This window comes from Mitsuaria sp. PDC51 (assembly GCF_900113225.1).
Lineage (GTDB): Bacteria > Pseudomonadota > Gammaproteobacteria > Burkholderiales > Burkholderiaceae_C > Roseateles.
The window spans coordinates 1,931,762-2,393,134 of sequence record NZ_FOZE01000001.1 but is presented as its reverse complement, the minus strand read 5'-3'; the positions used below and the strand labels follow the sequence as shown (position 1 = coordinate 2,393,134).

Here is a 461,373-nt window from a genome sequence, read left to right as displayed (position 1 = left end):
CCTGGAGCAATGAATGGTCCGAAGGTTTCCGCCGCGGGGCCATCGCGACGCAGATGATGGGCTGCTGGCTGGGCGGCCACCTGAAGCGGTGGATCGCGCCGGAGACGGCCGGGCTCTGGCGGTCCGCGCCCTTGCCCGAGGGCGCGGCCGCGGCCTGGGGCGGCTCCTTCTACGCGATCCCGGTGCACTCGCAGCAGAAGGCGCTGGCCTGGGACCTGCTACAGCTGCTGGCCCTGGATCGGGACCAGCAGGTGGCCGCCTTCCGCTCGCTCGACGCCTTCCCGGTGCTGCTGTCCGCGCAGGACGACGGCTTCCTGTCCGAGCCCATCGACTTCCTGGGCGGGGAGGCAGCGCGCCTGCAGTGGCGGGACATGGCGCGCCGGATTCCGGCGATCACGATCGACCGCCATGACGCCGTGGCCGACGAGGTCGTGCGCAACGAACTCGACCAGGTGCTGCTGCATCGCAAGGGCATCGACCAGGCGCTGGCTGACGCGCGCGCCACCGTCGAGCGCCGCGTGCGCCGACGCGCCTGATCCGCCGCGCTTTCCCTGGAACCTCGCCCACGAGCCCTTGCATGAGTCCCCGCATGAGCCTTCGCCTCACCTGGCCGCACCGGCTGCGCATTCCGCGCCGCTGGATGCCTTACCTCTTCATCAGCCCGTTCTTCGTGCTCTTCGCGGCCTTCGGCCTGTTCCCGCTGCTGTTCTCCATCGTGCTGTCGCTGAACAGCTGGGACGCCGCCGCCGGGCTGGGCGCGATGCAGTGGGTCGGCCTGGACAACTACCTGTACGCGCTCACCCGTGACGACGGCCTGCGCGCCTCGCTCTTCAACACGCTGTGGCTGGCCGTGGTGGGCTGCGTGCCGCAGCACTTGGTCGCGCTGCCGCTGGCCTACTACCTGCACACCGCCTTCCGGCGCTGGCGCAACGGCGTGGTGGGGCTCTATTTCCTGCCCTTCATCACCTCGACCGTCGCGGTGTCGCTGGTCTTCTCGGCGCTGTTCTCCAAGGACTTCGGCGCGATCAACGCGGCGCTGCTGGGCCTGCATGAGCTGCCGCTGCTCGGCGCCTTGTTCCCGTCCACGCCGATCGACTGGGACCAGGCCGAGAACACGCGCTGGATGGTCGCGATCGTGGTGTTCTGGCGCTACGTCGGCTGGAACACGGTGCTCTACCTCTCCGCCATCCAGACGCTGCCGCGCGACCTCTTCGAGGCGGCGCGCGTGGATGGCGTCAGCGAGCGCCAGACCTTCCTGCACCTCGTGCTGCCGCAGCTGCGGCCGATGATCTTCTTCGCGGTGACGCTGGCCATCATCGGCAGCCTGCAGCTGTTCGAGGAGCCCTTCATCCTGACCAGCGGCACCGGCGGCTCGGGCCAGGCCGGCAAGACCGTGGCCATGCACCTGTACTCGGTCGCCTTCACCGATGGCGACTTCGGCACCGCCTCCGCGATCGCGTGGCTGCTCTTCCTGCTGATCGCCGCCGCCACCTGGCTCAACAACCGGCTGCTCGGCCGCCAGCGCTGACGCGGCAAGGACACCTCCCCATGTCGACCCTGCTTCCCCTCCACGCCGATCCGGACCGGCCCGCCCGCCTCGGCGCCCGCTGGCGGCCAGTGCCCTCGGCACGCGTGATCGGCCACGCCATCGTGCTTGCCGGCGCGCTGCTGATGTTCGCGCCCTTCTACCTGATGATGGTCTTCGCGACCCACACCAACGCGGAGATCCTCTCGGTGCCGCCGCCGCTGTGGTTCGGCGACGCCCTGGGCGACAACCTGGCGCTGCTGCTGGACCGGCTGCCCTTCTTCTGGCGCAACCTGGGCTGGAGCTTTTACGTGGCCGGGGCCGTCACGGTGCTGAACCTGCTGCTGTGCTCGCTGGCGGGCCATGCCTTCGCGCTGCTGGACTTCCCGGGACGGGACCGGCTCTTCGGCCTGGTGCTGGCCACCATGCTGCTGCCCGGTTTCCTCGGCATGGTGCCGACCGTGCTGACCATGGCCTGGCTGGGCTGGCTGAACGAGCACAAGGCCCTGATCGTGCCGGGCGCCTGCGGCGCGCTGGGCATCTTCATGATGCGCCAGTACATCGGCAGCACGGTGCCGCGCGAGCTCGTCGACGCCGCGCGGCTGGACGGCTGCGGCGAGTTCGGCATCTTCTGGCGCATCGTGCTGCCGCTGACGCTGCCGGCGCTGGGCACGCTCGGGCTGATCACCTTCATCGGCTCGTGGAACAACTTCATGGGGCCGCTCGTGGTGATCCGCGACATGGACCTCTACACCGTGCCGCTGGCGTTGCGCGCCCTGCAGGGCAGCGGACAGACGCCCTGGGGCGCGCTGTGCGCCGGCGCCGCGGTCGCGGTGCTGCCGCTGCTGCTGCTGTTCGTCGTCGCCTCGCGGCGCCTGATCGACGGCCTCACCGCCGGCGCGGTCAAGTAGCCACGACGCGCTCCGTCTCCTCACCGAATCAACGCCTCCTCCCGTTCCTCCCGTTTTCAAGCCCTCCGCCTTTCCAGCCCTCATGAGCTCGACCCTTTCCATGACCGACCGCTTCACCGCTTCCGACCGTCTCTCCGCTGCCGCGCTGCGTCAGCTGGGCGACGCCTTCACCTGGGGCGTCGCGACCAGCGCCTACCAGATCGAGGGCGCCGTCGACGTCGACGGCCGCGGCCCGTCGATCTGGGACACCTTCGCGAGCCAGCCCGGCCGCACCGTCAATGGCGAAAGCGGCGCCGTCGCCTGCGACCACTACCGCCGCTGGAAGGACGACGTCGCGATGATCGCGGGCCTGGGCGTCGATGCCTACCGCTTCTCCATCGCCTGGCCGCGCGTGCAGCCGCTGGGGCAGGGGCTCTTCAACGAGCGCGGCCTGGACTTCTACGACCGCCTCGTCGATGGGCTGCTCGAGCGCGGCATCGCGCCGCACGCGACGCTGTATCACTGGGACCTGCCGCAGGCTTTGCAGGATCGCGGCGGCTGGGGCAATCGCGACACCGCTTTCCACTTCGCTGTTTATGCCGACGCGATCGCGCGGCGGCTGGGCGACCGGCTGGCCTCGCTGGCGACCCACAACGAGCCCTGGTGCACCGCGGTGCTGGGCCACGAGATCGGCAAGTTCGCGCCGGGCGAGCGCGATCCGCAATTGGCCGCGCAGGTCTCGCACCACCTGCTGCTGTCGCACGGCCTGGCAATGAGCGCGATGCGGGCCAGCGGCACCGCCTGCCCGCTGGGCATCGTGCTGAACCAGTCCAGCGTGACCGCGGCGACCGCGAGCGCCGCCGACCAGGCTGCGGCCGCCACCGAGTACGCGCGCTTCGTGCGCTGGTACATGGATCCGCTGTTCCAGGGGCGCTATCCGCAGGATGCCGGCATCGCCCACTACCCGCAGGTCCAGGACGGCGACATGGCGCTGATCCAGGCGCCGCTGGACTTCCTGGGCATCAACTACTACGCCCGCATCTGGGCCAGCCGCGACGAGCCGCCGGTGCCGCCGCCGATGGCGCTGGGCGCGACCGACATGGGTTGGGAGATCTACCCCGACGGCTTGCGCGAGCTGCTCGTCGGCCTGAAGGCGCAGTACCCGGACCTGCCGCCCATCTTCATCACCGAGAACGGCATGGCCAACGCCGACACGCTGGACCACGGCCGCGTGCCCGACCACGCGCGCATCGACTACGTGCGCCGCCACCTCGAGGCGCTGGCGCAGGCCAAGGCCGCCGGCGTCGACATCCGCGGCTACTTCTACTGGAGCTTGATGGACAACTACGAGTGGGACTCGGGCTATGCCAAGCGCTTCGGCCTGGTCCATGTCGACTACGCGACCCAGCAGCGCACGCTGAAGGACAGCGCCCACTGGTACAGCGCCACGATCGCCCAGGCGCGCCGCCACGTGGACGCCCCGGCGCAGGAGCCCGTCCATGGCTGACGTGCAGTTGCGCGACCTGCGCAAGCGCTACAGCGGCGGTGTCGAGGTGCTCAAGGGCATCGACCTGGACATCGCCGATGGCGAGTTCACCGTGTTCGTCGGCCCGTCCGGCTGCGGCAAGTCGACGCTGCTGCGCATGATCGCGGGGCTCGAGGACATCGACGACGGCGATGTCCGCATCGGCGGACGCAGCGTGGCCGCGCTCGATGCGTCGCAGCGCGGCGTGGCGATGGTGTTCCAGAGCTATGCGCTGTACCCGCACATGACCGTCGAGCAGAACATGGGCTTCGCGCTGAAGATGTCCGGGCTGCCCCGCGCCGAGGTGCGCGAGCGCGTCGGCCAGGTCGCGGAGATCCTGCAGATCGGGCCGCTGCTGCAGCGCCGGCCGCGCGAGCTCTCCGGCGGCCAGCGCCAGCGCGTGGCCATCGGCCGCGCGATCGTGCGCCGGCCCTCGGTCTTCCTGTTCGACGAGCCGCTGTCCAACCTCGATGCCGCCTTGCGCGTGCAGATGCGCCTGGAGCTGGCGCGCCTGCATCGCGAGCTGGGCACGACCATGATCTACGTGACCCATGACCAGGTCGAGGCCATGACGCTGGGCGACCGCATCGCGCTCTTCAACGCGGGCCGCGTCGAGCAGGTCGGCACGCCGCTGTCGCTGTTCGAGCAGCCGGCGAGCCGCTTCGTGGCCGGCTTCCTCGGCACCCCCACGATGAATTTCCTGACCGTGCCCGCCATGTCGGCCGGCCCGGACGAGGGCCTGTCGCGGGCCGGCGTGCGCGTGCCGCAGACCGGTGCGTCGGCTCGTCGCCCGATGACGCTGGGCGTGCGCGCCAACGACATCGCGCTGAGCGCGCCGGAGCAGGGCCTGCCCGCCTCGATCGAGGTGATCGAGCACCTGGGCGACACCGTGATCGCGCATGCCCGCTGGGCGCCGGACCAGCCGCTGATCGCGGTGCGCCTGGCCCCCGATTCACCGCCGCCGCGCGCCGGCGATGCCGTCGGCCTGCGCATCCGGACCGAGCGCGCGCATTTCTTCGATGCCGAGGGCCACGCGATCGCCGCCTGATCGGCGACCCGGCCCATTTCCCCTCTCACGTTTTTCCCGCCAACGCAGTTCCACCCGCGCCCTGGGCCCGAGGCCCGCGCCACCCGCAACCCTGACTCCCGCCAGAGGACAACAATGACAAAGAGACAAGCCCCCCAACAGCCCGCGTCGCCGACCCATCCCTTCGCCATCCCGCTCGTGATGGCGGCCGTGCTCGCTGTGTGCCACGGCCATGCGATGGCGCAGGCGACCCCTGACGCCCCGCGCGCCGACGAAAAGCCCGCCGCGAAGGAGCCGCAGCCCGCCGCCGATTCCAGCCGCCTCGAGACGGTCACCGTCACCTCCAACCGGCGGCTGGAGACGGCGCAGAAGGTTTCCGGCGTGGTGCAGTCCGTCAGCGGCGACCAGCTGCGCAAGGACGGCATCACCGAGGTGCGCCAGCTCCAGGCCGCGGTGCCGGGCCTGAGCATCGCCAACCAGGAAGGCAACGTCGAGATCTTCATCCGCGGCGTCGGCTCGGCCAACAACACCGAGCTCGGCGATCCGGGCGCGGCGCCGCACCTGAACGGCGTCTACATCCCGCGTCCGCGCGGCCTGGGGCTGATGTTCTACGACCTGGAGCGGGTCGAGGTGAACAAGGGCCCGCAAGGCACGCTGTACGGCCGCAACGCGCTGGCCGGCACGCTGAACATCATCACCGCGCAGCCGCGCCTGAACCAGTTCTCCGGCTACGCGCAGGGCGAGGTCTCCAACCGCAGCGGCCATGGCGCCGAGGCAGCGGTCAACGTGCCCATCGGCTCCGACGCCGCGATCCGCATCGCCGGCTACCAGAGCACCAAGGACTACGGCTTCACCAACGTGTCGACCGACCCGGCGGCCAGCCAGCTCAAGCCGGCCGGCCAGGAGAACAACCGCGCGCTGCGCCTGTCCGCGCGCTGGGAGCCGACCGAGGCGCTGCGCTTCAGCGTCGTGGCCGACACGGGCCGCGAGCGCGGCACCGGTTATCCCGGCGCCAACATCTTCAGCGCGGTGACCGCCAGCGGTCTGCGCGCGGAAGACCTGGACCTGCGCCACGTCGTGTACCGCGGCGCGCAGGGCGACATGCGCAACGACCTGTGGGGCCTGCTGGGCAAGGTCGAGGCCGACCTCGGCCCGGTCAGCGCCGAGTTCAACGCCAGCCGGCGCTCGGTGGACTTCTGGCAGCGCAACGGCCAGTCCGACGGCATCGACTGGCCGGGCCGCGACCTGTCGGCGGTCAACTACGACAACTACTCGACGCAGTACTGGCAGACGCTGTCCAAGAGCAATGTCTACGAGCTGGTGCTGCGCTCCAACGACAGCCAGTCGCCGCTGCAATGGACCACCGGGCTCTTCCACTTCAAGGAGAAGCAGGGCGTGGGCTACCTGTCGCTGGCCGACGGCGGCTGCTGCTACTGGGGCAGCGAGTTCACCATGCCCGACGTGCGCGGCAAGTCCACCGCGGCCTACCTCGACGCGACCTACAAGGTGGCGCCGGACTGGCGCGCGATCGCCGGCTTCCGCCGGACCAAGGAGAGCAAGTCGCGCTACGGCGTCGGCGGCAACCTGGGCGTGGTGCTGGGCGGCGAGAACTACGACTGCTGCTACGCCACGCGCTGGGGCACGGAGGGCTTCCAGCCCGCGTTGCTGTCGCGCCCCAACTTCGACATGAGCAAGGTCACGACCGATGCGCAGCGGGCCCAGTTCATCCTCCAGACCTTCCTGACGGCGGGTCGCCGCGACCTGGTGGGCCAGCAGCTGGGACCGGTGGCCGACGGCTCCAATCCGAATGGCGCCTGCATCGACCGGCCCGACGTCAACGGCAATGGCCGGCTCTCCTGCCCGCGCACCAACCCCGCCACCACCAATGGCGGCTTCTCCTACCTGAGCGCCTGGGACCTGCCGACGCAGCAGTACGGCACCAGCAGCGCCCAGTACAACGACTTCCGCGTCGGCGTCGAGCACGACCTGGGCCGCGATGCGATGGTCTACGCGAAGTTCTCGACCGGCCACAAGGCCGGCGGATTCAACGACACCTTCGCCACCTCGCCGATCCCCGAGGTCTACGGCCCGGAGAAGCTCAGTGTGCTCGAGGTCGGCTCGCGCAACGTGATCGAGCTGATGGGGCGCCGCTCGGTGGTCAATCTCTCGGGCTTCTACTACGACTACAAGAACCAGGTCTTCCAGGACCTGAGCTGCATCAAGGTCAACACCGAGGTCACGCCCAACACCTGCAACGGCTACTCGCTGGTGAACCGCAACATCGGTGCGTCGCGGCTGTACGGGCTGGAAGGCGAGCTGCGCATGCCGCTGCCGGCCGGCTTCTCGCTGGACCTGAACGCGGTGCTGCTGCAGACGAAGATCCGCAATGCGGTGGTGGCCGACGCGCGCGCCATCGACTACGGCCAGGGCGGCAAGGCGCCGCAGATCAGCCTGGCCGGCAACCAGTTGCCGCTGGCCTCCAAGGTCAGCGTGTCGGCGCGGCTGCAGCAGGCCTTCGCGCTGGGCTCGGGCCGCTTCGACTGGCAGGCGCTGCTGAGCTACCGCTCGTCCTACTACCTGACCCAGTACAACGAGCTGGACGTGGTGACCCTGGCGGGCGCCCGCACCAGCGCGCTGGCGGCCGGTTTCCCGGACCGCCAGAAGGGCTTCGCGACGCTGAACCTGGGCGTGGGCTACACGCTGAACCGCTATCGCATCGAGGCCTTCGCGGCCAACGTGACGAACGAGCAGGCCTCGACCAAGGCACTGGTGGGCTCCAGCCTCAATGTGCGCTTCCTCAACGACGCGCGCAGCTACGGCCTGCGGGTGCGCGCGGACTTCTGAGAACCCAAAAACCAAGGAGACAAGCATGACATTCCGATTCAAGCGCGCGCTGCGCGCGGCCCGGCTCATCGGCGCCATGGGCGCGATTGGCGCTGCGACCGTCGGTGCCGCCGGCACCGCGCACGCGGCCAGCTTCTTCGACGGCTTCGATGGCACCGGCGGCGCCGGGCCGGCGTGGGAGACGGCCACCTGGCACAACGGCACGCCCTTCGGCTGCGGCTTCGCCTACAGCGAGGTGTGGAAGGACGCCGGCAACATGGTGCTGAACGTCAATGCCGGCACCGGCCGCTGCGGCGAGATCCGGACCCAGCAGAGCTTCACCTACGGCAAGTTCACGACACGCCTGAAGGCCAGCACCTTCGCCGGCGGCAACACCTCGTTCTTCCTCTACACCGGCACGGCGGGCACGGCCAGCCACTTCGAGATCGACATCGAGCTGATCAAGGGCGGCACGGTGCTGCACACCAACGTCTGGAAGGGCGGGGTGCAGAACTACAAGCAGTTCCCGATCGCGACCGGCTGGCAGACGCTGGGCTTCGAATGGCGCGAGAACTTCGTGCGCTGGTTCACCGTCAACGCGCAGGGCGGCGAGACCACGATCCGTCATCAGATCGTGTCGGTCTCCACGCCGATGCGGTTGATGCTGAACCACTGGCGCGGCGACAACAGCCCAGATGCGATCGGCTTCCTGGGCCAGTGGAACGGCGGCGGCGGCCAGGCCCAGTACGACTGGGTCAAGGTCGAGTGAGGGCAGGGGGGCGGTGGAGCGGGGCGGTGAATTCGACCACCGTTCCGCCGCCCTCGGGGCAGCGCACCGAGAGCTGACCGCCGACGACCTCGGCGCGCTCGCGCATGCCGCTCAAGCCGAAGTGGCCCTCGCGCTCGCCCCGTCGCAGCACCTCGGGATCGATCCCCTGGCCATCGTCGCTGATCCGCAGGCACAGTTGCCGCGCGTCGTAGCGCAGCTCGACATCGATCCGCGTCGCCTGCGCATGGCGGAAGGCGTTGCGCAGCGCCTCGCCGGCGATGCGCACCGTTTCGTCGCGCAGCAGCGGATGCAGCTCCTGCGGCTTGCCTTGCACCTGGACATTCACCGGCAGCGCGCGGCCGCTTTCGCTGGAGAGCTCGCGCGCGAGCGTCCGCACGGCTTCCGCCAGGCTGTTCGTCTCCAGCGTCGACGCGCGCAATCCCTGCACGGTGTCGCGGCCCTCGGTGATCGCGCCGGCCACCTGGTCGATGGCGGTGTCCAGCACCCGCTTGGATTCCCGCGGACGGTCGGGCAGCAGGTTGGACGCGGCCTGGAACTGCAGCAGCAGCCCATTGAAGCGCTGCAGCAGCGTGTCATGCAGATCGCGCGCGATGCGCGTGCGTTCCGCGACGCGGCCCTCCAGCGTCGCCTCGAACTGCCGATGCAGCCGCCGCACGCGCAGCCGCAGCGCGAGCTGGAAGCCGGCCCAGATCAAGCCTGCGAGCACCACGAGGCTGCCCACGCGGAACCAGGTCGTCTGGTGGAAGGCGGGCAGGATCGTGAACTCGAGCTGCGCGCCGTCCTCGTTCCAGACGCCGCTGTTGTTGGCCGCCTTCACCTGGAATCGATACTGACCCGGCGGCAGGTTGGTGTAGCTGGCCTGGCGGCGGTCGACGGCCTCTCGCCAGTCGCTGTCGTGGCCTTCGAGCCGGTAGCGGAAGCGCGTGCGCAGCGGATCCGCCAGGCTCAGCGCGACGAATTCGATCGTCATGTCGCGGATCCGCGGCGGCAGCCGAAGGCCCTGCTCGATCGGGTAGCTCTGGTGATCAGCGGTCAGGCGCTCGATGTGCACGGGCGGCGGCACCGTGTTGGAGGGCATGTTCGCCGGATCCGCCCACAGCAGCTCGGCGCCGGCGATGAACCAGAGCTTGCCGTCGGGCTGCCGGGCCACCGGCGGATTGAAATAGGCCTGCGGGGTGACCATGAGCGGCACGCCATCCGTCACGCCCCAGGACACCGGCGAGACGCGGTGGGCCGGGTCGGCGATCCAGGACGCGAGATCGCCTCGGTCCACCCGCACCAGCCCGCAGGACGTGTACATCCACAGGGCGCCGCCCTGGTCCAGCGTCGACCAGTGGATCGTCTCGCAGGGCAGGCCGTTGGCTGGCGTCAGCGCCGTGACGCGACCGTCCTTGATGCGCTTGAGGCCCGTGGACCCGGTGGCCACCCACAGCGCGCCCTCGTCATCCACGCGCAGGCCGGTGACCTGGCCACGGCCCGGCACATGCGCGAAGCTGTAGTTCGCTTCGACCTTGCCATTCCTGACGTACGACACGCCGCTGCCATCCCAGAAGGACAGCCAGAGCCCGCCGCGATCGGCCACGACAAGCTGCGCCTGCTGCGAGTGCCCCAGCGCGGCCCACGGAATGTTCTCGGCGAAGCGGCCTTGATGCAGCCGCGCAAGCCCCTTGTTGCCGGACAGCCAGAGGTTGCCCGCGGCGTCCCCGGCCATCGCGTAGATCTCGCTGCTGGGCCCGCCGTCGACGGCGACGAAGCGCTCGTTCGCGAAATAGGCCAGCCCCGTGGCCGTGCTCACCCACAGGCGCCCCTGCGCGTCCTGGTACTGGGCCTGCACCTGCGCGGAGGGCAAGCCCTCCTGCTCCTTGAAGATGGACAGGCGACCGTCCTTCCACCGCGCCAGACCGCCGTTCGTGGCCACCCACAGGGCGCCGTCGGCGGCGGCCAGCACGGACCTGGTGACGTCGTCGGGCAGGCCCTGGCGTGTCGACAACGTGGTGACCGGCAACTTGCGGAAACGGTCCACGCCCCGTTCGCTGCCGTACCAGACGTTGCCCTCGCGATCCTCGAAGAGGCTGCATGCGATGTTTCCGGAAAGTCCCTCCATGCGCGTGAAGCTGTCGGCCTGACCGTCCTTCACATGCAGCAGGCCCAGGCCCTCGGTGCCGATCCACAGTCCGCCATCGCGGTCGCGCAGCAGCTTGTTGGCCTTGACCTCCATGTCGGCCATCCATTCATCGGGCTTGGAAACCTTGCGGAATCGATAGGGCACCCACTGGTCGCCGGCCCGTTCCCAGAGCCCCTTGGACGCGATGCCGGCCAGGACCTGGCCGTCGGCGGTCGTGGTGAGGTCGCCCACGCGCGCGCCCGGCACGGGATAGCGCCGCGGCGTTTCGGGGCCCCACCGCCAGATGCCGGCCTCCGCTCCCACCCAGAGCTGGCCGGCGCGGTCCTCCGCCAGACTCCAGACAAAGTTGCCGAAGCCCCCCTCGGGCGCGGCGCACTGGATGCTCTTCCCGCGGATGGCGCACAGGCGCCCGGCCTGGCCCAGCAGGCCGGCCCAGACGGTGCCTTCGCGGTCCTCGATCAGCGAGGTCACGAAGGTCTGGCCGATCTCCGGATGCCGCGCGACGAACTTGCGTCCGTCCCAGCTCGAGAGTCCATGGAAGGTGCCGATCCACAGCGTGCCGTCCCGCGAGGCCAGCAGGCTGTAGGGGCCGCTGGGCAGCACCTGGCCGTCGGGTGGTTGCCACTCGGTGAATCGATGTCCGTCGAAACGGAACAGGCCCAGCGATCCGGCGATCCAGAGGTAGCCATCGGGGGTCTGCGCCATCGCGAAGACCAGTCCCAGCGAGGCGCCGTCGCGCGCGGTCCACGAGGTATGCGCGTACTGGGCGACCTGTCGCGGCGGATCAGCCGCCAGCGCCGGGGGCAGCGCGGTGCACAGCGCCGATGCCAGGAGCAGCCTCGTCACGAGGCGGCTTCGACCTTGGCCTTTCGGTGGGCTCACGGGCACTCCTTCGCGGCGGGCGACGCGTCGGCAGCGTATCGCGAATGCCGGCGGGCCGCATCCCGGGAGTGGTGGGGCGAGCGCGCCTTCGCGCCTATTTGCGCTTGTTGTAGACGTCGACGAACACGGCGGCCAGCAGCACCAGGCCCTTGATGACCTGCTGGTAGTCGATGCCGACGCCCAGGATGGACATGCCGTTGTTCATCACGCCCATCACGAAGGCGCCGATCACCGCGCCCATGATCTTGCCCACGCCGCCCGAGGCCGAAGCCCCGCCGACGAAGCAGGCGGCGATCACGTCGAGCTCGAAGCCCAGGCCCGCCTTGGGCGTGGCGGTATTGAGCCGCGCGGCGAAGACCAGTCCCGCCAGCGCCGCCAGCGCGCCCATGTTCACGAAGGTCAGGAAGGCGATGCGCTGGGTGCGCACGCCCGACAGCCGGGCCGCCTTCTCGTTGCCACCGACCGCGTAGACGCGACGGCCCAGCGTGGTGCGGCCGGCGATGAAGTCGTAGAGCAGCGTCAGCGCCACCATCACGACCATCACCGTGGGCAGGCCCTTGTAGGACGCCATCAGCCAGCTCATCGCGAGCACCGCGCCGGCCAGCAAGGCCTGCCGCAGCCAGAAGACCGGCCCGGGTTCGGTGTCCATGCCGTGCCGCAGCGCCGCGCTGCGGTGGCGCCAGGCCACGACCACCGCCACGGCGGTCAGCAGCAGGCCCAGGCCCAGCGTCGTCGGACGCGGGTCCTCCTGGCCGAAGAGCTCGGGCAGGAAACCGGCGCTCAGTGCCTGGAAGCTGTCGGGGAAGGGGCCGAGCGACTGGCCCTGCAGCAGCGCCAGCGCGAGGCCCTTGAACACCAGCATGCCGGCCAGCGTCACGATGAAGGACGGAATGCCCAGGTAGGCGACAAACCAGCCCTGCGCGCCCCCGATCACCGCGCCCGCGAGCAGGCAGACCAGGCCGGCGGGCAGCGCGGCCCATTCGTACTGCACCATCAGCACCGCCGCGAGCGCGCCGATGAAGCCGCACACCGAGCCCACCGAGAGGTCGATGTGGCCGGCGACGATCACCAGCAACATGCCCAGCGCCATGATGACGATGTAGCTGTTCTGCAGGACCAGGTTGGTGAGGTTGAGCGGCTCCAGCAGCGTGCCGTCGGTCAGGAACTCGAAGAGCGCCATGATCGCCACCAGCGACAGCAACATGCCGTAGTCGCGCAGGTGGCGCTTGAGGAAATGGCCGATGCCGGCGGCCCCGGCGGCCGGGGAGGAGGGGCGGGCGGTTGGCGTGACGCTCGCCGCGATCGGTTCAGACATACGCGGTCTCTCCGGCGCCGACGATGGCGCCCATGATCATTTCCTGGGTCGTGCCGGCGGCCGGGAACTCCGCCACCAGACGCCCCTCGTTCATCACGTACAGCCGGTCGGACAGGCCCAGCAGCTCGGGCATCTCGGACGAGATCACCAGGATGCCGCAGCCCTGTTCGGCCAGGCCGGCGATCAGGCTGTAGATCTCGAACTTGGCGCCGACGTCGATGCCGCGCGTGGGCTCGTCCAGGATCAGCAGGCGCGGTTGCGAGAACAGCCACTTGGCCAGCACCACCTTCTGCTGGTTGCCGCCGGACAGGTGCACGACGCTCTGGTCGACGCTCGCGCAGCGCGTGGCCAGGCGTCGACGGTAGTCCTGCGCCACCTGGTGCTCACGCGCGTTGTCCAGCACGCCGGCGCGCGAGACTTCCCGCAGGTTGGCCAGCGTCGTGTTGACGGCGATCGATTCGTCCAGCAGCAGCCCCAGCGACTTGCGGTCCTCGGTCACGTAGGCCAGGCCGGCGGCGATCGCCTTGGGCACTGTGGACACGTCGACCTCGCGGCCGTCCATCCAGGCGCTGCCGCTGATGCGCCGTCCGTAGCTGCGGCCGAAGACGCTCATCGCCAGCTCGGTCCGGCCTGCGCCCATGAGGCCGGCGATGCCGACGATCTCGCCGCGGCGCACCTTCAGGTTCACGCCTTTGACGACCTCCCGGCCCGCCTGCACCGGGTGCTGGGCGCGCCAGTCGCGGAGCTCGAACAGCAGGTCACCGATCTTGGGCGTGCGCCGCGGATAACGATCCGCCAGGTCGCGGCCGACCATGGCCTGGATGATGCGCGCCTCGCTGAGCGGCTCGCCCCGGCAATCGACGCTGAGGATGGAGCGCCCGTCGCGCAGCACGGTCAGGCCGTCGGCGACGCGGGTGACTTCCTTGAGCTTGTGCGAGATCAGGATGCAGGCGATGCCCTGCGCCCGCAGTTCCATCAGCAGCGCGAGCAGCGCGTCGCTGTCGGCCTCGTTGAGGCTGGAGGTGGGCTCGTCCAGGATCAGCAGCCGCACTTCCTTGGCCAGCGCCTTGGCGATCTCCACCAGTTGCTGCTGGCCGACGCCGAGTTCGCCGACCAGCGTGTCCGGCGATGCGCGCAGGCCGACGCGCGCCAGCAGCTCGACCGCGCGCCGGTGCATCGCCACGCGGTCGATGACGCCCCAGCGCGCCGGCTCGTGGCAGAGGAACAGGTTCTCCGCGATCGAGAGCTGCGGCACCAGCGCCAGCTCCTGGTGAATGATGATGATGCCCAGCTGCTCGCTGTCGGTGATGCCGGCGAAGCGGCGCACCTCGCCGTCGAAGCGGAGTTCGCCGCCGTAGTCGCCGCCGTGGTCGGGATGGGGGTAAACGCCCGACACCACCTTCATCAGCGTCGACTTGCCGGCACCGTTCTCGCCGCAGAGCGCATGGATTTCACCGGCGCGCACCGACAGCCGCACCTCCTCCAGCGCCGCGACGCCATGGAAGCGCTTGGTGATGCCGCGCAGCTCCAGCAGCGGACCGGAGCCCGCGCCGTTCCCAGGAATCGGGTTCATGACTGCAAGTCCCGCGGATCAACGCAGCTGCGTGTCCTTGTAGTAGCCGCTGCCCACGAGCACGGCCTTCGCGTTGCTCGCGTCCACCGAGACCGGCTTGAGCAGCACGCTGGGCACGACCTTCACGCCGTTGTTGTAGGTCTTGGTGTCGTTGATCTGGGAGGGCGTCTTGCCGGCCAGCATCTCGTCGCTGACGGTCGCCGCCGCCTGCGCGAGCTGGCGCGTGTCCTTGAACACGGTGCTGGCCTGCTCATGCTTGAGGATGGACTTGATCGACGGCAGTTCCGCATCCTGGCCCGAGACGATGGGGCAGGGCTGCTTCGCGGTGCAGTAGCCGGCGCCCTTGAGCGAGGACAGGATGCCCAGGCTGATGCCGTCATACGGCGACAGCACGGCATGCAGCTTGTCCTTGCCGTAGAACGCCGAGAGCAGGTTGTCCATGCGGGCCTGCGCGGTGGCCGCGTCCCAGCGCAGCGTGCCGACCTTGCCGATGCCGAACTGCTTGCTGCGCACGACCAGCTTGCCGCTGTCGAGGTAGGGCTTGAGCACCGACATCGCGCCGTCGTAGAAGAAGGCGGCGTTGTTGTCGTCCGGCGAGCCGCCGAAGAGCTCGATGTTGAACGGTCCCTTGCCCTGCGCCAGGCCGAGCTTGTCGACCAGGCTCTGGCCCTGCATCACGCCGACCTGGAAGTTGTCGAAGGTGACGTAGTAGTCGACGTTCTTCGTGCCCTTGATGAGCCGGTCGTAGGCGACGATCTTGATGCCGCGGTCGGCCGCCTTCTGCAGCACCGGCGACAGCGCCGAGCCATCGATGGACGCGATCACCAGCACCTTCACCTTGCGGGTGATCAGGTTCTCGATCTGCGCGAGCTGGTTGGGGATGTCGTCCTCGGCGTACTGCAGGTCGACCTTGTAGCCCTTGGCCTGGAAGGCCTTGACCATGTTGTCGCCGTCGGCGATCCAGCGGGCCGAGCTCTTGGTCGGCATTGCGATGCCGACCAGGCCCTTGTCCTCGGCGCGAGCGCCGCCGGCCAGCAGGCCCAGCGTCGCGCCGCCGGCGATCGCCAGCGTCCGGATGACCGCGACGCGGCGTTTCACATTCGTTCCAAGCTTCGACATTGCCTTGTCTCCTGGCCGGTCGTCGTCTTGAACAGACGATCTGTGCGTGAACCGGCCTATTAGAGGATGTTAGTTCGCGCGCTGCACTAATTAATCAGAACTAACCCTGTGATGCTCAACGCACGGACGTCGGTAGCGCGCCGGCGAAGAAGCGCTACCGGCCCGCGTTGCAGCGGCCCAGCGTCCATGCATACTCGACATCAATTGAACCGAGCATTGCGTCGCATGAAATTCGACCTCCACGACCTCATCGCCTTTCGGGCCGCCGCGGAGCTGTCGAATTTCCGCAAGGCCGCCGAGGCGGTGCACATCTCCCAGCCCGCGTTCAGCCGACGCATCGACAAGCTGGAGCAGGCGCTGGGCGTGAAGCTGTTCGAGCGCACGACCCGGCGTGTCACGCTCACCGCGGTGGGGCGCGAGTTCGCGCGCAAGATCGGCCTGCTGCTGGACGAGCTGGACGAGACGCTGCTGACGGTGCGCGGGGTGGGCACCGGCCGGATGGGCGAGGTGACGGTGTCCAGCGTGCCGTCGACGGTCTACTACTTCCTTTCCCAGGTGATCCACCGCTACCGCGAGCGCTATCCCAAGCTGCGGGTGAAGATCCTGGACGCCAGCGCGAACGAGGTCCTGGCGGCGGTGTCGCGCGGGGAGTCCGACTTCGGGCTCAACTTCATCGGCAGTTCGGAGCCGGGCATCGAGTTCCGGCCGCTGCTCGAGGAGCGTTTCGTCGCGGCCTGCCGACGCGACCACCCGCTGGCGCGACGCCGCGAGGTCAGTTGGAGCCAGCTCGCCGCGCATGACTTCATCGCGGTGGCGAAGTCCTCCGGCAACCGGCTGCTGCTCGACCAGGCCCTGGCGCGCGTGAAGGACCGCCCCCAGCCGGTGTACGAGGCCCAGCACGTGACGACCTTGCTGGGGCTGGTGGAGGCGGGGCTGGGCGTGGCGGCGGTGCCGTCGATCGCGATGCCGGGGCCGGACCATCCGCTGCTGGTCAGCGTGCCGCTGGTCGACCCGGTCGTCACGCGGCGCATCGGACTGATCACGCGCCAGGGCCGTCGGCTGTCGCCTGAGGCGCAGCAGCTGTACGACTTCCTGGCGGAGATGAAGCTGACGCCGCGTGCGGTGCGGCGGCGCTCACGATGATCGGCAGGGTCGATCCGGCGCCCGAGCTCCAGCGCGCTGGTCGCGCCGCCTGCGATGCAGCCGGAGCCGCGCGTCAGAAGTTGTGGCGGATGCCGAGCTCCGTGCCGGTGGAGGACCGGCCCGCGACGAGCCCCGCCGGGCCGCCGGGCACGGCATAGGCCGCCACGCCGTCGTTGTCGACACGCGCCACCTGGGCATAGACCGCCACCTGCTTGGAGAGCGCGTGGACATAACCGACGCCGAACTGGCGGGCATCGTTGGCCCCGACATCGACGGCACCGACTCGCCCGGCCATGTTGCTCGCCAGCCATTGGAACTTCAGCTCACCGCGCCCCAGCGGCACCCAGGCGCCGAGCATGCGCAGCGTCTGCGCGGCGTTGGCCTGCTGGAAGCGGCGCTGCGTCACGGCCACGCGCACCACGCCGAAGTCGTAGCCGCCGCCGAACAGCGTGTCCGTGAAATCGCCGCTGGCCGCGGTGACGTTGTTCTCGCTCCTCACATGCGCCGCGTACAGGGACGCCGCGCCCTTCACGTAACCCAGCCGGGCCCCGATCAGCTTGTTGGCCCCCTGGGCTTGCGTGCCGCCTTCCGCCGCGGCCACCATCACGCCGCCCTCCAGGCCGCCGAAGCGGTCGGGCAACAGCCACTGCACCGAGTTGCTGCTGCGCACCAGCGTGTTGGGACTGCTGCCGAAGGCCGAGCGGATCGGACCAGCGGGCGCGGCGGTGTAGAGGTTGGTCGAGCCGGCCACGCCGACGTGGCTGAAGGGGTCCTGCTTGACCCACACGGTGTAGGTCGGCACGTAATCGCGGCCGGCGCGCAGCTCGCCGAGCTCGCGGCTGGCCAGGCTGAGCGTGGCGCGGCGATCCCAGAACTGGCTCGCGCTGGTCGCGGCGCCGGTGTCGAGCGCGATGCCGTGTTCCAGATGGAAGCCGGCGGACCAGCCGGCGCCGAGGTCCTCGGACCCGCGCAGGACGAGCCGACTGGTCGCGTTGCCGCCGCTGATCAGGGACTGGAGACGGCCGACACCGTCGTTGCGCACGCTGCGCACCGCGGCATCGACGACGCCGGACAGCGTCACGCTGCCCTGGGCGGCGGCCGCGGCGGCGCAGGTGCCCAGCGCGGTGGCCGCGGCGATCCGCAGCAGGGGGGAGGGGAGTGTCATGCGGAGGGCTCCTCGAGGCGTTCTGCTGCTCATTCGGCGGTCAACCTGGCCTTCTGAACGACGGCCTTCCATTTCGTCAGCTCGCTCTTGACGAGCGTGCCGAGCTGCTCCGGCGTGCTGGCCTCGACGTCGGCACCGTGGTCCTCGATGCGCTTGATGACCTCCTTGTCGGCCAGCACCTGGTTGAGGGCCTTGTTCAGCTTGTCGACGATGGGACGGGGTGTTCGCGCCGGCGCGAAGACGCCGTACCACTGCTGCACCTCGACGCCGTCGACGCCCGCTTCCTTGAGCGTCGGCACATCGGGCAGCAGGTGGCTGCGCCGCGGGCCGGCGACGGCCAGCGGCTTGAGCTTGCCGGCCTTCACATAGGGGATCGCGGTGAAGAGGCTGGGGAACATGAACTGCGTCTGGCCGCCCAGCGTGTCGGTGATGGCGGGCGCCGAGCCCTTGTAGGGCACGCCGAGCATGTCGACACCGGCATTGAGCTTGAAGAGCTCGGCGGCGAAGTGAGGCGCCGTGCCGTTGCCGGCGGAGGCGTAGCTGTAGCGGTCGGGTTTGGCCTTGAGCTGGGACGCGAGGTCCCGGACGTCCTTCACCGGCGCCAGGGCATTGGCGACCATCAGCGTCGGCGAATATCCCACCAGGCCGACCGGCTCGAAGTCGGTCACCGGGTCGTAGCGGAGTTTCTGCAGTGCCGGGTTCATCGCATGCGTGCCGACGTAGCCCAGCATCAGCGTGTGGCCGTCCGGCGCCGCGCGGGCGACGAACTCGCTGGCGATCGCGCCGTTGGCGCCGGCGCGGTTGTCGATGATGACCGTCTGGCCCAGCAGCGGTCCGAGCTTCTGCGCGATGGTGCGCGCCATCGCATCGTTGCCGCCGCCCGCCGCCGTCGGCACGACGATGGTGATCGTCCGCGTGGGATAGGCGATGGGGGCGACGGTTGGCGCGGCGGCGGGCGCCGCGATGGGGACGGCGAGGGCGCTGATGGCCGTGAGCGCGGTGAGAGCGGCGGTGGCCACCAGCGCCACGGGCGCGAGCAGAGTCTTCATCGGTTTGTCTCCTTCGTTGATGTCGAGAACACGTCCTCGGGCAGATGCAACTCGCCCTGCAGGATCTTTCTGGCAGTGCGCACGAGCGCGGCGCGCTGGATCGAGGCCGCCTCGCCCTGGCCGGCGATCAGGACCTCGATGGCGATGCGTCCCTGCGGATGCAGCACGGACACGGTGCGCGTCCCGTCGCGCCCGGGCGCGCCACTGGCAACGGTGCCGGGCAAGGCGAAGGCGGTGGCGACGCCGATCGCACCCGTCACCGCATGGGCGGCGTGGCAGCGGCGCGGCGTGAAGTAGCGGGAGGTGATGCTGTCCGGGTCGTCGCCGGCGCTCACGATCACCGGCTTGGGCACGACGCTCGCCGACACGTCGCCCAGGCCCATGGCCAGCCCGGCGGCACGACGGACCGCTTCGATGCGAGCCAGCAAGGCGGCATCCGCATCGAGTTGGGCCGGGGTTTCGCGACCGTGCAGGCCGAGGTCCGCGGCGCGCAGCAGGACGAGCGGCATGGCGGCATCGATGCAGGTCACCGGCAGGCCGTCGATGGCGTCGATGCGGCGGCCGGTCGGGAACAGCGATCCGGTGACCGAGCCCCAGGCATCGAGGAAGTTCAGGCGGATGGGCGCCGCGGCGCCGGCGACGCCGTCGATGCTGGTGTCGCCGGCGTAGACCACGCGCCGGCCGGGGGTCAGCACGGTCACGTCGATGCGCGAGCGGGTGTTGACGTTGAACACGCGGACCGTCGTCTCGCCGTCCTGGGCGTCGATCAGGCCTTGTTCGATCGCGAACGGCGCGACGCCCGAGAGCATGTTTCCGCAGTTCGGCCGCGTGTCCACCGAGCGCTGGCCGACGCCGACCTGGGCGAACAGGTAGTCGACGTCGCAGCCCGGTTCCTTGGACCGGGACACGATGGCCACCTTGGAGGTCAGCGAGTTGCCGCCACCGACGCCGTCGAGCTGCAGCAGGTCGCTGGCGCCGATGGCGCCGATCAGCGCCTCGTCACGCTGGCGTTCGTCGGCGGGCAGCCAGTCGCGCAGGAAGAACGGGCCTCGGGAGGTGCCCGCACGCATCAGGACGCAAGGGATGGTTCGTGTCATGGAGCGGCATGCTCGGCCATGCCGTTGATGACGTGAAGTGCATCGTTTGGATCAATAAATGCGTGGGACGCAAGGATGTGCCGGCGGTTGCGAGGTGGGAGCCATTAGGCGGGAACGCGCGGTGGTGGATCACGGAACGCGAACGGAGCCAGTGAGCTCGATAACGAATGGGTCAAGGACAGCGCATGAATGCAGGTTTGAGTGATTGACAATGTGCATTATGTGATGTCACGGGGAGATCGATTTCTCGCTGGGGCTATGCACGGCAATTGGCGGAGCAACGTGATCTATGTGCCGATGCATTCGGCGCAGCAAGTCAAACCCTCGACCTAGGCACTCATGGCGATGGCGCACAACGATGAAGTGAGGCCTGTCATGGCGCACAACGTTAAGGTCCGACTGGCGAATCCCGAACGTGATCTCCGTGCGCAGTCATGCCGCTACGACTGCAACGGTGCTCCACCGCCCCTGAACGGCAGCCAGTGGCTCGCGGTGAAGCAACAGGCCTTCCGCGTGGCTCGACCAGACGAAAGACCAAGGCGTCGCGCATGCGGAGCACCGCGTTACCCACCGACGGCCGGTTCCCGGTTCGTCGCAAGCGCCCGAACCAGCCGTCCGTGGATAACGCTCGTCGCGCCTCGTGGCGTCCACCGAACGGGGGCTGGTCCAATGTGCCAAGCGCCCTGCCCCCGCTCACCTCTGGACAGGTTCAGCGCGTGGTGCTCAACGCCCAGATGTCTGGCGACAGTCCGCGCTTGGCTCCGCTGCCGCCTCGGTGTCGAGCCTTGCGGGCTTGCACGTGTTGGCTTTTGCTGGAGCGCAGGAAGTAGGTCTCGTCGGCCTCATCTGCCGCAGCAAAACGTGTATGACCCAATCTCATCTGCTGAGGAGATTGAGGGCACTCGGAAGCGGTGTGCCTTGATCGTCCTCCGGGATCTGGGACGCCAAGAAGTCGATGAAGGTACGAACCTTGGCAGAGAGATACTTGCGGCTTGGATAGACGGCATGCAGCGTGTTGCCGAACCGTAGGATATCGGGCAAAACCAGTTCCAGACGCCTCGCCGCGAGATCCGCCTCAACCATCCACAGCGGCAAGAAGGCAAGGCCCATGCCCTGAAGCGCCGCCAAGTGCAGGACTGTTTCGTTTTCGCTCAGCATCACCGTACGCAACGAGATTTTCTGTTGACCATTCGGGCCATCCAGCCCCAAGTTCTCGCCGATGCTGACCCCGCTGTAGCGAAGCAGCGCATGACCGTTGAGTTCAGTGAAGTCTTTGGGACGCCCCATCCGCTTGAGGTAGTGGGGCGATCCGACCAGACGGAACTCCACTTGCATCAACGGACGCGCGACGAGGCCTGAATCGAGGCGATCGCGCGTCATGGCGCGCAAGGCCAGGTCAAAGCCTTCGTCCACCAAGTTCACGATGCGACCACTAAGGTCCATGTCGAGGGATACATCGGGATGACGCCGGTTGTACTCCGCCAGCATGCTCACGAAGCAAGTGTTCGCCGTCCAAACCGGCGCACTTAGCCTGAGCGTCCCTCGCGGTGATACCGCGACATTGCTGATGGCCGCCTCCACCTCGTCCAGACCGTCGAGCGTCGACTTGGCTTGAGCGAAGTAGAGCGCGCCCGGCTCGGTCAGGCTGACATGCCGACTGGTCCGGTTGAGCAATCGGATCCCAATGCGGTTCTCCAGATGGATCACGTGCTTGCTCACCATTGCCGGCGAGAGGTTTAGGCGCTTTCCGGCGGCGGCAAAGCTCTTCAGCTCCGCCACGAGGCAGAACACCCGCAGGCTGATCATCGTGTCCATCTTCATCAATGTATCGGAAATGATCCATCAACATAACGGGTGTTGATCCACCTACAGGAAACCACGACAGTGTCGTCACCAACGAACGCAGTCTGACCGCAAGGCTCCGGGTTGCACCAAAAAGGGAATGTGAAAGTGACTGGCCCCAGGCTTCCAACCTATTTCATCAGCCATGGCGGTGGTCCATGGCCCTACATGACCGGGGAATTCCGCGCCAACATGGCCCAGCTCGAACAGTCGCTGCTCGACATGCGCATGGAGCTCAGCGACGCACCCAAGGCCGTGCTCGTGGTCTCCGGTCATTGGGAAGAGCGCGGCTTCGCCGTTTCCTCGGCTGAGAAGCCCGGGATGGTCTATGACTACCACGGCTTCCCCGACTATCTCTATCACATCCATTACGGCGCACCTGGGTCGCCGGAATTGGCGCGACGGGTGCAGGAGTTGCTGCACGCGGACGGCATCGATGCACGGTCCGACCGTACTCGCGGCTTCGATCACGGCACCTTCAGCCTCATGAAGCCGCTCTACCCCGAGGAAGACATGCCGCTCGCCCAGCTCTCGCTCGACGCCGGCCTCGATCCGGCGCTACATCTCGCGGTCGGCCGGGCGCTCGCGCCACTACGCGACGAGGGCGTGCTGATTATCGGAAGCGGCCTCAGCTTCCACAACTTGCAGGCAATGCGCGGCACCAGCGGCTACGAGCCTGCGCGGCAGTTCGATGCATGGTTGCAGCAGACGCTGGTTCACACCTCTTCCGACGAGCGCGCCCGCCGGCTAATCGACTGGGAAGAGGCGCCCGCTGCGCGCATCGCGCACCCGCGCGAGGATCATCTTCTTCCTTTGATGGCCGCGGTAGGTGCCGCCTGGGATGAGCCGGGCACCGCCACCTATCACCAGACCGACTTCTTCGGCGGCTTCACAGCCTCGAGCTTTCGCTTCGGCGCCCCACCCGTTTCCAATCCTGCGAGGACCATCCCGCAATGAATACCACCATCTGGGCTCCGCGTGCTCTAACCGCCCTGCGCATCGTCGCGGCTCTGCTCTTCATCGAGCATGCGGCGATGAAGTTCCTGCAGTTCCCTGCACCAGTTCCAGGCATGACCTACCCGCTGCCGACGATCCTGATCGTCGCCGGAGCGATCGAGGTCATCACCTCCGTGTTGATGATCATCGGCTTCCAGACCCGAATCGCTGCATTTGTCGCTTCTGGCGAGATGGCCGCTGCCTACTTCATGGCCCATGCCCCACAAACCTTCTGGCCCGTGCTGAACATGGGCGAACCGGCGATCCTGTTCTGTTTCATCTTCCTCTACGTCGCCGCTGCCGGCGGTGGTGCCCTGACGCTCGACAACGCCCGGCGCGTCGCTGCGCAGTAGACAGCAGCCACAGGTATCCCATCCATTCCGTTGCCGCCGGAAGCCCGAGGCTTCCACCTGGCAACGCACTACTCCGGAGAACGCAATGAAAGCAGCACTTCTCAAGGCCTATGGTGGCGTCGATCAGTTCGAGATCGGTGACCTACCGATTCCCCAACCCGCTGCAGGCGAAGTCCTGATCAAGATCGCGGCCTCCGCGGTGAATCCCTTCGATCTCATCCTGCGGCAAGGCTTCATGGCTCAGTACATTCCGCTCCCGCTGCCAGCGGTACTTGGCGGAGATGCCGCCGGCACCGTGGTCGAACTGGGCCAGGGCGTCACGGGACTGGCCGTAGGCGATCGGGTCGTCGCCGACTTCGCTGCGAACGGTAAGGGAGCCCACGCCGAGTATGGTGTGGTCCCAGCCACGTCCATCGCCAAGCTTCCCGCTGAACTGAGCTTCGAAGAGGGCGCATCCCTGGTCAAGGCTGGCCTCACCGGTCGGCAGACGGTTGAAGCGCTAGGAGTCAAGCCCGGCGATCGGGTGCTGGTCTCTGGAGGCCTCGGGGCGGTCGGGCGCGCAGCGCTGCAGTATCTGAAGCAGATTGGCGCAACGCCGGTTGCCGGGGTTCGCCCGGAGCGTCTGGGCGAGGCTCGCGAACTCGCGGACGAAGCGTTGGACATCACGGTGCCGCCGACCAGTGCGACGTTCGACCGCGCCATCAGTGCGGCGGGCCCGGTGGCAGGAAATCTCATCCGCCATGTGCGCGACGGCGGCAAGGTGGTGAGCATCGTTCCCGTGCCCAAGGACGTCAATCCAGGCAACCGCGTGTCCATTCACGAGCTCTATCACCGTACGGATGCCGCGATGCTGGGCGATGTGTTGGACGCGGGTGCCCGGGGAGTACTAGTCGTGCCGATCGCCCAGACCCTGCCGTTGAATCAGCTCGGCGCGGCCCACGAGGCTGTCGCCTCAGGGGCCCAGGGCAAGGTCGTCCTGAGGCACTGAACGACCGAGACGAGAGGGCGGATGCACGCAGTGCGATCTGGACGCGGTCGAAGTGCGAATGCGGCGTGTACCTCCCTTCACCGTGATCGAAGGCGGCATCCTGCACGGCGTGCTCGCGATAGAGTCCTCCGCCGTCGGGTGTACATCAACAGGCACCTAGACACATCATGTCCGACGCATCCCTGGTGGTCCAACGACCCACTACCCAAGCCTCGCAGCTCGTGCTGCTGTTTCACGGGTTTGGCTCGACGCCATCCAACATGGCGGGCGTCGGCCGGCAGATCGCCGCGATTGACGCGAAGGCGTTCGTGGTATCCGTCGCAGCGCCGTATCGCTCAGACTTGGGCCAGGGGCTGCAATGGATCTCGGTCACGGGCCTCACGGAAGGCAATCGTCCCGAACGCGTCGCCGCCGCATTGCCACTGTTCGTCGAGACGATCCGCCGATGGCAATCCGACGCAAACGTTCCGCCGGAAGCCACAACGCTGATCGGCTTCTCGCAAGGCGCCATCATGGCCCTGGAGTCAGCCGCAGGTGGTGGTAGTGCGATCGCTGCGCGCGTAATCGCAGTGTCCGGTCGGTTCGCCCGACTGCCCGAATTGATGGCCTCGGGTGTCACTGTCCACCTCGTGCATGGCGATGAAGATACCGTCATGGTGCCAGCCCACAGCATCGAAGCTTTGGCCCATCTTGCAAAGGCCGGTGTGCCGACATCGATTGACGTGGTTCCCGGCCTGGGCCACGGCATCGACGGACGGGTCCTGGGCCACATCCTGAATCGCGTGCCCGCCCCGGCGCGCCTGCCTTGACCAACCTTCTGAGCAACCCAACCCTGCGCGCGGGGTTGCGCGACCGCCCGTCGCGCCTTCACTTCCCAGATGAGTCCCAACGTTGGGCAAGCCCCTGGCGGCGCGGTCAGCGCCGGGGAATTCATGTCCATTCCAATCTGACCCGCTGGAGCTCACCCCCATGAAGAAGCTTTCTGTGATCGTTCTCGCCGCCCTCGGCCTTGCCGGCATCGCACATGCTGAGACCGTGACCTACAACTTCGACCCAACGCACACCTTCGCGACGTTCGAGATTGGCCACTTCGGTACCTCGACCAACCGCGGTCGCTTCAACAAGACCGAAGGCTCCGTCGAACTCGACAAGGCCGCCAAGACCGGCAAGCTGTCCGTGACCGTCCACGCCGACTCGCTGGACACCGGCTTCGCGCAGTTCACCAAGCACATTTCGAGCAATGAGATGCTGGACGTCGCAACCTACCCCACCGCGACCTTCGCGGGCGACAAATTCACCTTCAACGGCGACAAGGTGACCGACATCTCGGGCGCGCTGACGCTGCACGGCAAGACCAACCCGGTCACGCTGCATGCAGTCAACTTCAACTGCTACCAGAACCCGATGCTCAAGCACGAGGTCTGCGGCGGCGACTTCGAGGCCACGATCGTGCGCAGCCAGTACGGCGTGAACTACGGCCTGAACTACGGATTCCCCGACAACGTGCACCTGGTCATCCAAGTCGAGGCTGTCAAGCAGTAGGCGAAACCATCCTGGCTACGGCGCACGTACTTGTCGTCTAAAAGGGCATGGCTCACAAACCACTTAGATGCTTCCGCGCGGAACGCACATTACGTGGCCCCTCCAACAAGTTCGTCGTCCGAGTCCCCGATGCGAGCGCGAAGCCGGGCCGGCCCGGCCTGCTCAGGTGCCGGCCGCCCGTTCTGCGGCCGCCAGCCGCTTGGCCTTGAATAGGTCGCGCAGCACCCGGCTGTGGGCATTGGCCGCGCCGTCGCCGGTGGTCTCGATGCTGCAGAAGATCGCCTGCGGGTACTTCTCGGTCACCAGCGCCTGCACGCCGTCGGACACGCCGGACGACGGCATGCAGCCGAAGGGCTTGACGCTCACCACCATGTGGGCCTTGCGCGCGGTGACGCTCTGGATCAGCTTGCCGACCTCCATGTGCCCCTCGCCGCCGCGCAGGTGGTTGTCGTAGAACGGGTGTGACAGCGTCGCGATCTCGTCGAGGTTGCACAGCCGGCGCGCCGGCAAGCCGAGTACCGCCGCATACAGCGCATAGCAGCCGCGCAGGCCGGCCTCGGCGGCGCGCGCCGCCGCCAGCCGCCGCCAGGGCGACCTGCCGGCCAGGCCGTGGCGACCGCCGTCGTGCCGCGGGAGCGCCATCCGCCGCCGCGTGTCCCAGCGCATCTGCCAGAGGTTGTAGAGCAGCCAGGCGGTGACCGGCTGCACCAGTACCTCGGCGCCCTCGGACTCGAGGAAGGCCTGCAACCGGTAGTTGCCGTCGCCTTCGGTGGTCATCGCCCAGAACTCGCCGATCACCGACACCTTGGGCTTAACCCGCGCGCGGTCCAGCTCGACCGCGCCCAGCAGCCGCCGGCATCGCCACAGCGCCGCCAGGACGCTGCCGCGCACCGCCAGCGCGTTGTGCAGCACCGCCTTGCAGCGGGCCAGCGCCGCCTGCGTCGCGCCCGGATCGCGTTCATACGGCCGCAGCCGGTAGCCCATCGCGTTGAGCACGTCGCCGGCCACCACCGCCCGCAGCAGCGCGAAGAAGAAGCGTCGATCCAGCACCAGCCCGTCGCCATCGCCGCAGGCCTGTCGCAGACCGCCCTGCTGCTGGAACAGCAGCACGCGGAAGCCCTCGAAGCCGGCATCGCGCAGCGCCTTGCGGTACTCGGTCGCGTAGGTCCCGAAGCGGCACGGCCCGCAGGCCCCGGCGGTGACGAAGACATGCCGCGCGATGATCTCGCGCGGGCTCAGGTCTTGCTCGTCGCGCAGCCGCTGCAGGTGATGGACGAGATTGCCGACGGTGAAGTAGGTGGGATTGCACTGGCCACGGTTGCCGAACTCGCGCCCGACGCGCAAGGCCTCGTCGTCCGGCGTGCCCAGCACCTCCACCCGGTAGCCGATGCCCTGCAGCGCGCCCTGGATCAGCAGGTCCTGCGCCTGCGTCAGTCCGCCGCACAGCAGCGTCGTGCCGGCGCGCTCGTCGCGCGTGAAGGGCCGCGGCGCCGGATCGCGCCACTGCGCCACCGGCACCTCCGTCAGCCCCAGCCGCGCCCGTTCCTCGCGCTCGAAGGCCTCGAGCTCGCGTTCGATCTCGGCGGCCCGCGCCAGCTCGTCGCGCAGCCAGATCACCGGGCGGTCGCCCTCGTCCGTCAATCTCATGAGGTCCTCCGGTGGATGGTGATCGGATGCGCCTTCGCGGCGGTGTCGCAGGCCCGCCCGGTGGTCGGCTCCAGCGGCGCGAATCGCGGCACCGTCTCCTCGCCCAGCCAGGCCGCGTAGTCGCGCTCCGAGGCCGGATCGTGCGTCGCGAGACCATCGAGGCCGCCCTTCTCCTCATGGTCGACCTCGCCGTCACGTGCCCTCGCCCGCGCTCGCAGCTCGCGCCGCTTCGCCTCGATGCGCCGCGCCAGCTCGTCCTTCGCGGCATGCAGGTCCTGCAAGCGCTCGGCGTGGCGCTGCAGCGTATGCCCATAGGTGCGCACCCGGATCTTCAGCGAGCCCGACGGCTTGTTGGCGTCCAGGTCGTGCAGCGCCGAATACGGCGTCGCGCTCGCCGCGACGATGTTGTCGATCATTCCGTAGGTGGGCGCGTCGTGGCCGCATTTGAAGCTCGACAGGTCCAGCACCACCAGGTTGGGATGCCGGGCGGCGAACTTGGCGGCCCAGACCTTCTCGGCGCTGTTGGTCGAATAGGCCTCGGGCCAGACATCGGCCACGCCCAGCGGGTCGCCGCCCTCCCCGGCGAAGAAACGCGCCAGCCACTGCGGATCCTTCGGGATCGAGCGGATCGACAGTACCGGATAACCCAGCGCCTGGAACTCGTCGAGCACGCCATGGTGCAGTCCCGGATCCGCGTGATACGGCCGCGCCAGCAACAGGATGCCGACCCGTCCTTCGTCCTCGAGCTGCGCCAGCAGCTGCATGCCGCGGCGCTGCATCTCGCTGTCGAAGGCGCGCAGCGCCGCCCAGCCCTGGTCGACGGCGAAGTCGCTCTCGTCCCGCGTCACGCCCAGGCGCTCGCCCCAGGCCTCGAACATCTGCTGCTTCATGAAGTGGGGCTCGCACAGCGAGATCGCCGGGTCGACATAGACCACGCCCTCGCGCGCGAAATGGTCGACCTCCTGCGTGAAGGCCGCGCGCATCACCTTGGGCACGCCGGCCACGATCGGGCAGGCCGTCGTGTCGGGCAGACCGCGCACGAAGCTCGGTACATGCGTCAGACAGGGGAAGAACAGGAAGTCCAGCGGCCGCTCCCGGTGCTTCACCTTCAGCAGGTCGTGGATGTGCGCCTGCACCACCTTCGACGGGAAGCACGGATCGATCGACCCGTAGCGGCTGCCGGCCTCCCACAGTTCCTCGCTGGTGACGTCGGAGAACACGATCTGGCGCGGGGGCACGCCCAGCGTCTCGAAGTAGGCGCGCCACAGCGGCGCGGTCGAGTACATGTTCAGCACCCGCGGCATGCCGATGCGCAAGCCGGCCCGCCGCGACGCGCCGTCCGAGCGCTCGAAGCTGCGCGCCGCGCGGGCGCGCCAGGGCAGCAGCGCCGCCGTTGCCCAGCCGCGCGAGCGCCGCCCCGGATCGACGGGCGAGCCCGCCTCAGGCAGCGGCCGCGGCGCGGCCCCCGCCTTGAAGGCCAGGCCAGCCTCGTAGTCGACCAGGTTGGGGAACTGCGCCTTCAGCGACTTGCGGTGCGACACCAGCGCCTTGAGCGCGTCCTTGGACTCGACGGTCCCGTGCTCGCAGGAGAAACCGGCGATGTAGCGGCTGTTGAGGCCCTGCGGGGTCGCCGCGTCGATGAAGGTGCGACGGCAGGCGTTGGCGCAAAAGTGGCAGACGGTGCCCTCGTCGTTGCGGGACGTCCAGGCCAGGCCGATCGCCGCGTCCACGCCGACGAAGCGGCTGTGGCCGCGCCGCGCGACGATGCGTCGCGCCTCGAGCGCCGCGCCGATGGCGCCGGCCTCGCCGCAGTGCGGATGCACGCGCACGATCGCGCCGGGCACGCGCTCGACGAGGTAGTCGTGCTGCGCCTTCACCGCGGCCAGGTTGTGCTGTGTCCCGCCCTGCAGCACGAAGACGCGGCCAAGCTCCGCCAGTCGCGGCAGCTGCACGACGTACTGCCAGATGTTCTTCGGCAGCACCAGCGCGAGGCCGGCCATCAGTTCCTCCTTGCCGTAGCCCTCCTTCTGGAAGGTGACGCGGTCGGTGTCGAGGAACACGGCACAGCCGTAGTTGAAGCGCGGGCTCATCCGCGCGCGGAAGGCCAGCGCCGCGTAGTCGGAGAGCGCGACGCCGAACTGGCTCGCCATCGCCTGCAGCAGCATGCCGTTGCCGGCCGAGCACTGGTTGGACAGGCGGAAGTTGCGGATCTCGCCGCCGGCCATGAACAGCACCTTGATGTCCTGGCCGCCGACGTCGCAGACCACGTCGACATCGTCGAAGGCCTGCCGCGCCGACATCATGTGCGCCACCGTCTCGACGATGTTGGCGTCGACCTCGAGCGTCTCCTCCAGCAGGTCCGCCGCGTATCCGGTCGCGCCGGCGCCCAGCACCTCCAGCGCCGCGCCCTGCCCGGCCACGAAGCCGCGCACGCGGCGCAGGATCTCCTGCACGTCGGCGAGCGGATTACCGCGCGAGAGCTGGTAGTCCTTGAACAGGACCTCGCCGCCCTCGTCGACCAGCACCGCCTTGGACGAGGTCGACCCGCCGTCGATGCCGAGGAACGCGCGCACCCGCTGGCCCGGCGAGAAGACCGCCGGCACGAACGGCGCCTGGCGGAAGCGCTTGATGAAGGCGTCGCGCTCTTCGTCGCTGGCCACCAGCCCGGGTCCTTGCGCCGGCAGCACGCGCGCGCCGCGGCCACGCGCGATCGAGGCGCGCAGCGCCCCTGCGCCGGCGTAGCGGCCGATGTCCGGCGCCTCCTGCATCCCGTACACCGCGGCGCCGTAGGCCGCGTACAGCGCGGCGTTCCCGGGCACGACGACGAGGTCCTCGATCGGGGCGCCCGCCGGCAACGCGGTCCCGCGCGAGGCCCACAGCTCGGCGATGCGCTGGCGCCAGCAGGCCTGCAGGAACGGCAGGTAGGTGTTGGGACCGCCCAGCAGCAGCACGCGCGGCTGCAGCGTGTGGCCGCGGGTCAGCACCGTGAGGTTCTGCGCCACGATCGCGTCGGCCAGCGAGCACATGACCTCGGCCGACGGGATGCCGGCCTTGAGCAGGCCGACGATGTCGGTCTCGGCGAAGACGCCGCACTTGGCCGCGACCGGGTGCAGCCTGGCCGGTTCCCAGGCGAGCGCGCCCAGCGCCTCGGGCGCGAGCGCGGCCTTGAGCACGCACTTGTCGATCGTCGCGCCGGTGCCGGAGGCGCACTTGTCGTTCATCGACGCGATCACGCGCCGGTCCGCGTTCGAGGCGCCCGGCGGCGCCGGCTTGTAGATGATGATCTTGGCGTCCTGGCCGCCGAGCTCGATCACGCTGCCGACGTCCGGATGCAGCGCCTCGACGGCGAGCGTGACCGCGTTGACCTCCTGCACGAACTTCGCGCCGAGCAGCGTCGCCAGCGGCGGCCCGCCGGAGCCGGTGACGAAGGCGCGCGTCGTGTCGGCGTCCAGCTCGCCGAAGCGGGCCTCGATCGCGGCCAGCTGCGCGTCCAGCGCGTCGGCCTGCCGCGTCTCGTGGCGGCGGTAGTCGGACCAGAGGATCCCGCCGCTGGCCGCGTCGACGACCACGGTCTTGACGGTGGTGGAACCGATGTCGATGCCCAGGATCCGCGCGCCGGGCCGCATGGCGGAACGGGCCTCGGGCCGTGTCATCGACGCCCCTCGATCAGGACGACGGTCTCGTCCGGCGGCGGCAGGCCGCGCAGCCGTCGCCACGCGAGCTGCAGGCAACGCCGCCAGGGCGCGGCCGCCGGCGCCGGCACCAAGGCCAACGGTGCTTCCTGCGCCGGCGCATCGGGCGCGGGCGCCACCGGCAGGGCCGGCGACAGCCCCAGCATCCTCACCACCTCGCGGTTGCCCACGCTGCGCTGCAGTCGCAGCACCGACCGGGCCCAGACGGCCTGGCCGCCGCGCGACGACACGGGCGGTGCCGCGAGGCGGAGCGGTTCGGGATTGAGGTCCGGCATGGTGTCTCCTCGAAAGCCACGGAGGGGATCAGCGCGGGGCGTCCCGCACGATCAGGTGGTAGATGCCGCGTGCGCCGCGCAGCAGGGCCCGCGCGCCGCGCGCGCCGACCAGGTTCGCGATCAATCCGGACAGGACGCGGGCCTCCCGCTCGTCCAGGGCCCGTCCCGCGTGCGAGAGCGCGTACAGCGTCGACGGGCGGCCGTCCACCGACCCCAGCGCCTGACACGAGACGCCGAAGGCCTGCGAGGTGCGCCGCACCGCGATCGGTCCATGCGGCGCCTGTGGCAGCGACCGCAGCGACCGCAGCGACCGCAGCAGCCGCGCGACCTCGTCCGCGTGGCGCGGCGCCAGGATGCGATGCCGCGCGCGGCCGGTCAGCGCCAGCACCGCCAGCCCCAGCGCCGTCGCCAGTCCCACGCCGAAGTGCCAGTCGGCGCGCGGCAGCCGGCCCTGCCATTCGCTGGCGAGCACCGCCGCCATCAACACGGTCGAGGTCCACTGCGCCTCCGAGAAGCGCCCCCAGTACGGCCGGGCCGCGTCGCCGCGCAGTTCCTCGAGCCAGATCCGCACCGCGCAATAGCAGACGACGTGCAGGGCGAGCACGCTGCCCGCCGGGGCGCCGCGCCAGGCCAACGCGCTGCCCGCCACGACGATGGCGGCGACGAGCAGGGACTCCAGCACCTGGACCGGGAACAGCCGCACGCCGACGTAGCAGGCGGGGAATCCCTCGTTGGCATGCGACTCGCTGTAGCGCACGCCCCAGTGGTGCGGCCGGCCGTGGCAGCAGCCGACCATCAGGCAGCCCTGCCGCCCGAAGACCAGGAAGGCGCCGAGCCACAGCGCGTTGAGGTCCAGCACGCGCAGCACCGGCGCGCCCAGCGCCTGCAGCTGCAGCGCGCTCGTGGCCAGAATCGCGATCTCGTGGTGATAGAAGACCAGCGTCTCCTGGCCGGTGAGGACCTTGGTCGCCATCGCCAGCACGAAGGCGGTGGCCAGGCCGCTGGTCAGCAGGCACGGGACGATCCAGGGCGGCAGCCGCAGATGCCAGGTCAGCACCGACACCAGCGTCGTGGCCACCACGAGACCGACGGCGCCGCAGACCTGGAAACTCGACACGCGGCGGCCGAGGAGGGTCATCCGCGGCGGCGGGCTGGCGAAGTGACGCGGGACGAGCATGGACGAGCCCTTTCAGCGCACTGGCCGGCGCTCGACCTGCAGTCGCCCCCAGGGCAGCTCGTTGAACTGCGCCAGCGTGCAGGACGGGAAGCCGTACGCGCGCACGATCGCGCCGGTGATGTTCTGGACATGCAACACCAGCCCCCGCGACGCATGGATGCGTTGGCTGTGGACGCTCCCCAGCCCCGAGCGCTCGATGGCTTCCGCAGGCCCCAGCAACTCATCCAGCGGCCCGGCGGGCACGAGACCGGCCACCTCGATCGCCAGGATCGCCTCGTCGCGCAACCAGACCTGCACGGCATGCGGCACGCGCGGCGAGGGTCCATAGCGCCGGAAGGCGGTCGCCGTGCCCTCGAGCGGAGCGACGCCGTCCGGACCGCCCTCCCCGGGCCCGAAAGCCGCCTCCGCCGCCTGGCGTCCGCACCCCCTGGGCAAGCCCGGCCAGGCATCGAGACGACCCTCGACCAGCGCCCGCATCGCGTCGACGCAGACGGACGGCATGGGTGCATTCATCGGTTCAGCCTCCAGGTTCGATGAGAGGAGCAGCAAGACCACCAGCGCGGCGCCGGCGACGGGACGGGCGTTCATCGCTTCGGAATCAGCAGGCGGGTGCCGGCGGCCAGCGATCCCCACGACGCCGCCGGGTTGGCGTCGGTGAGCGCCGCCACGGTGATGCCGTTCTGCCGGGCGATCTGCACTTGCGTTTCCGATCCACCGGCGCCCGCCTCCACGACGACATGTTCGCGCGCGCCCGGGACATGCAAGGTGCCGGCAACCGGCGAACCGGCGCTCAGGCCCGGATTGGCGGCCACGATGTCGGCCTCCGCCACGTGGGCCGCCCTGGCCAGCTCGCTCACCGTCGCGATGCCCGCCGGCACCGTGACCAGGTCGCGGTCCGCGGCGACCACCGGCGACGCGGTGGCGCCGCCCGGCGTCAGCCCGAGGAACTCCACATGCCCCTGGAAGAAGGCCGCCTTCACGGCGCTGTCTCCCACGGCGGTACGGATGGCCGTCGCATGCTTCAGGTACTCCGCGTAGCTGCCGGCCTCGAACGGCGGCACGGTGCCGGCCGGCGGCTCGGGGAAGTGGCCGCCCTCGATGTCCGCCCGCAGCGCCGCGTTCTTCGGTGCCTTGGGAATCTGGTCGAGCAGCACTTCCTCGCTGAACATCGTGCAGAAGCCCTCCGACATGATGCGGTTGCTGGCGCCGCCGGCGGTGTGAAACACCGGATGCTCCAGCGTGTGGATGTACTCGTGGACCAGGGTCTCCCAGGCGGACCAGCGCAGCGACCGCTGCGCCTCGGAGGGCGCGCCCCCCGAACCCGGCGCGGTCCCCAGGCCGGGGCTCGTGGCCGTGCCGATGACGATCTTGCCGGTGCTCGGATCGGTCAGGGCGAAACCGAACAGGTCGAACAGCTCCAGGTCCGGTTTGTGCGCGTTGACGAAGGGCGTCACGATCTCGGTCTCGAGGAAGGCCTGTTCCTCGCCGCCACGCGTGGGGCTGAAGTTGTGCGGCTTCATCGCGTCGGCGCCGAAGGTCTCGGCCATCCAGCCCGCGAGATCATGCGCGTCGATCGGCAGATTGGCCAGCGCGCGCTGCGCGCGATCGTTCGCGTCGAACAGGTTCTTGCCGGCGCCCGAGGCCCGGAACGCGAAGCCATGCCGCACGCTGGACTGCGAAGGCGTCAGCGCCGCCACCGAGATCCAGTCGCCGAAGTGCCTGTCCACCACCTTCTTGGCGGCGTTGCCGGGCCCCTCCAGGTCGGCGATCGGCACCCGTGCGGTGCCCGAGACGGCATGGATGCCGGGCATCGTCGCGGTGAGCTCCGCCAGCATGGCTTGCGTCACCTTGGTCTTCAGGTCCGCCTTCAACGCGTTCTTCTGGGCCACCGTTCCCGGCGCGGCGGCGCCGGCGTCCCAGGCGGCGAGCGCCGCGCCCACGGCGGCGGCGGCGGGATGCAGTTCGCGTTGCACCTGCTGCAGCTTGGCCGCGTCCGGTGCGACGGCGCCTGCGTGAAGGTCCCTGCCCTGGGCCACGGCCGGTGCCGCGGTCTTGTCCTTGGAGCAGCGCGACAAGCTCAGACCGCTGCGCAGACGCGGCGCCACCTCGCGCGCCGGGGCCTGCCCGCCCAGCCAGTCCTTCCGCACGAAGGCCTCGGCGCTGCGATCCGCGTCGGCCTCCAGCGAGCCCGCGCGCGCCGCCGAGCCCGGACCGGGCTCGCGGGCATGGCCTTGCTGGACGACATGCGCCAGTTCATGCGCGATCAGCGCATCGCCGGCGGGCGTCCCCGGGTGGAACTCGCCGGCGCCGAAGGCCACGTGATGTCCCACGGTGAACGCACGGGCGTTGAACTCATCGGAGAGGCGGCGGCCGGGGCCGTCGTCGTGCAGCCGGACGCCCGCGAAGCTGGTGCCGAACGCGGGCTCCATGCGCTCGCGCACCGACGTCGGCAGGGGCTGGCCCGGCCCCAGTTCCCGCTGGACCGAGGCGGGCGGTCGCGTGGATTGCGCACCGCCCGGGCGCCCCTTGAAGAACATGCCGCCGAAGGCGTCGAGCAGCCCGCCACCGGCCATCGGCGAGGCGGGCATGTCCTGCGGCAGTCCGGTGAGCTCGCCGGTCGTGGCCCAGGTGCGTGCGCTGCGGCCCACCCGGGCCGACACGGCGCCGATGTAGTCGGCCGCGCGCGAGGCGCCGCGCGACTCCGGGGCGTATCGCCTCAGCGCCTGTTCAACCTGGCTGGCGCCGCGTTCCGCGTAGTACCCGAGCCAGTGATCGATCCAGGGACAGCCTTGCGAGTCCCTCCCCGTGCCGGCCAATCCGGCGTCGACCGCCTCGCACAAGGCCACGCGCAATGCGTCGAGGAACTCGCCCTTGCGCATCTGCCCGGGCTGGAGGGGACCCTCGTCATCCGCCAGCAAGGCGCCCCGCCCCTCGGCCGCCGACGGTCCGGACGCCGCCCCCTCAGGCGGGGCTTCGGCGGGTGCCGGCATCGCGGTCGCCTCGAACGAGGCGTCGGACCCCGCCCTCGGTGCCAGCCGGATCGTGGGACTCTCCCGCGGCGCCGCGCCGCCGGCCAGGGACCAGGCCGCCCCGCCGCCCGGTCCCTTCGCCACCGCGCGCGCGACGCGGTCCGCCTCGGCCTCGAACGCGTCGTCGCGCGGGCCCATGGGCTCGGTGAACCGGCCGCGCCCACCCGCGCCGAGCGACGCCCGGCCGACGCTCGGCGAGGTCCTGGAAGCGGTCGGTGCCCGTTTCATGCTGCCGCCTATCTGCGCCGCCCGCCGCTGCCGCGGTTGCGAATCGCGTCGCCGCGCTCGCCCAGCGCCTTCTCCAGGTTGGCGTTGGCGCCCGGCACCGTCGATCCCGTCGCCTCGCGCAGCGTCTTGTCCTTCGGATCCCAGCCGACGGTGCGCTCGGCATCGGCCTTGGACGCCTCGACGGTGGCGTTGGTGACCCACAGGTCCTGGCCCTTGCGCGTCAGGTGAGCCAGCGCATGGCCGGCGTCGATCCGGTTCTCGACGATCGCCTCGTCGCTGGCGCGCACCGCCACGTGGAAGGCCTTCAGCGACGCGCCGGCCTGCTGCAGCAGGTGCGCGCCCAGCATCGCGAAACCGGTGCAGACCAGCGGCCGCAGGCCGAAGATCGACAGCGGCCGCGTGTACAACTCGGCCACGCCGCTGACCTTCATGTCGTCGAACTTGTCGATGACGCGGTGATAGAAGTAGGCCCCGGCGTAGCTGTCGTAGGCGTCGATGACCTCGGCGTTGCCCTTGGTCTTGAGCGCCTTGAAGAAGTCCTCGGCATTGCCCAGCGTCGGCACCGGCGAGGCCGGCTTGACCTGCGCCGCCGCCATCTTGGCCCGCACCGCGAGCTGCTGCTCCAGCACCGACGCGTAGATGACGAAGATGTCGAAACCCATCGTCTCGCGGCCGTCGCCGAAGACCAGGTTGAAGTCCTGGCCCAGGTTGCCCTGCGTGCCGGCCAGGTAGGCCTTGATCTCGTCGTCGGTCGGCGCGACGGCGCGGCCCGGCGCGTTCAGCGCCAGGAAGCTGCGCAGCACGAAGAGGATGCGGCCCACCGCCGCCGGCAGTTGAGACGACCGGGTCTTCAGGTCGCGGACCAGCTCCTTGACCGCCCGCACGTGCTTGCGGATCGCGTCGTAGGCGTCGTCGATGGCGCTCGCGTCGTTCTGCAGCCCGTCGAGCGCCGCGGCGATGGCATCGGTGTGTTCCTTGATCGCGGCGACGTCCAGCGTCTGGCTCAAGGCCGTCACCCGCGTGTTGACCTCGTTGGACGCGTCGATCGCGCGGTTCAGCGACAGCCGCGTCTGGTTGGCGGCCAGGCGCTGGTCCTGGCTGTCGCCGCCGGTGGCGCCGCTGGTCGAGCGCGCCGCCTTGGTCTTGGCGACGACCTCGTCGAGCTGCGGCCCGATCTCGTCCAGCGCCTGGATGCCGAAGGTCGCGTTCGCCTTGGTCAGCAGGTCGATCGCCTCGGCCACCTTGGCGGCCTCGGCCGGCGCCAGGTCCTTCACGCCCTTGATGTCGGGCACGCCCTGCTGCTTCTGCTGCCCCGTGGCCCAGGCGCTGACGTCGCGCAGGCGCTCGCCGGCGCCGGACAGCGATTGCTGGCGCTCCTGCAGCGGGGTGAGCTTGACCTTGGCCGGGGCGCCCTGCGCGCCGGGCACCGCCGTCTTGGGCTTGCTCGCGCAGCGCTGCAGGCTCAGACCCGAGCGCAGGCGCGGCCGGGCCTCGCGATGCAGGCCGGACACCGAGCCGGCGTCCCACAGCGTCGCCGCCACGCCGGCGGCGGCGGAGTCCGCGTCATGCTCGAGCGCCGTCGATGTGGCGCCGGAGGCCACGGGCTCGCGAGCGCCGCTGGGGGCGCCACCTGGGGCGCCTTCGCCGCCCTGTCCTTGCTGCACCACGTGCGCGAGCTCGTGCGCGATCAGCGCGTCGCCCGCCGGCGTGCCGGGCTGGAACTCGCCACCGCCGAAGGCGATGTGCGGGCCGATCGCGAAGGCACGCGCGTTGAGCTGGTTGGACAAGCGCGCCGCCGTGCCGTCGGTGTGCAGTCGCACGGCGGAGAAGCTGGTGCCGAAGGCGCCTTCCATCCGCGCGCGCAGGCCGCCGCCGAGCGATTCGCCACGGCCCAGCTGCTCGCGCACCGAGACCGGGTCGGCCGCGTGCGCGCCGCCGGAGCGCGGCTTGAAGAACATCGCGCCGAGGCCGGCGAGCAACCCGCCGCCGCCCGCGGCGCCTGGCATCTCGTCGGGCAGGCCGGTGACCTCGCCGGTGCGGGCCCAGCGCTGCGCGCTCTGGCTGACGCGCGCGGTGACCACGCGGATGTACTGCGCGGCAGTCGGGACGCCGGCGGCCTCAGGGGCGTAGCGCAAGAGCGCGCGTTCGATGTCGACGGCGCTGCGGGTCTCGTAGTAGCCGAGCCAGTGCTCGATCCACGGGCAGCCTTCGGAGTCGCGCCCGGTTCCCGCCAGCGCCGCGTCGACCGCGGCGCAGATGCCGGCGCGCAGGGCGGCCATGAACTCGCCCTTGCGCATCTGTCCGGGGGACGCGTTGACGTCGTCGGGCACCAGCAGCGGCGAGGCGCTCGTCGGGGCGGTGACTGCCGCGGGCTCGCCATCGCCGGGCTTGGCGGAGCGCTGGATGAGGCTCACCCCTGCCCTCTCCCGTCCCGCGGGAGAGGGAGCAAGAGAGGCAGGATCGGTGGCGGCGGACCAGCCGGACTGGCCGGGGAGCGGCCATCGCCGGCCTTGCAGCACCGCGTCGGCGATGCGGTCGGCCTCGTGCTCGGCGGGGTCGTTGGCCGGCGCGACCGTCTCCTTGAGGGACGGCACGCGCGCGGTGGCCGACGCCGGTTGTGCGGCTGCCCGGGTCGCGTCCATGTCAGGGCGGGCCGAACACGGCCTTGACCTGTTCCGCGAAGAACTTCTTGTCGCGTTCCAGGAGCGAGGGCGACGCGTCGACGCGTGCCTTCAGGTGCGCCACCACGGCCTTGGCGACCTCCGGATGCAGCGCCTTCTTCAGCACGTTGAGCTGGCGCGGCACGTCCACGTCCGGATCGTCGGTGGGATTGGGCGGCGCGGTGCCGGTCTCGGGATGCGCATAACGACGCTCGCGCAGCTCCGCGAAGATCTCGGTCTCCGCGTACTCGTAGGTGTCGAAGAACTTCTGCCGCAGCACCGGATCGGTCTTCCACTTCTTGCGCTCGGCCTCGGGCATGCGCTCCAGCGCCGCGCTCATGATCTCGGTCGCGTAGGCCTTGCCGTACTCGAAGTGCCCGCCGAGCTCGTGCGCCACGTTGGGCCACACGTTCTTCGCGTCCTTCTCGGCCAGCTCCACCCATTGCATGCCGACCTCGAGCTCGTCGCCGAGCTGCGCGCCGAAGTAGCCCTGCTCCAGCGCGTCCTTGGGGTCGAACTTCAGGCGCTTGCCCTTCATCACCGTCTCCAGCTCGGTGCCGGCGACGCTGGCCACGACCTTCTTCCAGGCGGCATCGGCGCGCTTCTTCCAGTCGTCCTGCACCTTGGGGTCCAGCTTGGTCCAGGCATCGGCCGGCTTGGGCGGATCGGCGGCCTTGGTTTCGCTCTTGATGATGTCGTCGACGGTCACCGTCGGCGGCGTGACCGGCGGCGGCAGGCCCGACTTCTTCGCCGCCTCCTCGGCCTCCTTGCGCTTGCGGTCCTCGGTTTCCTTGCGCTGCTTCTCGAGGAAGTCGTACTGCAGGCCGCCGAGCCGGTTGATCTCCGCCTCGCGCGCCTTCTCGGACTCGGACTTGCAGCGCTGCAGCCGCAGCCCGCCGCGCGTGGGCGGGCCGCCATGGCGCACCGGCGGGCCGGCGCTGCCCTTGCCGTAGAGCGTCGACAGCGCGCCCAACGCCGAGCGGTCGGCCTCTTCCTCCAGGCCGGGCGTTTCCCCCATGTCGCGGCCCGCGTCCGGCGCCCGCGCGCCGTCCTGCTGCGCCACGTGGGCCAGTTCATGGGCGATCAGCGCGTCGCCGCGCGGCGTGCCCGGCTGGAACTCGCCCGAGCCGAAGGCGACATCGCGGCCGATGGTGAAGGCCTTCGCGTTGAGGCGGTCCGCCGCCTGCGCGGCCGTCGCGTCCGTGTGCAGGCGCACATGGCCCAGGCCCATGCCGAGCGCGGATTCCATCCGTCCCCGCACCGGGCCCGGCATCGGCTCGCCGCTGCCCAGCCCCGCACGGACCGACGCCGGATCCGCCCATCGCGCGCCGCCGGGGCGCGCCTTGAAGAACATGCCGCCGAAGACCGCCAGCGCGCCGCCGCCGGCCATCGCGGGCAGGCCCGGCAGGTCCGGGGGCGCATCGATCTCGCCGGTCCTGGCCCAGACCTGCGCGCTGCGCCGCACGCGCGCCGTGACCAGGCGGATGCCGTCCTGCGCGTCGCGCGCGCCGCGGGTCTCGGGCGCGTATCGCTGCAGCGCGCGCTCGACGTCGCCGCTGCCACGCTCGGCGTAGTAGCCGAACCAGTGGTCGATCCACGGGCAGCCCTGGCTGTCGCGTCCCGTTCCGCTCAACGCCGCGTCCACCGCCACGCAGACATCCCCGCGAAGCGCGGCGAGGAACTCGCTCTTGCGCATCTGCCCGCCCGCCGGCTCGGCATCGTCCGCCACTAGCAGCGATGTCGGCCGGGCCTGCGCTGCGCTCGCCGCGGACCATCCGGCCTGCTCCGGCCGATGCCAGTCCCCGCCTTGCATCACCGAGTCGGCGATGCGGTCGGACTCGCGCTCGGCGCCCTCATGAAGGGGCTGCGCGGGCGCCGCACCGGTGGACGCGCGCGCGAGCGACGACGAGTCAGCAGCGCTGCGCGTGGCTGCGGCTACGGACTGAGGCGAGGATCTTGCTTGGCTCATGACGTCACGCGGGGCCCGACGCAGAGGCGCGGGTCACAGAATCTGAATCAACTTGGTCTTCGTCCCGGTGCTCCAATGCCGCTCCTGGGCAAAGACCTTGTACCCAAGGTCGCGCGGCAATTGGCGTCTCAACTGCTTCGCGTACTCGATCGTCTTTTCCAGATGCAGCCCTTCCTCCTGACCGATCGCGCCGGGGATCTTTGCCAGGGTGCCTGGCCTGGCGGTGATATCGCCCACGATGATGGTCTTGTCCGCATGGTTGATCCCGATGAGATCCGGACGAGCCCGCTGATCGGTGAACATCGAACTCAGTCTTCGGCCACCGACCCTGGCGTCGCCAAAGCGATTCCTCGGGAAAGTCTCATAGCCTTTGCCCGCGAGCTCGGCGGCCCAGTCCTCGACCTCCATCGACTCGATGCCTGTCCCGATGCTCGCGGCGTCCTTGCCATGCCCCGCGTCCCTCGTCGCCTGAAGTTCCTCAAGCGCTTCACCGGTGTCTTGGGGCCCCTGCACACTGGAGCTCCGGACTGAACCGGACGTCCCTGTCGACGTGTTGGACGGATGCACCTTCGGCGTCCTGAGGTCGGCGACGGTCGTCGGCGTGGTGCGGGCGCCGCTGACCATGCGCGATTCCATGTTGGTCGACACCGTGCCGCCGACGCCCTTGCCCACGCCGGCCGCGGCCTGCTCGCCGGCCGCCGCCTCGCTGAAGACCGCCACCAGCGCGTCGAAGGCCTCGACCGCCTTGTCGACCACGCCCTTGAAGAACTTGAGCGCCCCATTGACCGCCTTGCGCAGCAGCGCGCCGGCCTCCAAGAACACGCCCTTGATCCATCCGAACGCCTGCACCGCCTTGCCCGCCACGAACTCCGCGGCCTTGCCCACCAGGCTGGCGCCCTTGGCGATCAGGTTGCCGATCGCCTCGCTGAACACCAGCATCAGCACCTGCGCGACCAGCGTGCCGACCACCTCCCCGATGCCCTTGCCCATCTCGTAGAAGTCCTTGCCCAGCAGGTCGAAGATCGCATGCGCCCCGCTCGCGCCCATGTCCCGCGCCTTGGACTGGGCCATCTGCATCAGGTTGTCGAGCAGCCCCGAGAACTTCTGCACCGTGCCCTTGGGATCCGTCACGAAGCTCGCCAGCGCACCGCCCAGTTCCCCCATCAACGCGTTGAGCCGGACGTTGAGCTCCGCGATCTTGCGTTGCCGTTCCGGACTCACCGCGATTCCCAGCGGCGACCACTTCGCCAGCCACTCCAGCCCGGACAGGCCGAGCTTGACCAGTCCGACCACGCCCTTGACCAAATCGGTGATCGGGCTGACCAGGCCGATGACCAGCCCGACGAGGTAGCCGCCGTAGAACCTGGCGGCGTTCCACGGCACCATCAATTCGGACAGATGCGCCTTGGCGGCGTCGGCGCGGCCCGCGCGGACATCGGCCTTCAACCCGCCCACGAATCCCTCGAGCACCGCCTTGATGAACGGCCAGGACGCGTCGCTGGTGGCCTTGCGTCCCACCGTGTCGATCAGCCCGGTTCCCAGCGAATACGGCGCCTCTTCCTCCGGTGCGCACTGGATGCGTTGCACGGGCAAGGTCGGCACGTCGGACGCCAGCAGCGTGCGGGCATCCTGCTCGTGCGGGGAATCGGGCGCATCGACCACCGGTTCCCGCGCCGCCACCGCCCAATGCTGCTGCGCGACGTGGCGCAGTTCGTGCCGCAGCAAGGCCCGCCCTTGCGGCGACTCCGGCGCATACCGTCCCGCGCCGAAGGCAATGTCGCTGCCGACCGTGTAGGCCGACGCATGCAAGGCGCCGGCGGCGGCATGCGCCCCCGGTCCGTCATGCACGCGAACGTGGCCGAAACCGAAGCCATAACGCTGCGCGGCCTCCTGCTGCACCTGGGGCGGCAGGGGCCGCCCTCCCGCGCCACGCAGCGCGTCGACCGCGCGCTCGGAGGGGGCCTTTCGCGTGGGCGTTCGCACGGTCGTCCTGCCGTCAAGTGGGTCGGGCCGGATCCGCCTTTGTCTTCGTCTCCGCTTTCGTCCCCGCCTCCGTCGCCGACCCGGGCTGGGTCTCCGACCGCGTGCCCTCATTGCAGTTCCACCAATACGGCCCCGTCGTTCGCAGCTGCCGCCGGCAGGCGCAGTTGTCCGGCGCGCTCACCTTGCCTTGCTCGTCCACGGTGACCTTGGCCAGCACCACCCACGGATCGGTCGGGCATGGCGGGCAATCCGGGATGGCGCCCGGTTCCGTGAACTGCGCCATCGACGGCGGCGACGCGTGCGACTCCGGGCAGGCATCGAGCACGCACAGCTCATAGCCGTCCTGCCAGCGCGAGAACTCGCAACCGGTGTCGTCGCAGCCGCAGCCCACCGGCTGCACCCGCACCGGCCGCGCGGCCACCTGCCGGTAGCGCACCGCGACGAACAGCGGCGCGCCGGGATCGCGCGTGGACACGGTGCGGTCCGGGCACAGCGGGTCGATCGCGATGTCGTCGCAGGCATCGCCGCTGACCGCCGACACGCAACGGGTGCGGAGGTCGAAGCACACGTCGCGCTCGATCATGATCTCGTCGCCCTGCGGCCCGAGCAGGTAGCCCGGCTGCACCACCACGCGCCAGGCCTGCGTGCTGGCCTCGACCCGGGCGCCGCACACCACGCCCCAGCCGTGCAGGTAGCGGTTCATGCGGCGCAGCCGGTCGCGGAAGTAGTCCTGCCCCAGCGTGAGGTCGTCGGGCGTGATGAGCTGCCGGGGGAAGAAACGCGGCCGCTCGATCCCGCCGCGCGCGCCGGTGCCCGATCCGCTCGTCGCGGTGCCTCCGCAACCCCCGCCGCAACCGCAGTCGCCCGAGCCTGTCGTCATTGAAGCCATGGTCGTTCCTTTCAGTACTTGCCGCCGCGCCGGGCCTGCGACTCATGGCTGAGCGCCAGCACCAGTTCCCACAGCACGTCGGCGCCGTAGACGATCGGCCGGACCGCGATGTCGATGTCCGACAGCTCCAGCGTCTGCCCCGCCGCGGGCAGATGCAGGTTGGCCAGCGTGATGCAGCCCGCGCCGGTGTCGCAGTCGCAGGGTCGGCTGACCCATTCCGCCAGCGCCTGGTAGTTCACGCTGTTGCCCTTGATCAGGCCCGGGATGTCGGCGTCCACCGGGATGTGCGGCGCCTTGCCGGGTCGCAGCACCAGCGAGTAGCCCTCCCGGATCGCCCCCGGCGCGCAGCGCGTGGCGGTGTCGCAGCCGCCGGCCATCACCGGCTCCGGATCGGTCCGGCACTCCTCGTAGCAGACCACCAGGTGCATCCAGTCGTCGTCGCAGTGGCCCTCGCCATCACGGCCGCCGTTACGGCCACCGTTGCGCTGTCCCCGCGCGGCCGCGGCGGCGTTGGCCGCGGCGCCGGTCGGCACGGGGTCCGACTCGGACTCGGCCGGCGGCGCCGCGCGCGACGGCACCGCCAGCGGCCTGGACCGCGACGGCACGACGATCTCGCGCCCCTGCTTGTCCAGCGCCAGCCCGGCCATCACGACCACGCTGTGGTCGTCCTCGCCCAGTTGCACGTCCAGCCCGCACACCACGCCGAAGCCGGCGACCAGGCGGTTGAGCATCCACTGCTTGCGCTTGAAATAGGCCTGCTCGGATTCGAAATGACGAACGTCGAGCAATTGACCGTGGAAGTAGCGCGGACGCGAAAAGCTTCGCAGCGCCTCGCATTCGACCGATTCGTCTCGCATGTGCCTTCTCCTGATGGCCATCAAAGTTGCGCCCGCGCACCCACGCGGCTGTCCACGCCCAGGCGCGCGCGCGGCTCCCCGCCCAGCACCAGCGCGCCCTCGCCCAGCGGGCCCGGCTCGGGCGGACCACCCCCCAGCAGCGTGTCCACGCCCAGGCTCGCCTGGTATCCCACCCGCAGCCCCGGCGCGATCGCGCACAGCTGCCACAGGGTGTGCGCCGGCTTCTCGCGCTCGACGATCTCCCGCACCCGCGCCAGCGTGTCGGCGCAGTGCAAGTCGCGCGGATAGAGCCGCACCAGGAAGCGGTAGGCCGCCTCCTCGAACAGCGGCGTGCCGAAGGCGTCGGACGCGATCAGCCGCGACCGGTCCAGCGTCGCGGTGCTGCCCAGCACCGCGCCCGGCGGCTCCGACGCCGGCAGCACCGTGTTGAACCCGAGCACCGAATCCCCGCCGTCGGCCCAGGTCCCGGCCTGTCCCGGCTTGCAGGAGCTCGACGGCGCCGGCAGCGCCCACCAGCCCAGCGCCTGCAGCGGTTCCTCGATCACCGCCCGCACGCCGGCCTCGTCGCGCAGCGCCTCGCCCAGCCCGGCCGCGGTGCCGCGCCGCGCATGGCGCGCCCAGGCGCCGGCGATCGACGCGCGCCGCGTGGCCTCGTCCTGGGTCTGCGACAGCGGCACGGCCAGGAACCCGGCCAGCCAGTCCAGCGCCTCGTCCGGCGCACCCGCCGGATCCAGCAGCGCCGGCAACTCGCCGGTCGTCGCCTCGATCTCGCGGAAGAAGCTCTCGAACAGGCTGAGGTAACGCAGCAGGAAGTTGTCCCGCGGCCGGTCCGGGTACAGCGACGGCGGACGCTCGCGGTAGATCCCCGGCAGGTCCGGCAGGTAGCTGGCCTGGTCGAAGTCCACGCGCGCCTGGCGCAGCACCGGCGTGCCGTGCAGGTCGTTGGCGAAGCGCGCGCCGATCCACAGCGCCCGCTGCGGCCCGGTGTCGTCCAGGTCGATGAAGAAATCGGTCACGTCGGCGCCGACCGCGCGCCACGGCGCGGCGAAGAGCCCGTCCGCCGTCGGCGGCGGCACGGGCGCGGCCAGCGCTCCCGTCGCGATGTGGAAGGTCACATGGCTGCCCGCGGGCAGGGCGATGCTGGCGTGCAGCCGGTTCCAGACGTGATCGAGCGTGTCGACGGTGATCGCGTCGCTCCACAACCAGCCTTCGGCCGCATGGCTGCCTTGCAGCGCCAGCCGCAGCGGCGCGAGGCCACCGCCAGGCGAGACCCACAACGCGCCGTCGCCATCGCTGCCACTGCCGCCGCTTGCGCTTGCGCGACCGTTGATCGCGAGCGCGGCGACCGGCCCTTCATAGCCCGCGGCATCGCCGGCGTGGAAGAAGGACCCGTCCTGACCGCGCGACCAGACCGCGATCCGCCGCCGCCCCGGATCGCCGATGAACAGCGAATCGCCGGACACCGCCAGCGCGATGGCGCCTTCGATGCCGGTGGGAATGCTCTCCATCGGCGCGCCCTGCGGCGTGAACGCGGTGACCTGATGCGTCTGGGCGTCCAGCACCCACAGCCGTCCGTCCGACCACGCGATCGCGCACGGATGATCCGCCTGCCCGCTGGCCCGCACCGCGTCGCCGAAGGCAGGTGCCCGGTCGCCCCACGTCGTGATGCACTCGACCCGACCGTCGCCCAGGTCGGCGACGTAGAGCTGCCCCGCCTCGTCCAGCGCCAGCGACACCGGCAGCTGGAACCCCTCCAGCACCTCCACCAGCGCCAGGCTGCCGAGGTCGAAGACCTCCACCCGGTGGTTGCCGGCGTCGGCGACATACAGCGCGCCGCGCGCCGGCGCGATCGCCAGCCCCGCGGGCGCATCGAAGCGCGTCGCATCGCTGCCCGGTCCACCCAGGCACGGCACCGGGCCGATGGCGCCGAAGCAGCCCTCGATCCACGACACCACGCCCCCCGCGGGATCGGTGAAGAACACGGTGCCGCCGGCATCGACGGCCACGCCGCCCTGCGGTTGCGCGTCGGCGAGCGTCCCCAGCGCCGCGGGCAACTCGCCCTCGAACGCCGGCAGCGCCGCCAGCCGCAGCGCGCCATCGTCGCCCCGCGCGAGGCCGTGCCAATGGAAACGCGGCCACAGGCCGTCCTCGTTGAGATGACGGAAGGGTCGGAGGTCCGGTGCGCCCATGGCTTCAGCCCTCCACCCCGATCCACTCGATGCGCCACTCGTCGCGCACCTGCTTGAGCAGCTGCTTGCGGAAGTCCTCGCTCTGCGGATCGGGATCGTCCGCGCCGGGCGGCAGGCTGGCCAGCAGCGAGTCCGGCACCAGCATCGAGAACTTGAACCCGGCCTTGTCCGCCGCCAGCAACATCACGAAACCGTCGACCAGGCGCACCACGTCGCGATCGCCGACGTCGAAACTGAAATCGCGCCGGCCCAGCACCTGCGCCGAGTAGCAGGGCATGGTCCGGAAACCGGCCGAGGTGGTGTCAACCACCGCCTCCAGCTGCAGCCCGAAGCCCGAGGCGCCCGCGCCGGCCGCCGGCATCGTCCAGGCCGGCTTGGCGACCAAGCCGCTGGCCACGTAGGGCTGCGCGGCCGGCCGCGCGTTGCGCCGCTGCGCCAGCGACAGCGGCTGCTCCAGCCGGCAGTTGAGCACCTGCGCCCGCGCCAGGCGCAGCTGGGTGCCGTTGACGACCGCGTCGCGCAGCTTCGCATCGGTGGGCAGGTAGTCCGGCGCCGGGCCGAGCCGCACCCAGCAGAACACCGGCGTCTCGCGCAGCCGGATGGCGCCGCCGGTGGCGCCGCACGCGCCCTCGCGCGTCTCGGCCACCTCCAGCGCCTCGGTGGGATAGGACACCGTCAGGTCGAAGAACACCGGCGCGCCGAAGTCGTCGCCGGCCACCGGCGGCACCGGCTGCACCACCGCGTCGGCCAGCACGATCTCGCGGCCGCGGGCGTCGATCGCGTAGCCGGGCTGGATCGAGACCTCGCGCGCACCCTTGGTGCCGGTGGTGGCGAACCCGGCGCCGATGCCGGGCTGGTGCAGGCTCTGGTTGTGCAGCCAGCGCATCTGGCGGTTGAAGTCGTCCAGCTCCTGCAGGTCCGATGCGAACAGGCGCTGGCCGTTGAAGAAGCTGCTGCGCTCCGCGAAACGGGTGTCACCGATGAGGGCCATGATGTCCGGTTCCTTCCTCAGGGGTCAGGCGCAGGGATCGCCGGGTGTCTGCCCGGGGCAGTCGGTCACGGGCCGGAACTCCTGCTGGCAGCCGAACCAGCGCACCACCAGCCGTTTCTTCTGCGCGAAAGTCACGAAGGCGGCCGGGAAGTCGCTGTTGAAGCTGGTGATCAGCGACAGCGTCTCCGGCCGGAAGCGGTAGGCCGGCGTGGTCGCCGGCGTGACCGCGTACAGGTGCAGCTCGGCGTCGATCGGATACGGCCAGGCCGCGCGCGACTGGTAGACGCCGGTGTTCAGGTCCAGTCCGTACAAGGTCGCGATCGCGCGGCCGTCCAGTCCGCCGGCCGAGTCCATCCGCACCAGCGGTTGCCAGGTGGCCGGGAAGTCCATGGGCCGTGCCGGGTCCCAGGTCAGCGCCGCCGGCCCGACCAGCCCGCCGTCGATCCAGCCCTGGTCCACGATGCCGTCGCCCTGCGCCAGCGTGGGCCGCACCGTGACGGTGTTGCCCACGATCTGCTGCACGTAGGCGCCGTTGGAGACATCGGCGTGATGGACCAGCAGCCCCGCGACGTCGTTCGGGCCGAAGACGAGGTCGTCGGCGACATCGAGCTCCCGGGGATCGGCATCGACGCGGGTGATCCGCGCGCTGTCGCGCCAGTGCACCGTCGCGAGCCGGTCCCCGGTGGCCAACGCCCCCGGCGACCCGGACAGCACCAGGTCGACCCCGACGATCGCCACCACTTGCGCCACCGCGCTCTCCAGCGTCACGCTGCCAATGAGCGGCCAGGCCATCACGCAGTCGCCGACGGCGAAGGCGGCGGACTCGGCCAGCGTGATCCGTGTCTCGTCGGTCTGTTGCGCCACCACCGTCGCGACGCGGCCGAAGCGGCCGACGGCCAGCAGGTCCAGCCGGCGAGCCGTTTCCACCAGCGGCGACCCCAGGCCCAGCAGCGTGCCCGTCACCGCGGCCACCGATGCCGGCGGCGGCGACTCGGCGCCGTCGGCCACGCGCAGCCGCAGCACGTCCTTCACCCGCGCGGCGCTCGCGCGTCCGACGCGCACTTCGTTCGGCCGCTTGGGCTCGAAGGCGTCGATCGTCGTGGCGCAGCACCAGTCCGCCGCCACCAGCCGATCGCCCACCGCCAGTCCCAGCCCGGCGCTGAGCACCAGCGCCTTGCGCTTCTTCACGATCTTGTCCACGACGGCGACCAGGGACAGGTCCCGCATCGGCGCCACGACGTCGCCCACGGCGAACGGCGCGACGTCGCTGACGCCCACCTCGCTGCTGGCCTTCGGGACCAGGCGCTGGATCGTCAGGCCGCCCGACAGCGGCACGGCGCGCGTCAGCGTGGCCACCTCGGCCGCCGTCGGCGGCGGCTGCAGCTCGAGCTTCACGCCGTCGCTCACCGTCACTTCGGGCGCCGTCGCCAGCGGCTGCCGGTCCGCGTCGAGCAGCACCGCCCGCGCGCCCTTGCCCAATCCCTGCGGCGCCGACTTCAGCTCCAGCTGCAGCGACTTGCCGTCGGCCGACAGCGTCGCGCGCTTGATGTCGATGGCGTCGGTCATCCGCGCCACGTGCAGCCCGTCGCTTTCCTTCCAGGCCGGCGGCGGCTGCTCCACGGTCATCCGGCCGGCGCTCACGCCGTCGATCAGCGCGACGGCGCCGTCCGAGTCACGGTGCAGCACGTCGCCCTTCTTGATCGCCGGCGCGGCGGTGTAGTCGGCCAGCATCGCCGCGCTGTCGTCGGGCACCGTCACCACCTCGGCCAGGCGCGGCAGGTTGCCCAGCGCCAGCACGCTGTCGTTGACGCGCACGCCGTCCAGCGGCGCGGCGAGCGTCACCGTCGATCCCTCGGCCGCGGTCAGCGACACCGCTGTGCGGGCCCGCGGCCGCAGCAGCGCGATGACGTCGTTCGGCTTGAAGACGGCGGCGTCGTCGAGGTCGATCGAGAGCTGGTCGCCGGCGCCTCGCCGGATCGCCGACACCCGCGTCTGGCCGTACCAGGCGGCGACGCGGCGGCGCCCGATCTCGGCCATCAGCAGCCGGAAGGTGAAGCCGTCGACGGCCGGATCGGCCACCTCGGGGAAGAAGGCCGGCGCGAACTCGGCCTTGGCCAGGTTCCAGCTGCGCGCCTGCACGTTGGCCACATAGCGCGGCACCTCGGTGAAGCCGCTGGCGGAGGTGTCGACCCGCGTCTGCACGCCAACCACCTTGCTGACGATGCCGCCGTGGCCGTCGGGGGACTCGACGATCCACGGTTCCCAGGGCGTGCCGCCCTCGACCGTCTCGCCGCGCGCCAGCCGCGGCCGGGCCAGCGGCCGGACCCGGGGCGGGCGGAAGTCGGTCTTCAAGCCGCCGTCGTAGCGGGCCAGCACCGCGCCGTCCGGCGCCTCGTTCGCGGCGATCGGCACCCAGGCCAGTTCCACGTCGCTCTCGAGCAGGCGCGCGTCGTCCAGGACGCAGCCGGGCTCGTCGGGCACGCAGCACGTCCCGCTTCCGTTCCCGCCGCCGCGGCGCGTGGCGCGCAGGCGCAGCACCAGCCAGGCGGCCTCGGTGGGCAGCGGCACGCGGCGCGCGCGCTGCAGGATCAGCTCGCGGCCGCGGCGGTCGTAGGCCAGCCCGCAGGCGACCTCGATGCCGGTCACCTGGCCGGTCCCGTCTTCAGTCACTTCAGCGCTCACCAGGCCGAAGGCGATCCCGCCCGTCTCATGCAGCGCGCGGTTGTGCAGCTGGCGGCGCAGCGCCTCGAAGCGCTGCTGGTCGCGCGCGTCGCGGCTGCGCAGCGTCTGGCCCTGCCAGTACTGCAGCCGTTCGAGATCCCGGCGGTACGGCGTCGACATGTCAGGCCACCTCGATGTTGTGGCGGCCGGCGGCGACCAGCCAGTCCGGACGCAGGCAGACATTGCCGCAGCTCGGCGCGCAGCCCTCGGCGATGAGCTCGAGCGCGATCACGTGGTCCACGCCCGGCGTCTGGTCGATCACCTGCATCACCTCGGCGCGGTAGACGTCACGGCCCAGCGGCCAGCCGGCGGCGTCGGGGCCGCCGCTCACCGGGTCGAAGAATCCGTCCAGCGCCGCCGACACCTCGGTGGCCAGTCGCTGGCGGTCGATGCCGTCCAGCGCCTGGACGCGGGCGCGGACCGCCACCTCCAGGTAGCCCGGTCCGGCCACGACCACGCGCGTGCCGAGGACCCGGCGCCTCTCCAGCCGCGCGGCGACCCGGTCGAGGACGCCGCGGCTCGGGAACGGCCGGCCGAGCGGCAGGAATGGCAGCACGATCACGGTGACCATGCCAGGGGCGTTCACGCAGGCCAGGCCGGGACAGAAGTTGGGCAGCGCGATGGCGCGGGCCACGCGCAGGCCGGGCGTGGCGAGCGCGAGCGCCTCGAAGTCCTCGCGGGTCACCGCGCGCAGGCGGGCCTCTCGCTGCTCGATCGCGCGACCCAACGCATGCGCCAGCGTCTCGGCCGGCGCGGCGTCCTCCAGCACGATCGGCACCCCAGCGGCGATCCGCCCGATCGCGCCGGCGTCCGGCAGGAACACGCGGTTGCGCGGGCTGTCGGACAGCCCGTCGATGCGCGCGACCGCCGGCGCCGGCCGCGTCCACGCGTGGAACGCGACCATCTGGCAGCCGCGCGGCAGGACGCGACCCCGCTCGCCATCGCCACCGACGACCTCGCCGCTGGTCGGATCGAGCGTGAAGTGGGCGTCCGAGCGCGACGAGGCGCTGAAGTCGTCCACCCGGGTCCAGGCGCGCGGATGGCCGTCCTCGACGGTGAAGAGCCGCAGCGACGCCTTGACCACCGGCCGCTGCGCGAGCGTCAGGCGTTGGGACGGCTCGCCGCTGCCCGTGCCGGCGAGCGTGCCGTCGACGGCCAGCAGGCCCGGGTCGGTCGCGCTTGCCGCGGTGTAGGCGAGCACGGTGAAGACCGGCGCCTCGCCCGAGGCGTCCACCGACAGCGCGACGACCCGCCCCTGCTGCAGCGTCAGGCGCAGCGCGGCGCCCTGCCCGGGCGTGATCGGACCGCCGGTCACGACGGTGCCGGGCGCGATCGGCCAGGAGGTCCAGACCGGCGTCGATTGCTCCAGCTGGACGCCATTGAGCAGCAGCCGCCGCAGGCGCGGCGCGGCATCGAAGGCGCCGTCGACCAGCCGGGCCCGCACCCAGCACTGCGGCTGCGCGACGCGGCCCAGCACGGACGCCTTCATCGCCGCGCCCGGCCGCAGCCGCAGCGCGCCGTTGAGGCTGAACGAGCGGGTGCCGTCGTCGACCTCCAGCGGCAGCCAGCGGCCGGCGGCGCCGTCGTCGGCGAAGTACTCCCAGACCAGGCGCGCGCCGTGATGGACGAGCGGCGCGTCGATCGGCGCCTCCTCGGCCAACCGGGCCCGCTCACTCAACCGCGCCTGATCGCCCTCGATGCAGACGAACACCTGGGACCACCGCCCCGCCGGCAACGCGCGGTCGAAGCCGATCTGGCATTCCGCGCCGACCGCCGGGTCGTCGCCGAAGGCGGCGAACGGCTCTTGCCGCGACCAGGCCGCCGTCAGGTTCTGGAACCCGGCCGCGTCCTTGCGCTGCACGGCGCGCAGCGCCGCGTCGACGACCTCGACCGGCGCGGTCGTGCGCAGCGGCGCCGCGGTGGCGTCCAGCCGCATGCCGTCGAACTCGGTGCCGGCCGGCAGCACGACCGGCGACGGCCCCGCCGCGATGCGCAGCTCGCTCACCAGCGTCGCGGGCCGCGGCGGCGCGCACCGGATGTCCATCAGCGCCAGCAGGCGCCGCTTCTGCGCGTCGGTGAAGCGGTTGAGGCGGTAGAGGTCCGTCTCGGCCACCGACGCCAGCAGCTCCATCAGCGTGATGCCGGGGTCCGATGCGTTGTGGTCGGTCCACGCCGGCGCGACCAGCGGGATCAGCGCCCGGCCCTGTTCGACCAGGTCCGACCAGCGACGATCGTCGAGTTGAGGCAGGGGGATGCTCATGGCGTCACGCTTCCGATTCGTCCAGGCGCAGGACCAGGGTCCCGGCCGCCACCACCGCGTCGTCGGGCACGCGTACCGACTCGCCCTGCGGCACGCCGTCCAGGACGAGGTCGAGCGCCTCGATGTGGTCGACGCCCGGCGTGCGTTCGAGCTCCGCCGCGACGTCCGACACGTACACGTCGCGCCCCAGCGCCCAGCCGGTGCCCCCCGGGCCGCCGACCACCGGATGCAGGAAGCGCTCGAGCGTCTCGCGCACCGCGCGCTCGACCACGCCGGCCTGGCTCGGATCGAGCGGCACGATGCGGGCCGACACGCCGACCGGCAGGTAGGTCGGGCCGGTCACATGGATGCGGTGCAGCGCGGCAAGATCGGCGGGCGCGCGCGCCTCGATGTGGCGGCGCACCTGTTCGCGCAGGCCGAACGACGGCTGCGGCCGCGCGTCCAGGCTGCCCGGCACGATCAGCACCGTCACCCAGCCCGGCAGCGTCCGTCCGCCGGGGCTGCGGCCGGCGATGGCGCGCACCATCTTCACCGCCGGCGAGGCCTCGACCGCCAGCGTCTCGTAGTCCGAAGGCGTCAGCGCACGGCCGCGGTGGCGCACCGTGCGCGGTCCGCGGTCCAGCACCGCCGACGGCGCTTCGCCGTCCGCGCCGCCCTCGGCCGCGCGCGGGTTGAAGACCGCCTCGATGCCGGGCACGACGCCCAGCAACTGCGCGATCGCGCGGGCCGGCACGTTGCCGCGGGAGCCACCGCCGACGCTCATCCGGCGCACCAGGATCGCCGCCCCGGCCGGCGGCACGCGGCCCGACACGCCGTCGCCGAAACGCACTCGCCCGCTGGCGCCGTCCAGCGCGTAATGGCGGTCCGTCGGCGACGAGAAGAACAGCTGCTCGCGCCGCTCCCACAGCACCCAGGCCTCGGTGACCTGCTTGTGCCGGTTGCGGGTCAGCCGCAGCGGGCCGAGCGACACGCTGGGCTCGGTCGACTCGACCGCCAGCAGCCGCTCCAGCCGGCCCAGCACGGCGCTGTCGCCCTGCCACAGTTCCATCGCCAGGATCCGCCACTCGACATTGGCGCGCGCGCCGCCGAGCTCGCGCACCTCGAGGCGCTCGCCGGCCAGCACCGGCGTCTGCGTCAGCAGGAACACCTGGTCCGGCGTGCCGTTGCTGGTGCCCAGGGGCAGGTCGTGAAGCGTGTGGCGCTCGCTCGCCCACACCGCGTTGACATGCAGGCCGGCGAAGACGGGCTCGCCCGGCGGGCCGTCCTCCTTCAGCCGGGCGCGCAGCCAGTGGCGCGGCGTGCCGAAGCGCGCCAGCTCGGCGTCGTCCGCCTGTGCCAGCACGTTGACGATGCCCGGTCGGCGCAGCGCGCCGGTCTCGTCGTCGGCCGGCGTGCGCGTCCAGGCGTCGCCGTTCCAGTACTCCCAGACCAGCGCCGGACCGGCCGGCGTGTCCGGCGCCTCGACGACGTCGACGAACAGGCCGAGCTGGTCGACCGGCGGCGCCTTGTCGAAGCCCAGGTAGAGCGCCGGGGTCAGGTCGCCGACCCGCTCGAACGGCGCGAAGGTCGTGCCGGGCCACATCGCCTCGGCGGTGCGGTCGACAAAGCGGAAATCGTTGCGGGCCAGCACGCGTTCCGCGTGGAAGGGCCCGTACTGCCAGGTGTAGCCGATCGAGAACGCGCCCAGCACCGGCGGCTGCGCGACGACGTAGGTGAAGGTGTTGACCGCGCCGCCCGCGGCGTCGGCGTTGAAGCCGACGGTGCGGCTGAAGCCGTAGGAGCCGCTCTGCAGGCGCACGCGCACCCAGCGCGCCTCCTGCTGATTGACGCTGACCGGCGCCATGTCGATCGGCACGGTGAAGTCGATGACCTCGGTGCGGTCGAGGTCGCGCTGCGAGCCGGCCAGGCTCGAGCTCACCGGCAGCGGCGCCCACAGCCGGCCGTTCCAGTACTCCCAGTCGAGCTGGTGCGCCAGCGCGGCGGAACCCGCGATGGCGCCCTGGTCCTGCGGCGACAGGCTGCGGCCGACGAACAGCCGCACCTTCGCCAGCGGCTTGCCGAAGGCCTCCTCGCTGGTGAAGTAGAAGGCCGAGCCCGGCTGCGGCTGCTGGCCCAGCGGATAGAAGGGCTTGCTGACGTCGAGCGCGGCGCCGTCGGCGAAGGCCTTGTCCGGCGCCAGGCCGGTGACCGACAGCGTCAGGTCCACGACGCTCCGAGTGGCCGACGGCGCGGGATGCGCGTGCCGCGAGGCCTGCGGCGCGGTGAAGACGATGCCGGCGAAGGCGACGCTGAACAGGTAGTCGCGCGTGAAGTTGACGTTGGCGATCAGGTAGGCGCCGGTCTTGCCGGTCGGCTGCGAGGTGTAGGCCGCGCGCGTCGGGTCCGCCGGGTCGGTCAGCCGCACCACCGCGCCCTCGACCGGCTGGCCCGCGTCATTGCGGACGATGCCGCCGAGGCTGTTGGGCGCGGACGGTACCGGTGACTCCGCCGCGATCGCGAGGATGCCCGGCGTGCCCTGCCCCGTCTGGGTCTGTGGCGCCACCGGCTGGCCGACCGCGATGCGCCCGCGCAGCGCGCCGTTGACGGTGCTGGACAGGCGGATCGTGTCGACCTCGGGCAGCGACTGGCCCGGATCGGGCGGCAGCGACTCGTCGAGCCGCGCGCGCAGCCAGTAGCCCTCGATGCCGTTCACCGTCGTCTTGCCGGCGGAAGCGCAGTCGGTCACCAGTTGGAAACTGCCGCTCTGCGTCAGACCGTTGGTGCTGTCCACATCGGTGACGACGGTGTCGACGCCCTGGTCGTCGAGGTCCTCGTCGTCCTCCCCGTCCTCCTCGTCACCGGCGACGTCGCTCGTCGCCGAGCCGCGGCATTCGGTGCTGGTGTCGATGAACCCGCGCCAGGTCGCGCCGTCCCAGTACTCCCAGACGATGTCCAGCGGCGTGGTCGCGTCGTGCTGCAGCTCGAACTCGACCGACAGCTTGACCCGGCCCGACAGCGCCAGCAGCACCGGATGGGACAGGTAGAGCTCATGCGGCGTCGGCCGCAGCAGCCGCGCGGCGAAGGGCTCGACCGGCTGGCCGGCGAGGTAGGCCGCGCCGTGGTCGACGTACTGGTCGCGGCCGGGCCACAGGCTCACCAGCTCCACCAGGCGACCGGCGGTGACGCCGACGGCGCGTTCGGTCTCGAACAGCACCTGCTCGCTGCTGCCGGCCGGCGGCGGCGCCCCGACCGGCGTGCGGGCCGGCGCCGAGCCGCCCGTCGCCTGGTCGGAGAGCCGGAACACGACCGGCGCGCGCGCCTCCTGCGCGGGCACCAGACTGAGCCCGGCGACGTCCAGGAAACCCAGCTTGAGCTTGTCCGGCACCTGGCCGAGGCGTTGCGTCAGCGCCTCCAGGTAGCGGGCCGCGATCGCGGCCAGGCCGGTGCCGGCGCCACGGTCCGCCGCCAGCCATTCCGGCGTGTAGCCGGCGCGGCGCGCGAGCAGCTGCGCCAGCAGCGCCGGCGCATCGCGGCCGTCGAGTTCGACGCGGGGCGGGGTGTTCACTGCGCCGATCCTTCCTCGAGGTAGAACGGGTAGACGAGGTTCGCATGCGAGTTGGTCGCCCGCACGCGGTAGCTCATCTCGATGCGCACCTTGCCGGTGTCGGCGACATCGGCGACGGCGGTCACCGCCGTCACGTCGATGCGCGGCTCCCAGTCGACCAGCGCCTCCATCACGCGCTGGCGGATCGCCTCCAGCGTGGCGGGGTTCAGCGGCTCGAAGACGAACGCGTTCAGGCCGGCGCCGAAGTCGGGCCGCATCACGCGCTCGCCGGGGTTGGTGCCGACGATGATCAGGATGGCCTGGCGCACGTCCTCGTCATAGGCGGCGGTGGCGGTCTGGCCGGCTTCGATGCCGACCGGGAACGCCCAGCCCTGGCCGAGGAAGGTGGACGGCGTCTGCGCGGCGGCCATGGCCTCAGCCCCCGATCTCGACCAGCGGGCAGCCCATCACGATGGGCGCGCCGCAGCCGCTCATGTCCCCGACGCGCGCGGCCGGCCGGCCTGCGATCAGCACCGTGGCGCTGCCCTTGGCGATCGGCGTGGGCGGATGCGGGCCGGCGGTCGGCGGCATCGAGCAGGCGTGCAGGTCGCCGACGACCGCGGCGGGCATGCCGCCGATGAGCACCATCGCCACGCCGGGGCCGGTGATGACGCCAGGATGACCGGTGGGGTCGCCCACGCGGGCTGCGGGAGGCATGGTGTCGTCCCTCCGTCAGTTGAGCTTGATCGGCAGGCCCTGCACGCTGCAGGGACCGGCGGACTGGATGTTGACGACGCTGCCCTTGATGTCGACCTGCGTGCCCTCGAGCGCGATCTGCAGCGCCTTGAGCTCGATCTTCAGCGCCGACTGCACGGTGATCGTCTGCGTCTTGTTGTCCATCGCGATCGACAGCGTGCCGGCGGTGTTCTCCAGCTTGATCTGCAGCGGATCGATCGTGACCTTCTGGCGGGTGCTCGTGGTGATGGTGATGGACTGCAACGCGTCGTCGAACTCCACCTCGTGGCCGACGCCGCCGGCCAGGCCGGTCTTGATCAGGCGCTTGACCAGGAAGTCGCTCTGCAGCGTCAGCGGCGGGCGGTCCCGGGTGCTCCACAGCCCGCCCAGCACGTAGGCGGCCGCCGCGTCGTTCTGCGCGAAGGCCACCAGCACCTCGTCGTCCACCTGCGGCACCCAGATGAAGCCGCGGCCCGAGCCGCCGCCCATCGACGGCAGCCGGCACCAGGGCTCCATGCCGGGGATCGACGGGATGCGCACCTGCACCCGCCCTTCCGACATCGCGTCGAAGTTGCTGGTCACGACGCCGGGTGAGATCGCGAAGCCCTCCTTCAGCGATTCGACGCCGAGGTGGTCCAGTCGCTCGAAGAGTTGTTCATCCATGGTGGGTGTTCCTGCTCCTGTCGCCGCTCACACGGTGAACTGCCCTTGCAGCCGCACCAGCCCGCCGCGCCCCTTGGGCAGCGGCACCGCGCCGAACCACACTTCCTTGCGCGCCTGGAAACTGGTGCGATAGCCGCTGCCGTCCAGCGTGTGCGTGGCCGAGGTGATGCGGTACAGGCCGCCGAACTGGTCGCCCAGCCCCTCGAGGTTGACGACGCGGCTGGCCTTGATGCGGGGGTCGCCGACGGTGCTGCCGGAACCGGTCAGCCGGTTGTTGAGCTTGGGCAGCAGCTCGGTGAGGATCTTGGACGGGGCGGTGGCGTAGCTGGTGGGCTTGATCGTGGTGACCTTGCCCGGCGCGAGCAGCTCGCCGAGCTGGCCGCCCGGCGTGATCGAGAGCTTGAACATCGCGCGGTCGTAGTCCCAGTTCAGCGCGATGGTGAAGTCCATCTTGATGCTGTCGACCCAGACCTTGGCGGCCACGCCCTCGATCTCGCCCACGGTGGTGATGCGCGGCGTGAAGTCGGTCAGCGAGGCGCCCCACTTCAGCGTCAGGCTGGGCGCGTAGTCCTGGATCAGGAACTGGAACTTGAGCACCCGGCCATGCGGCTCGGCCGTGTGGTCGATGTACATCTGCCAGCCGTTCTCCTTGGCCACCTCGCTCAGGAACTGGAAGTCGTTGACGCCGCTCTGGCGCCGCACGCCCATCTGCGCGAACTGCGGGAAGCTCAGGTAGGTGGCCAGGCCCACCAGCGTCGACAGCGTGCCGCCGACCGGGTCCAGCGCCGGGATCAGCGCGTTGGTGCCGGCCACCAGCGCCGCCACCGCCGAGTCCGGCAGCGGGAAGTTGCCCACCGTGGGGATCTTGATCGCGAAGGCGCGGTCCTTGGTGCCGACGGTGAGCCGCTGCAGGTAGTCCTGCGCGGTGAGCCGGATCATCGGGATGCCGCTGGACGGGAACGAGGGCTCCACGCCGGTGATCTCGCCGACGAAGACTTCCTCCAGCGGCCCCGGCGCATACCCGAGCGACAGCCGGAACTCGTTGTTGACCTGCAGCAGCGGATGGTCCAGCCACTGCAGCGAGGTGTTGGCGATGCTCAGCTCGACGCGGTCCGCGCCCTCCATGCCGTCGGTGTGGCTCAGGCTGACGATCGAGGCGCGCAGCGCCGCGGGGATCGTGTCGCCGTTGATGCGGATCGTGCATTCCGGGGCGAGGCGGCTCATGAGCTCACCTCCCCGGTGGCCGGATCGGTGAAGGGCAGCGCCGGCACGCGCAGCGCCTGCCCGGGCACGAGGCTGCGCGGATCGTCGATGCCGTTGACGATCGCGATCGGACGCCACAGCGCCGGGTCCTCGTAGAAGCGCCACGCGATCGACTGGAGCGTGTCGCCGCGCTGCACCGTCCAGCCCTTGCTGAAGTCGGCCGTCTGGCGGTTGACCTCCTTGGCCTCCCGCTCCGGATCGATGAACTCGCTGAAACTGACGGTGATGCGGGCCCGCGTCGGCCGGCCGTCCTCGAGGAACTTGATGAACTTCTGGTTCGCCCGCGTCAGCACGCAGCGCAGCTGCAGCGAGCCCCAGGCCACGCGCAGCACCGGCGGCGCATGCAGCTCGGAATCGATCTTGAGCAGGTCCACCACCTTCTGCGTCTGGCCGCGCACGTCGGCGCGGGTGTCGGTGGTGTCGAAGAACAGCTCCATCTCCAGCGTGCGCAGGTTGCCGTGCACGAACTGCAGGATCGGCGAGCCCAGCCCCGGGATCGCCTGCGAGGCGAAGTTGTTGTCCTTGTTGAGGCTGTACTCCTCGGGGTTGAACATGACGTCGAACTGCGCCCCGGTGTGCTCGACGGTGATGCGGGCCTTGGCCAGTGCCATCGCTCAGACCCTCCCCATCCGTTCGCGCCAGGCGACCAGGCGGCGGTCGATCTGCTGGATCACCAGGCCGGTCAGCGCGTCGACGTCCACCGCGGGCGCGGCGGGTGCCTGAGGCGGCGCGCTCGGCTGCTGGCGGGCGGCGGCCTGCACGGCGGCCTTCGCCTCGGCCTCGGCGGCGCGCGCCGCCGCGCGTCCCGGCGCGGTCAGCACCGCCGCGGACGGGGCCGGCGGCAGTTCCTCGCGCGTGGCGCCGCGGCGCAGGCGCGTCGCGATCTGCGCCGCATGCGCGGCCGCGACCGGCGCGATCGGCTGGACCCCGGCACGCAGCACCGGCGCGGACGGCGACGCCGCCAGCATCGGCCGCGCGGTCGCCTCCCTGGCCGGCACGAAGAGCGGCGCGGCCATGCGGTGCGTCATCGGCACGCTCGCCATCTCGCCCGGATGTCCGGGCGCGCCGTCCGGTCCCGCGGGTCCGGGCCGCCCCGGGCGGCCATCGGGTCCGGCGCTCGCGATGGTCATGCGAGGGGTCTCGGCGGGCGCCTGCAGGGCACCCACGGGCATCGGCTGGCGCAGCACCATCGGCGCCGCCGGCCGGGCGCGCAGGCTCAGCGGGAAACGCGCCGTGACCGCCAGCCGCAGGTGCTGGTGGATGACCGGTCCCGCGTGCGCTTGCACGACGGTGCCGGCCGCGCCGGCGCCGCGTCGCAGCGCCATCTCGCCGGCCGCGCGCCACGCGTCGACGCGGCCATGCCGCGCGCGCAGACGCCCTGCCCATGCTTGCCATTGGTTCACGTCGACTCCTGTGGTGTCACTGAACGGCTTCGCTGTTGGCTCTGTCGTTGATCGCGGAGATCTCCTCCACCCAGCGCTGGCGCTCCTTGTGCTCGAGCAGGAGCACGTCCTCGTGCGACCAGTGGAAGTGGTAGGCGACGAAGGCTACCTCCCTGTACAGCGCGGACAGGGGGTAGCCTACGATCCCCCCGGGCTGTTCATCTCCATCGCGAACTCGTGCGCGCACTTCGGGCAGGCGGCCTCGATCGTGGCGCGGCCGCTGCGGTTGATGCGGTTGTAGAACTCCTGCAGGTAGGCCAGGTCGGCCGCGTAGAGGCCCTCGACCACCTTGGGCGTGACCTGCCCCACCGAGCCGAGCCGCGACAGCACGCGCGACAGCAGGATGATGGTCAGGTAGGCCTCGTTGCCCTGCACCCGCGGGTCGCGCAGCGGCAGGATCTCGTCAGCCGCGGTGGCCAGGCGCATCACGCCCTCGCGATGCAGGTCGCCGTCGGCGTCGACATACCCCAGCGGCAGCGTGAACTCGAACTCGGTCTGGAACATGGTGCACCCCGGTTCAGGCGCGCTCGACGCGTTCGCAGCTCACCGTCAGCGCGTCCAGCGACACGTCGTTGCCCTTGGCGTTGAAGTCCGGCCCGTCGTACTTGCTGGGCCAGGCGCTGAAGAAGTTCCAGCGCACCTTCTCCTGCCCCGCGTCGTCCTGCAGGATGATCGAGCCGTTGCGCCGGTCGATGGTCCCGTTGACCGCGGCCAGGTGCCAGTCGTAGAGCTCGCGCGAGTCGGTCACGCCCCACTTGAGCGTGATGTCGGGATAGGACACCTTGCCGGGCAGCTTGCGCACGGTGGCGACCTCGCCGCCCTCGCGGTACTCGACCACCTCGATGTTGGAGCCGAAGCCGCTGCACTCCGCGAAGCCGGCCTGCACGATGCCGTCGATCTCCACCAGGAAGCGGAAGTTGCGATAGGGATCTTTTCTGGCCATGTCTGCTCTCCTCAGGCGCCGGTGTTCTGCTGGATGCGGAAGATGACGAACTCCGCGGGCTTGACGACCGCCACGCCGATCTCGGTGATGACGCGCCCGGCCTCGCGCTCGCTGGCCGGATTGGTCTCGAGGTCGCACTTGACGAAGAAGGCTTCCTTCGCTGTCGCGCCGAACAGCGCGCCGTCGCGCCACTGGTTGTAGAGGAAGTCGCTGACCGAGCGGATGATCCGCTGCCACAGCGCCGGCGAGTTGGGCTCGAAGACGACGAACTGCGTGCCCTCGTCGATCGATTCCTTCAGGAAGTTCATGAAGCGCCGCACGTTGAGGTAGCGGTATTCCCCGTTGCGGTCGCCGCCGAGCGTGCGCGCGCCGTAGACCATCGGCGAGCCGCCGAAGGGCCGGATCACGTTGATGCCGGGGGGGTTCAGGCTGACCTGCTTGTCCTTGCCCATCGGCCGCTCCAGGTCGACGATGCCGATCACGCCCTCGTTGGCCGGTGCCTTGTGCACGCCGCGCGTGGCGTCCACGCGGGCCCAGATGCCGGCCACGTGGCCGCTGGGCGGCTGGTCGATCAGCTCGGTCTCCGGCCCGGTGCCGGTGAACAGCGGATTGAAGACCTTGACCCACGGGAAGTAGATCGCGCCGTAGCTGAACTTGTCCGGCGTGGACGGGCCGCCGCCGGGCATGGGGCCGCCGTAGATGTCGGCGGGCGTGCTGTCGGAGGCGGGCGCGTGCTCGCCGTCGAGCACGGCCACCCGGTCCTGCATCTCGAAGCAGTGGTCCATCAGCTGGACCTTGGCGGCGGTGCCCTGCGCGCCGGGCGCGGCGACGATGGCGATGTCGTCGAAGGCCTTGAGCGTCTCCAGCGGCGCCTGCAGGTTGGCCAGCCCGCCGGCCGCGACCGGCACCACGTAGCAGGTGGTGCCGCCGTTGGCGAAGAAGCCGAACACCGCCAGCGCCAGCATGCGGTTGGCGGTGGTGTGGATGGGCGTCGTCGGCGTGGCGCCGGCGCCGACGATGAAGGTGGCGAACTCGCCCCAGTTGGTGAACTTCCTCGGTTTGCCGACATCGGCCGGATCGAGCCGGTCGGCCACGCCGATGAAGGCGGCCGTGCTGGTGCCCACGCCGGCGATCGGCCGGGCGACGGGCGGGACTTCTTCGACGTAGACGCCGGGTGCGAAATAGTTAGCCATCGATGCCCTCTCTCGGTCAGATCAACTGCACGTCGTAGCCCGCGACCGCGGGGGCCGGGACGACGATGGCACGGTCCCGCGTGACGGCGCCCGCCGTCACGCGCAGGGTGTAGCTGCCCGCCGCGACGGCCGACAGCGAGAACTTGCCTTCGGCGTCGGTCAGCGTGCTGCGGCCGCGCCCCAGCAGCTGGACGCCGGCATTGGCCACCGGCACCGACGCGTTGTCGCGCACCACGCCGCCGATGCGGAAGAACGGCGCTTCCAGCGCCGCGCCGTCGGGCAGCGATTCCAGGCGGATCTCGCTGGTGATGACGCTGGGATAGGTCTCGGTCTCGAAGACCTCCAGCGACACCGTCACCGACAGCAGCAGCGAGGCCTTGATCCGGTTGCCGATCGCGGCCCAGAACTCCGCCGGGTTGCGCACGCCGTCGGGCTGCACCATCAGCATCGGCAGCGGCGGCTCCTGCGCCTGCAGCGCCGGCGTCAGGAAGGCCGGCGGGATCACCGGCGAACCGGCGATCAGCTGCAGCACCTGGCCCAGCAGCTGGTGCTCCTGCTTGGGCAGGTCGGTGCCGCCGACCGGCCAGGCGGTGACCAGGTAGAGGCAGTTGGCGCGCCACGCTGGCGGCACCACGAGCGACTGGCCGCCGACTCGGCGCGTCACCGGCTCGTTGCTGCGCAGCTCCAGGTGCTCGCGCACCTCGAACAGGAACAGGTTGACCGTGGTCTGGTCGAGCGCGTACGGATCGGTCGGCCGGTCGAAGCGGATCGCCGCGTCGCGCAGCGGCGGCGCCAGCCCCGGCTGCTTGAAGAAGGCCTCCAGGCTGTCGGTGACCTCATGCAGCATGACGATCTCCCGGCCGGGCCAACGCCTCCACGCGCGCCGCGTAGGGGCCGAACTCGCTGCCGGCGACGCGCCGGCCGGACTTCTCGATCTCGCGCCGCGCGGCCCACAGCAGGTGCTCGGTCTTGAGCTCGCCGCCCTGCTCCGCCGCCAGGAAGGCCGCGGCCACCGCGATGTTCTTCACCGCGCCGCCGGGCACCTTGAAGTTGGCGGCCAGGAAACCCAGGTCCAGGTCCTGGCTGCGCGGCACCTTGGGCGGCCAGATCGATTCCCACAGCCGGCGCCGGCTGTCCTCGTCGGGGAACGGGAAGTCGACGATGAAGCCGAGCCGGCGGGTGAAGGCCACGTCCAGGTTCTGCCGCAGGTTGGTCGCCAGGATGCTCAGGCCCTCGTGTTCATCGAGCTTCTGCAGCAGGTAGGCGACTTCGATGTTGGCGTAGCGGTCGTGCGCGTCCTGCACCGTGGTGCGCTTGCCGAAGAGCGCGTCGCACTCGTCGAAGAACAGGATCGCGTTGCCCGCGCGCGCCTCGAGGAACAGGCGGTCGATGCTCTTCTCGGTTTCGCCGATGTACTTGCTGACGACCTGCGACAGGTCGATCTTGAACAGGTCCAGTCCGAGGTCGTTGGCGATGACCTCCACCGCCATCGTCTTGCCGGTGCCGGGCGGGCCGCTGAACAGCGCGCTCAGGCCCTTGCCGACGGAGAGCTTGCGATCGAAGCCCCAGTCGCCGAACACGACATGGCGAAAGCGCGCCTGGCGGCAGATCTCCTTCAGCTGGGCGATCGCGTCCGGCGGCAACACGAGGTCGTTCCAGACATGCAGCGGGGCGAGCTTGCGCGCCAGCGTGCCGGGGTCGCGCGAGAGCTGCTGGCGCGCGGCCCGGGCCAGCGCGGCCGGGTCGGGCGTGGTCTGCTCCAAGGCGGACTGGCGCGCCGCATGCGCCGTGGCGGCGGCGATCTGCGCCTCGTCGAGGGGATACCGCGCGGCGAGGTCATCGAGGGCGCGGGGATCGAGCTCGATGCGCTGGCCGCGCAGGCCGGCGGTCCAGGCGGCACGGCGGTCGCGGAAGCCGGCCGCGGCCACCGGCACCGACGCCATGCCGCGAAAGCGCGGATCGCAGGGCCGGGCGCCCGACATCACGATCACGAGCCCCGTCGCCGGCGTCCGCGCCGCGAGGGCCTGGGCCAGCGTGCCGCGCTCCGCGTTCGTCAGCGCGTCATGCCCCTGCAGGTGGACGACCGCCGACAGCAGGTGCGCCTCGCGCAGCAGCAGTTCGAGCGTGGTCGCGAACTGGTCGGCCGGATCGGCGGCGCGCACGAGGTCGACGACGATCAGCGACTGCCCCAGCCGCGCCGCGAGCTTCGCCGCCGCGGCCTCCTGGCCGGCACTGGATTCGCCCTCCAGGTAGAACTGCGGGCCGCTGCCGTCGGCCAGCGCCTTGGACAGGCTCAGCGCCAGCGTGTCGGCCGCTCCGCCCTCGCCGGCCTCGGGCGCCGCGGTGAACCGCGCCACGCCGCGCAACCGCGCGTCCAGCCAGGGCTGGCCCAGCAGCAGCCGCACCACCGGCTCCTCGAGCTTGATCGCCTGCGACAGCAGCGGCGTGCCGATCGCGCCGGCATCGCCGGCCAGTTGCACCAGCCGGTGCCGCACCAGCGGCGCCTCGGGACCGAAGCGGGCGCGCGCGAGGATCTTGGCGTCGCGCGACGCGCACAGCAGGTTGAGCACGAGGTCGACGGTGGGCCTGCGCCGCGTCACGTCGTCCTGCAGGTAGGCATAGAGCCGCTCGTAGCGCAGGTCGACCTCGGGCGCGAGCGCGACCAGCACGATGTCCAGGTCGATGGTGTCGAGCCCGAAGGCCTGCTGCAGCCATGGGAAACGCGAGCTCTCGGGCATCGGCGGCGGCGCGGCGGGCTCCACGGCGCCGGCACCCGGGCCGTGGCCGGCCAGCCACGGTTCGCCGGGCCCCTGGCGGACGAGCCGCTGCACGTCCTGCGTCGTGACGTAGAGGCCGCGATACGGCTCGGGCTGCGCGCCCGCGGCCGCCGGGACCGCCGCGGCATCGGCGGCGTTGGCGGCGCGCTCGAGCATGCGGTCCAGCCGGCCGAGCGCGGCCCACAGGCCTTCCATCTGGAAGTCCGGCGGGCGGTTCGAGGCGATGGCGGGCATGGCGGTGCGCATCCGTCAATGCCGCGCGGGCGGCAAGGCGCGATAGACGGTGCTGCCGTCGACCTGGGTGATGACCTCGATGCGGCCATCGGCCACCAGCAGCACCAGCGCCGCCTCGGCGGCGCTGCGCAGGTCGTCGCGCTGCTGCCGCACCAGCCACCAATCGCAGATGCCATCGATGGAATCGCAGGCGCCGGGATGCGCGATGACGTAGCGCAGGATCATCGCGGCCACGTCGGCGCTGGACGGAGGGGTGGTCATGCCGGCTGACCATGCGTAAACCGTGCCAGGTGGCCGGCCCGCCTCAAGTCCTTGATTTGATTGAGGCAATCGTGATCTGCGTCACATCGTCCGAGTCACCGCCGACACGGACCCGCGCGACCGCGGGCAAGGCCGCGATGCCGTCGTGGCGGGCCTCGCGAGGCCCTGTGTCGATCGCGACACGGCCGTGTCGCGATGGCACGGATGGCCCGATCGCGCCCGGGTTGTAACGGTCGTCAACATTAGGGAGGTGCTCGGCAAACGGCCTTCCGTACACTGCCTGCCGACCGATGTCAGGCCAGGGAGGCGACACGATGAGCACCCCAACCAAGGCTCACCCGGGGACGCTGGACGCGATGCTCGTGGGCACGTCCGCGGGCTTGCGCAAGGCGCTGGACCTGGTGGCACGCTATGCCGATTGCGCGGCGCCGGTGCTGGTGGTCGGCGAGACCGGCACCGGCAAGGACCTGGTGGCGCGCGCCATCCACTACCTGGGGCCGCGGCGCGATGGCGCCTTCATTCCCGTCAACTGCGGCGCGCTGCCGGACACGCTGATCGAGAGCGAGCTGTTCGGCCACGCGCGCGGCGCCTTCACCGACGCGGCGCGCACGCGCCGGGGCCTGGTGCGCGAGGCCGAAGGCGGCACGCTGTTCCTCGACGAGATCGAGGCGCTGTCGCCGCGCGGCCAGGTGGTGCTGCTGCGCTTCCTGCAGGACGCGTCGTTCCGCGCGGTCGGCGACGACCAGACGCACAAGGCCGACGTGCGCATCGTCGCGGCCTGCAACGTCGACCTGTTCTCACTGTCGCAGCAAGGCGGCTTCCGCTCGGACCTGTTCTTCCGGCTGGACGTGCTGCGGGTGGACCTGCCGCCGCTGCGCGAGCGGCCGGAGGACCTCGACCTGCTGGTGCCGCACCTGCTGCGCGGCGTGGCGCAGACCACCACCGGGCCGCCCAAGGCGATCAGCGACGAGGCGCTGGCGCTGCTGCGATCGCTGAGCTGGCCGGGCAATGTGCGCGAGCTCGAGCACACGCTGGTGCGAGCCTGCCTGAGCACGACGGCGGGCTGCATCGACGTCGACACGCTGCTCACCAGCTCACCGGGGCTGCGGGAAGCGGCGGCGCAGCGCAGTGGCGAACGCGGCTGCGCCTCCTTGCGCGAAGCCAAGCGCGCGGCGGTGGTCAACGTCGAGCGTCAGTTCGTGATGGAGGCGATGGCCGTCGGAAACGGCAACATCAGCGAGGCCGCGCGCATCTGCAACATGCAGCGGGCCACGCTGAGCAAGCTGGTGAAGAAACACGGCGACGCGCTGGCCTGCCGGGACCGCGGCGCGGCCAAGCCGGCGGATACCGGCCGGTCGCTGTACCTGACGACCACTTCGCCGACCATCCGGACCTCGAAGTGACCGGGCTGCTGGCCCTCGATAACCCGACGCAGGGCCGAGCGTGTTGGCGCGCAAAGGAAGGCCTCGGCTGCTACCGGCATGCAGCTTCCCCGATCGCCGATTCACCGCTCAGCCTCCTCCAGGTCATTCCCCGCCCCGACCAACCTCCCCCGGATCACCGCATTCACCTCAGCCCCATAGATCAGCGTCGCCGCGCTGAGGTAGAGGAACACCAGCGTGGCCACCACGCCGGCGAAGCTGCCGTACAGCAGCGCCAGCTTGCCGGCGCTGCGCAGCGAGTACGACAGCACCGCCACCAGCGCCACCCACAGCGCCGCGCCGACGACGGCGCCGGGCAGCACGGTGCGCAGGCGCTGGCGGATGTCGGGCAGCCAGCCATACAGCAGCGCGTACAGCACGGTGAGCATCGGGAATGCCAGGCCGTAGCGCACGCTGTTGCGCAGCCAGAGCGTCTCCTTGCCCACGCCGGTGCTGCGCTCCAGCGCCTCCCACACGTAGGGCATGACGATGATGGAACTGAAGGTGAGGAGGATGCCGCCACCGACGACCACGGTGAACACCGTCACCTTCAGGCGCGCCCGCCAGAACGACAGCCCGCGCTCGATGCCGTAGGACCGGTTGAGCGCGGTGCGGACTGCCTGCATGCCGGAGGACGCGGTCCACAGCGTGACGAACAGGCCGATGGTCACCAGCGTCTGGCTGCGCTGCGCCAGCACCTGGTCGACGACCGGCTGCAAGGCGCCGCGCACCAGCGGCGGCGCGTACTCGGCCACACGCCGCGCCAGCGCCGCGGCATCGCCGGGAGCGCCGATGTACGCCGCGCCCGCGGACAGCAGCACCAGCAGCGGAAACATCGACAGCACCATCGAGAACGCCATGCTGCCCGCCTGGTTGGCGCTCTGGTGGAGCACGTAGTTGCGCACGGCCAGCAGCAGCACGCCCAGGCCAGGCGCATGAACAGCCGCATGTCGAAGTCGATGCCAGAGCGTCGGGCGTGTCACGAAGGGCTCAGTTGAAGGTCTCCGACAGGCTCACGCGCTGCCGCCAGGCGTGGTCGACGCGGCCGTCGAGCGAGCCGTCGTGCTGGGCGAAGTAGCGCGACGGGCAGTCACCGTAACAGCGCATCCACACCTTGGCCAGGTGGGCGGAATCGGTGAACCCGGACGCCTGCGCGATGCTGGTCAGCGCGCGGCCGCTGCCGAAGAACATCGCCGCGCGCTGGATCTTGGCGGCCAGCGCGTACTGCCGCGCCGTGATGCCGAGCGAGCGCACGAAGCCGCGCGAGGCCTGCGCCGCGGACAGGCCCACCGCCGCGCCCAGCGCCGTCAGGTCCAGGGACGGGTCCAGGCGCAATGCGGCCATCATCTGCCGCACGCGGACCTCCAGCGGTCGGTGCGGTGCCACGCTGTCGGCGACGCTGCCGACCAGCAACTGCACCGACGCCTGCAGGCGCCGGCCGCTCAAGGTCCGATGCGCGAAGGCCCGCGCGCAATCGCGCAGGCCGGCAAAGCCGTGGGCGTCGAGCACGCGCACCGGCGCGCGGTCGGGCCAGTGGCTGAAGGTGTTGTAGCGCGGATGGGTGGGCTCCAGGTCGATCAGCACGACGGGTTGCCCGCCCGAGTCGATGGCGCGCCAGGAAAACGGGCGGATCGCCATCAGGTGACCTCGCCACTGCTGGCCGTCGGCGCTGATGCTCAGCGGCTGCGGCGTCAGCGCGCAGGCCAGCGTCGCGGAGTGCCGGCAGACGCGCGACCGCAAGGCCGCGCTGGCGTAGATGAAGCTGTCACCCAGCAGGCCGAGGCGAGGCTCGACGGTGTCGCCAGAGGTCATGGCGGCATGCTCCCGGGCGCGCGTCGCGGCGTCAAGGCGGAACCGCACCGCGCTCCTGGTCATAGCGCACCTGGGCCCGCATCGCCTTCTCCTCCATGCTGCGCGCGGTGGAGGTGTCCTCCCGCATCAGCTCGAGGATCCGGCGCGCGACGGCATCGTCCTGCGCGAACATCTGCCGCGCCGCGTCGGCGCCGAAGTGGCTGGCCCGCAGCGCCTGCATCGCCTGCAGTTGCGCGAGCCCCTCCTCGGGCACCAAGGGCGCCCTGCCCGGCGGGAACGCGGCGGCCTGCGCGTCCTGGTAGGCCTCGAACTGCGCGACCAGCTCGCGCGCCCGCGCGGCGGCGGTCGGCGTCAGCCCCGCCAGTTCCGCGTCCAGGCGCGCAGCCAGCGCGTCGCCTTCATGGAGCGCGAGAAGCGCCTCGACCCGCAGGCGCATCGCCTGGTCGACGACCAGCCGGCCCTGCGCATCGACCCGGAACACGCTGGAGGACGTGCTGGCAAGGTCTGACCCCGCCGACGCCTGCGAGGATGCCGGCGACGCCGATGTCCCCTGCCCCGCGACGACGGGCGTCGTGCCGGGCGGTGTCCCCGATTCGGACGACGACGCCGCGACCGGGGTGCGCGTCCAGGGGAACACCGCGGCGGGTTCCTCCGCGGCCGCCGGGGCGAGCGCCGCGGCGGCCAGCCAGACCAGGAGGATCGCCGAGCCGAGGCCGGCGGCAAGGGCCCAGGCGATGCGCCGGCCCCGAGGTCGATCGGACGGGTGCGACATGGTGTCCTCCTGCGGCTGCGGGCTCAGTACGGGCAGTTCTGGCTGTAGCGGTCGAACACCAGCGCCGTGGCGTAGGCCTCGTGCGGCGCGCCGCAGAGGAAGGGCGAGTAGCGGCTGTCCGCGTCGACGAAGCGCTTCATCCACGCGGTGCCGTAGCGGCCGATCGGCGTGTTGGTGCTGTTGGGCGTGAAGTGGCTCGCGCCGTTGAGCTCGGCATAGGCCTTGAAGGTCGTGGCGGGCAGGCTCGCGTAGAACGGCCGCGCATGCACGGCCACCGAGGCCACCGCGTCGCCATCCGCGCCGACGATCAGCGTCGGCACCCGCACCTGCGTGAAGCTGCTGCTCAGGTTCCACGGCGTCAGCGGCAGCGCGGCCTTGAGCGTCGGGTTGTTCTGCGCGGCGATCAGCGCGCCGCCGCCGCCCATCGAATGTCCCGCCACCGCCAGCCGGGTGCTGTCCACGCGGCTGCGCACCGTGCTGCTCGCGCTGTTGACGACGTGGTTGAGCGCCGCCATCAGCTGCGTGGCGCGGCTGGCGGGCTGGTCGAGCGTGGTGTTGGTGTTGATGGTGATGACCACCAGCCCGTGCGTGGCCAGGCGGCGGCCGAGCCAGGCGACGCTGGACTCCGTGGCGGTGAAGCCCGGGCTGATGGCCACGACGCCGTAGCGCCCGGTCGCGGTGGGGTAGTAGATCGTGCCGCCGCCGAAACCGCGCGCGAGCACCACGTTGCTGGTCGAGACCGCGAACGGTCCGGCGGTGGCATTGAGGCTGGCGGACGTGGGGTCCGGACCGACCTGGGCCGAGGCGCCGGCGGCCGCGAAGGTGCCGCACAGGACCAGGGCGCGCAAGGCGCGTCGCAACGAAGCTGACTGGGTCATGGTGTCTCCCTGAGTGGATGCGCCCGCGATGCAACATGCATCGGGCGAGGCGCAGTCTAGGAAGCACGGCGGCGATGCGCCTTGTATGCAGCGGCGAGGCGCCCCCCTAGGATCATTGAGGGAAAACCCGGGGTCCCGTCGCCCCGCCCGGGTGCCCTGCCCTCGCGCCTCCGGCTCCGCCATCGCTCGGCAAGGACCGCGGCGCCTGGGCCGGTCGCGCCAGCGCTACTCGAGGTCGCCTTCGATGAACGGGTTGTCGGCCTCGTACTCCGCGCGGGTCTTGCGGCGATGGTCGCCCGCGAGGGGCACGGCGGCCATCGCCCGGTCGACGTAGATCTCGGACCGCAGCGGCCAGGCTCGAGCCGCATCGAACAGTCCCGGCATGAGTTCGTAGCCCTTGGGCTGGCCGGCGTCGTCGACGTCGTTGAACCAGAGGTGCGAGCCGCAGCGCGGGCAGAAGGCGCGCTCGGCGAAGGAGGACGAGCGGTAGCGCGTGACCTCGCCCTTGACCGTCACGGCGGAGACGTCGGCGGTGAAGCACAGGAACAGGCCGCCGGTCCATCGCTGGCACATCCGGCAATGGCAGGCGCCGACGCGTGGGTCGTGGTGGCCCGCGACGGTGATCGTGACCGCGCCGCAGAGGCAATGGCCGGTGAGCGTCGAAGCGCTGGCGCTCACGGCGGAGGACGGGTCGGACTCGGCGGTCGTTGGCTGCATGTCGGTGGCTCCGGAAGGTGGCGGCGGGAAGGGGCAACCGGCGCGCCGGGGCCAAGGCCGACGGGCAGCCGGCGGCGTCTGCGCCCTACCGCCTTCCCGCGCCGCCCGCGGCGTTGCCTGGGGGCGGCCCACTGTCGCTCTGCTGCTGCCGATCCTTGATGAAGGCGTCCGCGGCCTCCAGACCCGCGCTGAGTTCGACCTTCTGCAACACGCGCCGCTTGTTGAGGGTCCATTCCTTGACCGGCGCGTCCGGCACGTCGGTCCGGCGCAACTCGGCGAGGAGTTCGCCGCGCGTCACGCCGGTCTCGAGTCGCCCCTGCCACTCGCGCGCCCATTGCGCCATGGCGGCCGGGCCTTGCCCGTTCTGCGCGAGCGTGCCCAGGGCCTGGTACGCCTCGTCCGCCTTGCCGGTCAGCGCATAGGCCAGCGCCGCGAAGCGGGTGAGCGCGTCCACGTCTCGCGCGGCCTGCCAGACGGCAATGACGCCTTGAAACGCGGCGTCATCCGGCGGGTCCGCCGCGGCGACCTCCGCCTTGAACCCTGCGAGCGCGACTTCGGGTGATCGCGGGTTCAACGCCAGCGCGCGTTGCAAGTGCTGCCGCGCCGCCTGGAGATGAGCCGCCCGGGACACGCCTTCGCTGCGCCCCGCAAGACTGAGATGCGCCCTGCCCGCCAGGTAAGGAGCCTCGAAGCCTGTGTCGTCGTCCCGCAGGTCGGCCTCCAGCCGGGAGAGCGCCGCCTGCGGATCACCCCAGTCGATCTGCGCCCGGCTCCAGGTGAGTCGCCCTGGCCGATCCTCCGGGAACCTGGCCGCCAGCTCGGAGGCTTCCTTCAGCAGGGACTCGCCGGCCTGCCGGCCCGGGCAGGACCGCAGGGCTGCGTCCACCAGCACGAACTCGCCCGCTCCCCGCGTGAGCGTCCGGAAGCGGACCGGCGTCGGGGGGAGCGACTGGGGCGCGCCTCGCAGCACTTCCATGCCGCGCTGGCCGTAGCGCCACATCGCCGGGCCGAGCCCCGCGCTTGTCAGGCCAAAGGCCCGTTCGAACGCCGCGGTCGGCGACGCGCCGTCACCGACGAGCCGGAGATAGCGGCTGAGGCGCTTGCGGTTGTCGTCCGAGGACAGTGCGTAGTGCGTCAGCAGCCAGGACTTCGCCTGGAACTCGAGACGCGCGCCGGCTTCGCCGCCATGGCCGTGCGCGTCAGCCAGCCGATGCGCCAGCACATCCTCCCATTCGAGGTGGTACTTGCGCCCCGCCCCCAGGAACCTCAGGTAGCCGGCGACGTCCCTGGGCGCCCGCCCGACGACCGTCTGCTGCGCCGAGAACCGCACGCTGGAGAAGTACTGGGCGAAGCCATCGATGAACCACGCGGGGCTGCGGATGTCGGTATGGCGATAGAGGAAGTGCCGCGCATAGGCCTCGAAGACATGCGTCAGCGAGTCGTTCAGCGGCGCCTTCTCGAGTTGCTCGTCGTCCAGCGCGGCCATGCGTTCCAGGTGAACGCCGAAGCCCTGCACCCCCTCGGCGCAGCGGGTGTACAGGCCGACGGCATCGACCGGCACGCTGCCCGGGACCGCCCGCAGGCCCGACAGGCTGGCGTGGTAGTACAGCGTCAGTTTCGATGCCGGCGGCTCGGCCTGCGACTCGGCGGGGCCGGCCGGCAGGAGGTAGGCCCGCAGCAGCCGGTCCAGCTTCTCCAGGTTGTCCAGCAGGGGCGCGACGTCCTCCTCGCGGGTGTCCGAGTACACGACGAAATGCGGGCTCTCGGCGCGGAACCACGGCGAGACCTCCGTCTTCCTGCCGGCCACTTCGACGCGGTCCAGGTTGGCCGTGCCGGCTTGCTGGGCGCAGGCCGTGCCGGCCGAGAGCAGGACGAGGGTCGCGGCGAGCGCGACCCGGAGCGACATGGGCATGACTGCGAATTGTTGGGGTCGGGGCTTGCGCCCCGACCTCGCCTCAGAGCTCGTACCGCCCCGTCAGGTAGTAGCTGCGTCCCGGGAAGTTCCAGCTCGCGCCCATGGCACCCGGCGTCTGCTGGAAGGTGCGACGAACCGTCACGTTGTTCAGGTTGGTCACGCTGAGCGACAGCCCGAACTTCTCCGTGAAGTTGTACGACACGCCGCCATCCCACTGCCCGAAGGCCTCCTGGTACTGCGGCAGGCCCCACCAGGTGTCCTGCGCGCCAGCGCGCGCCGGATCCGCGCTCGTGCCGTTCTGGCCATTGAAGTCGACGCCGACGTTCCTCAGCACGCGGCTGGTCCAGTTGTAGGCCAGGCGGGCCGAGAAGCCGTAGCGGTCATAACGCAGCGCGAAGTTGGCGGCGTTCTTCACCAGGCCGGGCACCGGCAGCGCGCCGAAGGGCCTGCCGTTGGTGTCGCAGCCGTACACCTTGAGCGCGTCGCTCGTGATCGTGCCGCTGGGCGGGCAGAACTGCACTTGGGCATCGCGGTAGAAGCGCTGGCTGCTGCCGAGGTAGGTGTAGTCCGCCGACACGCCAAAGCCCTTGGCCCAGTCGGGCAGCCGGTCCTTCAGGAAGTCGAAATGGTCCAGATAGGTCTCGGCCTTGAGCTCGATGCCATGCACCCAGGCGCGGGCGGCATTGCGCGGCCCCTTGATCAGGAAGGTCTGCGGGTTGCCGGCCAGGCTGTTGTAGTCGCGCGTGTAGGTCGAGTCGTAGATCACGTCCTTCACGTCCTTGTAGAAGGCCGTGACCGACACCATCTGGCCGCTGCGCGGGTACCACTCCAGCCCCAGGTCGAAGTTGTCGGACGTCAACGGCTTGAGCTTGGCGTTGCCGGTGTTCTCGCCCGTGTAGGTGATGCGGTTGTTGGCCGTGTCGATGTTCTGCTTGAGCGACACCGATTCCTGCAGCTGGTTGAAACCCGGCCGGTACACGCTGCGGGCCGCCGCGATGCGCCCCAGCAGCTTGTTGTCGCCCGTCAGGTTGAACTTCAGGTTCAGCGAGGGCAGCACGTCGACATGATTGGCGTCGACATTCAGGTTCTCGTTGATCGGACCGAAGCGCGGCACGTCGGGCGGCGTGCGGTCGTCGTAGGTCGCGTCGAAGGTCGTGTGCCCGTGCGACGAACGTCCGGTGTAGACCACGCGCAGGCCCAGGTTGCCGTCCACCGGGATCTTCCAGTCATCGAAGCCGAAGCGCAGGCTGCCGTAGACGGCATGGGTGCGCTCGGAGACGTTGCTGGTCATGTTCGGGTTCAGCCCGTAGTACAGCGTCGTGTCGTACTGGTAGTCGCTGGCGTTGCAGGTCGGGACGTTGATCTGGTTCTGCGGGTTCTTCGCGTTCTGCCCCTTCGCCCACGCCTGCGAGTCCAGGCACTGGTTGTATCGGACGTCACCGATCAGCTTGCTGTAGGTGTTGTAGTCCTTGAGGGCGCCATAGGTCGGGAACACCACGCTGGGCGGGCGGTTGCCGCCGAAGGCGGCGTAGTTGAACAGCTCCACCGGCGCGGCCGCCGCGTAGCGCGGATCGCTCAGGTAGGCGAAGTTGCCGCGCGACTTCCAGCTCTGGTCATCGTTGGGGCCGGGCAACTGGCCCGGCGTGCTGGTCTGACGCACCACCCAGGGTTCGGCGATCGACTTCCAGCCGACGCTGGTGGGGTCACCGGCATAGACCGCCACTTCGCGCTTGGAGGTGCGGTAGGTGGTGCGGAAGCCGACTCTCAGGTCGCGCAGGATCGAATCGTCGAACACGTACTTGCCGTCGACCTTCCAGGCATACAGGTCGGCGTCCCCCTTGTAGCGGCCGGGCATGACCGACAGCCAGAAGTAGTTGCCCGGATCGGCGAGGAAATTGCGCGACCGCTCGTCGAAGCCGATCTGCACCGGCTTGCTGCCGGAGGTGGTGATGTCCATGCTCGGCACGAAGGTGGCCGTCTGCACTTCCTCGCCGCGGGTGCGGAAGGTGGACTTGACCCACTGCAGGTCGTTCTGCAAGGCGAAGCGGTCGTTGACGGCCCACTGGAAATTCCAGGCCAGTTCGGCGGTGTTGGTGTGGTGCTGGGTGAACGCCCGGCTGGTGCCCATCATGATGCCGCCGTCGGCGAACTGGTTCGCGCCCTTGCCGCCACGGTTGAAGTCCGTGACGTTGCCGTTGGCATCGCGCGGCAGTTGCAACGGATAGCTGTAGTGGCCCGACACCACCACGCCCCGATCGTCGACCACCGGGTTGTCGACCCGCACGTTGTACGGCGACATGTTGAAGTTGCCATCGGCGAAGCTCGGGTAGATGTTCGAGCCGGTGTTCTCCTCCCGCGACTTCGACACGAAGGCCGTCAGCGACGACTGCATGTTGTTCTTCTTCCACTGCAGCGCGCCGTAGAAGCCCTTGCGGTCGCTTTCACCGAGGTTCTGCCCCCAGTCCGCCGCGCCGGGCACCCACACCGTCCGGCCGGGCACGACGTCGCTGCGCGGGTAGTAGGGCTGGACCTCGAGCTTCTGCTGCTCATAGGTCGAGTGGTTCATCGCCAGGTCGACCAGCGCACCCCAGCGGCCCGACTCGGCCTCCCACCTCGTCGAATAGAGCCCCGAGAGCGTCGGCGAGGCCTTCTTCGTCCGCTGCTCGTAGTTGCTGCCGAAGGAGACGACGCGCTTGGTGCCCTCGTAGTCGAACGGCAGCGCCGTGCGCAGGTCCACCTGGCCGCTGACGCCGCCTTCGATCTTTTCCGCCGAGGGGTTCTTGTAGACGTCCACGCCGGCCATCAGCTCAGAGGGCACGGCGCTCCAGCTCAGGTCGCGCCCCGGCCAGCCGGCCGAGAACACCTCACGGCCGTTGAGCGTGGACGAGCCCCACGAGAGCCCGCGCACGTTGATGCGGTCGTCGCTCCCTTCGGAGAAGTGCTTGGGGTCGTTGTTGGTCGAGCGCAGACGCTCGACGGTCACGCCGACGATGCGCTGCAGCACCTCGGTGATGGACTTGTCAGGCAGCTTGCCCGCCTCCTCCGCCACGACGGAGTCGACGATCTCCTCGGAGTTCTGCTTGATCTTCTGCGCCGACTGCAAGGCGGCGCGCTGGCCCTTGACGACCACGGTGCCGAGCGCGGCCGGCGCCTCGGGCTCCTTGGGGGGCGGCGTGGTCTGGGCAAATGCGGTGCTGCCAGCGGTCAGCAACAGCATCTGGACCATGCCGCGATGGACGGCGGTGGTGCGGAACTGTCTCATCGTTTTTCTTTCTGATTCGGTTGTGCGGCGCCTGGCGATCACTGGAAGGTGATCGGGCCGAAGACGGTGACGTCGGTGCTGAGCGTGTAGCCCGGGTCGGTTGGCGCGGGCAGCGTGCCGTCCGCGTTCGGCGTCGGTCGGCTCAGGTTGATGCTCGGACCGAACTGCAGGGCGCGCACGCCGAAGCTGCGGATCTGCGCCAGCCCGGCTTCCGCCGTCTGCGCGATGTCGGTGCCGCAGGTTTCCGTCACGGAGAAGTTCTTCAGCGGGAGGAAGTAGGCGGTGGGCGCGGCGGACGTCGGCTGCACGTTGACCGAGGCGGTGATGTAGCACTCGTCGCCGTTGGCCTTCTTCTGCAGGTTGTTCGTCTGGATGCGGACCGCCACGGCGCCGCCGCCATCGAACAGCGTCTGGTTCAGGCCGAGCGTCACGAACAGCGACTCCTCGGTCTTGAGGTCGAAGGGCAGGCGATCGCCGCTCGAGGTCTTGGGCGCGCCGATCTCGTAGTTGTAGTAGGCCCACCATCCGGCGGTGGAGCCGTCCCAGCCGCTGCCCGCCTTCTGCTTGATGTCGAACCCGAAGGTCGACGAGAAGGAAGTCACCGTCAGGTTGCAGAAGGACGGGTCCGCGCCGCCGCACCAACCGGAGATGGGTACGCCGGCGCCGGTGTTGATGTCGCCGAACTCCAGCGTGCGATTGGTCGTCGGGTTGAATCCGCTCGCGAAGAAGTGCGGATCGACGACCACGCCGAGGTTCTCCGTGGCGCCGCTGGTGCTGGACAGGGTCAGCGTGCAGGTGCCCTTGGCCAGGATCTGCAGGTCGCTGCCGGCCACCGCGCAGACGGCGGGCGCGGTGCTCGCATAGCTCAAGGCGCTGCCGTCCGCGTCGGTGGTGGCCAGCGCGACGATCTGCGTCTTGCCCTGGCTCTGCACGACGGCCGGCGGCAGCGGCGACACGGCGATCACCGTCGTGCCGGTCAGGGCCTCGTGGGTGGCGTCGGCGGGTGCGGTCACCGTCAACTGGCACAGCCCGTCGCCGAGTGCCGTCAAGCTCGTGCCGCTGACGGTGCAGATCGAGGGCGTGGTGCTCTGGTAGGTCGCCGCCAGCCCCGCGTCCGTCTTGCCCGACAAGGTCACCGTCGCCGTCGTGGCGCGCCGCATCACCGCGACCGGCACGACCGGCGTCTGCGCGCGTCCCAGCACCTTGAACAGCTGCCCGACCTCGTCCGCCGCGGCCCATTGCTTGCCGTTGGCGCCGGCGCCGCCGGCCTGGCTGGCGATGACGCTGCATTCGCCCTTGGCCACCAGCGTGAGCTGGTCGCCGGAGACGGTGCAGATATCGGGCGTGCCCGACCTGAAGGCCACGGGGAGGCCTGAATCGGCGGTGGCCTTCAGCGTCACCGGCCCGGCAAGCAGCGTCGCGCCGCCGGGGTAATTGAAGCTGATGGCCTGGAACGCGCCGGAGTTGCCTCCGCCCTCGCCGCCCCCGCCGCCGCAGGCCACCACCAGGGCGCTCGCCGCGAGCACGGACAGCTTGGCCCGATGTCTCAACACCTTCTTCGTCACGTTGTGTCTCCTTTTTTTGTAGGTGGCCGGAGCGCTGCCCAAGCCTCATCAACGGCTGCTCTTCTGGTTAGACCAGAATTGCTGGATTGACCGCTAAATCATATGTTTGGCCTGACCAAATTAAGCTAGGGCAAACGCCCGGTCTGACCAACTTCCAGCAGCGACCCTGGGTTCTTTTGATGCGAAGCCGCCCCGACCGGATCGCCATGGTCGGCGGTGGTCGCGCCAGACGCTTCACGACCTCGTCACATCGTCATCACGACGGCGCCACTGGCGCTCAGGCGCTGTGGGCGCGTCCAGACGATGGCGAGCTCCCCATTGGGGTATGCACTGGTAAGACCAAATTCCGGTTCTGGCAAAGTGGATATACCAATTGAGCAAGACCCCGGGATGCCCCGTGGGACAGCCCCACGCATGCCCCTCCTCCGAACCATGACCTCCTGGCGCTCGCTGTTCGCCACCGCCCTAGCGATGCTGGCCTTGAGCGGCCAGGCCGAGTCCTACCGCTGGGACAGCCTGGCCATCGGGGGCGGTGGCTACGTCGCCGCCCTCGTGACGAGCAAGACCGAGCGTGGCCTGATCTACGCCCGCACCGACGTGGGCGGCGCCTACCGCTGGGAGGCCGCCAAGCGTCGCTGGGTGTCGCTGATGGATGGGGTGTCCGAGGCCGACGTCGGCTGGTTGAGCGTGGACGCGCTCGCGCTCGATCCCCAGCACGGCGATGTCCTGTACCTGCTGGCCGGCGTGCCGTATTTCAGCGAGGGCAGAACCGTCGTGATGCGCTCCACCGACCGCGGCGCCACCTTCAGCCGCATCACCGACGTGAGCCACCTGCTGCGCGCCAACGGCAACGGCATGGGCCGGGGCAATGGCGAGCGACTGCAGGTGGACCCGGGCGACAGCAAGGTGCTGTACCTCGGCTCGCGCGCCAACGGCCTGTTCAAGAGCACCGACGCCGGCGTCAGCTTCTCACGCGTCGAGGCGCTCCCCGTCACCACGACACCCAACGAGACCGGTCTCAGCTTCGTGCTGATCGACCCCACCAGCGTGGCCCGGGGCGTGGCGCAGCGCCTGTTCGTCGGCGTCTCGCGCTTCGGCTCGGTGGGCCCCAACCTCTATCGCAGCGACGACGCCGGCGCCACCTTCCAGCCGGTGCCCGGCGCCCCGTCCGGCCACATGCCGCAGCGGGCGGCGCTCGCGGCCGACGGGCAGCTCTACATCACCTTTGGCAACGGCGCCGGCCCGCATGGCGACTGGAAGCAACTGACGCCGCCCGAGCCCCAGACCAGCGGCCAGGTGTGGAAGTACGACGTCGCCAGCGGCCGCTGGACCAACGTCACGCCGGGGGGCTTGGACAAGCCCTTCTCCGGCGTGTCGGTGGATCCCGGCAATCCGAAGCGGGTGGTCGTCTCCACCATCAACACCTGGATGCCGCAGGGCGGCAGGAACGGCGGCGACCGGTTCTTCCTCACCACCGACGGGGGCGGCCACTGGACCGACGTGGTGGCGCGCGGCTTCGCCATGGACACCCGCGGCGTCAGCTGGGTCGCCGGTTATGCCATCCACTGGGCCGGCGCCATCGAGTTCGACACGGCCGATCCGCGCGCCGTGTGGGTGACCTCGGGCAACGGCGTCTTCCGCACCGACGACATCGACGCCACGCCGGCCACATGGCGCTTCATGGTCGACGGTCTCGAGGAAACGGTGCCCAACGTGGCCATCAGCGTTCCGGGCGGCCCGCTGCTGTCGGCGATCGCCGATTTCGACGGCTTCCGCCATCAGCGGCTCGATGCCTACGCGCCCATCCACGAGCCGCGCATCGGCTCCACCTCGGGCCTGGCCGTGGCGGGCAGCCGCACGGCGGTCGTCGTGCGGGTGGGCGAAAAGAAGATGTACCGCTCCACCGACACCGGCCGCACCTGGGTCGAGGTGGCCGGCATGCAGGGCAGTTCCGGGACGGTGGCGCTGTCCGCGGATGGCGCCAGCCTGCTGCACAGCTTCCGCGCCGGCGATGGCCGCCCCACCACCGTGCGTTCCGCCGATTTCAGCCAGGCCCAGCCGACCTGGGTGCCGGTGCGTGGCCTCGAGGGCGCTTCGGTGCGGCCGGTGGGCGACCCGGTGAACCCCGCCAGGTTCTATGCCTATGACGCTGGCACGGTGCGGGTCAGCACCGACGGCGGGGCCAGCTTCGTGACCACCGCCCGGCTGCCGGCCGGCGGCTCGCCGCTGGTGCGCGTGGCGCCGGGACGCGAGGGCGACGTGTGGGTACCGCTGAAGGACGGCGGCCTGGCGCGCTCCACCGATGCCGGCCGCAGCTTCAAGACGCTCGCCGCCATCGACCGCTGCGGCGCCGTGGGCTTCGGGAAGGCCATGGCGGGTGCGTCCTATCCCACCGTCTTCATCTGGGGCGCCCCCAAGGGCGAGCCGCTGGGCGTCTATCGCTCCACCGATGCCGGCGCCACCTGGCTGCGCATCAACGACGACGCCCACCAGTTCGGTGGCCCCGGCAACGGCCAGTTCGTGACGGGCGACATGAACGTCGAAGGCGTGGTCTACATGAGCACGGTCGGCCGGGGCATCGTCTATGGCGTGCCCGCCGACGGCCGCGACGCCCGCTCCCCGCCCTGACCGACCGACGCCGATCCTCACCGCTCGTCGAGCCCCGCCAGCGCTGTGTTCCAGCGTTGCCCGTCATCTCTCACCTTCACCACGCCCCGATGCAAGCACCCAAGAAGACCCTTGGCGCGGACTGGACACGCCGCTCGTTCCTCCAGGCCTCGGCCGCCGCCGGTGCGCTGGCGGCACCGCATGTCCATGCCGCCCCGGCCGCTCCTGCCGCGCCTGCGGCGTTCGCGCCGACCTGGGACTCGCTGGTCGGCGGCTACCGCGCGCCGGACTGGTTCCGCGACGCCAAGTTCGGCATCTGGGCCCACTGGAGCGCGCAGTGCGTGCCCGAGGTGGGCGACTGGTACGCGCGCAGCATGTACCTGCAGGGCCATGGCCACTACGACCATCACGTGAAGACCTATGGCCATCCGTCCAAGGTCGGCTTCATGGAGATCCAGAACCGCTGGAAGGCCGAGCACTGGCAGCCGGAGGAGCTGATGGACCTGTACGTGAAGGCGGGCGCGAAGTACTTCGTGGCGCTCGCCAACCACCACGACAACTTCGATGCCTACGACTCGAAGTACCACGGCTGGAACAGCGTGCGCGTCGGCCCCCGGCGCGACATCGTCGGCATCTGGGCCAAGGCGGCCCGCCGGCGGGGCCTGCGCTTCGGCGTCAGCAACCATTCGGCGCACGCCTGGCACTGGCTGCAGCCGGCCTACGGCTATGACGCCGAAGGCCCGCTGGCCGGCCAGCGCTACGACGCCTTCCGCCTCAGGAAGGCCGACGGCAAGGGCCAGTGGTGGGAAGGCCTGGACCCGCAGGAGCTGTACACCGGCCCCAACATGGTGATTCCCGACGGCATCACCAGCATCAAGGCGGCCCAGGACTGGCACGAGGCCAACGACCGCATCTGGAACGAGGATCCGCCCGCCGGGAACCCCGCATTCACCCGCCAGTGGTTCCTGCGCTGCCGCGACCTGGTCGACAGCTACCGCCCCGACCTGCTGTACTTCGACAACTACGGCCTGCCGCTGGGGCAGGCCGGGCTGGACATCACGGCCCACTTCTACAACGCCAGCATGGCCTGGCACGGCGGCAGGCTCGAGGCCGTGGTCAACGCCAAGTTCCTGCCGCCCGAGCGCCGTGCCGGTCTGGTGGAGGACACCGAACGCGGGTTCCGGGAGGGCATCGAGCCCCTGCCGTGGCAGACCGACACCTGCATCGGCGAATGGCACTACAACCGCTGGATCTACGAGGGCCACCAGTACAAGCCGGCCGCCGCGGTCATCCACCGGCTGTGCGACATCGTCGCCAAGAACGGCAACCTGCTGCTGTCGGTGCCGCTGCGCGGCGACGGCACGCTCGATGCCGACGAGCGCAAGATCCTGGCCGACCTCGCCGAATGGATGGGGCGCAACGCCGAGGCCATCCACGGCACGCGCCCGTGGCGCCGCTACGGCGAAGGCCCCACCCGCGTCCGCGCCGATGCCGAGGAAGGCCAGCCCATGGCCTTCGGCGCGCAGGACATCCGCTACACGACCAAGGACGGCGCGCTGTACGCCATCGCCCTGGGCTGGCCGGAGAGCGGCGTGCTGCGCCTCACGGCCCTGGCCCAGGATTCGGCGCTGGCGCCCGGGGCGATCGAGCGCGTCGAGGCGCTGGGCGCCGCGCAGCCGCTGAGCTTCTCGCGCACGGCCAAGGCGCTGGAGGTGCGCGTGCCGGAGGGCCTGGCCGGCTCGGCAGCCATCGCGCTGAAGATCCAGGGCCAGGGGCTGGTTTGATCACGCTTGGAGTCCTCACATGCACGCAGGCAAGACCGGCGCCGCGTTGACGCGCCGATCCCTTCTCCAGGCCACGGCCGCGGCCGGCGCGCTGGCGTCGGCGCGGGTCCATGCCGCTGCGCCTGCCTTCACGCCGGACTGGGAGTCGCTCATCGGCGGCTACCGCGCGCCGGACTGGTTCCGCGATGCCAAGTTCGGCATCTGGGCCCACTGGACCGCGCAGTGCGTGCCCGAGGCGGGCGACTGGTACGCCCGCAACATGTACCTCCAGGGCCATGCCCAGTACGCGCATCACCTGAAGACCTATGGTCATCCGACCCAGGTCGGCTTCATGGAGATGAACCATCGCTGGCGGGCCGAGAACTGGGATCCCGGCGCCCTGCTGGACCTGTACGTCCGGGCCGGCGCGAAGTACTTCGTGGCCCTGGCCAACCACCACGACAACTTCGACAACTACGAGTCGAAATACCACGGCTGGAACAGCACGCGCATCGGCCCCAGACGGGACCTGGTCGGCCTGTGGGCCGAGGCGGCCCGCCGGCGCGGCCTGCGCTTCGGCGTCAGCAACCACTCGGGCAACGCCTGGCACTGGTTCCAGACCGCCTACGGCTATGACGCGCAAGGACCGCTGGCCGGCCAGCGCTACGACGCCTTCCGCCTCACCGTGGCCGACGGCAAGGGCACGTGGTGGGAGGGACTGGATCCGCAGGACCTGTACACCGGCCGCAACATGGTCATCCCCGATGGGTTCACCGACGCCAAGGCGGCGGCCGAGTGGCATGCCGCCAACGACGGCGTGTGGCACGTGCCGCCACCGGCGCACAACCCGGCCTTCACGCGGCGCTGGTTCCTGCGCTGCCGCGACCTCATCGACCGCTACCGGCCGGACCTGCTGTACTTCGACAACGACGGCCTTCCGCTGGGCCAGGCGGGGATGGACATCGCCGCCCACTTCTACAACGCCAGCCGGGCCTGGCATGGCGGCCGGCTGGAAGCGGTGCTGAACACCAAGGGCCTGCAGGGAGATCGCCGCCTCGCCGTGGTGGAGGACGTCGAACGCGGCTCGCGCGACGACATCCAGCCCCACCCCTGGCAGACCGACACCTGCATCGGCGACTGGCACTACAGCCGCAGCGTCTTCGAGAACCACCAGTACAAGTCGGCCGCCACGGTGCTGCACATCCTGTGCGACGTCGTGTCCAAGAACGGCAATCTGCTGCTGTCGGTGCCGCTCAAGGCGGACGGCACGATCGACTCGGACGAGCGCCAGACGCTGGAGGGCCTTGCCGCCTGGATGGCGCGCCACGGCGAGGCCATCCACGGCACGCGGCCCTGGCGACGCTTCGGCGAGGGCCCGACGGTCGTGAAGGGCGGCGCGATGAGCGAGCAGCCGGCGACGCCTTTCACCGCGCAGGACATCCGCTTCACCACCCGGGGCGACGCGCTCCATGCCATCGGGCTGGGCTGGCCGCAGGACGGCGTGATGCGCGTCCAATCGCTGGCCCAGGACTCGGCCTTCGCGCCCGGCAGCATCGACCGCGTCGAGGTGGTAGGCGCCGCGGGCAGCCTGCCCTTCAAGCGCACCCGCCAGGGGCTGGAGGTGCGTGTGCCGGAGGGATTGGCCGGCTCGCCGGCCATTGCGCTGAAGGTGTTCGGTCGCGGTCTGGCCTGAGTTCCGCCGCGACATCCAACCAGCCACAGGGGCTCTCGCCGAGCCGCTCACCATGCAAGCTCTCAAGAAGACCCTCATTGCCTGCGCGCTGTCGCTGGCGTCCCTGACCTCCGCGTGCGCCCAGAGCGCCGAGGGCCATCCCGACTGGCCAGGCCCCGGCCAGCTCTTCGCCGGCGTGAACTACCAGCCGGTGGACCGCACGCTCGAGCAAGTCAGGCGCGATGTCGCGCTGATGAAGCAGTCCGGCTTCAAGGTCGTCCGCATGGGCGACCTGTCCTGGGACTATTTCGAGCCCACCGATGGCAAGTTCGACTTCAGGCATTTCGATGCCGTCATGGACATCGTGAATGCCGCCGGCATCAAGGTCATCCTCGACATTCCCGGCCTGCCGGCGCCGATGTGGCTGCATCACAAATATCCCGGCGTGGACATCACCAACCAGGCCGGCACCCGCCTCGCCCCCGCCGAGCGCTACATGGACAACATCGGCGACCCGGACTACCGGCGCCTGGCCATCCGCATGGCCGACACGCTGACCAAGCGCTACGCCAGGCACCCGGCCCTGCTCGCGGTGGGTTACGACAACGAGATCGGCAACGGCTTCATGTCGTATTCCGAAGCCGACCGCCAGCGCTTTGTCGCATGGCTCAAGCAGCGCTACGGCAGCCTCGAGGCGCTGAACAAGGCCTGGGCCACGCAGCGCTGGTCGCGCCGCATCGGCCAGTGGGACGAGGTGCGCCTGCCCTATGCCGACGGCCCCGGTCCGGCCGAGCGCTACCTGGACCTGCGGCGCTTCTGGTCCGACCTGACCCTCGCGACGCTCGACGACCTCGAGGCAGTACGCCGGAAAAACCTGCCCGACAAGCCGGTGCTGTCCAACTATTGGGACTGGTCGGGCCGCAAGGGATTCGATTTCCTGGGCAGCTACCGCCGGCACACCACCTATGGCGCGATGGGCTTCTATGCCGGCGACGCGATCAATGGCGGTTGGGAGGCCACGATGATCAAGGGCGGCATGAGCACGCCGACCTGGTTCAACGAGTTCGCCGCCGGCGGCGGCGGCTCCTACGGCAGCAAGGGCTGGTCGCGCATGTGGGCCCACTTCGTGCTGCTGATGGGCGGCCAGGCCGCGCTGGCCTGGACCTTCAACAGCCACCTCGGCGGCGAGGAGCAGGCGCTGATGGGCCTGATCGACCATGACGACCGGCCCTCCTGGAAGCTCGCCGAATGGGCGGCCATCGCCGCGGACTACGCCAAGCTGGAGAAGCTCGGCTTCCCGCGCCGCGTCGAGCCGCAGGTGGCCATCGCCTACTCGTTCGAGAACGTCCACGCCACCAGCCCGAACGGCCCGTCCAACACGGTGCGCCAGTACATCAAGACGCCCTACCTGAAGCAGGCGCAGGGCGCCTTCGAGCCGCTGCTCAAGGACAACGTCGACGTCGCCATCATCAAGCTGTCCTACGAGGACCTGAGCCGCTACCGCCTGATCATCCTGCCCGGCATGTACCTGCTGGACCAGGCCTCGACCGAGGCGGTGCGCCAGTTCGTGGCCGGTGGCGGCACGGTGGTGATGACGGCCCAGTCCGCCAAGGTCGGCGACAACAACCAGTGGCACAGCACGCCGCTGCCGGGCCAGCTGACCGATGTCTTCGGCCTGCGCACCAACGAGTTCTACGACGCGGCCGGCACCCTGACGCTCGGCGGCGAGGAGATCAAGGGCACGGTCGAGCATTACGAGGTGCTGGAGCCCTCCAGCGCGCAGGTGCTGGCGCGCTTCACCAACCTGGAAGGCACGCCGCCCGCCATCACCGTCAACCGCTTCGGCAAGGGCAGTGCGTACTACGTCGCCACGCCGGCGCAGCCGCAGATCATGCGGCCGCTGCTGCGGCAGCTCCGGGCCGAGCTCGGCATCGCGGCCGGCCCCAAGACGCCGGACGGCGTCTTCGCCCGTGCGGTCGACGGCCGCGTGCTCTACGTCAACACCAACAACGCGCCGGTCGACGTGGCCATCGACGGCGCGATGCACGGCGTGCTCAGCGGCAAGCGCTTCGACGGCACGCTGCGGCTGGAGGCGCGCGGCGCGGACCTGCTGGAGCGGTGAGCGCGGGACGGAACGGCCGGACGGGAACCCGGCTTGTTTACTAAACGTCGCGAAATTGGGGGCGATTCCCTCCGGCGAGATTGACCGTGGCGAGGCGCGCCCCCTATAACGGCGCGCAAACCCTCCGGGGCGTCGGCGTTGCGCCGGCGATCCCCACGGACCTTTCCTCACCATGCCCAACGCCCGCGACCTTCCCGCCCTCCCCGACTTCAGGTCTCCGACCGTGCTGCTCGCGCATGCCCGCCGCACCATGGACTTCTATCACCCGCGCTGCATCGACCCCAGCGGCGGGATGTACCACTTCTTCAAGGACGACGGCACCGTCTACGACGCGCATCAGCGCCATCTGGTCAGCAGCACCCGCTTCGTCTTCACCTACGCGATGGCCTACCGCCACTTCGGCGATCCGGCTCATCTGGAAGGCCTGCGCCATGCGCTGCGTTTCCTGCGCGAGGCGCACCGGGACACGGCGCAGGAGGGCTACCACTGGCTGCTGGACTGCCGCGCCGACCGGCGCGAGGTGCTCGACGGCACGCGCCACGCCTACGGGCATGCGTTCGTGCTGCTGGCCTACGCCCATGCCGTGATGGCCGGCCTGGACGAAGCCCGCCCCTGGCTGGCGGAGACCTTCGAGCTGATGGAGCGCCGCTTCTGGGACGCGGCCGCCGGCCTGTATGCGGACGAGGCCAGCGCGGACTGGTCGGCGCTGTCGCCGTACCGCGGCCAGAACGCCAACATGCATGCCTGCGAGGCCCTGCTGGCCGCCTTCGACGCGACCGGCGAGCGCCGCTACCTCGAGCGCGCCCACCAGCTGGCCTACAACATCACCCAGCGCCAGGCCCAGCGCTGCGGCGGCCTGATCTGGGAGCACTACGACACGCAGTGGCAACCGGACTGGCAATACAACATCGACAACCCGGCTCATCTGTTTCGCCCCTGGGGCTACCAGCCCGGCCACCTCACCGAGTGGGCCAAGCTGCTGCTGCAGCTGCAAGCGCGCGGTGACGCGCTGGAGGCGGACCTGAGCTGGGCGCTGCCCACCGCCGAACGCCTGTTCAAGGTCGCGATGGACAAGGGCTGGGACCGCGCGCAGGGCGGCCTGCATTACTCGCTGGCGCCCGACCTGAGCGTCTGCGACGCGGACAAGTATTTCTGGGTGCAGGCCGAGAGCGCCGCCGCCGCGGCGCTGCTGGCGGTCCGCACCGAGGGCGACGCGACCTTCTACTGGGACTGGTACCAGCGGCTCTGGGCCTACAGCTGGACCCATTTCGTCGACCACGCGCACGGCGCCTGGTACCGCATCCTGGACCGCGAGAACCGCAAGCTCAGCGATGAGAAGAGCCCCGCGGGCAAGGTCGACTACCACACGATGGGCGCCTGCTACGACATCGTCCGGGCCATGGGAGCAGCCGCTCATGCATGACGCGCCGTCGATGCTCTGCGCCGGCGAGGCGCTGACCGACCTGCTGCACCAGGGCGAGGACCGCTGGGTCAGCCGCGTCGGAGGCTCGGTGTGGAACGTGGCGCGCGCGCTGGCGGCGCTGGGCGAGCCCACCGCCTTTGCCGGCGCCGTCAGCCGCGACCACTTCGGCGACGCGCTGTGGCGGGCCAGCGAAGCCGCCGGCCTGGACCTGCGCCTGATGCAGCGTGTCGATCGCGCGCCCTTGCTCGCGGTCGTCGAGCGGGGCGAGCCGCCGTCCTACTTCTTCATCGGCAACGACAGCGCCGACCTGCACTTCGACGAGCAGGCGCTGCCCGCCGGCTGGTCGCAGGGGCTGCGTTGGGCGCATTTCGGCGGCATCAGCCTGGCGCGCCAGCCGCTGGCCGAGCGGTTGGTGGCGCTGGCCGAGCGCCTGAAGCGCCAGGGCGTGGCGATCAGCTACGACCCCAACTACCGCACGCTGATGGACGCCTCCTACGCACCGACGCTGCGGCGCATGGCCGCGCTGGCCGATCTGGTGAAGGTGTCCGACGAGGACCTGCTGGGGCTGTTCCCCGGCGTGGCGCCGGACGAATCCCTGCGTCAGCTGCGCGCGATGAACCCGTCGGCGCTGTGCCTGTTCACCCGGGGCGGCGCCGGCGCGAGCCTGCTGCGTGGTGAACAGCGCTGCGACGCGCAGGCGCCCCGGGTCGACGTGGTCGACACCGTCGGCGCCGGCGATGCGAGCGTGGCCGGGCTGCTGCACAGCCTCGCCAGCCATCCCGACCGGGCCTTGCCGGATCACCTGCACGCGGCCCTGGCGGCCGGCTCGGCCGCCTGCCAGCACGCCGGCGCCACGCCGCCCAGTCGGGAGGCCGTCGATCGTCTGTACGAGCAGCTGCGCGCCGGGGCGGCGCTCGCGTGACGCGGCGCCCGCCATCGCGCCATGAACCGCCATGAACCCAGGGGCCGCGGCAAGGCTGCAGTTATGCTGCGCGCCCATGAGCTCGACGCGCGACAAATCCGCTCCCCTCGACCAGTCCCGCCTCGCCCACACGCTGGGCTACGCCATCGCGCGCGCGGCGGTCACCACCAACCAGCTGTTCGCTCAGGGTGTTGGTGATCCGCTGGGACTCAGGCCGGTGGAGTTCACGCTGCTGCAGCTGATCTTCTCCAATCCCGCCACCACGCAGAAGCGGCTGTGCGACCTGCTGCGCGTGCCGGCGCCGCAGATGACGCTGATCCTGGACCGGTTGCAGGAACGCGGCTGGCTCGTGCGCGAGCGCGATGCCAACGACCGCCGCGCGCTGCACCTGCGGCTCACGCCCGCGGGCACCCGGCTGGCCGAGAAGAGCCTCGCGGCGCTGCAGGACTCCGAGCAGGCGCTCGAGCAGGTGCTGACCAGCGGCGAGCGCCTGCTGCTGCAGGAACTGCTCGCCAAGGTCGCCCGCTGAGGCGGCCGAGGCAGCCGAGACGGCAGCTCGGGCGCGCTCGGGCGCCCTCGCCTTCGCCGCGCTTTCGTGCTCGCCTGTGCTCGCCTGCGAGGGCCTTCGCTCGTCGCCCGCTGGCGCGCTCAGGCCAGCGCCTGTTTCAAGGCCTGCGCCATCTGCGCGAGCGCCAGGCGCGCGGCCGGCACGGCGCCGGCCATGCTGATGACACCATGCGCCAGGCCGTGGTACTCGACGACGGTGACGGCATTGCCGGCCGCGCTGAGCGCCTCGCCGTAGGCCATGGCCTCGTCGCGCAGCGCGTCATGGGCCGCGAGCACCAGCAGCGTGGGCGGCAGGCCGGCCAGGCTGGGCGCCAGCAGCGGCGCGCCGCGCCAGTCGGGCGCCTTCGCCGTGGGGCCGAAGTAATGACGGCTGAAGTAGTCCATCGTCCGGCGCGTCAACGTCGGCCCCGCGGCATGCCGCTCGCGGGACGGATAGGCGCCGTCGTGGCCGCCGGCGGCCGGCGGATAGACCAGCAGCTGGAACGCGATCGCCGGTCCGCCCGCATCGCGCGCCATCAGCGCCGTGGTCGCCGCCAGCGCGGCACCGGCGCTGTCGCCGGCCACCGCCAGCCGGGCCGGGTCGCCGCCGAAACCGCGAATCGCCTCGGCGACCCAGCCGAGCGCGGCGAAGCAGTCCTCGACGGCCGCGGGATACGGATGCTCCGGCGCGAGGCGATAGGCGGCGGAGACGACCATGACGCCGCTGTCCGCGCAGAGCTGGCGGCACACCGCGTCATAGGCGTCGAGGTCGCCCAGCACGAAACCACCGCCGTGGAAGTACAGCGTCACCGGCAAGGCACCGGCAGCGCCGCGCGGCTGGTAGACGCGGACCCGCAGGGCCTGGCCGCCGAAGCGGGCCTCGTGCGGCGTCACCTCCACGTCGGCGGGCGGCACGGTGGCGGCCGTGCAGATCTGCCGGTACAGGCTGCGGCAGGCGTCGGGCGGCAGGTCGCAGAGATCGGGCGCACCGGCCGCCTGGGCGAGCACGTGTTTCAGATGCAGGTCGAGCATGGGGTCTCCTTCAAGACGATCGAGGTGAGGTGAGGCGTCGTGTCAGGCGGGCCCGGCCGTGCTGGCCGCGCCGCTGGTGGTGGCCGCGCCGCTGGTGGTGGGCGTGTTGCCGTTCGCCTTGGCGGCGTGGGTGGCCGTGCCGGTCGGCTTGAGCAGCCAGTGGGCCAGCGCCGGCAGCAGCACCAGCGCGCCGACCATGTTCCAGACAAACATGAAGGCCAGCAGGAGGCCCATGTCGGCCTGGAACTTGATGGGGGACAGCGCCCAGGTGCCCACCGCGAGCGCGAGGGTCACGCCGGTGAGCATCACCACCCGCCCGGTGAACTGCAGCGCGTGCAGGTAGGCCGCCGAGAGGCTCTCGCCGGCGCGCAGCCGGGCCAGCATGACGCTGAGCACGTAGAGCGCGTAGTCCACGCCGATGCCCACGCCCAGCGCGATCACCGGCAGCGTGGCGACCTTGACCCCCATGCCCAGGCCCACCATCAGCGCCTCGCACAGGATGGAGGTCAGCACCAGCGGCAGCACCGCCACCACCACCGCCCGCCAGGAGCGGAAGGTCACCCAGCACAGCACGACGACGGCGCCGTAGACCCACCACAGCATCTCCCGCATCGCCTGCTGGACGACGATGTTGGTGGCCGCGGCGATGCCGGCCGAGCCGGCGGCCAGCATGAAGCGCTCGGAGGGCGCAGCCGCTGTCCCGGACGGCCCGGCGCCACCACTCGGTGCCGTTGCGTTGGTGGAGTTGGCGGCGATGAAGGCCTCGACCGTGTCGACGACGCTGGTCAGCGTCTCGGCCTTGTGGTCCTTCAGGTAGACGTACAGCGAGAGGAAGGAGCAGCCCTGGTTGAACAGCTCGCGCGGCGCGCGGGTCTGCACGCCGCCGAGCGCGCTGTCATTGGGGATGAGTTCGTACCACTTCAGCTGGCCCTCGTTGTAGCCCACCATCGCGAGCTTGGAGAGCGCCGCCATGGAGTTGGTGGACTCCACGCCGGGCAGCTGCTCCAGCCGCCAGGCGAGCTGGTCGACCTTGGCCAGCGTGCCGTAGCGCGTGCACTGGTCCTCGGGCGTGGCGACCATCACCACCAGGATGTCGCTGGAGGCGGCGTAGTGCCGGGTGACGTAGTCGTTGTCGCGGTTGTAGCGCGAGTCCGCGCGCAGCTCGGGCGCGCCGGGGTCGAGGTCACCGACATGCAGCCGCGTGCTGACCGCATAACCCGCCACGGCCAGCACCGCCGAAACACCAAGCGCCATCAGCGCCGGGCCGCGTTGCGTGAAGCGGTCGAGCAGGCGCCACAGGCCCGAATTGCCCGCGGCGGGATTGAACGCGGGGTCGTCGCGCAGGCTGCGCCGGGCGGCCGCCGGGCTCACGCCGACGTAGGACAGCAGGATGGGCAGCAGCACGAGGTTGGTGAAGATCAGCACCGCCACGCCGATGCTGGCCACCAGCGCCAGGTCCTGGATGGCCTGGATCTTGATCAGCGCCAGCACGGCGAAGCCGACCGCATCGCACAGCAGCGCGGTCAGGCCCGCGACGAAGAGGCGGCGGAAGGTGTAGCGCGCGGCGACCACGCGGTGCGTGCCGCGGCCCACGTCCTGCATGATCCCGTTCATCTTCTGCGCCCCATGGCTCATGCCGATGGCGAAGACCAGGAAGGGCACCAGCACCGAGTACGGATCCAGCGCGTAGCCCAGCAGCGCCAGCAGCCCGAACTGCCACACCACGGCGATGAGCGAGCAGGCCACGACCAGCACGGTGCTGCGCACGCAGCGGGTGTAGGCCCACAGCACGCCGGCGCAGATCACCAGCGCCACGCCGAAGAACACCAGCACCTGGCGCAGCCCCTCGATGAGATCGCCCATGACCTTGGCGAAGCCGGTCACGTGCAGCGTGACGACGTCGCCGTCGTACTTCGCGCGCAGCGCCTCGATCTGCCGGCCCAGCGCGCCGTAGTCCAGCGCCTGGCCGGTCTTGGGATTCACGTCCAGCAGCGGCGCGAAGACGATGCTGGAGCGCGCGTCGCCGGCGACGATCTGGCCGATCTCGCCCGAGCGCTCGACATTGGCGCGGACCTCGGCCAGCGCTTCGGGCGAGCCGTCATAGCTGTCGCCCATGACGGTGTTGCCGTCCAGCCCCTCCTCCGTCACCGCGACCCAGCGCGTGTTGGCCGTCCACAGCGACTTCATGAAGGGCCGGTCCACGCCCGGCATCAGGTAGACCTCGTCGCTGATCTTCTGCAGCGTGTCGAGGTAGCGCTTGTCGTAGATCGTCCCCTGGCGGGCCTCGACGACGATGCGCAGCGCATTGCCCTGGCCGCCGAGGTCGCCCTTGTGCGTCAGGTAGTTGACGATGTAGGGGTGCTGGGTCGGGATGGTCTTCTCGAAGCTGGCGTTGAGCGTCAGCCGCAAGGCCTGCTGGCCCAGCCACAGCGTGGCCAGCAGGCACAGCAGCATGACCCAGGGCCGGTGGTTGAAGAGCAGCCGCTCGGCCCAGGAGCCGGAGCGGGTGTCGAAGTCGTCGAGCCGGGTCACCACGGGTGGGGTGCCGGCTGGGTCGGTGGCGGCGTGCATCGTTGGTGTCAGGGAGTGGATCAGGGTGCGGGTGAGGCGCGGCGGGTACCGCGCAGGCTGGCGATGACCCAGGCGCCGTCGGGGGCGGCGGCGAGGCCAGCGGCAGGCAGCGGCCCGGCGGGCGGGGGACGGCGCGTGAAGCGGTGGCCGTCGTCGGTGCTGACGAAGAGCTCGCCGTTCTGGGCCAGCAGCGTGAGCTCGCCGCGGTCGGCGCGCTCGAGGCCGGCCTGCAGGCTGACCGGCGTGCCGAACTCGACCTTGTCCCAGCTCGTCCCGGCATCGCCCGAGCGGTAGACGCTGCCGCGCAGGCCGTAGGCCAGCAGCGCGCCGCTGCGCGTGGACAGCAGGCCGAAGAAGCTGCCCTTGTAGGGCGAGGCCAGCGCGGTGAAGGAGACGCCATCGTCGCTGGAGCGCAGCAGCAGGCCCTGCTCGCCGGCGATGACCCACGCGCCGCCAGGCCCGCCGACGGCGCGCACGCCGTACAGGTGCAGGCCGCGCGGGTTGACCGCGCGCAGCGGCAGCGGCTCCCACGTCCGGCCGCCGTCGCGCGTGGCCATGGCCAGGCCGTAGGCGCCGACGGCGATGGCCCGCTGCGCGTCGATTGCCTCCAGATCGAACCAGGGTTTGTCGGCGCCCTCCTCCACCAGGCGCTGCGCGGCGCGGCGGCTGGCGTCATCGGTCGCGGCGGCCAGCAGGGCCCGGGCCGCCCGCAGTCCGTCCAGTTGCAGCGCCCACGTCTTGCCGCCGTCCTCCGTCTTCAGGATGACGCCGAGGTGGCCGACGGCCCACCCGATGCGGGCATCGACGAAGCGCAGCGCCGTCAGGCCCGCGCGCACCGGCACCCGGGCCTGCTGCCAGGTCTTGCCGCCGTCGTCGGACCACAGCACCGTGCCGCGCTCGCCGGCCGCCACCAGGCGATCGCCGGCGCGTGCCACGGCCAGCGTGGACGCGCCCAGCGCCTTGGGGCTGATCAGGGCCGGCTCGGTCAGCGCAGCCGGCACGGCGGGCACGGCCGGCGCGGCAGGAGCACCCGCCGCGGACGGACTGGCCATTGCCGGAGACCCAGCCACTGCGGGAGACACGGTGGCCGCGGGCGGTGCGCCCGGCTCGGGCGCCGTCGCGGCCGCCGTCGCCGCGACGGCGCAGGCCAGCATCAGGACTGCCGGCCCCCGCATCACCGCGCTCCTTCGTTGGCCAGCTCCTCGGGGCTGAAGAAGCTGCGCGGCAGCGGCGCGACGACCTTGTACTGGCTGGGCAGCTCGTTGCTGGCCATGTTCAGGTAGTAGGCGCCGGTCTGCAGGTCGTAGCCGCCCCAGTACATGTTGCCGACCAGGGCCGGGATGTCCGGCGCCAGAAGCGTCAGCGTGTAGTTGGTGCGCCAGAGGTCGCCCTTGGCGTCCCAGCCGTCGAACAGGATGATCTGCCAGCTGTCCTCGTCGATGTAGTACTTGCGCTTGGGCACCACGTGGCGCTTGCCCTCGGCGAGCGTCGCCTCGACCTCCCAGACGCGGTGCAGCTCCCAGCGCACCAGGCTCGGATTGAGCGTGCCCGGTGTCACCAGGTCGGCCACCTTGGCCGAGGCCGCGCGGTTGTTGTTGTAGGGGATGTAGAGCTCGCGCTTGCCCACCAGCTTGAGCGTGTGCTTGTCGATCGGGCCGAAGAGGTTGAAGGCTTCATCGAACAAGCCGATGCCCGAGGTCACCGAGTCCGGCGTGTCATAGGCCACCGACGGCGCCTTGCGCACGCGGCGCTGCCCCACCAGGTACTGCCACAGGCCGCGCGGGTTGCTCGCGTTCAGGTTGTCGTGCGCGAGGATGGCCTCGCCGGTCTTGGAGCCCGGCTCGCTGACCGCGAACTTGCCGAGCTGGTAGTAGCCGTCGAATTTCTCGAGGCTGCCTTCGGGGTCGTAGAACTGCTTGCGGAAGCTCTGCGTGCCGCCGGAGGCCATCGCGCGCTTGCCGTCCGCTGTCACGACCCACACGCGCACCGGCGCCTGGATGTAGGTGCCGGTCCACGCCAGGCGATGGTTCTGGAACACCTCGTAGCCATCCTTGGGAATGGGGAACGGCGTACCGCCATAGGCGCCCTCGGTGCCGTGACCGTTATCGACCAGCTTGGCCCGCGTCGCGTTCTTGAAGGTGTTGTCGTAGACCCATTGCGGCGCGGCGGCGGTGCGGTGGGTCGGGTAGACCTCGATGCGGAAGTCGGGGTACTTCTTCATCAGCGCCTTCACGCCGTCGCTGAGTTTGGCCTCGTACTGGGCCATGTTCTTCGCGCTGATCGCATAAAGCGGCTTCTCGCCCGGGAAGGGATCGGGCCGGGCGTCGCCGGCCTTGAAGCCCGCGGGCGCCTTGGTCATGCCGCCGTCCCAGGCAGGGATGCTGCCGTCCTTGTTGGCGCCGCGCTCGGCGCCCAGCGGGGTCAGCGTGGTCTTGAGCCGGGCGGCCTCCTCGGCCGTGACGGCGGCGAGCGCGGGAGCGGACAACAGCATGGCGACCGCGGCAGCGGAAGCAGCGGTGGCGGCGAAGACGCGCGCCGGGAGAGGGATGCGATTCATGGGAGGTCTTTCGTGTGGCGTCAGAAGGTGCGCGAGACGGCAAGGCTGACGTAGGCGCGGTCGCGCAGCGTCTGGCCGAAGGTGAGCTGGCGCGGCGAGCCGCTGCCGGCGACGAGGGTCTCGGTGAAGGTCCTGGCGGTGCCGAAGAAATCGCTGTAGGTCAGCGCGACGTTCCAGGCGTTCTGGTACTTGCCCTTGAGCCCGATGCTGTAGTCACCGGCCTTGGACGCGCCGCCGGCGAAGTTGGCGATGGCCGAGGACCGGCCGCCGAAGTTCCAGCCCAGGCCGAGGGGCACCGAAAGGTCCAGCCCCGGCAGCACCTGGAAGTACTGCGGCTCGAAGAGCACGCGCAAGGCGAAGGCGCCCTTGGTGGTGTTCGGGTCCAGCCCGCCGATGCCCTGGCTCGCGCCGTTGCTGGCGGCGAAGATGTCCTTGGTCACGCTGAGCCGGCGGTTGTAGGCCAGCTCGGCCAGCAGCGCCCCGCCCTGCCACAGCGCGCCCGGCTGCAGCACGTAGATGCCCGAGGCCTGCAGATGGGCGGTGCGGCCCACCGCGAAGCACGGCGCGTCGCTGCCACCGCAGCTCAGCACCGGGCCCAGGCCGAGCACGGCGGGATCGCTGTTCAGCGGCGCATTCCAGCGCAGCGAGCCCTCGACGGCCCAGTTCAACTGGCCGATCGACGAGGTGACGCTCGCGCCGAGGGTGCGGATGTCGTCGCCATAGGCCAGATGCACATTGCCGTTGACGAAGTCGAACACCGGCACGGCGGGCGTCTTGTCGTGGTACTGCGCGGCGTAGAGGCCGAACTCGTAGTCGCTGCCGGTCGGGCTGATGCGCAGCTGCACGCCGCCCTGCCCCGAGTCGCGCGGCCGCAGGTCGCGGCTCCTGTCGTAGGTCAGCAGGATGGGACTGCCGTCGGGCGCCTGGCCGAAGTTGACGGTACCGGTGCCGACGTAGTCCTGGTTGGAGAAGTAGCTGCCGACGCCGGGGATCTTGCTCGGCCGCCACTTGAGCTGGTAGTAGGCGCCCAGCGAGAGGCCCTCGGCGATCTGCAGCGAGCCCGACACCTGCTCCACCGGCAGCAGCACTTCCTTGAACTGCCAGCCGGGCACCGACATGATCTTGGCCACGTCAACCGGCCCTTGCGCGTTGGCGATGCCGTTCTGGCCGAAGAACAGGCTCTCGCCCCATTGCAGCGTGTGGCGTCCGACGCGCACGGTGCCCTTCATGCCGGCGATCTCGCCCTTGAAGTAGACGAAGGCATCGAGGAACTCGCCGCTGCGACCGTGCTGGCGGCGCGTGTCGGGGAGGAACTCGTTGGCGGCCTGGCCCGGGAAGCCGTTGGACGTCGGGACGGCGGTGCCCAGGTCGTTGCCGCCGGCGTAGAGCTCGGTGCCGGCGTAGCGGTTCTTGCGCAGGTAGACCGCGTCACGCCACGCGTTGCCGCTGAGCCGCGCGCCGAAGTTCTGGCTGGTGAGGTCGAGCTCGGCCAGCAGGTCGAAGCGGTTGGAGATCTGTCCGCGCTTGAAGTTGTGGTCGCCGTCGTCCTCGTTGACGGTGCCGGGATCGACCGCCACGTCCAGGCGCGTCAGCGCGGCGGACGGATTCTTGAGCCGCACGGCGGTGCTGTACTTGGGCGTCAGGTCCAGGCGCACCTTGTAGTCGCTGCTGGGCAGGTCGATGTCGAAGGCGTGGGCGGCCGGCAGGGCAAAAGCTGCCGCCACCGCCAGCGCGAGGCGGGTGGGTCGGGTCATGGTGTCTCCTCGAGGGTGGTGCGGGCTCGGCGGCCCGCTTGAATGAATCAGAGGTAGGTCGAGGCCAGCCCGCCGTCGACCGGCAGGTTGACGCCGCTGATCCAGCGCGACTCGTCGGCGCACAGGAAGGCGATCACGGGCGCGACCTCGTCCGCCAGCGCCGGGCGCTTGATGCGGTGGGCGTCCTTCTGCACGCGCTCCTCGCCGAGCATCTGCACGAAGTCGCCCAGGATGGGCGTCATCACCGGACCGGGCGCGACGCAATTCATGCGCACGCCATGCGCGAGGAACCACTTCTGCGACTGCGTGACGGTCCAGACGATCAGCGCTTCCTTGAAGTACTGGTAGCAGGTCTCCTGCGCCACCGGCTTCTTCGCGAGGAAGGCCAGGCCGGCCTCGAAGCTGGGCGTCTCGGCCAGGGCCTTGTGGAGGTCCAGCCGCGCGGGCCATTCGGCGCCGAGGATGGAGGCGATGTTGACGATGGCGCCGCCGTGATTCCCATGGGGAAGGCGCTCGATGGCGCGCGTGCACAGGTGGCGCAGCCCGAGGTAGTTGACCCGCGCCACCAGGTCCACCGGCGCGGTGCCGGGCACGCCGGCGATGTTGCACAGCGCGTCGAAACGCTCGGGCAGCTGCTTGAAGGCGGCGTCGATGGCGGCCTGCTCCGACAGGTCGGCCTTGATGAAGCCGTCCAGCGTCAGCGCGGGCTCGTTGCGATCCACGCCGATGACGCGCGCGCCCTTCAGGCGCAGGAAGCGCGCGGTCTCGGCGCCGATGCCGGAGCTCGCGCCGGTGATGACGATGGTCTTGCCATGGAAGTTCATGCTTGTCTCCTTGTGTTGTCGTCTGTCTGCTGCCGCGGGCCCGAGCCGTCTCGCGCGGCGCGCGTCAGAACGGGAACTGCGGCGGCGCGTCCTTGACGGTCAGCCACTGCCAGGTGCTGAACTGCTCCCAGTCGCCGGGGCCGCCGTGCGAGTTGCCGTTGCCCGCGATGCCGGGGCCGCCGAAGGGATTGACCGCGTCATCGTTGACCGTCTGGTCGTTGATGTGGACCATGCCGGCGCGCAGTTGCCGCCCCAGCGCCAGTGCGCGACCGACCGAGCGCGAGATCACGCCGGCCGCCAGCCCGCCCTGGCTGTCGTTGGCCAGCGCCACGGCCTCCTCGTCCGTCTTGAAGGTCACCAGGTTGACGACGGGGCCGAAGGTCTCGTGGTCGTAGGTCGGCATGCCGGGCAGCACGCCGGCCAGCACGGTGGGTTTGTAGAAGAGGCGATCGAACGTGCCGCCAGCCAGCAGCTGGGCGCCAGCCCGCACGCTGGCCTGCACCGCGGCGTGCACGCGGTCGCGCTGGCGCTCATCGATCAGCGGCCCCAGCGCGACCTGGCCGGTGGCACCGTCGCCCACCGGCAGCTGCCGGGCCTTGGCCACCAGGCGCTCGGTGATGGCGGGGGCGATGGCCTCGTGCACCAGCACGCGGTTGCTGGCCATGCAGATCTGGCCCTGATGCAGCCAGGCGCCCCAGGCGATGTTGCTCGCGGCCAGGTCGAGGTCGGCGTCGTCGAGCACGACCAGCGCATTGCTCCCGCCCAGCTCCAGCGAGACCTTCTTCAGATGGCGGCCCGCCAGCTCGCCGATGCGGCGCCCCACGCCGACCGAGCCGGTGAAGGAGATCATCGCGATGGCCGGATCCTCGACCAGCGCCTCGCCCACGGCCGCGCCGCCCGGCAGCACGTGCAACAGGCCGGCGGGCAGGCCGGCGGCCTCGAAGACGCGGGCGATCAGGAAGCCGCCGCTGACCGGCGTGCGCGGGTCGGGCTTGATGACGACGGCGTTGCCCGCGGCCAGTGCCGGCGCCACCACGCGCAGCGTCAGCACCAGCGGGAAGTTGAAGGGCGAGATCACCCCCACCACGCCGAGCGGCACGCGCCGCGCGACCGACAGCCGCCCCGGCGTGCTGGGCAGCACCTGCCCCTGCGCCTGCAGCGGCATGGAGGCTGCGATCTGGCAGAACGCGATGGCCTCGCGCAGCTCGTGCTGGCCCTTGGGCAGGATGGCGCCGCTCTCGCGGGTGACGAAGAGCGCCAGCTCGTCGAAGTGATCCTGGAACAGCTGCGCCGCGCGCAGGAACACGGCGGCGCGCTCGCGCGGCGGTGTGGCCGCCCAGCCCGCCTGCGCCTGCGCGGCGATGCGCGCGGCCGGCGCCACGTCGGCCGCCACGGCAACGCCGGTGCGCGTCAGCACCGCGCCGGTGGCGGGCTCGATCAGGTCGGCGGACTCGGCGGCGGCGCGCCAGCCACCGCTGTACACGTGCTCCTGCCACAGGGCGGGGTCGAGGAAGGGTCGAGAGGTCATGTCAGGCCACGCTGAAGAGGTTGAAAGGCACGAACCCGGTGTTCGCTCGCCCTCTTCCAGTGCAACGCCCGTGCCGCGCCATGCCAGGGCGGCGCGCCGCCGCGGTGCATCGATGCGCCGTCCTGGATCGTTTTCAGAGTGAAACCATCGCCCGCCCTGGGACTTTCCCTGCCCTCAATGTGAATGCCACTGTCACGGGTTATCCCGGGTCATCGATATTTATGAAATGAAAACAATTTGAGGACCCGACCCGCGGTCGACCTGCTCAATTGATCAAGCCATGACCAAGCCGCCTCGCATCTCCCTGGCCGAAGTGGCCCGCCAGACCGGCGCGATGCTGCGCCGCGGCGACAGCCGGCACTTCGTCGAGGCACAGCAGCCGACGATGGACGACCTGACCGAGTCGCTGTTCTTCTCGCCCGGCGACGGCCGCATCTGGCTCAACGACCAGCGCATGCTGCTGCTGCACAGCTCCGCCGTCGGGCACCTGCGGCGCGAGCTGATCGACACGCTGGGCCTGGAGCGCGCGCGCGGCCTGCTCACGCGGGCCGGCTACGTGTCCGGCGCGCGCGACGCGCAGTTGGTGCGCGAGCGCTGGCCGCAGGCCGACGCAGCCAACGTCTTCATGGCCGGCACGCGGCTGCATGCGCTCGAGGGCGTGGTGAAGGTGACGCCGCTGGCCTTCGACTTCGACATCGATCGCGGCACCTACGAGGGCGAGTTCCTCTGGGAGCACTCCAGCGAGGACGACGAGCACATCAGCGCCTACGGCATCGGCACCGAGGCGGCCTGCTGGTCGCAGGTGGGCTACGCCACCGGCTACGTGACCAGCCTGTTCGGGCAGCTCGTGATCTTCCGCGAGGTGGAGTGCCGCGCCATGGGCGCGAGCGTCTGCCGCGTGATCGGCCGCCATGCCGCGGCCTGGGGCGACATCAGCGAGGACCTGCGCTACCTGGAGGCCAAGGACTTCCGCCGCATCAACGCCGCCGCGGAACCCGCCCCGTCGTCGCCGGCCGCGCCGACCGACGCCCGTGGCGAGCGGCCCGCCGAGCGTGATGGAGCCCCCGCGGAACGCCACGCGGAAGGCCGCGCAGACCGCCAGGCCGAACGCCATGACATCGTCGGCGCCTCCTCCGCCTTCAACTCCGCCTGCCACCAGCTGGCGCGCGTGGCCGCGACGCGCGCCACCGTGCTCTTCACCGGCGAGTCGGGCGTGGGCAAGGAGGCCTTCGCGCGCCGGCTGCATCGCATCAGTCCGCGCGCGGCCGAGCCCTTCATGGCGGTGAACTGCGCCGCCATTCCGGAGACGCTGATCGAGAGCGAGCTCTTCGGCGTCGAGCGCGGCGCGTTCACCGGCGCCAGCCAGTCGCGCCCCGGTCGCTTCGAACGCGCGCACGGCGGCACGCTGTTCCTGGACGAGATCGGCACGCTGAGCCTGGTCAGCCAGGGCAAGCTGCTGCGCGCGCTGCAGGAGGGCGAGATCGAGCGCGTGGGCGGCACGCGGGTGATGGAGGTCGATGTCCGCGTGGTCGCCGCGACCAACGTGGACCTGCAGGCCGAGGTGCATGCCGGGCGCTTCCGCGAAGACCTCTACTACCGCCTCAACGTCTACCCCATCCACCTGCCGCCGCTGCGCGAGCGGCGCGACGACATCCCGCTGCTGATGGCGCATTTCCTGCGGCGCGAGGCCCAGCGGCACGGCCGCCATCCGACCGGCTTCACGCCCCGCGCCGTGCGGGCGATGCTGCACTACGCCTTCCCCGGCAACATCCGCGAGCTGCAGAACCTGGTCGAGCGCGGCGTCATCTCGGCCGAGGACGGCCAGGCCATCGACGTGGCCCACATGTTCCGGCGCGAGCAGCTCAGCGACGAGGCGCTGCTGGCCATCGGCGCGCACGGCACGCTGCGCAAGGGCGCCGCGCCCGCGCCGCGCCTGCTGGACCTGCTCGGTGAGGCGCTGCATCCCGGCAGCGCCGGCCACGTGGCGCTGGACGCCATCGAGCGCCAACTGCTGCGCGAGGCCACCGAGGCCGAGCACGGCAACCTGGCCGCCGCTGCCCGCCGCCTGGGCCTCACGCGCGCGCAGCTGGCCTACCGGCTGCAGCGCGCGGCGCAGCCGCCGGCGCCTGCCGGCTGAGCCGCGGCATCTGGTCGGGGCAATCAATTCATTTAAGTAATCAATCCATCGCTTGACGGCCGGCGGCGGCATCGCCTCGGCCGCGCAAGCCTGCGCCACACCGTCGATCAGGTGCCGTTGAAGCCGCTGATTGCGGTTCCGATGTCCGTGCAAACCCTGAATGTCTTGCTCCGCTTTTAGTTAATACTGTTAATCATCAGCAGCCAAGCAGCTGGCATCGCCAGACGCCCCCATGCCCGACTTCTCCGCCCGATTCGACGATCACTGGCTCCTCGACGGCGCGCGCACGCCGCTGGTGGACTACTGCGGCGCGCTGGCCGATGTCTCCCCCATCGACCTGGGCATCAAGGCGGCCCGCGCCGCGCTGACGCGCGCCCAGGTGCCCGGCGCCGCCATCGACTCGGTCGTCACCGCCTCGATGGCGCAGGCCTCCTTCGACGCCTACATGCTGCCGCGCCACATCGGCCTGTACGCCGGCGTGCCCATCGAGGTCCCGGCCATCCTGGTGCAGCGCATCTGCGGCAGCGGCTTCGAGATCATTCGCCAGGCCGCCGACCAGATCACGCTGGGCTACGCCAGCCTGGCGCTGGTGGTGGGCGCGGAGTCGATGTCGCGCAATCCGATCTGCGCCTACACGCACCGCGGCGGCTTCCGGCTCGGCGCGCCGGTCGAGTTCAAGGACTTCCTGTGGGAAGCGCTCGACGACCCGGCCGCCAAGGTCTCGATGATCCAGACGGCCGAGAACCTCGCGCGGAAATACAGCATCACGCGCGCCGAGGTCGACGCCTATGCCGCGTCCTCGTTCGAGCGCGCGCTGCGGGCGCAGGCCGAGGGCTTCCATGCCGGCGAGATCGTCCCGGTGACGAGCGAGCGCTTCGAGCTCGACGGCTATGAGCCGCGCGGCATCAAGCTGCCGCGCAAGGTCGCCGTCGCCGATCGCGACACCCATCCGCGCCCGTCCCCGCTCGAGGCGCTCGCCGCGCTGCGGCCGGTGTACGAAGGCGGCGTGCAGACGGCCGGCAACTCCTCGGCGCTGGTCGACGGCGCGGCGGCGGTGGTCGTCGCCTCCGGCGCCCAGGTGCGCGATCGCGGCTTGCGACCACTGGCGCGCCTGCGCGGCGCGGCGGCGGCCGGCGTGCCGCCCGAGATCATGGGCATCGGTCCCGCGCCAGCCATCCGCGCGCTGCTGTCGCGCTGCGGGCTGACGCTGGCCGACATCGACCTCATCGAGATCAACGAGGCCCAGGGTGCCCAGACCCTGGCCTGCGCGAAGGAGCTCGGCCTGGACCTGGACCGGCTCAACGTCAACGGCGGCGCCATCGCGCTGGGCCACCCGCTGGCCGCCACCGGCGTGCGCCTGACCCTCACCGCCGCGCGCGAACTGCAGCTTCGCGGTGGCCGCTACGCCATCGTCTCCGCCTGCGTCGGCGGCGGCCAGGGCATGGCCCTGCTGATCGAAAACCCCGCTGCCTGAGGCCCCCATGAAGATCATCACCGCCGACCAGGTCGGCCCCCTCGTCAAGGATGGCGCCACCCTCTTCCTCGGCGGCCTGGCCATGATGGGCCTGGCCGAGGAAGTGCTGCAGGGACTGGAGCGCCACTTCCTCGCCACCGGCCATCCCAACCAGCTCACCACCTGGGCCTGCGGCGCGATCGGCAACGCCGGCAGCGGCGGCATGGCCCACCTGGCCCATCCGGGCATGGTCAAGCGCGTCGTCGCCGGCCATTTCGGGCAGACCGGCAAGGCCATGATGGCCAGGGTCCATGCCGGCGAGGTCGAGGCCTACAACTTCCCGCAGGGCTCGCTGTCCAGCCTCACGCGGCACATCGCCAGCCGCTCGCCGGGCCTGCTGACCAAGGTCGGCCTGGGCACCTTCGTGGACCCGCGGCAGGAAGGCGGCCGGCTCAACGCCGCCTCGCGCGAGGACCTGGTGCGCCTGGTCGAGTTTGAAGGCGAGGAGTGGCTCTTCCATCCCGCGCCGCGCATCGACGTCGCCTTCATCCGCGCCACCTATGCCGATGAACGGGGCAACCTCAGCATGGACAAGGAAGGCGTGCTGCTGGAGCAGCTCGCCATCGCGCAGGCCGCGCGCGCCTGCGGCGGCATCGTGGTCGCGCAGGTCGAGGCGGTGGTGGCCGCCGGCAGCCTGCATCCCAAGAGCGTCAAGGTGCCGGGGCTGGTGGTGGACTACGTCGTCGTCGCCCAGCCGGAGAACCACCTGCAGACCATCACCACCGCCTTCAATCCCGCCTTCAGCGGCGACGTGCGCGTGCCGCTGGACCGCGTGCCGGCGCTGCCGCTGGACGAGCGCAAGGTCATCGCCCGCCGCGCCGCGATGGAGCTGCGGCCCGGCGCGGTCACCAACCTGGGCATCGGCATCCCGGCCGGCGTGCCGTCGGTGGCGGCCGAGGAAGGCGTGGCGGGCCTGCTCACGCTGAGCGTCGAATGCGGCGTGAACGGCGGCGTGCCCGCGCAGGGCGGCGACTTCGGCCTGGCCTACAACCCCGAGTCCATCATCGAGCAGTCCTCGCAGTTCGACTTCTACGACGGCGGCGGCCTGGACTGCAGCTTCCTGGGCCTGGCCCAGACCGACCGCCACGGTAACGTCAACGTCAGCAAGTTCAACGGCCGCCCGGTGGGCTGTGGCGGCTTCATCAACATCACGGCCTCGACGCCGCGCCTCGTGTTCTGCGGCAGTTTCACCGCCGGGGGCGTCGAGCTCACCGTTGCCGATGGCGAGCTGCGCATCCACCAGGAAGGCCGCGCGCGCAAGTTCGTCGAGCAGGTCGAGCAGATCACTTTCAACGGCCGCGATGCCGCGCGCCGCGGCCAGGAGGTGCTCTTCGTCACCGAGCGCGCCGTCTTCGCGCTGCGCGAGGACGGCCTGGAGCTGACCGAGGTCGCGCCGGGCATCGACCTCGAGCGCGACGTGCTGGCCCACATGGAATTCCGCCCGCTGATGCGCGACGTGAAGACCATGGACGCCGGACTTTTCCGCGACCATTGGGGCGGCCTGGCCGCCGCCCTCACCTCCGCGAGCCCCGCATGAACGCCGCCACCGACTTCCTCCCCGCCAGCGGCCTGCTGGCCCAACTCGACCTGCTGCTCATCGAGCATGCCGGCGCCGTCACGCACCTGCGCCTGAACCGCCCCGCCAAGCGCAACGCCATCAACGAGGCGTTGATGCGGCAGCTGCACACCGCCCTGCTCAACCTGCCGCCGTCGACGCGGGCGCTGGTCGTCAGCGGCGAAGGCGCGCACTTCTGCGCCGGCCTGGACCTGTCCGACCTCAGCGAGCGCAGCGTGGCCGAAGGCGTGCTGCACTCGCGCAGCTGGCATGTGGTCATGGACGCGCTGCAGTTCTGCAGCGTGCCGGTCGTGGCGGCGCTGCACGGCGCGGTCGTGGGCGGCGGGCTGGAACTGGCGGCGGCCGTCCACATCCGCGTGGCCGACGAGACCGCCTACTTCGGCCTGCCCGAGGGCCAGCGCGGCATCTTCGTCGGTGGCGGCGGCTCGGCCCGCATCCCGCGCCTGGCCGGCACGGCCTGCATGACCGACATGATGCTCACCGGCCGCGTACTGGATGCCCACGAGGGCGAGCGGCGCGGCCTGGCGCAGTACGTGGTGCCGCCCGGCGAGGCCGTCGCCAAGGCCATCGAGCTGGCCGGCCGCATCGCGCAGAATGCGCCGCTGTCCAACTTCGCCGTGACCCAGGCGCTGCCGCGCATCGCCGACCTGCCGCAGGCCGACGGCCTGTTCATGGAATCGCTGATGGCCGCCATCGCCCAGGGCGACGAAGTGGCCAAGCAACGGCTGCAGGACTTCCTGCAGAAACGCAGCCCCAAGATCGTCAAGTCATGAAGCCGCGCTACCGCCCCGTCGCCATCGGCGGCTGCCTGGACCACACCCTCGTCGAGCCGCGCGACGACGGCGGCTTCGTGCTGCGCTCGACCGAGGCGCTGGCGGCCTATCCCCGGCACATGGGCGAGCGCCTCCAGCACTGGGCGCGGACCGCGCCGGACCGGCTCTTCGCCGCGAAGCGCGATCCGGACGGCGCCTGGCGCGCCCTCAGCTACGCCGACATGCTGGCGCGGGCGCGCTCGCTGGGCCAGGCGCTGCTGGACCGGGGCCTGGACGTGGAGCGACCGCTGGTCCTCCTGTCCGACAACGACCTCCCGCACCTGAGCCTGATGCTGGGCGCGATGTGGGCCGGCATCCCGAGCGTCAGCATCTCGCCGGCCTACTCGCTGGTGTCGACCGACTTCGGCCGCCTGCGCCACATCGTCGGCAAGGCCACGCCGGGTGCCGTCTACGCGGCGGATCCAGGCTACGCCGCGGCCATCGAGGCGGTGGTCGAGGCCGGGACCTGCGTGGTCCTCGGCGAAGGCCGGCTCGCCGGCCGGGCCACGGATCGCTTCGACGAGCTGCTGGACACCGCACCGGGGCCCGAACTGGACGCCGCCCACGCGCGGATCGATCCCGACACCATCGTCAAACTGATGTTCACCTCGGGCTCGACCAAGGCGCCCAAGGGCGTGATCGTGACGCAGCGCATGTGGTGCGCCAACCAGCAGATGACGCTGCAGACGCTGCCCTTCCTGGCGGAGGAGCCGCCGGTGGTGCTGGACTGGCTGCCGTGGAATCACACCTTCGGCGGCAACCACAACCTGGGCATCGTGCTCTACAACGGCGGCAGCCTCTACATCGACGAGGGCAAGCCGGTGCCGGGCCGCTTCGAGGACACGCTGCGCAACCTGCGCGAGATCGCGCCGACCATCTTCTTCAACGTGCCCAAGGGGTATGACGAGCTGGTCTCGGCGCTGCGGGCCGACACCGCGCTGCGCGACCACTTCTTCAGCCGGCTGCGCCTGGTGGAATGCGGCGGCGCGGGGCTCTCGGCCAAGACGCTGGACGCCTTCAACCAGCTGGCCGAGGCGGCCATTGGCGAACGCATCCGCCTGGCCGCGGGCCTGGGCATGACCGAGACCGCCCCGACCTGCACCTTCGCCATCCCCGAGGACAGCCGGCCCGGCTTCATCGGCTGCCCGGTGCCCGGTGTGGAGGTCAAGCTGGTGCCGGCCGGCGACAAGCACGAGGTGCGCTTCCGCGGCCCCAACGTGATGCCCGGCTACTGGCGCGAGCCCGAGCTGACGCGCGAGGCCTTCGACGACGAGGGCTACTACCGCACCGGCGACGCCGCGCGGCCCGCCGATCCCGCCGACCCGGCCCAGGGCCTGATGTTTGACGGCCGCATCGCCGAGGACTTCAAGCTGTCCACCGGCACCTTCGTCAGCGTCGGACCGCTGCGCGCCCGCGTGGTCGCGCTGGGTTTCCCCTGCGTGCACGACGCGGTCGTCACCGGCCTGGGGCGCGACGAGATCGGCCTGCTGATCGTGCCGCGCCTGGGCGAGGTCCGCCGGCTGGCGGAGCTGCCCGACAGCCTGCCCGCCGCCCAGGTGCTGGCCCATTCGATCGTGCGCGGCTTCTTCCAGGACCTGGCCGACCAGCTCTGGGCCCAGGGCACCGGCAGCGCCAACCGCCCGGCGCGACTGCTGCTGCTGGCCGAGCCGCCGTCCATCGACGGCGGCGAGATCACCGACAAGGGCTCGATCAACCAGCGCGCGGTGCTGAGCCGCCGCGCGGCGCTGGTCGAGCTGCTGCACGAGGCCGCCGACGGCCATCCCGACGTCATCACCCCCCACCGCTGACCACCATGAACCTCACTGGACAAGCCGCCCTCGTCACCGGCGCCGGCTCCGGCCTCGGCGAAGCCGTCGCCCGCACCCTCGCCGCCCAAGGCGTTCGCGTCGCGCTGCTCGACATCAACGAGGCCGGCGCGCGCCGCGTGGCCGATGAGCTCGGCGCCGACCGCGCGCTGGCACTGCGCTGCGACATCACCGACGCCGCCTCCGTCACCGCCGCGCTGGACGCCGCCACGGCCGCCCACGGCCCGGCCCGCATCCTCATGAACGTCGCCGGCATCGGCACCGCCAAGCGCATCGTGCAGCGCGACGGCTCGCCCGCGCCGCTGGAGGACTTCGAGCGCGTCGTGCGCATCAACCTGATCGGCACCTACAACATGACGCGCCTGGCGGTGAGCCGCATCGCGGCGCTGGCGCCGCTGGCCGACGGCGAACGCGGTGTCGTCGTCAACACCGCCTCGGTCGCCGCCTTCGATGGCCAGGTCGGCCAGGAGGCCTACTCGGCCTCCAAGGGCGGCATCGTCGGCATGACGCTGCCGCTGGCGCGCGACCTCGCCCAGTTCGGCGTGCGCGTCTGCACCATCGCGCCCGGCCTGTTCGCCACCCCGCTGATGAAGGAATTGCCCGAGGAGGTGCAGCAGAACCTGGCCGCGTCCATCCCCTTCCCCAAGCGCCTGGGCCTGCCCGAGGAATTCGCCGCGCTGGCCGCGCACATCGTCGCCAACGGCCACCTCAACGGCGAGGTCATCCGCCTCGACGGCGCGCTGCGCATGGCGCCGCGCTGAGCGCGCCGGTCCCGCCCCAGGTCCGTTCCCGAGGAGTTCCCATGTTCATCACCAACACCTGGTACGTCGCCGCCCGCAGCGAGGAGGTCGGCACCGACAAGCCGCTGGGCCGCAAGGTCTGCAACCACGCGATGGCCTTCTTCCGCGACAGCGCCGGCGCCGTCCGCGCGGTGGAGGACTTCTGCCCGCACCGCGGCGCGCCGCTGTCGCTGGGCCGCGTGAACGGCGACACGCTGGTCTGCGGCTACCACGGCCTGGCCATGGGCGGCGACGGCAGGACCGTGTCCATGCCCTGCCAGCGCGTGCGTGGCTTTCCGGCCATCCGCAGCTTCCCGGTCCATGAGGCGCACGGCTTCATCTGGGTCTGGCCGGGCGACGCCGCGCAGGCGGACCTGGCCGCGCTGCCGGCCTTCGAGTGGCTGGGCAACCCGGCCTTCGGTTATGGCGGCGGCCTGTACCACATCGCCTGCGACTACCGGCTGATGATCGACAACCTGATGGACCTCACCCACGAGACCTACGTGCATGCCGGCAGCATCGGCCAGAAGGAGATCGACGAGATCCCCTGCACCACGCGCGTGGACGGCGACCACGTCATCACCGAGCGCCACATGCAGGGCATCGAGGCGCCGCCGTTCTGGCGGATGGCGCTGCGCATGAACGGCCTGCCCGAGGACCAGCCGGTGGACCGCTGGCAGATCTGCCACTTCACGCCGCCCAGCCACATCATGATCGAGGTCGGCGTGGCGCTGGCCGGCCACGGGGGCTACGAGGCGCCCGACGAGGTCAAGGCGGCGAGCTGGGTGGTGGACTTCATCACCCCGGAGACCGACACCTCCATCCACTACTTCTGGGGCATGGCGCGCAAGTTCAAACCCCAGGACCCGGCGCTCACCGAGCAGATCCGCGAAGGCCAGGGCCGGATCTTCGCCGAGGACCAGGAGATGCTGGAGCGCCAGCAGCAGAACCTGCTGGCCTGGCCGCAACGCCAGCTGCTGATGCTCAACATCGACGGCGGCGGCGTGCAGTCGCGCAAAGTCATCGATCGGCTGATGGCGGCGCGGGCATGAGCGCGCCGATCCTCGCGCCCATCACGGCGCTGATCCCCGTCCGCGTCCAGGCCAAGGCCGCCGCCGCGCGGGACGTCTGCGCCGTCACCCTCGTGGCCGCCGATGGCGGCGCCCTGCCCGCGTTCACCGCCGGCGCGCATGTGGACGTCCATCTGCCGGGCGGCCTGGTGCGGCAGTACTCCCTCAGCAACGATCCCGCCGAGACCCATCGCTACGTGCTGGGCGTGCTGAGGGAAGCGGCCTCGCGCGGCGGATCGCGCGCGGTGCATGAGCAGTTGATGCCGGGCCAGACGCTGCAGATCGGCGCGCCGCGCAATCATTTCCCGCTGGTGCCGTCGGCCCGTCGCAGCCTGCTGATCGCCGGCGGCATCGGCATCACGCCGCTGCTCGCGATGGCGCGCCAGCTCGCCGGCGCGGGCGCGGACTTCGCGCTGCATTACGCGGCCCGCGACCTCCAGCGCATGGCCTTCCGCGCGGAGATCGAGGCCAGCGCCTGGGCCGGCGCGGCCCATTTCCATGTCGGCCCCGACCGGATGGACGTGCCTGGGCTGCTGGCGGCGCAGGCCGCCGACACGCATGTCTACGTCTGCGGCCCCAAGCGCCTGATCGACGCCGTGACCGAGGCCGCCCGGGCGCTGGGCTGGGCGGGAGACCGGGTGCATCACGAGTTCTTCGCCGGCGCGGAGGCACCGCCCCCGGGCCAGGACCGTCCGTTCGAGCTCGAGCTGCGCTCCGGCCGCGTCATTCCCGTGGCGGTCGGCCAGAGCGCCGCGCAGGCGCTGATCGCGGCGGGCATCCCGCTGCTGACGTCCTGCGAGCAAGGCGTCTGCGGCACCTGCCTGACCGGCGTGCTGGCCGGCGAGCCCGAGCACCGCGACCTGTACCTCACGCCGGAGGAACAGGCGGCCAACGATCAGTTCACGCCCTGCTGCTCGCGCGCACGGAGCGACCGGCTGGTGCTTGATCTCGGTTGAGCGGCGGGCGGGCGGAGGATGCGCCGGTCACTCCTGGACGTATCGAGCCCCATGGCATGAGCCGTCGCCCCGCACTCTGCGCCGCGGCGACCTGAAAGTCCTGAGCCCCGGATGAATTGCGGCTGAATCGTCCGGAAAGTCGCAACGCGGCCGGTTTCAGGATTCTTCAGGGGGGCTCCCGCTCCGCTATCCTGCGCGCACGTCCGCGCCCGTGCGCGCCCCAGTCGCCGGCCCCCGGGCCTGCCCGCCGTCCCCGCCCCGTCCCGTCCCCTTCATGCGCGCCGCCAGCCTCAGATTCGCCGACCGCTTCGAATTGCAACCGCTGGAGCGACGCCTGCTGGTCGACGGCCAGCCCGCGACGCTCGGTTCCCGGGCGCTGGACGTGCTGATCGCGCTGATCCAGCGCGCTGGCGAACTGGTCGGGAAAAGCGAGCTGATCGACCTGGCCTGGCCCGGCGTCGTCGTCGAGGAGAACAACCTGCAGGTGCAGGTCAGCGCGCTGCGCAAGGTGCTGGGCGGCGATGTCATCACGACGATTCCCGGCCGCGGCTACCGCTTCACGGCGCGCGTCGAGGACGCAACGCACGCCGCGTCGCCGCGCACCTCGCTTCCCTCCTCGCCCCTCTCCTCGCCCCGTTCCCCGCCGCCGCCCGCGACCCTCGCCTTGCGGACCAACCTGCCGGCCGGTCTGCCGCGGCTGCTGGGCCGCGACGAGGACCTGGCCGCCCTGCTCAGCCTGATCGAGCACCACCGCCTCGTGACCCTCGTCGGCGCCGGCGGCATGGGCAAGACGCGGCTCGCGCAGGCGCTGCTGCACTCCCGCACCGAGGCCTATCCGCATGGCGTGTGCTGGGTCGAACTGGCCCCGGTCACGGACGCCGCGGCACTGCCGGGCGCGATCGCCGCGGCCCTGGGCATCCGGCTGGGCGCCGGCGAGGAGCCGCTGGACGGCCTGGCCGCCGCCCTCGCGTCCCTGACCCTGCTGCTCGCGCTCGACAACGCCGAGCACCTGCTCGATGCCACCGCGCGGATCGCGGGCGTGCTGCACGCCGCGGCGCCGGGCCTGCGCATCGTCGTGACCAGCCAGGCCCCGCTGAAGCTGCCGCCGGAACGCGTCTACCGACTGGAAGCGCTGTCCACGCCCCAGGGGGCGGTGTCCGCGGCGCAGGCGCTGAACTTCGGCGCGGTCGCGCTGTTCGTCGAACGCGCCCAGGCCGCGGACGCGCGCTTCGCGCTGACCGACGCCAATGCGCCGGCAGTGATCGAACTGTGCCGCGCGCTCGACGGCCTGGCGCTCGCGATCGAGCTCGCCGCGGCCCGGGCGCCCATGCTCGGCGTGCAGCGGCTCGCCGCCTCGCTGGACGAGCGGCTGCGCCTGCTGACCAGCAGCCGCAACCGCGACGCGCCGGCCCGCCAGCAGACGCTGCGTGCGGCCCTGGAGTGGAGCCACGGCTTCCTCGACGAGCGCGAGCGCATCGTGTTCCGGCGCCTGGCCGTCATCGCGGGCAGCGCCTCGCTCGAGCTGATCCAGCAGGTGGCCGGCGACGCGCCGGGCGGCCGTCCGGTTCAGGGGCCGCTCGATGCCCAGGACCCCGTCGAGCTTGACGAGTGGGCCGTGCTCGACGCGGTGACGGTGCTGGTCGAGCGTTCGCTGCTCGTGTGCGTCGTCGGCGACGACGCGGAGTCGCCGCCGCGCTACCGGCTGCTCGACAGCCCGAGGGCCTTCGCGCGCGAACTGCTGGCGCGGTCGGACGAGGACGATCTGGTCCGCGACCGGCACGCGCGCGCCGTGGCGACGCTGTGCGAAGCCTTGCACCACGCGCGCCTGAGCGGCGAGATCGGCGTCGATGCCTGGGGAGAACGCGCCCGCGCCGACCTCGACAACGCGCGCGAGGCGCTGCTGCGCGCACAGGCGCTGGGCGACACCGACGCGGCGCTCGCGATCATCGCGATGCTGCTCTTCGCGCTGCCGCGCACGCTGCACGCCGAACGCAACGCGCTGTGCGACCGTTTCGACGCACTGGCCGGCGGCGCCCAGGGCCCGATGTGGCTGCAGGCCAGCCTCGGCGTGGCGATGCAATACCTGAACAGCGTCCACAACCCGCGCGCCCAGGCGCACATGCGGCGGATGGTTGAGGTCGCCCGCGCGCGGATCGACGCGCCCGACGGCCGCTTCCACCTGTACCGCGCGCTCGCCATGTCCCTGGCCATGCCGCCGGCCGGCCGCGAGGACGAGGACGCCGAACTGTGCGCGCTCGAGGATCCGGACTGGCCGCCGCAGCGCCTGCACTACGGCCTCATCGGCCTGATGCTCAACCGGTCCGATCCGCGGGAGCAGTTGCGCCTGGGCCACCGGATCGTGGCCAACTGCCGCGCCGGCGGCGACGCCAACCCGATCTACCTCGCCAACCTGGCCGACGCCCAGCTGCTGGCGGGCGATCCCGAAGGCGCGATCCGCACCGGCATCGCGCTGCTGGCGCAGTTGCAACCGGGCCGCGACGAGTACGGGCTCGCCTATGCCCGCCTCAACACCGCGGCCGCGTATCTCGCGCTCGGCGACACCCGCTCATTCCGCCCGCTGGCGGAGCAAGGCTGGCCGCTGGCGGCCCAGGCCGACCTGCAGCGCTACTGGTGCCAGTACCTGTCGCTGCTGGCCGCGCTCGAGGGCCGGCCGCGCGCCGCGGCCCGGCTCGCGGGCCATGTGGAGTCCGGCACCGCGGGCCTCCTGCGCTTCGGCGAGAACGAGGCCCTGGCAGGCGCCCGCGCCCAGCGGCTGGCGCGGGAAGCGCTGGGCGCGGCCGAATTCGAGCGCCTGAAGCAGGACGGCATGCTGCTGCGCAACGCCGACATCGGCGCGCTGGCGTTCGCGCTGACCGACGTCGACTGACGGGGCCCCGTCCCTCGGCGCCGGCGCGCGCGCAAGCCCGGCAGAAAGCAGGAGGGCGCGCCACTGAAGCGCGCCGCTGAAAAATCCTGAAACGCCACCTTGCTGAATCGTTTCGGAACGATTCAGACCGGCTTCAGGACTTTGCCGCGCCTGGCGTCGACAGTGGCGGCATGCTCTCTCCCCGTCGATTCCCGTCCCCCGCGTTGAGCGGCGCGATCCTGGCGCTGGCCGCCGGCGGTGCGTTCGCCCAGCAGGCCCCGCAAGCGCCCCAGGTCACGCCGCGCGACCTGCGTCCGCCCGAGCCCGCCGCCTCCGCCGCGCCGCTGCCCACGCCCGCGCCCAACGCCGTCCCGGCGCAGGCCCGTGCGCTGCGCGTGTCGCCCGCGGGGATCCGCGTCGAGGACGGTTTCCCCGAACTCGCCAGCGCCACCGAGGCCCTCACCGCGCCGCTGCGCGGCCAGCGCCTGCCGGTGTCGGCGTTCTACGAGCTGGCCGACGCGATCGAGGCGGCCTATCGCGAGGCCGGTTATCCGCTGGTGCGCGTAGTCGTTCCGCCGCAGTCGGTGAAGGATGGCGGCGTCTTCGCGCTGCGCGTGGTCGACGGCCACATCGAGCGCATCGACACCGCTGCCGTGCCGGAGCGCGCGCGCCATGCGGTCGAGCGCTCGCTCGCCCCGCTGCTGGGCCGCCGCCGGCTGCGCGGCGAGGAGCTCGAACGCGCGCTGACGATCGCCGGCCGCGGTCCCGGCCTGCAGCTGCGCAGCGCGCTGGGCGCCGGCCGCGAGCTCGGCGGCACGGTGCTGGTGCTCGAAGGCGAGCACCAGGCGACGGCGCTCACCGTCTCGGCCGACCGCCGCCTGGGCGAATCGCTGGGCCCGTGGCAGACGACGATCCAGCTGCGCCTCAATCAGCCGCTGCGGCGCGGCGAGCAGTTCTACAGCTACGTCTCCGGCGGCAAGGACTGGGGCACCGCCTGGCGCGACGACGCGCCGCGGCGCGTGCTGGGCGGCGGCGCGATCGTGCCGCTGAGCGCCGACGGCCTGAGCCTCAACCCCGAGTTCACCGTCTCCGACACGCAGCCGCGCGTGCCCGCCGGCAGCCTGCGTTCGCGCAGCCAGCTGGAGCGCTACAGCCTGCGCCTGATCTATCCGCTGCAGCTGACACGCGCCCAGGAGATCAACCTGACCGCCACGCTCGACGCCAGCCGGCAGGTCGACTCGCTGCCCGATTTCGACTTCACGATGAGCGAGGACAAGCTGCGCGTCGGCCGGCTCACCGTCGACTGGAACCGCAACGGCGACGCGGCCCGGCTGCGCGCCGGCGTGACGCTGTCGCGCGGCCTGCCGGGACTGGGGGCGCGGACCGCCGCCGACCTCGCGGCGACCGGCATCCCGGTCTCGCGGCCCGGCGCGAAACCGTACTTCACCAAGCTCGAGGCCAACGCGAGCGTCGAGTTGCCGCTGCCCTGGGGCTTGAACGCGCGCACCTCGGCGCGCCTGCAGGACTCGTTCGGCGGCGTGCTGCCGAGCGCGGAGCTCTTCAGTCTCGACGGCGAGGACGCGCTGTCGACCTTCCGCTCGGGCGCGATCTCCGACGACGGCGGCTGGACGCTGCGCCAGGAGCTCTCGCGCGCCTGGTCGCCGACGCAGGGCGGCGCCAGCCTGTTCCTGCAGCCCTACCTGTTCGCGGCGCTGGGCCGGCCGATGTCCGAGCTGCCCGCGGCGGGCCATCGCCTGGCCGCGTCCGGCGGCGCGGGCCTGCGCACCCAATGGCGCGGCGCCGAGCTCTCGGTCGAGGCCGGCCGCCGCCGCTACCGCCCCTTCGGCATGGACGAGTTCCAGGCCTTCGTGAAAGCGCAAGTCCAGTTCTGACGACCATGACCCGCCTCCTGCCCACCCCCTCCTCCATCCCCGCCCGCCCCGCTGGCTCGCGCCGAGCTCCGGTCCGGCGCCCGCGCCTCACGGCGCTGACCGCCGCGATGCTCGCCGGCCTGCTGCCGCTGACCGGTGGCGCCCAGACGGCGGCGTCGCCGACGCTGCCCGGGAACGGCAGCGTCAGCGCCGGCCAGGCCGTCATCGGCGCGCCCGCCGGCAATCGGCTCGACATCCGGCAGCAGTCGCAGCGCGCGGTGCTGCGCTGGGACAGCTTCTCGGTCGGCGCCGGCAGCGCCGTCGAGTTCAAGCTGCCGAACGCCCAGGCCGCGACGCTCAACGTCGTCACCGGCCCGCTGGGCAGCGAGATCGCCGGCTCGCTGAAGTCCAACGGCAGCCTGTTCCTGGTCAACCCGCAAGGCATCGCGATCACGCCGAGCGGCGTCGTCGACACGCGCTCCGGTTTCATCGCGTCGACGCTGGGCCTGTCCGACGAGGACTTCATGGCCGGCCGGCTGCGCTTCAACGGGCGCGGCGGCACCGTGCTCAACCAGGGTCTGATCACGGCCGGCGGCGGCGGTCAGGTCGCGCTGCTGGGCAGCCATGTCCAGAACGACGGCGTCATCCTGGCCCCGCTGGGCAAGGTCGCGCTGGGTAGCGCCTCGGTCGCGACGCTGGATTTCTCCGGCGATGGATTCCTGCAGGTGATCCTGCCGGCCGACGCGGTCGACGGCGACAGCCGCCCGCTCGTGGAGAGCAACGGCCGCATCGCGGCTGGCCTGGTCGCGCTGCGCGCCGCCACGGTCCGCGAGGCGCTGCGCGAGGCCATCCACCTGCCCGGCGAGATCCGCGCGACGACGCTGTCCGGCAGCGATGGCGCGATCGTGCTGGACGGCGGCGCCGGCGGCACGGTGCGCGTCAGCGGCCGCGTGGACGCCTCGTCGGCCGATGCCGCGGGCGGGCGCATCGACATCACCGGCCAGCGTGTCGAGTTGGCCGGCGCGGCGCTCGATGCCAGCGGCGCGACCCGCGGCGGTCTGGTCCGCGTCGGCGGCGCCTTCCAGGGGGGCAAGGCCAGCGGCGCCCAGGCCGAGGGACATGAACGCTTCCTCGACCGCTTCGGTGCGCTGCCCGCGCTGGCCTCGGCCGATCAGGTGTCGGTCGACGCCGGCAGCCGGATCGACGTCTCCGCGCGCGGCCCGCAAGGCCTGGGCGGCACCGCCGTACTGTGGAGCGAGCGCGCCACGCGCATGCTCGGCCGTCTCGACGCGAGCGGCGCGGCATCGGGCGGCGCGGTGGAGATCTCGTCCGCCTCGACGGTGCAATCGGTCGCGCTGAACCGCCTGACCCTTGGCGCGGGCGCGCGCCTGCTGCTCGATCCGCAGGACATCGTCATCGGCGACGGCGCTTCGGCCACGCCGTCCGGCGACATCGGCTACGGCGACGCGCCCGGCACGGCGACGACGCTGAACTCGGCCGACCTGGCCGCGCTGCTGGGCAGCGGCGTCAGCGTCCGCCTGCAGGCCAGCCAGGACATCAGCTGGTCGACCTTCTTCACCGGCATCACGCGCGGCGCGGCACCGGTGGGCGACCTGACGTTGGCGGCCGGCCGCTCCATCACGCTCGCGGGCGTCTTCAGCAACGGCGGCGGCCACTGGATGCTGACCGCCAACGACACCGCCGCGCATGGCGTCGTCGATGCGGAGCGCGGCGGCGGCCCGGCCTCGCTGGACCTGTCGGGCGCGCGCTTCATCAACGACAACGGTCCGTTGACGCTGCTGCTGGCCGACGGCGCCGGCAACACCGAGCGCACCGCGGGCGCGCTGCGCATCGGCGCCTTCGCCGGCCAGTCGCTGACGGCGACGGTGATGCCGACGGCCACGACCGGCGGCGGCTCGCCCGCCGAGTTGATCCTGCAGGGCGACGTGTCGGTGGCGGGCGCGGCCACGCTGAGCGGCCCGATCCGCGTCAGCGGCGCCAGCGAAGTCGCGGGCGGCTCCGTCACCTGGACCACGGAAGGCAGCGACACGATCGTCGGCGAAGGCGGGTTCCGGTTCGTCGAGAGCGGCGTCGTGACCCGGCTCGCGCGGCTGGGCGGCGTCGACGCGACGCGCGTCGCGCTCGGCAACGACACCGGCACGGCGGTCACCCGCGCCTATGGCGACGCGGAGCCGGATGCCGATCACCTCGGCCGCGCGCCGGTCCATGTGGTGCGCGGGACGCCGGCCTCGGTGGACGGGCTGTTCGCCGCCGGCTCGCTGAGCGTGACCGGCCCCGGCGTCACCGCGCCCGCGGGCAGCGGCACGCTGACGCTGTCGGCCACCGGATCTGCAGCGATCGACTCGGCGGCCGTCGGCAACTTCTTCATCGACCTGAGCGCGGCGACGCTGCCGCTCACGATCACGCGCCGCGCGCTGACACCGACTGTCTCGAACGGCAGCCATGTCTATGGCTTGCCGGGCGCGGTCGTGAGCCTGGCCGGCGTCGTGAACGGCGACAACGTCGCGCCGATCGCGACGCTCGGCGCGCAAGGCGGCGTCGCCATGAGCGCGAACGGCGCCGGCTACGGCTTCGCCGACCGGGTCGGCGCGGGCAGCTGGAACTTCACGCTGACCGGCCTCGGCGGCAGCGCGGCCTCCAACTACACGCTGGACCTGTCGGGCACGGTGAGCGCCCAGCTGTCGATCGCGAAGAAGCCGCTGGACTACGTCGTCGGCAACGGCTCGCAGACCTATGGCTCGACACACACGATGCCCACGGCCTTCATCGGCGGCGTGCTGGCTGGCGACGACGTGACGCCGGTGGTCGGACTCTCGTCCGGCGGCACGCCTGTCGCGGTGAACGACCGCCTGGCCGCGCGCAGCTACGTCGCCTCGGTCACTTCGCTGGGCGGCGCCTCCGCGTCCAACTACACCGTGGGCACGGTCAACAACCACGACGGCGTCTATCGCGTCGACCCGAAGCTGCTGACCTGGTCGGTCGGCGCGGGCGGCGGCGTCTACGGGACGCTGGGCACGCTCGGCGGCGCGGCGCTCAGCGGCGTGCTGGCCGGCGACGTCGTGAACGGCACCGTCTCGCCCAGCGCCGACGGCGGCTCGACCGTGTTCGCGCCGGCCGCGACGACCCGCGCCGGCACCTACACCGCGATCGTGTCCGCGCTGACCGGCCCGCAGGCCGGCAACTACGCGCTCGCCGCCAGCGGCAACACGCCCGGGCAGTTCGTCGTCGCCCCGAAGCCGGTCACCTACACCGGCACCACGGTCGACCAGGTCTACGGCCTCGCGCTGCCCTCGCCGGTGCTCAACGGCGTGCTGGCGGGAGACGTCGTCGCCGGCTTCCAGAAGGTCGACGCGCTGCGCGTGGACGCTGGCAGCGGTCATTCGCAGGCGTGGCCGGTGGGCCAGTACGCCACGACGCTGCTCTGGCTGACCGGCGCGGACGCCGGCAACTACGTGATCGCGGGCAGCGGCAACACCGCGACGACCGTCAACGTGCTGCCCAAGGCGCTGACCTATGTCGCGGCCACCGGCAGCAACGTCTATGGCACGCCGCAGAGCGGCGCGATGCCGGCGCTCTCCGGCGTGGTCGCGGGCGATCAGATCACAGCCGCCCCGGCGATCGAATCGGGCGGCAATCTCTGGCTGCTGGACGCGGGCTCCCGCGCGGGGACCTACACCTCGACGGTGCTCGCCGGCTCCCTGTCGGGCGCGGGCGCCGGCAACTACACGATCGCCGCCGCGGGCAACACGAACGGCACGTGGACCGTCACGCCCAAGCCGATCACCTGGAGCGTCGCGGCGGGTTCGGCGATCTACGGCAATGCGCCGACCGCGTCGACCAACGTCACGGTCCTCGACGGACTGCTGCCCGGCGCATCGGTGAGCCCGGCGCTGACCGCGCTGGACGGCAGCGGCGCGCCGGTCGCCCGGCCGACGGTTGGCGGCAGCTGGTGGGCGGGCGTCGCCGGCCTGAGCGGCCCCGACGCGGCCAACTACCTGCTCGCCGGCAGCGGCAATACGGCGGGCGCGCTCACCGTGACGCCGCGTCCGGTCACCTTCTCGGTGGCCAGTGCGAGCTCGGTCTACGGCAACCTCGCCACGACTGGCGCGGTGACGTTGAACAACGTGCTCGCCGGCGACTCGGTCGGCTACACGGCCGCGGTCCTCGCGGGCTCGACGCCGGTCACGCTGAGCGCGCGCACCGGCGCCGGCGCCTACACCGAGACGGTCACCGCGCTCACCGGCAATCCGAACTACCTGCTGGCCAGCGCGGGCAACGCGCCCGGCACGCTGACCGTGCAGCCGCGGCCGATCAGCTACATCGCGCAGGATGCCTCGTCGACCTATGGCACCGCGGCGACGCCGGGTGCGGTGACCGTTCAGGGCGTGCTGGCCGGCGACAGCGTCGGCGCCGGTCCGGCCGTCCTGCTCGCCAGCGGCCTCGCGCCCGCCGAGCGCACCGCGGCGGGCACCTGGACGCTGGGCCTGCGCAGCCTCACCGGCGCCGATGCGGCCAACTACGTCCCCACCGAGACAGGCTCGACGACGGGCACGCTCACCGTCGCGCCCAAGCCAGTCACGGTCACAGTGCAGGGCTACTTCACGATGTTCGGCGGCTTCCACGACAGCTTCATGGACCGGGCGCTCACCTACGGGACGGGCGACACGCCGCGGGCCAGCGGCAGCATCAACGGCCTGCTGGCCGGCGACCAGGTCGCGGTGACGACCGCCACCACGCCGCTCACGCGGTCCCGCACGGGGCGGCTCAACGTCGGCACCTACACCTTCAGCGCCACCGGTCTGGAGGGCGCGGACGCCGGCAACTACGTGATGGCCGCGGACGGCAACCGCTTCGCGACGCTGAGGATCACGCCTGCCGTGGTGGCGAATGCGGCCTGGGTGCAAGGGACGGATCACACCGACGTGTCGCCCACCTACGGGTCCGCGGCCAGCTACACCATCAGGACCGAGCTCCTCAACGCCTTCGCCGGCGACGACGTCGCGCTCGGCGCCTGGGCCGATCTCCCCGGCGGCCGCTCGACCACGCTGCCCGCGCGCCTGACCCCTGGCACGTACGTCGTCGACAGCGAGCTGCTGGGCGCGGACAAGGGCAACTACGTGATGCTCCGCGCGTCCACCAGCACCTTCCGCGTCGTACCCAAGCTGCTCACGGCCGTGATCGACAACACCGCCAGCACCTATGGCGACGCGCTGCCGGCGACGGGGGGCAACCTGTACGGTGTGCTGGCGGGCGACACGGTCTCGGTGACAACGGCGATCGCTGGCGTGCCCGCCAGCAACGGGCGGATGCCGGCGGGCCAGTACGGCATCCACGCCACCGGGCTGGCGGGCGCGGAAGCGGGGAACTACGCCCTGAGCCCGGAGAACTTCGGCGCGCCCGGCCTGCCGCTGTCGCGCAGCGGCCAGCTCACGGTGCTGCCGCGCAGCCTCCAGCGCGCGATGGATCCCGGCAGCCTGAGCGTGACCTACGGCGACACGCTGCCGCAGTTGCGCCTGACCGGCGGCGTGCTGCCGGGCGACGAGGTCTTCATGACCAATGTCGTCGTGCCGACCCAGGTCCAGGGCCTGCCGGTCCTCGACGGCCGGGACACGGCGCTGTCCACCTCGCTGGCGGTCGGCACGTATCGCTACGTGCCGCGGCTGAGCGGACGCGACGCGGCGAACTACGTCAGCGGCGGGGATGCCGGCACCGTCACGATCGCGCCCAAGCCGGTCACCGTCACCATCGACCCGATCAGCACCGTCTACGGCAGCTACGTGGCACCGTCCGTGTCGGTCTGGGGGCTGGTCAATGGCGAGCAGAACTGGGTCAAGCCCAACTTCGACGTTGTGGGCGCCAGCGGCTTCCTGACCTACAACGACCGCAGCAACGCGGGCAGCTACACCCAGCAGGTCACCGGCCTGCATCTGGAGAATGGCTTCAGCGGCATGCCCGACTACACGAAGAACTACGTCTTCGTGTCGACCCCGGGCGCGTCGGCACCGCTGACGATCGCGCGCAAGCCGCTCACCTTCACGCCGGCCGCGAGCACCACCGCGGTCTACGGCGATGCGCTCACGCTGGGCGCGCTGTCGGGCGTGCTGCCCGGCGACGACGTCGGCGTGCGCCTCGAGGCCGGCGACGGGTTCCAGTCGCAGCAGCTCCTCAGCGGCAACGGCACGCTGAACTACGCCACGCGCGTGGATGCCGGCGACCACCTCTGGAGCGCGTCGCTGACCGGCAGCCGGCGGGGCAACTACGTCGTCGATCCGATCGGCGGCCGGGTCTCGATCGCGCGACGCGACGTGATCTACGGCATCAAGGACGCCGAAGGCGTCTACGGCAACTACACCCGCGCCTGCACGCCGTCCGGCTGCACGCCGTTGCCTTACCTGCCGGGCGCGACGACATTCCAGGGCGTGCTGTCCGGCGACACGCTCGGCGGCAACGTCGCCTTCACCGACCTCACCGGCCAGCTCATCACGATCGACGGCAGCACCCATGTCGGCACCTATTTCGAGGTCCTCACCGGCCTGACCGGCGACTCGGCGAAGAACTACCGGATCGCCGACAGCGGCAGCCGGCCCGGCCTCTACAAGATTCTGCCAATGCCGCTGAGCTACACGGTCAGCAGCGGCGTGTTCCTGGGCCAGCTGTACGGCACGCCCGGCGAGGCGACGTTGTCCGACCTGCAGGGCCCGATCACCGGCCGCCTGGACATCGCGCCGATCGTCACTGCCTACGATCCCCAGGGCCGGCCGGTTTCCGACCTGAGGCAGCTGACGGTCGGCCGCTACACCTTCCGGGTCACCGGCCTGACGGGGGCCGATACGCATGACTACCGCGTCGGCGACGGCCCGGCGGGGACGCTGGACGTCTTCGCGTCGAGCTCGCTGGGGCTGGGGCTGGTCGAGCCGCTGCCGACGCCGCCGGTCATCCCGACCGTCGCGCCGGTCGCCTCGCCGGCCCTGCCGGTGGCGCCGCCGCTGAACGGCCAGTTCCGCAGCAGCGGCAGCGGGCAGGAGGAGGACTTCGGACGCAACATCGACGCCACCGGCATCGTCGGCGGCGTGGCGCTCGGTCCGACCGGCGGAGGCGTCTCCGGCCGCGCCAGCGGCGTGGTGGAAGGGAGCGTCGATCTGGGCGGAGCCGACTTGTCGGCCCAGGCCAGCGGCGAGATCGCCGGCCTGGCCAAGTTCGGCATCACCGGCGTCCGGCTCGAAGCCAGCGCCGATGCGCATGTGGACGTGACCATCACCACCGGTCCCGGCTACGTGATGTTCGGCGCGCAGGGCGACGCCTACGCGATCGGCTCGCTGGGACGCAACGGGCTGCGGATCGGCGCCGAGGCGCGCGCCGGCGTGTCGGCGCAGGCCGGCGCCAGCGGCCACGTGGACGGCCTGGGTGACGCGCATGCGGACACGACGGTCAGCACCTTCGTCTACGCGCGCGCCGACGAGCAGTACACGCTGCGCGACGGGCAGGTCGTGCAGCGCTTCGACAACGCGGTGGGCGTGGGCTCGTCGGCGGGCGTCTCGGCCGGTGTGTCGGGCAGCACCGGCTCGGTCGGCGGCGGCGCGACGGTCTACACGCCGGGCTCCATCGGCGGCACCTTCAACTACTCGGTCGGCCTGTCGGACGGCGCGATCAGCGTCTCGCTGGACCTCGGCGCGCAACTGGGCTTCGGCGGGCTGGGCCTGTCGCTGAACTTCTCCATCGACCCGATGGGACTGGCGGGCGCGATCGCCAACTCGCCGGTCGGCGATTTCGTCATCAACGCCTTCGGCATGAATCACCGGGAGCCCGACAACCATTACTCGGAGGCCGACTCGCGCCATGCGGCCTCGATCAGCGATCCGGTCGAGCGCTACAACTACCTGGCCGGCAACACCCGGTGGCGCGACCGGCCGTGGAACTACGACAGCAACCCCGACGCCCGGACCGACTGGGACGCCATGCAGAACTTCTTCAACACCTACAACCAGCTGCTGAGTCGCACGCAGACCCTGATCAAGAAGGAGCAGACCGACCAGGCCCGCTTCCTGGACCTGCTGAAGACCGACCCGAAAGCGGCGATCGAGATGTCGCACAGCGGCAACTTCGTCCAGGCCAACCGCGACGAGGAAAGCGCGCTTCAGGGGCTGTCCCGGCAGCTCGGCGTGCAACTGGCCGTCGTGGACGGCCAGGTCACCTACGTCGCCGGGGGCGGTCGATGAGGAGGATGTCCATGATCACCCGTGCGGCCTGGCGGCAAGGCCTGTCCCGTGCCGTACGGTCCCCGGTCGCCGCGCTGCTGGCCCTGCTCGCCGCGACGACCTGCGCGGCGCAGGTCGCGCCGGAGGGACCATTCGAGGTGTCGCTGACCGGCCAGCCGACCCGCTACCTCGTCGAGGGCGCGCCCTACCGCATCACCGGCCACGGCGGTGCCCGCTTCGGCATGAGCGTCGCCGAGCTGCGCGCGGTGATAGGCCGGGAACATCCCAAGGCCCTCGCGTCGCTGCGCGAGGACGCCGATCCGGAAACGGGCGGCGTCGCCTGGACGATCCAGGTGCCGTCGCTCGCGCCGGCGGCGCTGCCGGGCAGCTTGCGCTACCACTTCGGCGCACATGGCGGCACAGATGGCGGCACGCCCGGCGGCCGGCTGGTGGCCATCGATGCCGAATGGCGGACCGACGGCCCCGCCACCGCGGCGCAGCGCACGGCGCTGGTCGAGGCCGCGAAGGCGGTCGGCGCGACGATGGCCGGCTGGCGCTGGCCGCCGCTGGCGACGGCGCGCGGCCGCCTGCTGCCCGACGGCACGCTGATCGTGTTCGCCGGCCGCGATGCCGAGGGCGCGGGCGCCGAGATCCGGCTGACCGGCGTCGATGTGGACGTCGAACCGCGGGCTCGCACGGCCGCCTCGCCGGCACGCGCGCGCGAACACCGCGTCGCGCCGCCGGGGCCGTCGATGCTGCGGCTGCGGCTGGCGGCGGCACCGAACCCGGCCTCCGCGCCGGCGACGGCGTCCGCCGCGTCCGCCTCCGAGCCGGTGCAGCCCGTCGCGCCGCACCGCGTGACCGGTTTCCGCTCCGCGCGCTTCGGGATGGACGAGGACGAGCTGCGCGCCGCGATCGCGCGGGACTTCGGGGCCGCGGCCGACGCGCTGCAGGTGACCGGGCACCCGACCGAGGGCACCCGCGCGCTGGTGCTGCGGCTGGCCGCGCTCGAGCCCGGTCCGGGCGCCGCGACGATCAGCTACCTCCTGGGCGCGACCTCGCACCGGCTGATCCACGTCAACGTCGTCTGGTCCACCGGCAACGCCCCCGACGAGGCCCAGCGCCAGCGCATGGTCGAGGCTGGCGGACAACTGGCCCGCTACTTCCAGCAGCTCGGCTGGCGACCGGGCGCCACCACCTCGCGCCTGGCGCCGGACGGAAGCCACGCGGTGCTGTTCGCGGGCGTCGACCCGCGGGACGCGGCGCTGGAGCTGCGCATCTCCGGCGTGCAGGTCCAGCGCCTCGGGCAGCCGGCCATCGCGCCAAGGGGGCCCGCGGTGCTGCGCGTGGCCTACTTCGCGACGAGCGCCGGCGGCGACATCGAGGCGTCGCCGCCCGGCGCGCCCTGACAGTTCTTACAGATGTCCGAAGCGGGCCGCCCTCCTCACAATGGCCCGATCCTCAGGAGGGCGTCAGCCACAGCCGCTGACCGCCCTCGGACACGTCGGCCCTGACGGCCGTCACCCGGGCTCCAGCCACGCACGCCTCCCTCCGCGAGGTCCCGTGAAGGTCATGGAACGTCCAAGCCCTCGAGCGCGCGGGTCCTGCCGACCCTCCCGTCCAGGCGCGCACGCGCCTGCCGCTCTCCCTCATTCATTCTTCAAAGGACAGTTCCATGACTTCATCGATTCGATGGACCTCCCGGCGCGCGTGGCTCCGGATCCTGTCGGGCCTGGCCCTGCTCGCGGGAGCCGCGCTGGCTCACGCGGCACCGGCGGCGCGCTCGGTGCCCAGCTGCACGAAGGTCTCGGTGAACGCCACCATCGACGTGCCCGCGGGCACCACCTGGGACGGCGTGGCGAAGTACGGCAAGTGGGTCTGCCTCGTGGGAAGCACGTCCAACATGAAGGGCACCCAGAGCGAGAGCCAGATCCCCATGTTCAAGCTGAACAATGGGGCGACGCTGAAGAACGTCGTGATCGGCGACGGCGCGCTGGGCTCCGGCACCAACCTCGCGGCCGGCGGGGCGGACGGGGTCCACTGCCATGGCGTGTGCAACATCACCAACGTGTACTGGGCCGATGTGGGCGAGGACGCGGCGACGCTGCTCAAGCTCAGCGGTGTCACCAGCAAGCTGACCATCTCCGGCGGTGCCGCCTTCAAGGCCGCCGACAAGGTCTTCCAGCACAACGGCGACGGCACGCTGGTCATCTCCGACTTCTATGCCGACAACGTGGGCAAGCTCTACCGCTCCTGCGGCAACTGCTCGACCCAGTACGCGCGCAAGGCGACCGTCTCCGGCGTCCGGCTGGGCACCTTGAACGTGGCCGCGGTGGGCGTGAACAGCAGCTACGACAGCAAGTCCGGCATCTCCGGGCAGTACGACGTGGCCACGATCGTCGACCTGGTCTACGCCGGCTCCAAGACCCGGTGCGACACCTACGTGGGCACGGGCAAGGGCAGCGACCCTCCCAGGGACACCAACGCCAGCCACATCGCGCGCAGCTGCGTCTTCAAGTGATGCGTGGGCGCCTGGCCTTCGCGCGCTGGGCGACCTGGTCGGCGCCGGGGCCCTTGGGCGCCCTGGTCCTGCTGGCCGGCGTCGCGGGCGGCGCGGCCCTGGTCGCGTCCACCGGTGGCGATCCGGCGCTCCCGTCTTCCGGGAGGGCTCCGGTGGCCGCCCTGGTCGACGCCGCCTCCGGCCCGTCGGCCAGTTCCGGTGTCGTGCCATCGACGCTGGCGCAGTCCGTCGACGAGGCCGGACTGGAGGCCCTGGTCACCTCGCTGGCGCGGCGCTGGCAGCGCGAACCGCTGCCGCGACAGGGCCGGGCCGCCGACCCGGCCCTGTTGTCCGACAGCCTGTCCCGCCTGAGGCCCTGGCTGCTGCGTCGACCGCAGGCGGTGTGGTCACGCCTGCCCGACCTCGGCCCCAGCGCCCTGCCCCTGTGGACGGCGCTGCTGCTGTCCGAGCTGAACCTGGATGCGTCCCTGGCATGGCGCCACGCCCTCCAGTTGAGTCAGCGGCATGCCGCCTGGACCGGGGACATCGTGGCGCCCTTGCTGGCGCCGATGTGGCAGCGCCGCGAGTTCGAACTGCTGTTGCGCGAGCTCGATGGCCTGCCCCTGGACGCGGACCTGCGGGAGCGATGGCGGACCGACACCGCGATGCGCTGGGCCGAAGCCGCCCCGGCCCAGGCCGCGGCCTGGGCCGCGCGCGGCGGCTCGGGCACGGCGGATCTGCTCGCGCAGATCCAGGACCGCTGGATCAACCAGGACGCCCGATCGGCGACCGTCTTCGCGAGCATGCTGCCTCGCGGGACCGGGCAGGCGCTGCTCGAGGAGTCCTTGTCGCGCTGGCTGGCGCTGGATGGCGTCGGCGCCCGGGACTGGATCCTGTCGCAGGGCAGCCAGGAAGGATTGGACCGGGTCATCGCCGCGCATGCGACCCAGGACGAGCTGGCTCGACACCAGCCGCTGGAGGCCATCGCGCTGGTGCGGCGCATCAGCGATCCGGACCGCCGCGACGAGGCTCAATGGGCGCTGGCCCGCACGCTTGGCGAGATCGACGCCACCCGCACCGACCTGATCGATCAGGCCCTGTGGGGCGCCCGGCCGCCGCACTGAAAACGGCTTCCCCACCTCGCTGAAGTCCTTCAGCCCAAGCTCAGCGAAGTCTCCTCGCCCGTGGTCCCCGAGAAGCGCAAGCCGTGCCGCGCCGGATCCTTGAAGTCGATCCACAACTCGGCCTGGTGCTCGCCGTGGGTCCAGGCGAGTCGAAGCTCCTCATCGCTCCCGCCGCGCATCTCGAACTGGCCGTTGAAGGCGGGGTGCGCGTTGCGCAGCTCGATCAGCCGCAACAGCTGCTGGACCACGTCCGCGCGCAGGCCTTCGTCGATCTCCGCGCGGGTGTAGTGATGACGGTTGATGTCGCGCCCGACGCCGGTGCGCTGCAGCAGCGCCAGGTCGTTGCGCCCGGCCAGCAAGCCGACGTAGTACACCTGCGGAATGCCGGGCAGGAAGAACTGGATCGCGCGCGCCAGCAGGTAGTCGCGCTCGTTGCCGCCCAGCGCGTCGAAGAAGGTGCAGTTGACCTGGTACAGGTCGAGGTTGGAGGCCGCCGCGCCGGTGGCCAGGCGGCTCTCGCCGCGGCTGTTGCGGTGGATCCATTCGACCAGCGCATCCAGCTCCTCGGGCGGCACCAGTCCCGGCGATCCCGCGCGGTCTGCCGCATCCGCGCCGATGTCGATGATGCCGATGCCGTCATGCGTGTCGAGCACCGTCAGCGCATTGCGCGGCCGCATGGCCGCCCACTGCTTCAAGGGCCCGGCGGTGCCGAAGGCGAAGGCATGCAGCACCAGCGGCGGCAGCGCGAAGTCGTACACCCAGTCGACCTGGCGCGCGATCTCGATCTGGCGGCGGTAGTAGCTGTGCACCTCGACCAGCACCTCGATGCCCAGCGCCCGGGCCTTGGCGCTGAAGGCGGCGATGAAGTCGAAGGTCTCCGGCATCATGAAACACGAGCGCCCCGCGCGCTTGATCGCATACCCCGCCGCATCCAGCCGGATGCTGCGGATGCCCACCGAGGCGAAGCGGCGCAGGATCGCGTCCAGGTAGGCCTCGCCGCTGGGATGCTCGACGTCGATGTCGATCTGCTGCGGCGTGAAGGTGGTCCAGAAGAGGCGCCGCGCATCGCCCGCCGGCAGCATCGTCAGCGGCAGGCCGGGACGCGGCCGGTAGACGGCGGTCAGCAGCGCCTCGTTCGCGCCGTCGGGGAACACGGCGTCCAGCGTCAGGAACAGGCCGGCATGCTCGGACGCCTCGCCGCGCGCCTGGTAGTCGAGGAACTGCGGCGACTGCGAGGACATGTGGTTCACGATCACGTCGGCCATCACGTCCAGCCCGCTCTCCGGCGCCGCGAGCGCCGCCAGGTCGGACCAGTCGCCCAGGCGCGGGTCCACCCGCGTGTGGTCGATCGGATCGAAGCCCGCGTCGGCGCCGTCGATCGGATGGAAGAACGGGAGCAGGTGCACGCCGCCGAAGCGGCCGCGCAGCGGATTGCCCTCGCCTTGCGTCAGCAGCGCCTGCAGCGCGCGCAGGTCCCCGCCGCCCAGGCGGTCGACATAGGTGATGAGTTGGACTTGGTTCTTCATGGACGGTCGAGGGTGACGGGGGGCGGGAGCGACGGCGCGCGCGCGGGCGCCTTCACCCGCAGCGTCGCCAGCGCGGCCAGCAGCATCAGCGTGCCGGCCAGGCGCAGCACGTTGGCGGGATCACCGTGCAGCACCGTGTCGTAGAGCAAGGGCAGCGTGAGCATCTGCAGCAGCATCGGGATCACGATGAACATGTTGAAGATGCCCATGTAGACGCCGGCCCGCTCCGGCGGAATGCAGCCGGCCAGCATCACGTAGGGATTGCCCATCATGCTGGCCCAGGCCACGCCGATGCCCAGCATCGGCACGAACAGCCAGGCGCGCTCGCGCACCAGCGGCAGGCTCCACATCGCGATGCCGGCGGCCACCAGGCAGGCCGCATGCACCCGTCGCGCGCCCAGGCGGCGCGTCAGCGGCAGCATGGCCAGGGCGGCGAGGAAGGCGACGAAGTTGTAGAAACCGCCGATCTGCCCGTTGAGCAGGCCCGCCTCGCGGAAACCGGCCGAGGACGCGTCGCTGGTGCCGAACAGCGAGCGCGCCAGGCTCGGCACGATGTAGATCCAGTAGCACATCATGGCGTACCACTGGCACAGCTTCATCCACCACAGCCGGCGCATCGTCTCGGGCATCTCGCGCAGCGCCGAGACGATCTCGCCGACGATCGCGCCCGGCGTGCGCGGCTGGGCGCGCAGCGCGTCGAGCGCGCGCGGCGTCATCGGCAGCTCCGGCACGCGGCGCACCGACCACCACACCGTCGTGAACGACAGCAGCGCGCCCAGCCCGAAGGCCACCGTCGTCGTCTGCGGGATGTGGTTGCCGCCGACCGCATCGCGGCTCATGCCCATGGCCACCAGCAGCGACGGCGTCAGGTAGGCCAGCGTCTGCGCCAGGCCGGTGAAGGCGCTCTGGATCATGAAGCCGGGCACGTGCTGCGACTCGTCGAGCCGGTCGCTGACATAGGCGCGGTAAGGCTCCATCGTCATGTTGTTGGCCGCGTCGAGGATCCACAGCAGCCCCGCGGCGAACCACAGCGCCGGGCTCATCGGCATCAGCAGCAGCCCCAGGCTGCACAGCAGCGCGCCGAACAGGAAGTACGGCGTGCGCCGGCCCCAGCGCGTGACCGTGCGGTCGCTGACCGCGCCGACCAGCGGCTGCACCAGCAGCCCCGTCACCGGGCCGGCCAGCCACAGCAGCGGCAGCGTGGCCTCGTCGGCGCCGAGGTACTTGTAGATCGGGCTCATGTTGCTCTGCTGCAGACCGAAGCTGAACTGGATGCCGAGGAAGCCGACATTCATGTTGACGATCTGCGCCAGGCTCAGGCGCGGCTTGATGCCGTTCATGGCTGCTCCGGTGCGGCCAGCGCGGCCCGCCAAGGGGTCGGATCGTGCATGCGCGGACCTCAGAAGTCGATCTTCAGCGTGGCGCGCAGCGTGCGGCCGTTGAGCGCCCGGGCGGCATGGCCGTCGCCCTCGATCTCGGTGTAGGCCAGCTTGTCGAACAGGTTGTTGGCCGACAGGCCCAGCATGATCTTCTCCGTCAGCGCGTAGTTCGCGAAGGCATTGACCACCGCATAAGCCTTCATCGTGATGGTGTTGGCATCGTCACCGTAGGACTTGCCGGAGCCCACCACCGCCGCGCCCAGTTCGAGGTCGCCGATGGTGTACGACGGCGCCAGCTGCCACACCAGCGCGGCCTGCCGTCGCGGCTTGTTGCCCACCAGCGCCGGGTCGTTGGCGCTGCGGATGCGGGCATGGGTCCAGGTCGCGCCGGCGGTCAGCCGCCACGGGCCGCTCGCGTACGCGCCTTCCAGCTCCAGGCCGCGGGCGCGGTAGCGGTTGGCGGTGAAGGTCCGCGTCGTGACCTCGTAGTTGCTCTCGTTGGTGCGGGCATCGAAGGCGGTGACGAACAGGCTCAGGCCGGACTTGTCGCGCCACTTCAGGCCAAGTTCGGTCTGGTCGATCTCGTTGATCGCCACCGGCACGGAGCCGTCCAGCGGATTGCCGTAGAGCAGGCGATCGGCGGAGAAGGCCACGCCGTTGCTGACGCGCCCGAACACCGCCAGGTCGCTGCTGAGCGCGTAGTTCACGCCGCCCGAATAGGAGGTGTGGGAGACCTTGTAGTCCACCTCCTGGCGCGAGGCCGGATCCCAGTTGCGCGTCTGGGCATTGCCGGCCAGCGTGTAGCCGCTGGCCCGCTGGCCGTCGCGGCGCACGCTCAGGTCGACGTTGACCGGGCCGCCCTCCCAGGCCAGCGCCAGGTAGGGGGAGGTCTGCGTGTACTGCACGTCGAAGGTGCGCGCGCAGCAGCCGCCCCAGGTGTCCCAGCCGCTGCTCACCGGCAGCGTCGAGGGCTGTCCGGCGGCATCGACGACACGCGCGCCGTTGTTGCTGAAGCTCAGGTTGTACTGGTTCCAGAACCAGGTCTGCGCCACCTGCTGCACGCCGTTGAACAGGCCGCCGAGCACCGTCGCCGACCCGCCGGCCAGCGCGAACTTGCGGCTCAGCTTCAGGTCGTTGAAGGTGTTGCCCAGGTCGTCCAGCGAGGTGTTGAACAGCGTGCCGGTGAAGAAGGCATTGCTGCCGTTGTTGCCGTTGTCCGCGGGGAACAGCGCCATGAAGCGGCCCGAGTTGCTGGTGCGGCGGAAGCGGTCCTCCAGCGTCCAGCCCTGGCCCAGGTCCAGGCTGGTCTCCAGCCCGATGGCGAAGCTCTTGACCCGCAGCCCGTCGCGCGTGCTCGTGGTGACGGGATTGCCGTTCCTGTCGACGGTGGTGTCGGCGGGCAGGCCCGAGGTCAGGAAGAAGGCCTGGCGCGGATCGATGCCGGCGACGGTCCGGATCTGGCCGTCGACGACCTGCACCGGCACCGGCATCAACGAGGGCGTGCGATCGTCCAGCGCCTTGAGGTTGAGCCGCAGGTAACCCGCGTCGAAGGTCTGGGTCAGGTTGGCCTTGATCTGCCCGCCCTGCTCCAGCGTGCGGCCGGTGGGACGGCCGCCCTCGCCCTGGCGCTGGAAGCCGCCGATGTGGAAGCTGGTGCCGCGCCCCAGCGAGCCGCCGTAGTCGGCCTCCACGCGCCACAGGCGGTGATCGAGGCCGCCGGTCAGCGCCATCGATCCGCCCTGCTCGCCCTTGCCGGTCTTGCTGATGAAGTTGATCAGGCCGCCCGGCGAGTTGCTGGCCAGCGTCGAGGCCGAACCGCCGCGCACCACCTCCAGCCGGTCGATGTTGACGTCGGCGCGCAGGAACTGGTCGGCGGTGCCGAAGGCGATGTCGCCGAACAGCAGCACCGGCAGCCCGTCCTCCTGGATCTGCACGTAGCGCGAGCCGCCCGCCGACAGCGGCACGCCGCGCACGGTGATGTTGGCGTTGCCCTCGCCGCCGGAGGACTCGGAGCGCAGACCCGGCACCGCGCGCAGCAGTTCCGCCGCGCTGGTCGCGCCGGTCTTGGCGATCTGCTCGCTGCCCATCGAGCTGATGGACAGGCTCTGCTTCATCTTGCTGGTCCTGGTCGAGGTCCCGGTCACGACGACCTGGTTCAGCGACAGCGCGTCGGTCGACGCCTCCTGGGGCGCCGCAGCGGCGGCTGGCTCGCTGGCGCGCTCGTTGGCCGAAGCGGGCGCGGCGGCTAGCGGCGCGGCCTCGGGCGTGGCGGTCTGGCTCCAGGCAGCGGGGAAAGCCAGCGAGAGGGCGATCGCCAGCGGCAGCCGGCGCAAGGGCGAGGAAGGACGCATGTCGGGTGTCTCCGGTCGTTGTGCCGCACCGACCTCGACGTGGGTCGGCGTGGATCGCCGCACTGGTGGCGGCCTGCATGCATTGTGGTCGACCCGGCCGTTCATTGCAATCGATTGCAAAACAGCGAAAACCCTAAGTCATCGCTCAGGCAGACATTAGTTTGACGGCATGAAAAAGCATCAAACAGCGTATTGAGCGAACTTCACTCTACGGTATCGGGTGCAATCCGGCGCAATCCAATGCAATCGGTTGCATTCGATTTTGCAGAGTGCCGTGGCGCGCACGTCCGCACCCGGGCCTTAGCCCTTTGCGCGCAGCGAACTGTCGCGGACGACGAGGTGGACCGGCAGCGTCAGCGGCGCGACGCGCTCGCCGGCGAGCATCTGCATCAGCGCATCGACCAGCGCCTCGGCCGCCTCGGCCACCGGCTGGTGGACGGTGGTCAGCGCGGGCGTGCCGTAGGCGGCAAGCGCCATGTCGTCGTAGCCGGTGACGGACACGTCCCCCGGCACCGAGCGCCCCGCCGCGCGCAGCGCGCGCACCGCCTCCAGGGCCAGCAGGTCGGAACAGGCCATCACCCCGTCGACCTCCCGGTGCGCGGCGAAGAAGGCCTCGATCGGCGCCCGCGCGGCGGCCGGCGCGAAGGAGACCGGCAGCTCCAGCGCCGGGTCGGGCGCGAGGCCGGCATCGCGCAGCGCCTGCCAGTGGCCCTGCCGGCGATGCAGCACCTCGGGCAGCTGGGCATCGCCGAGGAAGGCGATGCGGCGGCGGCCGGCCTCGATCAGGTGCCGCGTGGCGATCAGCCCGCCCGCATGGTTGTCGCCGCCGACGGTGCAGTAGAGCTGCTGCGGCAGCTCCGCGCCCCAGACCACCACCGGCATGTGGCGCGCGGCCAGCTCGTTGAGCTGGTCGTGATGGCGCCACTGGCCGATCAGCAGCAGGCCGCAGGCCTTGCCCATCTCGACGCCGCGCACGGCCTGGTCGAGATGGTCCGCGTCGACGCGCGACAGCAGCATGTCGAAGCCGCGCGCGGTCAGCACGTCGGCGATCGCGCCGACGATGGTGAGGAAGAAGGGATCGGAGATGTGCTGGCGGGAGTCGCGGTCGTAAGGCACGACCACCGCGACGGTGCGGTTCTCCTGCAGCCGGAAGCTCTTGGCGCCGAGGTTGATGGTGTAGTTCAGCGACTTGGCCAATTCCTCGACCCGCCGGCGCGTCTCCGCGTTGACCAGCGGGCTGCCGTTGAGGCAGCGGGACACCGTCGAGACGGACACGCCGGCCATCCGCGCGATGTCCGCCATCTGCAAGCGCCGCCGGTCGGCGGCCTCCCTCTCATCCGATTTCATGAACACGACCTTCTCGAGCGAATCGGGACGAGTTTCGCAGAAGGTCCGCGCCGCTCGCAGGGTCGCCCACGACGCCGCTGAGCCGCCGCAGTACCAGCGCAGTACCGCCGCGGCGAGGCACCGCCCCACCGCGGCGGCGCCGCTTCACTTCACGGTGACGGAGAAGTTCTTCGCACCGAAGTTCATGCCGCCGGCCGAGGAGGTGATCTCGAAGCCGTACTGCACGTCGCCGACGACCAGGTCGCCCATCCAGCCCAGGTTCTTCAGGTAGTTGAGGATGGCGCGCACGTCCACGGTCGTGTTGTTGGTCTTCGTGGTGCGCAGGAAGGAATACACCATGTTGTTGCCGTTGTTGCCGCGGTAGACATTCCAGGTCGAGCCGCCCACCGAGACGTTGGTGTAGACGGGGATCGCGCAGCCCGCGGCGGTCCAGTTGTAGGAGATCGGCTTGACGTTGCCGCAGCCGCCGGCGGTGCCGGTGTAGTTCAGCCACAGCATGATCTCGTGGGCGTTGTTGCCGACCCAGATGTCGTAGGTCGACTCCCAGGCGCCGCCCGATGGCGTGGTCGCGCTGATGGTGGACGTCAGCGTGGACAGCGAGCTGATCGTGCGGTTCACCGCGTAGCCGATGTGCGGGTAGGACTTGATCCCGCCGGTGTTGGGCTGGTCGGACCAGACGCCCCAGTCGGCGTTCGAATTGGCCCAGATGGTCTGGGCACCGGCGGCCAGGTTGCTGCAGGGCGACCAGACGTCGTTGTTGAAGCCGTAGCTGCCGTAGGTCCAGGTGGCGAAGAGATTGGGCGCCGAGCAGGAGGACGTCGCCGGCGAGGAGGCGGCCCAAGTGGCGGCCTGCGCGCCCGGTGCGGCCGCGGCCAGCGTGGTGACGAGGGCGGCTGCGAGCAGCGTGCGATGGGTGAGGTTCATAGGTCTCCGTGTGTTGTTGATGTGAGGATGCCGTGAAGACCGCGCGCGATGTCAGCGTTGTCAGCCGGCCAATTAATTCAGCCCCCAAACAATTAGTTCAACCATCGGGGTAACCCGGCGTCGGCCCCCTCCCGGACCACTCCCGCCGCCTTGCCCATTCATCCCCGCGCAAGCAGGAATGGGCAAGACGAAAGCAGTTTCGTGCCTTGTCGGCTCCTGGGCGCCGGCGGAACAATCCGCCCCATCGAGTCGATCCTTCGATCACCGCCACGGAGCCGCAAGCCATGAACAACTTCATCCTCAACACCCCCACCAAGATCCTTTTCGGCCAGGGCCAGATCGCCCAGCTCGGCCAGGAGATTCCCGCCGACGCGCGCATCCTGATCACCTACGGCGGCGGCAGCATCAAGAAGAACGGCGTGCTCGACCAGGTCCGCGCGGCGCTGGCCGGCCGCACGGTGCTCGAGTTCTCCGGCATCGAGCCCAATCCCACCTTCGAGACGCTGATGAAGGCCGTCGAGGTGGTCAAGGCTGAGCGCATCGACTTCCTGCTGGCCGTGGGCGGCGGCTCGGTCGCGGACGGGACCAAGTTCATCGCCGCGGCCGCGCGCTACGAGGCCTCGCCGGATACCTGGGAGATCCTGCTGACCCGCGGCGCCAAGGTCGCCGACGCGGTGAAGATGGGCGTCGTGCTGACGCTGCCGGCCACCGGCTCCGAGTCCAACAACGGCGCCGTCATCAGCCGCCGGGAGACCGGCGACAAGCTGCCCTTCTTCTCGCCCTTCACCTATCCGGTGTTCGCGGTGCTCGACCCGGCGACCACCTACTCGCTGCCGGCGCGCCAGGTCGCCAACGGCGTCGTCGACGCCTTCGTCCACACCGTCGAGCAGTACCTGACCCATCCCGCCGAAGGCCGCATCCAGGACCGCTTCGCCGAGGGCATCCTGCAGACGCTGATCGAGGAAGGCCCGCGCGCGCTGACCGAGCCCGAGAACTACGACGTCCGCGCCAACGTGATGTGGAGCGCGACGCAGGCGCTCAACGGCCTGATCGGCGCCGGCGTGCCGCAGGACTGGGCGACGCACATGATCGGCCACGAGCTGACCGCGATGCATGGGCTCGATCACGCGCAGACGCTGGCGATCGTGCTGCCGTCGGTGCTGGCCTACAAGAAGGAGCAGAAGCGCGCCAAGCTGCTGCAGTACGCGGACCGCGTCTGGGGCCTGCGCGAGGGCACCGAAGCGCAGCGCATCGACGGCGCGATCGCGGCCACGCGCGCGTTCTTCGAGCAACTGGGCGTGGGCACGCGCCTGTCCGCCTACGGCCTGGACGGCAGCACCATCCCGGCGATGATCGCCAAGCTCCAGGAACACGGCGGCACGGCGCTGGGCGAGCACCAGGACATCCGCCTCGAGGACAGCCAGCGCATCCTCGAAGCGGCCCGCTGAGCCGACGGCCTTCCCCTCGCGCGGCGCGGACGGACCCTGGTCCGCCCGCGCCCGATGTCCTTCCAGATCCCATGGCGACCACCCTCAACGACAGCATCCGCCGGCGCATCGTCGACGCCGCGACTCGCTTCTCGACCGGGTCCTTCGCGACGCCCTCCCCGGTGGCCGGCGTGCGCGTGCTCTACACCGAGACGCCGCATCCCCGCACGCCGGTGCTCTACGAACCGTCGATCGTCATCGTGGCGCAGGGCGCGAAGGTGGGGCACGTGGGCGACCGGACCTTCCGCTACGACGCGGACAACTATCTGCTGCTGACGGTGCCCCTGCCCTTCGAGTGCCAGACGATCGCGAGCCGCAAGGAGCCCTTCGTCGGCGTGTCGATCGACATCGACACCGCGATGCTGCAGGAGCTGCTGATCGACCTGGAGGACGAGGACTTCGACCGTCCCGCCAGCCTCGAATGCCCCGGCGTCAACAGCGCGCCCTTCACCGAGGAGGTGCTGTGCGCGCTCGAGCGGCTGGTCGACGCGATGGACCATCCGCGCGACGCCAAGGTGCTGGGCCGGCTGATCGTCAAGGAGATCGTCTACCACGTGCTGTGCGGCGACAGCGGCGCGGCGCTGCAGGCGCTGGCCCACCGGCACACGCACTTCGCGCAGGTGACCAAGGCGCTGCAGCACATCGAGTCGAACTACGCCAAGCCCTTGAACGTCGAGCAGCTGGCCAAACTCGTGAACATGAGCGTGTCCGCCTTCCATCACAACTTCAAGGCGGTCACCAACACCTCGCCGCTGCAGTACGTGAAGAGCTACAAGCTGCACAAGGCGCGGCTGATCATGCTGAACGAAGGTGTGAAGGCCGGCGTCGCCGCCACGCGCGTGGGTTATGAGAGCCCGTCGCAGTTCAGCCGCGAGTTCAAGCGCTACTTCGGCGCCACGCCGCTGGATGAAGTGGCGCGGCTGAGGGCGCCGCGGTAAGCCGCGCGCCCTCGCCGCCTGGGGCTCACTGCCCGCCGGTCTTGCCGGCCTTGGCCTCGGCCGAGGTGCTCGCGCTGCCCTGCCCGCTCACCCGACCGCCGTCCCGGCTGGCCTGCGCGGAGCCCGAGGCCTTCGCGCTGCCACTGGCCTGCGCGCCGTGGGCGCGCTCGGGCGAGGCCGGCGAGGAAGGTGACGTCGGCGAGGAAGGCGAGGAAATCGTGGAAGGGGTCGAGGTCGAGCCGGTACCGCTCGTTGCCGCGGCAGTTCCTTCCGCGCTGACCTGATGGGCCTGGCCCGCCGTGTGATCCAGCTGGCCGCCAGCTGCGCTGGCCGCACCCGCCGCGCGGGTGACGCCTTGTTCGGCGCGTTCGTTCAACGAGGTCGTCGCGTCGGCGGCCTTGTCCTGCGCCCGTGTCGCGAGATCCTGCGCGCGGCCGACGCCGTCCTGCGCGCGCTCCGTGGCCTTGCCGCGCGCGGCCTCGACGCCATCACCCACCCGGCCCGTCGCCTGCTGCGCGCGGTCGCTCACCTTGCCGGCCGCCTGGTCCGCGCGGTCCCGCGTGTTCTGCAGCGCATCGCGGCCGCGACTCAGGTCCGGTCGCTGGCCCAGGCCGCCCATCCCACCCAGGCTGCCGCCGATCTGCCCGCTGGCGCCGCCGGAGAGGCCGCCACCGCCGCCGAGCAAGCCCGCATGCGCCGGCTGTGCCAAGGCGCCGAGGACCGCCACCAGGGTGCCTGCCACCACGGGCCAAAGACCTTGGGTCTGCTTCGAAATTGCGTTCATGTCGATCTCCTGGTTCGAGAGCCGCGGAACCGTTCCGCGGCTTGCACTGGGAGAACGACGCGGCCGGATCGCTTCTTCCCGGCCAGTTGCAACCAATGGTTTTCAGCGCAGGTCGCCAGCGTTCACGCGCAGCGAGGCGCCAACGAGCCCGACGCCATACACATCGTCACGCCCCGGGGCGCCCAGGTCGATCGCCTCGCGCGCGAGCGCATTGAAGGCTGACGAGGACGCTGCGCGATCGGACGACGGCAGGCGCGCCGCGAGCAGCCCCGCCACCAGCGGCGCGGCGAACGAGGTGCCGCGCACGGCCGCGTAGCCACGCCCGCCGGCCTCGGCGGCGACCATGTCGGCCCCCGGCGCGGCGAAGGCGACATGCGGCCCGCGCCCGGCCTCGACGAGCACGCGCCGGCGCGCGTCGACGCCCGTGACCGCGATCACGCCGGGCCATGCGGCCGGATAGAGCGGCGGCGCCGACGGCCCGTCGTTGCCGACCGGCGCGACGATCAGGAGCCCCTTGTCCTGCGCCGCCTCGACCACGCGTCGCAGCAGCGCGTTGGGCGGGCCGACCAGGCTGATGTTGACCACGCCCACCCGCATCCGTGCCAGCCAGGCAAAGCCTTCGGCGATCGCCTGCACGCCGCCGCCGGCCTGGGACCCGCCCTCGCAATACACGTCCATCGCGAAGAGGCGCCCGCGCGGCAGCGCGCCGCGGAAGCCGATCTCGGAATCGCCCACCAGCAGCGACGCCACGGCCGTGCCATGCGCCGCGGGCCGGGCCTGGCCCTCGCAACCCTGTCGAGTCAGCGCCACATGCCGCAGCGAGGGATGGGCGGCATCGACGCCGCTGTCGATCATGCCGACGCGACGCTCGCCGGTGACGGCCCCTTCGGTCTCGATGGAGCCGGTCGCGTTTCCGCCGGTGCTGGTGCTCGAGGCGGCGGGCTGGGTCGCGGTCGCGCTTGCGCTTGCGCTTGCGCTTGCGCTTGCGAGCGTGGTCACCGTAGCGCCCCGACTCGACGGCGGCGCGCCTTCCGTCGACGTTGCCGTGCCCGCGTCGACGTAGACATGGTGATAGTCGTAGCTGCCCTCCGGGTCCTCGGCGCGCAGCTGCGCGATCCGCGCGGCCAGCGCTGAAGGCGAGGTCCCTGCGGACGCCCGCAGCCGCAACCAGGCGAGGTCCAACCCATCCAGCCGCGTCTCCTCCACCCGATCCCACCCGTCCATCGACAGCACGCGCTGCCGCGCCTGCGCCGACGACGGCAACGCGAGCACCTCGCCGATGAACACCAGTTCGTCCGCCGCGTTGCGCTGAAGCTGGTCGGGATGGCGCCGAAGCAGCTGATCGGCGAGCCGCTCGCGCCAGCGCAGCGGATCGACCGGCGCGAGCAGTTGGCTGGTCGAGGTCAACAGCGGCTCGGTACGGCGCAGCAGCTCGCCGCCGGGCAGGCGCCCACCGCCGGGCAGATTGGGCAGACGGACCTGCGCCGACGCGGGCAGCGCCGTGATCAAGGCCGCGGCCAGGCCGAGGATCGGAAGGAATTTCAAGCTCATCGACGGATAACGTCCGGCACACGGAAGAAAATCCGCGCCGCCGTCGTTCTATTCATCAGGCATCCCATCGCATGAGCATATTGGAGTTGCAATCCGCCCTGGCCGCGCTGCTGCCCCGGCTGCGGCGCTTCGCCCGCAGCCTGACGCATCACCGCGAGGATGCGGACGACCTCGTGCAGGTGGCCGTGGAGCGGGCGCTGCGGGCCTTGGACCAGTACGAGCCCGGCACGCGCCTGGACAGCTGGATGTTCAGGATCATGAAGAACGCCTGGATCGACGAGCAGCGCGCCCGCGGCCGGCGCGCCGAGGTGCTGGCTCCCGAGGAGGCGGGTGAGCACGTCGGCGTGTCCGAGACGGGTCGGCACATCGCGCGCTTGTCGGTGCAGGCGGCGATGGCGCGGCTCCCCGAGGAGCAGCGCCTGGTGGTGAGCCTGGTGCTGGTCGAGGGCCTGCCCTACAAGGAGGCCGCGGCGGTGCTGGAGGTTCCGATCGGCACCGTCACCAGCCGGCTGGCACGGGCGAAGGACACGCTGCAGCAACTGCTGGGCGACGGCGACATCGACGCATGAGCGGCACATGAGCGGCGAAGGACAGGACATGAACGGCGCAATGGATTCCGGCCGCGAGCGCGGCCAAGACAGCGGCGATGGCGGCGATGAGGTCGGCGGCGCAGGCCCGGGTCGGGAGCGCGGCGAGCACCGCGAGGATGAGCTCGATGCCACGCGGACGATGGACGATGCGACGCGCGTCGCCGCCTATGTCGACGACGAGATGGACGCGGCGGAGCGCGCGCGCTTCGAAGCGAGGCTGGCGGAGGATGCGACGCTCGGCGCCGCGGTGGCGAGGGAACGACGCCTGCGCGCGCGGCTGGCGCAAGCCTTCGATCCCGTGCTTGCGGAGCCCGTGCCGGAGCGGCTGAGCGCGCTCTTCGCGAATCGCGAGGCCGTCACCGAGGCCGCCGCCGAGCCCGCGCCCGCCGCGGTGCCCGGTCCGTCCGCCAAGCCAGGCACCAGGCCAGACACCAAGCCCATCGACCTCGACGAGGAACGTCGGCGTCGCCGCGGAGGTTGGCTGACCTGGGGCGGCATGGCGGCCAGCCTGGCGCTGGGCGTGTTGATCGGCACGACCTGGCTGGCGCCGCGCGGAGCGCTCGAGGTGGCGGCAGACGGCGGCTGGCTCGCCGAAGGTGCCCTCGCCCAGGCCCTGGACGCGCAGCTGTCCGGCGCGGCGGCGCCCGGTTCCTCCACCCGCGTGGGCCTGAGCTTCGTGTCGCGGGACGGTCGATACTGCCGCGCCTTCACGGTGGGCGGGGCGGATGCCGGCGGTGCCACGGCGGGCCTGGCCTGCCGCGGCGACGACGCATGGCGCGTGCGGCAACTCGCGACGATCACGGCGGGGTCCGCTTCAGCGTCCCCGACCGCATCGACATCCGCAGCGTCGGAGGCCTTCCGGATGGCGGCCTCTCCCTGGCCGCAAGCGCTGCTCGACGACATGGATCGCCTGCGCGAGGGCGATCCCTTGTCGAGCGCGGACGAGCGGGACGCCATGCGTCGCGACTGGCGGCGCTGAGCGCCTCAGCGGCGCTCGGCATCCACCGTCGCGTGCAGCCCACGCGCGGCGCGGCGTGCCTGCCAGCCGGTCACGCGACGTCCCAGCCGGGACGCCGCGATGGCGGTCGACTCAAGGGAACGAGACGTTGGTGGTCGTCGTCGCGCCGGCGGTCAGCGTCAGCGGTCCGGCCGTCTTCGTCGCCAGGCCGGAACTGGCCTCCAGCCCGTACTTCGCCGCGGCGCTCGCATCCGCGCCGAAGTTCAACGCACCCAGCGGCGCGACATACGCCGCCACCATCGGCGCGCCGGTCGGCAGCGTCATGCTGTAGGCGCCGGTGGTCGCGTCGACGCCGCGTGTCGCGACCTCGATCTTTTCGCCGCCGAGCAGCGTCTGGGTCGCGCGCACGCTCGCGTCGATCGGCGTGAGGCTGGTGGTGACGGTCCCGGCCGCGGTGCCGCTCATCGAGACGCCCAAACTCAGCGGCGAGGTGGCGCCGTTGAGCAAGGTGACGGTGGAGGCGGCCACGGTCAAACCGGTGACGACGTCGGTCGTGCGTCCTGGCGCGGTGATGACCAGCGTGTAGCTGCCCGGCGCGACCGGCTGCAGCAGGAACTTGCCGGTTGAATCCGGCGCCGTCGCCTTGATGACCACCCCGCCTTGCTGGACGGACACCCTCGTCGCGCCGTTGGCCGCCGCGCTGTCGACGTAGCCGCTGACACCCGAGACGAAGTTGGGCGTGACGGCGACGACCGGCTTGAGCAGGTACTTGCCGGAGTTGCCGGCGGTGACGACGGACTTGCAGGCGTCGAAGTCCAGCACGAAGTCGGCGAGCTGGTTGGCGGCGATGGTGATGTCGACGTTGAGCTTCACACCGCTCTGGATGGCGCTGGGCGTGTCGAGCGCAACTTCGGTGCCGCCGGTCGGCACGATGGAGTTCAGCAAGGGATCGCTGCCGCCGTTGGCGGCGAGCACGAGGCGCATCTGCGTGTAATGGCCGGTCTGCAGGGGGATCTGCCCGAGGGACGCGAGCACGCCGTTGGTCAGCGTGAGCAGGTCCACGCGCTTGGGGGTGCTGAAGTTCAGTTCCGCCCAGCCGGCGTCGGTGTCGGCGGCGGTCGCGCTCTGGTGGACGCGGATCTTCTGGATCGCGACGTTGACGTGGTCGAAGCCGCAAGTGGGGGCGTCGGTCAAGGAGAGGCCGAGGGTGCCCATGGCTGCGGCAGGAGGGTCATCGCCGCCGGAGCCGCCGCCGCAGGCGGCAAGCAAGGTGAGACAGGCGGCGGTCAGGCCGGCGGTGAGAAAGCGGGGGAACTTCATGGCGGCTCCTTGCCTTTCGGCCACCGCCTGGACGCGGGTCACAGCCGATGGGTACGGGGAGCGTACGCCTTGCGCCTCGTCAAGGGTGATGCGAGGTGGTGGGAAGTATCACCAGATGCAACGGGGCTTGTTTAAAGGCTGCGCTCACGTCTTAACTGCGCCACATCGAGGCCCGCCCCGCGCCAGCACCCCGGAATGTTGCTTACGCCAGTGAGTTTCCTAGCGAGCGCTGCGCTGTCGCCAGCGCAGCGGATTTAAATCTCGCCTTAAGCCAGACAGTCGAGCCGCCATCTCAAAAACCTGGAGGCCATTCCGAGTATTCGGGAGTAGCCCAGAGATCAGGGGAATCGGGGAACCGTTCAAAACCCTTATCAACTCGAAGCCTGTATTGTTCAAGCGGCAAAGAACGATACAGCTCTCCAAACAAGCGCTCCCAAACCCGCTTCTGAAATATTTGAAGGCTTCTTGCGTGCTCTTTCACGTCGCCGGTGGCCTGCCACCGATCGTCTATCCCCGGCAGCCAAAAGCTGCTAAACGGAATACCTTGAGAGATGCAGACCCTCGAAGCTTCCCGCCTCAGTTCTCTTCCCCGCGCACTCCAATTCACCGTTTGCGGCATCAGCCACTTTTCAATAGCTGCATCTGCATGAATTGCGTCCGCAAGATCCATCGAAAACAGTTGCGCGTCATAACCATAATGCTCAGCCTCATCCTCAGAGAAGGGAAGCATTATTAATTCAGCATGACGAAAGGAAACATCTTTCACGGCCTGACTCCCCCTCCGCTGACGCGCCTCCGATCTGGCATCTTCACGCTTGCATTTTTCAGAAAATGATATACACCCATCTTCCCCTAATTCTTGTTGTCCATCTTTCCAAGAAGATCAAGGAGCCGCTTACGCTTCTTACTTAACCGTCCTTTAGAAGGCACGACGCCCGGTACGTCTTCTTCATCGCCAATTCCATTCCAGGGCGGAGCCCAATTTCCGTCCTCCACGATGGGGAACCACCCCGGAGACATTCTTTTAAAGAACGCCAAATCATGGATCAAGTACTCATCCACTTCCACGCGGAGCAGAGTAACCAATGCAAACGAATAATGCAAATACTCTCCACCAGCCCCCACCGGCACACGACCATTAATGTCATTTAAATTAAAATCAACGACCTCTCCCGTTGCCTCAAAAAGGGGCTCCAGGAATTCAATTAGGAATTTTCCTTGGCCAATTTTGCAAATACAAGGAATTTTTGGCAAAGACAATATTTCAGCCAAAAATCGGTCTTCCGGAAACTGAGCCTTCAGAATCAAAGAACTTTTGCTCATTTAACCCCCTTGGGCACAGCTACCTCGCCGGTGAATGCCCTTTTAAATGATTCGACTGGACTAAAATATTGTACACCGTGTGGATCGCGGATTGCGACGACAGGGACGCCACCTTTGTTTGTTACACCGTCCACTACGACAAAATGTGAGAATGACCCGGATTCATTCTTAATTCGAACGATAACCGGGACGCCGTCGCTCGTAAATCGTTCAAGATCTTGAACAGTTTTTCCATAGTACGCATTGGCGGGGATGTCAGCAAATTTGAGAGCCCCAGCGACATCGGCGAGGTAGACGCCGTTTCCAGTCGGAGGGAATGTCTTCACAAGCGAGAACAGGTCCACCGAAGTTCCGAGAGTGTCACCCGCCATCACGCAAGAATTATGACCGCACGTAGGCGTATCTCCTTGATTCACCACCAACCGATCGCCTTTGCGGGTTATCGCGTCCCCCAGCAAGGGGTTCTCCGGATGGATCGCGGCGGCCCTGTCAATAGCAACTTTTTCGCCGGAAGCAACTGCTCCGCCAGCTACCTCAGAGACGTTTGTTGCGCTTTTTACAGCAACATAGGCATCCGCCTCGGCACGTGAAATAACATTCGACGCGACTAGATCATCGAGAGTTTGGCCCGTCTTCTGAATTGCTGCGCCGATCACCTTTGCGGTAACAACACCTCCGGCGCCCAACGCACCACCGATAACGGCTTCGCGCGCGACGACCTCGCCGTCGATTTTCCCTTTATCGATATATTGATCGCTGGTGCTCGACGCGCCGCCTATCACTGCCCCGCCAACTACAGCCCCAGGCAAAGTTACCGGCGCCGTGACTCCGACCGCCACAACAATCCCCCCCTTCACCGCATCTTTCGTCAGCGACTTCTTGACTGCAGCGTCGTATGCGTCGAGTTGAGCCTTGTCCTCTGCGCTCAGCCCGAACCTGGCGATGTTGTCCGTGTTTTGGCAACTCACTGCCGGGCAGTCCGCGATTGCCAAGCGGAACGACTGCCCGTTTGCGCTGACCGTTTGATATTGCAATCCCGTAGCCTTGCCGCTTTGAGCCAATTCGGGATAGGTAATCTTCTTTGGCGCCAGGTCGTAGTAAGGAGAGTTTTCCCCGCCCGTGTTGGCTCGAACGAAGGCTGCAAGATCCGGATCGATATTGGATGAGTTCAGTGCGGTATTGTCGCGATTGATCTGAACGAAGCTCTTCCCGTTATCGCCCGTCGTGAACGGTGCACCCTTGTCATAGAACGCATTGGGATCCTTTGGATCACGAATGACCATGCCGGCGGTGACATCTTCCTTGTAATAGCTATTTCCGCTATTACGCATCGCGTCCTCGATCTGCTCCTGGGTGTATTTACCCTTACTCCTCTTCGCCAGTTCAGCAGCCTTATCGCGCTCCTTGGGGTGCAACTGCCGATTGTTGTAGTCCTGATTCAAGCCAGCTGCTGCGCCGTCAAAACCGCCACCAGCGATCGCGCCGATTCCGGTAGCGAGCGCCCCGCTCGCCAGCTTTGACAGTGCCGTCGCCCAATCGTTCTTTTGACCCTCTCCCCCAAGACCCGCCTTATCAAGCCGGTCCCTGAGCGTCTCTTGAAGTGAGTTCAGTTGATCGGCCACCTTCGCGCTCGCAGCAGCGCCCAATGCTCCGCTGAGATCGCCGGTCATCGCGCCGATCACCGCATGCGCCGCCACTCGGTACTCACCGCCCTCCTCGTACTTCTTGGCTTCCTGCTCTTTGCCTTCAGCCCGCAGCTTGTCCGCCTGCTTCTTGAACTGTTCGGCCACCTCCTTCGACGCCTGCGCCCCAAACTCCGCCACGATTTGCGCATTCACCTTCACCTGCTGCGCGAGCTTCTGCCCATCCCAGCCCTGCGACAGCTTGCCCGCCGTCGCATCGTTCGTCGCGCCGCGGTCCAGCTTCTCCAGCTTCTCCAGCGTCGCCTGACTCGCCGCATCGCCGCTAGTGATCGTCGTGCTGCCCGCGCTGATCGTGCTGCGCGTCGTGCTGCGCTCGTCGCCGCTGTCCTTGAACGCACCGGCCATGCCACCGCTCGTGCCCGCGCTCACCGTCACGGCGCTGGCGCTGAACTGGCTGCGGTTATCGATGTCGCTGCTGGTCAGCGTGCCGGTGCTGAAGCTGTTCTTGCCCGCGTCGATCGCCGCCTGGCTGCTCGTGATCGCACCGCCCTTGAGGTCGGTGTTGCCCTTCACGCTCACCTGGAAGCCGCCGTCGCCGGCGCGGATGCCGGCCTGCTCGCCCACCGCCGCATAGTCCGCATTGACCTTGGACTGGCTGAAGTTGGCGCTGCCGCCCGCCCCGTACCCGACGGTCACGCTGCCGCCCATGCTCTGGCTCTTGGAGTCGAACTTGGCCGTGTCCTGCAGGCTCTCGATCTTGAGGTTGCCGCCGATGTCGGCCACCACCTTCGGCGCCGTCACCACCGCGCCGCCCAGCGTCGTGTCCCCACCGGACTGCAGCGTCACCGAGCTGCCGCCCGTGACCTGCGTGGCCGAGTAGTTCGTGTCCTTGCCGTCCGCGTTGCCCTTGGACACGCTGGCGCTGGCGGTGAAGCCCAGCCGGTTCTCCTTGCCCAGCGAGATGCCGATGCCGATGGACGCGCTGCTGCTCGAGTCCTTGCTGTGCTGCTCGCTGGTGTTCTGCGCGGCCAGCAAGTCGATCTTGTTGTCCGCCTTGATGAACACGTCCTGACCCGCGAGCGTGCTGCCTCGCACCGTGACGTTGGAGTCCTGCCCGCCGCCGGTGGCGATCAGGCTCAGCTTGCCGTCCGCGAGCACCGAGCTCCCCGCAGCCTGGTTCGCCTCGTTGTGCTGCGAGCTCTTGCTCTGCTGGCTGCCCACCGACAGGCTGATGCGGATGCTCTGCTCCTGCTGCGCCTTGGCCAGGTCGTTGAACTTCTGGATCTCCTCGACCGCCTGCTTGGCCTTGGAGATCGCCGTGGCCGCCGCCAGTGCCTTCATCCGGTCGTCCTGCGTCTGCGTGACGTGCTCCCCGGCCTTGATGGCGCCCATCGCCGCATCCACGCCCGGTGCGCTCAAGGACAGCGACAGCCCGCTCTGCCTGAACTTGGTCTCCGTGTCCTGCGCCGACTGGTTGCGCGCCTCCACGATGTCGATGGACTTGCCCTTGATCGTCACGTCGCCCTGCGGCGCCTGCACCTCCGAGCCCACCTGCCGGTACTTGCCGCCGGCGTAGATGTCCACGTCCCCGGCGACGCTGGCCACCACCGAGCCCTGGTGCGTCTCCTGGCTCGTCTTCGTCGCCTGCGACAGCTCCTGCTTGCCGATCGTCACCCCGATCCCGCCGCCGCTGAACAGCCCCGACTTCACCGTCTTCTTGAACTGCTCGGTATCCACCGAGTTGGTGACCCCGTCGATGGTGATGTCGCGGTCGGCGATGAGCTTGGTGCCGTTGTCCGACACCGCCTGCGCCGCGGCCAGCGTGATGTCGCGCCCGGCCACGATGTTGACCGTGTCGCCCGACAGCGTCGTGCCGATCGCGGTCGTCGTGTCCGTCTTGTTGTAGGTCGTGACCGTCTTCTTCTTGAACAGACTCTTCTTGGTCTTCTGCGTCATCTCCTCGACGACCTTGTTGGCCTCGCCGGCCAGCAGCTCGACGTCGCGTCCCGCGCTCAGCGTCACCGCGCCTTGCGCGCTGGCGATCTGCGCGGCCGTGGCGCTCAGGTCCTGGCCGGCCTTGAGCAGCACCGCGCCCTCGGCCTTGATCTCCGTACCCACGTCCTGGCGCTGGCTTTCCTTCTTGAAGTTGGTCGCGTTCCAGACCTGGTCGCGCGAGCTCGAGGTCTGCACCGTGCCCAGCGTCAGGTCGCGCCCGGCGGCCACCATCACGCCGCCTTCGGCGCCTGCGCCCTCCGCGCCGCCCTGCGTGATCTGCACCGCCTGCAGCTGCGCGTCGCGCCCGGCCTGCACCACCATCACGCCGCCCGCGGTGAGCGAGGCCACCTGGTCCAGCACCGTCGCCTTGGTCGTGACGTTGCCCTTCACCGTGCCGCCGCTGGCCGTGGTGCTCTGCATGACGACGTCACGCCCCGCCACCAGGCTCATGTCGCCCGTGGCCGCGAGCTGCCCGCCGATGTTGCGCAGATCCTCGCGCGCCGTCAGCGCCAGCGTCGTGGCGCGCATGTCGCCGGTGTTGGCGATGTTCTGCGCCTGGATGGCCACCGCCCCGCCGCGCACGCTGCCGCCGTTGTTGAAGTCGCCCGTCAGCGCCATCTCCACCCGGCCGCCGGCGATCAGCGAGCCGCTGGGCAGCAGGTCGCCCTCGCGCGGCACCAGGTACACCTGCGGCACCAGCACGCGCTGCGTCGTGCCGTCCGCCAGCGTCACCGTCTGCTCCACCAGCCACACCAGGTCGCTGGTGAGCTGCGTCATTTGCTCGGCGCTCAGCGCCACGCCCGGCACCAGCTGGTGCTCCTTGGCGAAGGTCGCGCCGTTGGTCAGCAGCGCGCGGTACATCGACTCGTCGTCCGCATAGCCCGACAGGTAGCCCGTGCCGGTGAGCTGGCCGATCTGCTCGCGCACCAGCCGCTGCTCGTAGAAGCCGTCGCCCAGGCGCTTCTGCGTCACGGTGGGGTCCAGCGCCATCTGCTGCAGCAGGAAGTCGCTGGAGAGCCACTCGCGGTAGTTGGCGAAGCGCGGGTCCGTCTCGACCAGGTACTTGCTGCCGGGCTCGCTGTGCGTCTTGAACAGGCTGTTGGAGGGCAGCGTGAGGTTGGGCATCACGCCCACCACGCGGCCGCCGACGCTCAGGCCCGAGACCCTCAGCGCCGCGTTCTGCGCTGAGCCGGGGCGGCTGGTCGAGCCGGTCTGCGTCGTCACCTTGCCGATCTGCGTCGTGGCCTTCTGGTCGGTCTGCGCGGACGCGTCGACCTGCGCGGCCGATGCGGCACGGGCCCGCTGAAGCAGGCCGGCGAGACCGGTCCGCGCCGTGCCCTGCACCTGTTGCGTCGTGCTGTTGCCTTGCGCGGCGTCGATCGCCTGCCCATCGCGGAACTGCGTGGTCACGCGCGCGCCTTGCAGATCCTGCGCCGAGCCCGTCTGCACCGCGTCGCCATCGCGCTCGTGACGGAGCGTCGCCTCCACCTGCGCGCCCGCGTCGCCGGACTGCGCGGCGGCGATGGCGCGCTCGGTCGCGGTCGCGCCACTGCGCTGGATCGCCTGGACCACGCCGGCGCCCGCGGCGCCGTTGCCCGTCGCCACTGCGTTCGACGTGATCGCACTGCCCGCCCGCACCTGCGCATTGCCTTGCGCGTTGGCCTGCGCCGCAGCGCCCTGCTGCACCTGGCGGATCAAGCGGGTGAGGAAGCCGCCAGTACCGGCGCCACCGCTCGCGTTGGCGGAAGCACTGCCTTGCGCCTGTTGCGCCGAGGCACCGCCCCCCGTGCTCACCGCGCCAGCGCCCTGGCGCCCGCCGGGCGCTTGCGACACCTGCCCCACCACCGGCGCACCGCCTGCCAGCGAGAGATTCACCGTATGCGCCACGCCCTGCGTGTCGACGGCCGTCACCGTGTGCGGCACGTTCGTGACCTGCCCGCCGGTGATCGCCACGCCGGTCATGCCGATCACCTGGCTCATGTCGTTGTTGATCGTGCCGGCACCGATGCTCAAGGTGCCGCCCACGATGATCTTGGCCGCGAGCGACTGCGTCAGCGGCGCGCCCGCGTCATTGCCGCCGAATGCCTCCCACGAAACGATCCGGTGGGTGCGATGCGTCCGCGCGTAGTCGCTCAGCACCTCCTGCGCCGTGCGCCCGTTCATTGGAACGGCAAGGTCTTCGATCGGCCCGTTGTTGATCGAGTAGACGATGCTGACAAATCCTTCCGAGCCCGGCGTGTAGTTGCCCCACATCAGGTACGGATTGACGTTGTCGATGCGGTTGGCCGTCAGCGTCAGGTTGCTGCGCGCCTCGATCGTGGCGCCGCTGTTGAGCAGCGTGTCGCCGGAGATCGTCATGTCCCCGCCGGCGCGGATGAAGGCCGCCGAGGCCAGCGTTCCCTGCCCGGTTCCCTGCCCCGTGCCCACGCCCTGCAGCACCGTCCGGTTCACGATCCCACCCGTCATCTGCAGCGCCAGCGCACGGCTGGCCTCGATGGTCGAGTTCTCGTTGAGCAGGCTCGCGCCCGCGAGCCGCAGGTCGCCGTCCGCGAAGATCAGCGCCCCATCCGTGTTGGAGATCTCGCGCGTGAGCTGCGCATCGATCGAGCGCCGCCCAGCGATCACCGCCGCCACGCCGCCCTCCGCGCCGTTGACCAGCGCACCACCGTCGATGACCACGTCCCCGCCGTAGATCCGCCCGGTGCCCAGGTTGACCAACCGGTCCGAGGTCAGCAGCACGCCGTCCCCGTCGATCAGGCCGCGGTTGGTGATCTGCCCCGCCGCGGTGAGCAGCGTGTTCACGCCGCTGAGCTCGCCGCTGGCCGCGTTGTCGATGTTCTGCGCCGAGATCGACAGCGTCCCGCCGCTGCGCAGCGTGCCCTGGTTGGCGAAGTTGCCCGAGACGTCGAGCACCATGTCGCCCGCCGACTGGAACTGGCTGCTGGCGCCGTAGACGAAATCGCCCACGAGCTTGACGCTCATGCCCGCGCCGCTGCTGATCTGCCCGCCGACACCGCCGGCGAGCTCGCGCAGGTTCAGCCCCATCGCGCTGCCGGACCAGATGCGCCCGCCCGCATTGTTCAGCGACAGCGCCGACACCGACGCCCCATCCCCGATCGTCTGCGTGCCCGACGCGCCCAGTGCCCCGCCCGCGTTGTTGAGCGACTGCGCGATCGTCAGCCCCAGGCTCCCACTGGCCAGCACCTGACCGCCGATGTTGTCCAGCTGCTGCGCGCGCACGTTGACGGCGCCGCCCTGGATACCCTGCCCGGCGCCGCCGGTGTTCGTGTTGTCGATGCGGCCCGCGGCCGTGAGGTTCAGCGCGTTGCCGCCGTAGATCAGCCCGCCCTGGTTGAGCACCTGCTGCGCCGACGCGTCCAGCGTCTGCGCGCCGATCAGCCGTCCACCCTGGTTGTCGAGCGTGCCGCCCACCGACACCGTCAGCGCCGAGGCCGACAGCTCCGCGCGGTTGACCAGCTGGCTCAGGTTCACCTGCGCCGACGTGCCGGCGCTGATGCCCTGCTCGTTGGTCAGCGTGCCGGCGTTCAGCGTCATCGCGCCCTGCGCGCGGATGCCCGTGGGCGTCGTCACCGAGCCGTCGCGCGTGTTGTTCAGCGCCGCGCCATGCGTCTGCACCGACAGGCCGCCGCCCGATTGCAGCAGCCCACCGCGGTTCTCCAGCGTGCCGCTGTCCACCGTCAGCGACTGCGTCGCAAGCAGCCGGCCGCCGCTGTTGTCCAGCGTCTGTCCGCGCGCATCGATCACGACCGCTGCGCCCGAGACCTCGCCCCGCGCGTTGATCAGCGAGGCCGAGCCCAGATCCGCCGTCTGCCCGGCCTGAATGGCGCCGGCCGTGTTGTCGATCGCGCCCTGCGCGCGCAGCGTCACGCCGCCTTGCAGGCTCGAGATCCGGCCCTGCTGGTTGCCCAGCGTCGCCGCGCTCAGCGACACGCCCTGCTGCGCGAGCAGCGTGCCGCCCGCGTTCTGCAGCGCGCCGCCCGTGGTGACGCTCAGCACGCCGTCGCTGCCAGCCCAGCCGCCGCGGTTGTCGACATTGCCCGCGTTCAGCGTCATCGCCGCGCCGCTGCGCAGGCGACCGCCCTGGTTGTCGAGCGTGCCGCCGATCGTGGCCTGCAGCGTCGAGTCGCTCTGCATCAGGCCGTTGCCGCCGTTGAGCAGGCTCGCGCCGCGCACATCGAGCGCGCCCGCACTGGCCACCGTGCCGCCCCGGTTGTCGATGCCGCCCGTGAGGTTGAGCAGCGCCCCGCCATTGCTGACGAGGTTGCCGCCGCGGTGGTCCAGGCTGCTGCCCGACACCGTCACGCCGGTGCCCTGCGTCTGCGCACTGGCCAGCGTCACCGCGCCGGTCGCGGCGATCGTCACCGCGCCGCTCGCGAGGATCTGGCCCGAGCTGCCATCCAGCGAGCCCGTCGTGACCGTCAGCGGACCGCTGCCCGCCGCCATCAGCGTGCCGCGCACGTTGTCCACCGACTGCCCCTGCAGACGCAGGCCCGTGCCAGCCGCCTGGATGCGGCCATCGGTGTTGAGCAGCTGGTTGCCGATCGTCGCGGTCAGCGCGCCGGCCGCGCCGGTCTGCGTCAGCGAGCCGCCGATATTGCGCCAGTCCGTCGCCGTGATGCCGACGTTGGCGCCGCTCAGCGTCGCCGCGTCCGTCGACAGCAGACCCGCGCTCGCGAGCATCAAGTCACCCGCGACCGCGACGATGGCGCGGTCCAGGCGCAGCGCGCCCAGGCCCGAGGCGCCCGTTGAGCTCATCGACACCGACGTCGCCTGCAGACGGCTGTCCTGCAGTTGCAGATCGCCGCCGCGCAGCGTCATCGCGCCCGCGGCCAGCATCGATCCGGCCGATTGCAGCGTGCCCGTCGTGCGGACCGTCAGGTCGCCTTGAGCGCCCAGCGAGTTGTCCGGACGCAGACCCGCGGCCAGCGTGCCGGCGCCCGCCAGCGCGAGTGCGTCCACGGTCAGCGCGCCCTGCGCGCCGATCAGGCCATTGTTGGTGAGCGTCTGGCCCGCGTTCACCGTGGCGTTGCCTTGCGCGTAGATGTTGCCGCTGTTGCTCAGCGCACCGGTCGTCGTCAACCGCGTGTCCGCGCCCGATTGCAGCGAGCCCGCGTTCGTCACCTGACTCGCGCCGATGGTCAGCGCGGTCTGCGCGTTGATCAGGCCTTGCGCGCCGTTGGTCAGCGTGCCGAGCGTCAGGTCGACAGCACGAGCGCCGAGTTGGCCGCCGGTGTTGTCCAGCGACGCCGCCTGCGCGCGCAGATCGCCGCCCGCGCCCATCGCGCCGCCGGTGTTGTCGATCGCGCCGGCGACGCGCAGCTGCGCATCGCCGCCGCTCAGCAACTGGCCGCCTTGATGACGCAGGCTGTCCGCCTGCAGCGTCACCGTGCCGCCCTGCGTCTTCGCCTGACTCAGGTCGACCGCGCCCGTCGCCGTCAGCGTCACCACGTGCGCGCCGAGGATCTCGCCGTTCGCGCCGCTCAGCGTGCCGGTCGTGAGGCTCAGCCCCTCAGCGCCCGCATGCACCAGGCGGCCGCGCGTGTTGTCGATCGAGCCCGCATTCACCGTCAGCGTGCGGCCCGCCGCGGCGATCTCGCCGCGCGTGTTGTCCAGCGCGCCCTGCAGCGCCGCGCTCAGCGCGCCGGCCTGGCCGGTCTGCGTGACCACCCCATCGACGTTGGACCAGCGCTGCGCCGTCACCGACAGCGTGTCGCCCGAGATCGACGCCGCGCCCGTGTCCATCGCGCCCGCCGCCGACATCGTCAGCGCCCCCGACGATGCCAGCGTCGCGCGGTTCAGACGCAGGTCGCCGGTGCTGGCCGTCAGGTCCGCGCGCTGCGCCTGCAGCTTCGCGTCCTGCAGCTGCAGCGTGCTGCCCGACAGCGTCATCGCGCCCGCGGCCACGGTCTGGCCGCTCTGCTGCAATGCGCCGCTCGTGCGCAGCGTCAGGTCGCCCTGCGTGCCGAGCGTGTTGTCCGGCTTCAAGCCCGCGACGAAGCCGCCGCTGCTCGCGATGCTCGCCGCCTGCACCGACAGCGCGCCCTGCGCCGCCAGCATGCCGCTGCTCGTCAACGCGCCGTCGGCGGTGATCGTCAGCGGGCCGCGCGCGTACGCGCTGCCGGTGTTGCCGAAGGCGCCATGCACCGTCAGGTCCATCGCCGCCTGCGACTGCAAGCTGCCGGCGTTGTCGAGCTGGCCGGCTTCGATCGTCAGCGCCTGCGCCGAAGCGATCAGACCCTGACCACCGTTGAGCAGCCGGCCCGCCGTGCTCAGGCTGACCGCGCGACCGCCCAGCTGGCCATCCGTGTTGTCCAGCGAAGCCGCGACGATGCGCAGGTCCTCACTCGCCTGGATCAGGCCGCGCGTGTTGTCCATCGCGCCACCGACGGTGAAGGCCGCGCCGGTCTGGCTCAGCAGCTTGGCGTCGCGATGGCTGAGGCTGCCCGCGTTCACCGTGATGTCGCGCGCCTGCGTCAGCGCGCCATCCAGCGTCAGCGCGCCCGGCGTCTGGATCGCCAGCGCACCCTTGCCCAGGATCTCGCCGCCGGTGCCGTCGAGCTGCTGCGCGCTCAGCGTCAGCGTGCCGGTGCCGGCATGCAGCAGCGTGCCTTGGCGGTTGTCGATGCGCACCGCGGCGAGCGTCACGTCCGCCGCGTTGGCCGCGATCGAGCCGCCCTGGTTGATCAGCGACTGCGCCACCGAGACGCGCAGCTCGCCATCCGCCGCGCTCTGCGCGAGATCGCCGCCGGCGTTGCGCCAGTCGGTCGCCGTGATCGACACCGAGCCCGCGCCCAGCGTCGCGCCGGACGTATCCAGCGCATTCGCCGCGGACAAGGTCAGGCGCTCGCCGCCAGCCACGGTCGCGCGGTCCAGGCGCGCGTCGCCGGCCAGCGCCGTCATCGTCACGCGCTGTGCCTGCACGCGGCTGTCCTGCAGCGCGAGCCCGGCGCCACTCATCGTCAGCCCGCCGCCCGCGAGCGCGGTGCCGCTCTGCTGCAGCTGACCGCTCGCGGTCAGCGTCAGGTCGCCGCGCGTGGCAAGCGTGTTGTCGGCATTCAGGCCAGCGGCGAAGGCGCCGCTGCTGGCGATGTCGCGCGCTTGCGCGATGAGCGCGCCCTGCGCCGTCACCGTGCCGGTGTTGACCAGCGTGTCGGCGTTCAGCGTGCCATCGCCCTGAGCGCGGACGGTGCCGCTGTTGCGCAATGCACCGCTCGCGCGCAGGTCGAGATCGCCGCCCGCCTGCATCGAGCCCGCGTTGCTCAGGCTCGCCACGTCCGCCGAAAGCTTCCCGCGCGCCACGATCAGCCCAAGGCCCGCGTTGTCGATCGTGCCGCCCTTGAGCGTCACGTCCACCGCGCCGAGCTGGCCATCGCGGTTCGTCAGCGTGCTGGCATCGATCGTCAGGCTGCTCGCGCCATGCACCAGGCCGCCGGTGTTGTCGAGCTCACCGCCAACGGTCAGCGCCGTCGAGCTCTGCGCGAGCAGCTCACCGCCGCGCAGCTTCAGAGTGGCCGCGTGGACCGTCACGCGGTCGCCTTGCGCCGTCGCGCCGCTCAAGTCGGCATCACCCGCGAGGTTCAGCGCCAACGCGCCGTTGCCGGCGATCGTGCTGTTGACGCCATTCAGCGTCGTCGCATCCAGACGCAGCGTGCCGCCCGTCGTGCCCGCATGAATGATCTGACCCGAGCCGTTCTCGATGCGGTCCGCCGACAGCGTCAGCGCCGTGCCATTGCCCGCGATGCGCCCGCCCTGGTTGTCCAGAACCCCGCTCAGCGTGGCCGTGAACTGGCCCGCAGCATCCGTCTGACCGATCTGGCCGCCGGCATTGCGCCAATCGGCGGCGGTGATGGCGACGCTGGCGCCGCTCATGCGCGCGCCCTCGGTGTTCAGCGTGCCGCTGCTGCGCAGCTCGAGCAGATCACGCACCGACAGCAGCGCGCGGTCCAGGCGCAGCGCGCCGCCACGCGCGTTCAGCGCGATCGACGCGGCCGTGGTCTGGCTGTCCTGCAGCAGCAGCGACGCGCCCTCGAGCGTCGCGCGGCCCACCGCCTGCGCCGTGCCCGAGTGCTGCAGCGCCTGCGCCGCGGACAGCGTCAGCTCGCCCTGCGCCGCCGGCGTGGTGTCCGGCTTCATGCCGGCGGCGAAGGCGCCGCTGCTGGCGATGCTGTCCGCTCGCACCGTGAGGTCGCCCTGCGCCGCGATCAGGCCGGTGTGCGTGAGCGCGCCGCCCGCCGTCACCGTCATCGCGCCCTGCGCGTAGAAGCTGCCGGAGTTGTCGAGCGCGCCGCTCACGCGCACCGCGGCATCGCCCTGGCTGAGCAGCTGGCCCTCGCGATGGCTGAGGCTGCCCGCGTCGAGCGTGATCGTCCGCCCTTGCGTCTGCGCGCCATCCAGCGTCGCCGCGCCGCTCACGGTCAGCGCGAGGTCGCCGCTGCTGGCGATGCGGCCATCCGCGCCCGACAGCGAGGCCGCCGAGATCGCCAGCGCGCCCGCGCCGGCATGCGTGATCGCGCCGCCCCGGTTGTCGAGCTGGCCCGCGTTCAGCGTGGCCGATTGAGCGTTCGCGCCGATGCGGCCGCCCTGGTTGTCGAGCAGGCCGGCCACATCGACGCGCATCGCGCCCGCTGCGCCGGTCTGCGCGAGCGTGCCGCCCGCGTTGTGCCAATCGGCGGCCGCGATCGAGACGGAGTCGCCGCTCAGCGTCGAACCCGCCGCGTCCAGCGCGCCCGAAGCCGACAGCGTCAGCTGCCGCGTCGCCGCGACCGTCGCCTGATCGAGCGCGAGGCTGCCCGCCAGCGCCTGCAGCGACACCGAGCCCGCCTGCGTCTTGCTGCCTTGGAGCGCGAGGCCGTCGGCGCTGAACGTCAGCGCGCCACCCGCCACGGAGGTGCCGCTCTGACGCAGTTGCTGTGCGGTGATCGTCAGATCACCACGATCGCCGACGGTGTTGTCGGCCTGGAGACCCGCCGCGAAGCTGCCGCTGCTGGTCAAGGTGCCCGCCGTGATGCGGGTGTTGCCGCTCGCGGCCACGGTGCCGGTGTGATCGAAGGCGCCCGCATTCACGCGGACATCGCCCTTCGCGGTGATCAGGCCGGCATTCGTCAGCGCGGCGCGAGCCGTCACGTCGACATCGCCCGCGGCTTGCAGCTGGCCCGCGTTGTCGAGGCGATCGGCGTTCACCGTCAGGCTCGATCCCGAGGTCACCAGGCCCTGACCCGCGTTGTCGATCGCGCCAGCGCGCAGCGTGACTGCCGCGCCGCCGATCTGGCCGTCGCGGTTGGTCAGCGTCGCCGCCTGCAGCGTCACCGGGCCGCCGCCCTGCACCAGGCCGCTCGTGTTGTCGAGCGCCTGCCCAGCCGTGAGATCGACCGCGCCCTTGGCCACCAGTTGCGCGTTCTGCAGCGACAGGCTGGCGGCGTTGACTGTGATGCGGTCGGCTTGCGTCTGCGCCTGGCTCAGGTCGGCGGCACCGCTCGTGGTCAGCGTCAGCCCGCCGTTGCCGAGGATCTCGCCCCGCGCGCCGGCCAGCGTGCCGGCATCGATGCGCAGTTCACCCGCGGCTGTGCCCGCATGGACGATGTGCCCCCCCGTGTTGTCGAGCTGCTGCGCCGACAGCGTCAGCGCCGTGCCGTTGACGGTGATGCGGCCGCCGCGGTTGTCGAGCGCGCCCGTCACCGTCGCCGCGAGGCGACCCGTGGCGTCCGTCTGCGAGAGCTCGCCGCCGGCGTTGCGCCAGTCAGCCGCCGTCAAGCTCACCGAGCCGCCGCTGAGTTGGGCGCTCTCGGACACGATGGCGCCAGTCGCGCCCAGGTCGAGCGCGCCGGCCGAAGCCATCGCCCCGCGATCGAGGCGCAGATCACCCGCCTTCGCCTGCGCGGTGACGCTCGCGGCCTGCGTGCGGCTGCCTTGCAGCTGCAGCTCGGCGCCTTCGAGGCGCGCGGCGCCGCCGGCCAGCGTCACGCCGCTGTGCTTCAGCGCGCCCTCGGCCTTCAGCGACAGGTCGCCCGTGGTGCCGACGGTGTTGTCCGCCCTCAGACCCGCGGCGAAGGCGCCGCTGCTGTCGATGGCGCCGGCGTGCACGTCCAGCGTACCGCCCGCGGCGATGGTGCCGCTGTGCGTCAGCGTCCCCGCGTCGATCGAGGCCGCGCCCGCCGCGCGGATCACGCCGGCGTTGGTCATCGCGTCGGCACGGACGCTCAAGTCGCGCGAGGCCACGATCAGGCCGCTGCCGGTGTTGTCGACCTGCTGTCCGCGCACGTCCACGCCGCGGCCGCTCAACTCGCCATCGCGGTTGTCGAGCTGGCGCGCATCAACGCGCAGATCGCCGCTGGTCGACAGCACGCCCCCCTGGTTCGCGAGCGACTGCACGGTCATCGTCAGCGCGTCGCCGGACGTCGAGAGGCGGCCGCCGGTGTTGTCGACGCCCTGCGCCGTCAGCGTGAGGCTGCGCGCGTTCGTCTGGATCTTGCCCTGGCGGTTGTCGAGCTGGCCCGTCAGCTCGACGTTCCAGTCGCCGGTGCCGCTCATCGCGAGCTGGCCGCCGGCATGGCGCCAGTTCTGCGCCTGCAGCGTCAGCGACGAGGCGCTCATCCGCGCGCCTTCCGTGACCAGGTCGCTGGCCGTGCTGATGCGCAGCGCATTGGAGGCCTGCAACTGCGCGCCGGCTAGGTCGATGCCGGCGGCGTCGAAGGCGGCGTCGGCGGCCAGCAGTTGACCGCGCAGCAAGAGCTCGGAACCCGCCGACATCGACAGCGCGCCCTGCGTACCCACGCGTCCGTCGCTGCCCAGGCCGGCCGCGACGGTCGCGGCGTTGCCCGTCTGCAAGCGCCGGGCGGCGCTCGCGTTCAGGTCGCGTTGAGCGGCGAGCAGGCCGCTCACGCTGAGGTCGCCGCCGGACGTGACGTTCACGTTGCCGCCGTAGATCGAGCCCCCGAGCACGGCGCCGTCACGCGCGGTGAGGGCGAGCGCGCCACCTGCGCGCACCTGCGCGTCGGAGGCGATGGAGGCGGCGTCGACGGACAGGCCGTTGCCGGCGGCCAGCCGCGCGCTCGCGTCCTGACGCAGCGCGCCTTGCAGCTTCAACGCGACGTCCTGGCCGTCGATCGACCCGCCCTGCTCCTGCACGAGCGAGCGCGCTTCCACGGAGATGCCGTCGCGCGCCGCGATCGCGCCAGCGGTGTTGACCACATCGGCCTGGCCCTGGATCAGGATGCCGCCCGCGGCGGCGTTCAGTTCGCCGCGATCGTTGCGCAGCTCGGTGCCGGCCTGCAGCGTCACGCCGCCATCGGCGGCGACGCGCGCGTCGCGGTTGTCAATGCGGTCCGCGCTCAGCGTCGCGGCACCGGCCGAGCGCAGCCACGCGCGTTGCTGGCTCAGCGTGCCGTCGGCCTTCAGCGAGATCGACAGCGCCTGGACATCGGCGCCATCGAGCATCAGCTGCGCCGAGCGCGCCGACAGCGCGCCGTTGGACCAGAGCGTCGCGCCGGTCAGCGTGAGCGCACGGGCGTCCAGGGTGAGCCCACCGGTACCGTACTGCTCGATGCTGGCGCCTTGGGCGCTGAAGGCATCGGCGGTGATCGTCAGCGCGGCGCCGTTGCTCGCGAGGCGCGCGCCATCGGCGGTGATGGTCGGTGCCTGCAGGGCCAAGCCGTCGCCCGCGAGCAGTTGGCCCAGTTGCGTCGCCGACTGGGAGGCGGTCAGCGACAGGCTGCCGGCTCCAGCGACGATCGTGCCATCCGAAGTCATGCCGGCGACGGTCGCGCTGCCGGCTTCGCCGCTCAGCTGCGGCGCCTTGAGGTCCACGCTCCCACGCGAAGCGAGCCATCCCGCGTTGCGCACGCCGGTGTTGGACTGCACCGTCAACGACGGCGTGCCGTTGGCATCGGCCTCCTGCGCGTAGATGGTGCCCGTGTTGTCCAGCCAGCCATCGGCGCGCAGCGTCAGCTGCCCACCGACGATCTGCCCGGCCTGGCGCACACCCAGGCCCGCTTCGGTGCCGACGAGCGTGATGCGTTGGGCGTAAATGCCGCCCAGGGCCGTGCTGTCGAGCGCATAGCGCGGACGTTCGCCGCTCGGCGCCAGCGCTTCGCCCGCGCCATTGCCGGCGGCCGCGCCTTCGACCGTCATCACCTGCGTGCCGGTCTGGATGCGCGCGTCCTTGGCCCACAAGCCCGCGTTGAGCTCGACCGCTCGCGCCAGCAGCGCGGTGTAGTCCGTCTGCGAACCATCCAGCCCCTGCCCATCGATGCGGATCAGCCCGCCCTGCACGCCGTAGCCGGCGATGCTGCCGTCAGCGTTGAAGCGCGGCGTGCCCGTCGTCAGCACCGCGGCGCTGGCGTTGATGAAGCCGCCGCCGTCCACCTGGATGCCGGCCGGGTTGGCGATGATCACCTCGGCCCGCTGCCCCGCCACTTCCACGTAGCCCTTGAGCTGGCTGGGCGCGCTGCTGTTGACCTCGTTGAGGATCACCCGCGCGCTGCCCTTGGCCAGCCAGGGGTTGCCCTGCACGAAACCGCCCAGCTGCGTGCTGGCATCGGTGCGCGAGTTGTTCAGGATCACGCCCTGCCTGTCGACGTCGAACTGGCTGTAGGTGTTGCGCGAGACGCCGGCCGCGCTGGGTGTCTGGATGTTCACCTGCACCGTGCCGTTGGCGCTGTTGACCACCGTCGGCTGCTGCTGCTTCGGCGCATTCGGATCGGCCTTGACCTGGGCCAGCGCCTCCGGTGCCAGCGTGATCACCGCCCCCATCGCGAAGGCCGCGGCCAGCGCGAGCAGCGCCGGCGGGCCGCGCGAGATCGCCGGCACCACCTCCGTGGCGGCCAGCGCGCGACGCGCCGGTGCCGCACTCTCCCCGCTGCCGCCCTTGGTCTGGCTGACGGCGGTCTCGGCCACGGCCATCAGTTGGCCACGTTGCTTGTTGAAGACGATTCGGTACTGGAGACGGTTCATCGTGAGCTCAACGGAGAAATTGGGGAGCGAGGGATCCGGGTCAGCGCAAGGGCATCAACGGAAAGGCATCAACGGGAATAGGTCAGGCTGAAGCCCGCGACGACGCGGGCCGCCGGGAAGCGCGCGGGCTGCCACAGCGGCGCGCCGGCGAAGACATCGAGCGAGAAGCCCTGCGTGCGCAGGCGCGAGCCGATGACGGCGCCGGTCAGGTGGCGTCCGGCCAGGCGTTCCGCGCCGTTGCCGCCGACCAGGCCGGCGTCCAGCCCCAGGTACATCGACACCGCCGGCGAGCCCTGCGGCGCGCTCAGCGGCAGCTCGGCCTCGTTGCGCCAGAGCAGGCCGTCATCGGCGGACAGCGAGGCATCGCTGCCGAAGCCGCGCACCGTGTAGCGGCCGCCGATGGAGAAGCGGTCCTGCGGCGTCAGGCGGTTCAGCGCGAGCTGGCCGCGCAGCGAGCTGCTCAGCTGCAGCTGACGGGCGCCCAGCGGCAGCGCGCCGTTGACACTCACGCTGCCCTGCAGCAGCTTCACGCGCGAGTCGGCCTCGCCGAAGGCCTCCTCGGGCGCCTCCAGCGCGTGGAAGGCACCGGTGCCGCGCTTGAGGCTGAACTCGGCCTCGCTGCCGACGCCGCCAGCCTGGCGCTTGAGGTTGAGGCCGGCTTCCCAGCCGCCGGTGCGCCGGCGCTGCACCTCGACCTCGGTGTCGTCGATGTAGTTGCGCGAGCCGCGGCCGAACAGTTTCACGAAACCGCTGAACTTGTACTGGCCATCGCGCCAGAGCATGCGGGTCAGCTTGAGTTCGCCGTTGCTGCTGGCGCCGCGGTAGACATAGGTCTGGTTCGCACCGATGACGACCTGGCGGTAGCCGCTGCGGCTGAAGGTCACGCTCAGCAGCGCGTGGCCCCAGGGCAGCGAGTAGTGCAGCACGTGGCCGCCAGTGCCCTTGTGCGGACCGTCGCGCTCGTCGACGCGGCGCGCGAGCCAGTCGGCGTCGCGGTTCAGCGTCACATAGAAGAGGTCGTTGAGCGTCAGCGCATGGTCCAGCGAGGCGGTCAGCGCCAGCGGATAACGACCGGTGGCCTCACTGCCGCTGTCGTCCAGCGACACCTGCCAGCGCCATTGGCGCCCGCCCTGGTAGCTGACGGCGAGGTCGCTGTAGCCGGGCTCGACCGTGTCGCGGGCGGGTTCGACCTGGATGTCGGCCTGCGCGCCGGGCACGCGCTGCAGGTTCTCCAGCGCCTGCTCCATGTCGCGCAGGTTGAGCACATCGCCGGGCTTGACCGGCAGCGCGTTGGCCAGCCGCACCTGCGGGGAACTGCCCTCGCGCACGCGGATCGCGTGGACGCGTCCCGGCACCACGGTCAGGCGCAGCACGCCGGTGGACAGGTCCTGGGGCGCGGCCAGCACGCGCGTGGTGATGAAACCTTCCTCGATCAGCGCGTCCTGCAGCCGCGTGACCAGCGTGGCCACGCCGGTGGCGCCCAGGCAGCGGCCGATCGGGGCGTCGTCGCCCTGCGGGCCGTCCAGCGCGCGGATCTGGCGGGCCATGCGGGGCTGGTCCTCGACGCCGTCCAGCTCGATCCGGGTGATGAGGAAACAGGGGGACTCGTCGTCGCGCAGGCGTTGACGCGCCGGGGGCGGGCTGGCGCGCAGGCGCACGTCGGGTTCGCGCTCCAGCGACTGGCGCTGCTGCGCCTCGCGCTGTTGCTGGAGCTGGCGTTGCGCGTCGGGGTCGACCGTGCCCGGCGGCAAGGCCTGGCCCCAGGCGGTTTCCACGCCGGCGGCGAGCGCCGCGGCCAGCGCCACCATCGCCACTGCCGGCACGCCGGCGGCCGGGCGCGCGTGCGCCCGCTTGTTCTTGTCCTGCTGCATCCCTTGCCTGCCTGTTGGGCGTTGTTTTTCTGAACCCAAGGCAGCCGGGAAGACGGCAATGCATCACGGACTGGCGCGGACCCGTCCGGCAACCCCGCTATCTCGCGCCACGGCATCGGAGGGATGCCGGCGGGAGACCGGAAGCTTTGCGTCGCCGGCTCGCGCCGGTTTTGCCCTAGGCAGTCCGCGCCCTGTGAGATTGCTCACGAAGTGCTCGCTCGGCGGCGGACTCGAGTGAAGCACTGTATCGGAGTGCAACACGATCGACACATCGCACTTCAGGGAGGATTGACGAAGCGGCCGCGAGCCGCTAGCGCGGCTTTCGAGGCAGAAAGTCTCACGCCCGGCCCTCGCGATCAGCGCCCGGTGCGACACGGTGCGATGAGCGCCCGCCTGCCCGCTATCCTCCGGAGCTGAACGTGCGTCGCGAACCGCTGCGGCGCCTTGGCTGATCGCCGGTCCTCGCGCCCACCGATGCCCTCTTCCGCCACGCTCGCCCCACTCGCCTCGCCCGCTCCGCGCCGCTCCGCGCCGATCCGGTTCGCCCGCTGGATCCTCGCGGGCCTGCTGGCGGGTGCACTGGTCGCCACGGCCCCGGCGCAAGACCTGGCGCTGACCACGCACACGCAGTCGGACGGACTCTCCAATCTCTCCGTCACCGCCATGGTCCAGCTGCCCGACGGCCGCCTGGTCATCGGCACCGAGAACGGCCTCTATCGCCACGACGGCGCCCGCATCACCCGCATCGACGCGCCCGACCTGTCGCTCGTCAACCGCCACGTCAGCTCGCTGGCGCCGGACGGTCGCGGCGGCGTGTGGGTCGGGATGATCAGCGGTGTCGCCCGCCTGGGGCCCCAGGGGCTGGAGGTGATCGACGCCGGCGGCCCCGCGCTCTCCGTGCGCCAGGGTCATCGGACCATCGCCGCCACGGCCGACGGCGGCGCGCTGGTGGCGGCAATGGACGGGCTGTACGCGCTGCGCCGGGACGGCAGCGGCTGGCGCGCCGCGCCGGCCTTCGCGCAGGCGCTGCGGGACCGGGAGCCGTCGCTGGCCGACATCCACGCGGTGCTGGTGGAGCCGGATGGCAGCTGGTGGCTGGGCTGTGGCCGGGCGCTGTGCCGCTGGCGGGACGGCGCGCTGACCCGGTTCGGCGAGCGCGAAGGCTTGAAGCCGGCGCGCTGGGGCGACCTGCTGCGCACGCGCGACGGCGCCCTGTGGGCACGCGGCCAGACGCAGGTCGCGCGCCAGGCGCCGACCACGGATCGCTTCGAGGACCTCACGCCGTCGCGCCTGGGCGACAGCACCGTGCGGCTGCACCTGCCGCTGGCGGAGGACGCACAGGGCCGCGTCCTCACCTCGAGCGACGACGGCGTGCTGCGCTGGCAGACGGGCCGCTGGACGCGCTTCGGCGCCGAGCACGGCCTGGACGTCGGCAGCGGCGTGCACGCGATCCTGCAGGACCGCGACCACGACCTGTGGCTGGGCACGGCCGGTCACGGGCTCGTGCACTGGCGCGGCTACGAGCACTGGCGCCAGTGGACCCGGCGCCAGGGCGTGCCGAGCGACGACCTCTGGACCTTCCTGGAGGAGGCGCCCGGACGGATGTGGCTGGGCACCGGCAACGGCGCGGCCCTGCTGGATCCGGACAGCGGAAGGGTGGACGTCCGGACGCCCGGCGGGACGAGCGATCAGGTCGGGGGCCTGGCGCGGGACGAGGCGGGCCAGCTGTGGATGGCGACCTACTCCGGCGAGCTGTTCCGGCGACGGGCCGGCGAAGCGTGGCAGCGCGTGGCCAAGGGGCTGCCGCTGGTGTTCGTGCTGCAGCCGGCGCTGGGCGGCGGGCTGTGGGTGGGCGCCGACAAGGGCCTGTTCTTCGTGCCGCCCGCCGGTAGGGCCGCCAGGGGGGCCACCGGGACGCCGCCCCGGGTGGTGCCGGCGCCGGGCATGGCGGCCGACCGCGCGAAGTCCCTGACCGTCTTCGCGGCGTGCACCTCGCCCCAGCGGCGCACCTGGTTCGCCACATCGGCCGGGCTGATCGCGCATGACGAGGCCCACGGCGTGACGACGCCGGCCATCGCCGGGCTGCCGGACGGCCTGTCGATCGAGAAGGTCGCCTGCGGCCGGGACGGCGCGCTGTGGGTCGCCTCGCGGGACCACCGGCTCTGGCGGGTGGCGAGCGACAGCGACAGCGACGGCAACAGCAGCGGCGGCAGCGACGGCGCTGGCGCGTGGCGCGCCGCCGCGCTGCAGCCGGGCGAGGTCCTCGGCCGCCGCACGGTGATGGCGCTGCTGTCCGACCGTCGCGGCTGGCTGTGGGTGACGACGGACGACGGCGTGCTGGTCTGGAACGGCGGTCCCTGGCGCCGTTTCGACGACAGCAACGGCCTGGGCTGGAACGACTGCAACCAGAACGCGCTGGTCGAGGACGCCGCCGGCGACATCTGGATCGGCACGAGCCGCGGCGCGACGCAGGTGATCGCGCCCGAACGGCTGCTCGACCCGGCGCGCGTTGCCCTGCACCTCACCCGCGTGACACGCGACCAGGTGCCGATGCCGCTGGATCGCGCCTGGACGGCGGACTGGTCCGCCGGCGCGCTGGAGATCGCCTGGGCCGCGCCGGTATTCCGGAACCGCGCCACGCAGCAGGTGCGCTACCGCCTGCGCGGCCTGGACGAGCAATGGCGCACCACGGCGCACGAGGACGTCGTCTTCCCCGCGCTGCCCGGCGGTCGCTACGTCTTCGAGGCGCGGGTGGAGAACATCGACCTCGGCCTGGTGTCCGAGCTCGCCGCGCTGCCCTTCGAGATCCGGCCGCCCTGGTGGCGCAGCGCCTGGGCGCTGGCGGCGGCCGGCGCGCTGGCGGTGGCGCTGATCGCGCTGGCGCATCGCTGGCGGGTGCGCGCCTGGGTGCGGCGCCAGCGCGAGCTGGAAGGCCTCGTCGGGCGGCGCACGGCCGAGCTCAAGGCGTCCTACGAGCAGATGCGCACCCTCGCGCTGACCGACGGCCTGACCGGCGCGATGAACCGGCGCGCCATCACCGACCTGGCCGCCCGGGAGATCGCGCGGGCCCGTCGCGGCGACGCGGCGGTGACGCTGATGCTGATCGACATCGACCACTTCAAGCGCATCAACGACACCCATGGCCATCCCGCCGGCGACGCGGTGCTGACGCAACTGGTACTGCGGCTCAAGGCCACGATGCGCGACTACGACGCGATCGGTCGCTGGGGCGGCGAGGAATTCCTGCTGGTGCTGCCCGGCCTGTCGATGGCGCAGGAGCAAGGCCGGCGCCGCGCGCAGGCCCTGCAGCGCTGCATCGGCGACCAGCCCTTCGACATCGGCACCGGCACGCCGCTGGCCGCGACCTGCAGCGCCGGCGTGGTGGGCGTGCCGCCGGCCTGCGACGAGTCGCTGGAGGCGCTGGTCGCGCGCGCCGATGCGGCGCTCTACGACGCCAAGCACGGCGGACGCGACCGGGCAGTGATCATTTCGTGATGACTCGGTGAGCTCTCCGGTCCGCACCGCCGCGGCCCGGGGGCCGGGTGTTGTGCGACGCCGACGGGCAGCGGTCACAGAGTGCAACGGTTGCGGCGATGACAACGGTGTCCGGCCAAGATGCGCCACGCGCTCGCGAGCGCCGCATGCCGCCATCCCTTCCTCTTCCGACGCAGGCCCCACCGTGATGAATTTCGACTTTGGCGCGTGGCTCGCGTCGACCAGCACCCGCCGCCAATGGATGCGCCGGGCCCTCGTGACCGGCGGCTCGGCGCTGGGCCTGTCGGCCTGCGGCTCGGGCGGCGGCGGTGCCAACGAGGCCGTTTCGGCCGAGAGCACCGGCGGCGCGTCGACGCCGACCGGTGGCACCACCAGCGGCAGCACCGGTGGCACGACCACCGGCGGCACCGCGACCGCGCGCGTCTTCACCCACCCCGGCCTGCTGCACACCGAGGCCGACTTCACCCGCATGCGCACGCAGCTCGCGGCCGGTCGCGAGCCCTGGGTGAGCGGCCTTCGCGCGCTGACCTCGAGTAGCCGCGCGCAGCTGGGACGCGATCCGCAACCGGTCGTCACCGCGATCCGCGGCGGCGACGGCGAAAACTTCCGCGCGATGGTCGAGGACGTGCAGCGCGCCTACCAGCTGGCGCTGCGCTGGAAGGTCACCAACGACCCCGCCTATGCTGACCAGGCCGTGCGTTACGTCAACGCGTGGGTGAGCACGATGACCACGCTCACCGGCAACGGCGACCGTTTCCTCGCCGCCGGCATCTACGGCTACCAGTGGGCCAACGCGGCCGAGATCCTGCGCACCTACAGCGGCTGGAGCGCGACCGACCGGGCCGCCTGCCAGCAATGGCTGCTGACGCATTTCTATCCGCTGCAGAGCAGCTTCCTGAAGGACCACAACGGCACCAACATCACCAACCAATGGGCCAACTGGGACCTGGTGTGCCTGGTGGGCATGCTGGCCGTCGGCGTCTTCGCCGACCGGGCCGACGTCTACCAGGAGGCGCTGGACTACTTCCACCGCGGACGCGGCAACGGCGCCTCGCGCCACATGGTCTACGCGCGCCATCCCGGCCACATGGGCCAGTGGCAGGAAAGCGGCCGCGACCAGGGCCACGCGACGCTCAGCCTGGGCATGGCCGGCTACCTGTGCGAGATGGCCTGGAACCAGGGCGACGACCTCTACGGCGAGGACGACAACCGGCTGCTGGCCGGCGCGGAGTACGTCGCCAAGTCCAACCTGAAGGACGCCGCCGGCGCCTTCTACACGCTGCCCTTCTACCTCTACATCAACCGCCAGGGCACCTTCACCGCGGTGTCCGACGGCGGCCGGCCGAACGGCCGCCCATGCTGGGAGCCGATCTACAACCATTACGTCAAGCGCAAGGGCCTGGCCGCGCCGTGGGTCAGCGCGCTGGCCGCGCAGCTGCGGCCCGAGGGCAACACCTGGCTCGGCGACGACCTGAGCTTCGGCACGCTGACCTTCTCGCGCGACGCGGACGTGACGCGCGTCCCGCCCGCCGGGCTGCAGGCGATCGTGCGCGGCGGCGCGGTCCAGCTGTCGTGGTGGGGCAGCGCGGATGCGGCGGCCCATGCGGTGATGCGCGCGCCGGCCGGCTCCTCCACCTACACCGAACTCACCCGCGTGAACGCCGGCGGCCTGCCCACCTGGACGGACAACGCGGTGTCGCAAGGCCGGTGGCAGTACCAGGTCCGCGCGCTGGACGGCGCCGGCACGGTGCTGTCGACCTCGGCCACCTCGACCGTGGACCTGGGCGCCCCGCTGCTGCTGAGCCTGCCGCTGGACGACGGCCAGGGCATGACGGCGCGCGATGTCGGCGGGCGCCAGCGCAACGGCACGCTGGTCGGCGGCGCCTCCTGGGGCGACGGCCGCAAGGCCGGCACGAAGGCGCTGGCGCTGGACGGCGCCTCGGGCCACCTGGCGCTGCCCACCGGCGTGCTGGCCGGCGTCGGCGACGTCACCATCGCCGGCTGGGTCTGGTGGAACGGCGTGAACAAGGGCAATGCCCGCGTCTTCGACTTCGGCTCGACCGACATCACCTATCTCACGCTGCTGGTGAGCAACGACACGATGCGGGTCAGCGTGACCAACACCAGCTACTTCGGCGAGCAGACGGTCTCGACCGGTCCGCTGGCCAAGGGCCGCTGGGTGCATCTGGCGATGACGCTCAAGGACCGCACCTGCACCCTGCACGTCGACGGCACGGTGGCCGCGTCGATCACGACGATGGACCTGGCGCCCTACCAGCTCGGCGACACGACGCAGAACTGGCTCGGCCGCGCGCAGTACGGGCAGGACCCCTACTTCAACGGCCGGCTGCAGGACTTCCGGATCTACGGCGGCGCGCTGAGCACCGCGCAGGTCCAGGCGCTGGCGCAGGGCTGAAGTTCAGGCCGAGGCTCAGGCCGGGGGTTAGGCCGCCGCGGCCGCGCGTTCCGGCCGGGACGCGGGCGCCGCGCCCTCGACGATGCGGCCGTGGGCCATGCGGATCACGCGATCGGCCAGGTGGAAGTAGCGGTCGTCGTGCGAGACCACGATCAGCAGGTGGCCCTTGTCGCGCAGCTCCGGCAGCAGCTCCGTGTAGAAGAGGTGGCGGAAGGTCGGATCCTGGTCGGCCGCCCACTCGTCGAAGACCAGCACCGGGCGGCCCTCCAGGTAGGCATGCACCAGCGCCAGGCGCTTGCGCTGGCCGGTCGACAGGTCCACCGTGCTGAACGCGCCGTTCTTGACCGACACCTTGTGCGCGATCTCCAGCCGCTGCAGGTAGGGCAGCGCGCGCTGCGGCAGGCTGCCGCCCTGCCCGGCCTCGGCGGCCAGGTCCTCGAACAGGTAGAAGTCCGAGAACACCGTCGTGTAGAGCTGGCGGTAGTGGTCGCGGGTCTGGTCGGTCACCGGCCGGCCGTCCGCCAGCACCTGGCCCTGCTGCGGCGCGTACAGTCCCAGCAGCAGCTTGACCAGCGTGGTCTTGCCCGAGCCGTTGTCGCCGACGACGAACACCATCTCCCCGCGCCGCAGCGTCAGGTCCACCGGCCCGAGCACGAAGGCCTCGCCGCCGTCGGGTGCCGGGAAGCCGTAGCGCACGCCGCGCAGCTCGATCGACTCGGCCAGCGCGGCCGGCTCGCCGGGCTGGTCCAGGTCCAGGAAGGGCTCGGGCGTCGCGAAGCGCGCCGACATGTCCGCGATGCGCTGGAAGGCCACCCGCGCCCGGCCGATGCCCGGCACCGCCGCCGCGATCTGGTCCAGCGGGCCCTTCAGGAACAGCAGCACCAGCACGAAGCCGCTGAGCACCGGCGGCGGCATCGTGCTGAGCGCCGCCCAGCCCAGGATCAGCGCGATCAGCAGGAAGAACAGCGCCGAGCCGAAGGCCGTCGCCAGCACGTAGGTGTTGATCGCGCGCCAGTTGATCTCGCGGATGCGGTCGACCGTGCCCTCGATCTGCCCGCCGTACATGCCGGCGCGGCGCGCGCGGTGCATGCGCAGCTCCTTGGCACCGTCGCTGATGGCGCGGTAGGCCTTGTGCAGCTGCTCCTCGGCGTCGCGGGCCTTGTGGAAGCCCTTGATGCCGCGCGCCTGGGCCCAGGTCTGCACGCCCACGCCCACGACCAGGGCCACCAGCAGCAGCCCGAACAGCGCCGGTGACAGCCAGGCCAGGTAGCCCAGGCAGCCCAGCGTGATCGCCAGCGCGATCAGCGCCGAGGACAGCACGAAGGCGGCGTCGCTGATCATGTCCACGTCGCCGGTCAGCACCGGCATCAGGCGGTGGGTGCGGTAGCGCTCCAGGGCATCGATCGGCGCGGCCAGGATCTTGCGCGCCAGGCTCTTGCGCACCTGCGCCACCAGCCGCTGGCCGACCAGGTTGGTGCTCATGCTGGACGCCGCGCGCCCCATCAGCGCGATCGCGCACAGCGCCACGAAGGTCAGCAGCAGCCCGCCGGCCATGCCGCCGGGCCGGTTCAGCACCGCGTTGATCGTGCCCAGCAGCGCCACCGTCGCCGCGCCGGCGGCCACACCGGTCACCGCGGAGAAGGCCAGCCAGGGCAGGAAGGGCTTCAGGAGCCCGGAGACTTCGCCGGCCTTGCCGGGAGCGGGGCCCGGCGGATCGCCAGCCGGGGTGCCAGGAGCAGTGTTCATCAGCGCGGTCTTTCAGCCGCCGAGCCAGCGGCGCGGCGGACGGGTGAGGTCCTACCGGGTAGACGATCCGGCGGCGGGTTTGTTCATGGCTCGCGCCGCGAAAAGGTGGCGCCGACGACGACCGCCCATGAACAAGCGCGCGGGACGGACGTCTTACCTGCAGGCGCGTGATGGCGCCCTTCCCGCAACGAATCCGCCCCGCGCCGGCGCCCCTCCCATGCCCCTGCATCCCGATCTGGAAGCCTTCCTCGACCTGGTCAACGCCGCGAACGCCGACGGCCCGGCGCTGCACGAGTTGACCGCCGAGCAGGCCCGCGCCGCCTACGACCGCTCGACGCGGGCGCTGGACCTGCCGGGCCCCGACCTGCCCTGCGAGGCGCTGACGCTGCCCGCCCGCGACGGCCACCCCCTGCCCGCCCGGCTCTACCGCGGCGACACGGCGCCTCGCGCGCCGGCCCTGTTGTTCTTCCACGGCGGGGGTTACGTGCTGGGCGGGCTGGACTCGCACGACTCGCTGTGCCGGGACCTGGCGCGGCGGGCGGCCTGCGCGGTCCTCGCCGTCGATTACCGGCGCGCCCCCGAGCACCGCTTCCCCACCGCCTTCCACGATGCCGAGGACGCCGCGGCCTGGCTGCGCGCCCATGCCGTGGCGCTGGGGCTGGACCCGGCCCGCATCGCCGTCGGCGGGGACAGCGTCGGCGGCACGCTCGCGACCGCGCTGACCCTGGCCGCGCGCGACGCCGGCCTGGCGCAACCGGTGCTGCAGCTGCTGCTCTATCCCTGCACCAGCGCCCACCAGGACACGCCGTCCCATCGCCGGCTGGCCACCGGCCATCTGCTGGAACAGCGCAACCTGCAATGGATGTTCGGCCAGTACCTGCGCGACGACGCCGACCGCCTGGACTGGCGCTTCGCGCCGTCGCAAGCCGCCAGCCTGCAGGGCCTGGCCCCCGCGCACCTGGCGCTGGCCGAGTTCGACCCGCTGCTGGACGAGGGCCTGGCCTACGCGCGGGCGCTGGAGGCCGCCGGCGTGCGCACCAGCGTCCAGGTTTACGCCGGCATGGTGCATGACTTCGCCCGGCTCGGAAACGTGGTCGAGGACGCCGCCACGCTGCGCGCCGACGCCGCTGCCGCGCTGGCCCACGCCTTCTGCTGAGCCGGGCGCGCCGCGCCCCCGGGCACCGCCCGCATGAACAAATCAGCGCGGCCAACGTCATTACCGGAAGACGGCGGCGCGCCGAGCGCCGCGACCACTTCCGAGGCAGTCCCATGTCCATCGCTGCGCCGGCCCTGTCCGCCGGCTCCGATCCTTCCCTCGCCAGCGTCGGCTCCCGCGCCGCCGGCCGCATCCTGAGCCGCGTCGCGGGCCAGGAGCTCGAGACCGTCATGAACGGCCCCCACCTGAGCGTGCTGCCGCGGGGCGGCGGGCCGGTCAGCGCCTGGATGCTGGAGCCCGCCGCGCCGCTGCCGCTGCTGCAGCCCCGCGACGGCCTGGACCGGACGCCGCCGGCGCTGCTGGACCTCCACCTGCCCGCGGCGCTGGAGGCGGTCTTCGCGCTGCGCCCGGACCTCCCGGCCGTGTCGCTCGGCGGCGCGTTGCCGGCCGGCTCGGCGCTCCTCGCGGGCGGCATCGCGCTGCAGCCCGCTGGCCAGCCGACCACCGTGTCGCGGGAGCTGTTCTGGCAATGGGACCGCCTCTGGCTGACCGACCGGCGCGATCCGCCGCCCAGCCAGCACGTCTTCAGCAAGGACGGCCGCCGCCATCCGCGCCGGCCGCCCAAGCCGACCGGCACCGTCTACCGCCGCCACATCCCCTGGCTGGACCAGGCCTTCAGCCTGCGCGCGATGGACGTCGAGCGCGACCTGGCCACCGTGAACCGCTGGATGAACGAGCCGGCCGTCGCGCACTTCTGGCAGGAGACCGGCGACCTGGAGCACCACCGCCGCTACCTCGCCGGCGTCGCCGCCGACCCGCACACCGTCGGGCTGATCGGCTGCCTGGACGAGCGGCCGTTCTGCTACGTCGAGGCCTACTGGGCCAAGGAAGACCGCATCGCGCCCTTCTACGACGCCGCCGACCACGACCGCGGCTGGCACGTGCTGGTGGGCGAGCCGGCGCTGCGCGGCCGGCCCTTCCTGACCGCCTGGATGCCGGGCGTCTCCCATTACCTCTTCCTCGACGACTGCCGCACCCAGCGCCTGGTGATCGAGCCCCGCATCGACAACCGCCGGATGATCCGCAGCCTCCACCGCTGCGGTTACGCCTCGCTCAAGGAGATCCAGTTCCCGCACAAGCGCGCGGTGCTGGGCCTGCTGATGCGCGAGCGCTTCTTCGATGACGCGCTCTGGATCCCGCGTCCCGACGACGACGTCGACGCGCATGCGCCCGCGTCCTCCGGCCATTCCCTCGCAGTTCCCCAATCCTGAGGCACCCATGCACATCCATGACCTGATCGGCATCGGCTTCGGCCCGTCCAACATCGCCCTGGCCATCGCGCTGGAGGAAGGTCGCGACGCGCGCCCGCAGCACCGGCCGCTGGACGCGCTGTTCGTGGAACGCCAGCCTGGTTTCGTCTGGCACAGGAACATGCTGCTGGACCAGGCGCACATGCAGATCTCCTTCCTGAAGGACCTGGCGACGCTGCGCAACCCGTCCAGCCGCTTCACCTTCCTGAACTACCTGCATGAGAAGGACCGGCTGCAGGACTTCATCAACCTGAAGACCTTCTTCCCCAGCCGCCACGAGTTCAACGACTACCTGGCCTGGGCCGCGGCGCAGTTCGAGGACCGCTGCGCCTATGGCGAGGACGTGGTCGAGGTGCTGCCCGAGCCGCGCGCCGGCGAGGTGAAGCTGCTGCGGGTGCGCTCGCGCGACGCCGCGGGCACGGTGCGCGAGCGCCTGACGCGGCACCTGGTGGTGGGCGTCGGTGGCGCACCGCGCATCCCGGCCGAGTTCAAGGCCTTCAAGGACGATCCGCGCGTCTTCCACTCCAGCCACTACCTGGAGGCCATCGCCGGCCACGGCCAGGCGCGGCGCATCGCCGTCGTCGGCGCGGGCCAGAGCGCGGCGGAGATCTTCATGGACCTGCACGGCCGGCCGCAGCGGCCGCAGGTGGACCTGGTGATGCGGGCGCGCTCGATCAAGCCCTCGGACGACAGCCCCTTCGTCAACGAGATCTTCAACGCCGACTTCACCGACTTCGTCTTCAGCCGCTCCGGCAGCGAGCGCGAGGAGCTGCTCAACGAGTACTGGCACACCAACTACGCGGCGCCGGACCTGGCGCTGATCCAGCAGATCTTCGAGGTCTTCTACCGCCAGCGCGTCAGCGGCGAGCCGCGCCACCGCTTCCTGCGCCGCCACGAGGTGGCCGGGGTGCAGGCCGGCGAGCACGGCCTGCGCCTGACGCTGCGCGACCTGAACCACGCGCGCACGACCACGCAGGACTACGACGCGATCGTGCTGGCCACCGGCTACGAGCGCGACCGCCACCGCAGCCTGCTGGCGCCGCTGGCGCCCTACCTCGGCGACTGGGAGGTGGACCGCCACTACCGGCTGCGCGCGCAGCCCGGTTTTCATCCCAGCGTCTTCCTGCAAGGCGCCTGCGAGCTGACCCACGGGCTGAGCGACACGCTGCTGTCGGTGACCGCGATCCGCTCGGGCGAGATCCGCGGCGCGCTGCACGGCGCGACCGGCCTGGACCACGCGACCGGGCGGCAGGACAGCGCCCGGCAGGCCGCATGAGCGGCTGTTCCCGGTCGCCGCGGGCCGGCCTCTGCCGGCCGCCGCCGGGTCCTTGAACGGAGGACCCGACCACGCCGACCAGCCCCTTCTCCGCGACGCGCGCCGCCACACGGGATCCGTGGCGGCGCGCTTTTTCACGTTCCGGGCGCCTCGTTGCCCACCCTCGTTCCCGTTCGCCACAACCATGAATCCTCAGAAGGATCGCGCCATGTCCCCGTTCCCGTCGCTCGCCCTGTTCCGTCCTCACCGGCTGTCGTTGGCCCTGGCCACCGCCTTCGGCACCCTCGCGCTCGCCGGCGCCGCGCCCGCGCGGGCGCAGACCGTCGCCGCCGAGGCGCCCACCGACAGCGCGCCTGCTACTGCCGCATCGGCCGCCGCATCGGGCACCGCCTCCGGCGCCGCGCTGCCGACCGTGTCGGTGAGCGGCCGGTCCGCCACCAGCGAGGGCACCGGCTCCTACACGGTGCGCAGCACCGGCGCCGGCACCCGCATGCCGCTGTCGCCGCGGGAGACGCCGCAGTCGCTGACGGTCGTCGGCCGCCAGCAGATGGACGAGCAGAACCTGGACACGCTCAACGAGGTGATGCGCCAGACGCCCGGCATCGTCGTCAACCGGCGCGACGAGCGCGTGGACTTCACGTCGCGCGGCTTCTCGCTGAGCCAGATGGTCGACGGCATCCCGACGCTGGCCTACAACAATGTCTCGGCCGAGGCCAGCATGACCAGCATGGCGATGTATGACCGCGTCGAGGTCATCCGCGGACCGGCCGGCCTGCTCAACGGCGTGGGCCAGCCCGGCGGCTCGGTCAACCTGGTGCGCAAGCGCCCGACGCAGCAGTTCGAAGGCAGCGTGACCGTCGGCGTCGGCAACTGGAACCGCTACTTGGCGCAGGCCGACATCGGCGGCAGCCTCACCGCCAGCGGCGGCGTGCGCGGCCGCATCGTCGCCTCGCACTCGGGCGGCGACACCTTCATCGACAACAAGCGCCGCAAGGACAGCCTGCTCTACGGCATCGTCGAGACCGACCTCGGCGCCCGCACCGTGCTGGCCGCCGGCTTCGAGTACCAGAAGAACGACATCGACGGCGCCAACTTCGGCAACATCCCGCCCTACTACGGCAACGGCGCGCGGCTGGTGGTGCCGCGTTCCTACTCCTTCAGCACGCCCTGGAGCACCTGGAACATGGAGACCCGGCGGGTCTTCGTCAACCTGCAGCACGCCTTCGACAACGGCTGGCAGGTCAAGGCCGAGGTGGCGCAGGTCAAGAACCAGCGCGAGCGCTACAGCGGCGACCTGCAGAGCACGCTGCCCACCTTCCCGATCAACGCGGCGACCAACATCGGCGTCGTCTCGCTGAGCGACAACCCGGCGGACGGCACCAACAAGTCGCTGGACGTCTACGCCTCCGGCCCCTACCAGCTGTTCGGCCGCACGCACCAGGCGGTGATCGGCTTCAACGTGAACAAGCTGGAGACCGAGATCGCCAACAACAGCGCGCTCAACACCGGCACGCGGCTGGATCGCCGCCCGGGTGGCGTCTTCGACCTCGGCGCGATCGCCAAGCCCGACTTCCAGTACCCGCGCCTGCGCCAGAACGCCGAGACCGAGGAACGCGCGGCCTATGCGTCCACGCGCCTGCAGGCGACCGATGCGCTGTCGCTGCTGGTGGGCGCGCGGGTGACCTCCTACGAGAACCGGTCCTACCAGCGTTCCTGGGCCGGCACGGCCAACGGCGCGCGGGTGGACGGCGTGCCGATCAAGGAGACCTCGGTCGTCACGCCCTACGCCGGCGTGGTCTACGACCTGACCGGCGAGTTTTCGGTCTACGGCAGCTTCACGCAGATCTTCCAGCCCAACACGTCCAAGGACGAAAGCGGCAACGTGATCGATCCGCAGCGCGGCAGCAACGTCGAGCTAGGCGTGAAGGGCGAGCACTTCGGCGGCCGCCTGAACACCGCGGTCGCGGTCTTCCGCACCAAGCAGGACCACGTGCCGGTGGCCACCGGCACGCTGCAACCGGATGGCTCGCCGGCCTTCCGCGGCGAGCGCGGCACGGTGACCGAGGGCTTCGAGCTGAGCGTCTCCGGCGAGGTGCTGACCGGCTGGCAGCTGATGGCCGGTTATGCCTACGGCACGCCGCGCAAGGCCGATGGCACGCCGCTTTCGCCGCACCTGGCCACGCGCACCGTCAACCTGGCGACCAGCTACCGCCTGCCCGGCGCGCTGAGCCGGCTGACCATCGGCGGCAACCTCAGCTACCAGAACGCCACCTCGATGGACATCGTCTCCAAGACGCCGCTGACGCAGGGCGGCTACACGCTGATCGGCCTGCTGGCGCGCTACGAGCTCACGCCGCGCATGACCGTGTCGCTCAACGTCGAGAACGTGACCGACAAGACCTACATCTGGATGAGCGGCCAGTCCGGCTACATGTTCGGAACGCCGCGCAGCACCTGGCTGCGCGGCAGCTACCGCTTCTGAGGCCACTTCTAAGGCCGCTGGCGACGCCGGTGTCGGCGTCGCCACGGGCGGGATCCGGTGCCGGGAGGCACCGGATCTCCGCGTTCACGCCGTCCCCGCGCGGCCCGCCACTTCCACGCAGTGGTCGATCAACGCGACCAACTGCGCCCGGAAGCCTGCGGCCAGCGCCTCCATCGTCGCCGGCTTGAACATGCGGTCGCTGTAGGACCAGTTCATCGTCAACACGCCGTCCATCACCTGGCCGATCACCTCGATCCAGCAGGGCAGCGGTCCGCGCTCGTCGCGGGCCATGCCGCCGGAGTCGCGCGCGCGGCTGAAGCCCGCGCCGTCCCTCAGCGTCTGGTCCAGCTGGCCGAGGTAGTTGAACGCGATTCCCGGCTGGACCGCCGCCAGCGACGCACGCACCGCCTCGTCGGCATGCAGGTGGCGCAGCACGCCGAAGCCGACACCGCGGTTCGGCACCGCGCGCAGGTGGCCGGACACCGCCGGGATCGCCGCCGCCCACGGCTGGTCGTGGCCGGACAGGCGGACCGGATAGGCACTCGTGAACCAGCCCACGGTGCGGCTGAGGTCGATGTCGGCCGCATCGCCTTCGCGGCCGTGGCCCTCGAGCAGCACCAGCGCCTCGGGATGGCCGCTCCAGGCGGACAGCGTCCGCCCGAGCGCGGTCAGCAGCAGCGCATCGATGCCGCCGCCGTAGGCCGCGGGCGCGACGCGCAGCAGCTGCCGCGTGAGCGCCGCGTCCAGCGACATCGCCGCGGTGCGGCGGTCCTGGATCCAGGCGGGGGCCTGCGGATCGTCCCGCGGCAGGTCGGGGATCGCGGCCAGCTCGCGCCGCCAGTGCGGCAGCTCGGCGGCCAGCGCCTCCGAGCCCGCCCAGCGCGCCAGATGCTCCGCCCAGGCCTTGAACGGCGCGCTACGCGCGGGCAGCACCGGCTCGGTACCGGCGACCAGCGCCAGGTAGGCGGCCTGCAGGTCCTCCAGCAGCACGCGCCAAGACACGCCGTCGATCGTCAGGTGATGCACGGCGATCAGCAGCCGCGCGCTGCCGTCGACATGCCGCAGGTGCAGCACCCGCCACAGCGGGCCCCGCGCGAGGTCGAGGCTTCGCTGGGCCCGGTCGGCCTCGCGCCGGATGTCCTCCGGGCTGGCGACCTCGTGACTCCACAGCACGTCGGAGCGCGGATCAGGAGCTGTCGCCGTCGCCACGGTCGACGCGTCCTCGTAGCGCTGTGTCCATCGGCCATCGGCGTCCTGGTTGAAGCGCAGGCGCAGGCCCTCGTGGTGCTGGGTGAGCAGCGCGATCACGCGTCGCAGTCGGTCCTCGTCGAGCCAGGTCGGCGCCCTCAACATCACCGACTGGTTGTAGTGATGACGCGCCGGGATGGGCTGCTCGAAGAACCAGCGTTGGATCGGCGTGAGCGGCACTTCACCTTCCGCGGCGTGAGGCGTCGACACGCTCCCGGTCAAGCCCGTCGCCGCGCTCACCGAGCCGCCAGCCGACATCACCATCGACGCATCCGTCGCGTCCGTCGCGTCCGTCGCGTCCGTCGCGTTCGACGCGGCCGCAGCGCCCGCCGTGGCCGAGCCGGCAGCAGCGAAGGCGGCCGTCAGGCCCTCGATCGTCTGATGGCGGATCAGGTCGCGCAGCCGCAGTTCGAAGCCCAGCCCGGCGTTGCGCACCCGCGAGATCACCTGCAGGCTGAGGATGGAATCGCCGCCCAGCTCGAAGAAGTTGTCGCCGATGCCGACCTGCTCGATCCCCAGCACCTCCTGCCAGATCGTCGCCAGCCGCTGCTCGACCTCGGTGCGCGGCGCGCGGTAGTCGCCATCGTGCGAGCTCGCCGGATCGGGCAGCGCCGCGCGGTCCAGCTTGCCGCTGATCAGGCGCGGCAGTCGCGACAGCAGGACCAGATGAGCCGGCGCCATGTGCTCCGGCAACTGCTCGGCGATGCGCTGGCGCAGTCGGGGCAGCAGCGTCGCCTCGCTCACATCCGGCAGCGCGACGACGTAGGCCACGAGCTGCTTGCCGGACGGACTCTCGCGCGCCACGACCGCCGCCTCCAGCACGCCGGGCACCTCGCACAGGCAGGTCTCGATCTCGCCCAGCTCGATGCGGAAACCGCGGATCTTGACTTGGTGGTCGGCGCGCCCGATGTATTCGATGTTGCCGTCCTCCATCCAGCGGACCAGGTCGCCGGTGCGGTACAGGCGGCCACCGGCGGCGTCGAAGGGGTCGGCCACGAAGCGCTGCGCGGTCAGGCCGGCCCGTCCCAGGTAGCCGCGCGCGAGGCCGAATCCGCCGATGTAGAGCTCGCCGACGACGCCCGCCGGCACCGGCTGCAGGTCGGTGTCGAGCACATGGATCGCGCGGTCCCCGACCGGCTTGCCGATCGGCGCATAGGCGCAATCGAAGCCCTCGCTCGCGGCCGACTTCCAGATCAGCGGCGTGATGACGCACTCGGTCGGGCCGTAGCCGTTGATCAGCGTGCGCGGCCGCAGGTGGCGGCAGACCTTGTCGTAGGCGGCCTTGGGCATGGCCTCGCCGCCGAAGACGTACAGCTCCACCGGCGGCGCGTCGCCGCGCAGGCCGGCCCAATCGGCGATCTGGCCGAGGTAGGCCGGCGGGAAGGCGGCGTTGGTGACCTCGTAGCGATGCAGGGCCTCGCAGGTCTGCTCGGCGGTCCACAGCTCGTTGTCGCGCAGGGCCAGGCCCGCGCCCACGCACAGCGGCGTCAGCCAGCGCTCATGCGCCCCGTCGAAGGAGAAGGACATGAAGTGCAGCTCGCAGGAAGCGGCGCTCATGCCGTAGATCTCCGCCGTGGCCAGGCAATGCATGGCCAGCGGTCCGTGCGTCACCGCCACGCCCTTGGGCAAGCCGGTCGAGCCGGAGGTGTAGATCACATAGGCGAGGTGGTCGGGATGGTCCGCGAGCGCGAGATTGGCGGCATCGTCCGCCGCTGTCGCCGCAGTCGCCTCGCGGACCTCCTCCATCGTCACGACCTCGAGGCCCGGCACCGCCGGCAGTCGTGCGCGCAGGCCGCGCTGCGTCAGCAGCAGCGCGGCGCCGCTGTCCTGCAGCATGAAGGCGAGCCGGTCCGGCGGATAGGCCGGGTCCAGCGGCACGTAGGCCGCGCCGGCCTTCAGCACGGCCAGCAGGCCGACGATGCTGTCGAGCGAGCGCTCCAGCGCCACGCCGACGCGGGCGTCGCGCGGCAGGCCGCGGCGGACCAGGTGGTGGGCCAGCCGGTTGGCCCGCGCGTTCAGCTCGGCGTAGCTCAGTTCCTCGTCGCCCAGCAGCAGCGCGATGGCCTCGCCGCGGGTGGCGGCCTGGCGCTCGATCAGGCGATGCACCGGCGCCGGCCGCGGCTCGACCAGGCCACCACCGCCCTGCCCGAGCGCGCGCAGCGCCCGTGCCGCCGGCGCGTCCAGCCAGCGCAGCTCGCCCAGCGGCGCCGACGGGTCGGCGGCCATGCCGTCCAGCAGCGTCTCCATCTGGGTGCGCAGCCCCTCGACGAAGGCGTCGTCGAGATCGCGGCGGCTGTAGCAGTACTCGATCACCAGCCGGTCGCCGGCGACGACCTGCAGGTCCATCGCATAGCCGGTCAAGCCTTCCCCACCGATCTCGTCGAACTCGAGGCCGTACTGGCCGAGCTGCCGCAGCGCGCGGTCGATCGGTGCGTTCTCGAAGACGATGATGCTGTCGAACAGCGGCCGGCCGGAGGAGCCGGCCCAGCGCTGCACGTCGGCCAGCGCGGCGTGCTCGTGGTCGCGCAGGCGCAGGTTGGTGTCCTGCACGGCGCGCAGGTAGTCGCCGACCCGCTGGCTGGCGTCCCAGGTCACCGGCACCGGCACGGTGTTGATGAACAGGCCCAGCATCTCCTCCGCGCCCGGCAGCGTGGCGGGACGGCCCGCGACGGTGGCGCCGAAGACCACGCGGTCGCGGCCGGTGTGCCGGTGCAGCAGCACGGCCCAGGCGGCCTGCACCAGGGTGTTCACCGTCACGCGCTCGCGCTGGGCGAAGGCCGTCAGCGCCGCGGACCGCGCGGCGTCGAAACGCGAGTAGCGCTTCTCGAAGCCCGAGCGGCCGGGCGCGGCGCGGGTGGACTCGGCCAGCAGCGTCGGGCCATCGAGGGCCGCAAGCGCCTCGGTCCAGAAGGCCTGCGGCGCGCCGGCATCCTGCCGCTGCAGCCAGCGCACGAAGTCGCCATAGCGCGGCGGCGCCGACGGCAGCGCCTCGCCGGCGTAGCAGCGCAGCCATTCCGCCATCAGGCGGGCGTCGCTCCAGCCGTCGGAGAGCAGGTGGTGGCGGGTCCACACGAGCTGGTGGCGATCCTCGTCCAGCTGGATCACGGCGACCCGCGAGAGCGGCGGGCGGAGCCAGTCGATCGGGCGCGTGAGCTCGGCGCGGGCGAAGTCGGCGATGCGACGCGCGGTGTCCGCCTCGCCGCACCAGTCCAGTCGCGTCATGGCGCTGGGCGCCTCGCGCAGCACCAGTTGCAGCGGTCGCGTCATGCCGGGTTGCCACAACACGGCGGTGCGCAGCATCGCGTGCCGCGCGACCATCACGCGCCACGCCGCCTCCAGGCGATCGGGATCGAGGTGGCGGACCTCGACGTTCAGCTGGTTCACGTAGAGGCCGGAGTCCGGCGCCTCGACCGAGTGCAGCAGCATGCCTTCCTGCGTCGGCACCAGCGGGTAGACGTCCTCGATCGAGGCGGGGTCGATCGGCAGCGCGGCGATGGCGGCGGCATCGAGGAAGTCGTCGAGACGACCGAGCGGTGATGCCGCATCGGGCGCTGCCGGCGCGCCGTCGTCGATCCGCTGCGCCGCAACGCCGAGACGGGCGATCGTCTGCAACTCGAAGATCTGCCGCGGCGTCAGATGCCATCCGGTGCGACGCAGGCGGGCAATGATCTGCAGGCTGAGGATGGAATCTCCGCCGACTTCGAAGAAGTTGTCGTGGCGGCCCACTCGGCTGATGTCCACGTCGAGCACGTCGGCCCAGACCGCGGCGATGGCGGTCTCGACCTCACCCTGTGGTGCCTCGTAGGCGGCTGCCGATGCGGTATGGAGATCGGGGGCCGGCAACGCCTTGCGATCGACCTTGCCGCTGGGATTCAGCGGCAGCGTGTCGAGCACGACGATGGCGCTGGGGACCATGTACTCGGGCAAGCTGCGGCTGAGCGCCTCGCGCAGGATTTCGGTGTCGATTGCACCGTCACGCTGCACCGTCGCTCCGGGCTGCGCCAGCGCCGTCGCGTGCGCAGAGACGTATGCCACCAACCTCGCGCCGGTGGGCGTCTGCATCGCCACGACCACGGCCTCGCGCACGCCGGGCTGGGCTAGCAACTGCGCTTCGATCTCGCCCAGCTCGATCCGGAAGCCGCGGATCTTGACCTGGTGGTCGATACGGCCGAGGTAGTCGAGTTGACCCTCGGTATTCCATCGCACCAAGTCGCCGGTGCGATAGAGCCGGCTGCCGTCGACGGCCATCGGATTGGCGATGAAGCGCTCGGACGTGAGCCCGGCGCGGTCGTGATAACCGCGCGCAAGGCCAATGCCTCCCAGGTACAGCTCGCCCGGCACGCCGGGAGGCACCGCGTTGAGGTCGCCATCGAGCACCCAAGTCGAGATGCCGGTGATCGGGGCGCCGATCGGCACTTGGCTGCGGCCGTCGTCGCGGCAGGTCCAGTGCGTGACGTCGATGGCCGCTTCGGTGGGGCCGTAGAGGTTGTAGAGGCCCGCCTTAGGAAGCCGGCGGAACACGGCGGCTTGCGCCTCGGCTGGCAGCGCTTCGCCGCTGCACACGATGCGCCGTAGCGAGGTGCAGGCCTCGACGCCGTCATGGGCCAGGAAGGCCTGCAGCATCGAGGGCACGAAGTGGATCGTGGTGACCTGGTGCTCGTTGATGAGCTCGACCAGCCGCTGCGGATCGCGGTGATCGCCGGGCGCCGCGATGGCCAAGCGAGCGCCTTCGGCCAGCGCCCAGAACAACTCCCACACCGAGACGTCGAAGCTCAGCGGCGTCTTCTGCAGCACTGTGTCGGCCGCGCTTAGCGCGTAGGCTCGCTGCATCCAGGCCAATCGGTTGTGCAACGCGACGTGGCGGTTGGCCGCGCCCTTTGGCCGCCCCGTCGAGCCGGAGGTGTAGATCACGTAGGCGAGGTTCTCGCCGTGGATCTCGACGTTGGGATTCGCCAGCGATGCATCGCTCTCACCATCGCTGACCGCCTCATCGGCGGCTTCGGCCGCACGGTCGGTGCGACCGCGCGTGTCCTGCGAGGCCTGAGCGGCGACGGTCGCGTCGATATCGACCAGCTCGACGCCCTGCCCGACCGGCAGCTTCGCGTGCAGAGGCGACTGCGTCAGAACCAACGACACGCCGCTGTCTTCGAGCATGTAGGCGAGCCGATCGGCGGGAAGCTCCGGGTCGAGCGGCACGTAGGCGCCGCCGGCCTTGAGGATGGCCAGCACGCCGACCATCATCTCCATCGATCGATCGACGGCCAGTCCCACGCGCGAGTCCGGGCGCACCCCCAGCGCGATGAGGCGATGCGCGATTCGGTTCGCGCGCGCATTGAGTTGACCGCGTGTCAGCGTGCTCTGCCCAAAGACCAGCGCCGGTGCATCCGGATCGATCGCCGCCTTGCGTTCGATCAGCCGATGCATCGGCACGGCCTCGTCAGCAGACGGCGGCACCTCGCTCCAACGCGTCAGGGTCGCAGCCTCCTCCGGCCCGATCACGCTCAGCGCATGCAAGGCCTGCCCGCCGCCCGCAGTCAGCGCGTCGACGATGCCGCGCACGGCCGCTTCCAGATAAACCTGCATCCGCGCCACACGCACCGAGCGCTCGACCTGCAACACCAGCTCGAAGACCTCCCCGCGGTCATTGACCGAGAGCGTGAACGGATAGTTGGTCCGCTCCTTCGCGCCGACCAGCGTCATGCCATCCCAGACCGCGTCCGCACCATCCTCGCCGCGGCGCGGACCGCTATGGCGATAGTTCAGCAGGCTGGAGAACAGCGGCGTGCCGCCCGGCAACCCGCTGCAGCGCTGGGCCAGCGACAGCGGCGCGTGCTCGTGGTGCAACAAGCCGGTGAGGCGATCATGCGTCTCCCGCAAGCCCTGCGCGACGCTGCGCCCGCGCAGCTCGACCCGCAAGGGCAGCGTGTTGATGAACATGCCCATCGCACGATGCGCCTCGTCCCCGCCCTGCATGCGGCCGAACAACACCGTGCCGAAAACCACGTCGTCGCGCCCCGCCGTGCGCGCCAGCACCAGCGCCCAGGCGAGGTGGAACAAGGTCGCCGCGCTCACGCCCTGGCGACGCGCCTGCTCGCGCAACTCGATCGAGAGCGCCGCCGGCAAGGTCAGGCGCGACTCCTCGTTCGCGCTTCCATCGAGTCGCGCGTCGGCGAGGCCGAAAGGCGCGGTCACTTCGTCCACGCCGCCCAGCATCTTCCGGAAGAAGGCCTCGTGCTGGTCCCCGCTCATGCCCGCGCGCGCCTGCGCCACGTAGCGGCGGTACGGCACCGGCCTGGGCAACTCGGCATGACGCTGCTGCAGGATCAGCGCGATCTCCTCGATCATCAGCTTCTCGGCCGTGTGGTCGAGCGCAAGGTGATGGCTGGGCAGCTGCAGCAGCCACTGGCCGCTGGGCGCATCGTGGACCGCGATGGCCCGCACCATCGGCGCGCGGCGCACGTCGATGCGGAAGGCGCGGCGATCCACGTAAGCCGCCAGCCGCTCCGCGGCACGGCCCGCGGCGCGGTCGGCCTCATCGATCGGCAGCCATTCGAGGGTGAGCGGCGCCGCGCGGCAGACGACCTGCACCGGCTCGCGCAGTCCCTCCCACACGACGGCGGTGCGCAGGATGTCGTGACGCGCGATGACCTGATTCAGCGCGTCGATGAAACGCGTCAACCGTGCCTCGCCGTCGAAGCGCAGCAGCAGCGAGATCACATAGGCGTCGCCCTGCTCCTGCATCAGATGATGGAAGAGCATGCCCTCCTGCAGCGGCGCGAGGGGGTAGATGTCCTGGATGTTGGCCGCGCCACCGGGGATCGCGGCCTCGATGCGCCGCAGCTCGGCCGTGTCGAGCTCAACCAGCGGCAGCATGCCCGGCTCGAGTGCGGTGCAGCCGGCCGGGATGGTCGCCGCATTGGCGTCGGGGTCTGCGATGGGGACGGCCACGCCCGCCGACTGGGCCACGGCTGACGCGAAATCGGCGAGTCGCGGATGAAGGAACAAGGCCCGCATCTCCGATGGCCAACCGCACTGGCGCAGTCTCGCCTGCAGCTGGATCGCGAGCAGCGAGTGCCCGCCCAGTTCGAAGAAGCTGTCCCACCGGCCGACGCGCTCCACGCCGAGCAGGTCACGCCAGATCGACGCGATGGTCGCTTCGGCCTCGCCCTGCGGGGCCTCGTAGGCCGCTGCTGACTTGGCATGGAGGTGCGGCGCCGGCAGGGCCTTGCGATCGACCTTGCCACTGGGGTTCAGCGGCAGCGTGTCGAGCACGACGATGGCGCTGGGGACCATGTACTCGGGCAAGCTGCGGCCGAGTGCCTCGCGTAGCTGGTCGGTGTCCAACGCGCCCCCTGACTGCGTCGACACTCCCATCGGCACGGAGGTTCCGGGCTGCACTGACGTTGCTGGCTGCACCGGGGCGACCGCCTGAGCCGAGATGTAGGCGACCAGCCGCGCGCCGGTTGGCGTTTGCACCGCCACGACCACGGCCTCGCGCACGCCTGGTTGCGCCAGCAACTGCGCTTCGATCTCGCCCAGCTCGATCCGGAAGCCGCGGATCTTGACTTGGTGATCGATGCGGCCGAGGTAGTCGAGCTGCCCTTCGGCGTTCCATCGCACGAGGTCGCCGGTGCGATAGAGCCGGCTGCCGTCGGTGGCCATCGAATTGGCGACGAAGCGCTCGGAGGTCAGGCCGGCGCGGTCGTGATATCCGCGCGCCAAGCCGATTCCTCCCAGGTACAGCTCGCCCGGCACGCCGGGAGGCACCGCGTTGAGGTCGCCATCGAGCACCCACGTCGAGATGCCGGTGATCGGCGCGCCGATCGGCACTTGGCTGCGGCCGTCGTCGCGGCAGGTCCAGTGCGTGACGTCGATGGCCGCTTCGGTGGGGCCGTACAGGTTGTAGAGGCCCGCCTTAGGAAGCCGGCGGAACACGGCGGCTTGCGCCTCGGCCGGCAACGCTTCGCCGCTGCAAACGATGCGTCGTAGAGAGGTACAAGCCTCCACGCCGTCATGGGCCAGGAAGGCCTGCAGCATCGACGGCACGAAGTGGATCGTGGTGACCTGGTGCTCGTTGATGAGCGCGACCAACCGCTGCGGATCGCGATGATCGCCCGGAGCCGCGATGGCCAAGCAAGCGCCTTCGGCCAGCGCCCAGAACAGTTCCCACACCGAGACGTCGAAGCTCAGCGGCGTCTTCTGTAGGACCGTGTCGACCGCGCTCAGCGCGTAGGCTCGCTGCATCCAGGCCAAGCGGTTGTGCAACGCGACGTGGCGGTTGGCCGCGCCCTTCGGCCGCCCCGTCGAGCCGGAGGTGTAAATCACGTAGGCGAGGTTCTCGCCGTGGACCTCGACGTCGGGATTCGCTGGCGATGCGCTCAGACGTTCATCGGCGCTCTCCGCGGGGTCGATGTCGACCAACTCGACGCGCTCGCCGACCGGCAGCTTCGCGTGCAGATGCGGCTGCGTCAGCACCAGCGCCACGCCGCTGTCTTCGAGCATGTATGCCAATCGATCGGCGGGCAGCTCGGGGTCCAGCGGCACGTAGGCGCCGCCGGCCTTCAGGATGGCCAGCACGCCGATCATCATCTCCAACGAGCGCTCGACGGCCAGTCCCACGCGCGAGTCCGGGCGCACGCCCAGCGCGATGAGCCGATGCGCCAGGCGGTTCGCACGCGCATTGAGCTGACCGCGAGTCAGCGCGCTCTGCCCAAAAACCAGCGCCGGTGCATGCGGATCGATCGCCGCTTGGCGCTCGATGAGACGGTGCATCGGCACGGCCTCCGCCACCTCATCGCCATTGACGCTCAGGCGCTCCAGCCGCTTGAGCTCCTCCGGCGACATCAGCGCCACGTCCCCGACGGCTCGCTCCGGCGTCGCGCTGATCGCCTCCAGCATGGCCACGAAATGCCCCGCCATCCGCTCGATCGCCGCCGGCTCGAACAGCTCGGCCGCGTAGCTGAAGCTCGCGCGCACCGTGCCCTCCGCGGTCTCAGTCGTCGTCAGCATCAACTCGAACTGGGCCGCCTGCTCCCCCAGCGCGTACGGCGTCAATCGCAATCCGGGCAGCGCCATGGGCCCCTGCGCGCCCGCGCTGCCATGGTTGAACATCACCTGGAACAGCGGATGCACGCCCAGCGTGCGCTCAGGCTGCAGCGCATCCACCAGTTGCTCGAACGGCAGATCCTGATGCGCCTGCGCGCCGAGGGCCGACTCCCGCGCCTGATCGAGTACCTCGCCCAGCGACCGGCGTCCGTCCACGCGGTTGCGCAGCACCTGCGTGTTGACGAAGAAGCCGACCACGCCTTCGGTTTCGACCCGCTGCCGGTTGGCGACCGGCACGCCGACGCGCACCTCCGCCAGCCCCGCATGGCGGCCGAGCACCGCCTGATAAGCAGCCAGTAGCGCCATGAACAGCGTCGCCCCCTGCGCCTGCGCGCGCGCCCGCAGGCCCCGTACCAGCGCCGCCGGCAGCTCCACGCCATGCTGCGCCGCCCGATAACGCCCATCGGCCCGCCGCGGGCGATCCGTCGGCAGCTGCAGCACCGACTGCTCGCCGCCGAGCTGCGCCACCCAGTACGCCAGCTGCCGCTCCCGCTCACCGGCCTCCAGCCAGTGCCGCTGCCACGCGGCGTAGTCGGCGTACTGGATGGGCAGCGCGGTCATCGACGGCGTCTCGGCGCGGACCCGGGCGCCGTACTGCGCGATGAACTCGTCGACGATGACCTTCATCGACCAGGCGTCCGACACGATGTGATGCATCACGACGACGAGCACCTGCCGCCGCGCGCCCTGGCGCAGCAAGGCCACCCGCAGCAGCGGGCCCCGCTCGAGGTCGAACGGCGTGTCGACCAGTCGGCGGACCTGCGCGCGGGTGCGGGCCTCGATCGCATCACCGCCGTCACCGCCCTCGCCGTCTTGCAGGTCGATCATCTCCAACCCGAAACCGATGTCGCCAGCGGCGTGGACCCGCTGGACGACCTGCCCCTGCGCATCCGCATGGAAGCTCGTCCGCAGCGATTCATGGCGCTCCACCAGCGCCGCGAAGCTGTCGCGCAGCGCGACGACATCCACCTCGCCCTCGAGCGTCAGCGCGCCGGACAAGTGATACGCGGTGCTCGTCCGATCCAGCGTCCACAGGAACCACTGCCGCAGTTGCGCGAACGACAGCGGGCGCGTCTCGAGCGGCGCCGGCACGATGGGCAGCATCGCGAAGTCGATCCCCTGCGCCTTGAGCGCCTGCAGGAAGCCCCGCTGCTTCTCCGCCGGCAGGCGCGCGAAGCGCTCGGCCAGCGCGCGCCGGGGATCGCCGGGCGGTGCGGTCGGAGCCTGGGCCGGGGCCGCGTGGGTCGTCGTGACCGTGTCGTTCTTGTCGAGGGTGCTCATTCAGTTCTCCCAGGTATCCAGCAGCGCGGCCATGCGATCGAGGTCCGCGCCCTGCGCGGCGGCCAGCGCCTCGCTCTCGCGCTGCACGCGCGCGGCGGCATCGGCGAGCGTCGGGCTCTCGAAGTACGCGCGCAACGGCAGTTGCACGCCAAAGCGCCGCTGCACCTTCATCTGCAGCTTCATCAAGGCCAGCGAGTGGCCACCCAATTCGAAGAAGTTGTCGTCGCGCCCGACGCGCTCCACGGCCAGCGTCTCGGCCCACAGCGCGGCGAGCGCCGTCTCCGTTTCGCCGCGCGGCGGCTCATGCGGGCGTCCGGCATCGGCCTGCGGCGCGGGCAGCGCCTTGCGGTCGACCTTGCCGTTGGGATTCAGCGGCAGCGCGTCCAGCACGATGAAGAGCCCCGGCACCATGTGGTCCGGCAGCACCCGGGCCAGACCTTCCCGCAGCGCGCGCGGATCCAGCGCCTGGCCGGGGAGCGGGGAGACATAGGCCACCAGCCGCGCGCCCCCCGCCCCTTCGGCCGCGACGGCGACGGCCTCGCGCACGCCCGCCTGCAGCCGCAGCTGCGACTCCACCTCGCCCAGTTCGATGCGGAAGCCGCGCACCTTCACCTGGTGGTCGATGCGACCGAGGTATTCGAGCTGCCCTTCTTCGTTCCAGCGGACGAGGTCGCCCGTGCGGTACATCCGACCGCCGGTGCCGTTGAACGGATCGGCGACGAAGCGTTCGGCGCTGGCGCCGGGCCGGCCGAGGTAACCCCGCGCGAGACCGCCGCTCAGGTAGAGCTCGCCCGGCACGCCAGGCGGGCAGAGATTGAGATCGGCGTCGAGCACCCGCGCCTGCCGGTCCCCGACCGGCTTGCCGATCGGCATGTAAGGCGCGGCGAATCGCTCGCCCGCCAGCGCGACTCCGACGGTCGGGGTGATGACGGTCTCGGTCGGGCCGTAGCCGTTGATGATGCGCGGTGGCTTCAGCACCGATTGCACGAGGTCGAGGTTGGCGCGCGACATCGCCTCGCCGCCGACCGTGTAGGACCGGATCGGCAGCTGGCTGCCGCCCTCGCCGAGCAGCTCGGCCATCTGCGTCAGGTAGCCCGGCGTGAAGCAGGCGATGGTGATGCCGTGACGCTCGATCTCGGCGGCGGTGCGCTCTACCGGCCACAGCTCCTGGTCACGCGGCATCAGCGCAGCGCCGAAGGCCAGCGGCACCCAGGTGCGCTCGTGCGCGCCGTCGAAGGCGATGGACGCGAACTGCAGTTCACGGTCGGCCGGCGTCATGCCGTAGACCTCGCCGATCGATTGCACGTGCATCGCCAGCGGGCCGTGCGTGACCGCCACGCCCTTGGGCCGTCCGGTCGAACCGGAGGTGTAGATGACGTAGGCCAGGTGCTCCGGGTGGATGTCGACGGCCGGATCGGACTCGGCGCCGGTGAAGGCGTCCTCGCCGTCCAGCGCCAGCACCGCGAGGCCGTCGGTCGACGGCAGCCGCGCCGCGAGCGCCTGCTGCGTCAGCAGCAGCCGGATGCCGCTGTCCTCGACCATGTAGGCCAGCCGCTCGGCCGGATAGGACGGGTCCAGCGGCACGTAGGCCGCGCCGGCCTTGAGGATGGCGAGCAGCGCAACCACCATGTCCATCGACCGCTGCACGGCCAGGCCGACGCGGTCCTCGGGGCGGATGCCGAGCGCGATCAGGCGATGCGCCAGGCGGTTGGCGCGGGTGTTGAACTGCGCATAGCTGAGCTGCTCGTCGCCGAAGAGGAGCGCCACCGCGTCAGGGCGCTCGACAGCCTGACGCTCGACAAGGCGGGGCACCGGCGGCGTGCCGTCGAAGCGCGGCGTCGGGATGCCCCAGCGGGACAGGCGCGCGCGCGAGGCGTCGTCCAGCACGTCCAGCGCGCACAAGGCCTGCCCGGGCCGATGCGCCAAGGCATCGACCAAGCAAGTCACAGCCGCCTGCATCAGCGCGCAGACCTGGCCGGGATCCAGCGATTCATGCACCTGCGCGACGAGGCCGAAGCCTTCACCGTCGTCGTCCACCGACAGGCCGAAGGGATAGTTCGATCGTTCCTGGGCGGCATCGATCTCCATGCCGTCCCAGGCGGCGGAGGACGCGTCGCGGCGTCGGTGGGCGTGCCGGTAGTTCAGCAGCGCCGAGAACAGCGGCGTGCCGCCCACCAGTCCGCTGCAGCGCTGCGCCAGCGACAGGCTGGCGTGCTCATGACGCAGCAGCGCGGACAGCGCCGCGTGGGCGTCGCGCAGCCCCTCGGCGACGGACTGTTCGCCGACCCGCAGGCGCAGCGGCAGCGTGTTGATGGACAGGCCCAGCGCGCGCGCCGCGCCGTCGTCGACCTGCAGGCGGCCAAGCAGCACGGTGCCGAAGACCACGTCGGTCCGGCCGCTCGCGCGGCCCAGCACCAGGGCCCAGGCGAGATGGAACAGCGCCGCGACACCCACGCCCTGTTGACGCGCCATGCGCCGCGTCTGACTGGCCAGCGCGGCAGGCAGTGCCAGTCGCGACTGTCGCAGCCGCGACCCGTCGCCTCGCACATCGGCCACGCCGAAGGGCACGGTGGGCTCGGTCACGTCGCGCAGCATCGCGCCGAAGAAGGCCTCGTGCTCGGCGCGGCTGACGCTGAGGCGGGCGTGCGCGACGAAGCGCCGGAACGGCACCGGTGCAGGCAGCTCGGCCTCGCGATCCTGCTGGATCAGCGCAATCTCCTCGACGACGCCGGCCAGCGTGCTGTGGTCCGTCACCAGGTGGTGACTGGACAGTTGCAGCAGCCAGCGACCGCTGCCGGCGTCGAAGCCGGCCACGGCGCGCAGCAGCGGCGCACGTCGCACGTCGATGCGGCCGGAGCCGGGTCGGCCCAGCGCCTCGAGGCGCTCGGCCACCGGGCCGTCCGTCGGCGAGAGCCAGACGATGTCCAGGCGGGCCTCGCGGCACACGACCTGCAGCGGTTCGTCCAACCCCTCCCACAGGATCGCGGTGCGCAGGATGTCGTGGCGCGCGATGACGCGATCGAAGCTGTCGATGAACCGGCGCAGCCGCGCTTCGCTGTCGAAGCGCATCAGGTGCGCGGTCACGTAGGCGTCGGTGTCGCGCTGCAGCAGGTGGTGGAAGAGGATGCCTTCCTGCAGCGGCGCCAGCGGGTAGATGTCCTGGATGTTGGCCGCGCCGCCGGGGATCGCCGCTTCGATGCGGCGGATCGCGGCCGCGTCGAGGTCGACCAGGGTAAGCATCTCCGGCTGGATCTCGGTGCAGTCGTCGGGGATGCAGTTGGGAGGCACGACGATGTCGAGCGGCGCCGCGTCGGCTGAGCGGGCCGCTTCGGCGGCGATGGCCGAATCCGAGGCCCTGCCCGCCTGTGGGTCGATCGACTGCGCAAAAGCCGCCAGCTCCGGATGGAGGAACAACTGCCGCACCTGAGCGCGGAGGCCGCGGCCGCGCAGTTGATCGAGCACCTTCAGCGCCAGCAGCGAGTGGCCGCCCAGCGAGAAGAAGTTGTCGCGGCGGCCGACCTGGTCGGTCGGCAAGCCCAGCACGTCGGCCCAGACCGCGGCGATGGCGGTCTCGACCTCGCCCTGCGGTGCCTCGTAGGCGGCTGTCGATGCGGTGTGGAGATCCGGCGCCGGCAGCGCCTTGCGATCGACCTTGCCGCTGGGGTTCAGGGGCAGCGTGTCGAGCACCACGATAGCGCTGGGAACCATGTACTCGGGCAAGGTCCGGCCGAGCGCTTCGCGCAGGCCCTCGGTGTCGAGTGCGCCGTCGGGCGGCGCCGTCGCTTCGGCCTGCGCGGACGCCGTCGCGTGCGCAGAGACGTATGCCACCAACCTCGCGCCGGTGGGCGCCTGCAGCGCCACGACCACGGCCTCGCGCACGCCGGGCTGCGCGAGCAGCTGCGCTTCGATCTCGCCCAGCTCGATCCGGAAGCCGCGGATCTTGACTTGGTGATCGATGCGGCCGAGGTAGTCGAGCTGCCCTTCGGCGTTCCATCGCACGAGGTCTCCGGTGCGATAGAGCCGGCTGCCGTCGACAGCCATCGGATTGGCGATGAAGCGCTCGGACGTGAGCCCGGCGCGGTCGTGATAACCGCGCGCAAGGCCAATGCCTCCCAGGTACAGCTCGCCCGGCACGCCGGGAGGCACCGCGTTGAGGTCGCCATCGAGCACCCAAGTCGAGATGCCAGTGATCGGCGCGCCGATCGGCACTTGGCTGCGACCGTCGTCCCGGCAGGTCCAGTGCGTGACGTCGATGGCCGCTTCGGTCGGACCGTACAGGTTGTAGAGCTCCGCCTTCGGAAGGCGTCGGAACACGGCGGCTTGTGCCTCGGCCGGCAACGCCTCGCCGCTGCACACGACGCGGCGCAGCGAAGTGCAGGCCTCCACGCCGTCGTGCGCCAAGAAGGCCTGCAGCATCGAGGGCACGAAGTGGATCGTGGTGACTTGGTGCTCGTTGATGAGCTCGACCAGCCGCTGCGGATCGCGGTGATCGCCGGGCGCCGCGATGGCCAAGCGAGCGCCTTCGGCCAGCGCCCAGAACAGTTCCCACACCGAGACGTCGAAGCTCAGCGGCGTCTTCTGCAACACCGTGTCGGCCGCGCTCAGCGCGTAGGCGCGCTGCATCCAGGCCAGCCGGTTGTGCAGCGCGACGTGGCGGTTGGCCGCGCCTTTGGGCCGGCCCGTCGAGCCGGAGGTGTAGATCACGTAGGCGAGGTTCTCGCCGTGGACCTCGACTTCGGGATTCGCGAGCGATGCGCCCAAGCGTTCATCGGCACTCTCCGCGGCGTCTATGTCGACCAAATCGACACCCTCCCCGACGGGCAGCTTCGCGCGCAGGTGCGGCTGCGTCAGCACCAACGACACGCCGCTGTCCTCGAGCATGTAGGCCAGCCGATCGGCGGGAAGCTCCGGGTCGAGCGGCACGTAGGCGCCGCCGGCCTTGAGGATGGCCAGCACGCCGACCATCATCTCCAGCGAGCGCTCGACGGCCAGCCCTACGCGCGAGTCCGGTCGCACGCCCAGCGCGATGAGGCGATGCGCGAGTCGGTTCGAGCGCTCATTGAGCTGACCGCGAGTCAGCGTGCTCTGCCCAAAGACCAGCGCCGGTACGTGCGGATCGATCGCTGCTTGGCGCTCGATCAGCCGATGCATCGGCACGGCGTCCGCCACCTCATCGCCCTTGACACTCAGCCGCTCCAGCCGCTCGAACTCCTCCGACGACATCAGCGTCACATCCCCGACGGCTCGCTCCGGCGTCGCGCTGATCGCTTCCAGCATCGCCACGAGATGCCCCGCCATGCGCTCGATCGTGTCGACCTCGAACAGCTCAGCGGCGTAGCTGAAGCTCGCCTCGATGCCGTCGGTCCGCAGCTCGGTCGTGTGCAGCGTCAGCTCGAACTGCGCTTCGCGCCCGGCCAGGGCGACCGGCTCGATCTCGAGCCCCGGAAGCCGGCGCGCCGTGAGGTCCTCCCCGCGCAGGTGGTTGAACATCACCTGGAACAGCGGATGCACGCCCAGCGTGCGCTCCGGCTGGAGCGCCTCGACCAGTTGCTCGAACGGCAGGTCCGGATGGGCTTGCGCGCCGATCGCGGCCTCGCGGGCCTGCGCCAGCACCCGCGCCAGCGGCATCCGCGCGCCGATGCGGTTGTCCAGCACCTGCGTGTTGACGAAGAAGCCGACCACCGGCGCGATCTCCGGCCGGTCGCGGTTGGCAATGGGCACGCCGACGCGGATCTCGGTCTGCGCGGTCCAGCGGCTCAGCACCGCCTGGAAGCCGGCCAGCAGCACCATGAACAGGGTCGCGCCCTCGTCGCGGGCGCGTTGGCGCAGGTGCGCCGACAGTGCCGGCGGCAGCGTCCAGGCGTGACGCGCGGCCCGGTAGCGGCCATCGGGCCGACGCGGATGATCGGCCGGCAGCTGCAGCACCGGCTGCTCCGCGCCGAGCCGCTCACGCCAGTAATCCAGCTGGCGCTGCCACTCGGCCCCTGCGCGCCACTGGCGCTGCCACACCGCGAAGTCCGCGTACTGGATGGGCCAGGGCGCCAGCGTCGTTGCCTCGCCCCGCACGGCGGCGGCGTAGTCCGCGAAGACCTCGTCCACGACGACGCGCATCGACCAGCCGTCGGACACGATGTGATGCATCACGACGACCAGTTGGTGCCGATCGATGCCCTGCCGCAGCAGGCCGACACGGATCAGCGGACCGGTGGTCAGGTCGAACGGCGTCTGGACGAGCCGTCGCGCCTGCGCTTCGTCGGCGAGCAGGGTGAATGCCACTCCGGCCGTGCCGGGCGCTTGCACTCGCTGCTCCACCACGCCCCCCTCGCCCAGCCGGAAGACGGTGCGCAGCGATTCGTGCCGCCGCACCAGCGAATCGAAGCTGGTGCGCAGCGCGTCGACATCCAGCGTGCCGTGCAGGTTCAGCGCGCCAGCGATGTGATACGCGGTGCTGGCCGGATCCAGCTGCCACAGGAACCATTGACGCTGCTGCGCGAACGACAGCAGCAGGCCGGCCGCACGGGCCTCGTCGCCCAGCGGCACGACGGCGGACCGCACGCTCGAGGTGATGGCCGGCGCGACGGACGGCGCGATCGCAGCCCCCGCTGTGTCCGCGTGGATCTCCGCTACCACGCGCGCGAGCGCCGCCACCGTCGGATGCTCGAAGACATGCCGCGGCAGGAGGCGCCAGCCCCGCTGATGCCCCAACGCGACGACCTTGAGACTCAGGATCGAATCGCCGCCTGCGGCGAAGAAGTTGTCGCCGCGGCCGATCCGCGCCAAGCCCAGCACCTCGGCGAACAGAGTCGCCACGGCCGCTTCAATCTCTCCGCGAGGGGCCTCGAACACGTCGGCGACCTGCGGCTCCGGCGAAGGCAACGCGCGCCGATCGACCTTGCCGTTCGGGTTGAGCGGCAGGGCCTCCAGCACGACGACCGCGGCCGGCACCATGTGGTCGGGCAGCGTCCGCGCGACCTCAGCGATCACCGCAGCCGGGTCGGCCACACGGCCCTCTTTCGCGACGACATAGGCCACGAGCCGCGTGCCGCTCGCGCCCGGTGCGGCGACGACCACAGCGTCGCGCAGTTCCGGCAGGACCTTGAGCGAGGCCTCGACCTCGCCCAGCTCGATGCGGAACCCGCGCACCTTGACCTGATGGTCGATGCGACCGAGGTACTCCAGCTCGCCGTCGGCGCTCCAGCGCACCAGGTCGCCGGTGCGATACAGCCGCGAGCCCGGCGCGCCGAACGGATCGGCGACGAAGCGCTCGGCCGTCAGGCCGGCGCGGTCGAGGTAGCCGCGCGCCAGGCCGGTCCCGCCCAGATAGAGCTCGCCCGGCACGCCGGCGGGGCATGGCGACAGATGGCGGTCGAGCACGCGGGCGGTCCGGTCGCCGACGGGGCGGCCGATCGGCACGGTCGTCCGGTCGCCGAGGCGATCGATCTCCTCGGCCGGAACGTCCCAGGCGCATGGCGTGATCACCGCCTCGGTCGGGCCATAGGAATTCACCAGGCGCCGCGGCAGGAAGGCGTCGCGCGCCGCGTGGAAGTCGGCGGCGGACCAGGCCTCGCCGCCGGCGATGCACAGCCGCACCGGCAGTCCCCCGCCCGCATGCTCAGCCGCGAGCTGCCGCAGATAGGCCGGCGGCAAGTGCAGCGCCGTCACGCCCTCGCGACGGACGGTGCGGGCGACCTCCTCGGTCGACCAACCGTCCCGCGGCAGCAGCACGACGGCCGCGCCGTGGATCAGCGGTGCCATCCACTGCGAACCGCCCGCGTCGAAGCTGATCGACGCGAACTGCAGCAGGCGATCCCCGGGAGTGAGCTCGAGCCGCTTGCCGATCGCCTGCAGGTGCATGGCCAGCGGGCCGTGCGCGACGGCCACGCCTTTGGGCCGGCCGGTCGATCCGGAGGTGTAGATGACGTAGGCGAGCTGGTCAGCCGCGAGCGCCGGAAGCGGCAACTCGTCGCACGCCGAGGCGTCGGGGTCGTCCGGTTGATCGATACACAGCGTCGGCACGCCCTCGGACATCGGCATGCGATCGAGGACGTCGGCCTGCGTGAGCAGCAGCGCGATGCGGCTGTCCTCGATCATGTGGCGCAAGCGCGCCGACGGATACGAGGGGTCCAGCGGCACGTAGGCGCCGCCGGCCTTCAGGATGGCCAGCAGGCCGACGATCATGTCGAGCGAACGCGGCAGCGCGAGTCCGACGCGTGACTCCGACGTCACGCCCCGCGCGATCAGCCGGCGCGCCAAGCGGTTCGCGCGCGCCTCCAGTTCCGCGCGAGTGAGCCGGCCGTCGTTGGCGATCACCGCGATCGCATCCGGCCGCGCGTGGGCCTGCCGCTCGATGAGGTCAGGGACAGTCGCAGAGATCGACGCAGAGATCGACGCAGGGACTGATGCCGATGCCGTTGCCGTTGCCGTTGCCGATGCCGATGCCGAGGTCGGAGTCGGCGCCCGCAATGACGTCGCAGTCGCTGCGGCGACGGCCGCCTGAATCGCATCGCCGCCGCTCCATGCGTGCCACTGCGACAGCGCCGCCTGATCCAGACCGCCGAGCTCGCACAAGGGCTGATCGGGCTTTTCGGCCAGCGCGCGCGTGACCGCCTCGACCGCGGCCAGCACCTGCGCGCCGATGGCCTCGGCATCGAGCGTCCGATCGACCTGCGCCACCAGCCCGAAGCCATCGCCGAAATCGTCCACCGACAGCGCGAAGGGATAGTTGGTGCGCTCCTCGCCGTCGAGCAAGCGCACGCCGTCCCCATCGAGCACAGCGCTCACCGGCTGGCGGCGGCTGTGGCGGTAGTTCAGCAGCGCGGAGAACAGCGGCGTGCCGCCCGGCAACCCGCTGCAGCGCTGCGCCAGCGACAGCGGCGCGTGCTCGTGCCGCATCAGATCGGCCAGTCCGGCCTGCGCCAAGCGCAGGCTCGCCGCGACGCCCAGCGGCCCGACCCGTAGGCGCAGCGGCAGCGTGTTGATGAACAGGCCCAGCGCGCGCCCGGCGTCGCGCCCCGCCTGCATGCGGCCGAGCAGCACCGTGCCGAAGACCACGTCATCGCGCCCGGTCGCGCGCGCCAGCACCAGCGACCAGGCCAGGTGGAACACCGCCGATGCGCCCACGCCATGCCGTCGCGCCTCCTGGCGGATCCGGTCCGCCAGCGCGGTGTCGAGCGTCCGCCGCGCCTCGTGCACGCTGGTGCCATCGCCGCGCACGTCGATCAGCCCATAAGGCGTTGTCGGCTCCTCCACGTCGCGCAGCAGCGCGGTGAAGAAGGCCTCGTGAGCCTCGCGCCCCATCCCCAGGCGCGCGCGGGCGACCTGCTCGCGGAACGGCACCGGCGTCGGCAGCTCAGCGGCCGCGCCGCGTTGCATCAGACCGATCTCCTCGACGATGCGCTCCAACGTGGTGTGGTCGGACACCAGGTGATGGCGCGACAGCTGCAGCAGCCAGCGGCCAGGCGCGCCGGTCCGAGCCGATGCGCTGGCCCTGCCCTGCGCCGCGCCCGCGGCCGTCGCGCCATCGGTCTCTCCCACCGCCGAATCCCTCGGCGCCTCCGCGGCCACCTCCACCTCCGCGGCCACCTCCACGGCCGTCGCGCGGATCATCGGCGCCTCGCGGACGTCGATGCGCAGCCGGCTCCGGTGAACATGCGCCTTCAGCCGGTGTTCGGCGTCGGCAGTGGCGACGGCGCCCTCCCCGTCCAGCCACTGCAGCCGCAGCGGCGCCGAGCGATGCACCACCTGCACCGGCTCCCGCAGGCCCTCCCACACGACCGAGGTCCGCAGGATGTCGTGCCGCGCGATCACCGCGTCGAGGTGGGCGACGAAGCGCTCCAGCCGCTCGCGGCTGTCGAAGGCCAGGCCGCGCGAGGTGACGTAGGCATCGCCGTCGGCCTGCATCAGGTGGTGGAACAGGATGCCTTCCTGCAGCGGCGCCAGCGGGTAGACGTCCTGGATGTTGGCGGCGCCGCCGGGCACCGCCGCCTCGACGCGGCGGATCTCGTCCGGCGTCAGCGACACCAGCGGCAGCATCTCCGGCGCGAGGGCCTCGCAACCGGCGGGAATGCGGTTGGGCGGAACGAACAACTCCGACTCGACCGGCTCGATCGCGAGGGCCCGCGCGAAGTCCTGCAGCCGCGGATGGGCGAAGAGCTGGCGCACCTGCGCGCGGTGGCCGTCGCGACGCAGCCGCTCGACCAGGCGCAGCGCCAGCAGCGAATGCCCGCCCAGTTCGAAGAAGTGATCGCCGCGGCCCACGCGCGGCACCTCCAGCACCTCGGCCCAGGCCGCGGCGATCGAGGTCTCGACCGGACCTTGCGGCGGCTCGTGCGCCTCGGACGAGGTCCGGTCCGGCGCCGGCAGCGCGCGGCGGTCGATCTTGCCGTTGGGGGTCAGCGGCAGCGCGTCCATCACGACGAAGGCGGACGGCAGCATCGCATCGGTGAGCCCACGCGACAGGCGCTCGCGCAGCGCCGCCAGGTCCGGCGGGATCCCGTCGCGGCCGGTGACGTAGGCCACCAGCCGCAGGCCGCCGATCCCGTCCTGGGCGTCGACGACGGCCTCGGCGATCGCTTCGTCGGCGCGCAGCTGCGCCTCGACCTCGCCGAGCTCCACGCGGAAACCGCGCACCTTGACCTGATGGTCGACCCGGCCGAGGTACTCCAGCTGGCCATCGGCGGTCCAGCGCACCAGGTCGCCGGTGCGGTACAGACGACCGCCCCGTTCGTCGAACGGATCGGCGACGAAGCGCTCGGCCGTCTGTCCGGGCCGGGACTGGTAGCCGCGCGCCAGACCCAGGCCGGCGACATACAACTCGCCAGGCAGCCCCGGCGGCACCGGCAGCAGGTCGGCATCGAGCACGCGCATCGCCGTGCCGGGCAGCGGCCGGCCGACCGGCAGCGTCGCCGCCGATCGGTCGGCGGTCACCGCGTCCTGCGTGAGCGTGCCGACGGTGGTCTCGGTCGGGCCGTAATGGTTGAAGACGCGCAGCGTCGGCCGCAGCGCCTGGATGCGCGACAGCAGCGCCCAGGTCGTGGCCTCGCCACCCAGGACCAGCCGGTGACGCGGCAAGGCGTCCGCCGCCTCGCGGGCGCCGAGCAAGGCCTGCAGATGACTGGGCGTGATCTTGAGCACGTCGATCGATTCCCGCCGCATCACCTCGGCGAAGGCATCCGGGTCGAACGCCCGCGCGGCGGAGATCAGGTGCAGCGTCAGCCCCGCGCGCAGGGCGCCGAACAGCACCGTGTGGCCGAGATCGGCGGCCACCGTCGAGACCATGGCCATGCTTGAGAGGCGGTCGTCGATGTGCAGCCGATGCAGCACGCCGTCGAGGTAGTTGCCCAAGGCGCCATGGCTGACGACGACGCCCTTCGGGCGGCCGGTCGATCCTGAGGTGTAGATCAAGTAGGCCGCCTGGTCCGGATGGACGGCCGCGGCTGTAGCCGTGGCCGTCGCTCCGCTCGATGAGCGGGCCAGGGCGGCGTCGTTGTCGTCGTCGGTCGGAAGCCGCATCGTCGGCACGCCGAGGGCCCAGACCGGATCGCCGTCGCCGATCACCAGCGCCGCGCCGCTGTCCCGCAGTTGGAAATCCAGGCGCTCCGCCGGCAGCGCGGGATCCAGCGGCACGAACGCCGCGCCGGCGCGCAGCACGCCAAGCATCGCGACGACCATCGGGATCGAGCGGTCGAAGGCCAGGCCCACGCGCGCGTCGGCGCCGATGCTCCGATCACGCAGCCTTCGCGCCAGCGCGTCGACACGACGATCCAGCGCTGACCAGGTCAGCGCGTCGTCCTCCTGGACGAGCGCCGTGGCCTGCGGATGGCGTCGCGCGTGCAGGGCAACATGCTCATGCACTGGCACGAAAGACGAGCCGGTCAGCGCCGTTGCGCCCACGGGGACTGGCGCAGGCTTACCGAGGCCCCAAGCCGCGAGGCGCCGCAGATCGTCCTCATCCGCCAGGCCGACGGCCCCGACGATCTGGTCAGGCGCGCGCACGATGGTCTCCAGCATCGCCACGCAGCCGCGGACCAGCCGCCGTGCCGTCGCGGCCTCGAACAGGTCAGTGTTGTAGGCGAGCCGGCCGCCAACGCGCGCCGAGCCCACCTGGAAATTCATCGACAGGTCGAACTTCGCATTGACGTCCCCTTGCTCGACGAACTCGACCGTGACCTCGTCGAAGGCCAGCGCCGGCAGGTCCCCCATCTGCACGCCGAAGAGCACCTGGAACAGCGGCGAGCGCGTCGGATCCCGGCGCTCGTTGCGCTGGGCCAGCAGCAGGTCCAGCGGCAGGTCGGGATGCGACATCGCGCCCAGCGCGTCGCTCCGGATCTGGCGGCACAGCGCCCGCAAGGTCTGCTCGGGCTTGAGCCTGGCGCGATAGACATGGGTGTTGACGAAGAAGCCGATCAGGCCGAAGACCTCCTCGTCCTGGCGGCCCGCATGCGGCACGCCGACGGCGAATTCCGACTGCCGCGCGAAACGCGCCAGCAGCAGCTGCCAGGCGGCGAACAGCACGACGAAGGGCGTGCAGCGCTCGGCGCGGCAGAACTGGCGCAGCGCGGCCTCCAGTGCGGGCTCGAGCGCGAAGTCGATCGACGTGCCGCGGAACGACGGCATCGCGGGACGCGGCGCATCGGTCGGCAAGGCCAGCACCGGGACCTCGGGGCCGAGCTGCGCGTTCCAGTGGGCGAGCGCGCGATCGAACCCGCCGCGCGCCAGCGTCTCGCGCTGGCGGACCGCGTGGTCCGCGTACTGCAGGCGCAGCGGTGGCAGCTGGACCGGGCCGGCCTGCCGCAGCGCCAGGCCGTAGGCCGTCGACAGGTCGGCGGCGAAGACCGGGTTGGACCACGCATCCGACACGATGTGATGCAGGCACAGCACCAGGACGTGGTCGTCCTCGCCCCGCTTCAGCAGCCGCGCCACCATCGCCGGCGCGACCGCCAGGTCGAAGACGTGGTGGAGCGTGGCCTGCACCTCGCGCGCGATCGCCTCCTCGCGCGCCTGCGGCGCGAGCGCCGAGACATCCGTCTGCCCGAGCGTGAACGCGACCTGCGGCTCGGCCACGGCCATCGGCAGGCCGTCGCGTTCGAGGAAGCGGGTGCGCAGGATGGCGTGGCGCGCGATCACCGCCTCGAAGGCGCGCTGCAGGGCCTCGGCCCGCAGCGGGCCGCGCAGGCGCATGACGCGTGGCAGGTTGTAGGCGGTCATGCGCTCGCCCAGGCGCTGCAGCACCCACAGCGGCTCCTGCGTGAACGACAGACGGACCGCCTCGCCGTCGGCGACGCGGGCGGTGGGTGGCGTCGCGGCGACGCCCAGGTCGTCAGCGGCGGGCACGGGCGGGAGGGTCATGTCGTTCATGGGTGCAACAGAGGGATCAGGGGGACGGCGTCGCGGTCTCGGAGGCCGTGGTCTCGGATGTCGCTGTCTTGGATGTCGCTGTCTGGGGCCCTGCGGTCTCGGACGTCTGCCAGTCGGTGGCGGCCAGGCGCTCGAAGCCCGAGGTGTCCCAGGGGCCGGCGCGCAGCGCGGCGGCCAGCTCGGCCACGGTCGGGTGGTCGAAGACCAGGCCGGGCTCGATCTCAATGCCCAGCAGCTTGCGCAGGCGCGCGACCAGGCGGATCACCAGCAGCGAATGACCGCCGAGCTCGAAGAAGTCCTCGTCGATGCCGATCGGGCCGCGGCCCAGCAGCAGGCCCATGCCTTGCGACAGGACGGTCTCGAGCGCGTCGCGCGGCGCGCCGGCGGATGCGGCCTGGACAGAGGCCGTCGGGCCGCTCGTCCCGCTGAGCCCGTCGAGCGCGCCGAGCGCGGCAGGCACGACGACGGATGGCGTCGATGTCGCGGTGGTGGTCGAGGACGAAGTCAGGGCGGACGCCATCAGCGTCGCGATGGCCGCGCGATCGAGCTTGCCGTTGGGCAGGCGCGGGAGGTCGTCGACGCGCATCACCCGTGCAGGGACCATGTGCGAGGGCAGTAGCGACTTCAGCGCCTCGCGCAGGCCGCCGAGGCCGACGTCGGCGCCAGCACCGTCCTCAGCCATGGCGACGCAGGCGGTCAACTCGATGCCGCCGACGCCGGGCATCCCGAGCACGACGGCCTGGCGCACGCCGGACAGCGTCAGCAGCGCACCCTCAACCTCCGCCGGGTCCACGCGGAAGCCTCGCAGCTTCAGCTGGTGATCCGCGCGTCCGATCAGGCGCAGGCCGCCCTCGGCCAGCACCTGCGCGACATCGCCGGTGCGGTAGAGGCGCTCGCCGGGCCGGAACGGGTCGTCGACGAAGACGCCCGGCACCTCGCGACCCAGGTAGCCGCGGCACAGCTGCGGACCGCCCACATGGACCTGCCCCTGGGCACCGGCCGGCACCAGCCGCATCGCCTCGTCGAGCACATGGACCCGGGTGTTGGGCAGCACCTGCGTCAGCGGCAGCGCGTCGGCGCCTTGCGCATCGGACGGGCGCACGCGGTGGACCAGCACGCCCACCGTGGTCTCGGTCGGGCCGTAGTGGTTGTGGATCACGGTGCCCGGCGCCAGGCGCCAGATGCGCTCGATCAGCGCGCGAGGCGCGGCTTCTCCGCCGAGCACCACGGTGCGCGGCAACCGCGGCGACCGGGCGTCCAGCAGCGCCTCCAGGTGGGACGGCACGATCTTGATGGCGTCGATGCCGCGCCCGTCGACGAAGCGGGCGAAGGCGTCCGCGTCCCGCGTGTCGGCGTCCTCGGCGATGACCAGGCAGGCACCGTTGAACAGCGCGCCGAACAGCGCCGTGTTGCCCAGGTCGGCCACCACCGAGCTCGTCAGCGCCCAGCGGCGGCTGGCCGCCAGGTCCATCGCGGCCGAGCTGCCGACGACGTAATGGAGCAGCTGGCCATGCTCGATGGCGACGCCCTTGGGCTGGCCGGTCGAGCCCGAGGTGTAGAGCACATAGGCCAGATCGCCCAGTCCCGCGACGCTTGGCGGCATGTCGGCGTCGAGGGTGCACAAGTCGAGCGCCGGCTCATCTGCGGGGCTCAGGCCTTCGCCGGCGAGGACCGCCGCGCGGCAATGGAGCGCCACGTCGACCGCATTCGTGCCGCCGAGCGATGCGGCGTGCAGCACCAGCGCGGGCCGCGCGTCGGCGAGGAGCGCCTTCCGACGGACTTCCGGCCAATGGGGTTCCAGCGGCAGATACGCCGCGCCGGCGCGCCACGTCGCCAGGATCGCGACGATCAGGTCGGCGCTGCGAGGCAGGTTCAGCGCCACGAGCGCGCCCGGCGTCACGCCCAGCGAGCTCATCGCGCGGGCGAGCCGGTTGGCCCGCTGGTTGAGCGACCGGTAGTCGAGCGTCTCACCCTGCGCCTCCACGGCGGGCGCCTGTGGCGACAGCGCGGCCCACTCGGCGACATGCTGCGAGATCGTGAGCGTGCCCACGTCGCGTCGCTCGCCGCGCCAGGCCAGCAGCGCCGTCCGCTCCGCCTCGCCGACGGGATCCAGCATGTGCATTGCCGCGTGGGGGTGGTCGAGCGCCGCGCGGAGCAGCGTGGTGAACTGGCACAGCAGCCGCTCGAGGGCCGCGCGTGAATGGCGCGTCCCGTCGGCGCTCAGCACCAGTTCCGGGCGCGGACCCCAATGCACATCGAGCGAGAGCGCGACATCGCGCTCCGGCAACTCGACCTCCGGAGCGGACCAGCCGGCCGCGGGCGGCACGGCCTCGCGCCAGCCGAAGACGGCCTCCCGATGCGCCGTGGTCGGTGGGGCATCGACCGGCCAGTACTCCTGGGCGTCCACGTGATTCGTCGCGATCGCCGCGCAATGCGCGAGCCAGTCGGAGAAGCGGGCCTCCGGGCGCGGCGTCATCGCCATCGGCAGGATCTTCTCGAAGAGGCCCATGCCGCCGCGCATCAGGTCGTAGTCGGCGCGGCAGTCGTGCCGCCAACCAGCGACGAATGGCTCGAAGCCGTTCAGACGCGCGAGGAGCAGCAGCCACACCGCGTGCAGCAGCCGTTCGGGTCCGGCCGCGCTGGCGTCGCCGTCGCCGTCGCCGTTGGCATTGGCATCGGTGAGACGGCGAACCAGGTCAGCCGGCAACGCCGCGCGAGCCTGGACACGCCCCGCTCGTGGTGCGAGCGGCTTGGCGAGCCGAGGTGCCTGCCAGTCGGCGACGTTCAGCGCTCTCACGACGCCCACGGCGCCCGTGGTGTTCGCGGCGACCGCGTCAACCGCGGCGCCCGCGAAGTGACGCTGCCAATAGGCGTTGCCCGCCTGCGCCCCGTCGTCGCTCGCGAGCTCCGCACGCCAGTCGACGTACTGCGCGTATTGGAAGTGCTCGGTGTCGGTCGCATCCGCGGTCGCGATCCCGGCCACCCGCGCGAGCAGCGCGATCAAGCTGCCGGCGTCGACCACCAAGGCACTTGCGTGGACCGCCAGCACATGGCGCGCTTCACCGAGTCGCGCCAGCCCCGCGCGGACTACGCGCCCCTCATCGATCGCCAGCGGCGTCGCGAGTGCGCCCAGCCACGCGTGTAGCGCGCTGACGCCCTCTCCGCGTCCATGCAGCCCGCCCTCGCGTTCGTCCGCTCCGTCGGCCGTCGAGTTGGCCGTGGAGTCGGCCATGTCCGCGTCGCGCAGATCAGCGCCCTGCCAATCCAGCACCGGTGTCGCGGGCAGCGACCATTGCCGCAGGCCGCGATAGCCGTCCACGGCGCCGAAGGCCGTGCGCAGCAGGTCGTGCTCGGCCACCGCCTGCTCGACCGCCCGCCTCAGCGCGACGACGTCCAGCGGGCCGTCGATGCGGACCCACGCCGTCAGCGCCGCCGACGGATCCGCCAAGGCAACCGCCCGCTGCTCGGGGCTCAATCCGCTCGACGCCAGCGCGGCGGCGGCGATCTCGGGGGTGTGGACCGCGTTCATCGGATCACACCTCCCCGCCCAGCGCCGCGCGATCGAACATCGCGCCCATCGCCACGACGATCTTGCGCGGTCCCTCGTAGGGATCGCGCGCATGTGCCGCCAGCATGTTGTCCAGCATGATGACGTCGCCCTGACGCCACTCCAGCCGCACCGCGCAGGCCTCGTAAGTCGCGCCGACGACGGCCATCGTCGCGTCGGGGATCAGCGAGCCGTCGCCGAACATCACGTGTCGCGGCATCCGCTCCGGCCCCACCAGCCCGAGCAGGTCCTCGCGCACCTGCGCCTCCAGGCAGCTGACGTGATGCAGCTGCACCTGGTTGAAGAACACCCGTTCCCCGGTCAATGGATGCTTGACCACCGCCGGGCAGCGGGTGCGCGTCTGCAGCGTGTCGGCATCGAGCCAGCGGAAGCCGGTGCCGGCCAGCGTCAACCGCGCCTCGACCTCGGCACGGTCCGTGGTCTTGAAGAAGTCATGCCACGACACGTCCAGCCGCGGCGTGAAGGTGCGGACGTACAGCAGCCCTTTGCGCTCGAATTCGTCGACCAGGTCGGTGGGCAGGCGCCGCAGCATCTCACGGCAGTCGACGATGGGCGTCGCGCCGCCGACCGGCGACGGCAACTCGCAGAAGAACCACTGCTTGCGCGGCCAGCGCTCCAGGTGCGCGCTCTCGTTGTGGAACAGGATCATCTGCCGCTCGGGGTACGGCGTCGACCGGTAGGTGTTGCGACCGCCCTCCTTCTTCGGCAGGTCGCCATAGCCGCCGAACAGCTCGGGCTCGATGGTTTCGGCGAAGGCCTCGAACTCCTGCGGCGTCCGCAGCCCGAAGCCCCGCATCAGCAGGCCGCCATGCGACAACAGCAGCGACTCGATGGTGTCGCGATGCCGGCGCGCCCAGGCGACGGCATCGATGTCCGGACTGGTGGCCTCGACGATCAGCGGGAAGCGGCGATCCTCGGCCAGCGTGGACAGACGCACTGCGGGCAGCGGGGGCACACCCGGCAGCGCGGCGACGCCCGGTAGCGCGGCCTCGGCGGGCGCGCCCGTGCTGATCGCCGTCGCCGCGCCCTTGCCGAGCTTGGACAGCTTGTCGAGTTTGCTCAGCTTGTCGAGCTTGCCGGGCTTGTCGACGGCGGACATGGGGAGGGAAGTCATGGTCGGCTCCTTGAAAGGCGGAGGAGAAGCAGGCGACAGGCCGCCCGGCACGGCGTCGAGCAGCGCGTCGAGCGCCGCATCGGGCGCGGCCGCGGCGGCGCGCAGCAGCGCGCGCCAGCCTTGCGCGAAGGCCTCGACGCTGGCCCGCTCGTACAGCGCCGCGGCGAAGACCCACTCGGCGCGCAGGCCGTCCGGCGTGTCGGTCACGAAGACGGCCAGATCGAACTTCGAGGTGGCCGGCGGGCGCGACTCGAGTCGCAGGCTCAGCCCCGGCAGGTCCGTGCGCCCGGCCGGCGTGTTCTGGACGACGAACAGGGTCTGCACCAGCGGTCCATGTCGCCGCGTGCGCGGCACGCCGGCCGCGTCGACGATCTGGTCGAAGGGCATCGCGGCATGCTCGAAGGCGCTCAGGCTCAGGTCCCGCACCCGCGCCAGCCATTGGGCGAACGTGCCGCCGCCCTCGCGTCGTGAGCGCAGCGGCACGACATTGACGAAGAAGCCGATCAGGTCCTCGATCTCGGGCCGGTCGCGCCCCGCGACATCGGTGCCGATGACCAGGTCGTCGCTGGCGGCGCGGCGGTGCAGTGCCGCGAGGAAGGCCGCCAGCATCACCGCGAACGGCGTGCTGCCTTGCGCGCGGGCCAGTTGCCCGATGGCGTCGGCTTCCTCGCGCGGCAGCATCAGCTCGATCGCCTCCCCGGCCATCGATGCCACGGCCGGTCGCTCGCGGTCGGGTGGCAGCGTCGACAGCACCGGCGCGCCGCGCAGCGTCTCGCGCCAGTGCGCAGCGAGCGGGGGAAGCGCCGCAGCGAGCTGGCGCGTCTGCCAGTCGGCGTAGTCGGCGTACTGGACCGGCAGCGGCGACCAGGCCGGTGGCCGGCCCGCTTGGCGCGCGGCATAGGCGGTGGCCAGGTCGCGGACAAAGACGGCCACCGACCAGCCGTCGAAGACGATGTGATGAACGCCCAGTAGCAGTGCGTGGCGCTCGGGTGCCAGCCGCAGCAGCGTCGCGCGCAGCAGGGGGCCGTCGGCGAGCTCGAAGGCAACGCCCGCCATCGCGGCGAAGGCCTCGTCCAGCATCGCGGACTGGCGAGCCTCGGGCAGCGCCGACACGTCCGTCAGCGGGAGTTCGAGCGCGAACGGCGGCCGCGACACGGCCAGCGGCTCACCGTCGTCGTTCTCGGGATAAACGGTGCGGAGCACCTCGTGGCGCTCGACGAGGTCGGTCATCGCCGCTCGCAGCGCTGGCAGGTCCAGCGGGCCCGACAGATGCAGCGCGGCCGTCATGTTGTAGGCGGGATGGGCCTGGCGATCGGCGCGCGGCGTGAGGCGCTCGACCAGCCACAGCCGGCGCTGCGCCGGCGACAGCGGCATCGTGGCGCCCCGCGCGATGGGGACCAGCGGTGCCGATGTCGGCATCGCCTCGCCCCCCTGCCGCATCGCCTCGGCCTCCTGCCGCAGCGCCTCGACCCGCGCGGCCAGTGCGACGAGCGTCGGCCCCTTGAACAGGTCGCGCAGGGCCAGGCTCACGCCGAACCGCGCCGTCACGCGCGACGCGAGCCGCGCGGCGGTCAACGAGTTGCCGCCGACGGCAAAGAAGTGACTCTGCGGAGTCAGGCGAAGCGCGCCGGTGTCTTCTAGCACCTCGTGCCAGATCGCGGCGAGCGCCCGTTCGGTGTCGGTCAGCGCCGCATCGCCCCCTGCATGGGGTCCCGCGTGAGGTCCCGTATCGCGCTTTGCATCGCTTCCCGCGTCCAGCATTGCGTCGGACGCTGCATAAGCCGCTGCGTCGGATGCGGCATCGAGCCTCCGAGGATCGGCGGCCTCCGCATCGACCACGAAGCGCCCGTTCGCATGCACCGCGTAGGCATCGAGACTGCCGTCCTGCCAGCCGCGACGCGCCGCGCTGCGCTGGATCTTGCCGCTCGAGGTCTTGGGCAGTCCGCCGGGGTTCAGCAGGACGGTCACCCTCGGCGCCTCGCCGCAGACCTCGCCGACCACCGCCGCGATCGCGTCGACCAGCGCCTGCGGCGTCACCGCCTTGCGCGTGGCGCGGGACACCTCGGCCGCGACACCGATCGCGTCGCCCGTCGGGCCGGGCACCGCGAACGCCGCGATGCGGCCCTTGCGCACGAGCTCCAGCCGGGTCTCGAGCGCGGCCTCGATGTCCTGCGGATAGAGGTTGTGGCCCCGGACGATGATCAGGTCCTTGATGCGGCCGGTCACGTAGAGCTCGCCGTCCAGCACGAAGCCCAGGTCACCGGTGCGCAGCCAGCGATCCGGCCCCTCCTCCACGAAGGTCTCCGCGCTGGCCTCCGGCCTGCCCCAGTAGCCGAGCGCGACGCTGGGACCCTTCACCTGGATCTCGCCGATCTCGCCCGCGCCACGCACCGCGGCGCTGGACGGATCGACGATCCGCAAGGCGTGATCGGGCGCGACGGCCCCGCAGCCGACCAGGCGCTGGGCGCCGACGTCACAGGCAACCGCCCCGCTCTCTCTCGTCGCGTCGCTTGACGCGATCACTCCTCTCGCCTGCGTCGCCGCGGCCGGCGCCGTCGCCGCCCCATCCTCCGGCAGCGGCTCGGCGATCCCGCGCTTCAAGGCCTCGCTCGAGAAAAGCCGCGACACCGCGCCGTGCATGCGCTGGCTGCCGGTCACCAGCAGCGTCGCCTCGGCCAGGCCGTAGCTTGGCGTGACGGCACGCGCCGCGAAGCCGCACGGCGCGAAGGCGGCCTGGAAGGCCGCGACCGTGTCGGCGCGAACCGGCTCGGCGCCCGACAGCGCGATGCGCCAGGCGCTGAGGTCCCAGGCCGGCGGCGCGTTCCGGTCGGCGCGCGCGACACGATCGGCGCACAGGCGATAGGCGAAGTCGGGACCGGCGGCCACCGTGCCGCGATAGCGGTGCATCGCGTCCAGCCAGCGCGTGGGTCGCGCGAGAAAGGCCGCTGTGGTCATCAGCACCAGCATCCCGCCGGCGTGCAGCGGCTGTAGCAGGCCGCCGATCAGGCCCATGTCGTGGAACGGCGGCAACCAGCTGACGTAGACGTCCCGCGCGGTGGTGCCCAGCGTCGCCTGGATCGCGATCTCGTTGCCCATCAGGTTGCCGTGGCTGACCATCACGCCCTTGGGCGTGGACGTCGATCCGGACGTGTATTGCAGGAAGGCGATGTCGGCGGGTCGCGGACGGTGCGGACGCCACGCATCGGCGCGTTCGGCGGGGATGTCGTCGACGGCCAGCAGCCGCGCGGCGCCGGGCGCCGCGACGCCCTCGGCGCCCGCGATGCCCTCGATGCCCGCGAAGACGCCGCCGTCGATGTCCGCTCGCGCGGCGAGGACCGCCGCCGCGCCCGCGTCGCGCGCGATGGCACCGAAGCGCTCGAGGTGCTGTGGCCGGGCGGGCTCGGGCGGGAACACCGGCACCGCGATGAGGCCGGCGTACAGGCAGCCGAGGAAAGCGACGAGGTAGTCGTCCGTGCCCTCCAGCGCCAGCAGCACCCGCGCGCGCAGCGGCAGGCCGGCGTCCTGCAGCGCGGCAGCGACCGCCCGCGCGCGGCGCGCCAGCTCGGCGTAGCGCACGGGACGGTCCCGGCCGTCGATGCCGCCGTCGTCGAGCATCACGAGCGCGATGTCGTCCGGCCGCGTGCGCGCGAGCTCGTCGACACGGTCGACGAGCGTCGCGGATGGCATCCCGGACGCCGTCGAGGCAGGCGCGGACAAGGCTCGCGGCGCGGCCATCGCGGCGTTGTCCGTCGCGGTGGCGTCCGTCACGGTGGCCGGAGAAATCGGAGGAACCGGAGAAAGGGACGAAAGGCTCTGCATCGCGGCAGTCATGTCGCGCTTCTTTCTGTGAGGAGGTCGGAGCGGCGGCGTCCGGTTCGCCCGGACGGCCGCGCGCTCACGCGAAGGCGTCGGTCGCGCGGACGGCGCGCGCGCCGGCGGCGCTCAGGTGGCGGGCCAGCGCGGCCAGCACCGCGCCCTCCTGCTGCCGCACGAAGAAATGGCCGCCATCGAACCAGTCCAGGGTCATCGGCAGCGTGGACTCGGCCGACCAGGCGGCCAGCCGGTCCGGCGCGATCTCGTCCTGGCGACCGGCCAGCACGTGCAGCGGCACCGGCAAGGGCGCGCGCGCCTCGTGCCGGTAGCTCGCGCACACGCGGTAATCGGCGCGCAGCACATCCAGGGTCAGCCGCAGCAGTTCCGCGTTCGCGAAGACCTCTTCCGGCGTGCCGCCCTGGCGGCGCAGGTCGGCCACCAGCGCGGCCTCATCGCCGATCACGCGCTCCAGACGCGCCGTATCGCGCCGCGACGGCGCCGCGCTGCCGGAAGCGATCAGCGCCAGCGGCAGGCGCACGCCGCGCTCGCGCAGGCGCTGCGCCAGGCCATGCGCGAGCAGCGCGCCCATGCTGTGGCCGAAGAGCGCGAACGGCGTGGCCGGCGCCAAGCGCGGCGCCAGCTCCTCGCACAGCTGGTCGGCCAGCGCGTCGAAGTCCTCGACGAAGCGCTCGCCCAACCGGCCGCCCCGGCCCGGCAACTCCACCGGCGTGATCGCGATCCATCGCGGCAGCAGGCGCCGCCAGCGCAGGTACATCGTGGCGCTGGCGCCCGCGCAGGGCAGGCACAGCAGTTGGACGGCCGTCTCGGACATCGATCACTCCGCCGCGGCGGCGCTGCCCGACTCCTGGCGCGCCATCCACTCGCGCAGCGACTTCGGACGCATGTCGGTCCAGGTGCGATCCACGAAGGCCAGCACCGTCTTCTTGTCGCCGCGCACGTCCGGCACCACGGACCAGCCGCCGGGGACCGCCTTCCAATGCGGCCAGATGGAGTACTGGTCTTCGTGGTTGACGAGAACGATGAAGGTGTCGTCTTCGCGATCGAAGCAGCTGGTGGACATGGAAACGCCTCTTGCAGGATGGGTGATGCCGACGCCCTCCGGTCGATCCGGAGATGGCGGCTTGTCCTGTGAAGACGTTTCAGCGCGGGAGATGTTCATGGAGGCCGCGCCGACCCTCCCGGGTCAGTCGCAGGGCTCGGGCGGTGCGGTCGTGGCGGTGCCGTCGCCGCGCGAGGCGCGCGCGGGCACCTGCCCCGCGAGGTCCCAGAGCCGCGCCGCCTGCCGATGGGCGCGGCGATGCGCGGGATCCTCGGCCAGCCAGCGTTCGAGTTCGAGCCGGGCGGCGGCGTCGAAGCGCGCGCGGTCGAACTCGCGTTGCACCCACGTCCAGGCGGCTTGCCAGACGGGATCGTCCTGCTCTTGTGTCATGGTGGGTTGGCGGCGGCGTGACCCGGAGTGAAAGACCCGGGGCCGGTCGGCCCCAGGCGCGGGAGCTTACTCCAGGGAGGCGTCGCGGCGCGCGCCGGGCGCGCTTGCGGCGAGCGACGGGCGCGCGACGCGCGTCAGTCGTCGGCCAGCAGGTGCCGGCAGCCCGCGATCGCGCGCGCGGCGTCGGCGATCCAGGCGTTCACCAGGCCCAGCGCGCAGCCCATGCGCTTGGCGATCTCGCGCTGCGTCAGGCCCTCGAGGCGGTAGAGCTCGAAGGCCTGCCGCGTCTGCGCCGGCACGCCGGCCAGCGCCCGGTCGATCGAGCAGATCACCTGCTTGTCGCGCATCTGTTGCTCGGGTGACGCGGTGTCGGGGATGTCCAACTCATCGGCCTCCACGTCGAAGCAGCGGTAGTTCGCCTCGACGCTGTGCTTGCGGCAGTAGTCCAGGGCCAGGTTGCGCACCACCCGGCTGCAGTAGCACAGCGGCCGGTCGGCCTGCCGCGGCGACTCGCCGTGGATCAGCTTCAGGTAGGCGTCCTGCAGCACGTCGTCCGCCTGCTCGGGCGTGCGGACGATGCCCTGGGCGATGCGCCGCAGGCGCGGCCGGTTCTCGATGAAGACGTGAGCCAGCGTAGGCTCCACGCACGGGGTGGTCATGACAGGACGGCTCCCTGTGACTTCGAGGTCACCTAGATGATAATAATTCTCAACAAGTCCGGACTCTACCGTCATCCGAGCCGATCTTTCCTTTTCCCGCCGACAAAAGAGGGACATGACACAAGCGCTTCATCCGGCAACAGATCGCGTCGAGCCGTTTCCGTCGCCGCCATCCTCGTGCTGGGAGCGGCTCGCGCGCCTGGCGCCGCAACGCCTGGCGGCCATCGAGGCCTGCCTGACGCCCGCCCCCCATGCGCTGCCCGCCGGCGTCGTCGGGCGGGGGATGGATCTCGAGCGGCTGCGGGCGCTCGCGCAAGACCTGGTACCGGCGCTGGTGCCGCCCGCGTTGCAGCGGGCGAGCGCCTCACGGCAGCTCGGGCACCTCGGCGGCCGGCTGTGCGCGGAGGCGGCCATGGCCGCCGCGAGCGGGCGTCGCATCGCCATCGGCATCGGCGAGTCCGGTGCGCCACTCTGGCCGGCCGATCTGGTGGGGTCGATCTCCCACACGCGCGGCGGCGCGTGGGCCTGCGTCGGGCTGCGCCCGGCATGGTCGATGGTCGGCATCGACAGCGAATTGCTCGCCGATGCCGACGCCGTGCGCAGCATCGTCGAGCTGTGCTGTACCGCCGGGGAACGCCGGCGCTGGTTCCCGCGGGCGCCGGACCCGCTGCTGGCCACCCTGCTCTTCTCCGCGAAGGAGAGCGTCTACAAGGCCATCCACCCGGTGGTGCGGCGCTTCGTCGAGTTCGACGAGGTCGAGCTGGTGGCGCTCGACGCCGGCCGCAGCGCGTTGCGGCTGCGGCCGGTCCCTGGCGGGCCGCTGGCGGCGCGCTTCGACGGCTTCGAACTCACCGCCGTGATCGCCGGCGACCAGGTCCACACCGCACTGGTCACCGGCGCCTGACGCCGGCCTCGATGCGCCGATCGAAGCCCGCGCCGCGCTCGCGGCAGGCACCGATCACTGCTCCGGTCACGGCACCGATCACTGCGCCGATTACTGCGTCTTCGCCGCCGCCACCAGCCGGTCCATCGCCTGGGCCGGCGTGATCGCGTCGCTGTTCCAGAACTGGCTGACCACGTCCTTGAGCGCGCCCTCGGCGGCGGCGCGGACCGCCATGCCATGCGCGATCGACGGCAGCAGCGTGCCGGCCTTGCCCGCCTCCGCGAAGTCGGCGGCCGAGGCCTTGGCGCAGTCGTCGTAGCGCGCCAGGCTCACGCCCTGGCGCACCGGGATCGAGCCCTTCTCCAGGTTGAAGGACTCCTGCACCGCCGGCGACAGGATGGCCGAGGCCATGTCGCGCTGCGCCTGCTGGTTGGCCTCGCCCTTGACCTTGAACATCGCGAAGGAGTCGACGTTGAAGGTGTAGGACTTCGCGGTGCCCGGCGCGGGCACGCACAGGAAGTCCTTGCCCGCGGTCTTGCCGGCGGCCAGGAACTCGCCCTTGGCCCAGTCGCCCATGATCTGCATCGCGGCCTCGCCCTTCATGACCATGGCCGTGGCCAGGTTCCAGTCGCGGCCCGGCGCATTGCGGTCGGTGTAGGCCTTCAGGCGGCGGAAGGTCGCGAGCGACTTCTCCATCGTCGGGCTCTTCAGGCTGGCCGGGTCGAGCTGGATCAGCGCCTTGCGATAGAAGGCCGGGCCGCCGGTGCCCAGCACCACCGTCTCGAAGGTGGTGAAGTCCTGCCAGGACTGCCCGCCGTGGGCCAGCGGGATCACGCCGGCCTTCTTCAGCGCGTCGGCCGCGGTGAAGAACTCGTCCCAGGTGGTCGGCGGCTTGACGCCGGCCTTCTTCATCACCTCGGGATTGATCCAGAGCCAGTTGACGCGGTGCACGTTGACCGGCACGGCGATGTAGTGGCCCTTGTACTTCACGATGTCGCTGATGACGGGCAGCAGCAGCTCGTCCCAGCGCTCGGCCTTGGCGACGGTGTCGATGTTGGCCAGCATGCCTTCGGCGGCCCAGTCCTGCAGCAGCGGGCCCTTGATCTGCGCGGCGGTCGGCGCGTTGCCGGAAATGGCGCGCGACTTCAGCACCGTCATCGCCGCATCGCCGGCGCCGCCGGCCACGGCGAAGTCCTTCCAGTGGTGGCCCTTGGCCTGCAGCGAGTCCTTCAGGCCGGAGATGGCCTTGGCCTCGCCGCCGCTGGTCCACCAGTGCAGCACTTCCAGGTCCCCGGCGCGCGCCGGGCCGGCCAGCGCGCCCAGGGTCGCGATCGCCGCGGTGGCGAGCACGGCGCGTCGGGTCAGGTGAATGGTCTTCATCGTTTGTCTCCTTTTGTGGTCTGGGGGTGGATCGGAAGGATGAGCAGGCGCCGTCAGTCGATGCAGCTGGTGCTGTCGCGCACCACCAGCTCGACCGGCAGGGTCACGGTCAGCGCCTCCGGCGTCGGCAGCTCCAGCAGCAGCTCGACGCCCTTGACGCCCAGCGCCGTCTTGTCGACGCGGACAGTGCTCAGCGGCGGGTGGCTGACGGCGGCGCCGCCGATGTCGTCGAAGCCGATGACGGCGATGTCCTCGGGGATGCGCAGGCCGGCGTTCAGGCACTGCCGCAGGGCCACCAGGGCGGCGCTGTCGTTGAAGCAGACCACCGCGTCGGGCCGGCGGCGGCGGTCGAGCAGGCTGCGCATGGCCGCGGTGATGCCAGCCTCCCCGTCGCCCAGCTGCGGCGCGATGATCTCCAGGTCCGGGTCGGCCTGGACCTTGGCCTCGAACAGCGCCCGCCGGTAGCCGCGGGCGCGCTGCTCCAGGCTGTAATGCGCCGGCGAGCCCGAGATCAGCGCGATCGTCCGCCGCCCACTGCGCAGCAGGTGGCTGGTGGCCAGGAAGCTGCCGTGCTGATGGTCCGGGTTGACCGAGGTCATGCCGCGGCGATGCATGTCCACCAGCACCATCGGCTTGCCGCTGCGCTTGAGCGCGTCCAGCACCTCGGGCTCGAAGTAGCCGACGCACAGGTAGGCGTCGAGCGGGTGGACGCGCACCTGGTCGATCACCGGCTGCTCCGGCCCGGCCACGAGGAAGGAGAGCGACAGGCCTTCTCTCTTGCAGGCCTGCTCGGCGCCGTGGAGCACCGCCGAGAAGAAGGGGCTGGACGCCAGCGTGTTGTGCTGGCTGTGCAGCAGGAAGCCGATCCGGCGGATCTTCTTCTTGCGCAGGTGGTTGACGTCGTAGCCGAGACGCATGGCGGTCTCGCGCACGATCTGGCGGGTCTGCTCCGACAGGCCGGACTGGTTGCGCAGGCCGCGCGAGACGGTGCCGATGGACAGGCCGGCGGCCTTGGCGATATCGCGGATGGTGATGCTGCTCATGGGTTGGGGGCGATTCTTGGAAAGCCCGTTTCAAGGGTCAACGAAGTCGCACGAGTTTCCCAACTGTTTAGGACGGTTCGCTAAACACCCCAATCCTGACGACGATCGCTTCAGTTATTGACGCGATCGTGCTTCCGGCAGGACGCGGTCGTTCTCGCTCAATCCGCCGCCCAGCGCCTTGTAGAGCGCGATGGCATTGCCGATCTCCTCCCCGCGCAGGTCCAGCGCCGCCTGCCGGGCGGCGTACAGCTGCCGCTGGGCGTCCAGCACCTCCAGGCGGCTGTCGACACCGGCCCGGTAGCGCAGCTCCGCGAGCGCCGCCCGGCGGTCAGCCGCCTGCACGACACGCTGCTGCGCCTCGGCCTGGCGCGCGTAGCGCTCCCGGCCGGACAGGCCGTCGGCCACCTCGCGGAAGGCCGCCTCGATGGCGCGTTCGTACTCCAGCACCGCGGCGGACTTGCGCAGCTCGGCCAGCCGCAGCTCCGTCCGCAGCTGGCCGGCATTGAACAGCGGCTGCGTGATCTGCGGCGCGAAGGACCAGACGCCGGAGCCGCCCCTGAACAGGTCCTTCAGCCCCGGACTCGCCGATCCCACCGACGCCGTGAGCGAGATCCGCGGGAACAGCGCCGCGCGCGCCACGCCGATCTCGGCGTTTGCCGCCACCAGGGCGAGCTCCGCCTGGCGCAGGTCCGGGCGCCGTGCCAGCAGCTGCGACGGCAGGCCCGCCGGCAACTGCGTGATCACGGCCGCCTCCATCAGCGACACGCCCTCGGGCAGGTCCGCCGGCAGCGGCTGGCCGACCAGCTGCGCGAGCGCATGGCCACGACGCTCGGCCTCGCGCTGGCGCGCCTCGCGGTCGGCCTCCGAGGCGGCCACCTGCGCCTCGGCCTGGGCGAGCTCGAGCGCGCCCGTCTGGTTCGCGGCCCGGAGCTGGCGGACCAGCGCGAGCGAGCCGCGCCAGTCCTCGACGGTGCGCGTGGCCAGCGCCAGTTGCGCCTGCGCGAGCCGCTCGGCGAAGTAGGCCTGGGCCACCGCGCCGACCAGCGCGATGCGCGCCGAGTCGCGTCCCTGCGCCGAGGCCAGGTAGCGCGCCAGCGCCGCGTCCGAAGATGCGCGGACCCGGCCGAACAGGTCCAGCTCGAACGCGGTGATGCCGACGCTCGCGCCCGCCTGGGTCTGCGTCGCGCGCTGGCCGCCGGCGTTGACGCGTTCGCGCGTCATCGAGACGCCGGCATCCAGGTGCGGCAGCTCGGCCGCCTTCTGGACGTCGTACTGCGCGCGCACCATCTCGACGTTGAGCGCGGCCAGGCGCAGGTCGCGGTTGTGGGTCAGCGCGAGCTCGATCAGCCGCTGCAGCGCCGGGTCGTTGAACAGGGTCCGCCAGCCGAGGTCGGCGGCGGTCCGGTCGCTCACCGGATCGTCCCGCAGCGGATAGGCGGCGGGCACCGGGCTGGCGGGGCGCTCCAGCGGCGGCGTCAGCGCGCAGCCGGTCAGCATCGCGGCCGCCGCGAGGGCGATGAACATCATCTTCATGCGGGCTCCCGGGAGGAATGGCGGTTGTTGTTGTCGTCGTCGTTGCCACTTCCGGCGCGCGGGCCGACCGGCGTCGACGCGGACCGCCCGCGCCACGCGGCGAGGCGCTCCTGCACGCCCATCACGAAGACGAAGAAGACCGGCACGAACACCACCGCCAGGACCGTGGCGCTGACCATGCCGCCGAAGACGCCGGTGCCGATGGCGCGCTGGGTCTCGGCGCTCGCGCCGGAGGCCAGCATCAGCGGCACCACGCCCAGCACGAAGGCCAGCGAGGTCATCAGGATCGGCCGCAGGCGCATCCGCGCGGCGGTCACCACGGCGTCGACCAGGCCATGGCCCTCCTCCCGCAGCTGCTTGGCGAATTCGACGATCAGGATCGCGTTCTTCGCCGACAGCCCGATCACCGTGATCATCCCGACCTTGAAGAAGACGTCGTTGGGCAGGCCGCGCAGCAGCACCGCCGCGACCGCGCCGATCAGGCCCAGCGGGACGACCAGCATCACCGACAGCGGGATGGACCAGCTCTCGTAGAGCGCCGCCAGCACCAGGAAGACGACCAGCATCGACAGCGCCAGCAGCATCGGCGCCTGCGCCGCGGACTCGCGCTCCTGCAGCGACTGGCCGGTCCATGCGACGGTGAAGCCCGGCGGCAGCTGCGCCGCCAGCCGTTCCATCTCGGCCATCGCCTCGCCGCTGGAGGTCGGGTAGTTGGCGCTGCCCGAGAGGCGCGCGGCCAGGTAGCCCTGGTACCGCGCCAGCTGCAGCGGCGTCTCGCTCCAGATCGGCCGGACCAGCTCCGACAGCTGCACCAGGCCGCCGGCGCCATTGCGCACGGTGAGCTTGAGCACGTCGTCCAGCTGCATGCGGGCCGGCGCGTCGGCCTGCACGATCACCGGCTGCATCCGGCCCCGGTTCGGGAAGTCGTTGACGTAGAGCGAGCCCATCGCCGTGGACACGGTGTCGCTGATGTCGTTGAACTCGACGCCCAGCGCCTGCGCCTTCTGGCGGTCGATCTCCAGCCGCACGCCGGTGCCCGGCGGCAGACCTTCCGGATACACGCCGGTCACCGCGCTGCTCTGCGCCGCCAGCTCCAGCAGCCTGGCCTGCGCCGCCTGCAGCGCCGCGGCGCCCTGGTGGCCCTGGTCGACCAGCCGCATCGTGAAGCCGTAGGAATTCCCCAGCTCCTCGATGCCCGGCGGCATCAGGCTCATCACCATGCCCTCGGTGCCGGTCAGCGCCTCCTGGGCGCGCCGGGCCTCGTCGGCCGTGGTGGCGCCGTCGCGGCGGTCCCAGGGCTTCATGTTGGTGAAGGCCATTGCCGCGTTCGGGCCGGAGCCCGAGAAGCCGAAGCCCAGCACCGCCATGTTGCTGTCGACGCCGGGGCGCGTGGCCAGGTGGCGCTCGTAGGCGCGGATCGAGTCCATCGTGCGCTCGGTCGTCGCGTCCGAGGGCAGCTGGAACATCGTCATGAAGTAGCCCTGGTCCTCCTCCGGCAGGAACGAGGACGGCAGCATGCGCAGCGCCGCGACCAGCGCGCCCGACAGCGCCAGGAAGACCAGCATCATCCGCCCGCTGCGCGCGACCAGCCGCAGCACGCCGGACTCGTAGCGGCGCGTGAGCCGGTCGAAGCGCCGGTTGAACCAGCCGAAGAAGCCGCGCTTCTCATGGTGGCCGGCCGGGACGGGCTTGAGCAGCGTGGCGCACAGCGCGGGCGTCAGGCTCAGCGCGAGGAAGGCCGAGAACAGGATGGACACCGCCATCGACAGCGCGAACTGCTGGTAGATCACGCCGACCGACCCGCTGGAGAAGGCCATCGGCAGAAACACCGCGGTCAGCACCAGCGTGATGCCGACGACCGCGCCGGTGATCTCCTTCATCGCCTTGACCGTCGCCTCGCGCGGTCCCAGGCCCTCCTCCGCCATCAGGCGCTCGACGTTCTCGACGACCACGATCGCGTCGTCCACGATGATGCCGATCGCCAGCACCATGCCGAACATGGTCAGCACGTTGACCGAGAAGCCGGCCACCAGCATCACCGCCAGCGTGCCCAGCAGCGCCATCGGCGCGACGATCGCCGGGATCAGCGTGTAGCGCAGGTTCTGCAGGAACAGGTACATCACGAGGAAGACCAGCACCATCGCCTCGAGCAGCGTGTGCACGACCTGCTCGATCGAGAGCTTCACGAAAGGCGCCGTCTCGAACGGCACCGAGTAGCTCAGCCCCTTGGGCAGCGCCGGCTTGAGCTGCTCGATCCGGTCCAGCACCGCCTGCGCGGTCTTGACCGCGTTGCCGCCCGGCGCCAGCTGCACCGCGAGCGCGGATGCCGCCTTGCCGTTCTCGCTGATGACGAAGCCGTAGGACTGCGCGCCCAGCTCGACCCGGGCGACGTCGCGCAGCAGCAGCCGCGAGCCATCGGCATTGGCGCGCAGCACGATGGACGCGAACTCTTCGGGCGAGCCGAGCTGGCCTTCCACCGTCAGCGGCACCGTCACCCGCTGGCCCCCGGCGGCGGGCGAGTCACCCAGCCGCCCCGGCGAGATCTGCACGTTCTGGCGCGCGATGGCGCCACTGACGTCCGACATGCTCAGTCCGTAGCCGATCAGCTTGACCGGGTCGACCCAGACCCGCATCGCCTGCTCCGCGCCGAACAGCTGCACCCGGCCGACACCGTCGATGCGGCGTAGCTCCTCCACGGTGTTGCGCGCGAGGTAGTCGCTCAGCGCGGTCTCGTCGACGCCGCCGTCGTCGGCCCGCAGGCCGATGATCATCAGGAAGGAGGACGAGGCGGACTCGACGACCAGGCCGTTCTGGCGCACCGCCTGCGGCAGCCGGGCCTCCACGGCCTTGATGCGGTTCTGCACGTCGACCTGCGCCATCGCCGGATCGGTGCCCGGCTTGAAGGTCGCGGTGATGCTGGCCTGGCCGGAGGTGTCGGCGGTGGACTCGAAGTAGAGCAGCCCCTTCACGCCGGACAGCTCATGCTCGATGAGGCTCACGACGCCGTCGTTCAGCGACTGCGGCGTCGCACCGGGCGAGGTGGCGGAGATGGTCACCGACGGCGGCGCCACCGAGGGATAGCGGGCGATCGGCAGCTGCGGCAGCGCGATCAGCCCGAACAGCACGATGAACAGCGCGATGACCCAGGCGAAGACGGGCCGCTGGATGAAGAACTGAGGCATGGGTCGCTCCTCAGCGCACGGCCGCGGTGGAGGCGACGGCCAGCGGCGATGCGGCCTCGCTCGCGACCACCTGGGTCCTCACGCCTTCGACCAGCCGGTCCATGCCGGTGACCACGACGCGGTCGCCGGCGCGCAGGCCGGCGCTGACGCGGTAGTGGCGGTCGACCAGCTCGCCCAGCTGCACCGTGACGCGGCGGGCCTCGCCCGTGCCCGACAGCACCCAGACCTGCGTGCCCATGGCGCCGCGCTGCACCGCCTGCTGCGGCACGCGCAGCGCCTGCTCGTAGGCGATGCTCGAGAGGCGGGCTCGCACGAACATGCCGGGCAGCAGCTCGCGGCGGGGGTTGTCGACCAGCACGCGCATCAGCACGTCGCCCGTGCCCGCGTCCACGGACATGCCCGAGAACAGCACGCGCGCCTTCAGGTCGAGCGGCGCGCCGTCGGCGCCCAGGACGGTGACGGGCACGCCGGCACCCGCCCCTTCTTCGGCCCGGCCCTTGCCGGCGATCTCGAGCCGGCGCCGCAGCGGCGCCAGCGCGGCCGCGGGCTGGCGCACGTCGACATAGACCTGGTCGATCTGGACGATGCGCGCCAGCGGCGTGGCGTCGGTCGCGGCGACCAGCGCACCCTCGGTCTGCAGGGCCTGGTCGATGCGGCCGGCGATCGGCGCCTCGACGGTGGCGAACGCCAGGTCGAGCTGCCGGCGCCGATGCGTGGCGCGGGCTTGCGCCACGTCGGCGGCGGCGAGGTCGCGCTCGGTGGTGGCGTCGTCGAAGGCCTGGCGGCTGACGGCCTCGGCACGGGCCAGCGGCGCCAGCCGATCGTGCTGCTGCTGGGCCCGCGCGAGCGCGGCCTCGGCCCGCTGGAGCGCCGCGGCCGCGATGGCGGCCTCGGCCTGGAACGGCGCGGCATTGATCGCGAACAGCGGCTGCCCGGCGCGCACCTCGGCGCCCTCCTGGAACAGCCGGCGCTGCACGATGCCGCTGACCTGCGGCCGGATCTCGGCCACGCGCAGCGCGGCGACGCGGCCGGGGAAATCCTCCGAGACGGTCAGCGCCTCGGGCTTCAGCGTGGTCACCGTCACGGCGGGCGGCGGCGCCGGCGGCATCTCGCCGGCCTCCATCCCGCACGCGGCCAGCAGGCTCGCGGCCAGGGCACCCGCGCCGCGCCGGACCCAGGGCGTTCGATTCTTCATGTTCACGTCGCTTTCAGACTTCAGGGACAGCGGCGATCGCAGTCGCCAAGGGGCCGGAGTCTGGGCGGCGTCGATGGAGGCCGGGCTGAGGAACTGTGGAGATTCGATGGAGCGGCGATCGCCGGAGGAGAATCCGCGCCCATGACGGATGCCTTCACCAGTTCCCTCGTGCTCATCGTCGAGGACGAGCCCGAGATCGCCGACATCCTCCAGGCCTACCTGGAGCGCGAGGGCCTGCGCACCGCGCGCGCCACCGACGGCCGGCGCGCGCTGGAGCATCACCTCGCGCTCAAGCCCGACCTGGTGCTGCTGGACGTGCAGATGCCGCTGCTGGACGGCTGGCAGGTGCTGGCCGCGATCCGCCAGCGCGGCGACACGCCGGTGATCCTGCTGACCGCGCTGGACCAGGACGTCGACAAGCTGACCGGGCTGCGCATCGGCGCCGACGACTACGTCGTCAAGCCCTTCAACCCGGCCGAGGTGGTGGCGCGCGTGCAGGCGGTGCTGCGCCGCGCGGGCCGGCCCAGCCGCCCGCCCGCGCCGGTGCTGCGCGTGGCGCCGTTCGAGATCGACCTGGAGAACCATGTCGCGACCGCCGAGGTCGGCGGCCTGCCGCAGCGGCTGTCGCTGACGCTGACGGAGTTCCGGCTGCTGGCCGAGATGGCGCGCCATCCGCGGCGCGCCTACAGCCGCGCCGAGCTGCTCCAGGCCTGCCTGCCCGAGGGCGACGCGCTCGAGCGCACCGTGGACAGCCACGTCAGCAAGCTGCGCCGCAAGCTCGAGGACCTGGGCGTCGAGGGCGTGCCGGCCAGCGTGCGGGGCATCGGCTACCGCTTCCGGGAGGTCGAATGAATCCCGCGCCGGCGCGCCGGCGGGCGGAGCTCCCTGCCGGCGGGCTGAGCCGGCAGATCGTGCTGTCGATGACGATGGTCGCGTTCTGGCTGACGGTGCTGGTGATCAGCACCTCCTTCGCCTTCTATTACGTGCTGTCGCGGGTGCAGCCCGAGATCATGGAGACCGACTCCATGGCGTTGACGCCGCCCGAGATCGTCTGGATGGTGCTCACCACGATCGCGGCGATGGCGGGCGCGGCCTGGGTCGCCTCGCGGCTGGCGCGGCGCATCCTGGTGCCGCTGAACTCGGTGGCCGACTGCATCCAGCAGGTCGCCGCCGGCGACCTCAGCGCCCGTGCCGTCGGTGGTGACCTGTCGCTGGGCGAGGCCTCGCGGCTGGTCGAGGACTTCAACTCGATGGCCGACCAGCTCGAGCGCGTCACCCAGGAGAAGGCGCAGTGGAACGCCGCGATCGCGCATGAGCTGCGCACGCCGGTGACCATCCTGCGCGGCCGCCTGCAGGGGCTGGCGGACGGCGTCTTCGAGCCGTCCGAGGCGCAGTTCCGCAAGCTGCTGTCGCAGGTGGAGGGCCTGTCCCGGCTGATCGACGACCTGCGCACGCTGGGCCTGTCCGAGAGCGGCCACCTGCACCTGCAGATCGTCGAGACCGACCTCGCCGAGGAAGTGCGCAAGGTCGTCGACGTCTACGAGCACGCGATGGCGGCGGCGGGCCAGCGCGTCGTCCTCGACCTGCCGCCGGGCCGCGCCCACGTCGATCCGGTGCGCCTGCGCCAGGTGCTGCTGGCCCTGCTCGAGAACGCCCGCAAGTACGCGGTGCCGGGCGTGGTGCGCGTGCATGCGGGCGTGAGTCGCGGCGTCTGCGTGCTGCGCGTCGAGGACGAGGGACCGGGCGTGCCCGCGTCCGTCGCGCAGCGCGTCTTCGAGGCGTTCTGGCGCGCGGAAAGCTCGCGCTCGCGCGACAGCGGCGGCACCGGATTGGGATTGGCGGTGGTCGGCGCGATCGCGCGCGCGCATCGCGGCCACGCGGTGTGCGTGCCGTCGCCGCTGGGCGGGACGGCGATCGAGCTGACCTGGCCGGACACGCCGGCCGAGGGCTCAGGCGTAGGAGCCGCCGAGCGCTGACGTTGACGTTGGCATCGACGTCGGCATCAGCGAGCGATAGAAGGCCTCGATGCGGGCGACCGCCAGGTCCCGGTCATAGGGCGACAGGTCATAAGCGACGCGTGACCGCACCCGGCCATGCCCCGGCAGGCGCAGGCCGCGGATGCTCGCCTGCAAGGCCGTGCCCAGCGCGGTCACGTCCTCCACCGGCACGAGCGTCGCCGGCGCGTCCGACAACAGCTGCTGCAGCCCGTTCGTGCGCGTGGCCACGATGGGCAACCCGGCGCGCATCGCCTCCAGCACCGCCAGCGGCAGCGCCTCCTCGCGCGAGGGGGAGACGAACAGGTCCATGTCCTCCAGCACCGCGTCGACGTCGTCGCGGAAGCCGAGGAAGTGGATGCCGGGATGACCCGCGGCCAGCCGCTTCAGCGCCCTCGCCTCCCGACCCTCGCCGAGGATGGCCAGCACCGCGTGGCCCGGCGCATGCCGCGAGAACGCCCGGATCAACAGATCGACCCCCTTGCTGCGATGCAGCCGGGCGACGGTGCCGACGAGCACCTGGTCGTCGGCCAGCTTGAGCTGCTCGCGCAGGCCCGGCCGCGGCGGCGCTTCGCCCGGGGCCTTGGGCTGATCCGATCGCGGCGGCCAGTTGTAGATCACGCGCGCCGCGCCGAGGTAGTCGCCGAGCGAGTCCCACTGCGCCTGGTTGACGCAGATCAGGCCGTCGAGTCGCTCGTGGTGATGGGCCTTGTAGCCGACGTGCAGCGTGCCGAAGCGCAGCGCCGCCTTGCAGCGGGCGACGGTCTTGCAGGCGGGGCCGAGGTGGCCGTGGCAGAGGTCCGCGCCCAGCCGGCGCAGCAGCGCATCCAGGCGGGTGCCGCGCCACAGCGGCAGCGCCAGCACATGGTGGTCGACGCCCGCCGGCATGGCGCGGCACAGCGCCGTGCTGCCGCGGGTGACCACGTGGACGCGGTGGCCGGCCGCGGCCTGCGCGGCGGCGAGGTCGAGCGCATGCCGTTCCGCGCCGGCCAGGCGGGACGAGAAGACGACATGGACGATGGTCAGCGGAGGAAGTGAGGGGGAAGCCATGGCGCCCAGTCTGGGACGCCTGCATGGACCCTTCGTGGACGGATCGTGGAGAGATGATGGAGGGCTCGGCCCACCCCGGCGGCCCTCACTCGATCTGGACGTTCGCGTCCTTCACCAGCTTCGCGAACCTGCTGGTCTCGCTGCGGATCTGCGCGGCCAGTTGCTCGCTGCTGCCACCGGTCGGCTCGGCGCCGATCTCGTCCATGCGCTTGCGGAACTCCGGCGCCTGGATCACCTTCACCATCTCCGCGTTCAGGCGGGCGACGATGTCCCGGGGCGTCGCCGCCGGCGCCAGCACGCCGAACCAGGTGCCGATGTCGAAACCCTTGAGCCCCGCTTCCTCCAGCGTCGGCACGTCGGGCAGCGCGCTGGAGCGCCGGGCCGTCGTGACCGCCAGCGCGCGCAGCTTGCCGGCCTTGATGTGCGGCAGCACCGGCGTGATGGTGTCGAAGGACATCTGGATCTGCGCGCCGAGCAGGTCGGTGGCGAGTGGGCCGCTGCCCTTGTAGGGCACGTGCAGGAGCGTGGTGCCGGTGGCGTTCTGGAACTGGGTACCGATCAGGTGCTGCGCGGTGCCGTTGCCGTTGGAGCCGTAGCTCCATTGGCCTGGATGGGCCTTCAGCGCCGCGACCAGCTCGGCCACCGACTTCGCCGGCGTCGCGCCCGCATTGACGACCAGCACGTTGGGCACCAGCGCCAGGCCGGTGATCGGCACGAAGTCCTTCTGGAAGTCGTAAGGCAGTTTCTTGTAGACGCTGCTCGCGATCGTGTGGTGGACCGCGCCGATCAGCAACGTGTAGCCGTCCGGCTTGGCCTTGGCGACGTAGTCGGCTCCGAGCGTCGCGCCCGCGCCGGGGCGGCTCTCGACGATCACCGGCTGGCCCAGGCTCTGCTGGAGCTTCTCCGCCAGCGCGCGGGCCAGCACGTCGGTGGTGCCGCCGGCGGGGAAAGGCACGACCAGGGTGACCGGCTTGGTCGGCCAGGGCTGGGCGAAGGCCGCCGGTGCGAGCAGCGCGGGCGCGGCGACGGTCAGGCCGATCGCGGTGGCGAGCAGCGCGCGTCGGGCGCGGTGGAGGGTCGAAAGGCTCATGGGGTCTCCTGATCGATGGCTCTGGGGCCACTCGGGCGGGTGCGGCCCTCACCCCTGCCCTCTCCCGCAAGCGGGAGAGGGAGCAAGACAGGTGAGCGGCTGCGCGGTGCGACGTGGTGCTATGCGGCGTGGCGGAGCGCGGCGATCACTGCGGCGGTGACATCGGTGGTCTTCGCCTGGCCGCCGAGGTCGCCGGTGTGCAGCGCCGGATTGGCGGTCACCGATTCGATGGCGTGCATCAGGCGCCGGGCGGCGTCGTCCTCGCCCAGGTGTTCCAGCAGCATCACCGCGGACCAGAAGGTGCCGATCGGATTGGCCAGGCCGCGGCCCATGATGTCGAAGGCCGAGCCGTGGATCGGCTCGAACATCGAGGGATAGCGGCGTTCCGGGTCGATGTTGCCCGTCGGCGCGATGCCCAGGCTGCCGGCGAGCGCGGCCGCCAGGTCGCTGAGGATGTCGGCATGCAGGTTGGTCGCCACGATGGTGTCCAGCGTCGCCGGCTTGTTGACCATGCGCGCGGTCGCGGCGTCGACCAGCTCCTTGCCCCAGGTGACGTCGGGAAACTCCACGGCGACCTGCGCGGCGATCTCGTCCCACATGACCATCGCATGGCGTTGCGCGTTGCTCTTGGTGATCACCGTCAGCAGCTTGCGCGGCCGCGACTGCGCCAGCTTGAAGGCGAAGCGCATGATCCGCTCGACGCCGGCGCGCGTCATGACGGACACGTCCGTCGCGGCCTCGATCGGATGGCCCTGGTGGACGCGGCCACCGACACCGGCGTACTCGCCCTCGGAGTTCTCGCGCACGATCACCCAGTCCAGGTCGCGCGGTCCGCAGCGCTTGAGCGGCGCGTCGATGCCAGGCAGCACGCGGGTGGGCCGCACGTTGGCGTACTGGTCGAAGCCCTGGCAGATCTTCAGCCGCAGGCCCCACAGCGTGATGTGGTCCGGGATGTCCGGGTCGCCGGCCGAGCCGAACAGGATCGCGTCCTTGTCGCGCAGCGCCTCCAGGCCGTCGGCCGGCATCATCTCGCCGTGCGCGCGGTGCCAGTCGCCGCCCCAGCCGAAGTGCTCGAAGTCGAAGCGGAAGCGATCGGTCGTGGCGGCGAGCGCCTCCAGCACCTCGCGGCCGGCGGGAATGACTTCCTTGCCGATGCCGTCGCCGGGGATCGTGGCGATGCGATAGGTCTTCATGGGAATGGGTCTCCGGTCTCGTGTCCAAAGCGGCCTCAGGTGAGGCGTCTCGGGATCGACTCTAGGGAACGGCGACTGCCATGGATCGCGGCTACATTCAAGCCGTCCTTAACCTGGATTCAACAATCGGAGGGGCCATCGGCATGGCATCCAAGACCTCGCCGCGCAGGGAAGCCGCGGCCATGCCCGGGGCGGCGATCGCACCGGCGGACCTGAGCTTCTTCTCGACGCTGTGCAGCGCCGGCAGCCTCAGCGCCGCCGCGCGCGAGCTCGGCATTACCACCGCCGCGGTGAGCAAGCACCTGTCGCAGATGGAGAGCCGGATCGGCACGCCGCTGCTCAGCCGCACGACGCGCCGCATGAGCCTGACGCAGGAAGGCGAGCTCTACCTGGACCATGCGCGGCGCATCCTGGCCGCGATCGACGACCTGCAGGAACTGCTCAGCGCCAGCGGCGGCACCGCGAGCGGCCTGCTGCGGGTGAACGCGACGCTGGGCTTCGGCCGCACGCACATCGCGCCGCTGATCTCGAGCTTCGCGCGCCAGCATCCGAAGCTGCAGGTGCAGCTGCAACTGTCGGTCAATCCGCCGCCGCTGCACGAGGACGCCTTCGACGTCTGCATCCGTTTCGGCCCGCCGCCCGATGCGCGGGTCATCGCACGGCGGATCGCGTCCAACCGCCGGCTGCTGTGCGCGTCCCCCGCCTACCTGGCGAGGCATGGCACCCCGAAGACGCCAGCCGAGCTGGTGCGTCACGACTGCATCGGCATCCGCCAGGGCGAGGAGGCCTACGGGCTGTGGCGACTGAGCGCGCGGCGCGGCCGCAAGACGGTGACCGAGGCGGTGAAGACGCGCGGCGCGCTGACCACCAACGATGGCGAGATCGCGGTGAACTGGGCGCTCGACGGTCACGGCATCCTGATGCGCGCGGAATGGGACATCGCGCGTTTCCTCGCCAGCGGGCGCCTGGTGCAGGTGCTGCCCGACTGGGAGACGCCGGACGCCGACATCTATGCCGTCTATCCGCAGCGCGTCCAGGGAACGGCCCGGGTCCGGCAATTCGTCGAGCATCTGGCGCAGGCGTTCGGAGCGCTCATGCGCAGTCCATGAGCCCGATGCGCCGGTCTGTCGCGCGATGGCCGCATGACGCCGCGGCCAGCGCTATGGTGCCGCCCTGCCGCGTCGACCCGGCGCGGTGTTGCGAACCAAGGAGTACGTCATGAGTTTCTTCGGCCTGTTGTGCTGGCTGGTCCTGTTCGTGCTGTGCTGGCCGCTGGCCTTGCTGGCGCTGGTGATGTGGCCGATCGTGTGGCTGCTGACGCTGCCGTTCCGGCTGATCGGCCTGAGCGTCGAGGCGGTCTTCGCCCTGCTCAAGGCCATCCTGTTCCTTCCAGCCCGGGTGCTGGGCTGGCGCGAGACGCGCTGAAGGGCTCCGCCGCGGAGGCGCGGCGACATCGACGGCCACCATGCCCTAGCATCGACGGCCGCGACGATCAAGACCGCCGGCCCGTCGTCTCCCGCAGCCCCATGGGGTCTTGGGGATGCTGTGGCCCGGCCTCAACTGGCAGGCTTTCGCTTCACATGACAAGGGGCAGACGATGAGCGCACATGGACTTCTGGACCAATTGCTGAGATCCGGACGTGACCTGCTCGAAGGCCGCGGTGGCGGCATGAGCCGCGGCGGATCGGGCGGGCTCGGCGGGCTGGGCAGCCTGGGCGACCTCGCCAATCTCGGCGGCCTGGGCAAGCTGGGAGCCGGCGCCGGTGCGGCCGGCGTGCTGGGTGCGCTGCTGGGCAGCAAGCGCGGCCGCAGCTACGGCGGCAAGGCCTTGAAGTACGGCAGCATCGCGGCGCTCGGGCTGATGGCCTACAAGGCCTACACGAGCTGGCAGGCGCAGCAGCAGGCCCAGGGGGCGAGCGCCTCGGGCGGCGCAGGCGCGGCACGGCCGGGCGGATCGACCGCTTCGGCGACGTGGACGCCGGGCGCCGTGGCGGCTGAACCGCGCACGCTGGACCGCGTGCCGCCGGCGGAGGCGGAGCAGCACAGCCGCGCGGTGCTGCTGGCGATGATCGCGGCGGCCAAGGCCGACGGTCACCTCGACGACCGCGAGCGCGAGCTCATCGAGAACGAACTGGCCCGCCTGGACGGCGATGCCGAGCTGCGCCGCTGGCACGAGGACGCGCTGCGCCGGCCGCTCGATCCGGCGGCCGTGGCGCAGGCGGCCACGACGCCGGAGATCGCTGCCGAGATGTACCTGGCGACCCTGCTGATGGTCGACGAGACCAGCTTCATGGAACGCGCCTACCTCGACGAACTCGCCCGGCAGCTGAAGCTGCCCGACGGCCTCAAGGCGCAGCTCGAGGCGCAGGCGCTGCAGTCGTGACGCCGGCGCGCCGGCCGCCCGCCGCCGATCGCGGCGAGGGCCGGCGGCTCGCTCGCAATCAGTAGTGGACGACGGAGCGGATCGACTTGCCTTCGTGCATCAGGTCGAAGGCCTCGTTGATGCCGGTCAGCGGCATGGTGTGGGTGACGAAGGGCGCGAGCTGGATGTCGCCGCGCATCGCCTCCTCCACCATGCCGGGCAGCTGCGAGCGGCCCTTCACGCCGCCGAAGGCCGTGCCCTTCCAGGTCCGGCCGGTCACCAGCTGGAAGGGGCGCGTCGAGATCTCCTGGCCCGCGCCCGCGACGCCGATGACGATGGACTGGCCCCAGCCGCGGTGCGCGCACTCCAGCGCCGCGCGCATCACGTTGACGTTGCCGATGCATTCGAAGGAATGGTCGACGCCCCAGCCGGTCATCTCGACGATCACCTGCTGGATCGGCTTGTCGTGGTCCTTCGGGTTCACGCAGTCGGTCGCGCCGAAGACCTTGGCCAGCTCGAACTTGGACGGGTTGGTGTCGATCGCGATGATGCGGCCGGCCTGCGCCAGCTTCGCGCCCTGGATCACCGCCAGCCCGATGCCGCCCAGGCCGAACACGGCCACCGAGTCGCCGGGCTGCACCTTGGCGGTGTTCTTCACCGCGCCCAGGCCGGTGGTCACGCCGCAGCCGAGCAGGCAGACCTGCTCCGGGTTCGCCTCGGGATGGATTTTGGCCAGCGACACCTCGGCCACGACCGTGTACTCGCTGAAGGTCGAGCAGCCCATGTAGTGGTAGACCGGCTGGCCCTGGTAGGAGAAGCGCGTCGTGCCGTCGGGCATCACGCCCTTGCCCTGCGTGGCGCGCACGGCGACGCACAGGTTGGTCTTGCCGGACTTGCAGAACAGGCACTCGCCGCATTCGGCGGTGTAGAGCGGGATGACGTGGTCGCCGGGCTTGACACTGGTGACGCCCTCGCCCACCTCGACGACGATGCCCGCGCCTTCGTGGCCGAGCACGGCAGGGAACAGGCCTTCCGGATCGTCGCCGCTGAGCGTGAACGCATCGGTGTGGCAGACGCCGGTGTGGGTGATCTTCACCAGCACCTCGCCCTTGCGGGGCGGCTCGACATCGATCTCGACGATCTGCAGCGGCTGGCCGGCTGCGAAGGCGACGGCGGCACGGGATTTCATGAGGAGGCCTTTCGGAGGAACGGAATGAGCACGCGCCCCGGAGGGCGCGACGATGCGGGGCAGTCTATACCCCGAGCCTTCCGGGCGCGCCTGCGCGCCGCCCCCAAGTGCGCGCCGCATGCGCCTCGCGCACGACAGCCGCCTTCCGGCGCGTTCCGTTCCTCTTTCCGCTGTGCCCGGCCTGCCGGCCCGCTCAAGCCTTGCCCGGCTCCGCCATCCGCCGATGCTGCTCGGCCAGCACCTCGGCCGGCGTCACGTTGGCCAGCACGGCCTGCAGCTTGTTCTTCCAGCCGGCCACCACCGCGCTCTCGCCGTCCTCCATCGCCTCGTAGCCGGTGCGCGCGACCTCCTCGGGCGGCTGCTTGCGCTGCGTCCCGACCTTGGTGTCCGTCAACTCGGCGCGCTCGAAGAACTCGGTGTCCGTCGGCCCCGGCATCAGCACCGTGACCGACACGTTGGTGTCCTTCAGCTCGTTGCGCAGCGCATAGGCGAAGGAATCGATGAAGGCCTTGGTGCCGTTGTAGACCGCCTGGAAGGTGCCCGGCATCAGGCCCGCGATCGAGCCGGTGATCAGGATCTTTCCGGCATTGCGGTCCCGCATCGACCGCCCGACGCGCTGGATCAGATCGAGCGTGCCGGTGATGTTGGTGTCGATGACATGCCGCACCGCATTGAAGTCCTGGTCCAGGAAGGCATGGCCCAGGCCGTGGCCGGCATTGGCCAGCAGCGCGTCGACCGGCCGCGCCGCCAGCGCCGCATGGAGCGCGTCCACGCCGCCGGGCGTCGCCAGGTCGGCCTCGATCGCCTGCACCTGCGCGCCCTCGGCCTGGCAGGCGGCGACGGTGTCGTCCAGCGGCCGGTCCGCGGCGATCAGCAGGTCGTAGCCATGGCGGGCGCATTCGAGCGCGAGCTCGCGGCCGATGCCGCTGGACGCGCCGGTCACGACGGCCAGCGGCCGTCCGGAGGTGTCGTTCATCGTGGACTCCTTGGAAACATGGATCGGAAGACGGCTCAGCTGAACCCGAACGGCGTCAGCACCACCTTGCGGCAGTCCTCTTCCTTCTTGTTGAAGATCTCGTAACCGCGCGCCGCCTCGACCAGCGGCATCCGGTGGCTGACGATCAGGTCGGGCTTGAGCTCGCCGCGCTCGATGTGGCGCAGCAGCTCGGGCATGAAGCGCTGCGCATGCGTCTGGCCGCTGGTGAAGCTCAGCCCCTTCTCGAAGGCGTCGCCGAACAGGAAGCCGTGGATGAACCCGGCATAGACGCCAGGCACGCTGACGATGCCGCCGCGGCGCGTCGCCGCGATCGCCCAGCGCAGCGAGGTGCCGCTGGAGCCCTCGAGCTTGAGCGTCGACAGCACCGTCTCCACCGTGCTGCCCTTGGCCTCGAAGCCGACGGCGTCGATCGACGCGTCGACGCCGCGGTGGTCGGTCTGCTCGATGATGAAAGCCGCCGGATCGTCGATCTGGTCGAAGTCGATCGGCAGCACGCCGTAGGTCTCCTTGGCGAAGGCCAGCCGGTAGGGATGGTGGTCCACCATGAAGATGCGCTCGGCGCCGAGCAGCCGCGCGCTGGCCGCCGCCATCATGCCGACCGGCCCGGCGCCGAAGATCGCGATCGTCGAGCCCGCCGTCACCTGCGCGTTCAGCGCCGCCTGGTAGCCGGTGGGCAGGATGTCGGACAGGAAGAGCACCTGCTCGTCGCTCAGCTGCGTGTCCGGGATCACCAGCGGGCCGACGTCGGCCTTGGGCACCCGCACGTACTGCGCCTGGCCGCCGGGATACCCGCCGTACAGGTGGCTGTAGCCGAACAGGCCCGCGCCGGCGCGGATGTCCTTCTTGTTCAGGATCGCGCCGCGGCCGGGATTGGTGTTCTCGCAGGCAGCGAACAGCTTGCGGCCGCAGAAGAAGCAGTCGCCGCAGGAGATGGTGAAGGGCACGACCACCCGGTCGCCGCGCCGCAGCTTCGTCACGCCGCGGCCGACCTCCTCCACCACGCCCATGAACTCGTGGCCGAGGATGTCCCCGTCCTTCATGTCGGGGATCTTGCCGCGGTAGATGTGCAGGTCGGACCCGCAGATCGCCGTCGCGGTGACACGCAGCAGGATGTCGTCGTCGGCGGCGAGCACCGGATCGGGCACCGTCTCGACGCGCACGTCATGGGCACCGTGGTAGGTCAGGGCAAGCATGGGAAGCCTTTCTTCATCGATGACAGCGGGGTTTGCACCGAATCCGGCAACCGCAGGGCCCGCCGCGAGCGGGCTTCTTCCAGGCCAGCGGCGCCTCCGATCAGCACGCCGCGATGCGGGTCGGCATTCGCTGCCGACGCGTTGACGGCAAGGAAGCGCGTCCCCGCCGCCCGGCGGTGTTGCAGGCACCGCCTTTGCCTCGACGAGGTGTCGCCGAAAGGCGCTTCGGAGCGATGGATTCGATGTTCGACCTGCAAGTCAGTCCCTGGGAACTGCTGGCGCGCGCCGCGCTGATCTACTTCGCGCTGCTGATCATGGTGCGGCTCTCCGGCAAGCGCACCGTGGGCCAGTTCACACCGTTCGACCTGCTGGTGGTCATGCTGCTGAGCGAGGCCGTCAGCAATGGCCTGAGCGGCGGCGAGGAATCGGTGACCGGCGCCTGGATCGTGGCTGGCGCGCTGATCGTGATGAACGGCCTGATGGGCTTCTTCGGCTCGCGCAGCCGGCGTGTCGAGCGGCTGCTGGAGGGATCGCCGGTGCTGATCGGCCGCGATGGCCAGTGGTTTCCCGAGGTGATCCGTCGGCACCGGCTCAGCGACCTGGATGTCGAGAAGGCGCTGCGCGAAGCGGACTGCTCGCTCGCCGACGTCAAGATCGCCATCCTGGAGAGCGACGGCAGCATCAGCATCGTCCAGAAGAAGTGAGCTGCCGGCCACCGCGAAGCGGGCCCGCCCCGGGCCCGCCGCGGACGTTCAGTGCGTCTGCTGCTCGGCCATCAACTCGTCCTTGCGCTGCTGCAGCCGCTCGCCGAGCTCGGCCAGGTCCAGCCCGGCTTTCTTCGCCTTGGGGAACATCTCGTTCTGTTCCTCCTTGACGTGGTGCTTGACCCACTCGCTCATGACCTTGACCTTGGCGTCGTAGTCCTCGCCATCGGGCTCGACGCCCTGCACCGCCGCGATCAGGTCCTTGATGCTCTGGTGCTCGACGCGGGCCTCGGGGACCAGCTCCTTGTCCTTCAGCGCGGCCTGCACCTCGGGATAGAAGATCTCCTCCTCGATCTGCGCATGCACCGTCAGGGCCGTGCAGATCTGGGCGACGAGCTGCTGCTTCTTGGCGGCCGAGCGCGACTTCTCGAACTGCTCGAAGAGCTCGCTGACCTCCTTGTGGTCGGCGCGCAGCAGGGCGATGGCGTCGGGCGTCTTCGTCCGGGCCGTGGTGGCGCGCCGCGCGGTGGTTTTCCGGCTCGAGGCCGCGGTCGTGGAAGAAGGCATGGGGATTCTCCTGGCTGTGGATGTGCTGGGATGACGCGCCACACGGCGCGCCGGAATCTCTCGATGGCAAGCGTGATGCCCAGCATGCCGGGCACGCGCGGCGCGGGTATGCGCCTTGCTGAACGAAGGTCCGACTTTTCCTTCCCCCACCGGACACCCCGATGAGCAGCCGCTTCCTGACTCCCGACCTCGCCCAGGCCGCGCTCGACGCGATCACGCCGGCGATCGCCGCCCAACTGGCCTCGCCGGAGGTCAGCGGCCTCGGCGTCCTGCACCTGGTCGTGCTCGATCCCTCGGTGCCCTGCGGCGACGGCGCCTCCGAGCCGCGCGTGCTGCTGGAGCACTCGATCGGCGACCGCGCCCGCTGGGACGTGGACTACGCCGACTACGCCCGCCGCAAGGCGCTGCTGTCCTGGCGCCACCGCATGGACAGCCGGCGGCTGCAGCTGCTGGAGCCGCACCGCCTGAGCACCGACGACGCGGTGCTGTGGGGCGGCGTCTGGCTGGACGGCCTGGTGGTCGCCGCCAGCGGCGCCTTCCCGATCTGGGACGAGTGCTTCTCGATGATGGCCGCGGCCCAGCTGCGCGCCCGCGCCTGGATCGCCGCCGAAGCAGCGCGCTGACGCGCCGCGCCCCTGCCCTTTCCCGTTCTCCCTGTCCGATTTCACCCACCCTCCGCCGGAGTTCCCCATGATCGACAGTCCCTCGACGGCCGCGTCCACCGCGCCGGCCACCGTCCCCTCCACCACGCCCGCCGCGGACGCCGCCAGCCTGCACGGCCAGGTCGCGCTGATCACCGGTGGCAGCCGCGGCCTGGGCGCCGCGATCGCGCAGACGCTGGGCGAAGCCGGCATGCGCGTGCTGATCGCCGACATCGACCTGGGCCGCGCCCGCGACCGCGCCGCGCTGCTGGGCGAGCGCGACATCGAGGCGGTGCCCGTCGCGCTGGACGTTTCCGACCCGCGCCAGTGCGAGGAGGTCGTGGCCAGCGCGGTGCGCGACTTCGGCCGGCTGGACGTGCTGATCAACAACGCCGCGGTGGACGTCACCGCGCCGCTGTCGGAACTGGCCGTCGAGGACTGGCAGCGCGTGCTCAACACCAACCTCTCGGGCCCGCTGCTGATGACCAAGTACGCCTCGGCGCGGATGCTGACGCAGCCGCGCGGCGGCCACATCGTCAACATCGCCTCGACCGCCTCCAAGCGCGCCTGGCCCAATGCCAGCGCGTATCACGCGACCAAGTGGGGCCTGCTGGGCCTGTCGCATGCGCTGCACGCCGAGCTGCGGGACAAGCAGGTGCGGGTCTCCGCCATCGTCGCCGGCGGCATGCGCACGCCCTTCCTGCTGGACCGTTTCCCCGGCATCGACGAGAGCAAGCTGCAGGACCCGATGAACGTCGCGCGCGCGGTGCGCTGGGTGCTGCAGCAGCCCGAGGGCACGGTGATCCCGGAACTCACCGTCCTGCCCACCCAAGAGACCTCCTGGCCGTGACCACGCCGCCCGACCCCATCAGCATGCTGCCGGTGCAGGACCTGGACCTGAGCGCGGCGCCCGGCGAGCGCCTGCCCGCCGGCGCACTGCGTCCCTGCCTGTTCATCGACAAGGACGGCACGCTGATCGAGAACGTGCCCTACAACGTCGACCCGGCGCAGCTGCGCTTCATGCCCGGCGCCGGCCAGGCGCTGGCGGCGCTCGCGTCGGCCGGGCTGGCGCTGGTGATCGTCACCAACCAGAGCGGCCTGGCGCGCGGCTACTTCACCCGCGCCCAGTTCGCGCAGTTGCAGGACGCGCTGCTGCGGCGGCTGCGCGACGAGGCCGGCGTGCGCATCGACGACGTGCTGCTCTGCCCGCACGAACCCGATGCCCAGGGCCGGCCGGCCTGCCTGTGCCGCAAGCCGGCGCCGGGCATGCTGATCACCGCCGCGCGGCGTCACGGGCTGGACCTGACGCGCTCCTGGATGGTGGGCGACACGCTGGACGACGTCGAGGCCGGCCGCCGGGCCGGCGCGCGCGGCCTGCTCTTCGACAGTGGCGGCGAGACCGTGTGGCGGCGCTCGCCGCTGCGCGAGCCCGAGGCCGTCTTCGACAACTGGGCGGCGCTGGCCGCCCATGTGCTGGACGAGGTCGCGACCGGCGCGGCACCAGCCGGGAGACCGACATGATCGACAAGTGGGACAGCTCGCTCAAGTGCGTGCCGCCGGAGCGCCTGCGAGAGATGGCCGCGCGGCTGGCGCGACCGCTGGTGTTCACCAACGGCGTCTTCGACATCCTGCACGCCGGCCATGTGCGCGGGCTGGAGGCGGCCAGCGCGCAGGGCAGCAGCCTGGTGGTCGCGCTCAACAGCGACCGCTCGGCGCGCGGCCTGGGCAAGCGCGGCGAGCGGCCGTACCACACGCTGGAGGACCGGGCACGCGTGGTCGGCGCGCTGGCCTGCGTGTCCTGGGTCACCTGGTTCGACGAGCCCACGCCGCAGGCGCTGCTCGAGGCGCTGCGGCCCGATGTCTACGTCAAGGGCGGCGACTACCGCGTCGAGGAACTGCCGGAGACGCCGCTGGTGCGCAGCTGGGGCGGCCGGGTCTCGATCGGGCCCTACCTGCGCGGCCATTCGAGCACCCAGTTGATCGAACACCTGCGGGCCCCGGCGCCATGACCGCGACCACGCTCCCCGAACTGGCGCCGCCGGAGGTGCTGATCGTCGGCGACTGCATGCTGGACGTGTACCTCGAGGGCGCGGTGCATCGCATCTCGCCCGAGGCGCCGGTGCCCATCCTGCGCCTGCATCGCCAGTCGCAGCGCGCCGGCGGCGCGGCCAACGTCGCGCTCAACCTGGCGCGGTTGCGCTGTCCCTGCACCGTCAGCGGCCTGGTGGGCACCGACACCGCCGGCGCCTGCCTGGTCGCGCTGCTGGACCAGCCCGGCATCACGCAGCGCTTCGTCCGCGGGCCGGCGATCGACACCATCCAGAAGATCCGCATGGTGAGCCAGCGGCAGCAGCTGCTGCGCATGGACGTCGAATCCGAGCCGCCCGCCGCCAGCGTTGACGAGCTCACGACGCTGGCGGGCGAGCTCGCCGCGCGCCACCGCTGGATCCTGGTGTCCGACTACGCCAAGGGCGCGCTGCGCCAGGTGCAGACGCTGATCGAGCGCTGCCAGGACCTGCCTTGCCGGGTGCTGGTCGACCCCAAGCGCAAGGACCTGGAGGCCTATCGCGGCGCCTGGCTGATCAAGCCCAACCTGGCCGAATTGCGCGAGGCCGTCGGCGACTGGCGCGACGACGACGAGCTGTGCGAGCGCCTGGCGGCGCTGCAGCGGCGACTGGACATCGACCATGTGCTGCTGACGCGCGGCGAGCACGGCATGAGCCTGTTCTCCCGCGACGGCACCTGCCTGCATGTACCGACCGAGGCCCGCGAGGTCTATGACGTCAGCGGCGCCGGCGACACCGTGCTGGCCGCGCTGACCTGCTTCCTGGCGCGCGGCGCGTCGCTGGAGGACGCGGTGCGCGCGGCCAATCGCGCGGCCGGGCTGGTGGTCGGCAAGTTCGGCACCGCCTCGGTCACGCTCGAGGAACTAGGAGTCTCCGCATGAGTGCGCTTCCCCATCCCCTGCCCCATCCGCTGCCGCGCCCGGCCCGGCGCCCCGCCACCGCGCCGCCGCGCGTCGATCCGGACGCGACCTTCCTGGAAGGCTTGCGGGCGCATCGCGCGCTGTTCGACCAGCTCGATGCGCTCGGGCCCGACATCGCCCGCGCCGCGACGCTGATGAGCGACACGCTGCGCGCCGGCCGCAAGCTGATGCTGATGGGCAATGGCGGCTCGGCCGCCGATTGCCAGCACCTGGCGGCCGAGTTCACCGGCCGCTTCAGCCGGGAACGCGCGCCGCTGGCCGCGGTGGCGCTCACCACCGACAGTTCCGCGCTGACCTGCATCGGCAACGATTACGGCTTCGAGCAGGTGTTCTCGCGGCAGGTCGCCGGACTCGGCGCGCCGGGGGACTGCGTGATCGGCATCTCGACCTCGGGCAACTCGCCCAATGTGCTGCGGGGTCTCGCGCAGGCGCGCCAGCTCGGCATGACGACGATCGGCCTGAGCGGCCGGGACGGCGGCGCGATGCGGGAGCTCTGCGACCTGTGCCTGGTCGTGCAACACAGCGACACCGCGCGCATCCAGGAGGCCCACATCTTCATCGGCCACACCTGGTGCGCGCTGGTCGAGCAGGCGCTGCTCGCGCCGTGACCGGCGGCCCGCTGACCGAGCGCCCGTTCCGCTCCTTCTGGATGGGCGGCTACGAAGGTGCCGACCACGTCAACGGCCGCGGCGACGCGCTCGACATGGTCCGCGCCACCGGCCACGACCGGCTGCTGGTGCGGGACTACCGCGAGGCGCGCCGGCTCGGCCTGCGCTGCGTGCGCGAAAGCGTGGGCTGGCGCCTGAGCGAGCGCGCGCCCGGGGCCTGGGACTTCAGCCGCGCCCAGTGCATGGCCCGGACCGCGCGGCGCGAAGGCCTGCAGGTGCTGTGGACGCTGATGCATTACGGCGTGCCGCCCGACCTGACGCTGCTGGACGATGCGCTGATCCCGCGCTTTGCCCGCTTCGCCGCGGCGGCGGCCGCCGCGATCCGCCCGCTCTGCCCAGGCCCGCGCTTCTACACGCCGATCAACGAGATCAGCTTCCTGGCCTGGGCCGCCTCGTCCTCCGACGCGATGGGACCGGCGGGCGCGCCGCGCGAAGTCGGCGCCCGCGAGGACTCGCGGATCAGCGGCTACGCGATCAAGCGCCGGTTGGTGCGGGCGGCGCTCGCCGGCATGGACGCGATCCGCGAGGTCGATCCGCAGGCGCGCTTCCTGCACATCGATCCGGTGATCCACGTCGTGCCGACGGAGGACACGCCGGACCAGCGCGCGCTGGCCGAGCAGGTGGCGTCCTACCAGTGGCAGGCCTTCGACATGCTGGCCGGCCGGCAGGATCCCGAGCTCGGCGGCCATCCGGCGGCGCTGGACTGGATTGGCCTCAACCACTATCACAGCAGCCAGTGGGAGGTGCCCAGCGAGAAGCGGCTGGCCTGGCACCTCGGCGATCCGCGGCGGCAGCCGCTGTCCGCGCTGCTGGGTCAGGTCTGGCAGCGTTACGGCCGGCCGCTGCTGGTGGCCGAGACCGGCCACATCGGACGCGGTCGCGCCGACTGGCTGCACGACATCGCGGGGGAAGCGCAGCGCGCGCTCCGCGCCGGCGTACCGCTGGGCGGCGTCTGCCTCTATCCGATGCTGGACCGGCCCGACTGGTATGAGCCGGCGCGCTGGCACCGCAGCGGGCTGTGGCATGTGCCGCGCGATGCGCGCGGCGCCGCGGTCGGGCGGCGTCTGGTGCGCCCCTATGCCCGCGCGCTGGCCGACTGGGAGCGAGGTCGACGCGGCGCGACGGCGCTGGCGACGCCCGACCCGGTGCTCAGGCCACGGTGACGCTGCGCATCCCGAGCACGCCGCGGAAGTGCTCGATCGTGCGGCGCAGCCCGTCCTCCAGCGCGACTTCCGGCTCCCAGCCGAGCAACGCCTTGGCGCGGCCGATGTCGGGACAGCGGCGCTTCGGGTCGTCCTGGGGCAGCGGCCGGAACACCAGTCGCGAGCGGCTGCCGGTCAGGCGCAGGATCATCTCGGCCAGCGCCAGCATCGTGTGCTCGCCCGGATTGCCGACGTTGATCGGCCCGAGGTGCGCGCCGTCCATCAGCAGCAGCAGCGCGCGCACCGTGTCGTCGACGTAGCAGAAGCTGCGCGTCTGCAGTCCGTCGCCGTAGATGGTGAGGTCCTCGCCCTGCAGCGCCTGGACGATGAAGTTGCTGACGACGCGCCCATCGCCGGGCCGCAGCCGCGGGCCGTAGGTGTTGAAGATGCGGGCCATCCGCACGTCGACGCCGCGCTCCTGGTGGTAGGCCATCAGCATCGCCTCGGCGCAGCGCTTGCCCTCGTCGTAGCAGGAGCGCGCCCCGTTCGGATTGACATGGCCCCAGTAGTCCTCGTGCTGCGGATGGCACTCGGGGTCGCCGTAGACCTCGCTGGTGGAGGTATGCAGCAGCCGCGCGCCCGCCTGCTGGGCCAGCTCCAGCAGGCGCCAGGCGCCCAGCACGCTGCTGAGCACGGTGTCCACCGGCGCGGTCTGGTAGTACGCGGGGCTCGCCGGGCAGGCGAGGTTGAAGATGCGGTCCGCCTGCGCCATCTCCGGCGTCGGCTCCAGGCACACGTCGCGCCGGTGGAAGGTGAAGCCCTTGTGGCCGAGCAGTTGGTCGAGGTGGCCGATGTCGCCGGTGCTCAGGTTGTCGACGGCCATCACCCGATGCCCGCGGGCGAGCAGGCGTTCGCAGAGATGGCTGCCGACGAAACCGGCCGCGCCGGTGACCAGGATCGTGCGGGGGGTGTCGATGGCGTCGTTCATGTCGTGACCTCATGGAGAAGCTGCATCCAGTCCGCGACGAAGCGGTCGATGTTGAATCGCTCCCGCGCCAGCTCGCGGCCGCGCTCGCCCCACTCGCGGGCCAGGCCCGGATCGCGCAGCAGCCGCGCCATGGTGTCGGCGAGCGCCTGCGGCCGGTTGTCGATGAAGCCGTTCTCGCCGCTGCGGATGACGGTGGCCAGCTCGGTGGTGGCCAGGCCGACGACCGGCTGGCCGATCAGCATCGCCTCGATCAACGCCAGGCCCAGGCTGGTGTAGCGGACCGGATGCAGGAAGAAGCGGTGCGAGGCCATGTGGGCCGGCAGCTCCAGTTGCGAGGCCTCGCCCCAGCCGCCTGGCAGCGCCTCGCTGCCCATGCCCACCAGCGTCAGCGGCACCCGCTCGAGCAGTTCCCGGTACAGGTCGGCGCCCAGGCGGCGGCCGCGGCGCTGCAGGTGGTTGACGACCACCAGCCCGCGCTCCAGCTCGCCACGATAGACCACCTGCGTCAGCGGCCGCACGCCGTGCTCGACCACCCGGGTCGGCGTCCGGCCCGCGTCCCACATCAGCGCGTTGAAGTGGGTGCAATGGACCAGCATCGCGCCGGGGTCCTGCACCCAGTGCAGGGTGTCGGTGGGATGCTGCTGCGGCGGGTCGTGTTCCAGGTAGACGCGCGGCAGCCGCTGCTGCGCCTCGCTGAGCCAGCGCGGGCGGTCCTCGTCCCAGCCGGCGCGGTGCTGGTACAGCACCAGGTCGAAGGGCATGGTCGCGATCTGCTCCACCGGCGCCTCATGCACGTTGTCGCCCCAGGGCAGCGCGCCGACACGGCCCACGCGGCCTGGCGAGCCCGCCGGGTCGGTCACCAGGAAGAAGTCATGCGGAACCTGCGTGAGGTTGTAGAGGTAGTTGCCGTGGACGTGCCAGGTCAGGATGCGCAGGCGACGGGGCATGGGGACCCTCCTTGGAGATCGCGACGGATGGGATGGATGGCGCGGACGAACGCAGCAGGTCTTCCAGCGCCTGCAGCACCTCGAAGACCGACAGCGCATGCGCGCAGGCATGGCCGTTCGGGCATTCGGGATAGGCGCAGGGACGGCAGGGCGCGGGCTTGGCCAGCACCCGGTGCCGGGCGCGGTCCGGCGGCGCCCAGCGCATCGGCTCGCTGCCGCAGGACACCACCACGCTGGGCACGCGCAGCGCCGCAGCCACATGCGAAACGCCGGTGTCGTTGCACACCAGCACCCGCGCATCGCGCAGCAGCGCGCCCAGGGTCCACAGCGTGGTCGCGCCGGACAGGTCGGTGACCGGCACGCCGAGCGCGGCGAGCATCGCGGCGAATTCGCCGGTCAGCGGACGTTCGGCGGCTGTGCCGGTGAGCACGATCGCCAGGCCGGCGTCGTGCAGCGCCTGGGCCACGGCCGCGAAGCGGCGCAGCGGCCAGCGCCGCGACGCCAGCTGCGCGCCCACGTGCAGGCAGGCGTAGGGCCCTGTCTGAGCGCGACCCGGCCAGGCGCGGGCGAGCGCCACGTCGTCCTCGTCGCGCAGCGGGAACTCGAGCGTGTCGTCGTCGGCCGGCAGGCCGAGGTGGCGGCACAGCGACAGCAGCCGCTGCGTCTCGTGGCCCAGCAGCGGCCAGGGCGCGAAGCGGGCCTCGTCGGCCGGCGGCACCCAGGCTGCATCGCTGCGAAAGCCTGCGTGCCAGCGCGCGCCCAGCAGGGCCAGGAAGGGATTGGTCCGCTCGCCGCTGCCGTGCAGCTGGATGGCGAGGTCCCAGTCGCTGGCGTGCATCGCGGCGAGGAAGGCGGGCAGCGCGCGCACATCGGGCTCGCGCTCCGGCAGGCCCGGCCAACCGGGAAACGGCCGCCACTCGTCGACGCAGTCCAGGCGCGACAGGTACTCGCGCGCGACCGGCAGGCCCATCAGCGCGATGTGCGCCTGCGGCCAGGCGCGCCGGATGGCCCGCAGCGCGGGCACGGCGCAGATCGTGTCGCCCAGCACCAGCGCGCGCAGGATCAGGATGCGCCGCACCTCGCCGTCGATCGACGCGGGCGCCGCAGCGGCCGACGTCGCGGACCCTCGGACGGGGCCGGTGATGGACTTCGGGCTCGCCCCCGGAAGAGGCGAACTCGCCGGAGCCGGCGTATTGGACGGAAGCGGAGGTCGCATCGCGGGCTCAGAGGAACGGCGTCCGGAAATGCCACGCGCCGCGCAGCCGCCAGTACACCGAGAGGAAGGGGATCGCGGCCGAGGTGCAGAGCATCTCCCACACATGCGGCAGCGCACGCGAGGTGGCGCGCAGGCGGCGGGCGGTCAGTCGCAGGATCAGCGCGGCCGACGCGGCCAGCAGCCCCGCCGCGATCGCGCCCTGCCCCGCCGCGGCCAGCACGATCGCCGCCGGGGTCATCGCAACGATGGCGTAGTAGTCCCACGGCGGCACGCGGCGGATGCGCGAGCGGTAGATCCCCGGATGCTTGCGGTACAGCAGCGCGTCGAAGTAGACGTTGCGCTGCTGGCGCAGCGACACGCCCCAGCGTTCGGGACGCACGGGATGCCAGACCAGCGCGTCGGCGACGCGTCCCACCGGTCCCTGCGCCTGCAGGCGGAACTGGAGGTCGGAGTCCTCGCGCCAGGCGCGCAGGAAGCGTTCGTCGAAGCCATCGATGCGCGCCAGCACCTCGCGCCGGGCAAAGGCATTCGCCGTCACGAATTCGGAGGTCTCCAGGCCGCGGGTCATCAGCTCATGGTCAGTCGGTCGCGCGTCGCGCCGGGCAGGAACGCCGTCGCGGCCGATGTCGCTGTCGATGTCGCCGTCGGTGGCGGTGCCGATGCCACCGGCGCTCGCGCTCGGCACCCTGACCTGGCCGGCCGCGGCGACCCAGTCCGGGTGTGCCTGCATCGCGGCCAGGCCGCGCGCCAGCCACGACGGATCGGGCAGCGTGTCGTCGTCGGTGAAGGCGACGAGCGGCGCCGTCGCGGCGCGCCAGCCGGCGTTGCGCGCGACCGCGGGCCCACGGCCGCTCGCGGCGCGCAGGTAGCGGATCGCCGGCGCGCCCGGCGTCGCGGCGACCCGCTCGACCTGCTCTCGGCACCGGTCCTCCTGGCCGTCGTCCACGACGATCACCTCGAAGCGATCGGCTGGCAGCGTCTGCGCCAGCAGCGCGCCCAGGCAGCGGGCCAGCAGGTCGGGACGCCGATAGGTGGGCATGACGACGCTGAGGTCGAGCGTCGCGGTTGCCGTGGGCGTCGCCAGTCCATCGGGGCTCGCGACACCGACCAACGCGTCCGCCGCGGCCGCGCCTCGCTCTGGCAGGACCGCGCTCATGCGGCCTCCCCCAGCGCCGGCTGCGGTGGCGGCACGATCGCCGCGAACCGCGCTGGCATCAAGGCGATCGCCGCGGCCGCGACCTCGCGCGGCGACACGCCGCTCAGGCAGCGGTGGTGGCCTTCGGGGCACAGGCTCTTTTGGCAGAAGCGGCACGGCACGTCGCGGAACAGCACGCGCGACGGCACCAGCCACGGCGTGTGCTGCGGATTCGTCAACGCGTACAGGTCCACGACCGGCGTGCCGACCGCGGCCGCGAGGTGGACCGGGCCGCTGTTGTTGCCGATCAGCAGGTCGGCCTCGGCGATCAACGCCGCGAGTTCACCGACGCCCGACACCCGCGGCGAGAGCACCAGGCCCCGGGCGGTCGAGGCCGGCAGGTCCGCCGCGGCCAGCGCCCGGACCGTCTCCTGGACCAGCGACTCCTCGCCCAGCCCGCCGCACACGACGATCGCGGGCGGGCCATCGCCCGGGCCGCCCGCGCCGCTCGCGCCGGTGCTCGCCGCCATCGCCTGCCGCAGCAGGCCGGCGGATTCGCCCAGGCGGTCGGCCGGATAACGCCGCGACGGCGCGCTGGCGCCCGGATGCACGACGACGAAGGGCTGGCGCGGTCCCACGCCCGCCGCGACCAGGCGCTGACGGACCGCCTCGCGGTCGCCTTCGAGCACGCGAAAGCGCAGGCGCTCATCGCGCGTGCGCAGGCCCACCGCGCCCACCAGGTCCAGTTGGCGGCGGACCTCATGGCGCATGCCGTCGCCGACCTCGTCGCGATCGGGGATCTCGTCGCTCAGCAGGCCATAGGCGCGCTCGCGGGCATGGCCCAGCACCCGGGGAATGCCGGCGAGCCGGCACATCGTCGCCGCCGGAAAGACGCTCTGCGTGCAGACGGTGAAGATGATGGCCGCGTCATAGTCCTCGTCGGCCCATTGCGCGAGGGCCTGGCGCTCCGCCCGCCCCGCCGGCAGACCGCCAGCCGCCAACGCGTCGGCGCCGGCCTTCATCCACGGCGCATGGAAGCCGACGATGCGGTCCACCTCCGGCAGATGCGGCGCCAGCGCCGCCATCGACGGCGCGGCCAGCAGCGTCAGCTGGGCTTCGGGCAGCGACTCGCGCACCGCCGCCAGCGCCGGCGTCGTCATCAGCACGTCGCCGAGGTTGTCCAGCCGGATCAGCAGGACGCGGCGCGCCTGGCGCCATCGGGCGACACGTTCGGCCTGGGCCTCGGCGGCGGCCCCCACCGTCATCCCTGGCCTCCCGAATTGGCCAGCGGCATGGCGACGACCTCAGCATGGCCCGCGTCCGTCGCGCCGACGGCGGCCAGGTGCGGCCGCGCCAGGTGCCGCACCGCCGCCCCCGCACCGGCCTGGCCGGCCGCCGCGGCCAGCAGCCGGATCGACGAGCTGCCCTGCATCGCCCGCCGCGCGGCGACCTGGGCGTAGACGCCGGCCAGCTTGAAGGCGACGCCGTCCCAGGTGAACTCGCGCTGCACGCGCTGCAGCCCCGCGCGCCCCATCAGCCGGGCGATCTCGGGATGGCGGCGCAGGTCGTCGAGCCGCAGCGCCAGCAGCTCGGGGTCCTCGGGCGGGACCAGATAACCGGTGAGCCCGTCCACGACGGTGTGCTGGATGCCGCCCACCGCCGCCCCGATCACCGGCGTGGCGCAGGCCATGGCCTCCAGCGGCGTGATGCCGAAGGGCTCGTACCACGGCGTCGTCACGAAGACATCGGCGGCCAGGTAGTAGTCGCGCAGCTGGTCGCGGTCACGCCGGCCGACGAAGGTGACGCGGTCCTCGATGCCGGCCTCGCGCGCGATGCCGCGCAGCCGTCCGATCTCCGGCGTGCGGGTCTCGTCGGGCTGCGTCGATTCACCACCGACCACCAGCAGCCGCCACGGCCGCCGCTCCGGCATGCGGTGCAGATGCGCCACCGCGCGGATCACGTTGTCCACGCCCTTGCGCGGCACCAGGCGGCCGAGCTGCAGCACGATGAACTCGTCCTCGCGCAGATGCAGCCGTCGACGGGCCTGCAGCTTGTCGCCCGGGCCGAACTCCTCCAGGTCCACGCCGCAGGGCACCTGCGCGATGCGGTCGGCGGGCGCGCCGCAGTGGGCGACCAGGTCGGCCGCATCCTGCGGGCACTCGGCGATGACGCAATCGGCCTCGCAGGCGATGCGCCGCTCCAGATCGATGCGCTCGGCCGGGAACTTGTCGGCGTCCTTCTGATGCAGGCGCCGCACCGCGCCCAGCGCGTGGAAGGTCTGCACCAGCGGGAGGTTCAGCTGGCGCTGCAGCCGCAGCCCCACGACGCCCGACATGAAGAAATTCGCATGCACCACGTCGTAGCGCAGGCTGCGGCGCATCAGCCGCAACGCCTCGCTGCCGAAGGCCCGCATGTAGGGCAGCAGCTGCTCCTTGGGCACGAACTCCGGCGGCCCGGCATCGATGTGGAGCACCCGCACGCCCGGCCGCATGTCGACGGCCGTGGGCAGCGCGCGCTGGTCGCGCCGGGTGAGCACGTCCACATGGTGGCCGCGCCGCGCCAGCGCCGCCGCCACATGGGACACGTAGACGTTCTGACCGCCAGCGTCGACGCCGCCCTGCTGGGCCAGCGGCGAGGCGTGTTCGCTGATCAGCGCGACTCTCAAGGGGGCTTCGATCATGACTGCTCCTGCTGTTCGCATTCGCTTCTGGAAAGGCAAATGACATGCCGTCCGTTTGGACGGGGTTTCGCACGGCCGCTGTCCCGACGTGGCGACAGGCTCGTGTTCATCGGGTCTTTCGGCCGCCGACAGTGCCGCCGGCCATGCGCGGCTCGCGCGCGACCGTCAGCGCCGATGGGGCGGCGGCGGCCGGCCGCGCGAGGAGGCGCATCCGCTCGGCCAGCCGCTGCAGCGCCTCATCGAGCCGGTGATGCCGCTCCATCCGCGTCCGCGCGGCCTGCCCCATGCGCTGCCGCAGCTCATGCAGCGTCAGCGTCTGGTGCATGCGGCCGGCCAGGTCTTCGTAGTCGCGCGGCGCCACCAGCCAGCCGGTGCTACCGTGCGCGACGATCTCCGGCACCCCGCCGACGCGCGTCGCCACGACCGGCAGACCGCTGGCCATGCCCTCCATCAGCGCCAGTGGCATCGCCTCGGAGTTGGAGCTGGACACCAGCAGGTCGAGGTCGTGGAAGACCGGGCGAACGTCGTCGACGCCGCCCATCACATGGATGCGCGCCCCCAGGCCCTGCGCCGCGATCGCGTCGCGCAGCTGCGTCTTCATCGGTCCCTCGCCGACCAGCACCGCATGCGCGTCCGGCAAGCGCTGCAGCAACAACGCCGCCGCGCGCACGAAGACCTCGGGCGCCTTCTCCGGCGACAGCCGGCCGACGAAGCCGGCAAGCAGCGCCTCCGGCGCGAGGCCCAGCGTCGCGCGCAGGCCGTCGCCCGGTCTCGGGCCGGGGCGGAAGGCCTCGACGTCCACGCCATTGGGTTCCAGGCTCAGGCGGCCGCGATCGACGCCGAGTCCGAGCGCGTGGTAATAGCTCTGGCGGCAGACGACGCTCAGATGGCTGCCGACCAGCCGATGGATCTCCAGGTCGGGCAGGATCACCTGCCGGCCGTGGATGGTCGTCATCGCCGGCACCCCGGCGAGCCGCGCCGCCAGCCCTGCCAGCAGGTGCGCATTGGGCAGGTGCGCATGGACCAGGTCCACCCGCTCCGCCGCGATCATCGCGGCCACCATCTGGATCGAGGACCAGGGCGGGTCCTCGGGCATCGGGACGACGCCGATCCCGCCGCCGACCGCGCGGATGCGTTCCGCGAAGTCGCCCTCCGACGGGCACAGCACGGTGAAGCGGAAGTCGCCGGTGCCGCCCAGCCCGGCCACCAGCCGCTCCACGCAGCGTTCCATGCCGCCGACGATGCCGTTGCCGACGACCTCCAGCACATGCAGGGGCGCGGGGGTGGCCGGCGACGGCGGCACCGGGCGCACGGGACTGTCCGAGGGAAGGTCCATGGTGACGAAGCGAAGTGGAGGAAGAGAAGGAGCGGCGCTCAGGGTCGGCGACGGCCTCAGCAGCACACCGGCCGCCACGGGCGCGGCGCGTAGTCGCCACCGCCACCACCGCCGCCGCCCGTTCCTGCCAGCAGGCCCGCGTGCGGACGGTCCGAGTTGGAGCCGGCGTGGGTGCTGGCGTGGGCGCCGGCGTGGGTCCCGGCCGTGGCCGGCAGTCCGAGCCATGCGGCGGCGGTGCCGCTCCACATGCGCTCTCGCGTGTCGGCGCCCAGGTCCAGCTCGTCCATGAGATCGACCACCCACTGCTTGCGCTCGCGCACATGCGCGCCGGAACAAGGCAGGAAGCAGTCGCTGCCGAACTGCAGCGAGCCGGCGCCCAGCACGTCCAGCATCCGCGTCAGCACCTCGCGCCGGTACGGCGGCGGCGGCCCGAAGGAGATGTCCAGCCGGAACTGCGCGCGCTCATGCGGCACGCCGTGGATGCGGTCGATCAGGGCGACGGCCAGCGCCTCGTCGGTCCAGGGCCAGCCCATATGGGCCAGCGCGACCCGGGTGCGGGGGTGGTCGCGCAGGGCCTCGAAATAGGTCGGCCGGCAGAAGCGGCCGGAGCGGCCGTCGATGAAGATCCCGCTGTGGAAGAGCAGCGGCAGCGCATGCTCGTTGGCGACCGCGAAGACCGGCTGCACCCGTTCCTCGTAGGGGTACCAGCCGGTCGGCACCATCTTGCAGCCCCGCAGCCCGAGGTCCTCGATCGCATGCCGCAGGTCGTCGGGTGCGTCGGGATGACGGGGATCCACCACCGCGAAACCGACGAGGCGATCGGGATGGTGGCGCACCAGCCGGGCCAGGTGCTCGTTGGCGCGACGCAGCGAGGCCGCGTCGTCCAGCGAGTAGCCGTCCCCGAGGAAGGGCGCGAGCAGCACGCCGACGTCGATGCCGGCTTCGTCCAGCGTGCGCAGCACGTCGTCGGTCGTTTCCCGGCCGGTGCAGTGAAGATGCGCGTCGATGATCATGGCGGGCGTCCCTCAGGCCGCGCGCAGCGAGGCGCCGATGACAGGCGCGCCGGGGGCCACCGGGCGCAGGACCGCCGCCAGCCAGTCGCGCGCGCGCCCCGCGGCGGCGTCCCACGACGCCGCCGCGACCACGGCCGCCGCGCTGCCATGCCAGTACTCGCGCGACGCGATGTCCTCCTGCAGCAGCTCCTCGCAGGCCGCGACGAACTCCGGCGCGTCGTGCCCGATGCGGACCACGTCGCCGTACAGGCCGACCACGTCGCGGATCGGCGTGCTCACGACCGGCTTGCCGCCGGCCAGGTACTCCAGCGTCTTGGTCGGACTGATGAAGCGGGTGGACTCGTTCAGCGCGAACGGCATCAGGCAGACATCCCAGCCGGCGAGCAGGTGCGGCAGCAGCTCGTAGCGCTGCATGCCCAGCCAGTGGAGGTTGGGCCGACGCGGCAGGTCGGCCTCGGAAATCTTCACCACCGGCCCGACCATGGCCAGTTGCCAGTCCGGTCGGGCCGCCGCGATCGCATCGACCAGCGCGAGGTCCATGCGCTCGTCGATCACGCCGAAGAAGCCCAGGCGCGGCCGCGGAATGTGGCCTTGCACCGCCTCGGCGCGCAGCGCCAGCGGGTCGTCCGGCGCGGTGCGCGGCGGCGCGAAATGGGCCGCGTCGACGGCGCTGGGCAGGCAGTGCAGCTCGGGATGCTGGCCATGCCGTGCCGCGTACAGCGCCGGGCCGCCACACAGCACCAGGTCGGCCGAGGCCATCAGCGCGCTCTCGCGCTGCCGCAGCTGCGCCGGCGCGTGCTTGAACGCGGACAGCTCGTCCATGCAGTCGTACACCAGCGCGCGAGGCTGCATGCCGGCGATCAAAGGCAGGGCCATCGGCGTGTACATCCAGACGGCGTAGTCGCGCACCTCCCGCTGGGCCAGTTCGCGTTCGATCAGCGGCAGCAGCAGCGGCAGCTGCGCATCGTCGAAGCCGGGGGCCGCCACCGGCGTGACCGGCACCAGCACCTCGATCGCGCCGCCGGGTCCGACGCGACGCGACTCCACGCGCGGCGGTCCCGCCGGGTCGTGCTGCGGCTCCTCGATGAAGATGACGCGGTAGTCGTTCGCGAGCCGCGTCATCAGATGCTGCGGGCGTTGGAACACGAAGTCCCAGCGCAGATGCGAGAACACGAGGAGGTGGGGCTGCTGTGGCATGGAGGGTCTCTGCGGATGGTCGTGAGCAACGCTTCGGCAAGCCCGCGTCCCGAGACGTTTCCGTACAGCGTTGGTCACGTCGAAGCGCTGCTGGAGTCGCTGCTTCGTGGGACCGTCGCTCGCTTGCGTGCGACAGCGCACAGCGCTTCGCATCGCACTTGCCAACGCTGCTTTTGCCGAAGCGCTTGCCGTCTGCGATGCGGACGGAATTGCCGATGGACACGGGGATCGCGGCGATGCCGTACCGCTAGCTTCTGCGTGGCCGCGAGATCCCGGGCATCCCGCTTGCGAAGAGGTCGCCGATGGACGCCACTTCCGCTCCCGCCGCCTCCGCCGCTCCGGCGGCGCAACTCCCCGCCCCTTCGCCGACGCGCCAGGTCTTCCTCGGACTGGCGCGCGCGCTGTGGCGCTGGCGCGGCCGCACGCTGCTCGCGCTGTCGCTGCTGATCCTCTCCAAGCTCGCGGCGGTGGGCGTGCCGGCGATGCTCAAGGCCATCGTCGACCACCTCACGCCGGCGCAGCCGGCCGCGGCCGGCGCCTCGGCCGGCGCCGCGCTCGCGGTCGGACTCAGCGTGCCGGTCTGGCTGCTGCTGGGATACGCGCTGCTGCGCTACGCGAGCACGCTGTTCACCGAGCTGCGCGACCTGGCCTTCGCGCGCGTGGGCAAGCAGGTGGTCAGCAGCTTCTCGGAACGGGCCTTCGCCCACCTGCTGGCGATGAGCCCGCGCTTCCATGCGCAGCGCAACACCGGGTCGCTGGTGCGCGAGGTCGAGCGCGGCACCGATGGCCTGGGCTACCTGCTGGGCGCGGGCGTGTTCACCGTGGTGCCGACGGCGGTCGAGTTCGGCGCGGTGCTGGTGATCATCCTCAGCGGCTACGGCGCCAAGTTCGTGCTGATCATCGCGGGCAGCATGGCGGCGTACAGCGTCTGGACCGGCTGGATGACGCGCGCCCGCGTCGCGCGCCAGCGCGTGATGAACGAGTACGACTCGCGCGCGCACGGCCTGCTGGTCGACACGCTGCTGAACTATGAAGCGGTGAAAACCCATGGCCGCGAGGACAGCGAGCGGGACCGCTACGGCAGCGTGCTGGCGCAGTGGGTCGAGGGCAGCGTCGGCAGCCAGCGGACGCTGTCGGCCCTGCACCTGGGCCAGGCGGCGATCATCGCGGTCGGGGTCGGCGCCGTGATGCTGCTCGCCGGCATCGACACCGTCGCGGGGCGGATGAGCATCGGCGACCTGGTCATGGTCAACGCCTACCTGATCCAGGTCTTCCTGCCGCTGAACACGCTGGGCTTCGTGTTCCGGGAAACGCGCGACGCGCTGCTCAACACCGAGGTGCTGTTCGCGCTGCTGGGACGAGAACCCGACATCGTCGACGCCCCCGGCGCGCGGCCACTGCCGCCCGGCGACACGACGCTGCGCTTCGACGACGTGCGCTTCGGCTACGACCGCCAGCGGCAGATCCTCAAGGGCCTGACGCTGGAGGTGCCGCACGGCCAGACCTTCGCGGTGGTGGGCAGCAGCGGGTCGGGCAAGTCCACGTTGGCGCGCCTCTTGATGCGGATGTACGACCCGGACAGCGGCGAGGTCAGCATCGGCGGCCATCCGCTCACCGGGCTGACGCAGCAGAGCCTGCGGCAGGCGATCGGCGTGGTGCCGCAGGACCCGGTGCTGTTCAACGACACCATCGCCTACAACATCGGCTACGGCCGGCCCGAGGCCGATCACGCCGCGATCGTCGCGGCGGCGCGGGCCGCGCAGGCCGACGAGTTCATCAGCCTGCTGCCCGAGGGCTACGAGACCCGCGTCGGCGAACGGGGCGCGCGGCTGTCCGGCGGCGAGAAGCAGCGCATCGCCATCGCGCGCGCGTTCCTGAAGAATCCGCCCATCGTCGTGCTCGACGAAGCGACCTCGGCGCTGGACACCAAGGCCGAGCGCGCGATCCAGGGCGCACTGGACGAGGTCGCGCGCGACCGCACCTCGCTGATCATCGCCCACCGCCTGTCGACGGTGGTCGACGCGGACCAGATCATCGTGATGGACCGCGGCGAGATCGTCGAGCGCGGCCGCCATGAGGAGCTGCTCGAACGCCGCGGGCTCTATGCGCAGCTCTGGGAGCTGCAGCGCCAGCAGCAGCAGGCCGAAACACTGGAGCGGCGCATCGCGCAGCACCCGGTCAACGTGGCCGGCCTGCTGGTGCTGAGCCTGGACGGCCTGCGCGACACGGTGGCCGACGCCGACATCGATGTCTTCACCGATGTCGATCTGAACGTCGCCAGCGTCCATGGCGACGCCAGCCGCATCGCGCGCATCGTGCAGCTGATGTGCCTGCTGGCGCTGCGCGGCGCCACCCGCGGCCGCATGGAAGGCCGGCTGCGGCGCGTGGACCGGAGCAGCCAGTTGACGGTCGGCTTCCACGGCCGCCTCGATCCGGGCGTCGGCCCGCCGGACACGCTGGAGCTGCGCTCGCTGGTCGGCGAGGCTGGCGGTCACCTGGCGATCGATCGAGACGTGGAGGCCGGCTTCCAGCAGTACGTCGTCGACTTCCCGCTGCCGGCGCTGGCCGAGGCTCGCCTGTCCGAGGACGAGCTGCGCGCCGCGCCGCCCGCGCTGGCGCAGGCCGCGCTCGACCGCGAGGAGACGGCGCTGGAGACGGTGTTCGGCCTGGACGAGCATCCCCTGGCCGGCCTGAACGTGATGTGCGTGGACGACGACGAGGACGCGCTCGATTCGCTGGGCGCGCTGCTGGAGCACGACGGCGCGCGGACCGAGCGCCTGACCACCGGCCACGAGGCGCTGCGACGCCTGGCCGAGCGCCCGCCCGACGCGTGGCCGCATGTCCTGGTCTGCGACATCGCGCTCGGGCCGGAAGACGGCCATGCGGTGGTGCGCGCGCTGCGCGACCTGGAGGCGCGGCGCGAGGTGCCGCTGGGCCGGCGCCTGCCGGCCATCGCGCTCACCGGCATGGCGCAGCCCGAGGACCGGCTGCGCGCACTGGTCGCCGGCTTCCAGCGCCACCTGGCCAAGCCGGTCGTGCCCGAGGAACTGGTGCGGACGCTGCATGACCTCGCGAGAGTGCCCGCCTGAGCGCGGCCCTCTTCAGCTGGTCGCCACCCTCTTCGCCCTCTTCGCCCTCTTCGCCCGCCCCACCGGCCGCATCGATTCCGCCCCTTCATCCCTTCGCCCTCAACCCTCACGGAGCTTCCATGACTGCGACTTCCCCCCGACGCCTGCTGACGCTGGGCATCAATGCGAGCTTCCACGACTCGGCCGCGGCCCTGATGGTCGACGGCGAAGTGATCGCGGCGGCCGAAGAGGAACGCTTCACGCGGGTGAAGCACGGCAAGCGGCCGGTGCCCTTCACGGCCTGGGAGCTGCCTTATCACGCGATCGACTTCTGCCTGAAGGAGGCCGGCGCGACGCTCGGCGATCTGGCGCATGTGGCCTACAGCTTCGATCCGCGGCGCTTCCTCGGCGACCGCGCGCCGGACGGCCGGTTCACCCTGCCGCTGCAGCCATCGGACTTCGAGGCCGGGCCCTGGGAGAACCCGTGGGACCCGCTGTTCGCCGCCTATGTGATGAGCGCGCCGCGGCTGCTGACCGACGCGGTGCCGCATCACCTGCGCAAGCGCTTCGCGGGGGTGCGGCATGCCGATGCGCCCTACCGCTGGCATTTCGTACCGCATCACCTGTGCCACCAGGCCAGCGCCTTCCTCGCCGCGCCGTTCTCGAGCTGCGCGGTGATGACCCTGGACGGCCGCGGCGAGCAGGCCAGCACATGCTATGGCCGCTACCGCGACCACCGCTACGAGGCGCTGGGCGAGGTCCATGTGCCGCATTCGCTGGGGCTGCTGTACGAGCGGGTGACCTCGCACCTGGGCTTCCTGCATTCGAGCGACGAGTACAAGGTCATGGCCATGGCCGCGCTGGGCACGCCGCGGTATGCGGACCTGCTGCGCGAGCACCTGGTGGTGGACGCCGACGGCCAGTACCGCACGCTGCCGCTGGACCTGACGGCGCGTTTCGGCCCGGCGCGGGTGCCGGGATCGGCGATGGGCGAGGCCTACCTCGACCTGGCGGCCTCGCTGCAGGACGTGCTGGAGGAGACGGCGCTGCGGCTGGCGGTCTGGCTGCGCGAGCGCACCGGCGAGGACCGGCTGGCGATGGCGGGCGGCGTGGCCCTGAACTGCGTCATGAACTCGCGGCTGCGCGACGCGGGCATCTTCCGCGAGGTCTGGGTGCAGCCGGCCGCCGGCGACGCCGGCACCGCGCTGGGCGCGGCGCTGTGGGTGGACGCGCTCGCGCGCTCCGGCCAGGCGGACCGCGGGACGGACACGTCGACCGACGGCACCGTCCTGCTGGCCGAGCGCCGCTGGCAGATGGACCATGCCTACCTCGGCCCGGCCTATTCGGACGAGGAGATCGAGGCGCTGCTGCAGTGGGCGCAGCTGCGTTATCGCAAGGCCGAGAACGTGGCGGCCGAGACCGCCGCGCTGCTGGCCGGGAACAAGATCATCGGCTGGTTCCAGGGCCGGATGGAGTTCGGGCCGCGCGCGCTGGGGGCGCGCTCGCTGCTGGCCTCGCCGGTCGATCCGGCGATGCAGGCGCGGCTCAACGAGCTCAAGGACCGGGAGGACTTCCGGCCGGTGGCGCCCGCGGTCAATCGCGAGGACCTGGCCGACTGGTTCGAGCCGGCCGACGCCAACGGCGGCGAGTCGCCGTTCATGCTCTTCGTCTACAACGTCAAGCCCGGACGCGGTGAGCGCATCCCGTCGGCCTTGCACACCGACCGGACCGCGCGCGTGCAGACGGTGGACGCCGCCACCAACCCGGTCTTCCACGATCTGCTCCAGGCCGTGGGCGAGCGCACCGGCGTGCCGGTGCTGGTGAACACCTCGTTCAACGTGCGCGGCGAGCCGATCGTGGGCACGCCCAAGGCGGCGCTCGAGGCCTTCTTCAGCACCCCGCTGGATGCGCTGGTGATCGGGTCCTTCATCCTGGAGAAGTGACGCTCGGCAGCGAGAGCCGGCAACGAGGGCGGGCAACCGAGGCCGGCGGCGAGAGCCGCGCGCGTCAGTGGGCCAGCAGGTAGCGCGCCATCAGCCGCGCCTGCGTCTCGCTGATGCCCAGCGTGGGCATGGCGGTGTGGGCGTCGATCGCCTGGGGATCGCGGATCCACGCGGCCAGGCCGTCCTCGGTCGGAAAGGCCTTGCCGCCGATGCGGTCCCGGCCCGCCAGGCCGCTGAGCCGCGGCCCGTTCGAGGTGTCCGGACCAACGACGCCGGGAATCGCATGGCAGGCGGTGCAGCCGTGCTGACGGAACGCTCGCTGGGCGAGTTCGGCGTTGGAGAGCGCCGGCGTCAGCGGCGCCGGCGCCTCGACCAGCGCCCCGCAGCGCCGCGTGGACGCAGGGGCCAGGGCGGCGCCGAGGGCGGGGGCGGCCGCGACGCCGCTGCGCGAGGCGTCGCCCTGCCCTGTTCCGACCAAGGCCCGGTACTGGTCCGGCGTCATCAGCGGCAGCGCGTCGAGGAAGGCGACCACCGACCAGAGCTCGCCGTCGTCGAGGCGGTACTCCCAGGCCGGCATGCCGCTCATCTTGATGCCGTTGCGGGTGATCCAGTACAGGTCCTGGCGGCGCCAGTGCCGGGTGGCTTCGATCAGCGAGCTGGGCACCGGCTGCATGCCCAGCGCGAAGGGTTCCGGCGCGACGCCGGGCGCGCCGTGGCAGGTGACGCAGTGCTCGCGGAAGCAGGCGGCCCCCTGCATCACGCGCTCGCGGGTCAGCAGGTCGGGCGGCGGCGGGTGCGCCTCCGCCCGCCGCTGCACCGCCCGCTTGAGCGCGAATTCCAGCAAGGAATGCACCGGCTGCAGATGCGGCCCCGTCGCCGATACGTCGTAAATGCCGAGCCCGACGAAGGCGGCGGCGCCGGCCAGAGCGAGCGCCGCCGCCACGGCCAGGGCCGACCCGGCGGCTTTCGCGGGGGAGAGACGGCGCGGCGGATCGCTCATGGCGGCAGCGAGGCAAGCGCGATGCCGGACCCCTGCCCGGGCAGGCACTTCGTGTGCCGGGGAGCGCGCATGCAGCGCCCTTGCCCTCCTTCCCCCGCCCTGTCCGTGAGCGCGTGTGACGGCGCACCGCTGTCCGTGCCGGTCGTCGCCCACGGGTCCGAGCCGGACGTGGCGTGCCGGCTCCGGCCGCTCGCCGGGCGCCAAGCCGGGCTTCGCATCGGCTGCGCGTTCGCCCGGCTCGCCGCCCGCCTGTCCGCCCCCGCGTCGGCGGTCCTGCTGGTGCTTGGATTGACCGGCTGCGGCCCCGCCCCGGACGAGCCGCTGCGACGCTGGCAGGTCGACACGGCGGACCTGGCGCGCGGGCGCACGCTGATGGCGCATTACCAGTGCGGCAGCTGCCATGCCGTGCCGGGCGTGCCCGGCGGCGCGCAGCGCGCGCCGGAGCTGGCGCGCTTCGGCCGGCGCAGCTACATCGCCGGGCAGCTGCCCAACACGCCGGAAACCCTGCAGCGCTGGCTGCTGGACCCGCCCGGGATGCTGCCGGGCACGACGATGCCGCGGCTCGGCCTGTCCGAGCGCGACGCGCGCGACATCGCCGGCTACCTGCTGTCGCTGCAATGAGCGCGGGCGGCATGCTCCGGCCGGCCGGTCCCGAGGCGCGGGCGCTGGCGGAGGTCATGCACACGGCGCTGGGCGTCTGCGCCCTGGCCTTGGTCCTGGCGATGGGCTGCCTCGCGGCGGCGCTCTGGTGGAAGGGGCGCCGGCCGGTGGCCACCGCGTTCTGGCTCTGGGGCGGCGGGCTGGTGCTGCCGGTGCTGGTCTTCGGCGGCCTGCTGCTGCACGGCGAGCGCCGCGCGCGCGGCCTCGACGAGCCGGCCCCCGCCGGCGCATTGCGCGTGACCGTGACCGGTCACCTGTGGTGGTGGTCGCTGGTCTATTCGCCGGAGCACGGCGTCCCCGGCTTCGCCGCCGCCAACGAGCTGCGGGTGCCGGTCGGGCGACCGGTCGCGCTGACGCTGGCCTCGGACGACGTCATCCACAGCTACTGGGTGCCGGCGCTGGGCGGCAAGGTGGATCTGGTGCCCGGGCGGCTCAACCGCCTGACCTTCACCGCCGATCGTCCCGGCGTGTACCGCGGGCCGTGCTCCGAGTACTGCGGCACGCAGCATGCGGCAATGGTGCTGCAGGTCGTCGCGATGCCGCCGGCGGACTTCGAACGCTGGCGGCGCGCCCAGTCCGACGCGGCGCCGCCACCGGTCTCGCGCGCGGCCTTGCGCGGCGCGGCGCTGTTCCGCGACCAGGGCTGCATCGCCTGCCACGCGGTGCGCGGCGGCGGTGGGCCGGCCACCGCCTCGACCGCACCGGACGCCACGGGCGCGCCGGATCGTCCGCCGCTGGGGCCGGACCTCACCCATGTGGCGAGTCGGCTGTGGCTGGGCGCGGGCGCGCTGCGCAACCGCGATCCGCTGGGTGATCCCCGCACGGCGCTGCGCCAATGGATCGCCGACGTGCAGCAGGTCAAGCCCGGCGCGCGGATGCCGAGCTACCGGCACCTGCGGGCGGACGAGGTCGATGCGCTGGTCGAGTACCTCGCCGGACCGCCGCCCGGCGGCGCCGGGACCGAGCGGCCCCTGGTCGCCCTGACGCCATGACGGACACGGCCGACGCGCCCGCCCCGTCCGCGCCGCCGACGGCAACAGCGGCGGCAGCGTCACCCGCGCTGCACGAGACGCGGCCCGACAACCGCCTTCCCCGTCCGGCCGGCGAGCTGGAGCGGCTGCGCGCCGCCTGGACGCGGCCGTCGGGCTGGCGCGTCGTCGGCAGCGTCAACAACGTCTTCATCGGCAAGCTCTACATCGCGACGGCCTTCGTCTTCCTGCTGCTGGGCGGCGTGCTGGCGCTGCTGATGCGGGCGCAACTGGCCGCCCCGTCGCAGACGCTGATCGACGCGCCGCTGTTCCAGCAGCTGTTCACCATGCATGGCACGGTGATGATGTTCCTCTTCGCCGTGCCCATGGTGGAGGCGATCGCCGTCTACCTGCTGCCCAACATGTTGGGCGCGCGCGACCTGCCCTTCCCGCGCCTGTCGGCTTATTCCTACTGGATGTACGCGATCGGCGGGCTGGCCTTCTACGCCACGCTGTTCTGGCAGCTGGCGCCGGACTCGGGCTGGTTCATGTATCCGCCGCTGAGCGGCTCGCGCTACTCGCCAGGCCTGAACGCCGACTTCTGGCTGCTGGGCATCGGCTTCATCGAGATCTCCGCCATCGCCGGCGCCATCGAGCTGATCACCGGCATCCTGATGACGCGAGCACCCGGCATGAGCCTGGGCCGCATGCCGGTCTATGCCTGGGCGATGCTGGTGGTGGGGCTGATGATCGTGCTGGCCTTCCCGGCGGTGATCGCCGGCACGGCGCTGCTGGAGCTCGAGCGGGCCTTCGACTGGCCGATCTTCGACGCGACGCGGGGCGGCGATCCGCTGCTGTGGCAGCACCTGTTCTGGTTCTTCGGCCACCCGGAGGTCTACATCATCTTCCTGCCGGCGGCGGGGCTGGTGTCGACCATGGTGCCGGCGCTGGCGAGGACCTCGCTGATCGGCCGGCATGCGGTCACCGCGGCGCTGATCGCCATCGGCGCGGTCAGCTTCCTGCTCTGGCTGCACCACATGTTCACCGCGGGGCTGGGCGGGCTGGGGCTGAGCCTGGTGTCGATCTTCAGCGTCGCGATCGCGATCCCCGGGGCGCTGCAGATCTTCGCGTGGATCGGGACGCTGTGGCGCGGCCGCCTGAGGTGGACGACGGCGACCTGGTTCCTGGTCGGCTTCCTGGTGACCTTCGTGCTGGGCGGGCTCACCGGCGTGATGCTGGCGCTGCTGCCGATCGACTGGCAGGTCCATGACACCTACTTCGTGGTCGCGCATTTCCATTACGTGCTGATCGGCGGCATGGTGCTGCCGATGTTCGCGGCGCTCTACCACTGGATGCCGCTGTGGAAGGGGCGCGCGCTGTCGGAGCGGGCCGGCCGCTGGGTCTTCGGGCTCGTCTTCGGCGGCTTCCACCTGACCTTCTTCCCGATGCACCTGGCAGGCATGCTGGGCATGCCGCGCCGCGTCCACACCTATCCGGCGGGCCTGGGGCTGGACGTGCCCAACCTGCTGTCGTCGATCGGCGCGGTCGTCATCGCGGCGGGGGTGCTGCTGTTCGTCGTCGACCTGGTCCGCAGCCAGCGCGGCCCGGAGCAATCGCACAACGACCCCTGGCGCTCGTCGACGCTGGAGTGGCTGCCGAGCGAGGCCTACGGCACCCGCAGCATTCCGCATGTCGAGCATCACGAGCCGCTGTGGCACCGGCCCGAGCTGCATGAGGAGGTCGAGGCCGGTGCGCACTGGCTGCCCGGCACGGTGACCGGTGGCCGGGAGACCTTGATCACCAGCCCGGTCCGGGCCCACCCGCTGCGCGTGGTCGTGCTGGCCGGCGACAGCCTGTGGCCCTTGCTGGCCGCGATCGGCACGGCGGCCTTCTTCCTGCTGATGACCGTCAAGCAGGTGGGCGGGACGGTGGCGGGCGGCGTGCTCGCGCTGGTGGCGATCTGGGCCTGGCTGTGGCAGACGGACCGGGCGCCGGCCGCCGAGGACGCGCAGGCGGCGGACGGCGTGCTGCTGCCACTGGGCGCATCGGGCTGGCAGTCGCCGTCGTTCTGGGGCGTGGTGATCCTGATCGTGGTGGAGGCGACGATCTTCGCGTCGATGGCCTTCGCGCACCTGCATGTCGCGATGCGCCTGGATGTCTGCCCGCCGCCCGGGGTCGGCCTGGCGGGCGTCGACGCGCTCTGGCTGCAGACACTGGGCTTCGTGCTCAGCGCGCTGCTGATGGCATGGACCGGCCGCGGCGCCTGGCGCACGCCCGTGCCGGCCTGGCGAAGCGCGTTGCTGCTGCCCGCGTTCGCCCTGGCGGCATGGGCCTTCCACGCCGGATTGAAGTCGGCATGGCCTGCCGACCGCCCCCCGACGCTGGACGCTTGGACGGGCACGCTGGCCGCGCTGCACGCGCTGCAAGGGCTGCAGATCGTGGTGGCGGCGCTGCTGGCGCTGTACTACGGCGTGCGCATCGCCAGCGGCCTGGTCCGCCCCCGCCAGCACGCCACTCGCGAATCGGTGGTGCTCCTTTGGGGGTGGATCTGCCTGCAGGGCGTGATCACGGTGTGGTGGCCGCGCTGGGTGGCTTGATCGCCGACGCGAATCGCGCCCCACCCGGGCTTCCCCCAGAAGGTGGCCCCTCTTCTCTCCCCCCTCGAGAACCAGTTTGAGTCATGGCGAAACCGGCCTCGATTTCGAGAATGGGCACCTTCCACCGGCATGGGGTCGATGACGGCGAAAGGCAGTAGCGATGTTGAAGCAAGTCGAGTGCAGGGAGGCGCCGCATTTGAGCGCGCAGCAGAGTGATCGAACCGGGCCTCGGCCCGGGACGGTGTGGGTCTACAGCAAGGGACAGTCGCCCTACGAGTTCTGTCCCTCCCGGGATCCGTGCTCGCCCAAAGAGTGGCCCTACAACCTGCAGGCGCTGCGCGGCACGCCGGACCACGAGGACATCCTGGCGTGGCATCTCGGGAGGTACCACGAGTTCTCGCGCGTCGAGCTGGAAGCGCTCATGCAGCTGTTGATCCGACACGTCGGCGATCGGCAGATCAGCGTTGCCGTCTACCACGACGTCGACACGGGCCGCCGCCACCTCTGGTTCACGGTCTGGGGCTTCTCGATGGACCGCTGGAGCGAGGCGTCGACGCTGATTCAGCGGTTTGAAGACGACTGGGCCTCCAACCGGGCGCTGAGCCAGCTGCTCTGGGTGGTGGACGTCACCGCAAGCCCTGGCAGGTTCGAGGCCAGGGATCATGCCGCCGCGTCCGTTCAAGCCTGAGGCGCCTCACGCCGGGCCAAATACGCGCTCACGGGCAGCAGTCCCCGCATCCAAGGAGCCGTTGACTCCTCCCGCCGTTCATCCGGCGTGGCGGTCATGGCCGGCCGGAGAGTGCCGGCCGACCGCTGCGAGACCTGGCGGGAAGGTCCTCAGACGCCGAGCAGCGACACCGCCTTGGTGTTCAGGTAGGCCTCGAGCGCCTCGGGGCCGCCTTCCGACCCGTAGCCCGAATCCTTGACGCCACCGAAGGGCATCTCGGCGGACGGCGTGGCCGGCTGGTTGATCCAGAGCATCCCGACCTCGACGCGCTGCGCGAGCAGATGGGCGTTCTTGATCGACTTGGTGAAGGCATAACCGGCCAGGCCGAAGGGCAGCCGGTTGGCTTCCGCGATGGCGTCCTCGAGCGTGTCGAAGCCGCGAATCGCCGCGATCGGCCCGAAGGGCTCATCGTTGAAGACCGAGGCGTCCAGCGGCACGTCCGCCAGGATGGTGGGCGCGAAGAAGTTGCCCGCCGTCCCGACGCGCTCCCCGCCGGTGGCGATCTTGGCGCCGCGCTCTCGCGCCTCGGCGACGATCTTGGACATCGCGACGACGCGCCGCTCGTTCGCCAGGGGCCCGAGCGTCGTGCCTTCGGCGAGGCCGTCGCCGAGCTTGAGTCCCTGCGCGTGCTTGACCATCGCGGCGGTGAACTCGTCCTTCAGGCTGTTGTGGACCAGGAAGCGCGTCGGCGAGATGCAGACCTGTCCCGCGTTGCGGAACTTCGCGCCGCCGGCGGCCTTGACCGCCAGCGCGACATCGGCGTCCTCCGCCACGATCACCGGCGCATGACCGCCCAGTTCCATCGTCACCCGCTTCATGTGGGCGCCGGCCAGCGCCGCCAGCTGCTTGCCCACCGGTGTCGATCCGGTGAAGGTGACCTTGCGGATGACCGGGTGGGGAATGAGGTAGCTGGAGATCTCGGCCGGATCGCCGAAGACGAGCCCGACGGTGCCGGGCGGCACGCCGGCGTCGACGAAGGTCTGGAGCAGCGCAGCCGGCGACGCGGGCGTCTCCTCGGGCGCCTTCACGAGGAAGGAGCATCCGGTGGCCAGCGCCGCGCCAAGCTTGCGCACGATCTGGTTGACCGGGAAGTTCCACGGCGTGAAGGCGGCCACCGGACCGACCGGTTCCTTCAGCACCAGCTGCTGCGCCGCCAGGTTGCGCGACGGCACGATGCGTCCATAGACGCGGCGGCCTTCGTCGGCGAACCACTCGATGATGTCGGCGCCGGCCAGCACCTCGACCTTGGCCTCGGCCACCGGCTTGCCTTGCTCCTGGGTCAGCAGCCGGGCGATGTCGGCCGCGCGTTCGCGCAGCAGCGCGGCGGCGCGGCGCATGGTGGCGGCGCGCTCGTGGGCCGACACCTGGCGCCAGGCCTCGAAGCCCTTGCGGGCAGCTTCGAGCGCGCGGTCCAGGTCGACCTGGCCGGCATGGGCGACCTTGCCGATGACGGCACCGGTGGCCGGGTTGCGCACGTCGATGGTCTTGCCGCCGGCCGCATCGACCCATTCGTTGGCGATCAGCAGGCGGACATCGGGATAGGAAGGCGTCGTCATGGCGGGTCCTCGTGGCATCGCCCACGGGGCCGAAGCGGACGCGACGGCGGCGGGCGGGGGTGAACGATGGCGGCGACTCTACCCGCTCCCGCCGCGCCGCTGGGCGAGGCGCGGGGAGTCCGACGCCGTGCCGGCCCATTGCACGCCATGCGCCCAAACGGGCGCCGGCGCGGGATCAATCAGGCCGCTTGAGCACCTTCACCGCCCTCGCCCGCTCCTGCAGCGCGGCTTCGATGCGCCCCATGTCCACGCGCTCGCTGAACTGCCGCTGCTGCGGCGTCAGCTCGGTCCGGCGCTTGACGACGATGGCCCGCGCCTCCGGCGAGAGCGCCGCGTGGACGGCGTTGCTCGCCTGGCCCCAGCACCGGGCCTGCTCGAGCAGGCGCGGCGTCGGCAGCGTCGGCCCGACGCCCAGCAGCCCGGCGGTGGAGCTGAGGATCATCTGCCCCACGGCGGTGGCGACCTGGTCGCTGCGCAGCGACTCGGCGATGCAGAAGACGATCAGCGACTGCAGCCGGAACAGCTCCTCCCCGTTCGCCTGCGGCAGCCGCCGCACCGCGGCGTCGAGCCCGCTGGCGGTCGGCTGCATCTGGTCCAGCGTGCTGGCGTAGCGCTCGAAGCGGCGGCCGTCGATGTCGGCCACGTAGAGGTCCTTCTCCTGCAGCGTCAGCCGCACGCCGGGCGCGTTGCCGGTCTTGTCGTCGCCGGGCTTGAGCAGCACCTGGAACTGCCCGTGGCCGGGCCGGCAGATGCGGTAGAAGCCGTTGTCGAAGCGGATCAGGTGGGTTTCCTCGGTGGTCGCGTCGCGCAGCGTCGCGATCTGCCGGGCCCAGTCCGCGTTGATTCGCAGCAGGTGCATGGGGTGTCTCCCTTTCGAAGCAGACCGCAGGCTAGCCGCGCCTCAAGGCGGAGCCAGTGACCAAAGTCCGGCGCCGCGCGACCGGCCCGGGCAAGCCGATTGCCCCGCGGGCGGCACCTGCGCTGATGAATGGATCGGGATGACGGTGTCGACCGGATGGCTGTCGCGGCTTCTCGCGACATGGATGTTGGGCCTGCTGACGGCGGCGTCGACGGCCTGGGCGCAGGAGGCGCCGAGCGCGCCCGTCGATCCCGACAAGGTGCTGGAGGCCGCGCGCAAGGACTTGGCCCAGCTGCAGCGGCAGCAGGACAAGGGACTGGACGACGAGGCCGACCTGCAGGATTTGCGCAAGCAGGCGCTGTCGGTGCAGTCGCGCGCCGAGGAGGCGTCGGCGGCGCTGGAGCCGCGGCTGACCGACGCCCGCGCGCGGCTGGCCCAGTTGGGCGACGCGCCGGCGGGCGCGAAGGAGCCGCCGGAGCTTGCCGCTCAGCGCGCGCAGCTGGCGCGGGAGATCGCCGACACCGACGCGCAGGTCAAGCTCGCCAAGCTCACCGCCGTGGAGGCCGGCCAGGCGATCGCCAGCGCCGAGCAGAACCGCCGGATGCAGCTGGGCGCGCGGCTGGGAGAACGCGTGCCCTCCCCGCTGCAATCGAGTTTCTGGACCGGGCTGGCCCGCGAGGGGCCAGGCGACCTGGCGCGGGTGCGCACGTTCTGGCAGTCGCTGGCCGATCTCTGGCGCGCCGTGCCGGCCCGGGGCTGGCTGGTGCTGGCGGGCGCGGCGGCCCTGGTGCTGCTCGTCACCCACGCGCTGCTACGCCTGATCGCCCACCTGTGCGCGACCCGCGTGCCGCCGGGCCGGCTGCGGCGCTCGCTTTACGCGGTGAGCCTGGTGACGCTGCGCACGCTGCGACCCGGCCTGATCGTCCACGGCCTGATGCTGACGCTGGGCGCCGCGGCGCCGGTGGCGCCGGTGCTGGCCGGCTGGCTGGACACCGTCGAGGCCATCGTCTGGTTCGGGGGCTTCGTCGCGGGCCTGGGCATCGCCGCGCTGATGCCGCGCAAGCCCTCGTGGCGCCTGCTGCCCGCGCCGGATGAGACGGCCGCGCGGCTGGCCTGGTTCCCGCACACGCTGGCCGCCGCGGCGATGCTGGGCTGGTTGACCTCCCGGACGGCGGCGACGCTGGAGATCAGCCTGGCCTGGACCGGCGCCGCGCATGCGCTGGCGGCGCTGACCTTCGTGGCGGTGCTGGCCCTGGCGGCCAGGCAGCTGCCAAGACGCGGTGCGCCCGTGGATGCGCCTGGGGACGCGTCCGGGAAAGCGCCCGGGAAGACAGCCGGATCGAAGAACGCCGATGGCGCGCCCCGGTCGGCCGAGCCCGCCCTCCGCCCGCTCTGGTTGTCCGTGCTGCGCGCCGGCGTGTGGTTGCTGCTGACCGCCGCGGTGCTGGCGCTGCTGCTGGGCTTCGTGTCGCTGGCCGTGTTCGCGATGAACCAGTTCGTCTGGGCGCTCATCGTGCTGGGCGGCGCCTACCTGGCGAGCGCGCTGGTCGACGACCTCTTCATGACGCTGCTGGCGCCCCTGCCCGCGGCGCCCAAACCCGACGGCAAGCCCGCCGCGGCGCCCGACGAGGCCCCGGCGCCGCCGCGCACCCGCGAGCAGACGGCGCTGCTGCTTTCGGGCCTGTGCCGCATCGCGATCGCCTTCCTGGCGCTGCTGCTGCTCCTGGCGCCCTATGGCGAGGGCCCGCTGGACCTGGTGCGGCGGTCCGGCAAGGTGGCGGACGGCCTGGCGATCGGCGGCCTGACGCTGCGGCCGCTGGAACTGCTGCAGGGTCTGGCGGTGCTACTGCTGGGCCTGGGCGCGGTGCGGGGGCTCAAGGGATGGCTGTCGACGCGCTACATGCCCACCACCCGGATGGACGCGGGCATGCGCTCGTCGGCGACAACGCTGTTCGGCTACATGGGCACGGTCCTGGCGATCGCCGCCTCGCTGACCGCGATGGAATTCAGCCTGCAGAGCGTGGCCTGGGTGGCCAGCGCGCTGTCGGTGGGCATCGGCTTCGGCCTGCAGTCCATCGTGCAGAACTTCGTCTCCGGCCTGATCCTGCTGGCCGAGCGGCCGGTGAAGGTGGGCGACTGGGTTTCGCTCTCCGGCGTCGAGGGCGACATCCGCCGCATCAGCGTGCGATCAACGGAGATCCAGATGGGCGACCGCTCGACGGTCATCGTGCCGAACTCGGAGTTCATCACCAAGATCGTGCGCAACGTCACCTACGGCGAGTCGCTGGGCATGGTGCAGTTCAAGCTGCCGATGCCGCTGGCCACCGACATCGACCGGGTGAAGGCGCTGGTGCTGGCCTCGTTCGAGGCCCATCCCGGCGTGCTGGCGACGCCGGCGCCCAACGTCCAGCTCGACGGCGTGGACGGGACGAGCCTGGTGCTCAACGCCTCGGGATTCGTGAACTCGCCGCGCGCCGCCTACGGCATCCGCAGCGACCTGCTCTTGGACGTGCTGGCCCGGCTGCGCGGCGAAGGCCTGCTGCCAGGCCAGCCCTCGCCCGCGGCCTGAGGCGCCGCGGCGCCAAGGCACCGCCGCTACCTTTGCACCCTCTCCCGCTCGCGGGAGAGGGTTGGGGTGAGGGCCCGCCCGATCAGAACCGGTGCTGGATCCCCAGCCCGACGCTGGACTGCGAATCAGCGAAGCCGTTGTCATCGCGCGAGACGCTGACCACGCCGCCATCGCCGGACTTGGCGGTCGAAGCCACCGCGTACAGGCTGGTGCGCTTGGACAGTTCGTACTTGGCGCGCAGCGCGAAGAGGCGCGGATCGTCGGTGCCGCTGGCGCCGCTGGAGATGTTCTGGAAGTAGACGGCCGGCGTCAGGCTGATCGCCGGCGTGGCCTGCCAGGTCGCGCCCAGCCAGGTCATCGTGCTCTTGGCGTTGGCGCCGCCGGTGGCGAATTCCTTCTTGTAGACGCGCTGCGCCAGGAACAGTTTGACCGGCTTCCAGTCATAAGACACGCCCCAATGCAGCGCCTTCTCCTTGTCGTAGCGGCCGTTGGCCGCGATGGTGGCGCCATTGCGCTGGTCCACCACCAGCGCCGCCGCGAACGGTCCCGCCGTGTAGCCGCCCGCCAGCGAGAAGAAGCGCCCCGCCGAATCCGAGCCGGCCACCTCGCCCAGCGCATACGTCGCGCCGAGCTTCACCGGTCCGAAGGTCCCCTGGTACTTGATCAGGTTGGACACGCCGGTGACCATGCCGTCCTTGCGCGGCAGCGTCGCGATCTGGCCGCCGGAGGTGGCCCAGGAGTAGAACGGCGCGTAGCCCATCGGGTCGAAGGGCAGCATGAAGTCGTAGGTCGTCGAGTACGAGCGGCCGACGATCACGCGCCCGAAGTCGCCGTCCAGCCCGACGTTGGCCTGGCGGCCCCAGAACGACGAACCCGCCGCGCCGGTGTCCATGCCGACCTCGGCCTCGAGCTGGAACACGGCCTTCAGGCCGCCCCCCAGGTCCTCGCTGCCGCGCAGGCCCCAGCGCGAGGTGTTCATGCCGCCGGAGGTGACGCCGAAGCGGTGGTCGCCGGCCGCGTTCATGTGGTCGCGGTATTCCATCAGCACGTCGGCGATGCCGTAGACGGTGACGCTGCTCTGCGCGAAGGCGGCGGGCGCGGCGCACAGCGCCAGCAAGCCGGCGCACAGGGCGTTCAGTCGAAGGGTGCGGGTCGTTTTCAAGAGGTCTCCTCGTTGTCGTTGATGGGGATCGGGAAAGGCAAGGTGGCGGCGGGCGCTGGCTCGCTCAGCGCCGCAGGCCGAAACGGGTCGCGAGCTCGCCGTACTGGCGGTGCTGGCGGTCGATGAAGGCGCGCAGGGCCGGGCCCGTCAGCGCCAGCGGGAACAGCCCGTGTTGTGCGCGGAGTTCCTGGAAGGCCGGCGTGGCCATCAGCTGGTCGAAGCTGGCCGTCCAGGCCACGACCGCGCCGTCCGAGACCTGCGGGCCGACGTAGAAGCCGCGGATCGCGGGCCAGACGATGTCCACGCCCTGCTCCCGCGCCGTCGGCACGCCGGCCAGCGGCCCGGGCAGGCGCTGCTCGGCCAGCACCGCCAGCACCCGGAAGGGGCCGCCGGGGGCGAGCTTGTCGAAGACCTCGGACGCGTCGCCCATGTAGACCTGCACGTGCCCGCCCTTGAGCGCGGCGCTGGCCTCGCCGCCGCCCTCGAAAGCGACGAAGCGCATGGACTTGTGATCGACCCCCGCCGCCCCGGCCACGAGGGCGGACTTCACCCAGTCCTGGCTGCCGATGGTGCCGCCGGCGGCGAAGCTGATGCGTCCCGGGTCGGCCTTGAGCGCGGCCAACAGTTCCGGCAACGTCTTCCAGGGCGCCTGGCGTCCCACCAGCACCACGCCGTAGTCGATGCCGACGGCGGCGACCCAGCGCACGTCGTCGATGCTGCGCTTGCCGAAACGGCCGTTGGAGAGGTTGAGCAGCGAGCCGCTGGAGAAGGCGACCAGCGTCTGCGGTTCCGCGGGACGGCGGGTGACGATCTGGTCGAAGGCGATCGCGCCGACGCCGCCCGGCAGGTAGGTGATGCGCATCGGCGTCTTCGTCAGCCCGGCTTGCTGGAACGCCGCCTGGGCGAGCTTGCAGCTCTGGTCGAAGCCGCCGCCGGGCTTGGCCGGGGCGATGCATTCCGGCGCGGCGTCGCCCACCGGCAACGCGGGCGGCGCGGCATGAGCCGCCGGCGCCATCAGGCCGGTCCCGGCCGCCAGGGCGGCGGCCATCAGCAGCGCGCCCGCCCAACGCCGGCCCGCCTGCAACATCGGGGTCGATCGCATCTTGTCTCCTGCGGTGATCTGGGTCGCCGTCGGCCGCCGGGCTCGCGGGAATCGCGAATCGCCGGCAGGCTCGCGCGGTCGCCCGCCACCTGCTTGCAGCGGACTCTAGGAAAGCGGCGCTTTCAGCCGGCTTTCAGCGGTTCAGGAATTTCCGATGCCGGCGGCAGCGGAAGCCGCAGCGTCACGGTGGTCCCGCGCTCCAGGCCGTCGGCGTCCAGACGCGCGGCGCTGACGTCCATGTCGCCCAGATGCCGCCGGGCGATTGCCCGCACGATCGCCAGGCCCAGGCCCGAGCCCGGCAGGTCGACGTTGCTGCCGCGGAAGAAGCGCTCGCCGGCGCGCGGCCGCTCGTCGGCGGGAATGCCGGGGCCGTCGTCGACGACGCGGATCACCGCCATCGGGCCCGCGATGCCGACCTGCAGCGTCACCTGCCCGCCGCGCGGCGTGTAGCGCAGCGCGTTGTGCAGCAGGTTCAGCAGCGCCTCGCGCAACTGGCCTTCGTGGCCGAGCACGACGATGTCAGCCTGGCCGCAGTCGAAACCCAGGTCGATGCCCTGCTCGCGGGCCAGCGGCCAGGACTCGCGCGCGCAGCGGTCGGCCAGGCGATCCAGCGCCAGCGGCGCCATCACCACCGGCGCGGTGTCGGCGCGGGCCAGCGCCAGCATCTGGTTGGTGCGGCGCACCGTGTCGTCGATCTGGCCCTTGAGCGCTTCCAGCGCCTCGGCGATGCGCGCCGGATCGTGCTCGCGCCGCGCATATCCGACCATGGTGGCCAGCGTCGCCAGCGGCGTGCGCAGCTGGTGCGAGGCGTCGTCGACGAAACGCCGGCGGCCGTCGATCAGCTCCCGCTGCCGGACCAGATGGTGGTTGATCGCGCGCACCAGCGGCGCCGCGTCGGCGGGCACCTGGGTTTCGTCGACCGGCGACAGGTCGTCGTCGGCCCGCGCCTCGACCTCGCGCCGCAGACGGTCCAGCGGGCGCAGCGCCCAGCCGATCACCAGCGCCAGCGTGCCCGCGACGACGGACACCGTCAGCAGGTCGCGCCACATCGCCTGGATCAGCAGCGCGCGAGAGAACGCGTTGCGCGAGTTCGTGCTCTCCGCCACCTGGATGATCATGCGGCGGCCGGGCCGCTCCGGATCGAGCTCGCGCGCCCAGGCGCCGACGCGCACCGGCTCGCCGAAGTATTCGGCATCGATGAAGCGCGGCACGCCGCTCTTGAGCGGCTGCGCCGGCAACGGCAGCCCGGCGTTGCCGATCTCGACCAGGCCGTCCTCGGTGCTGACGCGGAAATACACCTGGCCGCTGGCGGTCAGCTCGAAGAACTCCAGCAGGCGATACGGCATCTCCACCGACAAGCCGCCGGTCTCGGTCGACACGTTGTTCTCGATCGCCTTGATGGCGCCGAGCAGCGAGCGGTCGTAGGCCGAGTTCGCGGCCTGCAGCGCGGTGCCCCAGGTCAGCGCCAGCTCGACGCCGACGGCGGCCAGCATGACGGGCAGCACCAGCGCCAGCAGCGTGCGCCGGACGCTGAAGCGGTGCCAGCGGGCCGGCAGCGACGGCAGCAGCGGCATCAGGCGGGCGAGCCGGCGCGCGCCCGACGCCGGCGCCGTCATGAGGCTTCCAGCACGTAGCCCAGGCCGCGCAGCGTGGTGATGCGCACCTTGCCGGATTCGATCCGGCGGCGCAGCCGGTGCACGAGCACCTCGACGGCCTCGGGCCGCACGTCCTGCTCGTCGGAGAACAGGCGCTCGAGGATCTCCTGCTTGGACATCGGCTCGCCGCTGTGCTGGATCAGCGTGCGCAGCACCGCGTGCTCGCGGGGGGACAGCGGGAGCGGTTCGCGGTCCAGGGTGAACAGCTTGGAGGCGGCGTCGTAGACCAGCGGCCCGCAGGCGAAGCGCGGCTGGTCGCGCCCGCGCGAGCGGCGGATCAGCGCGACCAGGCGGGCCTCGAGCTCCTGGATCTCGAAGGGTTTGGCGAGGAAGTCGTCGGCGCCCTCATGCAGCGTGCTGACGCGCTCCATCAGCGAGTCGCGCGCGGTCAGCACCAGCACCGGCACGCGGGAGTCGGCGTCGCGCAGGCGGGCCAGGACTTCGTGGCCGCCCAGTCCCGGCAGGCCGAGGTCCAGGATCATCGCGTCGTAGCGGGTCGCGCCGAGCTGGCCCAGCACAAGCCGGCCGTCGTCGACCCAGTCGACGACGAAATCGTTCTGCCCGAGCGCCTTCACCAGCCAGTCGGCCAGGGGCTTCTCGTCTTCGACCAGGAGGATCCGCATGGCGCGCGATGCTAGCGCGCGGACATGCGGTGGCGGCTAGTGTCTTTCCACATGCCGGCGGCGCCGGGCTGACGTCCGGTCGTCAGCCGCCTTCCGGCGATGAACCGTCCGATGGATCGGGCGCATCGAACACGCCCTTCCGGTAGGCGATGTAGTAGACGGTCAGGAAGAAGGCGAGGAAGAACACGAAGGCCGCGGCGCAATTGAGGAGGAATTCAGTCCACATGGAAACCCCTTATCAGCAAGTAGTAGTGCCCGAAGACGTTCAACACCACGAGCGCCCAGGCGCCTGCGCCACTCGCGATGCGCCAGAAGCTGGGCCGTCGGGCCCGGCGCGCGTGGACAAGCAGCGGCTCGCACCATTGGACGATCACGATCCAGATCACCAGCGAGACGAAAACCAAAGAGGGGGCCAATGACGGCAGGAATGCCCTCACCGCTTCGTTCGGGATGTTGCAGAGGACCTCCGGCCAGGTGATCGCCACCGCGCCGTCGAAGGCGAGCAGGAGCAATGCCCAATCGGCGCCGGACGTCTTCAGGCAGGCCGGACCACGAATCGCAAGATTGAGGATCCAGCTGGAGCTGGGTGGCAACACGCCCGCCAGCCAGAACGCCAACATTTCCGGAGTCATCGCCGCCACACGCGTTGTCGAAGATGTCGATGCTAGGGCGCGGGAGCGGAAGGCGTTTCGAGGGATCCGCGTGTTTTGCGCGGTTCCAGTGGTCCGAACCCCTTACGAAAGTCGGCCAGGCTCGAATTGAAACCGAAGGAGGTCAGCCGTCGCCGATCGGGGCGCTGCCCGACCGGTCGACGGCTGACTGATGGGGAACTGAATCGAGGCCCGATGAGCTTGCGCTCAGGCGAGGTCGCCGCGTGCGGCGTCGATCGTAGCGATCGCCTCGACGGTGTCGCCGTGGCGCACCAGCCAGCTGACCTTCTCCAGCTGGCGCAGCTCGGGGGCGCTGACCGGCAGGCGCTGCGCCATCAACTGGCGGCGGGCGTCGCGCAGCAGGTGCATCGCGTTGTCCTGGTGGTCGCAGTAGAGCTCGACCTGCACCGCGCGCAGTTGCTGCTGGACCATCGCGCGTCGCTCCGATCGGCGCGCCATGTCGTCGGGATCGGTCGCGGCCTGGGCCGACGCCGCCGCGAAGGCGGCCACCATGGCGAGGATCGGGGTGGACTTGCTCATGTGCTTCTCCTGCGGTCCGGCGGGCTCCGCGCCGGTGGCGTCTTCTGCAAGGCGTCGCCGTGGGCCGCGGAGCGGATCGGGCCGATTGCGTCAAACAACGTGTTGCCCTGGGACGTAAGGTGCGCCGGCCGGGTTAGGGAATGCTTAAGAAAACCCGCGATCACGCAAGTCGGCACAACGACTTGGCGTTGGGCGCACCCGCCTTCACGCCACCTCCACGTCGTCGTCACGCGCGGTCACGCGAGGTCACCGACGCCGGTTTGTATGCCACTGTGTCCAGCACCTGCCGCGACACGCGCCGCGCCAATTCGCCGCGGCGGTCACACACCGGCGATACATCGCCCCGATGCAATGCGGACCACGCAGCAGATCACGCTGCCTTCAAGCCTTCAAAGGAGTCCGCCATGTCCACCACCACCGACCACGTCCAAGTTCTCTACACCGCCCACACCCGCACCACCGGCGGCCGCGAGGGCCGCGGCCAGTCCGACGACGGCCGCCTCGACGTACAGCTCGGCACGCCCGGTTCGTCGCGTCCCGGCACCAACCCGGAACAGCTGTTCGGCGTCGGCTGGTCCGCCTGCTTCATCGGCGCGATGGGCCTGGCCGCCCAGGCGATGGGCGTGCGCCTGCCCGCGGAGACCGACGTCGAAGCCATCGTCGACCTCAACCGCGGCGCCGACGGCTACTTCCTGAGCGGCCGGCTGCGCATCCACGTGCCCGGCCTGCCGCGCAACCAGGCCTACGACCTGATCAAGCGCGCCCACGAGACCTGCCCCTACTCCAAGATGACGCGCGGCAACATGAACGTCGGCCTGGAGCTGGTCTGAGCGCGACGCCGGGAAACCCGCCATGAAGCGCCTGGTCCTCGCCCTGCTGTTCCTGCTCGGCGGCATGGCCCACGAGGTCCGCCATCCGCTGCAGTGCACCGCCATCACCAGCGGCGGCGGCACGCGCAGGCGCCCCACCGGCGGCTCCTGAGTCGCCTCGCCCCCGGGCCGTCGACGCGCCACCCTGGCGCCGGTCCGGGGCGGGCCGCCGGTCCACCGCGCGGCACTCGGCGCCCGGCGCTCGGTATAGTGCCCGGCACCCCCACCAGCCGCGAGCGCCCCGGCCATGAGCCACGCCTCCTCCGGCCTGTCGATCCAGGCCTTCCACGATCCCCAGACCGGCACCGTCAGCTACGTGCTGACGGATCCCGCGACCCGGCAGGCCGCCATCGTCGACCCGGTGCTGGATTTCGACCTCAAGTCCGGCCGCACCGCCACCACGCAGGCCGATCGACTGCTGGCGCATGTCGCCCAGGCCGGCCTCACCGTGCAGTGGATCCTCGAGACCCACGCCCATGCCGATCACCTCTCCGCCGCGCGCCACCTGCAGGCGCGTGTCGGCGGCCGCATCGCCATCGGCGAGCACATCCGCGAAGTGCAGGCGGTCTTCCGCAAGCTCTACAACCTGGAGCGCGACTTCCTGCCCGACGGCCGCCAGTTCGACCACCTGTTCCGTGACGGCGAGACCTTCCGCATCGGCGGCCTCGAGGCCGAGGCGATCAGCGTCCCGGGCCACACGCCGGCCTGCGTCGCCTATCGCATCGGGGACGCCGTCTTCGTCGGCGACACGCTGTTCATGCCGGACGTCGGCACCGCGCGCGCCGATTTCCCCGGCGGCGATGCGGCGACGCTTTACCGCTCGATCCAGCGGCTGCTGGCGCTACCGCCGGCGACGCGGCTGTTCGTCTGCCACGACTATCCGCCCGAGGGCCGCGCGCCGGCCTGGGAAACGACGGTGGCGGAGCAGCGCCGCGCCAACCTGCATGTCCATGACGGCGTGAGCGAGGCGGCCTTCGTCGCGCTGCGCCAGGGCCGCGACGCGCGGCTCGAGGTGCCGACGCTGATCCTGCCGTCGATCCAGGTCAACATCCGCGCCGGCCACCTGCCGCCGGCCGAGGACAACGGCGTGCGCTACCTGAAGATCCCGCTGGACACGCTTGGCCGGCAGTGAGCCGGCAGGGAGTTAGCAGTGAGGCGGTATTGAAGGATCAGTGCCCGCTGGCCGGTGTGGCTTCGGCCTCGCCGTCGTGTCCGGCCCGGATCGGGAACGGCGCGAACCAGGCCAGCACGATCGGCGGGATCGAGAACACCAGCACCCAGCCGAAGAAGCTCGCGTAGTGCTGGCCGACCCCGGCGAACAGCCAGCCGCTGACGCTGCCGGTGGCCCACTTGGTCATCGCCATCACGCCGGTGGCCATCGCGTAGTGGGTCATCTTGAAGGGCCCCGGCGCGATCTGCTGCATCATGTACAGCATGTGGCCGACGGAGCCCATGCCGAAGCCGAACTTCTCGATCGCGACCACGGCGCCGATCCACCACAGGTCGGTCGGCATCGCGTGGCTCAGGTAGTAATAGGTCAGGTGCGGCAGGTTGAGCGAGATCGCCAGCAGCAGGAAGGAGCGCCGCAGCGTCATCTTCGCGGCGATGAAACCGCCCAGGAAGGCGCCCGCGATGAAGGCCACCGTCCCCGCCGTGCCGTAGATGTGCCCCAGCGCGCCGTTGTCCAGGCCGAGGCCGCCGGCGCTGCGCGGATCGAGCAGGAACAGCGGGCCGAACTTCTCGATGAAGCCCTCGCCGAAGCGGTAGAAGAACACCACCGCCAGCATCATCCAGATCGACGGCTTCTGGAACAGCGTGGCCCAGGACTGCCGCAGCGACAGCATCGCGGTGGCCAGGTCCTGGCCGTGAACCGCGGCCGGCGCGCCCGGCGGCAGCACCCGCAGGTGCCACAGCCCGAAGCCGCCCATCATCGCCGCCGCCCCCAGCATCACGGCCATCCAGCACTGCACCCAGGTCCAGTGCAGCGACGCGTGCAGCCAGCCGGTCAGCGACACCAGCAGCCCCGAGGCCACCACCGCGCCCAGGTTCCAGCACATGCCCTGCAGGCCGGCGTAACTGGCCTGCTCGCGGGGCGGCATGGTGGTCATGAACACGCCGTCGGCCACGATGTCCTGCGTCGCGGAGGCGAAACCGGTGATCCAGAAGAAGGCCAGCGAAGCGCGGAAGAAGCCGTCCAGCGGCAGGCAGAACGCGACCGCGCCCAGCGACGCCATCATCAGGAACTGCATCGTGATCACCCACCAGCGCTTGGTCCGGTAGGGTTCCAGCAGGGGCGACCACAGCGGCTTGAGCACCCAGGGCAGGTACATCTGCGAGGTGTAGAGCGCGATGTCCTCGTTGGACACGCCCAGGTTCTTGTAGAGGATCGCCGCCACCGCGCCGACCAGCACGTTCGGCAACCCCATCGCCAGATAGAGCGACGGCACCCAGGTCAGCGGATGGCGGGCCGGCCGCGCGGGGGCCGCCGCGCCCGGATCGTCGCCCGGTGCCGCTTCCGCCAGGGCCGGCCCGGACGGCGTGCCGCCCCCGGTGATCCGGGAAAGATCTGCGCTCATCGACTTGTCTCCTTCTTGTGGGCGCGGAGCATACGACACCATGACAACGTTGTCAGCCCAGGGGAAGCGAGCATGCCTGGCCACCACCCGGGCATCCGGCCTGCCCCGCCAGGGAAATTCCAGGCAATGTTTCCGGGAGCTTCCCATGGCCTTGCTTCGTAATTTCCGGATCGGCAGGCGGCTGGCGCTGGCCTTTGCGGCGATCCTCGCCCTGCTCTGTTTCAGCGCTTGGTTCGGGACCCTGCAGATGGCCCGGATCAACGAGAACGTCCAGGACCTGAACGGCAACTGGCTGCCCAGCGTCACCCGGCTGGGCGCGATGCACGATGCCGCCAACCTCGCCCGCCGCCAGTCGCTGCGGGCCGCGCTGGTCACTGACGAGACCGCCCGCGCCGCCAGCGGCCGCGAGCGTGAAAGCGCGCTGCGCGCCTTCGACGAGGCCGCCAAGGCCTACGAAACCAGCATCACCGGCGAGACCGAACGCGCCCTCTACCAGGACATCCGGGCGGCCTGGACGGCCTATCTGGCGGCCGACGCCGAGCTGCTGCGCGCGGCTGCCGCCGGCGAGGCCGAGCACGCGAACGCCCGTCAACTGGCGACCGGACGCACGACGACGCTGTTCGTCGCCGTGTCGGCCGCGATCGCCAAGGACATCGACTTCAACCGCGCCGGCGGCGACCACGCTGCCCGGGCCGCGGCCGAGTCCTACGACCACGGCCGGCTGATCACGCTGCTGGTCGTCGCCGCCGCGCTGGCCGTGGGCATCGCGCTGGCGTGGCAGGTGACGCGCTCCATCACCTCGCCGATCGCCGAGGCGGTCAAGGCCACCGAGGACGTGGCCGCCGGCGACCTGACCGTCGACATCCACGCCGAGGGCCGCGACGAGCCCGCCGACCTCCTGCGGGCCATGGCGCGGATGGTCGGTCAGTTGGGGGCGCTGGTCGGCCAGGTGCGCGACAGCAGCGAGAGCATCGCCACCGGATCGCGCGAGATCGCCCAGGGCAATGCTGATCTGAGCACCCGCACCGAAAGCCAGGCCAGCAGCCTGCAGCAGACGGCCGCCTCGATGGAGCAGCTGACCAGTTCGGTGTCGCAGAGCGCGGCCTCGGCCGGCGAGGCCAGCCGCATGGCGGCGGATGCCTCCGGCGCGGCCAGCGAGGGTGGCCAGGCTGTCGGCGAGCTGGTCCGGACGATGCAGGGCATCAGCGATGCTTCGCGGCGCATCGAGGACATCATCGGCGTCATCGACTCGATTGCCTTCCAGACCAACATCCTGGCACTGAATGCGGCGGTCGAGGCGGCCCGGGCCGGCGAGCAGGGGCGCGGCTTCGCCGTCGTCGCCTCCGAGGTGCGTGCGCTGGCGCAGCGCTCGGCTGGCGCCGCCCGCGAGATCAAGGGCCTGATCCAGGCCAGCGTCGACCGTGTCGACACCGGCGCCCGCCAGGCCGAGGGGGCCGGCGAGGTCATGCAGCGGGTGGTCGCCCAGGTCGGCCAGGTCGACACCTTGATCCGGGAGATTTCCGCGGCGACGCAGGAGCAGAACGGTGGCATCCAGCAGGTCGGCGGCGCTGTCTCCCACCTCGACCAGGTGACCCAGCAGAATGCCGCTTTGGTCGAGCAGAGCGCCGCCGCCGCCGAGAGCCTCAACGGCCAGGCCCAGCAACTCGCCAAGCTGGTCAGCCAATTCCGCCTCCGCAGCGCCTGAGCCCCCTCCCGACGTCCTCGGTCGCAAAACCGACGCAGTACGGTCCTGGTCGGTGACGGTGAGGCGTGGGGTTCCGGCGCTTGACGCCGGGGCCCCATGCCTCGGCGGCCAACGCCCGGACCTGCGCAGGGGCGTCCTCGCCACCGCCCCCCCGCGCCTGGCCACGCCCCTCCCCGATTACCTAAGTCACGAGGTCCAACCGCCCCCACTGGCTATCCTTTCCTCCGGTCAAGAAGGACAGCCAAGATGCTCACGCCTCGTTCGGGACACCACGGATACATGCGCGCCGCTCGCCGCGGCGCCACAGGAACGCTGCTGGCGCTGGGCGCGCTCGGCCTGCTGGGGGGCTGCTCGTCGATCGACAAGCTCAATCCCTTCTCCAGCTCGCCCAAGCCCACCGAGGTGCGCGGCAGCATCCAAGCGTCGCCGCAGCTCAACCCGAGCGTCAACAAGCGCCCCTCCCCGCTGTTGGTGCGGGTGTATGAGCTGAAGTCGACCAACGCCTTCAATGCTGCCGATTTCATCAGCCTGTACCAGAAGGACCAGGCCGAGCTTGGCACCGAGATGGTCGCCCGCGAGGAAATGACCCTCCAGCCTGGCGAATCCCGGACCATCAACAAGAAGACGCTGTCGCCGGAGACCCGCTTCATCGCCGTCTTCGGCGCCTACCGCGACCTGGAGCATGCGCGCTGGCGCGCGGTGGTGCCGGTGATGGTCGGCAAGAAGCAGGACGTCCTCATCCAGGCCGACGAGCTGTCGGTCAGCGCCTCGGTCAAGCAGCCGTGAGCTGGCACAGCAAGGTCATCTGGTCGCAGGGCATGTTCCTGCTGCCCCACCATTTCCAGCAGGAAACCCGATATCTGGAGCACCTGGTCGACAGCCGCGCCCGCGCGCTGGCGCCGCATGGCTGGGGCTTCACCGAGCTGGTGCTGGACGAGGCGCTGCTGAGCGTCGGCCGGCTGGGCATCGTGCGCGCCAGCGGCATCCTGCCCGACGGCACGCCCTTCCAGATCCCGCAGGCGGACGCCGCGATGGCGCCGCTGGAGGTGCCTGCCGACCTCAAGGGCGACATGATCGTGCTGGCCGCGCCGATCGCGCGCCCGGGCACCGACCAGGTGGCCTTCAACGGCCACGATGCCGGCGAGCTGCACCGCTACCACGTCGTCGACCAGGACCTGCGCGACCAGACCAGCGCCGGCGACGAGCCCGAGCCGGTCCAGACCGGCGCGCTCACGCTGCGGCTGCTGCCGGCGCGCGAGCTCAACGATGCCTATGCCGCGCTGGGCGTGGCCCGCGTGGCCGAGCGCCGCGCCGACCAGCAGCTGGTGCTGGACCGCAGCTACATCCCGCCGCAGACCCGCATCGACGCCAGCGGCCACCTGTCCGCGATGGCCTCGCTGCTGCACGGGCTGGTGCGCCAGCGCGCGCAGCTGCTGTCCTCGCGCATGGGGCAGCTGGGCAACGGCGTGTCCGAGCTGGCCGACTTCCTGATGCTGCAGGCGCTGAACCGCGCCGACCCGCTGTTCCGCCAGCATGCCGAGTCGCCGCATGTCCATCCGGAGCTGCTGCACCGCGACTGCCTGCAGCTGGCCGGCGATCTGGCCACCTTCGTGAGCGACACCCGCCTGGCGCCCGAATATCCGCTGTACCGCCACGACGACCTGCGCGGCAGTTTCGCGCCGCTGCTGGAGGACCTGCGCCGCATGCTCAGCGTGGTGCTGGAGCGCAACGCGCTGCAGATCGACCTGACCGAGCGCACCCATGGCGTGCGCACCGCCGTCGTGCCCGATGCCGACCTGCTGCGCAGCGCCAGCTTCGTCATCGCGGTCAACGCGCAGGTCTCGGCCGAGCAGCTGCGCCAGCGCTTCCCGGCGCAATCCAAGCTGGGCCCGGTGGACCGCATCCGCGACCTGGTCAACCTGCAGCTGCCCGGCATCGGCCTGCGCGCGCTGCCGGTGGCGCCGCGCCAGCTGCCGTTCCATGCGGGCTTCCATTATTTCGAGCTGGACCGCGGCGGCGAACTGTGGAAACAGCTCGAGCGCAGCGGCAGCCTGGCGCTGCACGTGGCCGGCGACTTCCCCGGACTGGAGCTTGAGCTCTGGGCCATCCGGCAATAGCCGCCCCGCGCGGCGGCATGCCGGGCCTGGTCCCCGCTCCTCAGCCCTTCCATCGACAAGACAAGCAACCTCCGGGAGCCGGCATGGACCCCTCCGCGCTCAACGATCCGTTCGCAGGCTTCGACGATCAGCGCACCTTCATCAAGCCCCGCCCCGGCGGTGCGCAGGCGCCGCGTGGCGCCTCGCCCGCGCCGGACTCGGTCCAGCCCGACGCCGCCCCGCCGGCCGCCGGGCTCAACCCGCTGCTGACGCTGGCCAACCCGCTGCTGCTGCTGGTGCCGCAGCTGCGCACGACGCGCCGCGTCGACGACGTGGCCGCGCTGCGCAACAACCTGGCCCAGGGCATCCGCGACTTCGCCGCACGCGCCGCCGCCGCGGGCATCCCGCCCGAGCGCGTCATGGCCACCCGCTACGTGCTCTGCACGATGATCGACGAGGCCTGTGCCGACACCCCCTGGGGCGGCTCCGGCGTCTGGGCGCGGCACAGCCTGCTGTCGATGTTCCACAACGAGACCTGGGGCGGCGAGAAGGTCTTCCAGCTGATGGCCCGCCTGGCCGAGAAGCCCGATGCCAACCGCGACCTGCTCGAGCTGATCTACGCCGCGCTGACGCTGGGCTTCGCCGGCCGCTACCGCGTCATCGACAACGGCCCCGCGCAGCTGGAGGCAGTGCGTGACCGCCTGGCGCAGATCCTGAAGCAGCAGCGCGGCGACTATCCCGCCGCGCTGGCGCAGCACTGGCAGGTCGAGCCGACCGTGCAGCGCCGCCACATCGGCTGGCTGCCGCTGGCGGCGACCGCGGCGCTGACGGCGCTGCTGCTGGTGGGCGTGTACCTGACGCTGACGCTCTCGCTGGCGGATCGCTCCGATCCGGTGTTCGGCCAGATCCAGTCGCTGCGGCTCTCGCCGCCGGTGGTCGCGCCGCCGCCGCCGCCGGCCAAGCCGCGCCTGGCGCAGTTCCTGCAGTCCGACATCAAGGCCGGGCTGGTCGCGGTGCGCGACGAGGTCGACCGCAGCGTGGTCACGATCCGCGGCGACGGCCTGTTCGCGCCGGCCAGCGCGACCATCGTCCCGGAGCGCGAAGCGCTGATGGGCCGCATCGCCGACGCGCTGACGCAGGTGCAGGGCACGGTGCTGGTGACCGGCCACAGCGACAACACGCCGATCCGCACCGCCCGTTTCCCGTCCAACTGGCACCTGTCCGAGGAACGCGCCAACACCGTGCGCGAGCTGCTGATCGCGCGCCGCGTCGCCCCCGAGCGCATCCGCGCCGAGGGCCGCGCCGAGGCCGAGCCGGTGGCGCCGAACGACACCCCGACCAACCGCGCGCTGAACCGGCGCGTCGAGGTCAGTCTGATGATCAATGGCCGCGCGCCCGACGCGCCGGCGCGCGGAGCTTCGCGATGAAACGCGTCCTGGGATGGATCTTCAACCGCTGGGTGCTGCTGGCGGTGCTGGTGCTGGCGGTCGCGCTGCTGATCTGGATCGTCGGCCCGCTGATCGCCGTCGGCGAGGCGCGTCCACTGGACACCGCGCGCTCGCGCTGGATCACCATCGGCGTGCTGGTGCTGGTGGTGGCGCTGTGCATCGCCTGGAGCCGGTGGCGCGCCAAGCGCGGCAACACCGCCGTCGTCAACCAGTTGCTCCAGCAACCGGCCGCCGACACGACCGAGCGCGAGAGCGCCGACATGCTGGCCGTGCGCGAGCGCTTTCGCCAGGCGCTGCAGCTGCTGCAGCGCTCGCGCTTCGGCGCCGAGGGCTCGGCCGGCTTCGGCGCGAAGCTGCGCTCGCGCTTCGGCGGACGTTATCTCTATGAGCTGCCCTGGTACCTGATCATCGGCGCGCCGGGTTCCGGCAAGACGACCGCGCTGCGTCACAGCGGGCTGAACTTCCCGCTGGCCGACCAGATGGGCGACCACGCGATCCGCGGCGTCGGCGGCACCCGCCATTGCGACTGGTGGTTCACCGACCGCGCGGTGCTGATCGACACCGCCGGCCGCTTCACCACGCAGGACAGCGACCCGACCAACGACAAGGCGACCTGGAGCGGCTTCCTGCAGATGCTGCGGCGCTCGCGCCCGCGCCAGCCGATCAACGGCGCGCTGGTGACGGTGTCGGTGACCGACCTGCTGTCGCGCAGCCCGGCCGAGCGCGCCCAGCATGCCGCCACCGTGCGGGCCCGGGTGCAGGAGCTGCAGAAGGACCTGGACATCCGCTTCCCGGTCTACCTGCTGGTCACCAAGGCCGACCTGCTGTCCGGCTTCATGGACTACTTCGCCACGGTGGACAAGGACCAGCGCGCCGCGCCCTGGGGCTTCACCTTCCCGCGCGCCAGCGCTTCGCCGCTGGCGGGCTTCGGCGCCGAGTTCGACGCCCTCGAGCAGCGCCTGCAGGACGGCCTGATCGATCGCCTGCAGGCCGAGCGCGACCCGCAGCGCCGCGCCCGCATCTACGGTTTCCCGGCCCAGTTCGCGAGCCTGCGCGCGCTGCTGGCCGAGTACGCCGAGGGCGTCTTCGCGCCCTCTCCCTACGAGGCGCAGCCGCAGCTGCGCGGCATCTACTTCGTCAGCGGCACGCAGGAAGGCACGCCGATCGACCGCGTGCTGGGCTCGGTGGCGCGCAGCTACCAGATCGAGCATGCGGTGCTCGCGCCCAACCAGGCCAGCGGCCGCAGCTACTTCCTGAACCGCCTGCTGGGCGAGGTCGTCTTCGCCGAGGCCGGCCTGGGCGGCACGCACCGCGGCTGGGAGCGGCGGCGCAATGCGATGGCGCTGGCTGGCTATGCGGCCGTCGCGGTCGTCGGCGTGGGCCTGCTGACCGCCTGGACGGTCAGCTACTTCAACAACCGCAAGTACCTGCAGGAGACCAGCGCCCGCGCCGAGCAGGTCCGCGAGCTGCTGCAGGCCACGCCCAACCGCGCCTCGGCCGATTTGCTGCCGATCCTGCCGGCGCTGCAGGCCACGCGCGCGCTGGCGGCGGTCGAGGACGAGGTGCCGCTGTCCATGCGCATGGGCCTGTTCCAGGGCCGCAAGATCGACAGCGCGGCGCGCGCCGCCTACCAGCGCATGCTGGGCGACGCGGTGCTGCCGCGGCTGGTGCTGCGCATCGAGGAGCAGCTGCGCCAGGGCGCCGCGACGCCGGTCACGCTGTATGAGGCGCTCAAGGCCTACGTGATGCTGCACGACCCGCAGCACTTCGACGCGCAGGCGCTCAAGCAGCACATCGAGGGCGACTGGGAAAGCACCCGCCGCGAGCTGACGCCCGACCAGCGCGCCGCGCTCGGCGCCCACCTGGATGCCTTGCTGTCGCAGGGGGGCATCGCTTCGCCGCTGCCGGAGGATGCGTCGCTGCTGACGGCGGTGCGCACGCAGCTGGCGACGCAGCCGCTGCCCCAGCGCATCTACAACCGGCTGCGCGCGCAGGGCCTGGGCACCGAGTACCCCGACTTCACCGTCGCGCGGGCCGGCGGCCACAACGCGCCGCTGCTGTTCACCCGCGCCAACGGCGCGCCGCTGACGCAGGGCGTGCCGGGCTTCTTCACCCGCGACGCCTACCTGCGCGGTTTCCAGCCGCGCGTCGGCCAGGTGACCGACGAGCTGGCCGCCGAGGAGCCCTGGGTGCTGGGCGTGGCCGCCGCGCCCAAGGATGCGCAGGCCATGGTGCGCGCCAACGCGCCGCTGGTGGACGACGTGCGCCGGCTCTACCTGAACGACTACGCCGCGGCCTGGGAGGCCTTCCTCAACAGCGTCAAGCTGCTGCCGATGGCGACGGTGCCGCAGTCGGTGGAGCGCTCGCGCATGCTGTCCGCGCCGGACAGCCCGCTGGGCCCGTTCCTGCGCGCGGCCTCGCGCGAGACCACGCTGGCCCAGCCGGGCAACGCGATCGAGAACGCCGAGCGCCGCGCCGCCGACCTGGTGCAGCAGACGCGCGAGCGCGTCGCCGGCATGTTCTCCGGCAAGCCCGGCCAGCCCGCGCAAGCCGATCCGAACGCGCCGCGCATCGAGAGCATCGTCGACGACCGCTTCGTCGGCCTGCGCAGCATGGTCACCGCGCCCCCGGGCGGCGGCAAGGCGCCGCTGGACGAGACGGTGGGCCTGATCGCCGAGGCCAACATCATGCTGACGGCGGCCGATTCGGCGCTCAAGGGCGGCAGCGCGCCGCCGCCCTCGCCGGTGCCCACGCGGCTGAAGGCCGCCGCCGCGATGAGCCCCGAGCCGCTGCGCACGATGCTGGACGACCTGGGCAGCAGCAGCGCCCGCGTGTCGCAGGGCGCGATGCGCCAGAACCTGGGCATGGAGGTGCGCTCGCAGGTCGGCGAGTTCTGCAACCAGGCCGTGGCCGGTCGTTATCCGCTGGACCGCAATTCCTCGCGCGACGCGACCCAGGCCGACTTCGCGATGCTGTTCGCGCCGGGCGGCAAGATCGACCAGCTCTTCCAGCAGAAGCTCGCGCCCTACGTCGACACGACGACGCGGCCGTGGAAGTTCCGCGCGGTCGAGGGCACGCCGCTGGGCGCCGACAGCGGCACGCTGCCGCAGTTCCAGCGCGCGCAGGCGATCAAGGAGACCTTCTTCCCGGGCAGCAACACGCCGTCGCTGCGGCTGGACTTCAAGCCGATCGAGATGGACACCTCGATCCAGCAGTTCATCCTGGACGTGGACGGCCAGATCGTGCGCTACAGCCACGGCCCTCAAATCCCGACCTCGGTGCAGTGGCCGGGGCCGCGCGGCAGCTCGCAGGTGCGGGTGCAGCTGAGCCCGGCCAGCACGAGCGGCTCGTCCGGCATGGTCAACGACGGCCCGTGGGCGCTGTTCCGCCTGTTCGACCGGGTCAAGATCGAGAAGACCGCCGCGCCCGAGCGATTCAAGGCCACCTTCGAGATCGAGGGCCGCAAGGCGGTCTTCGAGGTCACCGCCAGCAGCGTCCGCAACCCGTTCCGGCTGCCGGAGCTCAACGAGTTCCGCTGCCCCGGCGGGCTGTGAGGCGCACCAGGAGAGACCGACGATGAGCGCGTTGCCCGAAGCCCTGAACACGTCCGGCGACACCGTGCCGGGCTGGTACGGCAAGGTCGCCGCCCTGGGCGACTTCGCCCAGCGGCGGCTGCCGCAGCACTGCGTGCGCCACTGCGACGCCTGGCTGTCCGGGATGATGCAGGACCTGCCCAAGGTGCTGGGCGCCCGCTGGCTGGACACCTACCTGACGGCGCCGGTGCTGCGCTTCGCCTGGGCGCCGGGCGTGGTCGACATGAAGTGGTGGTTCGGCGTGCTGATGGCCAGCTGCGACAACGTCGGCCGCTATTTCCCGCTGGTGATCGCGCAGCCACGCACGCAGCCGCCGATCGACCGCGCGGGGCTGGACCACCTGGACCGCTGGTACACGGTGCTGGCCAACGCGGCCATGCGCACGCTGGACGACACCGCCACGGTGGACTCGCTGGAGGCGGCGCTCGCGGCCGCCCCGCCCTGGCCGGCGAGCCACGCGGCGACGCTGCCCGCGCCGGAGAACGCGGTGCAGTGGGTCACCTACACCGCGCCGGCGAGCCTGCTGACCTCGGCGATGCCGATGCTGGCGGCGGGCGAGCTCATGGAGCGCCTGGCCGGCTGCACCGTGTGGTCGCCCAACCCCGAGCCCGGCCAGCAGATCGACATGCGCTGGGGGCCCGGCCTGCCCTACGTGGAAGCGTTCGCGGCGCTGCTGACGAAGAAGACCGGTTGATCAGGGTTTTCCCTGAATCGCGCGGCTCTTGAAGCGCGAGGCCCCAGTTCCTAAATCTGTGTCGACCCGCCATCCACCGATTCGGACGAGGAACTGAATCATGGCCAAGCCGCTCTCCGACACCCCCTCCCAGGCGCCGACCCGGCGCCCGCCGCGCCCGCTGCGCTCGACGCGGCTCGTGATGAGCCCGCCGCATCTCCAGGCCTATCTGCTCGCGCGCGAAACGCTGCGACGCCTGAAGTGTTCATCGCGCCCGTGCTTCGCGCGCGAGCCCTCCCCCGCCGCGACGGCAACCAAGACCACGACCAAGGCCGCGTCCCGTCCTGACGGGCGATAGCGCCCGCCTTGCCGCGACGGCGCGAGCCCGCCGAGCCAGCGCCTCGGGTCGCCCTCGGGCCGAGCCTGGCCGCGCGTATCCAGTCGTCCGCACCACCGGTTCATCACGGGACGGCGCCTGCGCCATCCCTTTCATCACCCCATCGATCCATCGACCAGGAAAGGAGGTCTCTCATGTTCGATACCGTGTTCCACCGCCCTCAAGGCCTGCTGGAGCAGCTCACCCAGCTGCAGCAGGCGCTGTCGCGTTCGCGCGCGCCGGACGGTCTGGCGGACAGCATCCGCTCGGCGACGGCGGGCGCCTTCCCGCCGATCAACGTGGGCCGCACCGAGCGCTCCATCGAGGTCTACGCCTTCGCCGCCGGCCTGGACGCGCAAGCCATCGACGTGACCGTCGAGCGCGGCGTGCTGCGGATCTCCGGCGAGCGCAAGCCCACCGCGCGCGACTCGTCCGACGGCGTGCAGCTCTACGCCGCGGAGCGCTGGCACGGCCGCTTCACCCGCGCCGTGGCGCTGCCCGACGATGCCGACACCGGCAGCGTGGACGCGCATTACCGCGACGGCGTGCTGCGCGTCACGGTGGGGTTGCGCGAAGCCGCCCGTCCGCAGCGCATCAACGTCCAGTGAACGACGACCTCACGAAGAAAGGAGCTGTCATGTCCACCCACACCCAACTGACCCGCGCCGATGGCGCCCGTGCGGAACTGGCCTCGACCGGGCAGAACGCGTCGGCCGGGAAGCCCGTCTCCGGTCCCCGCGCGGTCGCGGAACCCGCGGTCGAGATCTTCGAGGACGCCGGCGGCATCACGCTGCTGGCCGACATGCCGGGCGTGCCGCGGGAAGCGCTCGATGTCCGGCTCGATGGCGAGACGCTGGTGATCGAAGGCGAGGCCGCGGTCAGCGCGCCGGACGGCATGCGCCCGCTGTGGGCCGAGGTGAGCGTGCCGCGTTTCCGCCGCGCCTTCACCTTGAGCCGCGAGCTCGACATGGGCCGCATCGAGGCCGGCATGAAGGACGGCGTGCTGACGCTGCGGATCCCCAAGCAGGCGCATGCGCAGCCGCGGCGCATTGCGGTGTCCACGGGCTGAAGACGCGACGCGCTCACCGCGCGGACGGGGCCCGCCCGGGCACATGGGCACCGGCCCCGTGCGCGCCCGTCGGATCGGGGATCTGATAGACCTGTCCGCGGCGCCAGGCATCCGCGCCCGCATCGATGGGCGGGGCGGGGATGGCGCCGCGCTGCTCGCGCTTGCGCGCGCTGACGACGCCGAATCGCTGGTCGCGCGCGGCCACCATGGCCGCGTCCGCCTGGCCGTCCGCGGTGAAGCCCATCATCAGCTGCGGCACGCCCAAGGGCAGCGACTTGCCCTCATCGGTGTGCCAGGTGTGCCAGGTCTTCCCGTAGGTGCCGACCAGCCGTTCCATCAGCTGCCGCTCGGCCGCCTCGGGAATGCCGGGCGCGATCAGTTGGCCGGACTTCACCTCATGCACATGGCTGTGCCACAGGCGCTTCTCCGCCGCCGGCAAGGCCGCGAACTGCTGGCCGCTGATGATGTATTCCACGCCCATCAGCTTCGCGTCCTTGACGTTGCCGTCGTAGATGACGCATTGGATGAGTTCCTCGTTGAGGACGGCGCAGTAGTGATGCGCCTCCATCTGCGCCGTGGGCCGCCCGTTGTAGAAGTGGAAGCCATCGAGGTAGGCATTGAGCGCCTCGATCGGCGGCTTGTCCTGCAGGACGGCGGCGCCCGCTTCCAGGACCTTCGTCGCGGGCCGCGCCGGCGCGCCGGGCGACTGGACCGGCGATTCGGTCCGGTGGTCGCCACAGGCGGCGAGCAGCAGCCCGGTCAGGGCCGCCGACAAGGCGGTGCGCGGCCTCATCGCCAACCTCGCGACTCAGGCACCGCGCGCGAAGTCCGCCAGGCCGGGCCGGACGCGATCGGCATCGTTGCGCGTGTCGCTCGGCAGGCCGAGTTCGGGGCGCTCCTGCTCACGCAGCGACTCGGCGACGGCCGCGCCTTCCAGCGGCGTCAGTTGCGCGGGCTCGCCGCCGTCCGAAGAGGCGCGCGCGCTGCTTTCGGACCGCGTGCGGTCGGCCGCCGAGGAAGGGTCGGACGAGGGAGCGTCGGACAAGGAAGCGGCTGATGAGGACGCGTCCGTCGAGGACGCCGGAAGCGGCGCCGAGGACGGTGCGCCGTCTTGCGGCGCACGCAGGGAACGGAACAGGTGCGCGGACAACAGCGCGACGCCGCCAGCGACGGCCAGGTGACGAAGGGACATGGAGATCTCCAGAGGGAGGCTCGCGGGATCGAGCCCTGCGTGGTACGGGCAACCCCCGTTCCACGCGCCACGGCACGGAGAAACGCTCAGCGCTTCTCCCCGGGCGCCGCCGGCAACGGCACCTCGACCCACCGATTCAGCCAATCGACGATGCGCCCATGCCCGTCGAGCCGATGGGACGGTCGGCCCTGGCCCAGCGTGTGGTGGTCGCCGCCGGGATAGAGGACTATCTCGCTCGGCGTGCCGGAGCGCTTGAGCTTCACGAACATCTCCTCCGACTGGCATTTCGGACAACGCTCGTCGTCCTTGCCCTGCAGGAACAGCGTCGGCGTGTTGCCCTGCCCGATGTGCGCCATCGGCGAGAGCTCGATCATCAGCTCGCGGTTGGCGTCGGGCTTGCCTTCCATCGAGAACGGGTCGGCGTAGTAGCCGCTGTCGGAGGTGCCGTAGTGCGTCTCCAGGTTGCCCACCGGCGCGCTGACCACCGAGGCGCGGAAGTCCTCGCAGTTGCCGGTGGCATACGCGCTGAAGTAGCCGCCGTAGGACGAGCCGGCGATGGCGACCCGATCGTCCACCAGGCCCTCGCGCCGCAACGCGGCGATGGCGGCGCGGTATTGCGGCAGGTCGAGCCTGCCCCAGCACTTGCGCAGCCGCTCACTGAACCGGCGGCCGTAGCTGGCCGACCCCACCGCGTTGAGCGCCAGGATGGCCCAGCCCTGGCTGGCCAGCACCTGCCAGTAGGGTGTCGTCGGGAACTGCAGCGCCACATAGCTGGCCGGTCCGCCATGCACGTCGACCAGCAGCCGGCACGGTGAAGGCTCGCCTTCCCGCAGCAGCAGCCAGCCCTCGATCTGCTCGGTGCCGCCCTCGCCGTCCGGCACCTCGAAGCGGCGACGCTCGAGCTTGAGCGCATGCCGCTGGCGCCACCAGCCGTTGAAGTCGCTGATGCGTCGCGCCTGGCCGCCGTCGAGGTCGCAGCGGTGGGCTTCGATCGGGTGGTCCATGCCTTCCTCGACATAGGCGATCACCTCGCCCACCGCCATCGCGCTCACATGACCGGCGGCCGGCTCGACCAGCGGAGTGACTTCGCCGCTGTCCACCTGGATGGACACGATGCGCTGGACGCCGCGCCAGGCCTGCACCGCGAGCAGCCGGCGGCCATCGGCGTCCCAGAACAGCGGGTTGCTGAAGAGCTCGACATCCTCGTCGGCCACTCGACGCGTTGTGCCAGTGGCCACGTCCACCGCCCACAGCCGCATGATCGCGTCGCCGCCGTTCTCGGCGCCCATGAAGGCGATCGTCGATCCGTCGGGGGAGAACGCCGGCCACGAGGCGGTGGCCACCGTGGTGGTGAGCCGCCGCGCCTCGGGAAACGGCTGCGCGGGACCGTCGAGGTCCAGCATCCAGACATCGGTGCAGTGGCTCTCGCGTTCGTCCTCGCGTCCCCGGGTGTAGGCCAGACGCCGGCCGTCGCACGACCAGGCCAGATGCCCCACGTCGTAATCGCCGCGGGTGAGCGGCGTCGCCGCCTGCGACTCGATGTCCAGCAGCACGATCTGCAGCCGGGCGCCCAGCACATAACCGGAGCCGTCCATCTTGTAGGGCAGGCGCCAGACCACTTCCGGCGCCGTCGCGGGGGCGATCGGGCGTTGCAGGTCGATCTCCCGCGTGCCGTCGACGCGCTGGTCCGGATCGACATTGACCGCGCAGACCAGCGCGAGCTGGCGGCCATCCGGCCGCCACGCCAGGTCGATCACGGTGCCGGCGAAACGCGTGATCTGGCGGGCCTCGCCGCCGTCCGCCGGCATCAGGAACACCTGCTTCGGCCCGCCATGCCGGTCGCTCAGGAAGGCGATGCGATCACCGCCGGGCGACCAGCGCGGCCGCGAGTTCTTGCTGGGCACGAAGGTCAGCCGGTTCGACGGTCCGCCGCCCAAGGGCAGCAGCCACAGGTGGGTCTGGTAGTCATCGTCCGCGCGTTGCACCGACTTCACCGCGCACACCGCACGCTGGCCGCAAGGGTGCAGGTCGAGCGACTCGATGCGCTGCTCGTTGCAGAGGTCGTCCACGGTGAAGGCGCTCGGGGCTTCGCCCATCGGCATTTCCTTTCGCTGGAAGATGAAAGGGGCCGACCCCTGCGGGCCGGCCCCTGCGCTTGCCGGCGCTCAACGCTCGTCGCGCTGCTGCCCGCCTTGTTCACGCTGCTGGCCGCCTTGCTGGCGCTGCTGCTCGGCGCGGTTCTGCGAGCCGTCCTCACGCTGCTGGCCTTGCTGGGCTTGTTGGCGCTGCTGCTCCTGGCCCTGCGAGGCCTGGCCTTGCTGGCCCTGGTTCTGACCCTGCTGGCGCTGCTGCTCGCGGTTCTGGTCCTGCTGACCCGGCTGGCCTTGTTGACCTTGCTGGTTCTGCTGGTTCTGCTGGTTCTGCTGGTTCTGCTCGCGCTGCGAGCCGGAACCGCCCTGCTGGCCTGGGGTCGACTGACCTTGGTTGGATTGCTGAGTCATGGTGGTGTCTCCGTCAATGGTCATTGGCACATGCCAACGACCTCTTCATTGCAAAGCCCATGCCATCGAGGTTGCGGGGCGGCAGGCGGTTGTGGACGACCGGCAGGTGAACCAGTCAGTCGCGGAGAAGCGAGCCTGGGCGCGGCCTGCTAGAGAGAGCATGCGCGCGCGCCTCGCAGTGCGCGAAGCGGCGCAAGTCTTGACCCCAAAACACTTGCCTGGACAAGTGTGTGAGTTCTGCCGCATGCCCTTCCGAACGTCGGAAACGCATCGACGCAATTTGCCTGTCGGCTGCGAATCCCGATGCCATCGGCGATCTCCGTCCATGGCCGTCGCGTCGTAGCGGGAGAGACCCTCATCGCAGCGCTGGATCGGCCCTTGCCAGATCGCCTTGTCGCCATGCACGCCGGCCCCGCTTGAGGGCTGCGTGGTGCGGCGCTTCAAGTTGCCCTCATCCCCGCCTACCGCAAGGAGATTCCATGTTCGCCCACAACAAACGCCTCCAGTACACCGTCCGCGTCCGCGAATGCAATCCGGCGCTGGCCAACCTGATGCTCGAGCAGTTCGGCGGTCCGCAAGGCGAGCTCGCCGCCGCCTGTCGTTACTTCACCCAGGCGCTGGCCGAGGACGACCCGGGCCGCAAGGACATGCTGCTCGACATCGCCACCGAGGAGCTCAGCCACCTCGAGGTCATCGGCACCATCGTCGCGATGCTCAACAAGGGCGCCAAGGGCCAGCTGGCCGAGGCGACCGATTCCGAAGCGGAGCTGTTCCGCTCGCTGCAGGGCGCCGGCAACGACTCGCATGTGACGCAGGTGCTGTACGGCGGCGGACCGGCGCTGACCAACTCCGGCGGCCAGCTCTGGAACGCCGGCTACATCGACAGCATCGGCGAGCCGACCGCCGACCTGCGCTCCAACATCGCCGCCGAGGCGCGCGCCAAGATCGTCTATGAACGGCTGATCGCGGTGACCGACGACCCCGGCGTGAAGGAGGCGCTCGGCTTCCTGATGACCCGCGAGATCGCCCACCAGCGCTCGTTCGAGAAGGCGCTGTATTCGATCAGCCCCAACTTCCCGCCGGGCAAGCTGCCGGGCAAGCCGGAGTTCGCCTCGGTCTACTACAACATGTCGCAAGGCGAAGGCGACATGCGGGGCCCGTGGAACGACAGCAAGCTGTTCCTGTACGAGTCGGCCCGCGAGCGACAGTGCGCGGTCGACGGCGGCGACGGCCAGGCCTCGGTGGGCCTGACGCCGGACGAGGAACGCGACTGCGAGGCCATGCGCACCCGCACCGCCTCCGATCCGCTGAGCGAGCCCGTCACCGGCGTGGAGCTGGGCAGCGGGCCGACCCCGGTGGATGCGTCGAATGCGGCGATGGACGAGCCGCAGCCGTAAGCCCGACGGAAGAGGCCACGCAGGCACCCGGGCCGGGGGGGATCGAACTCCTAGGGCTCGTCCTTCGGTGAACCACCTTCGCCAGATTGCACCGGCCGGGTCGCCTCGATCTCACTCTCTTCGCTGGACTCCTCCGACTCGTCCGAGTCCACATCGACGATCGTTGCCGCGGCGGGCTGGAGCGCGCCCGGTATCGGATAGTCCGTCTCCTTCACCGGACGGCCCTCCTTGAAGAGCGCATTGTTTCCCTTCAGGTAGTAGTACTCGCTTGCTCCGTCTTGATGAAGCTTCTTTCGCGCCTTGTGGGAAGTGATCGTTCGAATCGGCTTGCCCTGGTCGTCCGTCGTGAGCTGTGGAGCTCCGCCCTGGTCCGATGAAGCCCCCTGCTGCCTGCGTGCTTTCGAAAAGGCCGCCGAGGTCTCGATGGCACTCTTGCGACTCTCCGAGTCGTGAGGCTTCCAACCGGTTCGGGTCAGCATCTCGACCAGCTTCCTGCCAGTGATCGCGTCGATGGTGTACGCCGCCCCTGAGGTCGAGGGCGCGGCGCCATGGGCCTGCGCGTGAGCCTGCGAGATCAAGTTCCAATTGCCCTGCTTGAACGCGTGGTAGGTCGTATTGAGGCGCTCGAAGAACTCGGTCACGAAGTCCGGGATGGCCGAGTCCTTTTTGCCCAACTGAGCGACACCCATGGGTGACGCCGCAGCCGCTCTATCCGGCGAAGACCTGCCGGCGGCCTGCAACACTGGCCGATCCCCCTCTGCACCGCCAAGCACGCCGTCGACGAGCCGACGCTGCGCCTGCATGCGGGGTGACTGGTCGACAAAGGCCTGCAGCGTCCTCGCCTGGATCGGGCTGCGCTCATGCATCGCTCGCACCGGCACGCGGTCGCCCTGCGCCGCGGGGAGGTCCTGTGCCGAGGGGGCACGGTGGTGAGAGCGCTGCTTCATCGCGAACCCTTTGACGGAAGTGATGTCGAACGCCAATCTATCCGCCGGCGTCCCGAGGTTCCATCGGCCCCTGGCTGATCTGTCTCCCGCAAATTGCCGAAAGGCCGCCCCGCCCCGCACAGGGCGCGTTGATCAGACTCGTCACTCCCTCGCAGCCGCCTCGACGAGGTCCATCACCGCCGCGGCGAAGACGGACGGGCATTCCTGCGGGAAGTTGTGGCCGACGCCATCCACCCGCTCATGCCGCACGAGCCGCGCGAAATGGCGCGCATGCGAGCGCGTGTCGGGCTCGACGGCAACGCCGTCCGCCAAGCCGTCGAGCAGGATGGTCGGGACCTGGATCACCGGTCGGGTCAGCAACTGCGCCTCAAGCTCGAGGAAGCGCGCATCGCCCGGGACCAAGCCATAGCGGTGGCGATAGGAATGCACGACCACCTCGACGAAATCGGGGTTGTCGAAGGCCGCCGCCGAGCGAAGGAAGTCCGCCTCGGTGAACGGCCAGCGCGGCGACCACATCTGCCACAGCAGCTTCGCCATGGCCTGCCGGTGCTGCTCCAGGCCGCGCCGGCCGCGCTCGCCATGCAGGTAGAACTGGTACCAGTAGCGCGCCTCGTTGGCCGGCTCGTCCGGCGCCATCGCGGCCGGCGGATGCAGCAGGTTGTAGCCGTTGCAGGACACCAGCCCGGCGCAGCGCTCCGGCCAGGTCGCCGCGACCACGCAGGCGGCTCGACCGCCCCAGTCGTATCCGGCCAGCACCGCGGACTCGATCCGCAGCGCATCCATCAGCGCCCGCAGGTCGGCGCCGAGCACCGCCTGCTCGCCGGACCGCAGGGTGTCCGCCTCGAGAAAACGCGTCGAGCCGTAGCCGCGCAGGAAGGGCACCAGCACGCGGCAGCCGCGCTCGACCAGGCGATCGGTCACCGCCTCGTAGGCATGGATGTCATACGGAAAGCCGTGCAGCAGCACGACCGCCGGCCCGTCGCGCGGGCCCTCGTCCCACAGGCCGACGCTCAGGTCGCCGGCGTCGACTTGACGGACCGTCCTCATCGGCTGTCTCCAGAGGTCTACGACTGTCTCGCGGCGCCTGGCACCGTCTCGCGCCGGCTCCCGCGGCGGCGCGCTCGCGCCCCGCGCTCAGAGCGGCATCCGCCGCGTCGACTCGTCCTCTTCTTCCTCTTCCAGCGGGACGGGTCCGGAGTCCACCGCGGTCTCGTCCGTGGCCGTGCCGGCCGCGTCCGCCGGGGCCTCGGCGGCCACCGCCAGGGCCGGCTCGCCGACCCACAGCGCGATGGCGCTGAAGTTGTCCTGGTCCGGCAAGCCGCGCTCCTCGATCACCGCGCGCATCGCCGCCAGCCAGTCGTCCGGCGAGGCGGCCGCGCGCAGCGTGTCGTGGATCAGCGTGTCGCCCGCGCTGCCCCACCAGCCGTCGCTGCACAGCAGGAAGACGTCGCCGTCCTGCAGCGGCTGCGGCGAGGTCGTGTGGGGATGCAGCTCGTCCTCGATGCCCAGCGCCGCCACCAGGTGGTTCTTGTGCGGGTGATCCTCGGCCTGCTCCGGCGTCAGCAGCCCGGCCTCGATCAGCATCTGCACCACGCTGTCGTCCTGCGTGATCGTGTCGATCTGGCCGTCGCGGAGGCGGTAAAGGCGGGAGTCGCCCACATGCGTCCACAGCGCGAAGTTGCGCTGCGCATCCACGCACAGGGCCACCACCGTCGTGTGCATGCGGTCGCGGCCGGTGCCCTCGACGCCGCGACGCACGTCGTCGTGCGCGGCCAGCACCGCGCCGGTCAGCAGCTCCGGCCGCCAGGGCAGCGTGGCGTCGCCCAGGCTGGTCTGCATCCGGTGGACGGCGCGACGCGCGGCCTCCGCGCCATTGCGGTGGCCGCCGGCGCCGTCGGCCAGCACGGCATACCAGCCGGGGCCGTTCTCGTGCGCCACGATGGCGTCTTCATTGTTGGCGCGCGCGCCTTGTTCGCTGCAGGCGGCGACCCGGATCTTGAGCATGGTGTGAACGACGTGTAGGACGATCGGCGGGGCTCAGGCCCCGCTCTGCTGTGGTTGTGCGTGCGGCGCGACCGGCGCCGGGCCCCGGCCGTGCTGGCTCAGGCGCTCGAGCTGGTCTTCGTAGGCCTCCAGGAAGGCCTTGCCGAACAGGGTGTGGAAGTCCTCCTGCGCCTCGTCGCGGATGGATTCGAAATGCTGCAGGTAGAGCTCCCAGAGCTTGGCCTTGCGGTTCATCGCCAGCACGCTGTCCAGCACCGAGCGGCTGGTCAGCTTGGCCTCCAGCGCCGAAGGCTGGAAGCGCGTCAGCACGCCCTCCAGCGCCGCGCGGGTGCCGGCCATCGTGCCGATGGTGTGGCCGACCAGGTCGCGCATCGCGTCCTGCATCGCCGCCGGGCCGGGCAGGAAGCCGCGCACCGGCGGCTGCAGCAGCTGCTCGAGCGCCGACTGCGCGTCGGGCGAGAACTTCAGCGGGTTGTTGTCGCGCGAGCGGATCACCGTGACCTGCGCGCGCAGCTCGTGCTTCGTGGCCGCGCGCACCGCCATCATGCGCAGCGCGCCGTCGACGGAGGCATTCAGCAGCTGGCCGATGACGCGCATCAGGTCGGCGTTCAGGCCTTGCGGCGGCGCGGCCATGCGCACGCCCGCGCCTTCGCAGAAGGCCTGCCAGAGCGCGGCGGTGTCGGCCGCTGGACCGGGCGCGGCGGTCGCCGACGCCGCCGGCTGCGGCCGGGCGAAGGTCGGCGGCGGCGCCACGGCCGGCGGCGGCGGCATCACCGGGGGCGGCGTCACTGGAGGCGGCATGACCGCGGCGGGCGGCATGACCGGCGGCGGCATCACGGCCACCGGCGGAACTGGCGGAGGCAGCGGCGCCGGCGCCAGGCCGCGGACCTCCGGCGGACGGAAGGACGAGTGCAGCGCCGGCGTGTGGTCCGGCAGCGCGGGCGTCTGCGGCTCGGTGTTGGCGGCCGGCGCCGCGGCGCCGAAAAGCGCCAGCGGATCCGACGGCAGGCCGTCGCGCGCGCCGGTGTCGGCACGCGGCGCCGCGCCGGCCATGAAGCCGGCCAGGGGGTCCGCGCCCGGGGCCTGCAAGCCGAACAGGTCGTCCAGCGAGCGGTTGTTGTCGCCCGGCACCAGGTCGGCGAAGGCTCCGCCGAAGCCCAGGTCGTTCGAGGCCGCCGGCGGCGCGATGGGCGCGGGCGGCGGCGCCAGGTCCAGGCCGCCGAAGGGGTCGAACGCGGCCGGTCCGGCGGCGCTGGTGGTGGATGCCTGGCGCGACGGTGGCGGCGGGGCGAAGGGATCGAAGTCGTCCGGCAGCAGCATCGGTCCGGCCGGCGCGGGCGTCGGGGCGGGCGGCGGGGCCGCGAACGGCGAGAGATGCGGCGCCGGGGCCGGCGTCGCGGCGAACAGGTCGGCCGGGGTCGGCGCGCCGCCGAACAGGTCGGCGAACGGGTTGGAACTGGACAGCGCGGCGGGCGCCGAGGTCGCGCCGCCCAGCGGCGTCGGCGGCGCCGGGATCGGCATGGGCATGGGCCCAGGCGCCGGCATGACCGGACGCGCCAGGTCCGGCGCCCGGCGGATCACGGTGGCGCCGCTGTCGTCGCCGGCCTCGTTCTGCACTTCCAGCAGGTAGCCGCCGATGCGGACCTGGTCCAGGTGCCGCAGCGGCACGGCCTGACCCTGGGCGACCGGCTGCCCGGCGACGGTGATCGGATTGGCGCTGCCGACGTTGCGGATCACGAAGCCGCCGGCGTCGGCGCTGATCTCCGCCTGCTGGCGGGAGATGTGGCGCTCCGGGTCGGGCAGCGCCATGGTGTTGTGGTCGGCGCGACCGATGGTTCCCCCGGTGGCGTCGAAGCGCGCGGTGATGGGCTGCGTCAGGGGCAGGTCGTTGAGCGACACCGCGCGCAGGGTGAGGGTCATGATGCTGCCTTTGGGACCTCGAGAGACTGGCATGGGATGTTTGCGTGACAAAGGTCCTGCTTCAATGAACGAAAGTCACCTGCGGGGGGCTTGTCGCTGTTTCATACTCCACCCCGCTCGAATCCCGACGTGATGCCGATGTCGACCACTTTCCGTCCCGACGCCCCGACCGCCTCCCCCTCGATTGCCGCCGCGCTGCGAGGTGGTGCGCCATCCGCCCTGTCGGCCGTCTCGGTGCTGCTGCTGAGCCTGGCCCTGGCGGCCTGCCAGACGCCCGCGCCCGCGCCGCCGCCGCCCGAACCGGTGGTGACGGCGCCGCCTCCGCCGCCCCCGCCGCCGGAGCCGGTCCCGCCGACGCCCGCCGAGCAGGCCCTGGCGCAGAAGACCGCGATGCAGTCGATCGAACTGCTGGAAGCCGGCCAGGAAGACCAGGCCCGCGCCGAGCTGCAGCGCGCGCTGCAGCTGGATCCCGGCAACAAGCTGGCCAACAGCCTCATGAAGCAGATCACCGCCGACCCGGTGGCGCTGCTGGGTCGCGAGTCCTTCGCGTACACGGTGCAGTCCAGCGACACCCTGTCGCGGATCGCCGGCCGCTTCATGGGCGACATCTACGCCTTCTACATCCTGGCCCGCTACAACGACATCCGCGTGCCGCGCCAGGTCGCCGGCGGCCAGGTGCTGCGCATCCCCGGCAAGCCGCCGGCGGGTCCGCTGTATCCGCGCCCCTCGGCGCGCCCTGATCCGAAGGCCACCGCGCCGGCGGCGCCGCCCGCGACCGTGGCCGCCGCTCCGGCGCCCGCCGCCCCGCCCGCGCCGCCGCCGGTGGCCGAACTGTCGCCCGGCGAGAAGGCCATGCGTGCCGGTGATGCGCACGAGCGCGCCGGCCGCATGGACAAGGCGCTGGAGGAGTTCCGCCGCGCCGAGGCCGCCGATCATCCCGGCGCCGCCGCCCGCATCGAGGCGCTGCGCAAGAAGCAGATCGCCCGGGCGACGCTGAATGCGCGCACCGCCTTCGCCAAGCAGGACCTGGCCGGCGCGATCCGCGGCTGGGACACGGTGCTGCAGCTCGACCCGGACAACGAGCTGGCCAAGCTGGAACGCCAGAAGGCCGTCACGCTGAAGGCCAAGGCCGACCAGCTGAAGTGACACCGCGCCGCTGCGACGGCGTCGGACACCCCAAGGAAGAGGCGCCGCGTGCGCCTCTTTTGCATGGGCGCTCGCCGGCGGAATCCCCTCGCAGGCGGCCGGTGATGCGAGAGCTGGATGACTCAATTACTGTATATTCATACAGTTGTTTGTCATTCCCGCGCGCCCCATGGACCTCGACCGCAAGCTCGCCATCCTGGCCGACGCCGCCAAGTACGACGCCTCCTGCGCATCCAGCGGCACCGACCGGCGCGATTCCGTCGGCGGCGCCGGCATCGGCTCGACGGAAGGCATGGGCATCTGCCACAGCTACGCGCCCGACGGCCGCTGCATCTCGCTGCTCAAGATCCTGCTGACCAACCATTGCCAGTACGACTGCCTGTACTGCGTCAACCGGTCGTCGAGCAACGTGGCGCGGGCGCGCTTCAGCGTCGAGGAGGTCGTGCGGCTGACGCTGGACTTCTACCGCCGCAACACCATCGAGGGCCTGTTCCTCAGCAGCGGGATCATCAAGAGCCCCGACCACACGATGGAACAAGTGGTGCGGGTGGCGCAGACGCTGCGCGAGGTGCATGACTTCCGCGGCTACATCCACCTCAAGACCATCCCGGATGCCAGCGACGAGCTGCTGCGCCGGGCCGGCCGGTATGCCGACCGGCTCAGCATCAACGTCGAGATGCCCACCGAGGCCGGTCTGAAGCAACTCGCGCCGGAGAAGGACACGAGCGCGATCCATCGCTCGATGGGCCGGCTGCGGCTGCACATCGACGAGGCCCGCGAGGCGCGGGCGTCAGCGGGGGGATCAACCGGCGGATCGACCGGTGGGTTGTCGGTCGGGTCAACCGTCGGGTCCACTGGCGCGACAACCGGCACGACAACCGGCGAGGCGCCGATCCGCGTGATCCCGGGCGCCGCGCCGCGCCCCGCGCGGCCGCCGCGCTTCGCCCCGGCGGGCCAGAGCACGCAGATGATCGTCGGCGCCGACGACAGCGACGACCGCAGCATCCTGCGCAGCAGCGCCGCGCTCTACGGGCGCTTTCGCATGCGGCGCGTCTATTACTCGGCGTTCAGCCCCATTCCCGATGCCGCGCGGGCCCTGCCGCTGAAAGCGCCGCCGCTGGTGCGCGAGCACCGCCTCTACCAGGCCGACTGGCTGATGCGCTTCTACGGCTTCGACCACGAGGAGATCGTCGACGACGGCACCGGGCTGCTGCGGCTGGACGTCGATCCCAAGCACGCCTGGGCGCTCGCGCATCCGGAGCGCTTCCCGGTCGACCTCAACCAGGCGCCGCGGGAACTGCTGCTGCGGGTGCCCGGCCTGGGCGTCGGGTCGGTCGACCGGCTGATCGCCGCCCGTCGACTGCGCCGGGTGCGGGCCGAGGACCTGCGCCACATGAAGCTGCCGCTGCGCCGGGTGTTGCCTTTCGTCATCGTCGACGGTCATCGTCCTGGCGCGGCACCGCCAGCCCCGACTCGCGCCAGTGGGGCAGCGGACGCGGGCACGGGCACGGGCGTGGTCGGGGGCGTTGTCGCGGGCGCTCCCACGCAGCTGGGGCTGTTCGGATGATCCGCGTGCGGCTCGACGGGCCGGTCGACTTCGACGGCTTTCGGCACGCTGCCCGGCGCCTGGTGCTGGACGGCGTGGCGCCGGAAACCGTCGAGTGGATCACCGGCGAGGACGGCGGCGACCTCTGGTCGACCGCGGAGGACGGCGATGCGACCGATGCGAGCGAGCGCGTCGCGAGCGCCGCGTTCACGGTGCCGGCCTCGTTCCTGTCGCTGTGCCGGTCCGCCCTGCTGCATCGCGAGCCGCGGCGCTTCGAGCTCCTGCATCGCCTGCTGTCGCGCCTGAGGACCGATCCCGCGCGCTGGCACGACCGTTTCGACGAGGACCGCCGCCACGCGGAGCGGCTCGCGCGCGAGGTGCGGCACGAGATCCACAAGACCCATGCCTTCGTGCGCTTCGTCCCGGTCGAGGACACCGACGGCGAACGCCTGGTCGCCTGGTTCGAGCCCGAGCACCATGTGCTCGAGGCCGCCTCGCCCTTCTTCGCGCGGCGCTTCGCCAACCTGCGCTGGACCATCCTGTCGCCGCGCGTCTCGATGCACTGGGACGGCGTCCGGCTGTGCGCTGGCCCGGGGGCGCGGCGGGAAACGGCGCCGCCGCCGGACGCCGGCGCGGCGCTGTGGCTGACCTACTACCGCAGCATCTTCAACCCGGCGCGCCTGAAGCTAGCCATGATGACCCGCGAGATGCCGCGCCGTTACTGGGCCAACCTGCCGGAGGCCGCGCTGATCGAGCCGCTGGTCGCGCAGGCCGACGGGCGGGTGCGCGACATGCTGGACGCCGGACCGACCGCACCGCGCCGCATTCGTCCGATCGTGCTACCGCCCCGCGGCTCGACGACGTAACGCCCGTCACTCCGATGAGCGGCCGCGCCGACGCCAGGCGCCGCTAACATCCGCGCCGCCATCCTTCTCGGCGGCCTGATGCCGCTGCTCCGCATGACCGACACCACGCCGCGCAACTTCGCCATCGACTGCCTGCGTGGCGTGGCCATCCTGCTGGTGGTGGTCCACCACCTGGCCCTGCCCTTCCGCCTGCCGCTGGCGCCCAGCCTGGCCAGTGCCTGGCTGCCCAAGCGCCTGATCGACGCGATCAGCTTCAACGGCTACGAGGCGGTGTTCATCTTCTTCGTGATCTCGGGCTTCCTGATAACGACCCGCCTGCTGGCGCGCGATGGCGACCTGCGCCGGGTCGACCTGCGCGCCTTCTACCGCGCCCGCGCCACGCGCATCCTGCCGCTGCTGCTGGTGATGCTGGCGTTGCTGTCGACCCTGGCGCTGCTGGGCGTGCCTGGTTTCGCACCGGGCGAGCGGCAGTCGCTGGCCGGCCTGCTGGGCTCGGCGCTGAGCTTCACCTTCAACTGGTATGAAGGCCGCACCGGCTGGGCGCCGGCGGCCTGGGACGTGCTGTGGTCGCTGTCGATCGAGGAGGTCTTCTACGTCGGCTTCCCGCTGCTGTGCCTGGCGCTGCCGCGGCCGCTGCTGGTGGCGGCGCTGGTGGCGCTGGCGCTCGCCCTGGTGCCGCTGAGGGCGCTGGTCCCGCCAAGCGACGAGGTGTGGTGGGAGAAGGCCTACCTGCCCGGCATGTCGGCGATCGCCTGGGGCGTGCTGGCGGCGCTGCTCGCGCGGCGCTGGCGGCCAGGCGCGCGCGAGGCCCGCCTGCTGGCGGTGCTCGGCGGCGTCGGCCTGCTGCTGGTGATCGGCTGGGGCGAGCTCGTCCACCGCCATCTCTTCAAGGGCGGCATGTACGTCCTGTGCGTCGGCACCGCCGCGCTGCTGGTCGCCGCGGTCGCTCACCCGCCGGCGCCGCGGCGTGGCGGGCGATGGCTCGCCCGCATGGGCGAGCTCAGCTACGAGCTCTACCTGAGCCACATGCTGGTCGTGCTCGGCACGGTGGCGCTGTATCGCGCCGTGATGGGCGCGTCGCAGGCCTGGACCTTCGTGGTCTACGCGCCGGCGGTGGTGGTCTGCGTGCTGCTGGCGGGGGTGCTGGAGAAGACCGTCTCCGGTCCCCTGCTCCGCCGCTGGCGCGGCAGCAGGAGCAGGCCGCCGAGCGTCAGCATCGCCCAGGTCGCCGGCTCCGGTGCCGGAACCGCCGACGGCGCGGCGGACCGGGCGTGATCTGAGCCGGACGCCGAGGACCCTGGCAGGCGCATCGTCCTTGTCCCGCACTCCAGGGGCGCGGCGGGCCGTCGAAGGAAAAACGAATGACGCCGGCGCGCCGCGGGGATAAGAACGCGGCTTGCCCCGACCGGCTTCATGCCGACCCACTTCAAGGAGCCTCCATGGAAGTCCAGCAACTGCACCGCGGACGCCTGATCGACCACCTGCAGCTCGTCGTGCGCGACCTGGCCGCGAGCCGCCGCTTCTACGAGGCGGTCCTGCCGCCGCTGGGCGTGCCGATCGGCGGATCGGGCGACGACTATTTCTGGGCCGACGAGCTGTTCGTGTCGACCGCGAGCAGCGATGCAGCGCAGGGCCAGCTGACCGGGCGGCATCACCTGGCCTTCCAGGCCCGGGACCGCGCAGCGGTCGACGCCTTCCACAAGACCGCGCTGGCCAACGGCGGCACCGACAACGGCGCGCCCGGCGAGCGGCCCTACCACCCGGGCTACTACGCGGCCTTCGTGCTGGACCCGGACGGCAACAACATCGAGGCCGTGTTCCACGGCGAGGCGCAGCGCAGCGCGCCCTCGGTCACGGTGACGTTCTAGGCGTCGGGGCGCGGGCGGCCATCGGCGGCGGCCGTCGGCTGGCGCCGGCGGCCGGCTAGCGCTTGTCGACCTTGTTCTTCGCCGCCGCGGCCGGTCCCGCCGCGGCGGGGGCCTTGGCGGCCGACTCGTCGATGAGCTGGCGCATCAGCGCGGTCGCGCGCGCGTTCTTCGGATCCACGCGCAGGCACTTCTGCAGCAGCATCACCGCGCCGGACTTGTCGATGGTCGAGATCTTCTCGGCCTTGCGCACGTAGAGGTCGGCCAGCAGCCGCTTGGCCGAGGGATCGTTGCGGTCCTGCGGCGCGCGGCGCTCGAGCAGCCGGATCGGCTCGTCGAGCTCGCCCTGCGCGGCCAGCATCGCGATGTGCTCCAGTTCGTTGCGGTCCGGCCCGGCCGACGCCGCGGCCGGGGCCGCATCCTTGCCCGACGCACCCGCCGCCTGCGCCTTGGCGGCCGGCTTGGCCGCCACCGGCGGGCTCGCCTTGCGCAGCGTCAGCCGCGTCGGCTTGCCCAGGTAGCTCTTCTGGTTGCGTTCCTTCTCCAGGCCACGCAGCGCGTCGGCGGCGGCCTCGTTGTCCGGCTGCAGCGCCAGCACGCCCAGGTAGGCCGTGCTTGCGCCGTCGAGGTCGCCGCGCTTTTGCGCCGCCCGGGCCTTCTCGAGCCGCTCGCTCACGCCGCTGTCGATCAACTGGCGGGTCGCGGCCAGGCTGTCGCGGTAGCCGGCGTTGTCGGGCCGCAGGACGGTCAGCGCTTCCCAGGTCCAGGCGGCCTCGGCCAGCTGGCCGTCCTTCACCTGCTCCTGCGCGCGCGACACCTGCGCCTGCTCGAAGGCCGTGGGGGGCGAACCGGCCACGCCTTCACCACCGCGCAGCGCGCCGCTCGGGCCGCTGCTGCAGGCCGCCAGCGCGGCGGCGGCCAGGAGGACTGCGAGTGCGGCCCTCATGGCGTCTGTCCAATGCGGCGGCTGGTCTGCAGCCGGGCCTTGAAGGCCTCGAGGTCGTGGTCGCCGAAGATCATCGTGCGGCGCAGCATCAGCGGCTGCGCGTAGAAGGCGTTGCCGCCCGGGTTGACGGTCACCGCCAGCGTGTACTTCTGACGCGTCAGCGTCTCCAGCACCAGCTCGTTGGCGTCACCGTAGGGATAGGCGTAATGGCGCACCTGGTCCTTGGTGTTGAGCTTCTGCTCGATCAGGTCGCGCGGGCCGGCGGTTTCGCTGTCGAGGTTGCGCTTGTAGCGCTCGTCGTTCTCGCCGGCGGTGCGCTCGATCAGGTTGCGGTGCGACTTCGAATGGGCCTGGATGTCCATCAGCCCCGAGGCCTGCATCTCCGCCAGCTGCGGCCAGCTGACCGCGTCGCCGCCGGCGCCGACGAAATCGGTGTAGACGAACATCGTCGCGGGCAGGCCCAGCTTGCGCAGCACCGGGTAGGCGAACTTGTAGACCGACTCGTAGCCGTCGTCGAAGGTGACCACGACCGCCTTGGGCGGCAGCGGCTCCTTGCCCTCGAGGTAGCCCGTCAGCTGCGAGAGCTTGACGACGCGGTAGTCGTTCTTCGCCAGCCATTCCATCTGGGCGGCGAAGCTGGTCGGGGAAACGGCCATCTTGCCGCCGGTGGTGCCCAGCCGGTGGTAGCAGAGGATGGGGACGGTCTGGAAGCTGCCGGCGCGCACGCCCACCGGGTTCATCGGCTTGAGCGGCACGATCAGCGGCTGGCCGGGATCGACCTTGGTGGCGCCGGCGTTGGCCTCGCTGATCTGCCAGTCGCGGTCCTCGCTGCCCAGCAGCCGGGCGGCGATGCCGCGCAGGGATTCGCCGGCGACGGGGACGTAGATCAGCAGCCGGTCGTTGCGGGCGATGACCTCGCCGTGGGCGGCGGTCGCGGCGGGCGGCGGGGTCGGCGCGGGCTCGTTCAGCGGCGGCGTGCCGGTGGGGGTCGTGACGCAGGCGGTCAGGGCCAGCGCGGCAAGGATAGCGGCGATGGCGGACTGCATCGGCCGTCGGCCCTCACCCCTGCCCTCTCCCGCAAGCGGGAGAGGGGGAAAGAAAGAGGGAAAGAGGGAGGCCAAGCGAAACGCGGACGGTCCGGCCCCCTCTCCCGCTGGCGGGAGAGGGTTGGGGTGAGGGCCATTCATCGGAAGGAATCCTTTCACGCTCATCGGGCGACGCTCAGGGCTGCTTCGGCGCATCGGCAGCGTCCGGCCCGGCCGGCACCGGCGGCGCGGGCTGGGTCTGTTCGTCGGACGGCGCGGCGGCCTGGCCGGTCACGGGCGCGGCGGCCTGCGCGGCCGCTGCCGCGGCGGGCGTCTCGGCCGCCGGCGCGATCGCGGCACCACGCAGCCCGGAGCGCCGGCCGATCGTCGTCGGTGCCTCCGCCTTGGCGGCCGATGCCGCCAGCGCCTGCTTGTCCTGCAGCGCCTGCGCCATGCGGTCGAAGGCGGCGTAGAGCAGCCCGAACTCGTCCTTGCGCTGCTCGCGGATGCGGAAGTCGACGCGGCCGCGGCCGATCTCGTCCAGCGCCTCCACGACCAGCTTGATCGGCCGCGAGAACCAGTTGGCGACGAAGAACATCGCGATCGCCACCGCCAGCACCGTCGTCACCGCCAGCACCGCCATCAGCGTGCGCGACAGCCGCGCCACGCTCTCCAGCGGGCGCTCCGGCAGGCCCAGGGCGACGCGGCCCACGGTCTTGTCCTGGAAGGTGATCGGCGAATCGAAGCCCAGCACCGCCGCGCCGCCCGCGGCGTGATACCGCGTGCGCTTGACGCCGCCCTGCTCGCCCAGCAGCTCGCCGGGCGGCGCCTGGTAGGGCTTGCCGACCGCGTCGGGCTGGCTGGACGCCGCCACCACGCCGGCGCGATCGATCACGGTGACGCTCTCGAAGTCGCGCGTCTTCATGATCTCCTGCAGCGACACGTCCACCGACACCCAGTCCTCGCCCAGCGCCGCGGTGGCGTTCTGCGCGGCGATGAAGCGCGACAGTGCGGTGCCGTAGTCGGCCACCTGCTGCATCAGCGCCGCGTTCTGGCGCTGGCTGATGATGGAGCCGCTGACCGCCATCACGATGGCGACGATGCCGGCCATCATCGCGGCCCACTTCACCCGCAGCGGGATCAGCTTGGAGCGGTTCTTGTTGCGCGCTTCCTCGTCGATCTCGTTGAGCACCTTGACCAGCGCGTCCGCCAGCTCGGCGCCGGTCTGGAAGCGGTTGTCGGGCGCCTTGGCCAGGCAGCGGTCGACGACCCGGCGCAGCGACGCGGGAATCTCGGGCCGCAGCTTGTTCAGCGGAGTCGGGTCGTCCTTGGCGATCTTGAGCGCCAGGTTGACCACGCTGTCGCCGGTGAACGGGCGCACGCCGGTGAGCATCTGGTACAGCACGATGCCGACCGAGAACAGGTCGGAGCGGCCGTCGATCTTCTCGCCGTTCATCTGCTCGGGCGCCATGTACTGCGGCGTGCCCAGCACGTCGCCGACGCGGGTGCGCTGCTCCCCTTTCGTCGACTCCATGTGGGCGATGCCGAAGTCCATCACCTTGATGTCCAGCGTGCCGCGCACCCGGGCGATGTTGCCCGGCTTGATGTCGCGGTGGACGATGCCGCGCTTGTGCGCGTAGTCCAGCGCGCGCGCCAGCTGGATGGCCATCACCACGGTGTCGCGGATGGCCAGCGGCTGGCCGGGCTCGAGCAGGTCGGCCAGCGGCTCGCCGTCGAGCAGCTCCATCGCCATGTAGGGGCGGCCGTCGACCTCGCCCACGTCGTGCACGGTGACGATGTTGGGATGCGACAGGCCGCCCGAGGCGCGCGCCTCGCGCAGGAAGCGGGCGCGGTACTCGTCGTCCTCGCACAGCGAGGCATGCAGGAACTTGATGGCCACGTCGCGGCCGATGCCCGGGTCGTGGGCCTTGAACACGCTGGCCATGCCGCCGCGGCCGATGCGGTCCAGCACCTGGAAGCGGCCGACCTGGCGCACCGGCGCGTCGGCGCTGGCCTTGGCGGCGGCCAGCGCGCCGCCGGGCAGCGTGCCGGTGGACGGACGCCCCACCGGCGTGGGTTCGGGCGGCAGCGCGCGCATGGCGGCCACCGCCGCGACGGCGTCCGGATCGAGCACGGTCTCGGCGAACTCGGACGCGTGGAACTCGGAATCGCCCGCCTCCTGCGCGGGCGGGACGGCGGGCGCGGCGGGCGTGGCCACCGGCGGCGCGACGGGCGCCTTGCCGGCCGGAGCTCCGACGGCCGCCAGGCTGGCCGCCGGCGCGATCACCGTCTCGTTGCCGGTCGCGGCGATGGCTTCGACGGGCTTGGGCGCGGGGGTGGGCGCCACGGTGGGCGCCGGCTTGGCCACGGGAGGCAGCGCCCTGGCGGGCACGATGACGGTTTCGTTGTCGTTCACGGAAATGGCGGCGGCTGGGGTGGCCGGGGCGGCGGGAGGATCGATCGGAGCGGCGGCGGGCGCGCTGGGCAGGGGCGCCGCGGGGGCGGTCGCCACGGGGGACGAAGTGGGCGCCGGGGTCGGTGGCGCGGTCGGTGCCGGCGTGGACGCGGAGGCGGCGGGCTCGACCGACTCGCGCGGCATCAGCAGCGCCGCGGGCGCGATCACGGTGTGGTCGGTGTCGACGGGGATGTCCGCGGGCTTGCGGCCGGCGCGCATCGAGAAGGTGTCGGGGAAGGTCGGGTCGATGAAGCTGATGTCGCGCTCATGCTGGACGGTCTCGGGACCGTCGTCATGGGGCGGCTCGGCGGGGGGCGCGGCGCGGTTGGCGGCGGTGTCCGGCGGCATGCGCTCCAACGGCGCGGCACCGGCCGGCAGCGGCGCCGGCACGATGCGGGTCGCGTCAGGATCGAGCGTGGGATCGTCGGCGGGAGCCGCCGGCGCGCTGCCCGGCTTGGCCGAGCGGGGATTACCTTCTGATCGTGACATCGAACGCCTCGCCGCGGCGAGGATCGCCGCCCAGCCCGCATCCTCCGTGTCACGGGGATCGGGGGCAATGAACGAAAGTCACGAGGACGCTGTGGCAGAGCCGCGCAGCCGCTGCAGGCCCTCTATCCGTCGACGTCCACGCGGAGCCAGGCCTGGGGCTCGATGAAACGCTGTAACCAGGCGTTCATGACGTCCTCGTCGGCCAACTGGCCGTACATCGGCGAGCAGTTGGCCAGCAGCGCCGGCTTCAGCGCCTGCGCCACGGTCACCAGCGGCGCCAGCGATTCGTCGGCATGGATGTCGCCGCGCAGCGGTGCCGCGCCAGCCGCCAGCATGGTGGCATCGCGTCCGCGATGGACGAACACCTCGGCACCGGCCAACCCGGCCAGGGCCGCCGGATCGATGCCATGCGCCGCCGCGAAGCCATCGCCGACCAGCGTCAGCCAGTTGACGCCGGGCAGCCCGCGCAGCGCATCCCACTGCAGGATCGCGGGCTCCAGGATCTGGATCGCCCAGCACCGGCGCGCCAGCGCCACGACGTGACGCGCCGCCATGTAGGCCGAGCCCTCCACGACGTCGAAGCACCAGCCCGCCGTACCCCACAGCACCGGCAGGTGCGAGAGGCTCCAACGTGCCACCTCGGCGATCTGCCGGTTGGACGCATCGTCCGGGAATTCGAAGATCAGGTGACTGGCCCGCTCCATCCCCATCGCCGGCCCGAGGTCGGCGATCTGCAGGGACATCGCGGTCCGGCCATGCTTGCCGTCGCCCGCGAAGGCGACGCAAGCCGCCGGATCGACGCCCGCTCGGCGCGCCCAGATGCGGCCGGAGCCGCCGGCCGGAGGCAGCCGCCACTGCGTCTCACCGCCCCGCCGGAAACGGTTCAGGTGCGCGGCGAAGGGCTGCTCGCGCAGCAATTCCCACAGGGTGTCGGGATCCATGTCCTGCCGGCTCAGGGATCCACGCACGAACACCGCCAGCTTCAGCCGGACGTCGACCCGGGCCTGGGCCCGGGCCACTTCCATCAAGGTCTGCAGGGCGGCCAACATCGCTCAGAACTTGCTGCGGGTCCAGGGCGTCGCGGCATTGGCCGGGTCATGGACGATGAACTGCATGCGCGGCGCGGCTGGCTCGGTGAAGAACACCCGCCCGCGCCCCTCGAAGGCACCTGCGGTCTTGAAGTTGTCCTTCACGACCTGCACGTCGCGCCCGACCAGCTCGGCCACGCCGTTCCAGATCGCGAACAGCAGCCGGTCGCCCAGCACCGCCACGTCGTTGAGCGGCAGCGGGTAACGACCGAATTCGGTGAAACCCGCCGCGCTGCCATGCAGCAGGCGGCCGCCCTCGCCGGACGCGCAGAGCATGACGGCGCGCTCGGGCAGCAGCGCGATGCCGCCCAGCGTCTCGCCAGGGCCCGGCGTGCCGGGGATGGGCAGGTTGCGCCATTGCTGGCCGTCGAAATGCAGCAGGGTGTCCACGGCGCCGACGGCGTACACATCGTCACCGGCGTGGCCGCGGATCGTGCGGATGGTCTGGTCGGCGGAGCCGTCGCCCGCCCGGGTCTGCGTCCACGCCTTCCCGTTCCAGTGATACAGGTGCCCGCCGCGCGTCCCCACGTGGACGTCCGAATCGCCGCTGCCCCAGATCGCGGTGATGTTGGGCACCAGCCCCTTCACGCTGTCGCGGGGCAGCGTCGAGACCGTCCAGGCGGGGCCGCCGTTCATCACCTCGTAGTCCAGGTCGCCGCCCGGCGCGGCCCAGCCGGTGGCGGCGGTGGTGGCGACATGGCCGTCGGCGCTGCCGACCCACAGCTGGCCCGCGGGCGAGGCCCACAGCACCCGCAGCGCGTCATTGGTGTTGAGGATGGGCACGGCCGGATCGCCGGCCTTGCTGCCCGGCGCCAGCCGGTACAGGCTGCCCACGGCCGCGCCGATGTCCTCCGGCGGATACGACAGGCCCATGAACACGAGGCCGTCGGCCGTGTCCACGACCTGGTTGATTTCTTTCTGCAAGAGGGACTCCTTCGAAAACGTCTAGTGTCGCCGTGCCATCCGAGGCGGTGTTACATGATGTCGACGTCCATGTTCACCGCCTCCGCCTCGGCCTTCTGGGCCTTGGTCGCGGCCCAGGGATTGCGCAGCGGGGTCTCCGGCTTGACCGGCGGATCGAGCTTGGCGAACGACTCCGCGGCGGCCAGCGCGATGCACTCCGCCGCGGCCGCGATCAGGTTGTCGCGGTCGAGGTCGGGCCGATTGATCGTGCGCGTCGGCTTGCCCCGGGACAACGCATCCTTCGCGCCCTGCTTGTACTGCTCCATCCACTCGCTCATCGGCGCGTTGCGATTGGCCAGGTCGTTCTGCTGGGAGAACTGGCGCATCTGGTCCGTCAGGATCTTGTGCTCCATGCCTTCGCTCTGGCCGTCGCCGGCCATGAAGGTCAATGCGCCGCCGGTGCTGTAGCCCTCGCAGCCGGGGAACTTGGCGCCGCCTCGACCCAGGTCGTGCATCGCCGAGGTCGGCAGGATGTGTTCCGCCTGGTAGCCGTCCTTGGTCCCGACCATCTGCGAGTGGCTGCCGAATTCGATCGGCGGATCGAAGCACGCCAGGATCTCCGAGCACTTCATGTCCGCGATGGCGCCGGCACCGCCGGCCTTCATCACCTTCAACTGAACCATCGCGGCGCTGGTACCCATGGCCTCACATCTGGTTGCCCATGCCGGAGCTGCCGGTGTAGACCACCGCCTTGCCCTCGAACTGGACGTTGGGACTGCCGTCGATGATGAAGGCGGAGGAGCCGATCTTCAGGCTGACCACTTCCTTCTGCGTGCCCGGCTGGTTGCCGATGCAGTCGTGCACGACCGCGTCGACGTGGAAGGTCGGCTTGCCGCCGATCTTGACGCCGCGCGTGTCGCCATCGAGCTTGCCCGAGCCCACCGGCGTGGTGATCGGATACGGGATCGGCACCGGGCTCGGCGCCGCGGGCGTGAGGCAGACGCTCGGATTCATGTAGACGATCACGTGGTTCGTCGACTCGCCGGCCACCTCACGGAAATTCGCGTTGACGCTCATGCGGTCACCTCCCGATGCTCGGCCGCCCGCGGCCGTGCGCCGGCCGCGGCCGGATCGCCCGCCGCCAGCAGCAGCGCGCCGCGCGCGCCGTCGTCGGCGCCGGCGGCCAGCACCGCGAACTCGTCGCGCGCCACGCCATGGGCCCAGTCCTGCAGCACCAGCGCCGCCATCAGCGGCAGCGCCGCCGCACCGACGTCGCCCAGCTCCTTGAGCGGCAGGCGCAGGTCGGTGCCCGGATCGAGCACGTCGCCAAACCGCGCGATGACGTTCTGCACCTCGCGCGTCGCATGGCGTTCATGCGAGGCGTCCAGCGCCCACAGCGCGCAGCGCCGGCCCGTCGCCCGCAGCGGCGCCACCGCCGCCTCCAGCGCCTGCGCGAAACCGTCCGAGCGGCACGGCCCGTCGCTGCCCACCGGATGCGCCTCGCGCCCCAGCCCGAGCCCGGCGACCCAGCCGTCCTCGCGGCCTTCGTGCGTCACCATCGCGAAGGCCGCCGCCTCGCCCGGACGCACGCCGTCCACGTTCTCCATCGTGAGCAGCCGTTCCCGCTGCTGCAACGCCTCCAGCGTCGGCCAGTGCAGCAGGCTGTCGACGCCGCCCCAGATCACCTCGCGCCGCGACTCGGCCAGCTGCAGCGCACGCGCCATCGCGATCGCGCCGGCGGCGCGTCCGAACGGGAAGGCCTCGATGTCCGCGCCTGCGAAGGGCGGCGGCAGCGCGGCCGAGAGACGCTGCACGAAGTCGCGGCCGGCGACATTGAGCTCGTAGCTCTGCGGCTCCAGCGCGAAACGCGCCGGCAATCCCAGCAGCAGGATCGGCGGCCGATCGGGCCGCGGGTGCGCCTGGGCCGCGCGGCGCCGGCTGACGCCGATGAGCGCGTGCACCGCCAGCGCCAGCAGCCGCTCGCGGGCCGGCAGGTCCGGCGGCAGCGCCGGCGAGGCGCAGCCCATCACCCGGCGCCCCTGTCCGTCGACGAAGTCGGTCAGCCCGATCCCGGACACCCCGGCGCGCAGCAGCAGCGCAGTTTCGGACAGCGTCTCGCCCAGGCAGGTCACCGCCTCCGCATGGGCCAGGCCGGCGCGCCAGCCGGACGTTTTCTGGGAGGCGCTCATTCGATGTACTCCTTGGCTTGCACCGTGATCGAGGTGAAGTGACCCCGCATCTTGGCCGGGCAGCGGAACACCGCCCGCCAGACCATCTCCAGCATCAGCGCGTCGCTGTCGACCACCACCGTGTCCAGGTGCGGGCGTCGCGTGTCGGGCTGGCCGTCGACGATCGCGTCGATGCGCAGCAGCTGCCGGGGCAGCGCGAAATCGAGCAGCGCCTGGGCATGCACGCCGGCGATGCGCACCGCCTCGCCGCCGCGCAGCGGCTCCTCGAAGACCAGGCCGGGCGCGGCGCAGTGTTCGTGCTCGGGCCGGTAGTCCGACGGCCGGGCCGGATAACCGCCCGACAGCCAGGCCGCGTCATGGGTGCCGGCGTGCGCGCGGCGCGGCGCGAAGTGGCGCCCCAGCGGCGCGCAGCCCGCGGGGGTGTGGCGGCCGCCGGCGCTCGTCACCGGCTCGCCCGAGGTCTCGATCTGCGGCGCGGGCCGCCCCACCAGCGCCTCCGGATGGCGGCTGATGCCGCTGCCCACGGGGTTGCGGGCCTCTTCCACCGGTTTGGCCGGGTCGCTGAAATCCGCGCCGCCGTAGGCCCTCGACCAGGCCAGCGGCGTGCGCTCGAGCGGGCCGCTCTCGCCCGGTCCGATGCCGCCGAACTGCCGCACCCAGACCCGCGGGCCGTGGACGCGCAGCAGCTTGACGCGGTCGCGCACCCGGATCCCGACGTCCATGGCCGTGGCGGCCTCGCCGCCCAGCGGCGGCACCGCGTGACCGCTGAGCACGAAGTCGGTCCCGGGCTTGGGCAGGCCGTAGTCGCCCGGCAGGCGCAGGTCGGCGATCGCCGGATCGCCCCAGGGCTCGTCGCCCAGGCGGATCTCGCGCGGCGCCTCCGCGGCGCGCAACCCGCCGCCCGGCACGATGTCGTAGCTGGCCTTCACGAGCACGAGACGCGCCTCGGCGCCGTCGCGGTCGAGGATGGGCAGCACCTGCGCGTGGTGGCCGCTGTGGTTGTAGAAGGCGGGTTCGTCCATGGGCGCTCGACGACGATCAATGCGGCCCGTCGGCGCGTGCATCCCGCGGCACCATCGCGTCGGCGATGCGCTGCAGCGAGGCCTCCTGGGCCGCGACGAAATCGAAGGGGCTGAAACGCGGCGCCTGGCCGCGCGAGGCCGCGACCAGCTCCAGGTACTGGTCCTGGCGCACGGCGCGCGACCAGCCCGGTCCGCGCAACCGGGCCAGCAGCACGCCGGCACCGAGCGGCCGGCCGCCGCGCACGCGCAGGTCACCCGGCGCCTGCGCGACCCGTCGCCACCATCCGGCGCTGTCGCCCTCCGGCGCCGGACCGGCGATCGTCGCCAGCGCCTGGGCCGCCAGCTGACGCTCCTCGTCGTTGCGCAGCGGGTCGTCGTGCAGCGCCAGCAGGTCGGGGATCAGCGCCGGCAGGCCCAGCACGCCGGCGGCGCGCGCGGCCTGCCAGCGGTCGGCATTGCGCAGCATCGCGCGCAGCAGCACGGCATCGCCGGGATGGCCGTGCATCGCCATGGCCGTCAGCGCGTCGGCCCAGCCGGGGTCGCGCGTCGCCATGCGCGTGGCCTGGCCGTGCATCGCGGGCAGGCGCAGGGCCGCACCCAGACGCAGCGCGGCCCGCGCGACCGGCTCGACGGGCGAGTGCGCCGCCGCCAGCAGCAGCGGCTCGCAGCGACCGGGATCGAACTGATGCGCCGGCGCGCCGAGCGCGGCGGCGACCACCGCCGGCGCCGCGTCCCGCATCGCCGTCTCCCAGGCGCGCTCCGGCAGTTCCCAGCGGAAGGCCAGCACGCGCGCGGCCGCGGCGCGCAGCGCCGGCGATTCATGGCCCAGCCAGGGGCTCAGCAGCTCCGGCAGGTCGGTCCTCGGCGACAGCGACAGGGCCTCGACCGCATGCGCGCCCTCCTCCGGATGACGGCTCACGGCGGCCTCGAAGATCCGCTGCATCGCCGGCCACCAGCGGTCGCCCGCCACGCAGCCCAGCACCAGCAGCGCCGCGAAGACCCGGCCGGGGTCCGGCAGGTCCGGGTCGATGGCCAGGGCCGCGACCTGGTCGAGCGCCTCCGCGCCCAGCCCGATGATCGCGTTGACCTGGGCCAGCAGCCGGCGCTCCGAGTCGATCGGCGTGCGCCAGTGTTCGTCCGGTTGCGGGGCCCGGTAGGCGCGCAGCACCGCGACCAGGTCCAGGCATTCCTCCGCCGCGCGGCGCCGGAACGCCGCGGTGCCGCCGGCCTCGAAAGGCGACGGCGCCTCGCCACCGGACGGCCAGGCGCCGCGCCAGCCGGGCTGGGCCGGCACGCGCAGCGAGGGCGCCGGCGCGCCGACGGCGCCGAGGTCCAGCAGCCGGGGCTGGTCGATCATCAGGCGCCGGGACGCCGCGCCGGCGCCGGCACGGGAGGCGCCGGTCGGCGCGGCCGGTCCGGCCGCCGGCATCACGAGGGCGGAGTTCACGATCGCCGCGCTCAGTTCATCTTGATCATCGGCGCCAGCAGCCGCAGCAGCCGGCGGCTGCGCGTGGCGAAGCTGGCGCAGACGATCTCCACGTCGCCGTCGGCGCCCAGGCGCAGGCGGGACTGGCCGTTGCGCAGCACGATGTCGCCGCGCGCCTCGAGCACCAGCGTCTCGGGCCGATCGGCGAAGGCCTTGGGATCGGCCACCGGGCGCGATTCGGCCAGCTGGCGTCCGATGCGCCCGAGCACGATGCCGCCGCCGGCGCCGTCCTGCCAGACGAGCACCGCGTCGCCGCCGCTGCAGGCCGCACCGGGCGCATCCGGCTGGAGCAGCTCGCAGCGCAGCAGTTCGCCGCCGGGCAGCCGCACGCGCAGGTGGCCCTCGTCATCCACCTCGGCCACTTCGCCGCGGCACAGCGCCTGCGGTTGACCGATGAGCGGCGCAAGATCGAAGGGGTTGGACATCGCGCCTCCTTCAGCTGTTCTGGTTGATGTTGGGCGAGCCCTTCAAGTCGAGGTTGCCCCCGGCCTTGATGCCGATCTTGCCGCTGCCCTGGATGGTGATGCTGGTGCCCTTGAGCGTGATGTCGCCGCTGCTCTTGAGGATCAGCTGGGCGGAGCCGCACTTGAGCACCAGCTCGGACGCCGCCTCGACGCCGGCCTTGGCCTTGCTGTTGACGCTGTAGTCGCCGCCCGACTGGAAGCTCATCGTCGAGCCCGACTGCGCCGAATAGCTGGCGCCCGCCTTGTGGCTCATCTTCGCGCCGGCCTCGTGGTTCATGTGGGTGCCGGCGGACACGGCCTTGCTCAGGCCCACCTGCTCCGAGCTCAAGCCCCCCACCGCCACCACCTTCGCGGCGCCGACTTCCTGCATCAGCGCCGCGCCGATGGCCTGGTTCATCGCCGCGCCGACGGTGAGCGCGTAGGCCGCGCCGATGGTCTCCGCCTTGAGCAGCGCCACGGTGACCGTCTGCGTGCTGCCGAAGCTCTGCGTGTCCGCCGCGCCCACGGTCAGCGTGCGCGTGGCGCCGATGCTCTCGACCTGGTTGGCGCCGACCGTCAGCGTCTCGTCCACGCCCACGGTCTTGCTGCGGTTGCTGCCCACCGTCATCGTCTGGTTGGACCCGATCGAGATCGTCTGGTCCACGCCGACCGTCTGCGTCTGGTTGTTGCCCACCGTCTCCGCATCGTCGACGTCGACGGTGTCGGTGCGGTTGTTGTGGATGGTCGAGGTCTGGTCGTGCTCGATCGTCGTGGCCATGTCGTACTGGCCGTGGATGGTGATCATCTCCTTGCCGGCGGTGTCGTCCATCGACAGCTCGTTGTAGCCGGCGCCCTTGTGGGTCTTGGACTTGATGCCGCTGATGACGGCGGCGGCCGGCAGGCCGTAGGGCGGCATCTGCTCGGCGTTGTAGACGCGGCCGGTGATGAGCGGCTGGTCCGGGTCGCCCTCGACGAAGTCGACCACCACCTCCTGCCCGATGCGCGGGATGGACACGCCGCCCCAGCCCTTGCCGGCCCAGGGCTGCGAGACGCGGATCCAGCACGAGCTGCTCTCGTTGCGCTTGCCGCGGCGGTCCCAGTGGAATTGCACCTTCACCCGGCCGTACTTGTCGGTGAAGATCTCCTCGCCCGACGGCCCCGTGACGATCGCGGTCTGCGGGCCGGGCGCCATCGGCTTGGGCGTGCGGCGCTCGGGACGGAACTGCTGGTCGGCGGGAATGGCGCTGAAGCGGCAGCGCAGGTCCGACTCGCCGGAGGCCGATTCATTGGCGGCCTGCCGCATCTGGATGGTCGTGCCGGTGACCAGGTACTTGGCGTTCTGGTCGTCGCGCGGATGGCGCTCCAGCGACAGCAGGTGGCCGGTGCGCACGCCCTGCGCGTTGGTGTCGCCGTCGAAGCGCGCGTAGGCGGTCTGGATCTCGTCGAGGCGGTCCTCCGCGTACTGCGCGCCGTCGCCGGCCTGCAGGTAGCCGCCGGGATAGTCGAAGACCTCGCCGTCGGAGAGGTCGTAGTCGCGGGTGCGGTCCTGCTGCTTCTCCAGCGAGCTGGAGGGCCGCTCGAAATCGAAGTCGGTGATGACGACCTTGCCGGGCTTCAGGCTCTCCTGCGTGATCCAGGCGTCGACGTACTCCAGCTCCGGCGGCACGTTGGCGGAGCTGCCGTAGAACGGCAGCGACTCGCAGCCGGGGGCGCAGTCGTGGGCCGAGGCGGCGTCGGTCAGCACCAGCGTGTGGCCGGCCTCGTCATGGGTGAAGTACCAGTAGATGCCCTCGTTCTCGAGCAGGCGGGCGACGAAGTTGAAGTCGGTCTCGCGGTACTGGACGCAGTAGGTCCAGGGGCGGTAGGCCCGCATCAGCTTGAACTCGTGGCGCGCGACGGGGTGGTCGTCGAAGACCGCCCGGACGATGTCGGGGACGGTCATCTCCTGGAAGATGCGGCAGTCCGCGGTGCGCGTGAGCAGCCACAGCCAGGGCCGCAGCGTCATCTGGTAGACGGTGTGCCGGCCCTCGAAGCCGGTCTGCGCGAAGCGCGTGACGTAGCCGGCCAGCTGGCGCGGCGCGTCGTCGCGCAGCGCCATCGTCAAGGTGGCGGCCTTGCCGAGCAGCTCGGCGGCGCGGATGTCCTTGCGCTCGCTCAGCAGCGTGAGCGTGGTCTCGCCGAGGTCGCTCAGCGCCTCGCGCGACGCGCAGGCGTGGACACGCAGGACGTCGTCGCCGAGCGCGGTCTTGAGGCGGAATGGACTGGCCATGGGCGGACCGGAGGGGACCCGGGGAGTGGTGCTTCACGGTAGGCCGGTGCGAGGAGCGCCGGAAGCGACCAAAGTCATTCGCGCGACGCGCCCTTGTAAAGGGGTGAATCAGCCGGCGACGGCGTGTCACCAGTGTGGGTGACGCCACAGACGCCGCCGGCGGCGCGCGCTACGGTGCCGGGCGGGCGACGCCGCGCCCTCCCCGCCCGGTCGATGGGTTCACCGGCAGACGTTGGTGTCCACGGCGGAGCCGTCCCACAAGCGCTTCAGGTTGTTGTACTTGTCCTGCGACACGCTCTGCCAGTCGTCCTGCAGGATGCCGCCGGTGTCGCCGGAATTCGGATTCCAGGACCAGTAGAAGAAGTTGCGCACGCCCTTGCACTTCAGCCAGTCGACGAACTTGACCTGCCACTGGCGGTCCTTGTCGGTGAAGCGTCCGCCGAACTCGCCCAGCACCACGGCGTTCTTGCCCATGAAGCGACCGAGCTGGTTCTGCCAGATGGCCGGCATGTTGTTGGGGAAACCGGTGCCGTCGCCGAAGTAGGGCTGGCCGCTCACCGACGGGCCGTAGATGTGGGGCGACAGGACCAGGCGGTTGCGCGGGATCTTCGTCTCGTCGATCGGATAGCAGGCCGAGGGCTCGATGTTGCCGCCCCACCAGTGGGCATCGGGGTTCTCGCAGCGCCCGCCGTTGTCGGACACGCCTTCGACGAAGACCAGCAGCTTGGCATTGGTGGCGAGCACCGCGCTGCCGGCGCGCTCGGCGGCGAGCTTCCAGTCGTTGTTGATGTCGCCGGTGCCCCAGAAGGCGCCGCTGCCGCCCGTGCTGTGCGGCTCGTTCTTCAGGTCGATGGCGAAGACGTTGGGCACGTTGCGGTAACGATCGGCGACGAACTGCAGGTCGGCGACCCACTGGTCCAGCGTGTAGCCGGGAATCTGGGGCGTCGTGGAGATCGCGTTGCAGTCGGGCCGGTGATGGTCGAGCAGGACATAGAAGCCACGCGTCGCGAACTCCGCGACGATGCGGTCCAGCACCTGCAGCGGCGTCTTGTTGGCCAGGTCGGGGTTGACGCTGGTGTTCAGCGCGCCGCTGGGGCGACCGGTGGAGCGCAGCGTCGCCGGGCAGAACGGCAGTCGGACCGCGTTGAAGCCCAGGTCCTTCATCTGGCCGATCATGTCCTTGTAGTTGCGCTGCCACAGGCCGTGGGCGACGAGGTCCGGCGTCTCGAAACCAAACCAGTTGACACCGCGGATCGACACCGCGACGCCCTGGCTGTCGAGGATGCGGCCATCGGTCGCGACGCTGAACGGCAGCTTGAACTGGCCCGTCGCGGGGACGGAGAGGTCGCTGGAGGGCGCTGGCGCTGGTGCCGGTGCCGGTGCCGGTGCCGGTGCCGGTGCCGGAGCTGGTGCCGGAGCGGGAGCGGGAGCCGGAGCCGGAGCCGGAGCCGGAGCCGGAGCCGGAGCCGGAGCCGGAGCCGGAGCGGGAGCGGGAGCCGGAGCGGGAGCGGGAGCGGGAGCGGGAGCGGGTGCCGGAGCGGGTGCTGGTGCCGGAGCGGGAGCCGGTGCCGGCGCACCGGCCTCCGAGATGCGGAAGGAGGCGCTATTCGGCGCGGTGCCGGTGCCGCAGAAGCCGACCTCGAAGCTCTGGCCCGGCGCGACCGGCGAGTTCCAGCTGGTGCCGGTGACGGCGAAGGTCGCGCCCGACTCGAGCTTGAAGGTGCCGTTCCAGGAGCCGTTCATCTGGCCGCTGGGCAGCTCGAAGCGCAGCGTCCAGGCGCCGCTGGCGGTGGTGCCGGGATTGCGGACGGTCACCCGCGAGCAGAAGCCGCCCGACCAGACGTCCTGGGCCACGTTCAGGCTCAGGGCCGCATAAGCGGGCGCGACGGCCCCAAAGGCCATCGCCACGAGGCTGGCACGCTGAACGAAGCGACGAGGAACTGGATGCATGACGTTGGCCCATGAAGTTGAGGGACGGGGAACGCCAGCAGTGTCGAAGCCTCGCCCGCAAGGGCTGGTGAGAATGGGTAACGCGGTATGACTACGTTGTCATCTTCGCCACAGCGGCGCGTTCCGGCGGCGAGTCCGGGCGGCGCGCGCGGCGGGTCAGAGCGACAGCGGCAACGCGACGGTGAGGGTCAGCACGGCGCCGTCGTCGGCGTAGTCGGCGGTCAGCTCGCGGTCCTCGAGCTGCCACTGCTCCCACTTGACGATGCCCTCCTCCTCTTCGCCATCGGACGGCGTGCCGTAGGCGGCGAGCGCCTGGTCGCGGGTCTCGACCGGTGTCGATGCGAACGGCGCGTCGCCGGCATAGGGCTCGACTTCCTCGCTGCCCTCGGGGTAGTAGAAAAGCGCGCTGAGCACATGGGTGCCGGGCCCCAGCGGCTCGCCGAAGTCCACGGCGTGGGTTTCACGCGGGGTGAAGGACATCACGACGCCGAGTTCCTTGAGCAGGACGAAGCCGGCGCGGATCTCCTTCTTGCGCTTCTGGGAGAGCTCGGTCGGCGCTGGTGCGCCGGCGGGCGTGGTGTGCGCGAGGATCGCGGCGATCAGCGGCGCGTCGACCTCGGTGAGGCCGAGCAGGCGGGGGAGCTCGGGGAGCGACAGGGGGGCGGTGGCGTGGGTGTCGGTCATGGAGGCGAACGATAACGCGTCGCGGCGCTCACCAGGCGGGTCCGGCGATGAGGATGGAACTCAGGCAGTCCTCGCGGCGCTCGGCGAAGCCGAAGCCCAGCTTGCCCCAGGGCGTGGGGCGGGACCAGTGGGTTTCTTCGTTCAGGGAGGCGCCGCGGGGATGTCGTCGCGGTGCATCGGGCGCGCGGCCGCAAGGAAGGCGGTGAAGGAGTCGGCGATGAAACCGATGTGTTCGTAAGACATGGGACACGGGATGTGGAAGGTCGAGAGGAAGAAGACCTGCCCCGCCAACTCCCCCTCAACGCCCAGCAGGAACAGCGAATTTCCGGCGTCCATGCCGATCGGCAGCAGGCCCGGCGGATGGAGATGCCTGTTCCAGACGATGTTGTCGTCCAGGTCGCATCCGCCCTTGTACGGCGATTCAATGTCCTTGCCTTCGAAGATGCCGAAGGTGCTCTCCAGACCGCACCGATCTCCGTAGCTCTTGGCTGCCTTCCCTTCCCAATCCACATCGAACTCGACAGCCCGGAATCGTCCGTCCTCGTTCTGGAACATCGGCGAAGAGCCTCGGTGCGCCAGCAGATACGCCGCATAGTCGGCGGGCAGCTTCAGCTGATTGCGTCCCTCGAAAGCGAGGATGTCCGCACGAGTGATGACGGGGTAATCATGCGCGAAGGGGAACGCCAGCTTCCAGCTCATGTGGAGTGCCTTCGTTGAATCCGAACCTGGAATCCGCGCCGCGCAGGCGAAGCCAAGACGATCGGCGCCAAGATCAGCGACTCGGCGAGCCCTCGGCCCAGGTCTCCGCGACGAACTCCCCCCAGAGTGCGGGCAGCTCCACCGCTTCACCCTGATTCGGATCGCTCACCCCGGTGCCTTCGATGTGCATCGGTCGCAGCTTGACGCGTTCGTTCGGCGCCGCATCGAGTGCAATGTCTTCGACCACGGCCGCCTGGACACAGAATCCTTTTCGCCAGCGCAGCAACAGGGGCAGATCCGGCGGAATGAATTCCCCAAGGAACTCGTGATGGTCTTCCAGATCAAGCCACATCCACGCCACTTGCGACGGCATGCCCGCCTGACAAAGCGTCTCGAACGCCGGGCGGAGGCGCTTGCATTTTTCACACCAGCCCTCCGCACCGATCACCACGAGCAGTTCAGCATCCTCCCGTGCGAGGTGTCGGCCGAGTAGCTCGGCATCGTTCCAAGGATCAAACGCAGGCATGCTCAGGAGATTCCCAGGGATTGAAGCGTCGACCGCTGCACGTCGGGCCGCGCTCGGATGTTCAACTCCGCCTCGGACTGGATTCGATTCAGGGCATTCGCCGCAACAAATCGCAGCCCCTGCGGCAAGTCGGCTTTGGGGTCAACGATCTGCTTGAGTTCGTGTTCCCCCGCCGGGCGGCCCAGCAGTGCTCGTCTGCCATCACCAAGCCGCAGTCTGTTCATCGGATGCGCTGCCACCCGATCACGATCCGGCAGCACCAGCCCGAGGTCCGCATCTCTGCGTCCCGGCGTCATACGTGCATCGAGGTCCAAAGGCGGCTCGTCGAGCGCCAGTCCCTCAGCCAACAGGTCAACGCCGGTGAGACAGTGCCAGACCCATCCAGCCCAGCGCGCCTGTTCGTCGTCCGCCATGCGATGCACAACAAGATCGAGCAGCGCGATGTCGCCATGGTGAAGCATCGCTGTCAGTCCCACCCGGGGGGGAAGACGCTGCACCAGCTCACGCATTCCCGGATGCCCAATGGGCGCCAACTGCGCCAGATGGCGGACCCATCGATTCAATCGGCGATCGGCTTGAACGAGATCCCATCCACTGGCGCGCTCGCGATAGGCCACCTGCTCGGCCACGCATTGCCAGAGGCGCGATGCGGCAGCCATTCGGTGTTCGTCCGCCTCGGCGTCCAGAAGCCGGGCAAGCGCGATGCAACTCTCCGCGCGCACGGCGAGCGCTTCGTCAGCGCAAAGGCGTTGGAGTGCCGGGATCATCGCGGCGTCTGCACACCGACAGGCGGCAGCACGCACGTGAGGAGAAGCATGGACAACGAAGGCTTCAAGGTCGGCGACGGTGCCTCGCATCAAGACACTGCCTCGCAACGCGATGACAAGGTCTACGGGGTCGGAGAGGCCGGTGACTGTGGCCAGCCATCGGCGGGTCGCCGCTGGTGATGCCCAGGCGAGCGCCGATACGGCCCCGCGCACCAGAAGATCCGGCCGGAGCCTGACCTGTCGAAGAACTGCCTCGATCGCGGCGATGCGTCCCTCCCCCTCCAGCGACAGCGCCGCGACGCAGGCGACGAAAGCCTCTCCAGGCTTGCGCCACCGCTCAAGCGCTTGCAGCGCCATCGCCGCTGCCGCTTCTTTCCCAGCTCGCACGCCCTCGAGATGGGCGGTGAGCAAGGCAGCGAACTGCGAAGCCCGTTCGGCGCCAAGCTGCGGCGAATCGATCGATCCATCGAGTTGCGACCAGTAGAACGCCGCGTCCTCAACGTGACGCCGCACCACCACCGCGATGATCGGCGGCCGCTCCTCCAGACGCAGCACTGTGCTCATCCGCCCTGGGCCTGGCGAGCCAGCTCGGCGATGCTGAAAAGGCGTGACCACGACTGACCATCATGCAGCGCAGCGCCGTAAGCGCCCGCCATCAGCATCACTCCGTCAGCGACGGAAAGATTGCCCGCGCAGTTGGTGATCTCAATGGGGGCCTGGCTGGGCTGCAGCCGGCCTTCGTGTATCTCCCAGAGGCCGTAGTCGTTCGTCGCGTAGACGCGGTCCTTGAACCAGACCATGTCGCGGAACGGCAAGCTCAGATCGCCTTGATGAATCATCATCCACTGATCACCGCGACCGCGATAGACCGTACCCGACTGCGCGCCGATGTAGACATACCCATCTTCGCCACAGCAAACCGATTCGATCCACATGTTGGATGGGAAGGCGATCTTGTGCCATGCAGTCCCGTCATAGCGCCAAACGTCGCCTTTGCCACCCGCCGCGTAGATATCGGATTCAGAGAAACCGTCGAAATCCTGGAAGCCGGTTTCGCCGCGGCCTTCTGGCGGCAGAGGGCCGACCTCCTCCCAGTGCTCGCGGCCAGTACGCTTGAACAGGCTACGCGGGCTTCCGCAGCCAAACAGCCAGCCGTTCAATTGCTTGATATTGCGAACGCTCCCACGCTTGGGGCCTTGTCCCATGCCACCCGGGATCTTCCTCTCGGTTTCGGACGCGCCGCTACCCTTGACGTATACCTGTCCGGAGCGATCCACACAGACGTTCTGGAATAAGGGCTTGAGCGAAGCCCCGGCCATCAATCCCGCAAAACCCTCCAGATGATCTGCCCCCCATCGATCCTCGTCGCGGAAATAGCAGATGTAGCGTGTTTTCAGTTCTTCCTCGAAAGGCCTTGGCTTGGCGTCATCCCAATCCTGCAGTGCAATGAACACCAGAATGTTGCGGTCCCGTAGCACTGCATCCCGGATGCCGAACCCTTCGAAGTACGCCTTGTAGTCCTCAATTCGCAGCAACACACTCTCCTTAACGGCTGCCAGTATTTCCGCCTGTCGCTCCGCCGCCCTTGCCGGACGCGGCCGAGAGAGACTTACCGGAGCACTTGTAATGCGCGTCGAGTTGGGCTTGCAAGCATTTGCGGCTGCAACCGGACTCCGGAAATGTCTCGTAGAACGCCATCATCGCCTGTGTCCGGTAATCGGCGTATGAGATCTGATTCGTTCCGCGCCGTTCCTTGTGTTCGCGCATTCGACGATCCAGCACATCGTGGAGCCTCTGGTGCGACCCACCATGGCTGTTGCCGGTCCCCTCCGCACAGACTGTTGGAGCGGCTTCGTAGTCATAACCCGGGCACCCGGCATCTTTGACGGCCGCGTCTGGTATGAGGTGATGTCCGGTTTGGCCTGGGCAGCAGCCGTCGCCCGACAGGTTGTTAGCCTTCCCTTTAGGAACCAGGGAGCAGCGTCTGGCTCGCATGCAGGGATTGAGCTTCGCCGCGCCGGCCATGAAGTCCGCGATCGCGCGTTGCGGATCAGCCTTTGCCTGCTGGCCCAGTCGTTCCAGTTCGTTACCAACGCTCTTGAACTCCTTCACCATGTCATCCAAGGCACCGAGTTCTTGATAGGCGTTGTAGCCGGTCTTTGCGACATCCCAGCCTGTGCTCGCCATATCCCAAAGATTCCAGACTGTCGCAATTCCCTCGGTCACGAGTCCTCCGACACCGCCTACGGCGGCACCGCTCGCGCCAACAAACCACCTCGTCCCTGCTCGCGCCGCAGATTGACCGGCCTTCTTCTTGGCCATGTCGATCGCTTCCTGTTTGAGCTTCTCCTTCGCCGCGTCCATCGCGGATGCTAGCTTCGTGTCGACAACCTCGGCCAAGTCGTCCTTCAAGCTGTCCAGCTTCTTCAAAAACTCATCATGCGAATTCGGCCCCGGCGGAATCCACAGGAAATCGCAGTGATCCGCCATCCAGGACTTGTTGTCGGTCCCGCCCTTGCTCAGCGTTCCGCTGTGATTCTTGTACTTCGATCCCAGCAGCTTCTTGAATGTGGGCCGCGACTTTGGCTTCGTGTCGTCATCCTTCGCACAGGCCTTTTCGATCTTCTCGAAGTCCTTCTTGCACGCGGCCGCGACGGCGGACGAATCCTTGTAATACGTGGTGGGCGTGTTGGCGCTCATTCCCGGTCGCTCCGTCGTCAGCCGTGGTTGTGAGTCATCGGGTCAAAATGCCGGCACACGTTGAGTCCCTCGACTTTCACGTCTGGCGACCAGTCCACGAAGTACGCCTTGCCTTTGATGACGCCGCTCGACACGCCTTTGGCGAACTGCTGCGTCGCCGGCTCGTTGCCAGTGCTGTTTGCCAGGAAGGACTTGTCGCGCAAGGCGAGCGGCGTGCCGCAGATGAAAACCGTACTGCTGCCCTTCTGCAACTGGTTGGAGAAGGCCGTATTGGCATAGACGATCACGACTGGACCGGCGCTCGGCGCCGGTGGGCTCCAGCACGGGTCGACGGCGACCTGGGACGTTCCGTCCGCAGCCTTGGAGCAGACCTCCGAGCCGTTTGCAAAGACACGCGTGTCCATTTGCTTCCTTCAAGCCGCCATCGGCAGGGTGCCGACGACGATTGCGCAGCGCAGACCATCGTCCTGCGCGAGATGAATGAGACCAAGCTGTCCGGGACAGAACGCCGGCCGGTTGGAAAGGTAATGGAGCAAGGCAATTCCGACCACGCCGACACTGACTCCCACATCACCAATTTTGTCGGCCAGCGTAATCAGCACAGGCGACCGATCAGGATCGACATCCGCCATCAGACGCGTCATCGCATTTGCGGCGTCGCGCACCAGGAACGTCTCACCGTTTTGGTCCGAGAGACGGTAGTCGACATCGGCCATCGTCACATGCGCGGCTCCCAAGGCGGCACGGACAGCCCTTGTCAGCCCCTGCGACCGATTGGGAAGCCCGTTGTTCCACCGGGCCGCTTCTTCCGCGCCCCCCCAGCCAAGCAATCGGAAATCGGCCTGGCCGACGATCCCGGCAGGCCCGGGGCGCAATGGGTTTTCCAACAACACCGCCGCAGCGGCCTCGCCCGGCGTGAAGCCATCGCGATCCGAGCCCGGTACCCGCAGACGTTCTTCCTCGACCATCCGCTCTATCAACTGCACATCCAGGAGGCTGTCCGCCGACACCAGCAGCACACGTCCTTCTGGTGCGTGCTCCAGTAGCGCCGCGGCTTGGTCCAAGGCCCTGCTCAGGCCCGCTTCGCCAAACGGCAGCACGCGCGTGGCATTGGAGAACTGCAAGCCCAAAAGATTGGCCACCGCTTCGGGTAGGCCGTCGACGGTGATGTCGCGATCCTCCAGCGCCTCCGCGGTCGGCGTAAGCAGCAGCAGTGCGCAGGATCTGGCGATACCAATCAGGCCCTCCTGCGTAAGGCCGGGATATGCGTTCACAAGGCAGTCCCGGACGGCCCAAGCGGCCCAATGTGCCAATCTCGACACACCCCACACCCGCCCCGAGGGCAACGCAGCGACAGGGATGGGCACTCCCGTATCGGTAAGAAAACCGGCTGTACCGAACGCATCGAGATTGGCGGCAATAGCCGGCCCCGCGGCGGCAAGTTCGTGGCCCAGGGCGCAACAGACGCCCGCCGAGACCACGCGCAGTTCAGAACGCGCTCGATCCATCAGTCGACCTCCTCGAGGTCGCCTGCCAAAGCCGGCGCTTTCGCCTCGCCACATCCCACGCAGGCGCCATCCGCCTGACCAGACGCCTTCGCCGCCCACCAGGCTTCATCAACCGGTCCAACGGTGACCGCGCTGAACTCCTGAATGCGGCGCCGGATGGGAGTAGCGACGCGCCAGACCGCGGTGAAACGTCCTCGTCGTCCGGTCTCTTCATCAATCACCGCGTCTGTCTCGAAGAACAGGGTGTCGACCACCGGTTTCAAACGCTCCTGCGAATAGTCCGTGCGCAGGATGCGGACTGCAGGTTGGTCGAGCTTCGGAAGAAAGAAGCGCCGCTCGGTTTCGCCGGCGACATGTGGCATCAAGCGCGTGAGGACGACCTCCTCGCCACCGACCGGATATGGCATCTGCTGGTCGGGCGGCGCCACCTGGTTGAATGCTTCGTCGAAGTCGTCGGGCAGGAAGGGGAAAACCTCACGGCGCCAATGCTCGTCATAGGTGCCGGAGAAAGTCTTGCGCGGCATCCAATGCCGACCAATGGGCCCGAAGGACTGACTTCGATGGGAGCCATCGGGCCGGCGCACCGGATCATCGACGGCCTCCAGCGTCGGCAATGGTTGTCCAACCATCTGCCGCAGCGTATCCGGTCCTGCGAAGCCCAGTCCCACGGGATTGGACAGCAACGACTCGGCATGCCGCCCGCCGTCGTCGGACCAGCGCGTTCCTCCGAAGGCCAGGCTGTAGCGGATGGGCATGCGATCGAAGGGCGCTGGCGCCCCAGGCTCCAGGGAAGCAGACCAAACGCGCGGGCCGATCACCCGCACCTGCTTGGCAAGCGCGCCTACCTGCCAGCCTGCGAGCAGCGTGGTGACCGGCGCGCCGGCGGCGCTATACGCAGTGGCGTCGAAGATCACGTCGCACTGCGGCTTGTAGCGGGCCGCATCGGCGCCGTACCTCATTGCGCTCTCGCCGGGATCCCCAAAGTAGTCGTCTGTTGAGACGATGGGACGAGGCGCCAGCGGTCGCGGCCGCTGCCCCCATTCGGGGATGCTCCACGTCGCCTTCGCGATGATCACGAGATGCTCCCTGCCACTCGCATCCAGCGCCACCGAGACATCGGTCGCCAGATGCTTCGACCCTACGTGTACCTGCATCTCTGCGTCACCCTCAGTTCACGTGCACCGACCCGCCGACGATGCGCTGCGTCGCGCTCGCATGGCTCGTGATGTAGGTCCCGCGGAGCTGGATGCGGCCATCGGCCGTCAGCACGATGCGTGCCTCACCACAGCGCAACTCAAGCTCTTCGGCGGCCTCGATCACCTCACGATGGCCGTCGACCGTGATCTCGATTCCTTCCGGCTGGCCCCCTGGCTGCCGATCCGGCAGTTCCAGGGAGTGCTCCGACCCCGCGCCATTCCAGAGCAGCCCCAGCACGATCGCCGAGCCGCCCGCAAGGACGCTCAGCGCCACACCTCGCCCCTCCTGCGCCGGTGTCAGCGGCACGAGGCTGTGAGCGACGCCCACCACGCCCAACCCCGGCACCAGCGCCGCGCCCGCCGAACCCATCACGGGTGCCGTCTGCAGCGTGCCGATGACCACCTGGCCCGGCGCCGGCAACGCCGCCACCTGCGCCCCTTGGCTCAGCAGCGCATGGAACGGGGATGCCTCCTGTGAGGCCTCCTCGGCGCCATGCGCCGGAAAGTCGACTCGCTCCACGTCAGTTCTCCAGGATCTTTTTGCCCTTCACGGTCACCTCGCCGTCAGCGTTGAACGTCTGTTCGGCGGTGGTACCCAGGCTGAAGCTGTGGCCATTGATGATGATCGTGCCGTCCTTCTTCATCGTGAGGCTCGCCTTGCCAACATTGATGGACAGCTCGTCGCCGGCGGTGATGGCGTAGCTCTTGCCAACGTTGGTGCTCTTGTTTTGTCCGATCTGCGCGGTCTGACTCAATGCGACGGTCGTGTTCATCATGGCGCCGACCGTCGTCTGATAGCCCAGCCCGATCGTGAGCGCCTTGCCCAGCCCGATCGTCTCCGCCTTGGCCAGCGCAACCGTCTCCGTCTTCATTCCCCCGATCGTCACCGACCGGTTGTCCCCGATCGAGATCGTCTCGTTGAGATCCACCCGCTCCGTCCGGTTCTGATGCACCGTGATCGTCTCGTCCAGGTCGACCGTCTCCGTGCGGTTCCCCTTCACGAACACCGTCTCATGCCGGTCGATCGTCTTGGTCCGGTCCCGCCCGACCCAATGCGTCTCGTCGTTCTCGACCTCGATGTCCTGGTTCTTCTCCGCGTGGATCCACAGCTGCTCCGCGCCCTGCTTGTCCTCGAAGCGGATCGCGTTGGCATTGCCGTAGCTGCCGCCCTTGGTCGAACGCGTCAGGAAGCCGCTCTGCGTCGCATTGGCCGGCAGGTCCCACGGCGGCAGGTTCTCGCCGTTGTAGGTGCGGCCGATGATGATCGGCGCGTCCGGATCGCCCTCGATGAAGCCGACGATCACCTCCTGCCCGATGCGCGGGATGTGGATGCCGCCGAAGTTGGACCCCGCCCACGGATGCGCCACGCTCACCCAGCACGAGCTGCGCTCGTCGCGCTTGCCCCGCCGGTCCCAGTGGAACTGCACCTTCACCCGCCCGAACTTGTCGGTGTGGATCTCCTCGCCCGCCGGCCCCGTCACGATGGCCGTCTGCGGCCCCGACACCAGTGGCTTGGGCGTGCGACGCCCCGGCCGGAACTGCTGCTGCGCCGGGATGCAGCTGAAGCTGCAGCGCAGCGAGGTCTCGCCCGAGCCCGATTCATTGGCCGCCTGGTGCAGCGCCAGCTGCGTGCCAGTCACCAGGTACTGCGCGTTCTCGCTATCGCGCGGATGCCGCGTCAGCGCCAGCAGGTGGCCCGTCTGCACGCCCTGCGCATTGGTCGTGCCTTCATAGGTCTCATGGCTGCTCTGCAGCTCGTCGAGCCGGTCCTCCACGTACTGCGAGCCGTCCCCGGTCTGGATGTAGCCGCCCGGGTAATCGAAGATCTCACCGTCCGACAGGTCGTAGTCGCGCTTGACCATCTGGCTGGTCTCCAGCGCGCTGGACGGCTTCTGGAAGTCGTAGTCGGTGATGACCACCTTGCCGGGCCGCACGCACTGCGCGCCGCTCCAGCCCTGCACGTACTCCAGCTGCGGCGCAGCCTGCGATTCCGAGCCATAAAACGGCAGCGACTCACACCCCGGCTTGGCGTCATGCCCGCTGGCCGAGTCGCACAGCACCACCTTGTGGCCGCTCTCGTCGTGCTCCACGTACCAGTAGATGCCTTCGTGCTCCAGCAGCCGCGCCACGAAGTTGAAGTCGGTCTCGCGGTACTGCACGCAGTAGTTCCAGGTCCGGTACGGGCGCAGCAGCTTGAACTCGTACCGCGCCACCGGATGGTCCTCGAACACCTGCTTGACGATGTCCGGCACCGACATCTCCTGGAAGATGCGGCAGTCCGCGGTGCGCGACAGCAGCCACAGCCACGGCTTGAGCTGCATCTCGTAGACGCAGTGCTTGCCCTCGAAGCCGCGCTGAGCGAAGCGCGTGACGTAGCCGCTGAGGTGGCGCGGCGCGTCCTCGCGCAGCGCGATCGTCAAGGTCGCCAGCTTGCCCAGCAGCTCGGAGGCCAGGATGTCCTTGCGCTCGCTCAGCAGCGTCAGCGTGGTGTCTCCTGCCTCGCTCAGGCCCTCGCGCGAAGTGCACGAATGCACGCGCAAGACGTCGTCGGGCAAGGCGGTTTTGAGGCGGAACGGTGAGGCCATAGGTCTTCCAGGATCTCCCTGGCCGACACGGTAGGGGGCGCCTATCGCGCGCAAAAGAGGCGAAAGTCACTTTGGCCGCCGCCCGGCGCCCGTTACCGTCCATCCTCCCCATCCGCATCAGGGGCAGGACTTGCGCTGCCCGCGGCCTCCGGGGTCGTATCCAGGAGATCTCCATGCCTGCCTGCCGCATTCCCGGGCCGCTTGGCGCCGGCGCCAATTGCTTCGACATCGACGACGGCACCCTGGTGCGCGCCGCGTCGCCGCTGCCGGCCCCGGTCGGCACCGCGCCGCGCGACAAGCCGCCGGCCATCGATGACGACACTCGCGCGCTGGCCGCCGTCGCTTATGGCGAGGGCTCGACCGGCAACGTCTACGAGGAGATGGCCGCCATCGCCAACGTGCTGGTGCGCCAGCAGAAGGCCCGCGGCTACAAGACGATCAGCGCCTTCATCAAGGCCGACAAGACCTTCGCCTTCGCCGCGCATGACGGCAACCAGCGCCACGGCAAGCTGATCAAGGCCAGCGCCGAGGAGATCGCCAAGGACGCCGGCATGAACGACGCCGTGCGCGGCGCGCGCAATGCGCTCGATCCCAGCGGCACGGACTACTCGAACGGCGCCTACTTCTGGGACGGCGCCGACATCAAGTCCAACTACGACAAGCATCCCAAGGTCAAGGCCGGCATCCACATCACCGACCCGAAGCACAACATCTACGACATCAAGGACAAGGACGTCCCCGGCGAAGAGTGGTGGCGCAACGCGCAAGGGCAGAAGACGAAGCTGCGCGGCAAATGGGATTACAAATACGAGTCCACCGCCGCCTATGGCGGCACGATCTTCTGGAAGTACAACGCGGACTTCGTGAAGGCCACCAACAACAAGGAATACGACTGATGCACCCCCAGCGTCCCGTTGCCCTCGCCGCGATCGCCCTCGCCTGCTCGGCCTTCGCCGCCTGCGCCGCCCAGGCCGACGCCCTGGCGAAGAACGCCACCGAGTTGCGCGACCTGCTCCGCGGTCCAGCCACGGCGGCGACGCTGACCCCAATCAAGACCGAAGGCTGGTGCGGCCCCCAGGGCTGCTTCGTCGATGCCGGCGAGTTGCGCATCGACCGCGACAAGGGCGGGTTCGCGCGCGCCGAGGGCGGCCAGCGGCTGCAGGTCGTCGAGCACAAGGCGCCGGGCGGCGACGCCCTGCCCGACCTGGACTGGACGCCGACCGACGCGTACCGCGTGATGGCGGGCGGTCAGCGCTGGGGCAGTTGCCTGGAGTTCTCGCACGCGGGCGTGGGCAAGAGCGGCACCTTCCAGCGCTGGACCAGCGTGGTGCTGGTGCCCTTCAACGGCGCGGCGCCGGGCGCGACGGCGCATCGCTTCGTCGGGTACTGGACGGGCTGCGATTCGCTGGTGTCGGGCGCCACCGCGGGCACGCTCACGCTGCGCGTGGTCGAGCGCTCGGAGCCCAAGGCCGGCAAGCCGCTGCGGCTGGTCGCCTACCAATGCAGCGCGCGCGGCTGCGAGGGCCAGGTCGATCGCCGCACGGTCGGCGGGGAGCCGGGCAACGCACAGGATGGGACCTTGACGATCGGCCAGCCCTGAGCGTCAAGCGCGCGGATCAAGCCTCCGGCCGGCGCCCCAGGATGATGATCGCCATTCCCACCAGGCTGACGGCCACGCCAATCCAGTCGGTGGGCGTGGGCTTGACCTTGTCGACGAGCATCAGCCAGACCATCGCCACGCCGATGTACACACCGCCATAGGCCGCGTAGACGCGGCCCGCAGCGGTCGGATGCAAGGTCAGCAACCAGGCGAAGAGCGCCAGGCTGCCGGCCGCGGGCACGAGCAGCCACGCGGACTTGTCCTGCTTGAGCCAGAGATACGGCAGATAGCACCCGACGATCTCGGCGACGGCGGTGACGACGAACAGCAGGAAGGTCTTGGCCAGTTCCATGGTTCAGCGCTCGCCGATCACTTCGTGGAAGTGGATGACGAGCCGCTTCGAGCTTGCGCCGCAGCGACTTCGGGTACTTGCCTCGCGGTCGCTGCCGAAAGTTTCGAAGATGTCTTCATACGAGCTCGATACCGCCGGTGCTCACGCGAGCAAGTTTCCGGCTTCAATCGAACCCGTACTCGAAGTCCCCATCCTTCACGTTCAGCGCGACCTTGGTGATCGTCTGGCCATTGGTCAGGCGCGTCAGGTATTCCCGGCTGATGCGCGGCAGCACCGTGTTCGTCAGGATCGCGTCCACCACCCGGCCGCCGCTCTCGACCTCGTTGCAGCGGCTGATGATCAGCTTCACCACGTCGTCGCCGAAGCTCAGCGGCACGCCCAGGTTCTCGCCCACGCGCTTCTGGATGCGGCCCAGTTGCAGACGCACGATCTGGCCCAGCATCTCCTCGCTCAGCGGGTAGTACGGGATCGTCACCAGCCGGCCCAGCAGCGCCGCCGGGAACACCTTCAGCAGCGGCTCCCGCAGCGCCTTGGCGATGCCCTCCGGCTCCGGCATCAGCTCCGGATCCGCGCACAGCTTCATGATCAGGTCGCTGCCCGCGTTGCTCGTCAGCAGGATGATGGTGTTCTTGAAGTCGATGTAGCGGCCCTCGCCGTCCTCCATCCAGCCCTTGTCGAAGACCTGGAAGAACAGCTCGTGCACGTCCGGGTGAGCCTTCTCGACTTCATCCAGCAGCACCACGCTGTACGGCCGGCGGCGCACCGCCTCGGTCAGCACGCCGCCCTCGCCGTAGCCGACATACCCCGGCGGCGAGCCCTTGAGCGTCGAGACGGTGTGCGCCTCCTGGAACTCGCTCATGTTGATGGTGATGACGTTCTGCTCGCCACCATAGAGCGCCTCGGCCAGCGCCAGCGCCGTCTCGGTCTTGCCCACGCCCGAGGTGCCCGCCAGCAGGAACACGCCGATCGGCTTGCTCGGGTTGTCCAGCCCCGCGCGCGAGACCTCGATGCGCTTGGCGATCATCTCCAGCGCATGCCGCTGGCCCACCACGCGCTGATTCAGCGTGTCGGCCAGCTGCAGCACCGCCTGCAGCTCGTTGCGCACCATGCGGCCGACCGGAATGCCGGTCCAGTCCTGCACCACCGCGGCCACCGCCTGCTCGTCCACCTGCGGCAGGATCAGCGGCGCATCGCCCTGCAGCGTCGCCAGTTCGGCGCGCAGGCCGTGCAGCTCGCTCAGCAGCGGGCCACGCTCATCTTCCGAAGGCGCGCCCTCCCCGTCCTTGCGCAGCAGCGCGTGCAGCGCCAGCACGCGGTCGACCATGCCCTTCTCTTTCAGGTGGCGCGCCTCCAGCTCCGCCTTGCGCGTCTGCGATTCGTCCAGCGCCGCCGCCACGCGCTGCTGGCGCTCCGCGACGTCCATGCCGATCGCGCCCTCGCGCGCGATGATCTCGCGCTCGATCTCCAGCGCCTGGATGCGGCGCAGGCAGTCCTCCAGCTCCGCCGGCGTCGCGTGCTGGCTCACCGCCACGCGCGCGCAGGCGGTGTCCAGCAGGCTCACCGCCTTGTCCGGCAGTTGCCGTGCCGGGATGTAGCGGTGGCTCAGACGCACCGCGGCCTCGATGCCCTCGTCCAGCAGCGCCACGCGGTGATGCTTCTCCAGGATGGAGGCCACGCCGCGCAGCATCAGCACCGCCTTGTGCTCATCGGGCTCGGGCACCTGCACGACCTGGAAACGCCGCGTCAGCGCCGGATCCTTCTCGATGTGCTTCTTGTATTCGGCCCAGGTCGTCGCCGCGATCGTGCGCAGCTTGCCCCGCGCCAGCGCCGGCTTGAGCAGGTTGGCCGCGTCGCCCGTGCCCGCCGCGCCGCCCGCGCCGATCAGCGTGTGCGCCTCGTCGATGAACAGGATGATCGGCTTGGGCGAGGCCTGCACCTCGTCGATGACCTGGCGCAGCCGGTTCTCGAATTCGCCCTTCATGCTCGCGCCCGCCTGCAGCAGGCCGATGTCCAGCATGTACAGCGACACGTCCTTGAGCTGCGGCGGCACGTCGCCCTGCGCCAGGCGCAGCGCGAAGCCCTCCACCACCGCCGTCTTGCCCACGCCCGCCTCGCCCGTCAGGATCGGGTTGTTCTGGCGCCGGCGCATCAGGATGTCGACGATCTGGCGGATCTCCTCGTCGCGGCCGGCGATCGGATCGATCTCGCCATTACGCGCGCGCTCGGTCAGGTCCACCGCGAAGCGCTTGAGCGCCTCCTGCTTGCCCATCGCCGCCGGCGCGATCGCGCCGCTCGCGTCACCGGGCGCCGCGCCTGGCTCGGCCGCGCGCATCGCGCGCTCGGGCGAGCCTTCCAGGATCTGGTTGAAATGCTCGCTCAGGTCGTCGACCGGGATCTTCTCGAACTGCTTGGACACCGACAGCAGCACGTTGCGCATCGACGCCGTCTTCAGCATCCCCAGCACCAGATGGCCGGTGCGCACCTGCTGGTCGCCGAACATCAGCGAGCCGTAGACCCAGCCGCGCTCGACCGCGTTCTCGACCCAGCTCGACAGGTCGGTGACCGACGTGGCGCCGCGCGGCAGCCGGTCCAGCGAGGCCATCAGGTCGGCCGACAGCTGCGCCGCGTCCAGCCCGTAATGCTTGACGATGCGATGCAGGTCCGAGTCCGGCGTGTTGAGGATCTGGTACAGCCAGTGCTGCAGCTCCACGTATGGATTGCCGCGCAGCTTGCAGAACACGGTGGCGCCTTCGATCGCCTTGTAGGCCAGCGGATTGAGCTTGCCGAAGAGGCTGGTGCGGGCGATTTCTGTCATGACGATGCTCCCTGTGATGCCGGTGGCGTGGCCCGTCCCTTCACCCGCTGTCGCGGATGCAGGTGCAGGTCGCCCCGGTCGTGACGATGCGGACGGCCGCCCGAGCGGCCGGTCCAGGACGTGAAGCCCAGGCGCGCGCGGCCGCTCAGCGCCGCGGCGGGCACCTCGTCGCGGCGCAGCACCGGCTGCAGCTCCCATTGCAGGTTGTGGCCGACGTACTGCCGGATCCAGTCGTTGAGCGGCCGCCACGCGTCGCCGTCGGGCAGGAAGCCCTCGTACTGGCGCAGCGTCAGCGGGCCCAGCACGACGCGGAAACGGTACTGCCGGTCCCAGGCCTTGTTGCCGCAGGCGGTGTCGACGCCCAGCCGCGGCAGCTCGCGGCCGATGCGCTCCGGCCGCTGGCGCGCGAAGCCCAGCCGCGTGCGCTCGCCGTCCTCGACGGGCAGCCAGTGCGGCACGTGCTGCTCGATGCGCACCGGCACCCCGAAGTGCAGCGACAGGATCTTGGCCAGCCCCTCGGCGTGCTGCGCCCGCCCGCCGTGCAGCCCGGCCTGGAACAGGCGCGCGGTCTGCGGCAGCGAGTCCGCCGGCCGCTGCGCGCCGTCCAGCCCGGTGGCGGCGCCCAGCCAGGCGGCATAACGGTCCGTGGCTGGCCGGTCATGCTGCACCGCGGGCTGGGACTGGGCCCAGGCGCGGTAGAAATGCAGCAGCAGCCGGTGATGGAAGACGTCGAGGAAGCGGCTCAGCGTCGGGTCGCCGCGCTGATGCAGCCGCTCGCGGGTGTATTCGGTCAGGTGCAGCGGCATCGGCCCCTGCGGACCGAGCAGCCCGAAGAAGCGCACGCCCAGCCGCGGCGCGGGGTTCTGCCCGCGGGTCAGGCTGGCCAGCGCCGCCGGCGCGAAGTCCAGCTCGGGCTCCTGACCCAGCCGGATCGCCTCCTGCGACGGCCGCAGGCCGCGCCCCAGCCGCGGCACATCGGGCGTCAGGCCTTCGATGCGGCGCAGCAGCGCGAAGAAGTCATGGGCCCAGGGCGTCGCCTCCACGCTCTCGAAGAGCGCGCGCAGCGCCGCGTCGTGCTCGCCGCGGCGCGCGGGACGACGCGCCAGCAGCGCGGCGGGAGACGGCTCCGCGCCCGCGTCCTCGGCGTCGCTGACCGCGGCGCTCGCGGCCGCCGCAGCGCCCGGTACCGCGCCTCCCGCGGCGGACGGCGCCTGGGCGTCGTCCGACCCGCCGGCGTCGCGCACGTTCATGGACGGCTCCCCGGGGAGGCTCGTCCGTCGCGTTCCGTGCGCTGCGCGCGGCCCTCGGCATCGCCGCCGATGCGCGGCGCCCAGCGCTTGACCTGGCCGCGCTGCGGCGTGCGCAGGCTCAGCTGCGTGAAGCTGTTGATCGCCGCGTGGCGGGTGAAGTAGCGCTCCAGCACGCTCGCGAACAGATAGGCGCTGTGGCCCTGGAAGGCCAACTCGTCGAGCTCCAGCGTGATCTCGGTGCCCGCGCCGAAGCTCAGCGGCCCGGTGAACGGCAGGCGCCGCACGACCGGTTGCGCATCGACGCCCCGGACGCCCTCCACCTGGCGCAGCCAGGCCGGATCGCTCGGCGGGCCGTACAGCGCCAGCAGGCGGCGCAGCGTCGCCGCGGCCTGCGCGGGCGGCTCGTCGGCCCAGGGCAGTTGCTGCTGCGTCAGCAGGCCCACCAGGCTCCAGCCCGCCTCGCCCACCGGCTGGCGGTTGACCGGCCGCGTCGGGCCATGCACCGCCTCGACCTTGAGCACCGGGCCCGCCGCGTCCAGCCGCCAGGCGCCGGCGCCGTTGTGCGGCAGCAGCATCGGCAGGTCGCGGTTGGTCACCAGTGCCGAGACCGACAGCTGGCGGATGTCCTCGCGATAAGGCGCATGGCGCGGGTCGACCAGCGACAGGAAGACCTCGTCGCCGATGTAGCCGGTGCGCGGCCCCTGCTCCTTCTGGCGCGTCGACAGCAGGCGCGGCTCGCGCCGCACCGTGTAGAAGCCGGGCGCCTCGGGCGGCGCCTGGTGGTAGGTCGCGTACAGCGGCTCGAAGCCCTGCTGGCCCAGCGCCCCGGCCCCGTAGCCGGTCACCGACTGCAGGCTGTGGATCTCGTAGTCCATCGGCCGGGTGCGGTCCGGGACGACGTGGTACTCCCAGCTGCCGGTGCCGAGCTGGATGCGGTCCAGCCGCTTCGGGAACAGGTTGATCGCCGGCGTGCAGTGCAGCGAGACGCTGTCCACGTCGACCATCGCCTCCAGCGCGCCGTCGCCGCGGCTGAAGAACAGCACGATCTCGAAGCTCGTGCCCTCCACCCGCGCCAGGCGCTCGGCGAGCTGGTCGATCTCGAGGAACAGGAAGCGCCGCGGCATCGCGGCCAGCTCCTGCATCAGCCGGCATCCGGAGAAGTTGCGATGCGTCTCGGGCAACAGCGCCTCGTCCGGCGCGAAGCCCAGCGGGCGGATGCTGGCCGCGGACCGCCACTGCGCCGGCACCGCGGGGGCGTCGATGCCCTCGCCGGTGACGAAGCTGCCCAGCGGCGCGCCCAGCGCCAGCTCGTGCAGGCGATAGGCGACCTCGTCGGGCGCGCTCAGGTAGAGCGCGAGCCGGTCCAGCCCCAGCTGGCGCACCGGAATGCCGCCGCCGGTCTTGAGCCGCAGCCGCAGCCCGCCGCGGCTGCCGGCGGCATCGGGCAGGCGCGACATCGGCAGGTCGGGCGCGTGGCTGAAGTACTGGACGTCGTCCAGCGTCAGCGGCCACAGCGTCACGTCATGGGCGGTGCGGAACTCGCAGCGGGTGTCCTGGCCGCGCGGCACGCCGGACTGCAGCACGCTGCCCCGCGGCACCGGGTGGCCCTTGGAGAGGTTGGGGTCGGTCGGATCGACGCCGAAGCGCGCGATCATCATCGACGGCACCGGCGCCAGGAAGTTGGGGTAGATCGACTCCAGCAGGTGGGCGATCAGGCGCGGATGCTCGGCGTCGAGCTTGAGCTGCACCCGCGCCGACAGGAAAGCGAAACCCTCCAGCAGCCGCTCGACATAGGGGTCGGCGACCTCCGCATCCTCCAGGCCCAGGCGCGCGGCGATCTTGGGGAAGTCGCGCGCGAACTCGGCGCCGACCTCGCGCAGGTGGGCGAGCTCGTCGTTGTAAAGGCGCAGCAGCCGGGGATCCATCGCGCGTCCTCAGCCCTCGCGCACCTCGACCTGCCCCGCCTCGAGGTCCATCTGCGTGCGCAGCAGGATCTCCAGCGGCACCGGCTGCGACCAGAGGTGGCCGCGGATGTCGAACTCGATCACGTTGTGGGTGTCCATGACGCTCTGCGTCTCGATCGCGCGGACCTCGAGCGTGTCGGGCAGGATGCGCGGCTCGAAGCGCAGGATGGCCTGGCGGATCTGCTTCTCCAGCAGGTGCACGTCGATGCGCGAGGCCAGCTGCCCCGACAGCGCCGGCAGGCCGAAGTTCAGCACGCTGTCGCCGACCCGCGCATACGGGTCGCAGGCCTTGCCCAGCGGCTGGATGGCGTTGAACAGCCAGCCCAGGTCGCGCAGCACCGCCTGGCGCAGCTGCGACTTGGTCATGACGCGGCGCTCCTCCGCCTCGACGCGGTGGAAGGGATCGTCGTCGGTGAGGCGGTCCAGCAGGGCCGGCTGCAGGCGATCGCGGGTGATCTGGGTCATGGCTCGCGCGGCGCGGATCCGCTCACTTCGCGGCGCCGGTGTCCAGGCGCCAGAAGACGACCTCGGCGAACTTGCCGTCGTTGGCCCAGGGGTCCCAGATCGTCTTGTCGCCCTTGCTCTTGGCGCCGGCCCAGCCGCCCAGCGAGGTCGACATCGCCAGCGGATACATGCCGCGGGCGCGCATGGTCTGGGACTTGCCGCCCGAGGTGTAGGCATACCCGCCGGCCGGCTTGGCCGCGCCGGGATAGACGACGATCACGTGGCCGTTGGGCTGCGTCACCAGGCCGCCGACGATCAGCTCGCCGCGACTGGCGCGCTCGGCCAGCTCGGACACCGGCGTCTCCTTCCAGCGCTTGTCGGCCTTCAGGAAGGCGACCAGCGAATTGGCGGTGCGGTACTCCTGGTCCGGGATGTAGCGCTTGATGACGTGCCACACGGCGTGGCTGCAGGAGCCGGGGTACTTCTCGTAGGCCTCGTCGGCGACCTGCTTGAGCTGGGCGGCCGTGACGGGTTCGGTGGCGGAGGGATTCAGGATGTCGGGCATGGGGAGTCCGCGGACGGCTTGGCGCCCGCTGCGCGGTAACGGTGTTCGGCCGCGTCCCAACGCAGCGCCGGCAGCGCGTAATCGCCGCCGACGGCCGGGTTGCTGACATGGACGCGGATTTCCTGCGGCACGCCGTCACGCCACAGGCCGTGGCGCAGCGTCAATGTCCGCGGTTGATCGAAGGGGAACAGCTCGGGCAGCCCGCCGACGCAGCGGAACTCGCGGTCGACCAGCATCGGTTTGGGGAAGTCCTCCCACGGCGCGTCAGCGGCGCGGGTGGCGTAATAGGTCTCGGCGAAGACCGAGATCAGCGCCACGCGCGGCGTGCCGCCCGGCGCCGCCAGCTCGCAGCGGCGCGCCGCGTCGAGGTACTTGGCCCAGCTGGCGGGCAGCTTGGCCCGGTCGGCGTCGGCCAGCGGCGTGCAGGCCTCGGGCGACAGCGCGCGCCAGGCCGCCTTCGCGGAGGGCGCGGCCTTGGCCGCCGCGGTCTTCGCCGCCGGCGGCATCGATCCCGCGTCGGCGTGGACGGACGACGCGACGATGGTCCCGGCCACGGCCAGGACCGCCTTCATCGCGATCGAACGGAGCGGGGACGCCGCGGGCGACACCGTGGCCGGCACGCCAGCGGACAGGACGGATGGCGCCCGGGTGGCGCGGGACAGGAACGGACGGGACGGACGGCAGGGCATTCACTTCCTCAATTCGATGAGACGGACATCCAGCAATCCTGCCTCGCCTTGGTCGCTCATCAGCACGCGCTGGCCGATGCCGGCGTACTGGTCGTCCTCCGATCCCGGCAGCGGCTGCCATTCGGTGCGGCGCGACAGCCAGACGCGTTCGTCGTCGAAGGCCACGCTGCGCGGGTAGCGCGTCGGGATCAGCGCCACCGAGGCGCCGCCGTTGGGGAACTCCAGGTGCGCCGCGGCCCAGACCAGGTCGCGCAGGTCGGTCGGCGGCTCGATGTGGATTTCCTTCAGCGCGGAGAACGGCACCCAGCAGTAGCGGCCGTTGATCACGGCCTCCAGCACCGGGCCCAGGCGCGAGTCGCCGTCGCACAGCCACTCGAATGCCTGGCCGTCGATCGTGCCGGCGGTGGCCGGCGCGGCCTCCAGCGCCTGCGCGCGCAGCTGCCGCGCGCCGGCCGCGTCGCCGTCGTGGTCGAGCTTGAGCGCATGCACCAGGTTCGCGACCCACTCGGCGGGCTCGCCCATCACCATGGGCGTGGTGCGGCCCTCGAAGACGGCCTCGCGCACCAGCTCGCACTTGAGCGCCTCGCGGTAGGTGTTGACCATCGCCAGCGTGCCGGCGTCCAGCTCGCCGCAGACTTCCAACTGCGCCGCCGCCCGCGCCCACTGGCCGGTCACCGCCAGCAGCTGGAACAGCATCGTGCGCAGCTTGGCGTCCTGCGGATGCTGCCGGACCTCCGCCTGCGCCGCGGCCAGCGCCTCGGTCGGGCGGCTCGCCGCCAGCAGTTCCTGCACTGCGCTCATCGCATGCTCCGTGACATCTCGTCGTTGTTGGGGTGCAGACCCGCCCTCGCCCGCCGCGCGGGAACGGGCCGGTCAGGTCAGGTCGTCGTCGAAGGTGTGGGTGCCGCCCATCGCGCCCTTGGCGTTCTGGGTCCGGTACTCGATGGAGACCTTCTGGAAGCTCATCGCGATGCGCTCGACCGGCGCGCCGTCGGCATCGCAGTCGATGTCGTAGGAAGCGATGCGGGCCTTCTCCAGCGTCAGGCAGAAGTAGTCCTCCTGCGCGCCGCCCGCCTTGCGCAGGTAGAGCTTGGCGGACTTGACCTCGTCGTTGGTCGCCACCGCGCTCATCAGCGCGGTGCTGGCGCTGTCCAGGTCCTTGGTGATCGTGAGCTGGCGATAGCTGCGGCGGCCGGTCTGCTGGCCCGCCACCGCATCGCCGGCGGCGCCCACGCCCCAGCTGAAGCCGCGCACGACGACGTCGCCGGCGTGGCCCGCCGAGGTGGATTCGCCCTTGACCTTGCCCGCCCGCTTGAGCGACAGGTCCAGGTACATGTCGGCGCTGGTCGCGCCGCCGCTGGTCATCGGATTCATCTTTCGCTCCGGCATGGACAACGGATGACGGCGTGCGCGCCAGGCGGCGCACCGTCATGCGTTGTCCGAGCGCGGCGCGGCCGGCCAGGGGCCGTCGCGCCGCGGATCCGCGAACGGAAGGCGCCGGCTCGCACCGGCGCCCCGCCGATCAACGGGTTTCGGTCGTGGCCACGTTCCAGCCGAACTTGACCGCGCCGCCCAGGCCGCCCTTGGCGTCTTGGGCCTTGTACTCGAACTCGATGTCCGCGTACGACAGGGCCACGCTCTCGCTGATCTCGCCACCGGCGGAGGCCGACGGGGCGACGTTGGTCACCAGCACCTGCTTCAGCGTGACCTTCAGGAAGTCCTGCTGGCCTTCGCCGGCCTTGCGGCAGGTCAGGACGGCCTGGTCGAAGTGCTTGCCCGAGGCGCAGGCCTTGGCCAGCACCGGGGACGCCTTGTCGTAGTAGTGCGCGAACACGAACTGGCCGGGAATGCCCTTGCCCTTGCCGGAACCGGTGCCGGCGGCGGCGGTGCTTTCCTGACGCACATCCCACGACCAGGCGAGCAGATCAATCTCGCCCTTGTGGTCCTTGTGGGTGGATTCGCCTTCGACTCCGGCGAACTTCAGATTGGCGTCGATCGTCATGGTCGGTTTCTCCTAGATGGACTCTTTGAAAAAAGTCTCCGCATCAACGCTCACCGCATGCGGAAACCGGGATTTCGGGCCCGAGGGCCCGGTTGGCTCATCGCCTCGAAAATTTCAGAACGGCGCCTTCGACAGCGCTCCCTTGGACGCGTCGCGCGTCGTTGCGCGCGATTTCTTTGTTTCCTTCGCGCGGGCCGCCGGGGCGACCCGCCGCCTCACTTGCCCTTCTGCGACGGCAGCGTCGAGACCAGCCGCAGCGAGACCGTCAGGCCCTCGAGCTGGTAATGCGGACGCAGGAAGAATTTCGACGAGTAGTAGCCGGGATTGCCCGGGATCTCCTCGACCACCACCTCGGCCGAGGCCAGCGGCTTCTGCGACTTCGTCGTCTCCGAGGAGTTGGCGGGATCGCCGTCGACGTAGTTCATGATCCACTTGTTCAGCCACTTCTCCATGTCGGCGCGTTCCTTGAACGAGCCCACCTTGTCGCGCACGATGCACTTCAGGTAATGGGCGAAGCGGTTGCAGGCGAACAGATACGGCAGCCGCGCGGCCAGGTTGGCATTGGCGGTGGCGTCCGGATCGTCGTACTCGGCGGGCTTCTGCAGCGACTGCGCGCCGATGAAGGCGGCGAAGTCGGAGTTCTTGCGGTGCACCAGCGGCATGAAGCCGTTCTTGGCCAGCTCGGCCTCGCGGCGGTCGCTGATGGCGATCTCGGTGGGGCACTTCATGGCCACGCCGCCCTCGTCGGTCGGGAAGGTGTGGGCCGGCAGGCCCTCGACCGCGCCGCCCGCCTCGACGCCGCGGATGCGGGTGCACCAGCCGTAGGTCTTGAACGAGCGGTTGATGTTGGTCGCCATCGCGTAGGCCGAGTTGGCCCAGGTGTACTTGGCGTGCTCACCGCCACCGGTCTCTTCCTCGAAGTTGAACTCCTCGACCGGATTGGTCTTCGCGCCGTAGGGCAGGCGCGCCAGGAAACGCGGCATGGCCAGGCCGATGTAGCGCGCGTCGTCGGACTCGCGCAGCGACTTCCAGGCGGCGTACTCGGGCGTGCTGAAGATCTTGGTCAGGTCGCGCGGGTTGGCGAGCTCCTGCCACGAGCCCATCTGCATCAGCGAGGGATTCGCCGCGGCGATGAAGGGCGAGTGGGCGGCGGCCGAGACCTTGGCGATCTCGCCCAGCAGCTCGACGTCGGGCGGGCTGTGGTCGAAGTAGTAGTCGCCGACGATGCAGCCGAAGGGCTCGCCGCCGAACTGGCCGAATTCCTCTTCATAGACGCGCTTGAAGATCGGGCTCTGGTCCCAGGCCGTGCCCTTGTAGCGCTTGAGCGTCTTGCCGAGATCGTTCTTGGAGATGCTCATGACGCGGATCTTGAGCTGCTCGTCGGTCTCGGTGTTGTTGACCAGGTAGTGCAGGCCGCGCCAGGCCGACTCCAGCTGCTGGAACTCGGCGTGGTGCAGGATCGCGTTGACCTGCTCGGACAGCTTCTTGTCGATCTCCGCGATCATCGACTCGATCGAGACGATGACGTCGCTGCCGATCAGCTGGGTCTGCGACAGCGCCTGCTGCGCCAGCGTCAGCACCGCCTGCTCGACGGCGGACTTGGCCTCGTCGGTCTTGGGCTTGAATTCCTTGTTCAGCAGCGAGGCGAACTCGCCGCCTTCATATTCGATGCCCTGCAGCGAGGGCGAGGCTTGCGAGAGGATCTCTTCGGCCATGGTGCGTGCTCCGTGGGGTCCGGCTAGGGGTCTGAAGGCGCGCGGCGCTTATTGCGCGGCGGCGTCGTCGGCGGGTTTCTGGGCCGAGGCCAGGGACTTCAGCAGCGCCTCGTCCTTGACCACCTTGGCGATCAGCTGCTCGGCGCCGGCCTTGCCATCCATGTAGGTGATCAGGTTGGCCAGTTGCTGGCGCGCCTCGAGCAGCTGCTTGAGACCGTCCACCTTGCGCGCGACCGCGGCGGGCGAGAAGTCGTCCATCGACTCGAAGGTCAGGTCGACCATCAGGTTGCCTTCGCCGGTCAGCGTGTTGGGCACGGCGAACGAGACGCGCGGCTTCATCGCCTTCATGCGGGCGTCGAAGTTGTCGACGTCGAAGTCCAGGAACTTGCGGTCCGACACCGGCGGCAGCGGCTCGGTGGGCTTGCCCGACAGGTCCGACAGCACGCCCATCACGAAGGGCAGCTGGACCTTCTTCTCGGCGCCGTAGAGCTCGACGTCGTACTCGATCTGCACGCGCGGGGCGCGATTCCTGGCGATGAACTTCTGGCTGCTGGTGGCCATGGGGTGCTCCTTGAAGCGTGGATCGGGTGAAGGGTGGAAACCGTGGAGGGAAGGAAGGCGATGCGGATCACTCGCTCGGCGTGCCGGCGAGCTTCTCGATCTCATGCACGCCGTCCGGATTCAGGTCGCGCATGATTTCCAGGAAGGACTTGCTCATCAGCCGCTGCGCGCGGCGGATCAGCAGCGGTGCGGGATTGCTGGGCTCGTGGCGCTCGATCCATTCGCACACGCGCTGCAGCGCGCGGACCGCGTCGTCGCGGCTGGCGATGGTGCCGGGCGCGGCGACCGCGCCGGCCACCACGGCGCCGACCGCGAGGCCGGCCGGCGCGCTGGCGCCGTCCACGGGCGCCGCGACCGCCTCGCCGCCCTGCCCCTGCAGCTGTCCGGCGGCGGCGGCCAGCGGCTTGAACAGGCGCAGCAGCGGCGCGAAATCGGGGCCTTGGCCGGCGCCGAGCTGGGTTTCGATCGCCGCGACGATGCCTTGCGCGATCGGGAGCGATTCATGCAGCCGGGCGGCCAGCGCCGGGTCGTTCGCGGCCTGGGCCGCCAGTCCGGCCATCAGGCCTTCGGGCGAGGGCACGGATTCATCGGCGATCGGATCGGCATTGCCGAGCGCCAGTTCCACGTCGCGCACCCGGGGGCCGCCGCGCTGGCCGGTCAGGCTGGCGGCGCGGAAATCGGCGATCGCCGCCGTGCCGCTGACCAGCGGCTGCAGCGCGTTCAGGCGCATCGTGGGGTCGTCGTTGTCCGAGGCGTCCAGCTGCGGATGGACGTGCGCCCAATGGCGCTCCAGCAGGCCGCGGATCAGCGACAGGCCGTCGAGCGCCGCGCCGAAGCCGTGCAGCCGGGCGCCGGCGCGGGCCAGCCACACGGCCACGCGCAGGTCGCGGGTGCGCCGGGCCAGGGCCAGGGCCTGTTCGTGCACGGCGGGCCAATCCGGCTCCTCGGCCGGGATGACGGTGTCGCCGTACTGCTGCTCCGGCTTGCCGGCGCCCGCCGCTTCCAGGGCGAGGAAGGCAGGGTCGTACTCCAGGTCGGCGCCACACGGGGCGTCGTCCTGCAGCGGGGCAAGCAGCGCGTCGAGGTCGAGATCAGCCATCGCGTCGGAGGCAGCGGAACAGTTGCATGTCATGGACTCTATTGACAGCTGTAACCGCGCACAGTGGTCGAAAGTCACTTTGCCCCCCAGGGAGGCGCTCAGCCTAGGGATTGCACCGCCGCCCGCCCGCGGCGCGGTCGCCACGGAACGGGCAGCCGGCGATCCTTGCCTCTTTGGAGGTAGCGGTGTTAACGCAAACGCAGGGAAACCTTAACGATGTGTTTCGGTGCGGGACAAGAACACGAACGCCCGGCCATACTCCGCCCCCGCAAGACTTGTCCCTTCTGTCAGGGACAGGTCGATCCGGCGGCTCCGCCGGTCCGCGGGCGCACGAGGCCCGCGCGACGCGTTCTCCTCGGGAGGGAGAGCGGCGGGCCGCCTCCATCCAAGAAGAGGCCCGCCCCATGAAGCCAACCCCGATGCCTGCCGCCGAGCACGCGGTCGATCCCCTGAACGCGCTCGTCGCCCCGCCGCCCCCCGATGCCCAGCGCCGTCGCCTGCTCACGATGGCCGGCGCCGGCGTCCTCGGCGCCACGCTGACCGCCTGCGGCGGCGGCGGTGGTGGCGAGCCGGCCACACCTGCCGCGCCCACCCCGCCCGCGCCACCGCCGGCGACCTCGACGGTCAAGCGCGGCCTGGCGTACGACCTGAAGGACGCCGCCGATTTCAGCGCGCTGTCGGGCGGCACCGTCGGCTGGTGGGTGAACTGGGCGCTCAAGCCCAATGCGGCGGTGCTCGCCCAGCCCGCCATCGCCGGCGCGATGGAACACGTGCCGATGCTGTGGAACTTCGACTTCGACACGGCGGAGGTGGTCGCCTACCTGAAGTCGCGTCCGGCCGTGAAGTCCCTGCTGGTGCTCAACGAACCCAACCTGACCGACCAGGCCAACAAGACGCCGGCGGAAGCCGCCGCCCAGTGGCCGCGATACGAGGAGGTCGCGCGCCAGACCGGCGTCAAGCTCGTCGGTCCGGCGATCACCTGGGGCACGATGGCCGGCTACGCCGACCCGGTGGTCTGGATGGATGCCTTCATCGCCGCCTACCGCAATGCCAACGGCGGGCGCGATCCGCAGATCGACGCGCTCGCCTTCCACTGGTACGACTACGGGCTGGCCGACCAGCTCAAGCGGCTGGAGAAGTACGGCAAGCCGTTCTGGATCACCGAGATGGCCAACTGGCATGTCGGCGACGGAAGCGCGCAGGTCGACTCGGCGGCCAAGCAGAAGGCGCAGATGGCGGACATGGTCAAGACCTGCGAGACCCGCGCCGACGTGCTCCGTTATGCGTGGTTCACCGGCCGCTGGTCGCCGGATCCGCATTTCACCAGCCTGTTCGGCGCCGCCGGCACGCTGACGGAGGTGGGTCAGCAGTACAAGGCGCTGCCGACGTCCTGACGCGCGATCGAGGCCGCCCGGCGGACGGCGGCGCGGGAACCGGGATTGCTGTCTCCCGGACATCACCACTTCATGGAGTGATCCCCATGACCGTCATCGCCTCCTCCCGCCCGCGCGCCCTGCCCGCGATCGCCGCGATCGCCCTCGCCCTGGGCGGCGCCCTGGCCGCCGGCACCGTCGCCGCCCAGACCGCCACGACCGCGGCCGCGCCGGCCTCCGCGGCGCGTTCGCACGCGGACAGCAGCTTCATGAAAAACGCCGCCGAGTCCAACTTCGCCGAGATCGCGGCCGCCGACCTCGCGCTCAAGAAGGGCACCAGCGCCGACGTCAAGGCCTTCGCCCAGAAGATGATCGACGACCACAAGAAGGCGGATTCGGAACTGCAGACCTTGGCCGCGTCCAAGGGGGTGAAGCTCCCGACCGATGCCTCGATGGTCCAGAAGGGCAAGGCCAAGATCCTGGAGCAGCGCGACGGGACCAGCTTCGACCACCATTACGCCGAAAACCAGGTCGGCGCCCACAAGGACGCCGTCAAGCTGTTCGAGAAGGCGTCCAAGGACGCCAAGGACGCCGACGTGAAGGCCTGGGCCGCCAAGATGCTGCCGGCCTTGCAGCATCATTTGCAGGAGGCGCAGGCCCTGGAGCAGGCCACCAAGGCGGCCGACAAGAAGAAGTAAGCGCGCTTCAGCGCAGCGCGGCCAGCAGCGCCGCCTGCGCGATCCACGGGCGCCGCTCGGCGCCCGTGCCGCGTCCAGACGCGGGCGCCAGCACCGCCCGCGCGTCCAGCACCGGCACCACCGCGGCCATCGCCAGGCCGCGCATGACGGCGGCGGGCACGCCTTCGCACGCCACCGCCGCGTAGAGATGGCCCAGCAGCCGGGCGATCTCGTCGAGCGCGGCGCCCTCCTCCAGCGCCCGCGCCGGGTCCAGCATCGTGACCTGCGCGCCCAGCGCCTGCGCGGCCTCGCGCAGACAGCGGACCGTCTCGGACCGTTCGTCACCGCAGAACAGCCCCAATCGCATGCCGACCAGCGGCCGATGCGGCGCGCCGCGCTGCGTGGCCTGCGCGAGCTCGTCCGCGGACCGGTCCAGCGCGGTCGCGGACAAGGGCAGGACGGAGGTCGGCATCGCAGACAGCGGCGGGGCGTGATGCGGCATGGTCGACAGGCGCGGAACGCAGGCTTGGGAAGGAGGACGCGTGAGGGGCGCGAGGGGCTGGAGGGGGCCCGGCCGACACGCGTCGGCAGCGAGGTTGGGGAGCGTAGTCAGCCCGCGCCGGGAAGCGTTGATGGATGTCAAACGACGGCGGTTGGCGCGCCTCGATGCGCAGGAACACTGCGACGTCTTGAGGGTCCGTTACTGAACCGTCACCGAGGGTTCACCAACTGTTGCCGAGCGATGTCAAGGATTGGCGCAGCCGTTGCGCGCGCTTCCTAGCATCCCTTCAACGCCACCAACCACGAGACCATCATGCACAGCGCCATCGCCACCCCCTCGAGCGACCTCTCCCGCGACCGTCTGCGCGATGCCCCGGCAGGTCGCCCGCGCATCCCCCTCGTCCCCGCCGCTTCCCGCCTCGCCGCCCTCGCGCTGCCCCCGGCCGCGACCGCCGTCTCCGAACTCCGTCCGCTGACGCGCCCCTTCACGGTGGCCACCAGCGACACCCGTCCCTCCCCTCGCGATCCCCACCAGCGCATGCTCGAAGCGATGCGCATCATCCGCGACCTCGTCCAGCCCAGCGCCAAGGTCGTGCGCGCCGGCGACATGATCTTCCGCGCCGCGCAGCCCTTCAACACCGTGTATCTGATCAACGCCGGCGCCTTCAAGCTGGTGAGCCGCAGCCTGGATGGCCGCGAGCAGATCGTCAGCCTGAAGTTCCGGGGCGACTGGCTGGGCTTCAGCGGCATCGCGCAGGGCCGCCATCCGTGCGACGCCGTCGCGATGGACACCGGCAACATCTCCATCATTCCCTACGACACCCTCACCGAGGCCTGCGCGCGCCATCCGGAGATGATGGCCATCGTCCACGAGGGCATGAGCACCGAGATCACCCATGAGCGGCAGTCGCTGATGTCGGTCTGCACGCTGGCCTCGCTGGCACGGGTAGCGGAATTCCTCTGCGCCTGGGCGCGCAGCATGCACCAGCGCGGCCTGCGCGCCGACGAGCTGACGCTGCGCATGACCCGCGCCGACCTCGGCAACTACCTGGGCATGACGCTGGAGACCGTCAGCCGCTGCCTGTCCCGGCTCAGCCGCGAAGGCCTCATCCGCTTCGGCGAACGCGGCCGCCGGCAGATCTCGATCCCCAACCTGGAACGGCTGGAGCAGTTCGTCATCGGGGGCCTGCCGGACGCCGGCCCGGCCGCGGTCCAGTGACGGCGGCGGCGGACACGCCGCCGCTCAGCGGCTGAGCACCTTCGCGATCGCCCGCGCCAGCGCGGTGCGGTCATAGGGCTTGGGCAGCAGCTCCCAGCCCAGGGCGGCCTCCGGGCCCGACCCCAGCAACTCGGCGGAGAAGCCGGACACCAGCAGCACCGCGATGTCGGGCCAGGCCTGCTGGACGGCCCCCGCCAGCTCCGTGCCCCGCATGCCGGCGCCCAGGGCGATGTCGCTGACCAGCAACTGCGGCCGCTCGCCGCCCTCGCCCCCGTCAACGCGGTCCGCGACCTCGCGCAGGTGCCGCAAGGCCTCCTCCCCGCTCGCGCAGGCCACGACCCGGCACCGCAGGTCGGTCAGGAAGCGCCGCGCCACCGCGCGCACTTCCGCGTCATCCTCCACCAGCAGCACCCGCAGGCCCGCCGGCACCGTCTCCACGACGGCATCGCCGTCCAGCGCGCCCTCCGGCGCGTCCGGCGGTCGGGGGAGGATCAGCGTGAGCGTCGTGCCACGGCCCGGCGTGCTGTCGATGGCGAGCGCCCCGCGGGACTGCCGCGCGAAGCCGTAGACCGTGCTCAGGCCGAGTCCCGTGCCGCGACCGGCCTGCTTGGTGGTGAAGAAGGGCTCGAAGGCCCGCTCCTTGACGTCCTCCGGCATGCCGACGCCGTTGTCGGTCACCGCGATGCGGACGTAGCGCGCCGGGCCGTCCGGATCGGGCGGCGCCCCGTCTTCCTCCAGCTCCCGCCGCAGCTCCGGCGGCACGGCGCCCAGCGGCGCGGCCTCGAAGACCAGCTCGCCGCCCTCGGGCATGGCATCGCGCGCGTTGATCGCGATGTTGAGCAGCGCCGACTCCAGCTGCGCCGGGTCGGCCTGGACATCGGGGCAGTCGGGCGCCACCTCGATGCGGATGCGGATGCGCTGGTCCAGCGTGCGGCGCAGCATGTCGGCCAGCGATCGCATCATCGCCGCGACATCGACGCTGGCCGGCTGCAGCATCTGCCGGCGGGAGAACGCCAGCAGCTTGCCGGTCAGCTCCGCGCCGCGTCGCGACGCCCGCGTCGCGGCCGCCACCAGCTGTGGCGCGAAGCCGTCGTCGGTCACCGCCGGCAGGTCGGCCAGCACCTGCAGGTTGCCCTGGATCACGGTCAGCAGGTTGTTGAAGTCGTGCGCGATGCCGCCGGTCAGTTGCCCGACCGCCTCCAGCCGCTGCGAGTGATGCAGCGCCTCCTCCGTCTGCGCGCGCTGCAGGCAGGTGCCCAGCAGGTTGGCGACGGACTCGAGGAAACGCAGCTCCGCGTCGCCGAAGCGCTTGGCCTGGCGCGAACGCACCGCCAGCGCGCCGACCGGCCGGCCGCGGTCCGAGAGCGGCACCGACAGCGCCGACACCAGGCCCTCGCGGCGATAGGTGGCCGGCACGGCGAAGCGCGTCTCGCGCCCGTAGTCCTCGACGATCACCGGCCGCCCCTCGGTCAGCACGAAGCCGGGCGGCGTGTCGGGCCGGTTCGGCACCACGGCGCCCAGTCCCTCCTCGGCCAGCAGGCCGACGCCGCCGGCCACGCGCAGCGTCGAGCGGCCGGGATCGAGCAGGAACACGATCGCCAGCTCGACCTCCAGCGCCTGGGCGGCGATCACCGGCGCCTGCTGCAGCACCTCCTGCGGATCCAGCGCGTCGACGGCGATGCGGCCGAGCTGGGCCAGATGCTCGCTGTAGCGGGCCCGCTGCAGCGCCTGGCGCACGCGCGGGTACTCGGCGACGCTGCGGATCGATGCCATTGTGTAGGGCAGTCCGAGCGGCTGCAGCGGGCTGAGCGCGATCTCCACCATCACCTCGGAGCCGTCGCGCCGCCGCGCGACCAGCTCGGTCGCCGTGCCGCCCATCGGTCGCGCGCGGGGCGCGCTGCCGTAGGCCTGGCGATAGGCCGCGTGGCGCGGGCGGATGGCATCGGGCACCAGCATCTCGACCGGGGCGCCGACGAGCTCCTCGTTCGCGTAGCCCAGCAATTGCGACACCGTCGGATTGGCCAGGCAGATCCGTCCGCTGCCGTCGACCAGCATCAGCCCGTCCGGCGACGCGGCGAACAGTGCGCGGAAGACGGCGTGTTCCTCGACGCCAGTCGGCCAGGTCGCCATCGCCACCTCAGCCCGAGAGCGTCGAGGTCACCCTCGGCGCGAAGAGATAACCGGCGCCGCGCACCGACTTGATCCACTGGCCTTCGCCCGACTCGGCGCCGAGCTTGCGGCGCAGCCGCCCCACCTGCACGTCGATGGTGCGGTCGAAGGGGCCGGACTCCCGGCCGCGCGTCTGCTCCAGCAGGAAGTCGCGCGACAGCACCCGCCCCGGATGCAGCAGGAAGGTGTGCAGCAGGTCGAATTCGCCGGTGGTCAGCGCCACCTCGGCGCCGTCGGGGCCGGTGACCAGACGCGCCGCGAGGTCGACGGTCCAGCCCTCGAAATGCAGGCGCTCCCGGCCGGCGGACAGGTCGTGGACGATCTCCCCGCCCGGCCAGCGCGCGCCTCCCGGGGCCGGCACGCCTGGCGCGCCGGAGGCCTGCGACGCGGCACCCGATGTCGCCGGCGTCCCCGCACCGGCGGCCGCATCGGGGCCCGGCGCCAGTCGTCTCAGCACGGCCTTCACCCGCGCGACCAGCTCGCGCAGGTCGAAGGGCTTGGTCACGTAATCGTCGGCGCCGACCTCCAGCCCGACGACCTTGTCCACCGCGTCGCCGCGCCCGGTCACGATGACCAGGCCGCAGCGCCAGTGCTCCCGCAGCTGCCGCGCGATGACGAAACCATCCTCGCCCGGCAGGCCGAGGTCGAGCAGCACCAGGTCGGGCGGGTCGTCGGCCATCAGCGCCATCAGCGCGCGCCCGGTGTGCAGCTGCGTCGTGCGGAAACCGTGGGTGGCGAGGTAACCGGCCAGCAGCTGGGTGATGTCCACCTCGTCGTCGAGGATCGCCACGTGCGCGGGCGCCGGCGCGGGGGCGCTCGGCGAGGAGGACGGGGAGGTTCCGGGCGTGCTCATTGGGCTGGCATTCTAGGAGGGCGTCCCGCCCGCGGGCCGCCTGTCCGAGCGCGCCGCCCGGGCACGCCCCGACATGCGCGTCGACACACGCCTGAACGCGCGTCGGCGCGGATCAGGCGCGGATCAGGCGCGGATCAGGCGCTCGAGCGTGCGCGTCAGCCGGTCCAGGTCGATCGGCTTGACCATGTGCTCGTCGAAGCCGCTGCTCAGGGCCTTGTCACGGTCGGACGCCTGGCCGTACCCGGTCAGCGCGATCAGCCGCGGCGCGCCCGCGCCAAGCTCGTCGTGGATCAGCATCGCGAGCTGGTAGCCGTCGATGACCGGCATGCCGATGTCGAGCACCGCCGCATCGAAGCGCGAGCCGCGCAGCCGGTCCAGCGCCTCCTGCGGCAGCGTGGTGGTGACCACGTCGTAGCCGGCGTAACGCAGCGCCAGCCCCAGCGTCTCGGCGGCGTCGCGGTTGTCGTCGACGACCAGCACCCGCCCCTGCACCGGCGGCAGCGTGTCCAGCGCCTCGGCCGCGGGGCCGGGTTCGGGCGGCACCGCATGGATCTCGGCCGGGAGCGTGACCCGGAAGGTCGCGCCCTGCCCCGGTCCCTCGCTGTGCACCGCCACCTGGCCGTGATGCATCTCGACGAGTTGCTTCACGATCGCCAGCCCGATGCCGAGCCCGCCCTTGGAGCGGTCCAGCGTCGTCGAGCCCTGCTCGAACAGTTCGAACACGCGCGGCAGCATCTCGGCGTCGATGCCGGCGCCGTTGTCCTGCACCTCGATCACCAGCGCCTGCCCCTCGGCCCGCGCGGCGACGCGGATCTCGCCGTTCGTCGGCGTGTACTTGGCGGCGTTGCTGAGCAGGTTGACCACCACCTGCCGCAGCCGCGCGCGATCACCGACCAGGCGCAGCTCCGGTCCGACCTCGCAGGCGACCCGCAACTGGTGGTTGCGTTCCTCGAGCAGCGGGCTGACGCCCTCGATCGCGTCGCTGAGCAGGAAGGGCACGTCCACCGGCTCGCGCGACAGCTCGATCTTGCCGCGCGTGATGCGGGTGATGTCGAGCAGGTCGTCCACCAGCTTGGACAGATGGCCGACCTGGCGCTCGATGATCTCGTGCTCGCGCGAGAGCTGGCCCGTCTGCAGCCGGATCAGGTGCAGCGCCGTGGAGATCGGCGCCAGCGGATTGCGCAGTTCGTGACCGAGCATCGCCAGGAACTCGTCCTTGGCGCTGGCGGCGCGCTCGCGTTCGTGATCCAGCCGGGCGGCATGCAGGCCGGTGGAGGCCAGCGTCGCCGCCGCGCGCATGAAGGCGCTCTGGTGGGCGGAGGGGAAGTCCGGTCGCGACGAGCCGAACCACAGACTGCCCGCCCGGCCCGCCGGCCCGAGGTAGAGCCGCACGACGCGCAGGGTGCCCAGCGGCGATTCGAGCGCGGTGGCGGCGTCGGCGGCGTCGGGCATCTGCCGGCAGGCGGTGATGAAGTCGGTCCAGGCATCGTGCGCGACACGCACCCCGCCGAGCTGCAGCAGCGTCGTCGGCGCGGCGTCGGGCACCAGCGGCGCGTGCACCAGGCAGACCGCGGTGCCGACGATGCGGTTGACCGCCTCGGTCGTCAGCTGCAGCACGGTGGCGGCATCACGGCCCACCCACAGCGCGGGCAGCGCCAGCAAACCCATCAGGTCGCGCAGCGCCCGGTCGGCGGCGGACGGTTCTCTTTCTCGGGACATCGTCGTCATTCGGCACGCCGGTCTGGTGCCGGCACTGGAAGCGCCGCCGGTGCCGACCGTCCGCGGCGCCGGCCGGTGGCGCGACGCGCGAACAGCTCGCGCAGCATCTCGGCCGGCGGCGTGAAAAAGGGATTCTCGCGCAGCACGCCGCCAATCATCGTGAGCGGATGCGTCCGCAGCAGGTCCATCATGGTGGCCCCGTCCAGCGGCGCGAGGTCGTAGACGCAGATCGCCAGCTGCTGGTTCGTGTCCAGCACGCGATTGAGCCGCGCCTCGTATTCCAGCAGGTCCAGCCGGTCGATGCCGGGGCGGACCGCCCAGCCCATCTGCGCCATGACCCGCAGCCCGTCGAAGGCGCCGGACGCCGCGCCGCGCTCCGCCGTGGCGCGGTCCATCGCCTCGAGCAGGCCTTCGACGTCGAAGGCGCCCGCCTCGTCCGGCCATGGGCGCAGGACCAGTTGCCCGCGATGCTCGCAGCCCGGCACGTCGATGCCGGCGGCGGCCAGCCGCTCGCGATGCTCGTCCAGCCCGTCGGGTTCGACCAGGTGCAGATTGCACTCGTTGCGCGCCTGCGCCTCGCGGTAGAACGGCGCCAGCACCTGGCCGGCCTCCTCGCGGCTGTCAAAGAACGCGCAGATGTGGAAATGGGTGGTGATCACTGCTCTCTCATTCCATCCGGGGGCGCTCGCGCCGCGGATGTCCTCCGACCCGAGGTGTGGCGGCCAGGTAGCTGGCTCTTGTGAGTTAGGCTGGTGATGTTAGCCTTGATGAGTATGTGCGACCCGCAACCGCGCAAGGAGTGTCCCCATGGAGCCTGTCGTCCACCCGTTCTCGGCGCTGTTCGAGCAACTGGGACTGCCCGCCGCCGAATCCGACATCCGCGCCTTCATCACCCGCCACCGCCCGCTGCCCGGTGACGTGAAAGTCCAGGACGCGCCGTTCTGGACGCCGGCCCAGGCCAAGGCGCTGCGCGACATGCTGCTGGAGGACGCCGACTGGGCGCCGGTGGTCGACCAGCTGAACCTGGCGCTCCACTGACTTGACGCCCGACACGCTGCCGGGGCCGCCAGCCCTGGACGACCGGCTCGCGCGATGGGTCGGCCTCGGCGCCGCGTGCGCGGTCCTCCTGCTGATCGTGCTGTTCGCCGGCTGGGCGGCCAGCCTGCCCGGCGGCTTGCTGGCCGCGGTGCCCGCGGTCAGCCGCTTCGAACTCCGCGAGGTCGCGCCCGGCGACCCGGACGGCCGCGGCCCCGGCGGCCGGCTCGTCGAGGCCCGGGAGCGGCTCGCGTTGCCCGCGTTCATCCGCACCGACGGCGACCAGTCCTTGCACCGCGCCGTCTTCGAGATCGACCTCGACCCGTTCATCGGCCCGGAGGACGGTTTCGACCCCGCGCGCGACGGCGACGCGGCCACGGCGCACCGTCCGCCCGCCAAGAGCCTGGTGCTGTCGCAGGCGATCAACGGCGCGGACATCTACCTCAACGGCGTCTGGATCAACGGACTGGCGCAATCCAGCGCGCGGGCCCGCTTCATGTGGTTCCGCCCGCTGGTGTTGGAACTGCCGCGCAAGCTGCTGCGCCGGGACGGCCCCAACCGGATCACCCTCGAAGTGAACAGCTGGGAGCCCTACTTCACGATCGCGCCCGTGCTGATCGGTCCGGCGGATCACGCCGCCTACGTCGCCGAGTCGATCCATTTCCTGTGCCGCACGCTGGCGAACGCGTCGCGGGGCTTCTGCCTGCTGGCCGGCCTGTTCATGGTGGGCGTGTGGCTGGCGAATCGCAGCGATCCCGCCTTCGGGCTGCTGGGCGCGGCGTCGCTGATCTGGGCGGCCGTCTACACGCTGTCGCTGTGGATCTACATGCCGGCCGGGTGGCGCCCCGCCTGGCTCTGGGCCTTCTACCTGTGCGCGGGCGCGCTCAACGTGCTGCTGATCCAGTTCATCCTGCGCTACATCGACCAGCCGCTGAGCCGCCGCGCGCTGACGACGCTCGTGGCCATCTCGGCCGGCGCGGCGACGGTCTGGCCCTTCCTGGGACAGGTGGTCGAGTGGGACCTGGACATGTTCTGGATCTGGGTGCTGGTGCCCTTCCAGGCCTGGGCGATCCTGCGGCTGGCGCGTCACGCGTGGCGCACCCGCAGCAGCGACGCGGTGCTGCTGCTGGTCGTGGTGCTGGCGGCCGGCGCGCTCATCCTGCACGACTACAACGTGCTGATGCAGCTGGTGCGGCGCGCACCCCGCGAGGACGACGGGACGCTCATGCGCCTGCTCACCGCGCCGATCTACCTGACCCACCTCGCCCTGCCGCCGCTGCTGATCGTGATGGCCCGGGTGCATCTGGCGAAGTTCCGCGTCAGCGTCGAGCATGTGCGCGAGGCCAACCGCATCCTGGCCGAAGCGCTGCGCCGGCGCGAGATGGAACTGGCCGTCAGCCACGCCCGGCAGCGCGACCTCGAGCGCGGCGAGGCGGCGCAGGAGGAACGCGAGCGGATCTACAGCGAGCTGCATGACGGCATCGGGTCGAAGCTGGTGCGGACGATCTTCAGCGTCCGGGATGGCCGCCTCGACCGCGATCAGGTCGAGCGCGGCCTGCTGGACGTGCTGCAGGGCGTGCGCGAGGTCATCAGCGAGACCGACACCACCGAGCACCGGCCGATCCAGGACATCCTGTTCGACTACGGCGTGGATCTGGACGCGCTGCTGAGCGCGCCCGATTTCCAGGTCAGCTACGACATCGAGAACGACCGCGAATGCGTGCTGCTCGGCGGGCTGTCCAAGGAGGTGATGCGGATCGTCGAGGAGAGCGTGGCCAACACGCTGAAATACGCCCGCGCCTCGCGCCTGAACCTCTCGCTGCGGCTGGACGGCGACGTCCTCGTCGTGGTGGTCGAGGACGACGGCCAATCCGCCGCCGGCCCCGCACCCGCGGTGCGGCCGGCGTTCGGCACCTCCACCGGGCAGGGGCTCATCAACATGCGCGAGCGGGCGCGCCGCATGGGCGGCGAGTACCGCTTCGAGCGCGGCCCGGACGGGGCGCGTTCGACCCTGACCTTGCCGCTGGTGGCGGCCGTCGCGGCACCGCGCCACGAGGTGGTCGCTCCTCGCTGACGAGCGCAGCCGGGCGGCCGTGGCTGCTTCGCTTTTGCGAAACGTCAAATCAAAGTGAATATTCGACGGCAAACCGGAGTCATAGCCCTTGACGCGAATATCTCCAGTTGATCCAAATCCACGAACACTCGCCTCCACGGAATATCCCGCTGGAAACTCGATCACGGCGATATAAACGCTAGCCAAGCGAGGAATTCACCATCGGAAAGGTGAATATCGGCGTCGCGCCAGGCAAGTACCGAACGCGGGCTGCGCCGCTCAATGGCCCGGCTGCAGCCGATGCCGCTCGCCCGCATGCACGTCGCAGGCCTCGGCGCAGGCGCGGCAGGCTTGCGCGCAACGCTTGCAATGGGCATGGGAATGCCGCTCGCACTCCTCGGCGCACGCTCGGCACAGGTGGGCGCACAACGCGCAGAAGTCACCGTGATGCTCGGACTCCCGGGAGAGCGCGCCCAGGGTGGCCTCGCAGAGGGCGGCGCAATCCAGGTTCAGCAGGGCGCAGGCTTCCAGGGTGCGGTCGCCGGAACGGATACAGGCGTTCGCGCATTGCCGGGTCGCGAGCAGCGCCTCGGCGCAGGCCCGCATGCAGGGCTCCAGGTCTTCAGAAGGGTTAGTCATGACGACTCCTCGGGGAAGGGGTGAAGACGGGATGTTGGCAACCGACATTCCCCGCCGGCCTCGGCTGGCCAGCACTACTCAAATTTGCTAGTCGCAATTCGGCATCCAGGGGCAGCAGATCAAAGAGTGACAAAAGGCTAGCAAATGAATGCTATTGTTGGCCGGCGAGACGAGAAAGGAAACTGAGCACCGAAGCAAAACCACTCCACGGAGTTTCCGGTGCTGACTCAAAACCCCTGCCCAGCGACGACCTGGATCCATATTCCCGGTTCGAAAACCTGGCGATATATCGCGATCGCCGCGACTCTCTCCGCCACCGCCGTCCCGGCCATCGCCGACGACGCCTCCGCGGCGATCCCCGCGCCTGAAGCCGCGGCCTCGGTTGCCTCGGCCCCCAGCCAGCCTGCCGTAACGCCTCCCGCGTCCCACTGGGGCGCCGCGATGGACGACTTCCTGCTGACCGCCCTGGCCGAAGATCCTTCGATCGAGCGCGCGCGGGCGTCGATCACCGCGGCCGAGGACGGCATCACCGCCGCGAAATGGCAGTTCGGCCCGTCGCCCAGCATCAGCCGGGAACTCGCGGGCGGCACCCATCGCTATGTGAACGTGGTGCGCGTGCAGCAGCCGCTGTTCAGCGGCGGCCTGCTGACCGCCAACCTCAGCGCCGCCCGGACCGCCCTGCGCGGCAGCCAGCAGGAATTGCTCGCGGCGCAGCTGCAGCTCAAGCTCCGGATCGTCCAGACCTGGGCGGACTGGGCAAAGGCGCGCGGACGCGTCCAGGCGCTCGAGACGCTCCAGGACAGTCACCGCCAACTCCTGGACATGATCCGGCGCCGCCACCAAGCCGGCGTCGCGACAAAGGCCGATGCAGCGCTCGCGGCTTCCCGGGAGAGCGCCGTCCAGGCCGAACTGGCCCAGGCGCGGCTCGAGGAAGGCCTGCAGCGCGACCGCCTCGCCCGCCTGGCGCGCCGCCCGGTGGAGCCGTCGCTGGGCGCGGCGCTCGATGGCGCCCAGCCCGCCCCGCCCGAGCTGCACCAGGTGCTGGACCACATCCAGCTCTCGCCCGAGATCGCGCTGGCTCGCGCCAACGTCGACCTGGCGCGCGACGAACTGGCCAAGGCCAAGGCGGCGCTGCTGCCCACCATCAGCCTGCGCCTGGAGCACCAGAGCGGCGCCTACCGGGACCAGCGCGTCGGCCTGGTGTTCCAGGCCGGCCTGCAGGGCGGGCTGTCGGGACTCGCCGGCGTCAACGCCGCGCGGGCCCGCATCGCCGCCGCGGAGGCCGCGGTCGACGCGACCGAACAGGATCTCCTGGGCAACTACCAGCTGGAATACACGCGCTTCGCCGCCGCCGGCGCGTCGTTGCGCAACGCCGAGCTCACCGCCGCCACAGGCGAAGAGGTGCTGGCGTCCTACCGCCGGCAATTCGACGCCGGCAAACGCGCCTGGCTGGACCTGCTGAACATGGTCCGCGAAGCCCACGCCACCCGCCAGACCCAGCGCGACGCCGCGATCGACGAACGCGCCGGCCGTTACCGCCTGGGCCTGCTGCTGGGCGACGCCGCCGCTGGCGACTGACCGCCCGCAGCCTGCTTCCTCCCTCGTCGCCCCCATTTCAGGATCCGCCATGACCGCCCTCCTCTCCTCGTCGTCCGATTCGACGACCGCGCCGCCGCCCGCCTCCGACGCGCTTGCCGCCGTCCTCACCCAATGGATGCGCATCACGGGCCGGCCCGTTCCGATCGAACGCATCCGCCAGCACGCCGCGTCGTCGGCGCTCGCGGGGGACGGCCTGGACGCGGCGCGCGAACTTGCCGGGCGCGTGGACGAGCAGACCCGATTCGTCGTCCTGCCCGAGCCCCAACGCGCCGCGTTGCCCCTGTTGTGCCATCACACCGAACACGGCTGGCAGGTGGTGACCGCCCGCACCGCGCACGGCCTGTGGGCCTGCGCCGGCGCCGATGGCGCCCATCGCGAGCTCGTCCTCAACGACATTCCCTGCCTCCACGCCATCGCCGACGCGGACCGTGCGCCGTCGAGCGTCACCAGCGCGCGCCGCATGATGCTCTCGCAGGTCCGCGGGCAATGGCCGATCTTCATGGAGGCCGCCGGACTCTCCCTGGTGCTGGCCACGATCGGCATCGCGATCTCCTTCTTCTCCATGCAGGTCTACGACCGGGTCATTCCGAACCAGGGCGTCCAGACCCTGTGGGTGCTGACCGCCGGCGTCGGCCTGGCCGTGCTGATCGAGTTCCTGCTGAAGCTGGCCCGGGCCTCGCTGCTGGAGCCGCGACTCAAGCGCCTGGACGTCGGCATCTCCAAGGCGCTGATGGCCCGCCTGAACGCGGTGCGCCTGGATCAGCGCCCGGGCTCGGTCGGCACGCTCGCGTCGCAGGTCCAGAGCTTCGAGTCGATCCGCGGGATCCTGTCGACCAGCACGCTGTTCCTGCTCTTCGACATGCCGATGGCCCTGATCTTCGCCCTGGTGATCGCGGCGATCGGCGGCTTCTGGATGGCGCTGCCGGCGCTGGTGCTGTTCGGCGTCACCGTGCTGACCGGCCTGCTGCGCGCCCGGCGCATCGTCCGCCTGACCGCCAGCAACCAGTCCGGCGCGAACGCCAAGACCGGCCTGCTGGTGGAAACCATCGAAGGCACGGAGTCCATCAAGGGCCTGGGCGCCGCCTGGCGCTTCGAGGCGCGCTGGGCCGGCCTGTGCGAAGTGAATGCCACGCAGAGCCTGGCCCTCAAGCATGAAAGCGACACCACCTCCTACATCGCCGCGGCCCTGCAGCAGGCGAGCTACGTCTCGCTGATCTGCGTCGGCGCGGTCCTCGCGATCGAGGGACACCTGACGCAGGGCGCGATCGTCGCCTGCTCGATCCTCTCGGGCCGCGTGCTGTCGCCGCTGGCCTCCATCCCGCCGCTGCTGGTGCAACTGGGCAGCGCGCGGGCTTCGATGAAGGCGCTCGACGCCATCTTCAAGCTGCAGGTCGACAACGAGGCCATCGAGCGCCCCATCGTTCCCGAGACCCTCCGCGGCGAGCTGCGATTCGACGACGTCGAGTTCGCCTACCCCGGCCAGAAGGACCCGCTGCGCATCGGTCACCTGCACGTCCGGCCGGGCGACAAGGTCGCGATCCTGGGCACCGTCGGCGCCGGCAAGACGACGCTGTTGTCGCTGGCCTGCGGCCTGTCCAAGCCGACGCGCGGCACGGTCTATCTGGACGGCGTGGACCAGCAGCAGATCCACGCCGGCTGGCGCGCGTCGCATCTGGCCTACGGGCCGCAGCACGCCTGGTTGTTCGCCGGCACGCTGCGCGAGAACCTGCTGTTCGGGCTGCCCAACGTCAGCGACAACCTGCTGATGGCGGCCTGCCGCAAGACCGGCCTCTGGCCCATGGTGACGCAGCACCCGCTGGGCCTGGACCGGAAGCTGTCCGAGGGCGGTCGCGGTCTGTCCGGCGGCCAGCGCCAACTGGTCGCGCTGACCCGGCTGGTCCTGGCCGACCGTCCCGTGTGGTTGCTCGACGAGCCGACCTCCGGGATGGACGACGCGCTGGAACAGTCGACGGTCCGTCTGATGAAGCAGCTCCTCAAACCCGAGGCGACCCTGCTGCTGGTGACGCACCGCCTCTCGATGCTGGCGCTGGTCGATCGCGTGATCGTGCTGACGCCGCAAGGCGTGGCGATGGACGGGCCGCGGGACGAAGTCATCGCCCGCTTGCAGGGCCGCGTCACCGTAACGGCCACCTCCCCAACGGCCGCCGCGCCCGCCGCGCCCGCCCCGCCCGCCATCCGCGCCGTCGCGACGGCGCCATGACCCCGTCTTCCGGAGATCCTCATGAAACACGCAAATGCGCCGCACGACGGCCAGACCCGGGTCCGCTGGACCGTCATCGCCACCGTGGCGGCCCTCGGAGCCGGCCTGTGGTGGGCCTCCCAGGCCGAGATCGAACAGGTGACTCGCGCCGGCGGCAAGGTCATGGCATCCTCCCGCACACAAGTCATCCAGGCGCCCGACGGAGGCGTGGTGGAACGTCTGTTCGTGCATGAGGGAGAGGCCGTGCGCAAGGGCGACCTGCTGGTCCAGCTGGACAACACCAAGGCCAGCGCCGCGTTGGCGGATTCGAGCGAGAAGGCCGCGGCCTTGCAGGCCTCGCTGGCGCGACTGCGCGCCGAGACGCTCGGCACGCCCTACCGCCCCGCCGGCGCCGGGGCCTTCAACGACCTGCAGCGCCGCTTGTATGAACGCCGCCAGACCGCGCTCCAGGAAGAGCTGGCGGTGCTGTCCAAGTCCGCCGACCTTGCCCGGCGGGAAGTCGGGCTGAACGAGCCGCTGTTCAAGGCCGGCGACATCAGCGCCGCCGAGTTCCTGCGCCTGCAGCGCGCCGCGAACGAGGCGGCCGGCCAGGTCACCACCCGCCGCAACCGCTTCCTGCAGGACGCGCAGGCCGAACTGGCCAAGACCGAGGAGGAGCTCGCCAGCGTGCAGCAGATGCTGAACGATCGCCGCGGCAACCTCGAGCACACGGCGCTGCGCGCCCCGGTGGACGGCGTCGTCAACCTGATCACGCTGACCACGGTGGGTGCGGTGCTGCGCTCCGGCGACGAAATCATGCAGCTGCTGCCCACCGGCGACGACCTGATCATCGAAGCCCGGCTGCGCGCGGCCGACATCGGCTTCGTCCGTCCCGGCATGCCGGCGACGATCAAGCTCGACGCCTTCGACTACAGCATCTACGGCGCCCTCGACGGCGTCGTGACCTACGTCAGCCCCGACGCGCTGACGGAGCGCACGCCGCAAGGCGAGCAGCCGTATTACCGGACCCACATCCGCGTCAGCGGCAAGCGCTTCAAGGGCGCGAAGGCCGAGCGCGTCGTGATGCAACCCGGCATGACGGCCACCGTGGAGGTCATCACCGGCCGCCATACGGTGCTGGACTACCTGCTCAAGCCCGTCAAGAAGACGATGTCGGAGTCCCTCGGCGAGCGCTGAGGCCCGACCCACTCCTCGATTCCACAACAATCCGAACCATCAGGGGATTCACACATGATCACTGTCACCATCATCGAAGACGACGCGACGGTTCTCCAACGCCTGATCGACGTCGTGTCCGCCAGCAGCGCCTGCCAGATCGTGGGCATCGGCCGCAACCGCGGCGAATCGGTCTCCGCGATCCTGGCCAACCGCGCCGACATCTACCTGGTCGACCTGGGCCTGCCCGACGTGGACGGCATCGACCTGATCAAGCTGATCGCCGAGAAGTGCCCCGACGCGCGCAGCCTCGTGATCAGCACCTTCGGCGACGCCAAGCACGTGATGCGCAGCCTGCGCTCGGGGGCTTCCGGCTACCTGCTCAAGGAAGAGATCCAGCCCAGTCTGATCGACAAGATCATCGCCACCCACAACGGCCACGCGCCGCTGAGCCCGGCGGTGTCGCGCCTGGTGCTGGACAAGCTGGAAAGCCTGGAGACCGGCGTGAAGCCCAAGGTCGACCGCGTCCAGAAGCTCAAGGAGCTGGGCCTGGGCCAACGCGAATGGAGCGTGCTGAACCTGCTGATCGAAGGCCTGCCCATCGTGGACATCGGCAACCGCCTGTCGATCTCGCGCTTCACGGTGAACCAGCATCTGCGCTCGATCTATCGCAAGCTGAATGTGAACTCCCGCGCCATGGCGACGAGCGTCGCCCGCATGCATGGCCTGATCGACGACTGAGGCGGCTGCGGCCGGTCGCCGCACTCCCGCGAAAAAGCCGCCCGAGGGCGGCTTTTTCATGCGGTGTCGGAATGCGGTGTCGAATGCGGCGCAAGGCCGCATCGACGGCCGCGGCGCTCACAGGCGAGGCGTCTCCAGCGGGCCGGCGCGCCGCATGACCGGCTTCGCTGCGGCCGACGCTCCGTTGCGCCCACCTTGCCGCAGGCGCATGCGCAGCAGCTGCCGGCACATGTAGAACGAGGCCCGGTCGGCGTCGGTCGGCGATCTCACCCGCCCCTGCTCCTTCAGGCGTCGCTGGCCTTGCGCAAGCTCCTCGCGCAGGAGGGCGCTGAGCTGATGCTCCCGGCCGTGGATGGCGGCAAGGCCGAACACCGACAACCACGCGACCAGGACGGGGCGAGGCAGCGAGGCCAGCAGTTCCGCCAGCGACTCGGAGGTGGCCACGCTCTGCGCGGCATGGATCTCCTGCACGCGCAGCAGCCGCGCGACCAGCGAGGGATGCAGGCCCGCGACCATGGCCAGCGTCGCGGCGCAGGCGCCCGAGGCGGCCAGTTGCAGAAGCTGGGCGACCACGCGGGCATCGGTCTCCGGCAATGCCGGCACGGCGACCGTCGCGGGGCGCGCGATGCCATAACCCTGGAAGAAGTCGGCACCGGCACGCAGCGCGCGCTGGTGGGCTTCATCGTTGTCGACCTTCTCCGCGATGACGGCCAGGCCAAGCTGATGGGCATGGCGGATCAGGGCGCGCAGCGCCAGCGGCGCGAGGCCCAGCATGTCGATCTTGGCGAACTGGGCCCAGGGGGCCAGCGCCCACCGGGGATCGTCCAGGCTGACGATGTCGTCCAGCGCGAAGCGGTAGCCCCGGCCATGAAGGTCCTCGATGCGCCGCATCAGGGCTGTGTCCACCTCGACCGTCTCCAGCAGCTCGATGACGCCGACGTCGGGTGTCATCGCCTCGGCGATCGGACCCATCAGCGTGCGACCGTCCATGTTGACCAGCAGGTCCCCCAGCGGATGCTCCGCGGCGGTCGCGCTGGTCAGGAGCGCGCCATCGATCAATGCGTTGGACAACACGGCGGCGGTCGCGTGGGCACCGAGTTCCGGGCCGACCGGGCCGTCATCGCCGTTCCAGCGGAACAGCAATTCGGTCGCGACGACGCGGCCCGTGCGATCGATGATCGGCTGGCTGGCGTAACGAACGTGGGGGACGTGAGGAAGGTGGGGTGCGGGGGAGTTGGAGCGTTCGCGCGACGGGACGGGCGGCGAAGTCGATGACGCATCGCTGACGGGGATGCGGCCGGTATCGGAGGGGCGGGACATGACTTTCCGCGGAGTGGAAGAACAAGGCTTCATGCTAGGAATCGCCCACTCGACACCAAATAGCAAACACCTGTCATCCCTGACCACCGACTAGCAGTTATAGGTGGGTTGCGCTGACTGGGATCAAGGCATCGCGCGGGCGCCGCGCTTGCCCCTGGCGATCACCGTCGGCCGCGCGTGCGCTGGAACTCCGGCGCGGCGCGCGCGCAACTCATCCGCCGGCCACGGACGGACCACCGCCGCGCGGGCGACATCCGCGCGGATCGGTGGGACCGGCTCCGCGGCCGTTGGGTTTTCTTATCCGGATCACAAGGAGAAACGACATGCAGATGCGACACCCTCGTCTGGCCGTGGCCGCCCTCGCGGCAGCCGTCCTGGCAGGCTGCGCCAACATGGATGAACGCCAGCGCGGCACCGCCGGCGGCGCCGCGATCGGCGCGGTCACCGGCGCGGTGATCAGCTCGGCCACCGGCGGCAAGGCCGGCACCGGCGCGCTGATCGGTGGCGCCGTGGGCGCGGTGGCCGGCAACGTCTGGTCGCGCCACATGGAGGACAAGCGTCGCGCGATGGAGCAGGCCACGCAAGGCACCGGCGTCGAGGTGACCCGGACCGCCGACAACCAGCTCAAGCTCGACGTCCCGAGCGACATCTCGTTCGCGACCAACAGCGCGACGCTCGAGCCGCGCCTGCGCCCGGTGCTGGACGCCTTCGCCAATGGGCTCAACAGCAACCCGTCGCCGACGGTGGTGCGCGTCGTCGGCCACACCGACAACACCGGCAGCGACGCCATCAACGATCCGCTGTCGCTGCGCCGGGCCGAGAGTGTGCGCGGCTACCTGGCCGACCGCGGCGTGCGGGCCGACCGGATCGAGGTCGCCGGCCGGGGCTCGCGTGAGCCGATGGTGTCGAACGACACCGCCGAGAACCGCGCGAAGAACCGCCGCGTCGAGATCTTCCTGCGCGAGCCGCAACAAGGCTCCGGCGGCTGAACGGCAGCGCGCCCGGTGTCCACCGGGCGCGCTGCCGACGGTCCTCATGACGGGGTCCTCATTGCGGGGCCCTCATGACGGCGCCCCGGCGGCGCCGCCCACGACACGGCAACGAAGAATGGCCTGCCACCCCGGCACAGGGGTGGCAGGCCTTTTCGCATCGGGCCCGTTGGAATGCTCCGCGGCCCGGTGCGAGCGACGCGGGTCGCGTCAGTGCGCCGGCTTGGTGGGCTCGGGCCCCATGTGCGGGCCGGTGCGATGCAATGCGCCGCCCTCGCCCTCCCAGGTGGTCATTTCCTCGGGTTTCCCGTGCGAGGTCTTCAGGCGCTGCTCGGTGCGCCGCGCCTGCCATTGCCACAGCGCGTAGCCGGCCAGGCTGGACAGGGCCAGGGGGACGAGTCGTTTCATCAGCATGGTGTCGCTCCTCGGCGATCGATCAGCGCGCCGGCGCGCTGGCCTTAGGCTGGCGCGGCGGCGGCACGTCGGGACCCGGACGCATCGGCGCGCTGGGCGGCGCCGACGGCGCACCGGCGGCGGTCGGGTTCTCCTGCACCAGGCGTTCGATGCGCGTCAGGATGCCGCCGCTCTGCACGCTGCCGTCGCGGGTGCCCTGGCCCATGACCATCATCCGGCAGTCCTCGCGGTCGGCCTCGGCGACGCGCTGGCAGCGCAGCATCGCGTTGTTGGCCAGCTCCTGCGTGCTGGCGGTGCGCAGGTTGCCGCGCATCGCCTCCTGACGGGCGGCGCCGGCCTCCTTGAGACAGGTCGCCTGGCTCTGGCCGGTCTTGCCGGCCAGGCAGTCCGCGCGCTCCTTCTCATAGGTGCGCTGGATCTCCGACTTGGAGGTGCTGCCGGCGGCGAAGGCCGGCGCGGCCACCATCATCACGGCCGACAGCACGGCGCCGGCGGTCACCAGCGCGGCGGTGGACGGCGACGAGAGGGACTTGTTGAGCTTGATCATCTTGGATCCTTTCCGGCGCGGGGCGCCACGGAGTCGGACGTCGGGAAGGGAGGATGAAGCAAGGCTAGGCCGATGCGCGGGTCGCGTCTGTCGTACCGCGCCGGTGCCGTGTGTAGGACGAGTCCGGCAGCGCCGCGCTGGCGCCGCCGGGCACCTTCGAGGTGGTCCCTGCCGGGCGCGCGCGGCGGCGTGATGTCCTACATCCGGACGTGGACCCTGCTGATCCCCGCTCGCGCCGCGGGGCGCCAACATGCCCTGCAAGCGCCGCGCCGCGGCCGTTCACCTGAAAGGATTCGTCATGTTGAAGTGGGCCTTGATCTTCGCCGTGATCTCGCTGGTGGCGGGCGTGCTCGGCTTCACCGGCATCGCCGCCGGCGCCGCCGGCATCGCCAAGATCCTGTTCGGGATCTTCCTGGTCATCTTCCTGGTGCTGCTGGTGCTCGGCATCACCGGCGTGAACGCGCTGCGAAAGTGACCCTCCCCCCGTTTTCCGCATCCAGAGGAGCCCGCCCATGAACGCCCCTGAACACAAGCACCTGCAGCTGGACGAGCAGGCCTTGCAACGCGCTCGCCAGCACCTGGACGAAGGCCCGGTCACGCCCAGCTACGGCCCGTGGCGCGACGACGTGATCCGCCTGCTCAACGACGCGTTGGCCACCGAGCTGGTCTGCGTGCTGCGCTACAAGCGCCACTACTTCACCGCGCACGGCCTGAACTCGCCCCGCATCGCCGAGGAGTTCCTCGAGCACGCCACCCAGGAAGCCGTGCATGCCGACCGCCTCGCCGAGCGCATCGTGCAGCTGGGCGGCGATCCCGACTTCAAGCCGGACTCGCTGACGAGCCGCAGCCACGCCGAGTACGACGAGAGCAAGGACCTCAAGGCCATGCTGCGTTCCAACCTGGTGGCCGAGCGCATCGCCGTCGAGGCCTATCGGCAGATGATCCAGCTGATCGGCGACAAGGACCCGACGACGCGCCGCATCCTCGAGGAAGTGCTCGCCGAGGAGGAAGAGCACGCCGACGACCTGGCCGACCTGCTGAGGGATTGAGCGATGCGCCGGCGCGTCGCGGCCCTGCTGCTGGTGCTCGGCGCGAGCTTCGGCCTCGTCGCCTGCAGCACGCCGCGTCCGCCGGTCAACGGCCGCGTCCCCGAACCGCCGGCGTCGGCGCCCGCGCTGACGCGGGTCGCCGCGCAGGTGGACGTCGTCGGGCCGCGCGGTCCGATGAACCAGGCCAGCCGCGAGCAGGCGCTGCGCGCGGCCGCCGCCCAGGGCAAGGCCGAGCTGCTCAAGCGGCAGATCGCCGCCATGTCCTCGTTCGGCGATGTCGACCTCTACGCGGGCAACGAAGCGTCGCTGCTGGTCGACGGGCCGGCCACCTTCGCCGCGATGTTCGCGGCCATCGGCCAGGCGCGCCGGCAGATCGTGCTGGAGAGCTACATCATCGAGGACGCCGACGTCTCGCAGCGCCTGGCCGACCTGCTGCTGCAGCGCCGGGCGCAGGGCGTCGAGGTCGCGCTGATGTACGACGCCATCGGCTCGATGGGCACGCAGGACGCCTACTTCGACCGCATGCGCCAGGGCGGCATCGCCGTCTGCGCCTTCAATCCGGTCAACCCGCTCAAGCGCGCGCGGTATCACAAGATCACCCACCGCGATCACCGCAAGATCCTGGTCGTCGACGGCGAGACCGGCTTCACCGGCGGCATCAACATCAGCGCGGTCTACTCCTCCGGCTCGGGCGGCTTTGGCAGCCGGGGCTCGTCGCCGCCGCCCCGGCCGGCGGCGGCTGCCAGCGGCGCCGACGGCGAGGCCGGCAAGGAGGGCAAGGCCGGCGACAACGGCTGGCGCGACACCATGATCCAGGTGCGCGGCCCGGCGACGCGGGCGCTGCACACGATGTTCCGCGAGGTCTGGGCGCAGCAGCAATGCCAGGGCACGGTCACCGCGATCGAGCCGCCGGCCGGTCCGCCGCCCGGCCGCCAGTTGATGCGAGTGATCCCGTCGACGCCGCAGGACACCGAGAACCGCATCTACACGCTGCTGCTGGGCAGCATCCGCGCGGCGCAGCGCAGCGTGTACCTGACGATGGCCTACTTCGCGCCTGGCCAGGACATGGTCGACGCGCTGTGCCAGGCCGCCGACCGCGGCGTCGACGTGCAGCTGATCCTGCCCTCGCGCAGCGACTTCTCGCCGGTCATGCACGCCGGCCGCAGCCATTACGAGCGGCTGCTGAAGTCCGGCGTCCGCATCCATGAATTGCAGGAGGCGGTGCTGCACGCCAAGACCGCGGTGATCGACGGCGTCGTCTCCACCGTCGGCTCCAGCAACATGGACTGGCGCAGCTTCGTCTACAACAACGAGGTCAACGCCGTCGTGCTGGGCGAGGACTTCGGCGACGCGATGACCCGCATGTTCGAGCGCGACCGCGCCGCATCGCAGGCCATCGACCTGCGACGCTGGCAGGACCGCGGCGTCTGGCAGCGCGGCAAGGAATTCTTCTCGAGGATGTTTGAACAATGGTGGTGAAGGACGCGCCCGCGGGCGAACCGGGCGGCATGCCGCCGGGACCGGCCCCTCGACGACATCGGCACCGGCACGGGTGGGCGATGGGCCTGCTCACGCTGCTGGCGATGCTGCTGGTGGCCATCGGCGTCTGCGAATGGCTGGGCTGGCCCTTCCTGCGCCGTCCGGCGGAGCAATGGCTGAGCCAGAAGCTGGACCGTCAGGTGCGCTTCGACGGCGTCGAGGGCCAGGACTGGCAACTGCGGCTGATCGGGCACCTGCGGCTGCGGGCGCACAGCGTCACCGTCGCCGGTCCGAGCTGGAGCACGCTGGGCGGCCCCACGCTGCAGGCGCAGGATGCCGCCCTCACGCTGCGCTACAGCGACCTGCTCGCCCTGCGCCATGAGGGCCAGGCCTTGCGCGTGAAGGCGCTGCGGGCCGGCGAGCTGGCGCTGCGGCTGGAACGCGATGTCGAAGGTCGCGCCAGCTGGCAGTTCGGCGATCAACCGCCGAGCGACACCCAGGTGCGAAAACGCCCCCGCGTCGACGGCATCCACTTCGACCTGCTGGAGGTCCGCCAGGGCACGGCGCTGGTGGACGACAAGATCCAGCGGCTCTCGCTGCTCGCACGCTTCGCGCTGCGCGAGACCTGGACGACGGCGGAGCAGGCCGCCAGCGCCGCAGGCGCCGGGGCCTCGGGCGCGACCGCCCGACGCGCGTCGCCGGACTCGCCGCCCGGCGTGGCCGCCCGCGCGGCCAGCGCCGCGGCGTCGGGCACGCGCCTGGCGGTCGACTTCGGCGAGCGCGTCGCGGGCAAGCCCAAGGGAGCGTCCGCGCCCGCTGGCGAGCCGGGCCCCGGCGAAGGCGGCCGCTATGGGGTGACGGCCCATGCCGAGGGCCACTTCCGCGACCTGCCGATCAAGGCCTCCCTGCAGACCGGCTCGGCGCTGCCCTGGCTCTCCTCCGACCCGAACGCGCCGGCCGTGCCGGTCACGCTGCGCGGCAACATCGGGCAGGCGCGGCTGAGTTTCGACGGCGAGGTGCGCGACCTGCTCGTCAGCCAGGGGCTGGCGGGCGACTACACCCTCAGCGGCCCGTCGCTGGCCGCGGTCGGCGAGCCGCTGGGCGTCACGCTGCCGACCACGCCGGCCTTCTCGATGCGCGGGCGGCTTACCCGCGAGGGCACGCGCTGGACCACCGCAGTGCGGCAGGCCACGATCGGCAAGAGCCAGCTCAGCGGTGAATTCCAGTACGACAAGCCCGAGAACGCCGTGCCGACGCTGACCGGCGAGCTGCGCGGCCGCGAGCTCTGGCTGGCCGACCTGGGCCCGGCCGTCGGCGTGCCGGCCGAGCCGGGCGCCCCGCGGGCGAAAAGGGCCGCGTCGCGCGTGCTGCCGGACAAGCAGTTCGACCTGCCCTCGCTGCGCGCGATGAACGCCAACGTGAACGTGAAGCTCGCGCGCTTCGAGTCCGGCTCGGCCCTGCTGCAGGCGGCCGAGCCGCTGAACGCCCGCATCGTGCTGAAGGACGGCGTGCTGGAGCTGCGCGACATCGACGCCCGCGTGGCGCGCGGCCAGGTCGCCGGCCTGATGCGCCTGGACGGCCGCGAGCCCAAGGCCCGGTGGCAGGCGCGGTTGCGTGTCAGCGGCGTGCATCTGGAGCAGTGGCTGAACCTGGAGCGCAAGAACGGACAGCGCTGGGTGACCGGCGTGATGGGCGGACGCATCGCGCTGGATGGCGTCGGGCGCTCGACGGCGGAGCTGCTGGCCAGCGCCGACGGCCGCATGGTGCTGTACTGGACCGATGGCACGGTGTCGCACTTGATCGTCGAGGCTGCCGGTATCGACATCGCGCAGGGCCTGGGCCTGCTGGTGCGCGGTGACGACGCCCTGCAGGTGAACTGCGGCGTCGCCGATCTGCGGGTCAAGGACGGCATGGTGACGCCGCGGCCGATGGTCGTGGACACCAAGGATTCGGTGGTGCTGGTCGACGGCGACATGTCGCTGGCCACCGAGCGGCTGAACCTGGTCGCCAAGGTCGATCCCAAGGACAAGAGCCCGCTGACGCTGCGCACGCCCTTGAACATCCAGGGGACATTGGGCGATCCGCGGCTCAGCCTTCAGAAGGCCCCGCTGCTGCGCAAGCTCGTGCCGGCGGCGGTGCTGGGCGTGGCCGTGGCGCCGCTGGCGGCGATCGTGCCGCTGATCGACCTGGGCGAGGACCCGGACGATGAAAGCCTGCGCGCGCTGTCCGAATGCAACGCCCGGCTGGCGCCCGTGTCGAAGCGGAGGCCGGGATCGTGATAATGGGCGCCTCCCATCTGCCCACGCCCATGTCCACCGTTCCCGTCATCGATCCGACGCCCGGCACGCTGAACTGTTTCCTGGTCGAGGACAGCCCGCTCATCCGCGAGAACCTCGTGGCGACGCTGCAGGAGATGCTGGACCTGGCCGTCGTCGGCCAGGCCGAGGACGAGGCCGCCGCGCTGCGCTGGCTGCATGACGAGGCGGTCCCCTGCGACCTGCTGATCATCGACCTGTTCCTCAAGCGGGGCTCGGGCATGTCGCTGCTGCCCAAGGCCCGGCTGCTGCAGCCCGAGGCCAAGCTGATCGTGCTGACCAACTACGCCACCGTCGACATGCGCCAGCGCTGCGAGCAGCTCGGCGCCGACCGGGTCTTCGACAAGTCCAGCGAGCTCGACGAGCTCATCGCCTACTGCCTGGACCTGGCGTCGTCGAAGGCGTGAACCGCCACTGAAGTTCGCTGGTGGGCGTGAGGCCGCTGGCGCTCAGTGCGCCCCGCCCGCGTCCACCGGCGCGCCCATCTTCGGCGGGCGCTTGGTCAGCCAGACGAAGGCGATCAGCACCAGGAACAGGATCGCCGAGGCCAGGAAGATGTCGTCCGCCGCCCGGGTGAAGGCCTGCTGGTCGACCAGCCGGTTCAGGTAGGCCAGCGCCTGGTCATGGCTGAAGCCCTGGCGCTGCAAGGTCTCGATCGCCTGGGTCTCCGGCACGTCGCCCAGCGCCAGGCGCTCCGCCAGGTGATGGTGGTGCAGCGTCGCGCGGTTCTCCCACAGGGTCGTGGAGATCGACGTCCCCATCGCCCCCGCCGTGATCCGGACGAAGTTGGACAGGCCCGCCGCCGCGGCGATCCGCTCCGGCGTGATACCTGACAGCGTCAGCGTCGTCAGCGGGATGAAGAAGAAGGCCAGCGCCCCGCCTTGCAGGATGGTGGGCACCATGATGGCGGCCAGGTCGGTGTCGGTCGTGAACTTGGAGCGCATGAACAGCACGATCGCGAACACGACGAACGCGAAGCTCGCCATCGCGCGCGGGTCCCACGTCGACACCTTGCGCCCCACCACCGGCGACAGCAGGATCGCCAGCACGCCCACCGGCGCCAGCGCGAAGCCCGCGGCCGTGGCGGTGTAGCCCATGTGCTGCTGCAGCCACAGCGGCAGCAGCACGACGTTGCCGAAGAACAGGCCGTAGGCGATCGACAGCACCGAGGCGCCGAACAGGAAGTTGCGCCGCGCGAAGAGCCGCAGGTCCACCACCGGATGGTCGTCGGTCAGCTCCCAGACGATGAACACCGCCAGGCCCACGACCGCGATCACGGCCAACGCGACGATCTGGTTCGACGCGAACCAGTCGAGCTCCTTGCCCTTGTCGAGCATCACCTGCAGCGAGCCGACCCACAGCACCAGCAGGGCCAGCCCGATGGTGTCGATCGGCAGCTTCTTCACCGGCGTCTCGCGGGTCCGGTAGATGCTCCAGGTCAGGCCGGCCGCGAACAGGCCGACCGGGACGTTGATGTAGAAGATCCACGGCCAGGTGACGTTGTCGGTGATCCAGCCGCCCAGCAGCGGCCCCACCACCGGCGCCACCAGCGTCGTCATCCCCCACAGCGCCAGCGCCGTGCCCGCCTTGTGCTTGGGGTAACTCGCCAGCAGCAGCGTCTGCGACAGCGGGATCATCGGCCCGGCCACCAGCCCCTGAAACACCCGCGCCGCCACCAGCATCTCCAGCGAATGGGCGAAGCCGCACAGCCAGGACGCCAGCACGAACAGCAGCACGCTCATCGTGAACAGCCGCACCGCGCCGAAGCGCTGGGTCAGCCAGCCGGTCAGCGGCACCGAGATCGCGTTGGCCACGCCGAAGCTCGTGATCACCCAGGTGCCCTGCACCGGGCTCACGCCCAGATCGCCCGCGATGGCCGGCAGCGACACGTTCGCGATGGACGAGTCCAGCACATTCATGAAGGTCGCCAGCGACAGCGAGATCGTGCCCAGCACCAGGGCCGTGCCGGTCAGCGGCGGCGGCGCGGCCGGCGCGACCGGTGCGGCGGACGGCACGGGCGCCGGTGCCGCATCCATGGAAGTGGAATTGCTCATTGCACGCGCGTGGTGGTCGAGGCCGAGGTCGAGGTCCTGGCGGCAGCCGCCTTGCCGAGGTTGGCCGCGATGATGCGGTTCACCTGCTCGTCGGCGGCCTTCTCCTGCGCATCGAAGATCGTCGTCTGCAGCCGCGGCGCGCTGGCGCCGGTCGCGGCGGCCAGCATCTGGCCGCCCTGCTCACGGACGTCGACCTGCACGTCCATCGACAGGCCCACGCGCAGCGGGTGCTCCTGCACTTCCTTCGGATCCAGCGCGATGCGCACCGGCACGCGCTGCACCACCTTGATCCAGTTGCCGGTGGCGTTCTGCGCCGGCAGCAGCGCGAAGGCCGCGCCCGTGCCGGCGCCCAGGCCCTGGACCGTGCCGTGGTACTCGGTCTTCTTGCCGTAGACGTCCGCCTCCAGCGTCGCCTTCTGGCCGATGCGCAGCTTGGCCAGCTGGCTTTCCTTGAAGTTGGCGTCGACCCAGACCTGCTGCAGGCCGACCACCGCCATCAGCGGCGCGCCGGCGGCCACGCGCTGGCCCAGCTGCACCGAGCGGCGCGCGACCCAGCCGTCCACCGGCGCGATCAGCTCGGCGCGCTGCAGCGCCAGGTAGCTCTCGCGCAGGCGGGCGGCGGCGCGCAGCACGTTGGGATGGTCCTCGACCTTGACCCCGTCGGTCAGCACCTGGTTGGAAGCCAGCTGGTCCTTCGCGGCCTGCAACGCCGATTGCGCGGCCGCGGCCTGCGCGCGGGCGGCGGTCAGCTGCGACTGGGCATGCTCCAGCTCTTCCTTGCCGACCGCGCCGGTGGCGATCAGCGGCTGGCGGCGAGCGACGTCGGCCTGCAGGCGCTCCATGTCGGAGGCGACGCGCTTGAGGTCGGCCTCGCGCACCTTGACCTGCGCTTCCAGGCCGCTGTTGTTGGCATACAGGGTGCGGACCTCGCGGACCGTCTGGGCCAGCTGCGCCTGCGCCTGCTCCAGCGCGACACGCGCATCGACCGGGTCCAGGCTGACCAGCTTCTGGCCGGCCTTCACGAAGTCGGTGTCGTCGGCATAGACGGCGCGGACGGTGCCGCCCACCAGCGGCGTGATCTGCACGACGTTGGCCTGCACGTAGGCGTTGTCGGTCGTCTCGTAGCGGCGGCCGACGATCCATTCATAACCGCCATAGACCAGGCCGGCGACGATGACGGCGGCGGCGATGACGGTCAGGCCCTTCTTGCGGGCGCCGTTCTTGGCGGGAGCTTGCGTGTTGTTCGGGGGCGTTGCGCTCATGGTGTGCTCTGCGGAATGTCGTTGCGCGAAGGGCGCGGAAGTCGGAGGAAGGCTGGCGGCACGGGCTGCCGGCGTCCGGATGCGGGTTCGGTTGCTGCCTGCGGAAGCGTCCTGGCGGGACGGGCGTCAGCCGCGCCCGGCCGGCGCGGTCGGCGCGGGCGCCTCGGCGCGGCGGGGTTCGCTGTAACCGCCGCCCAGCGCGCGCATCAGGTTGATCTGCGCGTCGACGGTCAGCGCCTGCAGGTCGATGCGGCCGCGCTGCTGCAGCAGCTGGTTCTGCTGCGCGGTCAGCAGCGCCAGGCGACCGGTCAGGCCGGCGCGATGGCGTTGCTCGGCCAGCGCGGCCTGGCTGTCGGCGTTGGCCACCAGCGCGTCCTGCTGCGCGCCCTGCAGGCGCAGGGAATCCAGCGTCGTGACCTGGTCGCTGGCGTCGCGCACCGCGTCCAGCACGGCGGCGTTGTAGCTGGCGATGGCGGCGTCCTGCTCGGCAGCGCTGCCGCGCAGGTTGGCGCGCAGCCGGCCGCTGTCGAACAGCGGCAGGTGCAGCGCCGGGCCGGCGCCGTACTGGCGGCTGCCGCTCTTGAAGAGATCGTCCAGCCCGATCGAGTTCAGGCCGACGAAGGCCGTGAGGCTGACGCTCGGATAGAACTGCGCGCGTGCGACGCGGATGTCCTGGGCGGTGGCCTCGACCCGGGCGCGCGCGGCGGCCAGGTCCGGGCGGCGGCCCAGCAGATCCAGATGCGGCGCCTGGCGCCAGTCGAGCGCGCCCGGCAGCGCCGCATCCAGCGACGCGGTGGCCGTCGGCCCCTGCCCCGTCAACGCGGCGATCTGGTGACGCAACAGCGCCTGCTGCTCGCGCAGCACGACCTGCTGGCGCTGGATGTCGGGCAGCGGCGCTTCGGCCACGCGCAGGTCCTGGCCGTTGTCCAGCCCGGCGGCGCTGCGCTGGCGCACCAGGTCCAGGCTCTGGTCGCGCAAGGCCTTCTGCTGCTCCAGCAGGCGGCCTTGCGCCTGGCTGCGGGCCAGCGCGACGTAGGCCTTGGCGACGGCGTTGGACACGCTCAGCCGCGCGGCGGCCGCGTCGGCCTCGGCGGCGCGCTGCTGGCCCAGCGCCGCCTGCAGCGCGGCATCGTGCTTGCCGAAGAAGTCGAATTCGTAGCTCAGGCCGGCCTGGATGTTGGCCAGCGTCTGCACGCTGCCCGCCAGCGGCGGCGGGTAGATGCCGTGCTCGCTGAAGCGCTGGCGCGTCGCGTCGGCCTCGAGTTCCGCCGCCGGCCGCCGGGCCGCCTCGGCGTTCTCGGTCAGCGCCGCGGCGCGGGCGATGCGGGCCCGTGCCAGCGCCAGCGTCGGCGAGTTCGCGATCGCCTGGTCGACCAGCGCGTCCAGCTGCGGATCGCGGAAGGCCTTCCACCATTGCGCGTCGAGCGCCTCGGCCGGGCCGGCCTCGAGGCCCAGGCGCGCGACGGCCTCGTCGCCGTCGATCGGCCGGCCCGGCTCGGCCAGCTTGGGGATGGGCGCGCAGGCGGCGAGCACCATCAGCAGCGCCGCGCCCATGGCCAGCGCCAGCGTCGTGCGATGAAGGGATCGGGAGGTCATCGGGGGTTCCTCGGGACTGTTGTTCTTGTGAAGGGGGAGAGAGCAGCGGGAGATCGTCATCGACAGGTGCGGGTCAATCGTCCTTGTCCAGGATCGAGGTCTCGGAGCTCAGGCCCGCGTCGCGGATCGCATGGCCGTTGGCGACGACGCGCTGCAGCAGGCCGATCAGCGTGCGGAACTCGTGGTCGGTGAAGCCGGCCAGGTGATCGTTGAACACCTTGGACAGCACGCCCGGCGCGGCCGCCATCGCGCTCACGCCGACCTCGGTCAGCGACACCATCACCACGCGCCGGTCCTCGACCGAGCGCTCGCGGCGCACCAGGTTCTTCGCCTCGAGCCGGTCCAGCAGGCGGGTCATCGCGCCGCCGTCCATCGCCAGTTCACGCGCGAGCGCCGCGCTGGACATCGGGCCGTTGAAGCGCAGGCGCAGCATCGGCGCCCACTGGGCGTGGGTCAGGTCGTGCTGGCCCAGCATCTTGTCGGCCTGCAGCACCATCGACTGCTTGATCTGGCGCAGCAGCCAGCCCAGGCTGGGCTCGGAGGTGAAGCTGTCGGCGCTGTAGAAATCGGCGGGAGGCGGCAAGTTGGGGCTCATGGCTGGGCTTTCTGACTTCGGCTTTCCGGGAGGCAGGCTGCGGAAAGACTTGATGACAATTATTGCTTAGGCAATGATTGCCTTGCCAATCACTGCCTGGGATGGGCTTTCTGCGGGTGGGGACTTTTCCGCCACACCGGCCCCCTAAACTGATCCGATGTCCGCCATGTCTCCCTCCTCGACGCGCCCGGGCGCCTCGACCACCCCGGCTTCGCCCCCCGGCACCGGCCCTTCGGCTGAGGCTCAGGCAAACGCCGTGCGCAACCCGCCCCCCTTGCGGGCGATGGCGCCGGCGCTGTGGCCCTTCCTGCGGCCGTATCGGGGGCGGATCGCCGCGGCGATCGTCTTCCTGGTGATGGCGGCGGCGGCGACGCTGGTCTTCCCGATCGCGCTGCGCCAGCTGATCGACCAGGGCCTGGTCGCCGCCGACCCGGGCAAGCGGCTGATGGCGCTGCGGGAACACTTCCTCTGGCTGTTCGCCACCGGCGCGGCGCTGGGCGTGTTCTCGGCGCTGCGCTTCTATGCGGTGAGCTGGCTGGGCGAACGCGTCAGCGCGGACCTGCGCACCGCCGTCTACAGCCATGTGCTGCGGCAGAGCCCCGAATTCTTCGAGACCACCCAGACCGGCGAGGTCATCAGCCGCATCACCACCGACACCACGGTGATCCAGAGCATCGTCGGCTCCAGCCTGTCGATGGGGCTGCGCAACCTGATCATGGGCGTGGGCGCGGTGGCGCTGCTGATCGCCAGCAACCCGTGGGTGATGACGCAGGTGCTGGGCATCCTGGTGCTGGTGGTGGCCCCGGCGATGTTCTTCGGGCGACGCGTGCGCCGCCTGTCGCGGGCGAGCCAGGACCGCGTCGCCGACACCAGCGCGATCGCGGCGGAGATGCTCAACGCGGTCACCGTCGTGCAGTCGCATGCGCAGGAGGCGCGGGAGGCCGCCCGGTTCGATGCCGCCAGCGAGGCCGCCTTCGACACCGCCCGCAAGCGCACCCGGGTGCGCTCCTTCCTGGTCGCCTTCATCATCACCGCCACCTTCGGCGCGCTGCTGTGGGGCCTGTACCAGGGCACGCAGGCGGTGATGGCCGGCCGGATCAGCGCGGGGCACCTCGGGCAGACGGTGGTCTACGTGATCCTGCTGGTGTCGTCGGTGGCGGTGCTGGCCGAGGTCTGGGGCGACCTGCTGCGCGCCGCGGGCGCGACGGAGCGGCTGATGGAGCTGCTCGCCGCGCAGTCGCCGGTGGCGGATCCGGCCGCGCCGGTGGCGCTGCCCGCGTCGACCGGCCCGGCGCGCGTCGCCTTCGAGCAGGTGCGTTTCCACTACCCGTCGCGGCCGGACCGCGCCGCGCTGGACGACTTCAGCCTGCGCATCGAACCCGGCGAGACCGTCGCGCTGGTCGGCCCCAGCGGTGCCGGCAAGAGCACCGTGCTGCAGCTGCTGCAGCGCTTCTTCGACGTCCAGTCGGGGGCTTTGCTGCTGGACGGCGTGCCGGTGGACCGGCTGCGGCTGGCGGACTTGCGCTCGCGCATGGCGCTGGTCCCGCAGCAGAGCGTGATCTTCTCGGCCAGCGCGCTGGACAACATCCGCTATGGCCGTCCGGACGCGAGCCGCGAGGCGGTCATCGCCGCGGCGCGGGCCGCGCATGCCGACGAGTTCATCCGCCAGTTGCCCCAGGGCTACGACAGCTTCCTCGGCGAGCGCGGCGTGCGCCTGTCCGGCGGCCAGCGCCAGCGCATCGCGATCGCGCGGGCGATGCTGCAGGACGCGCCGCTGCTGCTGCTCGACGAAGCCACCAGCGCGCTGGACGCCGAAAGCGAGCGACTGGTCCAGCAGGCGCTGGACGAGGCGATGCGCGACCGCACGACGCTGGTGATCGCGCACCGGCTGGCGACGGTGCAGCGCGCCGACCGCATCGTGGTGATGGACCACGGCCGCATCGCCGAGCAAGGCACGCATGCCGAGCTGGTGGCACGCGGCGGGCTGTATGCGCGCCTGGCGGCGCTGCAGTTCAATGCCTGACGCCCGGCGGGGCTCCCCGGCTTCTCTAGAATCGCGCCCCATGACCGCAGACACCACCGCCGCACGCCCGGTGCGCAGCCAGTACGAAGACTTCATGCGCCACGTGTACGAGCACGGCGTCGCCAAGGGCGACCGCACGGGCACGGGCACGCGCAGCGTCTTCGGGCATCAGATGCGCTTCGACCTGAACGAGGGGTTCCCGCTCGTGACGACGAAGAAGGTGCACCTGAAGTCGATCATCCTGGAGCTGCTGTGGTTCCTGCGCGGCGACTCCAACGTCAAGTGGCTGCAGGAGCGCGGCTGCACGATCTGGGACGAGTGGGCGCGCGAGGACGGGGACCTCGGGCCGGTCTACGGCGTGCAGTGGCGCAGTTGGCCCAAGGCGGGCGGCGGCCATGTGGACCAGATCGCCGAGGTGGTGAAGCAGCTCAAGACCAACCCGGATTCGCGCCGGATCATCGTCTCGGCCTGGAACGTGGCGGAGCTGGACCAGATGGCGCTGATGCCGTGCCACGCCTTCTTCCAGTTCTACGTGGCCGACGGCAGGCTGTCCTGCCAGCTGTACCAGCGCAGCGCCGACATCTTCCTGGGGGTGCCCTTCAACATCGCCAGCTACGCGCTGCTGACGCAGATGCTGGCGCAGCAATGCGGGCTGGGCCTGGGCGATTTCATCTGGACCGGCGGCGACTGCCACATCTACGCGAATCACTTCGAGCAGGTGCGGACGCAGCTGGAGCGCGCGCCCTTCCCCTACCCGACGATGCACATCAAGCGCCAGCCGGCCTCGATCTTCAATTACGAGTTCGACGACTTCGAGCTGCGCGACTACCAGCACCACGCGGCGATCAAGGCGCCGGTGGCGGTGTGACACCCAGGACGCGCTCCCGGTCGACCTCATGCGGCCGGCGAACTCGCGATCAAGCGCGAACTCAAGGCGTGGGGAATGGGCGCCATGCGGATCGACAACCGATTCGCATGGCAAGCGGGCGCCCGGCGATCGCCGGGCCATTGCTCATCAATACGAGTAGCTCACATACACCGCCCCCACCGGCGAGGTCGCGCGGCGCGTGAGCGGGCTCTTGCGCGCGTCGCCGAGGAGGCGCTGCGCGCCGACCATGCCGGTGATGCTCCAGTCCGATGAGAGCTTGTGCTGCCAGCTCACGCCGCCTTCGGCCATGTGGGCGCCGGCCTTGGGCGTGAACACCGCATAACCCGAGCGCGCCGACTGCGCGGCGGTCACGCCGTGATAGGTCTGCATGTACTTCTTGTCCGCCGCGTTGGCCGACACCGACAGCACCACCGTGTTCCTGCCGCCCGACAGCACCGTGGCCGCCGCGCCGAGGCTGTAGAGCGCGCCGTTGGTCCGCGTCGTGATCGGCTGCTCGGTGGCGATCTGCAGTTCGAGCCAGTCAGTCACCGCATAGCCCAGCGTCAGGTGCGCCGTGGCGCTGCCCTTCACCTCGCCCATGCCGCGCAGGTACTTGCTGCCGCTGTTGCCGCCCAGTCCCTTCGTCTCCTTCTCTTCGCGCTTGCCGCGGTAGCCCAGCGCCGCGCTGTAGCTCAGGCCGCCGGTCGATCCCGCGTAGCCCAGGCCACGCTGCGTGCTCAGGAAGAAGCCGCTGGCATGCGCGTACTCCACCCCCAGCAGCGGCGCGACGAGGTGCTCGTCCGAACCGGCATAGCGCGTGGCGACGGCCACGCCACCCTGGACGACGATGGTGGACGTCGGCGCGGATGCGGACGCCGATGCGGGTCCGGTCTGCGCCTGGGCCGCGGCGCACAGCGGCAGCAGCAGGAGGGCGGTGGTGATGGGGGTGAGGGGGAAACACTTCATGGATGTGGTCATGTCGATCATGGGAAAGAACACCGCCGCCCGAGCACTGGAGCGCCAGACGGGGCCTGGAACGCGTCGGCAGTGTCAAAGCGGTCCATGAAGCCGACCTTTTCCACGCATGAAGAAAGCATGAAGCGCCGCGCGGCGCGGCGCGTGCCGGGCCGCGGGGCTGGTCCAATGGCCGGCATGAAGATGCAGCTCATCGGGGCCTCACGCGTGCGCGACTTCACGCGCGCCCTCACCCAACCCAGCCTGGTGCGGCGGCTGCTGATCGCGCAGATGCTGCTGCTGACGCTGCTGTGGTCGGCGGGCGCGGGCTACCTGCTGAGCCAGGGCGCCCGGCCGCTGCTCGACACCCGCAAGCTCTACGAGACCATCAATGCGATCGCCGACGAGCTGGCCGACGACCCCGACCGCCGCCAGCGCGTGCTCGACCGCGCCCACGAGGCGATCGTCGAGGACTACGACGCGATCAACGACCCGCTGCCGGGCTTCGTCGTCCAGCAGCACGGGCGCATCGTGTACCGCAGTCCGAAGGCGCCCGACTTCGTCCCCGAAGGGCCGCTGGACCGCCAGTTCCCGCTGCGCCTGGGCGACGTCGCCTACGTCGCCAAGACCATGCAGGCGCCCTCGGGGACGCGCACGACCATGTTCGCGCGCAACCAGGGGTGGAACGTCTTCATCACGATCTACTCCAAGGGCTTCTACCTGCTGCCCTTGCTGATCAGCCTGCCCATCCTCGTGGTGCCGGCCTGGCTGTCGATCCGCCTGGCGATGCGTCCCTGGAGCGCGGTGGCGCGCGAGATGGCCAGGCGCGGCCCGCAGGACCTGACCCCGCTCGCCTATCGCGAGGGCCATCGCGAACTGGCGGTGATGGTGGAGGCGATCAACGGCTGGATGCGACGCGTGTCCGACAGCAGCGAGCGCGAGCGCGTCTTCGTGGCCGACGCGGCGCACGAGCTGCGCACGCCCCTGGCGGCGATGCTGGTCAACGTCGAGGCGCTGCGAGCCGACGCGCGCGACGAGCGGGAGCGCCAGCTCATGGCCGGCGTGCTGAGCAGCGGCCATCGCGCGTCGCGCATGGTCAACCAGTTGCTCCGGTTGATGCGCAGCGAGGCGCCCGGCGCGGAGCGGCGCGAGCGCATCCGCCTCGACCGCCTGCTGCAGGACCGGCTGGCGGCCCTGTCGCCGCTGGCGTCGGCGCGCTCGGTCGAGCTGGAGCTGGCCGCGGCGCCCGACCTGTGCGTCGAGGGCCAGCGCGGCGCGCTGGAGTCGCTGGTCGACAACCTGGTCGAGAACGCCGTCAAGTACGGACCGGCGGGCGGTACGGTGCGCGTCGCGCTCCGGCAGGCGGCCGGCGAGGCGCTCGTCACCGTCGCCGACGAGGGTCCGGGCATCCCGGCCGCGTTGCGCATGCGGGTGTTCGACCGCTTCTTCCGGGACCCCGCGCAGCGCGAGCCCGGCAGCGGCCTGGGACTGTCGATCGCCCGCGCGGTGGTGGAGGGCCTGGGCGGGCGCATCGCGCTGCACGACGCGCCGGGCGGCGGGCTCCTGGTGCGGGTCGCGCTGCCAATGCCCCGGGAAGAGCGCGGACCGCGCTGATCCCGGCGCCCTCGGAACTTCCGCTTGTCCTACACGCGCGCGCACTCCTCTCCGGCAGAGACGCGTGCGAAGCCTGGGTACCGTTCACGGCAACGTTTCAGAGGGATGCCATGACCACCAACCCGCCGATCACCGCCGCCGACCGTCTGCTCAGCCGCCCCTTCGAGCGCCCGCTCGACCCCTCGCTTGATCGCGCCACCCCGGCGTCTCAAGCCGCGCCTCGCGCCGACGAGGTCGAGCGGCAATGCTCCGCGCGGCGCCTCAGCGACGCGGCCTTGGACGCGATCGCCGAGCTGGCCGTGCTGACCGACAACACCGACGAAGCCACCCTCGAATCGGCCTGCCGCCAGGCCATCGCGCAGGATCCCTGCCACGTCGAGTCCTTCGCCCGGCTGACCACGCTGCTGAGCCGCCAGGGCCGCCATGACGAGGCGCTCGAGCTCATCGACCAGGCGGTCGGCTGGTGTGGCGACATCGCCGCGCTGTACCACTTCGCCGGGTGCGTGCTCGAGAGCGCGGGTCGCCTGCCGCAAGCGATCGCCTCGTTCGAGCAGGCCCTGGACCTCAACCCGGCGCTGGCCGAATCGCATTACCGCCTCGGCGCGCTGTGCGAGCGGCTCGGCGAGCCACGCGCGTCGGCGGCGCACTTCCGCGTCTATCGCCGCCTGGTCGACGAGAACCGCTCGAACCAACGCCTGAGCTGAAGGCGGGGCGAGATCGGTGCTGAGTCAAGCGCGCGGAGCGGGACTAGCGCCGCAGTCAGCGCCCTGCGCGAGCAGGCCGCCCGTTAGCATCCGCGCATGACCGCTTCCGCCCCATTGCCCGCCGCGGACCCGCTGCACGTCGGCATCGTCGGCTGTTCCGCCGAAGGCGCCGCCCTCTGTTACCGCACGATCTGCGCCGAAGGCGCGGGGCTGCTCGGGCCGCACGCGCATCCCGAGCTCAGCCTGCACACGCCCTCGCTGCACCGCTATGTCGAGGCGCTGGATCGCGGTGACCGCGAGGCGGTCGCGGCGCTGATGCTCGACTCCGCGCATCGTCTGCAGGCCGCCGGCGCGCAGCTGCTCATCTGTCCGGACAACACCATCCACCAGGCCTACGACCTGGTCGAGCCGCGCTCGCCGCTGCCCTGGCTGCACATCGCGCGCGTCGTCGCGGACGAGGCGTGCCAGCGTGGTTTCCGCCGTGTCGGCGTGCTGGGCACGCAGTGGCTGGTGCGCAGCGAGGTCTATCCCGAAGCGCTGGCCGCCGCCGGCATCGAGGCGGTCCGGCCCAGCGACGCGTGGCGCGACGAACTCGGCGCGCGAATCATGGACGAGCTCGTCCCGGGCCGCGTGCAGCCGGGCACCGTCGAGCGCTTCCAGCGCGCGATCGATGCGCTGCGCGAGCGCGGCTGCGACGCCGTCGTGCTGGGCTGCACCGAAATCCCGCTGATCATCGACGACGCCAACGCGTCGCTGCCCACGCTCGATTCGACGCGCCTGCTGGCGCGCGCCGCCTTGCGGCGGGCCGTCGCTCAATAGCGCTCGGGCACGAACATCTGCGGCGGCACCGGCTGGCGCGCGTAGTCGTCATGCCGTTCGCGCTCGGGCAGGCGGACCTCGGCGCGCTCCACCTCGTGGTACGGGAAGTGGTCCAGCAGATGCTGGATGCAGTTGAGCCGCGCACGCTTCTTGTCGTCCGCGGCCACCACCCACCAGGGCGCCTCGGCGATGTGGGTGCGTTCCAGCATCACCTCCTTGGCACGGGTGTAGTCCTCCCAGCGCCGGCGCGACTCCAGGTCCATCGGCGAGAGCTTCCACTGCTTGAGCGGATCGTGGATGCGGCCCAGGAAGCGCAGGTGCTGCTCCTCGTCGCTGATGGAGAACCAGTACTTGATCAGCGTGATGCCGGAGCGCACCAGCATGCGCTCGAACTCGGGCACCGAGCGGAAGAACTCCTCGACGTCGGCCTCGGAGCAGAAGCCCATCACCCGCTCCACGCCGGCGCGGTTGTACCAGCTGCGGTCGAACAGCACGATCTCCCCCGCCGCCGGCAGGTGCGGCACGTAGCGCTGGAAATACCACTGCGTGCGCTCGCGGTCATTGGGCGCCGGCAGCGCGACGACGCGGCACACGCGCGGATTCAGCCGCTGGGTGATGCGCTTGATCGCGCCGCCCTTGCCCGCCGCGTCGCGGCCTTCGAAAAGGATCACCACCTTCTGGCGGGTGTGCTGCACCCAGTCCTGCAGCTTCACCAGCTCGCGCTGCAGCCGGAACAGCTGCCGGAAGTAGGCGATGCGCTCGCCGTGCGCGCTGTCGCCGTCGCCCTCGTCGAGCGCGCGCAGCGCCTCGTCCACGTGGCGGTCCTCGATCTCGAGTTCCAGTTCCTCGTCGTAGCCGTCCTGCAGGTCGCGGCGGATGCGCTCGACAAGCGCGTCGTGATCGGAGGCTGGGCTCATGGTGCGGCAAGGGGCGGAGCTGGGGACCGGCCATCATTCGCGGCGCGGGTGACGGCTTCGTGACGGACCGGAGCGCGCCCGCCTTCACCGCCTTCACCGCCCCCACCGGCCCCATGCCGCGAAGCCGCAAGACCTACCTTCGTACAGGTCTTGCAGACGAGGGTCGGATGGGCGCGCGCCGCAGCGTTTGATGTGATCGCCTCCGCATTCACAGCCTCATGCGGAGACCTGATGTTCAAGAAATCCCTTCCTCCCGCCGTCACCGACGCGGCCTCCACCCCGGCCCTGCCGGGCGCGTCGACCCAGTCGACCCCGACGCCGGACGCGTCCGCGACCGCCGCCCGCGACGCGGCGGGCCGGCGGCGCTTCCTCGCCACGTCCGCTGCCGCCGGCGCGACCGGCCTGGGTCTGCTGTCCGCGGCCGGTGCCGCGCGCGCCGCCGGTGCCGCCCCGACCGGCGCCGTCACCTTCTCCGGCGGCGACACCACCGCCCTCACCACCGCCGTCCCGATCGGCGATTTCTCCGTCCGGCGCTTCCGCATCGACATCCCCGATGCCGCGCTGGCGGACCTGCGCCGCCGCATCGCCGACACCCGCTGGCCCGACCCGGAGCTGGTGCCCGATGGCTCGCAGGGCATCCAGCTCGCGCGGCTGCGCGCGCTGTGCGACTACTGGAGCCGCAGCTACGACTGGCGCCAGGTGGAGCGCCGCCTCAATGCCCTGCCCCAGTTCATCACGCAGATCGACGGCCTGGACATCCATTTCCTCCACATCCGCTCCAGGCACGCCAACGCGCTGCCGCTGGTCATCACCCATGGCTGGCCAGGCTCCATCCTGGAGATGCTCAAGACCATCGGCCCGCTGACCGACCCGACCGCGCACGGCGGCCGCGCCGAGGACGCCTTCCACCTGGTCATCCCGTCCATCCCCGGCTACGGCTTTTCCGGCAAGCCGCGCGAACTGGGCTGGGGTCCGGAGCGCGTCGGCCGCGCCTGGAACGTGCTGATGAAGCGCCTGGGCTACAGCCGCTACGTCTCGCAGGGCGGCGACCACGGCTCGGTGATCTCCGATGCGATGGCGCGGCTCAAGCTCGACGGCCTGCTCGGCATCCACGTCAACATGCCGCCCACGGTGCCGCCCGAGCTGGTCAAGCCCATCAACGCCGGCGATCCACCGCCGCCGGGGCTCTCCGACGCAGAGCGCACCGCCTACCTGACGCTGAGCCGCTTCTTCGGCCGCAACGCCGCCTACGGCGCGCTGATGGTCACCCGGCCGCAGACCATCGGTTATGCGCTGTGCGACTCGCCGGCGGCGCTGGCCGGCTTCATGGTCGAGAAGATCGTCGAGTGGACCGACAGCGGCGGCGAGCCCGAGCGCGTCCTGACCAAGGACGAGATCCTGGACGACGTCAGCCTCTACTGGCTGACCAACACCGGCGCCTCGGCCTCGCGCTTCTACTGGGAGAACAACAACAACAATTTCAGCGCCGCCCACCAGCGCACCACCGAGATCACGATCCCGGTCGCCGTCACCGTCTTCCCGGGCGAGATCTACCGCGCGCCGCGCTCGTGGACCGAGCGTGCCTATCCGTCGCTGGCCTACTTCAACGAAGTGGACAAGGGCGGCCACTTCGCGGCGTGGGAGCAGCCCGAGCTCTTCGCCCGGGAACTGCGCGCCGCCTTCCGCCGGCTGCGCTGAACGTCGAGCGCTGAGCGCTGAACGTCCGGGCGGCGACGGGCGACGTGCGACGGTCGGCGACAAGTGGTGACAGGCGGAGCCGAGCTCTGCGCGCAAGGCACCTCGCCGCCCGTAAACTCGCGATCCCGGCCCGCCTCGCCTTCGCGACGCGGGCCGCCTCCCCGACGTTTCCGCCCTGCTTCGCCGCCGTTCCCCATGCCCCATCTCACCCTCATCGCCGCGCTCGATCGCGCGCGCGGCATCGGCCGCGACAACGGCCTGCTGGTCCGCCTGCCCGAGGACATGGCGCGCTTCAAGGCGCTGACGCTGGGCCACACGGTGATCATGGGCCGCAAGACCTGGGACTCCATCCCCGCCAGGTTCCGCCCGCTGGTGCAGCGGCGCAACCTGGTGCTGTCGCACCAGCCAGGACTACGGCTCGACGGCGCCGAGGTCTTCGCCACGCTGGACGCGGCGCTCGATGCCTGCGGTGCCGACGAGGCCGTCTTCGTCATGGGCGGCGCGCAGGTCTATGCGCTCAGCCTGCCGCGCGCCGATGCGCTGGAACTGACCGAGATCGACGCCCGCTTCGACGCCGACGCCTTCTTCCCCGCCGTCGACCCGCAGGTCTTCGCGCCGGTCTCGCGCGAGCGCCACTACAGCCCTGCCGACCGCAGCCACGGCTGGGACTACGACTTCGTCCGCTACGAGCGCCGCCGCTGAGCGAGCGTCCCGGCCCGCGACCTCGGGCCGGTCGCGACCGCGGCCCGGCAACCTTCACGCCTCCTTTCCGTCTTCCGACTCCACGTTCTCCCACTCCCATGTCCGGCAATCACTTCCACGTCCACGGCCCGCACGACCACGAGCTCGAACACGCCGCGCACCATGAACCCAAGGGCCTGGCCGGCCAGCTGGCCGTGATCACCGCGGTGCTGGCGACGCTGGGCGCCTTCTTCTCCTACATGGGCGGCGCCACGCAGGCCAACGCGGGGCTCTTCAAGAACAACGCCGCAATCACCAAGACCGAGGCCGCCAACCGCTGGAACTACTTCCAGGCCAAGAGCAGCAAGCAGAACCTGGCCGAGTTCGCGCTGGACCTGACCGCCAGCGACGAGCAGAAGGCCAAGTACCGCGAGAAGATCGCCCGCTACGAGACCGAGAAGAACGAGATCAAGGCGCAGGCCGAGAAGCTCGAGGCCGAGTCCACCGAATGGGACCGCCGCAGCGACGATCAGCTGCACCTCCATCACCGCTGGGCGCAGGCGACGACCGCGCTGCAGGTGGGCATCGCGCTGGCCGCGATCGCGCTGCTGACCAAGCGGCGCTGGATGGAATACGCGACGCTGGGCGCCGGCGCGATCGGCATCGGCCTGGGCATCGCGGCCTGGCTGCACGTCTGAGCGCCGCGGCCCGGCACGACGACGCGCCGCCCGGCCCCTCAAGTTCTGCCGCGGGCGGCCGATAGCGAAGGGATCACCGTCGCCGCCACCAGAGCGACGGGACACCGCCGCCAGGGAGGCGCTTCGCATGAACTTCATCGCCTCGGCGGGCCCCGGCCTGCTGGACCGGCTGGCCGCCCGCCGCGCGGCCGCCTCGTTCCGCCCCGCGGGCGTGTCCTCGCGCGCCGCCGACGCGGCCTCCCCGGCGGCTTCAACCGCGGGCACGCGCGTGACGCTGGACGCCGCGACCACCGACGCCGCCGTGTATGCGCGGCCCTCGGCGCCCGGCGCCGGACCGCGGCGCGTCTGGGCCAAGGCCGGTGACGACGGCCTGAGCGAGCTGATGTCGCGCAACAGCGGCAAGGAAGCCCACACGCTGTCCGACCGCTGGCGCGGACTCGGCGGCGCGCTGCTCAAGCAGTTGGCCGACACCGGCGAGCGCTACCGCCAGACGCTGGCGGACGTCGTGCCGGCGCTCCCGGACGCCGGCGCGACCGATCCGGCCGCGAGCACCCCAGACGCGGAGGGCGCCGGAAGCGCCGACCCCGCCGCCGCGGCCGCCGCTTTGCAGCAGCAGGCGCTGTCCGGCGTCGCGACCAACGCCACGACGGTGAGCCTGAAGGTGCAGACCCGTTCCGGACAAACCGTCGAGCTCAAGATCGGCGTGAACAGTGGCGAATCGGGCGGCACGCGCGGCCTGCAGGTCGAGGTTTCGAGCTCCGGGCCGCTGAGCGGCGCCGAGCGCGACGCGCTCGCCCGGCTGTCCGACGGCCTGGACCGTGCCCTGGAGGGCCTGGGCGACGGCGTGCCGACGCTGGACCTGTCCGGCCTGACGGGCTTCGACGCCGACGGCGTGCTGACCGGCCTGGACCTGCGCATCGACCATCCCGACGCCTCGGCCGACCGGCCCGGCCAGTTGCGTTCGTTCTCGCTGCAACTGGGCGCCGAGAAGAAGTCGCTGTCGCTGCGCTCCACCAGCGGCGAGATGGCGCTCGAGGTGGACGCCGCCGCCACGTCCCGCGCGACCACCGGCGCGCCGGCGAGCGGCAGGCGCTGGTCGGCCATCGACCAGTTGCTCCAGCAGGTCGATGCCGCGGCCGAACGCAGCCACGCGGACGCGGCGATGACGAAGTCCTTCAAGGACGCCTTCCGGCAGCTGCAGGCTCCGCCCGCGGATCCAGACGAGACGCGACGCGTCGATGACACCCGGCGTTCCGATGCCGGCGAAGGGCGTGGGCGTCCGCAGGATGCGGCCTCGCTGCTGGCGGTCCGCCACGCGGCGAATACCGGGAGTTCAAGCGGCGCCGGCACTGCCGCCAAGGCCACGACCGCCGCGAAGGGCGGCGCCGTGGACGCCCTCGACCCCAGCGCGATGGCACCGATGAGCGACGGGTTGCGCACGCAGACGCAATCGCTGCAGAGCGGCCTGGCGGACTTCCAGGCCAGCTTCAGCGCCGATTCGCAGCGGACCAGCCGCATCGGCAGCGTCCAGGAGGCCGGCCATGCCGAGTACCGGATCGGCCAGACAACCGGCGAGCGGCCCAACGCGGCGACCGGCGGCCGCTCGATCACGCAGACGCAGACCGAGACGCTGAGCGCCAGCTTCCAGAAGTCGCGCACCTACACGCTGGACCGCGCCGGCGGCAACTACGACGCCACCACCGTCGAGGACAGCAATACCGTCACCACGCTGATCGACACGACGCGCGACTCGATCGCGCGCGCGATGCGCAAGACCGACGAACAGCGGCGCAAGACCTTCACCGAGGTGGAGAACCACCGCGCCGCCTCGCACCAGGAATGGCCGGATCAGCGCAGCGTGATGGAGCGCCTGCGGTAGACGGCCGCTCGCCGCGTTGATCCAAGGCGTCGCGATCGCCGTATATCGACGCGGAACAACGAAGGGACGCTTCCCGTGTCCGGGCGCCTGAAGGCGCCCGGACACCGCGCCGCCGCCATGCCTGCCAAGCCGTCATCGCCATGAAGGGCGCCGTGCGCTCGCTGGTCATCGTGCTGGGAGACCAGTTGGACCTGCACAGCTCCGCCTTCGACGACTTCGATCCCGAATGCGATCTCGTCTGGATGGCGGAGGTGCGCGAGGAATCCCAGCATGTCTGGTCGAGCCGGATCCGCATCGCCCTCTTCCTCTCCGCGATGCGGCACCATGCCCGGGCGTTGCATGGGCTGGGCCGACCGGTGGATTACGTGCGACTCGACGACGCAGGCAACACCGGCAGCCTCGCCGGTGAACTCGGGCGCGCGCTGGCGCGCTGGCAGCCGCGACGCGTGGTCCTGACGGCGCCCGGCGACTGGCGCGTGCTCAAGGCGCTGCGCGATGCTGCGGCGGCCGCCGGGCATGCGATCGAACTGCGCGACGACCGGCATTTCTTCTGCACCGTGCGGGAGTTCGCCGCCTTCTCCCAGGGACGCCGGACCTTGCGCATGGAGGTGTTCTACCGGCACATGCGCCGCCATCACGGCGTGCTGATGAACGGCGACGAGCCTGTCGGCGACCGCTGGAACTTCGACGCGGAGAACCAGCGCCCCTTCCCGCCGGGCGGGCCGGCTTTCGTGCCCGATCGCGCTCGCGTGCCTCCCGACGACATCACCCGCGAGGTGCTCGCACTCGTCGAGCAGGCCTTTCCCGAGCATCCGGGGTCGCTGCGGGACTTCGATTGGCCGGTGACCCGGGAGCAGGCCCTGCACGCCCTGGAGCGCTTCATCGCGGAGCGGCTGCCCGAGTTCGGCCTCTGGCAGGACGCGATGTGGCCGGGCGAGCCGTGGCTCTGGCACGCGCAGCTGGCCGCAGCGATGAACCTGAAGTTGATCAGCCCGCGGGAGGTGGTGGCTCGCGCCGAGCAGGCATGGCGCGCGGGCGCCGCGCCGCTGGCCAGCGTCGAGGGCTTCATCCGTCAGGTGCTCGGATGGCGCGAGTACGTGCGGGGCATCTATTGGACCCACATGCCGGCGCTCGCCACGGCCAATGCCCTGGCGGCGGACCAGCCGCTGCCCGCCTTCTACTGGAGCGGCGAGACGGAACTGGCCTGCCTGGCGGACGCGCTGCGGCAGACGCTGCGCCTGGGTTATGCCCATCACATCCAGCGGCTCATGGTCACCGGGCTGTTCTCTCTGCTGCTGGGCGTGCGGCCCGCGCAGGTCCACGAGTGGTATCTGGCGGTCTACGTCGATGCGGTCGAATGGGTCGAGCTGCCCAACACGCTGGGCATGAGCCAGTTCGCCGATGGTGGCCGGATGACAAGCAAGCCTTATGTCGCCAGCGGCGCCTACATCGAGCGCATGAGCGGCGGCCAGCATTGCGCCCGTTGCCCCTACCAGCCCGGCGTCAAGCTCGGTCCCCAAGCCTGTCCGTACACGACGCTGTATTGGGATTTCCTGCTGCGCCACCGCACGCGCTTCGCGCGTCATCCCCGACTGGGCGCGCAGGTCCACCACCTCGATCGGCTGTCGGCGCAGGAGACGCGTGCGATCCAAACCCAGGCGCAGGCGCTGCGCGAGCGCTTCGCCCGCTGAGCCATCGCACCGGATCGGCCCGGATCGCCCTGTCCATCGGCAATGTGGGGCGCCGCACCCAGCGTAACGATTTCCCTTCCAGATGATCCGCCGCGCCGCGGGCGACGTAAGACCGTCGCGCTCCCGGGCCGGTCGTGCCGGTCCGGGCCGCCACAACCGCCATAACGTGAACCCAGGAGAACCATCATGCTGCGTCTCTTCAAATGGCTGCTCGCGGCCGCGACGGTGTCGACGATGCTCACCGCCTGCGGCGGCGACGACGACGATCCCGCGCCGATGCCGACCCTCGCCCAGGCCGCCCAGAACGGCGGCTTCACCGCGCTCACAGCGGCCGCCACGAAAGCGGGGCTGGCGTCGACGCTCGCGGACGGTTCGGTGTCCCTGACGGTCTTCGCGCCGACCAACGAGGCGTTCACGACACTGGCGACGCAGCTGGGTTTCGCCAGTGCCGATGCGATGGTCACGGCCCTGCCCGCATCGACGCTGGCCGGCATCCTCCAGTACCACGTGCTGGGCACGCGCAAGGCCGCCGCCGACCTGGCCGCGGGCGGCGCCACGCAGGCGACGCTGTACAAGTTCAACGGCAACGCCACGACGCTCAGCCTGAGCTTCACCGGCGGCGTCACCATCCAGGATGCGGCCCTCACCACCGCCCGTGTGACGACTGCCGACGTGATGGCCAGCAACGGCGTCATCCATGCGGTCGACAAGGTGCTCGTGCCTCCGGGGCTGCTGAACATCGTCCAGATGGCGCAGGTGAACCCGACCTTCGACACGCTCGTCGCCGCGGTGGTCAAGGCGAACCTGCAGGGGACGCTCAGCGGCGCCGGCCCCTTCACCGTCTTCGCGCCGACCCATGACGCCTTCGCGGCCATCGCCTCGACGGTGAACGGACTGAGCACGCAGCAGCTCACCAACGTGCTGACCTATCACGTGCTGGGCAGCGAGGTGCTGTCGGCCAACATTCCCTTCGGCACGCCGGTCACCACGGTGCTGGGCCAGTCCCTCGTGATCAACGCCGGCACGCCGCCCACCATCACCGACTCCAGCGCGACGCCGGCCAGGATCGTCGCGGTCGACGTGCGGGCCAGCAACGGCGTGATTCACGTCGTCGACAAGGTGCTGATCCCCAACCCGCTGTGATGCGGCAGCGCGCGGCGCGCCGCGATGGAAGGGGCGCCGCCATGCAGGCAGGCAGTGCATCGAGGAGGCGGCTGATGATCGGCCTCGTCCAGTTCTGCCTGTTCCAGGCCGCCTGGTTCGCGTGCGTGCTCGGCGCGGCGCATGGTCAGGTCGCGGCGGGCCTGATGGCGGTGGCCGCGGTCGTGCTGCTGCACCTGGCCGTGAGTCCCGCCCGCGCCGCGGATCTGGCGCTGACGGTGCTGGCCATGCTGATCGGCCTCGCGTGGGACAGCGCGATGGTCCGGCAAGGCTGGGTGCAGTACGCATCGCCCGGCCCGCTGCCCCAGTTGGCGCCGATCTGGATCCTGGCGCTCTGGGCGCTGTTCGCGACCTTGCTCCGGGGGCCGCTCGCGTGGCTGCACGGGCGGCCGCTGCTGGCGGCGGTGCTCGGCGCCATCGGGGGACCGCTGTCCTACCTGGCCGCCGTGCGCCTGGGTGCCGGCAGCTTTCCTGACCCGGCGGTCGCACTGGCCGTGCTGGGCGCGGGTTGGGCGGTCATGACCCCGGCGTTGATCGAATCGGCCCGGCGCCTGGGCAGGCGGCACCCGCCGGCACCCACCGGGCCCACCTGAGCCTCTCCAGTTGGCGTCTGCAGGGCGATGGCGCGTCGGCGCCGAAGGACTGGGTACGATGCGGCGTTGCCTGCCTCATCACCTACGAGCACCATGAAATTCGCCACCTGGAACGTCAACTCCCTGGCCGTGCGCCTGCCGCAGCTGCTCGACTGGCTGGCCGCCAATCCGGTCGATGCGCTCGTGCTGCAGGAGACCAAGCTCACCGACGACAAGTTCCCGACCCTGGAGATCGGCGAGGCCGGCTACCAGGTCCAGTGGTTCGGGCAGAAGACCTACAACGGCGTGGCGCTGCTGTCCCGCGAGCCCGCCCGGGACGTCGTCAAGAACATCACCGGCTATGCCGACGAACAGGCGCGGCTGATCGCCGGCACCGTCGGCGACGTGCGCGTGATCGGCGCCTACTTCCCCAACGGGCAGGCGCTGGACAGCGACAAGTTCGTCTACAAGATGGCCTGGCTGGACGGCCTGCGCGCCTGGCTCGCCAGTGAACTCCAGCAGCACAAGCAACTCGTGCTGATGGGCGACTTCAACATCGCCCCCGAGGACCGCGACTGCTACGACCCCGCCGCCTTCGTCGGCCAGACGCACACCTCGCCGCAGGAGCGCGCGCACTTCCAGGCCTTGCTCGATCTGGGCCTCACCGACGCCTACCGGCTGTTCGAGCAGCCGCCCAAGAGCTACAGCTGGTGGGACTACCGCATGCTCGGCTTCCAGAAGAACAAGGGCCTGCGCATCGACCACATCCTCGTCAGCGAGGCGCTCAAGCCCCGCGTCACCGCCTGCACGATCGACCGTCAGATGCGCAAGCTGCCCAAGCCCAGCGATCACGCACCGGTGATCGTCACGCTGGACTGACGGCCGGCGCGCCGGCACTCCTTCACGGCGCGCCAACCCTCTCCCGGGTCAACCCGCAATGGCTTGATCTTGCTCAAGTGACGCCCTGACCACCTCATCGATGCTGTGTCTTGATCCAAGTCAAGACTTACCGTACAGGGAACGCATCGATGAGAACGAATCTGCCGGTCACGCAACGGGAATTCCCGTTCCCCGAAGGCCGCGCGCTGGTGTCCACCACCGACCTGAAGGGCCGGATCCTGCACTGCAACGACGTTTTCGTCGCGGTCAGCGGCTTCAGCCGCGAGGAGCTGATCGGCCGGCCGCACAACCTGATCCGCCATCCCGACATGCCGGCCGAGGCCTTCCGCGACCTCTGGGCGACGGTGCAAGCCGGACGACCCTGGTCGGGCCTGGTGAAGAACCGCCGCAAGGATGGCGACCATTACTGGGTGATGGCCAACGTGACGCCGCTGCTGCGCGACGGCCAGCCGGCGGGCTACCTGTCGGTGCGCAGCCAGCCCACGCGCGAACAGGTGCGCGCGGCCGAGACGCTGTATGCGCGGATGAACGCCGAAGGCCGGCCGGGTCGGCCAGGTCGGAGCGAACTCGCGCTGCATCACGGCCGTCTTCGCGCGCCGCTCTGGCGGCGGCTCGCGGTCGGGGTCGTCTCGGCGCTGCGCGTGGGCCAGAGACGCGCCGCCCTGCGCGCAAGCCTGCGGGTGGCGGAGCGCCTCGCGGCCGGCGACCTGGGCGCGCCTCGTCCTCATGTCACCGAGGCGGCCGCGCCGCCGGGACCGCTGGATCGCGCGCTGACGCAACTGCGGGTGAACCTGCGCGCGCTGGTGTCGGACACGCAGCATGAACTCGGCCAGATGCGGGCGGTGTCGGACGCGATCGCGCAAGGCAACCATGACCTCGCCCGGCGCACCGAAGCCCAGGCGTCCAGCCTGGAGCAGACCGCCGCGAGCATGCGCCAGATCACCGACGAGGTGCGCGGCAACCGCGACGCGGCCCACCGGGCGCGCGAGGTCGCCGCGGAGCTCGGCCAGGCGGCGCGGCGCAGCGACGGCAACGTGCGCTCGGTCAACGACACGATGACCGCGATCGCCGAGGCCTCGGCCCGCATCGGCGAGATCACGCAGTTGATCGAGGGCATCGCCTTCCAGACCAACATCCTGGCGTTGAACGCGGCGGTCGAGGCCGCGCGGGCCGGCGAGCATGGCAAGGGCTTCGCGGTGGTGGCGTCGGAGGTGCGCGCGCTGGCGCAGCGCAGCACGGTGGCGGCGCGAGAGATCAAGCAGCTGATCGCCGCCTCCGGCGAGAAGGTCGAGGCGGGCACGCGCCAGACCGGCGAGGCGCGCCGCAGCATGGCGGACACGCTCTCGGCGGTGGAGCGCTTCGGCGGCGTCATCGAGGACATCGAGCGCAGCGCGCAGGCGCAGCTCGACGACATCTCGCAGGTGACCGACGCCGTGCGTCAACTTGAGCAGATCACGCAGCAGAACGTGGCGATGGTCGAGGACCTGGCGCGGTCCTCGGATCGGCTGCGCGGCCAGGCCGGCGAGGTGGCTGCGGCGCTCGACCTGTTCCAGATGGGACGTTGAGCCGCGTGAACGTTCAGGGCGCTCGGGGCGCTCTGGGCGTTGCTCGGGTTTGGAGCGCTCGGAGCGTTCAGGCGCTCATGGCGAGTCGCCATCGAGCTCGTCCGGATCGACTTCGCCGCGCATCAGCGCCGCGCATTCGTCGAGCAGCGCATGCAGGCGCTGCACGCGCTCGTCGCCCAGGCGCTCGTTGAGCGAGAGCTGCGCGCGCTTCCAGGTCGCCTTCATCTGCTTGCGACGCGCGTGGCCCTCTTCGGTCGCCTGCAGTTGGCGGCTGCGCGCGTCGGGCCCGGGCAGGGTCTCCACCAGTCCCATCGCGAGCAGGGGCTGGATGTTGCGCGACAGCGTCGACAGATCCAGGTCCATGCGGCGCGCGAGTTCGCTCGGCTGGATCGGACCGAGCACCACGATGTGCGACAGCAGCGCGTACTGCGTGGTCTTCAGGCCGGTCTCGGCAAAATGGGCCTCGCAGTGGTTGGAGACCAGCCGCGTCACCTGGCGAAGCTTGAAATTGGTACAGCCCTTGGGCGAGATGGGCTCCGCCTGGGCGGTGCTCGCCGTGGCGGACGTCTTCGTGGCGGTGACGGACGCGTTCATGGGTCCCCTCACGTGGAAGCCTGCGGCTGTCGCAGGGATGCTTGACAGCGAAAGATTGTAGCTGCAACCATTGCAGCCACAAGTTTCCGGATGGTCTTCATTCACCCGACAGGAATGCACGATGAGCGCAGCTTTGACCCCCTCGCACGACGAAGCGCTGGCCCAGTGGCTGGACGAAGAAAAAGCGGTCCGCGCAATGCTGCGGCCCGAGCATGGCGTGGCCACGATGGCGGAGATCGCCGGCCTGAACGGCCTGCAGCAGATGCAGGCGATGCTCGACGGCAAGCTGCCGCCGCCGCCGATCGCGCAGACCCTCGATTTCACGCTGCTGCGCGTGACCAAGGGCGAGGTGATCTTCCAGGGATCGCCCAAGTTCCGGCACTACAACCCGATGGGCACGGTGCACGGCGGCTGGTATGCGACGCTGCTGGATTCGGCGCTGGGCTGCGCGGTGCACACGACGCTGGATCCCGGCCGCGGCTATACGACGCTGGAGCTCAAGATCAACCTGGTGCGGGCGCTCAACGAGCGCGTGCCGGTCGTGCGCGCCATCGGCCGCGTGCGGCATGTCGGCCGCCAGATGGCGACGGCGGAGGCGGACCTGATCGGCCATGACGGCAAGCTGTATGCGCATGGGAGCACGACTTGCTTGATCTTCGATCCTGTGAAGCGGTGAACCAGGCAACCGGCGGCCACGGCTCTGGAAGCCCTTTTCATCGTTTCGCTCCCACCCCATCCCCGCCCTCCGAGCGGGCGGGGCAGCAGTTACCCCACCCCGGCCCGCCCCCATGGGGCGGGTGAGCGGCGAGGGGTCAGCGCAGCGCGCTCGCTTCCTTGGCCAGTTGGGTGATGCGGGCCCAGTCGCCCGCCTTCACCGCGTCGGCCGGGGTGAGCCACGACCCACCGCAGACCTTGACGTTCGGCAGCGCCAGGAAATCGGGCGCGGTCTGCACCGTGATGCCGCCGGTGGGGCAGAACGCCACGTCGGGGAACGGGCCGGCCAGCGCCTTCAGCAGGCCGACGCCGCCCACCGCGGTCGCAGGGAACAGCTTCAGGAACTTGTAGCCGGCGTCGCTGGCCATCATCACCTCGCTGGCCGTCGACACGCCCGGCAGCAAGGGCAAGAAATGCGCCTCGCAGGCGCTCGCCACGTCCTGCGTGAAGCCGGGGCTGACCGCGAAGCAGGCACCGGCCTGCTTGGCCGCGACCGCGTCGGCCGAGGTCCGCAGCGTGCCCGCGCCGACCAGCGCCTCCGGCACCTCGCGCGCGATCGCGGCGATCGCCTCCAGCGCCACCGGCGTGCGCAGCGTCACCTCCAGCACCTTCACGCCGCCGGCGACCAGCGCGCGCGCCAGCGGCACCGCGTCCTCGACGCGGTCGATGACGATGACCGGAATCACCGGACCGTGTTCGGCCAGGCTCAGGGTGTCCTTGATGGAACTCATGGGGTTCTCCTCGTAATCGAATCCGAATCCGCCGACGCGTCGATCCTCCAGCCTCACAGCCAGGTGACCGCGCCCTCCTCCGCCGACGTCACATTGCGCCGCATGCCGGCGAACAGCTCGCGGCCCAGTCCGGCGCCGTTGTCCATCACCGCGTCCGCGGTGATCTGCGCCAGCTCACGCCGGTCCCACTCCGCCGCCGGCACCAGCGCCGTCAGCTCGCCGCTGTTGGCGCACACCCGCACCAGGTCGCCGTCGCGCAGCTTGGCCAGCGGTCCGCCCGAGAGCGCCTCCGGGCTCACGTGGATCGCCGCCGGCACCTTGCCCGACGCGCCGCTCATGCGCCCGTCGGTCACCAGCGCCACCTTGAAGCCCTTGCCCTGCAGCACCGCCAGCGGCGGCGTCAGCTTGTGCAGCTCCGGCATGCCGTTGGCCTGCGGTCCCTGGAAGCGCACGACGACCACGACGTCGCGCTCCAGTTCGCCGGCCTTGAACGCGGCCTGCATCGCCTCCTGGCTGTCGAAGATGCGCGCCGGCGCCTCCACCGTGTGCCGATCCTCGGGCACCGCCGACACCTTGATCACCGCGCGCCCCAGGTTGCCCGCCAGCAGCTTCAGCCCGCCGGTCGGCGAGAACGGCGCGGCGGCGGTGCGCACGACCGCCTCGTCGCCGCTCCGGGCCGGCAGGTCGCTCCAGCTCACCGACCCATCCTCGGCGCGGCGCGGCAGCCGCGCGAAGGCATTCAGATCCTGCCCCGCGACCGAGGTCAGCACGTCCCCGTGCATCAGCCCGGCGCCGATCAGTTCCTTGATCACGAAGCCGGGGCCGCCCGCGGCCTGGAACTGGTTCACGTCGGCGCTGCCGTTCGGATACACCCGCGCCAGCAGCGGCACGACCGACGACAACTCGGAGAAATCGCTCCAGTCGATCAGGATGCCCGCCGAGCGTGCCACCGCGATCCAGTGGATCAGGTGGTTGGTCGAGCCGCCCGTCGCCAGCAGCGCCGCCATCGCGTTGACGATGCTGCGCTCGTCCACCATGCGGCCGATCGGCGTGTAGTCGCGCTGCGGAATGATCTTCAACGCCTGGCGCACGGCCTCGCGGGTCAGCGCCTCGCGCAGCCCGTCATGCGGATGCACGAACGCCGCGCCCGGCACATGCAGGCCCATCGCCTCGAGCAGCATCTGGTTGCTGTTGGCCGTGCCGTAGAACGTGCAGGTGCCGGCGCCGTGATAGGCCTGGGACTCGGCCTGCAGCAGCTCGTCGCGGCCGACCTTGCCCTGCGCGTAGAGCTCGCGCACCTTGGCCTTGTCGTTGTTGGACAGCCCCGAACTCATCGGCCCGGCCGGCACGAACACGCAGGGCAGATGGCCGAAGTGCAGCGCGCCGATCAGCAGGCCGGGCACGATCTTGTCACAGATGCCCAGCAGCAGCGCGGCATCGAAGACATCGTGGGACAGCGCCACCGCCGTGCCCATCGCGATCGTGTCCCGCGAGAACAGGCTGAGCTCCATGCCCGGCGTGCCCTGCGTGACGCCGTCGCACATCGCCGGCACGCCGCCCGCGACCTGCGCCGTGGCGCCCTGACGATGCACCTCGTCGCGGATGATCGCGGGGTAGTTCTCATAGGGCTGATGGGCCGACAGCATGTCGTTGTAGGCCGTGACGATGCCCAGATGCGGCGCCTTCTCGGCGACGATGCGCAGCTTGTCGTTGGCCGGCATCGCGGCCACCGCATGGGCGACGTTCGCGCAACCGAGGCGCTGCACGCCGCGCTGGCGGCCCGCCATGCGCTCGATCAGGTCCAGATAGCGCTCGCGCGAAGCGGCGCTGCGCGCCTTGATGCGCGCGGTGACGTCCAGAAGCGTCTTGTTCATGCCGACTGCCGATGTAACTCGGCCAGGGTTAGATTGGTAACCATATTACACGCCGACGGGGTCCCACGGCCCTCCGCAAGCGCTTTCCCAGGTACAAGAGAGTTACGAAAACGCTCACCCACTGCGCGGCAGTCCACGTTCCCGAAGCGCGCCCGCCGCACGACACCTTCCGCTCTCCGCTCTCCGCTCTCCGCCTCCGTTCTACGCCCTGCCACCGCTTCGTTGCAGTCAGCCCTGCTGCCGGGACGGGAGGGCATGGGGTTTTGGCGCTGGCCGCCAAGGCCCCATGCCCTCGCGGCCAACGCACCGCCAGTGGCAGTGGGAGTGCCCCCCCTATGGCAGCATTCCCCCATGATTCACGACCCTTTGGCCGAAGCCCGGCTCGAAGACCTTCCTGCCCACAGTCAAGCGCTGCTGCAAGTGGCGGAGCGTCAATGGGACCGCGAGCACGGCCTGATGATGTTCGCCTATGGCTCGTTGATGTGGAACCCCGGTTTCGAGCCTGCGCAGACGCTGGTGGCGAAGGTCCAGGGTTATCACCGCGCGCTGCGCCTGCGTTCGCTGGTGAACCGGGGCAGCGCGGAGCAACCAGGGCTGGTGATGACCTTGCTGTCGGGCGGCAGTTGCCGGGGTTTGCTTTACCGCGTGGCGCCGCAGGACAGCGAGGCCACGCTGCATCGTCTGTGGCTGCGGGAGATGGTGGTCGGCACCTACGTGCCGCGGTGGCTGGACTGCCAGTGCGCCGATGGCCTGGGCACGCGCAAGGCGCTGGCCTTCACGCTGTCGCGGCGCAGTCCGGGCTGGGTGGGTGACCTCGCCGACGACCGATTGCTGCACATCCTGCGCCACGCGCGCGGGCGCTATGGCACGACCTTGGATTACCTGACGCGCGCCGTGACCTGCCTGCGGGAGCACGGCATCCACGACCGCGCGCTGGAGCGCCAGCTGGCGCTGGCTCGCGCGCACGGGTTGTGAAGCGACCGGCCGCGTCGGCTTGAGCCGCGGCTCGACATCGCGAGCCGGCAGGTCTCAGCCGGAGCCGGCCTTGGCCCGTTTCAGCCGCCGAAGCTGCGCATGCCCAGGTCGCTCGGGCGCGGCATCGACGGATCCACCTTGAGCCGCTGCAGGTCCTCGACGGTATCGACGTCGATCAGCACGCCCGGATCGTCGACGTCCACGGCCTGCGCCGGATAACGCGCCAGCAGGCGGCGCGCGCCCTCATCGCCCTGCAGGCTGGTGAGTTCGGAGAAGAGTTCGGCGTTGAAGCCCACCGGATGCCCCCGGCGCCCGCGGTGCTGGGCGTAGGCGATCGGATCGCGCTCGATCGCATCGGCCACCGCGGCCAGGGTGCCGGGTCGCACCATCGGCATGTCGGCCGGCAGGATCAGCCACCCCGGCGCGTCCCCGGTCGCGGCGACACCCGCCGCGATCGAATGGCCCATGCCCAGCGGCGCCGGACGTCCCAGGCGGTCCTGGTCGGGCAGCACCAGCATGTCGCGCGAGGCCACATGGCGTCGGACCAGAGGCGCCAACGCGGTCGAGGTCACCACGAGCATCGGCAGGCCGGAAGCCATCGTCTGGCGCAGCGTCAGCGCCAGCACGGTGTCCCCGTTCAAGACCTGTTCCAGCTTGTGGCCCTCGCCGCGAAAGCGCTGGCCGCGCCCTGCCGCGAGCACGACGACGGCGGGTCGTCGCTGATTCATGCAAACTTCCTTCTGGTTTGGTCCCGAGTCCCCCCGGCCGCCGCTCTCTGGCACGGCTCCATGCCGGGAAGCATGCCTGCCGGAAGATGGGGCTCGCACCCGGAGTTTCACGAGTGGGAGCTTTACTTAAGGATTCGCCCGATACTCCAAAGGATGGACAAACTCTCCGACCTTCGAAAGAGCTACGAGCGTGACGAGCTCGACGAGCAGCTGGCCTCGCCCGAACCGCTGCGCCAGTTCCGCGAATGGCTCCAGCAGGCGCTGGACGCCGGCATCCCCGAACCCAATGCGATGACCCTGGCCACGGTGGGCCCGGACGGCCGGCCGTCCACCCGCATCGTGCTCATCAAGGACATCGAGGAGCGCGGGCTGGTCTGGTACACCAACTACGACAGCCGCAAGGGTCGCGAGCTGGCGGCGCATCCGTTCGCGGCGCTGCAGTTCCATTGGGTCGAGATGGAACGGGTGGTGCGCATCGAAGGGCGGGTCGAGAAGGTCGAGGCCGCGCAGTCGGATGCCTACTTCGCGTCGCGGCCGCTGGACTCGCGGCTGGGCGCCTGGGCGTCGCCGCAGAGCCAGGTGATCTCGTCGCGCGCGGTGCTGGTCGCCAACGCGGCGAAGGCTGCGGCCCAGCATGGGTTGAATCCGGCGCGACCGCCGCACTGGGGCGGGTACCGGCTGGTGCCCGAGCGCTGGGAGTTCTGGCAGGGGCGCAAGTCGCGGTTGCATGACCGGCTCGTGTATCGGCTCGAGGACGGCATCTGGGTCCGGGAGCGACTGGCGCCCTGATCTTCTACTTCCACGGCCGCTGGCCCTCACCCCTGCCCTCTCCCGCAAGCGGGAGAGGGAGTGCGAAGCGCAACGATGGCCGCCCCTTTCCCACAAGCGGGAGGGAGTGCGGGGCGCGCAGATGGCACCCTTTTCCGCAAGCGGGAGGAAGTGCGAAGCGCGCCGGTGAAGCTCCCTCTCCCGCTTGCGGGAGAGGATGGGGGTGAGGGCCGGCGCCCGCGTCAGAACTTGACCTGCAACCCCGCGAACACGCTGCGCCCCGGCAGCGGCGTCAGCTCGCGGATGGTCTGCACGCTGCCTGCGTTGTAGGCCAGCTTGTTGGCCAGGTTGTCCAGCTTCAGGTACCACATCGCGTCCAGGTTGCCGATGTCGAAGTGGCGCGCGATGTTCAACCTCAGGATCCCGTAACCGGCCGTCGGCGTGTCCAGCGCCGGCACGCGGTCCTGGCGCCTGGCGCCGCGCAGCTCGGCTTGGATCAGCCACGGGCCGCGCTCAGCCTGGATCGACAGGCTGGCGCGCACCGGTGCCAGGCGCGGCAGCGGCTCGCCGGTATCGCGGTTGGTGCCGCGCACCAGGTCCAGCGTCGTGCCCAGCATCAGGCTCCAGCCGGCCACCGCCGGCAGCGGCTGACGACCTTCGAGCTCGATGCCATGCATCCGCGCCCGCACGCCGCGGTACAGGTATTCGGGCACGGTCTCGGTGCCGCCGTCCTCGCCGACCAGCTCGACGCTGCGGCCGCTCGCGTCCAGCGCGATGTAGTTCGAGAAACGCGTCTGGTAGACCTGCAGGCTCCATTTGGCCTCGCCCTGCTTCCAGTGCAGGCCCAGGTCGACCGCCTTCGCGCGCTCCAGCCCGAGGTTGACGTCGCCGACCTCGAACGCGCCCGAGGCCACGTGCACGCCGTTGGCGAAGAGCTCATAGAAGGTCGGCGCGCGCTGGCTGCTGCTCAGGTTGCTCGACAGGCTGAAGCCCTGCCCCAGCTCATAGGCGCCGCTCAGCGACAGGCTCTTCGGGCTGAAGCGGCGCGTCACGGGATCGCCGAAGCGCTCCTCGTCACCGCCGGTCGAAGCCACGCTGACGCGCTCGGCGCGCGCGCCCGCCTGCAGGCTCCACGGGCCGGACTTGAACTGCTCGATCAGGAACAGCGCGTTGCTCCGCGTCTTGGTGCCGGGCACCAGCGCCTCCTCGCCGAGCGCGGAGAAGTCGCTCTGGTCCCACTGCCAGCCCAGCACGCCCTGCACCGAGCCCCAGCCGCCCTGGAAGGCCGCATGCGTGGCCTCGACGCGGCCGTCCTTGCCGTCGGATTCGAAGACGGTGCCGATCTCGCCACTGCCCTCCACTTCCTGATGCTTGTAGCGGCTGCTCGCGAACTGCCAGGTCACGCGAGCCAGGCCCGGGAGCGGATCGCGCCACTCGCCGGCGGTGGCCAGGCGCTGGCGCTGCATCTGGATGCGCACGTCGGGCTCGACGGTCACGCCGTATTCGTTGTGGTAGTCCTCCACCGACACGCCGGCATAGCCCTGCGAGAACAGCAGCGAGCCGCCCACCGCGCCGCTGCGGCCGTGGGCGTCGGAGTTGCGCACCCGCGTGCTGCTGCCGTCTTCGCTGGTGAAGCGCGGCACGCGCTGGTCGTCGGCGCGACGGTCGGCGGCATCGACGTGCCAGGCGAACGCGTTGCTGCCGCCGTCGAGCACCACCGCCCCGCCGCGCTCATCGGACGCGCCGCCCAGGCGCAGCTCGGCCACGCCGTTCAGGCCCGGCTGGGCCAGGCGCGGGATGCGGTTGTCGATCGCGTTGACGACGCCGCCGATCGCGTTGCCGCCGTACTGCAGCGCCGCCGCGCCCCGCAGCACCTCGACCCGCGTCAGCACCAGTGGATCGACCGGCAGCGCATGGTCGAAGCTCAGGCTGGAGGCGTCGACCGAGGCGCCGGAGTTGCTCAGCATGCGGACGCGGTCACCGTCCAGGCCCCGCATCGTCGGGCGGTTGCTGTTGGGACCGAAGTAGGTCGAGCCCACGCCGGCCAGGCCGTCCAGCGTTTCGCCCAGGCTCGCGCCACGCTTGAGGGTCAGCGCGTCGCCGCTCAGCGCCTGCACCGGCGCGGCGAGCTCGCGCTGGCTCAGCGGGTTGCCGGTCACGACGACGACGTCGAGCTTGTGCTTGTGCGCGCGGGCCGCGCCGCCCGCGGCGGTGTCGGCATTGGCGGCCTCACCTGTGGGAGCAGCGGCATCGGCGGTCGACACGACGGGGGCCCGCTGGGCCCAGGCGGTGCCGGCGCCCAGCGCGAGCGCCAGGGAAATGGGAGACAGGAGGAACGGGAAACGGGGCTTGTTGGCCATGAGGACACTCTCGAGCGCCGGCGGTCGAGCACCGCGGCGCGATCAGATGCTGATGTGGATCCCGCGGGCGCGAACGCCAGCGCCGAGGCGCGTGCCGGGCGCGCCGCCGTGCGGCGCACGGCCCCGTCGAGGGGCGTGGCGCGCAGCGCGGAACGGCGCGAGCACGGCACGAGCACGGTGCAAACGGCGCAAAGAACGTCGAGGAACGACGCCGAAGCGACGCTGAAAGGACGCGGGAAATATCGACGGAGGTGTCAGGCGCGCGGCGGACCGCGCGCGCCCTTGCGCCACAGCTGGGCCAGCGCCGCGTCGTGCGGCGCGTCCACGTCGACCGGGAGGTCCGGCGACGGCGCGGTCCAGGCGAAGGCCTGGGCGACCGGCCCCAGCGCATGGCTGAGCTGGTCGAGCAACTGGCAGTCCGGCGTGCCGGCCGCATGGCCGAAGCTGGGCGCGGGCGTGTCCTCGCCCGCCGCCTGCGCGATCGCGATGGCGATGCGCGAGGGATGGCCGGCCGACCCGTGCAGGCTGCGGTGCACCAGGCCGAGCGCCTGGAAGCCGAGCACCGCCGCCACGCACAGCCAGATCCACCAGCGCTGCTGGCGGGTCCGGAGGGTCGCGGTCGGGCGATGCATGAGCGTGGGGTCGGTCGTGGGCGCGTTCAGCGCGCCGCGGGCACGGCCTGCGTGACGCGGTAGAACATGCCGTAGGGGTCGTCGTTGAGGACCGCCATCTGGCCTTCGACGGTCACGACCTCCAGCGTGTAGCGCACCGGCGTCTTGCTGCGCACTTCCACCAGACCTTCAGGGCCGGCGGGCACGCAGAAGGAGCAGCTCGTCGGCACCGACGACAGCAGGAAGTGGCTCTGCTTGTCGCCCGGCTCGAGCGGCATCATGAAACCCTGGATCTTCACGGTGCGCTTGTCCAGCGCGAGCACGCCGGAGGGAAAGGTCGGGATGACCTTGCTCTTGTCGGCCTTGACCGTGACCGAGGACAGCAGCTTCCAGCTGACGACGCCCTCGACCTCCTGCAGCGGCTTGAAGGGGCCGCGGGGATCGTGGTAGCCGGGGCCCGAGCCCATCGGGATCGCGGTGCCCGGCGAGGACGCCTGGGCCCGGACCGGGTCGGCGGCGACGAAGGTGGCCGCCGCCATGCCGATCGCCACGCAGGCGAGCGCGCTTCCAGGAAGGCGCGGCATGGCGATGGCGATGACGGTTCGTGAGGACATCGGGCGTCGGGGCGTCGGCGTGAACGCGGCGTCGGCGCCGCGTGAAACGCGACATTGTGCCTCGCCTCGCCTGGCCCCCTCAACTCGCCTCGCCGATTCGCGACGCGTTGCGCCGAGCCCGTCGCGTGGGGGCGCAGCGCTCGCCCCACTGCCCGCCGCTTGCGGTCCGCCGCTCAACGCGGCGTCTGCAGCAGCTCCGTCACGTCGAGCCGGTAACCGCGCCAGGCCGGCCAGGCCGCCGCGATCAGCGCCAGGCCCAGCGCGAGCGCCGGCACCAGCGCCTCCCAGGCCGAGACCCAGGCGCCGGAGATCCGCACCGACTGCTGCTGCGCGAGCACCGCGCCGAGCACGGCCGCGAAGCCATGGGCGAGTCCGAGCGCCAGCAGAGTCGCGAGCGAGGCCAGCATCAGCGCCTCCAGCGCGATCAGGCCGGCGACGCGGGCCGGCGTCGCACCGAGCATCCGCAGCATCGCGAGGTCGCCCTGGCGCTCGCGCACCGCGTGCAGCAGCGCTACCAGCACCGACAGCGCCGCCGCCAGCAGCAGCACACCCCCGAAGCCGCGCAGCACGTCCACGCCGACCCCGACCATGCTCAGCAGCCGCGCGGTCTCCAGCGCCGGCACCGAGGCCTGTAACCCCGCCTGCGCGTTGACCCAGCGCGGCAGCATCACCGCGGCCAGCGGACTGCGGTAGCGCACCAGCACCATGCTGACCTCGAGCGCGGCGTCCGCGTGAGCACCGGTGTGCTCGCGGTCGTGCTCGTGCTCGTGCTCGTGCTCGTGCTCGTGGTCCGCGGCGTGGCCGTGATCCTCGGCGCGGTCGCGGTCGCGGTCGCTGGCGTCGTCGCGGTCGCTGGCGTGATCGTCGTGGCCCCTGCCCTTCGATTCGCGGGCCGACTTCGCCGCGTGCCCATGCGCCGCATGGGCCTCCCAGACCGAGGCCAGGTCCGTCAGCACCAGCCGGTCGACCACGCCGCCCGTCGGCGCCAGGACGCCGGTCACTTCATAGGGGTGCTCGTGTTCCTCGCCGCCACCGGCCAGGCCGTGCGTGCCGTGGAACCGGTCGCCCGGCTTCAGCCCGGACTGACGCGCCACCTCGGCGCCCAGCACTGCCTGCATGGGCCCGGTCCAGCGCCGGCCCTGGGCGAGCTCCAGCTGGTAGAGCGCCAGGTAGTCCGCCGTCGTGCCGACGATGCGATGGCCGCGGAAGCTGTCGCCCAGCGAGATCGGCACCGCCTGCGCCACCAGCGGCTGCGCCTTCAGCTGCGAGACGGTGGCGAGCGGGATGTTCCCCGTCGACTGGTCCAGGTGGAACACGCCTGCCAGCAGGATCTGCATCGGACTGCCCTTGGCACCGACGACCAGGTCGATGCCGCCGAGATCGCGCCGAAGGCCTTGCTCCAGCTGCTCGCTGACCAGCACGACGAAACCGATCGCGGCCAGGCCCAGGCTCAGCAGCATCAGGTTGAGCGCCGTCAGCATCGGACGCGCCCAGAGGTATCGCCACGCCAGGCGCGGCAGGTTCAGCGGGGACCGGCTCATGGGGTGGCGCACGACGTCGGCAGCGGCATCGCCGCGCTGCCCATGCGCGTGAGCCTCAACCGTTGCAGCGCCGGCCACTCGCTCCAGACGGCCTCGATGCGGGCGTCATGCGAGGCGATCACCAGGCTGGCGCCGTGTTCCGTCGCCACGCGACGCAGCAGCGCCAGCGTGGCGTCACAGGCCTCGTCGTCGAGGTTGGCGGTGGGCTCGTCGGCGAGCACGAAACGCGGCGCCCGCAGCAACGCTCGCGCCAATGCCACGCGCTGCGCCTGGCCCTGGCTGAGCGCATGCGGACGTCGGTCCAGCAGTGGCGCGATGCCCAGCTCGGCCAGCAGCGCCGTGATCCGGGCGTCGTCGGGCTTGAGCCCGGCGGCGACGTAAGGCAGCGCGAGGTTGTCGCGCACGCTCAGCGAGGCGCTCAGGTGCAGACGCTGCGGCATGAAGCCCAGATGGGCGCCGCGCCAGGCGTCCCGCGCGGCCGGCGCGAGCGCGCCGACCTCCGCCCCGTCCATCGCCAGGCGTCCCGCCGTCGGGGTCAGCAGTCCGGCCATCAAGGCGAGCAGCGTGCTCTTGCCGCTGCCCGACGCGCCGCGCAGCAGCAGATGACCGCCGCGCGGCAACTCGAAGTCGGGAAAGTGCAGGTCGGCCGCGGCGGACGCCCCGTAGCGGAAGCGCAGCCCGTGGCTCGCGATCAGCGCGGCGGCGTCCGTCGACGCCATCAGCCGGCCGCCTCGTCCTTCAGCAGTTCCTTGAACTTCTTCGCGAACTTGTCGACCTTGGGCGCGACGACGAACGCGCAGTAGCCCTGCTCCGGGTGATTGGCGAAGTAGTCCTGGTGATAGGCCTCGGCGGGCCAATAGTTCTGCTCGGGCTGGACCTCGGTGACGACCTTGCCGCCATGGGCGCGCTGCGCCTCGTCCAGCACCTGCCGGATCACGCCCAGCTGCTCGGGCCGCGTGTAGTAGATGCCGGAGCGGTACTGCGTGCCGACGTCCGCGCCCTGGCGGTTCAACGTCGTCGGATCGTGGATGGTGAAGAACACCTGCAGCAGATCCTCGAGGCTGACGACGCGGGTGTCGAAACGCACCCGCACCACCTCGGCATGACCGGTGTTGCCGGAGCAGACCTGCTCATAGTTGGGCTGCGCGACCTGGCCGTTGGTGTAGCCCGACTCGACGCCCAGCACGCCCTTGACGCGCAGGAACACCGCCTCGGTACACCAGAAGCAGCCGCCTCCGAGGGTGATCAGGTCCTCGCCGGCCGGCAGGGAAACGGGATTCGGAGTGGTCGTCATGGCAGGTCCTCAAGGCTGGCGGGAAGTCTTCCCGCGACAGGCGGATTCAGATCGGGCGCGCGCCCCGGAAATCAAGCCCGCCAGCATAGGCGAGCGACGCCCGCTCACTGTGCGCTGAGCGCCAGATCCACGCGCGGCTGCCAGGGCTTGTCCTTGTCGGCGCCGCGCTCGTCGTCCTTCGCGTGCAGCTTCGGCGAGGCCAGGAACATGCGCGCGTTCGGCACGCCGCGCTCGATCAGCGCATCCCGCACCGCGACCGCGCGCTGCAGCGCCAGCTCCCGCAGCTGCTCGTCGGTGACGGTGTAGCTGTCCATCAGCAGCTCGCGCATCTGCTCGGCCGGGATGTCCTTGGTCAGGCCGACGAAGTTGCGCGGCTTGTTGGGCAGCTTGGCGTTGTCGTAGACGACCTTGAGCAGGCGCGCGCGCTGGGTTTCGTCCAGCGTCACCGGCGCGTCGGTCGCGGCGGAGGCCGCCGTCGCCGGCCCCACCGCCTGCCCCGCTGCCTGTGTCACCGCCGCCCGCCGCAGTTCGCGACGCCGTTCCGCGAGCAGCGCGTCCTCGAGCCGCGCCGCCTGGGCCGCGCGGCGCTCGCCGGCCGGATCCACCCAGCCGGTGATGCTCAGCTGCAGCGCCGGGCGGTCCGCCAGCACCCGGGTCAGCGGCTCGAGCTTCCTCGCCGCGTCCGGCTGCAGCGCGGCCGTGCCGGGCTGGAATTCGAGCTGGCTCATCTCCGCCCCGCCGCCGCCGGACAGCAGCGAGAACGGCGACATCAGCGCCTTGGTCAGCAGGTTGACGATGAGCTTGACGACCAGCCCGCCGACGCTGAACTCCGGATCGTTGAGCGAGCCGCTGACCGGCAGGTTGACGTCGATCACGCCGTCCCGGTCCTTGAGCAGCGCCACCGCCAGCTTGACCGGCAGCTTGGTCGCGGTCGGGCTGTCGATGCGGTCGCCGAAGGTCAGCTGGTTGAGCACGATCTTGTTGTCGGCCTGCAGCCGGCCGCCCGGCTCGATCTCGTAATGCACGCGCGTCGAGAGCTTGCCGCGCTCGATCGCATAACCGGCGTACTTGCCGGCATAGGGCGACAGCGGCGCGAGCTCGATGTCGGTGGCGCTGGCGGTGATGTCCAGCGCGAGCGGCGCCCCGCTCGGGTTCAGGCGGCCGCTGATGTCCAGCAGCCCGGTGCCCTCGACCTTGCCCTTGAGCTGCAGCGGCGCCATCTCCTGCGAGCCCGCCGAGAACGCGCCCAGCGTGCCGGTCAGTTCGCTCAGGTTGGCGCTGTAGTTGGGCTTGATGAACCGGTCGTTGAAATCGACCTTGCCGCCGTTGAGCCGGGTCTCGGCGATGCTGAGCCGCAGCGGCGGCTGCCCGGCGGCGGACGAGGCGGCCGCGGCACCGGTGGCCGGCGCGGGCGCCGAGGTGGCCTGCGCCACCGTCGCCGCCACCGGGGCCGAGGCCGCCGCCGTGCCGGCCACGGCGGCCACCGCCTGCCCCTGCTCGGTCTGGTTCAGGTCGCGCAGGTTGAGGCGCCCTTGCTCGTTGACGATCAGCCGGGCGTAGAACTCGTCGAGCACCGCCTGCTGGATCTTCAGGTCCGGCGTGCCGCCCGCCGCGAGCGCCAGGCTCAAACCACCCAGCTTCAGCCCCTGCCAGCTCAGCAGTTCCTCGGCCGAGCGCCGCCGGCCGTCCTGCAGACGGGCCTGGCGCAGGCGCAGATCGGCGATCAGCAGGTCGCCGCCAGCCGCGACCGACGGCCCCTTGGGCGTCTCGGCCAGCTCGAAGCTGCCGCGCATCGAGCCCTCGGCCCGCTGCAGGTGGATGCCGATCGACGGATCGAGGTAGGGATCGGCCCAGTGCAGCGGCAGGTGCTCGGCGCTGACTTTGCCGGACAGCTTCAGCGGCGCCAGCGCCAGTTGGCCGTCCCAGCGGAACTTCGGGACCTCGCGCTGGTTGCGCCGCGTGGCGTCGGGCCGGCGCAGGGTGGCGCTCAACTGGACCGGCATCGGCTTGCGCAACTGCCGCCCGTCCCACTCGAGGCCGGAAAGCTTCAGCGCCAGTTCCTGCAGGCCGATCGGCCGGGCCGGCTCGTCGTCGAGCACATGCGTGGCCAGGTCCAGCAGCGTCGCGCTGCCGCCCTCGACGGTGACCTCGGCGACCTGCGCCGTCCACGGCGCGGGGACCGGTGCGGCCGCGACCTCACGGTGTTCGGGCGCATCCAGCGTCAGGCGATCGCCCCGCGTTTCTGGCGCGCGCTGGCGCGAGGCCGTCGCGGCACCCGCGCCCTGGGACGGCGCCGACGCGGCCGTCCAGGCCTCCCAACTCCATCGACCCGCCTTGTCGCGCCCCAGATGCGCCTGCGGCGCCACCAGCGCGAGCTTGCCGGCGCTGAGCCGGCGGCTGTCCAGGGCCAGTTCCGCCTGGTCCAGGCTCAGTTGCTTGAGCGCCAGCACCGGCTGTTTGCCATCGGCGATCTCCACGCCGTCCAGGCTGAGCCCCTTCAGCGACAGCTTGACGTCCTCGCCGCCGGGACCGGCGCGCACGGTGCCCTGCGTCGCGAATCGGCCGCGCACGGCCAGCGGCGTCGCCGCCTTCAGGTAAGGCGCGAGCCCGTCCAGCGCCAGGTCCTTCACGGCCCAGTCCAGCGCGATGCCGGCCGCGCCGACCTGGCCCTTGCCGGAGACCGTCGCGGGCGACGCCGCGCCGTCGGCGCCCAGGGTGGCGGTGATCTCGACCGGCGCCGCCTTCGCCGCCAGCGGCCAGTTCAGCCCGCTGCCGGTCACGCTCAGGGCGTCCACCCGCCAGCGGGCGGCCGGACGCAGCGTCTCATCGGTCCAGCCGACACGGCCGCCTTCCAGCGCCAGGCGCTGGACGCCGACGCGCCACGGCGCCGCGGCGGTTCTCGAGGCACCGGCCGCCGAGGCGGCGGTTGCGCTCGCTACCGGCTTCGGCGCGGGCGCCGCCGGCATGTCCGGCAGCCACAGCCGGCCTTGCGCGTCGCGCCCCATCAACAGCTCGGGCTGCTTCAAGGTGACCGCGCCCAGCATCACCTGCCGCTTCAGCGGCTGGACGTCGGCCAGGTCGACGGTCAGCGCCTGCCAGCGCAGCCAGTCCGCCCAGACGCCGTCGCCGGCGCCACGCTGCAGCGACAGGTCGCGCAGCGCGGTGCGGCCGCTGATCTTGACCTCGGGCGCCTGCCCGGGCGGCTGCTTGAAGTCGAGCGTCAGTTGCGTGTCGAGCCGGCCCTGCGCCAGGCGCATCGGCAGCGACTTGGGCCAGTAGGCGCGATAGGCCGACAGGTCCAGCGCGTCGAGCTTGACGGTCATGCTCGCGCTGCGGGTGTCCGCGAACGGCTGCGCCTGGCCTTCGCTCTGGAATCCCACGCCATTCAACTGCCCGGACAGGCGCGGCTGCACATGCACCTCGACATCCGCGTCGAGCGTCGACAGGAAAGGGATGCCCAGGTGCAGCGCCTTGAGCTCATGGACCATGCCGGCGGTCCGGTCGTCCAGGCGGAATTCGCCGTCGGTCAGTTCGATGTTGTAGAGCGCCGCCTCGGCCGGGCCGTCGTCCGGCGACGGCGGCGTCTTCGGCGTCCCGGCCAGCCGGGCGAGGATGTCGTCCAGATCGGTCTTGCCGTCCGGCAGCAGCGCGACGCGCCCGCGCGGCGCCTCCACCGTCAGCGAGGACAGCACCGGCGCCAGGTGCCAGAGCGAGCGTGGCGACAGGGCCGCCCGGACACGACGCACCTCCAGCAGCGGCGGCGCCTGCGCCGCGGGGCCGGCGATCTTCAGGTCCTCCAGCGTCAGCGCCAGCCGCCACGGCGTGAAGCTGGCGCGGCCGAGCGTCACCGTCCGGCCGAGTTGCTCCGTCGCGATCCGCACGCCCGCCCGCTCGATCCACATCGGCAATGCCATCCACGCGACCAGCAGCAGGGCCACGAGGAACAGCACCAGGCCCACGAGCGCGCGCAGGACGCGCCGGGGCCAGACGGGAAGAGCGGAGAAGAACACGGGCGCAGCCGGCCGGGACCGGTCGAATCGTCAAGGAAGCTGATTATGCTGGCGGGCCTCAACACCTGACACCCATCCCCGGCTCCCGATGAACGACCTGATACACGCGGTCGCTGCCTTCCTCCTGCCACCCACCGGCGCCTTTCCGCTGCTGCTGCTCGCCTGGTGGCTGCGGCATCGCCGGCGGTGGTTGTCGGGCGCGCTCTTCGCGGCCGGGCTGGTCGCGGTCTGGGTCGGCAGCACCGAACTGGGCGCGCTGTGGCTGCAGCAGCGCCTGCTCGGCCCGCAGCAGGCCGTGCAGATCCAGCGGCTCCAGGACATCCCGCCGGGGGACAGCGTCATCGTCGTGCTCGGCGGCGGCGCCCGCCGGCTGATGCCGGAGTACGGCAGCGCGCAGCTCAAGCCGGCGTCGATCGAACGGCTGCGCTACGGCATCTGGCTCTCGCGCCGCACCGGCATCCCGCTGATCTTCACCGGCGGCACGCCGCGCGACGAGCCCGGGGACCGCATGACCGAGGCCGCGCTGGCCGAGCGCACCGCGGCGCAGGAGTTCGGTTTCAAGCTTGCCGCGAAGGAGGATCGCGCCACCGACACCCGCGAGAACGCGCGCTACACCGCCGAGCTGCTCCGCGGCCAGCCCGTGCGCCGCGTCGTGCTGGTCACGCACGACGTCCACATGCGCCGGGCGCTGCGCGCCTTCCGGGAGGAACTGCCGCCCGGGGTCGAACTGGTGCCGGCGCCCATGGGCCTGGCGCTGTCCGGGTTCGAATGGCGCGACCTGCTGCCGTCGCAGGACGGCACCGCCCGCGCGCGCTACCTGGGCTACGAATGGCTGGGCTACCTGGCCGGCCACTGAACGGGCCATCCGCCGGGCCGGGATCGCGCAGCCGCCCCAAATAGAAACCCCCTCCGCGCCGGGCATCCCGGACGGGAGGGGGTGGGCGGACCAGCCGCCTTTGGGGCTCCGCGGCGATCTGCCGCAGGGCTCCTGGCGCGCAGAGACTGCGCCAGAGGAAGTGCCGGAAAGGCCTGACAACCTTAGGTGGGCCATCCGGCCTATTCAAGCCGCGCCCCCTAGGAATCAGGACATTCCTAGCCCCCGAACAAACGCTGATAGAGATCCGCCGCGCGGGCCTTGTGCTCGGCCGGCATCTCGATGACGCGACCCCATTCGCGACTGGTTTCGCCCGGCCATTTGTTGGTCGCGTCCAGGCCCATCTTCCCGCCCAGTCCGCTGACCGGCGAGGCGAAGTCCAGGTAATCGATCGGCGTGCCCTCGACCAGCGTCGTGTCCCGCACCGGATCCATGCGGGTCGTGATCGCCCAGATCACGTCCTGCCAGCTGCGGATGTCCACGTCCTCGTCCACGATCACGATGAACTTGGTGTACATGAACTGGCGCAGGTAGCTCCACAGGCCGAACATCAGCCGCTTCGCGTGGCCCGGGTACGCCTTCTTGATCGAGATCACCGCCATCCGGTAGCTGCAGCCCTCCGGCGGCAGGTAGAAGTCGACGATCTCCGGGAACTGCTTCTGCAGGATCGGAACGAACACCTCGTTCAGCGCCACGCCCAGCACCGCCGGCTCGTCGGGCGGCTTGCCGGTGTAGGTCGAGTGGTAGATCGCGCCGTCGCGCTGGGTGATGCGGTTCACCTCGAACACGGGGAACCAGTCCTGCTCGTTGTAATAGCCGGTGTGGTCGCCGTAGGGCCCCTCCAGCGCGTGCAGGTAGCCGCCCTTCTCCTTGAGCGGGATGCCGTCCTCGCTGTGGCCGGTGAAGCCGGGCGCCGCCGGCGGGATGTGCCCCTCCAGCACGATCTCCGACGTCGCAGGCACCTGCAGCATCCGGCCGGCCTCGCCGACCTGCGTGTCGGCGACCTCCGTCCGGGAGCCGCGCAACAGCCCGGCGAACTGGTATTCGGACAGGGTGTCCGGCACCGGCGTCACCGCCCCGAGCGTCGTCGCCGGGTCCGCGCCCAGCGCCACCGCGATCGGGAAAGGCTGTCCCGGATTCGCGATCGCGAAGTCGCGGAAATCGAGGGCGCCGCCGCGATGCGCCAGCCAGCGCATGATCAGCTGCCGGCGGCCGATCAGCTGCTGTCTATAGATACCCAGGTTCTGGCGCAACCGGGGGTTGGCGATCCGCTGCGGTCCGCGCGTCACCACGAGGCCCCAGGTCAGCAGCGGGCCGATGTCGCCTGGCCAGCAGGTCTGGATGGGCAGCTGCTTGAGGTCGACGGCCGCGCCCTCGACCACCTGTTCCTGGCAGACCGGCCGCTTGACCAGCGCCGGCTTCATGTCCCACAGCGCCTTGCCCATCTGCGCCAGCTTGCCCAGGTCGCGCATGCCGCGCGGCGGTTCCGGCTCCTTGAGCGTCGCCAGCAACTGGCCGACCTCCCTCAATTGGGTGGTCGACTCCGCGCCCATGCCCAGCGCCACCCGGCGCGGCGTGCCGAACAGGTTGGCCAGCACCGGCATGCGATGGCCGGTGGGCCGCTCGAACAGCAAGGCCGGCCCTTCCGCCCTCAGCACCAGGTCGCTGAGGGCCGTCATCTCCAGGACCGGCGACACCGGATCGGTCACCCGACGCAGTTCCCCCATGCCTTCCAAAGCGCCCACAAAGTCACGCAGATCTCGGTACTTCATAACCAAAAGTTTTGATGAACAAGGCCCATACTATTGACGGGTTATTGTTGATCCATAGAATCGCGCCCTGCCCTGGCCCCCAGGGTTATCCCGGTCTTCGCCTTTGGGACGGCGAAACCGGTCCGCTGCCAATGGACGCTGGATCGCCCGTCTGTCGCGCCAAGCGCCCGGAGCCCTCTGAGAGCCCTCCGAGCCGCCGACAACGCCCGAACCGGCCCATTATCGCCACCCCCAAGGGTGCGTCCGACGAGTGAACGCGATCTGCGACTCGTCCCGCACACACCGGGCGTGGTCGGAGAAAGGAGTCGCATGACAGCGCGTTCGGACCTGCTATCCCTCCCCCGCCAGGCGCGTGCCGCCCTGGTGCTGTTCATCAAGGACATCGGCCAGGGTTTGCTGGTCGTCAGCCACAACACGCTCGCCCTGGTGGGCTTCGCCGTCGTCGCCGTCGGGCTGGTCTTCGCCAGCCAGGCCGACCTGCGCCAGCAACTGGAAGGCCAGGTGCTGGGCTGGCTCAACGCCCGCCACGAGGCGCGCGTCGAGGCTTCCGGCGACGTGCTCGCGCTGATGGCCGAGCCCGAGGCGATCACCCGCGCCACCGCGGTCGATCCCAAGGAGCTGACCCGCCAGCAGGCGCTGGTCGCCAACTACCTGGCGCGCCGCTACCGCGTGGCGCCGGAGCCGGTGAGCCGCCTGGTCAAGGAAGCCTGGGACGTGGGCCAGCGCGCGCGCGTCGATCCCACGCTGATCCTGTCGATCATGGCGATCGAATCGGGCTTCAACCCCTTCGCCCAGAGCGCCGTCGGCGCACAGGGCCTGATGCAGGTGATGACGCGCGTCCACGACGACAAGTACGAGGCCTTCGGCGGCAACCTGGCCGCGTTCGACCCGATCACCAACCTGCGCGTCGGCGTGCAGGTGCTCAAGGAATGCATCCAGCGCGCCGGCAGCCTCGAGGAAGGCCTGCGTCGTTACGTCGGCGCCACCAACCTGCCCGACGACACCGGCTACGCCGCCCGCGTGCTGGCCGAGCAGGACCTGCTCAAGGCGGTGGTCCAGGGTCGCAACGTCAGCCCGTCCGCGCCGCGCCCGATCCGCGAGCCGGCCTCAGCGCCGGCCACCGGCGGCGAGCAGGTCGCGATGACCGCCGTGATGCGCTGATCCAGCCACCGCGCCTCGAAAAAACGGGTTCCTCGGAACCCGTTTTTTCATTGGCGCGTCGGCGTGCCTCCAGCCAGGAACAATGTCACGACCCGCGCCGTGCCCCGCTCCGGTGCGGCTACACTGCACGCTTCGCGCAACTGGCGATCAGGGCGCCCTGTCCGGTGATGATTCCTTCACCGCGCAGGCGTCGCCCGAGGTGGGTCACCACCGGGAAGCGCGAACGGCCGGGGTCTCCTCCGGCTGTCCGTGCCGTTCGCCTGGGCCGCCGTCGTTCCGGCATCCGTCGCCGCATCGCGCCCCGCGATCGCGCCGATGCGCCGCCGGGCGGGCGGCGCCAACCCTTGAGCCGACATCAAATCATGTTTGACCGCACCCAACAGACCCTCGCCAACGTCGACGCCGAAGTCTTCGCCGCCATCCAGCAGGAGAACCAGCGGCAGGAAGAACACATCGAGCTGATCGCCTCGGAGAACTACACCTCGCCGGCGGTCATGGCCGCGCAGGGCAGCCAGCTGACCAACAAGTACGCCGAGGGCTATCCCGGCAAGCGCTATTACGGCGGCTGCGAATACGTCGACGTCGTCGAGCAATTGGCGATCGACCGCCTCAAGCAGCTCTACGGTGCCGAGTTCGCCAACGTGCAGCCCAACAGCGGCTCGCAGGCCAACCAGGGCGTGTTCTTCGCGCTGCTGCAGCCGGGCGACACCATCATGGGCATGAGCCTGGCCGAAGGCGGCCACCTGACCCACGGCATGGCGCTGAACATGAGCGGCAAGTGGTTCAACGTCATCTCCTACGGCCTGGACGCCAAGGAGGAGATCGACTACGACGCGATGGAAGCGCTGGCGCGCGAGAAGAAGCCCAAGCTGATCATCGCGGGCGCCTCGGCCTACTCGCTGCGCATCGACTTCGAGCGCTTCGGCAGGATCGCCAAGGAGATCGGCGCCTACTTCATGGTCGACATGGCGCACTACGCCGGCCTGATCGCCGCGGGCGTCTACCCGAACCCGCTGACGCACGCGGACGTGGTGACCTCGACGACGCACAAGAGCCTGCGCGGCCCGCGCGGCGGCATCATCCTGACCAACGACGAAGCGATCGCCAAGAAGATCAACTCGGCGATCTTCCCCGGCATCCAGGGCGGTCCGCTGATGCACGTCATCGCCGGCAAGGCGGTGGCCTTCAAGGAAGCGCTGTCGCCGGAATTCAAGGCCTACCAGCAGCAGGTCGTCGCCAACGCCAAGGTGCTGGCGCAGACGCTGATCGAGCGCGGCCTGCGCATCGTCTCCGGCGGCACCGAGAGCCACGTGATGCTGGTGGACCTGCGTCCGAAGAACCTGACCGGCAAGGAAGCCGAGGCCATCCTGGGCGCCGCCCACATGACCTGCAACAAGAACGGCATCCCCAACGACCCGCAGAAGCCCATGGTCACCAGCGGCATCCGCCTGGGCACGCCGGCGATGACCACCCGCGGCTTCAAGGAGGAGCAGGTCCGCGCGACCGCCCACCTGATCGCCGACGTGCTGGACAACCCGCATGACGAGGCCAACCTGGCCCGCGTGCGCGACAAGGTGGCCGAACTGACCCGTCAGTTCCCGGTCTACCGCTGAGCGGAGCCCGCGGCGCATGCGTTGCCCCTTCTGCGGTCACGGCGACACGCAAGTCTCGGAGACCCGCGAATCGGATGAAGGCGACGTGGTGCGTCGCCGTCGGCGCTGCCAGTCCTGCGACAAGCGCTTCACGACCTACGAGCGCGCGGAGATCGCGCTGCCCATGGTCGTGAAGAAGGACGGCACGCGCGCCGACTTCGACATGGGCAAGCTGCGCGCGTCGATGACGCTGGCGCTGCGCAAGCGTCCCGTCAGCATCGAGCAGATCGACGCCGCGCTGGAACGCATCCAGGAGAAGCTGCTGAGCAGCGGCGCCCGCGAGATCCCGTCGACCAAGCTCGGCGAGCATGTGATGCGCGAGCTCAAGCGCATCGACAAGGTGGCCTACGTGCGCTTCGCATCGGTGTACCGCTCGTTCGAGGACGTCGACGAGTTCCGGCAGCTGATCCGGGACATCTGAGCCCCCCAAAAGCCGGCCCCCTTCAGCGGGCCGGCTTTTCCCACCTGAAGGCGAAGCGCCGCGACGCGTGTCTCCCTAGAGTTCCTGGCAACTCTTCCGGAGACCGACGTGCCCACTGCCCTTCCCCTCCCTCTTCCCGTCCCCGCCCTTCCCGTGCCCGCATTCCGCGATGGCCCCGTGCCACCGGGCGACGGTCGCGGCTTCAGCCTGATCGAGTTGCTCGTGTCGATCGCGATCGTCGCGCTCGCGGCGATGCTCGCCGGCCCCGACATGCGCGACTGGCTCTGGCGCCAGCGGCTCGCCAACAGCGCGCAGGCTGTCCTTGGCGACCTTCAGCTGGCACGCAGCGAGGCCATCCAGGGCGCGCGCAATGTGATCCTGCGCTTTGGCGGCGACGAGTCCCCGGTGGCCGGCAGCGGACGCTGCTACGTGCTGCACACCGGCCCCCTCGGCGGCTGTGGCTGCCGGATGGACACCCCGCCGGTCTGCGACGCCGGTGCCCAGGCCATCAAGCAGATGCGCTGGACACGAGGCCGCGGCCAGCCGGAGGTGGTGTCCAACGTGCCGTCGATGCTCTTCAGCGGCCGCCAGGGCACCGTGTCGGTGAGCGGCACGGTCGAGGTCCGCATGGAAGGCATCGGCGCGATCCGCCACATCGTCAGCCTCACCGGTCGCGTGCGCAGTTGCGCGGCCGAGGGCACCGCGAGCCGCCTGCCGAGGTGCGCATGAGGACGCGGGGCTTCTCGTTGATCGAGATCGTGATCGTGATGGCGATCCTGGCCGTCCTCGCCGTGCTGACGCTGCCGAGTTTCCGCGAGCACGTCCTGAAAGGACGGCGCGCCGAAGCGCGGGAGGCCTTGCTGGCGCTCCAGCTGGCGCAGGAGCGCTTCAGGTCCGGCCACCCCCGTTATGCCGACCGGCTGGAGGACCTGGCGCAGTCGCCGTTGACGCGCAGCAGCCTCTACCGGCTGCGCATCGCGCAGGCGGACGCGACGCGCTACACGCTCGAGGCCATCGCGCAGGGCAGCCAGACGGGGGACCGCCAGTGCCAGGTATTGACACTCCGGCTGGAGGCCGGCGCCATCCACACCTTGGGCCGGGACGCCGGGGGCGCCGAACAGCCCGACGCCTGCTGGCCGCGCTGAAGGGGGCAAACGCATGTCCGCTCATCGTCACCCTCCGCTGCAGCCCCTTGCGTCGCGAAATGCGCGGGGGATCTCGCGCGGCTTCACGCTCGTCGAACTGCTGGTCGGCTTGGCCATCAGCCTGATGCTGATGGCGGGCGCCTTCACCATGGCCGGCCTTCAAGTCGGCGCCCATCACCGGTTGCTGCTGGAGCTGCAAGTGCAGCAAGAGCTGCGCGCCACCGCGGAGCTGATCCTGCGCGACCTGCGCCGTGCCGCCTTCTGGGACCGACCGCAGGAGGCCCTCTGGCAGGCCGATGCACCCGCGCCGGTCCGCAACCCCTACGCCGACCTGGACGTGGGAGAAGCCGGCACCCACGTGACCTACAGCTTCTCCCGGGACGGCAGCTCGGCCGGCGGGACCGGCGTCCGGGAGGTCGCCGGGTTCCGCTGGAGCGAGGGCCGCATCGACCAGTTGGTCGCGGGCCGCTACCAGCCGCTGACCGATCCGGCGCTGCTGCGCGTGCGCGCCTTCGACCTGCGGGTCGACTCGCAGGCGAAGTCGCTGGGAGACGCCTGCGCGCGCGCCTGCTCGCCGGGAACGCCGCCGCCCGCGCCGCCTCCAACCGACGGCGGCAGTGGCAGCGGTGGGGGTGGCGGTGGGGGTGGCGACGCGCCCGCTTGTGGCCCAGCGATCCTGACCCGCATGGTCGAACTGGTGCTCGACGCCGAGGCCGTTCACGATCACCGGGTCCGTCAACAGCTGACGGTGCGTGGCCTCGTGCGCAACGACGCGCTCGCGGGAGACTGTCCATGACCCGGCGCCTGCAACGGGGACTCGGCACGCTGGCGATGTGCGTCGTGCTGCTCGGCGTGCTGGCGCTGGGTGCTGCCTGGGCCACCCGCCAGTTGACGACGGCCCAGCGCGTGGCCGCCAATGACCACCGCGCCGCCACCGCCTTCGAGGCGGCCGAGGCCGGCATGGCCTGGGCGATCGCGATGCTCAACGGCGGCCATGTGGACGACAGCTGCCGGCCGGCATCGCATCCAGCCGGCCCGAGCGCCGACATTGCCGCCGCCGGCACCTCCAGCGCCTCCGCGACCGACTTCCGCAGCCGCTTCCTGGAGCTCGGCGCGGACGGGCATTACCGCGCGAAGCCCAGCGCCCCAGGCGCAGGGGGCGCGATGTCCCCGGCCTGCACGAACACCGGACCGCTCCGCTGGACCTGCCAGTGCGCGACCCAGCGCGACCCCGCCGGCGCATCACCCACCGCGGACGCGCGACCCCTGGATCCGCAACCACGCTTCACCGTTCGTTTCACCGACGCGGGCCCGGCCGGCCAGCTGAAGCTGATCGTGCGCGGATGCAGCGACCGCCGGGCCGACTGCGACGACCTGTCCGAAGGCCCCTCCGGCCTTGCCGAGGCTGCCCGGCATCTGGCCCTGCTCAGCGCCCTGCGGCTGCCGCCGCCGCAGGCGGCGACCGAAGGGCCGGGCAGCTTCCTGCGCGTCTTCGGCTATCCGGCGATGCGATATCGCAGTCAGCCCGCCATCGCGCGCATGCGCTGCGACGCCGACTGCGGCGCGCCGCTCGCCCAGGCCCTGGCGCGGGGCCGTCGCCTGATCTGGATCGACGGCGACGCGCGCCTGAGCGAATGGCCGCCCGCTGCGCTGGACGGCGCGCCCCTGGTGCTGGTCGTCGACGGCCGCCTCGACCTCTCCGCGCCGGGCAGCGCGCAAGGCGTGCTCTATGCGCGGGAGGGCATCGGCTGGCACCCGCCCGTCGGCCAGGCCGCCTCCTGGCGCGGCGCGATCGTGACCGACGGCGTCTTCGACCCGGGAAAGACCGTCACCCTGACCCACGATGCCGCGGTGCTATATCGCGTGCATCGCCAGATGGGCAGCTTTCTTCCCGTCCCCGGTGGCTGGAGCCCCACGCGATGACCGACGCCCGCGCCCCTTTCCCGCATGACGGTCGGCGTCGTCGCCGGGGCTTCACCCTGGTGGAAGCCTTGATCGCGCTGGCCTTGCTCGCGATCGGCACGGCAGCGCTCATGGCGCTCCAGGTCCGTCTGCGACTCGTTGTCGACGACATCCGGCACCAGGAGCAGGCGCTGCGCCTGGCGCGCAACGAACTCGAGCGCTGGCGATGGCGGCCCGACGGCCCGGCCCCCTCGCTGACCTGGGAGGGCCCGGCCACCGAGTTCAAGCTCGACGCGCAGTCCGCGCCCTGGCATGAGCCGATGCCGCCCGGCAGCCTTCCGGCGGACGGTCCGGCGGACGGTTTCATGGCCGACGTCCCGCCACTGCGCGCGGTCCACCTCCGGGTCCACTGGACCGATCGCGCCGGCAGGCCGCGGTCGCTCACGCTGGACAGCCTGCTGCCGGCGGAGGATCCCGCCCTCTCGGGCCTGCTTCTGCTGCCGCCCAAGGTCGCCGCTAGACTGCGCGCCATGCAAGCGCCCCGCCCCGCCTCATCCCCGCCCCCTTTCCATGCCGACACCCGGGACAGCCGCTGGATGACCGAGGCGGTGCGACTGGCGCAGGGCGCCGTCGGCCTCAGCGATCCCAATCCCCGCGTGGGCTGCGTGCTCGTGGACGCGCAGGATCGGGTGCTCGGACAAGGGCACACGCAGGCGGCGGGCCAGGCCCATGCCGAGGTCATGGCGCTGCGAGACGCGCAGGCCCGTGGTCACGATCCGCGCGGCGCCACCGCGTATGTGACGCTCGAGCCTTGCGCCCACCACGGTCGCACCCCGCCCTGCTGCGACGCGCTGATCGCGGCCGGGGTAGGCCGGGTCGTCGTCGCGCTGGACGATCCCAATCCGCTGGTCGCCGGCCAGGGCCTGGCGCGGATGCGCGCCGCCGGCATCGTCACGGACGTGCTCGCGACGGACCATCCGGCCGCGGTCGAGGCGCACGAGCTCAACATCGGTTTCCTGACCCGCATGCGCCACGGCCGCCCGTTCGTGCGAATGAAGATCGCCGCGTCGCTGGATGGCCGCACGGCACTGTCCAATGGCGTCAGCCAATGGATCACCGGCCCCGAGGCCCGCAAGGACGGCCATGCCTGGCGCCGTCGCGCCGGGGCGGTGCTGACCGGCATCGGCACCGCCCGCGAGGATGATCCGCGCCTGGACGTCCGCGACGTGGAGACCGCCCGGCAGCCGCAGCGGGTGCTGATCGACTCGCGGCTGGAGCTCTCGCCGTCCGCCCGCCTCCTGGCGCCGCCCGGCGGGCTGCTCGTTTATCACGCGCTGGCGCAGGCCGGCGAACGGGGCGCGGTGCTTGCGGGCCTCGGCGCGGAACTGGTCGGCCTGGCCGATCCGGCGCGGGGCAAGGTGGACCTGGCCGCGGCGATCCACGACCTGGGCCGCCGGCAGGTCAACGAGCTTCACATCGAGGCCGGCTACAAGCTCAACGGCTCGCTGCTGCGCACCGGGCTGGTCGACGAACTGCTGGTGTACCTGGCGCCGACGCTGCTCGGCGAGGGCCGGGGCATGGTCGACCTGGGCGGGCTGACGGCACTCGCCCAGGCCCCCCGCTTCCGCCTGGTCGAGAGCCTGGCGGTCGGCGGCGACCTGCGCCTGCGCCTGAGACCGGCCACGAGCGCCTAGACCCAGCCCTCCTCCGGCCCGCCAGGCCCGCCCCGCCTACAATCGCGCCCATGCCTATTTCACCGATTCCCGAGCTGGTCGCCGAACTGGCGGCCGGCCGCATGGTCATCCTTGTCGACGAGGAAGACCGTGAGAACGAGGGGGACCTCGTCCTCGCCGCCGACCACGTCACGCCGGAAGCGATCAACTTCATGGCCAAGCACGGCCGCGGGCTGATCTGCCTGACGCTGACCCGCGAGCGCTGCGAGCAGCTGCAGCTTCCGCCGATGGCCACCCGCAACGGCACCAAGCACGGCACCGCCTTCACCGTGTCGATCGAGGCCGCCACCGGCGTCACGACCGGCATCTCCGCCGCGGACCGGGCGCGGACCGTGCAGGCCGCGGTCGCCAAGGGCGCCGTGGCGTCCGACCTGGTGCAGCCGGGCCACATCTTCCCGCTGCAGGCCCAGGACGGCGGCGTGCTGATGCGCGCCGGCCATACCGAGGCGGGCTGCGACCTGTCGCGCATGGCCGGCCTGACGCCCGCCGGCGTCATCTGCGAGATCATGAACGACGACGGCACCATGGCCCGTCTGCCGGATCTGGAGGTCTTCGCCCAGGAGCACGGCCTGAAGATCGGCACCATCGCCGACCTGATCGAATACCGCAGCCGCAACGAATCGATCGTGCAGCGCATCGCGCAGCGGCCGCTGGACACGCGCGAGGGCCGGTTCGAATGCCACGTCTTCCGCGATCGCTCCAACAACGTCCACATGGCGCTGGCGCTGGGTCAATGGCAGAAGGACGACGAAGTCCTGGTGCGGGTGCACGAGCCCTTCTCCGCGATGGACCTGCTGGACGCCGGCCGCTGCGGCCACAGCTGGCCGCTGCCGCAAGCGCTGGCGGCCATCCAGCGCGAAGGCTCGGGCGTGGCGGTGCTGCTGAACTGCGGCGAGGACGCCGACGCGCTGCTCGCGCGGCTGCAGCCGGCGACCGGCGAGGAACCGCGTCAGACCATGGACCTGCGCACCTACGGCGTCGGCGCGCAGATCCTGCGCGAGCTCGGCGTGCATCGGATGAAGCTGCTCGGCAGCCCGCGCCGCATGCCCAGCATGACTGGCTACGGGCTGGAAGTGACCGGTTTCCAGGCCGCCCAGGCCACCCCCAACGACTGCTGAATCCGAGGACCGCATGCAAGGATCTGACAAGGGTCAGTCGACCCGACTCGACGGACGCGGCCTGCGCGTGGGCATCGTCCAGGCGCGCTTCAACGACGAACTGACGACCGCGCTGGCCCAGGCCTGCCGGGCTGAACTGAACCGGCTCGGCGTCCAGGACGCCGACATCCGCCACGTCACCGTGCCCGGCGCGCTCGAGGTGCCGGTGGCTCTGCAGGCCATGGCCGTCAGCGGCCGCTTCGACGCGCTGGTGGCGCTGGGCTGCATCATCCGCGGCGAGACCTACCACTTCGAACTGGTCGCCAACGAGAGCGGTGCCGGCGTGACGCGCCTGACGCTCGACCACCGCCTGCCGATCGCCAACGCGATCCTGACGGTGGAGAACGAGGAACAGGCCTGGGCCCGTGCCGAAGAAAAGGGCCGCGATGCCGGAACCGTCGCCGTCGAGATGGCGCAGCTGCTGAAAGAACTCAAGTGAACACCAAGGACACCTCCTCCCCCGCCGGCAAGCCCGCGGCCAAGAACGGCGGCAAGCCGGCCGCCAGGAAGGCGCCGGCCAAGTCGGCCCGCCGCCGCTCGCGCGAGCATGCGCTGCAAGGCATCTACCAGTGGCTGGTCACCGGCGAAGACCTCGGCGTGATCGACGCGCACACGCGTGAGCAGGACGGCTTCGACAAGGCCGACCGCGGTCATTACGACAAGGTCTTCCACGGCGCGATCGAGGAAGCGGCCGACCTGGACGCCGTGCTCGCCCGCCACGCCGACCGCAAGACGACCGAGCTCTCGCCCATCGAGCACGCGATCCTGATGATCGGCGCCTACGAGCTGAAGAACTGCATCGACATTCCCTACAAGGTGGCGATCAACGAGGCGGTCGAGCTGGCGAAGTCCTTCGGCGGCACCGACGGCCACAAGTACGTCAACGGCGTGCTGGACCGCGCCGCGATCGACCTGCGACCGGTCGAGGTGAAGGCCGCCCGCGGTTGAGCGCGCGGCGCCTCAGGCGCCAGAAGCTGCAAGGGCCCGGGACGATCCGTCCGCGGGCCCTTTGTCATTGCCGGGCGTCTCAGGCCGCGGGCGTGCCGAGGGGAACCCCGGGCGTCAGCAGGCGTTCGAGCAGCTGCCGCACGCTGGCGATCTGGTCGCCGAACGGCAGTGCGCCGCGACCGCGGAAGAACAGGCCTCTCGCGGTCTCGCCGCGCAGCGCCGAGGCCAGCCGCTGGTCGATGCAGAACTGACCCCAGTCCTTCAAGCCATCGCGCAGGCCGCACTGGCTCAGGCAGTCGAAGGCCAGGGTGCAGCGCTTCTTGCGCTGCGCGACGGACTGCAGGCGCGCCTCCGCGCCCAGGTACTTCTTCAGCCACGGCGTCATCACCGCCCGCGCGGGCAGGCCCGCGACGCTGCAGAACTCGACAAGGTCCTCCTCGCGCGCCTGGGCCAGCACCCGCTTGAACGACGGATGCGCATCGCACTCCAGCGTCGCGGCGAAGGGCGTGCCGAGTTGCACCGCGTCGGCGCCCAGCGATTGCAGCCGCTGGATGTCCTCGCAACGCCGCACGCCGCCGGCGGCGATCAGCGGCACCTGGCCCTCGACGCCCGCATCGCGCAGGAAGCGCCGGACCGCGGGCAGCACGGTCTCGAAGTCGAAACGGCCATCGCCGAGGTCCGCGACCCGCGCCGCGCCGAGGTGCCCACCCGCATGGCCGGGATGCTCGATGACCACGGCCGCCGGCAGCCGCTGCCGGCGCTCCCATTTCTTCCACAGCAGCGTCACGCCGCGGGCCTCGGACAGGATGGGGACCAGGGCGGTGCGCGGATGGTCCTGCGCGAGCTCGGGCAGATCCAGCGGCAGCCCCGCGCCCACCACCAAGGCGTCGATGCCGGATTCGAGCGCCGTCCGCACCGAAGACGCGTAGTCGCTCACCGCGCGCATCACATTGACCGCCAGCAGGCCGCGCCCTTCGCAGAGCCGGCGAGCCGCCCCGATCTCGCGCGCCAGCGCCTCCTGGTTGGCCTGTTCGATCACGGCCTTCTTCTCGTCGCCGTCGCGCATCGACTCGCTGCGCGCCATGAGGTCGGGGTGATGACGCCGCAAGTCCACCGACGCGATCGTGCCCCAGGCGCCCTGCCCCGCGACGCTGCCGGCCAGCCGGTGCGCCGAAACCCCCACCCCCATGCCTCCTTGAACGATGGGCAGCAGGTCGCGGCCGGCGAGGCGCAAGGGGCGCAATCCGGCGGCGCGGACGCGGTCGAGGAGCGAAGCCATGGTCATGGTGGGGTTCCGGAAAAAACGAAAGCCCGGATGGTGGCGGCTCGAGCGCCGATGCGCCTTGACGCGGCTCAACAAGGGCTCGGGGCGCCCGGCTGCGAGTTCGTGTCGAATTCGCTGCGCCAGCGTGGGCGGTCGACAACGGCACGCCTGGCCCATACGCGGCGGTGAAATAAAACTACGACCGCCGCGCGGCACTTGGACCTGGCCCGGCCGATCCTGTCCCTTGTGCTGTCCCATTCAGCCAGGACATGTAGCGGAACTTCGGGGTTTCACTATTCAGTGACGTAGTTTTACTTCACTAGCATCCGCCGACCTCTTGAAGGGACAAGGCGATGCGCATCGGAACTGGGGCGGGTTGGCGAGCGGTGCTGGGCACCTGGGCGGTCGCCCTGAGCGGGTTGCTCAGCGCGTGTGGTGGCGGCAGCGGCGAGGCCGACACTCCCCGCGCCCAGTCAGCGGGCGCAGCCGCTTCGGCTGCGAGCGATCTCGGCGTCACCGTGCTCGCCGCCGTTCCCGATCCCGCCGCCGGCGGCGGCGCCAGCCGCGCACGCGCCGCCGCGGTCGCCTCGCCGGACGCGCCGGCCACCTCGCTGCGCGTCCACTACCGCCGCGCCGATGGCAACGCCGCCGGCTGGCAGATCCACACCTGGAACGCGGCCCGCAGTCCCAACTGGAACGAAGGCTGGAACGCCAGCGGGAGCGACGACTTCGGCGTGTACTACGACGTGCCGCTCGCGGCCGGCAGCGGCACCGTCGGCTTCCTCTTCCACAAGGGCGACGAGAAGGACAACGGCGGCGCCGACCAGTCCCTGGTCCTGCAAGCCGGGGCCAACGAAGTCTGGCGCCTGCAGGGCGACGGCACGACCTACACCAGCAACCCGCTGGGCCAGCCGGCGCCCGACCTCACGACGGTGCGCGTCCATTACAAGCACTTCGATGCCCACTACGCGGCCTGGGGCCTGCACCTGTGGAACGGCAGCGGCCTGGACACGGCCGCCCTGCCGTCCGGCGTCACCATCGACCGCTGGAACCAGCCAGTGCCGTTCAGCGCGATGCCGGGCCATGCGGTGGGCAGCGACGAGGTGGTCTTCGACCTGCCGGTGCTCAATCCGCGGGACGACGCCAGCCGCAAGGGGCTGGAATTCATCATCCACGGCATGCCGCCCAACGAGAACGACAAGGACGGCCGCGACAACAACCTGCGCGTCGAGTTCGGCGCGCTGACGGTGCAGAACCGCGTCGGTCAGATCTGGCTGGTCGAGGGCGACGCCACCGTCCACACCGCACCGCCGGACCTGCGCCAGGTGTCCAGCACCGATGCGCGCGCGGTGTGGCTCAACAAGACGCTGGTCAAGTGGCCCCGCATCAGCGCCAGCGGCGGCGTGCGGCTGTACCACTCGGCCACCGGCCAGATCGCCGTGGCCGCCGGCGCGGCGGTGACGGGCGCCGACGGCTTCATCACGCTGGACGCCTTCACCGGCACCGTGCCGGAGGCCGCGGCCCGGCGCTTCAAGTACGTGACCAGCGGCGGGGTCTTCGCGGTGCGCCCGGACGACATCGCGCGCCTGCCCGCCCTGCATCAGCAGCAACTGGTGCTGGCGCAGGTCGACGCCGACGGCCGGGTGCTGAACGCGACGACCGCCCAGATCGCCGGCGCGCTCGACGACCTCTATGCGGCCGCGGACGAGGTGCCGGACCTGGGCGCCGTCGTGGCCAGGGGCAGCACCAGCTTCAAGGTCTGGGCCCCGACCGCGCAGAACGTCCAGCTGGTGCTGACCACACCGATCGGCGCCTCCTCGCTGACCCGCACGACGACGGAGTCCATGACCCGCGATGCCGCGACCGGCGTCTGGCACCTGAGCAAGCCCGGCAGCCTGCACGGGGCGACCTATCGCTACCAAGTGCAGGTGTTCGTCAAGGGCGTGGGACTGGTGCGCCAGCTGGTGGCCGATCCCTACTCGCGGGGCGTGACGCTGGGCGGGCAGCAGAGCGTGGTGATGGACCTCGACGCCGGCGCCACCAAGCCGCCCGGCTGGGACGCCGGCGCGCCGCCGGCGACGGTGAACGCGCCGTCGGACCTGAGCATCTACGAGCTGCACGTGCGCGACTTCTCCATCAACGACGCGACCGTGCCCGCGGCGCGGCGCGGCAAGTACCTGGCCTTCGCCGAGAGCGGCTCCAACGGCATGCGGCATCTGGCGGCGCTGGCCGCGGCGGGGCTGACCGACGTGCACCTGCTGCCGGCATTCGACTTCGCCACCGTCAACGAGAAAGGCTGCGTGACGCCCTCGCCCACCGGTGCGCCCGACGGCGAGACCCAGCAGGCCGCCGTGGCCGCCTCGGCCGCCGCCGACTGCTTCAACTGGGGCTACGACCCGCAGCATTTCTCGACGCCCGAGGGCAGCTACTCGAGCAACGCGAGCGATCCGGTGGCGCGGGTGGTCGAGTTCCGCCGCATGGTGCAGGCGCTCAACGCGGCGGGCCTGCGGGTGGGCATGGACCTGGTCTACAACCACACGACCTCGTCGGGCCAGAGCGCCACCTCGGTGCTCGACAAGGTCGTGCCGAACTACTACTTCCGCTACAACGCCAGCGGCGGCATCGAGCGCTCGACCTGCTGCGAGAACACCGCGTCCGAGAACCTCATGATGGGCAAGCTCATGATCGACTCGGCGGTCATCTGGGCGCGCGACTACCGCATCAGCTCGCTGCGTTTCGACATCATGGGCCACCATCCGCGCGCGGTCATGGAGACGCTCAAGGCCCGCGTGGCGCAGGCGGCCGGACGCGAGGTGCAGATCGTCGGCGAGGGCTGGAATTTCGGCGAGGTCGCCAACGGCGCGCGCTTCGTGCAGGCGGAGATGCTGTCGCTGAACGGCTCGGGCATCGGCAGCTTCAATCCGCTGATCCGCGACGCGGTGCGCGGCGGCGGTTGCTGCGATTCGGGCGCGGCGCTGCGGGCCAACCAGGGCTACGTGAACGGCTTCTTCTATGACAGCAACGGCTGGAACGCCGGCCAGACGCGCGGCGAGCTGATGTGGCAGGCCGACCGGATCCGCGCGTCGATGGCGGGCTCGATCCGCGGCTTCCAGATGCAGACGAACTGGGACGAGACCCTGCGACTCGAGCAGATCGACGTCGGCGGCATTCCCGCCGGCTGGGTGCTGGAGCCGGGCGAGGTCGTCAACTACGTCGAGAACCACGACAACCTCACGCTGTTCGACAACAACGTGTTCCGCCTGCCGGCCGGCACCAGCCGCGAGGACCGCGCCCGCGTGCAGGTCCTGGCCAGCGCGATCAACGCGTTCAGCCAGGGCGTGGCGTACTTCCATGCGGGCGGCGACACGCTGCGCAGCAAATCGCTGGACCGCAACAGCTACGACAGCGGCGACTGGTTCAACCGGCTGGACTGGACCTATGCCGACAACCACTTCGGCGTGGGCCTGCCGCCCGCGCGGGACAACGCCGACAACTGGGCCCTGGCGCGACCGCTGCTGGCCGACGCGACGATCAAGCCGGGTGCCGCCGACATCGCCTGGACGCGCGACGCGTTCCGCGACCTGCTGCGCATCCGCAAGAGCTCGACGCTGCTGCGCCTGCGCACCGCGGCGGACATCCAGGCGCGGCTCAGCTTCCTGAACACCGGGTCGGCGCAGGAGGCGACGGTGCTGGTCGGGCGGCTGAACGGCGTCGGTTATCCGGGGGCCAACTTCGACGAGCTGGTCTACCTGATCAACGTCGACAAGACGGCGCATGCGCTGACACTGCCCGCGCTGGCGGGCCATGCGCTGGTGCCGCATCCGGTCCACGCGACCGGCGCGGACGCCCGCGCGCGCCAGGCCCGCTTCGACCGCGCGACCGGTCGCTTCGAGCTGCCGGCGCGCACGGCCGTCGTGTTCGTCGTTCCCGCCGCCTCAACACGCTGAACCCACGCGCTGAATCCACCCGTTGAATCCACGTGCTGAATCCCCCCCTGATTCCATCCGCCGATGAAAGTCCTCCCCATGACAAGCTCCCCTTCCGCAGCGGCCCTGGCCGCCTGGTCGCTGGCCGCGGTGATGGCGCTCGGCGCCGCCGGCGCGCAGGCAACGCCGGTCGCCATCGACGTCAGCGGCGCGCAGAGCATGGACCTGCCGGGCGATGCCGGCAACACGGTCTGGTTCGTCAACGTCGGCGCGTATGCGGCGCTGAACGCGCTGAGCTGGTCGGTCACGCTGGAGGCGTTCTCGCCGAGCGTGCTGTCGGAAATGCAGCTGAGCTTCGGTGCATCCAGCGGGCTGGAGCAGATCACCTTCGCGCCGGGCGACGGCGATTTCCTCAGCGGCACGGGCCGCTACACGGGGATGCTCGACCTGCGCGGCCTGGGTGTGAGCGCCGGCGCGGACGGCCTGCTGCGCCTGGAGTTCAGCGAAGCCTTCAAGGACCTCGCGCCCGGCGTGGCCGATGGCCGCTGGCTGGGCGGCACGCTGAGCTTCGACGTGACGACCGCCTCGGCCGTGCCGGAGCCGGCGAGCCTGGCGCTGGTGCTGGCGGGCCTGGCCGCGATGGCGGGGATCGGTCCCCGCGTGGCCCGACCCCAGGCGCCTCGCCGGCCCGGCTGATGCCGTCGGGGTGACCCGGGGCGAGCCGGCGGCGGTGCGCGCGCCAAAACTAGAATGGCGGCCGCACAGCACTTGCACCCAGCGATGAGACTCTCCGATCGCGTCCAGGCCATCGATCCCTTCTACGTCATGGAATGCGCCAAGCGCGCCGACGCGATCGCCCGCTCGGCGGTCTGCGATCCGGCGCAGGGCGGCCGGCCCATGATCTACCTGAACATCGGCGAGCCCGACTTCGGCGCCAGCCCCGCCGTCCGCGAGGCCGCCGCCCGCTTCACCGCCGCAGGCCGCATCCCCTACACCCATGCCAACGGCCTGCGCACGCTGCGCGAGCGCGTCGCCGACTGGTACCGGCAGACGCAGCGGCTGACGATCGATCCGGACCGCATCGTCATCACCGCCGGCGCCTCGGCCGCGCTGCAGCTCGCCTGCCTGGCGCTGTTCCAGGCCGGCGACGAGGTGCTGATGCCCGACCCCAGCTATCCCTGCAACCGGCACTTCGTCGCCGCGGTCGATGCGACGCCGGTGCTCATTCCCTCCACCGCCGCCGAGCGCTTCCAGCTCAGCCTGGACCGCCTGCGGCCGCACTGGACCGAACGCAGCCGCGGCGTGCTGCTGGCCTCGCCGAGCAACCCGACCGGCACCTCGATCGCGCCGGAGGAACTCGCCCGCATCCACGCCTTCGTGCGCGAGCGCGGCGGCGTCACGATCGTCGACGAGATCTACCAGCCGCTGAGCTTCGACAGCCGTTATGCGCGCAGCGCGCTGGCGCTGGGCGACGACGTGGTGTCGATCAACAGCTTCTCGAAATACTTCGGTATGACCGGCTGGCGCCTGGGCTGGCTGGTGCTGCCCGAGGCGATGGTGGGCGCCGTCGAGAAGCTCGCGCAGAACCTCTACATCTGCCCGTCCACGATCGCGCAGCAGGCCGCCCTCGCCTGCTTCGAGCCCGAGTCCATCGCCGAATACGAGCGTCGTCGCGAGGAACTGCGTCGTCGCCGCGACCTGGTCGTGCCCGCGCTCGAGGCCATGGGCCTGCCGGTGCCGGTGCCACCCGACGGTGCCTTCTACGCCTGGGCCGACGCCTCCGGCACCGGCCTGGGCAGCTGGGACCTGTGCATGGACCTGATGACGCATGCGCAGGTCGCGCTCACGCCCGGCCGCGACTTCGGCCCCGCCTTCGGCGAGCGCTTCCTGCGGCTGTCCTTCGCCTCCAGCATGGACGACCTGCGCGAGGCGCTGGCCCGCATCCGCGTGCGCCTCGACCAGCTGAAGGCCCGCGCCGCATGAACGCCGCGCCCGACGCCTCGACGACGACCGCCCAGTCCCCGACCTTCGAGCTGGAGCTGAAGGTGCGGGACTACGAATGCGACATGGACCATGTCGTCAACAACGCGGTCTACCTCAACTACCTGGAACACGCCCGGCACGAGCTACTTGAGACCCGCGGGCTGAAGTTCGGCGAGCTCTCCCGGCGCGGCATCAGCCTGGTCGTCACCCGCGTGGAGATCGACTACAAGGGCTCGCTGGTCAGCGGCGACACCTTCGTCGTGCGCACGACGCTGCGGCGCCAGGGACGGATCCGCTTCCTGTTCGACCAGACCATCCATCGGCGCGCGGATGATCGCCTCATGCTGAAGGCGGTGGTCACCGGCACCGCGTTGAACGCCAAGGGCCGGCCCGAGTTCCCGCCCGAGATCGAGCAGGCCTTCGGGTAGATCGGCGCTTCACCGGCTGTCGCCCGCCTCCGAGGCGCCCATCTCGCGCAGCAGCGACCACGGATAGATGCCCCGGTCGTGTCCGTCGCTGAAGCTCAGCCGCAGCGCGTAGTGCCCCACCAGTTCCGCGTGACTCAACGCGACCTCGGGGTCCCCGGCCGATGAGACCGCGCCCTTCAACGCCGCCGCCTTGCAATGCGCGCAGCGGCAGGCCGCACGCAGGGCCCAAGCCGCCAGCACGAGCTCGGCATCCGGCCAACGCAGGCGCAGATGGCCGGCGTGGAGCTCGACCGCCTGGGGCGCGTCGCCGCTCATGACAGGCGCTGGCGCGCCAGCCTCGCAGCCTTGCGCACTTCAGGATCAGGGTCGGCGTCGGCAGCCTCCAGCGCCGGCAGCGCGCGCGGGTCGCCGATCTCGCCCAGCGCGATCGCCGCCTCCTTGCGCAGGTTGCCCGCGCGGTGGGCCAGCGCCTCGATGAGCACCGGCAGCGCCGCCCTGTCGCGCAGGCGGCCCAGCGAGCGCGCGGCGCGCAGGCGCACCTGCCAGTACGCATCCGTCATCGCCTGCCGCAAGGCCACCGCGGGTTCGGTGGCCCTGCTGCCCTCGTTGCCCCAGTTAGCTTCACCGGCGTCGATGGCGCCGTTGACGTCGTTGGCTGCGCCGGGTGCGTTCGCCGTGCCGCCTGCGTTGACGGCGTTGATGGCGTCGGCATCACTGCCATGGCCGATCGCGATCTGGCCCAGCTTGCCCAGCGTCGTCGCCGCCTCCTCGCGGACCTGCCAGGCCGGATCGCGCAGCGCCGCGCACAGGGCCGGCAGCACCGACGGCGCGTCGCCGGCCGCCGCGAGGCCCAGCGCCCCCGCCGCCGCGCGGCGCACCTCGGCGTCCTCGTCGCCGTTGGCCAGGCGCGCGAGCGCCGGCAGCGCCGCCGCATGCTTCAACCAGCCCAGCACCCCCACGGCCTCGCGGCGCACCGCCGGATCGGCATGAGCCAGCGCGGCCGTCGCCGGCGCCGCGGCCGCCGGCACGCGCAGCTCCTTCAGCGCGCGCAGGGCCGCGGCGCTCACGAAGCCGTCCGCATGGCCCACCCGGGACACGAGCCGCGCACCCGCCTCGGCGTCCTTGAGCTCGGCCAGCGACTGCGCCGCGGCCTCGCGCACGCTCGCCTCGTCCGCGAGCGCATCGGCCAGCGCCTCCACCACCTCGCCATCGCCCCAGCCGGCGAGCGCGCGCGCCGCCTCGGCGCGCAGTGCCGGGTCGGGATCGCCGCGCAACACCGTGACGAGGGCCGGCAGCAGCGCCTCGTCCTCGACGTCGGCGAAATCGAGCAGCGCGACGCGCCGCACGCCCGCGTCGGGGCTGGTCAGGCGTTGCCGCAGATCGGCGGAACGGGGATCGATGTCAGGGGAAACAAGGCTCATGGTCATCAGGTGGCGAAGCGCCATTGCGGCGGCAGGGAGGGCGACCCCAGCGGCGTGAGCCGCTCGAGCGCGGGCGCCCGCGCGTCGTGCCTCAGCAGCGCGAGGCACCGGCGCTTGAGCGCGACGAAGGCGGGATCGGTGAGATGCGCGGCGCGGCGCGGGCGCTCGAAGGGAACGTCCAGCGCCTCGACGATGCGGCCCGGACGCGCGCTGAGCACCAGCACCCGGTCGGCCAGGAACAGGGCCTCGTCGATGTCGTGGGTGACGAAGACGACGGTCGGCGAGAGCCGCGCCCACAGGTCCAGCAGCAGTTCCTGCATGCGCGCGCGGGTCAGCGCGTCCAGCGCGCCGAAGGGCTCGTCCATCAGCAGCACGCGCGGATGGTTGATCAGCACGCGCGCGATCTCCACCCGCTGCTGCATGCCGCCGGACAGTTCGCGCGGATAACGATGCTCGAAGCCCGCCAGGCCGACCATCCCGATCAGCTGCCGGGCCTCGCGTTCGCGCGTGGCGCGGTCCACGCCTTTCATCTTCAGCCCGTAGGCGACGTTGTCGAGCACCGTCTTCCAGGGAAACAGCGTGTGCTGCTGGAACACCAGGCCGCGCTCCGGGTCCGGACCCCCGATGAGCGCGCCGTCGAGCCGCAGCTCACCGCGCGCGGGCCGCAAATGCCCGGCCAGCGCGCCCAGCAACGTCGACTTTCCGCAGCCCGAGGGGCCCAGCAGGCAGATGAACTCGCCGGGCGCGGCGTCGATCGTCACCTCGCGCAGGACCTCGACACGCGCGTTCCCCTGACCGACCTCGATGCTCACCTGCTCGATCAGGAGCCGGCTGCCACGCGGCGGCGCGGGCTGCACGGCTTGCACGGGCGGCACCGATTGCACCGTCTGCACTGATTGCACGGACGCTGTCATTGCGCCTCCCGCTGCGGGCGATACCACGGCATCAGTCGCCGCCCGGTCCACTGGATCAGCGCGCTGCTGCCCATGCCCAGGGCGCCGATCAGCAGCATGCCGACCACGATGTTGGGATAGTTCTGCACGGTGTAGGACTCCCAGGTGAAGTAGCCGATGCCGTACTGGCCGGCGATCATTTCCGCGGTCACGAGGCAGAACCAGCAGGTGCCCATGCCGATGGACAGCCCGGTGACGATGCTGGGTGCGGCCGCCGGCGCGATCACCTCGGCGAAGAGCCGCCAGCGGCGCGTGCCCAGGCTGCGCGCCGAGGCCACCAGCCGCGGGTCGACCGCCTCCACGCCATGGACCGTGTTGAGCAGGATGGGGAACACGGCGCCGGTGAAGGTGATGAACACCATGCTGCCTTCCGAGGACGGGAACATCAGGATGGCCAGTGGGATCCAGGCCACCGCCGGAATGGGCCGCAGCACCTCCAGCGGCGGCAGGAGCAGCTCGCGCGCCAGGCGCAGGCGCCCGATCAGCAGGCCCAGGCCGACGCCGGCCAGCACCGCCGCGCCGAAGCCCAGCCCGATGCGCAGCAGGCTGCTGCCCAGGTGCGCGCCGAGCTTGGGCGAGCGCAGCAGCGCCAACGCGGCGCCCAGCACCTCGGCCGGCGCCGGCACGTTGGCGAAGGTGATCAGCCCGAGGTTCACGCGCGTCGTCGCCGCCAGGTGCCACAGCGCCAGGCACAGCAGCAGCGACGCGATCGGCAGCCCGCCGCGCCGCCACCGCGCGGACCGGACACCGGCGGTCGCGTTGGCCGAGGATGTCGCCGGCGGTGTCACCGGCGAGGCCGTCGAGGCCGCCGGGGCCAGGGAAGGAACGGCGCTCATGTCGTCACAGCGCCGTCGGCCCGGCCGCCTTCGCGCCGGCGAAGTCGAGCACGCGGCCGCGGTTGGCCGCCGCGTAGGCCGCGGCGGCGTCCTTCTGCAGGAAGGCGCTGAGCTGCCCCTTCGCATCGATCGCGTACCAGCTGGTCGGCGCCAGCAGCTTGATCCGGTGGATCAAGTCGTGGACGTAGACCGCGCGCGCCTTGCCGCCGGCCGCCTCGATCCGGCGCAGGTCGGCGAGCGCGTTCTCGATGCTCGCGTAGTGGCGCACCTTGGGCTCGCCCTGGACCCAGATGCCGGCGGCGCGCTGCACGTCGGTGATCGGCCGGCCGGTCGTCGCATCGACGGCCTTCAGCGGCAGCTTGTCCCGGTTGGCGAGCCGCTGCTCGTAGTCCAGGCCGGACTGCTTGAACGCGGCGCGGATGTAGCGGTCGTCGATGAAGCTGTCCGCGTTCAGCGGTGAGTCGCGCCCCATCAGCTTGAGCGTCTCGATCGAGGTCCTCAGCGCCTGCCGGTATTCCGGCTTCCAGGTGAGGTCGCGCGTCTGCAGGCCCAGCGGCCCGTGGTAGAGGTAGTTCACCGCCGCGTCGATGCCGGTCACCTGCTCGATCAGCAGGCTGTACTTCTCCGGCTCGGCGGCGATCAGGCGGTCCGCCTCGAGCGCCGCGCGCAGGAAGGCGACGATCACCTCCGGATACTTTTCCGCATACTCCGCGCTGACCAGCGAGCCGTGGTACGTGGGCGCGTTGGCCTGTGCGCCGTCATAGATCTTGCGGGCGACGCCGCGGTGCTCGAACAGCTCGACGAAGGGCACGAAGTCCGCATGCGCCTCGATCCTGCCGGCCTGCAACGCGGGGCCGGCGACCTCGGGCGCCTGGGTGATGATGGTCACGTCCTTCTGCGGATCCCAGCCCTGCGCGGCCACCGCGCGCAGCAGCATGCCGTGGGCGGTGGAGGCGAACGGCACCGAGATGGTGTGGCCCTTGAGCTCCGACAGCAGCGTGACCTTGGAGTCGCGCGGCACCACGATGCCGTTGCCGCTGCCCAGCGTGCTGCCCGACAGCACCGTGATGAACACGCTGCGCTTGCCGGCCTTGAGGAAGGCCGCACCGTTGTTGGAGCCGGGGAAATCGGCCATGGAGCCGATGTCCAGCTTGTCGGCGACCATCTCGCTGGTGAGCGGCGCGCCGGAGGTGAAGTTCTTCCACTGGATGTCGTAGCGGACCTCCTTGTAGCGGCCGTCGCGCGGCAGGTACTTCTCCAGCAGTTTCAGCTCGCGGATCAGCAGGCCGCCGGTGGCGCAGTTGATCGTGGTGTCCTGCGTGCCGATGGCCACGCGGATGGTCTCGGCGCGGGCGCTGGCGGGCGCGCCGGCCAGTGCGACGGTCAACGCGGCGGTAAACGCGGCATTCAGCGCCGCGGTCGGCAGGACGCTCAAGGGCTTGAAAGGCATCTCGGGTTCTCCGGTGTCAACGCAGCAGGTAGGGGATGTCGACGCGCACCGCGCCAGTCGGGCAGTCCTTCTCGCAGGGCATGCAGTACCAGCACTCGTCGAACTTCATGTAGGCCGAGCCCTTGACCAGGTCGATGGCCAGGACGTCGAGCGGACACACGTCCACGCAGACGGTGCAGCCCTTGTCGGCGATGCACTTGTCGGCGTCGACGGTCACCGGGACGGCGCTGGGATGGAAGGCAAGCGGGGCGATGGTGGTCATGCGGGAAGGGCCTCGGTGGGAGCCTCGATGGGCGTGGCGATGCGCAGCTGCCGGTAGGCATTGCGGTCGGCGTCGGCGATGGGGACGAGGTAGGGCTCGATGGCGCGCTTGAAGCTGACCATCCGGCCCTGCCCGTCCTTCATCAGCTGGGCGTGGCAGAACCACTGCGCGTCGTCGCGATCGGGGAAGTCGACGCGCGCGTGGTACAGGCCCCAGCGGCTCTCGGTGCGGTAGAGCGAGGCGCGGGCGGCCATCTCGGCGCAGTCGCGGATGGCATGCACCTCCAGCGCCCGCATCAGCTCGTGGGGCTCGCGCGCCTTGAGCCGATCCAGGTCCTCGCGGATGGCCTCGAAGCGCTCCAGGCCGATCTCCATCTTGCGGGTCACCTTGGGCGGCTGCAGGTAGTCGTTGACCATGCGGCGCAGCTTGTATTCGACCTGGTTGGGCGGCAGGCCGTCCTCGCGCAGCAGCGGCGCCCAGACGCGGCGGCGCTCGTCCTCGACCTGGCCCGCGTCGACCGCGGCCAGGCCGTGCTCCGCGCTGAAGCGGGCGCTGCTCTCGCCCGCCAGCTTCCCGTAGACGAAGGCGCCCAGCATGTAGTTGTGCGGCACGCAGGCCATGTCGCCGGCGGCGTGCAGCCCGGGCACGGTGGTGCGCGCGTGCTCGTCCACCCAGACGCCGGAGGCCGAATGACCGCTGCACAGGCCGATCTCGGAGATGTGCATCTCGACCATGCGCTCGCGGTAGTCGGTGCCGCGGCCGGCGTGGAAGCGGCCGCGGCTGGGCCGCTCGTTGGTGTGCAGGATGGTCTCGATGGCGGAGATGGTCTCCTCGGCCAGGTGGTCCAGCTTCAGGAACACCGGGCCCTTGCCGCCCTGCAGCTCACGGTGGAACTCCCACATCATCTGGCCGCTCCAGTAATCGCATTCGATGAAGCGCTGGCCCTCGGCGTTGGTGGTGTAGCCGCCGAAGGGACCGGTGACGTAGGCGCAGGCCGGGCCGTTGTAGTCCTTGATGAGCGGGTTGATCTGGAAGCACTCCAGGCCCGACAGCTCCGCGCCCGCGTGGTACGCCATCGCGTAGCCGTCGCCCGCGTTGGTGGGGTTCTCGTAGGTGCCGAAGAGATACCCCGACGCCGGCAACCCCAGCCGTCCCGCCGCGCCGCAGCTCAGCACGACGGACCTGGCGCGGATCACGTGGAAGTCGGCGGTGCGGCAATCGAAGCCCATCACGCCGGCGATGCGGCCGTCCTCGGCGGTGAGCAGCCGCGTCGCCACGACGCGGTTGGTGATCTCCACGCGGGCGCGCTTGAGCTGCCGGTACAGCACCTTCTTGATGTCGTGCCCTTCCGGCATCGGCAGCACGTAGCTGCCCATGTGATGGACCTTGCGCACGGCGTAGTCGCCGGTCTCGTCCTTCTCGAAACGCACGCCCCAGCGGTCCAGCTCCTCGATCATCGCGAAGCTGCCCTGCGCGTAGGCCATCACCGTCTTCTGGTTGACGATGCCGTCGTTGGCGATGGTGATCTCGCGCACGTACTGCTCCGGCGTGGCGTGGCCGGGGATGACGGCGTTGTTGAGGCCGTCCATGCCCATGGAGATCGCGCCGCTGCGCTTGACGTTGGCCTTCTCCAGCAGCAGCACGCGCAGCGCCGGATTCGCCTGCTTGGCCTTGACGGCCGCCATCGGTCCGGCGGTGCCACCGCCGACGACGACCACGTCGTATTCATGTTCGAAGGTCTGCATTCAGCGCTCCTGGCGGTGACGGTCGACGCGCAGCCGGTACTGGAAGGCGTCGGCCCGGAAGTGGAGGTATTCGAAGTCGATCGGGCGCCCCTGCGCGTCGTGCGTGAGCCGCTCGATGCGCAGCACCGGCGCGCCTTCGCTCATGCCGAGCGCCTCGGCCAGCTCGGCGTCGGCGAGCGTCGCGTCGATCTTCATGTCGGCGTGGCCCAGCGGCAGGCCGCATTCGTTCTCGAGGATCAGGAAGATGTCGCGGGTGACCAGGTCGGCCTGGGCGAGCTTGCGGCCGATCGCGGCCGGCACGTAGGTGAGCTCCAGCGACACCGGCGCGCGGTCGAGCAGCCGCACGCGCCGGATCTCGGCCACCGGCGCGCCGTCCTCCAGGCCGAGGCGCCGGGCGACCTCGCGCTCGGCCGCGACGAAGCGCAGGCCGCGCAGCTGGTTGAGCACCTCGTGGCCCTGGGCCGACATGGACTCGGCGAAGCCCATCAGGCTGCTGACGTTCTGGAAGGCCTTGGGCCGGGAGACGAAGCTGCCCTTGCCCTGCAGCGTGTAGATCAGCCCTTCGCGCTGCAGCGCACCCAGCGCCTGGCGCAGCGTGATGCGGCTGACGCCGAAGGCGGCGCCGAGTTCGCTCTCGGACGGCAACTGGGACAGCGGCGCGTAGGTGCCGTCCAGGATCCGGGCGCGCAGGGTGTTCTTGACCTGCGCATGCAGGGGCGCGCTGGGCAGCGCGATGAGTTCGGCCGTGTTCGGTTTCATCCAGGTCCAACCTGTCATGACGAGTTGGCGCGAAGCGTAGGCAGGCGGACCGGTGGCGCGAAGCAAGATTCCCGCATATCGATATCGGGTGGCGCGAGCAGGCGCAGGCCGCGGTGCATGGGCGCGTGTCGTCGGGCGCGAGCGTCACGCCCATCGATGGGCAAGCACGAAATCGGCATGTGGCTGGCGGGATTTCGCATTTGCCGGGGCGGGAGGCCGGCCAACATAGTCGCGCCCTGTCCTGTCACCACGCCTTGAATCACCGATGCACCCGTTGAGCGCGAAGGGCCGCGGCCCGGCCCCTGCGCATGCGCCGCACCAGGAAGAGATCCACCGCCCGTCCCGCGCCGTCGCATGGCTGCTGGGACTCGCGAGCCTGGCCGCCCACGCCCAGGAAGCGCCCGGCACGGTGCTGGCGTCGGACGACTTCCGCCACGGCACCAGCGCCTGGCGCATCGAGCGGCAGGCGCCCGACAGCCTCGTGCGCGCCGAGGACGGCGTGCTGGACCTGCAGGCGAGCGCCGGACTGACGCTCTGGTATCGCCAGCCCTTCAGCGGCGATTACGAGATCCAGCTCACCGCGACGCCGCTCAAGGCGTCGTTCCCGGGCCTGCCGGACCGGGTGTCCGACCTCAACCTGTTCTGGAACGCCACCACCGCCGAGGGCGGCGATCCCGGCGCGCGGCAGGCCGACGGCGCGCTCGCCAGCTACGACGCGCTGCGCCTCTATTACCTCGGCTTCGGCGCCAACGGCAACCGCAGCACCCGCCTGCGCCGCTATGACGGCACCGCCGCCAGGCCGCAGGTCGCCGGCTATGCCGACCCGTCGCTGGCCACCGCCGACGACCGCCTCGGCGCGCCGCCCGCGTTCGCGCGCTTGAAGGACGGCGAGGCGGTGCGTCTGCGCATCCAGTCGCGCGCGTCGCCGGGCCAGGCGGCCGAGCTCCGTGTTCTCGCCGATGAGCAGCTGGTGTTCGCGTGGACGGATCCCGCGCCGTACCGCCACGGCTGGCTCGCGCTGCGCACCACGGCCAGCCATCTGCGGATCAAGGATTTCCGCGTCCTGCGGCTCTGAACAGTCCTCCCGCCCGCGCCGTCGCGACGCCGCTTCCACGAATCCTTCGCGCCGTCGTGACAACGTTGTCGCCCCTCGTCTCATTCATCTCTTTCGTCTTTTTCGTCTTTTTCCACAACAAGAACCCAGGTCCCCCATGTCGATTCCCGTCCCCTCCCTTTCGCGTCCTCCCCTCGTCGCGGCCCTGTGCGCCGCCGGCCTCCTGCTGGGCGCCCATGCGGCACAGGCCGCCGCGTCCAGCGACAACGCCAACGCCAACGCCAATGTCACTGCCGGTGCCAATGCCAGCGCCAAGCTGAACACCACCGTCAACGACAGCAACACGGCCAGAGCCACCGCCAACGTCACCGAGCTCGACGCGGTGCAGGTCACCGGCCGCGCGAAGAAGGAGCAGCATCCGCAGCGCCCCGCCTCGGCCGTCTCGCGCGTGCGCGGCGAGTCGCTGGCCGAGCTGCATGTCGAGGACATCCAGGACCTGCAGTACGTGGTGCCGGGCCTCTACATCCAAAGCACCGATTCGAATGACACGCAGCTCACGATCCGCGGCGTGGGCGACGGCGGCGGGCAGACCAGCGGCGACCAGAACATCGGCATGCCCAGCAGCGTGGCGACCTATGTGGACAACGTCTACTTCCCGCGGCCGGGCATCATCCGCTCGCTGACCGACATCGATTACGTCGACGTGTTCAAGGGCCCGAGCGGCACCGTGTTCGGCCAGAACGCGACCGGCGGCGCGATCGACATCCACACCAAGGGCCCGTCCTTCCAGCGCGAGGGCGCGGTCAGCGTCTCGTATGCGGAGCGCAACACGTCCAAGCTGACGGCGGCCTTGTCGGGACCGCTCAGCGACAGCGCCGCCTACCGCGTCACGGCGCTGTACGCGCACAGCGACGGCGCGGTGAAGAACCTCGCCGACGGCGGCCACCTCAACGGCTACGAGCGCAAGGGCCTGCGCGCGCAGGTGCTGCTGCGGCCCAGCGCCAGCTTCGAGTTGAAGCTGACCGCGGACTACGGCGCCGAATCGGCCACGCCGGCCCGCGTCTACAAGTCGGTGGCGGACAGCTTCCCGGCCACGGCGCGCAAGATCGGCGCGAGCTACGTGGCCGGCGGCCGCGAGACCATCGTCGACGACGTCACGACCACCGCCGCCGAGCAGGGCGGCGTGTCCGCCGAGGCCAACTGGAAGCTGGACGGCGGCTACAAGTTCCGCTCGGTCACGGCCTGGCGCCATTACCGCTACGTCCCGCAGTTCGCCGACGAGCTCAGCGTGCGCATCTACGCCAACAGCGGCACGGCGGTGGACGACTCGACCTTCACCCAGGACCTGCGCCTGGAGTCGCCGCGCGGCGAGTTCTTCGACTACGTCGTGGGCCTGAGCTACTTCCGCGACAACCAGGACACCGAGGCCCACACCCGCTACGCCAGCACGGACATCGTCAACACCTACGCGGGCAACGGCTTCAAGGGCCTGGACATCGTCCGCAACGGGCATCTGGAAGACGAGATGAGCTCGGCCTACGGCCGCGGCACCTTCCACCTGAGCGACCGGCTGGACCTGCAGCTCGGCGCGCGCACCACCTACAACGATCGCGACGCGAGCTTCGTGCGGCTCAACCGCGCCGCCTTCGATTCCGGCGACCTGCGCGTGCACAAGGTGCTGCCGTCCGCGTCGGCCAGCCTGAAGCTCCAGATCGACGACGACTGGAGCAGCTACCTGTCCTACGGCTACGGCCGCAAGGCCGGTGGCATCAATGTGTCCGCGGGCGCGGCCAAGAAAGCCGGTCTCGACACGCTGCTGCTCAAGCCCGAGACCACGCGCAACGTGGAGATCGGCGTGATCGGCGCGCTGGTGCCGGACCGGCTGACGCTGCAGGCCGACGTGTTCCGCACGCAGGTGAGCGACTTCCAGACGCAGGCCTACGACGATGCCAACGCCACCAGCTACCTGATGAACGCGGGCGACTACCGCAGCCAGGGCGTGGAAGTGGCGCTGCGGGCGCAGCCGCTGGAGCGGCTGGACGTGGTGCTGAGCGGCATCGTCAACGATGCACGCTACACGGATTACCGCCGCGCGCTGTGCCCGCCCGAGATCACCGCCACCTTCTGCGACCTCACCGGCCAGCGCGTGTTCAACGCGCCCAAGCAGGTGCTCGCGCTGTCGGCGCGCTACAACTGGTCGCAGGGCGACTTCAAGCCCTACGCCTCCGCGCGCTACACCTACCGCGGCTGGACCTACGGCTCGGTCGACAACGCCGCGTCCGCCCGCGTGCCGGGCTACGGCCTGGCGGCCTTCACGCTCGGCGTGAAACGCCCCGGCGCCGACGGCGACTGGGACGCGGCGCTCTGGATCACGAACGCCTTCAACAAGCTGTACTACACCCGGCTCAATGGCGGCAGCACGGTGATCGGTTACGTCGGCGATCCTCGCACCGTCGGCGTCACTCTCGGCTACGCCTTCCGCTGAGCCATGCCGATCAGCCGACGCCACCTGCTGCGGGGCCCTGCCCTGCTGGCGCTGTCCAGCGCCGCCGCGGCCGCGACAGCCGCCACCGCGGCAAGCACGCCAGCCGGTACCGGCGGGACGGCCCTGCCCGCCCCGCCCCGCGCGCTCCCCCGGTCCCCGTCGGACGCGTGGGACCGCCCCGCTACCCAGGCGGCGCCGACGCCGCTGCCGCACGACCTCGACCCGCAAGCGCTGCGCTGGCTGGACGGCGCGGCGCCGACCGGGCATGCCGGCACGGACTGGGGCTGGCCATGGCCGCGCGGCGAGGTGCGGCGCGGCCAGGCCTTTGCGCTGCGGGACAGCGAGGGTCGGCTGCACGCGCTGCAAGGCTGGCCGCTGGCCTGGTGGCCCGACGGCTCGTTGAAGTGGTCCGGCCATGCGTTGCCGCCCGCCTTGACGCCGCCGGGCGAGGCCACCAAAGCCTGGCGCATCGTTGCGCTGCCACCCGGCAAGACAGCGCCCTCGCCCATCCCGCCGCTGCGCGTGGAGGAGACGGCCGATGCGGTGATCGTCGACACCGGCGTCATCCGCTGCACCGTGCCGCGGCGCGGCGCCACGCTGGTGGCCTCGATCACGCGCGGCGGCGTCGACCTCCTGCGCGAGCTGCGCCTGGTGGCCGATGCCGACGACGCGCCCGATGACGAAGGGCCGAGGCGCCGCACGCGGCGCAGCTGCGGCGAGGTGGAGACCGTCGACATCGAGCAGCGCGGGCCGCACCGCGCGGTGCTGCGCTTGCGCGGCCGCCATCGCGTGCTCCCGGACACTGCCACCGATACCGCAACGGCCACAGCCACCAGCACCACGGCCACCGGCTCCGCTGCCGATGCCGCCGCGCGCGCGTGGCTGCCCTTCGACCTGCGGCTCTACCTGTACGCCGGCGGCGACGCGCTGCGCATCATGCACAGCTGGGTCTTCGACGGCGATCCGCAGCGCGACTTCCCGCGCGGCCTCGGCCTCATCGCCGACGTGCCGCTGCGCGACCCGCTGCATGACCGTCACCTGCGTTTCGCCGGCGCGGCCGAGGGCCCGGACGCGGGCCTGTGGGCCGAGGCCGTGCGCGGCCTCACCGGGCTGCGCCGCGACCCCGGCGCCGAGGTCCGCGCCGCGCAGCTCGAGGGCCGCGCCTGCCCGCCCGACAGCACCTGGCAGCGGACGGTGCGCGAGCTCCAGGATCACATCCCCGCCTGGGGCGACTTCAGCCTCACCCAGCACTCGCCGGATGCCTTCCAGATCCGCAAGCGCACGCGGCCGGGCCACACCTGGATCCATGCCGCCGACGGCGCGCGCGCCGCCGGCCTGGGCTACGTGGGCGGCCCGGGCGGTGGCCTGGCCTTCGGACTGCGCGACTTCTGGCAGCGCCATCCGGCGCAGCTGGAGGTGCGCGGCGCCCACACCGACACGGCGCAGGTGCGGCTGTGGTGGCACAGCCCCGACGCGCCGGCGATGGACCTGCGGCCTTACCACGACGGCCTCGGGCAAGACACCTTCGAGCAGCAGCGCCAGGGCCTCGAGCTGACCTACGAGGACTACGAGCCGGGCTTCGACACCGCGGTGGGCGTCGGCCGCAGCCACGAGATCACGCTCTTCGCGCTGGCCGCGACGCCATCGCGCGAGCGCCTGCTGCAGCTGGCGCGGCTGGTGCAGACGCCGCCGCGGCTCGTGGCCGCGCCGCGCCGCTACCTCGACACGCAGGTCTTCGGCCCGCTGTGGTCGCTGCCCGACCGCGGCACGCCGGCCAAGGCCGCGATCGAGGACCGGCTCGACAGCCTCTTCGACTTCTACCGGCGCGAGGCGGAGCAACGTCGCTGGACCGGCTTCTGGGATCACGGCGACATCCGCCACACCTATGACGAGGACCGCCACGAGTGGCGCTACGACGTGGGCGGCTTCGCCTGGGACAACTCGGAGCTCTCGCCCGACCTGTGGCTCTGGTCCGCCTTCCTTCGCAGCGGGCGGGCGGACATCTTCCGCTTCGCGGAGGCGATGGTGCGCCACACCAGCGAGGTCGACACCTACCACCTCGGCCGCTTCCAGGGCCTGGGCACGCGGCACGGCGTGCTGCACTGGAGCGACAGCGCCAAGCAGCTGCGCATCAGCACCGCCGCCTACCGTCGCCACTACCACTACCTCACCGCCGACGAACGCATCGGCGACGTGCTGCACGCGCTGCGCGACGCGGACCGCACGCTGATCACGCTCGATCCCGGACGCAAGCTGGGCGCGCGGCCGAGCGGTGCCGGCGACGGGCTGCTCGGCGTCGGCACCGACTGGGGCGCGCTGCTGGCCAACTGGCTGACCGAGTGGGAACGCAGCGGCGACCCGCGCTGGCGCGACCGCATCCGACGCGGCATGCAGAGCGTCGCCGCGATGCCGCATGGCTTCTTCAGCGCCGCCACCGCGGGTTATGAACTCGAGACCGGCGCGTTGATCGATGTCTCGGGCGGGCGCGTCGGCGCGAGCCATCTGAGCGCGGTGTTCGGGCTGACGGAGATGGTGGCCGATCTCATCGCGCTGGTCGACGTGCCGGGCTTCGAGGACGCCTGGCTGCAGTACTGCGCGCTCTTCAACGCGCCGGTCGAGGAACAGCGCCGCGCGCTGGGCGCGCCGCACGGCGGGGCCCGGGCGCTGTACGTGGGGCACTCGCGCCTGACCGCCTACGCGGCATGGCGCCGCCGCGATCCGGCCCTGGCGCAACGCGCCTGGCGCGAGTTCCTGAGCGATCCCCGCTCCGGGCCGCTGGCGACGCGGCGCGTCGATGGTCCCGCCGTGCTCCGCCCGGTGGTCGAGGCGCCCGGCCTGAGCACCAACGACGCCGCGCAATGGGCGCTGGCGGCGATCCAGAACCTCGCCCTCATCGGCGATGCCCTTCCCGAGGCGTCTCCCTGAGGCGCTTTCCCGTCCCCGGCCGACGCCTCGACATCGCGCGGGCGGCCTTCATCCACGAGGAGCAAGCATGTTGAATCCCCGATCCTGGCGCGCCTGGCTGGCGCAGGCCGCCGTCGTCGCGAGCGCGCTCGCCCTGCCCCATGCGGCGATGGCCGCGTTCAGCCTCACCACCCGCTGGGACAGCGGCAGCGCCTCCAAGGTCCAGTACGAGGTGGACACCAACGCGGGCCTGGTCCTGCGCGTCATGGCCTATGACAACGGCGCCAGCACGCAGTCCGCGGGCGACATCTCCAGCCTCGTCTACAACGGCGTCCAGTACCAGGATCCGGCGCGCGGCTCCCAGCTCAACTCGGGCTTCGACGGGCTGTACAGCAATGTCTCGGCGGTGAGCGTCTCGGCGGAGATGCTGTCTGCCAGCGGCGCGTCGACGCCGGCCTCGACGGCGCAGAACGGCGCGCTCACCGGCGGGGCCTACATCAAGATCACGGTCACCAGCAACAGCGGCAAGGGCGGGCTGCTCAAGCACTACTACCTGATCAAGGCGGGCGAACCCCGCGTCTACATGGCCACCTATTTCACCGAGGAGCCCGACACGCTGGACATGGTGCGCTACATCGTGCGCGTGCCCATCGGCGCGCTGTCCAGCGGCCCGCCGGCGGGCGTGCCCGGTGGGCAGACCAGCGCGGGCACCTGGCCGCAGGACCTGCGCGGCACCGACACCACGGTGGAGTCAGGCGACGTGTTCGGCTTCTCCGCGGGCAACGCCTCGGCGGGCCAGACGCGCTCCAAGCATTACGCCAACCAGCGCCTCAAGGACTGGCAGTACTTCGGCGGCCGCAACAGCGCCGGCACCGTCGGCTTGTGGCTCTACCGCGATGGCCAGGAGGGCGGCTCGGGCGGGCCGTTCTATCGCAGCCTGCTCAACCAGATCACGACCACCACCAACGAGCTGACCTATATCGTCAACTACAGCGAGGGCCAGACCGAGCCCTTCCGGCTCGGCGTGCTCAACGCCTACACGCTGATCTTCACCGACGGCAGCGCCCCGGCCGCGCCCGACACCAGCTGGTTCTCCGTGGCGGGCCTGCAGGGCTACGTGCCGCCGTCCGGTCGCGGCGGCATCGCCGGCGTGGCCTTGACCGGCACCGTCGCGGGCAACGCCTACACCGTCGGCTTCGCCAACGACCAGGCGCAGTACTGGGCCTCGGCCGACCTGGCCAACCGCGGCTTCTTCAAGTCCACCGGCATGCTGCCCGGCGCCTACACGCTGACCGTCTACAAGAACGAACTGGCGGTCTACAGCACCGGCGTGCAGGTCACCGCGGGGAGCACCGCCTCGCTGAACACCATCGCCATCGACGGCGATCCGGAAGCCACGCCCGCGCTCTGGCGCATCGGCCGCTGGGACGGCGCGCCCACCGAGCTGCGCAACGGCGCCCAGGTCACGACGATGCACCCGTCCGACGTGCGCCTGGCCAGTTGGTCGCCGGGCGCCTTCACCGTGGGCAGCTCGGCCGACACGGCCTTCCCGGCGTATCTCTGGCGCGACGTGAACAGCGGCCAGGTCGTGCGCTTCACCCTGACCAGCGCCCAGGTCAAGGACGCGACGCTGCGCATCGGCATCACGACGGCCAGGGCCAACGGACGGCCGTCGATCAGCGTCAACACCTGGAGCTCGGACACGCCGGCGGCCTCGACACAGCCCACGACGCGCACGCTCACGGTCGGGACCTATCGCGGCAACAACACCACCTACCGCTTCGCGATTCCCGCGAGCGCGCTGGTCGTCGGCACCAACACGCTGACGATCAACGTCGCCGGCGGCGGCTCGGCCACCGGCTACCTGAGCCCGTCGTTCGCGGTCGACGCGATCAATTTCGTCCAATGAGCGCGGGGCGTCGCGGGCCGAGCCGCCGCGCGCTGCTGGCGCTGGCGGCGGGGCTGGGAGCGGCGTCGTGGCGCGGGGGTCGGGCGGAGGCGTCGGCCGCCGGGCCCGCGCCGATGGATCGTGGCAGGACCCTGTTCATCGTCGGCGACTCCACCGTGCGGAGCGCCGGACGCCATGGCCAATGGGGCTGGGGGGAACGGCTGGCGCCGTGGTTCGACCCCGGCGAGCTGACGGTGGCCAACCACGCGATGGCCGGCCGCAGCAGCCGCAGCTTCCTGCGCGAAGGACGCTGGGCCGAGCTGCGCTCGCTGCTGAAGCCGGGCGACGCGGTGCTGATCCAATTCGGCCACAACGACCTCGGCCGCGTCGGCGATCCCGCCGCCAAGCAGCGCGGCGTGCTGCCGGGGATCGGCGACGAGACCGTGGAGGAAGCGCTGCCCGACGGCGGCGTCGAGCAGGTCCGCAGCTTCGGCGCCTATCTGACGGCGTACCTGCGCGACGCGCGGGCCGCCGGCGCGGTGCCCGTCGTCGTCTCCCCGGTGCCGCACCGGGACCGCTGGCGGGACGACGTGGACTTCCCCGAGATCGGCGCCTGGGGCCGGGAGGTGGCGCGGCGCGAGGGCGGGTGGTTCATCGACCTGACCGGGGCCGTCACCGAGGCCTACCGCGCGCTCGGCCAGGCCGAGGTGGACCGGCTCTTCGCCGACGCCAACACCCACACCAACGAGGCGGGCGCGACGCTCAACGCCGAATGCGTCGCGCGCTTGCTGGGCGCCCTGCCGGACGCGGCGGGCGTGCCCCGGCCGCGGGCGCGGCCGCGCGCGTAGTCCGAGGCCGACGGTCGCGGCGTTCAGGTGCGCATGGTCTCCCCCTCGCACCGCTGACACGCTTCTTTGCATGTGGCTGGTTCGCCGTTTGCCAAGGAGGCCGCCAGTCTTGTCACAATTCCCCCTTTCGATCACGACCCGACCCTCGACCGGCCACCGCTCACCGCCGGCCTCCGCGCGCCTTCGCGCCGGGTGCCGTCCCGCGATCACCCTTCGTTGACCTCATGAACCAAGACCTCTCCATCATTTCCCTGATCGCCCATGCCAGCCTGACGGTGCAGCTGGTGATCGCCGCGCTGCTGCTGGTGTCGCTCGCGAGCTGGAGCGTGATCTTCAGCAAGCTGATCGCGCTGGGACGCGTCAAGGCGCGCAACGAGGGCTTCGAGCAGGAGTTCTGGTCGGGCAAGAACCTCAACGACCTCTACACCAGCGTGTCCAACCGCCCGGACGGCGCGCCGCTGGAGCGCATCTTCGCCTCGGGCATGCGCGAATTCCTGAAGCTGCGCGAGAAGCGCGTCGTCGATTCCGGCGCGCTGCTGGACGGCGCCCGCCGCGCCATGCGCGCCAGCTACCAGCGCGAGCTCGACGCGATGGAATCGCACCTGTCCTTCCTGGCGTCGGTGGGCTCGGTCTCGCCCTACGTGGGCCTGTTCGGCACCATCTGGGGGATCATGCACGCCTTCGTGGGGCTGTCCAACCTGACCCAGGTCACGCTGGCCACCGTCGCCCCGGGCATCGCCGAGGCGCTGGTCGCCACCGCCATTGGCCTGTTCGCCGCCATCCCGGCGGTGCTGGCCTACAACCGCTTCGCCCGCCAGATCGACCGCAACGCCATCACGCTGGAAACCTTCATCGAGGAGTTCTCCAACATCCTGCAGCGCAACGCCGGCCAGCCGGCGCCGGCCGCGCAGCGCTGATCCGGAGGAACGGCCATGCCCGCGATGTCCTCCCGCGGCGGCTCGCGCCGCCGCACGATGAACGAGATCAACATGGTCCCCTTCATCGACGTCATGCTGGTGCTGCTGATCATCTTCATGGTCAGCGCGCCCCTCATCACCACCGGCGTCGTCGACCTGCCCAGCGTCGGCACCGCCAAGACCCAGCCGCAGCACGTGATCCAGGTGATCGTGGGCACCGACGAGCAGCTCAAGCTCAAGCTCGACGGCGACCAGGATCCGTCGCCGGTGCCGCTCAAGGCGCTGGCCGCGCGCGTCCGGGACGCGCAGAAGGGCGACGCGGCCACGCCGGTCGTGATCTCCGCCGACCGCAACGTGAAGTACGAGGCCGTCGTCAAGACGATGGACGTGCTGCAGCGCGCGGGCATCCAGCGGGTCGGGCTGGCCGTGAAGAACGGCGCCCCGGCCGATCGCTGAGATCGGGAAGCGGCCCCAGACGATGAGCAACGCGATGGACATCGCCTCCCGATTCCACCCCGAACGCGATCCGCTGCGTCCTCCGCCGGCGCCGGGCCTGGGCCGCGGCTTCAGCTTCGCGGTCGTCGCGCACGTGCTGCTGGTGGTGGCGCTGAGCTTCGGCGTGAGCTGGCGCTCGACGCCGGTGCCGGCGCTCGAGGCGGAGCTGTGGTCGGCCGTGCCCCAGGCCGCCGCGCCCAAGGAACAGCTGCCGACCGACCCTCAACCCGAGCCGCCCAAGCCGCAGCCCGAGCCGCCGAAGCCGCAGCAGCCCACGCCCCAGGAGGTCCAGGCGCAGCGCGACGCGGACATCGCGATCGCCAAGGCCAGGGAGCGCAAGCAGAAGGAAGAGCAGGAGCAGCGCGAGGCCGAGGAAAAGCGCAAACAGGACCAGCGCCGCAAGGACGAGGCCGAGCAGAAGGAGCGCGACCGCAAGGCCAAGGAAGAGCAGGCGAAGAAGGACGAGGCCAAGGAGAAGGCCGACAAGGCCAAGACCGAGAAGGCCCGCAAGGACGCGGAAGCCCGCGCCGAGGCGCAGCGCCAGGAGAACCTGCGGCGCATCCAGGGCATGGCCGGCGCCAGCGGCGGACCGACCTCGACCGGCACGGCGCTGAAGAGCTCCGGCCCGTCGGCCAACTACGCGGGCCGGATCAAGGCCCGCGTGCGGCCCAACATCATCTACGCCGACCCGGGCGGTCCGTCCAACCCCGAGGCCGAGGTCGAGGTCCGCGCCGGCCCGGACGGCACGATCGTGGCGCGCAAGATCGTCAAGTCCAGCGGCCTGCCGGACTTCGACGGCGCGGTGCTGCGCGCGCTCGACAAGACGGAGAAGCTGCCGACGGACACCGACGGCACCGTGCCGCGGGTGATGATCATCACCTTCCGACCCCGCGAGTGAACCGCAGGGGGAACGCGACGCCGTAGGCGTCGGCGCCCCCGCCCTGCTCGACCGTCTCGACCCGCGCCATCCAGCCGCGCGTCATCGCCACCGGCAGCCAGGCGCTGAAGTCGAAGGCGGCGCCAGCCAGCTGGAGTGCGCGCTCGAGGTCATGACCGGCCAGGAGCGCCTCGAACCAGCGCAGCGCGGCGGCGTCGATCGCCATCGCGCGGCCCTGCCAGCCGTCGCGCCAGACGACCACCGCCTCGCGCGCGCCGATGCCGAAGCTCTCCGTCGGCAGCTCGAGCAGCCCGCGCAGCGAGGGCGCGTGGCAGCGATGCAGCGCCACATGGTCCGCCAGCACCAGCCGCACCGCCGCGGCGGGCAGTCGTCCCAGCAGCACCAGCGAGCCCGGATCCCGCCCCGGCTCCGGCAGGCGCTCGACCTGATGCAGGTTCCATTCGAGGCGCGCCAGCGCGGTCCACAGCGGTGGCAGCCCGACCGCCTCGGCCTCGGCGAGCAGGCCGATGAGCGCCTCGCCCCAGGTGCCGAGGTCGCCCTGGACCGGCGGGTGACGGCGCCAGCAGGTCCAGGCCAGCGAGGCGAAGCTGCCTGCCTGGTGGGCTTCCATGCGCTCGCGCAGGCGCGGATAGACCCCGGCCAGCACGCGCTCGGCGCGGAGGCCGGCCTGGACGCGGTACAGCCGCAGCGCCTGGGCCAGGCCGCCCGGGAGCGCCGGCAGCGCATGCAGGCCGGCCGGCGCCAGGGCCAGCGCCTCGCCCTCGGAGGCCGCGAGCAGGGTGTCGGCCAGCCGGCCCTGGCGTTCGATCAGCTTGCGCTGCCCGTTCTGTTCGTCGCTCTCATGCCGCGTCATCGTCGGACTCCTGGAACTGGATGGGGAAGCTGTCCCGGCCGCGCCGGTCCTGCCGAGGTGGCGGCGGCGCGATCACCTCGCGGTCGAAGGCCTGCTGCTCGCGGCGCGCCCGCGCGACCTCCTCCGTCAGCGTCGCCAGCGGCGGCGCCGGACGGCCGCGGTCGATCACGGTCGGGCGGGCGCCGATGCGGCCCAGCGCGTGGCGGTAGAGCGACCAGACGTCCTCGCCGACCGGATCGCCCTGCCCGCCAAAGGCCACGCCCTGCGCCTGCGCATGGCCGGCCAGGTGGTACTGGCCGACGACGGCCGGATCGATCTCGTCCAGCCAGGCGATGCCGGCCCGCACGATCGCCTCGTCCCGATGACCGCGGTTGATCGCAGTGACGACCAGGCTGTCCAGGTTGACCAGCACCCCGCAACCGGTGCGCCGCGCCAGCGCATTGAAGAACGCGGGCTCGCTCAGCGTGTCCTCGTCCCACGCGAGGCAGGCCGCGATCGGCTCGATCAGGATCTGCCGCCCCAGCGCTTCCTGCGCCGTGTCGACATGGTCGGCCAGCAGCGACAGGCTGCGTTCGCTGAAGGGGATCGGCAGCCGCGCATGCAGGTGGATGGGCGCTCCGGGTCGATGCACGCGGTTGAAGCAGGCGTATTCGGACACCGCGCCCGGCCGCACCGCGTCCACCAGCTCCCTCACCTGCCGCAGGTGGCCGCCGTCGATGCCGACCGCCGAGCCCAGCCCCAGGCCCGCGCCGTGCAGGCTCACCGGGAACCGGCGCGCGGCGTCCAGCAGCAGCTGGCGGGCCGCGCCGCCGGGCGACAGGAAGTCCTCGGTGAGGACCTCGAGGAAATCGATGCCGGGCGCGCCGCGGACCATCACCTCCTGGTAATGGGGCTGCCGCCACGCGACGCCCACGGCGACCGGCCACAAGGGGGCGCCGGACCTCACGATGCCGCCTTCGCGCCGCCACGGCCCTCGGCGCCGATGGACCCGGGGCCGATCCCGCTCGTCACGCGGGCCGGTGCTGCGGGGAGGTATTGCCAGTCGCTCGGCAGTTGACCGATCGCCGCCTCGACTGACAGATCTTCATGATTGTTCTGACTTGCCTTGATGAGGCCATACCACCTCTTGGTGTCGCGACCGTCAGGCGCATGGGCCGAGGTGCCCGCCGCCAGCGCGGCCGTCAGCGCGGCGAGGATGATGTGGCGTGTGGTCATGAACAACTCCGATGGGACGGGGCCTGGCCCCGCGAGGGTGGATGGATCGGCGCGTCGCCGGATCTCGTCGATCCGCCGGCCACGCGCCGGGGCCCTCAGTTGTCGACCTCTCCCACGCGTTTGGCGTCGGGTCGGAGTTCATTGACAAGGATCAAGCGCATTGACGCCGTCGCCCCACGCCGACGACACGCTGCGACACGCCGTCCGCGCCCGTCGCCGCCGGCCTCAGCCCAGCGCGACCATCCCCGCCTGGTGCCAGGCCTGCCACGCGGTATAGAGCGCCGTGACCCACAGCAGCAGTCCCACGCCGCGCAGCAGCAGGCGCTGGCGCCGCAGTCCGGCGGCGTCGGCGGTGCCGAGCCGGCGACGCCCGCCCGCGGCCAGCCAGGCCAGCCCGCCGTAGACGCCGATCTGCGTCGCGGCGGTGACGATGCCGATCGCGCCGAGCTGCAGCGCCAGCCCGCCGCGCTCGGGATGCACGAACTGCGGCAGCACCGCCAGGCTGAAGAGGTAGGCCTTGGGATTGAGCAGGTTGGTCAGCATCGCGCCGAAGAAGGCCGAGTGCGCCCGCGGCCCGTCCACCGGCCGCGCCTGTGTGGCGCTGGGTTCGGCGCGCATCAGGCCCCAACCGAGCCAGCCGAGGTAGATCGCGCCGGCGACCAGCATGATCGTGAACGCGCCGGGCAGCGTCTGCAGCAGCAGGGCCAGGCCCATCGCGCCCATCGCGAGGTGGCAGAACGCCCCCGCGACGACGCCGCCCAGCGCCGCCAGGCCCGCGCGCAGTCCGCCGGTCAGGCTGTGCCCGACGACGAAGGCCATGTCCATGCCCGGGATCAGCACGATGCCGAGCACCAGGGCGAAGTAGAGCGTCAGATCGGCGGGATTCATTCGAGGGTCTCCTGGTTGGGGGGCGGCTGTGGCGCCCAGACAGCGCACGAGGCGCGGAATGGCACGCAGCCTAGGGCCGATATAGGACGGATCCAGCCCTATATCGAACGCAGGGGCCGTAGACTCGCCGGCATGTCGCTCCCCGCCTCCCGGATCCTGGCCTTGCTCGAGCTGCTGCAATCGCGTGGGCAGCTTGACGGCGCCGCCATCGCCGCCGAGCTGCAGGTCGAGCGCCGCACCGTGCGGCGCTACATCGTGGCACTGGAGGCGCTGGGCATCCCCGTCGACCGCGAGCGCGGCCGCTTCGGCGGCTACCGCCTGGCGACCGGCTTCCGCTTGCCGCCGCTGATGTTCAGCGAGGACGAGGCGCTGGCCCTGGGCCTGGGACTGCTCGCCGCGCGGCAGCTGGGACTGGCCGACACCGCGCCGGCGGTCGCCAGCGCGCAGGCCAAGCTCGAACGCGTGCTGCCCGCGGCGCTCAAGCAGCGCCAGCGCGGCATCGCCGAGCGCGTGGCCCTCGACCTGCAGCCGGCCGTGCCCGCGAACCCGGCGGCGCTGTCGACGCTGGGCGCGGCGGCCTTGGCGCAGCAGCGCGTGGCGATGCGCTACCGCGACATGCAAGGCCGGCTCAGCGAGCGGCCGTTCGATCCCTACGGACTGGGCTACCGCGGCGGGCGCTGGTATGCGGTGGGCCATTGCGGGCTGCGGCGGGCGCTGCGCTCGTTCCGGCTGGACCGGATCGAGTCGGTGGATCCGCTGCCGCAGAGCTTCGGCCGCCCGGAGGGCTTCGACGTGCTCGCGCACCTGAACGCCTCGCTGGTCGAGATGCCACGCGCCCATGCAGTGCGGGCGCTGGTGCAGGCGCCGCTGGAGGCGCTCACGCGCCAGCCGCTAGCCGCGATCAGCAGCCTGGAGCAGCAGGAGGACGGCGTGCTGCTGCGCTGCCAGGCGGATGAACTGCCCTGGATGGCGCTGTCATTCGCCGCCCTGCCCTTTCCGTTCCGCATCCTGGAGCCCGATGCGCTCGCGCGTGAGATCGCCTCGCATGCGAGGCAACTCCTGACCCTCGCCGGTCAGGCGCCGGCCCCCGACTGAGCCAGCCGCTCAGTCGAGCTGCCCGCCGCCGACGCGGGCTTCCTCGGCCGTCACGGCCAGTTCGAGGGCCAGCCGCGTGGCCGCGACCAGCGTCGGCAGGGGCAGGCTGGGAGCGCCGGGATGGCGTGCCGCCTGCTCGGGCAGGTAGGGAATGTGCATGAAGCCGCTGCGAACAGGGCGTTCCTTCACCAGATGCTGCAGTCCGTAGAACAGGTGATTGCAGACGAAGGTGCCGGCGGTCTGCGACACCGACGCCGGAAATCCCGCTTCCCGCAGTCCCGCCACGATCGCCTTGATCGGCAGCGTCGAGAAGTAGGCGGCCGGCCCGCCCGGGACGACCGGTTCGTCGATGGGCTGGGCGCCGGCGTTGTCGGGGATCCGGGCGTCGTCGACGTTGATGGCCACCCGCTCCAGCGACAGGTCGCAGCGCCCGCCGGCCTGGCCGATGGCCAGCACCACCGACGGCTTCACCCGCGCCAGCGCCTCGTCCAGCCGCGTCAGCGCCTCGCCGAAGACGCAAGGCAACTGGACCGCCACCACGCGCGCGCCGGCAATCGCCTCGCCGTTGAGCGCTCGCGCCAATTCCCAGGAGGGGTTGATGGTCTCGCCGCCGAACGGCTCGAACCCGGTCACCAGCACGTTGTTCATGGTCGGCGAGTCTAGCCGGGCGGACAGCTGGGGCCAGCGACGAGCCAGGCCGGATAGGCAGGCACGCCGCCTGCTTATCCGAGTAGTGGGCCCACCACAAACGAGTTACTCTCCCGCCCTATATCTGCCTAGACACAGAACTCCGCGGAGACCGCCTGATGACCGACCCGTCCGTGCCGCTGCAATGGCCTCAAGCCCAGCCGTCCGCCTCGCCGGCGGCTGAGGTGGCACCGCTGTTCGAGTGGCCGACGCCCCCCTTCGCCGCCTACCCCCGGCCGCGCACCCAGCGCGAGCCGCAGGCCTGCGAGATCCTCGGCCTGAACGGCAGCCGCACCGTCGGCAAGGTGATCCTCATGGTGCCGGGCGAACGCCTGGCGCAAGTCGTGGTGCCGCCGGCGCGCAACGCGATGCCGCTGAAGTTCTCGCAGTTCAAGGCGCTCAAGCTGCTGCACGCGATCGAGGTGCCACCGCGCGATCCCGCCACCGCCAACGACCCGCTGTCGCTGGACCAGCGCCCGCGCAGCGAGTTCAAGCTGGTCTACCAGGGCGGCGAGGAGCAGAAGGGCACGACCATCGGCCATCACGAGACCGACCTGGGCCTGTTCCTGTTCCCGCCGGTCAGCGAGACCAGCGACTGGGTGCGCTGCATGTTCGTGCCGCGCGAGGTGCTGGTCAGCTTCGAGGTCGGCGAGCGCATCGGCGACCTGCTGGTGCGCCAGCAGGTGGCGACGCAGGAACAGGTCGATGCCGCCGCCGGCGAGCAGCGCGACCTGCGCGATCGCCGCGTCGGCGACATCCTGGTGGCGCAGCACATCGTCTCGGCCGAGCAGCTGATGCTCGCGATCGAGCAGCAGGCCAAGATGCCGATGGTGCGCATCGGCGAAGCGCTGCTCGCGCTGGACCTGGTCACGCAGGCGCAGCTGGACGAGGCGCTGGCGCAGCAGAAGCAGGACCGCTCGGTGCCGCTGGGCGAGCTGCTGGTGCGCAAGGGCATCGTCACGCGCGCGCAGCTGCAGTCGGCGCTGGCCCGCAAAATGGGCTACCCGCTGGTGGACGCGGACAACTTCGCGATCGAGCCGGACGCGGTGCGCAAGCTGCCGTTCTCGGTGGCCAAGCGGCTGGAGGTGCTGCCGCTGGTGCTGCGCGACGGCCGCCTGATCGTCGCGATGGAAGACCCGACGCGGCGCGACTGCATCGACGAGGTCGAGTTCATCACCCAGCTCAAGGTCGTGCCGGCGCTGGCGCGGCTGGGCTCGCTGCAGTTCGCGATCCCGACCTCCTACGAACGCTTCGGCAGCCAGCCGGTCGCCAACCGCGACGGCGGTCTGCCGCCGCTGACGATGGACTTCGAGCTCGACAGCTCCGACAAGCTGATCGAGACGCTGGAGCGCGAAGGCCAGGAGCAGGTCGCCCGCGAGGCGGCGCGCGAGGAGGAGAAGGAACGCCAGATCGAGCAGAGCGACAACTCGCTGGTCCGGCTGATCAACACGATGATCATCGACGCGCACAACCAGAACGTGTCGGACATCCACATCGAGACCTATCCGGGCAAGGAGAAGGTCAAAATCCGCTTCCGCAAGGACGGCGTGCTGCAGCCCCACCTGGAACTGCCGCACACCTACCGCAGCGCGATGATCGCGCGCATCAAGATCATGTGCGACCTCGACATCTCCGAGCGTCGCAAGCCGCAGGACGGCAAGATCAACTTCGCGAAGTTCTCGGAGCGCCACAAGATCGAGCTGCGCGTGGCCACGATCCCGACCAACAACGGGCTCGAGGACGTGGTGATGCGGATCCTGGCCTCGGCCAAGCCGATCCCGATGGAGAAGCTGGGCTTCTCGGAACACAACCTGCGCGAACTCAAGGCGGCGTCGGAGCGGCCCTACGGCATGGTGCTGTGCGTGGGCCCGACCGGCTCGGGCAAGACGACGACGCTGCACTCGGTGCTGGCCAACATCAACACGCCGGAGCGCAAGATCTGGACGGCCGAGGATCCGGTCGAAATCACGCAGGCGGGGCTGCGGCAGGTGCAGGTCAATCCGAAGATCGACTGGACCTTCGCGAAGGCGCTGCGCGCCTTCCTGCGCGCGGACCCGGACGTGATCATGGTCGGCGAGATCCGCGACGAGGAGACCGCCGAGATCGCGGTCGAGGCCTCGCTGACCGGTCACCTGGTGCTGTCCACGCTGCACACCAACAGCGCGCCCGAAACCGTCACGCGCCTGCTGGACATGGGCATGGACCCGTTCAACTTCGCCGACTCTTTGCTCGCGGTGCTGGCCCAGCGGCTGGTGCGGCGCATCTGCCCGGCCTGCCGCAAGTCCGAGCCGATGCCCGAGGCGACGCTCAACGAGCTGCTCGACGACTACCTGCATGTGTTCTCGGCCGAGAACCGGCCGGCGCGTGAGTCGGTGCTGGCCGAGTGGAAAGGCCAGTTCGGCCAGCCCAACCTGCTGCATTACCACTCGCCGGGCTGCGACAAGTGCGACCACACGGGGTTCAAGGGCCGCGCGGGGCTGCATGAGCTGCTGACCGTGTCGCGGCCGATCCGGCGGCTCATCCAGACCGGCGGCCGGGCCGAGGAGCTGATGCACCTGGCCATGGCCGAGGGCATGCGGACACTGCGTCAGGATGGCATCGCGAAGGTGCTGCAGGGGGTCACGACGCTCGGTGAGGTTCGGTCGACGAGCAACCAGTAGAAGACGCCTGCAACGATCCGGGCGTTGGCCGCGATGGCATGAGGCCTTGGCGGCAAGCGCCAAAACCTCAAGCCATCCCGTCCCCGATCAGCACCGTCCTTCGACGGATTTGCGACCGAGGACGCCGGATCAGGCTGCAGCCAGTTTCAGGATGGGTGCGGCCATTCGCGCCGCAGCGCCGCGATGCGCGGCCGCGAAGGCCCTCGCAGCGTCCGCCATCTCTTGCCGCTCGCTGGGCTGCGTCAGCAGCGCGAGCGCCTGCGACAGGCCCTCGGTCAGCGTGGCTACGCGGCGCGCGGCGCCGGCCTGCAGCGACAGCTCCGCTGCCTCGGCGAAGTTGAAGGTGTGCGGGCCCATGAAGAGCGGAACGCCGCAGGCGGCCGTCTCGATGAGGTTCTGGCCGCCCAGCTTCTCGAAGCTGCCGCCCAGCAGCGCGACATCGGCCAGGCCGTAGTACAGCGCCATCTCGCGCATCGAGTCGCCCAGCCACACGTCCACCACGCCCGCGCTCAGGGGCGGCGTCGCGATGTCGCTGGTGCCGAAGGCGCTGCGGCGCGCGAGCGTCAGGCCGGCGTCCGTCACCATCGCGGCGATCTCGTCGAAGCGCTGCGGATGACGCGGCACGATGAGCAGCAGCGGTGAACCCGCTGGCGCCCTCGCCGCCTGTGCCGACTTCCAGGCCGCGAGCATCGCGGCCTCCTCGCCCTCGCGGGAGACCGCCAGCATCACCACCGGCCGGTTCAGGCCGGCGCGCCAGGTGCGTCCGCGCGCGAGCAGGGCCTCGTCGGGCTGCAGGTCGAATTTCAGGTTGCCGCTGACACGCACCTCGGCGACGCCGGCCTGGCGCAGCCGGTCGGCGTCCTCGGCGGTCTGCGCCAGCGCCAGGCGCAGGCTGCGCGCCGCGGGCGCCAGCAGCGCCTTGAACTTCTCGCCGCGGCGCAGGCTGCGCGCGGAGAGCCGCGCATTGGCCAGGACCATCGGCACGCCGGCCTTCAGCGCCTCGTGCTGGACGTTGGGCCAGATCTCGGTTTCCATCAGCACGCCGACCGCGGGCCGGGTGCGCCGCAGGAATCGCCGCACCGCGCCCGGCGTGTCGAAGGGCAGCCAGCGCTGCGTGTCGCCGTCGCGCAGCAGCGCGCGGCCGGCTTCCCGGCCGGTCGCCGTGGTGTGGGTGAGCAGCAGCCGCAGGCCGGGCCGCTCCCGCCGCAGCTGCTCGATGAGCGCCGCGGCGGCGCGTGTCTCGCCCAGCGAGACCGCATGGACCCAGATCGAGCCGGGTTCGATCGCCGCGCCGAAGCCGAAGCGTTCGGCCGGATGCACCGCGTAGAGCGGCTCCTGGCGGCCGCGCAGGAACAGGCGCAGGAAGTACGCCGGCGCGGCGAGCCTCAGCACCGTGCTGAAGACGCCGCGCGCCATGCGCTCCTTGAACGAGTCCGGCGTCACCGGCAGCGAGCGCCGCTCAATGGCCCGAGGTGAAGGTGATGTCCGGCTTCACGCGCGTGAGCTGCGCCAGGACTTCCTTCTGGATGCGCTCGAGCGCCTCCTGGGTGTGGCCCTCGAAGCGCAGCACCAGCACCGGCGTGGTGTTGGACGCGCGCACCAGGCCGAAGCCGTCGTCGTACTCGACGCGGATGCCGTCGATCGTGACGATCTCCTTGGCATTCGGGAACTCGGCGATTTCCTTGAGCTTGGCCACGACCTCGTGGTGCTCGCCTTCCTTGCAGGGGACGTTGAGCTCGGGCGTGTTGACGCTGTTGGGCAGGTCGTGCAGGACCTTGGACGGGTCCTCGCTGCGCGAGAGGATCTCCAGCATGCGCGCCGCCGTGTACATCGCGTCGTCGAAGCCGTACCAGCGCTCGGCGAAGAAGATGTGGCCGGAGAGTTCGCCGGCCAGCGGTGCGCCGGTCTCCTTGAGCTTGGCCTTGGCCAGCGAGTGGCCGGTCATCCACATCAGCGGCTTGCCGCCGTGCTCGCGGATCCACGGGGCCAGGCGCTGGGTGCACTTGACGTCGAAGATGATCTCCGAGCCCGGCAGGCGCTTGAGGATGTCCGCGGCGATCAGCATGATCTGGCGGTCCGGCATGATCATCGTGCCGTCCTTGGTGACGATGCCCAGGCGGTCGCCGTCGCCGTCGAAGGCCAGGCCCAGCTCGGCATCGGTGGCATGCACGACGCGCTTGAGGTCCTCGAGGTTCTCGGGACGCGAGGGGTCCGGATGGTGGTTGGGGAAGTCGCCGTCCACCTTGGAGAAGATGTCGATGACCTCGCAGCCCAGCGCGCGCAGGATGGCCGGGGCGGTCGCGCCGGGGATGCCGTTGCCGCTGTCGACGACGATCTTCATCGGACGCGCCAGCTTCGCATCGCGGACGATGCGCTGGGTGTACTCGGCGATGATGTCCATCGAGGCCACCCGGCCCTTGCCGGTGGCGTAGTCCTCGGCCTCGATGCGGCGCTTCAGGTCCTGGATCTGCTCGCCGTAGACGGCGGCGCCCTTGAGGACCATCTTGAAGCCGTTGTAGTCCTTGGGGTTGTGGCTGCCGGTGACCTGGATGCCGGAATTGCAGCCATGCTTGCCGCGCGTGGCGGCGACGTAGTACAGCATCGGCGTGGTGACGGCGCCGATGTCGACGACATCCAGCCCGGTTGACTTCAGGCCGCGGATCAGCGCATCCACCAGCGACGGGCCCGACAGGCGGCCATCGCGGCCGACGGCGACCGCCTTCTCGCCGAGCTTGAGCGCCTCGGTGCCGAAGGCCTTGCCGAGGTGCTCGGCCAGCGCCTCGTCCAGCGTCGTGCCCACGACACCGCGGATGTCATAGGCCTTGAAGATGGATGCGTGAACTTGCATGTGCGTCCTTGCAGGAATGGGTGATGGTTCAAAAACTGGGGCGCATTGTAGGCAGGCCCCATGCGGCGTTCGTGTAACCCGGTGCACGCAGGCAATTCGCGGACCAAGGGGCGCGCGGCCGGGCCCCGGCGGCCCGCAGGGACATGTCCGAAAACGGCCAGATCCGGCGCGGGCCGGCTCCTATCATCCTGGCCATGGACTTCCTCCTCGACCCCGACCACTGCTACCCCGCGCTGCTGGCGCGGGATGCGCGCTTCGACGGCCAGTGGTTCGTCGGCGTGACCTCCACCGGCGTGTACTGCCGGCCGATCTGCCGCGTGCGCACGCCGCGCCGGGAAAACTGCCGCTTCTTCCCGAGCGCCACGCTGGCCGAGGCCGCGCGCTTTCGCCCCTGCCTAAAGTGCCGCCCCGAACTGGCGCCCGCCGCACGCCCCTGGAGCACGATGGACGCCGCCGAGGTGCTGGCCCGGGAAGCGGCGCGCTGGCTCGACGAATGCGCGCCGGAAGAGGCCTCGCTGCCCGCGCTGGCCGCCCGCCTGGGCGTCAGCGAACGGCATGTGCGGCGCGTCTTCACCGCCGTGCACGGCGTGGCGCCGCTGCAGTACCTGCAGACACGCCGACTGCTGCTGGCCAAGCAGCTGCTGACCGACACCCGGCTGCCGATCGCCGAAGTCGCCCTGGCGGCCGGTTTCTCGAGCCTGCGCCGCTTCAACGCCGCCTTCCAGGAGCATTACCGCCTGAGCCCGACCGCGCTGCGCAAGGGCGGCGCCGAGGCCGAGGGCGCCCGGCCCGAGCGCCCGGCGGAGACCACCGAGCTGCGCCTGGACCTACGGCCGCCGCTGCTCGGCACCGAGCTGCTGCGCTTCCTGGCCGCCCGCGCGGTGCCTGGCGTGGAGCAGGTCGACGTGGCCGGCTTGTCGCTGGCGCGCAGCGTGCGGCTGACGCGGGCGGGCCAGCCCGACCTGCTGGGCTGGGTGGCGCTGCGCCTGAGCCCGGACGGCGCCGAGCGCCCGCAGGTGCGGGTGTCGCTGAGCCCCTCGCTGTGGCCGGCGATCGCGACGCTGATGCCGCGGCTGCGCCGCTGGCTGGACCTGGACGCCGACCCGCAGGCGATCGCCGCGGCGCTCGGCGAGACCCTGGGCCCGGCCGCCGAAGGCCTGCGGCTGCCGGGCTCGCTGGACCGCTTCGAGCTGGCGATCCGCGCGGTGCTGGGCCAGCAGGTGACGGTCGCCGCGGCGCGCACCCTGGCGACCCGCCTGATCGCGCGTTTCGGCGAGCCCCTGCCCGAGGCCGCCGATGCGCCGCCCGGCGTGACGCATGCCTTCCCGACGCCCGCCACGCTGGCCGCCGCGACGGTGGACGAGATCGCCACCCTGGGCATGCCCGGACGGCGCGCGCAGGCGCTGATCGACCTGGCGCGTCACTGGCCGACGCTGGCCTTCGCGCAGGGCCGCGGCACGGTGGAGGACGCCATCGCCGAGCTGGCCGCCCTGCCCGGCCTGGGCCCCTGGACCGCGCACTACATGCTGATGCGAGGCTGGAGCTGGCCGGATGCCTTTCTGCCGGGCGACGTGGTGCTCAAGCAATGCCTGGAGCAACGCGCCGGGCAGCCGTTGCGACCGCGCGAACTGGTCGCCGCCGCCGAGCATTTCGCCCCTTACCGCAGCTACGCCGTGTTGCAACTGTGGCGGGAAGCCGCGCTCAAACCCCGCAAAGGAACCACGCCATGAAGACGTCCACCGTCACGCACACCGCCTGGACCGAGGCCGACACCCCGCTGGGCCGCCTGCTGATCGCACGCAACGCCCAGGGGCTGTCGGGCCTCTGGTTCGAGGATCAGAAGTACCACCCCGGCACGATCGACGCGCCGCGCGACGACGCCGATCCGCTGCTGCGCGAGACCGTGGCCGCGATGACGGCCTACTTCGCCGGTCGCGACGCGGCCTCGACGCCACCATCGCTGCCGCCGATGGCACCGGCCGGCACCGCGTTCCAGCAAGCCGTCTGGCGCGCGCTGCTGGACATCCCGTCGGGCCTCACCGTGACCTATGGCGAGCTGGCCGCGCGCCTGGGCCGGCCGGAGGCGGTGCGCGCGGTCGCGGCGGCGGTCGGGCGCAATCCGGTGTCGGTGCTGATCCCGTGCCACCGCGTGCTGGGCGCCGACGGCAGCCTGACCGGCTACGCGGGCGGGCTGCATCGCAAGGAGGCCCTACTGACAATCGAGGGCGGTCTTCCGGCTACGCTTCGCCCCTCGCCGTCCGGCCCGCCGGCACGGCGCCACGACAACAACACACCAGGGGTATCCGCGTGAAGCGAAGCGATCTGATCGAACTGCTCGTCCTGGCCGCCATCTGGGGCGCGTCCTTCCTGTTCATGCGGCTGGCCGCGCCGGAGTTCGGCGCCGTGGCCACCGCGGCGGTGCGCGTCGCCGGCGCGTCGCTGTTCCTGCTGCCGCTGCTGGGCCTGCGCGAGGGCCTCGGCGACCTGCGTACCCACTGGAAGGGCCTGCTGCTGGTGGGCGTGCTCAACAGTGCCTTCCCGTTCGCGCTGTTCAGCTATGCCGCGCTGTCGATCAACGCCGGCCTGTCGAGCATCCTCAACGCCACCACGCCGATGTGGGGCGCGCTGGTGGCCTGGGCCTGGTTCGGGCAGCGCCTGGACGGCTCGCGGATGCTGGGCCTGGCGCTGGGCTTCGCCGGCGTGGTCCTGCTGGCCTGGGACAAGGCCTCGTTCAAGCCGGGCGGCAGCGGCTTCGCGATCGTCGCCTGCCTGATCGCCGCGCTGAGCTACGGCGTCGCCGCCAGCGCCACCAAGCGCTACCTCACCGGCGCCAGCCCGCTGGCCGTGGCCACCGGCAGCCAGTTCGCCGCCGCCCTGCTGCTGGCCGCGCCGGCCTGGTCGATGCGACCGGCGGCGATGCCCAGCGCGCACGCCTGGGGCGCGGTCGCGCTGCTGGCGCTGCTGTGCACCGGCGTCGCCTACATCCTGTTCTTCCGCCTGATGAAGCGGGTGGGGCCGACCAACACGATCTCGGTGACGTTCCTGA

Annotated in this window: 340 protein-coding genes, 2 pseudogenes and 2 riboswitches (2 of these 344 only partly in view); of the genes and pseudogenes, 148 read left to right on the top strand and 194 right to left on the bottom strand. The window is 71.1% G+C overall.

Annotation, left to right across the window (positions count from 1 at the left end):
* The 7 genes from BM393_RS10130 to BM393_RS10100 all read left to right on the top strand — a co-directional run.
* Positions 1–536, top strand: the end of a protein-coding gene (locus BM393_RS10130) for an ABC transporter substrate-binding protein (protein WP_091724648.1). 721 nt of this gene lie to the left of the window's left edge; the window shows 536 of its 1,257 coding nt (coding positions 722–1,257); its start codon lies beyond the left edge, outside the window; it ends in the stop codon at positions 534–536.
* 53 nt (positions 537–589) lie between these two features.
* Positions 590–1,528: a carbohydrate ABC transporter permease gene (locus BM393_RS10125; RefSeq protein WP_254783326.1), complete on the top strand. Its 939-nt coding sequence runs from the start codon at positions 590–592 to the stop codon at positions 1,526–1,528.
* A 20-nt stretch (positions 1,529–1,548) separates the two neighbouring features.
* On the top strand, positions 1,549–2,436 hold the full coding sequence (locus BM393_RS10120) for a carbohydrate ABC transporter permease (protein WP_091724646.1): 888 nt from the start codon (positions 1,549–1,551) through the stop codon (positions 2,434–2,436).
* Positions 2,437–2,518: 82 nt separating this feature from the next.
* Complete coding sequence (locus BM393_RS10115; RefSeq protein WP_254783324.1) at positions 2,519–3,922, top strand: GH1 family beta-glucosidase; 1,404 nt, start codon at positions 2,519–2,521, stop codon at positions 3,920–3,922.
* On the top strand, positions 3,915–4,988 hold the full coding sequence (locus tag BM393_RS10110; protein WP_091724644.1) for an ABC transporter ATP-binding protein: 1,074 nt from the start codon (positions 3,915–3,917) through the stop codon (positions 4,986–4,988). The genes BM393_RS10115 and BM393_RS10110 overlap by 8 nt, the downstream gene beginning before the upstream one ends.
* A gap of 114 nt (positions 4,989–5,102) precedes the next feature.
* Positions 5,103–7,811 (top strand): TonB-dependent receptor, encoded by a 2,709-nt coding sequence (locus tag BM393_RS10105; protein WP_217648409.1) that lies wholly within the window; start codon positions 5,103–5,105, stop codon positions 7,809–7,811.
* A gap of 25 nt (positions 7,812–7,836) precedes the next feature.
* The gene (locus tag BM393_RS10100) at positions 7,837–8,559 is read left to right on the top strand and encodes a family 16 glycosylhydrolase (protein ID WP_175538272.1); all 723 of its coding nucleotides are present in this window, start codon (positions 7,837–7,839) and stop codon (positions 8,557–8,559) included.
* On the opposite strand, the gene BM393_RS10095 is transcribed toward BM393_RS10100, so the two are convergent.
* The 4 genes from BM393_RS10095 to chvE all read right to left on the bottom strand — a co-directional run bounded on the left by BM393_RS10095 (position 8,546) and on the right by chvE (position 15,594).
* The gene (locus tag BM393_RS10095; protein ID WP_091724641.1) at positions 8,546–11,551 is read right to left on the bottom strand and encodes a sensor histidine kinase; all 3,006 of its coding nucleotides are present in this window, start codon (positions 11,549–11,551) and stop codon (positions 8,546–8,548) included. The genes BM393_RS10100 and BM393_RS10095 overlap by 14 nt on opposite strands.
* A 130-nt stretch (positions 11,552–11,681) precedes the next feature.
* Positions 11,682–12,902, bottom strand: a complete 1,221-nt coding sequence (mmsB, locus tag BM393_RS10090; protein ID WP_091724640.1) for a multiple monosaccharide ABC transporter permease — start codon at positions 12,900–12,902, stop codon at positions 11,682–11,684.
* Positions 12,895–14,475, bottom strand: coding sequence for a sugar ABC transporter ATP-binding protein (locus BM393_RS10085; RefSeq protein WP_091724639.1), 1,581 nt, complete (start codon positions 14,473–14,475; stop codon positions 12,895–12,897). Before BM393_RS10085 ends, mmsB begins: the two co-directional genes overlap by 8 nt.
* An 18-nt stretch (positions 14,476–14,493) precedes the next feature.
* Positions 14,494–15,594 (bottom strand): multiple monosaccharide ABC transporter substrate-binding protein, encoded by a 1,101-nt coding sequence (gene chvE / locus BM393_RS10080; protein WP_091724638.1) that lies wholly within the window; start codon positions 15,592–15,594, stop codon positions 14,494–14,496.
* 225 nt (positions 15,595–15,819) lie between these two features.
* Between chvE and BM393_RS10075 the strand changes: the two genes are divergently transcribed.
* On the top strand, positions 15,820–16,737 hold the full coding sequence (locus tag BM393_RS10075) for a LysR family transcriptional regulator (protein WP_091724637.1): 918 nt from the start codon (positions 15,820–15,822) through the stop codon (positions 16,735–16,737).
* Between the two features lie 73 nt (positions 16,738–16,810).
* Here BM393_RS10075 and BM393_RS10070 read toward each other — a convergent pair whose 3' ends face one another.
* The 5 genes and pseudogenes from BM393_RS10070 to BM393_RS10055 form a co-directional block, all read right to left on the bottom strand.
* Entirely contained in the window at positions 16,811–17,902 is a 1,092-nt protein-coding gene (locus tag BM393_RS10070) for a porin (RefSeq protein ID WP_091724636.1), read from the bottom strand.
* A gap of 29 nt (positions 17,903–17,931) precedes the next feature.
* Positions 17,932–18,951, bottom strand: a complete 1,020-nt coding sequence (locus tag BM393_RS10065; RefSeq protein ID WP_091724635.1) for a tripartite tricarboxylate transporter substrate binding protein — start codon at positions 18,949–18,951, stop codon at positions 17,932–17,934.
* A complete protein-coding gene (locus BM393_RS10060) occupies positions 18,948–20,048 on the bottom strand; it encodes a 4-oxalomesaconate tautomerase (RefSeq protein ID WP_091724634.1) in 1,101 nt (366 codons plus the stop codon). The genes BM393_RS10065 and BM393_RS10060 overlap by 4 nt, the downstream gene beginning before the upstream one ends.
* A gap of 668 nt (positions 20,049–20,716) precedes the next feature.
* Positions 20,717–20,892 (bottom strand): annotated as a pseudogene (locus BM393_RS25225) (IS1595 family transposase); the annotation flags it as partial.
* Positions 20,893–20,924: 32 nt separating this feature from the next.
* Positions 20,925–21,863, bottom strand: coding sequence for a LysR family transcriptional regulator (locus BM393_RS10055; RefSeq protein ID WP_091725293.1), 939 nt, complete (start codon positions 21,861–21,863; stop codon positions 20,925–20,927).
* Positions 21,864–21,998: 135 nt separating this feature from the next.
* Between BM393_RS10055 and BM393_RS10050 the strand changes: the two genes are divergently transcribed.
* The 5 genes from BM393_RS10050 (at position 21,999) to BM393_RS10030 (ending at position 25,769) form a co-directional block, all read left to right on the top strand.
* Positions 21,999–22,847, top strand: a complete 849-nt coding sequence (locus tag BM393_RS10050) for a class III extradiol ring-cleavage dioxygenase (protein WP_091724633.1) — start codon at positions 21,999–22,001, stop codon at positions 22,845–22,847.
* Complete coding sequence (locus tag BM393_RS10045; RefSeq protein WP_091724632.1) at positions 22,844–23,239, top strand: DoxX family protein; 396 nt, start codon at positions 22,844–22,846, stop codon at positions 23,237–23,239. The genes BM393_RS10050 and BM393_RS10045 overlap by 4 nt, the downstream gene beginning before the upstream one ends.
* Positions 23,240–23,324: 85 nt before the next feature.
* Positions 23,325–24,227 carry an NADP-dependent oxidoreductase gene (locus BM393_RS10040; RefSeq protein ID WP_091724631.1) on the top strand — a complete coding sequence of 301 codons (903 nt, stop codon included), beginning with the start codon at positions 23,325–23,327 and terminating at the stop codon, positions 24,225–24,227.
* Between the two features lie 167 nt (positions 24,228–24,394).
* Positions 24,395–25,036 carry an esterase gene (gene ypfH / locus BM393_RS10035; protein ID WP_091724630.1) on the top strand — a complete coding sequence of 214 codons (642 nt, stop codon included), beginning with the start codon at positions 24,395–24,397 and terminating at the stop codon, positions 25,034–25,036.
* A gap of 160 nt (positions 25,037–25,196) precedes the next feature.
* Entirely contained in the window at positions 25,197–25,769 is a 573-nt protein-coding gene (locus tag BM393_RS10030; RefSeq protein WP_091724629.1) for a YceI family protein, read from the top strand.
* Positions 25,770–25,931: 162 nt separating this feature from the next.
* Here BM393_RS10030 and BM393_RS10025 read toward each other — a convergent pair whose 3' ends face one another.
* The 29 genes from BM393_RS10025 to BM393_RS09885 are packed head-to-tail and all read right to left on the bottom strand — an operon-like array spanning position 25,932 to position 65,370.
* Positions 25,932–27,416, bottom strand: coding sequence for a 2-hydroxyglutaryl-CoA dehydratase (locus tag BM393_RS10025; protein WP_141225284.1), 1,485 nt, complete (start codon positions 27,414–27,416; stop codon positions 25,932–25,934).
* On the bottom strand, positions 27,413–31,069 hold the full coding sequence (locus BM393_RS10020) for a BadF/BadG/BcrA/BcrD ATPase family protein (protein WP_217648408.1): 3,657 nt from the start codon (positions 31,067–31,069) through the stop codon (positions 27,413–27,415). Before BM393_RS10020 ends, BM393_RS10025 begins: the two co-directional genes overlap by 4 nt.
* The gene (locus BM393_RS25705; RefSeq protein ID WP_091724626.1) at positions 31,066–31,383 is read right to left on the bottom strand and encodes a hypothetical protein; all 318 of its coding nucleotides are present in this window, start codon (positions 31,381–31,383) and stop codon (positions 31,066–31,068) included. The genes BM393_RS10020 and BM393_RS25705 overlap by 4 nt, the downstream gene beginning before the upstream one ends.
* A gap of 28 nt (positions 31,384–31,411) precedes the next feature.
* Entirely contained in the window at positions 31,412–32,560 is a 1,149-nt protein-coding gene (locus BM393_RS10010; RefSeq protein WP_091724625.1) for a prolipoprotein diacylglyceryl transferase family protein, read from the bottom strand.
* 12 nt (positions 32,561–32,572) lie between these two features.
* The gene (locus tag BM393_RS10005) at positions 32,573–33,148 is read right to left on the bottom strand and encodes a hypothetical protein (protein ID WP_091724624.1); all 576 of its coding nucleotides are present in this window, start codon (positions 33,146–33,148) and stop codon (positions 32,573–32,575) included.
* Positions 33,145–35,817, bottom strand: coding sequence for a DUF4157 domain-containing protein (locus BM393_RS25945; RefSeq protein ID WP_091724623.1), 2,673 nt, complete (start codon positions 35,815–35,817; stop codon positions 33,145–33,147). The genes BM393_RS10005 and BM393_RS25945 overlap by 4 nt, the downstream gene beginning before the upstream one ends.
* A gap of 8 nt (positions 35,818–35,825) precedes the next feature.
* Positions 35,826–38,459 carry a DUF4157 domain-containing protein gene (locus BM393_RS09995; protein ID WP_091724622.1) on the bottom strand — a complete coding sequence of 878 codons (2,634 nt, stop codon included), beginning with the start codon at positions 38,457–38,459 and terminating at the stop codon, positions 35,826–35,828.
* A 1-nt stretch (position 38,460) separates the two neighbouring features.
* Positions 38,461–40,446: a DUF4157 domain-containing protein gene (locus BM393_RS09990; protein ID WP_141225283.1), complete on the bottom strand. Its 1,986-nt coding sequence runs from the start codon at positions 40,444–40,446 to the stop codon at positions 38,461–38,463.
* A gap of 33 nt (positions 40,447–40,479) precedes the next feature.
* Complete coding sequence (locus tag BM393_RS09985) at positions 40,480–42,540, bottom strand: DUF4157 domain-containing protein (RefSeq protein WP_091724620.1); 2,061 nt, start codon at positions 42,538–42,540, stop codon at positions 40,480–40,482.
* Positions 42,443–43,318 (bottom strand): hypothetical protein, encoded by an 876-nt coding sequence (locus tag BM393_RS09980; RefSeq protein ID WP_175538270.1) that lies wholly within the window; start codon positions 43,316–43,318, stop codon positions 42,443–42,445. The genes BM393_RS09985 and BM393_RS09980 overlap by 98 nt, the downstream gene beginning before the upstream one ends.
* 11 nt (positions 43,319–43,329) lie before the next feature.
* On the bottom strand, positions 43,330–44,175 hold the full coding sequence (locus BM393_RS09975) for a hypothetical protein (protein ID WP_091724619.1): 846 nt from the start codon (positions 44,173–44,175) through the stop codon (positions 43,330–43,332).
* Positions 44,176–44,195: 20 nt separating this feature from the next.
* The gene (locus tag BM393_RS09970) at positions 44,196–46,364 is read right to left on the bottom strand and encodes a phage tail protein (protein ID WP_091724618.1); all 2,169 of its coding nucleotides are present in this window, start codon (positions 46,362–46,364) and stop codon (positions 44,196–44,198) included.
* Between the two features lie 4 nt (positions 46,365–46,368).
* The gene (locus tag BM393_RS25695) at positions 46,369–47,355 is read right to left on the bottom strand and encodes a hypothetical protein (RefSeq protein WP_175538269.1); all 987 of its coding nucleotides are present in this window, start codon (positions 47,353–47,355) and stop codon (positions 46,369–46,371) included.
* Positions 47,356–47,379: 24 nt separating this feature from the next.
* Positions 47,380–50,196 carry a hypothetical protein gene (locus BM393_RS09960; protein ID WP_091724617.1) on the bottom strand — a complete coding sequence of 939 codons (2,817 nt, stop codon included), beginning with the start codon at positions 50,194–50,196 and terminating at the stop codon, positions 47,380–47,382.
* A 1-nt stretch (position 50,197) separates the two neighbouring features.
* Positions 50,198–52,336, bottom strand: coding sequence for a baseplate J/gp47 family protein (locus tag BM393_RS09955; protein ID WP_091724616.1), 2,139 nt, complete (start codon positions 52,334–52,336; stop codon positions 50,198–50,200).
* 4 nt (positions 52,337–52,340) lie between these two features.
* Positions 52,341–55,880, bottom strand: coding sequence for a putative baseplate assembly protein (locus BM393_RS25940; RefSeq protein ID WP_217648407.1), 3,540 nt, complete (start codon positions 55,878–55,880; stop codon positions 52,341–52,343).
* Complete coding sequence (locus tag BM393_RS09945) at positions 55,877–56,290, bottom strand: GPW/gp25 family protein (protein WP_091724615.1); 414 nt, start codon at positions 56,288–56,290, stop codon at positions 55,877–55,879. The genes BM393_RS25940 and BM393_RS09945 overlap by 4 nt, the downstream gene beginning before the upstream one ends.
* 4 nt (positions 56,291–56,294) lie before the next feature.
* Positions 56,295–56,576: a PAAR domain-containing protein gene (locus BM393_RS09940; RefSeq protein WP_091724614.1), complete on the bottom strand. Its 282-nt coding sequence runs from the start codon at positions 56,574–56,576 to the stop codon at positions 56,295–56,297.
* A 15-nt stretch (positions 56,577–56,591) separates the two neighbouring features.
* Positions 56,592–57,257, bottom strand: coding sequence for a phage baseplate assembly protein V (locus BM393_RS09935; RefSeq protein ID WP_091724613.1), 666 nt, complete (start codon positions 57,255–57,257; stop codon positions 56,592–56,594).
* Between the two features lie 27 nt (positions 57,258–57,284).
* Positions 57,285–58,481 (bottom strand): phage late control D family protein, encoded by a 1,197-nt coding sequence (locus tag BM393_RS09930; protein WP_091724612.1) that lies wholly within the window; start codon positions 58,479–58,481, stop codon positions 57,285–57,287.
* Positions 58,478–59,131 (bottom strand): LysM peptidoglycan-binding domain-containing protein, encoded by a 654-nt coding sequence (locus BM393_RS09925; protein WP_091724611.1) that lies wholly within the window; start codon positions 59,129–59,131, stop codon positions 58,478–58,480. Before BM393_RS09925 ends, BM393_RS09930 begins: the two co-directional genes overlap by 4 nt.
* Before the next feature lie 3 nt (positions 59,132–59,134).
* Positions 59,135–59,923, bottom strand: coding sequence for a hypothetical protein (locus tag BM393_RS09920; RefSeq protein ID WP_091724610.1), 789 nt, complete (start codon positions 59,921–59,923; stop codon positions 59,135–59,137).
* A gap of 16 nt (positions 59,924–59,939) precedes the next feature.
* On the bottom strand, positions 59,940–60,149 hold the full coding sequence (locus BM393_RS26365; protein WP_091724609.1) for a DUF6760 family protein: 210 nt from the start codon (positions 60,147–60,149) through the stop codon (positions 59,940–59,942).
* Positions 60,101–60,466 carry a hypothetical protein gene (locus BM393_RS09910; RefSeq protein WP_091724608.1) on the bottom strand — a complete coding sequence of 122 codons (366 nt, stop codon included), beginning with the start codon at positions 60,464–60,466 and terminating at the stop codon, positions 60,101–60,103. Before BM393_RS09910 ends, BM393_RS26365 begins: the two co-directional genes overlap by 49 nt.
* Before the next feature lie 13 nt (positions 60,467–60,479).
* Positions 60,480–60,905: a phage tail protein gene (locus BM393_RS09905; RefSeq protein ID WP_091724607.1), complete on the bottom strand. Its 426-nt coding sequence runs from the start codon at positions 60,903–60,905 to the stop codon at positions 60,480–60,482.
* An 11-nt stretch (positions 60,906–60,916) separates the two neighbouring features.
* The gene (locus BM393_RS09900; protein ID WP_091724606.1) at positions 60,917–62,098 is read right to left on the bottom strand and encodes a phage tail sheath C-terminal domain-containing protein; all 1,182 of its coding nucleotides are present in this window, start codon (positions 62,096–62,098) and stop codon (positions 60,917–60,919) included.
* A gap of 16 nt (positions 62,099–62,114) precedes the next feature.
* Entirely contained in the window at positions 62,115–62,945 is an 831-nt protein-coding gene (locus BM393_RS09895) for a Pvc16 family protein (protein WP_091724605.1), read from the bottom strand.
* Entirely contained in the window at positions 62,935–65,109 is a 2,175-nt protein-coding gene (locus BM393_RS09890) for an ATP-binding protein (RefSeq protein WP_141225282.1), read from the bottom strand. The genes BM393_RS09895 and BM393_RS09890 overlap by 11 nt, the downstream gene beginning before the upstream one ends.
* 15 nt (positions 65,110–65,124) lie before the next feature.
* Positions 65,125–65,370 (bottom strand): hypothetical protein, encoded by a 246-nt coding sequence (locus BM393_RS09885; RefSeq protein WP_091724603.1) that lies wholly within the window; start codon positions 65,368–65,370, stop codon positions 65,125–65,127.
* 314 nt (positions 65,371–65,684) lie between these two features.
* Here BM393_RS09885 and BM393_RS09880 point away from each other — a divergent pair, with 314 nt between their 5' ends.
* The gene (locus BM393_RS09880; RefSeq protein ID WP_254783319.1) at positions 65,685–66,773 is read left to right on the top strand and encodes a sigma-54-dependent Fis family transcriptional regulator; all 1,089 of its coding nucleotides are present in this window, start codon (positions 65,685–65,687) and stop codon (positions 66,771–66,773) included.
* 101 nt (positions 66,774–66,874) lie between these two features.
* On the opposite strand, the gene BM393_RS09875 is transcribed toward BM393_RS09880, so the two are convergent.
* From BM393_RS09875 to BM393_RS25685, 8 genes are all read right to left on the bottom strand, one after another.
* Complete coding sequence (locus BM393_RS09875) at positions 66,875–67,774, bottom strand: YihY/virulence factor BrkB family protein (protein ID WP_091724601.1); 900 nt, start codon at positions 67,772–67,774, stop codon at positions 66,875–66,877.
* A 7-nt stretch (positions 67,775–67,781) separates the two neighbouring features.
* Positions 67,782–68,603 (bottom strand): AraC family transcriptional regulator, encoded by an 822-nt coding sequence (locus BM393_RS09870; protein ID WP_175538268.1) that lies wholly within the window; start codon positions 68,601–68,603, stop codon positions 67,782–67,784.
* Between the two features lie 31 nt (positions 68,604–68,634).
* A complete protein-coding gene (locus BM393_RS25690; RefSeq protein ID WP_091724599.1) occupies positions 68,635–69,375 on the bottom strand; it encodes a lipase secretion chaperone in 741 nt (246 codons plus the stop codon).
* A gap of 23 nt (positions 69,376–69,398) precedes the next feature.
* Complete coding sequence (locus tag BM393_RS09860) at positions 69,399–70,253, bottom strand: alpha/beta hydrolase (RefSeq protein WP_091724598.1); 855 nt, start codon at positions 70,251–70,253, stop codon at positions 69,399–69,401.
* A 225-nt stretch (positions 70,254–70,478) separates the two neighbouring features.
* Entirely contained in the window at positions 70,479–70,970 is a 492-nt protein-coding gene (locus BM393_RS09855; RefSeq protein WP_091724597.1) for a GFA family protein, read from the bottom strand.
* 85 nt (positions 70,971–71,055) lie between these two features.
* On the bottom strand, positions 71,056–72,882 hold the full coding sequence (locus BM393_RS09850) for a hypothetical protein (RefSeq protein WP_091724596.1): 1,827 nt from the start codon (positions 72,880–72,882) through the stop codon (positions 71,056–71,058).
* 43 nt (positions 72,883–72,925) lie between these two features.
* Complete coding sequence (locus BM393_RS09845) at positions 72,926–76,147, bottom strand: TonB-dependent receptor (protein ID WP_175538267.1); 3,222 nt, start codon at positions 76,145–76,147, stop codon at positions 72,926–72,928.
* A gap of 38 nt (positions 76,148–76,185) precedes the next feature.
* On the bottom strand, positions 76,186–77,712 hold the full coding sequence (locus BM393_RS25685; protein WP_175538266.1) for a hypothetical protein: 1,527 nt from the start codon (positions 77,710–77,712) through the stop codon (positions 76,186–76,188).
* 432 nt (positions 77,713–78,144) lie between these two features.
* On the opposite strand from BM393_RS25685, the gene BM393_RS09840 reads away from it, so the two are divergent.
* The 7 genes from BM393_RS09840 (at position 78,145) to BM393_RS09810 (ending at position 88,750) form a co-directional block, all read left to right on the top strand.
* A complete protein-coding gene (locus tag BM393_RS09840) occupies positions 78,145–80,340 on the top strand; it encodes a xyloglucanase (protein ID WP_091724594.1) in 2,196 nt (731 codons plus the stop codon).
* A gap of 89 nt (positions 80,341–80,429) precedes the next feature.
* On the top strand, positions 80,430–82,103 hold the full coding sequence (locus BM393_RS09835) for an alpha-L-fucosidase (protein WP_091724593.1): 1,674 nt from the start codon (positions 80,430–80,432) through the stop codon (positions 82,101–82,103).
* 19 nt (positions 82,104–82,122) lie between these two features.
* On the top strand, positions 82,123–83,775 hold the full coding sequence (locus BM393_RS09830; protein WP_091724592.1) for an alpha-L-fucosidase: 1,653 nt from the start codon (positions 82,123–82,125) through the stop codon (positions 83,773–83,775).
* 52 nt (positions 83,776–83,827) lie between these two features.
* The gene (locus tag BM393_RS09825) at positions 83,828–85,876 is read left to right on the top strand and encodes a beta-galactosidase (RefSeq protein ID WP_091724591.1); all 2,049 of its coding nucleotides are present in this window, start codon (positions 83,828–83,830) and stop codon (positions 85,874–85,876) included.
* A gap of 172 nt (positions 85,877–86,048) precedes the next feature.
* Complete coding sequence (locus tag BM393_RS09820) at positions 86,049–87,299, top strand: AGE family epimerase/isomerase (protein ID WP_091724590.1); 1,251 nt, start codon at positions 86,049–86,051, stop codon at positions 87,297–87,299.
* Positions 87,292–88,221 (top strand): carbohydrate kinase, encoded by a 930-nt coding sequence (locus BM393_RS09815; RefSeq protein ID WP_091724589.1) that lies wholly within the window; start codon positions 87,292–87,294, stop codon positions 88,219–88,221. The genes BM393_RS09820 and BM393_RS09815 overlap by 8 nt, the downstream gene beginning before the upstream one ends.
* A 76-nt stretch (positions 88,222–88,297) precedes the next feature.
* Positions 88,298–88,750: a MarR family winged helix-turn-helix transcriptional regulator gene (locus tag BM393_RS09810; protein WP_175538265.1), complete on the top strand. Its 453-nt coding sequence runs from the start codon at positions 88,298–88,300 to the stop codon at positions 88,748–88,750.
* Positions 88,751–88,869: 119 nt separating this feature from the next.
* Here the strand turns inward: BM393_RS09810 and BM393_RS09805 are convergent, their stop codons facing one another.
* The 7 genes from BM393_RS09805 to BM393_RS09775 form a co-directional block, all read right to left on the bottom strand.
* Positions 88,870–89,799, bottom strand: a complete 930-nt coding sequence (locus BM393_RS09805; RefSeq protein WP_091724587.1) for an alpha/beta hydrolase — start codon at positions 89,797–89,799, stop codon at positions 88,870–88,872.
* A gap of 42 nt (positions 89,800–89,841) precedes the next feature.
* Positions 89,842–92,370, bottom strand: a complete 2,529-nt coding sequence (locus BM393_RS09800; RefSeq protein ID WP_091724586.1) for an RND family transporter — start codon at positions 92,368–92,370, stop codon at positions 89,842–89,844.
* 20 nt (positions 92,371–92,390) lie between these two features.
* Entirely contained in the window at positions 92,391–93,545 is a 1,155-nt protein-coding gene (locus BM393_RS09795) for a YCF48-related protein (protein ID WP_254783317.1), read from the bottom strand.
* On the bottom strand, positions 93,545–94,927 hold the full coding sequence (locus BM393_RS09790; protein ID WP_091724584.1) for a DUF1329 domain-containing protein: 1,383 nt from the start codon (positions 94,925–94,927) through the stop codon (positions 93,545–93,547). Before BM393_RS09790 ends, BM393_RS09795 begins: the two co-directional genes overlap by 1 nt.
* A 20-nt stretch (positions 94,928–94,947) precedes the next feature.
* Complete coding sequence (locus BM393_RS09785; RefSeq protein WP_091724583.1) at positions 94,948–96,681, bottom strand: DUF1302 domain-containing protein; 1,734 nt, start codon at positions 96,679–96,681, stop codon at positions 94,948–94,950.
* 47 nt (positions 96,682–96,728) lie between these two features.
* Complete coding sequence (locus BM393_RS09780) at positions 96,729–97,505, bottom strand: coniferyl-alcohol dehydrogenase (RefSeq protein ID WP_091724582.1); 777 nt, start codon at positions 97,503–97,505, stop codon at positions 96,729–96,731.
* 64 nt (positions 97,506–97,569) lie between these two features.
* Positions 97,570–99,033 carry a benzaldehyde dehydrogenase gene (locus tag BM393_RS09775; RefSeq protein WP_091724581.1) on the bottom strand — a complete coding sequence of 488 codons (1,464 nt, stop codon included), beginning with the start codon at positions 99,031–99,033 and terminating at the stop codon, positions 97,570–97,572.
* Positions 99,034–99,313: 280 nt separating this feature from the next.
* Here BM393_RS09775 and BM393_RS09770 point away from each other — a divergent pair, with 280 nt between their 5' ends.
* The 14 genes from BM393_RS09770 (at position 99,314) to BM393_RS09705 (ending at position 126,279) form a co-directional block, all read left to right on the top strand.
* Positions 99,314–101,170: a sigma-54-dependent Fis family transcriptional regulator gene (locus BM393_RS09770; protein WP_091724580.1), complete on the top strand. Its 1,857-nt coding sequence runs from the start codon at positions 99,314–99,316 to the stop codon at positions 101,168–101,170.
* Positions 101,171–101,402: 232 nt separating this feature from the next.
* On the top strand, positions 101,403–102,644 hold the full coding sequence (locus BM393_RS09765) for a thiolase family protein (RefSeq protein ID WP_091724579.1): 1,242 nt from the start codon (positions 101,403–101,405) through the stop codon (positions 102,642–102,644).
* 7 nt (positions 102,645–102,651) lie between these two features.
* On the top strand, positions 102,652–104,220 hold the full coding sequence (locus BM393_RS09760) for an acyl CoA:acetate/3-ketoacid CoA transferase (protein WP_091724578.1): 1,569 nt from the start codon (positions 102,652–102,654) through the stop codon (positions 104,218–104,220).
* Positions 104,217–105,032, top strand: coding sequence for a crotonase/enoyl-CoA hydratase family protein (locus BM393_RS09755; protein WP_091724577.1), 816 nt, complete (start codon positions 104,217–104,219; stop codon positions 105,030–105,032). Before BM393_RS09760 ends, BM393_RS09755 begins: the two co-directional genes overlap by 4 nt.
* Entirely contained in the window at positions 105,029–106,879 is a 1,851-nt protein-coding gene (locus BM393_RS09750; protein ID WP_091724576.1) for a feruloyl-CoA synthase, read from the top strand. The genes BM393_RS09755 and BM393_RS09750 overlap by 4 nt, the downstream gene beginning before the upstream one ends.
* A 5-nt stretch (positions 106,880–106,884) precedes the next feature.
* Positions 106,885–107,658 (top strand): SDR family NAD(P)-dependent oxidoreductase, encoded by a 774-nt coding sequence (locus BM393_RS09745; RefSeq protein WP_091724575.1) that lies wholly within the window; start codon positions 106,885–106,887, stop codon positions 107,656–107,658.
* Between the two features lie 41 nt (positions 107,659–107,699).
* Complete coding sequence (locus BM393_RS09740; protein ID WP_091724574.1) at positions 107,700–108,728, top strand: aromatic ring-hydroxylating dioxygenase subunit alpha; 1,029 nt, start codon at positions 107,700–107,702, stop codon at positions 108,726–108,728.
* Entirely contained in the window at positions 108,725–109,702 is a 978-nt protein-coding gene (locus BM393_RS09735) for a PDR/VanB family oxidoreductase (protein WP_091724573.1), read from the top strand. Before BM393_RS09740 ends, BM393_RS09735 begins: the two co-directional genes overlap by 4 nt.
* A 274-nt stretch (positions 109,703–109,976) precedes the next feature.
* The gene (locus BM393_RS09730; RefSeq protein ID WP_091724572.1) at positions 109,977–112,589 is read left to right on the top strand and encodes a winged helix-turn-helix domain-containing protein; all 2,613 of its coding nucleotides are present in this window, start codon (positions 109,977–109,979) and stop codon (positions 112,587–112,589) included.
* Positions 112,590–112,792: 203 nt separating this feature from the next.
* Entirely contained in the window at positions 112,793–114,460 is a 1,668-nt protein-coding gene (locus BM393_RS09725; protein ID WP_217648406.1) for a ShlB/FhaC/HecB family hemolysin secretion/activation protein, read from the top strand.
* 5 nt (positions 114,461–114,465) lie between these two features.
* The gene (locus tag BM393_RS09720) at positions 114,466–122,676 is read left to right on the top strand and encodes an MBG domain-containing protein (RefSeq protein WP_175538264.1); all 8,211 of its coding nucleotides are present in this window, start codon (positions 114,466–114,468) and stop codon (positions 122,674–122,676) included.
* Between the two features lie 11 nt (positions 122,677–122,687).
* On the top strand, positions 122,688–124,064 hold the full coding sequence (locus tag BM393_RS09715) for a hypothetical protein (protein ID WP_141225280.1): 1,377 nt from the start codon (positions 122,688–122,690) through the stop codon (positions 124,062–124,064).
* A gap of 266 nt (positions 124,065–124,330) precedes the next feature.
* A complete protein-coding gene (locus BM393_RS09710) occupies positions 124,331–125,176 on the top strand; it encodes a pectate lyase (protein ID WP_091724568.1) in 846 nt (281 codons plus the stop codon).
* A 53-nt stretch (positions 125,177–125,229) separates the two neighbouring features.
* Positions 125,230–126,279: a hypothetical protein gene (locus BM393_RS09705; protein ID WP_141225279.1), complete on the top strand. Its 1,050-nt coding sequence runs from the start codon at positions 125,230–125,232 to the stop codon at positions 126,277–126,279.
* Between the two features lie 29 nt (positions 126,280–126,308).
* Here the strand turns inward: BM393_RS09705 and gtfA are convergent, their stop codons facing one another.
* The 5 genes from gtfA to BM393_RS09680 form a co-directional block, all read right to left on the bottom strand.
* On the bottom strand, positions 126,309–127,805 hold the full coding sequence (gene gtfA, locus BM393_RS09700) for a sucrose phosphorylase (RefSeq protein WP_091724566.1): 1,497 nt from the start codon (positions 127,803–127,805) through the stop codon (positions 126,309–126,311).
* On the bottom strand, positions 127,802–129,145 hold the full coding sequence (locus BM393_RS09695; RefSeq protein WP_091724565.1) for an MFS transporter: 1,344 nt from the start codon (positions 129,143–129,145) through the stop codon (positions 127,802–127,804). The genes gtfA and BM393_RS09695 overlap by 4 nt, the downstream gene beginning before the upstream one ends.
* Before the next feature lie 59 nt (positions 129,146–129,204).
* Positions 129,205–131,535 carry a TonB-dependent siderophore receptor gene (locus BM393_RS09690; protein ID WP_091724564.1) on the bottom strand — a complete coding sequence of 777 codons (2,331 nt, stop codon included), beginning with the start codon at positions 131,533–131,535 and terminating at the stop codon, positions 129,205–129,207.
* Positions 131,536–131,835: 300 nt separating this feature from the next.
* Entirely contained in the window at positions 131,836–132,882 is a 1,047-nt protein-coding gene (locus tag BM393_RS09685) for a LacI family DNA-binding transcriptional regulator (protein WP_254783315.1), read from the bottom strand.
* A gap of 144 nt (positions 132,883–133,026) precedes the next feature.
* The gene (locus tag BM393_RS09680; RefSeq protein ID WP_091724563.1) at positions 133,027–133,806 is read right to left on the bottom strand and encodes a GH12 family glycosyl hydrolase domain-containing protein; all 780 of its coding nucleotides are present in this window, start codon (positions 133,804–133,806) and stop codon (positions 133,027–133,029) included.
* A gap of 284 nt (positions 133,807–134,090) precedes the next feature.
* Here BM393_RS09680 and yqhD point away from each other — a divergent pair, with 284 nt between their 5' ends.
* Both yqhD and BM393_RS09670 read left to right on the top strand, forming a co-directional pair.
* A complete protein-coding gene (yqhD, locus tag BM393_RS09675; protein ID WP_091724562.1) occupies positions 134,091–135,254 on the top strand; it encodes an alcohol dehydrogenase in 1,164 nt (387 codons plus the stop codon).
* 71 nt (positions 135,255–135,325) lie between these two features.
* Entirely contained in the window at positions 135,326–136,231 is a 906-nt protein-coding gene (locus BM393_RS09670; RefSeq protein WP_091724561.1) for an AraC family transcriptional regulator, read from the top strand.
* Positions 136,232–136,256: 25 nt separating this feature from the next.
* On the opposite strand, the gene BM393_RS25680 is transcribed toward BM393_RS09670, so the two are convergent.
* Both BM393_RS25680 and BM393_RS09660 read right to left on the bottom strand, forming a co-directional pair.
* Positions 136,257–137,015 carry a hypothetical protein gene (locus BM393_RS25680; protein ID WP_175538263.1) on the bottom strand — a complete coding sequence of 253 codons (759 nt, stop codon included), beginning with the start codon at positions 137,013–137,015 and terminating at the stop codon, positions 136,257–136,259.
* Between the two features lie 102 nt (positions 137,016–137,117).
* Positions 137,118–138,566 (bottom strand): S8 family serine peptidase, encoded by a 1,449-nt coding sequence (locus tag BM393_RS09660; RefSeq protein WP_091724559.1) that lies wholly within the window; start codon positions 138,564–138,566, stop codon positions 137,118–137,120.
* 71 nt (positions 138,567–138,637) lie between these two features.
* Here BM393_RS09660 and BM393_RS09655 point away from each other — a divergent pair, with 71 nt between their 5' ends.
* Together BM393_RS09655 and BM393_RS09650 are read left to right on the top strand one after the other, a co-directional pair.
* Positions 138,638–139,135 carry an RNA polymerase sigma factor gene (locus BM393_RS09655; RefSeq protein WP_217648405.1) on the top strand — a complete coding sequence of 166 codons (498 nt, stop codon included), beginning with the start codon at positions 138,638–138,640 and terminating at the stop codon, positions 139,133–139,135.
* A 7-nt stretch (positions 139,136–139,142) separates the two neighbouring features.
* Complete coding sequence (locus BM393_RS09650; RefSeq protein WP_091724557.1) at positions 139,143–140,135, top strand: hypothetical protein; 993 nt, start codon at positions 139,143–139,145, stop codon at positions 140,133–140,135.
* Positions 140,136–140,246: 111 nt separating this feature from the next.
* Here the strand turns inward: BM393_RS09650 and BM393_RS09645 are convergent, their stop codons facing one another.
* The 5 genes from BM393_RS09645 to BM393_RS09635 all read right to left on the bottom strand — a co-directional run bounded on the left by BM393_RS09645 (position 140,247) and on the right by BM393_RS09635 (position 161,235).
* A complete protein-coding gene (locus BM393_RS09645) occupies positions 140,247–141,434 on the bottom strand; it encodes a DUF4382 domain-containing protein (protein ID WP_091724556.1) in 1,188 nt (395 codons plus the stop codon).
* 292 nt (positions 141,435–141,726) lie between these two features.
* Entirely contained in the window at positions 141,727–142,200 is a 474-nt protein-coding gene (locus BM393_RS25205; RefSeq protein WP_141225278.1) for a hypothetical protein, read from the bottom strand.
* A gap of 86 nt (positions 142,201–142,286) precedes the next feature.
* Positions 142,287–142,757, bottom strand: coding sequence for a hypothetical protein (locus BM393_RS25200; protein ID WP_141225277.1), 471 nt, complete (start codon positions 142,755–142,757; stop codon positions 142,287–142,289).
* Entirely contained in the window at positions 142,754–159,364 is a 16,611-nt protein-coding gene (locus BM393_RS09640) for a hemagglutinin repeat-containing protein (RefSeq protein WP_091724555.1), read from the bottom strand. The genes BM393_RS25200 and BM393_RS09640 overlap by 4 nt, the downstream gene beginning before the upstream one ends.
* 68 nt (positions 159,365–159,432) lie before the next feature.
* Positions 159,433–161,235: a ShlB/FhaC/HecB family hemolysin secretion/activation protein gene (locus tag BM393_RS09635; RefSeq protein ID WP_091724554.1), complete on the bottom strand. Its 1,803-nt coding sequence runs from the start codon at positions 161,233–161,235 to the stop codon at positions 159,433–159,435.
* An 84-nt stretch (positions 161,236–161,319) separates the two neighbouring features.
* Positions 161,320–161,420: riboswitch (cyclic di-GMP riboswitch) on the bottom strand.
* Positions 161,421–161,709: 289 nt separating this feature from the next.
* On the opposite strand from BM393_RS09635, the gene BM393_RS09630 reads away from it, so the two are divergent.
* Positions 161,710–164,730, top strand: a complete 3,021-nt coding sequence (locus BM393_RS09630; protein ID WP_091724553.1) for a ligand-binding sensor domain-containing diguanylate cyclase — start codon at positions 161,710–161,712, stop codon at positions 164,728–164,730.
* Positions 164,731–164,917: 187 nt separating this feature from the next.
* Positions 164,918–167,146 (top strand): LamG-like jellyroll fold domain-containing protein, encoded by a 2,229-nt coding sequence (locus BM393_RS09625; RefSeq protein WP_254783313.1) that lies wholly within the window; start codon positions 164,918–164,920, stop codon positions 167,144–167,146.
* A gap of 27 nt (positions 167,147–167,173) precedes the next feature.
* Here BM393_RS09625 and BM393_RS09620 read toward each other — a convergent pair whose 3' ends face one another.
* Positions 167,174–168,892: a cyclic peptide export ABC transporter gene (locus BM393_RS09620; RefSeq protein ID WP_091724552.1), complete on the bottom strand. Its 1,719-nt coding sequence runs from the start codon at positions 168,890–168,892 to the stop codon at positions 167,174–167,176.
* A gap of 217 nt (positions 168,893–169,109) precedes the next feature.
* Here BM393_RS09620 and BM393_RS09615 point away from each other — a divergent pair, with 217 nt between their 5' ends.
* From BM393_RS09615 to BM393_RS09600, 4 genes are all read left to right on the top strand, one after another.
* Complete coding sequence (locus BM393_RS09615; protein ID WP_091724551.1) at positions 169,110–170,048, top strand: alpha/beta hydrolase; 939 nt, start codon at positions 169,110–169,112, stop codon at positions 170,046–170,048.
* A 113-nt stretch (positions 170,049–170,161) separates the two neighbouring features.
* Positions 170,162–171,319 (top strand): GNAT family N-acetyltransferase, encoded by a 1,158-nt coding sequence (locus BM393_RS09610; RefSeq protein ID WP_217648404.1) that lies wholly within the window; start codon positions 170,162–170,164, stop codon positions 171,317–171,319.
* A gap of 7 nt (positions 171,320–171,326) precedes the next feature.
* Positions 171,327–172,634 (top strand): lysine N(6)-hydroxylase/L-ornithine N(5)-oxygenase family protein, encoded by a 1,308-nt coding sequence (locus BM393_RS09605; protein ID WP_091724550.1) that lies wholly within the window; start codon positions 171,327–171,329, stop codon positions 172,632–172,634.
* Positions 172,635–172,842: 208 nt separating this feature from the next.
* Positions 172,843–175,116, top strand: a complete 2,274-nt coding sequence (locus BM393_RS09600) for a TonB-dependent siderophore receptor (protein WP_091724549.1) — start codon at positions 172,843–172,845, stop codon at positions 175,114–175,116.
* Positions 175,117–175,200: 84 nt separating this feature from the next.
* Here BM393_RS09600 and BM393_RS09595 read toward each other — a convergent pair whose 3' ends face one another.
* The 8 genes from BM393_RS09595 to BM393_RS09560 form a co-directional block, all read right to left on the bottom strand.
* Positions 175,201–186,750, bottom strand: a complete 11,550-nt coding sequence (locus tag BM393_RS09595) for a non-ribosomal peptide synthetase (protein ID WP_091724548.1) — start codon at positions 186,748–186,750, stop codon at positions 175,201–175,203.
* Positions 186,751–200,097, bottom strand: a complete 13,347-nt coding sequence (locus BM393_RS09590) for a non-ribosomal peptide synthetase (protein WP_175538262.1) — start codon at positions 200,095–200,097, stop codon at positions 186,751–186,753. It abuts the gene before it with no gap.
* 25 nt (positions 200,098–200,122) lie between these two features.
* On the bottom strand, positions 200,123–203,635 hold the full coding sequence (locus BM393_RS09585; RefSeq protein WP_175538261.1) for an amino acid adenylation domain-containing protein: 3,513 nt from the start codon (positions 203,633–203,635) through the stop codon (positions 200,123–200,125).
* Positions 203,636–203,639: 4 nt separating this feature from the next.
* A complete protein-coding gene (locus BM393_RS09580) occupies positions 203,640–208,475 on the bottom strand; it encodes a condensation domain-containing protein (protein ID WP_175538260.1) in 4,836 nt (1,611 codons plus the stop codon).
* 208 nt (positions 208,476–208,683) lie between these two features.
* Positions 208,684–209,433 (bottom strand): thioesterase II family protein, encoded by a 750-nt coding sequence (locus tag BM393_RS09575; RefSeq protein WP_091724544.1) that lies wholly within the window; start codon positions 209,431–209,433, stop codon positions 208,684–208,686.
* A gap of 3 nt (positions 209,434–209,436) precedes the next feature.
* Positions 209,437–209,682 (bottom strand): MbtH family NRPS accessory protein, encoded by a 246-nt coding sequence (locus tag BM393_RS09570; protein WP_091724543.1) that lies wholly within the window; start codon positions 209,680–209,682, stop codon positions 209,437–209,439.
* Positions 209,683–209,805: 123 nt separating this feature from the next.
* Positions 209,806–210,051, bottom strand: coding sequence for a DUF4880 domain-containing protein (locus BM393_RS09565; protein ID WP_091724542.1), 246 nt, complete (start codon positions 210,049–210,051; stop codon positions 209,806–209,808).
* Between the two features lie 134 nt (positions 210,052–210,185).
* Positions 210,186–210,710 carry a sigma-70 family RNA polymerase sigma factor gene (locus BM393_RS09560; RefSeq protein WP_091724541.1) on the bottom strand — a complete coding sequence of 175 codons (525 nt, stop codon included), beginning with the start codon at positions 210,708–210,710 and terminating at the stop codon, positions 210,186–210,188.
* Between the two features lie 115 nt (positions 210,711–210,825).
* Here BM393_RS09560 and BM393_RS09555 point away from each other — a divergent pair, with 115 nt between their 5' ends.
* Positions 210,826–211,614: a 4'-phosphopantetheinyl transferase gene (locus tag BM393_RS09555; RefSeq protein WP_091724540.1), complete on the top strand. Its 789-nt coding sequence runs from the start codon at positions 210,826–210,828 to the stop codon at positions 211,612–211,614.
* A 90-nt stretch (positions 211,615–211,704) separates the two neighbouring features.
* Here BM393_RS09555 and BM393_RS09550 read toward each other — a convergent pair whose 3' ends face one another.
* From BM393_RS09550 to BM393_RS09530, 5 genes are all read right to left on the bottom strand, one after another.
* Positions 211,705–212,973, bottom strand: coding sequence for an ABC transporter substrate-binding protein (locus BM393_RS09550; RefSeq protein ID WP_091724539.1), 1,269 nt, complete (start codon positions 212,971–212,973; stop codon positions 211,705–211,707).
* Positions 212,974–213,026: 53 nt separating this feature from the next.
* On the bottom strand, positions 213,027–214,016 hold the full coding sequence (locus BM393_RS09545; protein ID WP_091724538.1) for a LacI family DNA-binding transcriptional regulator: 990 nt from the start codon (positions 214,014–214,016) through the stop codon (positions 213,027–213,029).
* Between the two features lie 114 nt (positions 214,017–214,130).
* A complete protein-coding gene (locus BM393_RS09540) occupies positions 214,131–215,549 on the bottom strand; it encodes an efflux transporter outer membrane subunit (RefSeq protein ID WP_091724537.1) in 1,419 nt (472 codons plus the stop codon).
* On the bottom strand, positions 215,546–218,731 hold the full coding sequence (locus BM393_RS09535; RefSeq protein WP_091724536.1) for a multidrug efflux RND transporter permease subunit: 3,186 nt from the start codon (positions 218,729–218,731) through the stop codon (positions 215,546–215,548). The genes BM393_RS09540 and BM393_RS09535 overlap by 4 nt, the downstream gene beginning before the upstream one ends.
* Before the next feature lie 10 nt (positions 218,732–218,741).
* Complete coding sequence (locus BM393_RS09530; protein ID WP_091724535.1) at positions 218,742–219,926, bottom strand: efflux RND transporter periplasmic adaptor subunit; 1,185 nt, start codon at positions 219,924–219,926, stop codon at positions 218,742–218,744.
* 141 nt (positions 219,927–220,067) lie between these two features.
* Here BM393_RS09530 and BM393_RS09525 point away from each other — a divergent pair, with 141 nt between their 5' ends.
* On the top strand, positions 220,068–220,778 hold the full coding sequence (locus BM393_RS09525; protein ID WP_091724534.1) for a response regulator: 711 nt from the start codon (positions 220,068–220,070) through the stop codon (positions 220,776–220,778).
* Positions 220,775–221,902 carry an ATP-binding protein gene (locus BM393_RS09520; protein ID WP_091724533.1) on the top strand — a complete coding sequence of 376 codons (1,128 nt, stop codon included), beginning with the start codon at positions 220,775–220,777 and terminating at the stop codon, positions 221,900–221,902. The genes BM393_RS09525 and BM393_RS09520 overlap by 4 nt, the downstream gene beginning before the upstream one ends.
* On the opposite strand, the gene BM393_RS09515 is transcribed toward BM393_RS09520, so the two are convergent.
* The 3 genes from BM393_RS09515 to BM393_RS09505 all read right to left on the bottom strand — a co-directional run bounded on the left by BM393_RS09515 (position 221,876) and on the right by BM393_RS09505 (position 225,253).
* Positions 221,876–222,970 carry a glycosyltransferase family 4 protein gene (locus BM393_RS09515; protein WP_091724532.1) on the bottom strand — a complete coding sequence of 365 codons (1,095 nt, stop codon included), beginning with the start codon at positions 222,968–222,970 and terminating at the stop codon, positions 221,876–221,878. The genes BM393_RS09520 and BM393_RS09515 overlap by 27 nt on opposite strands.
* A gap of 85 nt (positions 222,971–223,055) precedes the next feature.
* A complete protein-coding gene (locus tag BM393_RS09510; RefSeq protein WP_091724531.1) occupies positions 223,056–224,060 on the bottom strand; it encodes a tripartite tricarboxylate transporter substrate binding protein in 1,005 nt (334 codons plus the stop codon).
* A gap of 119 nt (positions 224,061–224,179) precedes the next feature.
* Positions 224,180–225,253 carry a tartrate dehydrogenase gene (locus tag BM393_RS09505; protein WP_091724530.1) on the bottom strand — a complete coding sequence of 358 codons (1,074 nt, stop codon included), beginning with the start codon at positions 225,251–225,253 and terminating at the stop codon, positions 224,180–224,182.
* 143 nt (positions 225,254–225,396) lie between these two features.
* Between BM393_RS09505 and BM393_RS09500 the strand changes: the two genes are divergently transcribed.
* The 3 genes from BM393_RS09500 to BM393_RS09490 all read left to right on the top strand — a co-directional run bounded on the left by BM393_RS09500 (position 225,397) and on the right by BM393_RS09490 (position 227,636).
* On the top strand, positions 225,397–226,362 hold the full coding sequence (locus BM393_RS09500) for a LysR substrate-binding domain-containing protein (protein ID WP_254783311.1): 966 nt from the start codon (positions 225,397–225,399) through the stop codon (positions 226,360–226,362).
* 109 nt (positions 226,363–226,471) lie between these two features.
* Positions 226,472–226,678, top strand: coding sequence for a hypothetical protein (locus tag BM393_RS09495; protein WP_091724529.1), 207 nt, complete (start codon positions 226,472–226,474; stop codon positions 226,676–226,678).
* Between the two features lie 172 nt (positions 226,679–226,850).
* Entirely contained in the window at positions 226,851–227,636 is a 786-nt protein-coding gene (locus BM393_RS09490; RefSeq protein ID WP_091724528.1) for a tellurite resistance TerB family protein, read from the top strand.
* A gap of 58 nt (positions 227,637–227,694) precedes the next feature.
* Here BM393_RS09490 and BM393_RS09485 read toward each other — a convergent pair whose 3' ends face one another.
* From BM393_RS09485 to BM393_RS09475, 3 genes are all read right to left on the bottom strand, one after another.
* Entirely contained in the window at positions 227,695–228,804 is a 1,110-nt protein-coding gene (locus BM393_RS09485) for an S-(hydroxymethyl)glutathione dehydrogenase/class III alcohol dehydrogenase (RefSeq protein ID WP_091724527.1), read from the bottom strand.
* A gap of 193 nt (positions 228,805–228,997) precedes the next feature.
* Positions 228,998–229,780 (bottom strand): SDR family oxidoreductase, encoded by a 783-nt coding sequence (locus BM393_RS09480; RefSeq protein ID WP_091724526.1) that lies wholly within the window; start codon positions 229,778–229,780, stop codon positions 228,998–229,000.
* Positions 229,781–229,815: 35 nt separating this feature from the next.
* Positions 229,816–230,994: a zinc-dependent alcohol dehydrogenase gene (locus BM393_RS09475; protein ID WP_091724525.1), complete on the bottom strand. Its 1,179-nt coding sequence runs from the start codon at positions 230,992–230,994 to the stop codon at positions 229,816–229,818.
* Positions 230,995–231,236: 242 nt separating this feature from the next.
* On the opposite strand from BM393_RS09475, the gene BM393_RS09470 reads away from it, so the two are divergent.
* Entirely contained in the window at positions 231,237–231,698 is a 462-nt protein-coding gene (locus BM393_RS09470) for a DUF421 domain-containing protein (protein WP_091724524.1), read from the top strand.
* Between the two features lie 48 nt (positions 231,699–231,746).
* On the opposite strand, the gene BM393_RS09465 is transcribed toward BM393_RS09470, so the two are convergent.
* Positions 231,747–232,265 carry a hemerythrin domain-containing protein gene (locus BM393_RS09465; protein WP_091724523.1) on the bottom strand — a complete coding sequence of 173 codons (519 nt, stop codon included), beginning with the start codon at positions 232,263–232,265 and terminating at the stop codon, positions 231,747–231,749.
* A gap of 161 nt (positions 232,266–232,426) precedes the next feature.
* Between BM393_RS09465 and BM393_RS09460 the strand changes: the two genes are divergently transcribed.
* The 7 genes from BM393_RS09460 to BM393_RS09430 all read left to right on the top strand — a co-directional run bounded on the left by BM393_RS09460 (position 232,427) and on the right by BM393_RS09430 (position 237,723).
* Positions 232,427–232,888 (top strand): hypothetical protein, encoded by a 462-nt coding sequence (locus BM393_RS09460; protein ID WP_091724522.1) that lies wholly within the window; start codon positions 232,427–232,429, stop codon positions 232,886–232,888.
* Positions 232,889–232,955: 67 nt separating this feature from the next.
* Positions 232,956–233,756, top strand: a complete 801-nt coding sequence (locus tag BM393_RS09455; RefSeq protein WP_091724521.1) for an SDR family oxidoreductase — start codon at positions 232,956–232,958, stop codon at positions 233,754–233,756.
* Complete coding sequence (locus BM393_RS09450; RefSeq protein ID WP_254783309.1) at positions 233,753–234,427, top strand: HAD-IIIA family hydrolase; 675 nt, start codon at positions 233,753–233,755, stop codon at positions 234,425–234,427. Before BM393_RS09455 ends, BM393_RS09450 begins: the two co-directional genes overlap by 4 nt.
* Positions 234,424–234,915: an adenylyltransferase/cytidyltransferase family protein gene (locus tag BM393_RS09445; RefSeq protein WP_175538259.1), complete on the top strand. Its 492-nt coding sequence runs from the start codon at positions 234,424–234,426 to the stop codon at positions 234,913–234,915. Before BM393_RS09450 ends, BM393_RS09445 begins: the two co-directional genes overlap by 4 nt.
* Positions 234,912–235,853 (top strand): D-glycero-beta-D-manno-heptose-7-phosphate kinase, encoded by a 942-nt coding sequence (gene rfaE1 / locus BM393_RS09440; protein ID WP_091724520.1) that lies wholly within the window; start codon positions 234,912–234,914, stop codon positions 235,851–235,853. Before BM393_RS09445 ends, rfaE1 begins: the two co-directional genes overlap by 4 nt.
* Positions 235,850–236,500 carry a D-sedoheptulose 7-phosphate isomerase gene (locus tag BM393_RS09435; protein WP_091724519.1) on the top strand — a complete coding sequence of 217 codons (651 nt, stop codon included), beginning with the start codon at positions 235,850–235,852 and terminating at the stop codon, positions 236,498–236,500. The genes rfaE1 and BM393_RS09435 overlap by 4 nt, the downstream gene beginning before the upstream one ends.
* Positions 236,497–237,723 (top strand): hypothetical protein, encoded by a 1,227-nt coding sequence (locus BM393_RS09430; protein WP_091724518.1) that lies wholly within the window; start codon positions 236,497–236,499, stop codon positions 237,721–237,723. Before BM393_RS09435 ends, BM393_RS09430 begins: the two co-directional genes overlap by 4 nt.
* Here BM393_RS09430 and BM393_RS09425 read toward each other — a convergent pair.
* From BM393_RS09425 to BM393_RS09385, 9 genes are all read right to left on the bottom strand, one after another.
* A complete protein-coding gene (locus BM393_RS09425) occupies positions 237,710–238,690 on the bottom strand; it encodes a UDP-glucuronic acid decarboxylase family protein (RefSeq protein ID WP_091724517.1) in 981 nt (326 codons plus the stop codon). The genes BM393_RS09430 and BM393_RS09425 overlap by 14 nt on opposite strands.
* Positions 238,687–239,637, bottom strand: coding sequence for a glycosyltransferase family 4 protein (locus BM393_RS09420; RefSeq protein WP_091725275.1), 951 nt, complete (start codon positions 239,635–239,637; stop codon positions 238,687–238,689). Before BM393_RS09420 ends, BM393_RS09425 begins: the two co-directional genes overlap by 4 nt.
* Positions 239,561–240,715, bottom strand: coding sequence for a glycosyltransferase family 9 protein (locus BM393_RS09415; protein ID WP_254783307.1), 1,155 nt, complete (start codon positions 240,713–240,715; stop codon positions 239,561–239,563). The genes BM393_RS09420 and BM393_RS09415 overlap by 77 nt, the downstream gene beginning before the upstream one ends.
* Positions 240,716–240,860: 145 nt before the next feature.
* Positions 240,861–241,892 carry a glycosyltransferase gene (locus BM393_RS09410; RefSeq protein ID WP_254783414.1) on the bottom strand — a complete coding sequence of 344 codons (1,032 nt, stop codon included), beginning with the start codon at positions 241,890–241,892 and terminating at the stop codon, positions 240,861–240,863.
* Between the two features lie 113 nt (positions 241,893–242,005).
* The gene (locus BM393_RS09405; protein ID WP_091724514.1) at positions 242,006–243,253 is read right to left on the bottom strand and encodes a glycosyltransferase family 9 protein; all 1,248 of its coding nucleotides are present in this window, start codon (positions 243,251–243,253) and stop codon (positions 242,006–242,008) included.
* Positions 243,250–244,668 carry a glycosyltransferase family 1 protein gene (locus tag BM393_RS09400; RefSeq protein WP_254783305.1) on the bottom strand — a complete coding sequence of 473 codons (1,419 nt, stop codon included), beginning with the start codon at positions 244,666–244,668 and terminating at the stop codon, positions 243,250–243,252. Before BM393_RS09400 ends, BM393_RS09405 begins: the two co-directional genes overlap by 4 nt.
* 106 nt (positions 244,669–244,774) lie before the next feature.
* On the bottom strand, positions 244,775–246,004 hold the full coding sequence (locus BM393_RS09395; protein ID WP_175538258.1) for a glycosyltransferase family 4 protein: 1,230 nt from the start codon (positions 246,002–246,004) through the stop codon (positions 244,775–244,777).
* 56 nt (positions 246,005–246,060) lie between these two features.
* Positions 246,061–247,017, bottom strand: coding sequence for an amidohydrolase family protein (locus BM393_RS09390; RefSeq protein ID WP_091724511.1), 957 nt, complete (start codon positions 247,015–247,017; stop codon positions 246,061–246,063).
* 12 nt (positions 247,018–247,029) lie between these two features.
* Positions 247,030–248,214, bottom strand: a complete 1,185-nt coding sequence (locus tag BM393_RS09385; protein ID WP_091724510.1) for a glycosyltransferase — start codon at positions 248,212–248,214, stop codon at positions 247,030–247,032.
* 302 nt (positions 248,215–248,516) lie between these two features.
* Here BM393_RS09385 and BM393_RS09380 point away from each other — a divergent pair, with 302 nt between their 5' ends.
* On the top strand, positions 248,517–251,303 hold the full coding sequence (locus BM393_RS09380; RefSeq protein WP_091724509.1) for an ATP-binding cassette domain-containing protein: 2,787 nt from the start codon (positions 248,517–248,519) through the stop codon (positions 251,301–251,303).
* A 119-nt stretch (positions 251,304–251,422) separates the two neighbouring features.
* On the top strand, positions 251,423–253,225 hold the full coding sequence (locus tag BM393_RS09375) for a carbamoyltransferase C-terminal domain-containing protein (protein WP_091724508.1): 1,803 nt from the start codon (positions 251,423–251,425) through the stop codon (positions 253,223–253,225).
* A gap of 64 nt (positions 253,226–253,289) precedes the next feature.
* On the opposite strand, the gene BM393_RS25675 is transcribed toward BM393_RS09375, so the two are convergent.
* Complete coding sequence (locus tag BM393_RS25675) at positions 253,290–254,225, bottom strand: c-type cytochrome (protein ID WP_175538257.1); 936 nt, start codon at positions 254,223–254,225, stop codon at positions 253,290–253,292.
* Between the two features lie 105 nt (positions 254,226–254,330).
* On the opposite strand from BM393_RS25675, the gene BM393_RS25670 reads away from it, so the two are divergent.
* From BM393_RS25670 to BM393_RS09355, 4 genes are all read left to right on the top strand, one after another.
* A complete protein-coding gene (locus tag BM393_RS25670; RefSeq protein WP_254783303.1) occupies positions 254,331–254,846 on the top strand; it encodes a cytochrome c family protein in 516 nt (171 codons plus the stop codon).
* An 11-nt stretch (positions 254,847–254,857) separates the two neighbouring features.
* Complete coding sequence (coxB, locus tag BM393_RS09365) at positions 254,858–255,877, top strand: cytochrome c oxidase subunit II (protein WP_175538255.1); 1,020 nt, start codon at positions 254,858–254,860, stop codon at positions 255,875–255,877.
* Entirely contained in the window at positions 255,874–258,450 is a 2,577-nt protein-coding gene (locus tag BM393_RS09360; protein WP_091724505.1) for a cbb3-type cytochrome c oxidase subunit I, read from the top strand. Before coxB ends, BM393_RS09360 begins: the two co-directional genes overlap by 4 nt.
* A 160-nt stretch (positions 258,451–258,610) precedes the next feature.
* Positions 258,611–259,138: a hypothetical protein gene (locus BM393_RS09355; protein ID WP_091724504.1), complete on the top strand. Its 528-nt coding sequence runs from the start codon at positions 258,611–258,613 to the stop codon at positions 259,136–259,138.
* A gap of 149 nt (positions 259,139–259,287) precedes the next feature.
* Here BM393_RS09355 and BM393_RS09350 read toward each other — a convergent pair whose 3' ends face one another.
* Entirely contained in the window at positions 259,288–260,733 is a 1,446-nt protein-coding gene (locus tag BM393_RS09350; protein ID WP_091724503.1) for an NAD-dependent succinate-semialdehyde dehydrogenase, read from the bottom strand.
* 175 nt (positions 260,734–260,908) lie between these two features.
* Positions 260,909–261,592: a hypothetical protein gene (locus BM393_RS09345; protein WP_091724502.1), complete on the bottom strand. Its 684-nt coding sequence runs from the start codon at positions 261,590–261,592 to the stop codon at positions 260,909–260,911.
* A 184-nt stretch (positions 261,593–261,776) separates the two neighbouring features.
* Between BM393_RS09345 and BM393_RS09340 the strand changes: the two genes are divergently transcribed.
* Positions 261,777–264,161, top strand: a complete 2,385-nt coding sequence (locus tag BM393_RS09340) for a DUF3772 domain-containing protein (protein WP_175538254.1) — start codon at positions 261,777–261,779, stop codon at positions 264,159–264,161.
* An 82-nt stretch (positions 264,162–264,243) separates the two neighbouring features.
* On the opposite strand, the gene BM393_RS09335 is transcribed toward BM393_RS09340, so the two are convergent.
* The 7 genes from BM393_RS09335 to BM393_RS09310 form a co-directional block, all read right to left on the bottom strand.
* Positions 264,244–265,323, bottom strand: a complete 1,080-nt coding sequence (locus tag BM393_RS09335; protein WP_404932532.1) for a porin — start codon at positions 265,321–265,323, stop codon at positions 264,244–264,246.
* Between the two features lie 64 nt (positions 265,324–265,387).
* Entirely contained in the window at positions 265,388–266,425 is a 1,038-nt protein-coding gene (locus BM393_RS09330) for a tripartite tricarboxylate transporter substrate binding protein (protein ID WP_175538253.1), read from the bottom strand.
* Positions 266,426–266,547: 122 nt separating this feature from the next.
* Entirely contained in the window at positions 266,548–268,041 is a 1,494-nt protein-coding gene (locus BM393_RS09325; RefSeq protein WP_254783301.1) for a sensor histidine kinase, read from the bottom strand.
* Entirely contained in the window at positions 268,038–268,703 is a 666-nt protein-coding gene (locus BM393_RS09320; RefSeq protein WP_091724499.1) for a response regulator, read from the bottom strand. Before BM393_RS09320 ends, BM393_RS09325 begins: the two co-directional genes overlap by 4 nt.
* An 82-nt stretch (positions 268,704–268,785) precedes the next feature.
* Positions 268,786–268,929 carry a hypothetical protein gene (locus BM393_RS25665; RefSeq protein WP_175538252.1) on the bottom strand — a complete coding sequence of 48 codons (144 nt, stop codon included), beginning with the start codon at positions 268,927–268,929 and terminating at the stop codon, positions 268,786–268,788.
* Positions 268,919–269,323 carry a hypothetical protein gene (locus BM393_RS09315; RefSeq protein ID WP_091724498.1) on the bottom strand — a complete coding sequence of 135 codons (405 nt, stop codon included), beginning with the start codon at positions 269,321–269,323 and terminating at the stop codon, positions 268,919–268,921. Before BM393_RS09315 ends, BM393_RS25665 begins: the two co-directional genes overlap by 11 nt.
* Before the next feature lie 237 nt (positions 269,324–269,560).
* Positions 269,561–269,893, bottom strand: coding sequence for a hypothetical protein (locus BM393_RS09310; RefSeq protein ID WP_091724497.1), 333 nt, complete (start codon positions 269,891–269,893; stop codon positions 269,561–269,563).
* Between the two features lie 404 nt (positions 269,894–270,297).
* Between BM393_RS09310 and BM393_RS09305 the strand changes: the two genes are divergently transcribed.
* The 3 genes from BM393_RS09305 (at position 270,298) to BM393_RS09300 (ending at position 271,894) form a co-directional block, all read left to right on the top strand.
* Entirely contained in the window at positions 270,298–270,723 is a 426-nt protein-coding gene (locus BM393_RS09305) for an organic hydroperoxide resistance protein (RefSeq protein WP_091724496.1), read from the top strand.
* Positions 270,724–270,745: 22 nt separating this feature from the next.
* Positions 270,746–270,874 carry a hypothetical protein gene (locus BM393_RS26290; RefSeq protein ID WP_255489496.1) on the top strand — a complete coding sequence of 43 codons (129 nt, stop codon included), beginning with the start codon at positions 270,746–270,748 and terminating at the stop codon, positions 270,872–270,874.
* Positions 270,875–271,009: 135 nt separating this feature from the next.
* Positions 271,010–271,894: an MBL fold metallo-hydrolase gene (locus BM393_RS09300; protein WP_091724495.1), complete on the top strand. Its 885-nt coding sequence runs from the start codon at positions 271,010–271,012 to the stop codon at positions 271,892–271,894.
* Positions 271,895–271,931: 37 nt separating this feature from the next.
* Here the strand turns inward: BM393_RS09300 and BM393_RS09295 are convergent, their stop codons facing one another.
* Positions 271,932–273,338 (bottom strand): MFS transporter, encoded by a 1,407-nt coding sequence (locus BM393_RS09295; protein ID WP_175538251.1) that lies wholly within the window; start codon positions 273,336–273,338, stop codon positions 271,932–271,934.
* A gap of 145 nt (positions 273,339–273,483) precedes the next feature.
* Here BM393_RS09295 and BM393_RS25195 point away from each other — a divergent pair, with 145 nt between their 5' ends.
* The 9 genes from BM393_RS25195 (at position 273,484) to BM393_RS09245 (ending at position 284,298) form a co-directional block, all read left to right on the top strand.
* Positions 273,484–275,043: a methyl-accepting chemotaxis protein gene (locus BM393_RS25195; RefSeq protein ID WP_175538250.1), complete on the top strand. Its 1,560-nt coding sequence runs from the start codon at positions 273,484–273,486 to the stop codon at positions 275,041–275,043.
* A gap of 279 nt (positions 275,044–275,322) precedes the next feature.
* Positions 275,323–275,829, top strand: a complete 507-nt coding sequence (gene tssJ, locus BM393_RS09280; RefSeq protein ID WP_175538249.1) for a type VI secretion system lipoprotein TssJ — start codon at positions 275,323–275,325, stop codon at positions 275,827–275,829.
* Positions 275,826–277,160 (top strand): type VI secretion system baseplate subunit TssK, encoded by a 1,335-nt coding sequence (tssK, locus tag BM393_RS09275; protein WP_091724492.1) that lies wholly within the window; start codon positions 275,826–275,828, stop codon positions 277,158–277,160. The genes tssJ and tssK overlap by 4 nt, the downstream gene beginning before the upstream one ends.
* An 83-nt stretch (positions 277,161–277,243) precedes the next feature.
* Positions 277,244–278,566 carry a DotU family type VI secretion system protein gene (locus tag BM393_RS09270; protein WP_091724491.1) on the top strand — a complete coding sequence of 441 codons (1,323 nt, stop codon included), beginning with the start codon at positions 277,244–277,246 and terminating at the stop codon, positions 278,564–278,566.
* Complete coding sequence (gene tssM, locus BM393_RS09265; RefSeq protein WP_091724490.1) at positions 278,563–282,141, top strand: type VI secretion system membrane subunit TssM; 3,579 nt, start codon at positions 278,563–278,565, stop codon at positions 282,139–282,141. The genes BM393_RS09270 and tssM overlap by 4 nt, the downstream gene beginning before the upstream one ends.
* A gap of 22 nt (positions 282,142–282,163) precedes the next feature.
* The gene (tagF, locus tag BM393_RS09260) at positions 282,164–282,874 is read left to right on the top strand and encodes a type VI secretion system-associated protein TagF (protein WP_091724489.1); all 711 of its coding nucleotides are present in this window, start codon (positions 282,164–282,166) and stop codon (positions 282,872–282,874) included.
* Between the two features lie 100 nt (positions 282,875–282,974).
* Positions 282,975–283,211 (top strand): hypothetical protein, encoded by a 237-nt coding sequence (locus BM393_RS09255; protein ID WP_091724488.1) that lies wholly within the window; start codon positions 282,975–282,977, stop codon positions 283,209–283,211.
* A 173-nt stretch (positions 283,212–283,384) separates the two neighbouring features.
* Entirely contained in the window at positions 283,385–283,837 is a 453-nt protein-coding gene (locus tag BM393_RS09250; protein ID WP_091724487.1) for an Hsp20/alpha crystallin family protein, read from the top strand.
* Positions 283,838–283,866: 29 nt separating this feature from the next.
* The gene (locus BM393_RS09245) at positions 283,867–284,298 is read left to right on the top strand and encodes an Hsp20/alpha crystallin family protein (protein ID WP_091724486.1); all 432 of its coding nucleotides are present in this window, start codon (positions 283,867–283,869) and stop codon (positions 284,296–284,298) included.
* 13 nt (positions 284,299–284,311) lie between these two features.
* Here BM393_RS09245 and BM393_RS09240 read toward each other — a convergent pair whose 3' ends face one another.
* The 4 genes from BM393_RS09240 to BM393_RS25660 form a co-directional block, all read right to left on the bottom strand.
* Positions 284,312–285,091 (bottom strand): OBAP family protein, encoded by a 780-nt coding sequence (locus tag BM393_RS09240; RefSeq protein ID WP_091724485.1) that lies wholly within the window; start codon positions 285,089–285,091, stop codon positions 284,312–284,314.
* A 15-nt stretch (positions 285,092–285,106) separates the two neighbouring features.
* On the bottom strand, positions 285,107–285,490 hold the full coding sequence (locus BM393_RS25190) for a hypothetical protein (protein ID WP_141225275.1): 384 nt from the start codon (positions 285,488–285,490) through the stop codon (positions 285,107–285,109).
* A gap of 86 nt (positions 285,491–285,576) precedes the next feature.
* Positions 285,577–287,586 carry a S9 family peptidase gene (locus BM393_RS09230; protein WP_175538248.1) on the bottom strand — a complete coding sequence of 670 codons (2,010 nt, stop codon included), beginning with the start codon at positions 287,584–287,586 and terminating at the stop codon, positions 285,577–285,579.
* Between the two features lie 69 nt (positions 287,587–287,655).
* Complete coding sequence (locus BM393_RS25660) at positions 287,656–287,991, bottom strand: hypothetical protein (RefSeq protein ID WP_175538247.1); 336 nt, start codon at positions 287,989–287,991, stop codon at positions 287,656–287,658.
* Positions 287,992–288,470: 479 nt separating this feature from the next.
* On the opposite strand from BM393_RS25660, the gene BM393_RS09220 reads away from it, so the two are divergent.
* Complete coding sequence (locus BM393_RS09220) at positions 288,471–289,388, top strand: manganese catalase family protein (protein WP_091724482.1); 918 nt, start codon at positions 288,471–288,473, stop codon at positions 289,386–289,388.
* A 50-nt stretch (positions 289,389–289,438) separates the two neighbouring features.
* Here BM393_RS09220 and BM393_RS09215 read toward each other — a convergent pair whose 3' ends face one another.
* From BM393_RS09215 to tagH, 4 genes are all read right to left on the bottom strand, one after another.
* Positions 289,439–290,371 (bottom strand): hypothetical protein, encoded by a 933-nt coding sequence (locus tag BM393_RS09215; RefSeq protein ID WP_091724481.1) that lies wholly within the window; start codon positions 290,369–290,371, stop codon positions 289,439–289,441.
* Positions 290,372–290,476: 105 nt separating this feature from the next.
* On the bottom strand, positions 290,477–291,382 hold the full coding sequence (locus tag BM393_RS09210; RefSeq protein ID WP_091724480.1) for an alpha/beta fold hydrolase: 906 nt from the start codon (positions 291,380–291,382) through the stop codon (positions 290,477–290,479).
* A gap of 87 nt (positions 291,383–291,469) precedes the next feature.
* Positions 291,470–292,339, bottom strand: a complete 870-nt coding sequence (locus tag BM393_RS09205) for a PP2C family serine/threonine-protein phosphatase (RefSeq protein ID WP_091724479.1) — start codon at positions 292,337–292,339, stop codon at positions 291,470–291,472.
* A gap of 33 nt (positions 292,340–292,372) precedes the next feature.
* Entirely contained in the window at positions 292,373–294,259 is a 1,887-nt protein-coding gene (tagH, locus tag BM393_RS09200; RefSeq protein ID WP_175538246.1) for a type VI secretion system-associated FHA domain protein TagH, read from the bottom strand.
* A 138-nt stretch (positions 294,260–294,397) separates the two neighbouring features.
* Here tagH and BM393_RS09195 point away from each other — a divergent pair, with 138 nt between their 5' ends.
* From BM393_RS09195 to BM393_RS09175, 5 genes are all read left to right on the top strand, one after another.
* Positions 294,398–295,405 (top strand): LysM domain-containing protein, encoded by a 1,008-nt coding sequence (locus BM393_RS09195; protein WP_175538245.1) that lies wholly within the window; start codon positions 294,398–294,400, stop codon positions 295,403–295,405.
* 169 nt (positions 295,406–295,574) lie between these two features.
* On the top strand, positions 295,575–296,972 hold the full coding sequence (locus tag BM393_RS09190; RefSeq protein WP_091724476.1) for a putative DNA modification/repair radical SAM protein: 1,398 nt from the start codon (positions 295,575–295,577) through the stop codon (positions 296,970–296,972).
* Positions 296,969–297,817, top strand: a complete 849-nt coding sequence (locus BM393_RS09185; protein WP_091724475.1) for a TIGR03915 family putative DNA repair protein — start codon at positions 296,969–296,971, stop codon at positions 297,815–297,817. Before BM393_RS09190 ends, BM393_RS09185 begins: the two co-directional genes overlap by 4 nt.
* A 93-nt stretch (positions 297,818–297,910) precedes the next feature.
* Positions 297,911–299,092: an acyltransferase gene (locus BM393_RS09180; protein ID WP_217648402.1), complete on the top strand. Its 1,182-nt coding sequence runs from the start codon at positions 297,911–297,913 to the stop codon at positions 299,090–299,092.
* Between the two features lie 164 nt (positions 299,093–299,256).
* Positions 299,257–299,685, top strand: coding sequence for a VOC family protein (locus BM393_RS09175; protein WP_091724473.1), 429 nt, complete (start codon positions 299,257–299,259; stop codon positions 299,683–299,685).
* Between the two features lie 55 nt (positions 299,686–299,740).
* Here BM393_RS09175 and BM393_RS09170 read toward each other — a convergent pair whose 3' ends face one another.
* From BM393_RS09170 to BM393_RS09060, 24 genes are all read right to left on the bottom strand, one after another.
* Complete coding sequence (locus BM393_RS09170) at positions 299,741–300,628, bottom strand: hypothetical protein (RefSeq protein ID WP_091724472.1); 888 nt, start codon at positions 300,626–300,628, stop codon at positions 299,741–299,743.
* Complete coding sequence (locus BM393_RS09165; RefSeq protein ID WP_175538244.1) at positions 300,625–301,674, bottom strand: polysaccharide deacetylase family protein; 1,050 nt, start codon at positions 301,672–301,674, stop codon at positions 300,625–300,627. Before BM393_RS09165 ends, BM393_RS09170 begins: the two co-directional genes overlap by 4 nt.
* A 175-nt stretch (positions 301,675–301,849) precedes the next feature.
* Positions 301,850–304,597 (bottom strand): protein kinase domain-containing protein, encoded by a 2,748-nt coding sequence (locus tag BM393_RS09160; RefSeq protein ID WP_141225272.1) that lies wholly within the window; start codon positions 304,595–304,597, stop codon positions 301,850–301,852.
* 122 nt (positions 304,598–304,719) lie between these two features.
* Positions 304,720–305,646: a type VI immunity family protein gene (locus BM393_RS09155; protein WP_091724469.1), complete on the bottom strand. Its 927-nt coding sequence runs from the start codon at positions 305,644–305,646 to the stop codon at positions 304,720–304,722.
* 3 nt (positions 305,647–305,649) lie between these two features.
* A complete protein-coding gene (locus BM393_RS09150) occupies positions 305,650–306,609 on the bottom strand; it encodes a hypothetical protein (protein ID WP_091724468.1) in 960 nt (319 codons plus the stop codon).
* A gap of 50 nt (positions 306,610–306,659) precedes the next feature.
* Positions 306,660–307,289 (bottom strand): hypothetical protein, encoded by a 630-nt coding sequence (locus BM393_RS09145; RefSeq protein WP_141225271.1) that lies wholly within the window; start codon positions 307,287–307,289, stop codon positions 306,660–306,662.
* Positions 307,290–307,293: 4 nt separating this feature from the next.
* On the bottom strand, positions 307,294–307,665 hold the full coding sequence (locus BM393_RS09140; RefSeq protein WP_091724466.1) for a PAAR-like domain-containing protein: 372 nt from the start codon (positions 307,663–307,665) through the stop codon (positions 307,294–307,296).
* Positions 307,662–308,777: a hypothetical protein gene (locus BM393_RS09135; protein WP_091724465.1), complete on the bottom strand. Its 1,116-nt coding sequence runs from the start codon at positions 308,775–308,777 to the stop codon at positions 307,662–307,664. The genes BM393_RS09140 and BM393_RS09135 overlap by 4 nt, the downstream gene beginning before the upstream one ends.
* Positions 308,774–309,799, bottom strand: coding sequence for a DUF2169 domain-containing protein (locus tag BM393_RS09130; protein ID WP_175538243.1), 1,026 nt, complete (start codon positions 309,797–309,799; stop codon positions 308,774–308,776). The genes BM393_RS09135 and BM393_RS09130 overlap by 4 nt, the downstream gene beginning before the upstream one ends.
* 16 nt (positions 309,800–309,815) lie before the next feature.
* Positions 309,816–311,246 (bottom strand): hypothetical protein, encoded by a 1,431-nt coding sequence (locus tag BM393_RS09125; RefSeq protein ID WP_141225270.1) that lies wholly within the window; start codon positions 311,244–311,246, stop codon positions 309,816–309,818.
* A gap of 11 nt (positions 311,247–311,257) precedes the next feature.
* The gene (locus BM393_RS09120; protein WP_091724462.1) at positions 311,258–311,710 is read right to left on the bottom strand and encodes a hypothetical protein; all 453 of its coding nucleotides are present in this window, start codon (positions 311,708–311,710) and stop codon (positions 311,258–311,260) included.
* Between the two features lie 10 nt (positions 311,711–311,720).
* Positions 311,721–313,997 carry a type VI secretion system Vgr family protein gene (locus BM393_RS09115; protein ID WP_091724461.1) on the bottom strand — a complete coding sequence of 759 codons (2,277 nt, stop codon included), beginning with the start codon at positions 313,995–313,997 and terminating at the stop codon, positions 311,721–311,723.
* A gap of 219 nt (positions 313,998–314,216) precedes the next feature.
* Complete coding sequence (locus BM393_RS09110; RefSeq protein WP_091724460.1) at positions 314,217–315,947, bottom strand: cellulase family glycosylhydrolase; 1,731 nt, start codon at positions 315,945–315,947, stop codon at positions 314,217–314,219.
* A 156-nt stretch (positions 315,948–316,103) separates the two neighbouring features.
* Positions 316,104–316,631 (bottom strand): hypothetical protein, encoded by a 528-nt coding sequence (locus tag BM393_RS09105; protein ID WP_091724459.1) that lies wholly within the window; start codon positions 316,629–316,631, stop codon positions 316,104–316,106.
* Between the two features lie 141 nt (positions 316,632–316,772).
* Positions 316,773–317,330 carry an SMI1/KNR4 family protein gene (locus tag BM393_RS09100; protein ID WP_091724458.1) on the bottom strand — a complete coding sequence of 186 codons (558 nt, stop codon included), beginning with the start codon at positions 317,328–317,330 and terminating at the stop codon, positions 316,773–316,775.
* Positions 317,331–317,403: 73 nt separating this feature from the next.
* Entirely contained in the window at positions 317,404–317,856 is a 453-nt protein-coding gene (locus BM393_RS25175) for a hypothetical protein (protein WP_141225269.1), read from the bottom strand.
* Positions 317,857–317,858: 2 nt separating this feature from the next.
* Positions 317,859–319,187 carry a hypothetical protein gene (locus BM393_RS25170; RefSeq protein WP_141225268.1) on the bottom strand — a complete coding sequence of 443 codons (1,329 nt, stop codon included), beginning with the start codon at positions 319,185–319,187 and terminating at the stop codon, positions 317,859–317,861.
* Entirely contained in the window at positions 319,184–320,158 is a 975-nt protein-coding gene (locus BM393_RS26115) for a hypothetical protein (protein WP_254783296.1), read from the bottom strand. The genes BM393_RS25170 and BM393_RS26115 overlap by 4 nt, the downstream gene beginning before the upstream one ends.
* A gap of 10 nt (positions 320,159–320,168) precedes the next feature.
* Positions 320,169–321,323, bottom strand: a complete 1,155-nt coding sequence (locus BM393_RS09085; protein WP_091724456.1) for an HNH/endonuclease VII fold toxin-2 domain-containing protein — start codon at positions 321,321–321,323, stop codon at positions 320,169–320,171.
* A 17-nt stretch (positions 321,324–321,340) separates the two neighbouring features.
* The gene (locus BM393_RS09080; RefSeq protein ID WP_091724455.1) at positions 321,341–321,727 is read right to left on the bottom strand and encodes a DUF4150 domain-containing protein; all 387 of its coding nucleotides are present in this window, start codon (positions 321,725–321,727) and stop codon (positions 321,341–321,343) included.
* 9 nt (positions 321,728–321,736) lie between these two features.
* Complete coding sequence (locus tag BM393_RS09075; protein WP_141225267.1) at positions 321,737–322,831, bottom strand: hypothetical protein; 1,095 nt, start codon at positions 322,829–322,831, stop codon at positions 321,737–321,739.
* Positions 322,831–323,985 (bottom strand): DUF2169 domain-containing protein, encoded by a 1,155-nt coding sequence (locus BM393_RS09070; RefSeq protein ID WP_091724453.1) that lies wholly within the window; start codon positions 323,983–323,985, stop codon positions 322,831–322,833. Before BM393_RS09070 ends, BM393_RS09075 begins: the two co-directional genes overlap by 1 nt.
* Before the next feature lie 13 nt (positions 323,986–323,998).
* Positions 323,999–324,547, bottom strand: a complete 549-nt coding sequence (locus BM393_RS09065; protein ID WP_091724452.1) for a hypothetical protein — start codon at positions 324,545–324,547, stop codon at positions 323,999–324,001.
* Position 324,548: 1 nt separating this feature from the next.
* Positions 324,549–326,561, bottom strand: coding sequence for a type VI secretion system tip protein VgrG (locus tag BM393_RS09060; protein ID WP_175538242.1), 2,013 nt, complete (start codon positions 326,559–326,561; stop codon positions 324,549–324,551).
* A 224-nt stretch (positions 326,562–326,785) separates the two neighbouring features.
* On the opposite strand from BM393_RS09060, the gene BM393_RS09055 reads away from it, so the two are divergent.
* Both BM393_RS09055 and BM393_RS09050 read left to right on the top strand, forming a co-directional pair.
* Positions 326,786–327,508 carry a hypothetical protein gene (locus BM393_RS09055; RefSeq protein ID WP_254783294.1) on the top strand — a complete coding sequence of 241 codons (723 nt, stop codon included), beginning with the start codon at positions 326,786–326,788 and terminating at the stop codon, positions 327,506–327,508.
* A complete protein-coding gene (locus BM393_RS09050) occupies positions 327,508–328,212 on the top strand; it encodes a hypothetical protein (RefSeq protein ID WP_091724450.1) in 705 nt (234 codons plus the stop codon). The genes BM393_RS09055 and BM393_RS09050 overlap by 1 nt, the downstream gene beginning before the upstream one ends.
* Before the next feature lie 16 nt (positions 328,213–328,228).
* On the opposite strand, the gene BM393_RS09045 is transcribed toward BM393_RS09050, so the two are convergent.
* The 13 genes from BM393_RS09045 to tssA form a co-directional block, all read right to left on the bottom strand.
* The gene (locus BM393_RS09045; RefSeq protein ID WP_091724449.1) at positions 328,229–328,564 is read right to left on the bottom strand and encodes a YnfA family protein; all 336 of its coding nucleotides are present in this window, start codon (positions 328,562–328,564) and stop codon (positions 328,229–328,231) included.
* Positions 328,565–328,727: 163 nt separating this feature from the next.
* Entirely contained in the window at positions 328,728–331,379 is a 2,652-nt protein-coding gene (gene tssH, locus BM393_RS09040; protein WP_091724448.1) for a type VI secretion system ATPase TssH, read from the bottom strand.
* Positions 331,376–332,629, bottom strand: coding sequence for a type VI secretion system baseplate subunit TssG (gene tssG, locus BM393_RS09035; protein WP_091724447.1), 1,254 nt, complete (start codon positions 332,627–332,629; stop codon positions 331,376–331,378). Before tssG ends, tssH begins: the two co-directional genes overlap by 4 nt.
* Positions 332,626–334,554, bottom strand: a complete 1,929-nt coding sequence (gene tssF, locus BM393_RS09030; protein ID WP_091724446.1) for a type VI secretion system baseplate subunit TssF — start codon at positions 334,552–334,554, stop codon at positions 332,626–332,628. The genes tssG and tssF overlap by 4 nt, the downstream gene beginning before the upstream one ends.
* A 9-nt stretch (positions 334,555–334,563) precedes the next feature.
* A complete protein-coding gene (tssE, locus tag BM393_RS09025) occupies positions 334,564–335,058 on the bottom strand; it encodes a type VI secretion system baseplate subunit TssE (protein WP_091724445.1) in 495 nt (164 codons plus the stop codon).
* A 22-nt stretch (positions 335,059–335,080) separates the two neighbouring features.
* Positions 335,081–335,602, bottom strand: a complete 522-nt coding sequence (locus tag BM393_RS09020) for a hypothetical protein (RefSeq protein ID WP_091724444.1) — start codon at positions 335,600–335,602, stop codon at positions 335,081–335,083.
* Positions 335,587–336,174: a hypothetical protein gene (locus BM393_RS09015; RefSeq protein ID WP_091724443.1), complete on the bottom strand. Its 588-nt coding sequence runs from the start codon at positions 336,172–336,174 to the stop codon at positions 335,587–335,589. Before BM393_RS09015 ends, BM393_RS09020 begins: the two co-directional genes overlap by 16 nt.
* Before the next feature lie 117 nt (positions 336,175–336,291).
* Positions 336,292–337,092, bottom strand: a complete 801-nt coding sequence (locus BM393_RS09010; RefSeq protein ID WP_091724442.1) for a type VI secretion system accessory protein TagJ — start codon at positions 337,090–337,092, stop codon at positions 336,292–336,294.
* 72 nt (positions 337,093–337,164) lie between these two features.
* Positions 337,165–337,665 (bottom strand): type VI secretion system tube protein Hcp, encoded by a 501-nt coding sequence (locus BM393_RS09005; RefSeq protein ID WP_175538241.1) that lies wholly within the window; start codon positions 337,663–337,665, stop codon positions 337,165–337,167.
* A gap of 148 nt (positions 337,666–337,813) precedes the next feature.
* Positions 337,814–338,293 (bottom strand): type VI secretion system tube protein Hcp, encoded by a 480-nt coding sequence (locus tag BM393_RS09000; protein WP_091724440.1) that lies wholly within the window; start codon positions 338,291–338,293, stop codon positions 337,814–337,816.
* Between the two features lie 215 nt (positions 338,294–338,508).
* On the bottom strand, positions 338,509–340,008 hold the full coding sequence (gene tssC / locus BM393_RS08995; protein WP_091724439.1) for a type VI secretion system contractile sheath large subunit: 1,500 nt from the start codon (positions 340,006–340,008) through the stop codon (positions 338,509–338,511).
* Positions 340,009–340,056: 48 nt separating this feature from the next.
* Entirely contained in the window at positions 340,057–340,569 is a 513-nt protein-coding gene (gene tssB, locus BM393_RS08990) for a type VI secretion system contractile sheath small subunit (RefSeq protein WP_091724438.1), read from the bottom strand.
* Positions 340,570–340,636: 67 nt separating this feature from the next.
* Positions 340,637–341,668, bottom strand: coding sequence for a type VI secretion system protein TssA (gene tssA, locus BM393_RS08985; protein ID WP_175538240.1), 1,032 nt, complete (start codon positions 341,666–341,668; stop codon positions 340,637–340,639).
* A gap of 404 nt (positions 341,669–342,072) precedes the next feature.
* On the opposite strand from tssA, the gene BM393_RS08980 reads away from it, so the two are divergent.
* A complete protein-coding gene (locus BM393_RS08980) occupies positions 342,073–343,062 on the top strand; it encodes a glycosyl hydrolase (RefSeq protein WP_254783293.1) in 990 nt (329 codons plus the stop codon).
* Between the two features lie 86 nt (positions 343,063–343,148).
* A complete protein-coding gene (locus tag BM393_RS08975) occupies positions 343,149–343,739 on the top strand; it encodes a DUF4142 domain-containing protein (RefSeq protein ID WP_091724436.1) in 591 nt (196 codons plus the stop codon).
* Between the two features lie 7 nt (positions 343,740–343,746).
* Here the strand turns inward: BM393_RS08975 and BM393_RS08970 are convergent, their stop codons facing one another.
* Positions 343,747–344,190 (bottom strand): hypothetical protein, encoded by a 444-nt coding sequence (locus tag BM393_RS08970; protein ID WP_141225266.1) that lies wholly within the window; start codon positions 344,188–344,190, stop codon positions 343,747–343,749.
* 342 nt (positions 344,191–344,532) lie between these two features.
* Here BM393_RS08970 and BM393_RS08965 point away from each other — a divergent pair, with 342 nt between their 5' ends.
* Positions 344,533–345,438, top strand: coding sequence for a Crp/Fnr family transcriptional regulator (locus BM393_RS08965; RefSeq protein ID WP_254783291.1), 906 nt, complete (start codon positions 344,533–344,535; stop codon positions 345,436–345,438).
* 24 nt (positions 345,439–345,462) lie between these two features.
* Here BM393_RS08965 and BM393_RS08960 read toward each other — a convergent pair whose 3' ends face one another.
* The 4 genes from BM393_RS08960 to BM393_RS08945 all read right to left on the bottom strand — a co-directional run bounded on the left by BM393_RS08960 (position 345,463) and on the right by BM393_RS08945 (position 350,838).
* The gene (locus BM393_RS08960; protein ID WP_091724434.1) at positions 345,463–347,568 is read right to left on the bottom strand and encodes an ATP-binding protein; all 2,106 of its coding nucleotides are present in this window, start codon (positions 347,566–347,568) and stop codon (positions 345,463–345,465) included.
* A 7-nt stretch (positions 347,569–347,575) separates the two neighbouring features.
* Positions 347,576–348,460, bottom strand: coding sequence for a response regulator (locus BM393_RS08955; protein ID WP_091724433.1), 885 nt, complete (start codon positions 348,458–348,460; stop codon positions 347,576–347,578).
* Between the two features lie 123 nt (positions 348,461–348,583).
* Positions 348,584–350,179, bottom strand: a complete 1,596-nt coding sequence (locus BM393_RS08950; RefSeq protein WP_175538239.1) for an ATP-binding protein — start codon at positions 350,177–350,179, stop codon at positions 348,584–348,586.
* A 5-nt stretch (positions 350,180–350,184) separates the two neighbouring features.
* Positions 350,185–350,838, bottom strand: a complete 654-nt coding sequence (locus BM393_RS08945) for an MEDS domain-containing protein (protein ID WP_091724431.1) — start codon at positions 350,836–350,838, stop codon at positions 350,185–350,187.
* 148 nt (positions 350,839–350,986) lie between these two features.
* Here BM393_RS08945 and BM393_RS08940 point away from each other — a divergent pair, with 148 nt between their 5' ends.
* Both BM393_RS08940 and BM393_RS08935 read left to right on the top strand, forming a co-directional pair.
* A complete protein-coding gene (locus tag BM393_RS08940; RefSeq protein ID WP_091724430.1) occupies positions 350,987–351,217 on the top strand; it encodes a DUF2789 domain-containing protein in 231 nt (76 codons plus the stop codon).
* A 1-nt stretch (position 351,218) separates the two neighbouring features.
* Positions 351,219–353,288: a sensor histidine kinase gene (locus tag BM393_RS08935; protein WP_091724429.1), complete on the top strand. Its 2,070-nt coding sequence runs from the start codon at positions 351,219–351,221 to the stop codon at positions 353,286–353,288.
* A 258-nt stretch (positions 353,289–353,546) separates the two neighbouring features.
* Here BM393_RS08935 and BM393_RS08930 read toward each other — a convergent pair whose 3' ends face one another.
* Positions 353,547–353,873, bottom strand: a complete 327-nt coding sequence (locus tag BM393_RS08930; protein WP_091724428.1) for a four-helix bundle copper-binding protein — start codon at positions 353,871–353,873, stop codon at positions 353,547–353,549.
* Positions 353,874–354,347: 474 nt separating this feature from the next.
* Between BM393_RS08930 and BM393_RS26360 the strand changes: the two genes are divergently transcribed.
* The 4 genes from BM393_RS26360 to BM393_RS08910 are packed head-to-tail and all read left to right on the top strand — an operon-like array spanning position 354,348 to position 359,622.
* Entirely contained in the window at positions 354,348–355,484 is a 1,137-nt protein-coding gene (locus BM393_RS26360; protein WP_091724427.1) for a TolC family protein, read from the top strand.
* Positions 355,485–355,533: 49 nt separating this feature from the next.
* On the top strand, positions 355,534–357,726 hold the full coding sequence (locus BM393_RS08920) for an ATP-binding cassette domain-containing protein (RefSeq protein ID WP_091724426.1): 2,193 nt from the start codon (positions 355,534–355,536) through the stop codon (positions 357,724–357,726).
* A 21-nt stretch (positions 357,727–357,747) separates the two neighbouring features.
* The gene (locus BM393_RS08915; RefSeq protein WP_091724425.1) at positions 357,748–358,902 is read left to right on the top strand and encodes an HlyD family type I secretion periplasmic adaptor subunit; all 1,155 of its coding nucleotides are present in this window, start codon (positions 357,748–357,750) and stop codon (positions 358,900–358,902) included.
* Between the two features lie 54 nt (positions 358,903–358,956).
* The gene (locus BM393_RS08910) at positions 358,957–359,622 is read left to right on the top strand and encodes a response regulator transcription factor (protein WP_091724424.1); all 666 of its coding nucleotides are present in this window, start codon (positions 358,957–358,959) and stop codon (positions 359,620–359,622) included.
* A 117-nt stretch (positions 359,623–359,739) separates the two neighbouring features.
* Here the strand turns inward: BM393_RS08910 and BM393_RS08905 are convergent, their stop codons facing one another.
* The gene (locus tag BM393_RS08905; protein ID WP_175538238.1) at positions 359,740–360,942 is read right to left on the bottom strand and encodes an EAL and HDOD domain-containing protein; all 1,203 of its coding nucleotides are present in this window, start codon (positions 360,940–360,942) and stop codon (positions 359,740–359,742) included.
* A gap of 329 nt (positions 360,943–361,271) precedes the next feature.
* On the opposite strand from BM393_RS08905, the gene BM393_RS08900 reads away from it, so the two are divergent.
* Positions 361,272–361,931: an OmpA family protein gene (locus BM393_RS08900; protein WP_091725254.1), complete on the top strand. Its 660-nt coding sequence runs from the start codon at positions 361,272–361,274 to the stop codon at positions 361,929–361,931.
* A gap of 210 nt (positions 361,932–362,141) precedes the next feature.
* On the opposite strand, the gene BM393_RS08895 is transcribed toward BM393_RS08900, so the two are convergent.
* Entirely contained in the window at positions 362,142–362,345 is a 204-nt protein-coding gene (locus BM393_RS08895) for a hypothetical protein (protein WP_091724422.1), read from the bottom strand.
* Positions 362,346–362,367: 22 nt separating this feature from the next.
* Complete coding sequence (locus tag BM393_RS08890) at positions 362,368–362,892, bottom strand: hypothetical protein (protein ID WP_091724421.1); 525 nt, start codon at positions 362,890–362,892, stop codon at positions 362,368–362,370.
* A 298-nt stretch (positions 362,893–363,190) separates the two neighbouring features.
* Between BM393_RS08890 and BM393_RS08885 the strand changes: the two genes are divergently transcribed.
* The 5 genes from BM393_RS08885 to BM393_RS08865 are packed head-to-tail and all read left to right on the top strand — an operon-like array spanning position 363,191 to position 368,142.
* Positions 363,191–363,367 (top strand): DUF1328 family protein, encoded by a 177-nt coding sequence (locus BM393_RS08885; RefSeq protein WP_084452206.1) that lies wholly within the window; start codon positions 363,191–363,193, stop codon positions 363,365–363,367.
* A gap of 37 nt (positions 363,368–363,404) precedes the next feature.
* Positions 363,405–363,941 (top strand): bacterioferritin, encoded by a 537-nt coding sequence (locus BM393_RS08880; protein WP_091724420.1) that lies wholly within the window; start codon positions 363,405–363,407, stop codon positions 363,939–363,941.
* A gap of 3 nt (positions 363,942–363,944) precedes the next feature.
* Positions 363,945–365,420, top strand: a complete 1,476-nt coding sequence (locus BM393_RS08875; protein ID WP_091724419.1) for a phosphatidylserine/phosphatidylglycerophosphate/cardiolipin synthase family protein — start codon at positions 363,945–363,947, stop codon at positions 365,418–365,420.
* On the top strand, positions 365,411–367,699 hold the full coding sequence (locus BM393_RS08870) for an AsmA family protein (protein ID WP_091724418.1): 2,289 nt from the start codon (positions 365,411–365,413) through the stop codon (positions 367,697–367,699). The genes BM393_RS08875 and BM393_RS08870 overlap by 10 nt, the downstream gene beginning before the upstream one ends.
* 29 nt (positions 367,700–367,728) lie before the next feature.
* The gene (locus BM393_RS08865; RefSeq protein WP_091725252.1) at positions 367,729–368,142 is read left to right on the top strand and encodes a response regulator transcription factor; all 414 of its coding nucleotides are present in this window, start codon (positions 367,729–367,731) and stop codon (positions 368,140–368,142) included.
* Positions 368,143–368,184: 42 nt separating this feature from the next.
* Here the strand turns inward: BM393_RS08865 and BM393_RS08860 are convergent, their stop codons facing one another.
* The 4 genes from BM393_RS08860 to BM393_RS08845 all read right to left on the bottom strand — a co-directional run bounded on the left by BM393_RS08860 (position 368,185) and on the right by BM393_RS08845 (position 373,242).
* Positions 368,185–369,789, bottom strand: coding sequence for a DHA2 family efflux MFS transporter permease subunit (locus BM393_RS08860; protein WP_091724417.1), 1,605 nt, complete (start codon positions 369,787–369,789; stop codon positions 368,185–368,187).
* Positions 369,786–371,051, bottom strand: a complete 1,266-nt coding sequence (locus tag BM393_RS08855) for an efflux RND transporter periplasmic adaptor subunit (protein WP_091724416.1) — start codon at positions 371,049–371,051, stop codon at positions 369,786–369,788. Before BM393_RS08855 ends, BM393_RS08860 begins: the two co-directional genes overlap by 4 nt.
* Before the next feature lie 126 nt (positions 371,052–371,177).
* Positions 371,178–372,647 carry an efflux transporter outer membrane subunit gene (locus BM393_RS08850; protein WP_091724415.1) on the bottom strand — a complete coding sequence of 490 codons (1,470 nt, stop codon included), beginning with the start codon at positions 372,645–372,647 and terminating at the stop codon, positions 371,178–371,180.
* A gap of 73 nt (positions 372,648–372,720) precedes the next feature.
* Positions 372,721–373,242, bottom strand: a complete 522-nt coding sequence (locus tag BM393_RS08845; protein ID WP_091724414.1) for a MarR family winged helix-turn-helix transcriptional regulator — start codon at positions 373,240–373,242, stop codon at positions 372,721–372,723.
* A 283-nt stretch (positions 373,243–373,525) separates the two neighbouring features.
* On the opposite strand from BM393_RS08845, the gene BM393_RS08840 reads away from it, so the two are divergent.
* Together BM393_RS08840 and BM393_RS08835 are read left to right on the top strand one after the other, a co-directional pair.
* The gene (locus BM393_RS08840; RefSeq protein WP_254783409.1) at positions 373,526–375,265 is read left to right on the top strand and encodes an ABC transporter transmembrane domain-containing protein; all 1,740 of its coding nucleotides are present in this window, start codon (positions 373,526–373,528) and stop codon (positions 375,263–375,265) included.
* A 40-nt stretch (positions 375,266–375,305) separates the two neighbouring features.
* Positions 375,306–376,133, top strand: a complete 828-nt coding sequence (locus BM393_RS08835) for a thymidylate synthase (protein WP_091724412.1) — start codon at positions 375,306–375,308, stop codon at positions 376,131–376,133.
* Positions 376,134–376,280: 147 nt separating this feature from the next.
* Here the strand turns inward: BM393_RS08835 and BM393_RS08830 are convergent, their stop codons facing one another.
* Positions 376,281–377,099 (bottom strand): MipA/OmpV family protein, encoded by an 819-nt coding sequence (locus BM393_RS08830; protein WP_175538236.1) that lies wholly within the window; start codon positions 377,097–377,099, stop codon positions 376,281–376,283.
* Positions 377,100–377,285: 186 nt separating this feature from the next.
* Between BM393_RS08830 and BM393_RS08825 the strand changes: the two genes are divergently transcribed.
* The 3 genes from BM393_RS08825 (at position 377,286) to BM393_RS08815 (ending at position 380,224) form a co-directional block, all read left to right on the top strand.
* On the top strand, positions 377,286–378,701 hold the full coding sequence (locus tag BM393_RS08825) for a HAMP domain-containing sensor histidine kinase (RefSeq protein ID WP_175538235.1): 1,416 nt from the start codon (positions 377,286–377,288) through the stop codon (positions 378,699–378,701).
* Between the two features lie 110 nt (positions 378,702–378,811).
* Complete coding sequence (locus tag BM393_RS08820) at positions 378,812–379,405, top strand: tetratricopeptide repeat protein (protein ID WP_091724410.1); 594 nt, start codon at positions 378,812–378,814, stop codon at positions 379,403–379,405.
* 96 nt (positions 379,406–379,501) lie between these two features.
* A complete protein-coding gene (locus BM393_RS08815; protein WP_091724409.1) occupies positions 379,502–380,224 on the top strand; it encodes an aspartate/glutamate racemase family protein in 723 nt (240 codons plus the stop codon).
* On the opposite strand, the gene ppk2 is transcribed toward BM393_RS08815, so the two are convergent.
* The gene (ppk2, locus tag BM393_RS08810; RefSeq protein ID WP_091724408.1) at positions 380,218–381,141 is read right to left on the bottom strand and encodes a polyphosphate kinase 2; all 924 of its coding nucleotides are present in this window, start codon (positions 381,139–381,141) and stop codon (positions 380,218–380,220) included. The genes BM393_RS08815 and ppk2 overlap by 7 nt on opposite strands.
* A gap of 231 nt (positions 381,142–381,372) precedes the next feature.
* On the opposite strand from ppk2, the gene BM393_RS08805 reads away from it, so the two are divergent.
* The 10 genes and pseudogenes from BM393_RS08805 to BM393_RS08765 all read left to right on the top strand — a co-directional run bounded on the left by BM393_RS08805 (position 381,373) and on the right by BM393_RS08765 (position 391,986).
* Positions 381,373–382,839, top strand: a complete 1,467-nt coding sequence (locus BM393_RS08805; RefSeq protein WP_091724407.1) for an epoxide hydrolase family protein — start codon at positions 381,373–381,375, stop codon at positions 382,837–382,839.
* Between the two features lie 195 nt (positions 382,840–383,034).
* Positions 383,035–383,541 carry a dihydrofolate reductase gene (locus BM393_RS08800; RefSeq protein WP_091724406.1) on the top strand — a complete coding sequence of 169 codons (507 nt, stop codon included), beginning with the start codon at positions 383,035–383,037 and terminating at the stop codon, positions 383,539–383,541.
* A gap of 98 nt (positions 383,542–383,639) precedes the next feature.
* Positions 383,640–384,218, top strand: a complete 579-nt coding sequence (locus tag BM393_RS08795; RefSeq protein ID WP_091724405.1) for a DUF4337 domain-containing protein — start codon at positions 383,640–383,642, stop codon at positions 384,216–384,218.
* 127 nt (positions 384,219–384,345) lie between these two features.
* Positions 384,346–386,097, top strand: a complete 1,752-nt coding sequence (locus BM393_RS08790; protein ID WP_091724404.1) for a hypothetical protein — start codon at positions 384,346–384,348, stop codon at positions 386,095–386,097.
* A 140-nt stretch (positions 386,098–386,237) separates the two neighbouring features.
* Positions 386,238–387,788 carry a cryptochrome/photolyase family protein gene (locus BM393_RS08785; protein WP_091724403.1) on the top strand — a complete coding sequence of 517 codons (1,551 nt, stop codon included), beginning with the start codon at positions 386,238–386,240 and terminating at the stop codon, positions 387,786–387,788.
* Between the two features lie 186 nt (positions 387,789–387,974).
* Positions 387,975–388,931, top strand: a complete 957-nt coding sequence (locus BM393_RS08780) for a fasciclin domain-containing protein (RefSeq protein ID WP_254783289.1) — start codon at positions 387,975–387,977, stop codon at positions 388,929–388,931.
* Between the two features lie 74 nt (positions 388,932–389,005).
* Positions 389,006–389,542: a DUF2878 domain-containing protein gene (locus BM393_RS08775; protein WP_175538234.1), complete on the top strand. Its 537-nt coding sequence runs from the start codon at positions 389,006–389,008 to the stop codon at positions 389,540–389,542.
* Between the two features lie 93 nt (positions 389,543–389,635).
* The gene (locus BM393_RS08770; protein WP_091724401.1) at positions 389,636–390,400 is read left to right on the top strand and encodes an exodeoxyribonuclease III; all 765 of its coding nucleotides are present in this window, start codon (positions 389,636–389,638) and stop codon (positions 390,398–390,400) included.
* A 149-nt stretch (positions 390,401–390,549) separates the two neighbouring features.
* Positions 390,550–390,831, top strand: a pseudogene (locus BM393_RS26420) (PAS domain-containing protein); the annotation flags it as partial.
* A 3-nt stretch (positions 390,832–390,834) separates the two neighbouring features.
* Entirely contained in the window at positions 390,835–391,986 is a 1,152-nt protein-coding gene (locus BM393_RS08765) for a methyl-accepting chemotaxis protein (RefSeq protein WP_404932594.1), read from the top strand.
* 75 nt (positions 391,987–392,061) lie between these two features.
* On the opposite strand, the gene BM393_RS08760 is transcribed toward BM393_RS08765, so the two are convergent.
* On the bottom strand, positions 392,062–392,580 hold the full coding sequence (locus BM393_RS08760) for a MarR family winged helix-turn-helix transcriptional regulator (RefSeq protein ID WP_091724399.1): 519 nt from the start codon (positions 392,578–392,580) through the stop codon (positions 392,062–392,064).
* A 121-nt stretch (positions 392,581–392,701) separates the two neighbouring features.
* Here BM393_RS08760 and BM393_RS08755 point away from each other — a divergent pair, with 121 nt between their 5' ends.
* Complete coding sequence (locus BM393_RS08755) at positions 392,702–393,256, top strand: PaaI family thioesterase (protein ID WP_091724398.1); 555 nt, start codon at positions 392,702–392,704, stop codon at positions 393,254–393,256.
* A 136-nt stretch (positions 393,257–393,392) separates the two neighbouring features.
* On the opposite strand, the gene BM393_RS08750 is transcribed toward BM393_RS08755, so the two are convergent.
* Positions 393,393–394,025, bottom strand: a complete 633-nt coding sequence (locus tag BM393_RS08750; RefSeq protein ID WP_091724397.1) for a bifunctional 4-hydroxy-2-oxoglutarate aldolase/2-dehydro-3-deoxy-phosphogluconate aldolase — start codon at positions 394,023–394,025, stop codon at positions 393,393–393,395.
* 53 nt (positions 394,026–394,078) lie between these two features.
* Positions 394,079–395,899 carry a phosphogluconate dehydratase gene (edd, locus tag BM393_RS08745; RefSeq protein WP_091724396.1) on the bottom strand — a complete coding sequence of 607 codons (1,821 nt, stop codon included), beginning with the start codon at positions 395,897–395,899 and terminating at the stop codon, positions 394,079–394,081.
* Positions 395,900–396,250: 351 nt separating this feature from the next.
* Between edd and BM393_RS08740 the strand changes: the two genes are divergently transcribed.
* Positions 396,251–396,874 carry a gamma-glutamylcyclotransferase gene (locus BM393_RS08740; protein ID WP_175538233.1) on the top strand — a complete coding sequence of 208 codons (624 nt, stop codon included), beginning with the start codon at positions 396,251–396,253 and terminating at the stop codon, positions 396,872–396,874.
* A gap of 80 nt (positions 396,875–396,954) precedes the next feature.
* Here the strand turns inward: BM393_RS08740 and BM393_RS08735 are convergent, their stop codons facing one another.
* Complete coding sequence (locus BM393_RS08735; protein ID WP_091724394.1) at positions 396,955–397,602, bottom strand: NTP transferase domain-containing protein; 648 nt, start codon at positions 397,600–397,602, stop codon at positions 396,955–396,957.
* Between the two features lie 153 nt (positions 397,603–397,755).
* On the opposite strand from BM393_RS08735, the gene pdxH reads away from it, so the two are divergent.
* Positions 397,756–398,391: a pyridoxamine 5'-phosphate oxidase gene (pdxH, locus tag BM393_RS08730; RefSeq protein WP_091724393.1), complete on the top strand. Its 636-nt coding sequence runs from the start codon at positions 397,756–397,758 to the stop codon at positions 398,389–398,391.
* Between the two features lie 221 nt (positions 398,392–398,612).
* Here the strand turns inward: pdxH and BM393_RS08725 are convergent, their stop codons facing one another.
* From BM393_RS08725 to BM393_RS08690, 7 genes are all read right to left on the bottom strand, one after another.
* Complete coding sequence (locus BM393_RS08725; RefSeq protein WP_091724392.1) at positions 398,613–400,730, bottom strand: TonB-dependent receptor; 2,118 nt, start codon at positions 400,728–400,730, stop codon at positions 398,613–398,615.
* A 254-nt stretch (positions 400,731–400,984) separates the two neighbouring features.
* Positions 400,985–401,362, bottom strand: a complete 378-nt coding sequence (locus BM393_RS08720) for a hypothetical protein (RefSeq protein WP_091724391.1) — start codon at positions 401,360–401,362, stop codon at positions 400,985–400,987.
* A gap of 26 nt (positions 401,363–401,388) precedes the next feature.
* On the bottom strand, positions 401,389–401,955 hold the full coding sequence (locus BM393_RS08715; protein ID WP_254783287.1) for a DUF3299 domain-containing protein: 567 nt from the start codon (positions 401,953–401,955) through the stop codon (positions 401,389–401,391).
* A gap of 173 nt (positions 401,956–402,128) precedes the next feature.
* Positions 402,129–403,496, bottom strand: a complete 1,368-nt coding sequence (locus BM393_RS26095) for an ABC transporter permease (RefSeq protein ID WP_254783285.1) — start codon at positions 403,494–403,496, stop codon at positions 402,129–402,131.
* Positions 403,493–404,215, bottom strand: a complete 723-nt coding sequence (locus BM393_RS08700; RefSeq protein WP_091724390.1) for an ABC transporter ATP-binding protein — start codon at positions 404,213–404,215, stop codon at positions 403,493–403,495. Before BM393_RS08700 ends, BM393_RS26095 begins: the two co-directional genes overlap by 4 nt.
* A complete protein-coding gene (gene msrA, locus BM393_RS08695) occupies positions 404,215–404,790 on the bottom strand; it encodes a peptide-methionine (S)-S-oxide reductase MsrA (protein ID WP_091724389.1) in 576 nt (191 codons plus the stop codon). The genes BM393_RS08700 and msrA overlap by 1 nt, the downstream gene beginning before the upstream one ends.
* A 104-nt stretch (positions 404,791–404,894) precedes the next feature.
* Complete coding sequence (locus BM393_RS08690; RefSeq protein ID WP_091724388.1) at positions 404,895–408,800, bottom strand: DUF748 domain-containing protein; 3,906 nt, start codon at positions 408,798–408,800, stop codon at positions 404,895–404,897.
* An 88-nt stretch (positions 408,801–408,888) separates the two neighbouring features.
* Between BM393_RS08690 and BM393_RS08685 the strand changes: the two genes are divergently transcribed.
* Positions 408,889–409,656, top strand: a complete 768-nt coding sequence (locus BM393_RS08685; RefSeq protein ID WP_091724387.1) for a YdcF family protein — start codon at positions 408,889–408,891, stop codon at positions 409,654–409,656.
* 236 nt (positions 409,657–409,892) lie between these two features.
* On the opposite strand, the gene BM393_RS08680 is transcribed toward BM393_RS08685, so the two are convergent.
* The gene (locus BM393_RS08680) at positions 409,893–411,446 is read right to left on the bottom strand and encodes a UbiD family decarboxylase domain-containing protein (protein WP_091724386.1); all 1,554 of its coding nucleotides are present in this window, start codon (positions 411,444–411,446) and stop codon (positions 409,893–409,895) included.
* A gap of 309 nt (positions 411,447–411,755) precedes the next feature.
* Here BM393_RS08680 and BM393_RS08675 point away from each other — a divergent pair, with 309 nt between their 5' ends.
* The 11 genes from BM393_RS08675 to nusB all read left to right on the top strand — a co-directional run bounded on the left by BM393_RS08675 (position 411,756) and on the right by nusB (position 421,565).
* Positions 411,756–412,607 carry a lytic transglycosylase domain-containing protein gene (locus BM393_RS08675; RefSeq protein ID WP_091724385.1) on the top strand — a complete coding sequence of 284 codons (852 nt, stop codon included), beginning with the start codon at positions 411,756–411,758 and terminating at the stop codon, positions 412,605–412,607.
* A gap of 126 nt (positions 412,608–412,733) precedes the next feature.
* Positions 412,734–412,880, top strand: a riboswitch (ZMP/ZTP riboswitch).
* An 89-nt stretch (positions 412,881–412,969) separates the two neighbouring features.
* Entirely contained in the window at positions 412,970–414,220 is a 1,251-nt protein-coding gene (glyA, locus tag BM393_RS08670) for a serine hydroxymethyltransferase (protein WP_091724384.1), read from the top strand.
* Between the two features lie 16 nt (positions 414,221–414,236).
* On the top strand, positions 414,237–414,680 hold the full coding sequence (gene nrdR / locus BM393_RS08665; protein ID WP_091724383.1) for a transcriptional regulator NrdR: 444 nt from the start codon (positions 414,237–414,239) through the stop codon (positions 414,678–414,680).
* A 153-nt stretch (positions 414,681–414,833) separates the two neighbouring features.
* On the top strand, positions 414,834–415,409 hold the full coding sequence (locus tag BM393_RS08660) for a GspH/FimT family pseudopilin (protein ID WP_217648401.1): 576 nt from the start codon (positions 414,834–414,836) through the stop codon (positions 415,407–415,409).
* Positions 415,406–415,825 (top strand): type IV pilin protein, encoded by a 420-nt coding sequence (locus BM393_RS08655; RefSeq protein ID WP_091724381.1) that lies wholly within the window; start codon positions 415,406–415,408, stop codon positions 415,823–415,825. Before BM393_RS08660 ends, BM393_RS08655 begins: the two co-directional genes overlap by 4 nt.
* Positions 415,826–415,838: 13 nt before the next feature.
* Positions 415,839–416,621, top strand: a complete 783-nt coding sequence (locus tag BM393_RS08650) for a PilW family protein (RefSeq protein WP_091724380.1) — start codon at positions 415,839–415,841, stop codon at positions 416,619–416,621.
* Positions 416,618–417,748, top strand: coding sequence for a PilX N-terminal domain-containing pilus assembly protein (locus tag BM393_RS25650; RefSeq protein ID WP_175538232.1), 1,131 nt, complete (start codon positions 416,618–416,620; stop codon positions 417,746–417,748). Before BM393_RS08650 ends, BM393_RS25650 begins: the two co-directional genes overlap by 4 nt.
* Positions 417,745–419,421, top strand: a complete 1,677-nt coding sequence (ribD, locus tag BM393_RS08645; RefSeq protein ID WP_175538231.1) for a bifunctional diaminohydroxyphosphoribosylaminopyrimidine deaminase/5-amino-6-(5-phosphoribosylamino)uracil reductase RibD — start codon at positions 417,745–417,747, stop codon at positions 419,419–419,421. Before BM393_RS25650 ends, ribD begins: the two co-directional genes overlap by 4 nt.
* Positions 419,422–419,471: 50 nt before the next feature.
* Positions 419,472–420,578 (top strand): bifunctional 3,4-dihydroxy-2-butanone-4-phosphate synthase/GTP cyclohydrolase II, encoded by a 1,107-nt coding sequence (gene ribBA / locus BM393_RS08640; protein WP_091724378.1) that lies wholly within the window; start codon positions 419,472–419,474, stop codon positions 420,576–420,578.
* Between the two features lie 13 nt (positions 420,579–420,591).
* Positions 420,592–421,056, top strand: coding sequence for a 6,7-dimethyl-8-ribityllumazine synthase (ribH, locus tag BM393_RS08635; protein WP_091724377.1), 465 nt, complete (start codon positions 420,592–420,594; stop codon positions 421,054–421,056).
* A complete protein-coding gene (gene nusB, locus BM393_RS08630; protein WP_091724376.1) occupies positions 421,053–421,565 on the top strand; it encodes a transcription antitermination factor NusB in 513 nt (170 codons plus the stop codon). Before ribH ends, nusB begins: the two co-directional genes overlap by 4 nt.
* A 79-nt stretch (positions 421,566–421,644) precedes the next feature.
* Here nusB and BM393_RS08625 read toward each other — a convergent pair whose 3' ends face one another.
* Positions 421,645–422,844, bottom strand: a complete 1,200-nt coding sequence (locus tag BM393_RS08625) for a nitronate monooxygenase family protein (protein ID WP_091725240.1) — start codon at positions 422,842–422,844, stop codon at positions 421,645–421,647.
* 338 nt (positions 422,845–423,182) lie between these two features.
* Here BM393_RS08625 and BM393_RS08620 point away from each other — a divergent pair, with 338 nt between their 5' ends.
* The 4 genes from BM393_RS08620 to BM393_RS08605 all read left to right on the top strand — a co-directional run bounded on the left by BM393_RS08620 (position 423,183) and on the right by BM393_RS08605 (position 429,166).
* The gene (locus tag BM393_RS08620; protein ID WP_091724375.1) at positions 423,183–426,776 is read left to right on the top strand and encodes an alpha-1,6-glucosidase domain-containing protein; all 3,594 of its coding nucleotides are present in this window, start codon (positions 423,183–423,185) and stop codon (positions 426,774–426,776) included.
* Between the two features lie 78 nt (positions 426,777–426,854).
* Positions 426,855–427,451 carry a PEP-CTERM sorting domain-containing protein gene (locus BM393_RS08615; RefSeq protein ID WP_091724374.1) on the top strand — a complete coding sequence of 199 codons (597 nt, stop codon included), beginning with the start codon at positions 426,855–426,857 and terminating at the stop codon, positions 427,449–427,451.
* 84 nt (positions 427,452–427,535) lie between these two features.
* Entirely contained in the window at positions 427,536–428,738 is a 1,203-nt protein-coding gene (locus tag BM393_RS08610) for a pyridoxal phosphate-dependent aminotransferase (protein ID WP_091724373.1), read from the top strand.
* The gene (locus tag BM393_RS08605; RefSeq protein WP_091724372.1) at positions 428,735–429,166 is read left to right on the top strand and encodes a thioesterase family protein; all 432 of its coding nucleotides are present in this window, start codon (positions 428,735–428,737) and stop codon (positions 429,164–429,166) included. The genes BM393_RS08610 and BM393_RS08605 overlap by 4 nt, the downstream gene beginning before the upstream one ends.
* A gap of 9 nt (positions 429,167–429,175) precedes the next feature.
* Here BM393_RS08605 and BM393_RS08600 read toward each other — a convergent pair whose 3' ends face one another.
* From BM393_RS08600 to BM393_RS08565, 8 genes are read right to left on the bottom strand one after another with little or no spacing between them, the layout of a single operon-like run.
* The gene (locus BM393_RS08600) at positions 429,176–429,481 is read right to left on the bottom strand and encodes a DUF971 domain-containing protein (RefSeq protein ID WP_091724371.1); all 306 of its coding nucleotides are present in this window, start codon (positions 429,479–429,481) and stop codon (positions 429,176–429,178) included.
* Positions 429,478–430,596, bottom strand: a complete 1,119-nt coding sequence (locus BM393_RS08595; protein WP_404932593.1) for a HEAT repeat domain-containing protein — start codon at positions 430,594–430,596, stop codon at positions 429,478–429,480. Before BM393_RS08595 ends, BM393_RS08600 begins: the two co-directional genes overlap by 4 nt.
* Positions 430,593–431,444 carry an ABC transporter ATP-binding protein gene (locus tag BM393_RS08590; RefSeq protein WP_254783405.1) on the bottom strand — a complete coding sequence of 284 codons (852 nt, stop codon included), beginning with the start codon at positions 431,442–431,444 and terminating at the stop codon, positions 430,593–430,595. The genes BM393_RS08595 and BM393_RS08590 overlap by 4 nt, the downstream gene beginning before the upstream one ends.
* Positions 431,445–431,497: 53 nt before the next feature.
* Positions 431,498–432,376 (bottom strand): ABC transporter permease, encoded by an 879-nt coding sequence (locus tag BM393_RS08585; protein WP_091724369.1) that lies wholly within the window; start codon positions 432,374–432,376, stop codon positions 431,498–431,500.
* Between the two features lie 4 nt (positions 432,377–432,380).
* Positions 432,381–433,826, bottom strand: a complete 1,446-nt coding sequence (locus BM393_RS08580) for an ABC transporter substrate-binding protein (protein WP_091724368.1) — start codon at positions 433,824–433,826, stop codon at positions 432,381–432,383.
* 16 nt (positions 433,827–433,842) lie between these two features.
* Complete coding sequence (locus tag BM393_RS08575; RefSeq protein WP_091724367.1) at positions 433,843–434,088, bottom strand: ferredoxin family protein; 246 nt, start codon at positions 434,086–434,088, stop codon at positions 433,843–433,845.
* Positions 434,085–435,833, bottom strand: a complete 1,749-nt coding sequence (locus BM393_RS08570; protein WP_091724366.1) for a fumarate reductase/succinate dehydrogenase flavoprotein subunit — start codon at positions 435,831–435,833, stop codon at positions 434,085–434,087. The genes BM393_RS08575 and BM393_RS08570 overlap by 4 nt, the downstream gene beginning before the upstream one ends.
* Positions 435,834–436,592, bottom strand: coding sequence for a GntR family transcriptional regulator (locus BM393_RS08565; RefSeq protein WP_091724365.1), 759 nt, complete (start codon positions 436,590–436,592; stop codon positions 435,834–435,836).
* Between the two features lie 265 nt (positions 436,593–436,857).
* Here BM393_RS08565 and BM393_RS25165 point away from each other — a divergent pair, with 265 nt between their 5' ends.
* The 8 genes from BM393_RS25165 (at position 436,858) to tolA (ending at position 448,081) form a co-directional block, all read left to right on the top strand.
* Positions 436,858–437,667, top strand: coding sequence for a DUF6250 domain-containing protein (locus BM393_RS25165; protein ID WP_141225263.1), 810 nt, complete (start codon positions 436,858–436,860; stop codon positions 437,665–437,667).
* A gap of 136 nt (positions 437,668–437,803) precedes the next feature.
* Positions 437,804–440,131, top strand: coding sequence for a TonB-dependent receptor (locus tag BM393_RS08560; RefSeq protein ID WP_141225262.1), 2,328 nt, complete (start codon positions 437,804–437,806; stop codon positions 440,129–440,131).
* A 3-nt stretch (positions 440,132–440,134) separates the two neighbouring features.
* Positions 440,135–443,056: a Tat pathway signal sequence domain protein gene (locus BM393_RS08555; RefSeq protein ID WP_217648400.1), complete on the top strand. Its 2,922-nt coding sequence runs from the start codon at positions 440,135–440,137 to the stop codon at positions 443,054–443,056.
* Positions 443,057–443,123: 67 nt separating this feature from the next.
* On the top strand, positions 443,124–444,944 hold the full coding sequence (locus BM393_RS08550; protein ID WP_091724363.1) for a rhamnogalacturonan lyase B N-terminal domain-containing protein: 1,821 nt from the start codon (positions 443,124–443,126) through the stop codon (positions 444,942–444,944).
* A 113-nt stretch (positions 444,945–445,057) separates the two neighbouring features.
* A complete protein-coding gene (locus BM393_RS08545) occupies positions 445,058–445,771 on the top strand; it encodes a GDSL-type esterase/lipase family protein (RefSeq protein WP_217648399.1) in 714 nt (237 codons plus the stop codon).
* Between the two features lie 224 nt (positions 445,772–445,995).
* Positions 445,996–446,688, top strand: coding sequence for a protein TolQ (gene tolQ / locus BM393_RS08540; protein ID WP_091724361.1), 693 nt, complete (start codon positions 445,996–445,998; stop codon positions 446,686–446,688).
* Positions 446,689–446,703: 15 nt separating this feature from the next.
* Positions 446,704–447,144 carry a protein TolR gene (gene tolR, locus BM393_RS08535; RefSeq protein ID WP_091724360.1) on the top strand — a complete coding sequence of 147 codons (441 nt, stop codon included), beginning with the start codon at positions 446,704–446,706 and terminating at the stop codon, positions 447,142–447,144.
* A 34-nt stretch (positions 447,145–447,178) separates the two neighbouring features.
* Positions 447,179–448,081 (top strand): cell envelope integrity protein TolA, encoded by a 903-nt coding sequence (gene tolA, locus BM393_RS08530; RefSeq protein WP_091725231.1) that lies wholly within the window; start codon positions 447,179–447,181, stop codon positions 448,079–448,081.
* Here the strand turns inward: tolA and BM393_RS08525 are convergent.
* The 4 genes from BM393_RS08525 to BM393_RS08510 all read right to left on the bottom strand — a co-directional run bounded on the left by BM393_RS08525 (position 448,059) and on the right by BM393_RS08510 (position 451,037).
* The gene (locus BM393_RS08525; protein ID WP_091724359.1) at positions 448,059–448,934 is read right to left on the bottom strand and encodes a hypothetical protein; all 876 of its coding nucleotides are present in this window, start codon (positions 448,932–448,934) and stop codon (positions 448,059–448,061) included. The two genes, tolA and BM393_RS08525, sit on opposite strands and share 23 nt — an antisense overlap.
* Entirely contained in the window at positions 448,921–449,880 is a 960-nt protein-coding gene (locus tag BM393_RS08520) for a DUF692 domain-containing protein (RefSeq protein WP_141225261.1), read from the bottom strand. The genes BM393_RS08525 and BM393_RS08520 overlap by 14 nt, the downstream gene beginning before the upstream one ends.
* Entirely contained in the window at positions 449,877–450,149 is a 273-nt protein-coding gene (locus BM393_RS08515; RefSeq protein ID WP_091724357.1) for a hypothetical protein, read from the bottom strand. The genes BM393_RS08520 and BM393_RS08515 overlap by 4 nt, the downstream gene beginning before the upstream one ends.
* A 225-nt stretch (positions 450,150–450,374) precedes the next feature.
* The gene (locus BM393_RS08510; RefSeq protein WP_091724356.1) at positions 450,375–451,037 is read right to left on the bottom strand and encodes a LysE family translocator; all 663 of its coding nucleotides are present in this window, start codon (positions 451,035–451,037) and stop codon (positions 450,375–450,377) included.
* Positions 451,038–451,169: 132 nt separating this feature from the next.
* Between BM393_RS08510 and BM393_RS08505 the strand changes: the two genes are divergently transcribed.
* The gene (locus tag BM393_RS08505; protein WP_091724355.1) at positions 451,170–452,132 is read left to right on the top strand and encodes a YafY family protein; all 963 of its coding nucleotides are present in this window, start codon (positions 451,170–451,172) and stop codon (positions 452,130–452,132) included.
* Between the two features lie 9 nt (positions 452,133–452,141).
* On the opposite strand, the gene pcp is transcribed toward BM393_RS08505, so the two are convergent.
* Positions 452,142–452,780 carry a pyroglutamyl-peptidase I gene (gene pcp, locus BM393_RS08500; RefSeq protein ID WP_091724354.1) on the bottom strand — a complete coding sequence of 213 codons (639 nt, stop codon included), beginning with the start codon at positions 452,778–452,780 and terminating at the stop codon, positions 452,142–452,144.
* Between the two features lie 158 nt (positions 452,781–452,938).
* Here pcp and BM393_RS08495 point away from each other — a divergent pair, with 158 nt between their 5' ends.
* Complete coding sequence (locus tag BM393_RS08495; RefSeq protein WP_091724353.1) at positions 452,939–455,479, top strand: GspE/PulE family protein; 2,541 nt, start codon at positions 452,939–452,941, stop codon at positions 455,477–455,479.
* Between the two features lie 129 nt (positions 455,480–455,608).
* On the opposite strand, the gene BM393_RS08490 is transcribed toward BM393_RS08495, so the two are convergent.
* Together BM393_RS08490 and BM393_RS08485 are read right to left on the bottom strand one after the other, a co-directional pair.
* Positions 455,609–456,895, bottom strand: coding sequence for a 3-deoxy-D-manno-octulosonic acid transferase (locus BM393_RS08490; protein WP_091725229.1), 1,287 nt, complete (start codon positions 456,893–456,895; stop codon positions 455,609–455,611).
* A gap of 43 nt (positions 456,896–456,938) precedes the next feature.
* Positions 456,939–458,327: a phosphomannomutase/phosphoglucomutase gene (locus BM393_RS08485; protein ID WP_091724352.1), complete on the bottom strand. Its 1,389-nt coding sequence runs from the start codon at positions 458,325–458,327 to the stop codon at positions 456,939–456,941.
* A 194-nt stretch (positions 458,328–458,521) separates the two neighbouring features.
* On the opposite strand from BM393_RS08485, the gene BM393_RS08480 reads away from it, so the two are divergent.
* The 3 genes in view from BM393_RS08480 to BM393_RS08470 are tightly spaced (each overlapping or abutting the next) and all read left to right on the top strand, a layout consistent with a single transcriptional unit that may run on beyond the window.
* Entirely contained in the window at positions 458,522–460,057 is a 1,536-nt protein-coding gene (locus BM393_RS08480; protein WP_091724351.1) for a DNA-3-methyladenine glycosylase 2 family protein, read from the top strand.
* The gene (locus tag BM393_RS08475) at positions 460,054–460,638 is read left to right on the top strand and encodes a methylated-DNA--[protein]-cysteine S-methyltransferase (protein WP_091724350.1); all 585 of its coding nucleotides are present in this window, start codon (positions 460,054–460,056) and stop codon (positions 460,636–460,638) included. The genes BM393_RS08480 and BM393_RS08475 overlap by 4 nt, the downstream gene beginning before the upstream one ends.
* Positions 460,635–461,373, top strand: the 5' portion of a protein-coding gene (locus BM393_RS08470) for a DMT family transporter (protein WP_091724349.1). The gene runs 152 nt beyond the window's last position; 739 of the gene's 891 nt are visible here — the first part of the coding sequence; it begins with the start codon at positions 460,635–460,637; its stop codon lies beyond the right edge, outside the window. Before BM393_RS08475 ends, BM393_RS08470 begins: the two co-directional genes overlap by 4 nt.

Excerpts from the sequence above, each read along its gene's own strand:
- BM393_RS08750 (WP_091724397.1), bottom strand. The coding sequence starts at position 394,025 with ATGAGTTCCATCAAGGACACCCTGAGCCTGGCCGAACACGGTCCGGTG.
- BM393_RS09425 (WP_091724517.1), bottom strand. The coding sequence starts at position 238,690 with ATGAACGACGCCATCGACACCCCCCGCACGATCCTGGTCACCGGCGCG.
- BM393_RS08625 (WP_091725240.1), bottom strand. The coding sequence starts at position 422,844 with ATGGCTTCGCTCCTCGACCGCGTCCGCGCCGCCGGATTGCGCCCCTTG.
- BM393_RS08905 (WP_175538238.1), bottom strand. The coding sequence starts at position 360,942 with ATGTCCCGCCCCTCCGATACCGGCCGCATCCCCGTCAGCGATGCGTCA.
- tssJ (WP_175538249.1), top strand. The coding sequence starts at position 275,323 with ATGCGCGCCGCTCGCCGCGGCGCCACAGGAACGCTGCTGGCGCTGGGC.
- BM393_RS09570 (WP_091724543.1), bottom strand. The coding sequence starts at position 209,682 with ATGTCCACCAGCTGCTTCGATCGCGAAGACGACACCTTCATCGTTCTC.
- BM393_RS09230 (WP_175538248.1), bottom strand. The coding sequence starts at position 287,586 with ATGGGCGAAGCCCCGAGCGCCTTCACCGTGGACGACCTCTGCAACGAG.
- BM393_RS09160 (WP_141225272.1), bottom strand. The coding sequence starts at position 304,597 with ATGTCACGATCAGAAGGTAATCCCCGCTCGGCCAAGCCGGGCAGCGCG.
- BM393_RS10040 (WP_091724631.1), top strand. The coding sequence starts at position 23,325 with ATGAAAGCAGCACTTCTCAAGGCCTATGGTGGCGTCGATCAGTTCGAG.
- BM393_RS08685 (WP_091724387.1), top strand. The coding sequence starts at position 408,889 with ATGAACGACCTGATACACGCGGTCGCTGCCTTCCTCCTGCCACCCACC.
- BM393_RS09905 (WP_091724607.1), bottom strand. The coding sequence starts at position 60,905 with ATGGCCAGAAAAGATCCCTATCGCAACTTCCGCTTCCTGGTGGAGATC.
- ppk2 (WP_091724408.1), bottom strand. The coding sequence starts at position 381,141 with ATGAGCCCAGCCTCCGATCACGACGCGCTTGTCGAGCGCATCCGCCGC.
- BM393_RS09760 (WP_091724578.1), top strand. The coding sequence starts at position 102,652 with ATGAAGATCATCACCGCCGACCAGGTCGGCCCCCTCGTCAAGGATGGC.
- BM393_RS09580 (WP_175538260.1), bottom strand. The coding sequence starts at position 208,475 with ATGCCATCCGCGACGCTCGTCGACCGTGTCGACGAGCTCGCGCGCACG.
- BM393_RS09445 (WP_175538259.1), top strand. The coding sequence starts at position 234,424 with ATGATCGACAAGTGGGACAGCTCGCTCAAGTGCGTGCCGCCGGAGCGC.
- BM393_RS09745 (WP_091724575.1), top strand. The coding sequence starts at position 106,885 with ATGAACCTCACTGGACAAGCCGCCCTCGTCACCGGCGCCGGCTCCGGC.
- BM393_RS09925 (WP_091724611.1), bottom strand. The coding sequence starts at position 59,131 with ATGGCACTGGCCAAGGCCCGCATCACCGTCGAGCACACCGGGGCGCAG.
- tssH (WP_091724448.1), bottom strand. The coding sequence starts at position 331,379 with ATGACAGAAATCGCCCGCACCAGCCTCTTCGGCAAGCTCAATCCGCTG.
- BM393_RS09980 (WP_175538270.1), bottom strand. The coding sequence starts at position 43,318 with ATGGCTTCAATGACGACAGGCTCGGGCGACTGCGGTTGCGGCGGGGGT.
- BM393_RS09190 (WP_091724476.1), top strand. The coding sequence starts at position 295,575 with ATGGACCTCGACCGCAAGCTCGCCATCCTGGCCGACGCCGCCAAGTAC.
- tolQ (WP_091724361.1), top strand. The coding sequence starts at position 445,996 with ATGAACCAAGACCTCTCCATCATTTCCCTGATCGCCCATGCCAGCCTG.
- BM393_RS09170 (WP_091724472.1), bottom strand. The coding sequence starts at position 300,628 with ATGAGGGCCGCACTCGCAGTCCTCCTGGCCGCCGCCGCGCTGGCGGCC.
- BM393_RS09615 (WP_091724551.1), top strand. The coding sequence starts at position 169,110 with ATGCCCCTGCATCCCGATCTGGAAGCCTTCCTCGACCTGGTCAACGCC.
- BM393_RS10025 (WP_141225284.1), bottom strand. The coding sequence starts at position 27,416 with ATGAGATTGACGGACGAGGGCGACCGCCCGGTGATCTGGCTGCGCGAC.
- BM393_RS09395 (WP_175538258.1), bottom strand. The coding sequence starts at position 246,004 with ATGGACCTTCCCTCGGACAGTCCCGTGCGCCCGGTGCCGCCGTCGCCG.
- BM393_RS26095 (WP_254783285.1), bottom strand. The coding sequence starts at position 403,496 with ATGAGCCGGTCCCCGCTGAACCTGCCGCGCCTGGCGTGGCGATACCTC.
- BM393_RS09070 (WP_091724453.1), bottom strand. The coding sequence starts at position 323,985 with ATGCAGGTACACGTAGGGTCGAAGCATCTGGCGACCGATGTCTCGGTG.
- BM393_RS09765 (WP_091724579.1), top strand. The coding sequence starts at position 101,403 with ATGCCCGACTTCTCCGCCCGATTCGACGATCACTGGCTCCTCGACGGC.
- BM393_RS09205 (WP_091724479.1), bottom strand. The coding sequence starts at position 292,339 with ATGCTCAAGATCCGGGTCGCCGCCTGCAGCGAACAAGGCGCGCGCGCC.
- BM393_RS25945 (WP_091724623.1), bottom strand. The coding sequence starts at position 35,817 with ATGAAACGGGCACCGACCGCTTCCAGGACCTCGCCGAGCGTCGGCCGG.
- BM393_RS10075 (WP_091724637.1), top strand. The coding sequence starts at position 15,820 with ATGAAATTCGACCTCCACGACCTCATCGCCTTTCGGGCCGCCGCGGAG.
- BM393_RS08480 (WP_091724351.1), top strand. The coding sequence starts at position 458,522 with ATGGACTTCCTCCTCGACCCCGACCACTGCTACCCCGCGCTGCTGGCG.
- BM393_RS10070 (WP_091724636.1), bottom strand. The coding sequence starts at position 17,902 with ATGACACTCCCCTCCCCCCTGCTGCGGATCGCCGCGGCCACCGCGCTG.
- BM393_RS09605 (WP_091724550.1), top strand. The coding sequence starts at position 171,327 with ATGCACATCCATGACCTGATCGGCATCGGCTTCGGCCCGTCCAACATC.
- BM393_RS09050 (WP_091724450.1), top strand. The coding sequence starts at position 327,508 with ATGCACCCCCAGCGTCCCGTTGCCCTCGCCGCGATCGCCCTCGCCTGC.
- BM393_RS09695 (WP_091724565.1), bottom strand. The coding sequence starts at position 129,145 with ATGAACGGCATCAAGCCGCGCCTGAGCCTGGCGCAGATCGTCAACATG.
- BM393_RS09860 (WP_091724598.1), bottom strand. The coding sequence starts at position 70,253 with ATGACCCAGTCAGCTTCGTTGCGACGCGCCTTGCGCGCCCTGGTCCTG.
- BM393_RS09420 (WP_091725275.1), bottom strand. The coding sequence starts at position 239,637 with ATGCCCCGTCGCCTGCGCATCCTGACCTGGCACGTCCACGGCAACTAC.
- BM393_RS09575 (WP_091724544.1), bottom strand. The coding sequence starts at position 209,433 with ATGTCCGAGACGGCCGTCCAACTGCTGTGCCTGCCCTGCGCGGGCGCC.
- BM393_RS08800 (WP_091724406.1), top strand. The coding sequence starts at position 383,035 with ATGCCCCATCTCACCCTCATCGCCGCGCTCGATCGCGCGCGCGGCATC.
- BM393_RS08610 (WP_091724373.1), top strand. The coding sequence starts at position 427,536 with ATGAGACTCTCCGATCGCGTCCAGGCCATCGATCCCTTCTACGTCATG.
- BM393_RS08715 (WP_254783287.1), bottom strand. The coding sequence starts at position 401,955 with ATGTCCTCACGAACCGTCATCGCCATCGCCATGCCGCGCCTTCCTGGA.
- BM393_RS09175 (WP_091724473.1), top strand. The coding sequence starts at position 299,257 with ATGGAAGTCCAGCAACTGCACCGCGGACGCCTGATCGACCACCTGCAG.
- BM393_RS09165 (WP_175538244.1), bottom strand. The coding sequence starts at position 301,674 with ATGCAGTCCGCCATCGCCGCTATCCTTGCCGCGCTGGCCCTGACCGCC.
- BM393_RS08830 (WP_175538236.1), bottom strand. The coding sequence starts at position 377,099 with ATGAAGTGTTTCCCCCTCACCCCCATCACCACCGCCCTCCTGCTGCTG.
- BM393_RS08620 (WP_091724375.1), top strand. The coding sequence starts at position 423,183 with ATGCGCATCGGAACTGGGGCGGGTTGGCGAGCGGTGCTGGGCACCTGG.
- BM393_RS09340 (WP_175538254.1), top strand. The coding sequence starts at position 261,777 with ATGTTGGGCCTGCTGACGGCGGCGTCGACGGCCTGGGCGCAGGAGGCG.
- BM393_RS09540 (WP_091724537.1), bottom strand. The coding sequence starts at position 215,549 with ATGAAGATGATGTTCATCGCCCTCGCGGCGGCCGCGATGCTGACCGGC.
- BM393_RS10125 (WP_254783326.1), top strand. The coding sequence starts at position 590 with ATGAGCCTTCGCCTCACCTGGCCGCACCGGCTGCGCATTCCGCGCCGC.
- BM393_RS09405 (WP_091724514.1), bottom strand. The coding sequence starts at position 243,253 with ATGACGGTGGGGGCCGCCGCCGAGGCCCAGGCCGAACGTGTCGCCCGA.
- BM393_RS09670 (WP_091724561.1), top strand. The coding sequence starts at position 135,326 with ATGGCGACCACCCTCAACGACAGCATCCGCCGGCGCATCGTCGACGCC.
- ribBA (WP_091724378.1), top strand. The coding sequence starts at position 419,472 with ATGCCTATTTCACCGATTCCCGAGCTGGTCGCCGAACTGGCGGCCGGC.
- BM393_RS08755 (WP_091724398.1), top strand. The coding sequence starts at position 392,702 with ATGAGCGCAGCTTTGACCCCCTCGCACGACGAAGCGCTGGCCCAGTGG.
- BM393_RS10030 (WP_091724629.1), top strand. The coding sequence starts at position 25,197 with ATGAAGAAGCTTTCTGTGATCGTTCTCGCCGCCCTCGGCCTTGCCGGC.
- BM393_RS10055 (WP_091725293.1), bottom strand. The coding sequence starts at position 21,863 with ATGGACACGATGATCAGCCTGCGGGTGTTCTGCCTCGTGGCGGAGCTG.
- BM393_RS09630 (WP_091724553.1), top strand. The coding sequence starts at position 161,710 with ATGCCCTCTTCCGCCACGCTCGCCCCACTCGCCTCGCCCGCTCCGCGC.
- BM393_RS09895 (WP_091724605.1), bottom strand. The coding sequence starts at position 62,945 with ATGCTGCATGAGGTCACCGACAGCCTGGAGGCCTTCTTCAAGCAGCCG.
- BM393_RS08515 (WP_091724357.1), bottom strand. The coding sequence starts at position 450,149 with ATGACCACACGCCACATCATCCTCGCCGCGCTGACGGCCGCGCTGGCG.
- BM393_RS10115 (WP_254783324.1), top strand. The coding sequence starts at position 2,519 with ATGAGCTCGACCCTTTCCATGACCGACCGCTTCACCGCTTCCGACCGT.
- BM393_RS25195 (WP_175538250.1), top strand. The coding sequence starts at position 273,484 with ATGGCCTTGCTTCGTAATTTCCGGATCGGCAGGCGGCTGGCGCTGGCC.
- edd (WP_091724396.1), bottom strand. The coding sequence starts at position 395,899 with ATGAACAAGACGCTTCTGGACGTCACCGCGCGCATCAAGGCGCGCAGC.
- nrdR (WP_091724383.1), top strand. The coding sequence starts at position 414,237 with ATGCGTTGCCCCTTCTGCGGTCACGGCGACACGCAAGTCTCGGAGACC.
- BM393_RS09555 (WP_091724540.1), top strand. The coding sequence starts at position 210,826 with ATGACACAAGCGCTTCATCCGGCAACAGATCGCGTCGAGCCGTTTCCG.
- tssB (WP_091724438.1), bottom strand. The coding sequence starts at position 340,569 with ATGGCCACCAGCAGCCAGAAGTTCATCGCCAGGAATCGCGCCCCGCGC.
- BM393_RS09245 (WP_091724486.1), top strand. The coding sequence starts at position 283,867 with ATGTCCACCCACACCCAACTGACCCGCGCCGATGGCGCCCGTGCGGAA.
- BM393_RS09730 (WP_091724572.1), top strand. The coding sequence starts at position 109,977 with ATGCGCGCCGCCAGCCTCAGATTCGCCGACCGCTTCGAATTGCAACCG.
- BM393_RS09470 (WP_091724524.1), top strand. The coding sequence starts at position 231,237 with ATGTTCGACCTGCAAGTCAGTCCCTGGGAACTGCTGGCGCGCGCCGCG.
- BM393_RS08775 (WP_175538234.1), top strand. The coding sequence starts at position 389,006 with ATGATCGGCCTCGTCCAGTTCTGCCTGTTCCAGGCCGCCTGGTTCGCG.
- BM393_RS08550 (WP_091724363.1), top strand. The coding sequence starts at position 443,124 with ATGTTGAATCCCCGATCCTGGCGCGCCTGGCTGGCGCAGGCCGCCGTC.
- BM393_RS09315 (WP_091724498.1), bottom strand. The coding sequence starts at position 269,323 with ATGTTGGCGTTCTGGCTGGCGGGCGTGTTGCCACCCAGCTCCAGCTGG.
- BM393_RS09995 (WP_091724622.1), bottom strand. The coding sequence starts at position 38,459 with ATGGACGCGACCCGGGCAGCCGCACAACCGGCGTCGGCCACCGCGCGC.
- BM393_RS09180 (WP_217648402.1), top strand. The coding sequence starts at position 297,911 with ATGACCGACACCACGCCGCGCAACTTCGCCATCGACTGCCTGCGTGGC.
- BM393_RS25175 (WP_141225269.1), bottom strand. The coding sequence starts at position 317,856 with ATGCCTGCGTTTGATCCTTGGAACGATGCCGAGCTACTCGGCCGACAC.
- BM393_RS09565 (WP_091724542.1), bottom strand. The coding sequence starts at position 210,051 with ATGACACAAGAGCAGGACGATCCCGTCTGGCAAGCCGCCTGGACGTGG.
- BM393_RS08680 (WP_091724386.1), bottom strand. The coding sequence starts at position 411,446 with ATGAAGTACCGAGATCTGCGTGACTTTGTGGGCGCTTTGGAAGGCATG.
- BM393_RS09270 (WP_091724491.1), top strand. The coding sequence starts at position 277,244 with ATGGACCCCTCCGCGCTCAACGATCCGTTCGCAGGCTTCGACGATCAG.
- BM393_RS08890 (WP_091724421.1), bottom strand. The coding sequence starts at position 362,892 with ATGATCAAGCTCAACAAGTCCCTCTCGTCGCCGTCCACCGCCGCGCTG.
- BM393_RS09800 (WP_091724586.1), bottom strand. The coding sequence starts at position 92,370 with ATGCACGCCGCCACCGACCCAGCCGGCACCCCACCCGTGGTGACCCGG.
- BM393_RS09975 (WP_091724619.1), bottom strand. The coding sequence starts at position 44,175 with ATGCGAGACGAATCGGTCGAATGCGAGGCGCTGCGAAGCTTTTCGCGT.
- tssE (WP_091724445.1), bottom strand. The coding sequence starts at position 335,058 with ATGACCCAGATCACCCGCGATCGCCTGCAGCCGGCCCTGCTGGACCGC.
- BM393_RS09455 (WP_091724521.1), top strand. The coding sequence starts at position 232,956 with ATGATCGACAGTCCCTCGACGGCCGCGTCCACCGCGCCGGCCACCGTC.
- BM393_RS09825 (WP_091724591.1), top strand. The coding sequence starts at position 83,828 with ATGCAAGCTCTCAAGAAGACCCTCATTGCCTGCGCGCTGTCGCTGGCG.
- BM393_RS08785 (WP_091724403.1), top strand. The coding sequence starts at position 386,238 with ATGAAGGGCGCCGTGCGCTCGCTGGTCATCGTGCTGGGAGACCAGTTG.
- BM393_RS25665 (WP_175538252.1), bottom strand. The coding sequence starts at position 268,929 with ATGTGGACTGAATTCCTCCTCAATTGCGCCGCGGCCTTCGTGTTCTTC.
- BM393_RS25660 (WP_175538247.1), bottom strand. The coding sequence starts at position 287,991 with ATGACTCAGCAATCCAACCAAGGTCAGTCGACCCCAGGCCAGCAGGGC.
- BM393_RS08560 (WP_141225262.1), top strand. The coding sequence starts at position 437,804 with ATGTCGATTCCCGTCCCCTCCCTTTCGCGTCCTCCCCTCGTCGCGGCC.
- pdxH (WP_091724393.1), top strand. The coding sequence starts at position 397,756 with ATGGACAAACTCTCCGACCTTCGAAAGAGCTACGAGCGTGACGAGCTC.
- BM393_RS09850 (WP_091724596.1), bottom strand. The coding sequence starts at position 72,882 with ATGCCCATGTCGCTCCGGGTCGCGCTCGCCGCGACCCTCGTCCTGCTC.
- BM393_RS08565 (WP_091724365.1), bottom strand. The coding sequence starts at position 436,592 with ATGAAACCGAACACGGCCGAACTCATCGCGCTGCCCAGCGCGCCCCTG.
- BM393_RS09655 (WP_217648405.1), top strand. The coding sequence starts at position 138,638 with ATGAGCATATTGGAGTTGCAATCCGCCCTGGCCGCGCTGCTGCCCCGG.
- BM393_RS08920 (WP_091724426.1), top strand. The coding sequence starts at position 355,534 with ATGACCGCCCTCCTCTCCTCGTCGTCCGATTCGACGACCGCGCCGCCG.
- BM393_RS08505 (WP_091724355.1), top strand. The coding sequence starts at position 451,170 with ATGTCGCTCCCCGCCTCCCGGATCCTGGCCTTGCTCGAGCTGCTGCAA.
- BM393_RS08850 (WP_091724415.1), bottom strand. The coding sequence starts at position 372,647 with ATGACCTCCCGATCCCTTCATCGCACGACGCTGGCGCTGGCCATGGGC.
- BM393_RS09410 (WP_254783414.1), bottom strand. The coding sequence starts at position 241,892 with ATGCCCACCTATCGGCGTCCCGACCTGCTGGCCCGCTGCCTGGGCGCG.
- BM393_RS10085 (WP_091724639.1), bottom strand. The coding sequence starts at position 14,475 with ATGAACCCGATTCCTGGGAACGGCGCGGGCTCCGGTCCGCTGCTGGAG.
- BM393_RS09715 (WP_141225280.1), top strand. The coding sequence starts at position 122,688 with ATGATCACCCGTGCGGCCTGGCGGCAAGGCCTGTCCCGTGCCGTACGG.
- BM393_RS25680 (WP_175538263.1), bottom strand. The coding sequence starts at position 137,015 with ATGAACGCAATTTCGAAGCAGACCCAAGGTCTTTGGCCCGTGGTGGCA.
- BM393_RS09595 (WP_091724548.1), bottom strand. The coding sequence starts at position 186,750 with ATGAGCACCCTCGACAAGAACGACACGGTCACGACGACCCACGCGGCC.
- BM393_RS09360 (WP_091724505.1), top strand. The coding sequence starts at position 255,874 with ATGACGGACACGGCCGACGCGCCCGCCCCGTCCGCGCCGCCGACGGCA.
- tolA (WP_091725231.1), top strand. The coding sequence starts at position 447,179 with ATGGACATCGCCTCCCGATTCCACCCCGAACGCGATCCGCTGCGTCCT.
- BM393_RS09345 (WP_091724502.1), bottom strand. The coding sequence starts at position 261,592 with ATGCACCTGCTGCGAATCAACGCGGACTGGGCCCGGCAGATCGCGACG.
- BM393_RS09375 (WP_091724508.1), top strand. The coding sequence starts at position 251,423 with ATGACTGCGACTTCCCCCCGACGCCTGCTGACGCTGGGCATCAATGCG.
- BM393_RS08485 (WP_091724352.1), bottom strand. The coding sequence starts at position 458,327 with ATGCAAGTTCACGCATCCATCTTCAAGGCCTATGACATCCGCGGTGTC.
- BM393_RS09785 (WP_091724583.1), bottom strand. The coding sequence starts at position 96,681 with ATGACCCGACCCACCCGCCTCGCGCTGGCGGTGGCGGCAGCTTTTGCC.
- BM393_RS09625 (WP_254783313.1), top strand. The coding sequence starts at position 164,918 with ATGAATTTCGACTTTGGCGCGTGGCTCGCGTCGACCAGCACCCGCCGC.
- BM393_RS08780 (WP_254783289.1), top strand. The coding sequence starts at position 387,975 with ATGCTGCGTCTCTTCAAATGGCTGCTCGCGGCCGCGACGGTGTCGACG.
- BM393_RS09355 (WP_091724504.1), top strand. The coding sequence starts at position 258,611 with ATGTTGAAGCAAGTCGAGTGCAGGGAGGCGCCGCATTTGAGCGCGCAG.
- BM393_RS08950 (WP_175538239.1), bottom strand. The coding sequence starts at position 350,179 with ATGTCCCGAGAAAGAGAACCGTCCGCCGCCGACCGGGCGCTGCGCGAC.
- BM393_RS08475 (WP_091724350.1), top strand. The coding sequence starts at position 460,054 with ATGAAGACGTCCACCGTCACGCACACCGCCTGGACCGAGGCCGACACC.
- BM393_RS08725 (WP_091724392.1), bottom strand. The coding sequence starts at position 400,730 with ATGGCCAACAAGCCCCGTTTCCCGTTCCTCCTGTCTCCCATTTCCCTG.
- BM393_RS09400 (WP_254783305.1), bottom strand. The coding sequence starts at position 244,668 with ATGATCGAAGCCCCCTTGAGAGTCGCGCTGATCAGCGAACACGCCTCG.
- BM393_RS09300 (WP_091724495.1), top strand. The coding sequence starts at position 271,010 with ATGAGCCACGCCTCCTCCGGCCTGTCGATCCAGGCCTTCCACGATCCC.
- BM393_RS25705 (WP_091724626.1), bottom strand. The coding sequence starts at position 31,383 with ATGCCGGACCTCAATCCCGAACCGCTCCGCCTCGCGGCACCGCCCGTG.
- BM393_RS08900 (WP_091725254.1), top strand. The coding sequence starts at position 361,272 with ATGCGACACCCTCGTCTGGCCGTGGCCGCCCTCGCGGCAGCCGTCCTG.
- msrA (WP_091724389.1), bottom strand. The coding sequence starts at position 404,790 with ATGACGACCACTCCGAATCCCGTTTCCCTGCCGGCCGGCGAGGACCTG.
- BM393_RS09525 (WP_091724534.1), top strand. The coding sequence starts at position 220,068 with ATGACGGATGCCTTCACCAGTTCCCTCGTGCTCATCGTCGAGGACGAG.
- BM393_RS09990 (WP_141225283.1), bottom strand. The coding sequence starts at position 40,446 with ATGAGCCAAGCAAGATCCTCGCCTCAGTCCGTAGCCGCAGCCACGCGC.
- BM393_RS09845 (WP_175538267.1), bottom strand. The coding sequence starts at position 76,147 with ATGAGACAGTTCCGCACCACCGCCGTCCATCGCGGCATGGTCCAGATG.
- BM393_RS09635 (WP_091724554.1), bottom strand. The coding sequence starts at position 161,235 with ATGCAGCAGGACAAGAACAAGCGGGCGCACGCGCGCCCGGCCGCCGGC.
- BM393_RS08875 (WP_091724419.1), top strand. The coding sequence starts at position 363,945 with ATGCGCCGGCGCGTCGCGGCCCTGCTGCTGGTGCTCGGCGCGAGCTTC.
- BM393_RS09485 (WP_091724527.1), bottom strand. The coding sequence starts at position 228,804 with ATGAAATCCCGTGCCGCCGTCGCCTTCGCAGCCGGCCAGCCGCTGCAG.
- BM393_RS09710 (WP_091724568.1), top strand. The coding sequence starts at position 124,331 with ATGACTTCATCGATTCGATGGACCTCCCGGCGCGCGTGGCTCCGGATC.
- chvE (WP_091724638.1), bottom strand. The coding sequence starts at position 15,594 with ATGTCGAAGCTTGGAACGAATGTGAAACGCCGCGTCGCGGTCATCCGG.
- BM393_RS09220 (WP_091724482.1), top strand. The coding sequence starts at position 288,471 with ATGTTCGCCCACAACAAACGCCTCCAGTACACCGTCCGCGTCCGCGAA.
- BM393_RS09775 (WP_091724581.1), bottom strand. The coding sequence starts at position 99,033 with ATGACCTCTCGACCCTTCCTCGACCCCGCCCTGTGGCAGGAGCACGTG.
- BM393_RS08805 (WP_091724407.1), top strand. The coding sequence starts at position 381,373 with ATGTTCAAGAAATCCCTTCCTCCCGCCGTCACCGACGCGGCCTCCACC.
- BM393_RS09490 (WP_091724528.1), top strand. The coding sequence starts at position 226,851 with ATGAGCGCACATGGACTTCTGGACCAATTGCTGAGATCCGGACGTGAC.
- BM393_RS10110 (WP_091724644.1), top strand. The coding sequence starts at position 3,915 with ATGGCTGACGTGCAGTTGCGCGACCTGCGCAAGCGCTACAGCGGCGGT.
- BM393_RS08545 (WP_217648399.1), top strand. The coding sequence starts at position 445,058 with ATGGATCGTGGCAGGACCCTGTTCATCGTCGGCGACTCCACCGTGCGG.
- BM393_RS08765 (WP_404932594.1), top strand. The coding sequence starts at position 390,835 with ATGGCCAACGTGACGCCGCTGCTGCGCGACGGCCAGCCGGCGGGCTAC.
- BM393_RS09600 (WP_091724549.1), top strand. The coding sequence starts at position 172,843 with ATGTCCCCGTTCCCGTCGCTCGCCCTGTTCCGTCCTCACCGGCTGTCG.
- BM393_RS09140 (WP_091724466.1), bottom strand. The coding sequence starts at position 307,665 with ATGAGCGTCAACGCGAATTTCCGTGAGGTGGCCGGCGAGTCGACGAAC.
- BM393_RS08910 (WP_091724424.1), top strand. The coding sequence starts at position 358,957 with ATGATCACTGTCACCATCATCGAAGACGACGCGACGGTTCTCCAACGC.
- BM393_RS09385 (WP_091724510.1), bottom strand. The coding sequence starts at position 248,214 with ATGCCACAGCAGCCCCACCTCCTCGTGTTCTCGCATCTGCGCTGGGAC.
- BM393_RS08915 (WP_091724425.1), top strand. The coding sequence starts at position 357,748 with ATGAAACACGCAAATGCGCCGCACGACGGCCAGACCCGGGTCCGCTGG.
- yqhD (WP_091724562.1), top strand. The coding sequence starts at position 134,091 with ATGAACAACTTCATCCTCAACACCCCCACCAAGATCCTTTTCGGCCAG.
- BM393_RS08930 (WP_091724428.1), bottom strand. The coding sequence starts at position 353,873 with ATGCGGGCCTGCGCCGAGGCGCTGCTCGCGACCCGGCAATGCGCGAAC.
- BM393_RS09480 (WP_091724526.1), bottom strand. The coding sequence starts at position 229,780 with ATGAACGACACCTCCGGACGGCCGCTGGCCGTCGTGACCGGCGCGTCC.
- BM393_RS09835 (WP_091724593.1), top strand. The coding sequence starts at position 80,430 with ATGCAAGCACCCAAGAAGACCCTTGGCGCGGACTGGACACGCCGCTCG.
- BM393_RS09755 (WP_091724577.1), top strand. The coding sequence starts at position 104,217 with ATGAACGCCGCCACCGACTTCCTCCCCGCCAGCGGCCTGCTGGCCCAA.
- BM393_RS08865 (WP_091725252.1), top strand. The coding sequence starts at position 367,729 with ATGTCCACCGTTCCCGTCATCGATCCGACGCCCGGCACGCTGAACTGT.
- BM393_RS08735 (WP_091724394.1), bottom strand. The coding sequence starts at position 397,602 with ATGAATCAGCGACGACCCGCCGTCGTCGTGCTCGCGGCAGGGCGCGGC.
- BM393_RS25675 (WP_175538257.1), bottom strand. The coding sequence starts at position 254,225 with ATGAGCGATCCGCCGCGCCGTCTCTCCCCCGCGAAAGCCGCCGGGTCG.
- BM393_RS09020 (WP_091724444.1), bottom strand. The coding sequence starts at position 335,602 with ATGCCCGACATCCTGAATCCCTCCGCCACCGAACCCGTCACGGCCGCC.
- ypfH (WP_091724630.1), top strand. The coding sequence starts at position 24,395 with ATGTCCGACGCATCCCTGGTGGTCCAACGACCCACTACCCAAGCCTCG.
- BM393_RS09255 (WP_091724488.1), top strand. The coding sequence starts at position 282,975 with ATGGCCAAGCCGCTCTCCGACACCCCCTCCCAGGCGCCGACCCGGCGC.
- BM393_RS08795 (WP_091724405.1), top strand. The coding sequence starts at position 383,640 with ATGTCCGGCAATCACTTCCACGTCCACGGCCCGCACGACCACGAGCTC.
- BM393_RS09780 (WP_091724582.1), bottom strand. The coding sequence starts at position 97,505 with ATGAACTTCCATGGCAAGACCATCGTCATCACCGGCGCGAGCTCCGGC.
- ribD (WP_175538231.1), top strand. The coding sequence starts at position 417,745 with ATGACCGACGCCCGCGCCCCTTTCCCGCATGACGGTCGGCGTCGTCGC.
- BM393_RS09650 (WP_091724557.1), top strand. The coding sequence starts at position 139,143 with ATGAGCGGCGAAGGACAGGACATGAACGGCGCAATGGATTCCGGCCGC.
- BM393_RS09390 (WP_091724511.1), bottom strand. The coding sequence starts at position 247,017 with ATGATCATCGACGCGCATCTTCACTGCACCGGCCGGGAAACGACCGAC.
- BM393_RS25695 (WP_175538269.1), bottom strand. The coding sequence starts at position 47,355 with ATGGCCCTCATCGGTGACACCCGTTTCGCGGAGCGCAGCAGCTTCTTC.
- BM393_RS09935 (WP_091724613.1), bottom strand. The coding sequence starts at position 57,257 with ATGGATGAACAACTCTTCGAGCGACTGGACCACCTCGGCGTCGAATCG.
- BM393_RS09515 (WP_091724532.1), bottom strand. The coding sequence starts at position 222,970 with ATGGCTTCCCCCTCACTTCCTCCGCTGACCATCGTCCATGTCGTCTTC.
- BM393_RS09815 (WP_091724589.1), top strand. The coding sequence starts at position 87,292 with ATGCATGACGCGCCGTCGATGCTCTGCGCCGGCGAGGCGCTGACCGAC.
- BM393_RS09330 (WP_175538253.1), bottom strand. The coding sequence starts at position 266,425 with ATGCGATCGACCCCGATGTTGCAGGCGGGCCGGCGTTGGGCGGGCGCG.
- BM393_RS09460 (WP_091724522.1), top strand. The coding sequence starts at position 232,427 with ATGAGCAGCCGCTTCCTGACTCCCGACCTCGCCCAGGCCGCGCTCGAC.
- BM393_RS09880 (WP_254783319.1), top strand. The coding sequence starts at position 65,685 with ATGAGCACCCCAACCAAGGCTCACCCGGGGACGCTGGACGCGATGCTC.
- BM393_RS09520 (WP_091724533.1), top strand. The coding sequence starts at position 220,775 with ATGAATCCCGCGCCGGCGCGCCGGCGGGCGGAGCTCCCTGCCGGCGGG.
- BM393_RS08650 (WP_091724380.1), top strand. The coding sequence starts at position 415,839 with ATGTCCGCTCATCGTCACCCTCCGCTGCAGCCCCTTGCGTCGCGAAAT.
- tssM (WP_091724490.1), top strand. The coding sequence starts at position 278,563 with ATGAAACGCGTCCTGGGATGGATCTTCAACCGCTGGGTGCTGCTGGCG.
- tssA (WP_175538240.1), bottom strand. The coding sequence starts at position 341,668 with ATGGCTGATCTCGACCTCGACGCGCTGCTTGCCCCGCTGCAGGACGAC.
- BM393_RS08525 (WP_091724359.1), bottom strand. The coding sequence starts at position 448,934 with ATGACGCGGCATGAGAGCGACGAACAGAACGGGCAGCGCAAGCTGATC.
- BM393_RS09055 (WP_254783294.1), top strand. The coding sequence starts at position 326,786 with ATGCCTGCCTGCCGCATTCCCGGGCCGCTTGGCGCCGGCGCCAATTGC.
- glyA (WP_091724384.1), top strand. The coding sequence starts at position 412,970 with ATGTTTGACCGCACCCAACAGACCCTCGCCAACGTCGACGCCGAAGTC.
- BM393_RS09795 (WP_254783317.1), bottom strand. The coding sequence starts at position 93,545 with ATGCGGGGGCCGGCAGTCCTGATGCTGGCCTGCGCCGTCGCGGCGACG.
- BM393_RS08825 (WP_175538235.1), top strand. The coding sequence starts at position 377,286 with ATGAAGATGCAGCTCATCGGGGCCTCACGCGTGCGCGACTTCACGCGC.
- BM393_RS08720 (WP_091724391.1), bottom strand. The coding sequence starts at position 401,362 with ATGCATCGCCCGACCGCGACCCTCCGGACCCGCCAGCAGCGCTGGTGG.
- BM393_RS09010 (WP_091724442.1), bottom strand. The coding sequence starts at position 337,092 with ATGAGCGCAGTGCAGGAACTGCTGGCGGCGAGCCGCCCGACCGAGGCG.
- BM393_RS10005 (WP_091724624.1), bottom strand. The coding sequence starts at position 33,148 with ATGAACGCCCGTCCCGTCGCCGGCGCCGCGCTGGTGGTCTTGCTGCTC.
- BM393_RS08860 (WP_091724417.1), bottom strand. The coding sequence starts at position 369,789 with ATGAGCAATTCCACTTCCATGGATGCGGCACCGGCGCCCGTGCCGTCC.
- BM393_RS08820 (WP_091724410.1), top strand. The coding sequence starts at position 378,812 with ATGACCACCAACCCGCCGATCACCGCCGCCGACCGTCTGCTCAGCCGC.
- BM393_RS09080 (WP_091724455.1), bottom strand. The coding sequence starts at position 321,727 with ATGGACACGCGTGTCTTTGCAAACGGCTCGGAGGTCTGCTCCAAGGCT.
- BM393_RS08960 (WP_091724434.1), bottom strand. The coding sequence starts at position 347,568 with ATGGCGACCTGGCCGACTGGCGTCGAGGAACACGCCGTCTTCCGCGCA.
- pcp (WP_091724354.1), bottom strand. The coding sequence starts at position 452,780 with ATGAACAACGTGCTGGTGACCGGGTTCGAGCCGTTCGGCGGCGAGACC.
- tagF (WP_091724489.1), top strand. The coding sequence starts at position 282,164 with ATGAGCGCGTTGCCCGAAGCCCTGAACACGTCCGGCGACACCGTGCCG.
- BM393_RS08940 (WP_091724430.1), top strand. The coding sequence starts at position 350,987 with ATGGAGCCTGTCGTCCACCCGTTCTCGGCGCTGTTCGAGCAACTGGGA.
- BM393_RS10010 (WP_091724625.1), bottom strand. The coding sequence starts at position 32,560 with ATGCTCGTCCCGCGTCACTTCGCCAGCCCGCCGCCGCGGATGACCCTC.
- BM393_RS08955 (WP_091724433.1), bottom strand. The coding sequence starts at position 348,460 with ATGAGCACGCCCGGAACCTCCCCGTCCTCCTCGCCGAGCGCCCCCGCG.
- BM393_RS09970 (WP_091724618.1), bottom strand. The coding sequence starts at position 46,364 with ATGGGCGCACCGGACCTCCGACCCTTCCGTCATCTCAACGAGGACGGC.
- BM393_RS09085 (WP_091724456.1), bottom strand. The coding sequence starts at position 321,323 with ATGAGCGCCAACACGCCCACCACGTATTACAAGGATTCGTCCGCCGTC.
- BM393_RS09590 (WP_175538262.1), bottom strand. The coding sequence starts at position 200,097 with ATGACCCTCCCGCCCGTGCCCGCCGCTGACGACCTGGGCGTCGCCGCG.
- BM393_RS08980 (WP_254783293.1), top strand. The coding sequence starts at position 342,073 with ATGAAGCCAACCCCGATGCCTGCCGCCGAGCACGCGGTCGATCCCCTG.
- BM393_RS09805 (WP_091724587.1), bottom strand. The coding sequence starts at position 89,799 with ATGCTCGACCTGCATCTGAAACACGTGCTCGCCCAGGCGGCCGGTGCG.
- BM393_RS09945 (WP_091724615.1), bottom strand. The coding sequence starts at position 56,290 with ATGGCCGCCGCGCAGACGCCGTCCACCTTCCTCGGCCAGGGCTGGGCG.
- BM393_RS09910 (WP_091724608.1), bottom strand. The coding sequence starts at position 60,466 with ATGTTCCAGACCGAGTTCGAGTTCACGCTGCCGCTGGGGTATGTCGAC.
- BM393_RS09210 (WP_091724480.1), bottom strand. The coding sequence starts at position 291,382 with ATGAGGACGGTCCGTCAAGTCGACGCCGGCGACCTGAGCGTCGGCCTG.
- BM393_RS08760 (WP_091724399.1), bottom strand. The coding sequence starts at position 392,580 with ATGAACGCGTCCGTCACCGCCACGAAGACGTCCGCCACGGCGAGCACC.
- BM393_RS09015 (WP_091724443.1), bottom strand. The coding sequence starts at position 336,174 with ATGAAGGCGGTCCTGGCCGTGGCCGGGACCATCGTCGCGTCGTCCGTC.
- BM393_RS09320 (WP_091724499.1), bottom strand. The coding sequence starts at position 268,703 with ATGCGGATCCTCCTGGTCGAAGACGAGAAGCCCCTGGCCGACTGGCTG.
- BM393_RS10045 (WP_091724632.1), top strand. The coding sequence starts at position 22,844 with ATGAATACCACCATCTGGGCTCCGCGTGCTCTAACCGCCCTGCGCATC.
- BM393_RS09325 (WP_254783301.1), bottom strand. The coding sequence starts at position 268,041 with ATGACGGCGCCGGCGTCGGGCGCGCGCCGGCTCGCCCGCCTGATGCCG.
- BM393_RS10020 (WP_217648408.1), bottom strand. The coding sequence starts at position 31,069 with ATGACACGGCCCGAGGCCCGTTCCGCCATGCGGCCCGGCGCGCGGATC.
- BM393_RS08835 (WP_091724412.1), top strand. The coding sequence starts at position 375,306 with ATGACCGCAGACACCACCGCCGCACGCCCGGTGCGCAGCCAGTACGAA.
- BM393_RS09855 (WP_091724597.1), bottom strand. The coding sequence starts at position 70,970 with ATGCAGCCAACGACCGCCGAGTCCGACCCGTCCTCCGCCGTGAGCGCC.
- tssC (WP_091724439.1), bottom strand. The coding sequence starts at position 340,008 with ATGGCCGAAGAGATCCTCTCGCAAGCCTCGCCCTCGCTGCAGGGCATC.
- BM393_RS09530 (WP_091724535.1), bottom strand. The coding sequence starts at position 219,926 with ATGAAGAATCGAACGCCCTGGGTCCGGCGCGGCGCGGGTGCCCTGGCC.
- ribH (WP_091724377.1), top strand. The coding sequence starts at position 420,592 with ATGCAAGGATCTGACAAGGGTCAGTCGACCCGACTCGACGGACGCGGC.
- BM393_RS10065 (WP_091724635.1), bottom strand. The coding sequence starts at position 18,951 with ATGAAGACTCTGCTCGCGCCCGTGGCGCTGGTGGCCACCGCCGCTCTC.
- BM393_RS25165 (WP_141225263.1), top strand. The coding sequence starts at position 436,858 with ATGCACCCGTTGAGCGCGAAGGGCCGCGGCCCGGCCCCTGCGCATGCG.
- BM393_RS08555 (WP_217648400.1), top strand. The coding sequence starts at position 440,135 with ATGCCGATCAGCCGACGCCACCTGCTGCGGGGCCCTGCCCTGCTGGCG.
- BM393_RS08770 (WP_091724401.1), top strand. The coding sequence starts at position 389,636 with ATGAAATTCGCCACCTGGAACGTCAACTCCCTGGCCGTGCGCCTGCCG.
- BM393_RS09505 (WP_091724530.1), bottom strand. The coding sequence starts at position 225,253 with ATGAAGACCTATCGCATCGCCACGATCCCCGGCGACGGCATCGGCAAG.
- BM393_RS09720 (WP_175538264.1), top strand. The coding sequence starts at position 114,466 with ATGACCCGCCTCCTGCCCACCCCCTCCTCCATCCCCGCCCGCCCCGCT.
- BM393_RS09295 (WP_175538251.1), bottom strand. The coding sequence starts at position 273,338 with ATGAGCGCAGATCTTTCCCGGATCACCGGGGGCGGCACGCCGTCCGGG.
- BM393_RS09545 (WP_091724538.1), bottom strand. The coding sequence starts at position 214,016 with ATGAGCAGCATCACCATCCGCGATATCGCCAAGGCCGCCGGCCTGTCC.
- BM393_RS08490 (WP_091725229.1), bottom strand. The coding sequence starts at position 456,895 with ATGGCGCGCGGCGTCTTCAGCACGGTGCTGAGGCTCGCCGCGCCGGCG.
- BM393_RS08740 (WP_175538233.1), top strand. The coding sequence starts at position 396,251 with ATGATTCACGACCCTTTGGCCGAAGCCCGGCTCGAAGACCTTCCTGCC.
- BM393_RS09560 (WP_091724541.1), bottom strand. The coding sequence starts at position 210,710 with ATGACCACCCCGTGCGTGGAGCCTACGCTGGCTCACGTCTTCATCGAG.
- BM393_RS09985 (WP_091724620.1), bottom strand. The coding sequence starts at position 42,540 with ATGAGGGCACGCGGTCGGAGACCCAGCCCGGGTCGGCGACGGAGGCGG.
- BM393_RS09685 (WP_254783315.1), bottom strand. The coding sequence starts at position 132,882 with ATGAAATCGGATGAGAGGGAGGCCGCCGACCGGCGGCGCTTGCAGATG.
- BM393_RS09110 (WP_091724460.1), bottom strand. The coding sequence starts at position 315,947 with ATGCATCCAGTTCCTCGTCGCTTCGTTCAGCGTGCCAGCCTCGTGGCG.
- BM393_RS09310 (WP_091724497.1), bottom strand. The coding sequence starts at position 269,893 with ATGAGCAAGTCCACCCCGATCCTCGCCATGGTGGCCGCCTTCGCGGCG.
- BM393_RS09740 (WP_091724574.1), top strand. The coding sequence starts at position 107,700 with ATGTTCATCACCAACACCTGGTACGTCGCCGCCCGCAGCGAGGAGGTC.
- BM393_RS10100 (WP_175538272.1), top strand. The coding sequence starts at position 7,837 with ATGACATTCCGATTCAAGCGCGCGCTGCGCGCGGCCCGGCTCATCGGC.
- BM393_RS08815 (WP_091724409.1), top strand. The coding sequence starts at position 379,502 with ATGACCGCTTCCGCCCCATTGCCCGCCGCGGACCCGCTGCACGTCGGC.
- BM393_RS09005 (WP_175538241.1), bottom strand. The coding sequence starts at position 337,665 with ATGAATCCGATGACCAGCGGCGGCGCGACCAGCGCCGACATGTACCTG.
- BM393_RS08580 (WP_091724368.1), bottom strand. The coding sequence starts at position 433,826 with ATGCCTTTCAAGCCCTTGAGCGTCCTGCCGACCGCGGCGCTGAATGCC.
- gtfA (WP_091724566.1), bottom strand. The coding sequence starts at position 127,805 with ATGAAGAACCAAGTCCAACTCATCACCTATGTCGACCGCCTGGGCGGC.
- BM393_RS09130 (WP_175538243.1), bottom strand. The coding sequence starts at position 309,799 with ATGGACGAACCCGCCTTCTACAACCACAGCGGCCACCACGCGCAGGTG.
- BM393_RS09435 (WP_091724519.1), top strand. The coding sequence starts at position 235,850 with ATGAGTGCGCTTCCCCATCCCCTGCCCCATCCGCTGCCGCGCCCGGCC.
- BM393_RS09350 (WP_091724503.1), bottom strand. The coding sequence starts at position 260,733 with ATGACGACGCCTTCCTATCCCGATGTCCGCCTGCTGATCGCCAACGAA.
- BM393_RS25170 (WP_141225268.1), bottom strand. The coding sequence starts at position 319,187 with ATGAGCACAGTGCTGCGTCTGGAGGAGCGGCCGCCGATCATCGCGGTG.
- BM393_RS09645 (WP_091724556.1), bottom strand. The coding sequence starts at position 141,434 with ATGAAGTTCCCCCGCTTTCTCACCGCCGGCCTGACCGCCGCCTGTCTC.
- BM393_RS09930 (WP_091724612.1), bottom strand. The coding sequence starts at position 58,481 with ATGAGCCGCCTCGCCCCGGAATGCACGATCCGCATCAACGGCGACACG.
- BM393_RS08880 (WP_091724420.1), top strand. The coding sequence starts at position 363,405 with ATGAACGCCCCTGAACACAAGCACCTGCAGCTGGACGAGCAGGCCTTG.
- BM393_RS09475 (WP_091724525.1), bottom strand. The coding sequence starts at position 230,994 with ATGCTTGCCCTGACCTACCACGGTGCCCATGACGTGCGCGTCGAGACG.
- BM393_RS08600 (WP_091724371.1), bottom strand. The coding sequence starts at position 429,481 with ATGAGCGGCGACGCGCCCCAGGCGGTCGAGCTCCACGCCGGCCATCTG.
- BM393_RS08510 (WP_091724356.1), bottom strand. The coding sequence starts at position 451,037 with ATGAATCCCGCCGATCTGACGCTCTACTTCGCCCTGGTGCTCGGCATC.
- BM393_RS09840 (WP_091724594.1), top strand. The coding sequence starts at position 78,145 with ATGACCTCCTGGCGCTCGCTGTTCGCCACCGCCCTAGCGATGCTGGCC.
- BM393_RS09770 (WP_091724580.1), top strand. The coding sequence starts at position 99,314 with ATGACCAAGCCGCCTCGCATCTCCCTGGCCGAAGTGGCCCGCCAGACC.
- BM393_RS09820 (WP_091724590.1), top strand. The coding sequence starts at position 86,049 with ATGCCCAACGCCCGCGACCTTCCCGCCCTCCCCGACTTCAGGTCTCCG.
- BM393_RS09155 (WP_091724469.1), bottom strand. The coding sequence starts at position 305,646 with ATGTTGGCCGCCCTGCAGACCTTGATGGAAGTGGCCCGGGCCCAGGCC.
- BM393_RS09075 (WP_141225267.1), bottom strand. The coding sequence starts at position 322,831 with ATGGATCGAGCGCGTTCTGAACTGCGCGTGGTCTCGGCGGGCGTCTGT.
- BM393_RS09145 (WP_141225271.1), bottom strand. The coding sequence starts at position 307,289 with ATGGGTACCAGCGCCGCGATGGTTCAGTTGAAGGTGATGAAGGCCGGC.
- BM393_RS08840 (WP_254783409.1), top strand. The coding sequence starts at position 373,526 with ATGGCGCCGGCGCTGTGGCCCTTCCTGCGGCCGTATCGGGGGCGGATC.
- BM393_RS26360 (WP_091724427.1), top strand. The coding sequence starts at position 354,348 with ATGGACGACTTCCTGCTGACCGCCCTGGCCGAAGATCCTTCGATCGAG.
- BM393_RS08585 (WP_091724369.1), bottom strand. The coding sequence starts at position 432,376 with ATGAGCGCCGTTCCTTCCCTGGCCCCGGCGGCCTCGACGGCCTCGCCG.
- BM393_RS08675 (WP_091724385.1), top strand. The coding sequence starts at position 411,756 with ATGACAGCGCGTTCGGACCTGCTATCCCTCCCCCGCCAGGCGCGTGCC.
- mmsB (WP_091724640.1), bottom strand. The coding sequence starts at position 12,902 with ATGTCTGAACCGATCGCGGCGAGCGTCACGCCAACCGCCCGCCCCTCC.
- BM393_RS09750 (WP_091724576.1), top strand. The coding sequence starts at position 105,029 with ATGAAGCCGCGCTACCGCCCCGTCGCCATCGGCGGCTGCCTGGACCAC.
- BM393_RS09640 (WP_091724555.1), bottom strand. The coding sequence starts at position 159,364 with ATGAACCGTCTCCAGTACCGAATCGTCTTCAACAAGCAACGTGGCCAA.
- BM393_RS08700 (WP_091724390.1), bottom strand. The coding sequence starts at position 404,215 with ATGGCGTCGACGGACGCCGCCGCGCTGATCGCGAGCCACGGGCTGCGC.
- BM393_RS09900 (WP_091724606.1), bottom strand. The coding sequence starts at position 62,098 with ATGGCTAACTATTTCGCACCCGGCGTCTACGTCGAAGAAGTCCCGCCC.
- BM393_RS09000 (WP_091724440.1), bottom strand. The coding sequence starts at position 338,293 with ATGACGATCGACGCCAATCTGAAGTTCGCCGGAGTCGAAGGCGAATCC.
- BM393_RS09495 (WP_091724529.1), top strand. The coding sequence starts at position 226,472 with ATGAGTTTCTTCGGCCTGTTGTGCTGGCTGGTCCTGTTCGTGCTGTGC.
- tssG (WP_091724447.1), bottom strand. The coding sequence starts at position 332,629 with ATGAACGTGCGCGACGCCGGCGGGTCGGACGACGCCCAGGCGCCGTCC.
- BM393_RS08870 (WP_091724418.1), top strand. The coding sequence starts at position 365,411 with ATGGTGGTGAAGGACGCGCCCGCGGGCGAACCGGGCGGCATGCCGCCG.
- BM393_RS09250 (WP_091724487.1), top strand. The coding sequence starts at position 283,385 with ATGTTCGATACCGTGTTCCACCGCCCTCAAGGCCTGCTGGAGCAGCTC.
- BM393_RS09830 (WP_091724592.1), top strand. The coding sequence starts at position 82,123 with ATGCACGCAGGCAAGACCGGCGCCGCGTTGACGCGCCGATCCCTTCTC.
- tolR (WP_091724360.1), top strand. The coding sequence starts at position 446,704 with ATGCCCGCGATGTCCTCCCGCGGCGGCTCGCGCCGCCGCACGATGAAC.
- coxB (WP_175538255.1), top strand. The coding sequence starts at position 254,858 with ATGCTCCGGCCGGCCGGTCCCGAGGCGCGGGCGCTGGCGGAGGTCATG.
- BM393_RS08885 (WP_084452206.1), top strand. The coding sequence starts at position 363,191 with ATGTTGAAGTGGGCCTTGATCTTCGCCGTGATCTCGCTGGTGGCGGGC.
- BM393_RS09960 (WP_091724617.1), bottom strand. The coding sequence starts at position 50,196 with ATGTCGACGCCGTACCGCCGGGATCTCGAACGGCTGCAGTACTGGCAG.
- BM393_RS08495 (WP_091724353.1), top strand. The coding sequence starts at position 452,939 with ATGACCGACCCGTCCGTGCCGCTGCAATGGCCTCAAGCCCAGCCGTCC.
- BM393_RS09620 (WP_091724552.1), bottom strand. The coding sequence starts at position 168,892 with ATGAACACTGCTCCTGGCACCCCGGCTGGCGATCCGCCGGGCCCCGCT.
- BM393_RS09690 (WP_091724564.1), bottom strand. The coding sequence starts at position 131,535 with ATGCGTCCTTCCTCGCCCTTGCGCCGGCTGCCGCTGGCGATCGCCCTC.
- BM393_RS08845 (WP_091724414.1), bottom strand. The coding sequence starts at position 373,242 with ATGAGCCCCAACTTGCCGCCTCCCGCCGATTTCTACAGCGCCGACAGC.
- BM393_RS08975 (WP_091724436.1), top strand. The coding sequence starts at position 343,149 with ATGACCGTCATCGCCTCCTCCCGCCCGCGCGCCCTGCCCGCGATCGCC.
- BM393_RS09810 (WP_175538265.1), top strand. The coding sequence starts at position 88,298 with ATGAGCTCGACGCGCGACAAATCCGCTCCCCTCGACCAGTCCCGCCTC.
- BM393_RS08615 (WP_091724374.1), top strand. The coding sequence starts at position 426,855 with ATGACAAGCTCCCCTTCCGCAGCGGCCCTGGCCGCCTGGTCGCTGGCC.
- BM393_RS10120 (WP_091724646.1), top strand. The coding sequence starts at position 1,549 with ATGTCGACCCTGCTTCCCCTCCACGCCGATCCGGACCGGCCCGCCCGC.
- BM393_RS09500 (WP_254783311.1), top strand. The coding sequence starts at position 225,397 with ATGGCATCCAAGACCTCGCCGCGCAGGGAAGCCGCGGCCATGCCCGGG.
- BM393_RS09585 (WP_175538261.1), bottom strand. The coding sequence starts at position 203,635 with ATGAACGCGGTCCACACCCCCGAGATCGCCGCCGCCGCGCTGGCGTCG.
- BM393_RS09735 (WP_091724573.1), top strand. The coding sequence starts at position 108,725 with ATGAGCGCGCCGATCCTCGCGCCCATCACGGCGCTGATCCCCGTCCGC.
- BM393_RS09870 (WP_175538268.1), bottom strand. The coding sequence starts at position 68,603 with ATGACCTCTGGCGACACCGTCGAGCCTCGCCTCGGCCTGCTGGGTGAC.
- BM393_RS09680 (WP_091724563.1), bottom strand. The coding sequence starts at position 133,806 with ATGAACCTCACCCATCGCACGCTGCTCGCAGCCGCCCTCGTCACCACG.
- BM393_RS09535 (WP_091724536.1), bottom strand. The coding sequence starts at position 218,731 with ATGCCTCAGTTCTTCATCCAGCGGCCCGTCTTCGCCTGGGTCATCGCG.
- BM393_RS25690 (WP_091724599.1), bottom strand. The coding sequence starts at position 69,375 with ATGTCGCACCCGTCCGATCGACCTCGGGGCCGGCGCATCGCCTGGGCC.
- BM393_RS09120 (WP_091724462.1), bottom strand. The coding sequence starts at position 311,710 with ATGTCCAACCCCTTCGATCTTGCGCCGCTCATCGGTCAACCGCAGGCG.
- BM393_RS08570 (WP_091724366.1), bottom strand. The coding sequence starts at position 435,833 with ATGCAGACCTTCGAACATGAATACGACGTGGTCGTCGTCGGCGGTGGC.
- BM393_RS09045 (WP_091724449.1), bottom strand. The coding sequence starts at position 328,564 with ATGGAACTGGCCAAGACCTTCCTGCTGTTCGTCGTCACCGCCGTCGCC.
- BM393_RS26290 (WP_255489496.1), top strand. The coding sequence starts at position 270,746 with ATGAAGCGCCTGGTCCTCGCCCTGCTGTTCCTGCTCGGCGGCATGGCC.
- BM393_RS09790 (WP_091724584.1), bottom strand. The coding sequence starts at position 94,927 with ATGAATCGCATCCCTCTCCCGGCGCGCGTCTTCGCCGCCACCGCTGCT.
- BM393_RS09185 (WP_091724475.1), top strand. The coding sequence starts at position 296,969 with ATGATCCGCGTGCGGCTCGACGGGCCGGTCGACTTCGACGGCTTTCGG.
- BM393_RS09660 (WP_091724559.1), bottom strand. The coding sequence starts at position 138,566 with ATGAGCTTGAAATTCCTTCCGATCCTCGGCCTGGCCGCGGCCTTGATC.
- tssF (WP_091724446.1), bottom strand. The coding sequence starts at position 334,554 with ATGGATCCCCGGCTGCTGCGCCTTTACAACGACGAGCTCGCCCACCTG.
- BM393_RS09610 (WP_217648404.1), top strand. The coding sequence starts at position 170,162 with ATGTCCATCGCTGCGCCGGCCCTGTCCGCCGGCTCCGATCCTTCCCTC.
- BM393_RS09940 (WP_091724614.1), bottom strand. The coding sequence starts at position 56,576 with ATGCCTCCCGCAGCCCGCGTGGGCGACCCCACCGGTCATCCTGGCGTC.
- BM393_RS09195 (WP_175538245.1), top strand. The coding sequence starts at position 294,398 with ATGTCGACCACTTTCCGTCCCGACGCCCCGACCGCCTCCCCCTCGATT.
- BM393_RS08895 (WP_091724422.1), bottom strand. The coding sequence starts at position 362,345 with ATGCTGATGAAACGACTCGTCCCCCTGGCCCTGTCCAGCCTGGCCGGC.
- BM393_RS09100 (WP_091724458.1), bottom strand. The coding sequence starts at position 317,330 with ATGAGCTGGAAGCTGGCGTTCCCCTTCGCGCATGATTACCCCGTCATC.
- tagH (WP_175538246.1), bottom strand. The coding sequence starts at position 294,259 with ATGACCCTCACCCTGCGCGCGGTGTCGCTCAACGACCTGCCCCTGACG.
- BM393_RS10105 (WP_217648409.1), top strand. The coding sequence starts at position 5,103 with ATGACAAAGAGACAAGCCCCCCAACAGCCCGCGTCGCCGACCCATCCC.
- BM393_RS09240 (WP_091724485.1), bottom strand. The coding sequence starts at position 285,091 with ATGAGGCCGCGCACCGCCTTGTCGGCGGCCCTGACCGGGCTGCTGCTC.
- BM393_RS08575 (WP_091724367.1), bottom strand. The coding sequence starts at position 434,088 with ATGACCACCATCGCCCCGCTTGCCTTCCATCCCAGCGCCGTCCCGGTG.
- BM393_RS08855 (WP_091724416.1), bottom strand. The coding sequence starts at position 371,051 with ATGAGCGCAACGCCCCCGAACAACACGCAAGCTCCCGCCAAGAACGGC.
- BM393_RS10060 (WP_091724634.1), bottom strand. The coding sequence starts at position 20,048 with ATGACACGAACCATCCCTTGCGTCCTGATGCGTGCGGGCACCTCCCGA.
- BM393_RS09135 (WP_091724465.1), bottom strand. The coding sequence starts at position 308,777 with ATGAGCGCCTCCCAGAAAACGTCCGGCTGGCGCGCCGGCCTGGCCCAT.
- BM393_RS08790 (WP_091724404.1), top strand. The coding sequence starts at position 384,346 with ATGAACTTCATCGCCTCGGCGGGCCCCGGCCTGCTGGACCGGCTGGCC.
- BM393_RS09465 (WP_091724523.1), bottom strand. The coding sequence starts at position 232,265 with ATGCCTTCTTCCACGACCGCGGCCTCGAGCCGGAAAACCACCGCGCGG.
- BM393_RS09305 (WP_091724496.1), top strand. The coding sequence starts at position 270,298 with ATGTCCACCACCACCGACCACGTCCAAGTTCTCTACACCGCCCACACC.
- BM393_RS08605 (WP_091724372.1), top strand. The coding sequence starts at position 428,735 with ATGAACGCCGCGCCCGACGCCTCGACGACGACCGCCCAGTCCCCGACC.
- BM393_RS25650 (WP_175538232.1), top strand. The coding sequence starts at position 416,618 with ATGACCCGGCGCCTGCAACGGGGACTCGGCACGCTGGCGATGTGCGTC.
- BM393_RS08965 (WP_254783291.1), top strand. The coding sequence starts at position 344,533 with ATGCACAGCGCCATCGCCACCCCCTCGAGCGACCTCTCCCGCGACCGT.
- BM393_RS25190 (WP_141225275.1), bottom strand. The coding sequence starts at position 285,490 with ATGTCCCTTCGTCACCTGGCCGTCGCTGGCGGCGTCGCGCTGTTGTCC.
- BM393_RS09115 (WP_091724461.1), bottom strand. The coding sequence starts at position 313,997 with ATGGCCAGTCCATTCCGCCTCAAGACCGCGCTCGGCGACGACGTCCTG.
- BM393_RS09955 (WP_091724616.1), bottom strand. The coding sequence starts at position 52,336 with ATGAGCATCCCCCTGCCTCAACTCGACGATCGTCGCTGGTCGGACCTG.
- rfaE1 (WP_091724520.1), top strand. The coding sequence starts at position 234,912 with ATGACCGCGACCACGCTCCCCGAACTGGCGCCGCCGGAGGTGCTGATC.
- BM393_RS09510 (WP_091724531.1), bottom strand. The coding sequence starts at position 224,060 with ATGAGCCTTTCGACCCTCCACCGCGCCCGACGCGCGCTGCTCGCCACC.
- BM393_RS08655 (WP_091724381.1), top strand. The coding sequence starts at position 415,406 with ATGAGGACGCGGGGCTTCTCGTTGATCGAGATCGTGATCGTGATGGCG.
- BM393_RS09885 (WP_091724603.1), bottom strand. The coding sequence starts at position 65,370 with ATGACCACCCCTCCGTCCAGCGCCGACGTGGCCGCGATGATCCTGCGC.
- BM393_RS25200 (WP_141225277.1), bottom strand. The coding sequence starts at position 142,757 with ATGAGCAAAAGTTCTTTGATTCTGAAGGCTCAGTTTCCGGAAGACCGA.
- BM393_RS09380 (WP_091724509.1), top strand. The coding sequence starts at position 248,517 with ATGGACGCCACTTCCGCTCCCGCCGCCTCCGCCGCTCCGGCGGCGCAA.
- BM393_RS09890 (WP_141225282.1), bottom strand. The coding sequence starts at position 65,109 with ATGCCCGCCATCGCCTCGAACCGCCCGCCGGACTTCCAGATGGAAGGC.
- BM393_RS09550 (WP_091724539.1), bottom strand. The coding sequence starts at position 212,973 with ATGAAGACCATTCACCTGACCCGACGCGCCGTGCTCGCCACCGCGGCG.
- BM393_RS08970 (WP_141225266.1), bottom strand. The coding sequence starts at position 344,190 with ATGCCGACCTCCGTCCTGCCCTTGTCCGCGACCGCGCTGGACCGGTCC.
- BM393_RS09105 (WP_091724459.1), bottom strand. The coding sequence starts at position 316,631 with ATGACCGACACCCACGCCACCGCCCCCCTGTCGCTCCCCGAGCTCCCC.